General features: G+C 61.4%; 358 protein-coding genes, 3 tRNA genes, 2 rRNA genes, 1 pseudogene and 2 CRISPR repeat arrays (1 of these 366 cut by a window edge). Of the genes and pseudogenes, 177 read left to right on the forward strand and 187 right to left on the reverse strand.

All coding sequences use genetic code 11. From position 1 onward, the window contains the following. Together LF599_RS02275 and rrf are read left to right on the forward strand one after the other, a co-directional pair. A 23S ribosomal RNA gene (locus tag LF599_RS02275) occupies positions 1-2,114 on the forward strand (it extends 820 nt beyond the left edge of the window). 64 nt (positions 2,115-2,178) lie between these two features. Beyond that, positions 2,179-2,294: ribosomal RNA gene (gene rrf, locus LF599_RS02280) — 5S ribosomal RNA — on the forward strand. Positions 2,295-2,500: 206 nt separating this feature from the next. On the opposite strand, the pseudogene LF599_RS02285 reads toward rrf, so the two are convergent. From LF599_RS02285 to LF599_RS02305, 5 genes and pseudogenes are all read right to left on the reverse strand, one after another. Then, a pseudogene (locus LF599_RS02285) lies at positions 2,501-3,650 on the reverse strand (IS3 family transposase). 135 nt (positions 3,651-3,785) lie between these two features. Beyond that, positions 3,786-4,847, reverse strand: a complete 1,062-nt coding sequence (locus LF599_RS02290; protein ID WP_279522143.1) for an IS110 family RNA-guided transposase — start codon at positions 4,845-4,847, stop codon at positions 3,786-3,788. 855 nt (positions 4,848-5,702) lie between these two features. Next, complete coding sequence (locus tag LF599_RS02295; RefSeq protein WP_279522144.1) at positions 5,703-5,897, reverse strand: YwbE family protein; 195 nt, start codon at positions 5,895-5,897, stop codon at positions 5,703-5,705. 269 nt (positions 5,898-6,166) lie between these two features. After that, positions 6,167-6,670 carry a hypothetical protein gene (locus LF599_RS02300; protein ID WP_279522145.1) on the reverse strand — a complete coding sequence of 168 codons (504 nt, stop codon included), beginning with the start codon at positions 6,668-6,670 and terminating at the stop codon, positions 6,167-6,169. A 72-nt stretch (positions 6,671-6,742) separates the two neighbouring features. Beyond that, a complete protein-coding gene (locus tag LF599_RS02305; protein ID WP_279522146.1) occupies positions 6,743-7,798 on the reverse strand; it encodes an OmpA family protein in 1,056 nt (351 codons plus the stop codon). A gap of 299 nt (positions 7,799-8,097) precedes the next feature. Here LF599_RS02305 and rfaD point away from each other — a divergent pair, with 299 nt between their 5' ends. The 8 genes from rfaD (at position 8,098) to LF599_RS02345 (ending at position 19,070) form a co-directional block, all read left to right on the forward strand. After that, the gene (gene rfaD, locus LF599_RS02310) at positions 8,098-9,078 is read left to right on the forward strand and encodes an ADP-glyceromanno-heptose 6-epimerase (protein ID WP_269942656.1); all 981 of its coding nucleotides are present in this window, start codon (positions 8,098-8,100) and stop codon (positions 9,076-9,078) included. A gap of 15 nt (positions 9,079-9,093) precedes the next feature. After that, positions 9,094-11,481, forward strand: a complete 2,388-nt coding sequence (locus LF599_RS02315; protein ID WP_279522147.1) for an LPS-assembly protein LptD — start codon at positions 9,094-9,096, stop codon at positions 11,479-11,481. A gap of 66 nt (positions 11,482-11,547) precedes the next feature. Next, positions 11,548-13,401 (forward strand): DNA mismatch repair endonuclease MutL, encoded by a 1,854-nt coding sequence (mutL, locus tag LF599_RS02320; protein ID WP_279522148.1) that lies wholly within the window; start codon positions 11,548-11,550, stop codon positions 13,399-13,401. Then, positions 13,401-14,525 (forward strand): alanine racemase, encoded by a 1,125-nt coding sequence (gene alr / locus LF599_RS02325; protein ID WP_269942867.1) that lies wholly within the window; start codon positions 13,401-13,403, stop codon positions 14,523-14,525. The genes mutL and alr overlap by 1 nt, the downstream gene beginning before the upstream one ends. Positions 14,526-14,596: 71 nt before the next feature. Further along, the gene (locus LF599_RS02330) at positions 14,597-14,818 is read left to right on the forward strand and encodes a hypothetical protein (RefSeq protein WP_272699213.1); all 222 of its coding nucleotides are present in this window, start codon (positions 14,597-14,599) and stop codon (positions 14,816-14,818) included. A gap of 463 nt (positions 14,819-15,281) precedes the next feature. Beyond that, positions 15,282-17,075 (forward strand): HAMP domain-containing sensor histidine kinase, encoded by a 1,794-nt coding sequence (locus LF599_RS02335; RefSeq protein ID WP_279522149.1) that lies wholly within the window; start codon positions 15,282-15,284, stop codon positions 17,073-17,075. Between the two features lie 39 nt (positions 17,076-17,114). Then, positions 17,115-18,353, forward strand: coding sequence for an inorganic phosphate transporter (locus tag LF599_RS02340; protein WP_279522150.1), 1,239 nt, complete (start codon positions 17,115-17,117; stop codon positions 18,351-18,353). A 42-nt stretch (positions 18,354-18,395) separates the two neighbouring features. Then, positions 18,396-19,070, forward strand: coding sequence for a DUF47 domain-containing protein (locus LF599_RS02345; RefSeq protein WP_279522151.1), 675 nt, complete (start codon positions 18,396-18,398; stop codon positions 19,068-19,070). A gap of 82 nt (positions 19,071-19,152) precedes the next feature. Here LF599_RS02345 and LF599_RS02350 read toward each other — a convergent pair whose 3' ends face one another. Then, positions 19,153-19,602: a YbaY family lipoprotein gene (locus LF599_RS02350; RefSeq protein ID WP_279522152.1), complete on the reverse strand. Its 450-nt coding sequence runs from the start codon at positions 19,600-19,602 to the stop codon at positions 19,153-19,155. Between the two features lie 266 nt (positions 19,603-19,868). Between LF599_RS02350 and LF599_RS02355 the strand changes: the two genes are divergently transcribed. From LF599_RS02355 to LF599_RS02365, 3 genes are all read left to right on the forward strand, one after another. Further along, complete coding sequence (locus LF599_RS02355; protein WP_269942663.1) at positions 19,869-20,189, forward strand: tetratricopeptide repeat protein; 321 nt, start codon at positions 19,869-19,871, stop codon at positions 20,187-20,189. 38 nt (positions 20,190-20,227) lie between these two features. Continuing rightward, positions 20,228-20,875 carry an HD-GYP domain-containing protein gene (locus tag LF599_RS02360; RefSeq protein ID WP_279523071.1) on the forward strand — a complete coding sequence of 216 codons (648 nt, stop codon included), beginning with the start codon at positions 20,228-20,230 and terminating at the stop codon, positions 20,873-20,875. A gap of 213 nt (positions 20,876-21,088) precedes the next feature. Further along, positions 21,089-22,048 carry a chemotaxis protein gene (locus LF599_RS02365; protein WP_279522153.1) on the forward strand — a complete coding sequence of 320 codons (960 nt, stop codon included), beginning with the start codon at positions 21,089-21,091 and terminating at the stop codon, positions 22,046-22,048. On the opposite strand, the gene LF599_RS02370 is transcribed toward LF599_RS02365, so the two are convergent. From LF599_RS02370 to LF599_RS02390, 5 genes are all read right to left on the reverse strand, one after another. Further along, a complete protein-coding gene (locus LF599_RS02370) occupies positions 22,045-22,326 on the reverse strand; it encodes a DUF2325 domain-containing protein (protein WP_279522154.1) in 282 nt (93 codons plus the stop codon). The two genes, LF599_RS02365 and LF599_RS02370, sit on opposite strands and share 4 nt — an antisense overlap. A 323-nt stretch (positions 22,327-22,649) precedes the next feature. After that, positions 22,650-23,957, reverse strand: a complete 1,308-nt coding sequence (locus LF599_RS02375) for a right-handed parallel beta-helix repeat-containing protein (RefSeq protein WP_279522155.1) — start codon at positions 23,955-23,957, stop codon at positions 22,650-22,652. 45 nt (positions 23,958-24,002) lie between these two features. After that, a complete protein-coding gene (locus LF599_RS02380) occupies positions 24,003-24,557 on the reverse strand; it encodes a tetratricopeptide repeat protein (RefSeq protein ID WP_269942667.1) in 555 nt (184 codons plus the stop codon). Between the two features lie 388 nt (positions 24,558-24,945). Beyond that, entirely contained in the window at positions 24,946-26,532 is a 1,587-nt protein-coding gene (gene groL / locus LF599_RS02385; RefSeq protein ID WP_279522156.1) for a chaperonin GroEL, read from the reverse strand. A gap of 156 nt (positions 26,533-26,688) precedes the next feature. Then, entirely contained in the window at positions 26,689-26,949 is a 261-nt protein-coding gene (locus LF599_RS02390; protein ID WP_269942668.1) for a co-chaperone GroES, read from the reverse strand. Positions 26,950-27,158: 209 nt separating this feature from the next. On the opposite strand from LF599_RS02390, the gene LF599_RS02395 reads away from it, so the two are divergent. The 4 genes from LF599_RS02395 to LF599_RS02410 all read left to right on the forward strand — a co-directional run bounded on the left by LF599_RS02395 (position 27,159) and on the right by LF599_RS02410 (position 30,807). Continuing rightward, the gene (locus LF599_RS02395; protein WP_279522157.1) at positions 27,159-28,631 is read left to right on the forward strand and encodes an alpha,alpha-trehalose-phosphate synthase (UDP-forming); all 1,473 of its coding nucleotides are present in this window, start codon (positions 27,159-27,161) and stop codon (positions 28,629-28,631) included. A gap of 2 nt (positions 28,632-28,633) precedes the next feature. Beyond that, positions 28,634-28,867 carry a hypothetical protein gene (locus LF599_RS02400; protein WP_269942669.1) on the forward strand — a complete coding sequence of 78 codons (234 nt, stop codon included), beginning with the start codon at positions 28,634-28,636 and terminating at the stop codon, positions 28,865-28,867. Between the two features lie 67 nt (positions 28,868-28,934). After that, positions 28,935-29,408 carry a hypothetical protein gene (locus LF599_RS02405; protein ID WP_269942670.1) on the forward strand — a complete coding sequence of 158 codons (474 nt, stop codon included), beginning with the start codon at positions 28,935-28,937 and terminating at the stop codon, positions 29,406-29,408. Between the two features lie 103 nt (positions 29,409-29,511). Further along, a complete protein-coding gene (locus LF599_RS02410) occupies positions 29,512-30,807 on the forward strand; it encodes a hypothetical protein (protein ID WP_279522158.1) in 1,296 nt (431 codons plus the stop codon). On the opposite strand, the gene LF599_RS02415 is transcribed toward LF599_RS02410, so the two are convergent. Beyond that, entirely contained in the window at positions 30,804-31,313 is a 510-nt protein-coding gene (locus LF599_RS02415; RefSeq protein ID WP_279522159.1) for a C40 family peptidase, read from the reverse strand. The two genes, LF599_RS02410 and LF599_RS02415, sit on opposite strands and share 4 nt — an antisense overlap. 7 nt (positions 31,314-31,320) lie before the next feature. Next, entirely contained in the window at positions 31,321-31,884 is a 564-nt protein-coding gene (locus LF599_RS02420) for a BON domain-containing protein (protein WP_279522160.1), read from the reverse strand. Between the two features lie 140 nt (positions 31,885-32,024). On the opposite strand from LF599_RS02420, the gene LF599_RS02425 reads away from it, so the two are divergent. Both LF599_RS02425 and LF599_RS02430 read left to right on the forward strand, forming a co-directional pair. Then, a complete protein-coding gene (locus tag LF599_RS02425) occupies positions 32,025-32,441 on the forward strand; it encodes a hypothetical protein (protein WP_269942675.1) in 417 nt (138 codons plus the stop codon). A 9-nt stretch (positions 32,442-32,450) separates the two neighbouring features. Further along, positions 32,451-32,996, forward strand: coding sequence for a hypothetical protein (locus tag LF599_RS02430; RefSeq protein ID WP_269942676.1), 546 nt, complete (start codon positions 32,451-32,453; stop codon positions 32,994-32,996). 10 nt (positions 32,997-33,006) lie between these two features. On the opposite strand, the gene LF599_RS02435 is transcribed toward LF599_RS02430, so the two are convergent. From LF599_RS02435 to LF599_RS02470, 8 genes are all read right to left on the reverse strand, one after another. Then, positions 33,007-33,906: an RluA family pseudouridine synthase gene (locus tag LF599_RS02435; protein WP_279522161.1), complete on the reverse strand. Its 900-nt coding sequence runs from the start codon at positions 33,904-33,906 to the stop codon at positions 33,007-33,009. 68 nt (positions 33,907-33,974) lie between these two features. Continuing rightward, positions 33,975-34,349, reverse strand: coding sequence for a YdbL family protein (locus LF599_RS02440; protein WP_279522162.1), 375 nt, complete (start codon positions 34,347-34,349; stop codon positions 33,975-33,977). Beyond that, positions 34,339-34,548 carry a hypothetical protein gene (locus tag LF599_RS02445; protein ID WP_269942677.1) on the reverse strand — a complete coding sequence of 70 codons (210 nt, stop codon included), beginning with the start codon at positions 34,546-34,548 and terminating at the stop codon, positions 34,339-34,341. The genes LF599_RS02440 and LF599_RS02445 overlap by 11 nt, the downstream gene beginning before the upstream one ends. 9 nt (positions 34,549-34,557) lie before the next feature. Beyond that, the gene (locus tag LF599_RS02450) at positions 34,558-36,948 is read right to left on the reverse strand and encodes an intermembrane phospholipid transport protein YdbH family protein (RefSeq protein ID WP_279522163.1); all 2,391 of its coding nucleotides are present in this window, start codon (positions 36,946-36,948) and stop codon (positions 34,558-34,560) included. 155 nt (positions 36,949-37,103) lie between these two features. After that, a complete protein-coding gene (locus tag LF599_RS02455) occupies positions 37,104-38,405 on the reverse strand; it encodes a TRAP transporter large permease (RefSeq protein WP_279522164.1) in 1,302 nt (433 codons plus the stop codon). After that, entirely contained in the window at positions 38,405-38,893 is a 489-nt protein-coding gene (locus tag LF599_RS02460) for a TRAP transporter small permease (protein WP_269942680.1), read from the reverse strand. The genes LF599_RS02455 and LF599_RS02460 overlap by 1 nt, the downstream gene beginning before the upstream one ends. A gap of 53 nt (positions 38,894-38,946) precedes the next feature. Continuing rightward, entirely contained in the window at positions 38,947-39,954 is a 1,008-nt protein-coding gene (locus tag LF599_RS02465) for a TRAP transporter substrate-binding protein (protein ID WP_279522165.1), read from the reverse strand. A 50-nt stretch (positions 39,955-40,004) separates the two neighbouring features. Beyond that, positions 40,005-41,660: an FG-GAP repeat domain-containing protein gene (locus tag LF599_RS02470; RefSeq protein ID WP_279522166.1), complete on the reverse strand. Its 1,656-nt coding sequence runs from the start codon at positions 41,658-41,660 to the stop codon at positions 40,005-40,007. A gap of 208 nt (positions 41,661-41,868) precedes the next feature. Between LF599_RS02470 and LF599_RS02475 the strand changes: the two genes are divergently transcribed. The 3 genes from LF599_RS02475 to LF599_RS02485 all read left to right on the forward strand — a co-directional run bounded on the left by LF599_RS02475 (position 41,869) and on the right by LF599_RS02485 (position 43,528). Continuing rightward, positions 41,869-43,152 (forward strand): RsmB/NOP family class I SAM-dependent RNA methyltransferase, encoded by a 1,284-nt coding sequence (locus LF599_RS02475; protein ID WP_279522167.1) that lies wholly within the window; start codon positions 41,869-41,871, stop codon positions 43,150-43,152. Between the two features lie 179 nt (positions 43,153-43,331). Then, positions 43,332-43,407: transfer RNA gene (locus tag LF599_RS02480), tRNA-Val, on the forward strand. A gap of 44 nt (positions 43,408-43,451) precedes the next feature. Next, a tRNA-Asp gene (locus LF599_RS02485) sits at positions 43,452-43,528 on the forward strand. A 16-nt stretch (positions 43,529-43,544) separates the two neighbouring features. Here LF599_RS02485 and LF599_RS02490 read toward each other — a convergent pair. From LF599_RS02490 to LF599_RS02500, 3 genes are all read right to left on the reverse strand, one after another. Next, a complete protein-coding gene (locus LF599_RS02490) occupies positions 43,545-44,639 on the reverse strand; it encodes a tyrosine-type recombinase/integrase (protein ID WP_279522168.1) in 1,095 nt (364 codons plus the stop codon). Positions 44,640-44,804: 165 nt separating this feature from the next. Further along, the gene (locus LF599_RS02495) at positions 44,805-45,860 is read right to left on the reverse strand and encodes a hypothetical protein (RefSeq protein WP_279522169.1); all 1,056 of its coding nucleotides are present in this window, start codon (positions 45,858-45,860) and stop codon (positions 44,805-44,807) included. A gap of 362 nt (positions 45,861-46,222) precedes the next feature. Continuing rightward, a complete protein-coding gene (locus LF599_RS02500; protein WP_269942688.1) occupies positions 46,223-47,113 on the reverse strand; it encodes a hypothetical protein in 891 nt (296 codons plus the stop codon). Between the two features lie 242 nt (positions 47,114-47,355). On the opposite strand from LF599_RS02500, the gene cas9 reads away from it, so the two are divergent. From cas9 to cas2 (LF599_RS02515), 3 genes are read left to right on the forward strand one after another with little or no spacing between them, the layout of a single operon-like run. Continuing rightward, the gene (gene cas9, locus LF599_RS02505; protein ID WP_279522170.1) at positions 47,356-50,646 is read left to right on the forward strand and encodes a type II CRISPR RNA-guided endonuclease Cas9; all 3,291 of its coding nucleotides are present in this window, start codon (positions 47,356-47,358) and stop codon (positions 50,644-50,646) included. 59 nt (positions 50,647-50,705) lie between these two features. Then, positions 50,706-51,605 (forward strand): type II CRISPR-associated endonuclease Cas1, encoded by a 900-nt coding sequence (gene cas1 / locus LF599_RS02510; RefSeq protein ID WP_269942691.1) that lies wholly within the window; start codon positions 50,706-50,708, stop codon positions 51,603-51,605. An 8-nt stretch (positions 51,606-51,613) separates the two neighbouring features. After that, positions 51,614-51,946: a CRISPR-associated endonuclease Cas2 gene (gene cas2, locus LF599_RS02515; protein WP_269942692.1), complete on the forward strand. Its 333-nt coding sequence runs from the start codon at positions 51,614-51,616 to the stop codon at positions 51,944-51,946. 100 nt (positions 51,947-52,046) lie between these two features. Further along, a CRISPR array of direct repeats spans positions 52,047-52,742; the repeat unit is 36 nt; unit sequence AGCGTAGCAGAAGAGGAAATGGGGTCAAGCCGCAAC. A gap of 459 nt (positions 52,743-53,201) precedes the next feature. On the opposite strand, the gene LF599_RS02520 is transcribed toward cas2 (LF599_RS02515), so the two are convergent. Continuing rightward, a protein-coding gene (locus LF599_RS02520; protein ID WP_404823700.1) for an IS3 family transposase occupies positions 53,202-54,343 on the reverse strand; the annotation gives its coding sequence in 2 pieces (ribosomal slippage) (positions 53,202-54,091 and positions 54,091-54,343; 1,143 coding nt in all). Between the two features lie 40 nt (positions 54,344-54,383). Here LF599_RS02520 and LF599_RS02525 point away from each other — a divergent pair. Beyond that, positions 54,384-54,632 carry a hypothetical protein gene (locus LF599_RS02525; RefSeq protein WP_269942693.1) on the forward strand — a complete coding sequence of 83 codons (249 nt, stop codon included), beginning with the start codon at positions 54,384-54,386 and terminating at the stop codon, positions 54,630-54,632. 527 nt (positions 54,633-55,159) lie between these two features. On the opposite strand, the gene LF599_RS02530 is transcribed toward LF599_RS02525, so the two are convergent. After that, positions 55,160-55,630, reverse strand: coding sequence for a hypothetical protein (locus tag LF599_RS02530; protein WP_279522171.1), 471 nt, complete (start codon positions 55,628-55,630; stop codon positions 55,160-55,162). Between the two features lie 12 nt (positions 55,631-55,642). On the opposite strand from LF599_RS02530, the gene LF599_RS02535 reads away from it, so the two are divergent. Beyond that, a complete protein-coding gene (locus LF599_RS02535; RefSeq protein WP_279522172.1) occupies positions 55,643-55,990 on the forward strand; it encodes a hypothetical protein in 348 nt (115 codons plus the stop codon). Positions 55,991-56,147: 157 nt separating this feature from the next. On the opposite strand, the gene LF599_RS02540 is transcribed toward LF599_RS02535, so the two are convergent. From LF599_RS02540 to LF599_RS02575, 8 genes are all read right to left on the reverse strand, one after another. Then, positions 56,148-57,209 (reverse strand): IS110 family RNA-guided transposase, encoded by a 1,062-nt coding sequence (locus LF599_RS02540; protein WP_269942321.1) that lies wholly within the window; start codon positions 57,207-57,209, stop codon positions 56,148-56,150. Beyond that, positions 57,169-58,101, reverse strand: coding sequence for a hypothetical protein (locus LF599_RS02545; protein ID WP_279522173.1), 933 nt, complete (start codon positions 58,099-58,101; stop codon positions 57,169-57,171). Before LF599_RS02545 ends, LF599_RS02540 begins: the two co-directional genes overlap by 41 nt. Before the next feature lie 412 nt (positions 58,102-58,513). Further along, on the reverse strand, positions 58,514-58,711 hold the full coding sequence (locus tag LF599_RS02550; protein WP_269942696.1) for a hypothetical protein: 198 nt from the start codon (positions 58,709-58,711) through the stop codon (positions 58,514-58,516). A gap of 8 nt (positions 58,712-58,719) precedes the next feature. Further along, the gene (locus tag LF599_RS02555; protein WP_269942697.1) at positions 58,720-58,971 is read right to left on the reverse strand and encodes a hypothetical protein; all 252 of its coding nucleotides are present in this window, start codon (positions 58,969-58,971) and stop codon (positions 58,720-58,722) included. A 20-nt stretch (positions 58,972-58,991) separates the two neighbouring features. Continuing rightward, positions 58,992-59,387 (reverse strand): hypothetical protein, encoded by a 396-nt coding sequence (locus tag LF599_RS02560; RefSeq protein WP_269942698.1) that lies wholly within the window; start codon positions 59,385-59,387, stop codon positions 58,992-58,994. Further along, the gene (locus tag LF599_RS02565; protein WP_269942699.1) at positions 59,388-59,738 is read right to left on the reverse strand and encodes a hypothetical protein; all 351 of its coding nucleotides are present in this window, start codon (positions 59,736-59,738) and stop codon (positions 59,388-59,390) included. Between the two features lie 8 nt (positions 59,739-59,746). Next, the gene (locus LF599_RS02570) at positions 59,747-60,226 is read right to left on the reverse strand and encodes a hypothetical protein (RefSeq protein WP_279522174.1); all 480 of its coding nucleotides are present in this window, start codon (positions 60,224-60,226) and stop codon (positions 59,747-59,749) included. An 8-nt stretch (positions 60,227-60,234) separates the two neighbouring features. Then, positions 60,235-60,534: a hypothetical protein gene (locus LF599_RS02575; protein WP_279522175.1), complete on the reverse strand. Its 300-nt coding sequence runs from the start codon at positions 60,532-60,534 to the stop codon at positions 60,235-60,237. A gap of 156 nt (positions 60,535-60,690) precedes the next feature. Between LF599_RS02575 and LF599_RS02580 the strand changes: the two genes are divergently transcribed. After that, complete coding sequence (locus tag LF599_RS02580; protein ID WP_279522176.1) at positions 60,691-61,011, forward strand: helix-turn-helix domain-containing protein; 321 nt, start codon at positions 60,691-60,693, stop codon at positions 61,009-61,011. A 119-nt stretch (positions 61,012-61,130) separates the two neighbouring features. Here LF599_RS02580 and LF599_RS02585 read toward each other — a convergent pair whose 3' ends face one another. Then, on the reverse strand, positions 61,131-61,517 hold the full coding sequence (locus LF599_RS02585) for a DUF6573 family protein (RefSeq protein ID WP_269942703.1): 387 nt from the start codon (positions 61,515-61,517) through the stop codon (positions 61,131-61,133). A 213-nt stretch (positions 61,518-61,730) separates the two neighbouring features. Between LF599_RS02585 and LF599_RS02590 the strand changes: the two genes are divergently transcribed. The 5 genes from LF599_RS02590 to hsdR all read left to right on the forward strand — a co-directional run bounded on the left by LF599_RS02590 (position 61,731) and on the right by hsdR (position 67,828). Next, positions 61,731-63,215: a class I SAM-dependent DNA methyltransferase gene (locus LF599_RS02590; protein WP_279522177.1), complete on the forward strand. Its 1,485-nt coding sequence runs from the start codon at positions 61,731-61,733 to the stop codon at positions 63,213-63,215. Further along, positions 63,212-64,429, forward strand: a complete 1,218-nt coding sequence (locus tag LF599_RS02595) for a restriction endonuclease subunit S (RefSeq protein WP_279522178.1) — start codon at positions 63,212-63,214, stop codon at positions 64,427-64,429. Before LF599_RS02590 ends, LF599_RS02595 begins: the two co-directional genes overlap by 4 nt. 1 nt (position 64,430) lies before the next feature. Beyond that, on the forward strand, positions 64,431-64,871 hold the full coding sequence (locus LF599_RS02600; protein WP_279522179.1) for a hypothetical protein: 441 nt from the start codon (positions 64,431-64,433) through the stop codon (positions 64,869-64,871). 1 nt (position 64,872) lies between these two features. After that, positions 64,873-65,094: a hypothetical protein gene (locus LF599_RS02605; RefSeq protein WP_279522180.1), complete on the forward strand. Its 222-nt coding sequence runs from the start codon at positions 64,873-64,875 to the stop codon at positions 65,092-65,094. 310 nt (positions 65,095-65,404) lie between these two features. Beyond that, entirely contained in the window at positions 65,405-67,828 is a 2,424-nt protein-coding gene (gene hsdR, locus LF599_RS02610; protein WP_279522181.1) for an EcoAI/FtnUII family type I restriction enzme subunit R, read from the forward strand. Positions 67,829-67,920: 92 nt separating this feature from the next. Here the strand turns inward: hsdR and LF599_RS02615 are convergent, their stop codons facing one another. Then, entirely contained in the window at positions 67,921-69,135 is a 1,215-nt protein-coding gene (locus LF599_RS02615) for an ISL3 family transposase (RefSeq protein ID WP_279522182.1), read from the reverse strand. A gap of 847 nt (positions 69,136-69,982) precedes the next feature. Between LF599_RS02615 and LF599_RS02620 the strand changes: the two genes are divergently transcribed. From LF599_RS02620 to LF599_RS02645, 6 genes are all read left to right on the forward strand, one after another. After that, a complete protein-coding gene (locus tag LF599_RS02620; protein WP_269942710.1) occupies positions 69,983-70,990 on the forward strand; it encodes a hypothetical protein in 1,008 nt (335 codons plus the stop codon). Between the two features lie 463 nt (positions 70,991-71,453). Beyond that, positions 71,454-72,281, forward strand: coding sequence for a protein phosphatase 2C domain-containing protein (locus tag LF599_RS02625; protein ID WP_279522183.1), 828 nt, complete (start codon positions 71,454-71,456; stop codon positions 72,279-72,281). 44 nt (positions 72,282-72,325) lie between these two features. Further along, positions 72,326-73,366 (forward strand): extracellular solute-binding protein, encoded by a 1,041-nt coding sequence (locus LF599_RS02630; RefSeq protein WP_279522184.1) that lies wholly within the window; start codon positions 72,326-72,328, stop codon positions 73,364-73,366. Between the two features lie 9 nt (positions 73,367-73,375). Beyond that, positions 73,376-74,422: an ABC transporter ATP-binding protein gene (locus LF599_RS02635; protein ID WP_279522185.1), complete on the forward strand. Its 1,047-nt coding sequence runs from the start codon at positions 73,376-73,378 to the stop codon at positions 74,420-74,422. A gap of 12 nt (positions 74,423-74,434) precedes the next feature. Continuing rightward, positions 74,435-76,117, forward strand: coding sequence for an ABC transporter permease (locus LF599_RS02640; protein WP_279522186.1), 1,683 nt, complete (start codon positions 74,435-74,437; stop codon positions 76,115-76,117). Between the two features lie 174 nt (positions 76,118-76,291). Continuing rightward, positions 76,292-76,612, forward strand: coding sequence for a DUF4372 domain-containing protein (locus LF599_RS02645; protein WP_269942715.1), 321 nt, complete (start codon positions 76,292-76,294; stop codon positions 76,610-76,612). Between the two features lie 337 nt (positions 76,613-76,949). Here LF599_RS02645 and LF599_RS02650 read toward each other — a convergent pair whose 3' ends face one another. From LF599_RS02650 to LF599_RS02690, 9 genes are all read right to left on the reverse strand, one after another. Then, positions 76,950-77,474 carry an energy transducer TonB family protein gene (locus LF599_RS02650; RefSeq protein WP_279522187.1) on the reverse strand — a complete coding sequence of 175 codons (525 nt, stop codon included), beginning with the start codon at positions 77,472-77,474 and terminating at the stop codon, positions 76,950-76,952. Further along, positions 77,471-77,908 carry an ExbD/TolR family protein gene (locus tag LF599_RS02655; RefSeq protein ID WP_269942717.1) on the reverse strand — a complete coding sequence of 146 codons (438 nt, stop codon included), beginning with the start codon at positions 77,906-77,908 and terminating at the stop codon, positions 77,471-77,473. Before LF599_RS02655 ends, LF599_RS02650 begins: the two co-directional genes overlap by 4 nt. Further along, positions 77,905-78,510: a MotA/TolQ/ExbB proton channel family protein gene (locus LF599_RS02660; RefSeq protein WP_279522189.1), complete on the reverse strand. Its 606-nt coding sequence runs from the start codon at positions 78,508-78,510 to the stop codon at positions 77,905-77,907. The genes LF599_RS02655 and LF599_RS02660 overlap by 4 nt, the downstream gene beginning before the upstream one ends. Further along, the gene (locus tag LF599_RS02665; RefSeq protein WP_269942719.1) at positions 78,507-80,330 is read right to left on the reverse strand and encodes a CobW family GTP-binding protein; all 1,824 of its coding nucleotides are present in this window, start codon (positions 80,328-80,330) and stop codon (positions 78,507-78,509) included. The genes LF599_RS02660 and LF599_RS02665 overlap by 4 nt, the downstream gene beginning before the upstream one ends. A gap of 112 nt (positions 80,331-80,442) precedes the next feature. Then, positions 80,443-81,612, reverse strand: a complete 1,170-nt coding sequence (locus tag LF599_RS02670) for an MBL fold metallo-hydrolase (protein ID WP_269942720.1) — start codon at positions 81,610-81,612, stop codon at positions 80,443-80,445. A 21-nt stretch (positions 81,613-81,633) separates the two neighbouring features. Beyond that, the gene (locus LF599_RS02675; protein ID WP_279522190.1) at positions 81,634-83,037 is read right to left on the reverse strand and encodes a hypothetical protein; all 1,404 of its coding nucleotides are present in this window, start codon (positions 83,035-83,037) and stop codon (positions 81,634-81,636) included. Between the two features lie 63 nt (positions 83,038-83,100). After that, positions 83,101-83,319 carry a hypothetical protein gene (locus LF599_RS02680; RefSeq protein WP_279522191.1) on the reverse strand — a complete coding sequence of 73 codons (219 nt, stop codon included), beginning with the start codon at positions 83,317-83,319 and terminating at the stop codon, positions 83,101-83,103. Between the two features lie 34 nt (positions 83,320-83,353). Next, a complete protein-coding gene (locus tag LF599_RS02685; RefSeq protein WP_269942721.1) occupies positions 83,354-83,986 on the reverse strand; it encodes a FadR/GntR family transcriptional regulator in 633 nt (210 codons plus the stop codon). Between the two features lie 328 nt (positions 83,987-84,314). After that, on the reverse strand, positions 84,315-85,592 hold the full coding sequence (locus LF599_RS02690; RefSeq protein ID WP_279522192.1) for a PAS domain-containing protein: 1,278 nt from the start codon (positions 85,590-85,592) through the stop codon (positions 84,315-84,317). An 83-nt stretch (positions 85,593-85,675) separates the two neighbouring features. Between LF599_RS02690 and LF599_RS02695 the strand changes: the two genes are divergently transcribed. The 10 genes from LF599_RS02695 to LF599_RS02740 all read left to right on the forward strand — a co-directional run bounded on the left by LF599_RS02695 (position 85,676) and on the right by LF599_RS02740 (position 95,147). Next, entirely contained in the window at positions 85,676-85,969 is a 294-nt protein-coding gene (locus tag LF599_RS02695) for a 5-deoxy-glucuronate isomerase (protein ID WP_269942725.1), read from the forward strand. After that, complete coding sequence (locus LF599_RS02700; RefSeq protein ID WP_279522193.1) at positions 85,891-86,520, forward strand: IclR family transcriptional regulator; 630 nt, start codon at positions 85,891-85,893, stop codon at positions 86,518-86,520. Before LF599_RS02695 ends, LF599_RS02700 begins: the two co-directional genes overlap by 79 nt. Before the next feature lie 38 nt (positions 86,521-86,558). Further along, entirely contained in the window at positions 86,559-86,933 is a 375-nt protein-coding gene (locus LF599_RS02705) for a beta/alpha barrel domain-containing protein (protein WP_279522194.1), read from the forward strand. 410 nt (positions 86,934-87,343) lie between these two features. Then, complete coding sequence (locus tag LF599_RS02710) at positions 87,344-88,204, forward strand: YitT family protein (protein ID WP_279522195.1); 861 nt, start codon at positions 87,344-87,346, stop codon at positions 88,202-88,204. Between the two features lie 260 nt (positions 88,205-88,464). After that, positions 88,465-89,823, forward strand: coding sequence for a sigma-54-dependent transcriptional regulator (locus tag LF599_RS02715; RefSeq protein WP_279522196.1), 1,359 nt, complete (start codon positions 88,465-88,467; stop codon positions 89,821-89,823). Between the two features lie 166 nt (positions 89,824-89,989). Beyond that, positions 89,990-91,825, forward strand: coding sequence for a sensor histidine kinase (locus LF599_RS02720; protein ID WP_279522197.1), 1,836 nt, complete (start codon positions 89,990-89,992; stop codon positions 91,823-91,825). 9 nt (positions 91,826-91,834) lie between these two features. Next, positions 91,835-92,551 (forward strand): sigma-54-dependent transcriptional regulator, encoded by a 717-nt coding sequence (locus LF599_RS02725; protein WP_269942733.1) that lies wholly within the window; start codon positions 91,835-91,837, stop codon positions 92,549-92,551. Then, on the forward strand, positions 92,541-92,981 hold the full coding sequence (locus LF599_RS02730; protein ID WP_279522198.1) for a potassium channel family protein: 441 nt from the start codon (positions 92,541-92,543) through the stop codon (positions 92,979-92,981). Before LF599_RS02725 ends, LF599_RS02730 begins: the two co-directional genes overlap by 11 nt. Continuing rightward, entirely contained in the window at positions 92,978-93,640 is a 663-nt protein-coding gene (locus LF599_RS02735) for a potassium channel family protein (protein WP_279522199.1), read from the forward strand. The genes LF599_RS02730 and LF599_RS02735 overlap by 4 nt, the downstream gene beginning before the upstream one ends. 7 nt (positions 93,641-93,647) lie before the next feature. Continuing rightward, complete coding sequence (locus LF599_RS02740) at positions 93,648-95,147, forward strand: TrkH family potassium uptake protein (protein WP_279522200.1); 1,500 nt, start codon at positions 93,648-93,650, stop codon at positions 95,145-95,147. Positions 95,148-95,186: 39 nt separating this feature from the next. Here the strand turns inward: LF599_RS02740 and LF599_RS02745 are convergent, their stop codons facing one another. The 5 genes from LF599_RS02745 to LF599_RS02765 all read right to left on the reverse strand — a co-directional run bounded on the left by LF599_RS02745 (position 95,187) and on the right by LF599_RS02765 (position 100,580). Next, the gene (locus tag LF599_RS02745) at positions 95,187-96,527 is read right to left on the reverse strand and encodes a sigma-54-dependent transcriptional regulator (RefSeq protein WP_279522201.1); all 1,341 of its coding nucleotides are present in this window, start codon (positions 96,525-96,527) and stop codon (positions 95,187-95,189) included. Then, entirely contained in the window at positions 96,524-97,978 is a 1,455-nt protein-coding gene (locus LF599_RS02750) for a HAMP domain-containing sensor histidine kinase (RefSeq protein ID WP_279522202.1), read from the reverse strand. The genes LF599_RS02745 and LF599_RS02750 overlap by 4 nt, the downstream gene beginning before the upstream one ends. Before the next feature lie 5 nt (positions 97,979-97,983). Continuing rightward, on the reverse strand, positions 97,984-98,850 hold the full coding sequence (phnD, locus tag LF599_RS02755; protein ID WP_279522203.1) for a phosphate/phosphite/phosphonate ABC transporter substrate-binding protein: 867 nt from the start codon (positions 98,848-98,850) through the stop codon (positions 97,984-97,986). Positions 98,851-98,872: 22 nt separating this feature from the next. Beyond that, positions 98,873-99,310 carry a universal stress protein gene (locus tag LF599_RS02760; RefSeq protein ID WP_269942744.1) on the reverse strand — a complete coding sequence of 146 codons (438 nt, stop codon included), beginning with the start codon at positions 99,308-99,310 and terminating at the stop codon, positions 98,873-98,875. A gap of 190 nt (positions 99,311-99,500) precedes the next feature. Next, entirely contained in the window at positions 99,501-100,580 is a 1,080-nt protein-coding gene (locus tag LF599_RS02765) for a YeiH family protein (RefSeq protein ID WP_279522204.1), read from the reverse strand. Positions 100,581-100,996: 416 nt separating this feature from the next. Between LF599_RS02765 and fdhF the strand changes: the two genes are divergently transcribed. From fdhF to hydF, 10 genes are all read left to right on the forward strand, one after another. After that, on the forward strand, positions 100,997-103,096 hold the full coding sequence (fdhF, locus tag LF599_RS02770; RefSeq protein WP_279522205.1) for a formate dehydrogenase subunit alpha: 2,100 nt from the start codon (positions 100,997-100,999) through the stop codon (positions 103,094-103,096). Beyond that, positions 103,081-103,659, forward strand: a complete 579-nt coding sequence (locus tag LF599_RS02775; RefSeq protein WP_269942745.1) for a 4Fe-4S dicluster domain-containing protein — start codon at positions 103,081-103,083, stop codon at positions 103,657-103,659. Before fdhF ends, LF599_RS02775 begins: the two co-directional genes overlap by 16 nt. Positions 103,660-103,664: 5 nt before the next feature. Further along, positions 103,665-105,056, forward strand: a complete 1,392-nt coding sequence (locus LF599_RS02780; RefSeq protein ID WP_279522206.1) for a [Fe-Fe] hydrogenase large subunit C-terminal domain-containing protein — start codon at positions 103,665-103,667, stop codon at positions 105,054-105,056. Further along, positions 105,057-105,572: a 4Fe-4S dicluster domain-containing protein gene (locus LF599_RS02785; RefSeq protein WP_269942746.1), complete on the forward strand. Its 516-nt coding sequence runs from the start codon at positions 105,057-105,059 to the stop codon at positions 105,570-105,572. Positions 105,573-105,587: 15 nt separating this feature from the next. Further along, positions 105,588-106,706 (forward strand): PAS domain-containing sensor histidine kinase, encoded by a 1,119-nt coding sequence (locus LF599_RS02790; RefSeq protein ID WP_279522207.1) that lies wholly within the window; start codon positions 105,588-105,590, stop codon positions 106,704-106,706. A 4-nt stretch (positions 106,707-106,710) separates the two neighbouring features. Continuing rightward, positions 106,711-108,171, forward strand: coding sequence for a sigma-54-dependent transcriptional regulator (locus LF599_RS02795; protein WP_279522208.1), 1,461 nt, complete (start codon positions 106,711-106,713; stop codon positions 108,169-108,171). A gap of 258 nt (positions 108,172-108,429) precedes the next feature. After that, a complete protein-coding gene (gene hydG / locus LF599_RS02800; protein WP_279522209.1) occupies positions 108,430-109,839 on the forward strand; it encodes a [FeFe] hydrogenase H-cluster radical SAM maturase HydG in 1,410 nt (469 codons plus the stop codon). Between the two features lie 23 nt (positions 109,840-109,862). Then, on the forward strand, positions 109,863-110,453 hold the full coding sequence (locus tag LF599_RS02805) for a hypothetical protein (RefSeq protein ID WP_279522210.1): 591 nt from the start codon (positions 109,863-109,865) through the stop codon (positions 110,451-110,453). Beyond that, entirely contained in the window at positions 110,440-111,432 is a 993-nt protein-coding gene (hydE, locus tag LF599_RS02810) for a [FeFe] hydrogenase H-cluster radical SAM maturase HydE (RefSeq protein WP_279522211.1), read from the forward strand. The genes LF599_RS02805 and hydE overlap by 14 nt, the downstream gene beginning before the upstream one ends. Before the next feature lie 16 nt (positions 111,433-111,448). Beyond that, positions 111,449-112,654, forward strand: coding sequence for a [FeFe] hydrogenase H-cluster maturation GTPase HydF (gene hydF, locus LF599_RS02815; protein WP_279522212.1), 1,206 nt, complete (start codon positions 111,449-111,451; stop codon positions 112,652-112,654). A 78-nt stretch (positions 112,655-112,732) separates the two neighbouring features. Here the strand turns inward: hydF and LF599_RS02820 are convergent, their stop codons facing one another. Together LF599_RS02820 and LF599_RS02825 are read right to left on the reverse strand one after the other, a co-directional pair. Continuing rightward, positions 112,733-113,554 (reverse strand): IclR family transcriptional regulator, encoded by an 822-nt coding sequence (locus LF599_RS02820; protein ID WP_279522213.1) that lies wholly within the window; start codon positions 113,552-113,554, stop codon positions 112,733-112,735. A gap of 81 nt (positions 113,555-113,635) precedes the next feature. Further along, on the reverse strand, positions 113,636-115,201 hold the full coding sequence (locus LF599_RS02825) for a BCCT family transporter (protein ID WP_279522214.1): 1,566 nt from the start codon (positions 115,199-115,201) through the stop codon (positions 113,636-113,638). Positions 115,202-115,679: 478 nt separating this feature from the next. On the opposite strand from LF599_RS02825, the gene LF599_RS02830 reads away from it, so the two are divergent. From LF599_RS02830 to proC, 11 genes are all read left to right on the forward strand, one after another. After that, a complete protein-coding gene (locus tag LF599_RS02830; RefSeq protein WP_279522215.1) occupies positions 115,680-116,729 on the forward strand; it encodes a pyruvate ferredoxin oxidoreductase in 1,050 nt (349 codons plus the stop codon). Positions 116,730-116,733: 4 nt separating this feature from the next. Then, positions 116,734-117,495, forward strand: coding sequence for a thiamine pyrophosphate-dependent enzyme (locus LF599_RS02835; protein ID WP_279522216.1), 762 nt, complete (start codon positions 116,734-116,736; stop codon positions 117,493-117,495). Beyond that, a complete protein-coding gene (locus LF599_RS02840) occupies positions 117,485-118,042 on the forward strand; it encodes a 2-oxoacid:acceptor oxidoreductase family protein (RefSeq protein ID WP_269942756.1) in 558 nt (185 codons plus the stop codon). Before LF599_RS02835 ends, LF599_RS02840 begins: the two co-directional genes overlap by 11 nt. Beyond that, entirely contained in the window at positions 118,035-118,247 is a 213-nt protein-coding gene (locus LF599_RS02845; RefSeq protein ID WP_269942757.1) for a 4Fe-4S binding protein, read from the forward strand. The genes LF599_RS02840 and LF599_RS02845 overlap by 8 nt, the downstream gene beginning before the upstream one ends. A 54-nt stretch (positions 118,248-118,301) precedes the next feature. After that, positions 118,302-120,449: an acetate--CoA ligase family protein gene (locus LF599_RS02850; RefSeq protein ID WP_269942758.1), complete on the forward strand. Its 2,148-nt coding sequence runs from the start codon at positions 118,302-118,304 to the stop codon at positions 120,447-120,449. Positions 120,450-120,489: 40 nt separating this feature from the next. Beyond that, positions 120,490-121,815: an NAD(P)/FAD-dependent oxidoreductase gene (locus LF599_RS02855; RefSeq protein WP_269942759.1), complete on the forward strand. Its 1,326-nt coding sequence runs from the start codon at positions 120,490-120,492 to the stop codon at positions 121,813-121,815. Positions 121,816-121,910: 95 nt separating this feature from the next. Then, complete coding sequence (locus LF599_RS02860; RefSeq protein ID WP_269942760.1) at positions 121,911-122,288, forward strand: RidA family protein; 378 nt, start codon at positions 121,911-121,913, stop codon at positions 122,286-122,288. Between the two features lie 149 nt (positions 122,289-122,437). Beyond that, on the forward strand, positions 122,438-123,703 hold the full coding sequence (locus LF599_RS02865; protein ID WP_279522217.1) for an MFS transporter: 1,266 nt from the start codon (positions 122,438-122,440) through the stop codon (positions 123,701-123,703). Between the two features lie 115 nt (positions 123,704-123,818). Beyond that, entirely contained in the window at positions 123,819-124,697 is an 879-nt protein-coding gene (locus LF599_RS02870; RefSeq protein WP_279522218.1) for a DMT family transporter, read from the forward strand. After that, positions 124,687-125,811, forward strand: coding sequence for a lipid-A-disaccharide synthase (gene lpxB, locus LF599_RS02875; RefSeq protein WP_279522219.1), 1,125 nt, complete (start codon positions 124,687-124,689; stop codon positions 125,809-125,811). The genes LF599_RS02870 and lpxB overlap by 11 nt, the downstream gene beginning before the upstream one ends. Beyond that, entirely contained in the window at positions 125,808-126,602 is a 795-nt protein-coding gene (gene proC, locus LF599_RS02880) for a pyrroline-5-carboxylate reductase (protein WP_269942766.1), read from the forward strand. Before lpxB ends, proC begins: the two co-directional genes overlap by 4 nt. A 176-nt stretch (positions 126,603-126,778) precedes the next feature. On the opposite strand, the gene LF599_RS02885 is transcribed toward proC, so the two are convergent. Beyond that, positions 126,779-129,925 carry an efflux RND transporter permease subunit gene (locus tag LF599_RS02885; protein WP_279522220.1) on the reverse strand — a complete coding sequence of 1,049 codons (3,147 nt, stop codon included), beginning with the start codon at positions 129,923-129,925 and terminating at the stop codon, positions 126,779-126,781. Positions 129,926-129,932: 7 nt separating this feature from the next. Continuing rightward, the gene (locus LF599_RS02890) at positions 129,933-131,219 is read right to left on the reverse strand and encodes an efflux RND transporter periplasmic adaptor subunit (RefSeq protein ID WP_279522221.1); all 1,287 of its coding nucleotides are present in this window, start codon (positions 131,217-131,219) and stop codon (positions 129,933-129,935) included. 92 nt (positions 131,220-131,311) lie between these two features. Between LF599_RS02890 and LF599_RS02895 the strand changes: the two genes are divergently transcribed. From LF599_RS02895 to LF599_RS02905, 3 genes are all read left to right on the forward strand, one after another. Continuing rightward, positions 131,312-131,956, forward strand: a complete 645-nt coding sequence (locus LF599_RS02895) for a TetR/AcrR family transcriptional regulator (protein ID WP_269942771.1) — start codon at positions 131,312-131,314, stop codon at positions 131,954-131,956. Positions 131,957-132,133: 177 nt separating this feature from the next. Then, positions 132,134-133,615: a helicase HerA-like domain-containing protein gene (locus LF599_RS02900; RefSeq protein WP_279522222.1), complete on the forward strand. Its 1,482-nt coding sequence runs from the start codon at positions 132,134-132,136 to the stop codon at positions 133,613-133,615. 419 nt (positions 133,616-134,034) lie between these two features. Continuing rightward, complete coding sequence (locus LF599_RS02905) at positions 134,035-134,391, forward strand: NirD/YgiW/YdeI family stress tolerance protein (protein WP_269942772.1); 357 nt, start codon at positions 134,035-134,037, stop codon at positions 134,389-134,391. Between the two features lie 466 nt (positions 134,392-134,857). Here the strand turns inward: LF599_RS02905 and nifJ are convergent, their stop codons facing one another. The 22 genes from nifJ to allE form a co-directional block, all read right to left on the reverse strand. Beyond that, positions 134,858-138,448 carry a pyruvate:ferredoxin (flavodoxin) oxidoreductase gene (gene nifJ / locus LF599_RS02910; RefSeq protein WP_279522223.1) on the reverse strand — a complete coding sequence of 1,197 codons (3,591 nt, stop codon included), beginning with the start codon at positions 138,446-138,448 and terminating at the stop codon, positions 134,858-134,860. A gap of 40 nt (positions 138,449-138,488) precedes the next feature. Further along, a complete protein-coding gene (locus LF599_RS02915) occupies positions 138,489-139,694 on the reverse strand; it encodes an acetate kinase (protein ID WP_279522224.1) in 1,206 nt (401 codons plus the stop codon). Between the two features lies 1 nt (position 139,695). Next, complete coding sequence (gene pta / locus LF599_RS02920; protein WP_279522225.1) at positions 139,696-141,816, reverse strand: phosphate acetyltransferase; 2,121 nt, start codon at positions 141,814-141,816, stop codon at positions 139,696-139,698. Positions 141,817-141,957: 141 nt separating this feature from the next. Then, positions 141,958-144,063, reverse strand: coding sequence for an FAD-dependent oxidoreductase (locus LF599_RS02925; protein WP_279522226.1), 2,106 nt, complete (start codon positions 144,061-144,063; stop codon positions 141,958-141,960). A 30-nt stretch (positions 144,064-144,093) separates the two neighbouring features. After that, positions 144,094-144,669, reverse strand: a complete 576-nt coding sequence (locus LF599_RS02930) for an electron transport complex protein RnfA (RefSeq protein WP_269942773.1) — start codon at positions 144,667-144,669, stop codon at positions 144,094-144,096. Between the two features lie 18 nt (positions 144,670-144,687). Further along, complete coding sequence (locus tag LF599_RS02935) at positions 144,688-145,362, reverse strand: electron transport complex subunit E (protein WP_279522227.1); 675 nt, start codon at positions 145,360-145,362, stop codon at positions 144,688-144,690. Positions 145,363-145,387: 25 nt separating this feature from the next. Continuing rightward, positions 145,388-145,963 carry an RnfABCDGE type electron transport complex subunit G gene (gene rnfG / locus LF599_RS02940; protein ID WP_279522228.1) on the reverse strand — a complete coding sequence of 192 codons (576 nt, stop codon included), beginning with the start codon at positions 145,961-145,963 and terminating at the stop codon, positions 145,388-145,390. Between the two features lie 3 nt (positions 145,964-145,966). After that, on the reverse strand, positions 145,967-146,917 hold the full coding sequence (locus LF599_RS02945; protein ID WP_269942878.1) for an RnfABCDGE type electron transport complex subunit D: 951 nt from the start codon (positions 146,915-146,917) through the stop codon (positions 145,967-145,969). After that, positions 146,914-148,017, reverse strand: coding sequence for a 4Fe-4S dicluster domain-containing protein (locus tag LF599_RS02950; RefSeq protein ID WP_279522229.1), 1,104 nt, complete (start codon positions 148,015-148,017; stop codon positions 146,914-146,916). The genes LF599_RS02945 and LF599_RS02950 overlap by 4 nt, the downstream gene beginning before the upstream one ends. A 7-nt stretch (positions 148,018-148,024) precedes the next feature. Next, on the reverse strand, positions 148,025-148,789 hold the full coding sequence (locus tag LF599_RS02955; RefSeq protein ID WP_279522230.1) for a cytochrome c3 family protein: 765 nt from the start codon (positions 148,787-148,789) through the stop codon (positions 148,025-148,027). A gap of 100 nt (positions 148,790-148,889) precedes the next feature. Beyond that, the gene (locus tag LF599_RS02960) at positions 148,890-150,431 is read right to left on the reverse strand and encodes an SLC13 family permease (protein WP_279522231.1); all 1,542 of its coding nucleotides are present in this window, start codon (positions 150,429-150,431) and stop codon (positions 148,890-148,892) included. 104 nt (positions 150,432-150,535) lie between these two features. Continuing rightward, positions 150,536-151,858 (reverse strand): malic enzyme-like NAD(P)-binding protein, encoded by a 1,323-nt coding sequence (locus LF599_RS02965; RefSeq protein WP_279522232.1) that lies wholly within the window; start codon positions 151,856-151,858, stop codon positions 150,536-150,538. A 25-nt stretch (positions 151,859-151,883) separates the two neighbouring features. Next, a complete protein-coding gene (locus LF599_RS02970) occupies positions 151,884-152,441 on the reverse strand; it encodes a Fe-S-containing hydro-lyase (RefSeq protein ID WP_279522233.1) in 558 nt (185 codons plus the stop codon). After that, complete coding sequence (locus LF599_RS02975) at positions 152,441-153,280, reverse strand: fumarate hydratase (RefSeq protein WP_269942777.1); 840 nt, start codon at positions 153,278-153,280, stop codon at positions 152,441-152,443. The genes LF599_RS02970 and LF599_RS02975 overlap by 1 nt, the downstream gene beginning before the upstream one ends. Before the next feature lies 1 nt (position 153,281). Further along, complete coding sequence (locus LF599_RS02980) at positions 153,282-154,022, reverse strand: fumarate reductase iron-sulfur subunit (RefSeq protein WP_272701391.1); 741 nt, start codon at positions 154,020-154,022, stop codon at positions 153,282-153,284. Between the two features lie 24 nt (positions 154,023-154,046). Next, a complete protein-coding gene (locus tag LF599_RS02985) occupies positions 154,047-155,927 on the reverse strand; it encodes a fumarate reductase flavoprotein subunit (protein WP_279522234.1) in 1,881 nt (626 codons plus the stop codon). Positions 155,928-155,940: 13 nt separating this feature from the next. After that, positions 155,941-156,585: a succinate dehydrogenase/fumarate reductase cytochrome b subunit gene (locus tag LF599_RS02990; protein WP_269942879.1), complete on the reverse strand. Its 645-nt coding sequence runs from the start codon at positions 156,583-156,585 to the stop codon at positions 155,941-155,943. Between the two features lie 324 nt (positions 156,586-156,909). Further along, positions 156,910-158,259: a sigma-54-dependent transcriptional regulator gene (locus LF599_RS02995; protein WP_279522235.1), complete on the reverse strand. Its 1,350-nt coding sequence runs from the start codon at positions 158,257-158,259 to the stop codon at positions 156,910-156,912. Continuing rightward, positions 158,256-160,040, reverse strand: coding sequence for a sensor histidine kinase (locus LF599_RS03000; RefSeq protein ID WP_279522236.1), 1,785 nt, complete (start codon positions 160,038-160,040; stop codon positions 158,256-158,258). The genes LF599_RS02995 and LF599_RS03000 overlap by 4 nt, the downstream gene beginning before the upstream one ends. A gap of 219 nt (positions 160,041-160,259) precedes the next feature. Then, positions 160,260-162,434: an MFS transporter gene (locus LF599_RS03005; RefSeq protein WP_279522237.1), complete on the reverse strand. Its 2,175-nt coding sequence runs from the start codon at positions 162,432-162,434 to the stop codon at positions 160,260-160,262. Positions 162,435-162,549: 115 nt separating this feature from the next. Then, positions 162,550-163,323 (reverse strand): NAD kinase, encoded by a 774-nt coding sequence (locus LF599_RS03010; RefSeq protein ID WP_269942783.1) that lies wholly within the window; start codon positions 163,321-163,323, stop codon positions 162,550-162,552. Positions 163,324-163,478: 155 nt separating this feature from the next. Continuing rightward, positions 163,479-164,258 (reverse strand): (S)-ureidoglycine aminohydrolase, encoded by a 780-nt coding sequence (allE, locus tag LF599_RS03015; protein ID WP_279522238.1) that lies wholly within the window; start codon positions 164,256-164,258, stop codon positions 163,479-163,481. 199 nt (positions 164,259-164,457) lie between these two features. Here allE and LF599_RS03020 point away from each other — a divergent pair, with 199 nt between their 5' ends. From LF599_RS03020 to LF599_RS03045, 6 genes are all read left to right on the forward strand, one after another. Beyond that, complete coding sequence (locus LF599_RS03020) at positions 164,458-165,180, forward strand: carbonic anhydrase (RefSeq protein WP_319023429.1); 723 nt, start codon at positions 164,458-164,460, stop codon at positions 165,178-165,180. Positions 165,181-165,348: 168 nt separating this feature from the next. Beyond that, the gene (locus LF599_RS03025; RefSeq protein ID WP_279522239.1) at positions 165,349-168,165 is read left to right on the forward strand and encodes an FAD-binding and (Fe-S)-binding domain-containing protein; all 2,817 of its coding nucleotides are present in this window, start codon (positions 165,349-165,351) and stop codon (positions 168,163-168,165) included. Positions 168,166-168,615: 450 nt separating this feature from the next. Continuing rightward, the gene (locus tag LF599_RS03030) at positions 168,616-171,078 is read left to right on the forward strand and encodes a DMSO/selenate family reductase complex A subunit (RefSeq protein WP_279522240.1); all 2,463 of its coding nucleotides are present in this window, start codon (positions 168,616-168,618) and stop codon (positions 171,076-171,078) included. 10 nt (positions 171,079-171,088) lie between these two features. After that, a complete protein-coding gene (locus LF599_RS03035) occupies positions 171,089-171,715 on the forward strand; it encodes a 4Fe-4S dicluster domain-containing protein (RefSeq protein ID WP_269942789.1) in 627 nt (208 codons plus the stop codon). A gap of 2 nt (positions 171,716-171,717) precedes the next feature. After that, positions 171,718-172,503: a DmsC/YnfH family molybdoenzyme membrane anchor subunit gene (locus tag LF599_RS03040; protein ID WP_269942790.1), complete on the forward strand. Its 786-nt coding sequence runs from the start codon at positions 171,718-171,720 to the stop codon at positions 172,501-172,503. A gap of 49 nt (positions 172,504-172,552) precedes the next feature. Further along, entirely contained in the window at positions 172,553-173,242 is a 690-nt protein-coding gene (locus LF599_RS03045) for a TorD/DmsD family molecular chaperone (RefSeq protein WP_279522241.1), read from the forward strand. 144 nt (positions 173,243-173,386) lie between these two features. Here LF599_RS03045 and LF599_RS03050 read toward each other — a convergent pair whose 3' ends face one another. The 3 genes from LF599_RS03050 to corA form a co-directional block, all read right to left on the reverse strand. Continuing rightward, complete coding sequence (locus LF599_RS03050; RefSeq protein ID WP_279522242.1) at positions 173,387-173,989, reverse strand: YceI family protein; 603 nt, start codon at positions 173,987-173,989, stop codon at positions 173,387-173,389. 90 nt (positions 173,990-174,079) lie between these two features. Beyond that, a complete protein-coding gene (locus tag LF599_RS03055) occupies positions 174,080-174,349 on the reverse strand; it encodes a LapA family protein (protein WP_279522243.1) in 270 nt (89 codons plus the stop codon). A 35-nt stretch (positions 174,350-174,384) separates the two neighbouring features. Further along, on the reverse strand, positions 174,385-175,449 hold the full coding sequence (gene corA, locus LF599_RS03060) for a magnesium/cobalt transporter CorA (RefSeq protein WP_279522244.1): 1,065 nt from the start codon (positions 175,447-175,449) through the stop codon (positions 174,385-174,387). A gap of 281 nt (positions 175,450-175,730) precedes the next feature. Between corA and LF599_RS03065 the strand changes: the two genes are divergently transcribed. Next, entirely contained in the window at positions 175,731-175,910 is a 180-nt protein-coding gene (locus LF599_RS03065; protein WP_269942796.1) for a PLDc N-terminal domain-containing protein, read from the forward strand. Between the two features lie 200 nt (positions 175,911-176,110). On the opposite strand, the gene rimK is transcribed toward LF599_RS03065, so the two are convergent. Continuing rightward, entirely contained in the window at positions 176,111-177,016 is a 906-nt protein-coding gene (gene rimK / locus LF599_RS03070) for a 30S ribosomal protein S6--L-glutamate ligase (protein WP_269942797.1), read from the reverse strand. Between the two features lie 5 nt (positions 177,017-177,021). Then, positions 177,022-177,504: an ATP-dependent zinc protease family protein gene (locus LF599_RS03075; protein WP_279522245.1), complete on the reverse strand. Its 483-nt coding sequence runs from the start codon at positions 177,502-177,504 to the stop codon at positions 177,022-177,024. A 276-nt stretch (positions 177,505-177,780) separates the two neighbouring features. On the opposite strand from LF599_RS03075, the gene LF599_RS03080 reads away from it, so the two are divergent. After that, complete coding sequence (locus tag LF599_RS03080; protein ID WP_279522246.1) at positions 177,781-179,856, forward strand: ATP-binding protein; 2,076 nt, start codon at positions 177,781-177,783, stop codon at positions 179,854-179,856. Positions 179,857-179,890: 34 nt separating this feature from the next. Here LF599_RS03080 and LF599_RS03085 read toward each other — a convergent pair whose 3' ends face one another. From LF599_RS03085 to LF599_RS03105, 5 genes are all read right to left on the reverse strand, one after another. Then, positions 179,891-181,093 carry a hybrid sensor histidine kinase/response regulator gene (locus LF599_RS03085; protein WP_279522247.1) on the reverse strand — a complete coding sequence of 401 codons (1,203 nt, stop codon included), beginning with the start codon at positions 181,091-181,093 and terminating at the stop codon, positions 179,891-179,893. A gap of 99 nt (positions 181,094-181,192) precedes the next feature. Next, entirely contained in the window at positions 181,193-182,176 is a 984-nt protein-coding gene (locus tag LF599_RS03090; protein ID WP_279522248.1) for an ABC transporter permease, read from the reverse strand. Continuing rightward, a complete protein-coding gene (locus LF599_RS03095) occupies positions 182,177-183,220 on the reverse strand; it encodes an ABC transporter permease (protein ID WP_279522249.1) in 1,044 nt (347 codons plus the stop codon). It lies immediately after the preceding gene. After that, entirely contained in the window at positions 183,217-184,695 is a 1,479-nt protein-coding gene (locus LF599_RS03100; protein ID WP_279522250.1) for an ATP-binding cassette domain-containing protein, read from the reverse strand. Before LF599_RS03100 ends, LF599_RS03095 begins: the two co-directional genes overlap by 4 nt. Before the next feature lie 2 nt (positions 184,696-184,697). After that, entirely contained in the window at positions 184,698-185,939 is a 1,242-nt protein-coding gene (locus LF599_RS03105) for a BMP family lipoprotein (protein WP_279522251.1), read from the reverse strand. 350 nt (positions 185,940-186,289) lie between these two features. On the opposite strand from LF599_RS03105, the gene greA reads away from it, so the two are divergent. From greA to LF599_RS03125, 4 genes are all read left to right on the forward strand, one after another. Beyond that, positions 186,290-186,784 carry a transcription elongation factor GreA gene (gene greA, locus LF599_RS03110; protein ID WP_279522252.1) on the forward strand — a complete coding sequence of 165 codons (495 nt, stop codon included), beginning with the start codon at positions 186,290-186,292 and terminating at the stop codon, positions 186,782-186,784. 65 nt (positions 186,785-186,849) lie between these two features. After that, complete coding sequence (locus LF599_RS03115) at positions 186,850-187,626, forward strand: hypothetical protein (protein ID WP_269942808.1); 777 nt, start codon at positions 186,850-186,852, stop codon at positions 187,624-187,626. After that, positions 187,623-188,267, forward strand: a complete 645-nt coding sequence (locus tag LF599_RS03120) for an RluA family pseudouridine synthase (protein ID WP_279522253.1) — start codon at positions 187,623-187,625, stop codon at positions 188,265-188,267. The genes LF599_RS03115 and LF599_RS03120 overlap by 4 nt, the downstream gene beginning before the upstream one ends. Positions 188,268-188,673: 406 nt before the next feature. Further along, on the forward strand, positions 188,674-190,857 hold the full coding sequence (locus LF599_RS03125; RefSeq protein ID WP_279522254.1) for a glutamine synthetase III family protein: 2,184 nt from the start codon (positions 188,674-188,676) through the stop codon (positions 190,855-190,857). A gap of 579 nt (positions 190,858-191,436) precedes the next feature. Here LF599_RS03125 and LF599_RS03130 read toward each other — a convergent pair. The 12 genes from LF599_RS03130 to LF599_RS03185 all read right to left on the reverse strand — a co-directional run bounded on the left by LF599_RS03130 (position 191,437) and on the right by LF599_RS03185 (position 201,653). Then, entirely contained in the window at positions 191,437-191,889 is a 453-nt protein-coding gene (locus LF599_RS03130; protein ID WP_279522255.1) for an amphi-Trp domain-containing protein, read from the reverse strand. Beyond that, the gene (locus tag LF599_RS03135; protein WP_279522256.1) at positions 191,886-192,641 is read right to left on the reverse strand and encodes a ParA family protein; all 756 of its coding nucleotides are present in this window, start codon (positions 192,639-192,641) and stop codon (positions 191,886-191,888) included. The genes LF599_RS03130 and LF599_RS03135 overlap by 4 nt, the downstream gene beginning before the upstream one ends. Before the next feature lie 17 nt (positions 192,642-192,658). Beyond that, positions 192,659-192,844, reverse strand: a complete 186-nt coding sequence (locus tag LF599_RS03140; RefSeq protein ID WP_279522257.1) for a hypothetical protein — start codon at positions 192,842-192,844, stop codon at positions 192,659-192,661. A 32-nt stretch (positions 192,845-192,876) separates the two neighbouring features. After that, entirely contained in the window at positions 192,877-193,452 is a 576-nt protein-coding gene (locus LF599_RS03145; RefSeq protein WP_279522258.1) for an amphi-Trp domain-containing protein, read from the reverse strand. A gap of 26 nt (positions 193,453-193,478) precedes the next feature. After that, positions 193,479-194,663, reverse strand: coding sequence for a GAK system CofD-like protein (locus LF599_RS03150; RefSeq protein ID WP_279522259.1), 1,185 nt, complete (start codon positions 194,661-194,663; stop codon positions 193,479-193,481). Between the two features lie 11 nt (positions 194,664-194,674). Next, a complete protein-coding gene (locus LF599_RS03155) occupies positions 194,675-195,772 on the reverse strand; it encodes an HprK-related kinase B (RefSeq protein ID WP_279522260.1) in 1,098 nt (365 codons plus the stop codon). Then, positions 195,769-196,641, reverse strand: a complete 873-nt coding sequence (locus LF599_RS03160) for a GAK system ATP-grasp enzyme (RefSeq protein ID WP_279522261.1) — start codon at positions 196,639-196,641, stop codon at positions 195,769-195,771. Before LF599_RS03160 ends, LF599_RS03155 begins: the two co-directional genes overlap by 4 nt. 19 nt (positions 196,642-196,660) lie before the next feature. Next, complete coding sequence (locus LF599_RS03165) at positions 196,661-198,313, reverse strand: PhoU domain-containing protein (RefSeq protein ID WP_279522262.1); 1,653 nt, start codon at positions 198,311-198,313, stop codon at positions 196,661-196,663. A gap of 4 nt (positions 198,314-198,317) precedes the next feature. After that, positions 198,318-198,584 carry an amphi-Trp domain-containing protein gene (locus tag LF599_RS03170; protein WP_269942814.1) on the reverse strand — a complete coding sequence of 89 codons (267 nt, stop codon included), beginning with the start codon at positions 198,582-198,584 and terminating at the stop codon, positions 198,318-198,320. A gap of 17 nt (positions 198,585-198,601) precedes the next feature. Beyond that, positions 198,602-199,762 carry a hypothetical protein gene (locus LF599_RS03175; RefSeq protein WP_279522263.1) on the reverse strand — a complete coding sequence of 387 codons (1,161 nt, stop codon included), beginning with the start codon at positions 199,760-199,762 and terminating at the stop codon, positions 198,602-198,604. 24 nt (positions 199,763-199,786) lie between these two features. Beyond that, complete coding sequence (locus LF599_RS03180) at positions 199,787-200,311, reverse strand: GAK system XXXCH domain-containing protein (RefSeq protein WP_279522264.1); 525 nt, start codon at positions 200,309-200,311, stop codon at positions 199,787-199,789. Positions 200,312-200,657: 346 nt separating this feature from the next. After that, positions 200,658-201,653 carry a Gfo/Idh/MocA family protein gene (locus tag LF599_RS03185; RefSeq protein WP_279522265.1) on the reverse strand — a complete coding sequence of 332 codons (996 nt, stop codon included), beginning with the start codon at positions 201,651-201,653 and terminating at the stop codon, positions 200,658-200,660. Positions 201,654-201,760: 107 nt separating this feature from the next. On the opposite strand from LF599_RS03185, the gene ppnP reads away from it, so the two are divergent. From ppnP to LF599_RS03240, 11 genes are all read left to right on the forward strand, one after another. Continuing rightward, positions 201,761-202,075: a pyrimidine/purine nucleoside phosphorylase gene (gene ppnP / locus LF599_RS03190; protein ID WP_269942818.1), complete on the forward strand. Its 315-nt coding sequence runs from the start codon at positions 201,761-201,763 to the stop codon at positions 202,073-202,075. Between the two features lie 8 nt (positions 202,076-202,083). Continuing rightward, complete coding sequence (locus tag LF599_RS03195) at positions 202,084-202,494, forward strand: hypothetical protein (RefSeq protein WP_269942819.1); 411 nt, start codon at positions 202,084-202,086, stop codon at positions 202,492-202,494. A 12-nt stretch (positions 202,495-202,506) separates the two neighbouring features. Further along, the gene (locus tag LF599_RS03200; RefSeq protein ID WP_279522266.1) at positions 202,507-203,304 is read left to right on the forward strand and encodes a substrate-binding periplasmic protein; all 798 of its coding nucleotides are present in this window, start codon (positions 202,507-202,509) and stop codon (positions 203,302-203,304) included. A gap of 188 nt (positions 203,305-203,492) precedes the next feature. Next, positions 203,493-204,557, forward strand: coding sequence for a UDP-glucose--hexose-1-phosphate uridylyltransferase (locus LF599_RS03205; protein ID WP_279522267.1), 1,065 nt, complete (start codon positions 203,493-203,495; stop codon positions 204,555-204,557). Continuing rightward, positions 204,554-205,858 (forward strand): galactokinase, encoded by a 1,305-nt coding sequence (locus tag LF599_RS03210; RefSeq protein WP_279522268.1) that lies wholly within the window; start codon positions 204,554-204,556, stop codon positions 205,856-205,858. Before LF599_RS03205 ends, LF599_RS03210 begins: the two co-directional genes overlap by 4 nt. After that, positions 205,855-206,883: a LacI family DNA-binding transcriptional regulator gene (locus LF599_RS03215; RefSeq protein ID WP_279522269.1), complete on the forward strand. Its 1,029-nt coding sequence runs from the start codon at positions 205,855-205,857 to the stop codon at positions 206,881-206,883. The genes LF599_RS03210 and LF599_RS03215 overlap by 4 nt, the downstream gene beginning before the upstream one ends. After that, complete coding sequence (locus LF599_RS03220) at positions 206,874-207,926, forward strand: aldose epimerase family protein (RefSeq protein WP_279522270.1); 1,053 nt, start codon at positions 206,874-206,876, stop codon at positions 207,924-207,926. Before LF599_RS03215 ends, LF599_RS03220 begins: the two co-directional genes overlap by 10 nt. Positions 207,927-207,965: 39 nt before the next feature. Then, positions 207,966-209,063, forward strand: coding sequence for an ABC transporter ATP-binding protein (locus LF599_RS03225; protein WP_269942826.1), 1,098 nt, complete (start codon positions 207,966-207,968; stop codon positions 209,061-209,063). 79 nt (positions 209,064-209,142) lie between these two features. Further along, a complete protein-coding gene (locus tag LF599_RS03230; RefSeq protein ID WP_279522271.1) occupies positions 209,143-210,399 on the forward strand; it encodes an ABC transporter substrate-binding protein in 1,257 nt (418 codons plus the stop codon). A 77-nt stretch (positions 210,400-210,476) separates the two neighbouring features. Continuing rightward, a complete protein-coding gene (locus LF599_RS03235; RefSeq protein WP_279522272.1) occupies positions 210,477-211,595 on the forward strand; it encodes a carbohydrate ABC transporter permease in 1,119 nt (372 codons plus the stop codon). Then, positions 211,596-212,423 (forward strand): carbohydrate ABC transporter permease, encoded by an 828-nt coding sequence (locus LF599_RS03240; RefSeq protein ID WP_279522273.1) that lies wholly within the window; start codon positions 211,596-211,598, stop codon positions 212,421-212,423. It begins immediately after the preceding gene. A gap of 804 nt (positions 212,424-213,227) precedes the next feature. Here LF599_RS03240 and LF599_RS03245 read toward each other — a convergent pair. From LF599_RS03245 to LF599_RS03260, 4 genes are all read right to left on the reverse strand, one after another. Continuing rightward, positions 213,228-213,965, reverse strand: a complete 738-nt coding sequence (locus tag LF599_RS03245) for a tetratricopeptide repeat protein (RefSeq protein WP_279523073.1) — start codon at positions 213,963-213,965, stop codon at positions 213,228-213,230. 153 nt (positions 213,966-214,118) lie between these two features. Next, on the reverse strand, positions 214,119-214,583 hold the full coding sequence (locus LF599_RS03250; protein ID WP_269942833.1) for a TadE/TadG family type IV pilus assembly protein: 465 nt from the start codon (positions 214,581-214,583) through the stop codon (positions 214,119-214,121). Between the two features lie 15 nt (positions 214,584-214,598). Further along, on the reverse strand, positions 214,599-215,930 hold the full coding sequence (locus LF599_RS03255; protein WP_279522274.1) for a pilus assembly protein TadG-related protein: 1,332 nt from the start codon (positions 215,928-215,930) through the stop codon (positions 214,599-214,601). Next, positions 215,833-216,222, reverse strand: a complete 390-nt coding sequence (locus LF599_RS03260; RefSeq protein WP_269942834.1) for a TadE/TadG family type IV pilus assembly protein — start codon at positions 216,220-216,222, stop codon at positions 215,833-215,835. Before LF599_RS03260 ends, LF599_RS03255 begins: the two co-directional genes overlap by 98 nt. Positions 216,223-216,484: 262 nt before the next feature. Between LF599_RS03260 and LF599_RS03265 the strand changes: the two genes are divergently transcribed. From LF599_RS03265 to LF599_RS03320, 12 genes are all read left to right on the forward strand, one after another. Further along, positions 216,485-217,870 carry a sigma-54-dependent transcriptional regulator gene (locus LF599_RS03265; RefSeq protein WP_279522275.1) on the forward strand — a complete coding sequence of 462 codons (1,386 nt, stop codon included), beginning with the start codon at positions 216,485-216,487 and terminating at the stop codon, positions 217,868-217,870. Positions 217,871-218,332: 462 nt separating this feature from the next. Further along, the gene (locus tag LF599_RS03270; protein ID WP_269942835.1) at positions 218,333-218,509 is read left to right on the forward strand and encodes a Flp family type IVb pilin; all 177 of its coding nucleotides are present in this window, start codon (positions 218,333-218,335) and stop codon (positions 218,507-218,509) included. A 142-nt stretch (positions 218,510-218,651) separates the two neighbouring features. Beyond that, a complete protein-coding gene (locus LF599_RS03275; RefSeq protein WP_279522276.1) occupies positions 218,652-219,200 on the forward strand; it encodes an A24 family peptidase in 549 nt (182 codons plus the stop codon). Positions 219,201-219,211: 11 nt separating this feature from the next. Continuing rightward, positions 219,212-220,021: a Flp pilus assembly protein CpaB gene (gene cpaB / locus LF599_RS03280; RefSeq protein WP_269942837.1), complete on the forward strand. Its 810-nt coding sequence runs from the start codon at positions 219,212-219,214 to the stop codon at positions 220,019-220,021. Positions 220,022-220,032: 11 nt separating this feature from the next. Next, positions 220,033-221,460, forward strand: coding sequence for a type II and III secretion system protein family protein (locus LF599_RS03285; protein WP_279522277.1), 1,428 nt, complete (start codon positions 220,033-220,035; stop codon positions 221,458-221,460). A 16-nt stretch (positions 221,461-221,476) separates the two neighbouring features. Then, positions 221,477-221,761 carry a hypothetical protein gene (locus tag LF599_RS03290; protein ID WP_279522278.1) on the forward strand — a complete coding sequence of 95 codons (285 nt, stop codon included), beginning with the start codon at positions 221,477-221,479 and terminating at the stop codon, positions 221,759-221,761. Positions 221,762-221,935: 174 nt separating this feature from the next. Further along, on the forward strand, positions 221,936-223,129 hold the full coding sequence (locus LF599_RS03295; protein ID WP_279522279.1) for an AAA family ATPase: 1,194 nt from the start codon (positions 221,936-221,938) through the stop codon (positions 223,127-223,129). After that, positions 223,126-224,550 carry a CpaF family protein gene (locus tag LF599_RS03300; protein WP_279522280.1) on the forward strand — a complete coding sequence of 475 codons (1,425 nt, stop codon included), beginning with the start codon at positions 223,126-223,128 and terminating at the stop codon, positions 224,548-224,550. The genes LF599_RS03295 and LF599_RS03300 overlap by 4 nt, the downstream gene beginning before the upstream one ends. A 3-nt stretch (positions 224,551-224,553) precedes the next feature. Further along, positions 224,554-225,528 carry a type II secretion system F family protein gene (locus LF599_RS03305; RefSeq protein WP_269942842.1) on the forward strand — a complete coding sequence of 325 codons (975 nt, stop codon included), beginning with the start codon at positions 224,554-224,556 and terminating at the stop codon, positions 225,526-225,528. A gap of 10 nt (positions 225,529-225,538) precedes the next feature. After that, a complete protein-coding gene (locus LF599_RS03310; RefSeq protein ID WP_279522281.1) occupies positions 225,539-226,495 on the forward strand; it encodes a type II secretion system F family protein in 957 nt (318 codons plus the stop codon). A 25-nt stretch (positions 226,496-226,520) separates the two neighbouring features. Further along, on the forward strand, positions 226,521-227,876 hold the full coding sequence (locus LF599_RS03315) for an SPOR domain-containing protein (protein WP_279522282.1): 1,356 nt from the start codon (positions 226,521-226,523) through the stop codon (positions 227,874-227,876). Between the two features lie 179 nt (positions 227,877-228,055). Beyond that, positions 228,056-230,200 (forward strand): hybrid sensor histidine kinase/response regulator, encoded by a 2,145-nt coding sequence (locus LF599_RS03320; protein ID WP_319023430.1) that lies wholly within the window; start codon positions 228,056-228,058, stop codon positions 230,198-230,200. A 47-nt stretch (positions 230,201-230,247) separates the two neighbouring features. On the opposite strand, the gene LF599_RS03325 is transcribed toward LF599_RS03320, so the two are convergent. Next, entirely contained in the window at positions 230,248-231,507 is a 1,260-nt protein-coding gene (locus tag LF599_RS03325; RefSeq protein ID WP_279522283.1) for an HD-GYP domain-containing protein, read from the reverse strand. 430 nt (positions 231,508-231,937) lie between these two features. Here LF599_RS03325 and LF599_RS03330 point away from each other — a divergent pair, with 430 nt between their 5' ends. Beyond that, positions 231,938-232,285 carry a hypothetical protein gene (locus tag LF599_RS03330; protein WP_279522284.1) on the forward strand — a complete coding sequence of 116 codons (348 nt, stop codon included), beginning with the start codon at positions 231,938-231,940 and terminating at the stop codon, positions 232,283-232,285. Positions 232,286-232,365: 80 nt separating this feature from the next. Here the strand turns inward: LF599_RS03330 and LF599_RS03335 are convergent, their stop codons facing one another. Together LF599_RS03335 and LF599_RS03340 are read right to left on the reverse strand one after the other, a co-directional pair. Then, positions 232,366-232,758, reverse strand: a complete 393-nt coding sequence (locus tag LF599_RS03335) for a DUF2721 domain-containing protein (RefSeq protein WP_269942850.1) — start codon at positions 232,756-232,758, stop codon at positions 232,366-232,368. 211 nt (positions 232,759-232,969) lie between these two features. Beyond that, a complete protein-coding gene (locus LF599_RS03340; protein ID WP_279522285.1) occupies positions 232,970-235,879 on the reverse strand; it encodes an SIS domain-containing protein in 2,910 nt (969 codons plus the stop codon). Positions 235,880-236,118: 239 nt separating this feature from the next. Here LF599_RS03340 and LF599_RS03345 point away from each other — a divergent pair, with 239 nt between their 5' ends. The 4 genes from LF599_RS03345 (at position 236,119) to LF599_RS03360 (ending at position 242,111) form a co-directional block, all read left to right on the forward strand. Beyond that, a complete protein-coding gene (locus LF599_RS03345; protein WP_279522286.1) occupies positions 236,119-237,342 on the forward strand; it encodes an ABC transporter substrate-binding protein in 1,224 nt (407 codons plus the stop codon). Further along, positions 237,330-239,855: an ATP-binding protein gene (locus LF599_RS03350; RefSeq protein WP_279522287.1), complete on the forward strand. Its 2,526-nt coding sequence runs from the start codon at positions 237,330-237,332 to the stop codon at positions 239,853-239,855. Before LF599_RS03345 ends, LF599_RS03350 begins: the two co-directional genes overlap by 13 nt. A gap of 104 nt (positions 239,856-239,959) precedes the next feature. Further along, the gene (locus tag LF599_RS03355; RefSeq protein ID WP_269942857.1) at positions 239,960-240,340 is read left to right on the forward strand and encodes a response regulator transcription factor; all 381 of its coding nucleotides are present in this window, start codon (positions 239,960-239,962) and stop codon (positions 240,338-240,340) included. Positions 240,341-240,371: 31 nt separating this feature from the next. Then, entirely contained in the window at positions 240,372-242,111 is a 1,740-nt protein-coding gene (locus LF599_RS03360) for an HD-GYP domain-containing protein (RefSeq protein ID WP_279522288.1), read from the forward strand. A 22-nt stretch (positions 242,112-242,133) separates the two neighbouring features. Here LF599_RS03360 and LF599_RS03365 read toward each other — a convergent pair whose 3' ends face one another. From LF599_RS03365 to LF599_RS03385, 5 genes are all read right to left on the reverse strand, one after another. Beyond that, entirely contained in the window at positions 242,134-243,723 is a 1,590-nt protein-coding gene (locus LF599_RS03365; protein WP_279522289.1) for a DUF885 family protein, read from the reverse strand. 25 nt (positions 243,724-243,748) lie between these two features. After that, positions 243,749-244,702: a chemotaxis protein gene (locus tag LF599_RS03370; RefSeq protein ID WP_279522290.1), complete on the reverse strand. Its 954-nt coding sequence runs from the start codon at positions 244,700-244,702 to the stop codon at positions 243,749-243,751. A 116-nt stretch (positions 244,703-244,818) separates the two neighbouring features. Next, positions 244,819-246,210 (reverse strand): sigma-54-dependent transcriptional regulator, encoded by a 1,392-nt coding sequence (locus LF599_RS03375; protein ID WP_279522291.1) that lies wholly within the window; start codon positions 246,208-246,210, stop codon positions 244,819-244,821. Continuing rightward, on the reverse strand, positions 246,207-247,637 hold the full coding sequence (locus LF599_RS03380) for a HAMP domain-containing sensor histidine kinase (protein WP_279522292.1): 1,431 nt from the start codon (positions 247,635-247,637) through the stop codon (positions 246,207-246,209). Before LF599_RS03380 ends, LF599_RS03375 begins: the two co-directional genes overlap by 4 nt. A 116-nt stretch (positions 247,638-247,753) precedes the next feature. Continuing rightward, on the reverse strand, positions 247,754-248,026 hold the full coding sequence (locus LF599_RS03385; RefSeq protein WP_269943805.1) for an acylphosphatase: 273 nt from the start codon (positions 248,024-248,026) through the stop codon (positions 247,754-247,756). 175 nt (positions 248,027-248,201) lie between these two features. Here LF599_RS03385 and LF599_RS03390 point away from each other — a divergent pair, with 175 nt between their 5' ends. Beyond that, positions 248,202-248,795, forward strand: coding sequence for a hypothetical protein (locus LF599_RS03390; protein WP_279522294.1), 594 nt, complete (start codon positions 248,202-248,204; stop codon positions 248,793-248,795). A gap of 171 nt (positions 248,796-248,966) precedes the next feature. Then, positions 248,967-249,212, forward strand: a complete 246-nt coding sequence (locus LF599_RS03395; protein WP_279522295.1) for a hypothetical protein — start codon at positions 248,967-248,969, stop codon at positions 249,210-249,212. 75 nt (positions 249,213-249,287) lie between these two features. Here the strand turns inward: LF599_RS03395 and LF599_RS03400 are convergent, their stop codons facing one another. Then, positions 249,288-249,791: a hypothetical protein gene (locus LF599_RS03400; RefSeq protein ID WP_279522296.1), complete on the reverse strand. Its 504-nt coding sequence runs from the start codon at positions 249,789-249,791 to the stop codon at positions 249,288-249,290. A gap of 429 nt (positions 249,792-250,220) precedes the next feature. Between LF599_RS03400 and LF599_RS03405 the strand changes: the two genes are divergently transcribed. From LF599_RS03405 to LF599_RS03430, 6 genes are all read left to right on the forward strand, one after another. Beyond that, complete coding sequence (locus LF599_RS03405) at positions 250,221-250,532, forward strand: FmdB family zinc ribbon protein (RefSeq protein ID WP_269943802.1); 312 nt, start codon at positions 250,221-250,223, stop codon at positions 250,530-250,532. A gap of 123 nt (positions 250,533-250,655) precedes the next feature. Then, positions 250,656-251,951 (forward strand): adenylosuccinate lyase, encoded by a 1,296-nt coding sequence (gene purB, locus LF599_RS03410; RefSeq protein ID WP_269943801.1) that lies wholly within the window; start codon positions 250,656-250,658, stop codon positions 251,949-251,951. 4 nt (positions 251,952-251,955) lie between these two features. Next, on the forward strand, positions 251,956-252,513 hold the full coding sequence (gene pyrE / locus LF599_RS03415; protein WP_269943800.1) for an orotate phosphoribosyltransferase: 558 nt from the start codon (positions 251,956-251,958) through the stop codon (positions 252,511-252,513). Positions 252,514-252,571: 58 nt separating this feature from the next. After that, complete coding sequence (locus LF599_RS03420; RefSeq protein WP_279522297.1) at positions 252,572-253,831, forward strand: L,D-transpeptidase family protein; 1,260 nt, start codon at positions 252,572-252,574, stop codon at positions 253,829-253,831. Then, positions 253,828-254,535 (forward strand): hypothetical protein, encoded by a 708-nt coding sequence (locus tag LF599_RS03425; protein ID WP_279522298.1) that lies wholly within the window; start codon positions 253,828-253,830, stop codon positions 254,533-254,535. The genes LF599_RS03420 and LF599_RS03425 overlap by 4 nt, the downstream gene beginning before the upstream one ends. Next, positions 254,486-256,252 (forward strand): M14/M99 family metallopeptidase, encoded by a 1,767-nt coding sequence (locus LF599_RS03430; RefSeq protein ID WP_279522299.1) that lies wholly within the window; start codon positions 254,486-254,488, stop codon positions 256,250-256,252. Before LF599_RS03425 ends, LF599_RS03430 begins: the two co-directional genes overlap by 50 nt. Positions 256,253-256,333: 81 nt before the next feature. Here the strand turns inward: LF599_RS03430 and LF599_RS03435 are convergent, their stop codons facing one another. The 3 genes from LF599_RS03435 to LF599_RS03445 all read right to left on the reverse strand — a co-directional run bounded on the left by LF599_RS03435 (position 256,334) and on the right by LF599_RS03445 (position 257,958). Beyond that, on the reverse strand, positions 256,334-256,585 hold the full coding sequence (locus tag LF599_RS03435; RefSeq protein ID WP_269943795.1) for a hypothetical protein: 252 nt from the start codon (positions 256,583-256,585) through the stop codon (positions 256,334-256,336). Between the two features lie 199 nt (positions 256,586-256,784). Further along, positions 256,785-257,765: a 2-hydroxyacid dehydrogenase gene (locus tag LF599_RS03440; RefSeq protein ID WP_279522300.1), complete on the reverse strand. Its 981-nt coding sequence runs from the start codon at positions 257,763-257,765 to the stop codon at positions 256,785-256,787. A 116-nt stretch (positions 257,766-257,881) separates the two neighbouring features. Further along, a tRNA-Arg gene (locus tag LF599_RS03445) sits at positions 257,882-257,958 on the reverse strand. Positions 257,959-258,412: 454 nt separating this feature from the next. On the opposite strand from LF599_RS03445, the gene LF599_RS03450 reads away from it, so the two are divergent. The 7 genes from LF599_RS03450 (at position 258,413) to LF599_RS03480 (ending at position 264,654) form a co-directional block, all read left to right on the forward strand. After that, entirely contained in the window at positions 258,413-259,090 is a 678-nt protein-coding gene (locus tag LF599_RS03450) for a phosphoadenosine phosphosulfate reductase family protein (protein ID WP_279522301.1), read from the forward strand. A gap of 328 nt (positions 259,091-259,418) precedes the next feature. Next, entirely contained in the window at positions 259,419-261,317 is a 1,899-nt protein-coding gene (locus LF599_RS03455; protein ID WP_269943794.1) for an NADH-quinone oxidoreductase subunit 5 family protein, read from the forward strand. Next, positions 261,317-262,165: a respiratory chain complex I subunit 1 family protein gene (locus LF599_RS03460; protein WP_269943793.1), complete on the forward strand. Its 849-nt coding sequence runs from the start codon at positions 261,317-261,319 to the stop codon at positions 262,163-262,165. The genes LF599_RS03455 and LF599_RS03460 overlap by 1 nt, the downstream gene beginning before the upstream one ends. Positions 262,166-262,168: 3 nt before the next feature. Beyond that, positions 262,169-262,612 carry an NADH-quinone oxidoreductase subunit B family protein gene (locus LF599_RS03465; RefSeq protein ID WP_269943792.1) on the forward strand — a complete coding sequence of 148 codons (444 nt, stop codon included), beginning with the start codon at positions 262,169-262,171 and terminating at the stop codon, positions 262,610-262,612. Positions 262,613-262,630: 18 nt separating this feature from the next. After that, the gene (locus tag LF599_RS03470) at positions 262,631-262,996 is read left to right on the forward strand and encodes an NADH-quinone oxidoreductase subunit C (RefSeq protein WP_269943791.1); all 366 of its coding nucleotides are present in this window, start codon (positions 262,631-262,633) and stop codon (positions 262,994-262,996) included. A gap of 9 nt (positions 262,997-263,005) precedes the next feature. Continuing rightward, the gene (locus tag LF599_RS03475; protein ID WP_279522302.1) at positions 263,006-264,085 is read left to right on the forward strand and encodes a hydrogenase large subunit; all 1,080 of its coding nucleotides are present in this window, start codon (positions 263,006-263,008) and stop codon (positions 264,083-264,085) included. An 8-nt stretch (positions 264,086-264,093) separates the two neighbouring features. Further along, entirely contained in the window at positions 264,094-264,654 is a 561-nt protein-coding gene (locus LF599_RS03480; protein ID WP_279522303.1) for a 4Fe-4S binding protein, read from the forward strand. A gap of 599 nt (positions 264,655-265,253) precedes the next feature. Here the strand turns inward: LF599_RS03480 and LF599_RS03485 are convergent. From LF599_RS03485 to LF599_RS03500, 4 genes are read right to left on the reverse strand one after another with little or no spacing between them, the layout of a single operon-like run. Further along, positions 265,254-265,793: an FmdE family protein gene (locus tag LF599_RS03485; RefSeq protein WP_279522304.1), complete on the reverse strand. Its 540-nt coding sequence runs from the start codon at positions 265,791-265,793 to the stop codon at positions 265,254-265,256. A gap of 22 nt (positions 265,794-265,815) precedes the next feature. Beyond that, positions 265,816-266,571: an ABC transporter ATP-binding protein gene (locus LF599_RS03490; RefSeq protein ID WP_279522305.1), complete on the reverse strand. Its 756-nt coding sequence runs from the start codon at positions 266,569-266,571 to the stop codon at positions 265,816-265,818. Then, positions 266,568-267,638 carry a FecCD family ABC transporter permease gene (locus LF599_RS03495; RefSeq protein ID WP_279522306.1) on the reverse strand — a complete coding sequence of 357 codons (1,071 nt, stop codon included), beginning with the start codon at positions 267,636-267,638 and terminating at the stop codon, positions 266,568-266,570. Before LF599_RS03495 ends, LF599_RS03490 begins: the two co-directional genes overlap by 4 nt. Before the next feature lies 1 nt (position 267,639). Further along, a complete protein-coding gene (locus tag LF599_RS03500) occupies positions 267,640-268,743 on the reverse strand; it encodes an iron ABC transporter substrate-binding protein (RefSeq protein ID WP_279522307.1) in 1,104 nt (367 codons plus the stop codon). Positions 268,744-269,177: 434 nt separating this feature from the next. Here LF599_RS03500 and ispG point away from each other — a divergent pair, with 434 nt between their 5' ends. From ispG to LF599_RS03550, 10 genes are all read left to right on the forward strand, one after another. Next, complete coding sequence (ispG, locus tag LF599_RS03505; protein WP_269941796.1) at positions 269,178-270,248, forward strand: flavodoxin-dependent (E)-4-hydroxy-3-methylbut-2-enyl-diphosphate synthase; 1,071 nt, start codon at positions 269,178-269,180, stop codon at positions 270,246-270,248. A 3-nt stretch (positions 270,249-270,251) separates the two neighbouring features. After that, complete coding sequence (locus LF599_RS03510) at positions 270,252-271,994, forward strand: proline--tRNA ligase (RefSeq protein ID WP_279522308.1); 1,743 nt, start codon at positions 270,252-270,254, stop codon at positions 271,992-271,994. 395 nt (positions 271,995-272,389) lie between these two features. Next, a complete protein-coding gene (locus tag LF599_RS03515; protein WP_279522309.1) occupies positions 272,390-273,001 on the forward strand; it encodes a LysE family translocator in 612 nt (203 codons plus the stop codon). Positions 273,002-273,101: 100 nt separating this feature from the next. After that, complete coding sequence (xseA, locus tag LF599_RS03520) at positions 273,102-274,592, forward strand: exodeoxyribonuclease VII large subunit (protein WP_279522310.1); 1,491 nt, start codon at positions 273,102-273,104, stop codon at positions 274,590-274,592. 6 nt (positions 274,593-274,598) lie between these two features. Next, positions 274,599-275,819: a M23 family metallopeptidase gene (locus tag LF599_RS03525; protein ID WP_279522311.1), complete on the forward strand. Its 1,221-nt coding sequence runs from the start codon at positions 274,599-274,601 to the stop codon at positions 275,817-275,819. A gap of 119 nt (positions 275,820-275,938) precedes the next feature. Further along, positions 275,939-276,751, forward strand: a complete 813-nt coding sequence (locus tag LF599_RS03530; RefSeq protein ID WP_279522312.1) for a M23 family metallopeptidase — start codon at positions 275,939-275,941, stop codon at positions 276,749-276,751. 36 nt (positions 276,752-276,787) lie between these two features. Beyond that, positions 276,788-277,030, forward strand: coding sequence for an exodeoxyribonuclease VII small subunit (xseB, locus tag LF599_RS03535; RefSeq protein ID WP_269941791.1), 243 nt, complete (start codon positions 276,788-276,790; stop codon positions 277,028-277,030). Then, entirely contained in the window at positions 277,027-277,920 is an 894-nt protein-coding gene (locus LF599_RS03540) for a polyprenyl synthetase family protein (protein ID WP_279522313.1), read from the forward strand. Before xseB ends, LF599_RS03540 begins: the two co-directional genes overlap by 4 nt. A gap of 21 nt (positions 277,921-277,941) precedes the next feature. Continuing rightward, positions 277,942-279,840: a 1-deoxy-D-xylulose-5-phosphate synthase gene (dxs, locus tag LF599_RS03545; protein WP_279522314.1), complete on the forward strand. Its 1,899-nt coding sequence runs from the start codon at positions 277,942-277,944 to the stop codon at positions 279,838-279,840. 219 nt (positions 279,841-280,059) lie between these two features. Further along, the gene (locus LF599_RS03550; protein WP_279523075.1) at positions 280,060-280,569 is read left to right on the forward strand and encodes a class I SAM-dependent methyltransferase; all 510 of its coding nucleotides are present in this window, start codon (positions 280,060-280,062) and stop codon (positions 280,567-280,569) included. A gap of 183 nt (positions 280,570-280,752) precedes the next feature. On the opposite strand, the gene LF599_RS03555 is transcribed toward LF599_RS03550, so the two are convergent. After that, positions 280,753-281,241, reverse strand: a complete 489-nt coding sequence (locus LF599_RS03555; RefSeq protein WP_279522315.1) for a YchJ family protein — start codon at positions 281,239-281,241, stop codon at positions 280,753-280,755. Positions 281,242-281,345: 104 nt separating this feature from the next. Between LF599_RS03555 and arfB the strand changes: the two genes are divergently transcribed. Then, a complete protein-coding gene (gene arfB, locus LF599_RS03560) occupies positions 281,346-281,774 on the forward strand; it encodes an alternative ribosome rescue aminoacyl-tRNA hydrolase ArfB (RefSeq protein ID WP_269941786.1) in 429 nt (142 codons plus the stop codon). On the opposite strand, the gene LF599_RS03565 is transcribed toward arfB, so the two are convergent. The 5 genes from LF599_RS03565 to LF599_RS03585 form a co-directional block, all read right to left on the reverse strand. Further along, the gene (locus LF599_RS03565) at positions 281,771-282,763 is read right to left on the reverse strand and encodes a glycosyltransferase (RefSeq protein ID WP_279522316.1); all 993 of its coding nucleotides are present in this window, start codon (positions 282,761-282,763) and stop codon (positions 281,771-281,773) included. The genes arfB and LF599_RS03565 overlap by 4 nt on opposite strands. Before the next feature lie 3 nt (positions 282,764-282,766). Then, positions 282,767-283,981, reverse strand: coding sequence for a methyltransferase domain-containing protein (locus LF599_RS03570; RefSeq protein ID WP_279522317.1), 1,215 nt, complete (start codon positions 283,979-283,981; stop codon positions 282,767-282,769). A 143-nt stretch (positions 283,982-284,124) separates the two neighbouring features. After that, positions 284,125-284,739 carry a 3'-5' exonuclease gene (locus LF599_RS03575; RefSeq protein ID WP_269941781.1) on the reverse strand — a complete coding sequence of 205 codons (615 nt, stop codon included), beginning with the start codon at positions 284,737-284,739 and terminating at the stop codon, positions 284,125-284,127. A gap of 112 nt (positions 284,740-284,851) precedes the next feature. Next, positions 284,852-285,511, reverse strand: a complete 660-nt coding sequence (locus tag LF599_RS03580; protein ID WP_279522318.1) for a hypothetical protein — start codon at positions 285,509-285,511, stop codon at positions 284,852-284,854. A gap of 17 nt (positions 285,512-285,528) precedes the next feature. Beyond that, positions 285,529-286,275 carry a hypothetical protein gene (locus tag LF599_RS03585; protein ID WP_279522319.1) on the reverse strand — a complete coding sequence of 249 codons (747 nt, stop codon included), beginning with the start codon at positions 286,273-286,275 and terminating at the stop codon, positions 285,529-285,531. A 119-nt stretch (positions 286,276-286,394) separates the two neighbouring features. Between LF599_RS03585 and lgt the strand changes: the two genes are divergently transcribed. Continuing rightward, positions 286,395-287,177 (forward strand): prolipoprotein diacylglyceryl transferase, encoded by a 783-nt coding sequence (gene lgt, locus LF599_RS03590; RefSeq protein ID WP_279522320.1) that lies wholly within the window; start codon positions 286,395-286,397, stop codon positions 287,175-287,177. Here the strand turns inward: lgt and LF599_RS03595 are convergent. After that, a complete protein-coding gene (locus tag LF599_RS03595; protein WP_279522321.1) occupies positions 287,169-287,945 on the reverse strand; it encodes a glutaminyl-peptide cyclotransferase in 777 nt (258 codons plus the stop codon). The genes lgt and LF599_RS03595 overlap by 9 nt on opposite strands. 117 nt (positions 287,946-288,062) lie before the next feature. Continuing rightward, on the reverse strand, positions 288,063-288,695 hold the full coding sequence (locus tag LF599_RS03600) for a TetR/AcrR family transcriptional regulator (protein WP_279522322.1): 633 nt from the start codon (positions 288,693-288,695) through the stop codon (positions 288,063-288,065). Between the two features lie 142 nt (positions 288,696-288,837). Between LF599_RS03600 and ispH the strand changes: the two genes are divergently transcribed. From ispH to moaA, 3 genes are all read left to right on the forward strand, one after another. Further along, positions 288,838-289,686 (forward strand): 4-hydroxy-3-methylbut-2-enyl diphosphate reductase, encoded by an 849-nt coding sequence (gene ispH, locus LF599_RS03605; protein ID WP_279522323.1) that lies wholly within the window; start codon positions 288,838-288,840, stop codon positions 289,684-289,686. A 434-nt stretch (positions 289,687-290,120) separates the two neighbouring features. Continuing rightward, the gene (locus LF599_RS03610; RefSeq protein ID WP_269941775.1) at positions 290,121-290,483 is read left to right on the forward strand and encodes a molybdenum cofactor biosynthesis protein MoaE; all 363 of its coding nucleotides are present in this window, start codon (positions 290,121-290,123) and stop codon (positions 290,481-290,483) included. A 6-nt stretch (positions 290,484-290,489) separates the two neighbouring features. Then, a complete protein-coding gene (gene moaA / locus LF599_RS03615; protein ID WP_279522324.1) occupies positions 290,490-291,497 on the forward strand; it encodes a GTP 3',8-cyclase MoaA in 1,008 nt (335 codons plus the stop codon). A gap of 116 nt (positions 291,498-291,613) precedes the next feature. On the opposite strand, the gene LF599_RS03620 is transcribed toward moaA, so the two are convergent. After that, on the reverse strand, positions 291,614-295,288 hold the full coding sequence (locus tag LF599_RS03620) for a DUF748 domain-containing protein (RefSeq protein ID WP_279522325.1): 3,675 nt from the start codon (positions 295,286-295,288) through the stop codon (positions 291,614-291,616). A gap of 284 nt (positions 295,289-295,572) precedes the next feature. Here LF599_RS03620 and LF599_RS03625 point away from each other — a divergent pair, with 284 nt between their 5' ends. The 5 genes from LF599_RS03625 (at position 295,573) to LF599_RS03645 (ending at position 301,244) form a co-directional block, all read left to right on the forward strand. Continuing rightward, positions 295,573-297,291, forward strand: coding sequence for a sensor histidine kinase (locus tag LF599_RS03625; protein ID WP_279522326.1), 1,719 nt, complete (start codon positions 295,573-295,575; stop codon positions 297,289-297,291). 27 nt (positions 297,292-297,318) lie between these two features. Further along, positions 297,319-297,753, forward strand: coding sequence for a response regulator (locus LF599_RS03630; protein ID WP_279522327.1), 435 nt, complete (start codon positions 297,319-297,321; stop codon positions 297,751-297,753). A gap of 8 nt (positions 297,754-297,761) precedes the next feature. Then, positions 297,762-298,133 carry a response regulator gene (locus tag LF599_RS03635; RefSeq protein ID WP_279522328.1) on the forward strand — a complete coding sequence of 124 codons (372 nt, stop codon included), beginning with the start codon at positions 297,762-297,764 and terminating at the stop codon, positions 298,131-298,133. A gap of 32 nt (positions 298,134-298,165) precedes the next feature. Next, positions 298,166-298,573, forward strand: a complete 408-nt coding sequence (locus tag LF599_RS03640; RefSeq protein ID WP_269941767.1) for a response regulator — start codon at positions 298,166-298,168, stop codon at positions 298,571-298,573. Positions 298,574-298,652: 79 nt separating this feature from the next. Next, complete coding sequence (locus LF599_RS03645; RefSeq protein WP_279522329.1) at positions 298,653-301,244, forward strand: PEP/pyruvate-binding domain-containing protein; 2,592 nt, start codon at positions 298,653-298,655, stop codon at positions 301,242-301,244. A gap of 695 nt (positions 301,245-301,939) precedes the next feature. Here LF599_RS03645 and tmcA read toward each other — a convergent pair. The 5 genes from tmcA to LF599_RS03670 form a co-directional block, all read right to left on the reverse strand. Beyond that, positions 301,940-302,338: an acidic tetraheme cytochrome c3 TmcA gene (tmcA, locus tag LF599_RS03650; protein ID WP_279522330.1), complete on the reverse strand. Its 399-nt coding sequence runs from the start codon at positions 302,336-302,338 to the stop codon at positions 301,940-301,942. 9 nt (positions 302,339-302,347) lie between these two features. After that, positions 302,348-303,667 (reverse strand): electron transfer complex ferredoxin TmcB, encoded by a 1,320-nt coding sequence (gene tmcB / locus LF599_RS03655; RefSeq protein WP_279522331.1) that lies wholly within the window; start codon positions 303,665-303,667, stop codon positions 302,348-302,350. 33 nt (positions 303,668-303,700) lie between these two features. Then, positions 303,701-304,360: a TmcC family electron transfer complex membrane anchor subunit gene (gene tmcC, locus LF599_RS03660; RefSeq protein ID WP_279522332.1), complete on the reverse strand. Its 660-nt coding sequence runs from the start codon at positions 304,358-304,360 to the stop codon at positions 303,701-303,703. A gap of 15 nt (positions 304,361-304,375) precedes the next feature. Continuing rightward, the gene (tmcD, locus tag LF599_RS03665; RefSeq protein ID WP_279522333.1) at positions 304,376-305,635 is read right to left on the reverse strand and encodes an electron transfer complex subunit TmcD; all 1,260 of its coding nucleotides are present in this window, start codon (positions 305,633-305,635) and stop codon (positions 304,376-304,378) included. A gap of 77 nt (positions 305,636-305,712) precedes the next feature. Next, complete coding sequence (locus tag LF599_RS03670; RefSeq protein WP_269941764.1) at positions 305,713-305,982, reverse strand: hypothetical protein; 270 nt, start codon at positions 305,980-305,982, stop codon at positions 305,713-305,715. Positions 305,983-306,403: 421 nt separating this feature from the next. Here LF599_RS03670 and LF599_RS03675 point away from each other — a divergent pair, with 421 nt between their 5' ends. Next, on the forward strand, positions 306,404-306,709 hold the full coding sequence (locus LF599_RS03675) for a c-type cytochrome (RefSeq protein ID WP_269941763.1): 306 nt from the start codon (positions 306,404-306,406) through the stop codon (positions 306,707-306,709). A 187-nt stretch (positions 306,710-306,896) separates the two neighbouring features. Here the strand turns inward: LF599_RS03675 and LF599_RS03680 are convergent, their stop codons facing one another. The 3 genes from LF599_RS03680 to LF599_RS03690 all read right to left on the reverse strand — a co-directional run bounded on the left by LF599_RS03680 (position 306,897) and on the right by LF599_RS03690 (position 310,388). After that, positions 306,897-308,489 carry a HAMP domain-containing sensor histidine kinase gene (locus tag LF599_RS03680; RefSeq protein WP_279522334.1) on the reverse strand — a complete coding sequence of 531 codons (1,593 nt, stop codon included), beginning with the start codon at positions 308,487-308,489 and terminating at the stop codon, positions 306,897-306,899. Between the two features lie 4 nt (positions 308,490-308,493). Then, a complete protein-coding gene (gene phnD / locus LF599_RS03685; protein WP_279522335.1) occupies positions 308,494-309,489 on the reverse strand; it encodes a phosphate/phosphite/phosphonate ABC transporter substrate-binding protein in 996 nt (331 codons plus the stop codon). Between the two features lie 188 nt (positions 309,490-309,677). Further along, positions 309,678-310,388, reverse strand: a complete 711-nt coding sequence (locus LF599_RS03690; protein WP_279522336.1) for an SIMPL domain-containing protein — start codon at positions 310,386-310,388, stop codon at positions 309,678-309,680. Positions 310,389-310,557: 169 nt separating this feature from the next. Between LF599_RS03690 and LF599_RS03695 the strand changes: the two genes are divergently transcribed. Both LF599_RS03695 and LF599_RS03700 read left to right on the forward strand, forming a co-directional pair. Continuing rightward, positions 310,558-311,100, forward strand: coding sequence for a TlpA disulfide reductase family protein (locus tag LF599_RS03695; RefSeq protein WP_269941760.1), 543 nt, complete (start codon positions 310,558-310,560; stop codon positions 311,098-311,100). A gap of 10 nt (positions 311,101-311,110) precedes the next feature. Next, positions 311,111-311,689, forward strand: coding sequence for a peroxiredoxin (locus tag LF599_RS03700; protein ID WP_279522337.1), 579 nt, complete (start codon positions 311,111-311,113; stop codon positions 311,687-311,689). A 3-nt stretch (positions 311,690-311,692) separates the two neighbouring features. Here the strand turns inward: LF599_RS03700 and LF599_RS03705 are convergent, their stop codons facing one another. The 18 genes from LF599_RS03705 to LF599_RS03790 all read right to left on the reverse strand — a co-directional run bounded on the left by LF599_RS03705 (position 311,693) and on the right by LF599_RS03790 (position 333,373). After that, positions 311,693-312,409 (reverse strand): response regulator, encoded by a 717-nt coding sequence (locus LF599_RS03705; RefSeq protein WP_269941759.1) that lies wholly within the window; start codon positions 312,407-312,409, stop codon positions 311,693-311,695. Continuing rightward, positions 312,406-314,412 carry an ATP-binding protein gene (locus LF599_RS03710; RefSeq protein WP_279522338.1) on the reverse strand — a complete coding sequence of 669 codons (2,007 nt, stop codon included), beginning with the start codon at positions 314,410-314,412 and terminating at the stop codon, positions 312,406-312,408. The genes LF599_RS03705 and LF599_RS03710 overlap by 4 nt, the downstream gene beginning before the upstream one ends. Further along, positions 314,409-315,632, reverse strand: coding sequence for an ABC transporter substrate-binding protein (locus LF599_RS03715; RefSeq protein WP_279522339.1), 1,224 nt, complete (start codon positions 315,630-315,632; stop codon positions 314,409-314,411). Before LF599_RS03715 ends, LF599_RS03710 begins: the two co-directional genes overlap by 4 nt. 287 nt (positions 315,633-315,919) lie before the next feature. Then, the gene (locus LF599_RS03720; RefSeq protein ID WP_269941758.1) at positions 315,920-316,645 is read right to left on the reverse strand and encodes a 4Fe-4S dicluster domain-containing protein; all 726 of its coding nucleotides are present in this window, start codon (positions 316,643-316,645) and stop codon (positions 315,920-315,922) included. Positions 316,646-316,657: 12 nt separating this feature from the next. Further along, complete coding sequence (gene fdnG / locus LF599_RS03725; protein WP_279522340.1) at positions 316,658-319,684, reverse strand: formate dehydrogenase-N subunit alpha; 3,027 nt, start codon at positions 319,682-319,684, stop codon at positions 316,658-316,660. 24 nt (positions 319,685-319,708) lie between these two features. Continuing rightward, on the reverse strand, positions 319,709-319,939 hold the full coding sequence (locus LF599_RS03730; RefSeq protein WP_279522341.1) for a hypothetical protein: 231 nt from the start codon (positions 319,937-319,939) through the stop codon (positions 319,709-319,711). A gap of 293 nt (positions 319,940-320,232) precedes the next feature. Beyond that, a complete protein-coding gene (locus tag LF599_RS03735) occupies positions 320,233-321,135 on the reverse strand; it encodes a transposase (protein WP_450091456.1) in 903 nt (300 codons plus the stop codon). A gap of 39 nt (positions 321,136-321,174) precedes the next feature. Further along, positions 321,175-322,062 carry a formate dehydrogenase accessory protein FdhE gene (locus LF599_RS03740; protein WP_279522342.1) on the reverse strand — a complete coding sequence of 296 codons (888 nt, stop codon included), beginning with the start codon at positions 322,060-322,062 and terminating at the stop codon, positions 321,175-321,177. A 367-nt stretch (positions 322,063-322,429) separates the two neighbouring features. Then, positions 322,430-322,594 carry a hypothetical protein gene (locus LF599_RS03745; protein WP_269941753.1) on the reverse strand — a complete coding sequence of 55 codons (165 nt, stop codon included), beginning with the start codon at positions 322,592-322,594 and terminating at the stop codon, positions 322,430-322,432. 78 nt (positions 322,595-322,672) lie between these two features. Further along, on the reverse strand, positions 322,673-323,017 hold the full coding sequence (locus tag LF599_RS03750) for a hypothetical protein (protein WP_279522343.1): 345 nt from the start codon (positions 323,015-323,017) through the stop codon (positions 322,673-322,675). Between the two features lie 138 nt (positions 323,018-323,155). Then, on the reverse strand, positions 323,156-323,941 hold the full coding sequence (gene fdhD / locus LF599_RS03755; protein WP_279522344.1) for a formate dehydrogenase accessory sulfurtransferase FdhD: 786 nt from the start codon (positions 323,939-323,941) through the stop codon (positions 323,156-323,158). Between the two features lie 434 nt (positions 323,942-324,375). Further along, the gene (gene fliD, locus LF599_RS03760) at positions 324,376-326,094 is read right to left on the reverse strand and encodes a flagellar filament capping protein FliD (RefSeq protein WP_279522345.1); all 1,719 of its coding nucleotides are present in this window, start codon (positions 326,092-326,094) and stop codon (positions 324,376-324,378) included. Between the two features lie 9 nt (positions 326,095-326,103). Beyond that, positions 326,104-327,297, reverse strand: coding sequence for a flagellin N-terminal helical domain-containing protein (locus LF599_RS03765; protein ID WP_269941751.1), 1,194 nt, complete (start codon positions 327,295-327,297; stop codon positions 326,104-326,106). A gap of 16 nt (positions 327,298-327,313) precedes the next feature. After that, positions 327,314-329,323: a flagellar hook-associated protein FlgK gene (flgK, locus tag LF599_RS03770; RefSeq protein WP_279522346.1), complete on the reverse strand. Its 2,010-nt coding sequence runs from the start codon at positions 329,321-329,323 to the stop codon at positions 327,314-327,316. 24 nt (positions 329,324-329,347) lie between these two features. Continuing rightward, complete coding sequence (locus LF599_RS03775) at positions 329,348-330,898, reverse strand: flagellar hook protein FlgE (RefSeq protein WP_279522347.1); 1,551 nt, start codon at positions 330,896-330,898, stop codon at positions 329,348-329,350. Between the two features lie 27 nt (positions 330,899-330,925). Further along, the gene (locus tag LF599_RS03780) at positions 330,926-331,603 is read right to left on the reverse strand and encodes a flagellar hook assembly protein FlgD (RefSeq protein WP_269941746.1); all 678 of its coding nucleotides are present in this window, start codon (positions 331,601-331,603) and stop codon (positions 330,926-330,928) included. After that, positions 331,600-332,184: an RNA polymerase sigma factor gene (locus LF599_RS03785; protein WP_269941745.1), complete on the reverse strand. Its 585-nt coding sequence runs from the start codon at positions 332,182-332,184 to the stop codon at positions 331,600-331,602. Before LF599_RS03785 ends, LF599_RS03780 begins: the two co-directional genes overlap by 4 nt. A 328-nt stretch (positions 332,185-332,512) precedes the next feature. After that, positions 332,513-333,373 (reverse strand): flagellin N-terminal helical domain-containing protein, encoded by an 861-nt coding sequence (locus tag LF599_RS03790; protein WP_269941744.1) that lies wholly within the window; start codon positions 333,371-333,373, stop codon positions 332,513-332,515. A 259-nt stretch (positions 333,374-333,632) separates the two neighbouring features. Here LF599_RS03790 and LF599_RS03795 point away from each other — a divergent pair, with 259 nt between their 5' ends. The 4 genes from LF599_RS03795 to LF599_RS03810 are packed head-to-tail and all read left to right on the forward strand — an operon-like array spanning position 333,633 to position 338,294. Continuing rightward, positions 333,633-334,343, forward strand: coding sequence for a response regulator transcription factor (locus tag LF599_RS03795; protein WP_269941743.1), 711 nt, complete (start codon positions 333,633-333,635; stop codon positions 334,341-334,343). Next, a complete protein-coding gene (locus tag LF599_RS03800; protein ID WP_279522348.1) occupies positions 334,344-336,254 on the forward strand; it encodes a TonB-dependent receptor plug domain-containing protein in 1,911 nt (636 codons plus the stop codon). Then, the gene (locus LF599_RS03805) at positions 336,254-336,796 is read left to right on the forward strand and encodes a YfiR family protein (RefSeq protein WP_279522349.1); all 543 of its coding nucleotides are present in this window, start codon (positions 336,254-336,256) and stop codon (positions 336,794-336,796) included. The genes LF599_RS03800 and LF599_RS03805 overlap by 1 nt, the downstream gene beginning before the upstream one ends. Beyond that, a complete protein-coding gene (locus LF599_RS03810; RefSeq protein ID WP_279522350.1) occupies positions 336,789-338,294 on the forward strand; it encodes a CHASE sensor domain-containing protein in 1,506 nt (501 codons plus the stop codon). Before LF599_RS03805 ends, LF599_RS03810 begins: the two co-directional genes overlap by 8 nt. 87 nt (positions 338,295-338,381) lie before the next feature. Here LF599_RS03810 and LF599_RS03815 read toward each other — a convergent pair whose 3' ends face one another. The 21 genes from LF599_RS03815 to LF599_RS03915 form a co-directional block, all read right to left on the reverse strand. Next, the gene (locus tag LF599_RS03815) at positions 338,382-341,492 is read right to left on the reverse strand and encodes an efflux RND transporter permease subunit (protein WP_279522351.1); all 3,111 of its coding nucleotides are present in this window, start codon (positions 341,490-341,492) and stop codon (positions 338,382-338,384) included. 2 nt (positions 341,493-341,494) lie between these two features. Next, positions 341,495-342,586 (reverse strand): efflux RND transporter periplasmic adaptor subunit, encoded by a 1,092-nt coding sequence (locus LF599_RS03820; protein WP_269941735.1) that lies wholly within the window; start codon positions 342,584-342,586, stop codon positions 341,495-341,497. Beyond that, entirely contained in the window at positions 342,583-343,266 is a 684-nt protein-coding gene (locus LF599_RS03825; protein WP_269941734.1) for a CerR family C-terminal domain-containing protein, read from the reverse strand. Before LF599_RS03825 ends, LF599_RS03820 begins: the two co-directional genes overlap by 4 nt. A 397-nt stretch (positions 343,267-343,663) precedes the next feature. Beyond that, positions 343,664-344,698, reverse strand: coding sequence for an extracellular solute-binding protein (locus tag LF599_RS03830; protein ID WP_279522352.1), 1,035 nt, complete (start codon positions 344,696-344,698; stop codon positions 343,664-343,666). Continuing rightward, positions 344,695-345,462 carry a spermidine/putrescine ABC transporter permease PotC gene (potC, locus tag LF599_RS03835; protein ID WP_269941731.1) on the reverse strand — a complete coding sequence of 256 codons (768 nt, stop codon included), beginning with the start codon at positions 345,460-345,462 and terminating at the stop codon, positions 344,695-344,697. Before potC ends, LF599_RS03830 begins: the two co-directional genes overlap by 4 nt. Continuing rightward, positions 345,459-346,310 carry a spermidine/putrescine ABC transporter permease PotB gene (potB, locus tag LF599_RS03840; protein WP_279522353.1) on the reverse strand — a complete coding sequence of 284 codons (852 nt, stop codon included), beginning with the start codon at positions 346,308-346,310 and terminating at the stop codon, positions 345,459-345,461. The genes potC and potB overlap by 4 nt, the downstream gene beginning before the upstream one ends. Further along, positions 346,300-347,418: a spermidine/putrescine ABC transporter ATP-binding protein PotA gene (gene potA / locus LF599_RS03845; RefSeq protein WP_279522354.1), complete on the reverse strand. Its 1,119-nt coding sequence runs from the start codon at positions 347,416-347,418 to the stop codon at positions 346,300-346,302. The genes potB and potA overlap by 11 nt, the downstream gene beginning before the upstream one ends. Beyond that, entirely contained in the window at positions 347,385-348,530 is a 1,146-nt protein-coding gene (locus tag LF599_RS03850; RefSeq protein WP_279522355.1) for an acyltransferase family protein, read from the reverse strand. Before LF599_RS03850 ends, potA begins: the two co-directional genes overlap by 34 nt. Before the next feature lie 89 nt (positions 348,531-348,619). Then, the gene (locus tag LF599_RS03855) at positions 348,620-349,264 is read right to left on the reverse strand and encodes an SET domain-containing protein (RefSeq protein WP_279522356.1); all 645 of its coding nucleotides are present in this window, start codon (positions 349,262-349,264) and stop codon (positions 348,620-348,622) included. Positions 349,265-349,319: 55 nt separating this feature from the next. After that, the gene (locus LF599_RS03860; protein WP_269941727.1) at positions 349,320-349,592 is read right to left on the reverse strand and encodes a hypothetical protein; all 273 of its coding nucleotides are present in this window, start codon (positions 349,590-349,592) and stop codon (positions 349,320-349,322) included. 11 nt (positions 349,593-349,603) lie between these two features. Beyond that, entirely contained in the window at positions 349,604-350,167 is a 564-nt protein-coding gene (locus tag LF599_RS03865; RefSeq protein WP_269941726.1) for a GNAT family N-acetyltransferase, read from the reverse strand. Between the two features lie 28 nt (positions 350,168-350,195). Beyond that, the gene (locus LF599_RS03870) at positions 350,196-350,546 is read right to left on the reverse strand and encodes a hypothetical protein (protein WP_269941725.1); all 351 of its coding nucleotides are present in this window, start codon (positions 350,544-350,546) and stop codon (positions 350,196-350,198) included. 3 nt (positions 350,547-350,549) lie between these two features. Then, a complete protein-coding gene (locus LF599_RS03875) occupies positions 350,550-350,822 on the reverse strand; it encodes a hypothetical protein (RefSeq protein WP_269941724.1) in 273 nt (90 codons plus the stop codon). 272 nt (positions 350,823-351,094) lie between these two features. Next, on the reverse strand, positions 351,095-352,495 hold the full coding sequence (locus LF599_RS03880) for a sigma-54 dependent transcriptional regulator (protein ID WP_279522357.1): 1,401 nt from the start codon (positions 352,493-352,495) through the stop codon (positions 351,095-351,097). 208 nt (positions 352,496-352,703) lie between these two features. Beyond that, positions 352,704-356,942, reverse strand: a complete 4,239-nt coding sequence (glgP, locus tag LF599_RS03885; protein ID WP_279522358.1) for an alpha-glucan family phosphorylase — start codon at positions 356,940-356,942, stop codon at positions 352,704-352,706. Positions 356,943-356,952: 10 nt separating this feature from the next. After that, positions 356,953-358,155: a glycoside hydrolase family 57 protein gene (locus tag LF599_RS03890; RefSeq protein ID WP_279522359.1), complete on the reverse strand. Its 1,203-nt coding sequence runs from the start codon at positions 358,153-358,155 to the stop codon at positions 356,953-356,955. Next, positions 358,152-359,438 (reverse strand): glycosyltransferase family 4 protein, encoded by a 1,287-nt coding sequence (locus tag LF599_RS03895; RefSeq protein ID WP_279522360.1) that lies wholly within the window; start codon positions 359,436-359,438, stop codon positions 358,152-358,154. The genes LF599_RS03890 and LF599_RS03895 overlap by 4 nt, the downstream gene beginning before the upstream one ends. A 2-nt stretch (positions 359,439-359,440) precedes the next feature. Further along, positions 359,441-361,399, reverse strand: a complete 1,959-nt coding sequence (locus LF599_RS03900) for an amylo-alpha-1,6-glucosidase (RefSeq protein ID WP_279522361.1) — start codon at positions 361,397-361,399, stop codon at positions 359,441-359,443. A gap of 261 nt (positions 361,400-361,660) precedes the next feature. Next, positions 361,661-364,765 carry an efflux RND transporter permease subunit gene (locus LF599_RS03905; RefSeq protein WP_279522362.1) on the reverse strand — a complete coding sequence of 1,035 codons (3,105 nt, stop codon included), beginning with the start codon at positions 364,763-364,765 and terminating at the stop codon, positions 361,661-361,663. Further along, positions 364,765-365,985 (reverse strand): efflux RND transporter periplasmic adaptor subunit, encoded by a 1,221-nt coding sequence (locus LF599_RS03910; RefSeq protein ID WP_279522363.1) that lies wholly within the window; start codon positions 365,983-365,985, stop codon positions 364,765-364,767. Before LF599_RS03910 ends, LF599_RS03905 begins: the two co-directional genes overlap by 1 nt. Before the next feature lie 464 nt (positions 365,986-366,449). Further along, a complete protein-coding gene (locus tag LF599_RS03915) occupies positions 366,450-367,130 on the reverse strand; it encodes a Crp/Fnr family transcriptional regulator (protein WP_279522364.1) in 681 nt (226 codons plus the stop codon). A gap of 111 nt (positions 367,131-367,241) precedes the next feature. Here LF599_RS03915 and hybA point away from each other — a divergent pair, with 111 nt between their 5' ends. Genes hybA through LF599_RS03930 form a run of 3 tightly spaced genes read left to right on the forward strand, consistent with a single transcriptional unit; the run spans position 367,242 to position 371,459 of the window. Continuing rightward, the gene (gene hybA / locus LF599_RS03920; protein WP_279522365.1) at positions 367,242-368,150 is read left to right on the forward strand and encodes a hydrogenase 2 operon protein HybA; all 909 of its coding nucleotides are present in this window, start codon (positions 367,242-367,244) and stop codon (positions 368,148-368,150) included. After that, positions 368,140-369,303 (forward strand): NrfD/PsrC family molybdoenzyme membrane anchor subunit, encoded by a 1,164-nt coding sequence (nrfD, locus tag LF599_RS03925; protein WP_269941714.1) that lies wholly within the window; start codon positions 368,140-368,142, stop codon positions 369,301-369,303. The genes hybA and nrfD (LF599_RS03925) overlap by 11 nt, the downstream gene beginning before the upstream one ends. Further along, positions 369,300-371,459, forward strand: a complete 2,160-nt coding sequence (locus LF599_RS03930) for a tetrathionate reductase family octaheme c-type cytochrome (protein ID WP_279522366.1) — start codon at positions 369,300-369,302, stop codon at positions 371,457-371,459. Before nrfD (LF599_RS03925) ends, LF599_RS03930 begins: the two co-directional genes overlap by 4 nt. Before the next feature lie 89 nt (positions 371,460-371,548). Here the strand turns inward: LF599_RS03930 and LF599_RS03935 are convergent, their stop codons facing one another. Continuing rightward, positions 371,549-373,618: a sigma-54-dependent Fis family transcriptional regulator gene (locus LF599_RS03935; RefSeq protein WP_279522367.1), complete on the reverse strand. Its 2,070-nt coding sequence runs from the start codon at positions 373,616-373,618 to the stop codon at positions 371,549-371,551. 319 nt (positions 373,619-373,937) lie between these two features. Between LF599_RS03935 and LF599_RS03940 the strand changes: the two genes are divergently transcribed. The 6 genes from LF599_RS03940 (at position 373,938) to LF599_RS03965 (ending at position 379,097) form a co-directional block, all read left to right on the forward strand. Further along, positions 373,938-375,284, forward strand: coding sequence for a 2-oxo acid dehydrogenase subunit E2 (locus LF599_RS03940; RefSeq protein ID WP_279522368.1), 1,347 nt, complete (start codon positions 373,938-373,940; stop codon positions 375,282-375,284). A gap of 9 nt (positions 375,285-375,293) precedes the next feature. Continuing rightward, the gene (locus tag LF599_RS03945; RefSeq protein ID WP_279522369.1) at positions 375,294-375,719 is read left to right on the forward strand and encodes a Lin0512 family protein; all 426 of its coding nucleotides are present in this window, start codon (positions 375,294-375,296) and stop codon (positions 375,717-375,719) included. Positions 375,720-375,737: 18 nt separating this feature from the next. Beyond that, on the forward strand, positions 375,738-376,697 hold the full coding sequence (locus tag LF599_RS03950; protein WP_279522370.1) for a thiamine pyrophosphate-dependent dehydrogenase E1 component subunit alpha: 960 nt from the start codon (positions 375,738-375,740) through the stop codon (positions 376,695-376,697). Positions 376,698-376,746: 49 nt separating this feature from the next. Continuing rightward, positions 376,747-377,718, forward strand: a complete 972-nt coding sequence (locus LF599_RS03955; protein ID WP_279522371.1) for an alpha-ketoacid dehydrogenase subunit beta — start codon at positions 376,747-376,749, stop codon at positions 377,716-377,718. 65 nt (positions 377,719-377,783) lie between these two features. Continuing rightward, entirely contained in the window at positions 377,784-378,773 is a 990-nt protein-coding gene (locus LF599_RS03960; RefSeq protein WP_279522372.1) for an ATP-NAD kinase family protein, read from the forward strand. A 15-nt stretch (positions 378,774-378,788) separates the two neighbouring features. Then, a complete protein-coding gene (locus LF599_RS03965; protein ID WP_279522373.1) occupies positions 378,789-379,097 on the forward strand; it encodes a DUF6506 family protein in 309 nt (102 codons plus the stop codon). A gap of 202 nt (positions 379,098-379,299) precedes the next feature. On the opposite strand, the gene LF599_RS03970 is transcribed toward LF599_RS03965, so the two are convergent. The 3 genes from LF599_RS03970 to LF599_RS03980 form a co-directional block, all read right to left on the reverse strand. Then, positions 379,300-379,689, reverse strand: a complete 390-nt coding sequence (locus LF599_RS03970) for a PaaI family thioesterase (RefSeq protein WP_269941706.1) — start codon at positions 379,687-379,689, stop codon at positions 379,300-379,302. Positions 379,690-379,799: 110 nt separating this feature from the next. Continuing rightward, the gene (locus LF599_RS03975) at positions 379,800-380,126 is read right to left on the reverse strand and encodes a carboxymuconolactone decarboxylase family protein (RefSeq protein ID WP_269941862.1); all 327 of its coding nucleotides are present in this window, start codon (positions 380,124-380,126) and stop codon (positions 379,800-379,802) included. Positions 380,127-380,317: 191 nt separating this feature from the next. After that, complete coding sequence (locus LF599_RS03980) at positions 380,318-381,295, reverse strand: lipoate--protein ligase (RefSeq protein WP_279522374.1); 978 nt, start codon at positions 381,293-381,295, stop codon at positions 380,318-380,320. A 140-nt stretch (positions 381,296-381,435) separates the two neighbouring features. On the opposite strand from LF599_RS03980, the gene LF599_RS03985 reads away from it, so the two are divergent. From LF599_RS03985 to cas2 (LF599_RS04045), 13 genes are all read left to right on the forward strand, one after another. Further along, positions 381,436-382,263: an MBL fold metallo-hydrolase gene (locus LF599_RS03985; RefSeq protein WP_279522375.1), complete on the forward strand. Its 828-nt coding sequence runs from the start codon at positions 381,436-381,438 to the stop codon at positions 382,261-382,263. Between the two features lie 69 nt (positions 382,264-382,332). After that, the gene (locus LF599_RS03990; RefSeq protein ID WP_279522376.1) at positions 382,333-384,177 is read left to right on the forward strand and encodes an ATP-binding protein; all 1,845 of its coding nucleotides are present in this window, start codon (positions 382,333-382,335) and stop codon (positions 384,175-384,177) included. Next, positions 384,170-384,817: a response regulator transcription factor gene (locus tag LF599_RS03995; RefSeq protein WP_279522377.1), complete on the forward strand. Its 648-nt coding sequence runs from the start codon at positions 384,170-384,172 to the stop codon at positions 384,815-384,817. Before LF599_RS03990 ends, LF599_RS03995 begins: the two co-directional genes overlap by 8 nt. 228 nt (positions 384,818-385,045) lie before the next feature. Continuing rightward, positions 385,046-385,759 carry a 4Fe-4S dicluster domain-containing protein gene (locus LF599_RS04000; RefSeq protein WP_279522378.1) on the forward strand — a complete coding sequence of 238 codons (714 nt, stop codon included), beginning with the start codon at positions 385,046-385,048 and terminating at the stop codon, positions 385,757-385,759. Next, a complete protein-coding gene (gene nrfD, locus LF599_RS04005) occupies positions 385,752-386,723 on the forward strand; it encodes an NrfD/PsrC family molybdoenzyme membrane anchor subunit (protein WP_279522379.1) in 972 nt (323 codons plus the stop codon). The genes LF599_RS04000 and nrfD (LF599_RS04005) overlap by 8 nt, the downstream gene beginning before the upstream one ends. Beyond that, the gene (locus tag LF599_RS04010; protein WP_279522380.1) at positions 386,716-389,799 is read left to right on the forward strand and encodes a molybdopterin dinucleotide binding domain-containing protein; all 3,084 of its coding nucleotides are present in this window, start codon (positions 386,716-386,718) and stop codon (positions 389,797-389,799) included. The genes nrfD (LF599_RS04005) and LF599_RS04010 overlap by 8 nt, the downstream gene beginning before the upstream one ends. A 183-nt stretch (positions 389,800-389,982) precedes the next feature. Then, positions 389,983-392,160 carry a CRISPR-associated helicase Cas3' gene (gene cas3 / locus LF599_RS04015; RefSeq protein WP_279522381.1) on the forward strand — a complete coding sequence of 726 codons (2,178 nt, stop codon included), beginning with the start codon at positions 389,983-389,985 and terminating at the stop codon, positions 392,158-392,160. 763 nt (positions 392,161-392,923) lie between these two features. After that, positions 392,924-393,589, forward strand: coding sequence for a type I-C CRISPR-associated protein Cas5c (gene cas5c, locus LF599_RS04020; RefSeq protein ID WP_279522382.1), 666 nt, complete (start codon positions 392,924-392,926; stop codon positions 393,587-393,589). After that, complete coding sequence (gene cas8c, locus LF599_RS04025; protein WP_279522383.1) at positions 393,586-395,313, forward strand: type I-C CRISPR-associated protein Cas8c/Csd1; 1,728 nt, start codon at positions 393,586-393,588, stop codon at positions 395,311-395,313. Before cas5c ends, cas8c begins: the two co-directional genes overlap by 4 nt. 3 nt (positions 395,314-395,316) lie before the next feature. After that, on the forward strand, positions 395,317-396,198 hold the full coding sequence (cas7c, locus tag LF599_RS04030; RefSeq protein WP_279522384.1) for a type I-C CRISPR-associated protein Cas7/Csd2: 882 nt from the start codon (positions 395,317-395,319) through the stop codon (positions 396,196-396,198). A gap of 3 nt (positions 396,199-396,201) precedes the next feature. Then, positions 396,202-396,813 (forward strand): CRISPR-associated protein Cas4, encoded by a 612-nt coding sequence (gene cas4, locus LF599_RS04035; RefSeq protein WP_269941693.1) that lies wholly within the window; start codon positions 396,202-396,204, stop codon positions 396,811-396,813. After that, a complete protein-coding gene (gene cas1c / locus LF599_RS04040) occupies positions 396,810-397,841 on the forward strand; it encodes a type I-C CRISPR-associated endonuclease Cas1c (protein WP_279522385.1) in 1,032 nt (343 codons plus the stop codon). The genes cas4 and cas1c overlap by 4 nt, the downstream gene beginning before the upstream one ends. A 2-nt stretch (positions 397,842-397,843) precedes the next feature. Then, positions 397,844-398,137: a CRISPR-associated endonuclease Cas2 gene (gene cas2 / locus LF599_RS04045; protein ID WP_279522386.1), complete on the forward strand. Its 294-nt coding sequence runs from the start codon at positions 397,844-397,846 to the stop codon at positions 398,135-398,137. Between the two features lie 176 nt (positions 398,138-398,313). Next, positions 398,314-400,862: a CRISPR direct-repeat array (repeat unit 32 nt; unit sequence GTCGCCCCCCACCCGGGGGCGTGGATTGAAAC). A 73-nt stretch (positions 400,863-400,935) separates the two neighbouring features. Here cas2 (LF599_RS04045) and LF599_RS04050 read toward each other — a convergent pair. From LF599_RS04050 to LF599_RS04090, 9 genes are all read right to left on the reverse strand, one after another. After that, on the reverse strand, positions 400,936-401,163 hold the full coding sequence (locus tag LF599_RS04050) for a hypothetical protein (RefSeq protein WP_279522387.1): 228 nt from the start codon (positions 401,161-401,163) through the stop codon (positions 400,936-400,938). A 162-nt stretch (positions 401,164-401,325) separates the two neighbouring features. Next, positions 401,326-402,006 carry a 4Fe-4S binding protein gene (locus tag LF599_RS04055; RefSeq protein WP_279522388.1) on the reverse strand — a complete coding sequence of 227 codons (681 nt, stop codon included), beginning with the start codon at positions 402,004-402,006 and terminating at the stop codon, positions 401,326-401,328. Between the two features lie 10 nt (positions 402,007-402,016). After that, the gene (locus tag LF599_RS04060) at positions 402,017-402,952 is read right to left on the reverse strand and encodes a helix-turn-helix domain-containing protein (RefSeq protein WP_279522389.1); all 936 of its coding nucleotides are present in this window, start codon (positions 402,950-402,952) and stop codon (positions 402,017-402,019) included. 105 nt (positions 402,953-403,057) lie between these two features. Beyond that, positions 403,058-403,900 carry a nuclear transport factor 2 family protein gene (locus LF599_RS04065; RefSeq protein WP_279522390.1) on the reverse strand — a complete coding sequence of 281 codons (843 nt, stop codon included), beginning with the start codon at positions 403,898-403,900 and terminating at the stop codon, positions 403,058-403,060. 215 nt (positions 403,901-404,115) lie between these two features. Next, entirely contained in the window at positions 404,116-405,321 is a 1,206-nt protein-coding gene (locus LF599_RS04070; protein ID WP_279522391.1) for an L-serine ammonia-lyase, iron-sulfur-dependent, subunit alpha, read from the reverse strand. Between the two features lie 87 nt (positions 405,322-405,408). Beyond that, on the reverse strand, positions 405,409-406,563 hold the full coding sequence (locus LF599_RS04075; protein WP_279522392.1) for an amidohydrolase: 1,155 nt from the start codon (positions 406,561-406,563) through the stop codon (positions 405,409-405,411). Beyond that, positions 406,564-407,010 carry a hypothetical protein gene (locus LF599_RS04080; RefSeq protein ID WP_269941686.1) on the reverse strand — a complete coding sequence of 149 codons (447 nt, stop codon included), beginning with the start codon at positions 407,008-407,010 and terminating at the stop codon, positions 406,564-406,566. It abuts the gene before it with no gap. A 2-nt stretch (positions 407,011-407,012) separates the two neighbouring features. Further along, complete coding sequence (locus LF599_RS04085) at positions 407,013-407,810, reverse strand: DUF3100 domain-containing protein (RefSeq protein ID WP_279522393.1); 798 nt, start codon at positions 407,808-407,810, stop codon at positions 407,013-407,015. A gap of 215 nt (positions 407,811-408,025) precedes the next feature. After that, the gene (locus tag LF599_RS04090; protein WP_279522394.1) at positions 408,026-409,315 is read right to left on the reverse strand and encodes a COG3415 family protein; all 1,290 of its coding nucleotides are present in this window, start codon (positions 409,313-409,315) and stop codon (positions 408,026-408,028) included. Between the last annotated feature and the right edge of the window lie 685 nt (positions 409,316-410,000).

Here is a 410,000-nt window from a genome sequence, read left to right on the forward strand (position 1 = left end):
TGAAAGGCCAATCAAACCCGGTGATAGCTGGTTCTCTCCGAAATATATTGAGGTATAGCGTCACATTAGTTTGCCGGAGGTAGAGCACTGACAGGGCTAGGGGCCCCACCAGGTTACCAACCCCTTTCAAACTCCGAATGCCGGTAAATGATGTGTGGCAGTCAGGCTATGGGTGCGAAGGCCCGTGGCCGAAGGGAAACAGCCCAGACCAACAGCTAAGGTCTCCAAATCAATGCTAAGTGGGAAAGGTGGTGGAGTTGCTGATACATCCAGGAGGTTGGCTTAGAAGCAGCCATCCTTTAAAGAAAGCGTAATAGCTCACTGGCCTAGCGATTCTGCGCCGAAAATGTAACGGGGCTAAGCATTGTACCGAAGCTTTGGGTTCACAGCTTGCTGTGAGCGGTAGGAGAGCGTTCTCAGATGGGATGAAGGTATACCGTGAGGTGTGCTGGACTAATGAGAAGTGAATATGCTGGCATGAGTAACGATAAAATAAGTGAGAAACTTATTCGCCGTAAACCTAAGGTTTCCTGGGTAAAGCTAATCTTCCCAGGGTAAGTCGGCCCCTAAGGCGAGGCAGAAATGCGTAGTCGATGGGAAACAGGTTAATATTCCTGTACATGTATACGTGTGCGAAGGAGGGACGCAGGAGGATAGACGGTCCGGGTGTTGGATATCCCGGTGCAAGCGTGTAGGGTTGAGTTGCAGGCAAATCCGCAGCTCTGTGAGCCTGAGACGTGATGCCGTGTCATTAAACTGACTGAAGCCGTTAATTCCATGCTGCCAAGAAAATCTTCTAAGTTTAGCGTATGCATACCGTACCGCAAACCAACACAGGTAGGTGGGTCGAGCAGACCAAGGCGCTTGAGAGAACTCTGGTTAAGGAACTCGGCAAAATGACCCCGTAAGTTCGCGATAAGGGGTGCTCGATTCCGTGACCATTTAGCTATGTGAGCGGATTTGAGACGCAGGAATCGGGGGGCGACTGTTTACTAAAAACATAGGTCTCTGCTAAGTCGTAAGACGATGTATAGGGACTGACGCCTGCCCGGTGCTGGAAGGTTAAGAGGTGGGGTTAGCGTAAGCGAAGCTCTAAATCGAAGCCCCAGTAAACGGCGGCCGTAACTATAACGGTCCTAAGGTAGCGAAATTCCTTGTCGGGTAAGTTCCGACCTGCACGAATGGCGTAACGATCTCCCCGCTGTCTCAACCAGAGACTCAGTGAAATTGAATTACCGGTGAAAATGCCGGTTACCCGCGGAAGGACGGAAAGACCCTGTGCACCTTTACTGCAGCTTGACATTGGTATTTGATTAATAACGTGTAGGATAGGTGGGAGACTTTGAAGCGTGTACGCCAGTATGCGTGGAGTCGCCCTTGAAATACCACCCTTTATTACTTAGGTATCTAATCCATGACCGTGATCCGGTGTGGAGACAGTGTCTGGTGGGTAGTTTGACTGGGGCGGTCGCCTCCCAAATAGTAACGGAGGCTTGCAAAGGTTCCCTCAGGCTGATTGGAAACCAGCCGTTGAGTGCAAAGGCATAAGGGAGCTTGACTGTGAGAGAGACATCTCGAGCAGGAACGAAAGTTGGTCTTAGTGATCCGGTGGTTCCGAATGGAAGGGCCATCGCTCATAGGATAAAAGGTACGCCGGGGATAACAGGCTGATCGCGTCCAAGAGTTCACATCGACGACGCGGTTTGGCACCTCGATGTCGGCTCATCACATCCTGGGGCTGAAGCAGGTCCCAAGGGTACGGCTGTTCGCCGTTTAAAGTGGTACGCGAGCTGGGTTTAAAACGTCGTGAGACAGTTTGGTCCCTATCCTCCGTGGGCGTAGGAGAATTGAAAAGGGTCTGCCCCTAGTACGAGAGGACCGGGGTGGACGAACCTATGGTGTTCCTGTTGTCGCGCCAGCGGCATTGCAGGGTAGCTAAGTTCGGAAAGGATAACCGCTGAAAGCATCTAAGCGGGAAGCCCGCCTTAAGATAAGTTCTCCCTGGACGCAAGTCCCTAAAGATCCCTTGAAGACTACAAGGTAGATAGGCCGGAGGTGTAAGCAACGCGAGTTGTTCAGCTGACCGGTACTAATAGATCGTGCGGCTTATTTAACAAAATTAGGAATTCTCTCTTCCCCTATTGACTATATATTTGAACACCAAGTTCGCCAAATTTTCTTGGTGGCCAAGGAGGAGGGGGGTACACCCGGTCCCATTCCGAACCCGGAAGTTAAGCCCTCCATCGCCGATGATACTGCATGGTAGCGTGTGGGAAAGTAGGTCGCCGCCAAGGAATATTTCAGCCCCCGGTCTTTTTGACCGGGGGCTTTTCTTATGCGGCCCCATGTCAAGGACTCCCTATTTACTCGATTTCCCTATTTCTTAGGCCAGACTCCACCCTCACCATAACGGCTATTAGTTTGTATTCCTTTTCTTATTCGTGCTCTACGGCACCAAGTACCTATTCGGTACGTAAATCAGTTTGTAAAGTCCCCCATCTTAGGGCCAGCTAGTAGTAGAGGCTTCCCGCCGTTTTTGGTGAGAGCCCAGAGGGCAGGGGGTACCCCCTGCCCTCTGGGCTGCAAATTCCACTGGCGTCATGTCGCCTAGCGATTCATGAGGCCGATCTTCGTTGTACTCCCTGATAAATCTCTCCGTGCATTCACGCACTTCGCTCAAGCTATCGAAGATATACAAGTCCAAAACCTCTTTCCCGATAGGTCCGGTTGAAACGCTCAATATATGAGTTTTGCGTCGGCTTGCCTGGCTGTATGAACTCCAGCCCAACACCGTGCTGATCAGCCCAGGCTGCCATGGCCGAACTGGCAAATTCAGGTCCGTTGTCCATCCTCAGCTTTTCCGGGTAACGACCTCTTTCTTCGGCTACCCGGTCAAGTACCCTGAGCACTCTTCCGGCTGGCAGGTTGGTGTCTACTTCCACGGCAAGCACCTCTCGATTGAAATCGTCAACAGCATTAAATGTTCTGAAAGCCCGCCCGCTGTAGAGAGTGTCACGCATGAAATCAATCGACCAACAATGGTTCGCCAGCAGCGGCTGGGCCACGGCTTTCCTTGTCCTTTGGGGGCGACGTTTCTTTGCCTTGCGTTTCAAATTCATTTTCAACAAGCAATAAACCCGCCAGACGCGTTTGTGATTCCAAGGGGTCCCCTGCTTGCGAAGCACAGCAAAAAGCTTACTGAAGCCCCATGTGGGCTTTTTCTCGGCCAGTTCAGTCAAGGCGGCGAGACAGCACTGTAGTCGCGTGGATGTGGCTTGTATGCGTAGTAGCTCCGGCTGACGCCGAGAGCTGCACAAGCCTTGCGAACGCTCAGCTCGAACTCACTGATCATGTGCGTGACGAGCTGTTTTCGCTGAACCTGCCTCAGAGTTTTTTTCGATGACATCCTTGAGAGCCATGTTTTCCAGGCTCAGATCCGCAACCTTCTGCTTGAGCTTACGGTTTTCTGCCTCAAGGTCTTTCATCCGCTCTATGTCGGACGCCTCCATGCCGCCGTACTTGGACTTCCATTTGTAGTACGTAGCGTTGCTCACGCCGTGCTCTCGGCAGACGTCCTTGACCGTCCGTCCACTTTCCACGGATTTCAAAATCCGCACGATCTGGTGCTCAGTGAATCTTGATTTGCGCATGTGAAACTCCTGGGCGCAGTTTGGGCCAGAAGTCTCTACTTTGCAATGGACCTACTATACGGGGACTTTACAAGTTTAAGATCGCCATTTCTATTTTCGTGGTCTACGCCACCAAAGCCCCGCCGCGATCTTTGTTCACGACTGCGTTACAGGTAAGCTGAGCTTCCACAAAAGCGCGGCCAATTTACGAGCAAGCGCAGCTATTGCTTTTTGTGCCACACCATGTCGGCTATAAATTCGGTTGTAGAACTCCCTGGCCCACTCATCTCGCTGCTTCCACACCCAAGCTGCTTCAATCAGTAAACTTCGTAATCGCTTTTGACCGACCGGGCGAAGTGTTGCCTTACCCTTGCTGCCTCCACTTTGCCGCATCACTGGCGCAAGGCCCAGGTAAGCTGTCACCTCTTCGCTGCGATTGAAACGTTCCGGGCGGTAAACCTCTGCCGCAAAAGTCGTGGCCACGACTTCGCCAACGCCGGGAACGGACCTCATGGCGGCAATACGTCTTGCCTCGTCTTGTTCCCGGATGCTTATTCGCAAACGCTGATCCACTTTGCGTTGTGCACAAGCGAAGTACTCCAGTTCATCGAGCAAGCTTTCAAGAGTCTCTTTTGCCCCCGAAGGAAGTTCCACCTGATGAAGTGTGAGTATGGCAGCCTTGCTCCAATGGTCCAGATCGGCAGGCTCCTGCGCTCCAAGATAAAGAAGAAGTGAACGAATCCGTTGTTTAGCTCGACGAAGAGAGTCGGTGAGCTGATGCCTTCGACGCTCAAGAGCACGGAAGGCTTCAGCTTCAACGGAAGGAATGGCGATTGGTCTGATCAGGCCGGAGGCTGCCAGCTCTGCCAGTTTGCGGCAGTCCAGGCTGTCGGTCTTGTTGGTAGCGGTAATGGGGCGCGGGATTCGGCTTGGCGCAGCAACGACAACCGTAACACCTTCTGCTTCGAGGCTCCTGGCCAACTCAAAGCCAGTCGGTCCAGATTCATAGCAAACCGCGCCAACCTCAACAGGTAATGACATGACAAGCCGGGTGAGTGCTGTTGCATCAGCCGGACAAGTCCAGTCCTTCACGGCACTATCAGGTCTGAGCAAAGCCACGCTGAAACTCAGCTTATGGACGTCCACTCCTATCCATACCTTCTCGCCGGAAAACGCTTCAACAAACCGATGAACAGATGATACTTTGAGCTTTGCCATGTCGGCCTCCCTTGGGTTTGGGTTTCACTGGTACTGTTACCAGCAAAACTTGGGAGTCCGACATGGTATTTTTATTGCCCAACGCCCAGCCTTCACAACCCTGCGGGCGCACCTGGCACCCTCATGCCTCTCTCCAATCGAGTCGTTCGCCGGACAAGCTGTATTTCGCGCAGGCCGTTCATTGCAGGACAGGCCGCCATTCGCACACAGCCCAACAGCCGGACAAAACGCCAGCCGCCGGATAAGACTGGTTACTCGACAGGCAGTTGTTAGAACAGGCAGATCTTCCATGTTACCCAGCCCAGGGTAGCTTCCCGCCGCCTTTGAGCATGACTTGGCGGTCACGTTTCCCATTGATCCCACACGTGATCTCCATGCTGTCCAAACATTTCCGGCCCACGCAAGCGTATGCGGGCGACAAACGTATGTGTGAGCGTCTGTTTGGTCGGGCGGGAGATGTGGTCAGAAAGCAGAAGTTTACGCGGCGGAGAGGGGCGGGAGAGGGCGTTTGACCGAGGATGGAGAGCTGGGCAGTGAGTTTGTTCCCCCGCCTCCCAGGCTTCCTTTGTGTGGCCGGGGTCCGCGAGGTTGAACGAGAGCAGCCCCGGACAGGGGGGCGCAGGGTGCTAATAAGCTGTTGCCAACTCACGCATTCAATCAGTTCAGACGCTATCGGGCGACTCGCCAAGAGCGTGCGCGGCGCGATGACGGCCGCACACGCGCGTAGGTTACGCGAGGCTAGGAGAAGAAAGGGGGCGCCGGCTAGAGGGGGGTAAGACCTCGACAAGGCGTTTGGCATGAAAAATCGTATGGAAAGGTTTTCCTTCGTCTCCGCCGAGTGTCGAAGGCGGAATTCTATTCCAGTATCTCCTTTACGCGACCGACCTGGCCGTCGGCGAGCCGGACTTTGATTCCGTGAGGGTGTGTGGGCGATTTGGTCAGCAGGGTGGCGACAACGCCTTCGGTGAGCGTGCCTGTCCGCTGGTCCTTTTTGAGCACTATGCGGACCTTTTGACCCGGTTTGATATTCTTGCGGTTTTTTCCGTCCATGGTGTTTCCTAGGTTTTGTGTTGCTCGGTATTCGGTGTGATGTGAAGGCGGCGAGGATTTGTCCAGTGCTCAGCCCTTTGCCTTTGAAGAGGGGCGTTATTCAACCTAGGACAGGCCGGGGGCGCTTGAATGTCGTTTGCGGCGCGTCCGATCCCGTGAAACACGGCTTTGTCCAGCACCGCGAGCCCGCAGGGCGTTTCGGGTGTGCCGAGGCGAGGACGAGTGTAAAGAGCGGAGCGAGCCGCCCGCAGGGATAACAAAGAATCGGACTATTGCCAGGAGCCTTTTTTGTAGCTGAAGATCTGGCGGTTGGGGATGACGGTCACGGCTGTGAATTCGGCTGCCCGGCAAGCGTCCGGGGAGTCGGCCTTGGCTTCCATGACCAGTTCGCAGAAACGCATGACGCCGACGAACGGAACGGTTTTGGATTTTGAACGGCGAACATTGGTGACGATAGAGTCCATGTCGATGGCGTGGAAGCGGGCCAGATAGGAACCATCCGGCTGCTGCGTGATCTGCATTCGCGAGCGCGCCTGGCAGTGATTGCGGTCAAGCGATTTGGCCCTGGATCGGGCGAATCGCGTGAAGTCGGCTTTCTTTGTGGCCAGTCCCGTGTCCAGGAAGGCCGGCATGTTCTCGACTCGGACGGGGGTGGAGGCGTCGCCCGGAGAAATCGCGGCGAGGTCCTGCGCCCAGGCGGGTCGGACAGAGGCCGCAAAAAAAGCCCCGGTCAGAAAAACGGCCAGTGAGGCATAAACGAAAAATTTGTGCATGGCGTTGAATCCTTCCAACCAGAGCAAAGGGTTGGGCGGCGGTATGCCGCCCAACCTATATGCGCTTTACCTCTATTTGGTCTGGATTTCAACCCTACGATTGAGCTTGCGTCCTTCCTTCGTGGAATTGTCATACTTGGGAGCGAGTTCGCCATAGCCCTTGGACTCCAGACGGTCGGCACTAACGCCGTTGTCGGTGAGCCACTTCATGACGGAATTGGCGCGACGCTCGGACAGGCCCTGGTTGTAGGCCTCGGTGCCGGTGGCGTCGGTGTGGCCGGAGATCTCGTAGGAGGCGGAGGAATCTTCTTCCAGGATCATCTTGGCCTGTTCCAGAACCGGGATCATCTCATCGGTGATCTGGTACTTGTCGAAGCCGAAGTTCAGGTTGAAGGTGACCACTTCCTTGGCCGGGACCGGAGCCGGAGCGACGACCATCGGGGCCGGAGCGGGCTCGGCTACTTCGGTGTAGAAGACGTTCATGGCGTACTTGTTCAGAGCGTTGGCGTCGGTGAAGGTGGCGCCGTCGGCGGGCACGGAACAGGGGAAGGCGGCACGGATACCGTCGACCACGGCCTCGCCCTCAGGGGTCTCGGCGTAGCTGACCACGTGGACGCACAGGTTGTTGCCGTACTTGGCGTACATGTTCTTGGCTACCGCGATCGGGTCGGCGCCGTAGTTGGATTCGCCGTCGGTGAAGATGACGAGGGCGGTCTTGCCGGACATCTTGCCGAGGGTCGGGTTGATCTCGTCAAGGCCGGTGCCCATGGGGGTCCGGCGGTTGAAGATCTCATAGTCGGTGTTAATGGAATCGATGGCCGCCGAAACTGTGGCTTCGGAGTATGCCTTGGGCGGGCATTGCACCTGGAACGGAGCGAACAGGACAACGGCGGAGTTGTAATCAAGGGCCGGGATGGCGGCGTTCAGGGCCTGCATGTCGCTCTTCGCTTTCTCGATTTTCTTGACGCCGTCGGCGTTCCTCATGGCCATGGAGCCTGACTGGTCGAGGAAGAGTATGAAGTTGTCGACTTTTTTGACCATCTTGGCGTTGGCCGTTGCGGCGAACGCGAACGAGAAAGTCAGCATCAATGCAAGCATTAATAAAATGGGTTTTCTGGATTGTGTCATGATTCCACTCCTTTAGAGGTTGTTGACTAGCGTTGAATCAATGTAATAGAAGCCATTATTCTCATTATATACGCATAACGTAGGTGGGAAGCAAGTGGAGTGAAGCAAATTATAAATGGTATGTTTCGCGCCCGCGAGTAGGGAGCGGTCGCCGCGTTAGAGACAAACATCATAAGTGACGTAAGGTATGTTTCGCGCCCGCGAGTAGGGAGCGGTCCTTGCGGTTGCGTCCGGGCCGTGAACACAGTATGTAGAGACGTTTACGCCTCTCGGCGTCATTGAGGCAGCAAGGAGTAGCCATGTATATTGTCACCGGCGGCGCGGGTTTCATCGGCAGCGCCATGGTTTGGAAGCTCAACACCATGGGCATCGACGACATCCTGGTGGTGGACAATCTGTCCACCAGCGAGAAGTGGAACAATCTCGTGGGGCTGAAATATCAGGACTACCTGCATCGCGATCAGTTCCTCAAGTTCATTCTGGAAGGCGAGGACCCGTTCAAGACCGAGGCGGTCATTCATATGGGCGCCTGTTCCTCCACCACCGAGCGCGACGCGGATTTTCTCATGGAGAACAACTACCGCTACACGCAGTATGTTTGCCGGTTCTGCATGGCCCATGACGCTCGGTTCATCAACGCTTCATCCGCGTCCACCTACGGCAACGGCGAGTTCGGCTTCGACGATGACGAGGGCGGCATCGACCGGCTGCGGCCCCTCAACATGTACGGCTATTCCAAGCAGTTGTTCGACTTGTGGGCCAAGGACGCGGGCATTCTCGACCGGATCGTCTGCCTCAAGTTCTTCAACGTGTTCGGTCCCAACGAGTATCACAAGGACGACATGCGGTCGGTTATCTGCAAGGCCCACGCCCAGATTCTTGAAACCGGCAAGCTCAAGCTCTTCAAGTCCTACCGGGACGAGTATCCCGATGGCGGGCAGAAACGCGACTTCGTCTACATCAAGGACTGCGTGGACATCATGGCCTGGTTCCTGGAGAACCGCGACAAGGGCGGCATCTTCAACGTGGGCACGGGAACCGCCCGGACCTGGAACGACCTGGCGAATTCGGTGTTTGCCGCCATGAATCGCGATCCGTCCATCGAGTATATCCCCATGCCCGAGACAATTCGCGACAAGTATCAATACTTTACTCAGGCGAACATGGACAAGCTCAAGGCCGCCGGTTGTACCGTCGAGATGACGAGCCTGGAGGATGGGGCCATGGATTACGTCCGGAATTATCTGGACAAGGACGACAGGTACCTCAAGTCCAGGTAGCCGGGGGACTTCTTTTTGAAACTCAAGCTGTCGCGCATATCGCTGACCGCCGGGGCGCTACTCGTCCTGTCGTTATGCCTGCCGTGGACGATCATGGGCCAGTCGCCGGACCTGAACAGGGTCCGGAAGTACGTGCCGGACGCTCCTGCCCAGGCTCCCGCCGGGAACGAGTGGACCTTTTCCGCCGACCGGGTCTCGGGCGATCACACAAGCGAATACGTGGAGGCGTTCGGCAACGTCTCCCTGAGCTTGGGCGACGACCAGCTTCGCGCGGACTTTGCGCGCTACTACCAGTCCACGGGCTGGGTATTTCTCAAGGGGAACATCCGTGCCCATTGGGGCGGCGACTTCCTCCAGGCGGACGAGGGCGAGTTCGACCTGACCAATATGACCGGCTGGCTCAAGAACGGGAAGCTGTTCATGGCCAAACCGCACATCTACGTCGAGGCCGAGCGCGTGGGCAAGGCCGTGGGCGATTCCTACACCTTCAAGAACGCCAAGGTGACTTCCTGCGCGGGCGAGAAGCCTGCCTGGTCCGTGACCACCGAGGAGGGCGACATCGACCTGGACGGGCGCATCAAGCTGTACCGTTCGGCCTTCCGGGTTAAGGACGTGCCGGTCTTCTTCTGGCCCTACATGGTCCTGCCCGGCCGGGGGGACCGCCAGTCCGGCTTCCTCATGCCCTATCTGTCCAGCTCGAAAAAACTCGGTATTCAGGTCAACCTGCCGTATTTCTGGGTCATCAACGACGAGATGGACGCCACTTTCTACCAGAATTTCATGAGCAAGCGCGGCTATATGCAGGGCGTCGAGTTCCGCCACACCGAGGACGCCTCGTCCCGGGGCCTGTGGCAGGCGGATTTCCTGAGCGACAATATCAGCGCGGCCAAGGAAGAGGACGAGTGGGATGATTACCGGGACGACGGGCTGACCCGCAAGAACCACGACCGCTGGTGGGTGCGTGGCAAGTATGACGGCTGGCTCGGCAGTCCCCAGTGGAAGATCAAGCTCGACCTGGACATGGTCTCGGACCAGAATTACCTGCGCGATTTTCAGGACGGACCCACCGGATTCGACAAGACCCGCGAGGAGTTCCTCGACGTCTTTGGCCGCGACATCGAGAACAAGGACTCCCTGCACCGGCTGAACAAGGCCTACGTCAGCCGCAGTTGGGACCGTTTCGGCGTGGTCGGATTGGCCCAGTACGACCAAAACCTGGCCTATCGGAACGGAAACAACCCGGATAGCATGAATCCGACCGTTCAAATCCTGCCCGAGCTGAACGCGTTCGCCTTCCAGCAGTCGCTGGGCGCCGGTTTCGAGGGGGCGATGGACGCCAAGTACGATTACTTCCATCGCGAATATGGGGATTCGGGGCACCGTATCAAGCTTACTCCCGAGCTCAAGTACCCCATGACAAGCCGTTACCTGACGGTCATTCCATCGATTTCCCTGGATCATACGGCCTACTCCCTGACACACCGCGAGTCCGTGGGCGACCTGGAGGTCGTCGGCACCGGCGGCCGGGACGAGGTCATCGACACCACCAAGATCAAGGACGGCTTCCAGACCAGGACCACGTGGACCGGTGGCTTTTCGGCCTTTTCCGAGATGACCCGGACCTTTGCTATGGACGAAGTCCCCAAGGCCGATCCCAGTCTGGCCGGGACGTCCCGCTGGACCCGGTTGAAGAATTCCATCATGCCCCGAGTGGACTACGTGTATGCGTCCCACGCCACAGGCCAGGAGAAGCTGCCCTATTTTGACACCTACGACCGGGTGGAGGGCAGAAACGAAGTGACCTATTCCCTGACCAGCGTTCTCGACCGGCGGCGCGACAAGGTGGTCCTCTCGCCTGGATCGAGCGGCGAACCCGCCGCCAAGGTGGCCCGCGACTATCTCGACTTCCTGCGCTTCCGGGTGGAGCAGACCTACGACATCCGCGAGTCCCAGCGAATGGACGAGCGCGATCGTTACGAGCGCAGGCCGTTTTCGGATGTCATGGCCGAGTTGCGGATCAAGCCCGCCAATTTCGTGGACTTCGTGACCCGCAACTGGTTCTCGCCGTACAAGGGCGATATGACTCAGAGCGATAACTCTATTCGCTTCTACAAAAGCGGCCTGGGCGAGATAACCGTTGGCTACGATTTCCTGCAAAGCCTGGACGAGTACAAGCGCACCCGCGAGGATTCCATGTCCATCATCAGGATGGAGGGCGAATGGGAAATCAACGAGGCCGTGACCGTTGGGGCGCGGTACCGACACGACTTCGTGGACGAGCAGGATTTGGAACGCACTCTCTACCTGGATTGGGCGGCCGAGTGCTACACGCTCCATTTCGTCTTTTCCCAGGAGTCCAACGACACCCGCTTCGAAGTCGGCTTCGACCTGCTGACTTTCTAGGCGCGGCCGTCGAATCCGGGGGAACCGGGTTGCGTCGCCGTGCGTGATGGTTACAATTATGGGGATATGACCGCATTGTCTGAAATTCGCGTATTGCCTCCGGGGCTCAAGAACCAGATCGCCGCAGGCGAGGTGGTCGAGCGTCCGGCCAGCGTCGTCAAGGAACTGGTGGAGAACGCCCTGGACGCCGGGGCGACCCGCGTGGACGTCACCGTAGAGCAGGGCGGCCGCTCCCTCATCGTGGTTCAGGACAATGGAGCGGGTATTGCGGCCGGTCAGCTCAACCTGGCCGTGACCCGGCACGCCACCAGCAAGATCCGCGATTTTCACGATCTGTCCTCCATAGGCTCTTTCGGATTCCGGGGCGAGGCCCTGCCGTCCATAGCGTCTGTTTCCCGCTTTATCATGACCTCCCGCGCCGCCGGGGCCGCCGAAGCCGCCTTCATCGAGGTGCGCGCGGGCGAGGTTCATGCCGAGGGGCCTGCCGCGCTGGCCGCCGGCACCCGTGTGGAGGTCCGGGACCTGTTCGCCTCCACTCCGGCCCGGCTCAAGTTTCTCAAAACCGATTCCACCGAGAACCGGCGCTGCCAGGATGTGCTCATGCGTGCATCCCTGGCCCACCTCGATACCGGCTTTTCCCTGACGGTGGGCGGACGCGAACTCTTTCGCCTGCCGCCCGGCCAGGCGTTGGCCGACCGGCTCGCCTCCTTCTGGCCTCCGACCGTTTGCGAAAGCCTCAGCCCTTTCGATTGTGAACGCGAGGGCTTTCGCGCCAGCGGCGTGGCCGGTTCCCCCAACACGGCCCAGGGGCGCGGCGACCGCATCCTGCTCTACGTCAACGGCCGCCCGGTGCAGGACAAGCTCATGCTTTCGGCCGTGCGTCAGGCGTACAAGGGGATGCTCCTGTCCCGCGAATATCCGCAGATGGTGCTGTTCCTTGATTTGCCCCGCGACGAGGTGGATGTGAACGTGCATCCGGCCAAACTCGAAGTGCGCTTCATCGATGAGCGGCGCGTCTTCTCGGTCATCCGTTCGGGCGTGCTTCAGGCCCTGTCCGGTCGGGATGAGGAAACCGCTTTCGGATTCCCGGCCTCGGAACCCCGTATCGACCCCGCTCCCGCCGCCTTTTCCGGCGCGGGCTCTGTTTTCCGGGAGACAGGTCCCGAGGAACGCTCCGGGGGCAGCCATCGACCAGAAGGGTTCGGGGAAGCGAAATTTTCCACCTACAAGGCGTTCAAGGAGGACCGGGCGCGCTCCCTGGACCTTCCGGTACCGCCGCCAGCGCCCTTCGTTCCGACAGAGCGGCCGGACGGGTACGCCCCGGACCAGGTCCGCGAACCCGGGCCGGATGCCCTGCGGCCCGCGTCCCTTGCGGGCAGCGGATACACTTACCTCGGTCAGATCGCCGATACCTATCTGGTCCTGCGCCGGGGGGCCGACATGTTCCTGGTGGACCAGCACGCGGCCCACGAGCGGGTTCTGCTCGCCGCCATGCGCGACCAGCGCAGGAAGGGTGACTCCCAACCGCTGGCCCTGGCCCTGGAGCTGCCCCTGCACCCCAGCGAGGCCGAGGTTCTGGCCTCCCTGCGCGAGGATTTGCGCGCCATGGGCTTTGTCATCGAGATGGACGGTCCGGCCAAAGCTCTGGTCAGGGGAATTCCCCCGACCCTTGAAACCGGCGAGGCTCGGGAGTATCTGAAGGACGCCCTGGCCGAAAAGGCCAGGGGGCTGGACGACCTGTGGACCATGATGGCCTGCAAGACCGCCATCAAGGCCAATCAGCCGCTGGCCGTGGACGAGGCCCTGGCTCTGTTGGAGACCTGGCTTGAGACGCCCGAGCGCGAGTTCTGCCCGCACGGCAGGCCCGTGGTCCTGCGCTGGACGCCTTCCGATCTTGAGAAACTGTTCAAGAGAAAATGATGATCGACTACAACAAACTGCGCGTGCGCATCCACCTGGACAACCTTCGCCACAACTACCGCCTGTTCGCCGGAATCCACGATAACGTCATCCCGGTCATCAAGTCCGACGCCTACGGGCACGGGCTTGTCGAGGTGGCCAACGCCCTGGAAAAGGACGGCGCGACGACTTTCGCCGTGGGCTTTGTCCATGAAGCGGCCAAGCTGCGCGATTCGGGTTGCGACAAGCGCATCCTGGCCCTGCTCGGTCCGGTCTCCGACGAGGATATCCGTCTTTTGTGGAGCCACCGCATCCTGACCCCCATATCCCATTTCGCCCAGCTCAGGCGGGTCCTGGCCGTGTCCGAGGAGCTTGGTTCCCTGGAGATCGGGCTCAAGTTCGACACGGGTATGCGCCGCCTCGGCTTTCTTCCCGAGGAAGTGGGCGAGGTCGCGGCCCTGCTCAAGGGGAGCGGGGTTACGCCGGTCATGGCCACCTCCCATCTGGCTCGCGCCGATGAACCGGGCCGTGAGCAGGATGTGGCCTTGCAGGCCCGGCGGTTCCGTGCCGCCCTGGACGGACTGGCCGAGGCCGGATTCGAGGTGGAGGCCAACCTGGCCAACTCCGCGGGAGGCATGATCCACGACGTCTGCCGCCTGGATTCCATGCGCCTGGGCATCGGCCTGTATGGCTGCGATCCCCTTGAGGGGAGAGGCTGCGAGACCCTGCCGGGGCGGCTCATGCCCGCCATGGAGGTCTCGGCTCCGGTCATGCAGGTCCATCCGCTGAAGAAGGGCGAATCCATCAGCTATGGCTGGACTTTCACCGCCGAACGCGACTCCACGGTGGCTATTGTCGGCGTGGGCTACGCCGACAACTACAGCCGCGCCCTGTCCAACCGGGGCGAGATGGTCATCCACGGCAGGCGCGTGCCCATCCGGGGCAGGGTGTGTATGCAGATGACCGCGGTTGACGTGACAGACCTTATGGGTGAAGGGAAAGATGTCCTTCCGGGCGACGAGGCGTGGCTCCTGGGCGGTCCCGGAGACAACCCCGTGACTCCCGAGGACCTTGCCGGGTGGTGCGGGACCATCACCTATGAAGCGTTCTGCCTGCTGGGGCAGAACAGGCGCGAATACGTATAAGCATTTTTCGTGAACGAATAACGTGAGGCCGGACGGGCGCGGCGCGCCGCGGACGGTCGGGGAGCAAAAATATGCCTGCTGTGCAAGACGATGAATGGGTTGTGGCCGAGAGCTATCCCGTCCGGGAAATGGAAGCCAACGGCGTGACCCCCGACTGGGTCGAGGGCAAGTGGCTGGACGTTGCCGAGGATATGGCCCTCATTCCCGAGAACAACGTGCGCCTCATCGTGGAAAACGGCGTCTGCCGTGTGGAGGTCTCCACCTATCTCATGGAGTGCGTGCGCGGCTTCTAGACGAATGGCCAAGGTTCTCCCGGCCCGGACCGGGGTGCGGAATTTCCGCGCTCCGGCCGGGCCTTTTTTCGTCCTGAATCGGCAGATCTGAAACTGCGGCTTCCGTTGCCTGAATTTTACCATCCTTTTTGACACGGTCTCGAACCGTTGCATGTCGGCCGCCGTGCCGCGCAAGGCTGTCCGGGGCGTTTCCCAAACGGGGAGTCGCCTCCGCTCCGTTTGATTATGTGAGCTGATGCAATACGTTGGGTGGCATGTCAGGGGGCTTTGAGCCCCGCGCGGAGGTCGTTGCCCGTGGCTTTATTTTAGTCTTTCCATTGAGCGTTTGTCACAGAACTGTAACAATGGAAAATATTACAATTCGGTTACGATTGTGTTACACAGCGCACGCGCTCGGCGAAAGAGGTACTTGATCTCGTCGATCAACAATGTAACCGCTGAACGCGCGATCCAAGGACAGGCAATGAAACTGCGCTCTTTTCAAATGCGGATCCTGCTGTGGACCTGGGGGCTGCTCCTCATGGCCATGGCCGTGGTCTTTTTCTACTCCACGAGCATCGTGGGCGACGAGCTGGTCACCGAGGCGGAAATCCGCACGCGCCACCAGATCGAGGCCATCGAGTGGCTCATCCGCGACCACTCGCTGTTCGAATCCGATCAGGATTTCGCCGAGTGGCTTGATGCGTTGGCCTTCAAGCTTAATTCCCGGATCACCTATATCGTGAACGGACGGGTGGTGGCCGATTCGGAGGTGCCCTACGCCGATCTCGGATCACTGGACGACCACGGGAGCCGCCCCGAGGTCCTGGCCGCCCAGAAGGACGGCTGGGGGGTCAACGTCCGCCACTCCGACACCCTTGGCAAAGACATGCTCTATGTGGCCCGGGAGTTTTCCGGGCTGACTTCCGTGGACGGGGGCATCCTGCGCATGGCCGTCCCGTTCTCCCATGTCAGCGCGCGCCTGGACCTGCTGCGCACCAATCTCATCTGGCTCTTCCTGGGCACCTTCGCGTTGGCCGTCGTACTGAGCGTTATCATGTCGCACAACATGGGCCGCGACATCCGGTCCTTTTCCGATCTGGCGAAGTCCATCGGGGAGGGCGATTATTCAAAAAGATTGCGGGCCGTGCCCGGCGGCGAGTTCAAGCCGCTGGCCGAGTCTATCAACGCCATGGCCCAGTCCATCGAGCGCAACATCGAACTCATCCAGGACCAGAAGGGGCAGTTGCAGGCCGTATTCGGCGGAATGCGCGAGGGCGTGCTGACCGTGGACGCGCATGGCCGCATCGAGTCCTTCAACAACTCCCTGGACGAAATGTTCAACCTGCCTTCGTCCACCATCGGCCGGTCGCCCATCGAGGTCATCCGGCGCTACGAAATTCAGGATCTGGTGGACCATATCATCGCCGAGCCCGAAGCCGGGCCGAAGTCCATTCAGATCGACATCATGGACACGCGCACCGTCGAGGTCACCGCGGAGCGGTTTCTGGACCAGAACGGGGTGCGCAAAGTCATCCTGGTTTTCTACGACATCACCGAAATGAAGCGCAGCGAGAAGGGGCTCAAGGATTTCGTGGCCAACGCCTCTCATCAGCTTCGCACACCCCTGACCTCGATCAAGGGGTACACCGAGACGCTGCTGGACATGCCTCCGAACGATCCCGAGGCCGCCCGCCGGTTCCTGGAAACCGTGCTCAAGAACGCGGATCACATGGACAAGGTCATTTCCAGTATGCTCGCGCTTGCCAAGTCCGAGCAGGCTGGCAAGCTGCTTAAAATGACGCCTCTTTCCGGGCGCGAGCATCTGTCCCGCGCCATCGACGACCTGGCCGTGTGGGCCTCGGAGCGCGACATCACCTTCCGCACCCGCACCCCGGACGACGAGATGATGGTCATGGGCGAAACGGACGGGCTGCTGCACGTCTTCCACAACCTGCTCAACAATGCGGTCAAGTACAGCCCCGACGGCGGGGTCGTAACGGTCAGCGCGGAAGACGACGGCGAGTCCATCGTGTTTTGCGTCGAGGACCAGGGGCCGGGCATCTCGCGCGAGCATTCCACCAAGGTGTTCGAACGTTTCTACCGGGTGGACGAGAACACCATCGACGGGTCGGGCAGCGCCGGACTGGGGCTTGCCATCTGCCGTCGCATCGTCAAGAACCTGGGCGGCGAGATCTGGCACGACGGCTACGGCGAGGATGTGCGCGGCGCGCGCTTCTGCTTCCGCCTGAACAAACCCGAGGAAACGGTCCTGTAGGCAACTTCTAACCAATTCCCTCGAAAGAGGGGCGATACGATGGATATTTACGATCTGTTCTTATACCTGTCCGTGGGGGCCGGTTTCCTCATGGCCTTCAACCTCGGCGCCAACGACGTGGCCAACTCCATGGCCTCGGCCGTCGGCGCCAGGGCCATCACGGTTAAACAGGCCGTGTTCATCGCGGGCTCCCTCAACTTCGTGGGCGCGGTTTTTCTCGGCTCCCACGTCACCGCAACAATCAGCAAGGGTATCATCAATCCGGAGGTCATCTCGGACCCGAAGCTGGTGATGATCGGCATGTTCGCCGCGCTTCTCGCGGCGGGCATATGGGTTCTGGTGGCCACATTGACCTCGCTGCCGGTGTCGTCCACGCACTCCATCGTCGGGGCGATCACCGGATTCGGCCTGGTGGCGGGAGGACCGGACGTGGTCAACTGGCTCAAGATGGGCGGCATCGTCCTGTCGTGGGTAATCTCCCCATTCTTTGCCGCAGCCATTGCCTACTTCATCTTCACGCACATACGACGATACATTCTCTTCCAGCATCACTTCATCCGCCAAGCAAAGAAATGGGCGCCCATCTGGGTGGCCATTACCCTCTCCATGATCTCCCTTTCCTTTCTATACAAGACACCGGCCGGCAAGTCCCTGAACCTGCACTGGCTGGTATCGTTGGGCATCGCCGGGTTCCTGGCCCTGCTTGCCTGGGCCGCGGCCCGGGTTTTCGTGGGCAAGATCGTCCTCGACGAGGAGGAAGGCGCCGAGGGCGTGGAGCGGGTCTTCCGCAAGATGCTGGTTGGCACTTCCTGCTATGTGGCCCTCTCCCAGGGGGCCAACGACGTGGCCAACGCCATCGGGCCTGTCGCGGCCATCTACCTCATCGCCAAGGAGCATGTGCTCCTCGCGCGGGCCGAGGTTCCGTGGCCCATGCTTGTTCTGGGCGGCTTTGGCATAGCGGTGGGCATCGCGCTGCTGGGGCATAAGGTCATGGCCACCGTGGGCGAGAAAATCACCACTCTGACCAACACCCGGGGGTTCGCCGTCGACTTTGGCGCGGCCTCCACTGTATTGGTCGCCTCCAATCTCGGCTTGCCGGTATCCACCACCCACGCGGCTGTGGGCGGCGTGGTCGGCGTGGGGTTGGCCCGCGGCTTTTCGGCCGTGGATTTCCGGGTCCTGTTGCGCATCGTCGCCTACTGGGTGGCCACTGTCCCGATCGCGGCCCTGACCAGTATAGTTATCTTTGTGCTGCTCAAATGGTTGTGTTACGGCTAGGTTACAAAAATTGAAACAATCCTTTTCAGAAGAGGTCGCCATATGACATTGAGAATCCCCTTCTTCGGCCTGCTCGGTAAGCGTTCCCCCATGGAAGGGCTGGTCGAGCATTACGACAAGATCGCCGAGTGCATTTCCGCCATCGATGAATCCCTTGAGTGCTATGTTTCCGGCGGGGTGTGCCGCGAGTTCAAGGAACTGAACAAGACCGTGGACGAGATCGAGAATCATGCCGACTCGATCAAGCGGAACATCCGCAACCATCTGCCTCAGGGCCTGTTCATGGCCGTTGAGAAACACCTGTTCCTGTCCTACACCAAGAGCCAGGACAACATCCTCGACGCGGCTCAGGACGCCCTGCATTGGCTGGCCATCCGCCCGATCGTCATTCCCGAGGACACCCAGAAGGACCTGATCTATCTCTTGGATTCCGTGGCCAAATGCACGGCGCTTCTCGGCCCCGCGCTCAAGTCCACCATCGCGCTGCTCAACGGTGAGTCTCTGGACCGCGAGGGCACCAAGGAGTGCTATCGCAGGGTTCGTAGGGAGCGCGACGAAGTCCGCCGCCGCAAGAACGATCTGGAGAAAAAGATTTTCGACAAGGATATCGATTTCAAGGCGATCTACCAGCTCATCCACTTCGTGGATTGCCTCGACAATATGGGGCACAACACGGAGAACTGCGCCGAGCTGTTGCGTTCCATGATCGCCAGATAACCTGGCGGCGTCAGCCGCGCTCCCTTCACGTAAAAAAAGGCCCGACGCCATGCGCCGGGCCTTTTCTCTGTTTCTTGCGGGGCTATCGTTTGACCTGCTTGACCGTCACCTCCACGGCCTTGCCCTCGGCCCAGGGCGGGGAGTCGAGCCGCGTGTTGCCGGAAAAGAGAACCTGGCCCCTGAATTCGATGCGGGCTGATACTGCGTAACGCAACGTGTCGACGATTCGCGATTGGTCGTATCCGAGGACTACCTTGAAGGGCGGCGCGGCCTTGATGGGCAGGAATGCATCGGCCACGCCTCTGTCGTTCGGATCGAGCCGGGAGAGGTTCTCCAATTCCACGAACAATGTGCAGCCCGGAGGCAAAAGCATCCGCTCGCGATAGGTTACCGATACCTTCATGGTCGCGGAAGGCTGGCTTTTGGCGGGTTGTTCCGCCTTGCCGGATGTGGAGGCGCAACCGCCAATGGCGGTCAGGAGCAGGAGCGCGGCCGCGATGGCCGGGACAAGGAAACGGGTTGGGCGTAGCATGGGAGACTCCATCTTTTCCCCATGCTACGCAATTTGGTTTCCGCGCGCCAGTGGCTGGACAGGCTCGTCCGGCTCGAAAAAAAGCGGAAAGTTCTTGAAGAAAATGCTTGAAATTGAAAATCGATTTCAATACAGTTCCCCCATGTCAGCCCTTCGCAAAAGAGGAGCCGTTCCGGCTCAATACCAGTACTTCTTCTTTTCAAAGCGATGTATCGGCCGGTCCGCCACGTGCGCGGCCGGATAACCAACATCCAAGGAGAAGTCGTATGAGTTCGTTGAAAAAACTCGGTATGCTGAATCGCGAAGGAATGCGGGCCTGCAACGAAGGCCGCCCCGGCGACGCCCTGTTCCAGTTGACCCAGGCCGACAGCCTGGCCCGGTCGCTCAATTCGCCCCTGCACGAGGCCAAGGTGCGCAACAACATGGGGCTGGTCTATCAGCTTTCCGGAAAATACGAAGAGGCGCGCGTCAGCTTTCGCATCGCGGCCAGCCGCGCCGTGGAAGGCGGAGCCGAGAACTCGGGCCTGCACCGGGTTATCATGAGCAACCTGGGCTCTCTGTCCGCCGCCAGAGGCAGGGCCGCCTAGCCATGAACGCATTTCAAATGGCTCCGGCGTCGACCGTAATGACGCCGGAGCCGACCCTGAACCCTCCGGATTCAAGCGATTTTCTTCCCACGACCCTGCACCAGTTCGCTTTGTCCCTGGGCAACGCCATCGACGCCAAGGACCCGCATACCTCGATGCACTCCGACGAGGTGGCTGAAGTTTCCTGGGCATTGGCTCTGGCCATGGGGATTCCGCCGGGCAGGGCGGCCGCTATACATGTTGCCGGGCACCTCCACGACATCGGGAAGATCGGCGTCCCCGATTCGGTGCTTGGGAAAAGATGCCCCCTCACCACAGCCGAATGGCAGGCCGTGCGTCATCACCCCGAGGCGGGAGCCGCCATTCTCGAACCCGTGGCCGCACTCAACCGCCTCGGTGTGGTGGACATGGTTTTGCATCACCACGAGCGGTGGGACGGCACAGGGTATCCACACGGCCTCAAGGGGACGGCCATCCCGCTTGGCGCGCGCATCATCAGCGTGGCCGATTCGCTTTCCGCCATGCTTCAGGACAGGCCTTATCGTCCGGCCCTGACCATCGACAGAGCGTGCCGCGAGATCGATCGGTGCGCAGGCTCCCAATTCGATCCCCGGGTGGTGGACGCCTTCCGCCTTGCATCCGGAAATATCCTTCGGCTCGTGTCCGCCCCTTTGGCCTGCGGGTAAAATCCCCGAATAACATTTCACCCACGGTGTTTCGGTCCCGTTGTGACGCCGGGGCGCGTTCCCGAATTCCGTCCGGGGAGCCTCTTGAGAAAAGGGTTTCCCGGCGAGTGCCGGGTCGCGTTCCGTTCTTCTCTCGGGTCAGATTATCATTCATCCTCGGAAACCGGCGTGCTACCCGGGGTGGCATGGCGAAGCCTTGCCGGAGGAGGACTAGTGACGCAAACCGATATTCTGCTTGAAGCGGGAACCAATGAACTTGAGATCATCGAGTTCTACATGGACGAGGCTACATCCGACGGGGTGGAGCGGCGGTATTTCGGGGTGAACGTGGCCAAGGTCCTGGAGGTGGTGGAGGCCCCGCCGGGACTTGAGGGGTCGGAAGCCGCGTCACATCCGAGTTTTCTCGGCACGATTCCTTTGCGCAACCTGATCCTGCCCGTGGTTGACCTGGGGGTATGGCTTGAGATGCAGAGATCGCCAGCCGGGAATGAGCCGATCATCGTCACTGAGTTCAACGCCGCGATAACCGGCTTTCTGGTCACGGGGGTGACGCAGATTCATCGGGTTTGTTGGGCCGATGTTGAGCCGCCCAGCCGGTATGTTGCGTCCATGGAGAACAACTGCATCACCGGAACGGTCAAGATCGGGGACAGGTTTGTGCTCATGCTCGACCTGGAGCAGGTTCTGGCCGATCTGGATGAGCAGGGCCGCGGCGATTCCGAGCCATTGCCGAGGGTTTCCGGAGAGCGGTACAGGGCACTGGTGGCGGATGACTCCACCTCGGTGCGCCAACTGCTTGAGACCAATTTCAGCCGGTGCAATTTTGAAGTGACCATGGCCCGGGACGGTGCCGAAGCGTGGTCCATCCTCGAATCGATCAAGGCCAAGGCCGGGGCGGAGGGCGGAAGCCCGCTGGATTATCTGGACGTGGTGGTCTCGGACGTGGAAATGCCCCGGCTGGACGGCTATACCCTGACCCGAAAGGTAAAGGAGGACCCTGTCCTCAAGGCGTTGCCCGTGGTCCTTTTCTCTTCGCTCATCTCCGAGTCCGTCATGCACAAGGGTAAAGCGGTCATGGCGGACGCGCAGGTCACCAAACCCGAATTCAATGGATTGGCCGAGAAGGTCGTCGCTCTGATTCGCGACTGGGGCCGGGAAGAACGGACCGCCTAGCCGACCACCTCGTCAAGCTGCTTGCGCAGAGTGGACAGGCCGCAGGAGTGGTGCATGTAAACCGGCACATCCTTGCCGCGCACGGCGTCGAGCACGTCCTTGCGCGCCTTGTGGGACACCTTGTTGGTGAACATGACCACGAAATCCACTTCGCCCAGCGCCTTGGAAATCTTTCGCTCCTTTCCGGTAAAGTGCTTCAGCTTCACCCCGTTGCGTTTTGCTTCGGAGACATATTCCTTTTTAAGCCGGTCCATTCCGCCAATCAATGCTGCGCACATACTGTCCTCTCTGTGTTGATATTGAAAATCGTTTTCAATAAATACAGACAAGCGAGGCGGGTGTCAACAGCTTCGCCGAAAAAATGTTTCGATGAAGCGGAGGGGAAAAAAGGGGAAGCCGAAGGGGCAAAAAATGCGGAGTGGTAGTGGAATAGGGGTGAAATGGGGACAGAAGGGGGAGGATTAGGCAAAAAAAGGATGGGAAATGAATGAAAGGGGAAAAATGGAGGAAAAGGGAGGCGGAAAATGGCTGGAAGGGGAAGGAAAGGGCGGAAAGGTGTTGGTGGCGCGGGTTTTCGGCAGTATAGCGCTTGCGTTGGCCGTTATCGAGTTGGGGGCCAGGTGTCGTCTTCCGGGTCCGCTTCCGGCAGGGAACATGCGGGGCAGTCGACCATGCGGTTTCCCTGGCCGTGGTCGATGAGCGATGTGATTTCGCCCACAACCACGTTGACCCGTCCGCCCAAGAGGACCTGTCCTTTGACGCCGGAAAAAAGCCCCATATCCGTCCAGGCAAATGTGTTGGCCGTGGCGGTGAGCGCCTCAAAGGGATAGCAGAACAGCGCGTAGTTGGCCCGGCCCCGCACCCTGTTGTTCGCGAAGAAGCCGCGCGAGCCGGTCTGGACCACGCCGCGCGCGCTTCGGCCTCCGGCCATGACAATATCGTTGCAGGTGACCACCAGATCATTGCTGTAGAGCAACATGCCGGTGGAGTTCTCTCCGCGCCCTTCGATTCGGTTGCCGGTAATGACCATGCGGTTGTTCCTTGAAAAATCGGACCCGCCGGTGGTGTCGAAAAACCATCCTGCGACAATCCCATTGGGGCCGAATTTATTCGGATAGGCTATGCCGTCATCGTCCGTTGCGATGTGGTTGCCCTGGATGCGGATGAATCCCTTGCCATCGTTGCCGAGGGCGTTGTCCAGGATTTCGATGCCGTTGCGCGAGACCCGGTTGATGACATTGTCGCGGAGGGTCATCTCCGCGCCCCATGTCCAATCCGCGAGTACTCCGTACCCGGCGGTGTCCTCCGGGTGGTCGTTCATCATTTCCAGCCGGTTCCTTTCGATGAGCACCGTGCCCGTGACTGCCCGCTTGAGCGCGTCCTTGGGGTGGATCAGTCGATTGCCGATCACTATTCCCGCCTGGAAAGGCAAGGTCTCATCCGGCGTGCGTCCGATGGCCGCCTTCTGCGGGGCGACGTTTGTGACCAGGCACCCGCCGATCTCCAGGCCGCCCGCATAGGCGAAGTGCAGGGGGGTGCCCTTGGCTCCGTCGAAGTGCAGGTTGCGGACCACGATGAGCGGGCCGTTGTCCGCCGGGGGCGCAACATCGGAGGGGAGCGGGGAGTATAGGGTCCAGAAACCGCCGGAAATGGTGGTCAGGGGTTCGCCTGCGCCGTCGAGCTGCCCCAGGATACGCACGGCCTTGCTGATCCTGGCGCGGCCCTCTGAGCCGAAATTGAAGTTGCCCCGCAGTCGGATCGTTCCGCCCTTGTCCAGTGCGGCCTGCACGTTGGGCACGTCACGGGACGGGTTGCCCGTGCCCGTGACAACGATATCCGCCGCCAAGGCCGGGAACGGCGAGGCAAGCAGCAGGCACACGGCCAGGAGAAGGTGGAACGTGATTTTCATAAACAGGAAATTACCCGCTTTGACCGAAGCTTGCAAACCCCGGCGTCAGTAGCCTTGCCGGAATTCCGAAGTGCGTCGGCCTTGCTCCCGGAAATTTCGGTTCCGCGCGTTGAGCTTGTCCTGTTCGTACACGGCTACGGCCACGGCCCCGCACACCGCGTCGAGGTCCGCTCCGCCCGTTCGGATTGCCTTGATCTGCGCCTTGAGCGCGTTGGCAAGTATGCGCTGGTCCGCCCAGGAGGGGTATCCGCTCCAATATTCGGCCGCTTCATCGCCACGGCCCAGCTTGGCGGCCGCATAGCCCGCATTCAGAAACGCGTCGGGGATTTCCTTGCGCGCCACGCATTCGCTCAGCACGCGCAGGGCATCCTCGTTTCGGCCCACGCGGGTGTAGCACACGCCCGCCATGACCAGGTGCGAAGGTCGGACCTCGCGTCCTTTGGCGGCTTCGTTTGCCAAATACGCGTCATAGGCCGCTGCGCCCGTGTCGAAATATGTCTCGGCCTTGGCGAAGTCGCCCCGCGCCTCGGCCGCGCGGCCGCGTTCGAAGTTCTTTCTGCCTTTGGTTTCAGGCCGTACCAGCTTGGATAGAAATGACATGATCGGATACTAGCGGTTTGCGGACAGGAGGACAAGACGTGCCCGTTTCGGAACCGGGGCGCTGCCCCGGACCCCGCCAGGGAACCTTTTGAAAAAGGTTCCCTGGACCCTCCAAAACTTTTTATGTCGCCTTCGGCGAAGGTTTCCATTCAATGAATTGATTTGGTTGCGCGGGCATTTGGGTTTGCGGGCAAACGGCAGTTCAACACTGTTGAACAACCCGCGAAGCGGTATAAAAAGTTTAGGAAAAGGAGGGGATAGGGGTTCGGGGAAGGGGAGGAAAGAACCCTTTTCAAAGGGTTTTCCTCCCCTTCCCCCGGCCGCCGGAGGCATAAAAAGGCGGACGCGCAACGCGCGTCCGCCTTTTTTATGGTTCTGTTTGCGCGGACTAGTCTTCGTCGGCGACGAATTCGGAGATGGCGCATTCGGTGGTCAGGAGCATACTGGCCACGGAGGCGGCGTTTTGCAGGGCGATACGGGTGACCTTCTTGGGGTCGATGACGCCGGCGGTGACGAGGTTGGTGTACTCGCCGGTAGCGGCGTTGAAGCCGTTGTTGCCCTTGAGTTCCTTGACCTTCTCCACGATCACGGAGCCTTCGAGACCGCAGTTGTTGGCGATCTGCTTGAGGGGCTCTTCGATGGCGCGGGCGATGAGGTCGATGCCGGCCTGTTCGGTGTCGTCGTCGAGCTTGAGGGCCTTGAGGACCTTTCCGGCGCGGACCAGGGCGGTTCCGCCGCCGGGCACGATGCCTTCGTCAACGGCGGCGCGGGTGGCGTTCAGGGCGTCGTCCACGCGGTCCTTGCGTTCCTTCATCTCGATTTCCGTGGCTGCGCCGACCTTGACCACGGCCACGCCGCCGACCAGCTTGGCCAGGCGTTCCTGCAACTTCTCACGGTCGTAGTCGCTGGTGGCGTTCTTGACCATGTTGGCGATTTCGTCGCAGCGGTTCTTGATGGCTTCCTTTTCGCCAGCGCCATCCACGATGATGGTGTTCTTCTTGCCGACCACGATCTTGCGGGCGGTGCCGAAGTGCTCGGGGCGGATGGAATCCAGGGTCACGGCGGTGTCTTCGGAAACCGGAGTGGCGCCGGTCATGATGGCGATGTCGCGGATCATTTCCTTGCGGCGGTCGCCAAAGCCCGGGGCCTTGACGGCGCAGACCTTGAGGGCGCCGCGCATGGCGTTGATGGTCAGTCCGGCCAGAGCGTCGTTCTCGACGGTCTCCGCCACGATGAGCAGGGGCCGGCTGGCCTTGGCCACGGCTTCGAGGATGGGCACCAGGGGCTTGATGTTGGAGATTTTATTCTCGGCCAGCAGGATGAACGGGTTCTCGTAGGAGACGGTCTGGTCGTCCTGGTTGTTGACGAAGTAGGGGGAGAGGTAACCGTTGTCCCACTGCATTCCTTCGACAACGTCCAGTTCGGTGGTCAGGCCCTGGGACTCTTCGACGGTGATGACGCCGTTATCGCCGACCTTGTCCACGGCCTCGGCCAGGATCTCGCCGATGGTGGTGTCGTTGTTGGCGGAGATGGTGCCGACCTGGGCGATTTCGGAGGTCTTCTTGATGGGCTTGGCCATCTTGTCCAGTTCCTCGATCACGGCGGCCACGGCGGCGTCGATGCCGCGCTTGAGGGACATGGGGTTGCGGCCGGCGGCCAGCAGCTTGACGCCTTCGTTGAAGACGGACTGGGCGAGGATGGTGGCGGTGGTGGTGCCGTCTCCGGCGATGTCGTTGGTCTTCTTGGCCACTTCCTTGACCATCTGGGCACCCATGTTTTCGAGCTTGCCTTCAAGGTCGATCTTTTCGGCAACGGTCACGCCGTCCTTGGTCACCTGGGGAGCGCCCCAGGTCTTTTCGATCATGACGTTGCGGCCTTTGGGGCCGAGGGTGACCTTGACCGCGTCGGCCAGGGTGTTGACGCCGCGCTGCATACCTTCGCGGGCTACGGCTTTGTAATCAATTGCTTTTGCCATTGTTCAGAATCCTATGAAATGTGAGTGTCAGAAATTATTGCCGTTGTCGGTCCAACCGTTTGGATGGGGCCGCGTGCAGGGGCCTGGGGGAATCGGGTCTTGAGCGCGGTCTTTCCGCGCCGGTTCGTCTCCCCGGCCGCAACGCGGCGAACGGTTTTAGGCGAACACGCCGAGGATGTCGTCCTCACGCATGATGATGAGATCGTCGCCGTCCATCTTGAATTCGCTGCCCGCGTACTTGGCGAACAGGACGATGTCGCCGTCCTTGACGGTCTTGCACTCGGGACCGGCGGCGATGACGATGCCGTTCTGAGGTTTTTCCTTGGCGGAATCCGGGATGTAGATGCCCCCGGCGGTCTTTTCCTCTTCTTCCTTCCTCTGGACGATGACACGGTCATTAAGCGGTTTCAAACCCATGAAAAGTCTCCTTATGATGTCTTCACCGCAAGCTTGGCGGCGTGTGTTTCGACTGGGCCAAGAGATAAGTACGTGGCGCACGGTGTCAACAGTTTCGGCGGATATTTTTCCGGGTCTTCGGGCGGCGCGGTTGAAATTCGGGCCGAAGCGGAGTAACTATGTAATGATAGGAAAATCAAATAACCAAGGTAAACGGGAGCGAACACGACATGGAATCCTCTCTGCAACGGCTGGTGGTGGTATCCAATCGCCTTCCCGTCGCCCTCAAGAAAGAGGCGGATGGCTGGAAGCTCAAGCAGGGATCTGGCGGGCTCGTCACGGCCATGGCCCCGGTGCTCAAGAACCGGGGCGGCATGTGGATAGGCTGGTCCGGTGCGGCGGAACCCGAGGCGGACATGGAGGAACTTTTCTCTGAATTCACGGAGGAGGCGGGGTACGAGCTGTGTACCGTACCCCTGACCCGGGAGGAGGTGCGGGGGTATTACGACGGTTTTTCCAACGAGATCATCTGGCCGTTGTTTCATGATTTGCAGAGCCTCTGCCGTTTTCATCCCCGTTACTGGCGGACCTACCTGGACGTGAATTTCAAGTTCGCCGAGGCCGTGGCCCGGCGGTCGTCGCCTGACGACTACATCTGGATTCAGGACTACCACCTTATGCACCAGGCTTTTTTCCTCAAGTCCATGGGCGTCAGGCGCAACATCGGTTTTTTTCTGCATATCCCCTTTCCCCCGCCGGACATATTCATGAAGCTGCCCTGGCGGGCCAAGCTGATTCAGGCCCTGACCGAGTTCGATCTGGTGGGGTTCCAGACAATTCAGGACCGGCGCAATTTCACGGCCTGCCTGCACCGGCTCATGCCCGAGGCCAGGGTCGAGGGGCGGGGTGCGGTGGTTACCGTCAACATGAGCAACCGCTCGTTCCGGGCCGGGGCTTTTCCCATCTCCATCGACTACGCCCAATTCTCGGAGATGGCCGCGCGCCCCGACGTGGTCCAGAAGGTTTTCGACCTCAAGGAGGCGTTGCGGCACCGCAAGATCATTCTCGGCGTGGATCGGCTGGACTATACCAAGGGCATCCCGGAGCGCATTCGGTCCATCCAGACCATGCTGCGCCGCTACCCCGATCTCATGGGCAAGGTGAACTTTGTCCAGATCGCGGTGCCGAGCCGCGAAGAGGTGGACGAATACAAGGATCTGAGAACCGAGATCGAGCAGTTGGTGGGCCGGGTCAACGGCGAGTTCTCTTTTCCCGGATGGGTGCCCGTGCACTACCATTACCGGAGCCTGCCCCATGACGATCTGGTGGCCTATTACGCGGCAGCCGACGTGGCCCTGGTCACGCCGTTGCGCGATGGCATGAACCTGGTGGCCAAGGAGTATTGCGCCTGCAACAACAAGGGAAACGGGGTGCTGGTGCTGAGCGAGTTCGCCGGGGCCGCGGCCCAGCTTCAGCGCCATGCCTATCTGGTCAATCCCTATGACGTGGAAGGGATCGCCAAGGCGCTGCATCGCGTCTTGTACTGGCCCAAGGAGGAGCGCAAGGCGCATATGTCCAAGCTCCGCGAGCAGATTCGTCGCAACAACATCTTCCGTTGGGTGGACTCCTTCCTCAGGGCGGGCATCGCCAAGTCGCTGGAAGATTTCCCCGCAGTGGAGACCGTCCACTTCAACAGGGTCTAGCCATGCTCGTTCTCAAATGCGCCGATTGCCGCCGCAAGCTTTGGAAGTATTACAAGATCGGACAGGGCGAAGTGCACCGCTGCCACAAGGACCGTATCCACAAGGTCTGGAACATGGAGGAACGGGAGGGCAAGGTCTTCTGCCCCTGCGGCCGCGCCGTGGGCATCGACAGGGGAAACTACTACACCATGGACAAGAAGGCGTTTACCTACAAGGGCACCAAAACCAACGGTTGACAGGTGGCCTGTTTTTCGGAAAGCATATATATATGAATGCAATGTAACCATGAACAGGGAGTCCGCCTTGAAGACCCGCATCTTTCTTTTCGTCCTGATGCTGATGGCGTGCTCGACCACCGCCGTTGTGGCCGCCGAACAGGCCCAGCCCGCCGGGGATTGCGGCGCCATCCCCTGGGGCGCGCCCATTTCCGCCGTGGAAGAGATTTCCTATTCGCACTCTTCCGGCGGGGTTAAGTATTACAACGAGAACAAGGCCGAGCCGTGCGGTTTGTTCGCCGTTCAAGGCGCGAACGTCACCTACGGTTTCCGGAAGGGCGGGCTGTACGTCGTGCTGATGGAGATCGCCCAGGCAAAGGACCTGAAGCAGGTGCTGGGTACCCTCATGGAATCCTACGGGCTGCCCGATCACAAGAAGGTTGACGGCTGGGACGAGTACCGTTGGGAGACCGACGACCTGCGGGTCAAGCTCAAGAGCCAGTTCGTCACCGACCGCATCAAGATCGGGATGTACTACAAGCCGCTGGCTCTGAAGGAATAACGGTCCCCTCGGCCAATCCGCGAGGCCGCCCCGTCCGGGACGGCCTTTTCTTCCTCCGCTTGCCTTTCGCCCCGCGGGACGTATCTTGTGCATGGAGGCACCCATGTCGAAACAGATGAAGAATTTCCTGACCATCGCCGGGATCATCGTTTTGGGGGCGTTTCTCGCCTTTCTGTACGACTGCATCACCGGGCTTGCCGATTTCGCCGGACGCATCAATCCTGCTCTGGCCCCCTGGGTCTTTTGGGTGCTTTTGGCCGTGGTGCTCGGCTCTCTGGGCTGGTGGGCCTCTCTCGTGCTGGTCCGGCCCCGGCCGCTTCTGGTCCACGCCGATCCCACGCCCGAGGAGATGGAACGCTTCCGGCGCGAGCTGGTGAAGCGTCTGTCCAGGAACCGCATCCTCAAGAACGAGGGTATGGCCGTGCGCGACGAGGAAGACCTTGAAGCCGGGCTCGCCGTGCTCAGACAGAAGGCGGACGATGAAATTCGCTCCACCGCCAAGCGGGTGTTCATCGGCTCGGCCGTGTCCCAGAACGGGCGGCTGGACACCCTGGTGGTGCTTTTCCTCATTTCGCGCCTGGCTTGGCGCATTTCCAAGCTCTATGCCCAGCGCCCCCATTACCGGGAGCTGGTAAACCTGTATGTGAACATCGCGGTGACGTCGTTTCTGGCCGGTTCCATCGAGGAGTTCGGCATCGAGGAATATGTGCACGAATTGATGGGGCCGCTGGTGGCCGGGTCCGCCCTGGGAGCCATGCCCGGAGCCGAGGCCGTGGCCGGGACCGTGACCAGCTCCATCCTGAGCGGTTCCACCAACGCGCTTCTGGCCATGCGCTGCGGCATCGTGGCCCGCAACTACATGAGCCTCGACCTGGCTCGGCGCGGGGCCATGCGGCGTTCCGCCACCCTGGAGGCGGCGCGTATGTTCATGTCCATCTCAAGCGAGACCGTGACCCAGGTGACAAAGTTGCTGGTCAAGGGCTCCACCAGGGCGGTCACGGGCGGGACCAAAAAGGCCTTTGTCAGCGTGGGCAAGTCGGTGACGGGCGCGGCCGGTTCCGTTGGCCGGACCGTGTCCGGTGCGGCCGGGGCCGTGGGCGACGGGGCGAAGAGCGTGGGGCGTGGGGTCACGGATACCACTCGTTCCGTGGTGGACGGCGCGGACCGGGCCGTGGGCAAATGCGTCGGGGCCGTCAAGGGCTCGGCGCGTAAGGTGCGTGACGCGGCGGGAGCGGCCGGGCGTGCTGTCGGCAAGGCCGGGAAAGGCGTGGGCGGCGCGGCCGGTTCGGCCAAGGACGCATTGCGCTCCACTGGTAAGTCCGTGGAAAAGGGCGCACGTTCGATTCGCGATGCGGTGCTGCGCCGGAAGAAGGGGAAGGATTCGCCTGAAGACGGCTAGAGCACGCGCCGCGCGCCCAGATAGTGCTCGGCCCAGAAGGCCGAGTTGAGATTCGATTCCATGACCCGTTTGCCCGAGCTGGGGGAGTGCACGAAGGTGCCCCGGTCGGTGACGATGCCCACGTGCAGCGATTTGCCGTTCTTGTCCACCTGGTGGAACACCAGGTCGCCGGGCCGGATGTCCCGGCGCGAGACCGGATCGCCTGCCCCGAGCTGCTGCCAGGACATGCGCGGCAGGTTCACCCCGTTCCTGTGGTAGACGTACCAGATGAATCCCGAGCAGTCGAAGCCGGTTTTGGGCGAGTAGCCGCCCCATTTGTATGGGGTGCCGATGAGTGACCGGGCCGTGCGGATGACCTTTTCCGCCCTGGGCGAGGCGGGCGCGCTCCGGACCATGGCGTCGGGCGGGACAGGCTGGGGAACGGTCCCGGCGCAGGCGCAGAGCAGGAGCGCGCAGGCCGCAAGGGCGAGCGGCGTAAGGCGTGTGATTCCCCGGCGCGCCTTCATCCGTTGCCTACGGGTTGCGTTTGATCCGCAGGTAGGATTTGACCGAGCGCACGCCGGGCACGGACTTGGCGTAGTCGATGATCTTTTCCCGCTCGGCGGTCGAGCCGACGATGCCGAGCAGAATCACGTTGCATTGCAGGGTCTTGATCTCGACGTTGGTGGACCAGATGTTCTTGTCCTGCACGAGCAGATTCTTGACCTTGGCGTATATTTCCAGGTTGTCGGTGGTGCCGCAGGAGTCGCCGGCCCGCTTGGGCAGCAGGTACGTGGTGACGGATCGCACTCCGTCCACGGATTTGGCGATCTCGATGGCCCGGTCCACCTGTGCGCGGGATTCGTACTCGCCCACGATGTAGACCAGTCCCTCGTAGCTGGACGCATCGAAGTCCATGTATTTGACGAGATCGTCCGCCAGGAATTCCTTTTCGATAAGGAAGGCGATCTTTTCGTCGTTGGCGTATTCGCTTACGTTGCGTTCCTCCACGGCCACGTCGTAGACCGCACAGCCGTTGGCGAACAGGCCGACGGCCAGCAGCATGAGGAGCGTGAGGAGAGTATTTGCACGTTGCATGGGATTTCCCCCTGAGTTTTTCTAGATTTTCTCTATATACCGAGTTTGCGGTCCGGAAGCAACCGCTTCGGAATGTCCTCCCCATTGACCCGGGCCGCATATTAAATCATACTGCCTATATTGTTCCCTGGAGGTTGCATATGAAAAGAATCCTGCTCATTGCGGTTCTGGCCGGGCTGCTGCTGGCGGGTTGTGGGCCGAAAAGGCCCGTGCTTTATCCCAACGCGCACCTGGACGAGGTGGGGATGCAGGTCGCCCAGGCCGACATCGACGACTGCATCATGAAGGCCGAGGCGGCGGGGGCCAACGCGTCCGACACCGGAGCCGCCGTCGGGAACGTGGGCAAATCCGCGGCCATCGGCGCGGCAGCCGGAGCGGTGTTCGCCGCCATCATGGGCAACGACGTGGGCCGTGCGGCCGCCGCCACGGGCGGTGCCGCCGCTGCCGGAAGCGCGGTCAGCGAAGGGTTCAAATCTTCCGACCCCGCTTCCATCCACAAGAATTTCGTTGATCGTTGCCTGCGCGACAAGGGCTATGAAGTCATCGGCTGGAAATAGGAGAAGACCATGAAACGCATCATTTCGCTCGGCTTCCTTCTGCTCTTTCTGCTTCTTGTGGCCGCTTGCGCCGCCAAGGGGCCGTTCGCCGAGGAGCGCAGGGGCAATGTCGTCACCTATGCCCGGCCGGAAACCGGGAATGCCGTGACAGTGACCCTGAGCGACAGGCTCAAGTACGACAAGCGCGTTCGGCGCGACTTCATGGGCGCGAATATCGAGGGACATCTCTACCGCGCCGAGGACCATACGTCGGTGCTGGTCTCCAACATGGTCCGCAAGGAGTTCGAGGACCTCATCGGCCGGGAACTGGAGACCACGGCGGTGGGGATCAAGGCCTATCCGCCGCATACCTCCTGGCTGCCGGGCCTGTGCAGGCTGGTCCGGGCCTACGTGGTTTCCGTGGACTGCGGCGTTGTGGTCGCGGTCAAGTTCGGCCCGCTTTACGAAGGCGAGTGCGACGGAACGATCTCCGAGGAGGCATACATGGCCGACCATCTGGACGAGGTGGCCGAGTTCGACCGCAGGGCCGAAGAGGACATCTCCATAAGCTGGTAGGCTTGAGCGATCAGTCGAAGAGCAGCGCCAACGCCTTTTCGAGCGACTCCCGGTCAGGTTCCCATCCGCCGGACCAGGCCGGTTTCAGGCTGAGGGTCCGCTCCCCGGCGCGCATGGCGTAGCAATGCAGCCGCATGGACGTGCGGGATTTGCTGTGCCCGTACTTTTTGTCTCCGATCACCGGGTAGCCGCGCGAGGCGAGTTGCACCCTGATCTGGTGCGTGCGCCCGGTGAGCAGCCGCACGGCCAACAGCGAACGGTCCTTGCTCGCGGACAGTCCAGCGACGCGCGCCAGGGCCGTCTTGCCCGATCCCGTACGCACCCGTTCCCGGCCCGGAGCGCCGGATTTTTCCATGACATCCTCCAGCACCGTGCCGTCCGGCTCGCACCACCGCCCGTCCACCCAGGCCAGATAAACCTTGCCCACGCCGCCGGATGCGAAAAGGTCGTTGAGTTCGCGCAGGGTTTCGTAGCTCTTGGCGGCCAGGAGCAGGCCTGAGGTATCGCGGTCGAGCCGGTGGGCCAAGGTCGGCATGAAGTCCGCGTCCCGGAACATCGCCCGCAGCCTCGCCGTGACCGAGTCTTCCACACCGTCGCCGCCGTGAGCGGCCAGACCGGCGGGCTTCGCCACGGCCAGGACCTCGTCGTCCTCAAAGGCGATGACCAGATTGCCCGCCTTGGAAACGGTCTTGCTTTCGCCCGGGGTATACGGCGGGATGCGCACGGTCTGCCCGGCCTCGATGCGGTCGAAGGGCTTTTTGCGGCCCTTGTCCACGCGCACCTGGCCCGTTCTGATCCATTTCTGGATGGCCGAGCGCGGCACGTCGCCGGTCAGCCTCCGTTCCAGGAATTGTAACAGCTTCTGGCCGGACTCGGCCTGAGTGACGATGACGAATTGTGTTTCCGGCATGGTGTGTGACGAAGAGGGGGGTGGTGCCCCGGCCCCCATCCCTTGGCGGGATGGGGGCTGGAGGGGTGTTATTTCTTGTACCAGGAGCCGTCGGGACTCTGGAGCCAGGTGCCGCGAGGGGCGGTCTGGGCGACCTTGGCGGCGCGGCGTTGGCCCACCAGGGCAGGGGTGGTCCCGGTCTTCTTGGCGATGAGGCCGTACACTTCGGCGCGGTCACGATTCTCGGCGGCCACCACGTCGGCTTGTTTTTTCGGGGCGCGGAACGAGAGGTAGCCCTGGTTGTTCTCGCCCACGGTTCCGTCGGCCAGCAGGGCGGCGACGGCGGGTTTGCGGGCGATTATCCGGTCTTTGAGGCTCCCGGCCAGGACCGTGGTAGCGGCCAGGCTCAGGGCCAGGCTCAGGGCCAGGCAAAGGGTGAGGATGATGGTGATCTTATTTCGCATTGGTCGCCTCCGGCTCAACAGGGGCTTCATCGATGTCGGAGAAGAAATCGTCCAGAGCCCGGTCGACCCGGACGTTCACGTCGATGGTGATGTGGATGGGTTTGACTTCGACCGGAGCCACTTCCACCTTGTGGCTGGATGAACAGCCCCAGGCGAACAGCAGCAGAAGGCAAGCCGTCACGGCTACGTATTGTTTCATGGCATTCTCCTATTCGATCATGCGTGCGATGTCTTTATAAAGCAAAATGCGGTCCAACGGTACGCTGAAATTCACGTCCAGGCGCAATCCCTGGAAATTCGAGCCCATGACGTCTCCTGTGACGCGAATGAACCCGCCGAATTCCCGCTTGTAGACAAAGGGGAGGGTCGAGGCGGGTTTGCCGTCCACGGACAGCCGGACCAGCAGATCTTCGCCCACGGTGTCCGCCTTGATGCGCACCCATTTGTATTGGTAGTCGCGGACCGCCTCCCTGGCCAGTTCCAACTGGCCGCGCTCGGGCGTGCCTTCGGGCAAGGCCGCAACCAGATCCTGCATGGCTTCCACACGGATAGTCCCGCCTTCGCCGGGCGTGGAGTGCAAAAATCCGCTGTTGAACGAAATTTTCCCATTCTTCCAGCTCACGGGCAATTCGCCCGACAATGCCGCCTCGCCTTCGGCCTTGGCCAGACCGAGCTGGGACAGAATCTCGGAAAGCTTCAGTTCCGAACAGAACAGGGTGATCCCGTATTCCTTTGACTCCGGAACGATGCGGAACGCCTTGCTGGACACGTGCCCGCCACACCATCGGAACCCGGCTTCCTCCACCAAAAAGGAGCCCCTGGACTCCAGTTGGTAAACGATTTTGCCCTTTGTCAGGAGGATGTCGCCCGCCTTGAGCGCATCAAAGGTCAGGGTCTGGGCCGGTGCGCTGCGCAGGGTGAACAGGTCCGGGGTGTAGTAGGTCAGCTCGATGCCGTCAATGACGGTGCTCCCTTCGCTCAAGGTCAGCTTCCCGTCGGTCAGGGACGCTTTGGCCCGGCTCTCCCGGCCGCGCGGACTTATCGTGACGTCGCCGTCCGCGCGGAGTGTGCCGGCGAGTTCGATGCCCTTCAACCCGGGCGACAGCGCCGCCGGGGAGAATCCCTTGGGCAGGGTGTAGCCGTCCACTTTGAAGGATATGTCCGATTCATTGCCGACCAGGGACGACCGGCCGGAAAAGGGCACCCGAAGGCCGGGCAGGAGATTGGTGCGCAGGGTGCCGTTATAGGTCAGGCCCATGCCTTTTTGGCGCACCCGCGCCTGTACGTCGCCGAGTTTGCGCTTGTCCAGCGCAAGCCCGGAGATATTGATGGTCCCCGCCTTGTTGGACTGGGGCGCGGGCCACTTGAGCGGCAGCGTCAGGCGCATGGAGCCGGAGGAGAATCCGCTGTTGGCCAGCCCTGTTCCGCGTGTGGCGCAGTTGAGGATCACATCCGCCGAATCGGGACCGGCCTTGCCCTGCATGGAAAAGATGAAGCCGTTGAGCGCGAGGGTTCTGCCCGTGGCCTGCACCACCATCCTATTTGGATTGGCGGCGGTCAGGGAGACGTCCCACAATCCCCCGCCGTCCGTCTTGCGCGCCGCGTCGAACCTGCCGCCCATCTTCACCCCGGCCCCGGCCAGGGAGAATTGCGCGAACAGCTCGTTTTCGTTCAGCCTGCCCGCCGGAATGGTCAGGGATGCGGGATAAGGCGCTTCCAGGGCGACGCGGCTCACGGAAAATCGGATTTCCCGCTGTTCAAGGCGTCCTTGAACCTCGACCGCCGCGCCTTCAGCCAGGCGTACGCCGAGCGCGCGCAGGTCGTTTTGGATCAGGGTCAGGGAAAACCCGGCCCCGGCATCGGCCGGAGCGGCCAGATCGATCTCGGCTTCGGCCGCAAGGTCCGCTGTTCCGTCCACTGGCACCGGCAGAAAGTCGTTGAAGACCCCCACGCGCAGCGCGTCCGCCTTCGCCTTGAGCGACAGGTCGTTCAAGGTCGGGCCGAGGGTCCCTTCCAGGTGTATTGATTGATCGCGTGGTGTCAGGTCGGCCCGGAACGTCACGATGTCGCCGGGCGTGATCTCGGCGTTCAGAGGCGCGGAAACCGTCCGGCCCAGGATGACGCAACGCATGACCGCGTTGCGCAGGGTCAGTGAATCCAGCGGCAGGTCCGGAATGGGTGCGCCGGAGTCCTCGCTCGCTCCGTTGCCCGACTTGGGAAGCATGTCGAGGACCGGCATGTGGAACCGCTTTCCGTCCCAGAAGCAGGACGTTCGCAGACCGTCCAGCCGGACCTCGTTCACCCGGCCCATTTTCAGCGAGGCCGGGGTATAGGTCACATGCACGTTGGTCAGGACCAGCCCGTTTTCGCCGTCTCCGAGCCGGACCGGCCCGATGTTGGCCGAGAACAGCCCCGCGTCGCGCACGTGAAATTCCGTGAGGCGAAGTCCCATGTCCCCGGCCAGCTTGGGAATCAGCCGCTCCAGGTATCCCGGCATCCATACCGTCAGCCACCATCCTGCCGCCAGGACGGCGGCCAGCAGCCAGGGCGTGACCAGCAAGGTCCATTTCAGGATTTTTTTGCCAAGGGAAGCGGACATTTAATTTCTATACGGGGTTCCCTGCCCCGTTGGCAAGAAGATGTGGCGAGCCCTCGGGGGATGGGCGAAAAAGAGGAAGGGAAGCCCTGGTTTCCAGGACTTCCCTTTCCGGTTTCAGCAGGGTGCGCGTTCCGCGTTTCAATCGGGACGTTGCGCTACATAAGGCTCGGCAGGAACGTGACCAGTCCGGGCGCCATCAGCAGCAGCGCGACGCAGAGGACATAGGCGGCCACGAAGTAGGCGACCCCCTTGAAGGCGTCGGTCATGGAGACGTCTTGCGCCATGGAGGCGACGATGAAGAGGTTGACGCCCACCGGCGGGGTGATGGCGCCGAGGGTGGTGACCACAGTGATGAGCACGCCGAACCAGATGGGGTCGTAGCCCATGGCCGTGACCACGGGGAAGAAGATGGGGATGGTCACCAGGAGCAGGGCCAGGGCGTCCATGACCATGCCGCCGATGACGTAGATCAGGCAGATGACCATGATGATGACCACCGGCGGGATGGGCAGACCCGCCACCCAGGCCGCGGCCTCGAAGGGCAGCCTTGTGATGGCCAGGAACCGGCCGAAGATGACCGCGCCGAGCATGATGACCATTATCATGGAGGAAATCTTGAGGGTGTCGCTTACGGCCAGGCCGAATTTCTTTACGGACATTTTGCCCGAGACCGTGGCGATCAACAGGGCCAGCGCCGCGCCCGCCGCACCCGCTTCCGTAGGGGTGAAGAATCCAAGGAACAGGCCGCCCATGACCAGGATGAACAGAATGACCATCTCGATGGAGCCGGGCAGGGAGCGCAGCTTCTCGACAAAGGTGGTTTTCGGTCCGGCCGGGGCCCATTGGGGATGGCGCTTGCACAAGTACCAGGTGGTGCCCAGGAACAGGACGGTCAACAGGATGCCGGGTATCATGCCGCCCACGAACAGGTTCGCGATGGACTGACCGGTTTGCAGCCCGATGACGATGAGCACCACCGAGGGCGGAATGACCGCGCCGAGGGTCGCGCCAGCGGCCACGGCCCCGGTGGACAGGATCGGATTGTACTTGAATTTCTTCATCTCGGGCAGAGCCACGGTGGACATGGTCGCCGCCGTGGCCGAGTTGGAGCCGCAGATGGCCGCGAATCCGGCGCAGGCCAGCACCGTGGTCATTGCGATGCCGCCTCGAATCTGGCCCATCCAGGCGTAGGCGGATTTGTACAGCCGCTCGTTGACCCCGGAATAGAAGCATATCTGTCCCATGAGGATGAAGAGGGGGATGACGGTCAGTCCGTAGTTGGAAAAGACGTTCCACAGTTCGGTGCCGAGCATTCCCTTGGCCGCGTTCCAGTTGAGCACGTAGGCGAATCCGGCGAAGCCGATGACGCCCATGGCGAACGCCACGGGAATGCGGAAAAGGAAGATGGCCGCCAGAAGCAGAAGCGTGCCGAAAATGCCTGTGGTGATCGGATCCATTATGCCACCTTCTCCTCAATAAGCACTTTGAGCGTGTCCACGGCCAGCACGAAGGCCAGGGCGACGCACCCGGCGGCGGAGGCGAACACGAATGGATAATAGACTATTTGCAGGGTCTCGGAGACCTCGCCAGTTTGCACCAGGAAGGTCGCCCATTTCCAGGTCTCCACGCCCGCCAGCAGGAAGAATCCGCAGGACAGTCCGTTGGTGGCCGCGTCGGCCAGGCGGCGGTACCAGGCCGGGAAGCGAGACAGCAGGATGCCCACGGCGATATGCGCCTTGCGGCGTTGGGCGAAGGCCAGGGAAAAGGCGGCCACCACCGCGCCGAGAAAGCCCATCAGTTCAAATGTGCCCTGCACCGGAACCCACACGGCACGCAGGACCATGTTGGTGCAGGCCAGGAGCATCATGGAGACAAGAAAAATGCCGGCCAGTACGGCCAGAGCCCGGGCGACCAGATCACTGGCGCGATCGAGGAAATGTATCATGGGAGGCCCCGAAAAGAACGTCCCCGCGTTTGGGCGGGGCGTTTCATATGGAGTTACAGGGATTCGTACTTGGCCTGGAGCGCAAGCAGGTCCTTGAGCACGGCTTCGGCATCGATGCCGGCCTTGGCGCAGTCCGCCTTCCAGTCGTCCACCAGGGGCTCGCCCAGCCGCTTGAGCTCGGCGTGCTCCTCGGGGGGTAGCTTGTGGACCTCCACCTGGTATTGCTCTCTGGACCAATTCAGGGAATCGTTGATGTGGTTGTCCAGGTACTGGCCGGTCCACTGGGCCTGTTCCCGGGCGAGGTCGTCGAGGACCATCTTCACTTCGCCGGGCAGGGATTCCCACCTGGCCTTGTTCATGATGACGGCGAACGGGTACACAGGCAGGTTGACGATGGTTTCGTGGCGGCAGCTTTCGGCGAAATTGAAGTCCTTGAGCACGTCGAAGGAGGAGACCACGCCCTTGACCACGCCTTTTTGCAGGGCTTCGGGCGTTTCGGACATGGGCATTCCCACGCCCCGGGCACTCAGGCCGTTCAGTATGCGCAAAATGGAGCCGGAAGCGCGCAGTTCCATGCCCTTGAGGTCGGCCAGAGTCCGCACGGGCTCCTTGCTCATGATCTGGGACGGGGCCGAGGTGAACATGGCGAGGACCTTGACGTCCTTGAACTCCTTGGGCTGGTACTTGAGGAACAAGTCCCACATGGTCAGGCTGGCCGCCTCGGTGGAGGTGAAGGCCACGGGCAGGTTGACGGCGGACATGAGGGGGAACACGCCGGGATAGTAGGCGATGGAGATGCAGCCGATGTCGGCCTGCCCGGTCTGCACGCCGCGGAGCATGTTTTTGGCTCCGAGCAGGGTTGAGCCGGGGAAGGTCTGGACGGTCAGTTCGCCGCCCGTGCGTTTCTCCACTTCAGTCTTCCACCGCTCCATCTGGACGGCGGGGAAGGTCTTGGCGGGCGGGAAATTGGCATACGTCACCATGGTTCCGGCCAGTGCCGGGATCGCCAGAAGGCAGACCAGGACCAAGCACGAGACCAGCGCGGTCGTCGGTTTTCGCATCACTCTCTCCTTGAAATGCGTATGGTTGCGGGCGGCCGGGCGGCCGCCCGTTATTGCAGTTTCAGATCGTAGGCCAGGACCAGGGTCTTGCGGTTGCCGTATCCGTAGCCCGCGAAGGTGTTGACGAGCACGCACAACTGCTTGTTGCCGTCGTTGTTCAGGTCGGCCAGGACCACGTCATTGACTTGGCCCTTGATGCGCCGGGTCTTCCAGGCCAGGTTCAGGCCCACCTGGTCATAGACCAAAGAGTGGATTTCGCCTTGGGTGTAGTACTTGTAGTTCGTGAATATCTGGGCCGTGGCGGACAAATCTTTGTTGACCAGCAACTCGTAGTGTTTGTCGGATGTTAGGGGAGCGGCAATGCCCCTGATGGGGATGTTGTAGGTGATGCCGTGCTCTTCGGTGGCGCCGCCGCCCATGCCCACCATCTTGTCCGCCGTCTCGATGACCACGCCGGAGCTGTTGTAGGTCTCGTCGCTTTCGTAAAGCCGTTCGAAGGTCTGGCTGTAGACGACGAGCTTGTGGCTGTTGTTGATGACCACGCACTTGTAGCCCAGGCCGTCAGGCAGATAGGTCAGGTTGTAGACGTTGCCGAAGGGCGGCACGGGGATGGGTTGGCCGATCTCTATGCTGTCGCCTTTGATGAAGGCTTCGTTGACATGCTTGTCGAAAAGGTCGCGCTGGCCTTTTTTCTGGGCCGCGAGGATGGGCATGTAGGTCGGCGGAAGACGCAGGATTCCGAGGAACTTGTCCACCTTCTTGACCAGGTACTTGAACTTGCCGCCTTCGAAGGAGAGGATGCTTGACCGGGGAGTGCCGCGGGGGGCGCGGACCGCGCCCTGGCTCGCGAATTGGTATGCGCCGATGACGAATTCGGGGATTCCGTCGCGGTTGACGTCGGCGATTTCGAGTCGGACGCTCATGACGTTGGCGGGCAAGCTGAAGGTGTCCAGGTGCTGGAGCTTTCCTTCCTTGAAGCGATAGGCCGAAATGGCCGACTCCTGCAGGATGAATATCTCGTTTTGGCCATCGCCGTTGCCGTCGGCGATATACATATTGTAGGAGTTGAAGGGTAAAGTCTGGCTTCTCCATCTGCCGGTGGTCTCGGTACCGCCCTCGTAGCGGAACTGGGGGTTCAGGGTCTCGGCCCTGAACGGCTGGCCGTCGCCGACGATGAACGGGCTCGCAGAGGGAGCCGCAGCCTGCATGGTGTTTTTGGCCGCTTTATTTTCTTCGACAGAGCCGTAACCCGGGCGGTTGAACACGTCGCCCTGAAGGGTCTTGGCCTGGGAATCCAGCCAGGCGGTCATCTCGTCGATTTTCACTTCGCCCTTTTTCTGCCAGGCCTTGCCGTCGGCGGAGATCGTGTCGATGCGCATGTGCGCCGTGGTGTCGAGAATGGAAATTTCGCCGTAAGTGAGGTAGTCGACGTTGAGGCCGCGCAGGGTGTTCAGGGCCGCGCCTTTGTCCGAGGGCGCGGAGACGTCTTGCAGGCTCTTGGAAGTGGGCTCCACATGCCCCATCCATTCCAGGTCGTTCGAAAGACTGGCCTGTATGGCCTTGGAAAGGTATTCATATTTTTGGGGTCCGTTGTAGACGAACGGAAGGACCGCATAGGTCTTGGCCCCCTGGGCCATGACCGGCAGGGCCAGGAACAGGGTCGCCACAAAGGCGGTCAAGACGGTGATGACGGGTCTTCTTGTCATGTATTCCTCCGGAAGGTAGGTGGTACCTTGCTTTTGTGACATGTTGGAACGTGCTGGTGCGCACGGGAGCCTCTTGTATCAGTTTCCCGGCCGGATGCAAAGGGCCAAGAGTGTTGATAGGCCGGGCAATTGTCGCTATTGGTGCCGTTGCGGCCGATCCGGACGGCATGGTGACGGCCCGGAGCCCGGCCCGATTCAGGGAGAGTTGATGACACGATTCGGACGCACGTTCAGACTGGTTTGCGACGAACCGGCCGCCCCCGTGGTTGAGGGGCTGCTTCGCGCGCAGGGATTCGATTTCGGTCCCGAGCCTTTTTACCCCCTTGCCCGCAGGCTTGCTCACGAGCCTTTTCCTTTAGGTGAAAGCCTGGCCGCCCGGTTCGGCCTGATCTACATTCAGGACCGCTCCTCCATGTTGCCGCCCCTTGCCCTCGATCCGCCGTCCGGAGCTGATGTCCTGGATATGTGCTCCGCGCCGGGCAGCAAGACAAGTCTGCTATCCCGTCTTGTGGGGCCGCAGGGTTTCGTGTTCGCCTCGGAGCCTTCGGCCGACCGGCTGGGCACTTTGCGCGCCAACCTGCGCCGCACCGGCTCGGTCAACACCGCCACGGCCAAGGCCATGGCGCAGGACTTGCCGTTTGAGGACGGGACCTGGGACCATATCCAGCTGGACCCGCCGTGCAGCGGTTGGGGCACCGTGGAGAAGAACCCGAAGGTCATGGAGGTTTGGTCCGGCTCCAAGACGGCCCCGTTGATAGCCTTGCAAAAGACGCTCCTGGAGAAGGCTGCGACGATGCTGAGGCCCGGCGGCACTGTTCTGTATTCAACCTGCACCACTAATATTGAAGAGAACGAGAAGCAGGTCGCCTGGGCGCTGGAGACCCTCGACCTCGCTCTTGAACCGCTTTCCGAGCCCGAGGGGTTTGTTTTCGAGCCCGCGCACATGTCCTCCATGGAAGGCGTTTTGCGCGTGGCCGAGGATTCGGAAGGGCAAGGGTTCTTTCTGGCCCGATTCGTGAAAAATGGCGGATCGAGCGCAAGCGGCGAAGTCCGTGCGCAAAAAAAGGACCTGCCGGGCGTCCGTCTGCGGCTCGACAGGATGATCGGCGGAGACGGCCTCGACCTGACGCGGCTGCCTCCCGGCGAGGTCTACGAATTTGGCGGCAAGGCGTTTTTCCTCCACGAGCGGGCCTTGGAGCTGATTCCCGGCTCCCTGCGTTGGCAGGGGTTCCCGCTGGGCAAGGTGGCGGGCAAGGGCGATCGGGTCAAATTCACCCCCGGCCCGCTGGCGCGGGTGCTTCTCGCGCAGAATCCGGCCAAGGCCGCCTGCGACGTCCTGGATGTGGAAGATACGGATATCCTGGAGCGTCTCCTTTCCGGCCAGAGCGTGCCGTTCAAGGCGGACAAGGGCGGTGTGGGCTTCTATTTTCGGGGGCTTCCGATCGGCTGGCTGGCCAGAAAGGGTGGCCGTCTTTTGTGTTCGGCAAAATAGTCGTTTGAATTCAGTATGTTGTGGAGTGCAAATTTTTTGTTAAAAAGCGTTGACAAAAAGCGGGCGTGTGGGCAGTATCCCCTTCGCTGAACGCGGATGAGTGCTTGGGCAAGAGCGCGCCGCAACTGCTGAAAGTGGTTGACAAGCGGTCTCTGCCAAGCTAAACACTCTCTTCCTGCGGGCGCGTAGCTCAGCTGGGAGAGCATCGGCCTTACAAGCCGAGGGTCACAGGTTCGAGCCCTGTCGCGCCCACCATCTTTGAAATAAAGGGGAGCTTAACACCCTTTATATAATAGAGCGGAGCCGTAGTTAAGTTGGTTATAACGCCGGCCTGTCACGCCGGAGGCCGAGGGTTCGAGTCCCTTCGGCTCCGCCAGATAAGAACAAGGATCTTAAGCAGTTAGCTTAAGGTCCTTTTTCTTATGCCCATTGCCAAATTGCTTGGTGGGCCCGCTGGTGGGCCCGGAAATCAAGCCGCCTTCCAATATTTTCAGATGGGGCCGGATTGGTTCCATGCCTCGGACATACCTTTCGGTAGTCGCCAGCTTCTTGTGTCGGAGTATCTGTTGGATGGCTATCATGGGTACGTTGTTGTTTGCCAAAATGGACGCTGTAAGGTGTCGGACACCATGACAGCCAAAAGGTTTTACCCCTGCTTTTTTACAAAGCTTCTGAGGGAATCCCCGGTTCTCCATATACGGCTTTCCTGCAAAACGCCCACCTTGCTGGGTGAAGACCCATTCATTGACCGCGTTCTGTCGGTGAGCCAACAAAACCTCATAGAGTTCATCAGTCATGGGGAGCCATTCGTACTCCATTGAACTGTCCTGCCGTTTTTTGGTTCCCAACTGGATACGCTTCCGGCTGAAATCAACGTCCTTCCATTGAAGCCTGTAGAGTTCGCCGCGCCTTGCCGCTGTATGCAGCAAGGTCAGGAGCATGACCCTGTTTTGCCCTTCGGCAACATTCAAGGTCGTCCAGAAGTCCTTCTGAGGAGGGACGTACCGCTCCTGTCTTTGTTCAGGGAATTTTTCAACAGCCAGGAAGGGATTCACGGCAGGGAAGCCTTCAAGATATTTGATGCCGAAGTTCCAGGCAGCGGCCATGTTTTTCCGCTCCTTGTTGGCAGCATAGCCGGTGCGCTGCTTGTATATCCGTTGCAGATATTTCAGCGCGTCCATTTTCTTGAAGGTGTGGACGTCGTCCTGAGGGTCTACAGTCTTGAGAAGCCGCTTGAAGGCGGTCCGTTTTTCACTGTAGGTCTTGGGGCTGTATTTGACCGCAAAGTCCAAATAGCAGTTGGCCCACTCAAGATAGGAGGTCGTGTGGGTCTCCGGTTCCGGCGGCAGTTTTGCCAGTTCCTTTTGATCGACTTCCCATTTCTTTGCGTCGTCCTTCCGCGTGAATTGCCGACGTATTTTCTTGCCGTCTATTTTGACTTGTGCCATCCAAACGGTATTCCCGTTCTTCTTTTGCTTGTAAGGCATAATGCCTCCTAATTGCTTCGCCTATCAGATTTTTAAAGAACAGGATGCGACGGCCTAGCTTTACACCACCGTACCGGGCAGGATGCCGCAAGACAGTGGACTCGGCAACCCCAAAGAAGTTCGCAGCCTCTTCCGAAGTTATTTTGTTTCCAAGATTGGGGAGCATCATTTGATCGCTCCCATGTCGTAAAGAATCCAAGTTGCATCGTCTTCAATGCCAAGGGAGAGCATGTCGGCAGGGAGACCTTCCGCCAATCGGTTGTAATTAGCTTCCTGGTATTTGGCCTTTCCACGATAGTTCTTAGCCCGCTTCCAGTTTACGGCATCCCGCAATTCAAGGCTGCTTTTCCCCGCAATGCGGAGGGCTTTGCGGAAGACTTTAACGAGGCCTTCCTGCGAGACTTCCTCATAGAGAGGTTCGTTGCCGAACTCGTCATCAACGGAGGCAAGGGCAACGATGAGGCCGACAACCTGGCTTGCAAGCTGGAATTGAGTTGTCCGCACGGCCTTTGCTCGGATAGCCGGGACGGGTTCAGAAACACCCAGAAAACGGTTTTGGATGATTTGCCACCAGTCAAGCGTCTTGCGTTGGGTATGGTGCTTGCCGGGGTTAGTCTGGAATTTGAGCCATTTTTGAGTGCAGTAGGCCCAGATGTTGTCGAGGGCACCGATACAATCGTCCATGGTGTCAATGCCAAGGTCTTTCAGAGATTGCCGACGAAGCTGGAATTCAACCCGAATGGCTCTCTTTGTCTCAGGAACCTCAGGGATTCCCCAGACATCATACATCCAAGTCTTTTGGGATATGGTTTCAATTTCCAAGGCCTTGTCATAGAGGCGGCAAGAAAGATCGCCTTTGCCGATTTGGACGCCTTCAAGCTTCTTGCTTTCCGTGAAGTAGTTTATCTTTCTTGCGCGGCAGACCGTATTGGCGAAAAGCTCCCCATCCCATTCATTGTCTGGAATGAGCATGTCCATGCAGAGATCAATTCGACTTGGCTTGACGACGATGATTTCAGCGTGGACCTCTTCAAGAGCGAGGGTAATGCGTTTGATCGCGTCCCGAACTCCGAACCGCCAAAGCGTTTCAGACCGGATTTCTACGAGTACATTTGGCCTGGAATTCGGAATGATCGCTTTTCCAAATTTGACCGCGTATTGGATTCCAGAAATTAGCCAATTATATCCCTTACTTCCATTCGGGAGCGTATTGAAAAGCAATTCGTCTTTGTATTCGGGAATTTAAATTCTCATAGGGAAGGAGTGTCCGGTATTCCGGGCCGCTTCTTTGTTCAACTCCAAAAGCTGGTGAAAATAGTTGTCCTTCCACTTAACGCCAAGGGCCAAATTCAGAGAATCCACCCCGGACGCAAGTACCTCAGGTTCTAGTGGAAGCCCCGAGTTCACCTTTGAGGGGGGGCTGATAGTCATCAGCCCCCCCTCTCGTGAACGCGAAAGCTTGTCGTGTTGTTCCTTCGTGCTCATGGGGTGAAAATTATGGGATCGGAAAAAGAAGCACTTGGACACGAAAAAAGAAAATCGTGTCCAAGTGAGGCGGGAAGAGAAATGCTATTCTGGGGAATTTATCGAGAAGGGGAGAGCTTCCAAAAATCCACTCTTCTCGTAAGAGCCTTTGCAAAAGCCTCAGGGCTCATGTCTCCAACGTCAGGGTCTTGAAGGCCGTGGCCAGAGTCTTGGGCTATAGCGTTGAAGAGCTCCTGGATTTTTGGTGCTAGCATGCGCTGCCCAGCCCTCAGAGATGTATCCAAGATAAAACGCGCCCAAGTAAGTTTGACCTGTTGCAAAGAAACATCGGGTATTGGCTCTCCTAGATAACTCCCAATTTCAGCGACCTTGTCGGCTCGTCCCTCTGCCGTCCACTGGCGCATCTTCCTTGCTATCCCAGGTTCAAAAATAATGCTTTTATCAAGTTGTATCAGCTTGCGGGCTGCACTGAGATCCCCATGCCTAGCTCTGAATAAAAGCTCAGGAGGGTTTTCACCCCAGAGGCAATTGCATGGAACCCAAATGAGAATGAAGAAGAGCAGGGCTGGCGGTGAGTTGTGCCAGTCCAAATCCAGATTGTTTAAACCTGGATTACTCTTCAGGGTACGAGCCTGAAGGAATGAAAGAATGTCTGTAGCCTCAGGTCGTGACCCATTTCCTGAGAGAATTTCTTGGGGTCTTAATCCGTGTGGCACATATTTCAAGAGTGGTGTGAAGAATTCGGCAACATCTAGGATAAGTCTTTTGTGGCTTTGGTAATATGAAAACCAGATTTTCAAATTCGGGATGTTTTCTGAGGTAATTCGAATTTCGCCTGAGCGTATGGCGTTGACGGTGCGAAAAACATGTTCACATTGATAGGCTTGATATGTTGAAAGGTCAGCAAGAAGAGGGGCTACACCATGCTTCCAATCGGTAATAGCTAGTGAGCTTGCGCGAAGTTGAGAACGCTCTGTTTCGTCATCCATGGGCAGCAGTTAACCTGTTTTCTAAACTCCAGTAAAGAATTGCTGTATCCAAAAAAAGAGAGCCCGTGGACTCTCTTTTTATCTGGTGCATTTTTCAGCTTGTTAACGGCTTGACCCAACAGAAAACGGGCTGAAATCCCTACGAAGACAGTCTGCTACCACCGTCTCGGCAAGGTTGCATTGATTTATAAGATGGATATAAAAGAGTTGATTGCTTGTCAACCTATGCAAGGATGGTTGTAATGTGGAGATTGGGTTTAGATATTGGCAGTAATTCCATAGGATGGGCGGTGCTTTGCCTTGAGGACTTAGGCCATGGCTATGAGCCATATAAAATTATTGACATGGGTGTCCGCATTTTTCCGGATGGTCGAGAACCTGCCGGTACAGATAGAAAAACAGGATTGCCAAAGATTGGAGAATCTCTTGCGGTAACCCGGCGCATGGCAAGGGGGATGCGCCGCAACCGTGATCGGAGATTGAAACGCATACGCGTCTTTGCCGACAGGTTGGTCGAGTTCGGTCTTATTCCGCAGAAAGGCGTTGCAGGCAGAAATGAATACAAGACCGGCAGAATGGACATGTCTATTGATCCCTACGAAGCAAGAGCCAAGGCTGCCGTTGGGATAGTCAGTAAGAATGAACTGGCCCGTGCGTTATTGCATCTCTGCAAACGGAGAGGCTTTCTTTCTAATCGTAAAACCGATGGCGAAGACAAAGAGGCTTCCGAAAGAAAGGGGGCCATGCAGGGATTAACAGCCATTCTTGAAGAGCGGGAATTGACCTTGGGTCAATACCTTCGTGATCGTATTGCTTTTGACAAACACGTCCGCTTTCGGGGAGCCGAATTTGATGATACTGCCGGGACTGTCGCAATTTATCCTACCAGGGCCATGTACGCGGATGAATTTAACGCCATAAGGAAGAAGCAGGGAACCACCCATCTTACTGATGAGCAGTGGGATGAATTATTTGATATTTTTTCTTTTCAGAGACCTTTGCTCCCCAAAGAACCAGGCGCTTGTTCTTTTGAACACGGACGGGATGGACGGGAGGAGCATCCAAGGGCGTGGCGACATCTTCCCATATCCCACACATTCCGTATTCTACAGGAAGTAAACAACCTGCGGTTTCAGGCCGAAGAGGGTGACAGAGAGTTGTCCCAGGAACATCGGGCAAGCCTTGTCGAAGCCTTGGAACATCAGAAATCCATGTCCTTTTCAAAAGTACGTTCTCTCCTCAACTTGCCGAGGACTTCCAGTTTCAATCTGGAAAGTGAAAGGCGGAAAAAGTTGGATGGAAATGCAACAGGGTGCGACATGCGCGTCCTTTTTACAACCCATGGCTGTGATTGGGACAATTTGGGATCCAGCGTTCAAAACGACGTCGTGCAAATGATACATGATGCTAGGGGTCTAGCGGAGTTTATGGCGGCTAATTGTGAACGCCATTGGGATTTGCCCGGCGGCCTAATTCGTGATCTTTCAAAGAAATATTACCCGTCGTCCCACGGACATATCTCCCGCCGTTGCATGGAAAAGCTGCTCCCGTACATGCGGGATGGGATGCAGTATTGGGAAGCGGCAAGGGAGGTCTATGGGGACCATACTGATTACAGCCAGTTCTCAACAGGCGAGGTCCTGGAAGAACTGCCCTATTACGGCGAGGTGTTGCGCGGGGCGACAGTTCCGGTTGCCGTGACGCCCAATACTCCTGAGGAAGAGGCAAACTACGGAAAAATTCCCAATCCCACAGTACACGTCGCTCTTAACCAACTGCGGAAGCTCATAAATACCCTTGTGAAGCGGTATGGCTCCCCCTACGACATTCATCTGGAATTAGCCCGGAATGTAAAGAAGGCGGGGAAAAACTATCAGGAATTGTTGAAGGGGCTGGCCGATAATACCGGAAAGAACGAAAAGCGACGCAAGCAATACGAAGAATGCTTTCCAGGCCAGATTCCTTCTGGTTTGGATATGATCAAGATGCGGCTATGGGAGGAGTTGGCCGAAGATGATACCGATGACGGTCGTCAGGCCATGGCCCGAATGGACATATATACCGGGCGGACCATCGGTTTCCGGCAGTTATTCAGTGACGAGGTAGAGATCGAGCACATCCTTCCCTATGGTAGAACGTACGACAACTCCATAGCTAACAGGACCGTGACCTTCCGTGATGTCAACCGCAGGAAAGGCGGCGACAAACTGCCGTACCAGTTTGCCCAAGGCGATTCAGAGATCGACGCCGAGGCTATGCGGGCGAGAGCGAAACGCCTGCCGCGTGCCAAAAGATGGCGGTTCGGGCCCGATGCCGCCGAGGTCTATGAACAGATTCTCACCAAAAGCATGACCCTTGAAGAGCGGCGTGAGTACGATGCCGATTCGAGCGGCACCTTTATTGATCGTCAACTTGTGGATACACAGTACATATCGCGGATCGCGGCAAGATATCTTTCTCCGGTTGTAGGAGAACCGTCACGAGTGGTCCCGGTCAATGGCCATGTCACCAATCTAATCCGCAATAAGTGGCAGATCAACGCAATCAAGGCCAAGGGGAAGGACGAAGAGCGGCGGGATCACCGCCACCATGCCGAGGACGCACTGATTGTCGCGCTGGCCGACAGAAGCCTTGTGAAGCGCATAGCCGATAAGACCCGTGAAGAACAGGAAGGCCGCAAGGATTATAAAGCAAAATTGCGCTTCCCGGAACGTCCCGCTTGGGCAACGGATGCACGGATCAAGGAGGTCGCCGAAAAGATAAATGTTTCATTCCGTCAGGATCACAGCCGAGAGTCAAAATTGTATCAGGAAACGGCCTATGGGCTGTTGGATAAAAATGACCGATGGCACAAACAAGGATTTCACGGAGTGGTGCGGCGGCCTGTTACGTCTTTGAAAGAAAAAGAGGTAAATCTAATACGTGACGATGCGGTGCGTTCGGCTGTCGCGGATTTCTTGGATCTTCCTGAGGTCAGGGCGTTGAAAAAGTGGGAGGACAAGCTTGCTTTGCTTGCGCGAACTCCTATTCGGGTTGGCTCCGCACAAAACAAAACACGGTTGCGCAGGGTGCGCATCGTGATTAAGAATCAGTCTATCCAACCTATTAAGAGCGCTCCATATAAGGGATACTCAACAGATTCCATTGCCTTTTGCGATATCTGGTATACTCCAAATTTAAAACGAAAGGGCAAGGCTAATGGGCATTGGAACTTTGTTGGCACATACGTCAGCTATGCCGACGCCAAGGCCTTTGAGAATAATGAAGATGCACTCCATCTAAAATATAGGCCGCATCCGGCGGCGCGGAAGGTTATGCGTCTTTTCAAAAATGACATGGTGATGTTGACGGATGTCCAGGGCAGGGAGCAACTGACGCGGGTAGCGGGTTATTCCGCGACGGCCAATACGCTTGATGTTCGTAATCATACGGAGAGTGGAGGCAAACAGAATTTTAAGGCGATACCCGTGTTGATGGGGAAAATGATCATGCGAAAGGTTCATGTGACCGTGGATGGGCGAATCCTACGCTGATTCGATACACCTAAACTGAAAGTGAAAGCCCTCCGATAGGAATTGAGGAGGGCTTTCGTATGATAGACGGAATCGTCGAAATCGCCGAAGACGGGCGCTACCTGTCTGTGTATCGTGGCTTTCTTGTCGTGGCGGACAAGGAAATCACTTTAGGTCGGGTTCCACTAGCCGATATCTCGGCGCTCATCCTGTCCGCCAATCAGGCGAGCCTTTCCAAAAATTTGATGGTGGCTTTAGCAGAACAAAGCACCGCAGTCATCTGTTGTGGCAAAAACTATCTGCCAACATCCATAGCACTTCCCTACTCGGGGAATTATGAATCTGGTCACAGAGTGCGTAGCCAGATCAATGCTAGCCGTCCGTTATGCAAGCAGCTTTGGAGACGACTTGTTCAGGAAAAAATACGTAATCAAGGCGAAGTTCTAAGCTGGCTGGATATAGGCGAATCAAGCCGTTCAGTGGCGGCCATGGAGCGGCGGGTGCGGTCGGGTGATCCGGACAACTTGGAGGCCCAGGCTGCGAAGCGGTATTGGCGAGTGGCGGTTCGCCCTGGTTTTGTGCGGGATCGTTTTGCCGAAGATGAGAACCTGTTGTTTAACTATATTTATACGGTGCTTCGTGCCGCCGTCGCTCGGGCGGTTGTGGGGGCCGGGTTGCTTCCAGCCCTTGGTGTGCACCACAGGGGACGGCTCAATCCGTTTTCCTTGGTGGATGATCTTATGGAGCCCTACCGTCCTTTGGCAGACAGTGTGGTGTTGGAACTGTGCTCTGAAGCAGAACCTGTTGAATTGACGCCGAAGACGAAACGGCGGCTTGCCTCTGTGCTTCGTTTGGATCTTAAGATGGAAAAGGGGAGGTCTCCTCTGTGCGAGGTGCTGCATACCTTGGCTTATTCATTGGTGCAGAGTTACGAGGACCACGCGGTTCACCTGCGTTTTGGAGAGATGCTTTTGCCGTAGGGGTGGAGATGCGAACTGAATTGAGCGGGTACAGAATCATGTGGATGATGGTTATGTTTGATCTACCTGTGGTGACATCAAAGGAGCGCAAGGCGGCGGGGATATTTCGCAAGCATTTGCAGAACCTTGGATTTGAGATGGCTCAATTTTCCATATACTACCGAGTGATGGGGAGCAAAGAGATTGCCAAGCGGTATTTGAAGCAAATTGAAGAGAAAGTGCCCAAAGATGGTAGTGTAAATATTTTAACTATCACGGATAAACAATACGAGAACATGGTGTGCTTCACGGGCAGGGAAAAAGTTAAGCCACCGGAGGTCCTACAACTGTCGCTTTTTTGAAAAAATGGCTCTTCAGATCTTCAAAATACTGTCTGCAAGACGTTTTCCTTCGGCCATATGCGCTATAACCAGTATTATTATAGCTGGTTATAGCGCATATAGCGTAGCAGAAGAGGAAATGGGGTCAAGCCGCAACCCCTGACTGCAAACCGACAACTCCCGCGTTAGCGTAGCAGAAGAGGAAATGGGGTCAAGCCGCAACGCATTGGCCAGAATAGTTTCCTCCAACAGGAGCGTAGCAGAAGAGGAAATGGGGTCAAGCCGCAACTCGCCGAGAACGGCGGATGGGCTCTGTTTAAGCGTAGCAGAAGAGGAAATGGGGTCAAGCCGCAACCCAATAGGGAATAGATAAGGCCATGAAAATAGCGTAGCAGAAGAGGAAATGGGGTCAAGCCGCAACACAAGGAGGTCAAGTAACATGCAGAGAGCAAGCGTAGCAGAAGAGGAAATGGGGTCAAGCCGCAACCGGGAGCGTGGCGAAAACGAACGGCTTGGCAGCGTAGCAGAAGAGGAAATGGGGTCAAGCCGCAACTTGAGACCGTGGAGACAAGTCCTTGCTCCGAGCGTAGCAGAAGAGGAAATGGGGTCAAGCCGCAACCTTCCAAGGCGACGTTTTTCTTGCGGTTCGAGCGTAGCAGAAGAGGAAATGGGGTCAAGCCGCAACTCGCCAACCGCGCTGAGTGGGTAGCGGTCTAGCGTAGCAGAAGAGGAAATGGGGTCAAGCCGCAACGCAACGTTGGTTCGAGGACGACGCCGGTCCAGCGTAGCAGAAGAGGAAATGGGGTCAAGGTGGTGGGCCCTCAGGAGGGCCCTTGGGGCCCACCGAGACTCCTTGAAGCTACGTGAAGCTACAAAAAGTTCAATAAAATTAGGTGGTGAAAGCTAGAATTCGCACCTGTCACGCCGGAGGCCGCGAGTTCGAGTCTCGTCGGCTCCGCCAGTAAAGAACAAGGATCTTAGCCTCTTATGTTAAGATCCTTTTTCTATTTTCTGGTCCGAAAAACATCGGACACATCCATTGGACACATTTTTATTTTTAGGTAGTAATCGCGAAGGGTTGGAATGTCCGTTTTGTCGCGGCTTCCGGCTGGATGCACTTATCTCTTTGGATTTGCTTGGAAAGTGGGATGGGTCAGGTCTCACAGTGAATCGAAGAAATTTTCGATTTCTTCAGAATCTCCAATGTAGCAAATCGTTGTTTGGTATTCTTCGTCGAATTTCAACTTTTGTGTAAAGTCCCCCATCTTAGGGCCAGCTAGTAGTAGAGGCTTCCCGCCGTTTTTTGGTGAGAGCCCAGAGGGCAGGGGGTACCCCCTGCCCTCTGGGCTGCAAATTCCACTGGCGTCATGTCGCCTAGCGATTCATGAGGCCGATCTTCGTTGTACTCCCTGATAAATCTCTCCGTGCATTCACGCACTTCGCTCAAGCTATCGAAGATATACAAGTCCAAGACCTCTTCCCGATAGGTCCGGTTGAAACGCTCAATATATGAGTTTTGCGTCGGCTTGCCTGGCTGTATGAACTCCAGCCCAACACCGTGCTGATCAGCCCAGGCTGCCATGGCCGAACTGGCAAATTCAGGTCCGTTGTCCATCCTCAGCTTTTCCGGGTAACGACCTCTTTCTTCGGCTACCCGGTCAAGTACCCTGAGCACTCTTCCGGCTGGCAGGTTGGTGTCTACTTCCACGGCAAGCACCTCTCGATTGAAATCGTCAACAGCATTAAATGTTCTGAAAGCCCGCCCGCTGTAGAGAGTGTCACGCATGAAATCAATCGACCAACAATGGTTCGCCAGCAGCGGCTGGGCCACGGCTTTCCTTGTCCTTTGGGGGCGACGTTTCTTTGCCTTGCGTTTCAAATTCATTTTCAACAAGCAATAAACCCGCCAGACGCGTTTGTGATTCCAAGGGGTCCCCTGCTTGCGAAGCACAGCAAAAAGCTTACTGAAGCCCCATGTGGGCTTTTTCTCGGCCAGTTCAGTCAAAGCGGCGATGACGGTACTATCGTCGCGCGGATGAGGCTTGTACGCGTAGTAGCTCCGGCTGACGCCAAGAGCTGTACAAGCCTTGCGGACACTCATCTCGAACTCACAGATCATGTGCGTGACGAGCTGTTTTCGCTGAACCGGCCTCAGAGTTTTTTTTCGATGACATCCTTGAGAGCCATGTTTTCCAGGCTCAGATCCGCAAACATCTGCTTGAGCTTACGGTTTTCTGCCTCAAGGTCTTTCATCCGCTCTATGTCGGACGCCTCCATGCCGCCGTACTTGGACTTCCATTTGTAGTACGTAGCGTTGCTCACGCCGTGCTCTCGGCAGACGTCCTTGACCGTCCGTCCACTTTCCACGGATTTCAAAATCCGCACGATCTGGTGCTCAGTGAATCTTGATTTGCGCATGTGAAACTCCTGGGCGCAGTTTGGGCCAGAAGTCTCTACTTTGCAATGGACCTACTATACGGGGACTTTACAGCGTCACGAAAGCAAGTCGGCTCGAAAATTGAAGCCGCACCTTTTGACCTTTGAAGACTGTGCTGCCGCCAACTGCCCGGATGAGAAGAAAGAGCGGAAGGGCTTTCACTGCATTCTCGCCGCAGAGAAAAATTATGACTACCTGTGCTCGATCGTTGAGGCTGACAAGAACTTTGCGCTTAAAGGCGATATGCTCAAGTTGCTCAAGAAGGTATGACGTCGCCCCAAAGTTGCTGTTTGGCAAGTCTCGATGAATAGTATAATCGGTATTGTCGAATCGAAACAGAGAGTCTTACATGAATTACATGTTTTTATTGTTGGTTTTCGCCGGGTTGGCTGCGCTGGGTGCAGTTGCTCTTGTTTGTCGGGCTTATGTCTTGGGCAATAGATCAGAGACAAAGAGTAATGGGTGGACACTCCTCGTTGGGGCTTTGGTTGTCGTCATATTAGCAGTGCCTTGCAGCGTCATTGCTTTTGTTGGTCATGCATTTATCGATGTTAATTCTGATCTTGATTGGGTTAAATCAATTACGTCTTGGATCGTTGTGCCTCCACTATGCTACTATTTGTTATATTGTTTGGCTCGCCGTTTTCACTTTTTCAGGACATATTCATGTAAGTCTTGGGTCCTACTCGCGTATTCAGGTGTATTGACTACCTGGGCATTTGAGGCACTGATAATGTACGAGTTAGCCACAACATCATGATGGTTATAGGGAGAGGCTCAGGCCTCTCCCTTCCTGTTTATTTCCCTAACGCACTTCGTATTTTATTGATCTGGTAAAGCAGTCCAACCCCTTCGCCGGGTTTGATCGGGCGGTTGCTTTCGGCAGAATCCGCACCGGCTTTCTTGGCAGTGTTTTTTTTGTACTTATCAAGATAGCTTGGCCCTTGTTTATAGTACGTCACTAGAACTGCATCTTTTTCTTCCTGGCTGAGCCCCTCCATGTGTGGTTCCAATTTCTTGGCTGCATCCTCCATGTGCGCTGCGGATAAAGTGGCAGTGCCTTCCGGGGTAGTCGCGTACTCGACATATTTTTTCCATTGATCTTCCCGCGAGGCTTTTGGGTCAATGACTCCAGACAGCTCCTGTTTGAGCTTGTCGTTATCGTCACCATTTTCAATGCGATCAACAAACATTCCGTGAAGAGTAGTGACGTTCATGTTGCCAGGGCCGATGTCATGTGCTGCAGGTCTGAGCATGGCCTTATTCAATGTCCCTTTCGTATGTCCATCGCGTATGTTTTCTTCCACTTCGGCAAGGTCGGCATCCAGCTTGATGTATTGGTCTTGAAGCGGGTCAACGAAATTGCTCCGGTTGAATTCGTCTCCCATGGCCCCGGCAACGGCTTCGGGAGATACGCCGAACTTGTCGGCAGCGTTGTTGATCGCATCCTTGTTCTTTCCAAGGAATTCGTACGTTTTGTCGTCGAAGGGGTAGTTGTCTTTGGGCTCGGGGTATTTGTTGCGGGTTTCGGCTGCTTTTTCCAGGTCGCGGGCGTGGGCAACCGAGGATTTTTCTTATGCGGCCCCATGTCAAGGACTCCCGTCTTTCTTAACTTCACCTTTTCTTAGGGCGCACTTGCCCCTCGCTCTACAGCGTAATTATCAAGTATTCCTTTTCTTATTCGTGCTCTACGGCACCAAGTACCTATTCGGTACGTAAATCAGTTTAAGATCGCCATTTCTATTTTCGTGGTCTACGCCACCAAAGCCCCGCCGCGATCTTTGTTTACGACTGCGTTACAGGTAAGCTGAGCTTCCACAAAAGCGCGGCCAATTTACGAGCAAGCGCAGCTATTGCTTTTTGTGCCACACCATGTCGGCTATAAATTCGGTTGTAGAACTCCCTGGCCCACTCATCTCGCTGCTTCCACACCCAAGCTGCTTCAATCAGTAAACTTCGTAATCGCTTTTGACCGACCGGGCGAAGTGTTGCCTTACCCTTGCTGCCTCCACTTTGCCGCATCACTGGCGCAAGGCCCAGGTAAGCTGTCACCTCTTCGCTGCGATTGAAACGTTCCGGGCGGTAAACCTCTGCCGCAAAAGTCGTGGCCACGACTTCGCCAACGCCGGGAACGGACCTCATGGCGGCAATACGTCTTGCCTCGTCTTGTTCCCGGATGCTTATTCGCAAACGCTGATCCACTTTGCGTTGTGCACAAGCGAAGTACTCCAGTTCATCGAGCAAGCTTTCAAGAGTCTCTTTTGCCCCCGAAGGAAGTTCCACCTGATGAAGTGTGAGTATGGCAGCCTTGCTCCAATGGTCCAGATCGGCAGGCTCCTGCGCTCCAAGATAAAGAAGAAGTGAACGAATCCGTTGTTTAGCTCGACGAAGAGAGTCGGTGAGCTGATGCCTTCGACGCTCAAGAGCACGGAAGGCTTCAGCTTCAACGGAAGGAATGGCGATTGGTCTGATCAGGCCGGAGGCTGCCAGCTCTGCCAGTTTGCGGCAGTCCAGGCTGTCGGTCTTGTTGGTAGCGGTAATGGGGCGCGGGATTCGGCTTGGCGCAGCAACGACAACCGTAACACCTTCTGCTTCGAGGCTCCTGGCCAACTCAAAGCCAGTCGGTCCAGATTCATAGCAAACCGCGCCAACCTCAACAGGTAATGACATGACAAGCCGGGTGAGTGCTGTTGCATCAGCCGGACAAGTCCAGTCCTTCACGGCACCATCAGGTCTGAGCAAAGCCACGCTGAAACTCAGCTTATGGACGTCCACTCCTATCCATACCTTCTCGCCGGAAAACGCTTCAACAAACCGATGAACAGATGATACTTTGAGCTTTGCCATGTCGGCCTCCCTTGGTTTTGGGGTTCACTGGTACTGTTACCAGCAAAACTTGGGAGTGCCGACATGGTATTTCTTTTAGCACCGCAGCCTGTTCCTCCTTTTCATCGCGGCCGGAGAGGGAGTCGTCGAGTCCGTTCGGGATGTTTTCCGGATCGAGGTCGACGTCTCCGCCAAAAGCGATGGCCTTTGCCGTTTTTTCGTTGATGGCGTCTTTGCCCGCATCAGCTTTTGCGGCCTTGGGCTTGTCCGATTCTACCCCCGCATACCCCAGGTACTTGCCGTACATGGCGTCGGCGTCCTTTTCGTCGAATTTGGCCTCGGACAGCACGAACTTGTTGATGAGGTCGAAGGCGGCGTCATCGTGGGCCTTGACGCCATCCTCGTCCCTGGCTCCGAGTGCGCCTTGGGCGATGCGCCGCAAGCCCTTGTCGAGGACGCTCCGGGACCGCTCGTTGAGCTTGTCCACGGCGAATTGGTGCCCTTGCTTCAGGAAGCCGTCCTTGATGCCGGGCAGAGACTTCGAGAGCGCCTCGTGCCGCTTGCCGCCCTTGGGCACGCTGGAAAGAATGGAGTGCTCGTAGTCGTCGAATTGCTTCTTGAGGTTGGTGGCATCCCTGGACGGATTGCTGCCGGTGACGTTCTTCCGCCAGTCGGCCAGTCCCTTGCCGAAGAAGTCGTGCGCCTCGTTCTCCTTCTCGACGATGGTGTTGAGCCGGTCCAGGTCGTGGTAGGCGTCCCGTTTTTGCTGCCGCTGCTGTTGCTGTTGATTCTGATTGTTGAAACCGATGCCCAGTTCCAGGGCGGACTTGCGCTGGCCGGGCGTTGCGTTGCCGAGTATCTTCTTCTGCTCGTCGGGGTCCATATTGATGAGTGATTTTCCAAAGTCGAACATAGCCGATTCCCTCCTGTCGGGATGTTGATTGTTCAGAGATCAGACATCCTAACCCCGGTTTTCCGCCCAGGAGGGAAACGGGAGAAAAAGGGTACTAAAAGGAGAGAAAAAGCATAAAAAGGGAACTTGACATGGTTTCAGCGAGCCTGTTCGAAAAAATGTTCACCGAATAATATGTTATGATAGTTGTTTCAATATGTTGCGACGTTGTCTTTCTGCTTTTCCCAAGACGTCGGAAATGGCTCGGGACAAGAAAGGGGTACGAAGGGGTACCAAAAGGATAAAAAAGGAAGGGTACCCACTCTGTGGGAGTGGGGAGAAAGACTGCTTCGGATAAAGCGTGTGTTTTTAAGTTGTTGGCTGGATGTCTAAAATAATGCAGAATTCTATTCTGATTTCTGACGAGAAAGGGTTATCCCAGTATCGCCCCGCCCAACTGCATCCACCAGGAAGGTTCCTCCGGCGGAAAGAGCCATGTGCCTATTTTGAAGAGCAGGAAGGCAACTACCAGATATATGCCGATGAATGCCGGGAGATTGCCCGCACCGATTTGGGCCACGATGATGGCGGTGACGAGAAACGCTACGACCAGCACGATGAATGTGAGCATGACTTACCCTACCTGCTCATGATGGCAATGCGTTTGGTGCAGTTGTAGCAGATGTTTTCGTTCTCCTTGCCTTCGACGTAATGATTCTTCTTGACCCTGGTGTTGGTCTTTCCGCAGGAGTTGCAGGTCCCGACCAATGTGAAGCCCTGCCTTGCTGCATGTTCATCCGCCTGCTTTTGCTTTTTCGCTCTTTCTTCCGCGATAGCCCCGCCAATAATCTTGGTTCCTTCCGCGATGTTCTCTTTCAACCATTTCAGCATGACTACTCCCGTGTAATCCGTTAGGCGTTCGAAATGAGTATCCGGCCCCGCTCAAGGACTTCCCAATAGTCCAGGAGCCAGTCTTCGAGTTCTTTCAGTTTGGGTATGGGAATGGAGATGAAATCGGCCAAGCCCTCAATGCGCCGCTTCTCCGCTTCGGCGTAATCTCCGTCGATATACGCGATGGTGATGCAGTCCCTCAGTAGAGACATTTTCGCGGCATGGGAGATATCCCTGAGGCGCTCTAGGGGTGCGGGCTGGCCCAGCTCTTCGGAAGCAACATCCCATAGCTTTGCTTGCAGGGCGATGTACTCCCGTTCCTTGTCGTCGATATGACCGTCCGCTTCGGCAATTTTGAACAAGTAGGAGAGATATGCCTTGGCTTCGGTCCTGGTCAGGTCGTTGGTGTCCAGCATCTACTTGTCCTCGTACAATGCCTTGTTCTTGTGGTCGCGCGATATGCCGGATTTGATGGTCTTCCCGGCTAGTCCCGCTACAGCGGCACCGGCGATTGCGGCTCCCACGGTCCAGCCTATCGGGGTGCTTGCCACGAACACGCCGCCCAACGCGCTGGCCAGGGTCGTTGATCCGAGCAGGGTGGTTGCTTCAGCAGCGCCCGCGACCGTACCGGCTGCGGCGGCTCCTCCGACGGCTCCACCGAGCAGGTTGGCTGCCGAGCCGAGCAACGTGCGTTTGTGCCTCTTCCTTGCCCTGTCCTTAAATCTGTCCAGGTCTTCAGCGGTGACGGATGAGAGATCAAGCGGCATTGGCCCTCCTACAGTGTTTCCTTGATCGCCTGGAATATCTCCACCACCAGGCGGTAGAACTCCTTGGCCGCCAGCACGGTGGCTTGAATGGTGCTGTCGGTGGATTCTCCCCGATCCCGCAAGTCGATCATCATCCCGGCAATGCCGGCGTAGGGGATGGCGATAATTGCCACCAGGGGGGCGAGTATCGGTCCGATCCAGGGGACCATGCTTGTCAACAGGCTTGCGGAAACCCCCAAGGCGACACCCAGAGCCAAATTGGGGTTGCGCTGCACAAACTCGATGATCTTGCAGCAAATGATTTTGCCAATACCGACCAGCTTGCCGCCGATTTCCCTGGCGTTGTCCCACAGGTCGAGCATCACTTCCGTGATCTGGAACGGGACGCCCATCTTGTGGAGCAAGGCACCGGCTTTGACTTTGTCGATGTCGGCAAATTCCGCTTCCCATGTTTCAAGCTGCCGGACCGCTAGGGCGGTGGTCGTCATGTCGGCTCCTAGATGTTCTTGACCCAACTGGCGTTCGGGTTGTTGTTGGCGAAGTAGGAATTCAGATATTTCCCTTCCAGTGTATAGACCATCACTCGCCGGTCGTGTTTGAGCAGGTAGATTTTGTTGTCATAGATTTGCAGCTCCCTGTTGCCCTTGTCGTGACACGCAAGGAGCGGTTTGAGCCTGTAGCCCACCTCGTTGTAGACAAAGACATCGCCGTTGGGTTCAAGGCGAATTTGCTGTGCAAGGTTGCCTATGGTCTGAGCCGAGTCGCCGTTGGAAAAAAGTTTCTTGAAGAATCCCATGTCTGTTCCTTTTCGATTGAGTGTGAATAATACCGTTACATAGAATTTCAGTCGAATATTCTGCCTTTCAGTAGAAAAATCAAGTATAAATTCAACCTGTGGCTTGTGTATACCCCACCGATAGGCGGTCAGTATGGTTGTCCAAAGGAGTAGAGCATGGATGACCTTACAAAACGCTTGGGCGGAAGGATCAGGAAGCTGAGAAAAAGCCGTGGGCAAACCCAGGAACAATTGGCCCAGGAGGCCGGTGTCAGCGACAAGTATCTGAGCGAAGTGGAACGCGGCGTGAGCAAGGTGTCTGTCGAAGTCCTTGATAAGGTCGCCTCCGGCCTGAATGTCGAACTCCGTGATCTTCTCGCCATGGACCTTGAGGAAGACCGCAAGCAGATGGAAGACTACCTTGTCCGACTCATCAAAGGTGCCAGTGACGAGCAGCTTGTAATGCTCCAGCGGGTTGTCCGAGCGATCCTGGTGTAGGCCGGGGTCTCTTCCGCCTCTGTGGGACCTCTCAGGCGGAGCCTATAATAATGGGGGAGTCCCTTCCCGGTTGGCCTGGATGTCCCGGATTTTTCTCCACACCGACGGGCCAGGAAAAATTATTCATCTTCCGGCAGGCAGATCGTCAAGACCGGCTCGCCTTCATCGCCGGGGCCGACAACCGCTACGCATTGCACCTTCTCGAAGCGTGGCCCCTCTCCCATCAGAAAGAGCACCTCGAAGTAGACCCGCTCGCCATCCCAGCGAACTTTGGCCGCGTAGAACGTCATCAAGAGCACGTCATGAAGACGCCCACTGATGCTCTGGCCTTCGCAGTCGAGTCCGTCAGGCGGCACGATGTAGCCGTTGTAGAGATGGTCCGAGATTGCAACAGGCACTTTGAAGCCAGTCTCGTTGGCTTGGTCGGTCACGTCGATCAAAACTCCGTCTTCAATTGCTTGTTTGCGCGAATATGAGTAAATCAGTTCGAAGCCTTCAAAGCTCATTGGAATCTCCTTCAAATTTGAATTGTTATAAAAATTGAAGGGTATCCTCGGGCTAGGGCTTTGGTCACGGAAGAGAATGTCACTCCATGGATGTTCTTGTGTAACGGCGGGAAAACTATGAATAACCTTGCCAGCTCATGGTGGGTGTTTTATAGACAGTTCTAAAATTGCTTACCTTTAGCCTGAAGCGAATGAACTAAATCCGAAGGCAAAATGTTCGAACAAACTTTCAAGAATATCGATGACGTCCTCTGGAAAGAGGCTGGATGCTCTTCGGAGCTGGACTATACGGAGCAGTCCTCGTGGATGCTGTTTTTGAAGTACCTGGACGACTTGGAGACCGAGCGGGCCATGGAGGCGGAGCTGGTCGGCAAGGAGTATGACTTCATTATCGAAGACAAGTTCCGCTGGTCCGCCTGGGCGGCTCCCAAGAAGGCGGACGGCAGTTTCGACCATGATACCGCCATGACAGGCGATGACCTTGTCGGCTTCGTGAACGGAGAGCTGTTCCCGTACCTGAGCGGCTTCAAGGAGCGCGCATCCTCGCCCGACACCATCGAATACAAGATCGGGCAAATTTTCGGCGAGATAAAGAGCAAGTTCCAGAGCGGCTATTCCCTGCGGGATGCGTTGGAGTTGATGGACCAGCTTCGGTTCCGCTCCCAGCAGGAGAAGCACGAGCTTTCTCACCTCTATGAAGCCAAGATCAAGAACATGGGCAACGCCGGGAGAAACGGCGGCGAATACTACACGCCTCGTCCGCTCATTCGGGCCATGGTCAAGGTTATCAAGCCGAACATCGGCGAGACCGTTTATGACGGCGCGTGCGGATCGGCTGGCTTCCTCTGCGAAGCCCACGACTATCTGCGCTATGGCGAAGCTGGATGGATGCCCAATGGCAATGGAACGGCTCTGACGGTGGATCAGCTGCGTACGCTCCAGACCAAGACCTTCTATGGCAAGGAAAAGAAGAGCCTGCCCTTTGTCATGGCCATCATGAACATGATCCTGCACGGCATTGACGCGCCCAACGTCATTCACACCAACACGTTGGCGGAGAATCTGATGGACGTGCAGGAGAAGGACCGCTACGACATCATCCTCGCTAATCCGCCTTTTGGCGGCAAAGAACGCAAGGAAGTGCAGCAGAACTTCCCCATCAAGACCGGGGAGACCGCGTTCCTGTTCTTGCAGCACTTCATCAAATTCCTGAAGGCTGGCGGACGCGCCGCCGTGGTCATCAAAAACACCTTCCTTTCCAACTCGGACAACGCCTCCAAGGCGCTCCGGCAGGAACTGCTTGAAAGCTGCAACCTGCACACGGTGCTGGATTGCCCCGGCGGCACCTTCCTCGGCGCTGGCGTGAAGACCGTGGTGCTGTTCTTTGAAAAGGGCTCGTCCACTCGTAAGGTCTGGTACTACCAGCTTGATCCGGGCCGCAGCCTGGGCAAAACCACCGCCTTGAACGACGATGACCTGAAAGAGTTCGTGGAGTTGCAGGCGAACTGTGCGGACTCGGAAAAGTCCTGGACTCTGGATGCGGCGGACATCGACAAGACCACCTTTGACTTGTCCGTGAAGAACCCCAATGCGCCGGAAGAAGCCCCGCTCAGGGAGCCGCAGGAGATTCTGGCGGAGATTGCCGCGCTTGATGCGGAGAGTGCGGAACTGCTGGCTGAGATTGGGGAGATGGTATGATTCACTCCAATGAAAGCTGGAAGGATTTCCCTCTGGGAGAAATCTGTGAAAACCTAGACAGCAAACGAATCCCGATTACAAAAGCAAAAAGGGACAGTGGAAGCATCCCATATTATGGTGCATCCGGCATTGTTGATTATGTCGCGGACTACCTTTTTGATGAAGACTTGCTCCTTGTCTCTGAAGATGGTGCAAATCTATTAGCCAGAACATACCCAATCGCGTTTTCAATCAATGGCAAGACATGGGTCAACAATCATGCTCATGTGTTAAGATTTAAGGATTACGACTCTCAAAGGTTTGTCGAATACTACCTGAACTCAATTTCTTTAGAGCCATATGTAAGCGGGATGGCTCAACCCAAGCTGAATCAGAAGAAGCTCAATTCAATACCTGTTCCATTTCCTCCCATCCCAGAACAACAACGCATCGTCACCATTCTGGATGACGCCTTTGAGCGCATTGATGCAGCCATCGCCAACACCGAAAAGAACCTCGCCAATGCTCGGGAACTTCTTGAGAGAACTATTGAAAGCGTTTTTGGCGATCCATATGAGCAGGGCTGGAAAGAGTCAATCGTCGAAGAGCTTGCTTTGAAAAAGAAAGGTTCGATTAGAACAGGACCTTTCGGGAGCCAGTTGCTCCACAGTGAATTTGTTGAGTCAGGAATAGCCGTTTTAGGAATCGACAATGCTGTCAATAACGAGTTTAGATGGGGGAAGTCGCGATTCATCACCGAAGAGAAATATGAGCAGCTTGAGAGATACACAGTAAAGCCAGGTGATGTAATCATTACCATAATGGGAACTTGTGGTCGATGTGCAATTATTCCTGATGATATTCCGACAGCAATCAACACCAAGCATCTTTGCTGCATATCACTTGATGAGAATAGATGTTCACCTGAGTTCTTGCACGCCTATTTTCTTCATCACCCCATTGCGAGGGACTATCTTGTACGAAAAGCGAAAGGGGCAATAATGGCTGGACTTAATATGGGGATTATTAAGAAGCTACCTGTCATGCGTCCCTCCTTAGTTTCGCAAGAAGAGATTGTCATTAAAATAGACACATTGAAACAGCTTCATGCAGACCTAGAGGTCAATTACCAGCAAAAGCTAAACGCCCTCACCGAACTCAAACAATCCATCCTCCAGAAGGCTTTCGCTGGTGAACTCACTGCCGAAATGAACCAGGAAGCATTGGTGAATTGACATGGGCAACGAAGAACAGGAAAAACAGCTTAGGGAGTGGTACGAAAAAAATCGTAGCCACTATTTAGGGAGGGTTGAGTCGCAGCAATTATTGTTCGACAAGACGCTTATTCTGTTGTCGTCTGGAGCCGTCGCTGGTTTGGTGTCCGTGGCGGATAAGGTTGGCTCGGTTTGGTGGTTGAAGGCCACAATTGCCATGTTTCTTGGGGCTATTGTTTCGTCGATGCTTTCTCTGGTCTTTTCGGTGAACCTTCAGAATAGTTTTATGGAGCAATTTGACAGGAATTTCAAAGAGCAGGAATATGGCAAATCATTGGCCTCCGCCTGGAATTCATGGGTTGGGATTACCAATATAGTGACCATTGTTTGTGCCGTACTAGGAACTATTGGGATAGCCGTTTTAGTGTGGGGATATACACCTGCCTTGAGCAAAGGAGCTTAAAATGAGTAAGCGAATTAAATTCAATGATGGAATGTCATCCGTTCAGCCCAGTGCTGTAAGGCTTGAGGAGGGTGTTAAAGGCAGCCAGCCGAGTGTCGCCCCTGGTAGCGATGGATTTGGCATGAACGGGCAACAGCCTTCTGTTGCGCCTGTGTCTTCTTCGGCGCCGCAGAATGGTGGAAATTCCGTGGACAACGGAACAGGCAGCGATAGCAAAAAATAGCACACGCTATCTAAGGATTGCGCTGGTAACATACTTAGGGCGGTAGCCCGAAAAACGGAGGTCGCAATGAGTGAGAAAACCAACTCTCGGGGCGGGAGGCCCTCTGGGTCGGATCTGGAAATAGCCACAAATGGACAAAAGGGAGCACAACCTAGCATTGTGCCAGGGATAGAAGGGCTAGCTGGCGCACAGCCGTCTACTCCTCCTTTGCAGTCCTCAAAACAACAGCCTTCAGGCTCCTCGGGAGGTAAAGACAACAAATAGTTTTTATTGGTGCCGCCGTTGCGAATACAATCTGAGGAACAAGCCCATGCCTGACCATGCACTATGCGACCTGAACGAAGCGGAAACTCGTGCGGAGCTGATTGACCCGGCTCTTGCCGAGGCTGGCTGGGGTAAGGTCGATGGGAGCAGGGTCAGACGGGAAGTCATCACCCATGGACGCCTGATCGGCGGCGGAAAACGGAGCAAGCAGGACATTGCGGATTACGTGCTCGTCTACCGAGGACACAAGCTGGCGGTCATCGAGGCCAAGCGCATAGGCTTGCCGGATACGGAAGGAGTCGGACAGGCGAAACGCTACTCCGAAATGCTTCAGGCGCGGTTCGCGTATTCCACCAATGGCAAGAGTATTTACTGCATCGATATGAAGACAGGTGACGAGGGATACGTCGATGACTATCCCACGCCGGAAGAACTCTGGGATGCGACCTTTGCCGAGCAGAATCTATGGCGGAACCGGTTTGCCGAGGTCCCGTTCGAGGACAAAGGCGGCACATGGGAAGCCCGCTACTACCAGCACAACGCCATCAATCAGGCGCTGGAAGCCATTGCCGACGGACGTGACCGCATCCTTCTGACGCTCGCTACCGGCACAGGCAAGACCTTCATCGCGTTCCAGCTCGCCTGGAAGCTCTTTCATAGCCGTTGGAATCTCAAGGACTGGCGCGGCGGTGAACTTGGCCGCAGGCCACGTATATTGTTCCTGGCAGACCGCAACATCCTGGCGGATCAGGCGTACAACTCGTTTTCCGCGTTTCCTGAAGACTCGCTGGTTCGCATCTCGCCGGATGTGATCCGCAAGAAGGGCATGGTTCCCAAGAACGGCTCCATCTTTTTCACCATCTTCCAGACCTTCATGAGCGGACGTGACGCGGGCGGTAATCCCGCCCCCAGTTTTGGCGACTATCCGCCGGATTTCTTTGACTTCATCATCATCGACGAGTGCCACCGTGGCGGGGCCAATGACGAATCCACCTGGCGGGAGATTTTGGAGTACTTTTCACCGGCTGTGCAGCTCGGTCTGACCGCCACTCCCAAACGGACCACAAACGTAGACACCTATGCCTATTTTGGCGAGCCCGTGTATGTGTACTCGCTCAAGGAAGGGGTCAACGATGGCTTCCTGACGCCGTTCAAGGTCAAGCAGATCGCCACGACCCTGGATGACTACGTGTACACCTCGGACGACGAGGTGCTTGAAGGCGAACCGGAAGAAGGCAAGCGCTACACCGAAGAGGAGTTCAACCGCGTCATTGAGATTCGAGAGCGGGAAAAATACCGCGTGAAGGTGTTCATGGACGCCATTGACCAGACCCAGAAGACGCTGGTCTTTTGCGCGACCCAACCGCACGCCCTTGCCGTTCGGGACCTCATCAATCAATACAAAGAAAGCAGTGATCCCAACTATTGCGTCCGCGTGACTGCTCATGATGGCAAAGAGGGTGAACGCTGGCTGCGGGTTTTCCAGGACAACGAAAAGACCATCCCGACCATCCTGACCACTTCCCAGAAGCTTTCCACCGGGGTGGATGCCAGGAATGTTCGCAATATCGTCCTCATGCGTCCGGTCAATTCCATGGTCGAGTTCAAACAGATCGTGGGACGCGGCACCCGCCTCTTTGACGGCAAGGATTATTTCACCATCTACGACTTCGTGAAGGCATACGAGCACTTCAACGACCCGGAGTGGGACGGCGAACCTGTCGAACCGGAACCCTGCAAACGCTGTGGGAAACATCCCTGCACTTGTGTGGTCGATCCTCCTCAGCCATGTTCGGTATGCGGCAAGCTCCCTTGTGAATGTGAACAGCCCGAGCCTGAGCCATGCCCGGTATGCGGCGAGACACCGTGCATTTGCAGGAAAGTCAGCAAGGTCAAAGTCAAGCTGGCGGACGGCAAGGAACGAACTATCCAGCACATGATGGCGACTACCTTCTGGGGACCGGACGGCAAACCGCTCTCATCGGCGGAATTCATCCAAGCCTTGTATGGCTCACTGCCCGAGCTGTTCCGAGATGAAGACGAACTTCGCGCCATCTGGAGCAAACCAGACACCCGCAAGAAGCTTCTCCAGGGCCTTGAAGACAAAGGCTACGGAGCCGAACAACTCCGGGAACTCAGCTCCATCATCAACGCCGAAGACAGCGACCTCTATGACGTGCTGTCCTTCATCGCTTTCGCCCTGGCTCCTGTCTCCAGAGAAGAACGGGTAGAAGCCAGGAAAGACCTGATCTTCGAGAAATACGACGACACTCAGCAAGAGTTCCTGTCCTTTGTCCTCGGCCATTACGTTGCCCAAGGCGTTGGCGAACTGGATCAGGAAAAACTACCCGACCTGCTGACGATCAAATACGGCTCGGCACCTGACGCCGTGGCGGTACTTGGCAGCGTGGCGGCGATCAGGGATGTATTCGTTGGGTTTCAGGAGCAGTTGTATGTGCGGGTTGAGTAGCGGAGGTTTATTCGGTGGCTGATAAAAGTACATCTTCAGAGCATTTGGTCTCCTCCCCTGTCGGAGCTCTTCCGGATGGGAATTTAGATGGTTCATCCGGCTAAAGCGTACTTTGCTTCGTGAATCCCCATGATCCTGAGCTTGAAGAACTCGGTATCCCGATAGCCGTAGGCTTGCCGTTTTAGGGTCTTGATCTTGTTGTTCGTCCCTTCGATTGGGCCTGATGAGATGGGGTGATCGTAGTAAGCGAGGATGCCGAAACGATATGTGGCAAGCGTCCTCGCCATGACCCGCAAAGGGCGTATCTCCGAGGCTTCGGCCCTGGCGATCCAGTCGTTGATGACCTTCTCTGCCGTCGCCTTGTTCGGCTGGGACCAGAGTTGTCGCAAATCCTCTTTCAGATAGTAGGCTGTCGCCAAAGGTTTGTTCAGCCGCAACGCTTCATCCAAGCGCTCCTTTTCATCGCGGCTTTCATCCAAATTTTCCGGGTTTTTCAGCAGAATCCACCGAGTCCCTTTGACCGCCTTTCTTTCAAGTGGAGAGGTGAGTTCCCGAAAGATCTGGCGGCGTATCTGTGTGATCTTTTCATGCATCAGCTTGACCACATGAAACCGGTCAAACACGATAGCCGCATTCGGCAGGTTCTCCATGACAGCGCGGATGTAGCCGGCATTCATGTCCGTCGCCACAGCCGCAATCTTGGCTTTTGTCTTCTTGAGACGTTCCCAAAACGGAATCAGCGTTTCTCGGCTTCGTCCTTTGCCAACAAAGACGACTGCGCCACTTTCGAGGTCCATGACCAGCGTGAGGTACTTTTGCCCTTTGCGGACGCTGATTTCGTCGATGGCGATATACTTGATCTTTCCCAGGCTGGGTCTTGAAAAACGGCGAAACAGATAACGCTTGAAGATCGATTTGATGGTGTCCCAACCAACGCCCAGCAGGTCGGCAACATCCTGAATCGTCATCTTTTTTGCCAGGGCGAGAGCATATCGTTCAAACGCTTTCGTATACCAGCGCCTGGGCTCGGCGATCTGAATGTCGATCAAGCGAATGACGCCGCAATTGCGACATCCTACCCGTTGGACGGGAATGACCAGCCAGACGGGCTTGAAACCGATGGGCACAGTCTGAACCCATCTTTCGGCAAAGCCGTGGCGAATGATGTTTCTGGAATGGCAGCAAGGGCAACGAATCAACTCATCCTGGGGCTGCACTTTCAGGATGATGTTGCCTGCGATGAAATCCTGCCGAACGTAGTCGTAGCCTCGCAGGCCGAACGCGTGGTAGATGAAACTCGTGGACATGGCGATTACTCCCTCCGCTGGTTGGTGATGCTTCCAACGGTTGGACGCCATGTCCTTTCATTTTGTCAAAAGTACGCTTGAACCGGATGAACCCTTTATTCAGGCAAACACATGCCTATGTGTCCAGGACACACTTTCTTGTGTCCGAGGACACAACGACGATGTCATAAGATTCGGGTCGGTTATCGCTAGGACACAACCGGGCACAGGGCTGGACACATAGTAGCTAAGGTGGTGTTTTTTTTATTGTAAATCTTTGAAATTCATCAGTGAATACAGATACCTATGGGCACACTGTCACGCCGGAGGCCGAGGGTTCGAGTCCCTTCGGCTCCGCCAGTAAAGAACAAGGACATCAACGAAAGTTGGTGTCCTTTTTCAGTTTCTTCGTCCGAAAGATCTCGGACACATCCGTCGGACAGATCTGTACTTTTAGGTCGCAACCGCGGTGGATTGGACTGTCCGTTTCGTTGCGGCTTCCGGTTGATCGCTTTTGTCTCGCTGAATTTGCGCAGCAAGAGCATTGTGCCGAATTGGGCATAAGTCTGGTCGGCTATACTTGGAGTCGTTCTTCAACGTATCTTGCCGTGAGAGAGTTTTTATGCGGCAAACAATGTTTTAAATGCTCTCGTTTTTCTATTTGTATTCATTATGAATTCTGTGTCGTTATTCGACTTGAAGAAGCGGATGCATATGCCGGGTGACTTGAGTGCGCTGTTGGTGTTTCTGCTGCTCGGAAAGGACACGGGGCAACGATGACTAGCAAACGCCTGTGGTTTTCCCTGAGCGGCCAACAGATGGAAACAGTGCGAGGCGGAATGCATCCGTTGGGCATACGGAGTGAAAGATGGATATGACGATTGCTGATTTGAAAAGATTCAATGAGTTCCTGGATTCAACGCTTGATCCAAGGGATTTGGATGAGGCATTTATCACTTCAAGGCAAGTTGAGCTGGAGGACATATCCAAGAATTCCGATGGTAAATATTTGCCTCTTATTGCCTTGAGCTATGCGAAGTTGCTGGAGTTGACCGTTCTATTGGCTGGAAGGTGTTCCGACAATGGCCAACTCGTGGATTTTGGGGACCTTGTGGTAAATCCTCGGCACATGGACGTCTGCATCCTGAATACTGGTTTGATAAAAGAGGATTTCGGCATCACTGACAATATCCCGCTTTGGTTCAAGAGACAGGTGCGAGAGAGGGCTGGGGACCAATATTCTGAAGATCTGGGAAGAATGGTTGTTGATCCGGTTCTGCTGTCACACTTTGTTGAAAATGGGTTGCTGCTGAGAACGGTGAAAAAGGATAGGCATAGGCGATTGAGCGATCAGTTCCGGTATTGCATTTCGGATGAGCCCCGGTTTGCTTTTTCAACATATGGTGAGCGGGTTACACCTGTCGTCCATGACGCGGTAAAAGTGCTTGGTTGCGGATGCGGAAGGGCCGAGTGTCCCGATGTCGCATCCTGGCTCGCCGACAGCACAGTGTTGAATATAGTTAAAGGTGCTTTGAAAACCGATCTCATGGATGTGTTGCGTGAACTCCTGTCAACTGATTACCTGAAATCAATTGATAAAAAATTTGAAAAAGCCTGTAACTCTCTGCACTATGTAAGCATGGGAAGGAAAAATTATTCTAATTTTCCGTATGGTGAAGTAAACATATCAGAGTGGGATGAGATCAATAGCACACTGTGTTATTTCAATCTGGATGGTTATGGTGTCATTCAGTCGGAATTGGATGAAAGCCTTTCCAATCCCTGTTACAGAAGCCCATTTTTGGACATATCGTTGTACAATGCATCCATGCCGCAGGACGCAATTCAGACACGAATGGCCAGGAATTTCATGTAACGTTTCCGCATCACTTGACAGGCCCAAGCAATCTTGGAAAACCGACCAACTGAATTCATGAGCCACGTCGGGCGGCTTCATTCCGGTCACGCCGGAGGCCGCGAGTTCGAGTCTCGTCGCCTCCGCCAGCCACAAAAGCAGCTAAGGTAGCTGGTTACGATAGGAAGTCCAGGGGGGCTTCCCCGGGCTTTCTGCGTTTGCATACCCCCCGATGCGGTTTTTGCGTAAAAAGCCAATGTAAAGAAGTCTTCCGTTGAATGCGCCAACGAGCGTGACGCAAGTAGATGAAGCGGCAGGCCGAGTCTTCCTAATTGCCTAGTTCCATAGCAGCCCTTTGTCTTGTCTGTGTCCATAGGCGTTATTGATAAGTTGAATGCGTAGGGAGCGGGTGCTGCTAAATATCTATTGGCCATGGTTTCCTATATTGGATATTTGAGCAATTGGTCGGACTTGGAGACGCGTTATGTGGGCTGATTCATTGTTGGAACAGGGGGCCGGGGCTCTGAATGAAGATTGGCTTATCGTGGATGGCGATCTTTTTGGCGTGTTCGACGGCTGTACCAGCCTGACTCCCGCCACCTATGAGGGTGGGCGTACGGGCGGTTTTCTGGCTTCACATATTGCCGCCGAGGCATTCCAGGGAAAGAGGGCGTCGCTGACCGAATCGGCCGAGCTTGCCAACCGGTCGATCCGACTGGGCATGGTCGAGCGTGGTGTCGATTTGACCGACAAGCGGAATCTCTGGAGCGTCAGCGCGGCAGTGGTACGCATACAAAACGGCGTGATGGAGTGGGTACAGATCGGTGATTGCCGAATTCTGTGCGTTCGTCGCAACGGCGGCTTCAGCTTGCTGTGCGATATTCCCCACCAGGATGTTGAGACTTTGAGTCTGTGGCAGGAAGCGGCGTCATTTACGGACGCACCAATCGGCGTGGCCATGCATGAACAGATCGTCAAGGTCCGCCGCCGTATGAATGAAGACTATGGCGTCTTCAGCGGCGAGCCGGAAGCCATGGCTTTTCTCCAGACCGGATCGTGCCCGCTCGACGATATCGGCCATGTGCTGCTGTTCACCGATGGGCTTTTACTGCCCGTCGAAAACCCCCGCGAGGAGCGGGGATATGGCGAACTCGTCGGCCTGTATCTCCGTTCAGGCCTCCAGGGGGTCCGCGACCATATCCGGCGCATTGAGGCTACTGATGCCGGATGCCGCATCTATCCCCGTTTCAAGACCCATGATGACATCGCAGCCATCGCCATTGACTGCCGTTCCGGGATTCACCCGGACTAGGGATATCTTTGCTTTTCAACATACAACTTTGATGGAGGGCTTTCATGAACTTCATGCATGCTGTCAAAAGGGGAGTTTTTGCCCTGCTCATCGCCTTGCTGCCTGCGGTCGCAATGGCTTCGGGCGCGCAACTGGAAGAGAAAGTAGTGGTCTACTCGACCCATGGGGAGTCCATGCTCGAGCTGGTGGCTGACGAATTCGAGGCCGCTACCGGCGTCAAAGTCGAGTTCATCAACCTCAAGGGAGAGCTGGCCGACCGGGTGAGAGCGGAAAAAGCCAATCCGCAGTCGGACGTCATGTACGGTGCGCCGTCCTCCGTGTACCAGGAGCTCAAGGCGGAAGACCTGTTCGACCGGTTCACCCCGGCATGGGCGGACAATATCAATCCCCTCTTCAAGGACAAGGAAGGCTACTGGTACGGTACCATCCAGACTCCCGTGCTGATGTTCTACAACACCGAAATGATGAGTAAGGCCGACGCCCCCAAGGATTGGTGGGACCTGGCCGATCCCCGGTATAAAGGATTGATCGTCTCCCGCAACGCCCTGTCCTCCTCCGCCCGTGCAACGTATTCCGCCCTGTTGCAGCAGTTCGACAAGAAGGGCGATCTCGATGACGGCTGGAAGTTCCTCAAGGGTATGGACGCCAATGTCAAGCGGTACTACGGGAGCGGCTCCCTCCAGTATCAGGCCGTCGGCCGCAAGGAGGCCGCCGTCAGCTTTGCCGTTCTCAACTCCGTCATTGACAACAAGATCAAGAACAAGATGCCCTTGGAAATTATCGATGCAAAAAGCGGCTCCCCGGTGATCACCGACGGTATCGCCGTCATCAAGGGGGCCAAGCACCCCAACGCAGCACGGGCATTTGTGGAGTTCACGGGCGGCGCAAAGGTGCAGGCCCTGCTTGCCAACAAGTTCAATCGCATGCCAACGTTGCCCGAGGCTCTGGCGGCCGCTCCCAAATGGATGAGCGAAATCTCCTTCCGCGTCATGGACGTCGACTGGGGCGCTCTGGCCGCAAAACAGTCGCAGTGGATGCAGTACTGGGATTCGGAAATCAAGGATTCCGCCAAGGACAAGAAATAGGATTGAGCCATGGGACATGTCGTCCTGAAGGACGTGGGGATAGCCTTTAACGGCGTTTGGGCCTGTACCCGGGTCGAACTGTCCATACGAAAAGGAGAGTTCTTTACGTTCCTGGGGCCTTCCGGTTGTGGAAAGACGACATTGTTGCGCCTGATTGCGGGGTTCATCTCCCCGCAATCAGGCGCTGTCCATATCGACGGCGAGGATGTGACGCATCTGCCCCCCGAAAAACGCAGGGTGGGCATGGTATTTCAGAATTATTCCCTGTTTCCGTTCATGACCGTCCGGCAAAACATCGAATATGGGCTCGGCATCCAGAAAAAAAGCGCCCGTGAGCGGCGGGATATTGCAGCGCTGTACATGGAGATGGTCGGGCTTGCCGGATTCGGCGAGCGCTCGGTGACGGATTTGTCCGGCGGAGAACAACAACGTGTGGCGCTGGCCCGTTCCCTTGCCGTGGAACCGGATGTCCTGCTTCTGGACGAACCGCTTTCCAATCTGGATGCCCGGTTGCGCGACAGGATGCGGTCCGAGATCAAATCTCTGCAGCAGCGGCTGGGCATCACCACGATTTTCGTCACCCATGATCAGACCGAGGCATTGACCCTGTCCGACCGCATCGCCGTGTTTGACAAGGGGTGCGTGACGCAGGTCGGGACGCCCCAGGAGGTGTACGACACGCCGCAAAACGCCTTTGTGGCCCGATTCGTCGGTGACACGAACCTGTTCCCGGCAACAGTGTCGGACGGCAGGGCGACCCTGGAGAGCGGGTTGGAACTGCGGTTTTCCTCTGCCGCCGGTGGAGAACGTTATGTCTCAATACGGCCTCAGAACATAGCTCTGTCCAGAGAGGCCGTGGACGCGCCGAATTCGTTTGCCGGACAGCTGGTGGAGCGCCAGTTGAACGGGGTTTGGATTGAGTCCGTCGTCCAGGTGGGGAAAACGGTGCTGCATGTGGCCGAGTTGAATACTGTGGCACGGGGTCCCGCCTTGAACCCGGGCGACCCCATCTGGGCGACCCTGCCGGAAACGGCCCTCATGGTGCTTGATGACTAAGCCGGAGTTTGTGTGTCCCCGTTCATGAGACGATGTGGGCGGCGTTTGCTCTCCGGGATAGGGATTCTGGCCCTGCTCTGGGTGCTGGTGGGATACATTCTGTACCCGGCCTTGACCTCCTTGGTGAAAAGCTTGGCTGGGGAGAGCGGCTTCAGCCTCGGTAATTATGCAGCTTTTTTCTCCTCGTCCTCCAGCCTTCTGGTCTTGCAAAATACGCTTGTACTCGGCGCGCTAACCGTCCTGCTGTGCGGCGTTGTGGGTACCGGTTTAGCTTTTTTGGTCCATTTTTTCGAGTGCACCCATCGGGATGCGATCGACAAGTTGCTGCTGCTTCCAGTGATGATGCCCGGCATCATCATTGTTTTTGCCTTTGTGCAGCTATACGGCGAGAGCGGGCTGGTGACCAAGACCCTGGAGCTGCTTCTGGGATTGGGCGAGGCTCCGTATGATTTTTCCGGCCTGCCCGGGATATTGTTCGTGCATGTCTACACGCAGTACGTCTATTTTTATCTCACTGTGTCCCTGTCCATCCGGCACATTGATCTTTCCATCATCGAAAGCGCGAGAATCCTCGGGGCATCCCGGACCAAGGCGTTCACCTCGGTGATCCTTCCCTCCATCGCCCCGGCACTCATCACATCCGCAGCGGTGACGTTCATGACGGGGATCGGCTCATTTTCCGCGCCGAGCATCATCGGCGGGAGATACAAGGTCCTGACCACCCAGATACTGCTTTCCAAGGCCAACAACTTCATGGAGACCGCCGCCGTCCAGGTGGTTGTCCTGACCGTCTTTTCGCTGCTCTTCTTCGCTGTGCTGCGGCGGTACGAGCGACGGCGGCTGTTTTCCGGGTCGGTCAAGGGCGAGCCTTTCCGCCCCTTCAGGATTCAAAACACGGTCCTCCGCCGGAGCGCCGCCGCGCTCAAGGTCTTGTTGATCCTGCTGATCCTGCTTCCTTTCCTGACGATCATCGTCCTGTCGTTCGTGGACTCCGCTTCTTGGATGGTGAACATCTATCCCCAGTCGTTTTCCTTGGACAACTTCATGGCGATATTCGCCAAAAGGCGAAAGTTTGCCCCCTTCCTGAACAGCATTGAAATGTCTGTCCTGGCAGCGAGTTTCTGCCTGTTGGTGGCGGTGCCGTCCGCTTGGATCATCGACAAAACCAAGTTGAAGGTGAAAGGGCTGATCGAATTTCTGGTCATTCTGCCCTGGGCACTGCCGGCCAGCGCCATTGCCATCAACATCATCACGGCGACCAGTTCCCCCACCATCTTTTCCTTCAACACCATCCTGGTGGGCAGCTACATCCTGCTGCCCATGGGGTACTTCATCAAATCCCTCCCCATCGTGGTGAAGGTCGCCCATATTTCCTTTCAGGGGCTGAACCAGACTGTTGTCGAAGCGTCGAAAAGTCTGGGGGCAACAGGGAGCCGGACATTCCATAAAATTATCCTGCCCGTTGTCTATCCTGGCCTCCTGGCGGGATTCCTCTATACCTTAGTGCGCAGCATCGGAGAATATACTGTCTCGGCCTTTCTCTACAACGCATCCAACAAGCCCATGTCCATCGCCATGGTCAACGCTATTTTTGAATATGACATCGGCCTTGCCATGGCATACGGAACGCTGCTCATAGTTTTGACAGTCTGTCTGAGCATAATCATCGACAAAATTTCGCCATTGTTGAAGTAATTGTACAGGGAGTCTCCAGCGTTTGACACCCCCAAAGGGAGGGGGCGAATTCGTCAGGCACGACTCAAGTCAGAGGGCCTCAATCGTGTCCGGTTTAGCTGAAAGAAAAACGTCCAAAATCTCCGGGAATTGTGTTATTCATTGGTACCTAACCAATGAATAACAAAGGAGAATTTGGACGTATCTCACAGTAACGCAATCCTTGCTCAACTGCTATCCCTGATTCCGAGACATGTTTTTACGCAAGTCGAACGCGAGTTTCCGAGCGAACGAAAAGCCCGTGTCTTCAGCCGCTGGAATCAATTTGTCTGCCTTGCATTTATTCATATCGCGGCTCGGCATTCCATGCGCGATGGCTTGCGCAACCTCGCAGTAAACGCAAGAAAGCTTTACCACTTGGGAGCCAAGCCGGTGGCTCGCTCCACCTTTGCCGATGCCAATAGCAATCGTCCGGCAGCGTTCTTTCAGGCCCTGTTCGGCGCGGTGTACAAATAGTGCCAAGCTATTGCTCCCAGCCACAAATTTCGTTTCAAGAACAAACTGTTCAGTCTCGACGCGTCAACTGTCAAACTGAGTCTTGACCAGTTCCCCTGGGCTTCTTTCCGGGAAAACCGGGGAGGGATCAAGCTCCATGCACTCTTGGATCATGACGGCTTTGCCGTCATGGCATGGAGGGCATGGTCATGTTGCTGAAGAGATACCCGCTTTTGCCGTGTCGCTTCTTCCGCCATAGGGGAGGGCGGTTTGCGGTTCGGAGGTCGGGAGCGGATCGGATTTGATATGGCGGCGTGCCCGATAGGGGGCCGTTTTCCGCTATCTGAAAGGGAACGGGCTACAGCGCGTATTGGTATTTGACCGTGATGGCGATGGTCCAGGAGGGGCCTTTGAGGATGGCGGGTCGTTTGACCGTGCCGCTGGCGGATTCGATGGCGCGGCGGGCGGCCGCGTCGAGTTCGGGGGAGCCGGAGGAGTGTTCCATGGCGATGTCCGTGAACGTGTCGTCCGGTTGGATGCGGAATCTGTAGCGGACATTGCCGATCAGGTCGGACACGTCGTTGCCCGGAAGGAACCGGCGACGATCCACGGCGTTGCGGACCTGCGCCAGGAAGCGTTTCAACGCCTGCCGACGAAGCCTCTCGGCCGCCTTCTCGTGCTTCTCGTCCCCCTCTTCGGGGACCGATCCCTGTTCCAGGGCCAGGCCGTTGCTCGGCGAGGCCACGGAAAGGTCGAAGTTGGCGGGGATGATGATCGTTTCGGCCGCCTCGGCCGGGGGGCGGCTCCAATGGAACTGGAGCAGGAACCAGTGCAGGCCCAGCGAGATGGCCAGGCAGGTCCAGATCAGTTGCCGGGCGTTCATTCGCGGGTTCCGTCGGCGTCGTCCCCGTTTCGCGTCCGGGTGGCGATCACCAGGTTGTTGAATCCGGTCTTGCGTACCATGTCCACGATTTTCACGAACCGCTCGACGCGCGCGCCGGGCGCGGATTTCAGCAGGATGTGGTCCGGTTGCAGGGACAGGGGACGGTCGAAGGTGTTCCGCAGCAGGTGGTCCAGGTCGAGCATCGTGACCGGGGCGGTGTCGCAGAGGATGTCGCCGTTTTCCTTCAGCTCGATCTCCATGGACTTGCCGGTGACGGCTTTGGCGGTCTCGGCGGACGGCAGCTCGATATCCACGCCCTTGGCCGTGAACACGGCCGAGATCACGAAGAAGATGAGCAGGATGAAGACGACATCCAGGAGCGGGGTGATGTCCGGCGAGGCCGATCTGGAAGCGCGCCGCGTGAACCGGATCATCGGTCCTGCACCCGCGTTTCCGGTCGGCCGGTCATCAGTCTTGCCGTCCGCTGCATGGCGTAGGCGATCTTGTCGTACTGCCGGCAGAACCATCGGTGGGCCAGCATGGCCGGGATGGCGATGCACAGACCGGCGGCCGTGGTCAGCAGGGCCTGCCAGATGCCGCCCGCCAGCATGGTGATGTCTACGTCGCCCGACGCCGAAAGCCGGGAAAAGGCGTTTATCATGCCGATGACCGTGCCCAGCAGTCCCATGAGCGGGGCCGTGGCCGCGGCGGTCGCCAGGAAATCCAGCCGTTGGTTGAACCGGAAGAGGACGTCGTCTCCGGCCGACTGTATGTCCTGCTCATGGTCCGCGCCGGTGCCCGGGGCAAAACAGGCCCTGAAGAAACCGAGAAACGCCGGGGCCGTCTCCTCGACCGCTTCGAGAGCCGCGTCGCCGCCCTGGGAGCGGAAGGTCTTTTGCAACTCTTTCAGCGCGGCCGCCGAGGGGAAACGGCGGGTGGTGAAGACCACGAACCGTTCGAGAATTACGGCCAGCGCAGCCACGGACAGGGCCAGCAGCGGCCACATCATGAATCCGCCCAGTTGCAGTATGCTCATGCGTCCGCTCCTAGCATTTCTTCGAGAACCGCGAGGTCCATGTCCCTGCCGATGGCCACCAGGAAGCCGTCCTGATCGAAGTCGTCGCCCAGCGGGGAAAGCTCGTGACGGCCGCACACGTATTGGACCACGGCGGGTTGCGGTTCGTTCGACAGGTGGACGATTCCCTTGAGCCGGAAGACGGCGTCCGGCAGCCGGTCCAGGGCCTCCATGAGGCGGTCCCGGTCGAGGGCGGACGGGAATGCGAGGCGGTGCGTCGTGAAGTCCTCGTCGGCGTGGGTGTGGCGCGTCCCGTTCGGCATACAGGGGAGCAGCCCTGCACGCTGTTCGAACGGGTCCGCGTCGTACAGGTAGCCTGGGTTGACCGCTCCGTGCTCCGTCTCCACCAGAACGGCGCGGTTGTTCAGCTCGCGCAGCGTGGAGCGCAGCCGTTCGCGTTCGGCCTCGTCCACCAGGTCGCATTTGTTCAGCAGAATCGTGTCCGCGGCCGCCACCTGGTCCCTGGCGATCTCGTGATCCGAGAGAAGGCCCGGCGCATTTTCGGCGTCCACCAGCGTGGTGATCGAATCCAGGCGCACCAGCGGGCGCAGCGTTTCCAACTCGTTCAGGATGTTGAACGGATTGGCAAGGCCCGTGGATTCCAGGACGATCACCTTGGGGTTGAACCGGGCCTTGAGCTGCTCGATGCCTTTCGAGAGGTTGCCGACCAGGGTGCAGCAGACGCACCCTTCATCCAGCTCGACGATGGATTCGTCGCCTTCCAGCAGCTTGCCGTCCACGCCGGTCTGACCGATTTCGTTCTGGATGATGGCGACCAGTTCGTCGCGGGCCGCGTAATATTCCAGCAGTTGATTGAGAAAGGTCGTTTTGCCCGCGCCGAGGAAGCCGCTGAGCACGATCAGGCCGGGGCGGCTGTCGAAGGCCGGGGCGTACGCCTCGTCGCGGGAGAGTTCGCGCAGGTCGTGGGTTTTCCAGAATAGGGCGTCGTCGAGGGGCGCGGGCAGGGTGTGGCGGTTCTCCATGCCCGCCGTGACGTCGCATCGGGCCAGGGAGAGCGAGGCCAGCGCGGCCAATGTTTCGCGGTCGCCCCAACACAGCAGGTCGGTCACCAGACTGATTCCGTCGTCCAGGGGCGATCTGTTGCCCGCGCAGTCATAGAACAGGCCGTGACCGGGCGTCTTGCTTTGGCCCGCCCTGCACGGTGGCTCTTCCAGGCTCCTGGTTACGGATGCCGCCAGCACCAGGAAGAAGTCCCGGGCTATTTCGTGGGCGGGGAAATTTTCTTCGGCTTCGCCCGGCCAGATGACCCACTTCCCGTCCGGGGTGGCCACGCCGTCTCTGGCGATGCTCAGCTTTCTGTCCAGGGCGCGGCACAGGAGGGTCAGCCCGTCCTCTTCGGGAGCCAGGGAGACCTCCAGGGTGCCCATGCGGAAGGGGGCGGCCCATTCGCCCATGGCCGTGAAGCGCCGCACGGTCTCCAGGTAGTCCGGCTGGGTCGAGGCGAAGCTCGCGGCCAGGGACATGGTTTCGAGCAGGGGTTCTTCCGGCGCGGGGAAATAGTACAGGCCGAGGGTGGCGTGCTGGCCCTGCCCGTCGCGCCGGGCGTCTTCCGCGGCCAGGCCGAACACGCCCGCCCGGGAGCGGATTCTAAGCGTCCAGGCCCGTGGGGCCCTGGGACACACGGCCATGCCCTTCCAGCCCACCAGTCGCTTGAATTCCCTGTAATGGTTGGCCGCCAGCAGGCAGTTGGTCAGCATTTCAGGCAGGTCGACCTGGCGGTTGGCGGCGCGGCGCGCGGGCAGTACTGCGGTAAGTTGCATTGTTGTCCTCCTTATGGGTGGTCCGGCCCGCCAGGGAAGGCGGGCCGGACCGGGTTGGTTGGCCCGCCGAGAAGAGCGGACCGGACCGGGTGGGGTGGGGTGTGATGAGGAGTTAACAACCGAAACTTATCTTGTCTCCATTCCCCAGGTAGTCCTTGGAGGCGGAGCGGAAGCGGGCAGTGCCGCGAACCACGGGATATCCCGCCTCGATGAACTTCTTGGCCGTCAGGTGTCCGGTGCAGTGGTTGCAGCCGATGCGCTCGAAGTCCCACTGGCCCAGGGAGATGACAAGGTCGTCGTACTTGGGGTCCCAGTCTTCGAACGGCGAGATGTGCAGCCCGCCGTAGATGCCGTAGAACCGGTCGTTGTCGTACTTCAGGTTGGCTTGGGCGAAATCGGCGAACTTGAGGATGCCCTGGTGGCAGCAGCCGGAGATGAGGACCAGCCCCTTGCCCTGGATGTTGAAGGCCAGGGAGGTTTCGCCGAACACGCGGTTGATGATGGGCACGTCGAACTTGAGCAGCGCCATGCCCGGGATGATCTGGGTGATGGGCTTGTCCACGATGGTCAGGTCGCCCTTGTAGCCGCTGTCCTTGATGTACTGGAGGCCTTCCTCGTAGAAGCCGTCGTGCACGTAGAGGGGGATGCGGTTGTCGTACTTGACCGTGACCGGCAGGCCCCAGAAGTGATCCCAGTGCTCATGGGAGATGAACAGGGCCTCGATCTGCTGCTCTTCGAGCATCTTGTCGATGCCTTCGCGCTTGAAGCTGTCCTCCATCCACTCGTAGGACCAGCCGGTGTCCAGCAGGTACTTGTGGATGGTGCCGTCCAGGGCCTCGACCTCGATGAGGCAGGAGTATCCGCCCGGATTGTCCGGATGCAGGGCCAGCTTCTTCTGGAGTTCCCAGGCCTTCTTCAGGTCGTTGGGGAGGAGCTCCTTGATGGAGCCGATGCCTTCCTCGTAGGACCCCTTGGCGGAGCCCTTGCCGTTGGCGAAAGGCGCCCAGTTCAGGGTGTACTGGTTGACCAGCAGGCCGCCCGCGGCATGGATGTCGCCGATGAGGTGGGCGTTGTTGAACCAGCTCGTCTCGGAGATGTTGGTCACGCGGACGGACCGACATGCGCCGAAGTCTTCCATCTTTCTTTCCGTCTTCGGAAGGCGGTTGTACGCCGAGGAGGTGTAGGAGTACATGCCCATGCTGGCGAACGCTCCGACGACCAGGCCGGTGGCCGCGCCCTTGACGAAATCACGTCTGCTTATGTTCTTGTTGTCATTGCTCATGATGGTTTCCCGGCTCCTCGCCTAGTTGATGATGGTGAAGTTGGCGCCAATCCAAGGGAGGATGTTGATGATGGCGACATACAGCAGCACACCGACGCACAGTCCGACGGCCAGACCCTTGGCCAGCTTCGAAGTCCAGGTCACGTCGCTGGCGACGACCTCTTCCTTGACCTCTTCAAGCTCCGCGTCGGTCTTGGGCACGGCCTTCCAACCCGGCCAGCCGTCCATGAACCAGACGTTGATGAGGAAGATGTTTATCAACCAGATCATCGGGATCATGGGGAACTGCTGCGGATGGGAGAAGCCCTTCTGGGTTCCCAGGAACAGGTGGGAGGTCTTGTAGTAGACGATGTAGACCAGAACGGCCATGGCGGCGGTCAGCAGGGTGCGGAGGCAGACGTTGACCGGGCGGCTGAACTTGGTCGGCCAGTTGTTGCAGTAGAAGGTCAGGTACAGGGACGGGACGAGCCAGAAGATGGCCATTTCACCCACGTGCAGCCAGCGCCAGTCCGGAGCCATCAGGCGGCGGGTGCCCCGGATGGTTTCACCCCAGACCAGGTCCTGGGCGTAGTACAGGAAGAAGCACAGGGCCACGGCGATGGCGATGATGCCGAAGAAGGAGCTTACGCGGCGCAGGGCGTTGTTCTTGATGAGGTTGAACGGGTAACGTTCCCAGATGGTTTCAAAGAGCCAGACCACCACGGTGCAGCACATGATCCAGGCGATGTGGAAGTTGCCGGAGACGGTGTTGGCGAAGTCTTCCCAGTAGGGCGGACAGATGGCCGTGAACTTTTGCCAGGGGTAGAAGAGGATGGCCATGTGGGAGTGCATGGTCAGGAAGTAGACGATCATGCTCATGAAGAACGTGACCACGGCGATGGTGATGCCCCGCGCGGGCTGTCCCAGCTTCTGCCAGGGCGAGTTCTCGCAGGCCACGACCCAGCTCGGGGAGAGCCAGGAGGCGATGGCGGCGAACATCATGATCGCCTCGGCCGCGTATTCGATGGCATAGAAGTCGGTGATGCCCATGGCTTCGAGCCGCGCCGGGTTGAAATAGGCGATGCCGTAGTTGCCGAGGATCTCGATGAAGAAGCCCTTGATGAGGATGACCATGGCGGCCACGCTGACAAGCGTTAGGACCGCGCCCTTTAACAATGGGTGGGCCTTATTGAGCCAGGACCGCTTGAACGGCCAGAAGTCGAAGATGTAGGCGACCCAGATGAAGAGGATGAGGAGCCAGCGGCAGACCATGTATCCCACGTAGGGGGTGTACATGCGCATGAGGCCGCGCGGGTCCTGGAAAATCCACCAGGTTGCGTAGAAAAATGCGAAGATGATGATCGTATTCACCAGGGCGGGGATTGGCCCGCTCCAGCGCTTTACCAGCTTCCGACTCTCAAGGTAGCTGACACTACTGTTATCCATTGTGCTCTCCTTACCTAATAAGCTGGACGGGGGTGATCAGTCCCCGAACTCCAACTCTGCTCGTTACAGTGTTGTTGAGGGTTCAGATTCCGAAATCAGGGTTTCCAGTTGCCCGGGGGTTAAGGTAGCCGGATCGATCCCCATGGCCATGGCACGGAGGAACAGCTCCTTTTCAGTCGGAGGTGCAGTTACTTCCTCCGGCCGGGAGGTTGCTTGTGGAGCATGTTCCCGTGCCTGGTCACCGAATGGGATCAATCGGCTGAAAAATTCTCTTCGTCTCATTGCGCAACTCCTGCGTGGTGTCTGCGTCGCGGGCTTAGTCCTCGGGAAGCACGAGGCGGTGCAGGGCCTTCATGCATTCTCCGGCAAGTTGCTCGGCGGTGTCCGCTTCACCCTTCTTGAGGGCGTTGAACAGCTCCACGTGGAAGGCGAACAGGGAGTCCACCTGCACTTCGGAAAGGCCGCCGCCGACGGTTTCAAGATTGGTGGAGGCTGCCGCCAGCTCCTTCAGGAGCAGGATCAGGTAGTCGTTGGACGCGATTTCGGCCAGGACGAGGTAGAAGGCGATGTACCTGTTGCCGATGGTCGGCAGGTCGGAGTTGACGATGGCCCTGCCGATGTTGACCGTCGCCTTTTCCAGCCCGGTGATGTCCCTTGCGGAGAGCTTGGAGGTCTGCGAGCGGACCAGTCCCGGCGCCACGAGGGCCAGGGTGTCCACGATCTGGCGGAAGGCCGCCGTGCTCTTTCGGGCGCGGAGCATCTCCCAGTTGAGGCGTCCTTCCATGCTCTTCAGGTAGCAGCCGCTCTTCTGGCGGATTTCGAGGTAGCCCATGGATTCAAGATGGCAGAGCGCCTCGCGCACGGTGTTGCGGCTCGTCTCGAACAATTCGGCCAGCCGCCGTTCGCCGGGCAGCTTGTCTCCAACCGAGAAACTTCCGTCTTGGAGCATGGCCAGCATCTTTCGACATATGATAGGACGTTGTGAATTTGTCATATCTGGTCCAACCAGTTTGAAGTTTGTTCTTTGTTCATGCCTTTGATTCACCTTTAAGGGGCAGAAAAGAAACCTGGCAAGTGAAAAAGTGAAAAAAAGCACAAATCTGGTTGGACCAGATCAACCATTTTTGACTTCATAAAATGGAATACAAGCGCAGACGACTGTAATTAAATGAATAATTTACTGGTGGGACCAGAGGAAGGACGTGACGAACCAGCCGTTTTTTTGAAACGGCTGTGAGACGTCAGGGGTGGAAATCGTTCAGGTGGTTGGGCCAGAATCAGCGTTTTTTGGCCAGGCAGCGTTCCAGATTGGTGATGAAATCGTCATGCAGTTCCCGCAGGGGCGCTTCGAAGTCCGGGTCATAGCTGTCCGGCTGGGTCGAGCAGAAGATCAGCACATAGGCCAGCTCGTCCTCGGGGAAAAATGGCTGGGCGTAGTACGAGCGGATGCCTCGTGGGATGAACAGGGCCCAGTCGATGGCCTTGATGCTCTTGGAGGTGTCCGCGACCGTGTGGTTGGCCTGCTTGAAGCGCACGATGCTCTCCGCGATGGAGCCTTCGTACGGATGCTCGAAATCCTCGGGGTCGCGGTCGAACGGCTCGCCCACACCGGTGACCGCCACGTAGTTTTCGCGGATGAAGATGCGCGAAAGCAGCAGTGCGCTGGTCGGCGCTCCTTCGGGCAACGCCTTGAGCATGGTCTTGAGCAGGGCCCTCACCGAGGTGCAGCGTTTCATGGACGACCTGGAGAATTTGGCCGAAACGGTTTCGTTCCGTTTTACGGGCACCCCCCGGCAGGCGGTGCAGCTATTGTGGTGGGAGAGCGATACCCACAGGAGGTTTTCCTCCTGCATGGAGATGGCCTGGATGCGCGTGGAGCAGACATGGCTCTTGCCCTGCGAATCGGTGATTCGCAGCTCGCCGTTCCAGTGATCCGAGAAAATGAGCCCCTCGTACACATGGTAGAGTTCGGTGTCGGGGTTGTCGCGGAACAGGTCCTGGAGCGTGACTTTGGCCAGCGCCTTTTCATCATAGCCCAGGAGCTGCTTGGCGGCGCTGTTGGCGAGATGGACGGTCCGGTCCACGAAACGGACGAGCAGCACCGGGTCGTCCACCATGTCGATCTTGGTCGACAGCTTGAGGTTTTCCTCCGAGTTGAGGATGGCTTCCGCGTGGGCCGAGATATCCAGGAGAATCCCGATGGAGCACCGCTGGTGAACCGGGTCGGGCATGGCCATGAGCTTGAACCATTTGATCTCTCCGGCCTGCGTGGTCACCCGGAAGGAAAGGGCCGTCCGTCCCCGGCGGCGGATCAACTGATGGCAGTGCCGGAATCGCTCCCTGTCCTCGGGGACAATGACTTCCTGGGGAATCTGCGGATTCTGGAGGATGGCCCGGATTCGTTCCCCCTCGGGAGAGGCCGCGTACTTGTTCAGGAACATGATCTCGTTGTTCACCACATCGATACGCCAGACGATGCCGGGCAGCATTTCAAGATAATTGGCGAGGAGCTTTTCCTCGGGGAAGTGGTCCGACTTTGAAACTGTATCCAACATGAATGTCCTTTATGCCGGTGCGTAATTGGGGTGAATGACAGGTATGGTCTTAACGTGAATTGAGAACGGTTGGCAAATAGGGAATGTCTGGTCCGACCAAATTCCGGGCGGTATTCAAACGGGTTTTCCCCGGCGCGGCCGACCCGGCGCGCTTCTATATCCTGAGCGCCCCGGCCCACACTTCCTACCCGACCACGCACATCGTCTTTGCGGACGCCGAGCCCGTCACCCCGGGCGAGATGGAGAACAGCAACAGGCGCACCATCCGGAAGTACATACACCCGGGCGGCGTGCACAGTTGCCAATTGGTCATGGGCATGACCACCCTGGATACCGGCTCGGGCTCGAATTCATCGAGCTTTCCAGCTCCTTTCTGAACAGCCTGGAGCTCAAGACCGAGGCCCAGCCGTTCCTGAATCAGTTGTCCCGGCAGACGGGCCAGACCGTGTTCATGGCCATTTTGCAGGACGGCGACGTGGTCTACATCGACAAGGTCGAATCCTTCAACAGTCTCAGGCGATACAAGATCATCGGCAAGCGTATGCCGCTGTACGCCACCTCCCTGGGTAAATCCCTGCTCACCGGCCTGACCGACGTGGAGATCGCCGCGCTTTACGAGAACCGCGAGTTCGAGAAGATCACGCCGCACACCATCGACAGCCTCCGCGGTCTGCTCCGGGAAGTGGAGCTGACCCGCAGGCGGGGCTGGGCGCACGACAACCAGGAAAACGAGGTGGGCACCATGTGTGTGGGCGCGCCGGTCTACGACTACCGCAGTACCGTGGTGGCGGCGGTTAGCGTGGCCTGGGAAATGGAAGGGCAGCCGAACGTCGATATCGAACGTGTGGCGGGGTTGGTCGTGGAAGCGACCCAGGGGATTTCCGGGCGCATGGGGTACCGCCTGAATATCGGCCGGTTGAGGTCGTAGAGCCGCCTGGCCGCGAACCCGAAAAAACGGGGGCTGGTATGAATGAGGTGTTGAAACGCATCCGTGAAGTCGGGATTGCGCCCGTGGTGGCCCTGCCCTCGGCCGATGACGCCGTTCCCATGGCCCGGGCCTTGCTCGACGGGGGACTGCCCGCCGCCAAGTTCTTTCCGGCGGAATCCATGGGCGGGCTGAAGATGCTCAAAGGGCTGGCCGCGCCGTTTCCGCCCATGGAGTTCATGGTCACCGGGGGGCTCTCCCTGGCCAACATGGGGGCCTATCTCGCCTGGGACAGGGTGCTGGCCGTGGGCGGGAGCTGGATGGTCGAAAAGAACCTTGTCGCCGCCGGAGGGTTTGACGAGATCGCCGCACTGGCCGAGGAGGCTGTCCGCGAAGCGCGAAACTACCGCGAATAAGTGATTTCCGCCTCACGAAGAGGCTCCCCATCGGTTGAGCATACCTCAAGTATTACGCGCTGTTTCGTACGCCTTTGACCGGGGCTCCCCGCCGAGGTCCCGCGTCATTTCACGCCGCCTGCACCCGCCGTTTCCCCCCTTTCCGCCTTTTTCTCGGAATTATTGCCGGAATTTACCGAAATCGCTTCTCAATTTGACGATTTGTTTAGTATGCGGTTCCCTGTTGCGAGTTGAAGGGAATAAAGTGGAGACCGTTCGTCTGCGGCATAGGGGCCGCAGTCCCGGAGGGCGGCGCGCGCCCGGCGGTTCCCGATCCGTGTTCGGCCGGAGCGCGACGGTTCGTCCCCGCCGGTCCGGCCACGGGAAAACGGTCTCCCGCAATGTGGTTTTACGAGTAAGGGTATGTTGCGATGTTGAAAAATGCGAGAAGGTACTCGGATTCTCTGGCGTGGAATCTGGTTTTGCTCCTTGTGGGCGGTTTCCTCTACGTGCTGGGATACAACGGGGCGGCGGCCCATCACGGTTTCGTGCCCGGCGGCTCTTACGGTTTCGCGGTCGTGCTGGAGCGGATTCTTCCCGTGCTGAGGCTTGAGGATTGGTATTTCCTGATTAACGTGCCGCTGTTCGTGATCGCGTGGAAGGGCGTTTCCAGACGGTTCTTTTTATTGAATTTCATCACAATGGCGTGCATCACGATGATGACGTCATATATCCAGTTGGATCTGGGGGTCCAAAACGAATTGTACGCGGCCATCGTATCCGGGGCGATCATGGGCGCGGGGAGCGGCATGATCTTCCGCACCTATGGCGGTGGCGGCGGCGTTGACGTGTTGGCGGTCATCCTCAACCAACGGTACGGGGTCCGCATCGGCGTGTTCTTCTTTTTCATCAACGCGGCGGTCATGATGTCCGCCCTGAGCCGGTACACGTTGGACAAACTCATAGCCTCCATGGTGATGATATTCATCAGCTCGGTGGTCACGGAGTACGTTCTGTCGCTGTTCAACCAGCGCAAGGCCGTTCGCATCGTCACCAAGAAGACGGACGAGCTGCTCGCGATCATGGTCGAGCGCAAGTATCACGCCACGATCTTCGACGGGTGCGGCGGCTATACGAAAAGGCCGGTGAGCATGATATTCACCATCACGGACAACATACGTTTGCGCTCCCTGGAGCAGATCGTTTTCGACAACGATCCAGAGGCCATTTTCGTGGTGGAAAACACTTTCAGCGTGTTCGGCGGCACGTTTTCGAAGAGAAAGGTTTATTGATCCCGGAAGGGCCGCTCGATCGACGGACCGGGGAATGCGCCCGGCCCGGGAAGGGGCCCGCCAGCCGTGCCGGAATGCCCTTCACGGAGGCCGCTTCCCCGGTGGGGCCGGTTTTTTCAATAATTGCCTGTTCCGACAGGCGTGTGCTAATGGCGGGACATGGGAGTAGAGCGGCCGACCCGGCCGCGTGCGAATCCGGCGGATAGGCCCGCCGGAGGGAACGCTTCCCCGAACGCAACCACGGCGACGGTCCCGAGAGCATGACGAGCACCGACCTGGTTTCACCGGGCCTCAACGTCCTCATCGTTGACGACGAGGCCAACATCCGCAAGACCATGTCCTACTGCCTGACGGCGGAAGGGCACACGGTCTCGGCCGTGGGCAACCCGGCCGACGCCCTTGGGGAAATCCGTCGCAAGGCGTTCGACCTGGCCTTTGTCGACCTCAGGCTGGGGGCGGATGACGGCATGGAGCTGATTCCCCTGCTGGCTTCAGAGTCCCCCTGGACCAAGATCGTCGTCATCACCGGCTATGCCTCCATCGAGAGCGTGGTCGAGGCCATGCAGCGCGGTGCGACGGACTACATCGTCAAACCGTTTTCCACGAACCAACTCAAGATCATATCCCGCCGTGTGGGCCGCGTCCGCGAACTGGAGAATCAGGTGGCGTCCCTCAAGGAGGGCCTGGAACGCCTCGGCCCGGAAGAGCGTCTCCAGAGTGCCTGCGCGGGAATGCAGCGGGCGATCGAGACGGCAAAAAAGGCCGCCTCGTCCGAGGCGATCGTACTGATCCTCGGCGAGAGCGGGGTCGGCAAAACGGTCTTCGCCCGGGCCATCCACCACTGGAGCCGCCGATCCTCGCGGCCCATGGCGGTTGTTTCGTGCCCGGCCCTGCCGCAAACCCTGCTGGAAAGCGAGCTGTTCGGATACGCCAAGGGGGCGTTCACCGGGGCCGTGCGGGATTATCCGGGGCGCATCGCCGCTTGCGAAGGCGGCACGCTCTTTCTGGACGAGATAGCCGACATCGCGGCTTCGGCCCAGGCCAAGCTGCTCCGGTTCATTCAGGACAAGGAATTCGAGCGGCTGGGCGAATCGGTGTCCCGCCGCGCCGACGTGCGCATCGTCGCCGCCACCAACGCCGACCTGGAGCGGCTGGTCGAGGAGGGACGGTTCCGGGAAGACCTCTATTACCGGCTCAACGTCATCAGTCTGACCGTGCCCCCGCTGCGCGAACGGCGTGAGGACATCCCGGGCATGGCCAACGATTTCCTGGCCCACTTCGCCAAGGTCAACCACAAGACAATCACCGGCTTCACCGAACAGGCCGAGCAGGCCCTCATGGATCATGCCTGGCCGGGCAATGTCCGCGAACTGCGCAACGTCGTGGAGCGGGCCGTGATCCTGGGCGTAGGCGAATCCATCGGGGTCGGCGACCTGTTCGACGGCGCACCCAATCCCGCCACGGCCGTTTCGCTGGGCGACCTCGTCCCCCTGGCCACCATGGAGGAGCAGCACATCCGTCGCGTGCTGGCCAAGACCTCATCCCTTCAGGAGGCCGCCGACATCCTCGGTATCGACCAGACCACGCTCTGGCGGCGGCGCAAGGCATACGGCATCTAGGATGTTTCGCATTGCATTTTGCAATGTTTCATTGTGCCGACCTTGCAGATATCAAGGTCGGCTCTTTTTTCTTTTAGTTCAACAGACTGAAATAACGGAATAAAATTGTTGGCACCGGCCTTGCTTTCAGAAAAGCGCACTTAAAAGCGATGGAGAGCGGCAGGCAATGACGTTGAAGAAAAAAATATTGATCGGATATGGGGTGATGTTTGCGCTGTTGGCGTTGGCGGTCGCCTGGTCCGTCACCAACCTGGTTTCCCTGGGCAAGGCCTCGGACGCCATTCTGAGCGAGAACTATCGAAGCATCCTGGCCGCGGAGAACATGATCGACGCGCTGGAACGTCAGGACAGCGGCATCTTGCTCCTTTTCCTGGGCGATGAGGAGAAGGGCGTGTCCCAGTTCCGCGACAACGAGGCCGTTTTTCTGGAGTGGTTCGCCCGGGCGCGGGACAATGTGACCATTCCCGGCGAAGCGGAGCTGGTCCAGACCCTTCAGACAGACTATTCCTCCTACAGGCGGCAGTTTTCCATACTGACCGACCGCCGTTCCGCGCAGGACGGGCTCGCCGTCCTTTCGCAGTCCACCTATCAAAACATCCTTCATCCCCTGTTTTCCAAGGTCCGCGCGGACTGCGTGAATCTGCGCCGCCTCAACGAGGAGACCATGTACGCGGCCAGTCTCAAGGCCGGGCGGATGGCCGGGCGGGCGTTCTGGTCCACCGTGCTGGTGGCTGCGGCGGCCATGGCGGCCGCGCTCGTCTTCAGCCTCATGCTCTCGGAGCGCATCTCCAGCCCCCTGCGTCGTTTTGTGGAGGCGGCCCGGCATATTTCGGCCGGGGATTATACCGTCAAGGTGCCGGTGGAGAGCGGGGACGAGCTCGGCTTGCTGGCGGAGGAATTCAACAAGATGGCCGTCCGGCTTGGACGGTTCCATGAAATGAACATCGACGAGATCATCGCGGAGAAGAACAAGGGCGAAGCCCTGTTGGCGAGCATCGAGGACGGCCTCGTGGTCTTCGACACGGGCCTGCGGGCGACGAGCCTCAACGCGGCCGCCCGCAGGATGCTCGGGCTGGGCTATTCCGGGACCGGAAACGCGCCGCCCTGCGCGGACATCATTCCCGACGCCCGGGTCTGCGACCTGGTGCGCAAGGCCGTTGAAACGGGGCGGGTGCCCGATGTGCCCGACGAGCGGCGCATCGTCTCCCTCGGCGAGGGGGAGCTGGCCAGGCACTACCTGTATTCCGTGACCGTCATCCGGGGCCGGGAGACCGCGCATTCCGGCGTGGTGCTGCTGCTGCGCGACGTCACGCGCATGAAGGAGGTCGAGCGGCTGAAGAACGAGTTCGTCATGGCCGCTTCCCACGAGCTGCGGACTCCCCTGACCAGCCTGGGCATGAGCGTTGACCTGCTCCTTGAGCACGTCGCGAGGAAGCTGGAGGAAAAGGATCAGGATCTGTTGCGTGCCGCCCACGAGGAGGTGCAGCGCATGAAGGCCCTGGTCAGCGACCTGCTTGACCTTTCCCGTATCGAGGCCGGGAGAATCGAACTGGAGTTCGACAAGGTCCCGGTTTTCACCCTGTTCGAGCATGTACAGGCGGTCTTCAAGGGACAGATGGAGCGGAAGTCGGTTCATCTCGGCCTGGACGCGCCCGAGGTCAGCGTCCGTGCCGACGCGAACAAGATAGCCTGGGTGTTGAGCAATCTGGTGTCCAATGCCCTGCGGTATGTGAACGAAGGGGGAAACATCGCCCTTTCGGCCGTCAGGGCCGGTTCTTTCGTCCACTTGACCGTGAAGGACGATGGCCCGGGGATTCCCCCGGAGTATCAGACGAAGATATTTCAGAAGTTCGTACAGGTGAAGGGGCAGGCCGCCGGCGGCAGCGGGTTGGGCCTGGCCATCTGCAAGGAGATAGTCCGCGCCCACGGCGGCTCCATCTGGGTCGAGTCCGCAAAGGGCGGAGGAAGCGCCTTCACCTTTACCCTGCCTCTGGCGCAATAGGAGATAACCATGAACGATTTGCCGATTCTCATAGTGGATGACGAAAAGAACATCCGAATGACCATGAGCCAGTCCCTCGAATCCCTGGGGCGTCCCGTGCAAACGGCCGTGAACGGGGAGGAAGCCCTTTCCATGCTTCGGGCCGAACCCTTCGGGCTGGTCTTTCTGGACCTGAAGATGCCCGGCCTGGACGGTATGGAGGTCCTCCGCATCATCCGGCGGGAGTGGCCGAAGCTGCGGGTCATCATTATCACGGCCCACGGCACCATCGATTCCGCCGTGGAGGCCCTGAAGCTCGGCGCGGTGGATTTCGTGCAGAAGCCGTTTTCCCCGGTCGAGATACGGGACATGGCCAAGCTCGTCATCGACCGGGAGGCCCTCGATGAGGAAGAGGTCTCCGAGTACGGCTCGCTGATCGAGCTGGCCAAGCGGCACATCTCGGATGGCCTGTTCCCTGCGGCCGGGAAGGTGGTGAAAAAGGCGATCGCCGAGGACCCGAGCCACCCCGAGGCGTACAACCTGCTGGGCGCGCTGTGCGAAATCGAAGGCGATCACCTGGAGGCGGTCAAGTTCTACCACGCCGCCATGGACATTGACCCGACCTACAAGACCGCCTGGTCGAACCTGGAGCGTATCACCTCCTGGAGCAAGTACGGCTCGATCGACCTCGGTCCGGACGCGGCGGACGGCGAGAAGACAAAGGGGGAGCCGGACGATGGCGAATAACAGCTTCATCGTGATCGTGGGCTGCGGACGCGTCGGCTCGCACCTCGCCAACAAGTTGAGCGGCGAGGGCAATTCGCTGGTGGTCATCGACATCAACGAGTCGACCTTCGACAACCTGACCGCCGAGTTCAGCGGGTTCCGGCTGATCGGAGACGCCACCCAGGTGGGGCTGCTCCGGGAAGCCAAGCTTCATCGGGCCGATACGCTGATCGCCACGACGCACGACGACAACGTCAATCTGATGGTCGCCCAGGTGGCCAGGAATATGTTCAAGACGCCCCTCGTCATGGCCAGGGTCTTCGACCCCAGGCGGGAGCAGGTATACAAGCGCCTAGGCATCAGGACGATCTGTCCCACGTCCGTGGCCGCGTCCCTGTTTCTGGATATTCTCGAAGGGGAAGCCGTACGGCGGGAGGAGCCGACCGCATGAGAGTGATAATCGTGGGGGGCGGCAAGGCCCTGTATTTTCTCGGCCGCAACTTCGCATCCAAGGGATACGAGGCGGCCATCGTCAACAAGGACCCCGGAGAGTGCCGCCGGTTGGCGCGGGACCTGTCCGTCGAGATCATCTGCGGCGACGGGAGCGACGAGCATGTGCTGGAGCAGGCCGGGGCCAGACGGGCCGACGCGGTGCTCGCCATCACCCCGAGGGATCAGGACAATCTGGTCATATGCCAACTGGCGTCCCTCCAGTTCGGGGTGCCGCGCACCGTGGCCCTGGCCAACGACCCGGACAACGTCGAGGTGTTCGAGGCGCTCGGCGTGTCGGCCTTTTCCACCACGAACATCGTGGGGAGCCTGATCGAGCAGCACGCCGCCCTTGAGGAGATCACGAACCTGCTCCCCGTGGGCGAGGGCCGGGTCAACGTCACGGAGATCGTCCTTTCCTCGGACGCCCCGGTGGTGGACAGGCCGCTCAAGGACATCCGCCTTCCCGAGAACACCCTGGTCGCCGTGGTCATACGCGGCGGCGACCCCCTGGTGCCGCGCGGCGACAGCGTGCTCAGGGGCGGCGACACCGTGGTCCTGATAACCCTGCCCGAAAATCACGGTGCGGCCCTGAAGGCGCTTACGGGCGAGGGGAGGTAGGCCGTCCGTGAGGGAAAGAGAATATCTGAAGCAGAGGTATGCGGCGATCCTCGGTTCCGTGGGGCTGGTCTGCATCCTCTGCGGCGCGGCCATGCTCGCTCCGCTGCTCGCGCTGTTCGCGTGGCCCGGGGAGTCCGTCAACGCCACCGCCTATGTCGCACCCGCAATGGTGCTGCTCGCGCTCGGAATCCTGTTGCAGGCATTCCGCCGCCGCACCGCGTCCGTGTCCCTGTCCGTGCAGGAGGGGGGCGTGATAGTGTGTCTGAGCTGGCTGCTGGTGGTTTTGTTTTCCGCATGGCCTTTCATCGCCACGGAAGGGCTCGACTTCTCCCAGGCCATCTTCGAGTCCATGAGCGGCTGGACCACCACCGGGCTGTCGGTGGTGGACGTGGAAAAGGCGGCCCGCATCACCCTGCTGTGGCGCAGCGTCATTCAGTTGCTCGGCGGCGCGGGGCTGGCGATTATCATGATGTCGGCCATCCTCGGTCCTTCCGGGGTGGGCGTGTCGAGCGCGGAAGGGCGTGGCGATCAGCTTGTTCCCAACGTCAAACGTTCCGCGCGGATCGTCATGGCCATGTACGCCTGTTATGCGGCGGCCGGGACCATTGCGTACCGGGTGGTGGGCATGACTTGGTTTGACGCCTTGAACCATTCCTTTGCCGCGGTCTCCACCGGCGGATTTTCCACGCGGCCGGACAGCATCGGATACTGGAATTCACCGGCGGTCGAGGCCGTGTCGATTCCGTTGATGATCCTCGGCAATCTGAGCTTTGTGACCGCCTGGTTCCTGTGGCGCGGCAGGCTGCGCGCCGTGTCCCGGAACGGCGAGGTGCGTCTCTTTACGCTGCTTGCGCCGCTGGCCGCCGCCGCGCTGTTCTTCCTCACCTGCGCGTCCCTTTATCCGCAACTGGGCAAGTCCTTGCGCGTGGCCGTGTTCGAGGCCGTGTCGGCCCTGACCACCACGGGCTTTTCCACGGTGGGCTACAACGATTGGAACGGGGTCGGGGTGGCGATCATGATCGGGCTGATGCTCGTCGGCGGCGGGACCTGCTCCACTGCCGGGGGCATCAAGCAGTTCCGCGTCCATCTCCTCTGGCGCGCCCTGACTCTGGAAATCCGGCGGCTGGTGGCCCCGCGCGGGGTGGTCCGGGAAAGCGCCCTGTGGGAAGGGGAGCGCAAGGTGTTTCTGAACGACGCCCAGGTGCGGCAGACGGCGGTGTTCGTCTTCCTGTACCTGCTGCTTTTCGCGCTCGGCGTGCTGTTGCTCTGCGCGGGCGGCTACGATCTGCAAAGCTCCCTGTTCGAGTTCGCCTCGGCCCTGGGAACGGTCGGGTTGAGCATCGGCGTGACGTCGCCGGACATGCCGAGGGCCGCGCTGTGGGCCGAGAGCCTGGCCATGTTCCTGGGCCGCCTGGAGTTCCTCGTGGTTGTCGCCAGCCTGTTCAAGCTGGGCGGCGACGCGCGAAACTACCTGACGAGCCGGGGCGGCGGGATGCGGCGCGGGTAGGCCGCGCGCGGGCCGCCGCCAGCCCGTTTCGGCTTTTCGCTACGCGCTGATGCCCAGCTCCTTCAGCTTCTTCCAGAGGACCTTCCGGCTGATGCCCAGCAGGCCCGCGGCGAGCTGCTTCCGGTTCCCGGTCTGCTCAAGGGCCTCGACGATTCGCTTCCTTTCGTATTCGCGGACGCCTTCCTCAAGGCTGGGCGGCTTTCCTGGCTGGCTGTCCAATTCCTCGCCGAGGACCCGCTGGGGCAGATGGCCCAGGCGGACCACGCCGTCCTGCGCCAGGAGTACGGAACGCTCCATGATGTTGCGAAGCTCGCGGATGTTTCCGGGGAAGTCGTAGACCATCAGCGCGGCCTGGGCTTCCGGCGACAGGAGGGTGCCTTCCTTCCTGTGCTTGTCGGCGTAGAGGCGGAGGAAGTGCTGCATCAGCTTGATCTTGTCGTCGCCCCTTTCCCGTAGGGGAGGCAGGTTTATGGGGACCACGTTGATGCGGTAGTAGAGGTCCTCGCGGAAGGAGCCTTCCTCCAGCGCCTTGTCGATGTCCTTGGCAGTGGCGAAAATGGTCCGCACGTCGACCTTGATGGGCGTGTTGCCGCCCACGCGGGTGATCTCGCCGTCTTCGAGGACCCTGAGCAGTTTCACCTGGAGGGCCAAGGGCATGTCGCCGACTTCGTCGAAGAAGAAGGTCCCCTGGTTGGCCGCCTCGAATTTGCCGATGCGCCGCTTGTGTGCCCCGGTGAACGCGCCTTTTTCGTGCCCGAACAGCTCAGATTCGAGGAGCTGTTCCGGCAGGGCCGAGCAGTTGACCTTGATGAAAGGCTTGCCGCTTCGGGAGCTCATGGTGTGCAGGGCGTTGGCGACCAGCTCCTTGCCGGTCCCGCTGGGGCCGAGGACGAGGACCGGAGTGCAGGCGTCCGCGACGGCCCGGATGCGCTCGAACACGGGCTGCATGGCCTGGCCGCCGATCATGGCGTCCAGCCCGGCGCTTGTCTTCAGGCGGGTGTTCTCCAGCCTGAGGTCGTGGTAGTTGAAATACCGTTCCACCGCGATGAGCAGCCCCTCGTTGGAAAACGGCTTGCAGAGGAAGTCGAACGCCCCGTGACGCATGGCGCTGACGGCCAGTTCGATTTCCGGGAAGGCCGTGATGAGCATGGTGCCGGTGCTCGGGTGGAGTTCCTTGACCTTGTCGATCAGCTCCAGCCCGGAGATGCCCGGAAGGCGCATGTCCGTGATGAGCAGGTCGAAGCTGGCCGCTCCCATGGCTTGGAGCGCGCTGTCCGCGTCTTCAAAGCTCTCCACCAGGTAGCTCTCGGCGGAGAGGGTGTGTTGCATTCCGATGCGGATGGACAGTTCGTCTTCCACCAGAATGATGCTCTTGCTCATGTATCCTTCCTCGCGCGAGGCAGGCGGATGGAGAACACGCTGCCGGTCTCGTCGGACCGCAGCAGTTCGAGCCTGCCCGAGTGTTGTTCTATGAGGGACTTGGAGAGCGCCAGGCCGAGCCCGGTCCCCTCTTCGTTCTTGGTGGTGTAGAAGGGCACGAAGATCTTGTCCCTGATCGCCTCGGGGATGCCTCCGCCGGAGTCGGAGACGAGGATGACCATGTCCTCGCCGTCCATGGCCCCTTCCACCCTTATTTCGCCGCCTTCCGGCATGGCCTGGACCGCGTTGACGAGCAGGTTGACCAGCACCTGCTGTATTTTCGTGTTGTCGACGGGGGTGGCCGGGAGGCCGTCGGGCATGTCCACGCGTATCTCCACGCGCCGCTTCCGGCTGTAGAGCTCCAGCAGGGAGACGCATTTCCGGACCACGTCCCGCATGTCCGTCAGTTGGACGTTCATGGAGGATTGGCGGGAATAGTCCAAGAGGTCGCCCATGATTTTCCTGATCCGCGAGAGCCCGGAATTGATGACTTCGATGTGCTGTTCGCGCTCCTGCTCGTCGAGTTTGCCCTTGAGCAGGTTGTTGAAGCAGAGCATGACGCCGCCCAGCGGGTTGTTCACCTCGTGGGCGATGCTCGCGGTGAGCTGGCCGATAGTCGCCATCTTCTCCGTGTGAAACATCTTTTCCTTGGTCCTGGCCCGCGTCTGCTCCTCGTTGCGCAGCCGCGTTATCATCCATTCGAAGCTCCGCTGCAACTGGCCTATCTCGTCACCCCTGGGCGGGAGGCTCGGGAAGGGCTTGGAAAAATCCTCGTTCACGGTGAACCGTTCCATGGCGTCGGACAGACTGTGCAAGGACTTGACCAGATACTCCACCGCGATTCCCACGGCCAGGAGGGAGAAGAGAATCCATGTCACGGAAATGGTGATGATGTCGTTTCGGGAGGAAATCCTGGCCCGTTCGATGTCCTCCATGGAGAAGGTGAGGCTGCACCATCCCCAGTTTTTCGACTCGATGGACAGGGGGATCGTCACGGCGAGCAGCGCGTCGGCTCCCTGTCCGATCTCGCGAATATCCTCGCCCGGACCGGCCGGGGGCGCGTAGGCATCACCGCCTGAGGCACCGGTTTCCCGCTTCACCACCGTGCGGCCGTGCTTGTCGAGGACCCGGAAGGCCAGGATGCGGGGGTCGGTCCGCATGACGTCGTCCACGTAATAGGAAATGTAGTCGACCATGTCGTTCTCGTCGAGCATGTCGAGCTCTTCGAAGATGAACGTGTTGGTGAAGAGAATGGCCGACGCCCTGGCCAGGGACATGGCCTGTTGTCTCGCCCTGTTCACGAGCAGGGTCTGCTCGTCCTTGAGCATGTAGTGCGCGGTGGTGGTGATCGCGCCGATGATGCACAGCAGCACAATGCCGATGAACCTGAACCGCAGCCCGGGAGTATACATGGCGGCTACCTCCGGTACCCGAACCGGGCCGCGCAGTTCCGCATCTCGCGGATCGGGTCGTAGTCGGCGTCCGAGACAGGCGCGAAGCCGTTTCGGAGCAGGGGGCTCCATTTGGCGGACCGCGCCCGGATGTCCGGGGAGGCGTAGTCCATGTCGAGCAGGGTGCGTTTCAGACGGTCGATTTCGGGGATGTTCCCCCGGCGGGCGGCCAATACGAATCCCGGGTGAGGCTCGGTCACGGCCAGGACCTTGAGTCCATCCCCGGCGAACTCGCGGAATGTGGATTCCGAGACGGCCCCGGCGTCGTATGCGCCGCGAAGCACCGACCGGATTACCGCGTCGTGGGTGCGCAGGTTCTTCGTTTCCCCGAAGTCCTGCTTGGCGATGCCGCGATTCCCGAGATGGCAGAGGGGATGCAGGTAGCCCGCCGTGGAGTGGAGCGAGGCGAAGGCGAAGGATTTTCCCTTGAGATCGGCGAGGACGTTGAGGTCGCTCCTGCCCTTGACGGTGAAGATGACGGTTCGGCTCGTTGGCGTGTGGTCCCTGGAGAGTACCGCGCACAGGGGCGTGACGTCGGCCGAAGATTCTCTGGCTTCAACATAGGAAAGCCCGCCGAGGATGGCGATGTCGATTTTGCCGTTCAGGAGGTCGGCGATGATGGACGCGTAATCCTTGGCCAGCTCCAGCTCGACGGGGATGCCGCTCAGTCCGGTGATGTAGTCGGTGAACGGCAGGTACTGCCGGTACATCATCAACGGATGGTTGAGTGTGATGACGCCCAGCCTGAGCGGGGGCTGGGGCGTCTGCGCGGCGAGGGCCGGGGCGGACAGGACCGCCAGAATGAGTATGAGGAATCGTATGATGCCGGACATTGCTCCCTTTGTCCCGTTGCCGTCAGAGCACCTGCATGACTTCGCAGGACGCCTTTCGGCTCAGGCAGCGGACCAGGCTGAAGGGGTTGTGCCTCCGTTTCCTGCCTCCCACCACCAGAAGTTGCGACTTGACGTGCCGGATGTGCTTGAGGATGCAATATAAGGGAGACTTCCACTCGATGTACAGCCGATAATTGATGTTCATGGATTCGGCCTTTCCCGTGATCCGGGCCAGGCGGCGTTCGACTTCGGGCCGTTCCACCTTCTGCGAGTAGGCGATGAAGTCCCGCCGGTCTCCCTCGGTGGCCAGGGAATCGATCATTCCGTAGTGGGAAAGGTTGTCCTCGACGACGTGGATGATGTCCAGGGAGGTCCTGTTGAGCGCGCAGTATTTGAGGGCGTAGTCTTCCGCGCGCATGCAGTGGGCTTCGCCGGTCGTTGCGAGAAGGATGCTGTCCATGTGTGCCTCCGATGATGAGTCCGGGACCGCGCCGACAACGGCGCGGTCCCGGCGATCCGTGTTGCCTCAGCCGTTGATCGCGATGGCGATTAACACAAGCCCGATCCCGAGAAGGCAAACCATCAGGTCCTGCTTGCGGCTGGAGGAAAGTCGCTTGATGTACTTGGTCATGGTGTACGTCCTTTTGTGGTTAGTTGATGAAATACAGCACGGCGATCAGCGCGAGGCCCGCCTTGAGCGACGCCACGGTGAAGCCTACGACGATTCCGGTCAGGCCCGCGGCCTTGAGGTCTGACAGGCGGGTGGTCAGGCCGATGCTGGCGAAGCCGAGGAGAAACGCCCATTCCATGAACACCTTGGCCGTCTTTGCGGCCGGGGCGGAGATCATTCCGGCGGTGTTCATGAGCACGATGGCGAGGAAGCCGAGCACGAACACCGGGAACTTGGAGACGATGATCTGCCACTTGTTGATGGATTCGCGCGAGGTGGTGGTTTCGCGCTGGCACGCCAAGATGGTCAGCATCAGGACCACGAAGGGCAGGAACAGGACGCGGCCGATGTTGTACACACCCGCGACCACGCCCGCTCCGTCGCTGAAGCCGAAACCGGCGGCGAGGACTTGGGCGGAGTTGATGATGCCCACGCCCGCAAACGCGCCGTACTGGGCGTCGCTGAGTTCCAGCATCCGGCCCAGGGGCGGAAAGACCACCAGGGCGAGCAGGCCGAACATGAGGACCACGGCGATGGAGTAGGCCATCTCCTCCTTCTTCGCGTTGACGGCGGGCGACACGGCGATGGTCGCGGAAACGCCGCACACGGACAGGCCTGCGGCCAGACATGCGCTGAGCGAGGGGGACACGTTCAGCTTCTTGCCGATCCACATGAGCAGAATGGCCGAGCCGAACAGGAAGGCGAAGATCAGGCCGAGGGCCTGCCCGCCCACCGTGACCAGGCCCGCCAGGGAATACTTTGCGCCCATGACGACGATGCCGGTCTTGGTCAGAATGGTGGAGAAGCGCAATCCGGGCTGCAACATCCCGGGCACGCCCACGGTGTTGCGGATGGCGATGCCCACAAGAATGGCCAGGATGAAGTCCTTGATGGTCAGGTACGTTTTGAAAAATTCGAACCGCAGCAGAAGCGGCGCGGCGAAATGGGCGAATACCGCCACCGAGATGACGAGCAGAATGCCCGGAAGGCTCTCCAACACCTCGTTGATGAATGCCTTTTGGACGTCGGTCCCGTCCATTGTCCTTGAATCGATAGTCATAAGTCCTCCCTGCGAAATGATGCTTTCATAAAGGCAACATGTGTGCCAGCGGAGTCTGCTTTCCTAACAGACTGAAATAGATGTACTTGTGTGTTTCTCGGAAGTCCCCGGCCTAGCTGAAGTGTTCCCGATCGGAAACATGGGCTGTTCTCTGTGTTCCGTCCTGGTAACGGTTTTTCCGGCCGGGAAGGGGAAATCCGGCTGTCGGGGGTATGCGATTCGCGACCAACTGGAGTGCAATCGGGGTACGATTAATTGCGCGCAATTTTATTTTTTTGCAGACGTAATTGCGCGCAATTTCGTGCAACCGGCTAGGGGGTGCATTTTTTCGAATCAGTCAGTGTGCTGGGATTACAGGTTATTTTTTTTGACGCGCAGGCTCGTTTTGTTGGCACGCCCCGTGCTTAAGGGGGGCCATGCAACATATCTCCACCACTTGCCCATATTGCGGCGTCGGCTGCGCCCTGTCCCTGAACGTGGACGGCGATCGCATCGTAAGCGTCTCGGCCGGACCGGAACCGTCGGTCAACCAGGGCGCTCTCTGTTCCAAGGGACGGTACGGATACGACTTCGTTCACCATCCCGACCGTCTGACTACTCCGCTGATCCGCCGGGACGGCGAATTGGTTCCCGCTTCCTGGGACGAGGCACTCGGCCTGGTCGCGGAGCGGCTTGGCGGCATCGCGGCCGAGTTCGGCCCGCAAGCCGTGGGCGGTTTCAGCAGCGCCCGGTGCACCAACGAGGAGAACTATCTTTTCCAGAAACTATTCCGCGCAGGGCTCGGCTCCAACAATGTCGACCACTGCGCCCGTCTCTGACACGCTCCCACGGTGGCCGGTCTGGCCACATCGCTTGGAAGCGGCTCCATGACCAACTCCATTCGGGAGCTCTGGGACATGGGCGAGGGGGACTGCGTTTGCGTGGTCGGCTCCAACACCACGGCCTGTCATCCGGTGATCGGGCTGGGCATGATGGAGGCCAAGCGCAACGGGGCCAGGCTGGTGGTTATCGATCCGCGCCGGATCGATCTCGCCCGGCAGGCCGACGTCTGGCTTCGGCTGCGCCCCGGAACCGACACCGCGCTTCTTTCGGGCATCGCGGCGGAGATTCTTAATTTGGGCCTTGCCGACGTGGACGCGGTTGCGGCGGCTACCGAAGGTTTCGACGATTTCCGCGAGAAGCTGGCCGAGTTCGATCTCAAAACCGTTTCCGCCATCACGGAAATACCCGAGGACGACATCCGCGAGGCCGCCCGGTGCATCGGCACGTCTCTGAACACGACGTTTTATTACACCATGGGCGTCACCCAGTTCATCTTCGGCACCAATAACGTCCTGGCGGTCTCCAACCTGGCGTTGCTGACCGGCAACGTCGGCCGCCCCAAGACCGGCGTGAACCCGTTGCGCGGCCAGAATAACGTGCAGGGGTCCTGCGACATGGGGGCGTTGCCCAACGTGCTGACCGGCTACCGCAACGTGTCGGACGACGCCGTGCGGTCAGATTTTGAAAAGGCCTGGGGAGTCGAAATCCCCGCGACGCCCGGCCTGACCATTCCCCGGATGTTCAATGCCATCGGGGAAGACCGGCTGAAAGGGCTGTTCATTTTCGGTGAGAACCCCATGCGCAGCGACCCCGACATCACCCATGTCGAGCACTGCCTGCGCCATGTGGATTTCCTGGTGGTTCAGGACCTCTTTTTGACCGAGACGGCGGAGCTTGCCGACGTGGTGCTGCCCGGCGCGAGCTTCGCGGAAAAGGACGGGACATTCACCAGCACCGAGAGGCGGGTCCAGCGGGTGCGCCGGGCCGTTCCGCCCGTGGGGGACAGCCGCCCGGACTGGGAAATCCTGGCGGAACTCCTGGCGCGGCTGGGCAGGCCCGAGCGGTATGCCGGGGCAGGGGACGTGTTCGACGAAATGCGTTCGCTCACGCCCACTCATGCCGGGATAACCTACGAGCGGCTGGAGGCCGGAGGCATCCAATGGCCCTGCCCGGACGAGCATCATCCGGGAACGCCGATCCTGCATGTGGGACGGTGTATGCGCGGGCCGGGCAAGTTCGTCCCGCTCCCCCACATCGAGCCAGCCGAGCCCGTGGACGCGGACTATCCGCTGATACTGACCACCGGCCGGGTCGTCGCCCATTACCACACCGCGACCATGACCAGGCGTTGTTTCGGCCTGGAAGGGACGTGGCCCGAAGAGTTGGTGGAAATTCATCCCGACGACGCCGCACGATACGGCATCGCCGACGGCGATATCGTCGAGGTTGCTTCCCGTCGGGGCAAGGCCCGGGGCAAGGCCTGGATCACGAGCCGGGTCCGCAGGGGGCTGGTCTTCATGACCTTCCATTTCTCCGAATCCCCGGCCAACATCCTGACCACCTCGGCCGCCGACCCCGTAACCGATACGCCGCAGCTCAAGATCTGCGCCGTGACCATACGAAAAGCTATCGACAACGCTCCGGAAGCGACTCCGATATTGAAAGAGGAATCCATACCATGCACGCTCGCCTGAGCCCCTTTATCCTTGTGTCGGCCTCCAAGTGCATAGGCTGCCGCGTCTGTGAACTTGCCTGCTCTGCCGCGCATCAGCGTGGCGGAGTGTCTGTGGGGAGCCTCCAGGTTCCCCTGTCTCCCCGTCTGTACCTGACCAGCGTGAACAACGTCCGCGTCCCCATCGGCTGCCGGCATTGCGAGGACGCGCCCTGCGCCGAGGTCTGCCCGAACAACGCCATCATACACACCACCGAGGGCGTGCAGGTGGAGGAGGATCGTTGCGTGGGTTGCAAGACCTGCCTGGCGGTCTGCCCGGTGGGAGCCATGGAGATGGCCCAGGTCTGGAAACGCGGCAAACCCGCCATGCGTCGGGTGGTCGATCCTTCGGCTCCGGGAGGCGTTCGATACGAACCCGCCAGTCTGGCCAGCAAGTGTGATCTCTGCCGGGGGCGCGAGGGCGGTCCGGCCTGCGTCGACGCCTGCCCGGAAAAGGCGCTGACCCTGGTGGACCCCATCGAGGTCAAACGACGCCGCAATTTTGAAGCCGCATTGGCTTTGAGCCGGACCTACGAGGAGGTGTAAGGTTCATGTCTACCCAGGTTGTTTCCATAGATCCGATGTTGTGTACCGGCTGCCGCAGGTGCGCCGACGTCTGCCCGGTCGACGCCATTGTCGGCCGCCGCAACGAGCCCCAGACCATTGACGCGTCCCGTTGCGTGCTTTGCGGCCAATGCGTGCTTACGTGCGCGGCCTTCATGTCGCCCTTTGACGACGGGGCGGAGCTGCTGCCGGAGATGTTGCGCAAACGGGGGTTGGCCGAAGACGACACCGCCCCCCTGTTCGCCGCCAATTTTCGGATCGACAGGAAAAAGGTCGCGGGGATGCTGACCGATCCCGAGAAGACCACCATGGTCCAGTGCGCTCCGGCCGTGCGGGTCTCCATTGCCGAGGAGTTCGGCAAGGCGCCCGGTACCCTCTCGCCGGGCAAGCTCGCCGCCTCTCTGCGCAGGCTGGGCTTTGACTATGTCTATGACACGATTTTCGCGGCCGACGTGACCGTCATGGAAGAGTCTTCGGAACTGCTTCAGCGCATGGAGTCCGGCGGAACCCTGCCCATGTTCACCTCCTGTTGTCCGGGTTGGGTGCGCCACGTGGAGACCGCGTGGCCGGACCTGATTCCGCATCTCTCCTCCTGCAAGTCTCCGCAGCAGATGGCGGGCGCGCTGTTCAAGAGCTACGGGGCGGACCAGGTCGGGAAGACCGCCGGGGAGATCGCCAGCGTCGCGGTCATGCCCTGCACGGCCAAGAAGGGCGAGGCCGAGCGGCCCGAGATGCAAAACGACGGGTTCGCCAATGTGGACGCGGTGCTGACCGTGACCGAGCTGGCCGCCATGCTCAAGGAGAAGGGCATCGACCTGGACAGTCTCCCGGAGGAGGAGTTCGACGCCCCTCTGGGGCTTTATTCCGGGGCCGGGACCATCTTCGGCGCGTCCGGCGGGGTGATGGAGGCCGCGTTGCGCACCGCCATTGCGGTGACGTCCGGCAAGGATGTGGACGAGAGCGGCGTGGCTTTTGTCGAGAGCGAGGAGGAGCCGGGCGTGTTCCGCGCCTCGGTGGAAGTCGCGGGCAAGACGGTCCGGGGCGTGATCGTGTCCGGCCTGGCCCATGTCGCGCCTGTTCTGGAGGCCGTCCGGTCGGGCAACGCCGATTTCGAATTCGTGGAGGTCATGTGCTGCGAGGGTGGCTGCGTGGCGGGCGGAGGCCAGCCCAAGCTGCTTCCGGGCGTTGACGTGGCCGATGCCGTCGCGCGCCGCCGCAAGGGGCTGCACGACCACGATCGGGAGCTGCCGGTCAGGGCCGCGCATCGGAATCCGGCCGTCAAGGCGCTGTATGAGAATTTTCTTCAGAAACCGTTGGGAGAACGCTCCCACAAGCTGCTTCATACCCATTACGGAAAAGAAGCGGGGAGGCATGAGTAAATGCATACTTTCGTATTGTCCGATCCCTCGCGCTGCATCGGCTGCCGCGCCTGCGAAATAGCTTGCGTCAAGGCCCACCTGGGCGACTACACGGGCCGGGTCACCAGGCGGCAGATGCCGTTCGCGCCGCGCATCACCGTGGTCCACGAGGCCGAGGTCACCGCGCCCATCCAGTGCCGCCAGTGCGAGGACGCCCCGTGCGTGTCCGTGTGCCCGGCCGGGGCGATCAGCCACGACGGCGAGGTCGTGCGGGTGGACGAGAGCCGCTGCTTCGGCTGCAAGGCGTGCATGGCCGCCTGCCCCGTTGGAGCCATACAGGTGGGACGCCTTCCCGGAAAGCCTGACAGGCTGCTGGCGTACAAGTGCGACCTGTGCGAAGACCGCGACGGCGGACCGGCCTGCGTGTCCGTGTGTCCGGCCAACGCCCTCAAGATCATGGACGGCGGCGAGCTCCAGCGTATTGCCGGGGGCAGGCGGCGGCACAGCGCGCTCCAGGTAGCCTTTGGGCAGAGATAAGGGTATATTGCGTCAATGACTTCCGTTGATTCCATCTACCAGACCGTGGTCGAAGACCAGACGGAGCTGATCCGCCGGTTTCGCCCGGACGGCAGGCTGACCTTCGTTAACGGCGCGTTCTGCCGTTTCTACGGCAAGAGGCCGGAGGAGTTGCTTGGAGCGAACTTCAAGGACCTCCTGGACCCCGAGGAAAGCGACGCCATCGCGGAGCAGGTCTTTTCCATCTCGCCCGAGAATCCGGAAATCATCACGGAGCCGCGCTATGTGGACGCTCTGGGCCGGGTGCGTTTCGTCCAGTTTGCGACGAAGGGCATCTTCGACGATGGCGGCAACGTCGTCGAGTTCCAGTCCGTGGGTCGGGATGTCACCGCCCAGCGGGAGGCGGAGGCGACACTGGCCGAGGCCCGGGTCGCCATGGAGAAGGCCAGCCGCGTCACGACACTGGCCGTTGTCGGGGGCGGTATCGCCCACGAGATCAACCAGCCTCTGAACGCCATCCGCATCCTGACCGCCTCGGCGCAACTGCTGGCCGAGCGGTCGGAACAGCCGGGCAAGGACCTTGTCCGCATCCTGGGCGACATCGCCGCGCAGGTGGACCGTGCGGACTCCATCGTCAACCATCTGCGGGAATACCTGCGGCAGAAACAGGACGCCGCCCCGAAGGCGTGCGACCTGGGCGCGGCCGTTCGTTCCGCGCTTTCCCTCATCCAGTCGCAGTTTGGCGCGCGGGGCATCCGCACCGAGTTGCGCATCGACGAGGACCTGCCCCGGGTGAGCGGCACCTGCATCCGCTTCGAGGAGCTTGTGGCCAACCTGGCGGCCAACGCCATGCAGGCCCTGGACGAGGTCGAGCGGAAGCAGAAGTGCGTCCGGATCGACGTGCGTTCCCCGGAGAAGGGAAAGGTGGCGTTGACCATCGCCGACAACGGACCGGGATTTGCCGAGGAGATGACCGGGAAGATGTTCGAGCCGTTCTTCTCCACCAAGTCGCCGGGCTCGTCCATGGGGCTCGGCCTGTCCATCGTGCAGACCATAGTTCAGGCGGCGGGCGGAACGGTGACGGCCCGGAATCGGCCGGAGGGCGGAGCCGTGATTCGCGTTGTTCTGCCCGCGGCGGAAGGGAACGGAGTGTAGGGCCGTGCGCATATTGCTCGTGGACGACGACGCGGCGACCCGCGAATCCCTCGCCGAATACCTGACCCTCCTTGGGCAGGCGGTGACTTCCAGCCCGGATGCGGACAACGCGCTGCGGCTTTGCCGGAACTACGGGTTCGACATGGTCCTTTCCGATATCCAGATGCCCGGCATGACGGGCATCGAGCTGGTCAGGGAGATCAAGCGGCTGCCCGGCCCCCTCCTGCCCGACGTGGTCCTCTACACCGGCCACGCCGACCTGGAGCTGGCCATCGGGGCGCTCAGGGCCGGAGCCTACGACTACCTTACCAAGCCCATCAACCTGGACGAGCTCAAGGCCACCCTGCAACGGGTAGCGGAGCACCAGTCCCTGCTGACGGAGAACGACCGTCTGACCCGGCGGTTCGACGAAGTCGTGGCCGAGGCCACCAGCGACTACCGCGCCGAGTTGTCGCGATTGCAGGATCTCCTGGAAAAACAGGCCGGTCTGGACAATGTCGGGATATTCTCCGAGGCGATGTGGCAGGTCGTGGCCCAGGCAAAGAGGTATCACGAGGACCGGGATCTGCCCGTGCTGATTCAGGGCGAGACCGGGGTAGGCAAGGACATCATCGCGAAGATCATCCACTACGGACCGGACCCCGCGCCGCTGCCGTTCGTGGCCATCAACTGCGCGGCCCTGCCCGCCTCCCTGTTCGAGAGCGAGCTCTTCGGCTACGAGCCGGGCGCGTTCACCGGGGGTGCGTCCCGTGGGGCGCGGGGGAAGATCGATCTCGCCCGCGGCGGCACCCTGTTTCTCGACGAGATCGGCGAAATTCCCGTGGAGCTTCAGGCCAAGCTTTTGCGGGTCATCGAGGCCCGAAGCTACTACCGCGTGGGCGGGCTGGAGAGGATCGAGGCGGACGTCCGCATCGTCGCGGCCACGAACCTCAACCTGGGCAAGCGCATAGAAGAGGGCCTCTTCCGCAAGGATCTGTACTACCGGCTGCGGGTCGGCAGCATCGTGGTTCCGCCCCTGCGCGAACGGGCCGACGACATCGTGCCCCTGGCCAGGCTGTTCCTCTCGACCTTCTCCAGAAAGCGCGGCAAGCGGTTCCAGGAAATATCCCCGGAAGCGGCCCGGCTGCTGTTGGTCCATTCGTGGCCCGGGAATGTGCGGGAACTGAAAAATACCCTGGAATGGGTTTCGGTCATGCACGACGATGTGGAACTGCGCCCCGAGCATCTGCGGAACGTGCTGGCCAATGCGGACGAGGTTGGCGTGCCGTCGTCGCCGAGTCCGGCTCCTCCGCCGTTGCCGGAAACCGGGGGCCGCCGCCGAAGACCCACGGAAGCGGACATCGACGCGGCCTTGGCCGCGACTTCCGGCAACAAGACACGGGCCGCGGCGCGGCTCGGAATTTCCATCCGAATGCTTCATTACCGGCTCGCGGCCAGGAAAAAGGACGACCCGGAACCCCAATAGGCATCCGTTCCGGCCTTATCCGAGACATCGACCAACCCTCCATCGCCAAACGAATGTATGAATGAACGCCCTCCGGGGATACACTTCCCTTGTCCTTTTTTTCGGCGTCATCTTTATAATAATTGTAGATATATTAAGTAGTTAAATAAAATATTTAAAAAAGAGGGCGGAACATTCCCGAGGGAACTGTCCGCGCGCCGTTCGGCTTTCCTTTGAGGATTGCGGGTGAACGGCTCATGCCCTCACGGAGACAGAAGAATGAAAATCGACACCAGCGGAGTGCAAAACTTCATCGACGAGGGGGCGATATGGGACATCGTCAACAAAAATAGTGTGGCGGACCCTGGCCGCGTCCGTGAAATCCTCGACAAGGCCCTTGAGCTCAAGGGGTTGTCCCTGGCCGAGGCGGCATGTTTGCTTCAGGCCGAGGACCCGGACATGAACCAGGAGATCGCGTCGGCAGCCCGCAAGGTCAAGAAGGCCATTTACGGCAACCGGGTCGTGCTTTTCGCGCCCCTCTACATCACCAACGAGTGCGGCAACCGTTGCGCCTACTGCGGTTTCAAGGACACCAACACTGAATTGGTCCGGCGGACGCTCACTCCCGAGGAGCTGCGGCGGGAGGTCGGCGTCCTTGAGGACCTCGGCCACAAGCGGCTGCTTCTGGTCTACGGCGAGCACCCGAAGTTCGGCGCGGACTGGATCGCGGAAACGGTGCGCACGGTGTACGAGACCGTCTCTGAAAAAAGCGGCGAGATCCGCCGGGTGAACATCAACTGCGCCCCCCTGGACGTGGAAGGATTCCGCAAGCTGCACGAGGTCGGCATCGGCACCTACCAGTGTTTTCAGGAGACGTACCACTCGGAGACATACTCCAGGCTGCATACCAAGGGCCGCAAGAGCGATTACCTGTGGCGGCTTCACGCCATGCACCGGGCCATGGAGGCGGGCATCGACGACGTGGGCATGGGCGCGCTGCTCGGGCTGTACGACTACCGTTTCGACATCCTGGCGTTGCTGGCCCATGCGGCGGAGCTGGAAAAGGCGTTCGGCGTGGGGCCGCACACCCTTTCCTTCCCGCGTTTGGAACCGGCCCTCAACTCGGAGATCGCCTTCAATCCCCCGTATCCGATCACGGACACGCAGTTCAAGCGGCTGGTCGCGGTCCTGCGCCTGGCGGTTCCATTCACCGGCCTGATTCTGAGCACGCGCGAGGGCAGGGAGATGCGGCGGGAGCTGCTCGACATCGGGGTTTCGCAGATCAGCGCGGGGTCGCGCACCTATCCCGGCGCGTACACCGATCCGAACTACGACCGTCCCGATGTGCAGCAGTTCTGCGTGGGCGACAACCGCAGTCTCGACGAGGTCGTCCGGGAGATCGTGCGGCAGGGGTACATTCCCTCCTGGTGCACGGCCTGCTACCGGCTGGGCCGGACCGGGGAGGAATTCATGAAACTGGCGAAGAACGGGTTTATCCAGGATTTCTGTCGCCCCAACGCACTTCTCACGTTCAGCGAGTATCTTCAGGACTACGCGAGCGCGGAAACGCGCGGCATCGCGGTCCCCTTCGTGTTGGAAGAGGCGCAGGCCGGGCCGGAAAAGGGCCGGAAAACGTTGATGGACCGCCTGACCCGCATCGAGCGGGGCGAGCGCGATCTGTACTTTTAACGGCTGTGGAACGGGACGGACGAATGATCGCGGCAGGCGTAGAATCGCTGGAACTGGGCAGGACGTTTTCGCGGGCGCGCAGACGGATTCTGCTCTACGCTCCTCCTTACGGCAATTTCGCGGCCAACAGCGGAATCGCGCAGGGGTTGGAGTCGGCTCTGGCCCGGCAGGGCGGGGCGCGTCTTATGGCGTTTTCCCTACCCGACCCAGCTTATTGCCATTGGGCGGGCGAGCTGTTTCGCCTGCTTCGTCCCCTGGCCGGTCCGGACGACATGACCGGGGAGCTTCTCGCTTCACGCCGCTATTTGGACGGGCTGAAGGATGCGTTCGGAGAGCGGGTGGAGCTGGTGGAGATGCCGTTCAGGCCGAGCCTGCCCGTGGTCATCGTCGACGATCGGATGTTTTTTGGCCATTTCGCCCGGTCCGCCGTCCTTGCCCCGGAAGGGTTCTGGTGCGCGGTGGACGCGCCCGTGGAGGCGCTTCTGGACTGCGCCCGCGCCGGTCGCGTCCCGGACGGGGCTGATTGCGAAACACGCGCCGCGTTCCGTATCGCTGCCGAGTGCGCACTGGCCCTGGAGCGGGGAAGGAGGTTGGAGTTCCATGCTCCCGCATGAGATCGTGGACATGCTTCGGGCCCCGGATGCCGGGGAGTTGTTCAAGGAGGCCGCGGCGGTCCGCGACGCCGTGTTCGGGCGCGAGGTCTTTCAGCGCGGCGTCGTGGAATTCGGCAACCAGTGCCGGAAGGACTGCCTCTATTGCGGCCTGCGCAAGGGCAATGGTGCGCTGCGGCGGTACGTTTTGGATGACGACTCCGTGGTGCGGGCGGCCGGGTGCGTCGTGGAGGCGGGCATGGGCACGGTGGTTCTTCAGTCCGGCGAGGAGGGGGCCCGCGCGGTGCGCCGCATCGGGCGGCTGGTCCGGGAGATCGGGAGACTGGGCGACGTTTCCGTGACCCTCTGCCTCGGCGATTATGACGAGGACGCCTATCGGTATTGGCGCGATTGCGGCGCGGACCGCTACCTGCTCAAGGTGGAGACGTTCGACGAGGAGCTGCATCGGCGCTGCCGCCCCGGGCAGTCCGTCCACGAGCGGGTGGAGAGGGTGCGCCTTCTCCGTCGGCTGGGGTACGAGACGGGGTCGGGCCTCATCACGGGCCTGCCCGGCATGACCCCGGAGATTCTCGCCAACGACATTCTGGAACTGACCGCTCTTTCGCTGGACATGATCGCCGTTGGGCCTTTCGTTCCGCATCCGGACACGCCCTTGAGGCGCGCTGAGGCGGGCTCCATGGAGGAGTCCCTGCGGGCGGTCGCGCTGCTGCGCATTCTGAACCCGCTGGCGAATATTCCGGCCACCAGCGCGCTGGACGCCCTGGCCCCTGACGGCCGCGAGCGGGGGCTTGCCGCCGGAGCGAACGTGGTCATGCCCTCCGTCACCCCGGAGTCGGTCAGGAGGGAATACTTCCTCTATCCGGGGAAAAACGATTCCGCCGAAACTGTCATGAACGCCCTGCGCAGGTTGCGGGGGCGGTTGCGCAAGGCCGGTTACGAGCCATCCCCGGCACGGGGCGCGTCCCCTGCCTTTCTCAAATAAGACCAGGAGATTGACAATGTCGAACAGGACACCGAGAGGAGACCGGATGGTCATTGCCCTTGTTGGAAGGCGCAATGCCGGGAAGTCCTCGCTCATCAACGCCATCATCGGCCAGGAAATTTCCATTGTGGCCGATCATCCGGGCACGACGACGGACCCCGTGGCCAAGCATTACGAATTGTTGCCGCTCGGTCCGGTGACGTTTTACGACACGGCCGGGCTGGACGACGTCGGGGAACTGGGAGCGCGGCGCGTCCTGGCGGCCCGCCGGGTCCTCTATCGGACGGACCTGGCCCTGCTGGTCGTGGGCGAGGAGGGCATCGGCGTTCCGGAACGGGCCGTTCTGGACACGCTGCGGAGCATGGACATCCCGGCGATCGTGGTCTTCAACAAGGCCGACGTGGCCGCGCCGTCGGAGGAGGATATCGCCTTCTGTCGGTCCGCGTACCTTCAGTGTCTCAGCGTATGCGCCACCAACGGCCGGGGCGTCCAGTATCTCAAGACCATGCTGGTAGAGTCCGCCCCCCGCGAATTCAGCGAGGAGCCTGTCCTGGTCCGCGATCTTGTTTCCGAAGGGGATACGGTCCTGTGCGTGGTTCCTCTGGATATGTCCGCGCCCAAGGGAAGGCTGATCCTGCCGCAGGTCCAGGTGTTGCGGGACATATTGGACAGCGATGCCGTGGGCATGGTCGTCAAGGAGGAGGAGCTTGCCGGGGCTCTCGATCTGTTGAAGAAAGACCCGGCGCTGGTCGTGACCGATTCCCAGGTGGTGCGCAAGGTTGCCGCCGAGGTCCCGGAGCGTGTCCCTCTGACCACCTTCTCAACCCTGTTCGCCCGTCGTAAGGGCGACCTTCGGAAGCTCCTTCGGGGAGCCGAGGTCGTGGATTCTCTGCGGGACGGCGACAAGGTGCTTCTGTGCGAGGCGTGTTCCCATCACGCCATGGCCGACGACATCGGCCGGGTGAAGATTCCCCGCTGGCTTACCCGGTACACGGGGAAGCGGCTGGAATTCACCATGCACTCCGGCCACGACTTCCCGGAGAACCTGGAGGAGTATTCCCTGGCCATCCATTGCGGAGGATGCATGATAAATCGGCGGGAGATGCTGCATCGAATGCGCGAATGCGCTCTCAGGCGGGTTCCCGTCACGAACTACGGGGTGGTCATATCCAAGGTGCAGGGCGTGCTGGACCGGGTGACCAGCGTGTTCGGGCTTCACTAGTATGAAAATGAAGGAAGCGGCCGAAGCCGCTTCCTTTTTTTTGGGATTGTGTATGACCGCGCGGCCCTCGGGGTCGGGCTATGGGGCTATGAGGCGGTTGGATATTTCTTCCATGTCGAAGTGAAAGGGGCGGTGTGGCGCCTCGAAAAGCTTGGACGCTTCCTCGGCGGCCGCCGGGATTTCCCGGAGGAGCTTTTGGGACAGCGCTCTGTCCAGCCGCACGGTGGGCACTGAACAGCTCAAGGTCGCCACGATGTTTCCCGCGTCGTCGAAGACCGGGGCGGCGATGCACCGTATGCCCTTGAACAGTTCCTCGAAATCCAGGCCGATGCCCTTTTCCCTGGCGTCCTCGATTTCCTTGTAGAGCCAGATGATCTTTTCGCTGTCGATATCGGCGTTGGTCCGTCTCAGGTCCTTGATGAAGGCGCGCAAATCCTCCTCGGGGAGGAAGGCGAGAAAGGCTATGCCGGATGCGGAAAGGCTCGCGGGAAAGGATGTCCCAATAATGGAATCCATCTGCAGGGCGTGGTGGGAGGCGATCTGATGGATGACCACCATGTCGACGCCGGAGAGGGTGCTCAGGTTAACGGTTTCGTTTACCTTGTCCCGCAGTTTCAGCATGATCGGCTGCACCATGGGCACTATGCTGCTCTGTGACGCTATCTGTTTTCCCAGCTTGTAGAACTTCAGGCTTAGGGCATAGGCGCCGCCCCGTTCGACTTGTCGGACGTAGCCGAGGTCTTCGAGGGTTCGCAAAATGCGCTGCAGGGTCCCCTTGGGGATCGAGCAGGCCGCGCTGAGGTCCTTCAGTTCCCACTTGCTCCTGGTCGCCATCGTCTCAACAACGAACAGGGCTTTTTCCAGAGAACGCATCATGTAGTATTTGTCTGTAGTGGACATCGTCTCCTCAAAAGAATCCGGTCCCATGCTCGGGGCCGGGAAGATAAATGCCCTTCTTATGACAGGAAGGGCATTGTTTGATTATCTGTTATCGTTGTTTTTGTCCAGCCAGTCGGGTTGTCGTAGCAAATACATGCCATCCTTTACAAGAGAAACGCACATGGCGAATGTAAATATCATCATCGGGAACCCGGCAAGGGATATCAAACCCCGGACTGGTTCGATGCCACCCGCTACGCATAGGACATAGGCAATGAGCCCGACCACGACGCCCCATATGATCTTCAGCCTCTTCGGCGGCTCTTCGCCCGCCTGCACGCCCTTGGTCGAGATGATGGCCAGGGTGGCAACCAGGGAGTCGGTCATGGTGGCGAAGGAGAAGATGATGGTCACGACGAACAGGCCCATCAGTATTTTGCTGAACGGGAACTGGGAAAGGATGATGTAAACCATCGATTCCATACCGAATTCATGTATGCCTGCCCAAACGTCGGTCAGGCCGCTCCACTGATAGAAGACGGCGGTTCCGCCAAAGGTCGCGATCCAGAAGTGGCAGAAGATGGTCGGCGGAATGATGTTGACCAGGATGAACTGCCGGATGGTTCTTCCCTTGCCCATGCGCGCCAGGAAGTGGCCGAGCAGGGGAGCGAAGATGAAGAAGATCTCCATATACGGCACGAGCCACTGCATGGGCCACTTGTCGTTGGCCTGCATGGTGTTGAGAAGGGTGCTGTTGCGGAAGAAGTTGTTGGCGAAATAACCGAACGACTCGACGCCGATGCCCAGGATGAACAGGGTCGGGCCGGCAAAGAGAACCACCCCCATGAAGAATAAGAACGCGCGGGTAGTTCCGGTGGAAAGGTAGCACATGCCCTTTCGCAGTCCCGAATAGGACGACAGGACATAAATGGGAATGATGATCGCCGCGGCCGCGCCCCAGGTCGCGGGGCCGGGCGTGTAATCGAAGATTCTTCCTGTGCCGCTGCCGATCTGCATGAGCCCGGCGCCCATGCTGGTGGCGATGGCGCAGCACAGGGAGAACAGGCAGATGGCGTGGACCGTCGGCGTCAGGAAAGAACGCCATTTTGCGGGGAAGATGGCGTACATTCCTGCCGCGACGGACAATGGGGCTTTTCGGTTGTAGCTGACCAGGGCGATGGCCACGCCGCAGATGGTGTAGAAACAGTATTGGGCGATGGTCCAGTGGAGGGTGGTTTGGGCGATGGCGAATACGCCCGCGTCCTTGGTGCCCGGCTTGATGTGGAGGCTCAATGGGGGCTGCATCATGTGGTAGATGGGCTCGCCCATGGCCCAGAACAGGATTCCGATGCCGATACATCCGCACAGGGAAAGCGCGAACCATTGCCAAAATGAAAATTCCGGTTTGGCGTCCTTGCCGCCAAGCCGGATATTGCCGATGGGAGAAAAGGCCACGCCTACGGTGAACATGACGATTATGATGCCCAGCGAGACTTCGAGCCACCCGAAATTGATGTGTATCCAGGACATGATGCAGGCCAGTATGCCAGCCAGCCCTTCGTGGTAGGTCAGGCCCAGGGTTATTCCTATGACCAGCAGGGAGAATCCGGGCCAAAAAGTGTAGTGGTTTAGGGCTCTTCGGTTGTAGTCTGGTTTATCGACCGGCATACACTAACCTCCTGTTGCCAGCTTTACGTCACCATGGGCCTGGAACGGATACCGTTATGCTATAAAGGTAATGACATCCAGGGCGGTGGTGTTCATTTTATGAAATGTCGTACCGTTTTGTGGTAAGCGTAAGGCAGTGAGTAGATGGTGTCAATAGTTGTGCCCGTTTTTGTTCGGTAGAATCAATTTAAGCTTTTAGGCTTGTAATTTCAAGAAGTTGGTTTTCGAAAGGCTTTTTTTCATCAGGACAGGCCGCAAAAATGTCCAAAAGGGGTTGACGGGGAAAGCGCTTCTCCCTATCGTGCAGCTATTCGAAACGTCGTACCGCAATACGGCACATGAGAGGAAGACCGAGTCGGGGAGAAGCTCCCCATACAAGTGGTACGAGGTACCATAATGCGGTACACAAAAATGGTAAGTGCAGATTCTAACCACAGCAGATTCCATTGAGGTGAATATGGCCCAAGAAACTTTGTTCTTGAAAAACACGGAAGCCTTTGCCGAGAGTCTGGCCCGTTGCGGGGTGAAATATCATTTCGCCTACCCCATTACGCCGGCAACCGACGTGATGAAGCGCATGGCCGTTATCCTGCCCCAGTACGGCGGGGAAATGATGCAGATGGAGAGTGAGCTGGCCGTGTCGAGTGCCTTGGCCGGAGCGGCCTGCACCGGCAAGCTGGTGGCGACCTCCAGCTCGGGCCCGGGACTGACTCTGATGCATGAGGCCATCGGCTTCATGTGCGCGGCCGAGCTGCCCTGTCTGATGATCGACTCCATGCGTGTCGGCCCCGGCGACGGCGACATCCTCGGCGCGCAGAGCGACTACTACGTCGCCACTCGCGGCGGCGCCCACGGCGATTACCACACCATCGTTCTGGCGCCTTCGTCCGGACAGGAGATTGCCGACATCGTTCCCCAGGGCATCCGCCTGGCGTACAAGTACAGGACCCCGGTTCTCTTCGTGATCGACGGCGTGAGCGCCCAGACCACCGAGTCCACCACCCTGCCTGACTACAATGACTATTCCGCCGAGTTCGACACCACTGACTGGGCCTTCACCGGCACCCAGGACCACCCCAAGCGCGCCTTGATTACCGGCAGCTACTCCCACCAGGACGGCTTCGACATGAACGAGAAGCTGCGCGCCAAGTACGCGACCATCCGCGAAAACGAGCAGATGTGGGAACAGGATCAGGTCGAGGACGCCGATCTCGTCGTCGCCGCTTTCGGCATCCACGGCCGCATGTGCCGGGATCTCGTCTCCAAGATGCGCGCCGAGGGCAAGAAGGTCGGATTCATCCGTCCCATCTCCCTGTGGCCGTTCCCGGAGCGTGCCTTTGCGGCTCTTCCCGATTCGGTGAAGAACATCCTGGTGGTCGAAATGAACCACGGTCAAATGATCGACGATGTCCGTCTGTCCGTAAACGGCCGGATGCCCGTTCATTTCCTCGGCAAGACCGGCGGCGACATGCCGATGAACACCCTGGCAGAGATGATTGCCGAAGCAAACCGCATTCTGGGGGAATAACCAAATGGAAAATCTCAGCTCCAAATACGGAAAGACGTTAAACCTGGACAAGCTGACCAGCTACTGTCCCGGTTGCGGACACGGCACGGTGACCCGTCTGGTCGCCGAGGCCATTGAGAACCTGGGCATCATGGAGAGGACCGTTTCCATCGTCGGCATCGGCTGCGGCGGTTTCTCCCACCATTACATGGACATCGACGCCATCGAGGCGACCCATGGCCGCTCCCCCTCGTTCGCCATCGGCTACAAGCTGGCCCGGCCGGACAACATCGTCTTCACCTACGCCGGTGACGGCGACACCTGCGCCATCGGTCTCGGTGATCTCCTGCACGCCGCCAACAAGGGAATGCCCATTACTACTATTATGGTCAACAATACCGTGTTCGGCATGACCGGCGGACAGATGTCCCCGACCACCCTTGAGGGCCAGGTCACGACCACCACGGCCGGTGGCCGTCAGGTCCCCCATCAGGGCTACCCGCTCCTGGTGCCCGAGATGATGCGCGCCATGCCCGGCGTGAAGTACCTGGCCAGAGAGTCCGTCGCCACCCCCAAGGCGGTCCGCAAGGCCAAGAAGAGCATCCAGAAGGCGTTCGAATGCCAGATCAAGGGTCTCGGCTACGCTTTCGTGGAAATTATCGTTCCCTGCCCGACCGGCCTGAAGATGAAGGTCAAGGATTCCTACGCGCGGTGCGGCAACGAGATGACGGATTACTTCAAACCTCAGGTCTTCAAAGACGAAACGGAGCAGAACGATGTTGCGTAAATGCATGTTTTCCGGCTCGGGCGGCCAGGGCTCCGCGCTCATGGCCAAGATGGTTTGCCTCGGCGCCATCAAGGAGAATCTGAAGGTCGTCATGACCCAGACCTACGGTATCGAGCAGCGCGGCGGCGACTCCACGGCCTTCGTGATCGTTTCCGACGAGGCCATCGGAAGCCCCATCGTCGAGAATGACGCCGACATCGCCGTGGCCCTCAGCCAGTCCATCTACGAGAATTGCTTCGAGGGCGTGGTCCCCGGCGGCAAGCTGTTCACCAATAGCTCGATGGTGGAGAAGTCCTCCGAAGCCGACGGTTTCAACCAGGTCTTCCTGCCTGCTTCCGACACCGCGGTCGAACTCGGCACCGTGCGTTGCGCCAACATGGTCATGCTGGGCGGCGTACTCGCCGGAACCGGCCTGCTGAAGCTGGAGACCGTCGAGGAAGTTGTCAGGGAAACCATGGGCTCGAAGAAGCCCCAGTTGGTTGACCTGAACATCAATGCGCTGCGCACCGGCTATGACGCCGTGAAAAAGGAGATGGACAATGAGTGAGAAGCGTCATGTCATTGATGCCCGCCGCTGCAAGGCCTGCGGGCTCTGCGTGGACAATTGCCCCAAAGATGTCCTGGCCCTCGGGTCCACGATCAACGCCCAGGGATACAACTACGTGTATCAGAAGAACCCCGACAAGTGCGTTCTCTGCGATATCTGCGGCATTGTGTGCCCTGACGTTGCCATCGGCGTCGTCGTTGAATAGTAAAGCTTTCCGTCCCGGGTTCTGCCCGGGACGGATTTCATAAGGAGTTTCTCCATGAGTGATCTGGTTCCCCTTTTTCAACCCAACAGCGTCGCCCTCATCGGTGCTTCTTCCAACCCCAAGAAGTACGGGTACTGGACGGCCAAAAGCCTGATCGAAAACGGCTTCGACGGGGACGTCTACCTCGTCTCCCGTTCGGGCGGCGAACTCTTCGGGCATCAGACCTATCCCGATATCACCGCCGTTCCCGGTGATGTGGATCTGGCCATCATCGCCATCGCCCCGGCTCACATCCTGCCCGTCATGGAGCAGTGCGTCGAGAAGGGCGTCAAGTGCGCCATCGTGGTTTCCACCGGCTTCGGTGAAACCGGCCCGGAGGGCAAGGAACTTGAGCGCAAGATGCTTGAGATCGCCCGCAAGGGCAACATGCGCGTGCAGGGTCCGAACTGCATGGGCACCTACAGCGCCGCCAAGAACATGAACGCCAGCATCATCGACCTGGCTCCCGGCCCCATGAGCCTGGTTCTGCAGAGCGGCAACTTTGGCATCGACATCAACTTCAACGCCAAGTCCCGGAACCTCGGCTACAACTGCTGGGCCACCATCGGTAACCAGATGGATATGCGGTTCCATGACTTTGTCGAGTACGTCGAAGCCGACGACAACACCAAGGTTCTTCTTCTGTACATGGAAGGTCTCCGTGTGGAGAGCGAGGAGGACGGTCGCAAGTTCATCGAGGCCGCCCAGAAGACTGCCGCCAAGCTGCCCATCGCCGCCATCAAGATCGGCCGCAGCGCCGCCGGCGCACGCGCCGCGGCATCCCACACCGGCTCCCTCGCCGGCAGCGAGAAGGTTTTCGACGCCGCTCTCAGGCAGGCCGGTATCGTCCGCGTGGACAGCCCTGGCCAGCTCCTGGACGCCGCCGAGGCCTTCTCCAAATGCAAGCCCTCCAAGGGCAGGCGCATCGCCGTGCTGACCGACGGCGGCGGCCATGGCGTCATGGCCACCGACTTCGCGGAAAAGCACAACCTGGAAGCGCCGGTTCTCTCCTCCGCCACCCAGGAGCAGTTGCGTGAAATCCTCATGCCGCACTGCCCGATCAAGAACCCGGTCGACCTTGCCGGTACTCCCGAGGCCGACATGTGGGTCTTCGACCGCTGCCTGGACGTCCTGCTGAAGGACCCCGACGTTGACGGCATCATCATCGTGGGCCTCTACGGCGGCTATGCCGACCTGTCCGAAGAGTTCCGCGCCCTGGAGATGGACGTGGCCAAGAGCATGGTCGACAAGATCGCCGCTGGCGACAAGCCCGTCGTCATGCATTCCATCTACTGGCCGCAGCATCCCGAGTGCCTGGAATACATCAGCGAGCACGGCGTGCCTGTTTTCGGCGACGTCGATGCCGCCGTCCGGACCATGGGCATCCTCTCCCAGTACAGCGACATCAAGAAATCGCTGAAGGAAGAGGCCGACAAGGAGCTGCCCGACATGCCCGCCGACCGCAAGGAAAAGGCTGCCGCCATCCTCGACGCCGTCAAGGCTTCCGGCCGCACCAACCTCGTGGAAACCGAGGCCCGCAACGTCCTGCGCTGCTACGGCCTTGATATTGCGGAAGATTACCTCGCTACCACTGCCGACGAGGCTGCCGAGTTCTACGGCAAGATCGGCGGCAAGGTGGTCATGAAGATCGTTTCGCCCGACATCCTGCACAAGACCGACGCAGGCGGCGTCGCCCTGAACATCGATTCCGCGGAAAAGGCCCGCGAAACCTTTGAACAGTTGGTGAGAAACGGCCGTACCTACAAGGCCGACGCGGACATCTACGGCGTCATGATGACTTCCATGCTGCCCGGCGGCGTCGAATGCATCATCGGTTCCAGCCACGACAACACCTTTGGACCGACCGTGATGTTCGGCCTCGGCGGCATCTTCGTCGAGATTCTGAAGGACGTTGCGTTCCGGGTCGCCCCGGTCAACATGCCTTCCTGCCGGAGCATGATCCGGGAGATCAAGGGACTGGGTATGCTCCAGGGAGCGCGCGGCACCAAGCCCCGCGATCTGGAAGCCCTGGCTGAAACGGTCTGCATCATCTCGCAACTTGTGAACGAACTGCGTGAAATCGCGGAAGTCGATCTTAACCCGGTTTTCGCGTTGGAAAAGGGCCTGTCCATTGCGGACGCAAGAATTATTCTGCACGGCTGATACGCCGAGTCGCAACAATTTACAGCAAGAGAGTTGAACCATGCGTGAAGTCAAGCGTTACCCCACGACGACCGGCCAAAGCTGGTTGGAAATGTCCTCTTACAAGCACCACAACTTCAAGAATCTGTCTGAAGTCAAGGATGCCTATGATTATATCGTAGTCGGCGCCGGATACGGTGGACAGGCCGCTGCCCGCCATCTGGCCGAACTGCACCCCGACGCCTCCATCGCCGTTTTCGAAGCCATCAAGATCGGTGACAACGACAGCGGTAAGAACGCCGGTTTCATCATCGACGTGCCCCACGACTTCGGTGATCAGGGCGCTTCCTCCTTCGAGGAGAACCAGAAGTACTTCGAGCTCAACACCTTCATCATCAAGTGGATGGAAGACACCATCAAGGAGAAGGGCATCGAGGACGTGGATTGGGACCATTGCGGCAAATACCTGTGCTGCTCCGAGACCAAAAGCTTCAAGCTGATTGAGCACGAGATCGACGAGCTCAAGCGGATGAACTGCTCCTACGAAGTGGTCGAGGGCGACGAGCTGTTCCGCCGCACCGGAACCCGGTACTACAAGAAGGCCCTGTATACCTCCGGCACCGTGCTCATCAACCCCGCCGACGTGCTGCGCGGCATGTTCAGCGTTATGCCCGAGAACGTGGACGTCTTCGAAGAAGCCCCGGTCATGCGCATCGACGAAGGCAGCCCGACCCACGTCGTGCTGCGGAGCGGCAAGCGGATCCAGTGCAAGTTCGTCCTGGTTACCGGCGGCCCCTTCATTCCTGAATTCGGCATCGGCCAGAAGGTGTTCTGCCCGGTTTTGTCCTACGGCGCGTTCACCCGTCAGTTTACCGACGACGAGATGCGTTACTTCGCGGGCGTAAAGCCCTGGGGCTGCACTGCGGGCCATCCGGCCGGCACCACAGTCCGCTTCACACGCGACAACCGCATCTTCGTGCGTAACGGCTTCTCGTTCGCGACCAATCTGACTACTTCTCACCAGCGCATCCGCCGGGCCATCCCCAAGCTGCGCAAGGCCTATGAGAATCGCTATCCCGAACTGAAGCACGTCAACTTCGAGTTCATCTACGGCGGCATGATCAACATGACCATGAACTACCGTCCGCTGATGATGCAGCAGTATCCCACCGTGTTCGCCTCCGCCAGCGGCGAGGGTGCGGGCGTCGCCAAGACCAGCCTCATCGGCTACTACCTGGCGGAATGGGTCAGCGGCATCAGCAGCCAGAACCTCGACTTCCTCCGGAAGATATCCACTCCCAAGAGGCTGCCGCCGGAACCCTTCCTGTCGATGGGTGCCAAGGCTCGCCTCATGTACGAAGAGTTTAACGCCAAAACGGAGATCTAACTCCATCCCTAGCCAACTCCTGATTTACGGAAAGGATGCCGGAAATGCCCCCCGGCATCCTTTCCGCAGGAGCCTCACATACAAAGGAGATACTCATGGAATTCATTAATTCCCCGGAAACTGCTGAAGTTATTGGACCTTACAGCCACTGCGTGAAGGCTGGCAACACCTACTACATCTGCGGCCAGGTCCCCTTCCACCCGGTTTCCGGCGAAGTCGTCGGAAGCGACATCAAGGAACAGACGTTCCAGACTCTTTTCAACTTGAAGTTGGTCCTGGACGCTGCGGGGCTTGATATTTCCGACATCGCCAAGACCACCGTTTTCCTGGCCAGCATGGATGATTTCGACGGTTTCAATGAAGTTTACGCCGAGTTCATGGGCGACCATCGCCCGGCCAGGCTTTGCCTCGGAGCAAGCGAGATCGCCCACGGCTGCCTGCTGGAGATGGATGCGATAGCTTATAAGGAATAGGCGGCGTATCGTCTTGTGATTGTTTAATTCTCAACAAAATTATTGCTCTTAATGTGAGGTGTACGATGGTGCCAAACGGACAGAACGGTATTAACTTCGACCACGCCCCCTTCTCGCCCGTTCATAAACGGATCGCGGTGGGAACCTTCATGGGACAGATCTGTGACGGGTATATCCTGGGTATTGTCGGCATTGCCCTGACGTATGCCACGGGAGTGCTTGGGCTGGATGGCTTTTGGATGGGGCTGATCGGCGCAGGCGCTCTTTTTGGTATTCTGCTGGGAAGCCTGATGGCAGGTATAATCATTGACCGTACAGGGAGAAGGGTGGCGTACACGTTCGTCGCAGGCTTCAGCCTGGTTCTGTCCGTGGTTCAGTTCTTTATCTCCGACCCGGCTATTCTGGCCGCGGTCCGCTTCCTGCTCGGCATGTGCGTCGGCGCCGACTACACCGTGGGTGTGGCGCTGCTCAGCGAGTGGACCCCCGAGCGTATCCGCACGAAGATGATGAGCTGGCTCATGGCCGCTTGGACCTTCGGTTACATCATCTCCTACTTCGCCGGTTTGCTCATTGCCTCCATGGGCGGCGACCTCGGCGCGAACGGCTGGCGCTGGATCATTTCTTCCTCCGCGGTGCTCGCGCTGATTACCCTGGTCATCCGCGTGGGTTCGCCCGAGTCCCCGAGCTGGACCCTGGCCAAGAAGGGCGGCAAGGAAGCCCTGGCCCTGGTTCATCGTTACCTCGGCACGGAATACGGTCTGCCCGAAGTCGAGAAGGACGCGGCCTCCGCATCCTTCGCCAAGCTCTTTAGCCCCGAGCTGTGGCGCAACACCCTGACGTCCTGTACGTTCTTCCTTTGTCAGGTGCTGCCGTTCTTCGCCATCTCCATATTCCTGCCCGTGGTCGTCAAGGGCCTGAACATCGCCAACCCCCACGCCTCCGGTATGCTGTACAACGGTTTCACCATGGTCGGCGTCATCATCGGTATCCTGATTGCCGACCTGATCTCCCGCCGCGCCTTCCTGATGTGGACGTTCTACGGCGCAGGCGTGATCCTGACCGTCATGACTGTCTGGCAGAACATGCCTCCGACCATCGCTCTGGTCCTGCTGGGCGCGTTCTCCACCGTTCTGGCCATCTCCATCGTGGCCGAGTGGCTGTACCCGCCCGAGCTGTTCCCCACCGAGCTTCGGGGGTCCGGCGTCGGCCTGACCATTGCCGCCAGCCGTATCGGCGCGGGCATGGGCACCTGGATGCTGCCGGTCGTCATGGAGCAGTACGGCGTCACCGTTACCCTGGGTTGCTGTATCGCCACGCTGTTCATCGGCGGTATCGTCTGCCAGATGCTGGCTCCCGAGACTTCGCCCAAGTTCATGAAGGCTCAGTCCGGCGCTTCCTCCGCTGCCACCGTGTAGCGGTTCAAGTTCCATAACTCGTCATTACGGTTGAACTTATGTCCCCCGGCCAGCCTTTCGCCGGGGGGCATTTCCTCTTTGGAAGGCAAGGAACAAGAGGTTCCGGGGTCAGCGTATGTCCATTCTCGCCACAGGATACAGCTACACTGTTCTCGCAGCTTTCAGTTGGTCTTTGACGGCCCTGTTCGCCAAAAGTATGCTCTCGGCGGGTCTTTCCCCCTTGGAGGTATCCTTTTGGAGAGCGTCCATCGGCGGCCTTTGTTTCATTGTCAACGCCATCGTGGCCAGCTCTCTGAAAATCCGTTTTACCCATGCGGTGCTGTTCATCCTCTGGGGGATGATGAGTATCGGCGGGCTGTATTATGTTTTTCTGCTGTCGATACAACACAGCGGAGCTGCCATGGGGGAGATCCTGCTTTACACCGCACCCATCTGGGTTGCGGTCTTCACTCGTCTGTTTTCCCGAGAGGAGGAGGTCTCCCGGCAGAAATGGATGGCCATCCTCATCGCGCTGTGCGGCGTGGGGTTCGTCTGTTTTTCCGGCGGCAGCCTCCAGAGCGGATATTCCAAGCTGGGGATAGCCTGCGGGCTGGCTTCGGGATTGTGCTACGCGTTCCAGTATCCTTTTTTTAAGCGTTGGCAGAAGCTGTATAAGACCGAAGCCATTTATTCCTATATGCATGTCGGCGGGGTTCTTGTTCTCCTGCCCATGATTCAATTCGATGTCCCGTATACGTCGCAGACCTGGGCCACGACGGTGATGATGGCCGTGTTTACCGGCTATCTGGCCTTTTGGGCCTACGGCCAAGGACTCAAGCGCGCTCCGCAGGTGCATGTCGCGGTACTCTGCAACCTGGAGCCGATTCTCGGGACGCTGTGGGTGTGTTTCTTTTTCGGCGAAAATTTTACCCCGGTCGGTTGGCTTGGCTTCTTCCTGATTCTCTTCGCCATTCTCATTCTTGCCATGGACCGGAGCAGACAACATGCCGTGTAATATCTGGATCAACTGTAGCGAAGCCTCCGGCGACATGTACGCCGGTGCCCTGGCCGGCGAGTTGCTTCGCCGATCACCCGACCTCGAAATCTGCGGCATGGGCGGCAGCATGATGGCGGCCGGGGGCGCCAAGGTGAATTTCCCCATGAGCCGATTGAGTTTCGCGGGGTTCCTCGACGTCCTTCGCGGGCTGCCCGGGATCATCCGCCTGCGCCGCGAGATCATCGGTGCGTGGGCGCGGCGGCGTCCGGATGTGGTCGTCATGATCGACTGCCCGGACTTCAACCTGCCGCTGGCCAAGGCTGCCCACGACATGAACATCCCGGTCCTGTATTTCATCGCGCCGCAACTCTGGGCCTGGAAGCAGAAGGGCATGGAAACCCTGCGCCGCTGCGTGCGGGATATCCTGTGCGCCTTGCCGTTCGAGCCTTCGTTTTTTCGGGGCGGCGGATGCAGCCCGGTCTATGCCGGTCATCCGCTCCTGGACATGATTCCGCTTCAGTCCCTGGACGCGCTGAAGCCCGATCCCAGCCTGATCGGCATCATGCCGGGGAGCAGGCGGAAGGAGGTCGCCTTCCTTCTGCCCGGTTTCGCCGAGGCGGCAGCCCGCATTCATCGGGAAATGCCCGGACTCTGTTTCACCATCGCCCGCGCCCCGGGCATCAGCGATCATTTCATCAGGCGGCATTGGCGCGACGACGTGCCGGTATCCATTGTGGAGCCCGCGGAGCGTTTTCGGATGATCCGCAGGTCGGGCATGGTCCTGGCCGCGTCCGGGACCGCGACCCTGGAGACCGGCCTCATCGGCACCCCGACCATCGTGGCCTACAAGCTCGATCGTCCGGCCGCCTACATCCTCCGCAAGCTGGCCTTGTCCCGGCGCATCAGCCTGACCAATATCCTGCTCGGCAGGGAGTTGTTCCCCGAGTATTTGCAGGAGAGGGCGACGCCGCAGAACTATTATGGACAAATGAAGGCCTGGCTGAACAATCCCGGCACGTTGCCGGATATCCGTGCCGAACTGCAGGAGCTTCGTCGTCTGGCCGGTCCCTCCGGGGCCATAGGGTTCGCGGCGAACAGGATTCTTGCGCAACACCAAGGAGGCCAGAAGTGAACATCGGATTCATCGGAACAGGCAACATGGGCGGAGCCGTCATACGCACGCTCAAGGATGTGGAAGGCGTAACCGTATACGGGGTGAACCGGACAAGGAGCAAGTTGGACGCCCTTGCCGCCGAGACCGGGCTCGTCCCCTGCGGCGGCGTGCGCGAGTTGGCGGAAAAGGCGGATTGCATCGTCCTGGCCGTGAAGCCGCAACAGGCCGGGCACATCTGGCCGGAGCTCACGCCCGCGCTGACCGGCGACAAGTGCCTGGTGTCCATCGCGGCGGGCCTGACCCTGGACGATCTGGCGGGCCGGGTGAACCATGTTTGCCCCGTGGTCCGGGCCATGCCCAATACCCCGGCTCTGATCGGGGAGGGAGTAACTGCCGTGTGCTTCGACGACCCGGGCCTCACGGATGGGCAGAAGCAGGCTGTGCAGGAGCTTTTTCAATATTCCGGCGATGTCCATGTCCTGCCCGAGAGCCAGTTCGACGTCTTCACCGCCGTCATCGGCTCGGGCCCGGCATTCATCTTCTATCTCATTGAGACCATGATCGAATCCGGCGTGGAGCTGGGTCTGGAGCGGGAGGCTTCCTCCCGCATGGTCAAGAAGCTGTTTCGCGGGGCGAGCCTCATGGCGGAGCAATCTTCCGAGCACGTCAGTATGCTCAAGGAGATGTCCATCGCCCCGGCCGGAACCACCATCGCCGCTCTGGCTCATTTCGACCGTACCGCCGTGCGCGGAAACATCATGGACGCCATTCGCATGGCTTACGCGCGCAGCGTGGAGCTGGGCGGCTGAACACCCCGGGCAGCGGAGTCGAACCTCGCCGACTTCGCCGTCAACACATACGGACACCGGACTTCCTGCCGGTGTCCTTTTTATTATGTTCGCAATGCACGGACCAATGAGAAAAGGCCGCGTCCCGTTCGATCGGGGCGCGGCCTTGCCGTATTGTTTGGGCGGCGGGTTCGTGTTTATACGGGGTTGTCCCGGTGCGTCGCGGCCGGTTCCGGCTCGTCGGCGTGCGCGGGCTTGAACTTGAAGACCTTGCGCAGGGCCACATACAGCAGGGGGATGAAGAATATCCCCAGGATGGTGGCCGCGATCATGCCGCCCATGACGCCTATGCCCACGGAGTTCTGTGCGCCCGAGCCCGCGCCCGAAGCCACGGCCAGGGGGCTGACGCCGAGGATGAAGGCGAAGGAGGTCATCAGGATGGGGCGCAGCCTCAATCGGGCGGCGGTGAGGGTGGCCTCGATAACGCCGAGACCGGCCTCTTGCTGGGCCACGGCGAATTCCACGATAAGGATGGCGTTCTTGGCGGCCAGACCGATGGTGGTCAGCAGGCCGACCTTGAAGTAGACGTCGTTGCTTTGCCCGAACAGGGTGGCCGCGAAGAGCGCGCCGAAGATGCCCACGGGTACCGAGAGGATGACCGCAAACGGAATGGACCAGCTTTCGTACAGGGCGGCCAGGCAGAGGAAGACCACCAGGATGGACAGGGCGTAGAGCGGCGCGGCCTGGTTGCCGGACAGCTCCTCCTGCGCCGACAGGCCGGTCCACTGGAGGTTGAACCCCGCCGGGAGTTGGGAGACGAGCCTCGCGGCTTCGGCCATGGCATCGCCCGAGCTGACGCCCGGGGCCGCCTGGCCCTGAATCTCAACGGCCGACGAGCCGTTGAACCGCTCCAGCCTGGGCGAGTCGAAGGTCCACCGGCCGGTCGCGAACGAGGCGAACGGAACCATGCCGCCCCTGTCGTTGCGCACAAACCAGCGATCCACATCGCTCGGCTGCATCCGGAAGTCACGGTCGCCCTGCATGTACACGGGCTTGACGCGGCCCCGGTCGATGAAGTCGTTGACGTAGTCGCTGCCCCAGGCCGTGGAAAGGGTGGTGTTGATGTCCGAGAACGAGAGTCCGAGGGCGCCCGCCTTTTCCTGGTCGATGTCGATGTGGTACTGCGGCTCGTCTTCCTGTCCGTTGGGGCGAGTATTGGACAGCAGCGGACTCTGGGCGGCCAGGCCCAGGAACTGGTTGCGCGCCTGCATGAGCCTGTCGTGTCCGGCCCCGTTGATGTCCTGGAGGTAGAAGTCGAAGCCGTTGGACGTGCCCATGCCGTGAATGGCGGGCGGGGCCAGGGCGAAGATGCGGGCCTCGGTCATGCGCGAGAACGCGCCCATGGCCCGTCCCGCCACGGCCTGGGCCGAAAGGGCGGGCGAGTGTCGTTCCTCGAAGGGCTTGAGCCGGATAAAGGCGATGCCCACGTTCTGGCCAGCGCCGCCGAAGCTGAAGCCCACGGTGGTGAACACGCCTTCGATGGCTTCCTGCTCCTGGTTGAGGAAATAGTCGGAGACCTTGTCCAAGACCCGGGCGGTGCGCTCCTGGGTGGCTCCCACCGGAAGCTGGACGCTGGCGATGAGGATGCCCTGGTCCTCCATGGGGAGGAACGAGCTGGGCATCTTTATTAACATCCAGGCCATGGCTGCGGTGAGGATCAGGAAAATGGCCAGGAAACGGCCGGTCCGGCAGAGCATCCACTTCGTGCCGTCATGGTAGGCGGTTGTGGATTTGTCGAAGACGCGGTTGAACCAGCGGAAAAAGCTGATCTGCTTGTCGTGGCTCACGGGCCGCAGGATGGAGGCGCACAGAGCCGGGGTCAGGATCAGGGCCACCAGGACCGAGAGGACCATGGCCGAGACGATGGTCAGGGAGAATTGGCGGTAGATAATGCCTACCGAGCCGCCGAAGAAGGCCATGGGCACGAAGACCGCGGACAGGACCGTGGCGATGCCCACCAGGGCTCCGGAGATCTCCTTCATGGACTTGCGTGTGGCTTCGCGGGGGCTGAGCCCTTCGGTGGCCATGACGCGCTCCACGTTCTCCACCACGACGATGGCGTCGTCCACCAGCAGGCCGATGGCCAGGACCATGGCGAACATGGTCAGGGTGTTGATGGAGTATCCGGCCGCCGACAGGATCGCGAAGGTGCCGAGCAGAACCACGGGCACGGCGATGGTCGGGATGAAGGTCGCCCGGATGTTCTGCAGGAAGAGGAGCATGACGATGAAGACCAGGATGACAGCCTCAATGAGCGTCTCGATCACGTCGGCGATGGAGAGCTTGACGAACGGCGTGGTGTCGTAGGGGTAGACCACCTCGATGCTCGGGGGGAAGGTCGGGGCGAGCTTGTCGATGGCCGCTTCCACGGCCTCGGCGGTCTGGATGGCGTTGGCACCGGTGGCCAGCTTGATGGCCAGGCCAGCGCCGGGCTTGCCGTTGTAGCGCGCGCTGGTGGTGTAGCTCTCGGCTCCGAGCTCGACGTCGGCCACGTCCGAGAGCCGGACGATAGAGCCGTCCGACGAGCTTTTGATGATGATGTTGCGGAATTGTTCCGGCGTCTGCAACCGGCTGCGGGCGGTGATGGTGGCGTTGAGCTGCTGGCCTTCGCGGGCGGGCAGGCCGCCGAGCTGGCCCGCCGATATCTGGGTGTTCTGCGCCTGGATGGCCGAGGCCACATCGCCGGGCATGAGCGAATATCCGGCCAGCTTGTCCGGGTTGAGCCAGATGCGCATGGCGTAGGACGACGCAAAGAGCTCGGTGTCGCCCACGCCCTCCACGCGTTTCAGCGTGTCGTTGAGGGAGCTGTCCACGTAGTCCGCGATATCCACCGAGGACATGCTTCCGTCCTTGGAGACGAAGCCGATGACCACCAGGAAGCTGTCCGAGGACTTGGTCACGCTGACGCCGTTGCTCTGGACCACTTCCGGCAATTGGGCCGTGACGCGCTGGAGCTTGTTCTGAACCTGCATCTGGGCCACGTCCGGGTTGGCCTCGTTGGTGAAGGTCAGGGTGATTTCAGAGGACCCCGTGGAGGTGGACGTGGACGTCATATAGTCGAGGTTGTCGATGCCGGTCATGCCCTGCTCGATGACCTTGGTCACCGAGTTCTCGACAGTTTTGGCGTCCGCGCCTGGGTAGCTGCAATTGACGCTCACGGAAGTGGGCGCGATGTCCGGGTATTGGGATATGGAGAGGGAGTCGAGGGCTAGCAGGCCCGCGAGCATGATGACGATGGCTATGACCCATGCGAAGATGGGCCGCTTGATGAAAAATTCGGACATGGCCGGTCTAGCCCTCTCCGCGCTCCGGGGCGTTTCCCCCGGTCCCTTCGGCCTGCACGGGCCGCACTTCGCCGGTGGCGTCCACCACGGTCATTTCCCTGGTGTTTACGGACTGTCCTGCCTGGATGAACTGGGAGCCCTGGACCACCAGCTTGTCACCCTCGTTGATGCCGGACTCCACGAGCCAGGAGTTACCGACGTTCCGGCGCACCGAGAGCACCCGCTGCTCGACCTTGCCGTTCTTGTTCACGAACAGGGCGAGGGGGTCGCCCTTGGTGTTCCTGGCGACGGCCCGCTGGGGCACCAGGTAACAGTCGTCCACCCGGCCTTCCTCAATGACGGCCCGCACGTACATGCCCGGCAGGAGCAACCTTTCCGGGTTGGGGAACTGGGCGCGCACGGTGAAGGTGCCGGTGCCCTCGTCCACCTTGGCCTCGGAGAATTCCAGAGTGCCGGTGTGCGGGTAAACGGTTCCGTTCTCAAGCTTCAGCGTCACGGGCATGGTCGTGCCGGAAACGTGGATGCGCCCGGTGGCGATGGCCTGGCGCAGGTCGAGCAGGTCGGTGCTCGACTGGGTCATGTCCACGAAAATGGTGTCAAGTTGGCGGATGGTGGTCAGCGGCACGCTTTGGTTGGCTGTCACCAGCGCGCCGGGCGTGAGGTTGGATTTTTCGATGCGGCCGCTGATGGGGGCCTTGATTTCGGTGTACCCGAGATTGATGCGCGCGCGTTCCACCTCGGCCTTGGCCGAGGCCACGGCGGCCAGGTCGGCCTCGTAGATGGCCTTGGCGTCCTCGTAGTCCTGCGAGCTGATGGCCTTGTCCCGAATGAGCTCGGAATATCGCTTGGCCTTGTTTTCGGAACTGGGCAGGGCGGCCTGTGCCTTTTTCAGAGTGGCCATGGCGCTGTCATAGGCGGCGCGGTAGCTCGACGGTTCGATGCGGTAGAGCACGTCGCCTTCCTTGACTTCGCTGCCTTCGCGGAAAAGCCGTTCGCGGATGATGCCGTCCACCTGGGGGCGGACGTCGGCCACGAGCGAGGTGGTGGTCCTGCCCGGCAGCTCGGAGGTCAGGGTCACGGACTGCGAATGAAGCGTCTCGACGCCGACCTCAATCGGCGCTTTGGTGGCCTGGGCCTCGGGGGTGCTGCCCTTGCAGCCGGCCAGTCCGGCCAGGATGGACAGGCAGAACAGGAGCAGCGGGAGAACGGCCACACTGCCCTGGACGGAAGGGAAAAGTCTCTTGGACGGGGCGATCTGCAACGTCGATTCCTCCTTGACGCTCAAATGCGTCATCAATTACGGTACCAGGCAGTACTAATATGGTCGGCGAGCCGGACTGTCAATCCGGAAAATTGTGAAAAGATGTAAAACAAAGGGGGCGGAACATGGGAACGGACGCGAAAGTTCGGCGGGGGCGGCCCAAGGCCATGCCCGACGACGAGCGTCGCAAGCAGATTGTCCAGGCGGCGGAAAAGCTGTTCATCCGCAAAGGGTTCGCCGACACCCGCACCCATGAGATAGCCGCGCTGTGCCGAATCTCCAAACAGACCCTTTATCGGCTTTTCCCGGGCAAGCTCGATCTGTTCGCGGCCGTTGTCGACGCGCACCGCCTGAAGATGGTCGATTTCGGCGACGGCTACGACGACATCCCTCTGGATGAGGCCCTGGCACGCATGTTCATGATCGATCTCGACGAGGAAGCCTATGAGCTTCGCGGGGCATTCCTTCGCACCATAAACATCGAGGCTGTGCAACACCCCAAGATTCACGAGCTCTTGCGCCGACAGGGCGGCCGTCAGATCCGCGCCGAGCTGGCGAAGTGGCTGGACCGCCAGTGTCGGAAGGGGCGTCTTGAAATCAAGGACACCGGCAGCGCGGCGCATATGCTCTTGGACATGCTCGTGGGCGCGGTGTTCTTGGATGCCCAGGGCGGCTTCGGCTGGGCCGGACGGGAGGAGCGCGCCGCCCACTTCTGGCAGTGCATAGATATATTCCTTAAAGGAGTGCTGCCCGGCGGGGATCGATCCTGACGCCTTGCACCGGCAGGCTTGAGGGCCGCTGCCACGGCTTTGCGCAGTCTTCCCGCTCGATCCTTCTCTGCGGGCGAGGCTTTCGTCTTTACTCCCAGCTGATTTGCGGTATGTTGAGGCACATGAGAATGATTCCGGGTTTTGTCCGAAAAGCCCCTCAACCAGCGAGAAATTTTCATGAGCGAACATCTTCCTCAGTTTGAGATCGCCCGGAGCGGCGATCTCGCCCTCGGCATCCTGCCCCGCATGGCCAACCGTCACGGGCTCATCGCCGGGGCTACCGGGACGGGCAAGACCGTCAGCCTGCGGGTTCTGGCGGAGCACTTCAGCGACATCGGCGTGCCCGTCTTCATGGCGGACGTGAAGGGCGACATCGGGACCATGGCCCAGCCCGGCGGTGATCATGCCAAGGTCCGTGAACGGGTGGAGCAACTGGGACTCTCCGATTTTTCCCATCAGGCCTATCCCGTGACATTCTGGGATGTGTTCGGGACCAAGGGGCATCCCCTGCGGACCACGGTTTCGGAGATGGGACCGCTGCTTCTGGCCCGGCTGCTGGACTTGAACGATACCCAGAGCGGCGTCTTGTCCATGGCCTTCCGTATCGCCGATGACGAGGGGCTCCTGCTGCTCGATCTGAACGATCTGCGCGCCATGCTGGTTTATCTGGCCGAGAACGCCAAACGGTTCCGAGCCGAATACGGGAATATCTCGGCGGCGTCGGTGGGCGCGATCCAGCGGGGCCTGCTCGCCCTGGAGGAGCAGGGCGCGGACGAGTTCTTCGGCGAACCCGCGCTGAACCTGGACGACCTGATGCAGACCCGGGATGGCAGGGGCGTAATCAATATCCTGTCCGCGGACCGGCTGCTGCGTTCGCCGCGCGTCTATTCGACCATGCTGCTGTGGCTGCTGTCGGAGCTGTTCGAGTCCCTGCCCGAGGTGGGGGACCCGGAAAAGCCCCGGCTGGTCTTTTTTTTCGACGAGGCGCATCTGCTCTTCGATCGCGCTCCCCGTGCGCTGGTGGACAAAATCGAGATGGTCGTCCGGCTCATCCGTTCCAAGGGCGTGGGCGTGTACTTCGTGACCCAGATGCCCACGGACTTGCCGCCCGATGTGCTCGGCCAACTCGGCAACCGGGTGCAACATGCCCTGCGGGCCTACACTCCGCGAGACAGGAAAGCCGTGCGCACAGCGGCGCAAACCTTTCGCGTGAATCCGAATCTGGACGTGGAAGCGGCCATCACCGACCTCGGTGTGGGCGAGGCCCTGGTCTCGTTCCTTGAGCGCAAGGGCGCACCGGGCACGGTGCAGAGGGCGTTGGTCCTGCCGCCCCGAAGCCGCCTCGGCGTTCTGGAGCCTGCGGAACTGGACAGGATCATTCGCGAATCGGTTTTGTACGGTCATTATGAACAGGAGATCGATCCGGAATCGGCCTACGAAATTCTCACCGCCCGTCGCGAGGAGATGGAAGCGCAACGGCAGGCCCACCTTCAGCGGCAGGAGCGGGAAAAGGAGGAGCGGCGGGCCGCCAGGGCGAGCCGTGCAGATTCCAATCGCCAGGGGTTGGTGGAAGCCTTTGCCAAATCCGCCATCCGCTCCATTGGCTCGGCCTTTGGCAGGCGTATCGTGCGCGGCGTGTTGGGTGGCCTTATGAAATAGTCTTTCCCTCGCGACGGAGAAAAGGGGATGCGGGCGTTTGCCCCGCATCCCTTTTTTTGCGCCCGGGGGGGGGACGAAAAAAGATTTTGGTCGGCAAAAAACGGTTCGAAAATCCGCTTTATCGGGAGCGTGAAAATGAACCTGATTTTCGGGGTTGAAATTGGCTCGGAAAATACTCGAAAACGAATCCCGCCGACAAGAATATCCGCTGCCTGATTTTTCCGGTTGCTCGGCAAAAAGGGGGTATTTTTTGATTGACCGATCAATTAAAAAATGAACTTTTTTCAAAAAATAAGTAAATTCAAATAATTAGGAGTGAAATTTTTTCTTCACATTTTAAAATGGTGTGGTAGATGTGAGTCGTAGCCGGTTGGGTGCCGGTATTGAGAAGCAAATAAATTTAAAAAGAGGATATTGTGATGAAGCGTTTTTCCCTGGCTCTGATGCTCGTATTTACCATTTGTGTCGCTACCGCTTTTGCCGCCAAGTCTTTCGCCGGCGCAACCGAGTCCCATGACATGAGGGCGCACACCGTGGCCGAGGCCAAGGCCTCCAGCGTGGACACCGGCGTGGTGCTGCACGGCCGCATCGTCAAGGTCATCAACGACAACAGCGTGTTGTTTTCCGACAACACCGGCGAACTGCTCGTGCACATGCAGAACGCCGAGGCCAAGAAGGACGTCATCACCAACGCCGATGTGGACGTCAACGGCAAGATCGTCGGTGACCTCATGTACACCGAAGTCAAGGCCGACTCCGTGACCATGAGCAACTAGTTTAAAAAGTAGACGAATCATTAAAGGGACGCCCTGCGGGGCGTCCTTTTTTTTGTGCCTCCGGCGGCCAGAGGGGGAACCTCTTGAGAGAGGTTCCCCCTCTGGACTCCCCCTCCAGAACTTTTTGGTGCCGCTCCGCGGATTGAAACGTGCCGAAGCGTTGGTTTGTTCCTATATTTGGCCTTTTCGGCCGGACATTTAATTAGGGACAACATGATTGCATTTGCCAGCCCTCGCGAAGCGCATAAAAAGTTTAGGAAAGGAGATGGGATAGGGGGTCCGGGGGGAAGGGAAGAGGGAAATCCTTTTCAAATGGTTTCCCTCTTCCCGTCCCCCCGGCCGCCGGAGGCACATCGCCAAAATGTGGGGCTCCCGTCTTGCGACGGGGGGCCCCTAACGCGGGGTGATTCCCTAGGAGTATATTTTGTAAGTTGCGGTCACAAAACTCCACCCGCGCTATTGTCGGTTAACGTCCGTCGTCGCACGGCTCGCCGGAGCCGGGGCTTTCGGCGGAGATGCCCTCCTGGCAGGCGGCCGGGTCTTCCGTCCCGGGCGCGGCGGGCGTATCTTCGGCCATGCGGCTGAGGATGGTGTAGCGGTTGTCGTAGTCCTCTTCGATCTTGGCGCGATAGGTCTTCGAGAGGTCTGGGTGGAACCGTTCGAGCATGGCGTAGCGGTTTTCGCCGGACAGGAACTCCTGGAGGGAGCCGTCCGGGGCCTTGGAGTCGAGCTGGAACGGGTTCTCGCCCTTGTCGGCGCGTTGCGGATCGAAGCGGAAGAGCGGCCAGTAGCCGGAATCCACAGCCAGTTTCTGTTCGAGCTGGGTCTTGCCCATACCTTTCTTGATGCCCTGGTTGATGCACGGGGCGTAGCAGATAATCAGGGACGGTCCGTTGTAGGCTTCGGCCTCGCGGAACGCCTTGAGGAGCTGCTGCTTGTCCGCACCCATGGAAACCGAGGCCACGTACACGTAGCCGTAGGTCATGGCCATGCGTCCGAGGTCCTTTTTGCCGGTGCGCTTGCCTGCGGCCGCGAACTTGGCGATGGAGCCGAGCGGGGTGGCCTTGGAGGACTGACCGCCGGTGTTGGAGTAGACCTCGGTGTCGAGGACGAGGATGTTGATGTCCTCGCCGGAAGCAAGGACGTGGTCCACGCCGCCGTAGCCGATGTCGTAAGCCCAGCCGTCGCCGCCGAAGATCCAGATGGATTTCTTGGTGAACAGGTCGGCGTCGGCCGCGATGGCTTTGAGGGTCTCGTCCCCGGCGTTGTCCAGGGCGGTCTTGAGGATCGCGCCGGTCTCGGCGGAGGCTTCGGGATCTTCCTTGGCGGCCAGCCAGTCGGCCAGGGCCTTTTTCATGTCGCCGTCGGCGGTTTCAAGCGCCTTTTCGCAGTTGGCGACGAGGATTTCGCGGCGGTTGTTGAGGCCCATGCCGATGCCGTAGCCGAATTCGGCCGCGTCTTCGAACAGGGAGTTGCCCCAGGCCGGGCCGAAGCCGTCGCGGTTGGTGCAGTAGGGGGTTGAGGGGGCGGATGCTCCCCATATGGAGGAACAGCCCGTGGCGTTGGCGATGACCATGCGCTCGCCGAAGAGCTGGGTCAGGACCTTGACGTACGGGGTCTCGCCGCAACCGGCGCACGCCCCGGAGAACTCCATGAGCGGCTGACGGAACTGGGAGCCCTTGACCGTGTCGCGCTTGAAGGCGTCGCGATAGTCCACGGTCTCGGTGAAGTCGAAGTTGGGCACCTGTGCGGCGGTCTGGGTGGCGATGGGCTTCATGACCAGGGCCTTTTCCTTGGCCGGGCAGATGTCGGCGCAGTTGCCGCAGCCGAGGCAGTCCATGGTATTGACCTGCATACGGTAGCGCATCCCCTTGACGTCCTTGCCCTTGGCTTCGACAGTGGCGAAGGTTTCGGGCGCGCTCGCAGCGTCCTCGTCGGCCAGCAGGACCGGGCGCAGGGCGGCGTGCGGACAGACAAAGGCGCACTGGTTGCACTGGATGCAGTTGTCGGCGATCCATTCGGGAACGTTGATGGCCACGCCGCGCTTTTCCCAGCGGGAGGTGGCGACCGGCATGGTGCCGTCCGTGGAGAAGGCGGACACCGGCAGGGTGTCGCCCTTCTGGGCCAGGACGGGCCGCATGACGTTCTTCACGTAGGCGGGCTCGTCGGCTTCGGTCGCGGCGTCGTCGGCCAGGGATGCCCAGACGGCGGGCACCTCCACCTGGACCAGGGCCTCGGGGGCCTTGTCCACGGCGGCGCAGTTCATCTCGACGATCTTCGGTCCCTTCTTGCCGTAAGCCTTGTCGATGCCGTCCTTGAGCAGGTTCACGGCCTGTTCGAAGGGAATGACGTCGGCCAGCTTGAAGAAGGCGGTCTGCATGACCATGTTGATGCGTCCGCCGAGTCCGGCCTCGCCCGCGATTTTGACCGCGTCCACGGTGTAGAACTTGAGGTTCTTCTGCGCGATGGTGCGGCGCATGGCGGCCGGGAGGTTCTTCTCGATTTCGTCGCCGGTCCAGGCGCAGTTCAGGACGAAGATGCCGCCGTCCTTGATGCCTTCGAGCACGTCGTAGAGGTTCACGTAGCTCGGGTTGTGGCAGGCCACGTAATCGGCGGCCGCGACCAGGTAGGTGGACTGGATGGGCTCGTTGCCGAAGCGCAGGTGGGAGATGGTGATGCCGCCGGACTTCTTGGAGTCGTAGGCGAAGTAGCCCTGCGCGTACATGTCGGTGTTGTCGCCGATGATCTTGATGGCCTGTTTGTTCGCGCCCACGGTGCCGTCCGAGCCGAGACCCCAGAACTTGCACTGCACGGTGCCTTTGGGGGTCGTGTCCAGGGTCCCGGTCAGGACGAGGGAGGAGTTCGTGACATCATCGTCGATGCCGACGGTGAATCTGGATTTGGGGGCCGGGGAGGCAAGGTTGTCGAACACGGCCTTGACCATGGCCGGGGTGAATTCCTTGGAGCCCAGGCCGTAGCGGCCGCCGATCACGGCGGGGCCGCCGCCCTGTTCGAGCAGTACGGCGCAGATGTCCTGGTACAGGGGATCGCCCTGTGCGCCGGGTTCCTTGGTCCTGTCGAGGACCGCGAGCTTCTTGCAGGAAGCGGGCAGCACGGACAGGAAGTGGGCGGCGGAGAAGGGACGGTACAGGCGGACCTTGATGAGGCCGACCTTTTCGCCCTGTTCGAGCAACTGATTGATGACTTCCTCGATGGTTTCGCAGGAAGAGCCCATGGAGACGATGACGCGCTCGGCGTCGGGCGCGCCCACGTAGTCGAAGGGCTTGTAGTTGCGGCCGGTGAGGGCGGAAACCTTGGCCATGTACTCTTCGACGATGGCCGGGATGGCTTCGTAGTTCGGGTTGGCGGCCTCGCGTCCCTGGAAATAGATGTCCGGGTTCTGGGCCGTGCCCCGGATGTTCGGATGCTCGGGGTTCATGGCCCGTTTGCGGAATTCGGCGACCTTGTCCATGTTCAGCAGGGGCAGCATGTCCGCGTAGTCGATGGTCTCGATCTTCTGGATTTCATGGGAGGTGCGGAAGCCGTCGAAGAAGGAGACGAAGGGAACGGACGCCTCCACGGTGGACAGGTGGGCGACCAGGGCGAGGTCCATGACTTCCTGGACCGAGGCCGAGGCCAGCATGGCGAAGCCGGTCTGGCGGCAGGCCATGACGTCCTGATGGTCGCCGAAGATGGACAGGGCGTGACCGGCCACGGCGCGCGCCGAGACGTGGAAGACGCAGGGCAGCAGTTCGCCCGCGATCTTGTACATGTTCGGGATCATCAGCAGCAACCCCTGGGAGGCCGTGAAGGTGGTGGTCAAAGCGCCGCCGGCCAGGGAGCCGTGCACCGCGCCGGCCGCGCCGGCCTCGGACTGCATCTGGCGAATTTTGAGGGGATGGCCGAAGACGTTTCTCTTGTCCTGGGCGGCCCACTCGTCGGCGATTTCGCCCATGGTGGAGGAAGGGGTGATGGGGTAGATGGCGGCGGTTTCGCTCATGGCGTAAGCCACCCACGCGGCGGCGGTGTTGCCGTCCATTGTCTTCATTTTGGACATGTTGTGCTCCGTTTCTTATAACTAATTCGATTATATATGTTTATCCATCGACCAATGCCTTGGTGGCGTGGGCTATCTCCAGTTCCTCGTTGGTGGGGATCACGAGCATGTCCACCGGGCTGTCGTCGGTGCTTATGCGGCGCACGCCGGGGGCGCGCGTTTCGTTGCGTTCCGGGGAAAGCCTGATGCCCAGGCCTTCGAGTCCTTCGCAGGCGGCGGCCCGGACAAAGGCGTCGTTTTCGCCGATCCCCGCCGTGAAGACCACGGCGTCGGCCCGGCCGAGCACGGCCAGGTAGGAACCGATCTGGGCCTTGACCCGGTAGGCGAACATCTCGAAGGCGAGCTGTGCTTTTTCGTTGCCCTTTTCGCGGGCGGCGTGCACGTCGCGCATGTCGTTCAGGCCGGAGATGCCGAGCAGGCCGCTTTGCTTGTTGAGCATGGTGTCCACTTCAAGCACGGACATGTTCCGGTGCTTGACGATAAAGGGGAACAGGGCCGGATCGACGTCGCCCGAGCGGGTGCCCATCATCAGGCCCGCCAGCGGGGTCAGTCCCATGGTGGTGTCCACGCATCGGCCGTTCTTGACCGCGGCCATGGAACAGCCGTTGCCCAGGTGGGCGGTAATCAGGTCCACCTCGTCCACTGACTTGCCCAGGAAGGCGGCGGCCTCCTTGGTGACGTACTTGTGCGAGGTGCCGTGGAATCCGTATTTGCGGATCTTGAGGTCCTCGTAGAGGTCCGTCGGCACCGGGTACATGAACGCCTTGGGCGGCATGGTCTGATGAAATTCGGTGTCGAACACGGTGACGTTCGGCGTGCCGGGGAAAAGCTCCAGGGCGGCTTCGATGCCCACCAGGTTGGCCGCGTGCAGGGGCGCGAGCGGGATGTTGTCGCGGATGGTCTCCACCACGTCGGCGTCCACCAGGACCGGCGCGGAGAAGGACTCGCCGCCTTGGACCACGCGATGCCCCACGGCGTCGATGTCGCACAGGGAGTCGATGACGCCCCATTCCTCGCCGGTGAGTTTCGCCACCATGAGACCCATGGCCTCCCTGTGGTTTGCGATGGGCAGGTGCTCCACGGATTTGGCGTCGGGCCACTTGTCCGGATTGGACTTCTGGGTGATGGAGCCCATCTCCTCGCCGATGCGTTCGATGAGGCCCGAGGCCATGACCCTGTCGTCGGCCATGTCGATAAGCTGGTACTTGAGGGACGAACTGCCGGAGTTGATGACCAGGATATTCATGCTATGCGTTCCTTTGGGCTTGAGCCTGGATGGCCGTGATGGCCACGGTGTTGACGATGTCGCGCACGCGGCAGCCGCGCGAGAGGTCGTTGACCGGCTTGTTCAGCCCCTGGAGGACCGGGCCTATGGCCGTGGAGCCGGGCACTGCCCGCTGCACGGCCTTGTAGGTGTTGTTGCCGGTGTTCAGGTCCGGGAAAATGAAGACCGTGGCGTGTCCGGCCACCTCGGAGCCGGGCAGCTTGGTCCGGGCCACGTCCGGGTCCACGGCCGCATCGTATTGCAGCGGTCCCTCGATGGGCAGGGAGATTCCCCGCTCCTTGGCCAGGCTCTTGGCGATGGCCGTGGCCTCCACGACCTTTTCCACGTCCGCGCCCGTGCCCGAGCCGCCGGTGGAATAGGAGAGCATGGCCACATACGGGTCTATGCCGAAGAGCCGGGCGGTCTGCGCCGAGCTCAGGGCGATCTCCGCGAGCTGGGTCGCGTCGGGTTTAGGGTTGACCGCGCAGTCGCCGAAGCAGACTACGCGGTCACCCATGCACATGAGGAAAACGGACGATACAATGGATGCGTCCGGTCTGGTCTTGATGAATTCGAATGCGGGGCGGATGGTCTGGGCCGTGGTGGTCACCGAGCCGGAGACCATGCCGTCGGCGTCGCCCGCGTGGACCATCATGGTCCCGAAATAGGTGGGGTCGACGATGCGGTCGCAGGCGTCTTCCATGCGGATGCCCTTGTGCTGCCGCGCCTCGTAATAGCGTCGGGCGTAGTCATCGAACTGCGGCGACCGGGCCGGGTCCACCAGAACCGCGCCGTTGAGCTGCACGCCGAGATGGGACGCCTGGGCGAGAATGGCGTCCGGGTCGCCCAACAGGGTGATGTCCACCACGTTGCGCCGTTGCAGTATCTCCGTGGCCCGGAGGATGCGGTCGCTGGTTCCCTCAGGCAGGACGATGTGCATCCGTTCGCGCTTGGCCGTCTCCACGAGGTTGTATTCGAACATGATCGGCGTGACCTTGGTGGACTGGGTGGTCACCAGCCGATTGCGCAGTTCCTCGATGTTCACGCACGACTCGAAGAGCCCGATGGCCGACGCTATCTTGGCTGGGTGCTCTGGGTCGATGGTCCCGTGCAGGGCCTGGAGAGTCTGGGTCGCCTTGAAGGTATGGTCCTTCACGCTCAGGATCGGCAGGGGCACGCCGGTCCATCCTTCGATGAGCCGGTGCACGGTCTCGGACGGCTGGATGCCGCCGGTCAGGACGATGCCCGCGATATTTCCGTACAGGGAGGACTGCCGCGAGGATATGCTGGCCAGGATGATGTCCATGCGGTCGCCGGGAGTGACGATCAGGGCGCCGTCCTCTATGTATTGGAGAAAATTGGTTATGTGCATGGCTGCGGTCAGGAAGCTGTCGACCTGGACGTCCAGCCTGCCGTGGCCGTAGAGCACGGTGGCGTCCAGCCATTTGATGACGTCGTGAATGGTCGGGTTGCCCAGCCGCTTGTCGTCCGGGATGGCGTAGGCCAGCAGGGGGTGCGAGGCGCGGGTCTTGGCCTCGATGTCCCGGAGAGTGTCCGGTGAGAACCCGGGGCGGGCGCGGTTCACGATGAGCCCCATGACCTCCAGGCCGCGTTCCTCGAATATCTCCACGGTGCGCTGGGCCGAGCCGCACAGTTCCTCGTCGCTGCGGTTCAGCCCGTTGACCACGAGCAGGACGGGACAGCCCAGGTTGGAGACGATGGAGGCGTTGATTTCGAATTCCAGGGTGGCCCCGCCCCCGATGTAGTCCGTGCCTTCGCACAGGACGAAGTCGTAGCTCTTTTCCAGCTCCTTGAACTTGTTCAGGGTGCTTTCCAACAGCATCGCCTTGTTCCCGCTGTTAATCAGCCTGCGGGCCTCGCTCAAGGTGTAGCCGTACGTCTGCTCGTATTCCTGGTCGAGCTTGAAATGCCGGAGCATGAGATCGATGTCGTGATCCCTGCGGCCGTCCACCGGATCGCTGATGACCGGCCGGAATATGGCCACGCGCCTGAGGTTCGCCCGAAGCAGGTGCATGACCCCGAGAAGGATGGCGGATTTGCCGCTCCGCGCTTCGGTGGCTGCTATGTAGAGGCTCTTGGACATGTCGGTCTCCTTGGGGACTGCCGGTGGAGGACCGGGAGAAGGCGGTTGTCGGATCGCCTTCTCCCGGCCGGACGCCGTGGGTTGAGTTGGGGCTGTTTCGACGGCGTCCTCTATGCTCCATAGGGCATGGGGTATGGTTGATTAAGCGTCCGAGGCGATGTCCCTTTCCTCGGCCGTGAGGGCTTCGTCCCGGTCGTAGCAGACCAGGCCACAGCGCAGGCAGCGGTCCGCTTCGGCCTGCGCCTGCTCCTCGTTGAGCGGGCCTTCCACCTCGTTGAAGGTGCAGTTGCGGTCGTCGCCATGGCACAGGTGGGGCAGGACTGCCCGCTTCGCGCGTTCCACATGATCGATTTCCTTGAACAGCGTGTACGGGATCATTCCCTTCTGCGTGGTTTCCGGAACCGGGATATCCCCTTGGCTTATATAGTAATGTATCGACCGGGCAGCCTTGCGGCCGTCGCCGATGGCCGAGATGACCAGGTCCGGGCCGGTGTAGACGTCGCCCGCGGTGAATACGCCGGGGATGGCCGTCTGGAAGGTGTCCGGGTCGGCCACGATGGTCTGCCACTTGGTGGTCTCCAGCGGGCAGGTCCCGGCTTCGGAGTCGTCGTACAGGCAGCCGAGGTCCGGCTTCTGTCCGATGGCGGGGATGATGAGGGTCGCCTCCATGCTCTGCTCCGAGCCTTCCTTCTTGACCGGACGGCGGCGTCCTGATTCGTCGGGCTCGCCCAGCTCCATCTCGTAATATTCGAGATGGGTGGCCCGGCCGTTTTCGTCGCCGATGACCCGGGCGGGAGCGGCCAGGAACTTGAACTTCACGCCCTCGTCCTCGGCTCCGACGATCTCTTCGTCGTCGGCGGGCATTTCGGCGCGCGTGCGGCGGTACATGAGGGTCACTTCGGCCCCGAGGCGGACACAGGTGCGGGCCGCGTCGATGGCGGTGTTGCCGCCGCCGACCACGATGACCTTGTCGCCGGTCTCGGGCTTCTGGCCCAGGGCGTGGGCGGTCAGGAATTCGATGCCGCCCATGACGCCGTCAAGGTCCTCGCCTTCGGCGTACATGCCCGACGCCTGCCAAGCGCCGATGCCGATGAAGACCGCTTCATATCCTTCGTCCTTGAGCGATTCGATGGTGAAATCGCGGCCGAACTTGGTGTTGACCTTCGCCTCGATCCCGAGGTCCAGGATGCCCTGAATCTCCCAGTCGAGGTCAGCCTTGGGCAGCCTGTATTCGGGTATGCCGTAGCGGGTCTGGCCGCCGAGCTTGGGCATGGCGTCGAAGATGGTCGGGCTGTGGCCCAGGCGGCGCAGGAAATAGGCGCAGGAAAGACCGGCCGGGCCGCCGCCGATGACGGCCACGCGCCTGCCGGTGTCCGTCGCGCACGGTACGGGCAGCCGGGAGCCCGAGTGAAGCTCGCGGTCGGCCACGAACCGTTTGAGCATGTTGATGCCCACGGACGTGTCCACATGCTGGCGGCGGCAGACCGTCTCGCACGGGCGGGGACAGACCCGGCCGCAGGTGACCAGCAGCGGGTTGCGCTCCTTGATGGTCATGACCGCGCCGTCGTAGTCGCCCGCCTTGATCTGTTCGATGTATCGGGGAATGTTGATTTGCGCCGGGCACCTCTGACGGCAGGGGGCCAGGCAGTCAGTGGTCTGGTTGAGGTGCAGCAGCCGGGCGGACATGCCGGAGATGCCGATGACCCCGCGCGGACAGGCATCCACGCAGTTGCCGCAGGCCTTGCACCGGGCCGGATCGATGACCGGCAGTCCCTCGGGACCCATGTGGATGGCGCCGAAGGGACAGACCCGGACGCACGTTCCGAGCCCGAGGCAGCCCTCGGGGCAGGATTTGGAACCGCCGTAAAGTTGGTGGGCGGCCCGGCAGTCCATGGCCCCTTCGTAGTGGAAGAGGTCTTCGGCCCGCTGTCCGCCGGTGCAGTCCCGCACGGCCAGTTCCGGCTCGCGTTCGATGACTTCCTGGCCCATGATGGCCGCGATCACGGCGATGGCCTCGCCGTCGGCCACGATGCATACCGAGGCCGGGGCCTTGCCCGCCACGATGGCGGCCGCCGCGCCGGAGCAGCCGGGGAAGCCGCAGCCGCCGCAGTTCGCGCCGGGCAGGTTGTCCTCGATGAGCGCGATGCGCGGGTCCTCCTTGACGAAGAGGAGCTTCGAGGCGATGCCCAGGATGGCGGCGGCCAGAAGGCCGATGCCGAACAGAGTCAGTCCCGATGTCAGTATCATGATGTCCGTCCCGTTCCGTGTCGTTGTCGGTTAGATCATTCCCTGGAAGGCGAAGAAGGCCAGGGACATGAGCCCGGCCATGATGAGGCCGATGGGCGTGCCGCGCATGGCGATGGGCAGCCGCCGTACGGACAGCCGTTCGCGGATGCCCGCCAGAAGCACCAGGGCGAGCATGAAGCCGAGCCCGGACGCCAGCGAGAACATTATCGTCTTGAAGAAGCCGAATTCCTCGCGTTGGCAGATCAGCGCGATACCCATGACCGCGCAGTTGGTGGTGATGAGCGGCAGGAAGATGCCCAGCGACTTGTAGAGCGGCGGGACCATCTTCTTGAGAAACATTTCCACGAACTGGACCAGCGATGCGATGACCAGGATGAAGGCCAGGGTTTGGAGGAAGCCCAGACCGAATGGGGCCAGGACGAACTCCTGGACCAGCCAGGTGATGGCTGCGGCCATGACGGCCACGAAGACCACGGCTCCGCCCATGCCCACGGCCACGGACGTCTCCTTGGAGGTGCCGATGAAGGGGCAGTTGCCCAGGTATTGGGCCAGAACGATGTTGTTGACGAACATCGCCCCGATAAAAAGAAGGAAGTATTCCTGCATGGTCGTTTCCTCGAAATCTTAGCAGTTCTTCTGTCCGCAGCCGCCGCAGGAGCCGCAGTCGTGGGTCGGACCCTGGACCGCGGCTAGTCCCCTGCGCTTGCGCCGGACGTTTTCAACGAAGGTCATGATGGCCAGCAGCACGCCCAGCGAGACGAATGCGCCGGGAGCCTTGACCATGATGCCGATAGGCTGGAACCCGTCCCAGGCCACGTTGACCCCGAAGACCATGCCCGTGCCGAGCAACTCGCGCAGGGCCCCCAGGAAGGTCAGCGACATGGTGAAGCCGAGCCCCATGCCCAGGCCGTCGGCCATGGACAGAAGCGGCGGGTTCTTGGAGGCGAATGCCTCGGCCCGGCCCAGGATGATGCAGTTGACCACGATGAGCGGCACGAAGATGCCGAGCTGCTGGTACAGCGGGTAGGCGAACGCCTGCATGAGCAGCTCGACGGCCACCACCAGGGACGCGGCCACCACGATGAAGCAGGCGATGCGCACCTTGGCCGGGATGATTTTTCTGAGCAGGGAGACCATCAGGTTGGACAGGGTCAGGACAAAGACCACGGCCATGCCCATGCCGAGCCCGTTGTTCGCCGTGTTGGTCACGGCCAGGACCGGGCAGAGGCCGAGCACCAGCTTGAACGGGGGCAGGTCCTTCCACAGTCCCTTTGAGAATTCCTTCCACAATCTGTTCATGTTCGACTCCGAATCCGGGCAGGGCTTACGACCAGCCGCCGGCGAGTTTGCCCTTCAGGGCGTTGAAGATGGCGATGGCCTCGCGGACCGCGGACACGGTGCCGTTGGAGGAGATGGTCGCCCCGGCCACAGCTTCGATGTCGCCGCCGTTCTTCTTCAGGTCCACGCTATCCAGGGAGTGGCCCCTGAATTGGGTGGTGTATCCGTGCTCGGCCACGCGCGCGCCCAGGCCCGGAGTTTCCTTGAGAGTGGTGATGCCTATGCCGGTAAGGGTCGCGGCGTCGACGTCGAATCCGACCATGACGCCGATGTTCCCGCCGTATCCCTTGCCCGAGGTCTCGAAAGCCAGCCCGATGAGCCGTCCGTCCTTGAGGGCCGGGAACACGATCACGGTCCGGCCGTCCACTTCGAACTTCCGGCGGTCCTTGATGGGGTCGTTGTCGTAGTCGCTCAGGACCGACTGGATGGCCGGGGCCTGCACATAGGTCAGGACCTGTTCCTCGATGATCGGGGCCGTGACCTGCTTGAGCGCGGCCAGGGTGATGCCCGCGATGCCGCAGATGAGCGACAGGACGATCATCATTTTCATCATTTCCTTCATGGCCTATCTCCTTCCGAACGGCTTGGGCCGGATGCGTTCGAGCGCCGGGGTGAACAGGTTGGCCAGCAGGATGGCGAAGGGCACGCCGTCCGGGTAGATCCCGTAAATCCGGATGATGACGATGAGCGCTCCGACCAGAAGGCCGAAGAGCAGCATGGGGATCTGCCGGTTGGGGCTGGACGGTCCGTCCGTGGCCAGGAAGAACGCTCCGAACAGGGTGGACCCGGTCAGCAGATGGAAGGCCGGGGAGGCATACATCGACGGGTCGATCCAGTTGAACAGGAAGGCGGTCAGGGCTACGCCGCCGATGACCCCCACCGGGATGATGGACGAGACGTGTTTACGCATGACCAAAAGCATTCCGCCCAAGAGCACGCCCGCGATTTGGATCGCGCCCAGGCCGCCGAGCTGCTTGCCCAGGAAGAGCTGCCGGGTGTCGGTGATCTGCACTGCGTCCAGGCCGAAGTTCTTGAGCTGGGCCAGGGGATAGGTCAGGTCCATGCCCAGCATGGAGGCGTCGATGTCCATGAACGAGGGCCAGGAGATGCGGCAGATGGCCCAGCCGACCAGCGGGGCGCAGAACGGGCTGCCGCCCAGAGGGCCGAAGGCCATCTTGCCCAGCACGATGGAGGCTGCGCTGCCGAAGGCGACCAGCCACCACGGCGCGGAGGCCGGGAGCAGGAAGGCGAAGGACAGCCCCACGGTAAAGGCGTGGAAGTCATTGACGTCGGTTTCGCGGTCCATGAAATAATCACAGGCCATTTCGGCCAGCACGGCCGTGGCCATGGACAGGGCCATGACCCGGATGGCCGGCATCCCGAAGGTCATGGACGCCATGACTGCGGCGGGCAGCATGGCCACCAGTATGGTCAGCATCCGGTCCCGTACCGTTGTGCCGCAATGGCGGTGGGGCGGGACCGAGACGGTCAGGGCAAAGGGGTTGAGAGGCTTCACGGCTGGGTTTCCTCCCCGGACTGGGCTTTGGCTTTCGCCAATTCGTGCTTGGCGAGCCTGATGTATTGGAGCATGGGGCGGCGGGCGATGCAGAAGAAGCCGCACAGGCCGCATTCGAAACAGACATCAACGGCTTCGGCTTCGGCCTTTTCGTACTGGCCGAATTCTGCGTAGCTGGTAATCATGGCCGGATCGAGGCGGGCCGGACACCGGCGCACGCACTCGCCGCAGCCCACGCAGGCCGCGTCCATGGCCACCGGAGTCGGATTGCGGATCAGGCTCACGGCGGTGGTGGCGCGGTCCACGCCCTGGCTGGGCGAAGCTGCTGCCGTGCCCCGGAGCACGCCGCCCAGAACGATGCGGTCGCCATCGTGGATGGTCAGGCCGTCGCTGGTCAGGATTTCGCCCACGGGAGAGCCCAGGCTGATGAGCCGGGCCGAATTGTCCACCGTGACCATGGTCTCCATGACAGGCAGCCCCGTTTCCATGACCATCCCGGCGTGGAAGACCGTTTCCAGCCCCACCACCAGGGTGTTGTCCGGAGCCTCCTGGCCGGTCACGGCTTTGGCCACCAGGGGATCAAGCCCCTGGGGATATTGATCGGAGACGACCTTGACGGCGATGTCGGGCAGGGATTCCTTCACGCCGCCGGGAACGGCCAGGGTGACCTCCGCTGGCTTGTATCCCCGGACCAGGGCCGATGCTCCGGTGCGCAGGGTTTCGAGCTTTTCGGCCAGCAGCGTCCGCCTGGAAAGCAGGCCGGGCTCCTCGTCCACGCCGTTGAGAATGAGAATGTCCACCTGTTCGCGGGCTGGAAGGTCCGCGCCGAGCTCCCGCAGCCGCGCGAGAAGCTCCTGGCCGCCCAGGTCGTGGAGGATGGCCGGGTCCACGGTCTCGCCGCCCTCGCGGGCGATGCGGATGCGGTACGGGTCCACGTGTTCCACGGACCCCGGGAACGGGGCGTGGATGTCGCCCATGCCCGGGTCGGACGCGGTGGCGATGCGTTCGCCGCGTTCGATCTTCTGGCCGCAGGTGACCAGGGGACAGTGGCGGTTCAGGGTCAGCTCCGCCGTGGCGGTGTGTGTCGATCGGGTATTCATATTCCGCCTACCTGCTGATGTGGCATTGTTTGCAGTTGTCGGGGCCGTAGGGACCTGCGCCCATCTCCTCGTGACAGGACATGCACTGGTCGTGGAAAGCGTTCATGCGGGGCAGGACCAGCTCCCTGGTCTCTGACTCGTGGCACTGGGTGCAGGCCGAGAAATCGCCCTTGTAGTCGGTCATGTCCTTGGGGATGTGGCAGGACTTGCAACTGGAAAGTCCCTTGTCGAACATGTCCTCGTGGCATTGGCCGCAGCTTTGGTGCCCGGCCTCGCGCATGGACAGGAGCTTGTCCGTGCTCTTTTCCGTATGGCAGTTGTTGCACTTCTGCGGTTCCGGCTCGATGTCCTGGCCGTGATGACAGTCGTAGCAGTCCGAGGCGTAGTCGGTGTGCGCCTCATGATCGAAGCGCACGGAGTCGTACTCCACGTGATGGCAGCGCACGCAGTAGGACTCGTTGGGGAAGGAGTCCATGTGGTCGTTCACGAAAGTGTCGTCGAAGTCGTTGGGATGGCAGGAGCCGCAGGCCAGGGCTTCGTCCTGTGGGGAAACGATCGGTTGCGCCTTGTCGTGGTGACAGCGGGAGCATTCGATCTGGTAGTCCCTGTGGTGAACCAGGTGGGAGAAGAGCACCTTCCCCCCGTTGTTCTCGAACAGGATGCGCACTGGCATCGGCTGCGTCTGGCCCGATCGGACGTATCCGATGATGGCCACCGCCAGGAGCACTATGGTCGCCGCAAGGACGGGAAATATCTTCGATTTTGAACGCATCTTTCCTCTCCGCCGCGAGGGTACGGCAGCTCCATGTTGTTGTATATAAATGATTTATTTTGTCTGCGGGCGGCCGGAGCCGCCCGCAGGGATTGTATCGTTACTTGGGTATGACCGCCCATTCCGGCACGACGCCGAGGTCGATGCCCCAGAGGGACGGGAGGATGTAAACCACGAAGGCTGTAATCAGGATCGTTCCTACCAGGTTGAGCCATACGCCTGTCTTGGCCATCTGTTTGATGGTCACGCATCCGCTGCCGAATACGACGGCGTTCGGCGGGGTGGCCACCGGGAGCATGAAGGCGAAGGAGGCCGCCACGCAGGCGCCGATGATGGTTGTGTACGGATGCACGCCCATGGCGATTGCCGCGGAGCCCATGATGGGCACGAGCAGGGTGGCGGTGGCGGTGTTCGAGGTGATCTCCGTCAGGAAGATGATAATCAGGACCACCGCGCCGACGAAGACGACCATGCTGGTGCCTTCGAGCGCGCCGAGCTGGCTGGCGATGTAGGCCGCCAGGCCGGTCTTGGCGAAACCGTTGGCGATGGCGAGACCGCCGCCGAAGAGCAGGATGACATCCCAGGGAATCTTGACCGCGGTTTTCCAATCCAGAAGGAACTTGCCCTTCTTGAAGTCCACCGGGATCGCGAACAGAATCAGTGCGCCGAGGATACCGATTGTGGCGTCGCCGATGTACTTGAAGTGGGGCATGATGCCGAGCACGAAGGAAGATTTGGCCAGGAAGCCGCGCGCCAGCCAGAAGGTGGCCACGAAGCAGCCCACGACGACGATTTTCTTTTCTTGGCTGGTCATGGGGCCGAGTTTTTTTACTTCGTCGTCAATGATCTTGGCGCCGCCCGCCAGTTTCATGCCGCCAGTGGGGTACAGGAACTTGCAGAGCAGGAACCAGGCCACGGCCAGGGTGACAACGGACAGCGGAACGCCGAAGAGCATCCACTGGCCGAAGCCGATCTGCACGCCGAACATTTTTTCGACCATGCCCACCATGACGGTGTTGGGCGGGGTGCCGATGATGGTCGCCACGCCGCCGATGGAGGCCGCGTAGGCGATACCGAGCATCAGGCCGCGGCCGAAGTTGAATTCGGGACCGACGTTGTTGCTGCTGTCGCGCAGGTGATCGGAGTCGTAGCCCGTGGCCTGCTGGATGACGGCCAGCCCGATGGGCACCATCATCATGGCCGTGGCGGTGTTGGACACCCACATGGACAGGAACGCAGTGGCGACCATGAAGCCCATTATCATTCGGGCCGGACTGGTTCCGATGGCCTTGATGGTGTACAGGGCCACGCGGCGATGCAGGTTCCACCGTTCCATGGTCACGGCCAGGAAGAAGCCGCCCATGAACAGATAAATCAGGTGGTTTGCATACGGCGCGGTGGAGGCCGAGGATTTCATAACGCCCAGCAGGGGGAACATCGCGATGGGCAGCAGCGAGGTGGCCGGAATGGGGATTGCTTCAGTGATCCACCAGATAGCCATCAGGGCGGTGACCGCCGCAACGCGCCAAGCCTCCAGCTTCATGCCTTCGGGAGCCGGGATGAGCAGCATCGCGACGAACACAATGGGCCCGAGAAAGAACCCTATTTGTTTGCCTTTGTTGGATTTAGCCTGATCAGACATTTTACACTCCTCAATAATAGTTCTTTTCATCTCGGAAAGGACCGCAACCCCAGCGGCGCTGAGGATAAATGCCGGGCGGGGCCTTGGCCCCGCCCGTATTTATTTTATATTCCGAGATGATAGGTGTCGACGAATGCGTTGATTCGCTGACTGGAGTCGGCGATGCGCTTGCCGAGGGAAGCCTTGTACTCTTCCAGGTCGAGCGGCTTGCGGGCCACGCCTTCCTCCATGGCGGCCTTGGCCACGGCCACGGAGACGTACTCGATGAGCCGCAGGTCCAGCGCCTTGGGGATGACGTAGTCCGTGCCGAATTCCAGCTTGTCCACGCCGAACGCCTCGCAGACGTATTTCGGAGCCTCGGTCTTGGCCAGGTCGGCCAGGGCCTGAGCGGCTGCCAGCTTCATGCCTTCGGTGATAGCGGTCGCGCCGCAGTCCAACGCCCCGCGGAAGATGAACGGGAAGCCGAGGACGTTATTCACCTGGTTGGGGAAGTCGGAACGGCCGGTGCCCATGATGCAGTCGGGGCGGGCTTCCTTGGCGTCGTCGTAGGATATCTCCGGGTTGGGGTTGGCGCAGGCGAAGATGATCGGGCAGTTGTCGGACATGGACTTGACCATTTCCTTGGAGACAACGCCGGCCTTGGACAGGCCGAGGAAGCAGTCCGCGCCGACCATGGCTTCGGCCAGGGAGCCGTAGGCCTTCTCGGTGGCGTACTGCTGCTTGAACTCGTTCAGGTCGGTGCGGGACTTGTTGATGTGTCCCTTGGAATCGAACATGGCGATGTTTTCGAACTTGACGCCCATGTTGCGATACAGGTTGGTGCAGGCGATGGCGGCCGCGCCCGCGCCGGAGATGACCACGCGCATTTCCGCCGGGTCCTTGCCGGAGATTTCGAGGGCGTTCATCATGCCGGCGGCGGTAACGATGGCCGTGCCGTGCTGATCGTCATGGAAGACCGGGATGTTCATTTCCTTTTTCAGCTTCTCTTCGATGTAGAAGCATTCGGGAGCCTTGATGTCTTCGAGGTTGATGCCGCCGAAGGTGGGCTCCAGGGCCTTGACCACGTCGCAGAGCTTGTCGGGGTCGGTCACGTCGAGGTTGATGTCGTAGACGTCCACATCGCCGAAGACCTTGAACAGAACGCCCTTGCCCTCCATGACGGGCTTGCCCGCCAGGGGACCGATGTTGCCCAGGCCGAGCACGGCGGTGCCGTTGGAGACCACCGCGACCAGGTTGCCGCGGCCGGTGTACTCGTAGGCCAGTTCGGGATCGGCATGGATGGCCATGCACGCTTCGGCGACGCCGGGGCTGTAGGCCATGGACAGATGCTTCTGATTCTTGCACGGCTTGACCGGGACGACCTCGACCTTTCCCTTCCTGCCGATGGAATGATAGTCCAGGGCTTCCTGTTTGGTGAATAATGCCATTTCAGTCTCCTTGTGGTGGTTTGCGTTATTCGATGCCCGCGGCCTTGCGGTCGGGCACGGCGTATAATTCGCCGCCGTGGGAATCGTTGATGACGAGCAGGGGGAAGTCCTCGACCTTCATTTCGCGGATGGCCTCGGGGCCGAGTTCCTCGAAGGCGATGACGTTTGACTCCACGATGGAGTTGGACAACAGGGCGCCCGCGCCGCCGGTGGCGCCGAAGTAGACGGCGGTGTAGTCCTGCATGGCCTTGCGGGTGGCCTCGTCGCGCTTGCCTTTGCCGATGGTGGCCTTGAGCCCCAGGGAGTAGAGGCGCGGGGCGTAGGAATCCATGCGGTAGCTGGTGGTCGGACCGGCGGCGCCGATGGGACGGCCCGGAGGCGCCGGGGAAGGACCGACGTAGTAGATGGCCGCGCCTTCGAGCTTGAAGGGCAGTTCCTTGCCCGCGTCGAGCAGGTCCACGAGCTTCTTGTGGGCCGCATCGCGCGCGGAGTAGATGGTCCCGGTCAGGAAGACCACGTCGCCCGCCTTGAGTTGGGCGATGTCTTCATCGGTCAACGGGGTGTTCAGCTTGTATTCAGCCATTACAGTATGACCTCCTCATGCCGCTGGGAGTGGCACTGCACGTTGACTGCCAAGGGCAGGCTCGCCAGGTGGCACGGTTCCATGGTGATCTTGACGCCGAGCACGGTGGTCTTTCCGCCCAATCCCATGGGGCCGATGCCGAGCGCGTTGATGGCGTCTACGAGTTCCTTTTCCTTGGCCGCGATGTCCGGATCGGGATGAGTGTCGTCCAGTTTGCGCAGGAGTCCGCGCTTGGCGATCTTGGCGGCGTGTTCGAAGGTTCCGCCTACGCCCACGCCGATGACAGTGGGCGGGCAGGGGTTGGGGCCTGCCTCGGCCACGCGGTTGACCACGAACTTCTTGATGCCTTCCCAGCCCTGGGCCGGGGCGAGCATGGTCACGCGGGACATGTTCTCGGCTCCGCCGCCCTTGGCCATGAACGAGATCTTGAGCTTGTCGCCGGGCACGAAGTCGAAGTGGATGATGGCCGGAGTGCCGTCGCCGGTGTTGGCGCGGGAGAGCGGATCACAGGCGGACTTGCGCAGGAAGCCGTCCTTGTAGCCCCTGCGGGTGCCTTCGTTGATGGCTTCACGCAGGTTGCCGCCCTCGATGCGCACGTCGTCGCCCACTTCCACGAAGAAGACGGCGAGGCCGGTGTCCTGACACAGGGGCAGTTTGGTGTTGTGTGCCAGATCCGCGTTTTCCAGGAGCTGGCGAAGCACTTCCTTGGCGGAAGGGCTGGTTTCCTCTGCCATGGCCAGTTCGAGCTTGTTGCGCACGTCGGCGGGCAGCTCGGTGTTGGCGCTGACGCACATCTTGGCGACGGCGTCGATGATTTCGCTGGTCTGAATGGTACGCATGTTACTTCTTCCTGAATATCTGCTTCATTGCGGTGATGCCCATCTTGCGGCGCAGGAAGCCGAGCTGGTTCTGCAGGGGCAACCCCTTGGGACAGACGTCCTCGCAGGCCAGGAGGCCCATGCAGCCGAAGATGCCGTTGTCGTTGCCGATAACCTCGAAGTACTGCTCGTCCGTGCGTTCGTCGCGGGGGTCCACCACGAAGCGGGCGATGCGGTTCAGAGCCGCGGCCCCCATGAAATCGTCGCGCAGGCGGGCGGTTCCGCAGGCCGCGATGCAGCAGCCGCACTCAATGCAGCGTTCGAGCTCGTAGATCTGCTCGGCCACGGAGTTGTCCATGCGCTCCTCTTCCTTGGCGGGGTCGAAGACTTTTTTGGTATGCACCCAGGATTCGGTCTTGGCGTACATGTCCCGGAACCAGACGCCGGTGTCCACGGACAGGTCGCCCACGAGCTTGAAGACCGGCAGGGGGTGCAGGATGATGTGCCCGGGCTGGTCCTTGGTCTTGGTCTGGCAAGCCAGGCCGGGACGGCCGTTGATGACCATGGCGCAGGCGCCGCAGATGCCCGCCCGGCAACAGAAGTCGAAGATCAGGCTCGGGTCCTGCTCCTCGCGCAGCCGGTTCAGGGCGATGAACAGGGTCATGTTCGGCGTCTCGTCCAGGATGTACTCCTGCATGTGCGGAACATCGCCCTTCTTCTCGGGATTATACCGGAATATTTCGAATTTAAGTTGTCTACCCATGATGTATTCCTTTCTTGAACCGGGTTACTTCTTCTTGCCGATTTCGGTGACGGGGCTCTTGACGGTGCGCTCCTTCACGTACTTTTCGTCAGCCGGGATAATCTTGCCGCCGCCGTAACCGCGGTCGCCCGGAGGCAGCTCGAACAGCGGGGTGGTGTCCTCGTACTTGAGCTCGGGCATGTCCGCGCCTTCGGGCCAGTAGGCCAGGGTGCGGTTGAGCCATTCGGCGTCATTGCGTTCGGGGAAGTCCTCGCGGTTGTGGGAGCCTCGGGATTCGGTGCGCATCAGGGCCGCATGGGCGATGCACATGGCCAGCCGGACCTGTCCTTCGAGCTTGAGGGCGGCGGCCAGTTCGTGGTTGGCGCCAACGCCGTCGGAGACCAGGCCGACCTTGCGGGCCTTTTCCATGGTTCCCTGCAGGGTGGTGACACATTCCTCAAGGCCTTCCTTGTTGCGGAAGACGAAGCAGCCCTTCATGAGCGCTTCCTGCATCTCGTTGCGCACCTGGTAGACGTTCAGCTTGCCGTTGCGGCCGTGGATGACGTCGTGGATGCGTTCTTCCTGGCGCTTGACCTCGGCGTTGATGGCCTTGGTGTCGAAGGTGGTCTCGTAGCCCTTCAGGAACTCGACGACCTTGGCGCCGATGATGCCGCCCGCGACCACGGTTTCGGCCAGGGAGTTGCCGCCCAGCCTGTTGAAGCCGTGCATGTCCCAGCAGGCCGCTTCGCCCGCGGAGTACAAGCCCTTGAGACCGTAGACCGCGCCGTCCTTGTTGGTCCGGATGCCGGCCATGGTGTAGTGCTGGGTCGGGCGCACGGGGATGAGTTCCACGCGCGGGTCCACGCCCAGGAAGTGATGGCAGATTTCGTCGACTTCGCGGAGCTTGGTGGAGATGTGCTTGTCGCCCAGGTGGCGGATGTCGAGCCAGAGGTGCTCGCCATAGGGGGACTTCACGCCCTTGCCCGCCCGCATGTGTTCGGTCATCCGGCGGGAGACCACGTCGCGGGAGGCCAGCTCGGCCTTTTCCGGCTCGTAGATGTGCATGAACCGCTCTTCGTTGACGTCGAGCAGGGTTCCGCCGTCACCGCGGCAGCCCTCGGTGACGAGGATGTCGGTGGGCACGATGCCGGTGGGGTGGAACTGGATGGATTCCGGGTTGCCGATGGGCACGACGCCGGTTTCGTGGGCGATGATGTGACCGCCGCCGTCGCAGATGACCGCGTTGGTGGTGGCCTTGTAGATGCGGCCGAAACCGCCGGTGCAGATGGCGGTCGCCTTGGCCAGGAAGACTTCCAGTTGGCCGGTGCGCAGGCAGCGGACCACCGCGCCCATGCACTTGTCGCCGTCATGGATGAGGGAGATGGCTTCCTTCTTGTCGAAGACGTCGATGCCCAGCTCGGCGCAGCGGTTGTCCATGGTGCACATGACCGCGTGGCCGGTGCCGTCCGAAGTGTAGCAGGTGCGCCACTTGGCCGTGCCGCCGAAGGAACGGGCGGTAATCAGGCCCTCGTTTTCTTCCTTCTCGTATTTTTCGAACTTTTCGCCGCCCTTGAAGTAGAAGGACTGGCCGGGCACGACGCGGTTCCAGGGCACGCCCCAATGGGCCAGGCGGCGCATCTCGATGGGCGCGGCGTCGGCGAAAAGGCGGGCGACTTCCTGGTCGCATCCCCAGTCGGAGCCTTTGACGGTGTCGATGAAGTGGACGTCCGTGTTGTCGCCCTCGCCCTTGGCGCAGTTGCCGAGAGCTGCCTGCATACCGCCCTGGGCGGCCGAGGAGTGGGAGCGTCGGGCGGGCACGATGGACAGGCAGGTGGCCTTGAAACCGTTCTGGGCGGCCTCGCAGGCCACGCGCTCACCGGACAGGCCGGCGCCGATGACGAGGAGGTCGGAATAATATGTCTGCATGGAGTTCACCTCACTAGCCTAACGTTACGAAGCGGATGAGGGTGATGACGCCGATGACCATGAAGATGGTGAACAGGGTCGTCTCGAAGCGCTTGAAGCCCTTCCGCTGATCGGATTTCACGAAACCCCACTTCACGGCGATGCGGTAGAAGCCGACGCTGACGTGAAGTTCCACGCTGGGAAGGAGGATCATGTAGAAAAGGAACCACCAGAAGTGCTGCATCCGCGCGGCGGACTTGGCGGCGGTGATGGGCAGGTCGTTGAGCACAACCCACATGTGGATGGCGCCCAGGATCAGGATGATCATGGCGGTTACGGCCTGGACGACCCACAGCCACGTGTCGCGGTGCTTGAGCATCTTCGCATGGGCCCAGATGGTGCCCTGTCCCTCGGCGCGGAAGGGAATCTTGCGCGCGGCCAGGGCGAAGTGGACCAGGAAGGTCAGGAAGATAAGCGGGCCGCCGACCTGGGCCATGTAGGTGGCTTCGAAGAAGCCCGCAATGGCGTTCATGACGCTCGGCGATATGACCACCGAGGACACGAGCAGCATGTGACACCACATGAACAGGATCAGGCTCGCTCCCGTCAGCATCTGCAGCCAGTCAAGGGCTGCATCGGTGAGGGACACGCCTGGGACGGATGTCGTAAAGGTTTTCATCATTCTTCACCTGTTGTTCTGGATTGATACGAAATGGAATGAACCCCTGCCTTTCGAACCGAATCGCTCCCGGTTCCGGCCTTGTCCGCATCCGAGGCCGGATGCTTTCGCCTTTTCCTGGGATCGATGCGGTTGCTGAGATCCTCTTGGGAACCTCCTCTTACATCGGATATGGATCGCAACGTTTTAAGAAAAGCAACAGCTATGCCAGAAGGGCACGATGTGAAAACCGTGTAAATTCAGTGATATAACAGGATGCGAGGAAGGGGGTAAGCGGATTCTTGCCGATCAGGGGGGATGCGATCGGCAAGAATCCGCCGATAGTTATTCGGACCGTTTCAGTCCGTATTTGGTCATTTTTTCGTTGAGGGTGCGGCGGGGAATGCCGAGGTCGTCGATGACGTCCTTGATGACGCCGCCGTTGCGGTTCAGCGATTCCTGGATCAGGTGCCGTTCGAAGAGGGACACCTGCTCACGGAGGCTGACGGCCTGGGAGGCGTTGTCGCCGGTCTTGGTCGCTATGATCTTGGCGATCCGCTCCTTGGCCGGGAGCGGCGACAGAATGTAGCGTTCGGCCACGCTCTTGAGCTCGCGGATGTTGCCGGGCCAGTCGTGGCTCATCATCAGGGGGAGCCCGTCTGGTTCCAGCGGAGCGGCGGCCATGCCGTACGTGTCGGCCATTCTTTCCAGGAAGAAGGAAAAAAGCAGGGGGATGTCGTCCATGCGTTCGCGCAGGGGCGGGACGTTCACCTCCACCGTGTTGATGCGGAAGTAGAGGTCCTCGCGCAGGCGTCCTTCGTCGATGGCCGTGCGCGGGTTTTCGTTCATGGCGGAAATCAGCCGAAAGTTCACGGCGCGGGGCGAATTCGCGCCAAGCGGGGTGATTTCGCGCATTTCCAGGGCGCGCAGCAACTTGCCCTGGACGTCCAGAGGCATGGAGTTGAGTTCGTCCAGGAACAGGGTCCCGCTGTTGGCCGCTTCGAGCTTGCCAATGCGTTTGCCCTGTGCGCCGGTGAACGCGCCGCTGACGTGGCCGAACAGCTCGCTCTCCGCCATGTCGACCGGGATGGTCGCGCAGTTCAGGGCCATGTACGGCCCCTTGTTCAACAGGGAGAGGTTGTGGATGGCCCTGGCGATGACCTCCTTGCCGGTGCCGGTTTCGCCGAAGATGAGCACGTTGGCCCTGGTGGGGGCGATGTGGGTGATCTCCTTCTTGAGCTCGCGCATGGGCTGGCTGGTGCCCACCAGACGGGAATCGATGCCCTCGCATTCGGACAGGGCCATCTTGAGCTGGCGGTTTTCCAAAACCAGGCGGCGTTTTTCCAGGGCGCGCTTGATGGTCTCAACGATCTGTTCGGGCTCGAAGGGTTTTTCCACAAAGTCGTAGGCTCCGCCCCGGATGGCCTCGACGGCCATGGCGATGTCGCCGTGCCCGGTGAACAGGACCACGGGGATGTGTTCGTCGATGGCCGCGATCTCCTTCTGGAAGGCGAGCCCGTCCAGGCCGGGCATCTTGACGTCGGTGATGACGATGCCGGCGTAGTCGGGCGTGATGTCCCTGAGGGCCACGCGCGCGTCGGCGTAGTCCATGACTTCGAAGTCCGACAGCTCCAGCCATTGCCGTGCGGAGTCCCGAACCGACTGCTCGTCATCTACCAATATGATTTTTTTCATGATCTGTTGTCATCCTGTTTCGGCTTGGACAAAGGCAGGTGAACAAAGAATTCGGCTCCGCGCGGGTCGCGGTTGGCCACCTTGAAGTCTCCCTTCATTTCCTTGACGATCTTGTAGGAGATGGACAGGCCCAGCCCTACGCCGATGCCTTCCTTCTTGGTGGTCACGAACGGCTCGAATATTTTCTTGCCGACTTCCTTGGCGATTCCGGGGCCGTTGTCCCAGACGTGGATGGTGGCCTTGTCCCCTTCCACGCTCAGTCGCACGCCGATGAGCGGGGAAGGGGTCTCCTGCAATGCGTCCAGTCCGTTTCGGAAAAGATTGATGAGGACCTGTTCCATGCGCATCCGGTCGCCCCGGACATGGACGGGCTGGCCGGGCATGGAAAGCTTGAGGTCGCAGTTTTCGACCCGGAACTGGTGCTTCATCAGGTTGAGCGCCTCCTTGATGGCCTGGCGGAGGTCGAACTCGATGTTCTTGTCCGTGGTCCGCCGGGCAAAGGACTTGAGCTGCCCGGTGACCTTGGCCATGCGGTTGCCCAGCTCCGAGACCTTGATGAGGGTGGGATCAAGGTCGTCCAGCTTGTTGCGCCTGAGCATCAGCCTGCAACTGGCGATGTAGGTCTTGGTGGCCGCGATAGGCTGGTTGAGCTCGTGGGCGATGGCCGTGGCCATCTCGCCGAGGGCGGCCAGCTTGCCCGCCTGGACGAGCTCCTCCTGGGCCGCGCGCAGTTCGTGCTCGGTGCGTTTGCGCTCCTCAATCTCCTGGGCCAGTTTGCGGTTGATGTCCCGGATGTGGTTGGCCTCGACGGCTTGTTGCCGGGATATCTGCCGTTGCCTGCGTTCCCGGAGGAAAAGGCGGCTCAGCACGGCCAGGCCGAGGACGACGAACGTGGTCAGCGAGACGCCCAGCGTCCGTTCCCAGAGCGGACCCTGGGGCGTCAGGTAACTGATTTTCCAATCCGTTCCCGGAATGCCCCGGGTGTTCAGGAGGAACCGTTCGGCCCCGATGGTCGTTTCCTGCACAAAACCGAAGCGGGTTCTGGAGCGCCAGGGCAGATGCTTGAGCTGATATTTGGGGTAGTGCTCGCGGGCGTGGATTTCCCGGATCATGCCCGCGTCGAGCGGCGTCAGGGTCATGTATTTCCAACTGGGGCGGCTGGTCAGGACGATGACCCCGTTGGAGTCGGTGACGAGCAGGGTCTCGCCGCCCTCCTTCCAGAGATGTTCCAGGGGGGAGAGAGCGATTTTGGCGACGGCCACGCCGATGATCCGGCTCCCGTCCTTGATGGGATGGGAAATGTAGATGCCGGGTTCGCCCCTGGTGATGCCCACGCCGAAGAACGTTCCCTGGCGATCGGCCATGGCGTCCTTGAAGTAGGGACGGAAGCCGAGGTCCAGGCCGATGAAGGCGTTGGGGCGGTCCCAGTTGCTGGCCGCCTTGACGATGCCGTCGGTGCCGATGATGTAGACCACGGACGACTCGGCGATGGTGTTCACCCGTTTGAGGAAGCGGTTGATGGGCACGCCTTCTCCGCCCTGGTTCAGGAAGGTGGTGACCATGCCGTTTTCGGAGATGAGGTAGGGCAGGTACTCGTACTTGCGCAGCTCGGAATCGAGCGTCATCTCGTACAGGGTCAGCCGTTCGTCGGAGACCTGTTTCAGGTCCTGGAGATCGTCGTACTGCACCAGCAGGCCGACGATGAACGGCAGGCCGATGAGCAGGAAGATGCCCAGGACCATCGTAGGGGAGTTGAATCGCGTCTCGTTGAAGCCTTTCATGCCTTGTCTGTCCCTGTGCCCGCCGCGAAGGCGGACGCTTCTGTTTCAGTCCATACGACAGCAATAGGCGGAAATCCGCCTATCGGGCAAGGGGAAAAGCGGAGAGATGTTGTCGACTGTACAGGCAACATCTTTGAATTATATGCTATTTCGCTAATGAGACATGACTTCATGCCTCAAGTCTAGCAAATAGGATACCGATACGCCGGGCGGGCGTGTTTATTGCGGAAAATTGTCGGTATAGGACACGGTGCCGTCGGGCAGGAACCAGATGCACGCGCTGTCGGGGGAGTATTTCTTGAGGAAAGCCGTGCCCTTGGCCGGTCCCATGATGAACAGGGTGGTGGCCAGGGCGTCGGCCAGTTCCGCCGTGTTGGCAACGACCGTCACGCCGATGGATTCGTGAGCCGAGTCCATGGTTGAGGGGTCGATGATATGATGGCGTGTGATGGGGCCGCCCTTTTTATCCGGGGTGACGAACTGCTGGTAGTCGCCCGAGCCGCATACGCCCTTGTCGCGGATGGGGATGGTTTGGAACACGGCGGAGTTGCGCGGGTGGCGGATGCCGATGTTCCAGTCGCGGTCTCCGAAGCAGCGGAAGTCGCCTCCGGCCTCGACAATGCCGGACGGCACGCCGTGCTTTTTGAGCAGGGCCACGGCCGCGTCCACGATGGACCCCTTGGCGATGCCGCCGAGGTCCAGTGCCATGCCCTTCTTTTTGAGCCGCACCCGATTGCCCGGCGGGTCCATGAGGACCATGCGGTAGTCAACCAGCCCGGATTTGGCCCGGGCCACGGATTCATCCATGGCGTAGTAGAAAGGCGAGGTGGTCAGGGCGCCGACCGTGGGGTCAAAGGCCCCGTCCGTGGCCGCGCTGAACTTGAGGGCGCGGTCGAGCAGGGCGAAGGCCCTTGGCGTTGTCTTGACCCAGGAGCTTCCCGCCGCCCGGTTGATGCGTCCGATGGAGCCGCGCGGGTTGCGGTGATCGAGGTCCTGTTGCAAGGCCCGCATGGCGGTCATGGTTCGGCGGGCGGCAAGGGAGGCGGATTTGCGGCTCGGGGCTTCGATGGTCAGCTTGACCACGGTGCCCATGGCCACGTCCGTGAAGCGGTAGAGGTCCTTGTCCCGGTCGTCGGGGTGGAAGTCCGGGGAGAGGGCCTGGACGAGGAGCAGCCCGAGCAGTGTTGCCGCGATTCCCGTGGAGGTCCAGGCCATGCCCCGGCCCCAGTGGAACTGGTCGCGGAAGATGTGGAACAGCAGCGGCAGGCAGGACAGCGCGCCGATGACCGCCGCCGCCTTGAGGGCCGGAGCCGGGGAGTGCAGGGTGTGGACCGCGAATCCGCCCAGCAGCGGTCCGAGGAGAAAGCCCAGCCCCGAGGCGAGGTTGGCCGCGCCGAAGACCGCTCCCTGGCGGCGGCTCAGGGTGGAGGCGAAAAACATGGACGCCGGGATGGACAGGGCCGCGCCGAGTCCGAGGATCACGCCGAAGGTGATGAATTGCCAGAGGGCGCGGCACTCGCCGAGGGCGTACAGTCCGCCCGCGCTGAGGAACATGCCCAGGACCACGCGGTCCATGTCGGGGTTCTTGTTGGTGAGACGTCCGGTTATCAGCAGCCCGAGGAAGGTGGCCAATCCCGGCGCGGCGAAGGTTGCCGCGGCGACAGGCCCGTGCCGTCCGAGGACGTCGGCCAGGACGATGGGGTAAAAGGCCGTGGTCAGGCCGATGCCCAGGCTGCGGCCGCCGATGGCCAGGAGCAGGGCCGCGCCTTTCCCTCGGTGCCTCGGCGGGCTGGGATTGGCCGATTCGGCCGGGTGCGGAGCGAGGCTGGTGGCCGCATCCTCCGGCATGAGCAGGAGGGTGGCCGCCAGGGCCAGGCCCAGGCAGACCGACAGGCCGATGAGGACGGGCCCCATGACGCCGGTGGTGTAGAGCAGGCTGCCGATGATCGGTCCCGCAAAGGAGGCCGCGTTGAACAGGGCCGCGTTGGCCGCGAAGCGGCGGGACAGGGCCGGACCCGAGGCCGAGCCTCCGAGGGCGGCCAGTCCCACGGGGCGGATCAGGCCGGAGACCAGGCCCATGGCGGCCTGGACGATGTACAGGGAGGTCAGGCCGGGAGCCGTGAAATAGGTCAGGGGGATGAGGCATCCGGCCGAGGTGGCCAGGATCAGGACCGGCTTGGGGCCGAATCTGTCGGCGGCCATGCCCGCCAGGGGCGAGGCCAGAAGCTTGGCCAGGTAGTAGGCGGCGAACGCCGTGCCGAGCCATGCCCCGCTGACCCGTTCGTCCAGGCTGAGAAGCGGGATGGTGAAGGCGAACAGCCCCACGCCAAGGGTGGTGAAGAGTCCGCCGGTCAGGACGGCTGCGAAGGTGCGGTAATTGCCGTTCGGTTGCATGTCGGTGTCGGGTGCCGGTTAAGCGGCGGTTCGCGGCGGCCGGGCCGGTTCCATGTGGTGAGCCAGTCTGAACGGAATCGCCGGAGTTGTCCACCCTCGGCGAATCGGGGCCGGATCAGTGGACGAACTGCTCGTTGAAGATGCGCTCCTCCAGGGAGTGGTCCGGGGCGAAAAGGATGCGCGCCGGGCGCGTGTGGTCTTCGTGGACCAGGATGTGGGCCACGTCGCGAATTTCGAGGAAATCCGCCGTGGCGCTCACCGGCCGCCTGTCGGGGGTGAGAATCTCGAACTCCACGTCCGCGGTGTTGGGGAGCAGGGCGCCGTTCCAGCGGCGGGGCCGGAAGGGGCAGATCGGGGTCAGGGCCAGGACGTTGGAGCCGAGGGGGATGATCGGGCCGTGGGCGGAGAGGTTGTAGGCCGTGCTGCCGGCGGGGGTGGCGAGCATGATCCCGTCGCAGACCAAATTGTCCAGCCGCTCGCGGCCGTTGATGAACAGCCGTATGTGGGCGGATTGCTGGGAGATGCGCAGCATGGCCACCTCATTGTAGGCCAGGGCCGAGACGCGCTCTCCCCGGACGTCGGTGGCGGTCATGGCCAGCGGGCTGAGGAGATGTTCCTGGGCCGCGTTGATCCGTTCGAGGAGGTTGTCCGGGGCGAACTGGTTGAGCAGAAAGCCGATGGTCCCGCAGTTCATGCCGTAGAAGGGCAGGTCGAGGTCCATGAATTCGTGCATGGCCCGGAGCATGAACCCGTCTCCGCCGAGGGTCACCAGGGCGTCGGCCTGGTCGACGGGGACCAGCGGATAGCGGTCCTTCAGGATGGCGAATCGTTCCCGTGCGGTGGGCGTTTCCGAGGCGACGCAGGCGATACGGCGGATGGCAGCTTCCATGGTGTGTCCCCATTTTTGCACTGGTTCTTTGTCGGACCCACTACAATGCATGGGCGGTCCAGTAAAGGGGGCCGGGTGCCTTTTTCTCTCCTGCGGATGCCAAGACGCCGCACGGCGCGGGTTGCGTCGTGCGGCGAAAAGTGTAGTTGAGACAGCTAGATGGCCTCGTCCCGATGGCAATCCTTGGAGTAGATGTACTCCATGCGTTCGCGGCCGATGCCGTAGCACGCCTGCTTGCAGAAGGGCGCGATCCAGATGAAGTCGCCCGATTCCACGGGCAGCCATTGCTCGTCCAGGAGGTAAAGCCCCTCGCCCTGATAGATGTACATGCCGTGTTCCTGGACATGGGTTTCCACGAAGGGGTGGCACCCGCCGGGCAGGAAGGCCAGGGTGTGGAAGTTCATGTCGAAGGCCTGGTCAGTGGGCAGCAGGTCGCGGACGAAGACGTTGTCCATGGAATCGTAGCGTTGTTCCGCTATGTCCCGGATTGACCCGGTGACGAACCACGGCCTTTTTACGGCCGGGTCGGGATGGGGGACGAAGCGTTGCTTGTAGAGAAGAATGGTGACCGGCGCGTCGCCCGCCGAGGCGAAGCTCACGCCCTTGCCCGGGGGCGCGTAGACGTAGCCGCCCGCCGTCAGGGTTTCGGTCCGGCCGTCCACCTCTGCGTTCAGGGTTCCTTCGCCGTCCATGACGAAAAGGAATGATTCGACGCCTTCGGCCCGGCCGTAAGGCATGGTCGTTTTGCCTTCGGTGGAGACCGTGCCGACGATCTGCACGAAATTCGCCCCGAGCTTGGGCGACGCCAGAATGGAGAGGGCGCAGCCTTCGATGCCGGGAATCACGTTGAAGACCCGGCCTTCAGTGGTGATGACCGCGTATTTGCCGGGTTCGTATGTGGAGCGGTTTTTCAGAAAACCTTCGGGATACGGCATGATTGTCCTGGTCGTTTCGGCCTGCGCGGGGAAGCCGGTTCGCCGGGGAGGCCGTTTCCCGAACGGACCGTGGGCGCGGGATCGCTGCCTCGGGTCAACAAATTCGTCTAGCCGTTTTCATCCGTCATGTCGAACAGATATCGCGTTAGACGGTTAAAAAAGAAATGAAGCGCGTTGCATCCCGGCGGGAAATCATCTAGTGGAACTGAAGGCGTGGCCCAGGTTCGCCGTCCATACCAGCGAGGTCTTGCATCCCATGAAGGATATCCAGAAGTTCATTGCCGGCTTTCGAAATTTCCGAAACGAGTACTTCTGTCGCGAGGACGCTCCGTTCGAGCACCTTTGCAAAGGGCAGAATCCCACCACCATGGTCATCGCGTGCAGCGACTCGCGCACCGACCCGTCGTTCATCATGCAATGCGAGCCGGGCGAGATATTCGTGATCCGCAACGTGGCCAACATCGTGCCGCCCTACGAGTGCGACACGGGTTTCCACGGCGTGTCCTCGGCTATCGAGTACGCGGTCAAGGTCCTCAAGGTGGACAACATCATCGTCCTCGGCCACAGCCTGTGCGGCGGCATCGACGCCCTGATGCACGACGACGCGGTGCGGCACACCGAGTTCCTGTTCAAGTGGCTGTCGGTCATGTCCCCGGTGCGCGACGAGGTCGTGGACCATTTCGGCGAGGTGAGCAAGAAGTCCTGCACCGCCTGCGAGATGGCGGGCATCCTGCGGTCCGTCCAGAATCTCATGACCTTTCCCTGGATCAAGGAGCGGCTCGATGAGGGAACTCTTTCCCTGCACGGCTGGTACTTCGAAATGAAGTCCGGTCAGTTATTGAGCTACTCGCCCCAGACAAAGGCCTTTGAGCCCCTGACCGTGGCCGACCCCCATCCCCGGAAAGAGGACGCCCCGGAATAGGAGGCGTGCCCCCGTTTTTTGACGGTCATGACCCCGACTTCGGATCGAAGCCGGGGCTTTTTATGTCCGATGTGAAAAAATCGGTACACGGTTGTTTGCGCAGGCGCATTTGTGGTAAGGTTTTCTTCCGGAGCATTCCGGTTTTATTTCATACCAAGGAGATAGAAAATGCTCATAGCCCCATACGATGCCATTCACCGGGAATTGCTTGCGTTCCTGCCCGGGGACCGGGTCTACACGGACCCCTTGCGCACCCTGGCATACGGCACGGACGCCAGTTTTTACCGGCTTATTCCAAAGATAGTGGTCGACACGGACAGCGAGGACGAAGTGGTCCAGATTTTGGCCGTGGTGAACAGGCACAATGTGCCCGTAACCTTCCGCGCGGCGGGCACCAGCCTGTCCGGGCAGGCCATCAGCGATTCGGTGCTGGTCCGCCTCGGCGACGGGTGGCGTCATTTCCGCATTTTCGACGACGCGGCCAAGATCGAGCTGGAGCCGGGCATTATCGGCAGCCAGGCGAACAAGTACCTGGCCCCGCACGGCAAGAAGATCGGGCCGGACCCGGCGTCCATCGATACCTGCAAGATCGGCGGAATCGTGGCCAACAACGCCTCGGGCATGTGCTGTGGCGTGGCCGAGAACTCCTACAAGACCCTGCATTCCATGCGTCTGGTCCTGGTGGACGGCACGCCCCTGGACACCGGCGATCCGGCCAGCCGCGACGCGTTTGCCCGGAGCCACGGGCATCTTCTCGACGGGTTGGCCGACATGCGCGCCAGGGTGTTGGCCGACAAGGAACTGGCCGACCGCATCCGGCACAAATTCAAGATCAAGAACACCACCGGCTACAGCCTCAACGCCATCGTGGATTTCGAGGACCCGTTCGAGATTCTCCAGCATCTTCTGGTGGGCAGCGAGGGGACCCTCGCCTTCATTTCCAAGGTCGTCTACAACACCGTGGTCGAGCACCCGCACAAGGCGTCGGCCCTGATGCGCTTTCCGGACGTCCGTTCGGCCTGCCGGGCCGCCACCGCCGTGCGCGGCGGAGCCGTGTCCGCGGCCGAGATCATGGACCGCGCGGCCATAGCCTCGGTCCAGGACAAGCCGGGAATGCCCGAGGGGCTGGACACCCTCGGCCCCGACGCCGCCGCGCTCCTGGTCGAGGTCCGCGCCGCGTCCGCCGGGGAGCTGGAGGAGAAAATCGCGAAGGTCAAGGAGATCATCAAGGACATCGAGCCGGTGGAGCCGCACAGGTTCACCGACGTCCCGGCCGAGTTCGGCAAGCTGTGGAACGTGCGCAAGGGCCTTTTCCCGGCCGTGGGCGCGGTGCGCGAAGCCGGAACCACGGTCATCATCGAGGACGTGGCCTTCCCCATCGAGTCGTTGGCCGACGGCGCGCTCGATCTCCAGGAGCTTTTCCGCAAGCACGGCTACGACAAGGCGATCATCTTCGGGCACGCCCTGGAGGGCAACCTTCACTTCGTTTTCACCCAGGACTTCAACGCCCAGGCCGAGATCGACCGCTACGAGGCGTTCATGAACGACGTCACTGAAATGGTGGCCAACAAGTACAACGGCTCTCTCAAGGCCGAGCACGGCACCGGCCGGAACATGGCCCACTTCGTGGAGTTGGAATGGGGCCGCGCCGCCTTCGCGCTCATGCGCGAGATCAAGGAGCTGTTCGATCCCAGGGGACTGCTCAATCCCGGCGTCATCATCAACGACGACCCTCGGGCGCACCTCAAGGACCTCAAGCCCCTGCCCGTGGCCGACGGACTCATCGACAAGTGCATTGAGTGCGGTTTCTGCGAGCCCACCTGTCCGTCGCGATCCCTGACCCTGACCCCGCGTCAGCGCATCGTGGCCTATCGCGAGATCTCCCGGCAGAAAGAGGTCGGCGAGGCCGCCGAGACCATGAAGGCGTTCCACGACAACTACGATTACGACGGCGAGGCCACTTGCGCCGCCGACGGCCTGTGCGCGCTGCGTTGTCCCGTGTCCATCGATACCGGCAAGTTCATCAAGCAATACCGCGCATGGGGACACGGCCGGTGGCAGAATGCCGCGGCGTCCTTTGCCTCGGGAAACACCGGCCTGACCGTGCACGCCGTGTCCGGCGCGCTGCGCGTGGCCGGGGCCGCCCAGGACGTGCTCGGCGACAGGGCCATGGACGCGGTCGCCTCGGGTCTGCACAAGTATTCCGGCAAGCGCATTCCCCGCTGGAACACCTCCATGCCCCGCGCTGCATCCCCGGCCCGATTCACGGCTCCCGCAACCGGCAACCGCGTGGTCTACTTCCCGAGCTGCGTGGCCCGGCACATGGGTCCGGAAAAGCACGATCCGGACAAGACCGCCATCCGCGACCGGACCCTGAGCCTTCTGGCCAAGGCGGGCTACGAGGTCGTCTATCCGGCGGGCATGACCAAGCTGTGCTGCGGCCAGCCCTGGGAGTCCAAGGGATTCATGGAGCAGGCCGACGCCAAGCTCAATGAGTTGGAATGCGCCCTGCGCGCGGCCAGCAACGGCGGCGAACTACCCATCCTCTGCGACACGAGCCCGTGCCTCTACCGCATGAAGGAGCACATCAAGGAACTCAAGCTCTATGAGCCGGTGGAATTCGCCGTGCGTTTCCTTGCCGACAAGCTGGAGTTCTCGCCGGTCAACCGCAAGGTCGCCCTGCACATCACCTGCAGTTCGCGCAAGATGGGACTGGCCGAAGACATGGAGGCCCTTGCCCGCCGGTGCGCCCGGGAAGTGGTCGTGCCCGAAGAGGTCTTCTGCTGCGGCTTTGCCGGAGACCGGGGATTCAACTACCCCGAGCTGAACAAGGCCGGTCTCAAGGAGCTGCGCAGACAGCTCGACGGATGCACCATCGGCTACTCAACCTCGCGCACCTGCGAGATAGGTTTGTCCCTGCACGGCAAGGTGCCTTACAAGAACATTGTTTTCCTGCTCGACGAGGCCAGTTGGCCGAAGGCGTAGGAAAAATACTGGCGTTATTCCGAAAGGGGAGCGGGGGACACCTTCGCTCCCCTTTCCGTTTATGCGGCGGAATGTGCCGCGCGCGGTTTGCTGGGGCATCGTCCGTTTGGGGAGCGACTGCATTGCGCCGAAGCATCAAAGGAAAAGTCGATTATGCCGCTTTCACAAATAAAAAAATGAATCGTTTTACATGGCTCAGCGAAAGTAATATGCAATATGTTTTGTCGTTGACACTAACTGTTGCGTTTAATAGATTGTGTATGAATGGGAGACCCTAATCAAATTATATGAATATATACGAAAATAGACATAATCCTATAACCGGCAATGTGATAATGATATCTAGTAAGATATTGAGTGCAACCTTGTAATGCGGCCTGTCGGTGGTGTCGGCTTTGCAGGAAACGATGCCGTTGGTTGTGCCGCGCTTTCTACTGAGGAGAGTAGCATATGACACAAAAGAAAAAGAGCACTGTTGCTTTCAGTCCCGAGCGGCGAAGCATCCTGAAGCTCGGCGCGCTATCCTGCGCGGCTGGAGCGGCAGGGGGATCGTTGCTGGGCCTGAATCATCTGTTCCAGCCTTCCGAAGCGCAGGCTTTCGAAGTCCCGGCGCTCCCCGAAGATCCGTTCATTTTCACGACATGCGTGAACAACTGTGGCAACACATGCGTGTTGAAGGCCTTTGTCAGGAATGACAAGGTGATCCGCGTTGAGACGGACGACAGCGTGGAGGACGATTGGGAAAACGGCGTTTTCCAGGTGCGCGCCTGTCCACGCGGCCGTTCCATGCGGCGGCACATGTATTCGCCCGACCGGCTGAAGACGCCGCTCAAGCGGATCGGCAAGCGCGGCGAGGGAAAATTCGAGCCTGTATCCTGGGACGAGGCCCTGGATATCGTGGCCGCGAGTTTGAAACACTGCGTCAAGAATTACGGAAACGCGTCCGTCTACAGCCATTACGCCAGCGGCGTCATCACCGGACCCATGACCCGGCGTGAGAACTTCTGGCGTCTCATGAACTGTCTCGGGGGCTTCTCCCTCGGATACTCCGACTACAGCTCTGCCCAGAACCAGGCGGGATTGCGGTACCTCTACGGCAAGGCCGGATACTCGGGTAACGCCATATCGGACATCGCCCACACCAAGCTGGCCGTGTTCTTCGGCGCGAACCTGAGCGAAACCCGGTCCAGCGGCGGCGGGTTGCAGTATGAGATTCTGGAGGCCAAGAAAAAGGGCAACACCCGGATCATCATCATCGACCCCCGCTACACCGACACCTGCGTGACCGTCGCCGACGAATGGATTCCCATCCGTCCCGGCACCGATGCCGCCCTGGCTTCGGCCCTGGCCTACGTATTGATTACGGAAGAGATGATCGACAGGGAGTACCTGGACACCCATTGCGTGGGATTCGACGCCTCGACCCTTCCCGAGGATGCGCCCGAGCACTCCTCCTACTCCGATTACATCCTGGGCACGGGATTCGACATGGTTGCCAAGACCCCGGAATGGGCGGCCGCCATCTCGGGCGTTCCCGCTGCCAGAATATACAAGCTGGCCCGCGAGATCGGCCAGACCAAGCCGTGCTACATCATGCAGGGCTGGGGCATTCAGCGTCAGGCGGCGGGCGAGATGAACGTCATGGCCGTGGCCGCGTTGGCCAACCTGACCGGCAACGTCGGCATCCGGGGCGGCAACAACGGCGACCTGGACGCCTACCATCAGAGCAAGACTCCGCGCCTGCCCGTGGGCAACAACGGCGTGAAGACCCGTTTCCCGGTTTTCATGTGGCTCAAGGCCGTGGAGAACGGCAAGAACATGACCGCGGATCAGGACGGCATCATCGGCGGCGATCGGTATCCCGCCGACATCAAGTTCATTTGGAACTACGCGGGGAACACCATCATCAACCAGCATTCCGAGATCGCCGAGACCGAGCGCGTGCTCTCCGACGAGACCAAATGCGAGATGATCGTGGTCATGGACACCCATATGACCGCGACCGCCAAATGGGCCGACATCGTCCTGCCGAGCTGCATGTATCCGGAGCAGACGGACATCGTGGGGCCGAGCTATGCCATGAACACGGACTGGGCGCTGCTCACCGAAGCGGTGAAGCCCTTCTTCGAATCCCGCCCCGTCTATGACGTTTGCGTTGACCTGGCCCGCCGGCTGGGCGTGGAGAAGGAATTCACCGAAGGCCGCGACCGGGAGGAATGGATCGAATATCTCTACCAGACCGGCACCCGCAAGACCTTCCCGGAAATGCCCGCGACCGTGGCCGAAGCGCGCAAGGCGGGCGTTCATTTCCGCGCCAAGAGCAGGGACTTCCCGGTTCCTTTCGCCGACTTCCGCCAGGACCCGGTTACGCATCCCCTGAAGACCCCGTCGGGCAAGGTGGAGCTGTATTCCGCGGCATTGCGTACTCTCTCGCGGAAGCGGAAGGTCGACAGCTCCGTGCTGGGCGACGTCATTCCGTTTGTGCCGCAGTACGTGGCGACCTGGGATGGCTGCGAGGACATGCAGACCAAGGAAAAGTACCCGCTTCAGCTCATCGGTTTCCACTACAAGGGCCGGACGCACTCCCACTACGCCAACGTTGACTGGCTTCTGGAGGTGCTGCCGCAGACCATGTGGATCAATCCCGTCGATGCCGAACGGCGGGGCATCAGGCATAACGATCCTGTCCGGGTATTCAACGACCGGGGCGAGGTGCGCATTCGGGCCAAGGTGACCCCGCGCATCATCCCCGGCGTCGTCGCCATGGGACAGGGCGCCTGGTACAAGCCGCTCTCCGCGGACAGCAAGGTGGACGTCGGAGGATGCATCAACACCCTGACCAAGTACAGGCCCACTGCCATCGGCAAGGCCAATCCGCAGCACACCAACCTTGTCCAGGTGGACCGGATATAAGGAGGCGACCGTGATTGATCTAAACCAAGAACTCGCGTTCGTATTTGACGCTTCCCGGTGCAACGGGTGCAAGGCGTGCATGATCGCCTGCAAGGACAAACACGATCTGCCAGTGGGCGTATTGTGGCGCAAGGTGCTTGAATGCGCTTCCGGAGATTGGGCGGAGGAGCCCGACGGCTCGTACACGCAAAACGTGCTCGCCTATTACGTCTCCGTGTCGTGCAATCATTGCGAAAACCCCGTTTGCGTAACGGTCTGCCCCACGGGTGCGATGCAGGTCGTGGAAAACGGCATCGTGGCCATCGATCCGGACCGCTGCATCGCCTGCGGCAACTGTCAGTGGAACTGCCCCTATTCGGCCCCGGTCCTGGACCGCGTGAAAAAGCATATGACCAAGTGCGACATGTGCCGCGACTTCCTGGCCCAGGGCAAGCTCCCGGCCTGCGTGGCGGCATGTCCCAGCCGGGCTTTGGACGTGGCTCCGCGCAAGGAGGCCGTCGCCCGGCTCGGGCGGGCCGATGTCGCGCCGTTGCCTTCCGAAAAACTCACTGAACCCAACCTGTGCCTGATAAAGCACCGCGACAGCCTGTCGGTGCGCAAGTCGGCCGCCGTGTTGGCCAACAGAGAGGAGTTCTAGCCATGACATACGAATATCCTCTTGTCTTCTTCACCGTGTTCGGACAGCTCTCCGCCGGTATCGCGCTCCTCGTCTGGCTGACTGGACTGCGCAAACATCCGGCCGAAGAACGGCTGGCCTGGCTGGTCGCGCTGGCGGCCCTTGCCGTGTCCGGCCTGAGCGCCGCGCTGCATCTTCAATCCTACCTGCCTGCGGCCTTCGCCCTGTCGAACGTGGGGTCCTCGTGGCTTTCGCGTGAGATTCTCATGGGCGTGGTCTTCTTTGTCCTGATCGGGCTGCGCGTCTTCAACGTGCTTCCGGCCGGGCTCAATTGGCTTGTGGGTATTGGCGGCGTGGCCTTTGTCCTGGTCATGAGCCAGATATACGTCCAGAACGCGTCCGTGCCGCTGTGGAATTCCTGGGGAACGGCCCTGGCCTTCCTGGGAACCATGCTCCTTCTGGGAGGAACCGCGGCCCTGGCCCTGGCTCCCGAAGGATGGGGACGGTCCGCCGTGGCCGCCAGCGTGAGCGCGGCGGTGGCGGGAGCGCTGCTCGCCCTCTCCCTGCCCGCCTTCTGGCTGGGCGGCATGATGGCCCCGCTCAATCCCGTGATGCTGGGCGTCTTCGCCTCGGCGGCGATTTGCGTCACGCTGACGCAGGCCGCCTGTTACGCGGTGGGCGGCGCCCTGGCCGCCTATGGCGTCCCCGGCAGGCGCGGGCTTGTCCGGATCGGGTTTGTTGTTGTGCTCGTCGGAGCGGTGGTCGGCCGTATGCTCTTCTATGCGGCCAACATCGGGATGTTGAGCTAGAATGTTGAATGCCGGCCGTTGCGACGGCGGCGCAAGGAGTATGAAACACATGCCGTCAGTTGAACGACATGCCGGTCAAACGTCCGTTGCGGACGCCAATGGAACGACGGCGCTGGGGTCCTTTCTCCGGTTCGTCGGCGTGGCCTGCAACGGATTCAATATCATCGCCGGAGAGTCCGGCAGACCCGTCCTGGTTCAGGCGGGAAGTCTGTCGGGCTCCTGGCGGGCTTTCTTTGAAAACGCCGGTCTCGACGCCCCCGTGGAGGCGTTGGGGAAGGACATCCGCGTCCTTCTGGAAGATGAGGACGAGCTTGCGAGAACCCTTGGCGAGTTCAATGCCTTGTTCCGGGTTCCCGAACTGCCCGTGCCCTTGTGGGAATCCGTGTGGCTTTCCAGTGAGAAGATTCTTTTCACCGAGGAGAGTTTCGCGGTTCGCGACTGGTACGCCCGCTTTCAGTGGGAGATCAACAAGGTCGGATACGAGGCCGAGGATCACATCGGTTTCGAGTCGGCCTTTTGCGGCTGGCTTTTCGACGCCGCCGTGAACGGCGAAGGGCTCGCTCGGGACGGGCATCCGCAACCGGCTCAGTCCGATGTGCGGGCATTCCTGGATGAGCACTTCACCCGTTGGGCTCCGGAATGCTTCCGGCAACTCGCCGATGCGGCCGAGACGCCTTTCTGGGCGCATTTGTTGACCTCGGCCGCGCTGTTGTCCGGGGCATTGGCGGAAGACATCTGACGGCGAGGTCCCGTTGAAGGCGCGACGGAAATTCCGCTAGCCTCGGTTTCTGCATGAAACCCCACGGGTTCGACGGGAACGGCGCGGTAATGAATAAACAAGAAGGCCCCGGACGTGCTTGCGTCCGGGGCCTTTCCCGTCAGGTTATTTGGCCTTGATGGCTTCGAGGTCCACGGCGATGTGTACGGTGTTGCCGACCATGAAGCCGCCTCCGTCGAGAGGGGCGTTCCAGTCCACCCCGTAGTCGCGGCGGTCGATGGAGAACTCGGCGGCCGCGCCCAGCCGGGTGTTGCCCCAGGGATCGGCGCGAGGCGAGTCGAGGCCGGTGACCACGAGGTTCACCTCTCGGGACGCGCCCTTGATGGTCAGGACGCCGGAAACGGCGTAACCGTCGTCAACGGGGTAGACCCGGGTGCTTTTGAAGGTCATGACCGGATGGATCTTCGCGGCGAAGAAGTCGCTGCTCTTGAGATGTGCGTCGCGTGCCTCGACGCCCGTGTCGATGCTGTCCACGTCGATGGTGATGTCGATGGATTTCGGCTTGTCCGCGTCGAACTCGATGTTTCCGCTGACGGCCGGGAACATGCCGCGTACCTGGGCGATCGTCAGGTGGCGGATGGAAAAGTGGGCCGCGGAGTGGTCCGGGTCCACCTTCCAGGTTTCAGCTCCGGCCGTGGCGGCCAGGCCGAGGACCAGCAGCAGGGCCGCCGGGATGCGGAAAATGGTGAAGAGCGACTTCTGTTTCATGGCGGGTATCCTCGCGATTTGTTTCCGTTTCGCTTGTGTTGGCCGCTCCCTGAACGACATCGGGCGCGACGGGCGTTATGCCGGGCCGTCTCAGGAATACTGCGGCGGCATGGTCTTCGACTTCTTTCCCCTCGCGCAGAATCGGTAGGTCAGGAAGGCGCCCAGAGCGGCACCGACGAACAGCGTACCGAGGAGGAGCAGGATGCGCGAAGTGGTGAAGGTGAGCCAGAGGAACGATACCTGGGTCTGCTCGGTGTTCTGGAGCAGAAAGACGATCCACAACACGACCAGCGTGATGATGGCTCCCAGGCGGATCTTCCGCCAGGTGATCGTTTTGGTCTGCGTTTGGCTCTGATTCATTGGGGTATTGGTGTTGTCCATGCGAAGTCTCCTTTTCAGATCCATTTGCGTTTTTTGAAGTAGACGAGCAGGCCCACGGCCACGGCGGCCATGCAGCCGAGGAGGATGAAGTAGCCGTAATGGTACTTCAATTCGGGCATGAATTCGAAGTTCATGCCGTACAGGCTCGCCAGGAAAGAAAGCGGGATGAAGATGGTGGCGAAGATCGTCAGGAACTTCATCACGTCGTTGAGGCGGTTGGCCACGGCCATGTTGTAGCTGTTCAGGTGGTCGTTGAGCATCTCGCGGTAGGTCTCCACGGCCTCGGAGACCTGTTCGGCCATGTCGTTCAGGTCGCGCAGGTACGGGAGCATGTCCGCGTCGAGGAGAGGACTGTCGGCCCTGGCCAGCTTGAGCGCGATCTCCCGAATCGGGCGAACGGCCTTGCGCGCGTAGGCCATCTCGCGGCGGCAGCTGTTGATTTCTTCGAGCAGCTCGGGTGAGGGGGCGTCGAGGACTTCCCCGTCAAAGGCTTCGATGCGTTCGCCCATGATTTCGATGACCTGGAGGTAGTTTTCAAATACGCAATCGAGCAGGGCGTAGAGCAGGTAGCCCGCGCCGTGCTGCCGGAGCTTGCCGGACTGCCTGCGGATGCGCTCGCGCACGGGCTCGAATACGAGGCCGGGCCGTTCCTGGAAAGTCACCAGGCAACGGCCGATGAGCGCGCAGGAGAGCTGCTCGGACACGATCCGGTCGCGGTCCTCGCTGAAGGAGAGCATTCGGAGCGTGATGAAGACCAGGTCCGGGTATTCTTCCATCTTGGGCCGGTGCCCGGTATCGACGATGTCTTCCAGCAGGAGCGGGGGAATGGAGTATGCCGCGCCCACCCGGCTTATGACCTCGGGCACGTGCAGGCCGTCCACGTTGAGCCAGGTGACGCCGGGACCGTCCGGGCAGGGGGCAAGGCCGTCCGAATCTTCGATGTGTTCGTCGCGCAGGTTCTCCCCGTCGTATTCGATGATCCGAAGCCTGGGGGCGTCGGTTTTTTGCGAGCCGACGAAGATGAGCGATCCCGGCGGCTTGCCAGCCGTCTTGTCGTCTCGTTTGAGAAATCTGGCCATGGGCTCCTCGGGGTTTCCCTCCATGCATGCGTGGGAAGCCGTGTATGCTTTCCATGCCGATGATTCAGACCATTATATAACGTATCGGCAACGGATGAAACCGTTTTTGCGCCGGAAAAGACGCGGAACGAGCGGGAGGGCGCGTCGGGAGCGGGGAGGCCGCCGCGCAAGGAATTGTCGGAATCGGGAAAAACGTGTTAACGTCGGAACCAGCCGTCCTGCTGGGAGCGGCCTGGACAGGGCGGCGTCACAAGATGGGTTCCAACGAAAGGGAGCGACGTATGGGTATTGAAATCGGCGGGTTGCTCGGGCTGGTCATTCTCGTGCTGGACGTGTGGGCGTTCGTCAAGATTGTCCAGAGTTCGGCTGGCACCGGCTCCAAGGTGCTTTGGATCATTCTGGTGCTGCTGTTCCCTGTCCTGGGGTTCCTGTTCTGGCTTCTGTTGGGGCCGAAAGGCTGATTCGCGGGCGGCGTGCCTGCGGTCGGCGCGTTGCTTCGGCGTCCATGACCATTCCCGGATATTCGCCCATCGAGAGCCGGGTCCGGCGGGGGATGTCGAACCCGGTGTGCATGACGGCGTCGCTTTTTTAGACCGGGGCCCGCCGCCGATGGTCACGGAACCTCCGGGCATGATCCGGCCCGGGCCTTATCGCGCGGCGTCTAGCCCTTGCCGCGCGTCTTGGTCTTGCCGGGCTTGGCGTTCTTCTCGATAAACTCGATGATCTTGTCCGCGATGTCGATGCCCGTGGCCTTTTCGATGCCCTCCAGGCCGGGGGAAGAGTTGACCTCCATGACCACCGGACCGTGGTTGGAGCGGAGCAGGTCCACGCCGCAGACGTTCAGGCCCATGATGCGGGCCGCCCGAACGGCGGTGGAGCGTTCTTCCGGGGTGATCTTGATGGGCTCCGCAGCGCCGCCGCGATGGATGTTGGAGCGAAACTCGCCCTTGCCCGCGGTGCGCCGCATGGCCGCGACGACCTTGCCGCCCACCACCAGGCAGCGAATATCCGACCCCTTGGATTCCTTGATGTATTCCTGAACCAGAATGTTGGCGTTGAGCCCCTGAAAAGCCTGGATGACGCTTTCGGCCGCGTGCCTGGTCTCGGCAAGGACCACGCCTATGCCCTGGGTGCCCTCCAGCAGCTTGACCACAAGCGGCGCGCCGCCCACCAGATCGATGAGGTCGCCGGTGAACTTGGTGGAGCTGGCGAAGCCGGTGACCGGCAGCCCGATGCCCTTGCGCGAGAGCAGTTGGAGACTGCGCAGCTTGTCGCGGGAGCGGGTGATGGCGATGGATTCATTCAGGCTGTACACGCCCATCATTTCGAACTGGCGCACCACGGCGCAGCCGAAGAAGGTGATGGACGCGCCGATGCGCGGGATGACCGCGTCCACATCGTCCACCTGCTCGCCCTTGTAGTGTATGGAAGGGTTGTGGGAGGTGATGTTCATGTAGCAGCGCAGGGGATTGACGACCTCTACCCTGTGGCCGCGAGCCTTTCCTGCGTCGACCAGTGCCTGGGTGGAATACAGGCTGGCCTTGCGCGAGAGGATGACGATTTTCATGGAGGCTAATCACCTTTCTTCCGTTTGGAGTACGCTCGTTTCGCGACGGCGTTTCCTGCCTGCATGGACAGGGACGGATCGACCAGAAGCCGTCCGGACATGGCGTTGCGTCCGAGAAGCATCCTGAATCGCATTTCGTCCCGATTGGTCAGGGTCAGTTCAATAGGCCAGGACCGTCCGGCCAGAAGCAGGGGGGTCGCTATGACATGACGCCTCTGGCTTTGTCCACCCGAATTGGTGACATTCCTGCAGTCCACCAGCGGGGCCGAGCACGGAATGACGAGGTCGTCGTTCCCCTGCAGGGGGTGGACGTTGAAGGACACGCAACGGATGCCGTCCCGTTCGAAGGGAACGATGTCGAAGGCGTGCAGTGCGGAGGTCCTGGCCCCGGTGTCCACCTTGACCTTGATGGCGGGCACGTTCAGGTCGGGCAGGGATATCCATTCCCGCCAGCCGATGATCATCTTCGGTTCTTTCGGTCTTTTCATATGTCCCTTTTCGATGGTCGTCCCGACGGGGCCGCCGGGCTCGGGATGGTCGTGCGGCCACGCGCGCGGGCGCGGCCTCGGAGCGAATGGCCGTCCCGTCCGCTCCGGGCGTTTTATAGCATATTTCACCGGAGCGGGTAATGGGGCCGCCTGTAGGAAATCCTGGACGGAACATGTCAGGATTCTAATCGGATTCCGCACCTTTTGTTTTCGTGCTACTGGCGATTAATGGCGGTTTTTTAGCAATCAACGGGGCGCAGCTATCCGGAGGAAGATTTGAAATACGCGACCTTGGATGCGTGCAGACAGCGTATCGCCGACCTTGAGGCCGAACTGGAGCGGACCAAGGGGCGGCTTGAGACCGTTGTGAAGGCCCCGGTCCGGTCCGGAGGCGACAGCTTGTCCGGCATCGACTTCGGGGCGGACATGGCGCATTTGCGCGCCCTTGTGGAGGCCATCCCTGAACTGGTCTGGGTCAAGGACCCCGATGGAGTCTACCTTTTCTGCAATCGCCGTTTCGAGCGTTTCTACGGGGCCGGGGAAGCGGACATCGTCGGACGGACGGATTACGATTTCGTGGACGTTGCGCTGGCCGACTCCGTTCGTTTGCTGGACCGCAAGACCATTGCTTCGGGCGTTCCCTGCATCAACGAGGAGCGTGGCGTCTACCGGGACGACAGCCCTGAGGAGTGTCTGGAGACCGTCAGGACGCCGCTGTACGACTCGGACGGCACGTTTCTCGGCGTGCTCGGGGTGGCCCGGGACATCACCGGGCGCAAGCGGTTCGCGGACGTCCTCCGGGATAGCGAACAGCGCCATCGGGTCATCTTTGAGAACTCCCCCCTGGGCATGATACGGTTCGGCGGGGATGGCAGAATACTGGATTGCAACAGCCGGTTCGTGAAGATGATGGGCTCCGCCAGAAAGGACATTGTCGGGGCCGATCTCCTGCGCGGGGGCAATCCGAAAATGGGCCGCGCCCTGGAAACGGCCATGGCCGGGCGTCCGTCCTCCTGCGACGATTATTTCGTTCCGGACACGGGCGGTCCGGAGATGTTCCTGCATGTTCAGTTCAACCCCGTCGTTCCGGGCCGGTCGCCCACTGAGGTCATCGCCACGGTGGAGGACTTCAGCGAACGCAAGCAGGACCAGGACACCCTGCAAACGGCCAAGGAACAGGCCGAAGCCTTCAGCCGCTCCAAGACGGAATTCCTCGCCAACATGAGCCACGAGATCAGGACGCCGCTCAACGGAATCATGGGGATGCTCCAGCTCATTCAGTCAACCGGGCTGGACAAGGAGCAGTCCGAGTACACGCGGGCTGCCCTGCAATCCGCGCGGAGGCTGATGAACCTTTTGACCGACATCCTGGACCTGTCCAGGGTGGAGGCGGGCAAGCTGGCGGTACGCAACGCTCCCTTCGATCTGGTGGAGACCTGCGAGCAGGTCTGCGACCTGTTCAGGCTCCCCTCGGCCCAGTCCGGGGTGGACATGGTCTGCGAGCTGGGCGCGGATGTCCCCCGGCGCGCGGTCGGGGACGCCGTCCGGCTTCAGCAGATTTTGACCAACCTGCTTGGCAACGCCTTCAAGTTCACCGACTCCGGGCGCATCTCCATGGCCGCGCACCGGCTTCCCGACCTTCCGTCGGGCGGCTACCGAATCCTTTTTTACGTGTCCGACACCGGAGCGGGGATACCCGACGGCAAGGTCAGCACCCTGTTCGACGCGTTTACCCAGGTCTCCCGAGGCTACACGCGCCGGTATCAGGGGGCGGGGCTGGGGCTGTCCATCTGCCGCAATCTCGTCTCCCTCATGGGGGGAAACATGGCCATAGAGAGTGAAGAGGGAGTCGGCACCACGCTGTATGTCTCCCTGCCCTTCGAAGCCGCTCCGGCCACGCGTCCGTCCGTGGAGATCGCCCCCATGCGCCGGTGCGCGACCGGCCCGTTGTCCATCCTTCTGGCAGAGGACGAGCGGGTCAACAGTCTTGTCATCAAGCGTATTCTGGAGAAATCGGGGCATACCGTGACCGGCGTGGAGAACGGCGAGCAGGTTCTCGACGCCCTGCGCGGGGCGGCCTTTGATGTGATCCTCATGGACATTCAGATGCCGGTCATGGACGGGGTGGAGACCGCACTGGCCATTCGGGCCGGGCTGGCCGGGGAGGAGTGGACCGATATCCCCATCGTGGCCGTGACCGCCTACGCCATGGTCGGCGACCGGGAGAAGTTTCTCGCGGCCGGGATGGACGGCTATGTGGTCAAGCCGGTCGAGGTGGGAAAGCTGGAGCAGGCATTGGAGATCGCGCTTTCCGGCGGGGCACCGCAGGCGGCGGAAGGCGATTGTTTATAAGTCCTTTCCCCGGGGGGGCCGAGCCGGGCGGGGGTTAGGCCGCTCCGGTGACTTCCTCCTTCTTCCGATCAAGGAAGAAGGGCAGGGAAATGGAAAAGGCGCTGCCCTTGCCAACCGCGCTTTCCACCGTGATGCTGCCGCCAAGCTTTTCGATGAGATACTTGGAGATCGTCAGTCCCACGCCGGACCCGCTCAGTCGCTTGGTCATGACCTTTTCCCCGATTTCGAAGCTGTGGAAGATGGTCTCCAGGCGATCGGGGGGAATGCCGACGCCCGTGTCCGTGATCGTGAAGAGGATCATGACCCGGTCCGGTCCGGTTCCGGCAAAGCGCTCCGGGTCCCTGGATACGTCCAGGGTGACCTTTCCCCTTTCGGTGTACCGAAAGGCGTTGAGCAGGATGTTGTTCAGGGCCTGAGTGGTTTCCAACGGCGCGCCATAGAGAAAGTCCGGCACATCGCCATGGGCGACGAACTCGAATCCCACGCCCTTTCTCAGGGCATAGGCGTGGAACACGGCCGCCAATCGCGAAAGGGCCTTGGAAAAGTCGAAGTGCCTGAATTCGATCCGCACCGTATCGGATTCGAGCATGGTCAGGTCCAGAAGCTGGTCGAAGAGTCCCGCGAGCTGGGCGGCTCCATCGTGAAGGGGGCGGATCAGTTCCAGCCGTTCGGGATCGGTGTCGATTTCGAGCAGCAGGCTGGACAAGCCCATGATATGGTTGAGCGGCGTGCGCAGCTCGTGGCTGATGTTGGCCAGGAAGGCCGACTTCGCCCGGCTGGCTTCGTCCGCCTTTTCCTTGCTCTTTTCGAGTTCGAGGGTTCGCTGCCGGACCTTCTCTTCAAGCACGCGGTTTTGATTGTACAGGGCCAGATGGGTTTTGACGCGGGCCTGGACGATGGCCGGATTGACCGGCTTGGTGATGTAGTCCACGGCTCCGAGGGCAAGTCCCTTGGCCTCGTCCTCGCTCTGTGACCTGGCCGTGATGAAGATGATCGGTATTTGCGCGGTCCGTTTGTCGCTCTTGAGCCGTCTGCATACCTCATAGCCGTCCATCTCGGGCATCATGATGTCCAGGAGGATGATGTCGGGGAGCACGTTGCGGATGATGTCCAGCGCCGTGACTCCGTTGAGCGCCACCAAAAGTTTGTAATCGTCCTTGAGGACATCGACCAGGAGATCGATGTTCAGCCGGTTGTCGTCGACAACCAGGACGGTGGGGCGTTCGCTCGTGTCCATTGCGGCTCCATTGATTAAGGGGCTACCATCAATGAAATTACCGCATTTTCGACTGTGGAGCAAGGAAGTCTGTTTAATTCCCTTTTCGGGGTAGCGGGATCAGAGTCCTTTTTTGGGATTGAAGTCCTGGCCCAGCGCGGCAGGGGCCTCGATGGACCACCCCTTGGACAGGCTCTTGAGAAACGGGTGGCGGCGGATGATGTCCTGAATCCACCCCATGCGGCCCATGTTCACGGCCAGCAGGGTCAGGATCATCATGGGGAAGGGAGCCACCTGGAAGACCGGAGCCGGGATGGACGGGAAGATCTCTTGGAGGTGGATGCCGGACACCTGCAGGGCGGCGAAGAAAAACGCGCCGAGCGCGGTGCGCACCGGATGCCAGCCGCCGAAGATGACGATGGCCAGGGCGATCCAGCCCGCGCCTTCGCAGCCCTGGGGCCTGCCCCAGCCGGGCTTTACGGCCAGGGAGTACGCGCCTCCGGCGAGTCCCACCAGGGCCCCGCCCGCCAGGCAGTAGTACAGGCGCACCAGGCGAACCCGGATGCCGCGTCCAAAGGCCGCGCGGGGCGATTCGCCCACGGCGCGCAGCCGCATTCCGCCTTCTGTGCGGAACATCCACCACCAGCAGAAGACGATGGCCATGAGGCTCATGTAGACCACCGGGGATCGGGCACCGAAGATCAGGCCGACGAAGGGCACGTCGCTCATGCCGGGGATGGTCCACAGGCCGAGATCGGGGCCGGGCTGACGGGAAAAATTGTGGCCGAGGAAGTACGCCAGATCGCGGGAGAGCAGGGTCAGGATGAAGCCCACGGCGAGCTGTGACTGGCCGAGATAGATGCCGATGACGCCGAGTACGCCCGCAATTGCCGCACCGACCGCCGCGCCCGCCAGCATACCGAGCCAGGGGGAGTCGAAGGTGGCGGAACAGGCGAAGGCGGCCATGGCGGCCAGCAGGATGGAGCCGTCCAGCGAGAGGTTAACGATGCCAGCCTTTTCGGTCAGGGTCTCGCCGAGGGTGGCCAGGACCAGGGGCGCGCCGGCCATGAGAATGGCGGCGATGGTCAGGGCGAAGGTGTCCATTTAGTCCGCCTCCTTCCTTTGCTTGAGCCACAGCCTGAGTCCCTGCACGATGAACAGGGAAAGGACCATGATGCCCTGAATCACGCCGGACAGGGAGGAGTCCAGACCGAGTTGCAGGGGCAGTTGGATGGAGCCCACGTTGAGAATCGCGAAGAAAAGGCAGATGAACGGGACCAGGGAAAGCCGGAACGAGGCCATCATGCTCACCAGCAGGGCGGTGTAGCCGTAGCCCGAGGAGATGTTCGGCAACAGCCGGTGATACACGCCGAGGACCTGGACGGCCCCGGCGAGTCCGGCCAGCCCGCCGCAGAACATGAATGCCTGGAGCAGTCGGCGGTGCGGTCCCAGGGAGAACAGGGTGGCGGCCTTGGGGTTTTCGCCCACGGCGCGCAGCTTGAGCCCCCACTTGGTGCGGTGGAGCAGGATGTAGACCAGGGCGAGGGCGGCCACGGCCAGGGCGAGGCCCACCCAGCTTACCGACATGTTGGCGAGCCGGGGCAGCCACAGGGAAATGTCCAGAGGCTCGGTTCCGGACATGGAGGCCACGCCGGGCCGTTTCCATGGGCCGAAGATGAGCCACAGGGTCACGCCCAGGGCCACGAAGTTGAGGCCAAGGCCGGAAAAGATTTCATGTACCCGGCCGAAGACGCGCAGCAGTCCGGCCAGCAAGGCCCAGAACGCGCCGCCCGCCACGGATGCGGCCAGGGCCAGGGCGATGACCCAGGCGGAGCCGCCGTCGTCGAAGGGGCGCAGGGCCGCGGTGCAGAAGATGGCGCCCATGATGACCTGACCTTCCACGCCGATGTTCCACAGCCGGGCCGTGAACGGGATGAGCAAGCCTGCCGAGCACAGCGTCAGCGGAACCCATCCGGCGAGCACGCGGCCCACCTTGGACCAGGAACTCAGGCTGCCCTGGAACAGTACGTAGATGGTTTCGAAGGGCGGAGCCCCGGTGGGCAGGGCCACGATAACGGTCAGGGCCAGGGCCAGGAGCAGGGCAAGGATGAGCCAGCCGGTCTGGGTCAGGAGGGATTCGCGGTTCATGCCTCGGCCTCCTTGAGTTCGTCGTACCGCTTGCCCGCCATGAGAGCGCCGACCACCTCCATGGAGATGTCCTCGCCCTCGACCACGGCTGCCATGGCCCGGTCGTAAAAGACGATGACCCGATGGCTGTGCTCAAGCACTTCCTCCAGGTCAGGGGAGAAAAAGATCAATGTGGCCCCTTCGGCGCAACGCCGTTTCAGGTGGTTCCAGACCTGCCGGGCCGAACCGGCGTCCAGGCCGCGCGTGGGGTGTTCCATGAGCAGGAGCTTGGTCTCGTCGGGGATGAGCGAGAGCAGGAGACGCTGCTGGTTTCCGCCGGAAAGCTCCACGGCGTGAGTGTCGGGATGGGCCTGGAGGTTGAATTTGTCCACGCATTGGGAGTGGTAGAATTCGGTCAGGTCGCCGTGCCGGTCCGGAAAGGCCAGCGTGATGTGCTCCATGAGATTCAGGCCGGGGAACAGGGCGAGCGCGAGCCGGTCGGCGGGCACGAACTGTACCCCCGCCTTGCGCAGCCCGGCGAAATTGTTGGAGGCGTGGTTGACTCCGTCCAGGTCGAAGGAGCCGCCGGGCATACGGTCCAGGCCGCACAGGCCGCGCAGGAACAGTTCCTGGCCGGAGCCGTCGAGCCCGGCCAGTCCGATACACTCGCCCGGTCTGGCTGTGAAATTCAGTCCGCCCATGGAGTACTTGGGCCCGGCGAAGAGCACGTCGTGCATGGCCAGGCGGGGCTTGCCCGCGTCGGCGGGCAGCTCGGGCAGGGGCTCCACCTCGCCGTCGGCGGCCTCGCCGAACATGAGGGAGACCAGCTCCTTCTCGTCGTAGGGCGGGGTCAGGGTGCCGACCAGGGCTCCCTGGCGCATGATGAAGATGGAGTCGGCCATCTCGAAGGCTTCGGAAAGCTTGTGGGTGACGAGGACGATGGTGTGGCCTTCCTCGCGCGCCAGCTTCATGAGCAGGTCGAAGAGGTCCTGCTTCTGTTCCGGGGTGATGCCGGTGGTGGGCTCGTCCAGAATCAGGGTGGTGGCCCCCAGGTCGAGCAGGCGCAGCAGTTCGAGGAGCTGCCGCTCGCCCACGGTCAGGCTGGACACGGGCTCGTCGGGCAGGAAACAGGCGTCCAGGCGGTAGGAGAGTTCGCCGATGATGTCGACCACTTCCCGCTTGCTGCGCTTGGGCGCGCCGAGCTGGAAGTTCTCCCACACTGGCATTGCCGGGAAGTCCAGGGGGTCCTGGTAGAGCATCCCGACGCCCTTTTCGCGGGCCAGGGCCGGAGTCAGGTGGCTCAAGGTTTCCCCGTTGATGGTCAGTTGCCCGGAAGTGGGGCGCGTATGCCCCGCGAGGATGCGCATGAGCGTGGACTTGCCCGCGCCGTTTTCACCGACGAGAGCATAGATGCGGCCGGGTTCGAGGGTCAGGCTGATGCCGTCGTTGGCCCGAACCCGGCCGTAATGTTTATGTATGTCGTTGAGGACGATCATTCCTACTCGGGGGAGGACAGGCCTTCCATGCCTTCAAGCAGTTGTTCCATGTACCAGATCTGCTTGTCGGTGGCCGTTTCTCCGGTTTTCAGGAACGGGGTGCCGTCCTGATAGTTCAGGGGGCCGGTGAACAGTTTCAGTTCGCCGGAGCCCATCTTGGCGATGAACTTGTCGAGCTCGGCCTTGACCTCGGGAGTGACGCCCGGGCCGGGCATGAAGCCCACCGGAGACTTGTCGTGGCTGTTGTAGTCGGCCCAGTAGGGAGCGTCCCACTCGAAGCCGGGCTTGTAGGAGCCGTCGGCCACGGACTTGGCCAGGCGCAGGAAGCCGGGACCCCAGTTGAAGTAGGGGACGCCGAGGCAGATGTCGCCCTGGCCCTCGCAGGCTTTCTCGTAGTCGTAGGGCAGGGCCCAGACCTTTTTGCCTGCTTCGGCGCGCTGCTTGGCGACGATGACGTTGTCCGGGGTGTCGATGCCGGAGATGACCACGTCGTAGCCGGAATCGTAGAAGGAACCGGCCACCTGGGTCGGGTCGGCGGTCACGCCGGGGATGTTGAACCAGAAGCCGATCCACTTGACGTTGAAGGTCAGGTCCTTGGCGTCCATGCCGCGAACTTCGGTCCAGGCGTAGCGGGCGCCGAGATAGGCGGCGGACATGAGACGGCGGGTTTCCTCGTTGATGAGCGGGCCGACCACGCCGATCTTGCCGGTCTGGGTGGTCATGGCGGCGGTGAACCCGGCGAGCATCTTGGAGTAGATCATCTTGGCGAACAGGTTGCCCAGGTTGGCCGGAGCCTTGCCGGACCATGCGGAGTCGCCGGAGGCATGCACGAAAATCTTGTCGGGATGCATGGCGGCGGCTTCCAGGATACCGTCCTTCATGTCGTCGGAACCGGCGATAATCAGGTCCGCGCCCTTTTCGATCAGGTCGTCGACGACCTGCGGGATGGTCAGACCGGGACGGTCGGCCGGGTTGACCTTGTCGAGGTAGATCAGCTTGGCGCCGTCCATGTGGGTTTCGACGTACTTGCCGCCCTCGTACTGCGCCTGGCTGTAGCCCTTGTCGTTATAGGGACCGACCAGGATCAGGCCGATGGTGAATTCCTTGGCCTCGGTGGCGGCTTTTTCTACGGTTGCCGGGGCTTCCGCCTCGGTTTTCTTCTTGTCGGGTTCCGACGAACAGCCCAGGGCGACGAGCAGGCAAACGCCCAGGGCGAAAGCCGTCAGGGTTCGAAATCGCAACATCCTTTCCTCCATATATTGAGTGTCGTGCCCGGGGCAATCGAACGTCCCGGGAATTCTAAAGGCGGACAGCGGCGGGAGGCATCCCGTCAAAAAGACATACTTGGATTAGAAGTCGGGGTCGTGTCAACCGCTTACTGTCTGTGGTTGATGATATGAAAATATGTCTCGATATCTTCTCTCCCCCGGGGAAAGCGTCCGGATTAGCTTGACCCCGGCGATAGTATGTTCTATTTGAAGAACAGTCAGCCGGATTGACGTATATGCAGCCGCGTAGCTTTTTAAGGATTGCCGCGCGGCCTGTATCTTTTTTGTTACCCGGCGATGAAATCACTTTAGAGAGGTTTTTGACCATGGATCGCGTTCCCATTTCTAAGCAAGGGTTTGAAAAGATCACCAAGGAGCTTGAGGACCTTAAGGCCCAGCGCCCGGCTATCATCCAGGCCATCGCGGAAGCACGCGCGGAGGGGGACCTCTCCGAGAACGCCGGATACGACGCCGCCCGTGAGCGGCAGGGGATGTTGGAAGCCCGCATCAGCTACATCAATTCCCGTATGCCGTTGTTCGACGTCCTCGATCTGGATGCTCTCTCCGGCGAACGGGCCATCTTCGGCGCCACCGTTGAGGTGGAGGATATCGACACCGAAGAGCGGCGCACCTTTACCCTGCTCGGTCCCGACGACGCGGATCACAAGAAGGGTTCCATCTCCGTACTTTCCCCGATGGGCCAAGCCATTCTGGGAAAAGAGGAGGGCGATGAAGTCATCGTGGACGCCCCGCGCGGCCGCATTGAGTACGAAATCGTTTCCGTTCAGTTCCTTGGCGCTGCCGGGCTGAACCTCAGATAGTGCGAAAGCCGCATCTTGCATGACCCGCCCCGTCGTCTTCCGGCGACGGGGCGTTTTTATTTATTATGAGACCCACACCCATCCGTTTCACCGGGGAGTTCGACCCCGCAGTCGCCTGCCGGGGCAGGTGCGCCCGTTGCGATCGGGAGCACGTCCTTCCGGTCGGCCCGGCGCGCGGGCCCGCTCTCGACCTGTTCGAACGGATGGAGCGCGAAGGGCGTATCGATTTCGACGCCCCCGAGCCCGACCCGAGGTTTTCCACGGACTACCTCCACGGAGAGGCCGGCGGCCAGATGTTCGGCGTGCTTGCGGCCCGGGACGACTCGGGCGCGACCTTTGTTCTCAGAGCCTTCTCCGGCCAGTACAACTCCATATGGGAAGTGGAGGGATGGGTTCCGCCGCTTTTGGACACGGCCCGGTTCCGGCGCGAGACCAGCGAGGCCGAGCAACGGATCAAGGCCATGGGCAGGGAGATCGCCGGTCTGCCCGAGGGATCGCCCGGCCGCGATTCGCTCATTCGCCGTCGCCGGGAGGCCTCGGCCGCGCTCATGCGAGAGATCCACGCCATGTACAGGCTGCCCAACTTCCGGGGCGGGATCGCGCCCCTGCCGAAGGCTGTGTACCCGGAGGGCAATCCGCCCACGGGCACGGGCGACTGCTGCGCGCCCAAGCTGCTCGGCTGGGCCGCCCTCAACGGCCTGACGCCGCTGGGACTCGCTGAATTCTATTTTGGCAGGACAAACAGGTCTGGTTCGAAAGAGCACGGCCGGTTCTACACGTCCTGCCTGGACAAGTGCGGTCGCATCCTCGGCTTCATGCTCTGCGGCCTGGAGGACGCATGACCATATCGGAAGGGCTGAACATCGTTTACGAGGACGACTCCGTGGTGGTGGTCGACAAGCCGTCCGGCCTGTTGTCCGTGCCCGGAAAGGGCGAGGCCAATCAGGACAGCGTCGCCACCCGGCTCAAGGCCATGCGGCCCGGGTGCATCGACCAGCCCTCCGTTCACCGGCTTGACCAGGATACCTCCGGACTGCTCGCCCTGGCGTTGACCTCGGAGGCCCATCGCGACCTGTCCATGCAGTTCATGGACCGGCTGGTGGGCAAGCGGTACATCGCCCTTATAGACGGCGTTGTCGCCGAATCGGGCGGAGTCATCGAACTCAAGTTCCGCTTGGACCCGGACAACCGTCCGTATCAGGTCTATGACCCCGTGAACGGCAAGCTTGGCGTGACCCGCTGGCGAAACCTCGGCGTGGAGAACGGCCGTACCCGCGTCGAGTTCAAGCCGAACACCGGCAGGACCCACCAGCTTCGTCTGCATTCAGCCCACAAGAAGGGCCTCGGTTTTCCTATCGTCGGCGACCGGCTTTACGGCACCGGCACTGGTCCCGGCCAACTCAAGCTCCATGCCTCGCTTCTGCGGTTCCGCCATCCCGTCACTCGCGTTCCCCTGGAATTTATTTCCCCGGCTCCGTTTTGACCCATCTCCGTTTACACATCGAGCGGTCCGTGATGCCATTTTTGTGCTTTTTCCCCGGCGACCCCAAAATAGCCGTTTGCGTCCGCCAAAACGCCCGTGGTTACGGTCTGTTACACTTGCCAATTCCGTAAGAGACTTCCCCAGCTAAATGACGGGGTTGTGTGAAAACGGAATTTTTTTTGCAAATTTGTTATGCCGGATGGCCGAAAAAAGGGTGAAAAACTACATTTTCGTAGTAAATTTCGCGCGGCCGAAATAGTGATTCGACGTATCTTTTTGAATATACGGGTTTTTTTCTGTTTGGCATACAACTTGGTACAGAGGGCGTCTAGACAACAAGGGTCAGGCGCCCTTTGGCCGGCCGGACGCCGGAAAACCCACATCCAATTGCCTGAAGGAGCATTACATGAGCGGATATCAGACTCGTCAGAACGCGATCAATGCGGTGACCAATTACAAACCCAGCATCGAGCCGCTGAATTTCGCGGAGACCTCTCCGGCCGAGATTTTTGGTTCCAATGTCTTCACCGACAAGGTTATGAAGGGGATGTTGCCCAAGGAAGTCTACAAGTCCCTGATGAACACCAAGATGACCGGCGAGAAGTTGGACCCGTCCGTGGCCGGTCCCGTGGCCGCCGCCATGAAGGAATGGGCCATGTCCAAGGGCGCGACTCATTACACTCACGTCTTCTACCCCCTGACCGGCCTGACCGCCGAGAAGCATGACGGCTTTCTGAACCCCGACGGCGAGGGCGGCGCCATCGCCGAGTTCGACGGCAAGCTGCTGATCCAGGGCGAGCCCGACGCTTCCTCCTTCCCGTCCGGCGGCCTGCGCGCCACCTTTGAAGCCCGCGGCTACACCGCCTGGGACGTGACCAACCCGGCCTACATCCTTGAGAACACCAACGGCACCTTCCTGTGCATTCCCACCGCGTTCGTCTCCTGGAAGGGACACGCCCTGGACAAGAAGACTCCGCTGCTGCGCTCCAATCAGGCCCTGAACAAGGCCGGCCGCCGTTTCCTCAAGGTCTTCGGCACGGACGACGGCTCCATGGTCGTGTCCAACGCCGGTCCGGAGCAGGAATATTTCCTGCTGGACCGCAACTTTTTCTTTGCCCGTCCCGACCTGATGGTCTGCGGACGCACCCTGTTCGGCGCCAAGCCCTCCAAGGGCCAGGAGCTGGACGACCACTACTTCGGCGCCATCCCGCGCCGCGTGCTCTCCTTCATGATGGAGGTCGAGCGTGAGCTGTACAAGCTGGGCGTGCCGGTCAAGACCCGTCACAACGAGGTCGCTCCCGGCCAGTTCGAGATCGCTCCGGTCTACGAGCAGTCCAACCTTGCCACCGACCACAACCAGATGGTCATGATTACCCTGAAGGCCGTGGCCAAGAAGCACGGCATGGCCTGCCTCCTGCACGAGAAGCCCTTCGCGGGCATCAACGGTTCCGGCAAGCACCTGAACTACTCCATCTCCACCGCCACCCAGGGTTCCCTGTACGCTCCGGGCAAGACCCCGCACGAGAACATGCAGTTCCTGGCGGTCACCGCGGCCACCATCCGTGCCGTCGAGAAATACTCCAAGCTGCTCCGTTCCGTGGTCGCCTCCGCAGGCAACGACCATCGCCTGGGCGCCAACGAAGCGCCTCCGGCCATCATCTCCGTCTTCCTGGGCGACGAGCTGGCCGAGATCTTCAACCAGATCGAGCTGGGCGACCTCAAGGGCTGCAAGTCCAAGGGCTGCCTTGAAGTGGGCGTCGACACCCTGCCTCCCCTGCCCATGGATTCCGGCGACCGTAACCGCACCTCCCCGTTTGCCTTCACCGGCAACCGTTTCGAGTTCCGCGCTGTCGGTTCCAACCAGTCCATCGCCGGCGCTCAGGTCGCTCTGAACACCATCATGGCCGACTCCCTGGACTTCGTCACCGAAGAGATCCTCAAGATCACCGGCGGCAAGAAGGCCGGTTTGAAGGCTGCCTGCCAGAAGGTCCTTCAGGACATCATGAAGCAGCACGGCCACGTGATCTTCAATGGCGACGGTTATGCCGATGCATGGCAGAAGGAAGCTGCCAAGCGCGGCCTGCCCAACCTGAAGACCACCCCGGATGCGCTGCCCTCCATGATCGAGAAAGATGTGGTCGAGGTCTTCGAGAAGTACAGCGTCCTGTCCAAGGATGAACTGCACTCCCGCTACGAAATCTACCACGAGCAGTACAACCAGCACATCCTCACCGAGTCGCTGCTGGTCGTGAAGATCGCCAAGACGATCATCCTGCCCGCCGCCATCCGCTACCAGGGCGAGCTGGCTCAGGTCGCCGCGTCCATCAAGGCCGCAGGCATCGAGCCCCGCACCATCCTGCTTCAGGAAGTCACCGACAAGCTGCGCGACCTGCAGCAGAACATTCTGACGCTGGAAGAGATCATCGCCAAGGACGAGTTCGATTCCCCCGAGGAAGACGCCCGCTACAAGGTCGACAAGACCCTGCCCGCCATGCTCGCCATTCGCGAAGTGGCCGACAGCCTCGAAGGCATCGTGGCCGACGATCTCTGGCCTCTTCCCAGCTACCAGGAAATGCTCTTCATCAAGTAGTAGCGCGCCCCGAAACAAAAAAGAGGCCCCGGTTTTCCGGGGCCTTTTTTTTGTTTCGGCGCGCGTCGTCGGCTTCCGATAGCGGGCCGTCTGCACATTTTCCGAAGGGGGCTTTCATCCTCACGTAGAAGGCTACGCTGCGGTGAAAGCCCCCTTCGGAAAATGCACATCCGACCCACTCTCGAAAGCCTTACATTTTGCCAGCGCGAGAGCCGCTGTCGAGGGGGGCTTTGCCCCCTCGAATCGCTCCAGGTTGGGTGAAGAGGGGAGGAGCGTGGGGGCGTTACGGCGTGCCAGCGCGAGAGCCGCTGTCGAGGGTGGGCTTTGCCCCCTCGAATCGCTCCAGGTTGGGGGAATCCGGGCCATCCGTAATGCATAGAACAGGGCGTGTCGGAGATTTCCGTCCGCGAAGCGGCGATAAAAAGTTTGGGAAAAGAAGGGGATGGGGGTCCGGGGGAAGGGGAGGAAAGAACCCATTTCAAAGGGTTTTTCCACCCCATCCCCCCGCCGCCGGAGGCAAAAAAAAAGACGCGGCCGCGCACAGGTGCGGGGCCGCGTTCAATCACATTGTCCGGGGCGTTATTCGCCGGAGATTTTGATCGGGTCGATCCGGGAGCCGTCATCGAGCCATTCGAGCTCGATTTCGCATTTGGCCTTGTCTTTTTTGCGGGCGAGCTTGAGTTCTACCTGCATGGAGTCGGGCACGCTGAGGACAAGGGTTCCCTCCTCGTTTTCGGCGCGTATGACGCCGGATTCGAGGGAGTCGGCCAGGTCCTTGAGATAGGCGGCCAACTGGGGCGTGTCCATGGTCTGCTTGATCTTGATTTTGCCTTTGCCCATCGTATCCTCCTCGTTTTCGGTTCCGACGGGGCTGAACAGTCCTTTTCGCGGTGCGGCGGCTGGTCCGTCGGTTTTCCCCTTGTCTGATGGGGGCGTGGTTCGCGTGGTTTTGCCGGAGGGGCGGGCCGCGTCGGGCGCGGCATCGGGCGTGACCCAATCAAGAGGATTGGTCCCGAGTCTCTCGTCGCTCATGGGGCACCTCTGCGGAGCAGTTCCAGGGCCAGATTCCGATAATCGGCGGCCCCGTGGCTGCGGGGTTTGTAGGTGAAGATATCCTTGCCGAAGCTGGGTGCCTCGGCCAGGGAAATGTTGTCACGGATGGTCGTTTCCAGGAGGGCGTCGCCGAAGTAGTCCCTGATTTTGCGTCGGATTTCGCGGTTGAGCTTTTTGGTGCGCTGATATCGGGTCATGAGAATGCCGGTCAGGGCGAGGGCGGGGTTCCAGCCCTTGCGGATGACCTTGACCGTTTCCATGAGTTTTCCCAGGGATTGCAGGGCCAGAAATTCGGGCTGCACCGGGACGAGTAGCTCCCCGGCGGCTACCATGGCGTTGAGAGTGAGCATACCGAGGTTGGGCGGGCAATCGAGGATGGCGAAGTCGTAGCCTGAGACGGTGGAAAGCGCGTCGCGCAGGCGGGATTCGCGTTTTTCGGCGGAGGCCAGATCGACCTCGGTTCCGGCCAGGGCCACGGAGGCGGGCACCACGTGTAGCGGGCCGACCTCCATGGTCACTGCGCCTGTGGGACATTCACGCATCAGGACCGCGCTGACGGTCCGGGGCAGCTCGTGGGCCATTATGCCCAACGAGTACGTCAGATGCGCCTGGGGATCGAGGTCCAACAGCAGCACGCGTTGGTCCTGCCGGGCCAGGGCGGCCCCCAGGTTCACGGCAGTGGACGTCTTGCCCACGCCCCCCTTCTGGTTCAGCACCGCGATAGTGCGCATTATCCCCGAAGCCTCGCCTAGTGCGTGGTTTGAAGGGTTATCTTCTTGATGATGTATTCCCTTCCGTAGCGGTCGGTCAGGGAGTTGATCCGTTCGAGAATGCGATCCCGTTCGGCCTCGACCAGGTCGGGGTTTTCCTCTTCGATGCCGAACAGGTCGGCCACCTCGTTCCACTCAAAGGATTGATCTTGTGTTTCAGCCATTGTCTTGATCTCCGCAATTTGCAGTGACGGTGTTATTTCTTTCCGGCCGATTTGGCCGGTCTCTTGGCGGTGGGCTTTCTCGCCGCGCTCTTTTTGGCCGCCTTGGCCGGGCTTTTGCCGGTAGCGGCCTTCGGGGCCGCGGACTTGGCCGCGGATGCAGGCTTGGCCTCGGGTTTTGGCGCGGGTTCGGATTTGGGCTCGGGTTTGGCCGGGACCTTGGATTCGGGCACGGCGGGCTGCTTTGCCTCCGCGTTTTTTGCCGGTGGCATGGCCGGTTCTTTGGCGACCGGAGCCTGGGCCTCGGGCTTGACGGCGGGCGCGCCGCCTTGGGGCTGCACCGCCGGGGCGGCGTGAACGGTGTCGCCGATTTTCAGATCGGTTTCGGACGTATCGTTCCAGCTCAGCTCGAAGCCGATCTTCTGTTTGTCGTTCTTGACCTTGGCCTCGACCTTGACGGCCACCTGGGCCGAAGGCTTCATGACCACCTGCTCCTCGCCGCTCTCCAGCACGATGGTGCCGGATCGAAAGCTCTTGGCGATGTCTTCGATGTAGGACACCGCGTCCTTGTACTCCAGGACCTTCTTGACGCTGAGTTTCTGCTTTTCCACGTTCGCAACCTCCTTTCGGTTGGCCGTCAGCAAAGCGACAGCAAAAATTCGCTTATTGCGTGTCCGTCGAGGAACGGAGCGCTCCGCTCGGTGACGAGCGGCCCGTCGATGACCGTGAAGCCGTTTGCCTTCAGCCGGTCCTTTCCTATGCCCCCCGCGTATTCGCCGTTTTTCGAATCCACCAGAATGTATCCGAGGACTTCGGCGTCCGTGCTCCCGGCATCGGCCGAAAGATGGCGGCAGAGGACTTCCGCCTGGTCCGCCACGGACATCCCTGTTGTTTCGGGGTCGGCCCCGGTGGATGGTATGAACACCTTGGGGCAGGTGTTGGAGGCCACGGCCTTGCCCACGCCGTCGGCCAGCAGATTGGCCACCACGCTGGAGTAGAAGCTGCCCGGCGGGTAGCAGATGAGGTCCGCCTTGCCGATCCAGTCCTTGATCTTGTTGCGGATGGCGGTGTGGGTTTTTTCGTCGGAATCCAGGGAAGGAGTCAGCCAGATGTCTTCCACGGGCGAGGTTATCGGCGCGGATTCCTTGCCGGTAATCATGTGCTGGCCCACGATGGTTTGACCGTCGGCCAGGCGGACTGCCAGATGCAGGTCCTTGTTCACGGTGGGACGGACCACGCCGCAGACCTGGACCAGCTTGGAGAAAAGATAGATGACCGGGTCGAGCTGGCGGCGATTGGACAGATAGCCCGCCGTCAGGACCAGATTCCCGATGCTCGCGCCCCTGAGATCGAAGTCCGTGGGCATACGGTCAAGAAATTCGTAGAAATGGTTCCGGATGAGCTTGCGCATGGGGTCCGGGATGCGCCGGACAAGGGGATGCACGCCCGTGGCCATGGCGTCGAGCTCCCCGCGCAGGAACTCGTTTTCCGCTTCCTTGGGCAGGCGGTGGGTGAAGAGGCTGTAGATTTCGGGGTTGCCCTTCACGGACTGGTCGGCAAGGGCCATGAGCCGGTTGCGGATGTCGCCCACGGCGGGCATTCCGAAGGCCCGGCGGATGACCGCCGAGCTGCCGCCCGAGTCGAAGGGGGTGATGAGATGGATGGAGTTGTGCGTGTAGCGGATCAGTTCCCGGGAGGTGTCGCGCAGGGCCGAGCCGCCGCTGAAGAAGAGCACGGACGGACCGAGTTCGGGGGCTCGCCTGAACTGCTCAAGTTTGCGGGGATCGGGAATGGTGACGTTCCTGGTGACTCGAATGCGCAATGTCCGCTCCATCAATCGGTTGGGAGAAGGCCGGTTTTCATGTAATGCAAGCATACCTCGGAAGCTCGGTCGAAGTCTATGCCTCCGGAGATTTCTATGAGGTCCGCTCCGGCCAGGAGATCGGCGTAGGCGTCCTCGTCGGGGTCGCCGCTTCGCGCCGGATCGTCCGGGAGATAGAACAGGCCCGTGGACTTCATGAACGCGGGCAGGAGATCCTTGCGCTCTCTCGGGTCCACGAGGCTTGCGCGCATGGGCAGGTCTTCGCGCTTCCAGTTGAGAATGACCAGGCCGTTCATGGGACAGCGCAGTTCGAACCGGCCCGGTCCGTAGCATTCGTCGATGAGGGCGTCGTATTTGTGTTCAAGTTGCCACAGCTCGTCCGGCGGCATGGACAGGAAGCGTTCGCGCAGGTCCGGCTCCACGATGCGGCACAGGTCCGGGTTGTGCAGGGCGGTGCCGGGGTTGATGCGGGGCTGTTTGGCCACTCCGTACATGAACAACCCCTCGCCGTTCTTCTCAACCATGATCCGGTCGTTGGAGACGAAGATAGTGCCCTTGCTCATGAGGTGCAGGGCCAGGGTGGATTTGCCCGCGCCCGAGAATCCGGCCAGAGAGATGCCGCGCTCGCCCGAACGGACGCCCGCGGCGTGCCCCAGGAATCCGCCCCGGTTGAGCTTCCATTCGATGAACCTGTTGTTGATGAAATTGATGACCTGGTTGGAGTTCTCCAGGCACGGCCCCACGGCCACGTTTTCGCCCTCGCCGAAGATGAAGTGCATTCCGGTCAGCCGCTTGCGCACGACCCGGCCGCCGGGCAGGTCGATCCATTCTTCCTTGATCTTGGTCTTGCCGGGATCGGGCTGCTTGACGTTGAAGTCGAGATCGGACTCCGGGGCCGGGGTCTCGTGAGCCGAGACGACGATGGCGGAATCGCCGCTCTCGGCGACGAATTCCTTGAAGTAGTCGGCCAGGGCGTCGTTGAGTTCGTCCGAGGAACTGTCCACCCGGATGCGGCAGCCGCCGAGGTCGAGGAAAAGTGTGCGGGAGGCGGGGCGTGCCGTCTTCACGGCCTCGGCCAGTTCCCTGCGGGTCGTGCCGGTCAGTTTCATTTCAGTTTCTCCATGACGTAGTCCACGTAGCGCGCGGCCGCGTCGATGCCGCTGGTTTCCTGGATGCCCCGGAAGCCTCCGAACACGGAGACCTCGAAGACGTATGGGCCGTCGTCGGTGATGGCAACGTCCACACAGGTGAAGTCGAGGTTGAAGTTGGCCTGGGCCCGACGGGCCAGCTCTATGATCTCGGGGGCGGGCTCGTAGCTCCTGTACTTGCCGCCCGAGGCCGTGGTGGTGTTCCACGCCCCGTTGGTCTTGCACCGGGCGTAGGTGGTCAGATATTCGCCGCCGAGGAAGGCGATGCCCAGGTCCAGGTCGCCCAGGTCGATGGTCTTCTGGATGTACATGATCGGGTGCTCGGTCCGGTACTCCTCGATGGCCGCTCTGGCGTCGGGACCGTTCTTCAGCACGAACATGCCGCGCGCCTTGGAGGTGTAGAGGGGCTTGAACACGGCTTCACCGTAGTTCTCCAGCGCCGTCATGGCCTGGTCCACGCTTTCGGTGATGGTCGTGGGCGGCATGGGGATGTCCTTGAGCTGGAGGGAGATGGTGCAGGACAGCCGGTCCAGGGCGCGCAGGATGGAGTAGGGCGAGCTGAATATCCGAAGCCCCTTCTCGTGCAGGTAGCGAAGTACCTCCAGCCGGTCCAGGAGGTCCGGGGAATAGCGCGCGCCGATCTTCTTGATGATGAGGGCGTCGAAGTCGTTGAGGGTGTGCCCGTTGTAGTATGCGTTGCCCGACGGCAGGTCCAGGCGGACGTCCTCCATGTTGATGAGCACGCGTTCGCCGCCGGTTTTCTCGGCCACGGTGTCCGCCAGCTTTTCCGAGGACCAGCCTCCTTCGATGCCTATGACTCCTATCTTCACGAAAAGGCTCCTTGGTTGCCTAGTAGTAGAGGACGTCTTCGGGCAGGGAGAACCGCTCCCATGCCCCGCCCCGGAATTGGTGTATCTTTTCCAGCAGGAACATGGACCTGTTGTACATTTCCTTGGCGAACTTGAAGTTCAGCTCGAACCGTGTGGAAGTGTAGAAGGACCGCGCCAGGGCGAACGCCAGCCGCGCCTGAACCGTGTGGTCGTCGTGGCGCTGGGCGAATTGGAGGATGAATTTGTAAAACTGCTCGATGACCGAATTGAGGCGGGCGCGGTGCGCGCTGTCGAAGATGGGGACGCGGAAGTTGGACACCAGGAAGACCGATGCGTCCTGGATGTAGTCGAAGTCGCGCGAACGGTACAGGTCGATGTAGTGAATCTGCTGGGCCTCGTGGTTGTAGACCACGTTGTTGATGTTGAAGTCGCCGTGGATGAACACCGAGAACGGCGCTTCCAGTTCGTCTTCGAGTTTCGCGCAGGCTTCGAGCAGGGCCTTGGTGGAGGCGACCTCCGAGGAGCCCAGGCTTTTGGGGTCGCGCCAGAACTGGGGATGGGTCTGGAGCACGCCTTCCAGCCGGGATTGGATCTGCCGGATGTAGTTGGTCTTGATGGGCAGGCGGACCATGGTGGTGCCCCAGGTCTCCAGCAGGGTGTTTTCCAGGATGAAGAGCGCGTTGCGGACCAGCTCGGCATCGCCCGAGAGGATGACCTCGTCCAGGGTGCAGCCGTTGAGGAACTCCACCAGCATGGACCCCTTGTCGGCGTCCTCGTGGAAACCGTAGATGTCGGCCACCAGGTTGGGGAATATCTGCTTCCAGCGCTGGATGGACTCGCGTTCCTTGCGGATTTTTTCCAGGCTTCCTTCCTTGTAGATGGAGCCCTGCTTTTTTTCCTCGGGCGTTAGCTCGCTTTCGCGGGTCTCGACCTTGCCGATGCGGCAGCCGGAGCGGGTGCCCCAGATGGCGCTGAAGTCGATGTCCGAAAAAGAGTCGCTGAATCCGGATTTGCTCAGGGTCTGCTGCAACGCCTCGAACTGCTCGATCTTGATGCGCTCACCCAGAAGGGAGAAGATGATCGCCTCGCCGATGTTCAGCAGCGCGTCGCCCACCCGTTCGAAGTATCGGAAGATGAACAGCACCGTAATCAGGGATTGGGCATCGCGGCCCATGCCCATTTCGTTCATGACCCGGTCGAAGCGGACCTTGTACACGTCGTCGAGCAGGGGCTCGGCCTTGCAGATGTAGAGCGCCTTGGACATGTCCTCGTTGTCGAAGGAATCCAGGATGCTCCCCAGCCGGTCAAGGATGATCTCGAAGACCTCGGTGTAGCCGTAGCGCTGCACGAAGGACTGATCGTCGAGATATTGCATCTGCTTGACGATGTTGACGAAATAGTCGGCGATCTTTTCGAGGTTCACGCAGATGACCTGGATGGCGCGGATCTTGTTGAGCTGCCGCTTGTCCAAGGTCCGGTCCGAGTGGATGCGCGAATAGCACTTGTTCTCGATGATCGTCTTGAGGTTGTCGATGTAGTCGTCTCGCGAGGTGATCTTGGCGTACCGCTTGCGTGAAGGGGCGTCCATGAACTTCTGCGTGGAGCGGGCCTGGTTTTCCACCTCGTAGACGATGAACTTGAAGTTCTCGCCCAGTCCTTCGAATGTAATCATGGGCTCAGCGAACCTTGAGGAAGGCGTTTTCCGACGCCTGGACGGATGTGGATTCCTTCCAGGTCACCTTGATGGAGAGCTTGTTTTCCGTCCCTTTCTTCTTGGCCTTGACCGTGAAGTTGAGAAGGCCCTGGGGTTCGAGATGAATCTCGTTGCCGTTGGTGGACAGGTCTATGGAATGTTTTTCGAATCCCTCGATGAGGGCTTCGAGGAAGTTCTTGATGGTATCACAGTCCTGGAGCGAATCGAATACGAATTTTTCTTCTGCCATGGGGTGTCCTTGCCTGCCTATCCCGCCAGGCGGGCTTTGTATTCTTTGATGATCGAACGTCTGGAGATGTTGTTGATGATGAGCTTCTTGCGGATGCGCAGGTCGTCCCAGGCGGGCTGAAGGCCGATTTCTCGGGCCGCCTTGTCCGAATCCTGCTGCTCCAGAGGCTTGGTCTTCTCGCCCATGTGGCAGTCGTCGCCCATGAAGATGAGCTTGTCCCTGCCCGAGGCGCGTCGGCCGTTCTGTTCGTTGACCACGGAAATGAGAAATTCGGTGTATTCCTGCGACTGGGGGTTCCAGACCTCGATGCCGTCCACGTCGTAGTCGCGCAGCAGGATGGGCCAGAATTGCTCCGGGTGGGGGATGACGATGCAGCCTCCCAGGGACCGGACCTCCTCGATGACCTCGCTGGCCCGGTAGAAGAAGGACAGGTCGAAACCCTCCTTGACCAGCTTCTTGACGACCTTGAGGTATGCCTGGACCCGGTCCACGGCGTTGTCGCCGAGCTCGCCCCGCATGGCGTCGAACCAGTTGCGCAGCAGCTTGTTTTTGACCGACAGGCGCGGGACATCGGTCCAGTGCTCGTCGAGGAGACGCTCCACCTTGGAGACGTTGATCCGGACGAAATCGATAAGTTCCTGATCGGCTCCCGTCGCCTTGGCGGCGCGCTCGATGCGGGCCTCGTCGGGCTTGGTGATGGTGTGCATGAAGTCGAAGAGCTGACCCGAACGGTATTTGAAGGTGTGGGCCAGCATGGACTTGAGCACGCCCGCGTCCGCGACCCGCTCGTTGGTGAAATGCAGCAGGAGCTGCACCTTTCGGTTGAAGCCGGAGGAGAAGCAGTCCACCTCCACCCCGGTGTAGCCGTCCCAGCTCATGAGCTGGTTGTGCTGGGTGGGGATGAGCAGTTCGTCCGTGCGGTTGGGGAACATGGCGTCCACCCGGGTCCGGATATGCTCCATGGGCACGAATTCCGGGTGCCAGTGCACGGCCAGCAGGGCCTCCTGGCGGACATGGACCTGTTGAGGGGTGACCACCTGCTCCACCTGCCACGGTTCCAGGTCCGTGGAGACCACGGCGAAGAACCGCGCCTGGTCGGCTTCGGTGATTTCCTCGTCGATGTGGGCCGGGAAGGCACGGCAGTCGCAGGCCTTCGGGTCGTTCTTGATGAGTTTCATGGGCGTCGTTCCGGGTCGGGTGTTTCAGTCATATTTGGCGTGGCAACGCCCCTTTTCATGGACCAGGGCGTCCACGGCGGCGTGCATCCGTTCCAGGTCGCCGGATTCATAGGCGGCCTTGAACTCCGCGCAGGCGGCCGTGTAGCTTTCGTAATATTCGTCCCCGTAGCCGGGGTATGTGACCATGAGAGCCGAGTCGGCCAGGAAGGCGTCCACGGCCTCCTGGGGCGGCACGCTGCCGTCGTGGATCATCTTGAGCAGTATCTTGAAGCTGGAGCGCATACGCTTCTTGAGGGCCTTGTACTTGGGCTTTTTTGGCTGCCCGTCTTCGCCGACGACCTCCTCCGTACAGGGCTTGGCTGCCTTGAACTTGGCCTTGAGGCTGATCTGTCCGTATTCGTTCTTCACGCCGATCTTGATCTTGCGGAAATCGTCCACGCAGGCGAACTCGTCATGTCCGCCGTTTTCGACGGCATCGGCCAGTTCGCGGAAGAAGGCGGCAAGCTCCTTCGGGTCAAGATATTTGCTGATGGTCATGTCGTTGCTCATAGAGGACTCCAATGGAATTAATTGTTATCTGTATACCTGAAAAAAACAGTTCAAGACAATGTGCTTCACAGGATTGTCACAATTATTCACACAGGAAGGGGAGGTGAAGAGCGGGGCCGGGAAGCCGCCTCTGTTTCATTTGGGAGGGATGTCGCCAATAGGGCGGTCATGCCCGAAAGGCGCATGGCGCGTTTTCATTATGGATTTTAATTCGGCCGCCGCCATTGGGCGGATCGCTTTGCCGGGTAGTCGCTTCAATTCCTGATGGACGGCCGGGCGCGACTCGGGGGCGCGGTCCCGTGCGTCCGGCCTCTTTTTTCCCTATCTGTCGGCGGTCAGGGGCCGGTCAGCAGGCGAGCCATTCCCCGAGGCGGGCGCTTCGGGCGAGTGTTTCGAGAACGTGCATATTGTCGAAGGCGTCGGAGAGCGGGGTGGGCACATCCGTGTTCTCAAGGATGGCCTCGGCGAACAGTTCGGCCTGGATGGCGTACTGGTCGTAGGCGTCGAAGGTGATGGTCTCGATGACTCCCGCCGCGTCGTCCTGGAGAAGGATGATGCACGGCCTGTCGGGCGGGGCGTTGAAGGGGATGGGAATCTGGATGCGGCCCGTGGTGCCGAAGATGTCGACTTGCTGGTAGGGGGTGAGCTGCGTGGAGCAGGTGAAGGAGGATATCCTGCCGCCGAAGTCCATCATGCCGGAGAAAAGCCGGTCGGTGTTGAACTCGGGGTCGATGTCGGAGAAACCCGCGACGCGTTCGGGTTCGGAATCGAAGATAAGTCGGGACAGGGAGATGCTGTAGCAGCCTATGTCCATGAGCCCGCCGCCGCCTATGTCGGCCATGTTCCGTATGTTGGCGGGGTCGTCGTTGTAATAGGAGAAGAAGGACTGGATGGCGGTCGTTTCACCGATGGCCCCGGACCGGACAAGCTCCGCGGTTTTGATCCACTGCGGATGGAAGCGGTACATGAACGCCTCCATTATCTTGAGCTTCGGATGCTCGGCGGCGGCGTCGAGCAGGGTCTGGGCCTCGTCCGAGGTCAGGGCCACGGGCTTTTCGCAGAGCACGTGCTTGCCCGCTTCGAGGGCGGCCTTGGCCCAGGGCGTATGCAGGTGGTTGGGCAGCGGAATGTAGACCGCGTCGATGTCGGGATCGCCCAGCAGATCTTCGTAGCTGCCATAGGCTTTGGGAATGTTCAGCTCCAGTGCGGCCCGGCGGGCGCGGTCCTCGTCGCGGGAGGCGATGGCCGTGACCTCGCAGTTCGAGGCCTGGCGCATCCCCGGTATTACCTTGGTGCGGCCGATCTTGGCCGTGGAAAGAACGCCGATACGGACTGTTTTCATGGGTCCCCCAGGGTTGACGGTGATTGCCGCCACCCAGTATAAACGGAAATCGACACCACGCAAGCGCGGATATCCCCGCGAACCAGCCACCAGCAACCGGAGAGAGCATGACCGCATTCGCCAACGCGACCATCAACAAAAAGGCAAACGTCTATTATGACGGCAAGGTAACCAGCCGGACCATCACACTGAGCGACGGCAGCGTGAAGACGCTCGGCATCATGCTCCCCGGCGAATATGAGTTCGGAACCGAGAAGCCCGAATTCATGGAGATCACCGCCGGCGAGCTTTCCGTCCAGTTGCCCGGCTTCGACGAATGGGTGGCCATGACCGCCGGGCAGAGCTTCAACGTCCCCGGCGACGCCAAGTTTCGCGTCAAGGTCATTACCGTGACCGACTACTGTTGTTCATATATGGACTAGGAGGAGCCGTGTCCGATCAAGGCCGTAGAATTGAATTTGGAGGCGATGGCCCCTACCTGTTCCAGGTGTTGTCCGATCCGCCCGAGGCCACGCTGCTGGAGGACCATGAGGTCTGCCTCTTCCGGTTCAACCAGCTTTATCTGCCCGTTTCCCTGTCGGCCTGCGCTTCCCTGGCCGATGCGCTGACCCAAATGTCCCAGTCCGACATGGGCCCGGAGCGTGAGGGCATGATTCCACTGGAGTTCGACCTGTCCGAGATGCTGGAGTTGCCGCTGCTGACCGGCGTGGCCGGAACGAGTTTCCAGCACGGGGACATGGTTTACCTGGATGTGTTTTTCGGTGAAGCCGAAGGGCGGCTGTGTTTTTCCGTTCCGGCCGCCGCCGTTGTCGGCCAGATTCTGTCACAGGTGGCGGAGTGATGGTCTAACGGAATGGATCAGGCTCAGATCTCTTTGAAAAACCGGCGGTTGCCGCGCCTTTCGGCGTTGCTGCTGTGGTGCCTCTTCCTTTGCGCCGTCCCCGCCCGGGCCGCGGATGTTCCCGACGTTGTCCTTCTGACTTCCGGGGAGTGGCCCCCGTTCTATTCCGAGGCCATGCCCGGAGGCGGGTTCGCCAACCGCGTCATAAGCGAAAGTTTCGCCCTGGAGGGGATCAAGGTCCAATTCGAGTTCGTTCCCTGGCGGCGCGCCCTGGAAACGGCCGCTCGCGGCCCGGCCGTTGGGTCCGCCGGTTGGCTGCCCATGGAGGACCGTACGGCGCGGTTTTTGTTCAGCGACCCGGTCTTCGAATCCGAAAGGGTCTTCTTTTTCCGCAAGGACAAACCCTTCGATTGGCGGACCCTGGAAGACGTGCGCGACCTGCGGGTGGGCGTCACCCTGGGAAGCGCCGAGGAATTCCCTTTTGAAGAGATCCTGGGCGGGAAAGGGGGAAAGCTCGACGTGGCCCGGGATTATGTCTCGGGGATGAAGATGCTTATCGCCGGAAGGATGGATGTCTACGCCTGCAACAGGGCTGTGGGGCTTTTCATCCTTGCCAACCGGATTCACGCGGGCGAGGACCTTGTCGTTCCGCATTCCCGCCCCATTTTCTCTGAAACCAACCACCTCATTCTCAGCCGTCGCGAACCCTTTGCCCGCGCGCTCATGGACCGGTTCAACTCCGGGCTGCGCAAGCTCAGGGAATGCGGACGCTACGAGGATATCAGACGGGAATATCCCAGTCTGCGATAACCCTCCCGCGTTTGCCTTCGACAGGCGCGCTTTTCTCCCGGGCCTTGTTGACAAGGTGACGATTCTGTGATTTTTTTTGCAGTGTGCCGCAAACGTTTGCGGCAACGTTTGCGTTGAGGCCCGAAAGGGCGGATATGGCGGACAGTTTTCTTTCTCCGGGAACGATTTCAAGAGGTTGAGGGGAAGGCATGTTTTTCGAGGACAATCCGCACAGGCGATTGAACCGGCTCACCGGGGAATGGGTGCTGGTTTCGCCGCATCGCACCAAGCGTCCATGGCAGGGACAGCAGGAGGAGCCGGACCGCGAAACTCTGCCCGCCTACGACGAAAACTGCTACCTTTGTCCCGGCAACGGGCGGGCGGGCGGCGCGGTCAATCCCGAGTACACCGGCACATTTGTCTTCACCAACGATTTCGCGGCGCTTTTGCCTGAGTCGTCTTCCCCCGCTCCCGGCGGACTCGGGGATGAACTGCTTGTGGCCGAGCCCGAGACGGGCGTTTGCCGGGTTATCTGCTACTCGCCGCGTCACGATCTGACCCTGGCCCGGATGGACCGCGAACAGGCATCGCGCGTGGTGAACGTGTGGTGCGACGAGTTCCGGCAGCTCGGCGGGCGGGACGACATCGGCTATGTGCAGATTTTCGAGAACCGGGGGGCGGCCATGGGCTGCTCCAATCCGCATCCCCACGGCCAGATATGGGCCACCCGCAGCGTGCCCATGTACCCGGCCACCGAGGGCGTCCATCAGGCCGAGCACCTCCGGGACAAGGGCGAGTGTCTGCTCTGCGCCTACTTGGAAACCGAGCTTGCGCGGGGCGAGCGGATCATCTTTGAAAACGATTCCTTCGCGGCCCTGGTGCCGTTCTGGGCCTTGTGGCCGTTCGAAGCCATGATTCTGCCCAAGGCGCATCTTGCCAATATTCTCGAAATGACCCCGGCGCAGCGCATGGATCTGGCCGACGCCATGATCCGGCTGAATGTGCGCTACGACAATCTCTTCCAGACCTCGTTCCCCTATTCCATGGGTATTCATCAGGCGCCGACCGATGGCGGCGAGCATCCCCACTGGCATTTCCATCTGCATTATTATCCGCCGCTGCTCCGTTCGCGAACGGTGCGCAAGTTCATGGTCGGTTTCGAGATGATGGCCATGCCCCAGCGCGACCTGACCGCCGAGTCCGCGGCGGCGCGACTGCGTGAGCAGTCCGAGGTTCACTACATGAACGAGCTTGGCGGCGGGGAGGGCGAATGATGCTTGATACCTCCGCATACGTCGAGGCCCTGCTCCGTGGGGATCTGGATCCTGTTCTGGCCGAGCTGTACCGCCCGGAGGAAAAGGCGGCCCAGCTAACCCGTTATCTTGATCTGGTGAGCCGGTTTGAGCAGTGGATCGGCCCCGGTCCCGTAGCCCTGGTCGTCGCGCCGGGCAGGACCGAACTGGGCGGCAACCACACCGACCATAATCTGGGCGTGGTCCTGGCGGCGGCGGTGCATTTCGACTGCCTCGCGGCGGCCCGGCCCAACAATGGCTCCGTGGTTCGCATCCGTTCCAAGGGATTCGACGAGGAGATTCTTGTGGACCTGGACGACCTCGCGCCCCGGCCCGGCGATGAAGGCACCCCCATGGCGCTGGTGCGCGGAGTGGCCGCCGAACTGGCCGCGAACGGCCGCCGGATCGCCGGATTCGACGCCCGGGTGGACGGCACGGTGCCAATGGGCGCGGGACTGAGTTCCTCGGCCGCCTTCGAGGTTCTGATCGGACGGATTTTCAGCGAGCTTTTCAACGAAGGGCAGTGTCCGCCGCTTGAACTGGCCGTGGCGGGCCGCGGCGCGGAGAACACCCATTTCGGCAAGCCGTGCGGCCTCATGGATCAGCTTTCCTGCGCGGCCCAGGGCATTCTTTCCATCGATTTCGCCGATCCGGCCCAACCGGCTATGACCCGGGTGGGTTTCGATTTCGAGGGGACAGGCTATCGCCTGACCGTGGTGGACACGGGCGGCAGCCACGCCGACCTGACCCCGGATTACGCGGCCATCCCGGAGGAAATGCGCCGGGCCGCCCGCGCCTTGGGGCAGGAAAATGCGCGCGGGCTGACCGTGGACGCGGTCCTGTCCCACATCGGGCGGGTGCGCGAGGCCGCCGGGGATCGCGGAGCGCTCCGGCTCATCCATTTCATCGAGGAGACGAACCGCGCCGTCGAGCAGGCGCGGGTCCTGTCACGCGGCCGCATGGCCCCGTTTCTCGACCTGGTCCGCCGGTCCGGCGATTCCTCCTGGCGGCTCTTGCAGAACTGCATTTCGGCCGTTGATCCGCTGTCCCAGCCCATCCCGATCGCCTTGATCCTGACCGAGCGGTTCCTGCGGGGCATGGGCGCGTACCGCATCCAGGGCGGCGGATTCGCCGGGACCATCCAGGCCTATGTGCCCGAGAAGCGGCTGGCCGCCTACACGGTCTTCATGGAAGAGGTCTTCGGGCCGGGATCGGTCATGTCCCTCAAGGTGCGCAGGCCCGGATTCGAGCGCATCCGCCTTCAGGGGGAGGGCCGCACATGAGCCAGTTCACCATAAAGGACCTGGCCCGCAAGCTGGGCGTGTCGCCGTCCACGGTGTCTCGCGCCCTGCGCGGCCATCCGGACATCAGCCAGGCAACCCGGCAGCGGGTGGCTGATGCCGCGGAAAAATACCACTATCACCCGAACCAGCTCGCCCAGTCCCTGCAAAAGAAACGCAGCAACGTCATCGGGGTCATCGTCCCCGAAATCCGACATCATTTTTTCTCCAACGCTATCAGCGGTGTAGAAGAAGTAGCCTACGACAACGGCTACACCATCATGGTCTGCCAGTCCAACGAGACCCTGGCCCGCGAAATTCTCAACGTTCAGGCCCTGGTGTCCAACCGCGTCGCCGGTTTGCTCATCGCCATATCCTCCGAAACCACCCGCTTCGACCACCTGGCGCGGGTGATCCGGCAGAACGTGCCCCTGGTCCAGTTCGACAGGGTGGTGGAGGAACTCGACACCGGCAAGGTGGTGGTGGACGACTACGCCGCTTCCTTCGGCGCGGTGGAGCATCTCATCGCGGCGGGCTACCGGCGGATCGGGCACATGGCCGGACAGGCGGGCATCGCGCTCAACCGCAAGCGGTTCGAAGGATATCGCGACGCCCTCGCGGCCCACGGGCTGCCGCTGGAAGAGGAATTTCACCTTTTCGGGGGGTATCGCGAGGAGGACGGCCGGGCCGGAGCCGAGCTGTATCTGGCCATGGACGAGCTGCCCGAGGCTATTTTGGCCATCAACGATCCCGTGGCCGTGGGGCTGTACACCCGGTTCAAGGAAGCCGGGGTGCGCATTCCGGACGACGTCGCCCTGGTCGGGTTTTCCGACACCCCTGCGGCGGCGCTCATCGACCCGGCCCTGACCACGGTTTACCAGCCCGCCTTCGATATGGGGCGGACCGCCGTTTCCCTGCTGCTGCGGCAATTCGCCGAGGGCGCGGACTTCACGCCGGAAACGGTGGTGCTCGAAACCGAACTGCGGGTGCGGGGTTCCTCGGCCCCGAGGGAGGGGCTATGCAACTGAGCAAGCGCAGGTTCGGCGTCACCCCAGACGGCGTGGACGTGGACCTCTACACCTTGGCCAACGAAGCGGGGATGGAAGCGGACATCATCACTTACGGCGGAGCCCTCGTCCGGCTGACCGCCCCGGACAGGAACGGCAACCTGGCGGACGTGGTCCTGGGCTACGACACGCTTGACGGTTACCTGTCGGACAGTTGCTATTTCGGGCGGCTGGTGGGGCGGGTGGCCAACCGCATCGGCGGGGCGCGACTGATCCTGGACGGGGAGGAATTCGAGCTGGACCGCAATCTGGGACGTCATCACTTGCACGGTGGTCGTGGCGGGTTCCACAGCCGGGTTTGGACGGCAAGTTCCATCGAAACCGAGATAGGTTCGGGCCTGGCCCTGACCTACGAGAGCCCGGACGGGGAGGAGGGATACCCCGGCAACCTCGCGGTTTCGGCGGTCTATACCCTCACGACCGACGGCCTTCGGTTGGATTTTTCGGCGGCCACGGACCGGGCCACGGCGTTGAACCTGACCGGGCACGGGTATTTCAATCTGTCCGGCAGGCCGGGCGAGAACTGTCTCGGCCACGTCCTGACCATCCCCGCCCGTCGGTATCTGGAAACCGACGGGGAGTTGATTCCCACCGGGCGGCTGGCCGATGTGGCCGAAACGCCACTCGATTTTTCGGACGGGGTCGGTATCGGCGAACGCATTGGCGAGGACTTTCCGCCGTTTGCCGCCCCCCATGGTTACGATCATTGTTACGTGTTGGATGACCGGAACGGGCTGCGGCTGGCCGCCTCGGTGTTCGAGCCGGTGGCCGGGCGGGGCATGGAGGTCTGGACCACCCAGCCGTGCGTGCAGTTCTATTCCGGTAATCATATCCCGGAAGGGTTGCCCGGCAAGGGCGGGGCGGTGTATGGTGAATGGTCGGGATTATGCCTTGAGCCCCAGGGGTTTGTGGATGCGCCGGGACATGGGGCCTTCCCGCAGGTGACGCTTCGCCCTGGCGAGGCATACAAGCAATCGATTTTGTACAGGTTTTTCGTGAAGTAGCTCAATCCGGTTTTGCGGAGAAACAAAGAGACGGACAGTATGGCGAATGTGCAATTGAAGAATGTGGTCAAGCGGTTCGGCGACGTGGAAGTGGTTCACGGCATCGATCTGGAGGTGGAAGACAACGAATTCATCGTCCTGGTAGGGCCGTCCGGCTGCGGCAAGTCCACGGTGCTGCGGATGATTGCGGGGCTGGAGCCTATCAGCAGCGGCGAGGTGCTCATCGGGGACCGGGTGGTCAACCAAGTTTCGCCCAAGGACCGCAACGTGGCCATGGTTTTCCAGAACTACGCCCTGTATCCGCACATGTCCGTGCGCGACAACATGTCCTTCTCGCTGAAAATGCGCAAGGAGACCGGGAACGACGTCGACGCCAAGGTCGAGGAGGCCGCGCGGGTTCTCGAATTGCTGCCCTACCTGGACCGCAAGCCGTCCGAACTGTCCGGCGGCCAGCGGCAGCGCGTGGCCATGGGCCGGGCCATCGTGCGCAATCCGGACGTGTTCCTTTTCGACGAGCCGCTCTCCAACCTCGACGCGCAGTTGCGGACCCAGATGCGCATGGAGCTGAGGAAGATGCATCTGCGGCTGGCGACAACGACCATCTACGTCACCCACGACCAGATCGAGGCCATGACACTGGCCGACCGGATCGTCATCCTCAAGGACGGGTACATCCAGCAGGTGGGCACGCCCATCGAGGTCTTCGAGCGGCCCGTCAACGCCTTCGTGGCCCGGTTCATCGGCAACCCGCCCATGAATATCCTGGAAGGGACCTTCCGCGTGGAGGACGGCCGCCGGTTCGTCCAGGCCGGTCCCTCGAAGTTCCCGGTGGTGGGCGGCCTGAGCGAGTCCATGAAGGACGGCGCGCCCGTGCTGGCGGGCATTCGCCCGGACTCCATCAAGATGGGCGACCGCATCCGCAAGCTGCCCGAGGAGTGGTTGTGCCATGGCGAAGTGGTGGTTTCCGAAATCCTGGGCGGCCACTCTCATCTCGAAATCGTCGTGGACGGTGAAAACAAGCTCATAGCCGAGGTGGAGGGCCGCGTGGTCGCCCATCCCGGCGAGATCATCCCCATTGGTTTCGAATTCGATCGCATGGTCCTGTTCGACCCGGAGACGGAGCTGGCCATTTATTAAATTTACGGCCTGACATATATTTGATTTAATTGATAATTGATTGGAAAAAAGTTGAGTTTGAAACCTGTAGGAGGTACGTATGAAAAAGGTCTTTGCGAAAATGTTGATCGTGTTTGCGGCCGCGCTGCTGATCGGCGCTCCGCAAGCCGCTCAGGCGAGCGATCTGAAGGGTGATTTAGAGATATTTTCCTGGTGGGCCGGCGACGAAGGCCCGGCTCTCGCCGCACTGATCGACATCTACAAGAAACAGAACCCCGGCGTGAACGTCATCAACGCCACCGTGACCGGCGGTTCCGGCGTCAACGCCAAGGCGGTTCTCAAGACCCGTATGCTCGGCGGCGAGCCGCCGGATTCCTTCCAGGTCCACGCGGGCCAGGAACTCATCGGCACGTGGGTCAAGGCCGACCGCATGGAAGACCTGACTCCGCTGTTCAAGGAGCAGGGCTGGCTGGACGTCTTCCCCGAAGGCCTCATCAAGCTTATCGGCACCGAAAACGGCATCTGGTCCGTGCCGGTCAACATCCACCGCTCCAACGTGATGTGGTATGTGCCCGCCAACTTGAAGAAATGGGGCATCGAGGCTCCCAAGACCTGGGACGACTTCTTCGCCGCCGCCGAAAAGCTGAAGGCGCAGGGCATCGTGCCTCTGGCCCTGGCCCAGAACTGGACCGCCAACCACCTGTGGGAATCCGTTGCCCTGGCCTCCATGGGCCCCGACAATTGGGACGCCCTGTGGGCCGGCAGCCTGTCCTTCGATTCCCCCGAAGTGGTCAAGGCGTGGGAACTGTTCGGCAAGGTCCTGCAGTACACCAACAGCGACGCTTCGTCCCTGTCCTGGCAGCAGGCCACCGACATGGTTCTTGACGGCCGCGCCGCCTTCAACATCATGGGCGACTGGGCCGCGGGCTACATGACCACCACCAAGAAGCTCATGCCTGGCAAAGGCTACGGCTGGGTCCCGTCTCCGGGCACTTCCGGCGAGTTCATGTTCCTGGCCGACTCCTTCGGCCTGCCCAAGGGCGCTCCGCATCGCGACAACGCTCTCGCCTGGCTGAAGGTCCTGGGCTCCCGAGAGGGCTCCGACACCTTTAACCCGCTCAAGGGCTCCATCTCCGCGCGCAAGGACTCCGACCTGTCCAAATACAACGACTACCTGAAGTCCGCCGCCAAGGACTGGGCCGGTGACCGTGTGGTCGGCTCCCTGGCTCACGGCGTCGCCGCCAACGAGACCTTCATGGGCGGTTTCGCCTCCATCATGGAGATGTTCCTGAAGAGCAAGAATCCCCAGGCTGCCTCCAAGGCTTGCGCACAGCTCGCCAAGAAGGCCGGGATCTAAGAGAACAACATAACGGCCGCGCGCCGCGCCGGGGAGCATCCCCGGCGCGTGGCGGCCCGAAACAACCGGATTTGCTTATGCGGGAAGCCTCGCGCGACAAATGGAAAGCGTTTTTGACGCTCCTTCCGTCCATGATCCTCATCGGCGTTTTCGTCTACGGATTTATCGGCAACACCATCTGGACCTCCATGACCGACTGGGGCGGCGTGGGCTCGCTGGCACTCGTCCCCGAGAAGAATTTCGTCGGCCTGGAAAACTACATCGACCTGTTCACCGGGTTCCTGGGCAGCGGATTCCGCCAGGATTTGGTCAACGCGGTCTATTATTCGGTCATGCTTCTGGCCGGGGCCGTGGGGCTCGGCATGTTCATCGCCATCCTTCTCGATCAGAAGCCCAAGGGCGAGGACGTGTTGCGGACCATCTTCCTCTATCCCATGTCCCTGTCCTTCATCGTTTCAGGAACCATCTGGCGGTGGCTGCTCGCGCCCCAGGGCGGGGTCAATGTGTTGCCCAAATACTTCGGCTTCGACCCCCTGAACTTCAAGTGGCTGTCCAGCCAGTCGGCCGTGCTGGTCTTCAACTGGCAGGACATCCTGCGCATCCTGGTCTCCTTCGCCGCCTTCATTCTCATCCTGACGGGCGTGTACATGCTCCGGAAAGACCAGTCCAAGGCCATAAAACGATGGCTTGTTCCCGGCATCGCGCTCGGGGCCTTTGTCTGGCTGTTCGGCGACATCATCCCGAGCGCTCTGTTCATGGAGGAGGAGCATGGCTTCAACCTGGCGACGCTCGGAATCATCATCGCCACCATCTGGCAGTATTCAGGCTATACGATGGCCCTCTACCTCGCCGGGTTCAACGGCATTTCCCAGGACCTGCGCGACGCGGCCATGCTCGACGGCGCGTCCCAGGCGGGTTACTACCGGCACGTGGCCATCCCCATGCTCAAGCCGATCACCATTTCCGCGGTCATCATCCTGTCGCACATCTCGCTGAAGATGTTCGACCTGATCTTCGCCATGACCGGACCGGACAACGCCGCCACCGGCCACCCGGCGCTGACCATGTACCTGACGACCTTCCGTGCCAATGATTTCGCCAAGGGCGCGGCCATCGCCATCGTCCTTTTCCTTATCGCGGCCATGTTCATCGTGCCCTATCTCATAGGCCAGTACCGGCAGCGGGGGAGACGTTAGATGATTACCCGAAAATTCACCCTCGGCAGCGTGTTCCTCTACGGAACCCTGACCCTGCTCGCGCTCTTCTTCCTCATGCCCGCCTACATGGCGGCCGTGACCGCCTTGAAGATGCCTGCGGACATCAGCCTGCCCACAGCCTGGGAATGGCCGTCCGTCATCAACTGGTCCAGCTTCTCCCAGGCTATCGAGAAGTTGAAGCCCGATTTCATCAACTCCATCATCCTGACCATCTGCGCCACGATAGGGTCCACCATGCTCGGCTCCCTCAATGGCTATGTCTTCTCCAAATGGCAGTTCAAGGGGTCCGAGGTTATCTTCACGCTGTTCCTGTTCGGCATGTTCATCCCGTATCAGGTCATCCTGATCCCGCTCTTCCAGACGCTGCGGGCCATGAACCTCTACGGCGGGCTTCCCGGGCTGATCCTGGCCCACATCGTTTACGGCCTGCCCATCACCTCGCTCATTTTCCGCAACTTCTACGCGCAGATTCCCACCGCCCTCGTCGAATCGGCCAAGCTGGACGGCGCGGGCTTTTTCTCCATCTACCTGCGCATCGTCTTCCCCCTGTCCATTCCGGGGTTCGTGGTCACGTCCCTGTGGCAGTTCACCCAGATCTGGAATGAATTCCTCTGGGGCATTTGTTTGACCCGGCACACGGCCAACCCCATCACCGTGGGACTGGCCAATCTGGCCGGCGGACAGGCCGTGACCTGGAACCTGCCCATGGCCGGTTCCATCATGGCGGCCCTGCCTGTGTTGGCCATCTACATCTTCCTCGGGAGATACTTCATTCGCGGCTTGCTTGCGGGCTCTGTGAAGGAGTAACGGCCGGGCGCGGCTTGGGATAGCGGGGCATCTGCACATTTTTCCCGGGGGGCTTTCATCCTCACGTAGACGGCTACGCTGCGGTGAAAGCCCCCCGGGAGAAAATGCACAGCTCCCCCACTCTCCCAAGCCTATTCCTAGCACGGAGAGCCGTTGTCGGGTGCTGGAGCACCCGAATCGCTCCATGGGTGAAGATTAGGAAAATGACGGCCGGGGATTTTTGGCGCGGAGAGGTGCTGTCGGGATGACCGAGTCACGCCCGAGTCGCTTCGAGTCGCTTCAAGACGCAGGAAAACAAACTTCTCGTGTGGTCGAGCGGCAACTTGCGAAAAAGAAAATCCCTCCCTGTGTCCTTATCCGCAAAGCGGCATAAGAAGTTTAGGAAAAGAAGGGGATGGGGGTCCGGGGGAAGGGGAGGAAAGAACCCTTTTCAAAGGGTTTTTCCTCCCCTTCCCCCGGCCGCCGGAGGCAAAAAAAGGCCCGGACATTTATCCGGGCCTTTTCACTACCTTATCTACCGCTCAGGGTTGTCAATCGCGGTCTTCCTCGTCGTTGCGTTCGTCCTTGCTCTCCGTGATGTTTTCATCCCACAGTCCGCAACTGTGGTCTATGCAGGAGAGGCACGGTCCGGGGTAATCCATGTTGGGCATAGTGTCCTCCGTGGCTGGAGTATCGAATGGCCCGGCGTGAAGACCGAGCTAATTATACATGAGTATATGTGATAAATAACCACGTGAACGCGCTTGGCAAGAGCCGGTGGAGAAGAAAACGGGTCGCGGTGTCCCGGTGTCGCGGTGTCCCGGATCAGGCGTGTTTCCGGCAATAGTTGAGGAATTTTTGCGCCTCGACAAAGGCGGGGTTGATCTTCAACGCCTGTTCGAGGTTGTCCATGCAAGAGTCGCTGCTGCCTTTTTCGTAGTAGACGCGGGCGAGGTTGAAGTAGACGTTCTCGTCCGTGTTCACGATTTCCAGGGACTTTTCGTAGTAGCGGATGGACTCGTCGTAGTGGCCATTCTTGCGCAGAGAGATGCCGAACGAGTTGAACTTATTGCGGAACTCAAAGGTAAATGCCTCGTCCAGACCGAGCAGGGTGTCGAGGACCTTCTTGAGCTTGTCGAATTGTTTTTTCTCGGAATAGACCTCGCCCAGCCCGTAATTGGCGTCGATGTTCTTGTCGTCGATCATCAGGGCCTTGAGGAACTGCCGCTCGGCCTCGTCCAGGTTGCCCTTGGAAAAGGCCTCCTGGCCCATCTCGATCTTGCGTCTGAGGGTTTCCAAGGCCGGGACCGTATGCACGCGGTAGTAGGTCGGTTCCGGGGTGTACTGGCGGAGGAAATCCAGCTCGCCAAGGACGCTGCGCACTCCGGAGGGGACATGATGGGCGTTGAGGGGCTGGATTTCGAATTGCTCGGGAGAAAGTTGGCGGGCGTACCAGTATGTGATGTTGGCGTGACTCACCGAAGTGTGGCCGGTCCCCACGTCGGCTTGGATTTGCAGCGAGTACACGCCCAGAATGGCCGGATAGTCGTCCACGGCTCGAATCTCCATTGTTGATGGGTTTACATATCCTGAAATATCGATGGCCCCAGATTAGAGCAGGTTGAGGCTTATATCAATACCAATTATTGTTTCGAGTTGTGGGCGCAGAAAAAAAGGCCCCGGTAGGGGGCCTTTTGTCGTCGGACGTGTTGCGTATTATTCGCACGGCTTCCATGGTTCGTTGACCTTGCGGTCGAATCCCTTGAGGGGGATGGTCTCGGGAAGCAGAGGGCTTACGAGAGGAGTGAAGGGCTTGTAGTCGTATACCACCGCCACTTCAGCCAACTGGCAGGGCGCGCCAGGGTCGTTGTCGATGCCGTCGCCGTTGGCCGCCAGGTCGGGCCAGGAGCGGACCGTGATCTTGACGTTGGCCGAGTCCAGGGTGGTCAGTCCCGCTTGGGTGGCCGCGATGATGTCGGCCAGACGGGTGCCTTCGTCGGCTCCCCGGCCCGTGGCCGCGTACCGTGAACCTAGCTGGGCGGCCTTTTGCACCGTTACCCAGGCGTAGACGGCGTTGCCGCCTTCGATCACGGCCATCACCAGCATGAACATGATGGGCAGGATCAGAGCCGTTTCCACGGCGGCCAAGCCTCGGCGGGCGTTCTTTCTATTGTTGCGCATGGCTCAAAACCTCCCTTACAGCAGTCGCCAGCCGAGCTGCTTGCCGATCTGCTTGAAGATGTCGGGAATGTCGTACACGGACGGGGCGTCGAAGTAGTGGTCGTCGGTCCCTTCCTTGCTTGAGGCGATCTCCTTCATGAGCTGGATGTCGACGTTGTCCGAGGAGCCGAAGCGGATGGTGAAGATCTCGATGCCCGCGTCCTTGGCCGCCTGGGCCTCGTCGAGGGTTTCCTGGTTGAGGACGCCGCCGTCCTCGCAGTGGGCCGTGTCCACGCCCATGCCGTAGTAGGCGTTGGTCCAGTAGACGTTGGGCCGATAGGTGGCGCGGTAGGGACCGCCGCACTCGCCGTCCTCGGTGTCGCCGTCGGTGAGCACGATCATGATCTTGCGGAAGTCTTCCTTGCTGCCGGCCTGGGTGAAGGGCGGTGCCGGGGTGAGGAGGTTCCGTCCCCACTTGATGCCTTCCGAGATGAGCGTGCCCGAGGCCGCGCCTTGAGCGGTCTGGGAATTTATGGACTGGATGATTTCGTTCTTGTTCTGGCTGAGCGCCTGTACGGTCGGGATGCTGGAGCAGGTGTCCAGGGCGATGCTGTATTTGTAGTAGTACGGCAGGGCGTTGTATTCATCCATGAAATCTTCGTGAATGCCGTTGTTGAGCGAGCCGTCCGCGTTCTGGCAGCCTGCGGAATGGCCGTCCACGTCGGCGCCGAGACGAATCTTTCCGCGGAAGGGAACCAGGCCGACCTTGGTGTCGGGCGATGCTCCGTCGGGAATGAGCAGGTCGGTCAGTTCGGCGGAGGCCTGTCTGACCAGGGTGATGGGCGTGCCGCGCATGGAGCCTGAGTTGTCGATGACAAAGACGACTTCGAGCTTGTTGAAGCCCGCCACGGCGCTGGCCTGAACTTCCTGGTCGGCGAGTCCGAGCACTTCCATGAGGAGCATGTTGACCGTGGCCCGGGCCGTGACCTTGACGCTGCGGATTTCGGTGCCCGCCGCGATGCTTGTGACCTCGGCGCTTTCCATGTTGGCGGCGACCATGTCGTTCACGGCCTTGTTGACGATGCCCTTGGTCAGGTCGGGGTCATAGGGCAGTTGCAGGCTCCCGGCGAGCGCGCCCGCGTCGACGGCGGCCTGGAGCTTGGTATGGGTCATGTACATGTTGCCCATGTCCACGGCGATGCCCGCCACTCCCAGAAGGATGGGGAGCAGCAGGGCCATGATGGCGCTGGTGGAGCCCCTGCGGGATTCCCTAGGGAAGCGGCATGGTTGTCTGCGCGACGAGCGTAAACGGCTCGTTGTCGCCGAACATGCCTTCTCCGCTTTGCGATCCGAAAATCTTGTAAACATAGGAAACCTCTACTGTGACGGTGTTGTCGACGGGGTCGGTGGTCACGTTGGTGGACACGTCTTCGGGGTCGAAATCGGCGAGCACGGCGGCGACGAGGCTCTGTACGTCGGCGGTCTCGCCTTCCATGAGCACGTGCCGCGCGCCCTCCCGGCTGGCTTCCACCAGCGAGGAGTATGTGTGCATGGCGTTGCCGCCCTCAATCAGAAGCAGGATCAAGAGCAGCACGACGGGAAGCAGCAGGGCGAATTCCACTGCGGCCATCCCCCGGCGTCTTTCTTCTCTCTTTCTCATTCCCGTTCTCCTTCATTCCAAAATTGGCCCGGCGTAAGCACGGGTATCCGGATCAAAGCATTGTGCGTGCCAAGGTGCGAGGAGAAAGGGGAACAATAATGTTAATAATTTGTTTTAAAAGGATAAAAAAGTTTACGGAAGGGGTGGATGGGCGTATGGACGGAGACTGAGCGGTTCATGATATCTATTTTTTGTGGATAATCGTCCCCGATTCCTGTAGGGTTCCGGCACGCGGGGGAGAATACCATCAGGGAGCAGACCTGTGGGCGAAAGAATTCTTGTGGTCGACGACGACCGTGCCTTTCAGGGCATGTTGGTCGAGGCGCTGGTCGAGAACGGCTATGCGGTTGAAACCGCGGCCAGCGCGGAGGAAGGCATCAAGAAGGCCGGGACAACCGCCTTCGAGCTGATATTGCACGACATCCAACTGCCCGGCATGTCCGGGCTCGAAGCCCTGCGTCATCTGGCCGATGTGGCCCCCGGCGTGGACGTTATCGTCATGACCGGCTTCGGCTCCAAGGAGACCGGGATAACGGCCATGCAGCAGGGAGCCTATGATTATTTCGAGAAGCCGTTTTCCCTGCGCGAGATGGCCGTCGTGGTCCGCCGCGCCCTGGAGAAGCGCCTTCTCCAGACGGAGCTGGCCGAACTCAAGCGTCACGGCGGTTCCAGCCCCCTGAACAACATCATCGGGCACAGTGCGCCCATGATGGGGGTCAAGGAGCGCATCAGCAGGGTGGCCGAGCTCAATGCGGACGTGCTCATTATGGGCGAGACCGGCACCGGCAAGGAGCTGGTTGCGGACACCATTCATGCCCTGAGTTCCCGGGCAAAATCTCCGTTCGTCAAGATCAACTGCGCGGCCATTCCCGAAACTCTCATAGAATCCGAGCTGTTCGGCCATGAAAAAGGGGCCTTTACCGGGGCCACGTCCATGAAGCAGGGCAAGTTCGAGCTGGCCAAGGGCGGCTCCCTTATGCTCGACGAGATCGGCGACATGCCGCTGCATCTCCAGCCCAAGCTTTTGCGCGCCGTGGAGCAGAAACAGGCCGAGCGCGTGGGCGGGGCCAAGCCCATCCACTACGACGTCCGCATCATCGCGGCCACCAACCAGGAGCTGGAGGAGCGCGTCCGGGATGGCGGGTTCCGCAGCGATCTATACTATAGACTTAATGTGGCCACCCTGATTTTGCCCCCCCTTCGCGAGCGCAAGTCCGACCTGCCGCAATTGGCCGAGTTCTTCCTGGACCGCGCCAATCGTCGGCTCGGCACGGATATCGCGGGCGTCTCGTCCGAGGCCATGGAAATATTCTTCAACTACGACTGGCCGGGCAACGTCCGGCAGTTTGCCAACGCCGTGGAGCGCGCCGCGATCTTCTGTACCTCCAACCGGATCACCCCGGCCGAGGTGGACCAAGCCTTTTCCAACGCTCGACCCGCCGCGGACAACGCCGCGTACCTGCCCACGGGCGAAGGGCTTCCCCTGAAGAAGGCCCTTGCGGAATATGAGAAGACCCTCATCCAGAACGCCCTGAGAGCGTGCGGCGGGGTCCAGACCGAGGCCGCGTCCGCCCTTGGCGTGTCCGCGAAGAACCTCTGGAACAAACTCAAAAAACACGGCATCAATCCGATATTGTTCAAGAATTAGAATGTAGCCGAGTCTGTCCGCGCATTTTCCGTCTAGTCTGCCGCATAACGGCATCCACATTTTGTGGTTCGTCTACTCCCGGGAAAATCCCTCTTCGCAGGGATTTTCCCTTTTTTATGCCTTGAAATCAATGTGTTGCCAAAGTCTGCACAAGATGGTCCACTAAAAATAGATCAATTAACCTGTTGTTTTTAAAGGGATATCCAGGGGGTGAGCCTTCGACAATGCGTGGCGGTGGTCCACGATTAGTGGATTTGGCCCGTTGGAAGAGGGGCCGTGAAAGGGCCTTTGGAGAGCTGTGCGCAACAGTGTAAAAAATATTTCCCGTGATTGCAGTCGACTATGAACTTTTTTTCGACGCGGTTTTCGTTGTGGCACACGGGTTGCTGAATGGTGGGCGTGGCTGGTGCTGAAAGGCACAAAATTTCAAAAAGCAAAATTTGCAAACCAAGGAGAACGACAATGACGAAGCTGATGAACCTCATCCGTGACGAAGAAGGCGCAACCGCTATCGAGTACGGCCTGATCGCAGCCTTGATCGCCGCCGGTATCGTTACCGCCACTTCCGCCCTCGGCGACCAGGTGGTCTCCACCTTCGAATTCATTAAGACCAAGATGTCCGAGGCTACTGTCCAGTAGGTCTCGCGGAACAAAGCTAACCGTTTAACGGAAGCAGCCAGAGCAGCCGAACCGGGGCTTTCGGGATGGTCCCGTTAGCCCCGATTCTGTCTCCAGGGGAAGTGGGGACGGCAAGCGGCCAATCAGGCACCTCGGGGGAACCATGGATATTCTCATCATCATCGCGCTCGCGACCGCCCTGGTGACGGCCACCGTCACCGATCTCAAAACCCAGCGCATATACAATTGGCTGACGTTCCCGCTCATCCTCGCGGGATTCGCCACGCACACCGTGTTCGGCGGCTTTGCCGGACTGAAGTTCGCCGCCGGCGGCTTCGCACTCGGTTTCGTGGCCATGGCCATTCCATATTTCATGGGCGTGATGGGAGCGGGTGATGTCAAGCTCATGGCCGGTATCGGCGCATGGCTCGGCCTGGATGCGACCCTGACCGCCTTCCTCTTCACCTGCATCGCCGGCGGCGTCTACGCCCTGGCGGTTCTCGCTTTCAATCCGGAAATTCTCAAGCGGGTCCTGCGCAACATCGTGGCCACCTTTTCCGTGTTCATGGTCAGCCGCCGATTCGATTTCGCCCCCGTTACCGCTGAAAACGCCATGCCGAGACTGTGCTACGGCCTGGCCATCGCCGTCGGAACCGTCGTCGCCATGGGCCTCCAGGCCTGGCTCACCGGCTCCGTCTACACCGGCTATTAATGGAGGCCGCCATGAGCAAGTCCAACAAGGCATTGATTCAGATAGGGCTGGCCCTGGTCCTGGCCATCGTGGCGGGCGTCATGATCTTTCGCTGGACCAGCACCATGAACAAGACCGTTCCGACTGCCGTGAACGACACCGTGCCCGTGGTCGTGGCCAAGTCCGACCTGATTCGCGGCGTCAAGCTGACCGGCGAGATGCTTGAGGTCCGCATGTTCACCAAGGATTCCCGCCCCTCGGGAGCCTTCTCCGAACTCGCGCAGATCGAAGGCCGGGTGCTCAATCAGCCCGTGGGCATGGGCGATGTCCTGACCCCGCTGAAGCTGGCCGACAAGTCAGTCATGGGCGGCGGCGTGTCCGCGCTCATCACTCCCGGCAAGCGCGCCATGGCCGTCAAGGGCAACAGCGTCATGGGCCTGTCCGGCTTTGTCCGTCCCGGCGACAACGTGGACGTCATCGTCTCCATGACCATCGGCCGCGAAGAGAAGCCCGTGACCAAGCTGGTCCTGGAGCGGGTCAAGGTCATCGCCACCGGCACCGAGCTGGCTCCGCCCACCGAGGACGGCAGGACCGCTTCCGTGGACGTCTACACCCTGGAGCTGACCCCGACCGAGTCCGAGCGGCTCGCCCTGGCCGCGACCCAGGGAACCCTGCATTTCGCCCTTCGAAACGAACAGGACGAATCGGATGTCCGGACCAACGGAGCCACGGTGCCCAAGACCCTGGCCGCCCTGCGGCCCACCCGGCAGGTTCGCCAGACCCGGCGCAGCGTAAATATCGAAGTCATCACCGGCACAAACCGCTCGTCGGTCAAGTTCTAGGGGCGTGAGTGATGAAGAAAACCGGAATCATACATTACAGCCTGATAATTCTTCTTGCCTGTCTGGTTCTGCTGACCGCCACCGCGGCCGGAGCCCAGGTGGTCAAGTCAGACAAGCCTGACATGATCTCCATGATCGTCGGCGAGTCCACCGTTATCACCACCGACAAGAACGTCAGCCGGATTTCCCTCGCCTCGGACGTCATTTGTTCCATCGTCGTCATTTCGCCCCGGCAGATTTACCTGACCGCCAACCAGATCGGGTCCACGACCCTGACTCTGTGGGCCGGTGAAGAGGTCTCGGAGATTTACGACGTGTCCGTCGACCCGGACACCACCCGCCTGAAGCGGATGATCTACGAGCTGCTTCCCAATGAGAACAACGTCCGCGTGCTGACCTCCGGCGGCGTCATCACCCTGTCCGGGTACGTGTCCAACACCGCCAACCTCTCGTCGATCCTGGCCCTGGCCGAAGCGGCCGCACCGGGCAAGGTGGTCAACCTCCTGACCGTCGACGGCATCCAGCAGGTCATGCTGGAGGTGCGCGTGGCCGAGATGTCCCGCTCCGCGACCAGGCGGCTGGGCATCAACTTCGCGGCCATCGGCTCCAATTTTTCCGTGTACTCCATCATCAACAACCTGACTCAATACAATACCGATGACGATGTCTTCGAGTTGACCGAGAACATCAACTTCACCGGAAATTACCGCACGGGCAACACCTCCATTCTGGGCATGATCGACGCGCTCAAGGCCAATGGCCTGATCCGCGTCCTGGCCGAGCCGAACCTGACCTGCGTGTCCGGCGAATCCGCCGAGTTCCTGGTGGGCGGCGAGATTCCGTTGCCCATGCCGGGCGCCTTGGGAACCGTGGGCATTGTCTTCAAGCCGTTCGGCATCGGACTGAAGTTCACGGCCACGGTCATGGGCACCGGCCGCATCAACCTTCAGGTCAACCCCGAGGTCTCCGAGCTGGATTATTCCAAGGTCCTGAGCATCGACGGTTACGAGATTCCCAGCCTGACCACCCGCCGGGCCAACACCGTGGTCGAATTGGGCGACGGGCAGTCCTTCGCCATCGCCGGACTTATCAGCGATTCCCTCAGGGAGAACAGCAGCAAGTTCCCGGTGCTGGGCGAAGTTCCCGTGCTCGGCAGCCTGTTCAGCTCCAAGGACTTCGCTTCCAACAAGACCGAGCTGGTGGTGCTGGTCACCGCCCATCTCGCCAAGCCCGTGGACAGGAACTCCATGACCCTGCCCACCGATGATTTCCGGGCCCCGGACGACACGGAGTTCTATCTGATGGGCCTTTTCGAAGGGCGCGGAAAGCATTCGGACAAGTCCTCGTCCATGTCCGGCGGTTCGCCTGCTGGTCCCGAGGTCGTGGTCCGGCCTGAAAACGGATTCGACGGCGAATTCGGCCACTCCTGGCCTCAATAGAGAGATTGGAGGAGTCATGAAAAATATCATCATCTACCTCGGCATGATCGCCATCATGCTCCAGGCCGGTTGCGGAACCATGTTCGAGGCCGAGCACACCACGCCCGACTTCGGCAGCTCGGTGCGAGGCATCATGTTGAGCCAGACGGCGAACCCCGAAGCGGGGCAGGATGACGCCCCGGTGGTCGGCCTGGACGGCCGCTACGCCGCCAAGGTGGCGGAGAACTACAACAAGGGGCCCCGCGACAAGACCGAACGGAACAGACCGTCCATGTTCGGCGTGGTGGATACGAAGCTGTGACCGGCAGGGGCGGTTTCGGACACGGGCGCGGGCTGATCGCCATGCTTCCGAAGTCCCATCCGCCCGGCAACGGCCGGACGTTGTTTGAAAACATGCGGTCCCGCGGGGAAGACGACGGCCTGAATGCCGTGGTTGTCGGGACCGAATAGGCAAGGATAGGGGAAAGGGGGAATCATGAACAGCAGAGTGATACCCATATCGCTGGCAGTCATCGACAAGGAGCAGCGGGACCGTCTGGAAAAGATGGTCGCCGCCAATCCCATGGTTCGGCTGGCCGCCGACGATTCGGACGAGATGGGCGTGCTCATCTACGAGCCCGGCGACTCCGTCGAGGAGGACATGCCGCACATCATCCACGCCCTGGAGTCCGGTCAGGCCGAAGACGTCTACCTGACGGGCAACGCGGCGGACCCCGAGATTCTCATCCGGGCGATGCGCAGCGGCATCCGCGAATATCTCGAATTTCCCGTGGCCGAGAACGACCTGCGCGCGGCGGTTTTGCGCACGGCCATGCGCATGAGCCTGGGCGTGGACGAAACGGACAAGGGGCGCATCCTCACCGTCATGGGCTGCAAGCCCGGCGTGGGGACCACCTCCCTGGCCGTGAACCTGGCCTGCGCCCTGAACGAGAACGCCCCCGGCCGCACGGTGCTCCTGGACCTCCGCCAGCCCATGGGCGAGATTCCCTATTTCCTGGACCTCAAATACGATTACACCTGGGGCGACCTGGTGGTCGACATCTCCCGTCTGGACGCCACCTATCTGCGCAGCGTCATTTCCGAACACGAATCCGGCTTGCACGTTCTGCCCGGTCCGGTCTCCACGGACCGTCCCGACGACCAGACCCTGCTCCTTATTCTGGAACAGCTCCGCGGCGCGTATGACTTCGTGGTGGTGGACGCTTCCACCCCCGGCGACGACGATCTGCCCAAGGAAGTGGAGTTGGCGGATTCCATCCTGCTGACCATGCAGCTCTCCCTGCCGTGTTTGGCCCACGTGGCCCGGCTGACCGAATCCCTCGGCGGCCAGGACCCGGACACGGATCGGCGGCTTCGCGTGATCGCCAACCGCGTGACCCGTAACGCCTCCATCGGTATTGCCGAGGCGGCCGAGGTCCTGGGCCGCGAGATAGCCTGGTCCATTCCCGAGGACGGGGACTCCGTTCTTTCCGCCATCAACCAGGGCACTCCGCTGATCCAGGCCTTTCCCAAGTCGCCCTCGGCCAAGGCCGTGCGGACCGTCGCCAAGGGCTTTGCGCCCGAGCGGAAGAAGACCGGCAAGGGCTTCGGCCTGCCGTTCGCCTCATTCTTCCGCAAAAAAGGCAAGGACTCGGACACCAATGACAATCTGGCGGGAGCGGCCTTATGAACCTCGCGGAACGATTGAACAGGAACGCGGCAAGGCGCGGCGCGTCCGCTGCCTCCAAGGCGACGGACAAGCCCAAGGCCAAGGTCAAGATCAAGGCGAAGGCCGAGCCCCAGGCCGTCAAGGCCGAGGCGGCCGAACACTATTTCGACATCAAGACCCGCATTCATGACCGGCTCATCGACATGATCGACCTCTCGCTCCTGGACTCCCTGGCCGAGTCCGAGATGCGCAGCGAGATCGGCAAGGTCACCGAAGGACTGCTCTGGGGCGAGTTCCGCAACGCGCCTTTGAATCTGGCCGAGCGCAAGCGGATGCTGGCCGAGATCCAGGACGAGGTCATCGGCCTGGGGCCGCTGGAGCCCTACGTTCAGGACCCCACGGTCAACGATATTTTGGTCAACGGCTACAAGCAGATCTACGTCGAGCGTTCTGGCAAGCTGGAATTGACTCCGGCCCGGTTCAAGGACGACGACCACCTGCGCAAGATCATCGACCGCATCGTCTCCCTGGTGGGACGGCGCATCGACGAATCCCAGCCCTTGTGCGACGCCCGCCTGCTCGACGGCTCGCGCGTCAACGCGGTGATTCCTCCCCTGGCCATCGACGGCCCGTCGCTTTCCATCCGTAAATTTTCCAAGGACCCGCTGGAAGTGACCGATCTCATCGGTTTCAATTCCCTGACGCCGGAAATGGCAATGCTCATGAAGGGCATCGTCCAGACCCAGCTCAACGTGCTTATCTCCGGCGGTACCGGCTCGGGCAAGACCACCCTGCTCAACTGCCTGTCGCGCAACGTGCCCGAGGACGAGCGTATCGTGACCATCGAGGACGCGGCCGAGTTGCAGCTCAAGCAGGAACACCTGGTCCGTCTGGAGACCCGCCCGGCCAACATCGAGGGGCGCGGCGAGATCACCATGCGCGACCTGGTCAAGAACTGCCTGCGTATGCGCCCCGACCGCATCATCGTCGGCGAGGTCCGTTCCGCCGAGGCCCTGGACATGCTCCAGGCCATGAACACCGGCCACGACGGGTCCCTTACTACCATTCACGCCAACACCCCGCGCGACGCGCTCATGCGTCTCGAAACCATGATCTCCATGGCCGGGCTGAATCTCAACCCCCTGTCCATGAAGCGCTACATCTCCTCGGCCATCGACGTCATCATCCAGGCCACCAGGCTGGTGGACGGCACCAGAAAGGTCATCTCCATCCAGGAAGTGACCGGCATGGAAGGGGAGATGATTACCATGCAGGAGATATTCGCCTTCGAGCAGACCGGCGTGAGCCCGGAAGGCAAGGTCGAAGGGTATTTCACCGCCAGGGGCATCCGGCCCAAGTTCGCCGAGAAGCTGGAACGCATGGGCTTCCCGTTCCCCACGGACATGTTCAACGTGACCCCCAGGCCCGCGAGGAAGGAGTAAGCCATGACCATGACTCTTCTCATCGCCGCCGTGGGCGTGGTTTTCGTCTTCCTGCTCGTCATGGGCATCGGCTCGCTCATGCAGTCCGGCTCCGACAAGGTCGACCGCCGCGTCAAGGACCGCCTCCGCTCCATGGCCCTGTCCGCCGATCTCAACGCCGAATCCGTGGACCTGGTCCTGCGCGAATCCGCCATGAGCGAAGTGCCCATGTTCAACAGGTTCCTCGAAAGTATGCGCTGGTCCGCCAAGTTCAGCAGGCTCATGTATCAGGCCGACGCCAAGGGCGCGCCGGGCATGTACCTGCTGCTTTGCATGTTGCTGGCGGTCATCGGTTTTTACGCGGGCACCTTCTCCGGCAGGGTGTGGGTTTCGCTGGCCGCGGCCATCATGCTCGGCAATATCCCGGTCTGGCTTCTGATGGCCAAGAAGCGCAAGCGCATGGACAGGTTTCAGAAGCAGCTCCCCGAGGCCCTTGATCTCATGGCCAGGGCGCTCAAGGCCGGACACACCTTCGGCGGCGGGATGCGCATGGTCGCCGACGAGTTCGACGGTCCCATCGGCCCCGAGTTCGGCAAGACCCTGGACGAGATCAACTACGGCATGGACGTGGACCGCGCGCTCTCCAACCTGCAGGAGCGGGTGGACTGCCCGGACCTCAAGTTCTTCGTGGTCTCGGTGAACATTCAGCGCGAAACCGGCGGCAACCTGGCCGAGATCATCGCCAAGATCGCCGCCCTGGTGCGCGAACGGTTCGCCCTGTTCGGCAAGATTCGGGTCCTGTCGGCCGAAGGGCGGGTGTCCGCGTACATCCTTGTGGCCCTGCCGTTCCTGCTGACCGGCATCCTGTACGTGGTCAACCCGGACTACGTCAGCCTGTTGTGGACCCGGGAACTCGGCCAGAACATGGTCTGGGCAGCGCTCATCTCCATGGTCTTCGGCGCGCTCATCATCCGCAAGATCATCAAGATCAAGGTGTAGGGAGGACGGCATGAACGATCAGATTCTTCCCCTGTTCGCCGCAGGCATCGGCTTCGTCTCCGTGCTCCTGGCCGGCTACGGACTCATGGGCTACCTGAGCGGCGCAAGCGACTCCGCGCGCCTCAAGGAGCGGGTCTCGGGCACGGCGGTCAAGCGTTCCGACGCCCTGACCGCGCCGCTGGGCAGCGCAATAAAGCGGTTCGTGGACCTGTTCGGCAGGCTGGGCACCAAGATCGGCCCCACCGAGGCCGCCGAGATCGACAAGGGTCGCCTTCGCCTCATCCAGGCCGGGCTGCGCAAGGCCGATTCCTACAAGATTTTCCAGGGCCTCAAGGGATTCCTGGCCGTGGGGCTGGGCGGTGGCTTCCTTCTTTTCCGGTTCCTGTTCATGCCCGACATGGCCCTGCCCGCGACCGGCTTCGGCTTCGTCCTTCTGGCCGCCGTCGGCGTATACGGCCCAGAGTACTGGCTGAGCAAGAAGATCTCCAGGCGCAAGATGGACGTGGGCGACGAGCTGCCCGACGCCCTCGACCTCCTCGTGGTTTGCGTGGAGTCCGGCATGGGCTTGGACCAGGCCGTGGACCGCGTCTGCCAGGAAATGAAGACCTCCGGGCCGATCATCAGCTCCGAGTTCAAGCTGCTCACCCTGGAGCTTCGCGCGGGCAAGTCCCGCATAGAGGCCCTCCGCTCCATGGCCGAAAGAGTGGGGCTGGACGACCTGAACAGCCTGACCTCCCTGCTCATCCAGGCCGACGCCTTCGGCATCAGCGTCGGCCGGACCCTCCGCGTCTATTCGGACGCCATGCGCGTCAAGCGTTCCCAGCGCGCCGAGGAAAAGGCCGCGAAGATGCCGGTCCTGCTGCTCCTGCCGCTCGTGACATTCATTCTTCCGTCCCTGTTCGTGGCCATCCTCGGACCGGCGGTCATCATGAGCCTGGATATGTTCGTCGAGATGAACAAACAGTAGCGCGGAACCGTAAAGGAGAACCAAAATGAAGAAGCTTTTCATCATCTCAATCGTCGTTTTCGCCGGGATCGCCCTGTCCGGTTGCGCGAACAAGTCCCTCAACGACAAGACCTTCGACGAACTGGCGTACGGGGAGGAGTCCTCGGTCAACCTGTCCAGCGAACAGCACGAGCAGGTGGGCGACGGTTATCTCCGCCGCGCCAAGCCCGAAATGGCCATGGTTCATTTCAACAAGGCCATCGAGCTTGACGAAAACAATCTCGTGGCCCGCGTCAAGCGTGGCAACCTGTTGCTCTCCCAGGGGCTGGACGAACAGGCCCTGACCGAATTCAACGCGGTTCTCAAGAAGAACCCAGACCACGCCATCGCCAACGAGGCAGCGGGCTGCGTGTACTTCCGGGCCGGTCTGTACGACGAGGCCGAGACGCACCTGAGCCGTGCCGTGGCCCTCAACCCCATGCTTTGGAGGGCTCATAACTTCCTGGGCATCCTCCATGACCGCGCAGGCCGGTACGACAAGGCCGCCGAAGAATTTTCCGCCGCTCTCGAACTGCATCACGGGAATGGCGCAGAGGATATCTACAACAATCTGGGCGTGGTCTACATCGCCCGGAAGCAGTACGACAAGGCGGTGGAAACCTTCCGCCGGGCATTGAAGAACGGGGGCGTTTCCGCCCGCACCTACAACAACCTCGGTCTGGCCCTGGCCCGCATGGGCCGCCTGGACGAGGCCATCGAATCCTTCAAGTACGCCGGTGGTGAAGCCAAGGCCAACAACAATCTCGGGTACGTCCTGCTGACGGAGAATCAGCCGGGCAAGGCCGTGCCGTATTTCGAGAAGGCCCTTGAGCTGTCCCCCCGCTACTACGTGAAGGCTGCCGACAACCTGAAGCGCGCCCGACTGTCGGCCCGCTTTCAGGAGACCGGCACCCAACTCAGTGGTTCCACCCCGAACCCTCTGCTTCGTCAGTCCTTCCCCGACCCGAAGCAGAACCCCGGCGAGCCTGCGGCATCTCCCGCGTCCGCAGGCTCGCCTTCCCCCTCCGCCAAGGTCGTCGAGGCGGCCGTGAAGGAGCAGGGTTCCGGGGGTGAGAAAATAACTTCCCGGCCGAAGTCCTACGGGTTGCACGTCAGCTCCTGGAACAACCGCAAGAACGCCGTCATCCATTGCGATGAGCTTCGCAGACAGGGATTCGAGACCTGGATCAACCAGGTGGATCTCGGCGACAAGGGCGTTTGGTACCGCGTTTTGGTGGGCAACTTTGCCACGACCAGGCAGGCCAGGGCCGAACGCGCCGACGTGCTGGCCATCCTGAACCTCGATCACGCGCAGGTCTTCGAGCGCACGGACTCCATGCCCGCCGCTTCTGCGCAGCTTTAGCTCGATCAATGGCCTTTAAAGGCACCGGTCCACACGACACCCCGGACAGGCTGGCGGACGCCGACCGTTCCGGGGTGTCCGCCGCGTGGTTCAACCTTCCCTTTTTCGGTGGATTTCCGTATGTTTCATCGCAGGACATGATGCACGTTGCGGGCCTGAACCGACCGGGGAGACACAATTTGGCCGAACGCACCAACCGCTTCCGCGTTCTCACCGTGGACCATGACGAGTCCATGCGTATGCTTTACCGCGATATCCTCTGCTACGAGAGCGAGGAGCCGTCGGCCCTGGAGGCGTTGTTCGGCGACGACGCGCGCCTGCCGTCCCGGGAGGAGATCGACGAGGACGCGATCCGGCCGGTTTTCGAAGTGGTCCAGGCAATGGATGCCGAGAGCGGGTATATGGCCATGGAACACTCCATCGCCAGGGGCGAGCCGTTCTCCATCGCGCTCGTCGACATTCATCTTTCCGATCTGGGCGAGGCGTTGCTTGGCCTCGAACTGGCCGAGAGCCTGCGGAGCCTGGACCCGAATGTGGAGATAGTGCTCCTTTCGGCCCGTCATAGCGTTCCTCTCAAGGAGTTCAACAAGCGGGTTCAGCCGCCCGAGAAGCTGCTCTTCGTCCAGAAACCGTTCCGCTCCCCGGAGCTGAAGCAGATCGCCCTGTCCCTCGGGTCCAAGTGGGATGCGGAAAATCGGCTGCGGGACCTGAACGAGACCCTGGCGAGCAAGGTCGAGGCCCGGACTAGCGAACTCAATGCGGCCAACCGGCGGCTGCGGCTGGACATCGCCAAGCGAGCGGCGGTACTGCGCGAGTTGCAGGCCTCGGAGAAACGCTACCGGCTGCTTTTCGAACGGAATATCACCGGCAACTTCGCGGCCGACCCGGACGGCGGCATTCTGGACTGCAACGCAACCTTTGCCGAGATGTTCGATTTCCTTTCTCCCAAGGACGCCCTGGGGGCGAACATCTTCGACTTGTGGGAGCGGGCCGGGGGCGGCGAGCCCCTGCGCGACCTGCTGTCCGTTCCCGGGCGCATGTCCAACCAGGAGGTGGTTTTCACGCGCGGCGTGCTCAGGCGACATCTCCTGGTCAGTTGCGACACGGTGGCCGGCGTCGAGGGCGATCCGGTGGAACTTCGCGGCTATCTTTTCGACATCTCCGAGCCCAAGCGGCTTGAGGAGCAGTTGCGCCAGTCCCAGAAGATGGAGGCGCTCGGCACCCTGGCCGGGGGCATTGCCCACGACTTCAACAACATCCTGGGCGTCATTCTGGGCTACGCCGAGATCATCGAATCGTCCGCCGAGCCGGATTCGGGCCTGGAGCGGCGAATCCGGGAGATATCCAGGGCGGGCCGCCGGGCGCGCGATCTGGTCACCCAGATACTCAATTTCTCCCGGCAGGGGCCACAGGAGCGGCACTCCATGACCCTCACTCCGCTTATCAAGGAGGCGTTGAAGCTGCTCAGGTCCAGCGTGCCTTCCAACGTGGAGATCATCACGCGGTTCGAAACCGACCGGGACCAGGTCATGGCCGACCCCACCCAGATGCACCAGATTTTGCTCAATCTTTGCGGCAACGCCTCCCAGGCCATGCAGGTGACGGGCGGAGCTGTGACCCTCACCCTGGCCGACGTGCGGCCGGACGATCCGGTGTTGCCGCCCGGCGATCTCGGCAAGGCCGAGCGGTTCGTGCGGATGACCGTGGCCGACACCGGGCCGGGCATCGCCCCGGATGTGGCCGAGCGCGTCTTCGATCCCTTCTTCACCACCAAGAAGCAGGGGGAGGGAACCGGTATGGGGCTGGCCATGGTCCACGGCATCGTCAAGCGTCACGACGGCTACGTGGAGCTGGAGAACCATCCGGGCAGCGGCGCGGCCTTTCATGTCTTTCTGCCGCGCAGTTCCGAGACGGCTCGCCCGGACGCGGACATTCCCGCCGACCTCGTGTTCCGCGAGGGGCGCATCCTGTTCGTGGACGACGAGAAGCCGCTCACGGACATCGGCCGCGAGATGCTGGAGTCCTTCGGATTCCAGGTGGTCGCGCGCACATCCTCCATCGAGGCGCTGGAAGCCTTCAAATTCCGGTCCGACGACTTCGACCTGATTATCACCGATCAGTCCATGCCCAACATGACCGGCATGGAGTTTGCCCGCGAGGTCCTCAAGATTCGCGCGGACATTCCGATTATCCTGTGCACGGGCTTCTCGGACGCGGTGTCCTACGACCGGCTGCGCGACATCGGCATCGGCGACTTCATCATGAAGCCCATCCTCAAGCACGACCTGATGGCGTCCATCAGCCGCCTGCTGTCCGGCGAATAACGCCGCGTGGATTCGGGGAAAACGGGACTAAGCGCGTTTCGGTCCGGCTATGCGGGGTTCACGTAGTAGGTGATGCGGGTGCGAGGGGAGAGATATTCGAGCATTTCCGGGGAGAGCTGGGCCAGGCGGATGGATTTTTCCACGCGCAGGTCCGGTTCGTCGGCCAGGTCCACGATGAGGGCTTCCTTTTTGGGCACGTCCGGATCGTAGAGCATGACGCTCGGGTTGAGCTGGTTCTTGGGGTTCACGGCCATGACCATGCCCACCTCGCCGTTGGACAGCTCCACCACGGTGCCGGGCGGGTACACGCCCAGGCAGCGGATGAACAGGGCGAGCAGCTCCACGTCGAAGAGGTGCTTCTGCTGGCCGAACATGTAGGACAAGGCCAGGTACGGGGTCAGGGACTCCATGGGATCGGGCCGGTTGCAGTGGTTGTCGTAGGCGTCGGCAATGGCGACCACGCGGGCCAGCCTGTCTATCCTGTCTCCGGCAAGTTTTTGGGGAAAACCCGATCCGTCCATGCGTTCGTGATGTTGCGCCGTAACCATGGCCGCCTTGCGCGGGAAGACGTCGATGGCCGCCAGCATGGCCGCGCCGTGGGCGGGGTGCCGTTCGAGGAGTTCCTTTTCCGGCCGGGTCAGTTCGCCTCGTTTCTTCAGGATTTTCTTCGGGATGCGGTCCTTGCCTATGTCGTGGAACAACGCGCCCAGGCCCAGGATGGTCATCTCCTCTTCGGAGAGCCCGGCCTCCTTGCCCACGATCATGGACAGCACGGCCACGTTCATGGGGTGCGAGTACGCGGATTCGCCCCGGTCCATCACGTTCATCAGATGCAGGGTGGACTCGCGGTCGTCCAGAAAGTAGCCGGTCATGCGCGAAACGAAGCGCGCGGCGTCGGCGACCGCGTCGGCCTGTCCGGCGGTCACGCCCTTGAGGATGTCGTTGAAGGCCCTGATGCAGGCGTTGAAGCGTTCCTCGCACAGGGCGATGCGCTCCTTCTTCCGTTTCAGCCTGAGGGTGCGCTCCTTCTTGACCTCCCACAGCCGGTCGATGACCTCGCGCGGCACGGGCTCGGATTCGGGCCGGGCCGTCTCCCCGGCCTTGGCCGGGACGGAGGGCAGGACGTCGCATTTTTCGGGAATGCAGATCACATGGGTGATGCCCAGGCTTCGTATGAGGGATATCTGGTCGTCATCCCTGACCTTGAAACTGCTGAAAAGGAACGGGTGCTCGAACCAGTTGGTTTCTTCCAGCCGGATGAAGACGCCCGGCTTGAGCTGGGCTACCGAGATGCGGAGTTCGGGCACGTTTTTGTCCACCATGCGCGGGAATATACAACATTGCGAAGTTTCCGACAACAGTTAAGGATGAAATGTTCGTTTAACCGCTTGATTAATAAAGAATTCATTAATTTTATGTTCGTTGTTCGCAATTTTGTACGGGACGTTGTCCCTAATCGGCCGGAAATCGGACAGACCCGCCTTTTCCGTGAAAAGCGTTGCCAATATATTCGAAATGGTTTAATTCTGTAGCAAGTAGGTAGGTTTTCCACATCCTTTCACTGTGGGAAAATTGAATTAAGGCGGTTTGTTTATTATGACGAAGAGCGCAGGCTCCGGGAGGCGCTTTCCGGTCGGCTTTTTTGCAGTCTTCTTCTTTTTCGTAGCCGTTGGCGGACTGGTTTATTTCCAGACGGATTTGTTCAAGAGCGTTTCTCGGGAACACGGTCTGTCGGGCATGGTCTCCGTAAGAGGGATGGTCTCCCTCGAACGGCTGGCGTTGTCCGACCGGGAGGTCGAGGACATCAACCGGGCCGTGGAGCGATATCGCGACACGTTTACCGGCGTGATCCTCACGGTGGACACCGTTGGGCGCGTGGACGAGATCACCCCGTCAACGGTGCTCGTCTTCGCCGTGGAGTTGCAGACCGGCGGGGATTTGGTGGTCAAGTCCTGGAGCCGCAAGGTCCCGCGAGAAAAGATGGTCTCCCAACTGGTCGGCTACATGGGAAAGGCCGCCGGGGAGTACAAGGATTTCAAGCGGTTCCCCGACGTTAAACAGAATTTCAAGACCTTGTATATCTAGCCCGCCGAAAAGCGTTTGCAAAAGGCCCCGGACAGTTGTCCGGGGCCTTTTTTTTTTGTGTTGTCCGACAGCCTGTCGGATCAGCGTTGTTCCATGTCCTGAAGGAGAATGTCCAGGGCCTGGATGGAGATGCGGATCTCGAGAAACGAGTAGAGCATGGAGATTATCAGGAACAGAAGGCTCGCGCCGAACAGGATTTGCCCTGCGAGCATTAATTCCTGGAAAATGCAGACCATGGCGAAGATACAGGCGAGCATGGACAGGACGCCGTAGACCTGCATGTGGCGGATCATGCGTACCCGCGTCCGCAGATTGTCGATCTGGGCCAGGATGGATTTGTCCGGTGAACGCCGGTATTCGTCGTGAAGGGTGCGGATGCGGGCCGCCAGCGAGAGGAAGCGGTTGGTGAAGGCGAGCATGAACAGGGAGATTGCGGGGAAGAGCAGGGCCGGAGTGGTGACGGTCATCTGCATGGGAGCCTCGTACAGCGTCCCGGCTGTGCGGCCGAGCGCGTTTGGATAGCGGTTTCGGGGGACCGTCCGGCTTTCGTGGCGGAAGTCCGGACGATCGAATGCTAGCCGATCGGATGGCGGAAGTAAATCGGTGCGGGCCGGGCCGAGGCTGCCCGTAAAAAAGGCCGGACGCGCTCGCGCCCGGCCTTTGCCGTTGTTTTGGTCCGTCCGTCTACCCCTGCGGCCTGGAGATGCCGACGGTGACGGTTTTTGCCTGGTGGCGGATGGTGTCGATGGGGCGGGTCATTTCCTCGATGGCCTTGTTGAGGACCGTAAGGATGTCGGCCAGGCGCGCTTCGGTGGCGCAGATGGCCTCGGACTGGTTGACCAGCCAGAGCATATAGTTTGCCAGGGACGAGGCCACGCGGGCGGGCAGGGCCGAATCCGTCGCCCCGGAGGCGATCCGCTCGTTGCATTTGTTCAGCGACACCAGGAGCTTGCCCCGGTCGAACCGGGCCGTGTCCTCAAGCATCTCCGCAATGAGGGCGCGGGCCTGGCGGAAGGGCTCGGCATGGGCGTCGATGGCCTTGGCCGCCGACACGCCCCACCAGTGGCCAGCCACGGTCTCCAGCACGAAATCCAGGCCGCCGCCCACGCGGGGCACCTTGATGGTCGCCTCGGCCACGGCGTCGAAACGGTCCTCGTCCTCGGCGCAGAACACGATGGGCGAACCGTTGTGCGCCTTGAAGATCGTGGTCTCCTTGACCGTGTCCGTGACCACCATTTCGGGCAGGTCGGAGGCCATGACCAGGGTCAGCGGCTCGGTGGACAGGTCGATGTGCTTCTTGTCCTCGGTGACGTCGCACGGGATGGATTTATAGCACAATTCCGAGAGCTTGATGCGCACTTCCTGGGCGGCCACGCAGTTGGAGCCGTTGCCGACCAGCGCCCAGTAGCGGTGCACGGGCGCGAACTTCCTCGCCACTTCGGCGATGGCCTCCTTGGTCTCCAGCACCCGGTCGATGCGGCCGGGCAAATTCTCCAGCGACTCGATCTCGCCGAGAATGGCGGGCCGGTCCAGGGTGCCGAGGATGTCGGCCAGCCACAGGGACAGCAGCTTGCCCGCCGCGATCTGGGAATAGAACGCCTTGGTCGAGGCAACTGCCATCTCCACGTCGCGGCCGTTGGAGGTGTAGATGTACGAGTCGGACTTCTGCACCAGCGGCGAGTTGCGCCGGTTGACGATGCAGTTGACCCACGCGCCCCGGTCGCGGCAAAGGTCCACCACCCGGTTGGTGTCCGTGGTGGTGCCCGACTGCGACACAGGGATCAGGAACGCGTCGTCCATGCGCTCTTCGCCCATGAATCCGATCAGCTCCGAGCCGGTGTACGGCTCGATGGATATGCCCGTGCCCGACAGGGTGCGCCGCAGGAGTTGGGCCACGGCCATGGCGGCCACGGCGGCCGTGCCCTGGCCCACGCAGATTATCCGGCGGATGGGATGCTCGGTGTCGCGGAACCGTTCCACCAGGGCCGGGCCGTGCCCGAATCCCTCGGGCAGGAATTCCACCCCGCCGTTCTTCTTGAGATATTTCCCGTGCAGGGTGTTGCGCACCGAGTCCGGGGCCTCGTGGATTTCCTTCTCGATGTAGTGGGTGAACTCGCCCCGGAAGATGTCCCTGGAGAAAATCTCGATCTTTTCCTCGGCCAGCTCGACGGGCTCGCCGTTGTCCAGGTACCGGGCCACGGGAATGGCGTCCTCGGGGTCGGTGTCTTTGAGGACCACGGATACGCCGCCCTGCCTGTGCACGGCCACGGGGAAGGAGGAGCGGGCGCGGGCGGCCATGCCGTAGGCCTCGCTCGCCACCAGCCAGCCGTCCCGGGTCCTGCCGATGTAGAAGGATTGGCCCGACCCCTTTTGGGCCAGGAACTGGGAGTCGAAATCATTGAGGTTCTGCATGACCACGGCCAGGGAGCCATCGCACCGCCTGAGCACGTTGCGGAACCGCTCCTCGGCGTCGCCCTTGTTCTCCACGCCCAGGTGGAAAAGCACGGGCAGGATCTTGGCGTCCGTGGAGATGGCGGGCGGAATGAGCGCACCCTTGGCCAGGACCGACTCCTCGACCAGGGTGCGGTAGTTGTCCACGTCGCCGTTGAGCACGAACATGGTCTTTTCCAGCCCGGTGGACATGTCGCCCTCGACCAGCCCGTCCACGGGGTGGCAGTTGGGCACGGAAATGATGCCGTTGGACGCCCAGCGGGTGTGGGCGATGATATTCAGGGTCTGCAACCCCTCGGACATGGTCCAGAGCAGGTCGTCGCGCCGGATGAAGTCGCGCAGGGCCGCGCCGTTGTCCCCGAGCTGGCCCACGAGCTGGGCCACCTTGTAGAGGAAGCGGCAGGCGGTCCGGCCGTCGGCGAGCTTGCGCACCAGCACCTGCCGGGTGTCGGCGTTGCCGATGGAGCAGCGGTCCGCCAGCTTCTGCTTCTGCTCGGCGGTCAGGGCCAGCTCCGGGTCCGCGCCCTCGGGCAGGATGAAGGCCAGGGCCACGCCCGCCGAGTCGCGGCCGCGCACTTCGAGCTTGTCGATGGACTGGAGGACCTGCTCGGCTCCCCAAGCCAGGAAATGCCGGTCGCGGGCGTCCGGTGCGTCGGCCAAGTCGCCGGGCATGAGCGACAGGGTGCGGTCCCTGTTGACCAGGACCTCCTGCTCGATCTGCCACAAATAGTCGTCCAGGGTCTCGCGCAACCCTTCGAGCTCGTCGGTGCGCGGTCCCTGCTCCAGCTTCACGGCAGCCGCGTTGCGCAGGTTCCGGAGGGTGTCCCGGATGGACGAAAGCGCCCGCAACGCCTCGGGATCGCTCACGAGCCGCATGTGCAGCCCAAAGGACATGAGGTCGTAGAACCGCTCCGCCAGCTCATCCAGCGGCTTGGCGGCGTCGAGAAGGTCCGGGGTTTCGCGGATTTCAGTGAAAGCTGCGTCGAGAGAGAAGAGCCAGTCGATGTCCGGCGTCTCCAACCATTTTTTATTGCTTAAGAAACTGGCGATACCACACATGGCGGTCGTGTACTCCTGGTGGATGGTTTCGGTGCAGGACGGCGGGGCGGCGCGGAAATGCATGGCGCGCCGGGCGTCTTGCATGGATTCGTTGAATTACTGCACATGCCTTGGCTTGGCAAGGGTGGGACGGGGTCGGTGGCGGGCCGGGAGCGGGGGAGGGGAGGAGTTGTGGGGGCGGGACATTTGAATGAAGAAAGTGATTAAAACAATCTTTTCAACATGTAATGAACATGTTACGGGTAAACCAAAATATGTTGGGAGGATCAGGGGAGTATGATGATCCAGGGGAAGCTTGCATGAAGTCAGGCGCGGCGCGTTGTGTGTGGACCCTGATTGTCCTGTGTCTGGCGCTTTCGGGCGCGACGGCGCGGGCTCAGGACACGGCGCGCTACGTTCTCGGCATGTCAGCGGCCTTCACCGGCTCCAGCGACGGCCTGGGGGTGGAGCTTTACCGGGGCTCCATGGCCTATTTCAACTATCTCAACGAGCACGGCGGCATCAACGGCAAGCCGGTCTCCATCCGCATCCTGGACGACGGCTATCAGCCCGGCCCGGCCATCGACAACACCATCGAGTTCCTGCGGGGGGAGGAACCGCTCTGCCTGTTCAATTACGTGGGCACCCCCACCGTGACCCGCATTTTGCCCCTTCTCAAGGGATATTCCGGGCGCAGGAAGCTGCTCTTCTTTCCTTTTTCCGGGGCTGAACCGCAACGCGAGTTGCCCTATGGCCGCTACGTGTTCAACCTTCGCGCCTCCTACCGCAGTGAGCTGGCCGGTCTGGTGGACCGGTTCCTGCGCCTCAATCGCAAGCGGTTGGCGGTTTTTTATCAGGCGGACGCCTTTGGACGAAGCGGCTGGGACGGCGCGCACAGGGCGCTCAAGTCGCGGGGGTTCAGTCTGGTGGGCGAGGCGACCTACCGGCGCGGGGCGCGTTTCGGGGAATCCATGAAGCGGCAGGTGGAGATTCTCATGCGTGCGAATCCGGATGCCATCCTGTCCATCGGTTCGTATGCGGCCTGTGCGGCCTTTATCCGGGACGCCCGCGACATGGGGCTTGAAGCGCCCATCGCCAACGTGTCCTTCGTGGGCAGCGAGAAACTCCTTCAACTGTTGCTCGATGCGGGGCGGATGCGGGGACGGGATTACACGACCAACCTGGTCAATTCCCAGGTGGTCCCGAGTTACGAGGATCTGAGTCTGCCCGCCGTGCGCGAGTATCGCGATCTCATGGACCGTTACGCCCCGGAGGCCCCGGAGCTGTCCGACCGGGATTATGCGCCCCTGCGCTACAGTTTCACCAGTTTCGAGGGGTTCCTCAACGCCAAGGCCATGGCCCGCATCCTGGAGGCGTACGACTCCGCGCCCGAGCAGGGGCTCGGGGCGGCGGCCGAGTCCATCCGCGAGGCGGATATAGGCATCGACGTGCCCATGCGCTTCGGCCCGGACCGGCACCAGGGCGTGGACAGCGTTTATTTCACCATTTTCCGTGACGGCAGGTTCGTGCCCATGGACGAGGGGCAGTGGCGGGCATGGCAACTTTGAGGGGCATGTCCCTGTTCAAGAAGACCGGGTTGGTCACGTTCTGCCTGTTCGGGATCATCTCGGGCCTGACCTCGGTTCTGGCCGCCTGGACCCTGTATGGAATGATGACCAAGGAGTACCTGAGCAAGGGCACGGCCATCGCCCAGTCCATTGCCGGGGCCAGCCAGGATGTTCTGCTCAACCGCGACGCGGCCACGATCCAGTCCATGATCGACCAATATCTCGATATCGAGGGCGTGGCCTACGTGTTCGTGGTGGACGCGGACGGGCTGGTGATTTCGCACACCTTCGTGCCCGAGTTTCCGGCGTTGCTGCGCGATGTCAAAGGCTTTCGGCACGAGATCGCCATAACCTCCCTGGAAATAGAGCCCTATGGGCGGGTTCTCGACGTCAGCGCGCCGGTTTTGGGGGGCATGGCCGGGCATGTGCACGTGGGGATGGGCAGGGAGTTGATCCTGGCGTATTTCTGGGGGGTGCTCCTCAAGATGCAGGGCCTGCTCTTCATCGTATTTTGGGTGTGCGTGGGCATTCTCTATCTGATGATGCGGCGAATTTCACGCCCTCTGGGGCAGCTCACCGATTACGCGAGAAGGCTGGCGGCTCATGATTTTTCGGCGGACATCGACATCCGCTCCCGGGACGAATTGGACGTGCTCGGCCGGGCCATGAAATCCATGGGGCTGGAGTTGGCCCTGCTCTTCTCGGAGATGGAGAGCGAGGTGGGAAAGGCCACCGCCGAGCTGCGGGACAACATGGCCTATCTCTCGGCCATTATCGACAACCTCGCGGACGGCCTGCTGGTGGTGGACGTGAACGGACGGATTTCCGTCATCAATCCGGCCATGCGCGAGTTTTTCGATTTGGGCGACGTGCCTTGCAGCGGAGAGTTCCCCTCCCGATTTTTTCCCGTCGAAGTCACGACCGTGGCCGAGAGAATCCGCCGATGCTCCGGCGAGGTGCTGGCCGCCGAAATTCCGCTGTCCCGGGGACGGACGGGCAAGGCCGTGGGCTCGTCCATTTTTGCCGAGAAGCCTGCCCGTCAGTGCATGGGCGGGGTGCTCCTGGTTCGGGATATCTCCAGGGAGAAGGAGCTGGACCAGCTCAAGACGGATTTCATCTCCACCGTTTCCCACGAGCTGCGGACTCCCATGACCTCTGTGCTCGGTTTTTCCAAGATCATCAGGAAGAAGCTGGAGCAGGCCGTGTTCCCCCTGCTCGCCGGACAAAAGGGCGTGGAGAGGCCCATCAGCCAGGTGCGCGGCAATATGGATATCATCGTGGCCGAGGCCGAGCGGCTGACCGAGCTTATCAACGACGTTCTGGATATCGCCCGCATGGAGGCCGGGGAAATCCGGTGGCGGGACGAGCGCGTGTCCATGGCCGGGGTCCTGAAGCAATCCGTGGAGGCCACCCTTGGTCTGTGGCAGGCCAAGGGGCTTGTCGTGGAAACGGTCGTCGAGGACGGCCTTCCGGATGTGCGGGGCGACCGCGCCCGGCTGGTGCAGGTTGTGGTCAATCTCCTGTCCAACGCGGTCAAGTTCACCGACAGGGGAACGATCCGGTGCGCGGCCGGGCGCGACGGCGACTATGTGCGCGTCTCGGTGGAGGATGAAGGGGCAGGCATCGACATGGACGATCTGCGCATGGTTTTCGACAAGTTCAGGCAGGTGGGCGACACCCTTACCGGCAAGCCCGAGGGCTCGGGGCTGGGACTGCCCATCTGCCGCCAGATAGTGGAACGCCACGGCGGCTCCATTTGGGCCGAGAGCCATGTCGGCAAGGGCAGCGTCTTCACCTTCACCATCCCTGTGGCGGAGGCGAAAGCCCAGTCTGACGGCGAAGCTCCCGTGGCCCCGTTGCCCGGGGTGGAAAGCGCGGTTTGCCGGGCTTGCGGCGAGGTGGTGAAGGAGGCGCGGACCTCGCCGCTGATTCTGGTGGTGGACGACGATCCCTCCCTGCTCGAATATCTTTCCCAGGTTTTCGAGGAGCAGGGATTCGCCGTGTGCGAGGCGCGGAACGGCCAGGACGCCGTGGCCGCGGCCCGTTCGGCAATGCCCGATCTGATTACCATGGACATCATGATGCCGGATATGAACGGCTGCGAGGCCATCGCCCGGTTGCGGGCCATGCCGGAAACCCGCGACATTCCCATTCTGGTCATCACCGCCCTGAGCGGGACTGAGGCCGAGGTGGGGGACATCTCTCTCGTCAAGCCCGTGGACGAAGCCGCTGTACTCGGTTCCGCCCGGGCGCTGCTGTACGGCAGTTCCTGCGGCGACTCCTGCCTCGTCCTCGGCGGGCGGGAGGATTGCGATCTCGACGGGCTGCGGGCGTTGTGTTCGGGCGAGGTGGCCTTCGTCGCGCCCGACGATTTCTGGCATCTGGTCGAGAACGGCTTCAAGGGGACCGTGTTCATTCCCCCGACAGCGGCGGACAAGGTGGACCTGGAGCGACTGACCGGCATCGACGGCGTGTCGGCTGTCATTCTGCCGCCGACGGCTTGCGACAATTAGGTTGTCCCCGTTATTCCAATTGCGAGACCCGCCACTCTTGTGGCATGGTCATACAATTGCAAAATTCTGCTTGATTATGTTCAAACCAGTAAGGAGATTGTGTGATGGCCAAGAAGATCCTCATTGTTGATGACGAGGTTCACATCAAGATGCTGCTTGAGCAAACGCTTGAGGAGCTTGAGGACGAATTCGAAGTGGACCTGTACACCGCCTCCGATGGGGAAGAGGGCTTGGAGTTCATCCGAAGCAAACGCCCCGATCTGGTTTTTCTCGATATCATGATGCCCAAGATGAACGGTTACGAAGTTTGCCGGATCATCAAGGACGATGCCTCCCTCGCGGATGTGAAGATCATTCTGCTTACGGCCAAGGGACAGGAAGTGGACCGCAAACAGGGGTTGGAGCTCGGCGCCATGATGTACATGACCAAGCCGTTCGATCCCGACGAAATCCTGCGGGTGTCCAAGGAACTCCTGGAGCTGTAGCCGGAGCCTTGCCGAAATAGACTCTTTCCGCATGACATTTCTCAAAAAATACATACGTCCCGGCGTATTGCGAAACCTCCTGCGCAAGGCGGCCAAGCTGATCGGCGGCCAGTGTTCCCTGGCCATCAGTTTCGACGGCCAAGTGCTCATCGTGGAAGGTCCGGCCTCCGCCGAAGGGTTCGGCGAGGGCGAGCCGGGAGTGGTCAGCGTTCCGATCCGTTTCGACGAGGAGCATTCGGGCCGGTTGTTCCTGCGTGCCGACGGTTCCGAGGAAGGAACCGGCCTTGCCGACCTGCTCGACCTCGTCGCCTATTCCATCCAGGAACTGGTGGACATGGAACGCGCCCGGCGTTCCATCGCCGAAGAGGCGCTCGCCAAGTACCGCGAGTTGGCCCTGCTGCATCGCTCGGTGCCGAATATCAATACTTCCCTGCACATGCGCGATGTGGTCAACGCGCTCATAGACGAGTGCCGGCTGGAGAACTATCCCGGCGAGCTGGGCATGATCTTCCTGCTGGAACCCAGCCGCAAAATTTTCCGTCTGGCCGTGCAGTTCGGCTTTCCCTTCGGCACCTATCTCCAGCCCATGGTGGACAGCGCGCTGTTCCAGGAGGTCGTCTCCTCGGGCCGGGGCGAGATCGTCAACGACCTGGACAAGGAGTCGCGTTGGGACAATGAACTGCCGGGGCTCGGGTCCATGCTCCTCATTCCCGTCAATTCGCCCAATAGATGCGAGGGCGCGCTCATCCTCGCATCCCGGAACACAGGGGTGTTCGAGGCCGCGCACCGGCGAAGCCTGACCACCCTTGCCTCGGTGGCGGGCATTTCGGTCTCGAATGCCTTCAACTTCGAGGGCATTCAGAAGCTCATGAACGCCATCCTCCAGGCTTTGGCCGAGGCCATCGATTCTCGGGACCCGTACACCGCGGGCCATTCCGAGCGGGTGGCCCATCTGGCCGTGGCCTTTGCCCACGCGTTGAACGAGGCCGGCGGATGCCGGGGTGAAACGTTCAACGACGACGAACTGCGCGAGATTTATTACGCGGGTATCCTGCACGATGTGGGCAAGATCGGCATCAAGGAGGACGTTCTGACCAAGCGCACCCGGCTGTCCGAGCGGCGCATGGACGTGGTCCGGGCGCGGTTTCAGCTCCTGGGCCAGTTCGACGGGTTCGATTGGGGAAGGGCCTATGATTGCCTGTGCGATGTGAACAAGGCCATGGTGCCGGACGCGGCCGATCTGGATTTCGTCCGTGAACTGGGCACCAAGGTCATGCGCCGCGACGGGACCGACCTGCGCTATCTCTACGACGACGAACTGGAGAATCTGCTGCTCACCTACGGCAACCTGACCAAGGACGAGCGCAGGGAGATTCAACGTCATCCGGCCGAGAGCGAGCGCATTTTGCAGCACATTCCCATGCAGGACGGCTACGGCAATCTCCTGACCATCATCCGCCAGCATCATGAGCGGCTGGATGGATCGGGCTACCCCGACGGGCTGGAGGCGGAAGATATTTTGCCGCAGAGCCGACTCATGGCCATCGTGGACATCTACGACGCGGTCACGCAGGAACGGCACTACAAGCCCGCCTATACCCGCAGCGAAGCCATGAAGATTCTCCGCAGGGAAGTGGACGAGGGCAAGCTCGACGCCGACCTGACCGATTTCTTTCTCGCGAATATCGAAAGTATCGAGATGCTTTCCGATCAGGTCAAGGTGACCAGAACCACCCACCTGTCGTCCCTCGGCAATATGTCCAGCCTTTAATTCGGTCGGGTCGGGAGCGCGGTCAGCGAATCTGTCGGCGCGCGATGCAGGGCAGGGGCAGTTGTCCCTCGGCGAACAGGGTCTTGCAGAAGAGCGGCAGGTCGAGCCGCCATTCACGCCGCAGTTCGGTCAGCTCGTGCAGGCCGAGAATGGGCATGATCCGGTGACCCGGGGCCGTGCGGATGAGCTTGGCCTCGGCCAGCCCTTCTTCCCTGGTGAATCCGGCCTTGTCCAGGATGGTCAGGCAGTGGTCCTGGTCGAGATCGCCGGAGGCCAGCTCACAGTCGATGCGGGCCAGGGCCGCCCGGCGCAGGCCGCGCACGTGACGGACCAGCCGGTCCAGGTCGGTTTCCAGATAGCCCAGCTCGTCCAGGAGATGCTCGGAGAAGGCCAGCCAGCCCGCCATGAACAGGGGGTTGGTCACCTGGCTGAGGATCGGGTCGTCCAGCGCACGGCGTTGGGAGTCGAGCAGGTGGCGTCCCGGGTAGGTCTGCATCGCCGTCAGGAAGGGGAACTCGCGGCGGATGCGCGCCAGATGGGCCGGGGTGTCACGAAATCTGTTGCCGGTGAAAATCTGTGGGCTGACGTAGCAGCGGGACGGTTCGTTTTCCCAGGCCCCGAGCACGGGGTCGTGGTGAATGGGCCGCAAGCCGGACGCCATGTGCCTGGGCTGTGGCTCTATACGCAGGCCGGAGTCCGTGAAGACCCCGGACAGGGGACCGTTCTGCACGAAACTGCGAAGCCTGTGTATCTCGCGGATAATCAGGTCCAGGGGAGCCAGCCCGTCGGTCGGCGGCCCTTCGTACCCCTCATACAACTCCTGCCACGACCCGCCGCCGATTTCGGATTCCAGCCGCTTGAGGGAGGTCAGCCGGGCGTCGAACTCGGCTTCGGCCAGGTCGCGCAGTTCCTCTGCGGACCGGCTCGTGCCGAGGACGTGTTCAGCAGTATAGCTGAAGGGCGGCCCGTCCGGATCGGGGATCACGGGCCTTGAGGTGACGAACCGATCGTATTCGCGCAGGGAGGCCAGGGCGTCGGCCAGAAAGCGGGGAGCCCTGCCCGTGCGGCCCAGCTCCATGCCGCTCAGTTCGGTCAGGTAGCGGGCACAGTCTCGGACCATGGTTTGGGAGTTGGCCCGTCCGGCCGCGCTGGCGGCCTCGACATTTTTGATGGCGTGGGCGAGCAGGGCGGGAACGGCCTTGAGCCGGGCAATGAATCGCTTCTGTCTGGCCCGCTCGTTTTTTGCGGGCAGGTCGGCGGCCTGCTCCAGCCCGGTGAAGGCCACCTGAAGATAGAGTTCCGGGGCCCGTTCCCAGGCGCGGATGCCGTCGAGTTCGGCGATGGCGCCGCTGGCGTTCATGGCCAGGGCCTCTGCCAGTGCCTTGTCCGTCGGGACCGTGGCTTTGTCCGCTTCGGCCAGGAAGGTGCGGCGGAAGGATTCCAGGGAGGCCAGGTGGCGGGCGATGCCCTTGCGGGATAGATCGTCCAGCCGGTCGAGCCGTTTGGAGGCGTCCGTCACGGGCGGCATGAGCGGAAAGGCACCGGAGGCGCACATGACCGGGTAGTGTTTTGCCAGGTAGGCGAAGAACTTTTTGGCGATTCCGGGTTTCATGTGTTCTTTGCCTCTGGGGTCCGGTTTAGTCGGCCTGCGTTTCGAGCAGTCGCAACGCCCGAGGGGCGAGTTCGCTCAGTTCGGCTTTGGAAATCTGCGCATCGGCCCCGACGGCCATGCCTTTGTGATGCAGGGTTTCGCTGATGATGGAAGAGCAGAGGATGACCGGCAGGCGTCTGAGGACGCCGTCTTCCTTGATGCGCCGGGTCAGGGTGTGTCCGTCCATGGAGGGCATTTCGATGTCCGTGACCACCAGGTTCACGAACCTGTCCAGGGAGCACCCCTCTTCGGCCGCCTTGGCCTTGGCCTTGAGCAGGTATTGCAGGGCCAGTTCGCCGTTTTCAGCGGTTTGGACCCTGAATCCCGCCGAGGTCAGGATGTTGGCGATCATCTTGCGCGCCATGGTGGAGTCGTCGGCCAGGAGCACACGGTATTCCCTGTGGGCGATCGTTTCCCTGACCGCATGGGCGGGAGCCAGGTCCGGCTCGTCCTCGGGGTTGAGGTCCATGCAGATCTTCTCCATGTCCAGGATGAAAGTGATCCGTCCGGAAATCTTGACCACGCCGGTGATGGAGTTGACCGTCAGTGCCGAGACGTAGTTGGTGGGGGCCTCCACCTCCTGCCAGCCGATGCGGTGGATGCGGGTCACGCCCGATACCAGAAATGCGCTCTTGGTCCGGTTGAACTGGGTGACGATGACCTTGGGCGGCTCTTTTCCCGCGCGCGTCTTGCCCAGCCATCCGGCCAGGTCGATGAGCGGAATGACCTCGTTGCGGAGGGTGAACGCGCCGAGCACGGATTCGTGGGGCGCCTCGGGCATCTCGGTCAGCTCGGGCATCTGGATGATTTCCAGGACCTTGGCCACGTTGATGCCGTAATATCCCCGGTAGTCGCCGTTCGCACGCATTTCGTCGAGATAGAATTCGACGATTTCGAGCTCATTGGTGCCCGACTCCAACAGGATCTTGGTTTCGCTCATTAACAGGTGTCTCCAGGGGGGCCTCTGCGGACCCGGCGGTATCGTGACCTAGAACATATACAAGCGGTTTGCCGTGCGCAACCCCGGACATGGGGCTATTCCCGGAGGAAATGCAGCTATTCCCCGTCGATGCCGTATTTTTTGATTTTGTAATGTATGGCCCGGCGGCTGATGCCCAGCCGGTCGGCGGCGTCCTTTCTCACTCCGCCCGCCGCCTTGAGGGCGCGGATGATCGTTTCCCGTTCGTTGTCCTCAAGGGACAGGCTTGCCGAGGAGACATGCGGAGAATCAGGGGGCGGCGTTTCGAGCTGGAGGTCGTCGGCCCCGATGGTGTCCTCGTCGCAGAAGACCAGGGCCGCTTCCAGGGCGTTTTCCAGTTCGCGGACGTTACCCGGCCAGGGGTGGGTTTCGAGCCGTCGCGACGCCTCGTCCGAGAGCGTGGCGCGCGGCCGTTCCTGACGGGCGCAGAGCCGGTCGAGGAGTCCGTCCGCCAGAGCCGGGATATCCTCGCGCCGTTCGCGCAGGGGAGGGATGGTCAGGGTGACCACCTTGAGGCGGTAGTAGAGGTCCTCGCGGAACCCGCCGTCCGCGACCATCTTCGGGAGGTTCGCGTTGGTGGCGGCGATGACCCGGCAGGACACGGTCCGTTCGCTGTTGTCGCCCACCCGTCGGATGGTCCCTTCTTGGAGAAAACGCAGCAGCCGGGTCTGCATCTCCGGGGAGATGTTGCCGATCTCGTCCAGGAACAGGGTGCCGCCGTCGGCTTCCTCGATGAGTCCCTTCTTGTCCTTGACCGCGTGAGTGAAGGACCCTTTGACGTGGCCGAAAAGTTCGCTTTCGAGCAGGGTGGGCTGGGTTGAGCCGCAGTCCACCACCACGAAGGGGCCGCCCGCCCGGGGGCTCGACTCGTGCAGGATGCGCGCGGCCATCTCCTTGCCCGTGCCCGACTCGCCGAAGAGCAGGACCGTCGCCGTGGACCGGGCCACGCGGTCCAGCCGTTCGAGAAATCGTGCCATGGATGGGGCCTTCCCGCCGATCAGGCCATGCGTGCCGGGTTTGGATGCGGAGCCGTAAGGGGACGGACCGGCTGTTTTCGCACCGGGCGTGCCGCCGTTTGCAGCCGCTTCGCCGCGCGCTTCGAGCCGGACGCGGATTCTGCGAACCAGCTCCTTGCCGTCGAACGGCTTGGTCAGATAGTCGGCGGCCCCGGCCAGAATGGAACCGACGGCGTCCGGGATGGTCCCGTGGGCCGTGAGCATGATGATCGGGATGTGCGGCCAGTTCTCCATGACCTCCTTGAGCAGGCCCCGGCCGCCCATGCCGGGCATCTTCACGTCGGAGACGATCAGGTCCACCGGCTCGTCCGCCAGCATTTCAAGGGCGGTCTCGGCGCGGTCGGCCAGAAGCGGGCTCAGCCCGGCGGAGAGCAGGCGCGCTTCGAGCACCTGCAGGATGTTTTCGTCGTCGTCGACCACCAGGATGGTCGGAATGTCCGGTTTCGCGCTCATGAATGCTCCTCGTCGGGACTGGCGGGCAGAGTGAAGTGGAAGACGGAGCCCCGGCCCGGTTCGCTTTCGACCCAGATGCGGCCGCCGTGCGCCAGGACGATGCGCCGCGAGATGGCCAGGCCCAGCCCGGCCCCGTCGACACTCTCCCGCACGCCGGGCTCGCGGTAGTACTTGAGAAAAATGCGTTTCTGCTCATCGGGCGGGACGCCCGGCCCGTCGTCTGCGACGCTGAAGACCACTTCTTGGTTCCTGCGTGCGGCGCTTACCAGGACCGTGCCCTCCCGGCCGGAAAATTTCACGGCGTTGCCCACCAGATTGGTCAGCACCTGGCGGATGTGCGCGGGATCGGCCCGGACGGCAAGGTCCGGCCCGACCTCGCCTTTCAGTGTCACGGAAGCCGCCCTGGCCGTGGGCGTAATTCGTTCCAGGGTGGAGTGCACCAGCTCTGCCGCGTCCACTCGTTCCGGAGCGAGTTCCAGTTCCTCGGCCTCCAGGCGCGAGACCGAAAGGAGCCGGGTCAGCAGGGCGGACAGCCGGTCGGATTCCTGCTCGGCGATGTCCAGGAACCGCTTCTGTTTTTCGTTGACCTCGCCGAAGGTCCCGGACCCGATGAGGTCAACGGCCTCGCGCACCGAGGTCAGCGGAGTGCGTATCTCATGGGAGAGCATGGCGATGAAGTCGGCGCGCATACGTTCCTCGCGCCTGAGCCGCGCGGCCATGGCGTTGAAGGCCAGGGCCAGTTCGCCCAGCTCGTCCCCGGACAGGATGCGCACGTCCCGGGGGGCGGCCCCGTCGCCGAGGTCGCGGATGCCCCGGCGTACTTCGCTCAGCGAGCGGTTCAGGGTGTAGGCCAGCAGCAGGCTGCCGCCCACGCCGATGACCAGGCAGAAGGCCAGCCCGTACATGCCCACGTTCGCCGCATGGCGTCCCGCGTCGCGCAGGGCGGTCAGACGCGCTTCGAGGTCGGCCTGGTTCTCCAGCAGGGATTGTTCGAGAATGTCGGTCCAGTCGCGGACCGTGTCGTCCGGGGCCAGGTTGTCGCCCGGGGAATTGGCCGGGTCCAGGGTGATCTCGTATTCCGAGGTCAGATCCTTCCATTCGTCGGCGTATCGGGGATGTTTCCGGATGGTCTCGTTGAGAATCTCGCCGAATCGGGTCAGGTCCTCGACGATGAAGCCCACGGCCGCCTGGTCGCCGCCCAGGATGCGGTAGCGGCGGATGTTGTTCTGCACGTTGCCGAGGCGTTCGAGCATTCGCTGGATGGCCGAGTCCAAGGCGTGGTTCTCGGTGACGATGAGTGCGGCGATGTCGGCGTCCTGCCTGACCTGGCGGAAGAGATAGGCCGAGGTGGCGAAGAACACCGCGATCAATGCGCACGACCAGATGGTCAGCTTGGTTGCGATGTTCAGGTGGCGGGCCTCGGGCATGGCTAGTCTCCTACCGCATCCGGGTGGGCGGCGCAATCGGGGCGCGCGGGGCAAACAATACCGCCCGTCACGCCGGAGGGCGCGGCGGGCGGGCCGGTTGACCGAGGACCGAAAAATCAGCCCCGGATTTCAAATACGTCGTACGTCTTGTCGTGGTCGATGGCGTTGCAGGAGATCTCGATCTTGTCCACGATGGGGGCCTCGGTCCTGAGGTGTTCACGGAAGGCCGCGTACTGCGCCGCTTCTCCCTGCAGCAGGATTTCGGCCTTGCGATCGGCGATGTTCCGCACCCAGCCCTTGAGTCCCAGGCGTTGGGCGGTGCTCTGGACCCATGACTGGAAGTTGCCTCCGGTGACCTTGCCTTCGACGATACAAGTGTAGCTCAGCATGATGAACCTCCGATTTCGTGTTTCCGCTTATCTGTCGCTATAGGATAAAATCGGAAAAGAGAAAAGGGGATGGCCGAGAAAATGAGCGCATTGGCGGTTGCCTTGGCGGGCCGGTCCGTGTATGGTCTAAACCTGCTCTGAGCGCTTCACTGTCGTGAAGCGGAGGAATCCCCCAATGCGCGTATTGTTTTTTATTGTCGCCGTGATCGCGATGATCATTTTTTCGGCTCCGGTCTGGGCGTCGCTCCCCTATTGCAATCCGGACGTGGGCTATACCATCTGGCTGCCCCAGGACTGGACCGAAGCTCCGGCGGAATACCTGGACTCGGTCGAGCGGGCGCGTATGCCGTGGCCTGTCCAGGGCATGGCCCCGGACTGGAAGGCCGGCTACGTCAACTCCGACGGCCGGGGATGTTCCCTCCTGGTGGAGGTCAAGCCGGGCCGCAAGATGCAGACCTCGGACATCTCCAATTTCAACAGGTTCCTGATCCGTTCCCTGACCCGATCCATTCGCGACGAAGTCCGCCTGCCCGGCGATCCCGTTACGGTCTTCAAGGACGCCGTCTATTTCAAGGACAAGAAGACCCTGCGCATCGAGACCGAGGTGTCGCGGGACGGCAAAACCAAGCTCAATCTGGCGTACATAGTCTACACGCGTAAGGGCATGTTGGCCTTTGCCGCCTACGTGGACCCCGATGACGCCAAGGCCCGCCGCGCTGTGGACGAGGCCGTGCTTTCGGTCTACCTGGACGACAAGCTGCGCTACTGACCGGCCGTTGACTGGCGGGAGCGGGCCGGATACCATTGCCCCGAGCGGGAACGTATGGTTCCCGAGTGCGCATTTTTCGGTGCGCGAGGATAGTCATCAAAGGGTATCGTCTTGAAATCATGGCGATTCATTTTGGGAACGCCCTTTGCTTGAAGTGCACAGGAGGCCCGAGTGAAGAAAATACTATTGGCAACAGTCCTCACTCTCGTGATGCTCTCCCCGTCCTGGGCGGCGGACGTTCGCTTCCCGGCGGGTCCTTTGCTTGCGGCCTCCGAACAAGGCGACCGGAGAAACGGCCATGCGGTTCATGGAGAGCGGGACAAGAAGCACCCCGAGACCATCATCATCAAGGGCAAGGGCGGCAAGGTCACCGGCGTGGAGCGGGAGCCTGAAAGGCGGCCGCGCAAAAAGAAATAGCCGCGTATCGAAGCGCACGAAAAAGCCCCCGGCGCCAATCGGCAGCGGGGGCTTTTTCGTGCGCTTGAGCAGGAGCTATTGGGCGGTGTCGCAGGCGGGGACCTGCGGGTCGGTGCCGCTTTGGAGCAGCTTGGTGCGGTACTCCTTGACTTCGTCCAGGGAGTTCCAGCCTTCGTACATCTCCATCCATTCACTGAAATCGAGGTATTCCTCGTCCAGGTGTGGCTCGTGCATTTTCTGCCACACGTTGAACAGATACATCTCCACCTTGAACCGGACGTCATCGAAGACCTGCGGCAGGACCGTGGGCTCGTATTTTTCGCCGTCCAGGCGGGATGCCACGAAGGAGCAGACGTTGTCCTGGGAGCGTTTATAGTCGAGGGGAGCGTCGTTGACCATGTCCGCGAACCTGAAGAGGACAGGGTTTTCCTCCTCGATCTTCCGCAGCTTGTCCTCCGGAATCTCAATCCGCATTCCGCCGTCCTTGTCGACCGTGAAATAAAATCTTACCCATTGGTCGAATTGGAAGATTTCGAGGGCATCCTTGATGGCATTTTTTACGCTGACGCTTCTGAGCATGGCGTTGCTCCTTTGGATTTATGCTTGGATTCGGGAATATGGACATCATACCGTTTCGAGTCAAGGGGAAATCCGGCGAGCCGGGGGTAGACAAAGCGGATGCAGTTGTTATATGAAGTGCGGCTCGCAAGAAAGAAAAGCCCCTTCGGGCCTAAATATCTAAGGAGACAACCATGGCACGCCACAAAAAGCATGAGCGCAAGAAGGAACTGGATCGCAAGCGTCACCGCCGCCAGAAGGCCATCAAGGCCCGCATCCGGGAAGCCCAGGCCGCCAAGGCCTAACTCTGTCGTTTGTTCGCGCCGTGCCCTCAAGCCGGCGCGTTTTTCCCGCCGGGCCGTGCGTCGTACGCACGGTGCCGGGGATTGTTGGCGCCCCGCATGAGGCGCTGTAACTTTTGCCTTTGTCGTCGAAGGAATGTTTTAAGTCATGCCTATCTACGAATACCAATGCAATTCCTGCCACACCGTGTTCGAGGAGTGGCAGTCCGGGTTCGAAGAACACGAAATGCGCTGTCCCGAGTGCGGAGGCGAGTCCAAGAAACTCATTTCCCACTCTTCCTTTCATCTGAAGGGAGGCGGCTGGTACGCCGACGGTTATGGCGGAACGAGCGCCGGGAACAAGCCCGGCGAAGCTCAATCGCCCGCCGACGACGGCGGATCCGAGGCCTCGGCCAAGCCGCAAGCGGCCCCGGCTTGTCCCGCCAAGGCGGATACATCGAGCGCAGGTTCAGCGTCCTAAACACGCGCCAAAGGCAGCACCCGCTGCCTTTTTTATTGGCTCCGCGCCACTTGAGTTTTTATTGCTCCGTTGCCATAGTGTATCACTTGCGCGGCGAGCACCCAAACATGGAGAAAAGAGACGATGCTTGAACGGTATTCCCGTCCGGAGATGCGGGCGTTGTGGACCCTGGAGAACAAGTTCCGGGTCTGGCTTGAGGTTGAATTGGCGGTGGTCCGGGCCTGGACTGAAATGGGCAAGGTCCCGCAGGACGCCTGCGACGAGATTCACGAGAAGGCGGATTTCGACGTCGACCGTATCCTGGAGATCGAACAGACCACCAAGCATGACGTCATCGCATTTCTGTCCGCCGTCGAGGAAAAGGTCGGGCCGAGCTCCCGCTACATCCATCTGGGATGCACCTCCTCCGACATCGTCGACACGGCCAACGGGCTGCTCTTGACCCGCGCCGGGGCGATCATTTCCAAAGGCATCGACCGCATCCTTGAGGTGCTCAAGGGGCTCGCCTACAAGCACAAGGGCCTGATCTGCATGGGCCGGACCCACGGTATCCACGCCGAGCCGACCACCTACGGCTTGAAATTCACCGGCTTCTACGCCGAATTCGCCCGCCACAAGGTCCGTTTCGAGGCGGCCCGCGAGAATATTCGCGTGGGCAAGCTCTCCGGCGCGGTGGGCACCTTCGCCCATTCCGGCCCTGAGCTTGAGGAGCGCACCTGCGCCGCGCTTGGTCTCGCGCCGGACCCGCATTCCACCCAGATCGTGCAGCGCGACCGCTATGCCCAGCTCTTCACCGCCCTGGCCATGCTGGCCGGTGGCATCGAACGGCTCGGCCTTGAGCTGCGCCATCTGCAGCGTACCGAGGTCTCCGAGGTCGAGGAAGGCTTCACCAAGGGCCAGAAGGGCTCCTCCGCCATGCCGCACAAGAAGAACCCCATCTCCGCCGAGAACCTTTGCGGCCTGGCCCGGGTTATCCGCTCCAACTCTCTTGCGGCCATGGAAAACCAGGCCCTGTGGCACGAGCGCGACATTTCCCACTCCTCCGTGGAGCGGGTCATCATGCCGGACACCACCGCGCTCATCGACTACATGCTGCATCGCATGGCCGGAGTCCTGGAACGGCTGGTGGTCAAGGAGGATGTCATCGAGCGGAACCTGCTGAGCTCCTTCGGCCTCTTCTACTCCCAGCGCGTCCTGAACAAGCTCATCGACACCGGCCTGAAGCGGCAGGAGGCCTACGAGATGGTTCAGCGCGTGGCCATGCGCTGCTGGGAAAATCGCGTCCAGTTCGAAGACGAGGTGCGTAACGACCCGGAAGTTAAGAAACATCTCGGTTCCAACGAACTTGACGAAGCTTTTGACCCTTCGTATTACAAACGCTATGAAGACGTGGTTTTCAATCGCGTCTTTGAAGGATAACAGGATGACGGAACTCAAATCGCGGCTGGCAAGGCTTCTGCTCAAGCTCTCCTACAAGGAAGGCGACTTCACGCTGACCTCGGGAAAGAAGAGCGATTATTACTTCGACTGCAAGCAGACCGCGCTCAATGCCGAGGGCGGCTACCTCATCGGGCGGCTCTTCGTCGAGATGCTCAAGAATTACGAAGTGCAGGGCGTGGGCGGCATGACCCTCGGGGCCGACCCGCTGGTCTCGGCCGTGACCGTGGTGTCCTTCCTGGAAGAGCGGCCGCTGCCGGGTTTCATCATCCGCAAGAAGTCCAAGGGCCACGGCACCAACCAGTACCTTGAAGGACTGGCCAACTTCAGCGAGGGCGACAAGGTTGTTCTGCTGGAGGACGTTTGCACCACCGGCGGCACGCTGATAACCGCCGCCGAGCGCGTGCGGGATGCCGGTCTTGAGATTGTCGGTGTGCTGGCCGTCCTCGATCGCGAGGAAGGCGGCCGGGAGCGGCTGAAGGAGGCCGGGCTGGAGCTCGGCGCCATCTTCACCCGCCAGGAGCTGCTGGCCGCGGGGAAATAGGCTCGCCGGGAACACCGGGAGCCGGTTCGGGTAAACCAGGAGCGGGTAGAAACAGCACATGCGGGTAGCACTCATCGTCCTGACACTCATTATGTCCGCGACAACGGCCCTGGCCGGGGGTTGGACGCCGTTGCTTTCCTCCCATTCCTACGGGCCGGAACGAATCATCGCCGTGGACAAGCGAGCCCAGGAACTGATCGTGCTCGAACGCAAGTCGCCCTTGCACGAGGTGCGGCGTTTCCCCTGCACCACGGGCCAATCCCTGGGCGACAAGGCCGTTGAGGGCGACATGCGCACCCCCGAGGGCGTCTATTTCGTCGGTCGACGGATCAACCGCAAGCTGGATTGGAACCTGTACGGCAACATCGCCTATTCCTTGAACTATCCCAACCCCATCGATCGCATCAAGGGCAAGACCGGCTCGGGCATCTGGTTGCACGGCAGGGGCAAGACCTTCCTGCCGCGCGACACGCTCGGCTGCGTGGCGCTCAAGGTCCCGGACATGAAGAACGTGGCCCTGGACGCGGCCTACGGCACTCCGGTGGTCATTGCCGACGACGTCGACTGGACCCCGGAGCCGGGCGAAAGCGAGGTCACGGCCATGACCCTGGTGAAGACCCTCCAAGAATGGGCCCGTGACTGGGGCGCCAAGGACGAGGCGTTCTTCTCCTATTACGACGCCCCGCTCCTCAAGATGTCCGAGGGGCTCGATTTCGATGGCTTCGAGGCGCACAAGCGCAACATCTTCTCCGCCCAGCCGTGGATACACGTCATGGTGGACAACGTCAGGGCCATTCCCGGCCCGGGCTACTGGGTGACCTGGTTCGACCAGTATTACCGGACCAGGGGGCTGGCCTCCACCACGGGCAAGCGGTTCTACTGGGTGCAGGATGAACAGGGCCGCTGGCGCATCGCCGGACGCGAGTACGTTCCGGTCACGGAAGAGCTCGACGACAAGTACCTGTCCGTCAAAACGGGCGAGGCCGTGGAGCTGGTGGAGAAGTGGCGCGAGGCGTGGCTTGCCGCCGATGTGGCCGCATACGGGAGTTTCTACGAGCCGAACGCCGACCAGGGAGGCCGTCGCGGGGCGGCTGATATTGTCGATTACAAAAAGACGTTGTGGGCCAAGAAGCCTCCTGTTAGATTGGAAATTGATGACCTGAAAGTCGCTTTGCATCCCATGGGGCTCAAGGTGGCCTTTGTCCAGGTTTTCGCCGATGCCGGGGGGTATGAGGACAGGGGCCGCAAGACCCTGATCCTGGTGCCCGAAGGCGATTCCTGGAAAATCGACAGTGAGCAGTGGAGACGGATGAGATGAGCGATTCCAAGTACAGTGTGCTCTTCATGCGCGATGATCGGGACGTGTCCCGATATCGTCTCAGCCCGTTCTGGTTGAAGATGTTCGTCTTCAGCCAGATCTTTTTGCTACTGTGCGCCGTGGGCGGCATCTACATGGGCGTGCGCGGGTTCCGGATCAACAACGCGTTGCAGACCGAGAAAAAGGGCCTGGAGCAGCGCTTGGTGGACGCCGAGGTGCGGCTTGAGCGGCTGGGGAACATGGAGAAGATCCTCGAATCCTACGACGCGACCGAGCTGCAATCCCTTCTGGCCGCCGCCACGACCGAGGCCGAGCATCCCGAACCGCGGGAAGAGATCAACCTGAACACGATCTTCACCCGCGCCGACACCCGCCAGGTGGGCGTTGAAAACATGCAGGCCAAGCTGGCGGGCCGCAAGCTGACCGTCTCCTTCGAGTTGAACAACCTCCAGGCCTCCAAGGCCATGGCCGGACAGGCGGACTTCCTCTTTCTGACCAAGGGCGGCAAGGCCGAGGACGCTGAAACCAACAAGGCCGACCTGTCGTTTCAGATTCAACGATTCAAGCGCATTCAAACCACTTTCCTCCTGCCCGAGGGCATGGAGCGCAAGGACCTCTTCGGGCTGCGCCTTGAAATCAAGGGAAAGGATGGAGATGTCGTTTTTGCCGAAACGTATCCCTTCTACCACATTCTGGCTTCTTAGCCTGATTCTTCTTTCCTTTGCCTCCCAGGCCGACGCAGGCTCGTGGGAGCATTCCTTTTTCGCGGGCACGCAATATCCACTCAAGGTCGTCTACCTCCAGGGTGAGCGGCCCGGCCCTACTGTCATGGTTCAGGGCGGTATCCAGGGCGACGAAACTTCCGGATACATCACCGCTCAACTCCTTTCGCGCGGCAAGGTCCTGCGGGGCAATCTGATCGTCCTGCCGCGCGCCAACGTGCCGTCCATCAATCTGCGCAAGCGGCAGATCAACGTGGACATGAACCGGCGCTTCGATCAAAATTACAATCGTTTCTACGAGGACCGCGTGGCTCGGGTCATCCGCTATCTGCTCAATCAGGCGGACGCCTTCATCCATCTGCACGAGGGCAGCGGCTTCTACAATCCGACCTACGTGGACAACCTGCGCAACCCCAAGCGGTACGGCCAGTCCTTTATCGTGGATACCCTTGCCTACAACCAGATCGATCTGGCGGGCACAGTGGCTCCGGTACTGGACGAGTTGAATGACCATATCGGGATGAGCGACTACAAGTTCCGGCTGTTCAATACGAAAACCTTCGACAAGGGCACCAGCTATCCCGAGATGCGCAAGTCCCTGACCTGTTACGCCCTTGCCGAGCACAACATCCCGGCCGTGGCCGTGGAGGTCTCCAAGTCCATCATTCAGATAGACTGGAAGGTCCGGCAGCAGTTGACCGCCACCATCATGCTTCTCCATCGTCTCGGCGTCGAAGTGGCTCCGCCCGAGTTTACCGACGAGGACGTCCTGGCCTATGCCCGCAAGGGGGTCACGGTCACGGTCAACGGGCGTACCCTGGGCAAGGACCGGGTCATCAATCTTGCGCCCGGATCGACCCTGGCCGTGAAACAAGTTTCCTCGGGGCCGAGCGAGTTCGCTCCCGAGCTCGCCCTGTTCGCCTCGGACCGGCCCGGCGTGAACCTCATCAACGCCCGCCGCATGGCTCTTGAGCCGTTCTCCGAGTTGGAATTGCGCTCCGATGGCCGAAAGGTGGCCAAGGCGCAGGTTCGCTGGACCGGCAGGCTTCCCAACGCGCCGGGCGACGACACCCCGGTGTTCGTCTGTTGGCTCAACGGCAACCCGGTGTTCGTGCGCGAGGGCGAAACCCTTCATGCCGTGCTCGGCGACCAGCTCATTCTCGAAGGCGTTTGGGGCAGCGATCTCAAGGAGGTCGTCAACCTCAAGGGGTTCGTGGCCATCCCCTGGGCAAACAACGGCCAGGACCTGGGCTGGGAGATCATTCTGGACCCCGACAATTTCATGTCCAAGTACGCCCTTGAGGAAGACAGCTCGTCCGGGACGCTGTTCCGGGTGGTCAGAGAGACGCCCGGCGTTCCCCGGTCCACTTTCTACGTCGAAATCCTGCCGCGCACCGTGCTTGCGCTTCGCCTTGGCGACGAGCGTGGACAGAATCTTCTCATCCCGTGGATTTCCGGCGGCAGCTACAGGCTGCCCGAGGGCGAGTACGTGTTCGAGTCCGCATGGAGCAACGGCCCGGACGACAAGCTTGTGGCGCTGGCCGGGGATGTGCCCCTTGAAAAAGGCCGCTCTTTCCGGGTGGATTACGCCCAGCCCCTCAAGTTGACCGTGCGCCAGGCCACCACCTTTGGCGACATCGGGTCCATGACATTCACTGCCGGCGGTTTGGCCAGCCGGGAGACGCGCGGCCTGCACTAGTCTGCGACGCCGTATCAAACGCGACGAGCCCCGCCTGGAATCATCCGGCGGGGCTCGTTGCGTTCAATGGAAGAGGAAGGGTCAGCCCATAAGCAGGCCGACAAGGGCCAAGGCCACGCCCAGGCAGAGCAGCACGGCTCCGAACTCCAGCGCGCCGTACAGGAGCAGCACGGCGGCCACGAGGATGAGTAGAACGCCGGAGGTCACGGCCAGACGCGGGGAGAGCGTCATCTTTCGCGTGATCTCGTCTATAGGCCGCTTCACGGCCTGGCCGCATCGGCGGCATTTGCGGTCTTGGGGGCGGATGGCCGCTCCGCATTTGGCGCATTTCATGGACAGGCGGTTAGCACAGTTTATGCCCAGGGAAAACCCTTAATTCCAGACGGTTGTGATTTTCAGATATATACGGTCGGTTCGCCTTCGGCATGTCGTTCTCGTGCGATCGGAACCGGCTTCAATTGGAAAACGCCCGCCGCGCGTCAGGGTCACGCGCGGCGGGCTGATGGTTTGCGAAGCGGAAGGGCTGTGCGTGCTAGTCGTATATTTCCGGGTTGAGGCAGGTCTCGGGTTTCCGGCCTTCGAGCATGGCGATGAGGTTACGGGCTGCCAGGACGGCCATGTCGGCGCGCGCCGAGGCGGTGCCGGAGCCGATGTGGGGCAGCAGGACCACGTTTTCCAGCTCGGCCAAGCCGGGCGTGAGGGCGGGCTCGTTCTCGTACACGTCCAGACCGGCTCCGGCTATTTCGCCGGTCTTGAGGGCGTGGAGCAGGGCCTGTTCGTCGATCACAGGACCGCGTCCCGTATTGATGATGCAGGCGGTCGGCTTCATGCGCACAAAGGCGTCGGCTCCGAACAGATGCTTGGTGCCGGGATTGAGCGGGGTGTGTAGTGATATGTAATCCGACGCCTCCAACAACTCCTCAAAGGAGACCAGGCGGGCGTTCAGCTCGGATTCAAGTACTTCGTTCCGGCGGTTGGAAGAGCTGGTGTACAGGACCGGCATGTTGAATCCACGGCTCATGCGGGCCATGGCCGTGCCGATGCGGCCAGCGCCCACGATGCCCAGGGTCTTGCCGGAAACGTCGCCGCCGATGAATTGCAGGGGGCCCCAGCCGGGCCATTCGCCCGAGCGCATGAGCCGGTCCGCGGGGATGACCTGCCGGGCCACGGCGAAGAGCAGGGCCCAGGCGCATTCGGCGGTGGCGTTGGTCAGCACGTCCGGGGTGTTGGACACGGGCATTGATCGCCGGGTGGCTTCGGGCACGTCGATGTTGTCGAAACCGACGGCGTAGTTGGCGTATCCCTTGAGTTTGGGAGCCGCGTCGAAAAACTCGGCGTCGATCCTCTCGGTGAGCAGGCCGATCACGCCTTCGCAGTCGGCGACGATTTTTAGCAGTTCGTTGCGGGACACGGGGGCGTCCACGGGGTTGACTTCCACCTCGGCCACCCGTCGGAGCAGGGCGAGCCCTTCTTCGGGGATTTGGCGGGTGACGTACACCTTTGGTCGATCCATTCTTTCCTCCTTGGATGTTCCACCAAAGAATGCGGTCAGGCGGCCAAGGAGTCAATCGCCGATTGGCGCAACTGAAAAGTCCCCTGTAGGTTGACCTACAGGGGACTTTGCTAGCGTGGTGCGCCCGGCACGATTCGAACGTGCGATCTTTCGGTTCGTAGCCGAATGCTCTATCCAGCTGAGCCACGGGCGCGCAAACGAGATGCATGTCTATGCGTAACCTCGTCGGACGTCAAGCGCTTTTTTCCGATTTTTTTCATTTGGTGGGAAAAATATTGGCCTGAACGGCAGATCTGGCGTCATCCCGTTCCGCCAACCGGACCGGGCCGTTGCCGGAAAAACGCGTCATACGGGGGATAATCGGGAGTCCCGTTCTGATTCGCCACTCAATCGCGCTCGTGGACATGGTTCTGTGGGACATGGAAAAAATTTTTCTAGAAAGAAGCATTCTTTTTCGTTTATGCCTGTTTTCGGATGCGTACGATTGAAAAAAAAGTCAGTTTTTTCTTTTTCGGATTGAAAAAAAAGGCGTTTTTTCGTTCGCGGGGCGCGCCGGGCAGAGTGGCCAATGAGATGTATTTTCCCCTTGCCTATGGATGGGGGGTGCGGCAACGTTGGGGTGTAAGCAACCATACGGGAACAACTTAATGTCCACTCTCGAAGAGAAAATTCTGCATAGTGAAGCCCTCCTGTCCGACCTGGCCGGACGAGTCGACCCCGCCCGGGTTCGCGTGGCCTGGACCGGAGGCAAGGATTCCACCGTTGTCCTGTTTATCTGGAAGACTCTGGTTGAACATGCCGGGGCCGGTCCGGTGCGGGCCATCAATCTCGATACCGGCTGCAAATTTCCGGAGGTGCTCGCTTTCCGCGACCGCATGGCCGCTGCGTGGGGCGTGGACCTTCATGTCGCCCGGCCCGCCGTCGCCCTTGCAGGCTATCCCCTGGCCCGCGATCCGCTCGTCTGCTGTCGCGAACTTAAAGTGGAGCCGTTGAAGAAGGCGGTGCGGGAAACCGGGACCGATTTCCTTCTGACCGGCATTCGCCGGGATGAGCACCCCGACCGCATCGCGCGGAAGGAGATGGAGGAGCGGAGCGATCCGGACCATACTCTGGTCAACCCGCTGCTCGACTGGACCGAATCCGACGTCTGGGCTTTCCACGCCCGCTTCGGCCTGCCGCACTGCGAGCTTTACGATCAAGGGTACCGTTCCCTTGGCTGCCGCCCCTGCACCACGCTTCCCGACGTGCAGGGTGGTGAGCGGTCCGGCCGAGCCGGAGGCAAGGAGGCGGTCCTGTCCGCCCTGACCAATCTCGGATACTTCTGACTAGTCCGAAAGTCCGAGTGTCGAATCTCTCGGAAGCCCTGTCAGGTGGGGATTGTGCTTTTTTTCACGACATTCCATACTTTTTCGAGACGGACTTTTTCAAAAACGTCAAATAGTGCGAGATCGTGTGTAGATACGGTCGCTTGCAGCGTGTTTGAGTATGAGGCAAAAGTTCGGTTCGGGCCTTGACCTGGGTGTCAACTTCACCTAAGGACAAGTGTTTATTAGGCTAAGGGGTAAGTGCAAACGCACTGGTTTTTCGGTTGGAGGTGAACCGGAATCCAGGTGCCTGCTGTACTCGTTCTTCATCTTCTGAAACGAGGTCTTCATGTCAAATCTGTTAGTGCTTCTCATCCTGCTGCCGATGGCAGCGGCGGTGGTCTGCTATTTCGTGCGGTCTTCGTCCGTGCGGAAGCTGACCGTACTCGCCACTGGGGGCATCCTGACGCTCGCGTCGTTAGGGCTGCTTTCGCAGGGGACGTTTGCGCCGATCGAGGTCGGCTCATTCCTGGGCATCGGCAGCGATTTCTTGGTTACCGTCCTGGATTTCGTCCTGCTGGGTGTCATTTTCTTTTATGGTTATAAACACAAGAGCCTGCTGGTTCAGGGCTTCACGTTGGCCCAGACGGTTCTCCTCGTCTGGTTCGAGGTGGTCATGGTCGGCCACGAGGCCGTGCCCGCGCTGATGGGCGACCAGCTCACCCTGGTCATGGTCCTGGTCATCTCGATCATCGGTTCTCTGATCTGCGTCTTCGCTATTCCTTATATGAAGGAACACGAAGAGCATCTGGGCCTGAAGAAGACGCGCCAGCCGCGGTTCTTCTTCTTCATGCTGCTGTTCCTGGGCGCCATGAACGGTCTGGTCCTGTCCAACAATATCCTGTGGATGTACTTCTTCTTCGAAGTGACCACCCTGTGCTCCTTCATGCTCATCGGGCATGACGCCACCGAGATCGCCACGAAGAACTCCATCCGGGCCTTGTGGATGAACGCCTTCGGAGGCCTGGCCTTCGTCGTCGGCATGATGCTGGTCTACGCCCATGCCGGAACGCTGAACATCTCCGCGATGCTGGCCCTCGGCCCCTCTGGCGCCATGATGGTCACCGGCGTCGCCTTCCTCTGTCTGGCCGGTTTCACCAAAGCCGCCCAGGTCCCGTTCCAGTCCTGGCTGCTCGGGGCCATGGTCGCTCCGACCCCGGTTTCCGCACTCCTGCACTCCTCAACAATGGTTAAGGCGGGCGTGTTCGTGGTTCTGCGGTTCGCCCCGATCTATGCCGGAACCTTCTTGTCCACGGGCATCGCTCTGTGCGGCGCTTTCACCTTCCTCAGCTGCGCCGCACTTGGCGTGGGGCAGTCCAACGGTAAGAAAATCCTGGCTTATTCCACAGTGGCCAACCTCGGCCTGATTATCTGCTGCGCCGGCATCAACACCCCGTTGGCGTTGACCGCGGCGATTATGCTCATCCTCTTCCACGCTGTCTCCAAGTCGCTGCTCTTCCTGTGCGTCGGCACCATCGAGCAGGCCATCGGCTCCCGCGACATCGAGGACATGCGCGGCCTGTACGGAGAGCATCCCCGTACCGCGCTCATCACCATCATCGGCATCCTCTCCATGATGCTGCCGCCCTTCGGCGTGCTGCTCGGCAAGTGGATGGCCATTGAGGCCTCGGCCGACAGCAACCTCTTCGTGGTGGTCATGCTGGCCCTGGGCTCGGCCCTGATGGTCGTGTACCTGGCCCGCTGGGCCGGTTCCCTCATGGGCACCCGCGAGCCGGGCGCCAGCCCGGAATCCCAGCCGCTGCTCATCCGCGTGCCGCTGATGACCCTGTGCCTGGGCGCGGTGGTCCTCTCCCTGACCTCCCCGTGGTTCTACAACTCCATGCTGGCCCCCTGGATCGGTTCGGCTCCCTTCACCGTGGGGTTCGGCTCTCTTGAGTCGGCGCACGGCACCTTTGTGGTGGTGCCCCTGTTCCTGGTTCTCGGCCTTGGACTGCTGTACGCGGTCAAGGCGGCCTCGGGCTACCGCAAGGTCAAGATCATGCCGCCTTACGTGAGCGGGGTGAACAGTTCCGCAGACGGCACCTACGTCGGTCCCATGAACGGCGACGTGCCGTTCTCCACCGGCAACCTCTATCTGGGCGAGCTGTTCGCTGAACCCAAGCTTACGCCCATCTTCAACGCTCTGGCGGTCGCGCTGATCGTCCTCATGCTGGGAGGGGCGCTCTAATGGAAACTCTCATTCTCGTCATCATCGGACTTGTTGGCGCTCCGTTGGCAGGCGGCCTGCTCGCCGGCCTGGACCGCCGCGTAACCGCCTGGTTCCAGTCGCGGCAGGGGCCTCCGATCATGCAGGCCTTCTATGATGTGGCCAAGCTCTTCGGAAAGGAAAAGATGGTCGTCAACCAGTGGCAGATTCTCTGCGCCTGGGTGTACCTCGTCGCCGCGGCCGCTTCCGTGGCCCTGTTCTTCGCTCAGGGCGACCTGCTGCTCGTCATCTTCGTGCAGGCCATCGGCGCGGTCTTCCTGGTCATGGGCGCCTTGTCCACCAAGTCTCCGTACGCTCAGGTGGGCGCGCAGCGCGAATTGATCCAGGTCCTGGCCTACGAGCCGATACTGGTCCTGGTCTTCGTGGGCTTCTACATGGTCACCGGCAGTTTCTCCATCGAGGCCATCTGGGCCCAGGAGACGCCGCTTCTGGCCAAGATGCCGCTGCTCTACCTGGCCCTGGGCTACGCCCTGACCATCAAACTGCGGAAGTCCCCGTTCGACTTCTCGACCTCCCATCACGGCCATCAGGAACTGGTCAAGGGAGTGCTCACGGAGTACTCCGGCCCCTACCTCGGCCTGATCGAAATAGCCCACTGGTACGAGACCATCCTGGTGCTCGGCCTGTGCGCGCTCTTCTGGCATACCAACGTGGCCTGGATGGCGCTTCTGCTCGCGGCCACCTATATGCTCGAAATCCTGGTGGACAACACCATGGCCCGGATGACCTGGCGCTGGATGATAAAGCGCGTCTGGCTGCTCGGCATGGGCATGTCCGTCGTTAACCTCATCTGGCTGTACGCGGGGTAAATCATGTTCGGATCATTCATAAAGAAATCTCGCGCCAAGTCACCGTGGATCATGCACTTCGACTGCGGTAGCTGCAACGGCTGCGATATCGAGGTACTGGCCTGCCTGACTCCGCTCTACGACGTGGAACGGTTCGGCGTCGTCAACGTGGGCAACCCCAAGCACGCCGACGTGCTTCTGGTTACCGGAACGGTCAACCACCGGAACAAGAAGGTGCTCAAGAACATCTACGACCAGATGCCCGAGCCCAAGGCCGTCATCGCCATCGGCGCGTGCGGCAACACCGGCGGCGTATTCCGCGAGGCCTACAATGTCGTGGGCGGCGTGGATAAGGTCATCCCCGTGGACGTCTACGTTCCCGGCTGTCCGGCCAAGCCCGAGGCCATCATCGACGGCGTCGTGGCGGGACTCGCCAAGTTCGCCCAGAAAGTCGAAGAAGCCAAGTAGCTTCACGCGAGGTAATCAATGCAAGGTAAAGTTATAGATGTGACCGTCGACAGCCTTGTCGGCGAGGTCATGCATATGAAGAACGACGGGCAGAGGCTTGTCACGTACTCCACCTACCAGGAAGGAGACAAGATCGGCATCCTCTACCACTTCGACAAGAACCTGGAGATCACCCACCTGCGGCTGCTGGCCGACATGGACAAGCCCATTCCGAGCGTGTCCGGCGTCTATTTCGCCGCTCTTCTGGTGGAAAACGAAATCCGCGACCAGTGGGACGTCAAGTTCGACGGCCTGGTTCTCGACTTCAACCGCACGCTCTATCTCGACCCCGAGGTCACCCAGGTTCCCCTGGTGTCCAACGTCAAGATCGAGCCCAAAAAATAGGGGGCTGAAATGGCAACCACCGTTATACCCTTCGGCCCGCAGCACCCCGTCCTGCCCGAGCCGGTCCACTTGACCCTCAAGGTCGAGGACGAGATCGTCAAAGAGGCCATCCCGGCGCTGGGCTATGTCCATCGCGGCCTGGAGAAACTGGCCGATATCCGCGACTATCACCAGATGATTAACGTCTGTGAGCGCGTCTGCGGCATCTGCTCCATGATCCACGCCGTCTGCTACTCGCAGAGCATCGAGGAACTCATGGGCGTCGAGGTTCCGGACCGCGCCAAGATGCTGCGCATCATCTGGTCCGAGCTTCATCGCTGCCACTCCCACCTGCTCTGGCTGGGCCTGTTCGCCGACGCATTCGGCTTCGAAGCCCTGTTCATGCAGTTCTGGCGTGTTCGCGAACGCATCATGGACATCAACGAGGCGACCACCGGCAGCCGCGTCATCGTTTCGGTCAACGTCATCGGCGGCGTCCGCGCCGACCTCAGCCCGGAGCAGATTCGCTGGATTCTGTCCGAGATCGAGATCGTCGAGAAGGAAGTCCGGGCGATGCAGGACACCATCATGAACGACTACACGGTCAAGTCCCGTACCGTGGGCATCGGCGTGATGACCAAGGAACAGGCCTGGGAACTCGGCGCGGCAGGCCCGACCCTGCGCGGCTCCGGCGTGGCCCAGGATATGCGCATGACCGGCTATGGCGCATACGGCGAACTGGACTTCGAGCCAGTGGTCGAAACCGCCGGAGACTGCTGGGCACGTTCCACCGTCCGTTTCCGCGAAGTGCTCCAGTCCATCGACCTGGTCCGCCAGGCCATCGCCAAGCTCCCCGAGGGCGAGCTTGCCACCAAGGTCAAGGGCAATCCGCCCGAGGGCGAGATATTCACCCGGGTCGAGCAGCCGCGCGGTGAGTGCGTCTACTACATTCGGGGCAACGGCACCAAGCACTTGGACCGGCTGCGTATCCGCACCCCCACGTTCGCCAACATTCCGCCGCTTCTGGGCATGTTGCCGGGCTGCGAGCTGGCCGACGTGCCGGTTATCGTGCTGTCCATTGACCCGTGCATCAGCTGCACCGAACGCTAGGAGGTCGTATGCTGTTTACACCGAACGTCATCAAGAACCTGCTGAAAAAGCCCGTCACCCGGAAGTATCCCTTCGAGGTGCGCGCGCCGTTCTCCAATTACCGGGGCGAGCTGGTCATCGACATCAACAAGTGCATCTTCTGCGGCCTGTGTTCCCGCAAGTGCCCCAGCCAGTGCATTACCGTGGACAAGTCGTCCGGCACCTGGCAGTGCGACCCGCACGCCTGCGTCTACTGCGGTCTGTGCAGGGACAACTGCCCGACCAAGTGCCTGTCCATGAAGGATACGCACCGCAAGCCGGTTGCCGAGAAGGTCACCTGGATTGAGCACGGCAATCCGCCCAAGCCCAAAAAGAGAACCGTCGAAGCCAAGCCCGAGCCCGAAGTCAAGCCCGAGCCCGCGCCTGAAGCCAAGCCTGAGGCCGAGGTTGAAGCCAAGCCCGAAGTCAAGGTTGAAGCCAAGACTGAAGCCCCGGTTGAAACAAAGGTTGAGGTCAAGTCTGAGGTCGAGGCCAAAGCCAAGCCCAAAACCAAGAAGTCTGGCAAGAAAGGCAAAAAGGGCGGCAAATAGCCGTTCCGCAATGCAATGAAAAAAGCCCCCGCGCGTAAGCGTGGGGGCTTTTTTGGTGTGCCTCCGGCGGCCGGGGGAAGAGGAAGGAAAAACCTTTCGGTGAAAGGTTCTTTCCTTCCTCTTCCCCGACCCCCATCTCCATCCTTTTCCAAAGCTTTTTATGCCGCTTCGCGGAAAGGAGCGAAAGCTGTTTTGAAGGATGCGGAGGGTAGACGAGACCGTGCAGGAATCGAGCGAAGCGAGCGAGAAAAAGTTTTGAAGAGGGGTCCAAGGGGGAAACTTTTTCAAAAGTTTCCCCCTTGGCCGCCGGAGGCATTCCTCTCCTGCGACTTTTGGCCGCATTCCTGAAAGTAGAGGGCAGCATGGCTTTGCCGTCACATGGCATGTGCCGAATCCCCTCTAGGACATGCCTCCTCACAGGCTTTTAGCCCTAACGTGTCCCATGTACCAGGGTTGTTCTGTCAGCTTTTTTTTGGGGGGGGAGTTCGGTGAGACGGTGTAGGAATCGAGCGAAGCGAGCGACAAAAAGTTTTGAAGAGGGGTCCAGGGGGGAAACTTTTTCAAAAGTTTCCCCCCTGGCCGCCGGAGGCATTCCTTTCTTACAACTTCTGGTCGATTTCCCCAAAGCAGGGGATGCAGTAGGTCTTACCGCCGTAGCGGCGGGTGCGGGATTCCATGACCAGTTCGCCGCATTGGGCGCAGTGAAGGCTTTCGAGGACCTGCGCGGGCCTGGGGGCGGGACAGTCGAGCCGGGTGATGGTGAACATGTCGTCGAGGGGGAGGGTCATGAAGTGGTCGATGGCCTCTTGCCAGCATTCGTTGGGCTTGGCGGGGCCGGTCTCATTGAGCAGGGCGCGAAACCCCTTGCCGGATTTGCGGTCGTAGAAGGTGAAGGCGCGTTTGCCGTAGTCCCTGTGGATGAAGTTGCCTTTGCCGAGAGTGCAGTCGGTCAGGAACTGGATGGCGTCTACTCCGCACATATCGGTTTCGGCCACGGTGACCAGTTCGAGGGTGTCGAGTTCGCCGAGTTCGCGCTGGACGAGTTCCACGGCGCGGATGCCGATGGTCAGGCCGGGGCAGTGGTGTCCGTGGAACCGGACGGTCTCGTCGATTTGCTCTTTGGGGAAGGCGCAGGACATTGGGGAGTCTCCTTTTTCTGTTCTATACGGCAGGGATTACCAGCGGGTGTCCCTGAACGGTGTGGATGTGGACGGGCAACCCGTAGACTTGCTCGACCACCTCGGAGGTGACTTCGCAGGCCGGGCCGGTGGAGTGGATGCGCCCGTCCTTGAGGAACAGGACCTTGTCTGCGTAGCGCAGGGCCGTGTTCAGGTCGTGCATGGTCATGACGGCTCCGATTCGGTGCTCGTCCACCACCCGCCGGAGCATGGTCAGGATGTCCACCTGGCTCTTGAGGTCCAGGCTGGAGGTGGGTTCGTCCAGGAGCATGAGACGCGGTTCCTGGACCAGTGCGCGGGCGATGGCGACCTTTTGCAGCTCGCCGCCGGAAAGTTGGTCGATGTGACGCAGGGCCAGATGGGCCATGTGCAGCCTTTTCAGGGCGGAATCCACGATCTTGAGGTCGTTCTCGCCGACGCGCCAGACGATGTGGGGCTTTCGGCCCATGAGCACGGCGTCGAACACGGTCAGGCGAGCGGTCTCGTTGCGTTGCGCCACGTAGCCGATGCCGAGGGCTATTTCACTCGGCCGCATACGGAGCACGTCGCGGTCTTCGACCAGGACCTTGCCGGCGCAGGGGGAATGGATGGCGTTGATGCATTTGAGGAGGGTGGTCTTGCCCACGCCGTTGGGGCCGAGAATGGCCATGAGTTCGCCCCCTTCGATGTTGAAATTCACATCGTGGAGGACCTTGTGTCCGTTGTAGGCGAAGTCGAGGTCGGTGACGGAGAGGATCATCGCCGTTGCCCCCTTATTATGAGGAAAATGAAGACAGGCGCTCCCAGGAAGGCGGTCAGGACCGAGACCGGCAGCATGTGCGGGGCGAGGATCAGCCGGGCGGCAGTGTCCGACGCGAGCAGGAGCAGCCCGCCAGCCAGGATGGAGCCCGGCAACAGGAAGCGGTGGTCCGAGCCGATGATCCGCCGGACCATGTGCGGAACCACGAGACCGACGAAGCCGATGATGCCGAGGAAAGCGATGATGACCGCCGTGAGCATGGAGGCGAGCATCATGCCGATCAGCCGGACGCGGTCCACGCGCACGCCGAGTCCCTTGGCGGTCTCGTCGCCCGCGTCGATGGCGTTGTAGTTCCAGCCGTTGGCCAGGAAGTAGAGGGATGTGACCACGGTGACGGCGGTCATGACGCCCAGTTCGGACCAGGATGCCCGGGCCGTGTCGCCGAAGGTCCAGAAGACCATGGCCGCCAACTGCACGTCGTCGGCGAAGAATTGCAGGAACATGGTCCCGGCGGTGAACAGCGCGCCCAGGGCCACGCCGGTCAGGATCATGACTTCGGGCGTGGACCCGCGCAGCCTCGACACGGCCACGATGACGCCCGCGGCGGCCAGGCTGAAGAGGAAGGCCACGGCCGTGGTCAGGTACGGATTGGTGATGTTCACGGCGTCCGCATTGGTGGAGGCCATGATTCCGCCGCCCAAGATCATAACAGAGAAGGCCGCGCCGAATGCGGCCGCGTGGGAGATGCCCAGGGTGAAGGGCGAGCCGAGCGGGTTGCGCAGGATGGACTGCATGACCGCACCCGCCACGGACAGGCCCGCGCCCGCCACGATGGCGGACAGGGCCTGGGGCAGGCGGATGTTCCAGATGATGACGTCGTACCGTTTGGAGACGGCCCAACCCATGAGGGTCCGGCCAACGTCCGCAATGGGGATGTGCGCCGCGCCCATGGAGACGGACACCACCAGGCCGAGGGCGAGCAACCCGCCCGCCAGGCAGATCAGGGTCAGCTTGACGCCGATGTAGTGCCGGTACTCGGCAGGGACCTGTCCGTCGGAGAAGTGCATGTCAGTTCACCGGCACGGGCTTGTAGGCCAATCCCTTGAACTGGGCGTTCATGTCCTTGAAGACCGGCTTGCCCACGAGGAACGTGTAGATTTCGTCCGCCTTGGCCTGCGGGTCCACGTCGGTGAATCGTTCTGGGTAGAGGACTTTGCCGATGAAATAGGCGTTGGCCAGGATGGAGCCAAAGTTCTGGGTGTACCAGTTGTACGGCAACAGCCCGTACACCTGGCCTTCCTTTACGGCGGTCAACATGCGGTAGGCCGGGTCGGTGCGCAGTTCGTATAGACCGCCCGCGCCGTCGCCCATTTGCAGGGTGGCCAGGTCCAGGAAGAGGACGTTCGGGTCCCATTCCACGATCTTTTCCTTGGCGATGTCCGACTGGTTGAGGCTCTTGCCCGCTTTTCCCGCCTCATAAGCCAGATTGATCGCGTTGATGAAGGTGAACGGCGGATAGGCGGGTTCAGTGGACTGGAATCCGTGGGGGCCGCGGAAGGCCACGCCGCCCACGTAGACCGTGGACCGCTCCTGCCCCGGCATGTCGCCGGTCCGGCGGCTCAGGTCCGCGATCAGTCCTTCCATGTAGTTGATGATGTCCTCGGCGCGCTGCTCCCTGCCCATGACCTTGGCCATGATGCGCAGGCTCTTGTACATCTCGGGCCTGTTCGCGCCCAGGTCGCCGTAGTTGAGGACCACCACCGGGATGCCGGTCTTGTCCTGGAGCTCCTGGGGATCATGGCCCATGGCCGAGTAGGTCTTGAGGATGACCTGGGGCTGGCGTTCCAGGGTGAGGATGAGTTCGGGGTTGTCGTGCCCCCGGAACTGCCCGAAGATGGGCATCTCCTTGAATTGCGGGTTGGCGATGGCGTAGGGGCGGGCGTCGAATTTGCGGCGGCGCGCCTCGATGTCGTCCACGGCCACGGCGTGGTCCTGCGCCTGTAGATAGGTCAGGAGACGCAGACAGCCGGAGCCGGAACAGATAACATGGTCCACCTTGTCCGGAATCTCGTTGTTCCTGCCGGTGGAGTCGGTCAGGGTGCGGGCCGCTCCGTCCATGGGAACGGTCAGGAAAAGCAGCAAAAAGGCGTAGACAAGATGAATTTTTCTCATTTGAGCACCTTCGATGACATAAAAAAAATTGAATGCAACTATAAAATTGCTACGAAATATGAAAATGTAACACTATGCCGTTCCTAAATAAAAGGGACAATCTCGTCAAGAGGAAAAGGAAAACGGACTGTTGCGATTGGGTATCCGTTTGAAAAAAGGCGAAGTCGGCTGTTTCGATGGGCAATGTTGATAGAACCGATTGTTGAGGGGGGGCACAACAACCGTGTTACCCGGCGGGGTGGGAATATACACGGTGAGCGGCGTACAAGGAAGGAAGGCGATGGGGCGGCCCGTTCACGCCGCAACGGGATGGGGTTTTTTTCGCAAATGGTTCTGGCTCCTTGACCCGGTCCGCCGTCCGGTTGAAAGCCCCTGCTTTTGCCCCTTGCGGGCTCTTGGCTTGACCGGGGAAATTGCGTAACGTGCCAATCCTTATGCAACGCAAGCAGACAAGAGTCGTGAATATCGGCGGCGTGGGCATCGGCGGGGACAACCCTGTCCGGGTTCAGTCCATGTGCAATACGGACACGCGCGACGTCCCGGCCACGGTGGCTCAGATCAACCAATTGGCCGAGGCGGGGTGCGAGATCGTGCGCCTGGCCGTGCCCGATGAGACGGCGGCCGCCAAGCTCGGAACCATCCGCGCCCAATCCCCGGTGCCGCTCATCGCGGACATTCATTTCGATCACCGGCTGGCATTGGCCGCGTTGGATGCGGGGTTCGACGGCCTGCGCATCAACCCGGGCAACATCGGGGACGAGGCCAAGGTGGACGCCGTGGTTCGGGCGGCCAAGGCGTGCTCCACGCCCATTCGCATCGGCGTCAACGGCGGCTCCCTGGAAAAGGACCTGCTCAAGACCTATGGCGGACCGACGCCCGAGGCCATGGTCGAGTCCGGCCTGCGCCACGTGCGTATGCTTGAGGCGCGCGGCTTCCACGACATCAAGATTTCCCTCAAGACCTCGTCGGTCCTCAAGACCATCGCGGCCTATCGGCTCATGTCGGAGCAGGTGGATTATCCCCTGCACATCGGCATCACCGAGGCGGGCACGCTCGTGCGCGGCGCGGTCAAGTCCTCCGTGGGGCTCGGCATTCTGCTGTTTGAAGGCATCGGCGACACCATGCGCGTGTCCCTGACCCACGATCCCGTGGCCGAAATCGGCGTGGCCTACGAGATCTTGCGCAGCTTGGGCTTGCGGGAACGCGGCCCTGAGATTATATCCTGCCCCACCTGCGGGCGAACCGAGATCGGGCTCATCGATCTGGCCGAGCAGGTGGAGGCGGCCCTGCGCGGCGTGGAGGAGGTCTTCACCGTGGCCGTCATGGGTTGCGTGGTCAACGGGCCGGGCGAGGCCCGCGAGGCCGACATCGGCATTGCCGGAGGCCGTGACCTGGGTATCATCTTCCGCAAGGGCGAAGTGGTCCGCAAGGTCAAGGGCAACGCCAACCTGCTGCCCGAATTCATGAAAGAAATCGAAAAATTCCTGGAAGAAAGGAGAAGTTAATAGATGCGTCTTTCCCGCTATTACATCCCGACCCTGAAGGAGGACCCGGCCGACGCCGAGGTTGTCTCCCATAAGCTCCTGATGCGCGCGGGCATGATCCGCAAGCTGACCAGCGGCATTTACAACTACCTGCCGCTCGGCCTGCGCGCCATCAACAAGGTCGCGGACATCATCCGCGAGGAGATGGACCGCGCGGGCGCGCTCGAAGTGCTGCTGCCCACTGTCCAGCCCGCCGACCTGTGGAAGGAGACCGGCCGTTGGGACTACTACGGCAAGGAACTGCTCCGCTTCAAGGACCGCAGCGACCGCGACTACTGCCTCGGACCCACCCACGAAGAGATCATGACCGACTTGGTGCGCGGGGAGATCAAGTCCTACAAGCAGCTTCCCATCAATCTCTATCAGGTCCAGACCAAGTTCCGCGACGAGATTCGTCCCCGGTTCGGGCTCATGCGCGGCCGCGAGTTCATCATGAAGGACGCCTACTCCTTCGACAAGGACGAGGCGGGCGCGGAAAAGTCCTACTGGGATATGTTCAACGCCTACAAGAAGGCCTTCTCCCGCATCGGCCTGCGCTTCAAGCCGGTTCAGGCTGATTCCGGGGCCATCGGCGGCGATTTTTCCCATGAATTCATGGTCCTGGCCGAGACCGGCGAGGACACTATCGCTTCCTGTCTTTCCTGCGACTTCGGGGCCAACCTCGAAAAGGCCAAGGTCAACGCGCCCCAGGGTGCGCCTGCCGACGAGTCGGCTGTGCCGCCCATGGAAGAGGTCGCCACCCCCGGCGCGCACACCGTCGAGGAGGTCTGCGGCTTCCTGGGCATCACCGCCGACAAGCTCGTCAAGACCCTGCTCTTCGTCGTGGACGGCAAGCCCGTTGCCGGGCTGGTTCGCGGCGACCGCGAGCTGAACGACGTCAAGCTGCGCAACCTGGTGGGCGGCAACGAGATCGAGCTGGCCGACGAGGCGTTGGTCCGCAAACTGACCAATGCCCCGGTAGGCTTCGCCGGTCCTGCCGGACTGGACAAGGACGTGCCCATTTATGCCGACCATGAGTTGCTCTCCGCCACAGACTGGGTGGCCGGGGCCAACAAGGGCGACACCCATGTTCGCCACCTTGCCCTGAACCGCGACTGCGACATCGTCAAGTTCGCCGATCTGCGCGTCATCGAGCCCACCGACCCCTGTCCGGAGTGCGGCGGCGCGATCGAGTTCACCAAGGGCATCGAGGTGGGCCACGTATTCAAGCTCGGCCTCAAGTATTCCGAAAAGATGGAAGCCACCTTCCTCGACGAGAACGGCAAGTCCCAATATATGATTATGGGCTGCTACGGCATCGGCGTTTCCCGCATCGTGGCCTCGGCCATCGAGCAGAACTTCGATGACAACGGCTGCTGTTTCCCGCCCTCCATCGCGCCCTTCGAGGTCTGTCTTATCTCCCTCGGCGGAAAGGATCAGGACGTGGCCGACAAGGCCGAGGAACTCTACGCCCAACTTACGGGCATGGGTGTGGACGTCGCCTTCGACGACCGCAAGGAGCGGCCGGGCGTCAAGTTCGCCGAAGCCGATCTCATCGGCTACCCCATGCAGCTCGTGCTCGGCGGCAAGGGTCTCAAGAACGGCATCATTGAGGCCAAGGACCGCAAGACCGGCGAAAAGATCGAGCTGCCTCTCGATACCTTTGCCGAGTCCTTCGCCGAATGGCGCAACCAGATCTGGAATAACTGGGGTCTGCAAACTCCGTAGATTCCGCTTGCTCATTGATATCCAAAACCCCTGGCGCGGAATTCGCACCGGGGGTTTTTTTGTGCCTCCGGCGGCCGGGGGAAGAGGAAGGAAAAACCTTTCGGTGAAAGGTTCTTTCCTTCCTCTTCCCCGGACCCCCATCTCCATCCTTTTCCAAAGCTTTTTATGCCGCTTCGCGGGGGGCGTCTCATCGTTGTCGAAACAAGGCCCTGGTATTCGCAGAGCCTTGCCGAAGGCACATAAAAAGTTTTGAAAGGGGGTCCAGGGGGGAAACTTTCTCAAAAGTTTCCCCCCTGGCCGCCGGAGGCACACCAAGTCCCGCGCTTTCCGGTTGAAGCGTGGAGTGGTGGGTGGTAGGTTTTGGTCGGCCGGAAAACTCATACGGGAGGGAGACCATGACAATCGAGAGCGGCATTGCGTTGGCGCTGGCAACGTTGGTCTTCGCGTGCATTCCGGGGCCGGGCGTTTCGGCCGTGGTGGCGCAGTCCTTGGCGCGTGGTTTCAAGGCGGGCGGCGCGTTCACGGCCGGGTTGGTTTTGGGCGACGTGTGCTATTTGCTGACGGCATTGTTCGGCATGGGGTGGGTCGCCTCGCAGATCGGGCCGTATTTTGTGTTCCTCAAGTGGGCGGGCGCGGCCTATCTGGTGTATATGGGCGTGAATTGCTGGCTGGCGAAGCCCGATTTTTCAGCCGCCTCGCGCGACCTGCCGGTCCGTCCGGGCCGGAGTTTTCTGGCCGGGCTGTGCGTGACCCTGGGCAACCCCAAGGCCATCGCCTTTTACTGCGGGTTCCTGCCCGGCTTCGTGGACATGCGGGCCCTGACCGTCACGGACGCAACTCTGGTCATGGCCATCATTGTTCCGATTATCGGCACGGTCCCTCTCGTGTACGCCTGGCTTGCCTCGCGCGGACGCCACGCCGTCCGTTCCACCCTGTTGTGGAGGGGTATGAACCGCACCGCTGGCACCGTCATGATCGGGGCTGGAGCGGCCATCGCTTCGGATTAAAAGAGAATTCAACAAAACAACCATCCCCCCGCTTGAAAACAGCGAAGCGCACTGAAAAGTTTGGGAAAAGGTGGGGATGGGGGGCCGCCGGAGGCACTTTTTGTCCAACATACTGACCGTTTCCGAACTGACCAAATCGGTCAAAGCCCTGCTGGAGGCCGAGTTCCCGTTCGTATGGGTGCGGGGGCAGGTGTCGAACCTGGCGCGCCCCGCGTCCGGACACGTGTATTTCACGCTGACCGACGGCGATGCGGCCCTGTCCGTGGTCTGGTTCCGGTCGTCGCAGCGGTCGGCGGCGCCCGTGAAAAAGGGCGGCGACATGGTCAACCCGCTGACCGGGGAGATCGAGGAGTCGTCCGGCGGCACGGCGTTGACCGGCAGCGGGATCGAGGACGGCATGGAGGTGCTCTGCGCCGGGCGGTTGAACGTGTACGAGCCGCGCGGGCAGTATCAACTGGTGGCCGAACTGGTCCAGGCGCAGGGCGTGGGCGATTTGGCCGTCGCGTTCGAGGCGTTGAAGAAGAAGTTGGCGGCCAAGGGGTATTTCGACGAGGACCGGAAACTGGAGTTGCCGAGGAATCCCCGGCGGGTTGCGGTCATCACTTCGAAGTCCGGGGCGGCCATCCGGGATTTTCTGCGCATCGCGGACACGCGCGGCACCGGGGCGGAGATACGCATTTATCCGGTGCTGGTGCAGGGCGACCGCGCGCCCGCGCAGATCGCGGCCGCGCTCGATCTGGTGGATGAGGAGTCCTGGGCCGAGACGGTCGCGCTCATTCGCGGCGGCGGATCGTTGGAGGATTTGTGGGCTTTCAATACTGAGGAAGTGGCGGACGCCATCTTCCGGGCGCGGCTGCCGGTCGTGACCGGCGTGGGCCATGAGCCGGATGTGTCCATCGCGGATTTCGTGGCCGACAAGCGGGCGGCCACCCCTAGCCACGCGGCCCAGGAGTTGTGGCCCAGGCGGGAGACTCTGGCGCAGAGAGTGGACGCGCTGGACCTGAGCCTGGGCCGGGCCTATGCGGGATGGCTCGCGGGCAAGGAAGGCGCTTTCGAGCATATGCGCAAGGCGCTGGTCTGGCTGTCACCCGTGCGGCGGCTGGAGCGCATGGAGGACAGGTTTTCGGCGTTGATGGCCAGGCTCGAAGGGGCTGGATTGGATCACTTTTTCGGGTGCGCGGAACGGGCCGTGCGTACGGCCGAGGGACTGGGGCGGGCCTACGGGCCGCAGCGGCCAGCCGGGCTGGGACGCGAGGTTGCCGGGTTGGCGCACCGTCTGAACCGGGCCTTTGGGCCGCAGCGCGTGGACGGCATGGCCGTGGAAATGTCCGGTCTCGGGCGGCGTCTGGACAAGGGGGGACGGGATGCGTCCGAGGGCGCGGCGCAACGGCTGGCCGTATTGGAAACGGCCTTGCGCGGGCTTGATCCGGAAGGGCCGCTCGAACGGGGCTACGCCTTGGTGCGGGTGGCCGGAACCGGCGAATTTTTATGTGACCCGAGAAGGGTGACGAAGGGCGATGCTCTTGATATCACGGTACGTGAAGGCCGCGTGGCGGCCATTGTGACGGACTCCCGACCAAATGAGGAATAGAGGTTTATGCGACGGTTTTTTCTGATTGTGTTTCTGACGGCCCTGCTGGGCCTCCCCTTGAACTCCCTGGCCCAGGATTCGTCCTTCGGGCTTGAAGAGGGCGATGGGCCCTCTCTGCTTACCGCGGCCAACACCCAGGCCCAGCCCGTTCAGGCAGCTCCGGCTCCGGCCGCTCCTGCTGTGACGGCTCCGGCTCAGGCCACTCCCGATCCTGTCGAGGCCGAGCCTGCTCAAGCCGCTCCGGCTTTGGATCAGGTTTCGCCGCCCCCGGCAGTGGTCGAGCCAGCTCCGGCCGAAGTCGGGTCCGCCCCGACAGCGGACGTTTCGGTTCCTGCCGCGACCGCTCCTGTTCAGGCCGTGGCCGGGTCCGCTCCTGACTCGGTTGAACCCGTCCAGGTCAAGCCCGTTCCGGCCCTGGTGCTGGCCGCGCCGCGCAAGGCGGGCGTGGGCAAGCCGTTCCTGGTTCGGCTGACTTCGGACCTGCCGATGGAGTCGGTGCTGATCCGTTGGCAGGGGCGCGAGGTGGTTCCGTCCATTTCCGTCTGGAACGACCGGCATGTGGCTTTGGCCATGCTCGGCACGGATGTTCTCACCGAGCGTCCGGGCAAGGAGGAACTGGTGGTCGTCGCCTCGGTGGCTGGCAAGGAAAACACCTTGCGCCGTACAGTGCGCATCGCCCCGGAGGATTATCCGAAGCAGGAACTGACTCTGCCGGAAAAGATGGTTTCTCCGCCCAAGGAAGTTCACGACCGCATCGCGGCCGAGCGCAGCCGGACCACGGCGGCGAAAGATACGGTCTCGGCCCGGCGCATGTGGCGTCTGCCCCTGGAAAGGCCCGTGCAGGGTAAAATTCTGAGTGTCTACGGGGCGCAGCGCATCCTCAACGGCAAGCCAAAGAACCCGCACCGGGGGCTGGATTTCCGCTCCCCCATGGGTAACCCGGTCAAGTGCGTGGACAGCGGCCGCGTCATCCTGGTGGGCGACCACTATTACGCGGGCAATTCGGTCTATGTGGATCACGGCAACGGAGTGGTGTCCATGTACTTTCACCTGTCCGAGCCCACGGTCAAGGAAGGCGACGAAGTCAGGCGCGGCCAGACCATCGGCCTCACCGGCATGACCGGAAGGGCCACCGGGCCCCATCTGCACTTTTCGCTGTCGGTTCAGGGGGATCTGGTCGATCCGGCGCCCCTGTTCACCTCGACCGCCGATAAGTTGTTGCGATAATAATGAGTTGATTGATTCCAATGCGTTGCAATCGATCGTATAAACGGCAGGGACCGGTAGGTCCCTGTCTTGTTTTTCTTGTCTGCCTGATGATGTCGATTCCGGCCCTGGCCGGAGACATGGTCGACGTTCAGGCCCCGGCGTCGGTGGGCACGGGCAAGCCCTTCCTGGTGCGCATCGGCACCTGGTACCCTTTGGAGGACCTGGAGGTGCGCTGGGACGGGAAGAGCGTGCGTCCCGCCGTGACGCCGCGTGGAGAGAGGTCCGAGGCCGTGGTGTTGCTCGGAACGGACTATCGCGGTGAGGCCGGGCCCCGCAGGCTGGAGGTCGTGGCGCATATCTGGGGCCACGAGCGGCGGTTTGTCCGCTCCATCGAGGTGACGGAATCCGAGTGGGGCACCGAGACCCTGTCCGTACCGCCCAAAATGGTCCGTCCGCCCGCATCCGAGCTGGCCCGTATCGATAGGGAACGGAAGACGCTCGCAGCCGCCCTGGCCGTGATCTCTCCCGAGCGGCATTGGAGCCTGCCCTTCACCCGTCCCGTGAAGGGCAAGATGCTCAGTCGGTTCGGCTTGTATCGGACCTTCAACGGCAATGTGGCGGCGCGGCACACCGGCCTGGACTTCCGGGCCTGGCTCGGCACGCCCATTCATGCCGTGGCCGCCGGGAGAGTTGTTCTTGTCGACGGCTTTTACTATGCTGGCAACAGCGTCCTGATCGACCACGGGAACGGATTTTTCACCATGTCTTCCCATCTGTCGGAGACTGCCGTGAAGCCGGGGGACGTGGTCGAGGCCGGGCAGGTTCTCGGTCTGTCCGGAGCAACCGGGCGGGTCACGGGCGCGCATCTGCATCTGGCCGCGTTCGTGTGCGGAGAAGTGGTCGATCCGGAGGTTTTATTTCAAAAGTCTTTTTGCAACATATTTGAATGATAGAGAATTGATTAATAAAGCCGAGGGAGGTACCCCGTGGCGAACGATACATTCGAAGACCGGCTGGAGCGGCTCAAGCTCGTAGTGGAAAAGCTGGAACGCGGCGATCTGCCCCTGGAAGAGGGCGTGGCCCTCTACAAGGAGGGGCTGGAGCTCGTCAAGGCGTGCGGCAGACAGTTGGAGACCGCCCGGAACGAGGTCAAACTCGTGTCCGAGGGGCTGGTCCGGGAATTCGACGCCCTTGAGGCTCTGAACTCGGAAACGGAGGACGAATTGTGACGTTCAAGGATGAGCTGGGCCGCCGCGCGGCCGAGGTGGAGGAATATCTCGTCACCTGCCTGCGAGGCAGGGGCACACCGGCGCGACTGCTTGAATCCATGGAATATTCCCTGCTGGCGGGCGGCAAACGGCTGCGGCCCGTGCTGGTCCTGGCCTGGAACGGACTGCTCGGCGGCGAAACCGACAAGGCCATGCCTTTTGCCGCTTCGCTCGAATGCATTCACACCTATTCGCTGATCCATGACGATTTGCCGGCCATGGACGACGACGATCTGCGGCGCGGCAGGCCGTCCAACCACAAGCAGTTCGACGAGGCCACGGCCATCCTGGCGGGCGACGGGCTGCTGACCGAGGCTTTCGGGCTCATGTCCGCGGCGTCCATCTTCAAGGGACTGCCCGCCGACAGGGTTCTGCGGGCCATTCATGTCGTGGCCGGTGCGGCCGGAGCGGGCGGCATGGTCGGCGGCCAGGCCGTCGACATGGAGTTCACCGGGCGCACCGGAGTGCCCCTGGAAGAGCTCAAAACCATGCACGCCATGAAGACCGGGGCGCTTATCACCGCCTCCTGCGAGTGCGGAGCGATCCTGTCCGGCGCGGATGAGGCGGACATCGACAACGCCCGCCGGTTCGGGCGCAACATCGGCGTGGCTTTCCAGATCGTGGACGACATCCTCGACGTGGTCGGCGACACCGCCACCCTGGGCAAGCCCGTGGGCAGCGACGAAGCCATGGGCAAGTCCACCTACCCGGCTCTCATGGGGCTCGAAAAGAGCAAATCGTTGGCAAAGGACTACGTGGACGAGGCCTTGACCCATTTGTCCGGCTATTTCGGGAGCGAACAGGAGTTCCTCTGGCAATTGGCCAGATACATAGTGGACAGGGTTTATTGATTGAACTAGGATTTCGCTCCCATGATCAAAGACCCGAAACAAACGACTATTCTGTCGAAGATACGCAAGCCCGGCGACGTCCGTGACCTGGAAGGGGATCAGATGGCCACGCTTGCCCAGGAATTGCGTGACATCATCATCAGCCAGGTATCCGTCCACGGCGGCCACCTGGCCCCGTCGCTCGGCGTGATAGAGCTGACCCTGGCTCTTTTCCGTTCCTTCGACCTGGAACACGACAAGCTGATTTGGGACGTGGGCCATCAGGCCTACGCCCACAAGCTGCTCACCGGCAGGGTGGAGGAGTTTTCCACCCTGCGGCAGAAGGGCGGCATCAGCGGCTTTCCCCGCATGGCCGAGTCTCCCTACGACCACTTCGGCGTGGGTCACTCGTCCACGTCCATCTCTGCGGCGCTCGGCATGGCCATGGCCCGCGATCTCAAGGGCGAGGACCACGAAGTGGTGGCGGTCATCGGCGACGGCTCCCTGACGGCCGGGCTGGCCTTCGAGGGCCTGAACCAGGCCGGGGACCTGGGCCGCAAGATGGTCGTCGTCCTTAACGACAACGAGATGTCCATCTCCAAGAACGTGGGCGCGCTGTCGCAGTTCCTGAGCCGCAAGATGACCACTCCGTTCCTGCAACGGCTGAAATCCGACGTGGAAGGGTTGCTCGGGACCATTCCCAAGATCGGCGGCGATCTGGCGGTGTACGCCAAGCGGTACGGGGATTCGGTCAAATCCTTCTTCACCCCCGGCATTCTGTTCGAGGCGTTTCACTTCACCTACGTTGGCCCCATCGACGGCCACGACACGGCCACCATGGTCAAGGTCTTCGAAGAGGTGAAGAAGCTGAACAAGCCGGTGCTGGTTCATGTGATGACCAAGAAGGGCAAGGGGTACGAGCCCGCCGAGTCCGATCCGTCACACTATCACGGCGTGGGCGAGTTCATTCCCGAGACCGGCCTTGCCCGGAAGTTTTCCGGTTCCGGCCTGCCGTCCTACACCTCGATTTTCGGTTCCACCCTGTGTTCCCTCGCGGCCAAGGACGACAAGATCGTTGCCATCACCGCGGCCATGCCGGAGGGGACGGGTACGGAGTGTTTCCGCAAGAATTATCCGGACAGGTTCGTGGACGTAGGCATCTGCGAGCAGCACGCGGTGACGTTCGCCGCCGGACTGGCCACCGAGGGATACAAGCCCGCCGTTGCCATCTATTCGACCTTCATGCAGCGGGCCTTCGACCAGATCGTGCACGACGTCTGCCTACAGAATTTGAACGTGAATTTCTTCCTGGATCGGGGCGGCCTGGTCGGCGAAGACGGGGCCACGCACCACGGGGCCTTTGACATGAGCTTTTTGCGCGAGATCCCGAACCTGGTGGTCATGGCCCCCAAGGACGAGGCCGAACTGGCCCGGATGATGGTCACGGCCTTTGCCCATGAAGGCCCCTGCTCCATCCGCTACCCGCGCGGCACCGGAGTCGGAGCCAAGGTGTCGTCCGCCCCGAGCCCCATCGCCATCGGCCGGGGCGAGTTCATGCACGACGGGAGCGACGTCGCAGTCGTGACCATCGGCTCCCGCGTCTATCCGGCAGTGGAGGCGGCCATGGAGCTGGCCGAGGAAGGCCTGGACGTGGCGGTCTTCAATGCCCGTTTCGTCAAGCCGTTGCCTGAGGAGCAACTCCTGGAGCTGGCCGGGCGGTTTGATCGCTTCCTGCTGGTGGAGGAGAACGCCTTGGCGGGCGGCTTCGGTTCGGCGGTGCTCGAACTGTTCACCGCGCGTGAGGTCATGGACGGCAAACACATCAGGCAGCTCGGCATTCCGGACGAGTTCATCGAGCACGGCGCGCAAAAGGAACTGCGCCACATGCTCGACCTCGACAAGGACGGAATAAAGCGGGCGCTCAAGAAGCTCTGTGGATAGCGGTCATGGCCGCCCACGAAACGCTTCCGCCCGGTACCGGCCTCGTCACGAGGCTGGGCCGCTTTTGGCGCGGCGTTTCGACCCTGCGGTCCTGGATGGGGTTCGGCGGCATCATGCGGGGATTTCATATTCCGTATCGCTGGGCCGGGAGCCTCGCGCCTTTCACTGAAAACGACCGCTACGAATGGATTCAGGCCGCCTGGGACGCGGATCATCGAGATCGGGTCGGGCCATTCCACGCGGTTCATGGCCCGGGCCATCCGCGACGGGGAGCTTCCCACCCGTTTTTATTCCATTGATCCCGTGCCGAGGCGGGACATCGACCATCTTTGCCGCGAGGTCGTCCGCACCACCCTGGACAAGGCGGACCCCGCCGCGTTCGGCGAGTTGGGGGCGGGCGACATCCTGTTCTTCGACGGCAGCCACATCGCAATGCCCGGCACGGACGCGGACACCCTGTTCAATCGGATTCTGCCCGGCCTGGCGGCGGGGGTGTGGGTGCATGTCCACGACATCTTTTTACCGAACGGCTATCCGGATATCTGGGCGTGGCGCGGCTACAACGAACAGCTTCTGGCCGCCTCCCTGTTGGCGGGCGGCGAGCGGTTCAAGGTTCGCTTCGCCTCGGCCTACGTACGCCGCTGCATGGGGAAGGCCATCGAGAATTGGCCGATAATCGTCCCGGAGCAGGCCTTCGAATCCTCCCTCTGGCTCGAAAAAACGGCCTGATCGACCCGACAGCCCGACGCGTCGGGAGACGGCCACGCGGCCATGCGGGCGTTCAACACCGTTCGCAGGCAGACGCGGCAGTCATCGAAAACAGCGGAAGGAAAGGGCGGAGGAGGCAACGAAAAAGGGAAGGAAAAACCTTTCGCAAGGTTCAACCTTCCCTTTTCTCCGTCTGTGGCGCGACTAGCGGCCGCAGCACTTCTTGTATTTCTTGCCGGAACCGCAGGGACAGGGGTCGTTGCGGCCGATCTTGGGCTCCTTGCGGACGGGAGGCCCAGCGACCATCTGGCCGTCCACGTAGAGCCACTTGCCGTCCACGAAGTGGAACCGGCTCCGCTCGCGGTGCTTCTGGCTCTCGCCGTCGATGGCGTATTCGGCGGTGAACTCGACAATGCCGGCCTCGTCGCCTTCCTGACCCGCCCAGGTGTCATGGATGGTCAGGCCCAGCCATTCGGCTGTTTCGGCCCACTTGCGTACGGATTCGTCATCGTGGTCGTTGAGGGCCTCGGGCGCGAGGGTTTCCTTCAGATAATCGAGCTTCTTGAGCACGTAGGCGGTGTAGCGGGAGCGCATGAGCGCTTCGGCGGTGGGGGCCACGGCCTCGCCGGAAATATAGGGGACGCAGCACTTGGACTGTTCCAGGCCGGACCCGCAGGGGCATTCTTGGGACATGGGATACCTCGCTTGGTTTTTGGTCAGCGGATTGTAGAGAAAACCGTCCGGCTGTCAATGAGTAACCGCTTGCTCCTTGCCGCCGGGCATGGCAACCTGAGGTCATGCTTCCCATCACCGATACCGTTTCCATCCCCTGGAGCGAGCTTCGTTTCATCGCCTGCCGCAGTTCCGGCCCGGGCGGACAGCACGTCAACACCGCGGATACCCGCGTGACGCTGTTGTTCGATGTGGATAATTCTCCGAGCCTGACCGAACTGCAAAAGGTGGCCGTCAAGGGCAAGCTCAAGCGCCGCGTTGACAAGCGCGGGGTGCTCCAGGTGACCAGCCGGAAATTCCGCAGCCAGAAGACCAACAAGGATTCGGCCGTGGAGCGGTTTGTCGAGCTCATGCAGTGGGCGCTCGCGCCGGTGATTCCTCGCAAGGAGACCCGGGTGCCCAAGTCGGCCAAGCGCAGGCGGCTGGACCGCAAGAAACGCACGGCCCAGCGCAAGCGCGACCGCAGGCTGCCCGATTTCAACGGGGAGTATTAGCCCTTTCTCAGGGCGGCCTTCAGATAGCGTTCGCCCATTTCCATGCCCGCATAGGCCTCGGCCAGGTGCAGATAGATCACCTTCAGATATTTCGCGTGGATGTGTTTCGCGTCGGCCAGCCGTTTTCGCACTGCTTCCGCCGGGATGCCGTCCATGGCGGCGAGCAGGGTCCCGGCCCGGTGGTGCGCCCTGTGGGCGGCATCGATCTCGGCGTGCCCGGCGTGAGCGATGGCCTCCCGCCGTTCAGGGTCGGCCAGGAGTTCGCAGACGATGCGGACCAGTTCGTCCATGTCGTCGGGCGGGTAGGTGACCAGATGCACGCCGTCCTTGAAGAGCAGGGACTGGCCGTGGCCGATGTCGGGCGTGACCAGGCAGGAACCGGTGGCCAGGGCTTCGAAGACCCGGAAATTGAGGTCGCCCCGTTCGGCGATGTTCAGGACCACCCTCGCCTTGGGGAAAAGCTCGCCGAATTCGCCCTTGGCCACGTGAAGGTTGGGCAATCGGGCCTTGAGTTCCTTGAGGAATTCATATCGCACGGGCGTGGTCTCGGGGTTGACGTTGCCCACGAAGAGCAGGTCCCATTCCTTGGCCGGAGGCGGCTCGGGAGGCTGTTCGTCGCGCAGCGGATAGGGCGGCAGCCAGAGAATCCGGTCGTCCGCGAGCCGTTTTCGGAAACGGGGCATGTGATCGCGCAGTGACACGGCGACCATGTCGAATCCCTGGGCGTACATGGGGTACCAGGAGTGGATGTGCGAGTCGATGGCGTAAAAGGCCGTGGCGCAGGGGTAGGATTCCACGCTGATGAGCGGCGGCGGGATGGACCTGTCCGCGTAGAGGACGATGTCCGGTTCGCCGTGGCAACGGGCGACGATGTCTTCCCATTCCAGGGTGTCGGGCCCGGAAAGGGGAATGTTGATGATCTCGAAGCCTGCGTCCAGGGTATGCTGCGGCCGGAAATAGTAGCCGCCGATCCAGGCGATTCGCTTCACGGGCTATCCTTCCCGCCGGGCCATGTGCAGGATGCGTCGGGGACCGATGCATGACTGCTGGCGGTGGGACGGGAGGTTCCTTTTCAGCTTGAATCCCTGGCGCGTGGCCTCTGCGATGATGACCGGCAACTGGCTCTCGCCCACTTCGAGGATGCATTCGTTGCAGTGGGCGAACATGATCTCCGTGGTCAGTTCGAATTTACCCGTGCGGTGCAGGACGTTCAAGGCCAGGATGATGTCGTATTTCCGCTTCAACGGGGTGGTGATGTCGTAGACCATGAAGTGGCAGCCGGAACCCTTGGCCGAGGCCAGCCGGTTGGCCAGTTCGACGGCCCCCCGGTCCATGTCGAGCCCGACTCCGGCCGCGCCCATTTCCTCAGCCTTGAAGGTGTAGTAGCCGTGCATACAGCCGTAGTCGCACAGGGTCTTACCCGCGAAGTCCACGCCGAGTTTGAGGATGTTTTGCCAGGCCAGGCCGGATTGGGTGAAGCCGGGCACGAGCACGCGGCCACGGTATTCGATGGTCTGATAGAACGGGTTGAAGGAGTCCGCCTCGGCAATGGTCTTGAAGACCGCGCGGTCGGCTTGGGAGACACCCGGATGCGCGGCGTCGCGGTTTGCTTCGGCCCAACGGATGATGTCGTCGGTATCGGCGACCACCTCATAGCCGGGCAGGACTGGTTCGAGGGTCTCGCAGAACGGGGTCCCGGCCGGGAGGGGGCTGCCCGCGCGGAGAGCCTCCTTGGTCTTGCGCACCCGGCGCAGGGTGAATCGTTCCATGCGGATCTCGCGCGGCGGATTGAGGTAGAAAGGCTGGACGATGGTGAAGGGCGAGTAGATGTCGTCCAGGGCGTCAAGGAAGGCCTGGTGGATGTGCGCGTGGCTGACGCGGCATCCTTCGAGCACGATGTTTCCGTAGCGGAGCCCGCGTAGCTTGCGAATGAATATTCCCTTGAAATCCGTGTAGGTGGCTGGCTGGCGAACGGCCTCGATGTCCCCGCCGTAGCGGGCCGCGACCTCCGGGGTGAAGGCATCCAGGCGCAACAGGGAGTAGTTCAGATCCTGGGCCAGTTGCCTGGCTGCGAAACTCTTTCCCGCTGCAGGCGGCCCGGCAATGAGGATGACCTTGGGGCTGAAGCGGTAGATTCGTTCCGTTGCGGTTTGCTCGCCGGTCTGTTTGCTGACCGTGGCGGCTTGGGTGGCGCTCGGCTCTTTCATGGATACGTCCAATGTATTCAGATCGTTGAAGGCCGCAATGCAAGACGGCCCGTCAGGAATGCGGCAGGGAAAGGGCACGAATTGCCCGTTGCGGGAGAATTTGCACGATACATGCCAAGGACCGGCGGTCCCCGACGGAACGGCTAGGTCAGGCCGAGTTCTTCTAGGGCGAGGTACAGCTCGCGGCTGATCCAGGCGTCGGTGGCGGCGTAGAGGACCTGCTGCCGGGAGAGCTTCTCCTTGGCCCAGTTGGAGCACTGAGCGGACTTGGAGATGCGGAACCCGAGCAGATTGGCGGCCATGTTGCGCAGACCGTGGGTCTGGAGGTTGTATTTGGCCGTGATGGTGGAGAGGTCCACGAAACCGCTCGGTTTGAACCGGGTGTGTTTCTGCAACCCGAGAATATCGTCGCGCACGGCCACGCCGGTCTTGAGAATGCGCCGGTTGGCCAGGATCTCGCAGACCCCCTTGGCCAGTGGGAGGAGACCCAACTGGAATACGTATGCGCAATCGGCGGTGGCGAGTTGGAGGATGGAAGGCGGGCCGGGCTTTTTGCCCTTTCTGAAAACTGGCCGGGTCTCGGTGTCGAAGCCGAGCAGGGAGGAGTCTCGCATTCCCTCCAGGGCCTCTTCGAGATCGGCGTCGGTGCGGACGACCTTGATTTCCCCCTCATAGCGGCGAAGGGGCATGTCGTTGATCTCTGCCTTGGAAAAGGACCGAAGGTACTGTTGCGGAATGTCTAGGCTGTCCGTAGTCATTAATGTGCTTTGTGCGTTAGAAATTTTGAGGGATCGTTCTACATTCCCGCAAGTTCGTCAAGTACTAGGTTGCGCGCCCGACCGGAAGTTGCCGGTCGGGCGCGCGGTCGGGCTATTTATAGCGGTACAGGCCGCGGGAGCAGGGGGCACTGTTCTGGCGCCACCAGTACTGCCCGTTACAGGCGTCCGTGATCGGGGCCACGCTGTTCATGCCGTCGTACCGGGCCACGTTTTCCACGAACTGGCGTTGAGTTTCCTTTTCAATGGAGGCGATGGCGTCCGCCAGGGCGATTGAGCCGTCCTTGACTCCCGGCAGGACCTTGGCCATCTGGCTGGTGATGTACCGCTGCGACGGGTTGCTGTCCAGGAACCTGTCGAAGGCCTGGAGCGTGGCCTCCTTGTCGCCCTTTTTGCCTTGCGCCAGGGCGATGAACAGGGCGGCGTCCCATATCTTGTCTTTCTTGCCTTGGGCGTCGACGAGGGTTTTTATGCACAGGTCGTATTCTCCGGCGAAATACATGGCGATGCCCGCCTCCACCATGTTGGACTGGAATCTCATGGTGCGTAACGGCGGATCTTGGCGCAGGGCTTCGGCGTATGCCGTGGCCGAAGCCTTGAAGTGCTCGATGGCTTTTTCGTTGTAGCGCGTGACGTACAGCCGCCATGCGCGCTGGAAATTTCGGTCGCCTAGTGAGACGGGGTTCGCCTTTGCGGGCAGGGCCACAGCCAGTACCAGCAGGATGGCGATAGTGGCGGTCAGGATTTTGCGCATGGTTGAAACCTCCTTGTTCAGGACATGTAGGTCCTGGCTATGCGGAAGATGTCGTCGTAGGCCGTCTTGTTGCGGATGGCCAGGGCCATTTCCAGGGCCATGTCCATCTTGCGGCCCGTCTCGATCATGACGCGGTTCCGTATGGATTCGAGGTGGTTGGCCAGGAAATCGGCTTCGAAGTTGTCGATGGCCAGGGAGATGCCTTCGGAAAAGAATCGCGACCCGAGATGCGGGATGAAGCGGTCGAGGTTCTGCCGTCCTTCGCGCCGGGCGTACATGACGAAGAAGAGCAGCTTGACCAGCAGACGGTCGGCCTTGATCTTGTGGTCAACGGAAAGCAGGATGTCCAGGTCCACTCCCCGGGGCTTGATGGCGTCGAACATGGCCGAGGCCATGTCGAAGGCGCGGTCCTCGGTCATGAGCGGCTGGGCGAATTTGGAGTCCATCCGGACCAGGGTGACGCGCGGGTTCTCGCCCGAGGCGATGGCGTAGACGGCCTGTCGCATGAGATCGATCTTGATGCGATAATCGTCGACGAGGATGTCTTTTTTGGCCGCGGCCAACCGTCGCACCAGGGGAACGTCCAGCGCGGAGAAGACCGTTTCGAGCAGGTGCAGGATATAGGGCTCCGAGGCGGAGGCGATCTCCTCGTCCAGGATGTCGCGGCCCTTGCGCGCGTCCATGATCTTCTTGATGGACAGCCAATAGGCGGCCAGCCCTTCAACGGGCATTTCAAGTATGTCGAGTTCCTGTGGCTTCTGCATGGCGGTCCGCTTTGAGCTTGACGGGGCTGCGTAAAAAAAGACACCCTGTGCGTTGTCTTTCAGCATATCCGATTTTTTGAAGAAAACAAATACGGTCCTTGACGGCGGAGACTTTTTTCATGCTCGACTATCCCCAATTCGACCCGATCATGATTTCCATAGGTCCTCTGGATTTGCGGTGGTACGGCATGATGTACGTCTTCGGCATCCTGAGCGGCTGGCTGCTGGGGCGCTACCGCGCAACCAAGCCTTGGAACAAGATGACGCCCAAGCTCATGGACGATTTCATCACCTGGGCCATCCTCGGCGTGGTCTTGGGCGGGCGTCTCGGCTATGTCTTGTTTTACAATCCTTCGTTCTACCTGGCCAATCCGCTACAGATTTTCGCTGTATGGGAAGGCGGCATGTCCTTTCACGGCGGCTGCCTCGGCGTGCTTGTCGTCTGCTGGCTCTTTGGTCGGGCCAACGGCATGAGTTTCCCCGAGGTGGGCGACTTCATTTCCCCTCTCGTGCCGCCCGGCCTGTTCTTCGGGCGCATCGGCAACTTCATCAACGGCGAACTGTGGGGACGCTACACGGATCTGCCGTGGGCCATGCCGTTTCCGGGAGCGGGCGGGCTTCCGCGCCACCCCTCGCAGTTGTACGAGGCCGCGCTGGAGGGGCTCGCCCTGTTCATCATCGTCTGGGTTTATTCGGCCAAACCCCGGCCAAAGGGATGCGTCGGCGCACTTTTTCTGCTCGGCTACGGCGTCTTCCGCTTTCTGGTGGAGTTCGCCCGCGAGCCGGATAGGCAGCTTGGGTTCGTGGCCCTCAACTGGATGTCCATGGGGCAGGTGCTCTGCCTGCCCATGATTTTGTTTGGCATCGGTTGGTTGGTCTGGGCGTACCGCAAGTCAGCGTAATTCAGGAATTTTGATTTCAAAAAGGCGGTCCCAGCACTTGCCGGTGACGTAGAGGCGTCCGCCTGCCGCGTCATAGGCTATGCCGTTGGCCGTTCCGGCCCTTTGGTCGATCCGCTTGCGCAGGGATGAGATATCGAGCCAGGCGCGGACCTTGCCGTCGGCCGGGTCGATGATCGCCACCCTGTCCGACTTCCAGATATTGGCGTAGAGCCATTTCCCTACGAATTCCAGTTCGTTGAGCAGGCGCACAGGGCGTCCCTCGTCGGTCACCTCCATGGTGCCCGTCAGGGTGAAGTCTTTCGCGTCGCGCAGTTCGAGCCGGGATTTTCCTGTGGACATGAAGAATTGTTCCCCGTCGAAGGCCAGCCCCCATCCCTCGGTTTTTCCGAAGGTCGAACGGTAGGCGAATCGCCCACTGGGTGCGAGGTCCTTGAGGGCGTGGATCAGGCCGATGCCCGACTTCCAGGTGAGCATCCACAGGGCATCGCCCTGAGGCGCGATGCCCTCGGCGAACAGGGAGGGCGCGATGGGCACGGTCTTCAGCCTGCGTCCGGTCTTTGGCTCCACCATGGCCACGAAGGAACGTTTGTATCCGCCCGAGGATTCGTAGAACACGCCGTTGAGATGGAAGAGTCCCTGGGTGGAGGTCCCGGCGTCGTGAGGGTATTCGGCGACCACCCGGCAGGGGATGACCGGCGTTTGCGCCGTTGCGGGCGCGGCCCAGGCCGTCAGGACGAGCAGCATGAGGATGGGGACAAGCTTGTGCATGGGTGGTCCTTGAAAGGGGGCGGGGAGGGGCATTTTGTCATGCAACTCCCCGCTCCCGGGAAGGGGCGGAAGACCGGTGCGCGAAGATGGGAGGGTGTGTCCGGTCCGCCGCACGCCTTACGCGCGGTGTTTTACGGCGTTGACGCCGCCGAGGGCGAAGCGGACCACGTGGTCCACGAAAGCTTCCACGTCGAGCTCCAGGCCGGGCCGGTTCGGAGTCAGGCGGTCCAGGATGGGCTGGGTAAGCAGATGGTCGAGCATGAGGGCCCAGATGTTCGAGCTGCAATAGGCCAGCGTCTGCTCCGGCGTGTCCGGGCCGAGCAGTTTGGTCAGGATGTCGCGCAATTCGTTGGCGCGCGGCTGGACCTGATGCCGTGCGATGAAGTCGAGGTTGTGGCTCGGTTTTGCCATTTCACGCAGGAAGATGGCCCATTTCTGGGCGATTTGCCCGGTACTCTGGGTGTATATCTCCTCCGCCAGCCCCTTGACGAACTTGTGCAGCCGCTCTTCCGGGGGCAACCCCCTTTCGTCGCTGGAAATCCATTCCTCTCCCTTGGGGAAGATCTCTTCGAGCACGGCCGCGTACAAGCCGTCCTTGCTGCCGTAGTGATAGTTCACCGCCGCTACGTTGGCCTTGGCCAGGCCGCAGATGTCCCGCACCGTGGCCGAGTCGAAGCCCTTGTCGGCGAAAACCTCCATGGCGGCGAGCAAAAGCGCTGTTTTGGTATTGACGTCGGGGGAATCGTTCATAATTAAAGGCCTACAGGCGCAAAATACGCAGTAAAAATGCTTGAAACATATGTTTGACGAATTCTATTCATGAGTGGAGTCGGCAAGTCAAGGGTTTTCCCCGGAGCCGGCTGTTTCCGGAACAACCGCAAGGAGCATAGAAGTGGAAGTCATCTTAGCCAAAACCGCGGGATTCTGCATGGGCGTCGACATGGCCCTGACCAAGCTCGATCAGCTTGTCGCCGAGCCCGACGGCCATCCCATATATATTCTCGGACCCATCATCCATAATCCGCAGGTTCTTAAGCGTTACGCCGACAAGGGTGTGATAATGGTTCACGATCCCGCCGAGGTCCCGGCCGGGGCGCACGTCGTTATCCGCGCCCACGGCATTACTCGCCAGGTTGAGGAATCCCTGCGTGAACGGCAGGTGATCATCAAGGACGCCACCTGCCCTCGGGTCAAGAAGGCGCAGTTGCTCATCGAGCGCAACACCGCAGGCGGTTGCAAGCTGCTCCTCTATGGCGAGGTGGACCATCCCGAGGTGGCCGGTCTGGTCAGCTATGCCGAAAACGGCCATTTCGTCTTCGGTTCCGCCGAGGAGCTGGCCGGGTACGAGCTTTCTCCGGGCGAACGGTATGTCCTGGCGGCCCAGACCACCCAGGACCGGGTCCAGTTCGAGGCCATCGCCGAAAGGCTGACCGGGCGGGGCGACCTGAACGTGACCGTGCTCGAAACCATCTGCGACGCCACCAAGCTGCGCCAGGCCGAGGCCAAGGAGTTGGCCAAGACCGTGGACTTCATGGTCGTGGTCGGCGGGTACAACAGCGGGAACACCCGCAGGCTCGCCAAGGTTGTCTCGGAAGAGGGCACGCCCTGCGAGCATGTGGAGACCGTGGACGAGCTGCCCCTGAGCGAACTCGCCCGGTACAAGCGCATTGGCGTCACCGCCGGAGCCTCCACCCCGAGGGTGCTCATAGATCAGGTGCTCGCCGGGCTTGAATCGCTGTAGGGGGTAAAACTGTCGGCCTCGTTGTTCCCGTCTCCCCGGAAGGTATTGGTGGGGGCGTCTCAAGTGGGCGTCAGGGCACGAAAAAGGGGTCAGGCGGTCCCGGGCCGGGTCTGTTCCGGGAGCTGTCCCTGACCCCGTTCGGGATGGTTTCGACATCTCAGCCGCGTTGCAGGTACCGCCGGCCGCAGTGGAGGGCTTGGGTCCGGGGAACGCGACTCTCCTGGTGCGATGCCGTCAACCGTCAGCAAGGGGAGGAGTGCCGTTTTCAAGCGGCCTGTGCGGCCGTTTGTTCAACCATACCCTTTTGGCCGGGCAGTGGTATTATATTTTCACCGTCTCCGGGTGTCTGATCCGGGGGAAAAACAAAAAGGTTGTCCGGTTCGTGCCAAGGGCATACCCTGACCAGGTACGAATGTTACAACAAGGAGTCATCCATGGATATCAACAAGGCTCTGGCAGAGTTGAAAAAGGAGCCCGGTTTCGCCGAGAACGTGGGCATGATCCTGGTGCATAACGGCGTGGTCCGGAGCTGGTCCCGCAAGGGCCGCGAGGAAGTCGTAGCCATCGATATCACTCCCGATTTCGAGAAGATGGAGGAGATCCGCCAGGAGATCGAGGCCCGCGAGGGCATCTTCCGCGCCTGGTGTCACGCCAACTCGGGCCACATGAAGCCCGGCGACGACGTGCTCTTTCTCATCGTTGCGGGCGACATCCGTGAAAACGTCAAGCCCGCACTGGCCGACTTCCTCGACCGCGTCAAGGCCGAGGCCGTGACCAAGAAAGAAATCTTCGCATAGGACGCCATGCACAAGAACCTTGAGGACATCCACGGCCGCGAGGTCAGCTACATGCGTATCAGCGTGACCGACAGGTGCAACCTGCGGTGCACCTACTGCGCGGGCGAGGGGCTGGAATTCATCCCGCATCCGAACATCCTGCGCTACGAGGAAATACTGGAGCTCATGGGCATGGCCCGGAACCTCGGGGTGCGGAAGATACGGTTCACGGGCGGGGAGCCCTTCGTGCGCAAGGGATTCGCCGATTTCATGGTCACCGCGGCCGAGCGGTACGGGGATCTGAATCTGTGCGTGACCACCAACGCCACCCTCATCGGCGACCACGTGGAGCGGCTTGCCGCGGCGGGCATCAAGCGGGTGAACATCTCGCTGGACAGCCTGGACCCCGAGAAATTCAAGGCCATCACCGGCCGCGATCATTACGCCGTGGTTCGGGAAAACATCGACCGCTGCCTGGCCGCGAACATGACGCTGAAGATCAACGCCGTGGCCATGAAGGGCGTCAACGACGACGAGTTGGGCGATTTCATAGAGTTCGCCCGTACCCATCCCGTGGACTTTCGTTTCATCGAGTTCATGCCCGTGGGGCTGGAGACCGGGTGGGACGATAGCCGCGTATGGACCGCCGCCGAGATTTTGTCCGAGGCCCGGCCCTTTGCCGAGCTCGTCCCCGTGACCGCGAAGGGTGCGCGCCGCCACGGCCCGGCCCGTATGTACGAGATCGAAGGCGGTCTGGGCCGTATCGGGCTCATCTCCCCGTATTCCGATCACTTCTGCTCCACCTGCAACCGGCTGCGCATCACTTCGGACGGCAACCTGCGGACCTGCCTTTTTTCGGACAAGGTCTACCGGCTGCGTCCCGCCCTTCGCCATCCCGCCCTGGGTGTGGAAAAGGTAGAAAGGATCATCCGGCTGGCCGGGCGGAACAAGCCCATCGGCAACGAGCTGTTGCGGAAGATGCGGGCCGCCGATCATGGCGTCTGCAAGACCCGCATGGCCTCCATCGGCGGATAGACCGACGGCGCATAGGCGCGGACGTTATTTGCGGTTTTCAAACGAGAGGGCCTCATCGAGATTCGATGAGGCCCTTTGTCGTTGTCGCAGGTTATGCGGAATCCGGTCCGGCAGGGCTAATTGATGCCCAGGTCCGCCCGGTGTTTCGGCACGCCTGTCTTGCCCTCGGGCTTCGTATCGCGGTCGAGGAGGAAGACGCGGTCCGTCAGGTCCGGGTTGCCGGTGATGATGTACTGCTTGACCGCGTTGGCCCGCTGCATGGCCAGTTCATGGAGCATCTCCTTTGTCACGACGACCCTGTCGCGGATGAACTTTTCCATGACCTCCACGGGCTGGCGGTCGGTGACGAACAGGGTGGTGGGCTTGATGCCCTCCTCGTCGGGTTCGTCGGCATATGCTTCGTAGAGCATGTCCTCATATTCCTCAGGGGCGACGACAATCTCGTCCACCGTGGTCTCGGCCCGCTTGGAACGCGGCAGGTCGTCGTATTTGGCCTGCTTGACCTTGCGTTCGAGGATGGCCTGGATCAGGCCGTTCGTGTCGGCCACGGGATCGACGACCCCGTCAACTTCCAACTTGAGCTTGTTCCGTTCCGACAGGGCCTTGATGACCGTGTCGAGCTTTTCCGTGCTTCGCGCGTTCAATTGGGCCCGGCCCGGATCGAAGACCACGAAGTCCATGTCCTCCCCGCCGCCGAACATGGAGCCGATGAGGGAAAACGGCGAGGTCAGGGCCTTGAAGAGCAGGTTGATGATGGCCTGGAACACGATGCCGCCGATGCGGAAGTTCGGGTCGTCCAGTCTTCCGGAGACGGGCAGGTTGAGCTGCATGTCGCCGTTGGAGTCCTGGAGCAGGGACAGGCCGAACTCGACCGGGATGTTGGGCGCGTCGGGCCGCTTGTCTTTCTTGCCCAGCTTGAGCTGTTCGATGAAGAACTTGTTCCGGGCGTTGAGGACCCAGTCCTCGGTCTTGAAGATCACGTCCGCATAGAGCCGTCCCTTTTCGATGGGATAGGCCAGATTTTTGAGGGTGTACGGGGTCAGGGGAACCAGCTCCATGCCGTTCACCGAGATGGTCAGGTCGGAGTAGATCGGTCTGACCAGCGGGTTGAGCACGCCGGTGACGGCCACGGGCGTGGGGCCGAGCTTGGCCTTGAATTCCACCTTGGGACGCGCCTCGGCGGTCTGGCCGATTTCGGTCAGGACAAGGGTCATCTCCGTGGCTTCCGTGGCATAGGCCGGGTGGATGCTGTCGTCACGGAATTTGACCGATCCGTTCTGCATACCGATTTTGCCCACGGTCAACGTTTCGAAGAGCGGCTTCTCCTCGGCGGCCTCGGTTTCGGTCTTGGCCTCAATGGCCGCGACCTCCGCCGGGGGAACCGGGGCCGGCGCGTCGGGTCCGGCCGTCGCGGTGCCGGCGGGCGGCGGCGGAGGCTCCGCCAGGCGCAGGGCGCGTCGTATGTTCAGCCTGCCGTCCTTGTCGAAGTGCACCAGGGCACGCGGTCCGTTCAGATTGATCTCGCCGATGGCCAGGGACATGGGGGCGTTGGCAAAGGCGATGCCCTTGACGTCCAGTCGGTCGATGCCCGCCATTTCGGCGTCGGCGAAAGTGGTCTTGACCTTGAGCCCGGTCAGCGCCGTGTCGCCCTTGACTGTGTACTTCGGGGTTTCACCCCCGGTGAATGAATAGGAGAGGGTGGCGTGGGCCGCGCCGTCCGAGATAAGCAGCTCGGTGTCCTCGGCCAGATAACCGTCCAGCGGCCTGATGCCGAGTTTGTCGACCTTGAGGTTGCCGGAGGACGCGAGCGGGTCCAGGGACGTCCGGCCGTTGGCGGAGAACCAGCCTCCGCCCGCCCAGCCGCCGCTCAGGGAGAAGGGCATCTGTGCACCTTTTTTCGTGGAGAAGTCGGTCACGTCCAGCTTGAAGTTGCGCACTCCCAGCCGGGCCTGGTGGGCCAGGGCCAGGTCGCGGAAGTCGGCGGACCCGTCCTCCACCACCAGATGGTCCAGTGTGGCTTTCCAGGGCGTTTCGGCCGCGTCGTCTCCGTCGGGAGCCGGTTTATCGGCCGGTTCGTCGGATTCGGCCGTCGCGGCGGTTTCCGCAAAGAGCTTTTCCAGGTCCAGTCGGCCGTCTCGTTCGCGGACGACGCTGGCGGAGGGGGCGGTCAGCTTGACCTCGGCTACCCCGACCGTGCGGGCGGCAAGGTCGAGGGTAGCCCCGGACACGTCCAGCGCGCCCAGCGTGAGGCTCGGCTCCTTGGCGTCGGGTTTGCGCATGGCCAGATCGGCCAGGTTCAGGGAGCCATTGCTCGCCACGAGCTGCGGCTCGCCGTCCGGCTGGCTGTAGTCGATTTCCACGGAGAATCCCAGAGAGCCCGAGTCCACCAGCATGGGCTGCAAGGAGTTGATGTAGGGGCCGTAAAGGGGCACGTTCAAATCCTTGCCCGAGAGGGTCAGTTCGGCCGTCGGCGGGTCCACGGTTGCCTCGCCGTTGACGTAGATGAAGCCCGTTTCTCCGAAGGAGCCCTTGAAGACGCTGGCCTGCGAGGCCCGCGTGGTCAGCCCTTCCATGGCGAAGTCGAGTTTCGGGAAGACGTGGTGGAAGCCGCCTTCGACGTGTTGGTCGGTGAAGTCGACGGCACCGCCCGTGATTTCGAAATTGCGCAGGTCCAGGACAAAGGCCGAGTCAGTGTCCGCCTCGGTCTTGACCTTGGGCCCGGTGGGACCGGGCTCCGAGCCCGGGAAATAGCCCGCCCAGTTGATTTCGCCGCCCGCCCGCCGCACAACCTTGAAGAACGGCTGGTCGAGGTTCACGTGCTTGATGATGAGGGCGTTGTCGCTGAGGGAGAACCGCTCCATGTCGAAGGTCAGTTTCTTCATCGCGAGGACCGAGCCGTCTTCGGGAGCGGTCAGCTCCAGGTTGGTAAGGGTGCCACCACCGCCAAGGAAAAGCCGGAGCCGCTGGCCTTCGGGGCGCTCGAAAAACAGGGAGAAGCCGGAGGTGAACCGGCCGCTCTTGAGTTTGAGCGGGGTTTTGATGGGCAGGTATTCCCAGTACTGGCGCAGATCCACTTCCACGGCGTCCAGCTCGAACTCGGTTTGCAGCGTCTTGTCGAAGGGCAGAATTCTGCCTTTGAGCTCCACTGGGTCGCCGTTGACCACCGCAGTGAATATCGGATGGGTGAACTCCTTGATCCTGTCCGCAAAGCTTGATGTGAACGGTATCTGCAAGTGGATGTCGGAGATGACGTGCTTTTTCGCGTGGGGCCTGTCGTCGAAGGTGATGGTAGAGTTGGTCAGTTCAAAACCGTACAGGGCGAAGGGGAAGACCGCCTCGTCTTTCTTTTCCTCGGGTTTCTCCTGATTAACGCTGTCCGGGGTGCCGAGGAGGTCGGAAATGGAATACCGGCCCTTGCCGTAGAAGGTCATGTTCAGGTTGAGCCCGTCCAGCTTGAGGTAGCTGAGGACCGGAGCCAGTTTCCAGATGGTTGCGATGCCGGGCGCGGTCTCCATGCGCTCCACGGAGATCAGGTCGCCCTCTTCCTCGCGATTCTCGATGCGCAGGCCCGTCGCCTCCAGATGGAAGGTGAGCGGGTTGAAATAGATATCTCCCACTTCGGCCTTGCGGTCGAGCGCGCTTTTGATTTGGGAGACAAGGACCGATTTCATGATCGGGGGAACGGCGAAAAAGCCGAACAGAATGTAGGCCGCGAATGCGGTCAGCAGCCAGAAAACGATCCGCCGCAGGCGTGGAGTGCCGGTATCTATTTTATCGAGGAAAGCGAGCATATTGAGTCCATCCAGTAGAGTAATTGGTTCCGCCGCCGAACAATCCTAGCGCAAAATTACCGGAGAATCCATATATCCCGAACGCACTGAATCTTCTGGTGCGGGGTGTTTTGCCCCGGTTCCGTGTTGCCTGACGGTCTTTCATTTGGCGGTATGGAAAATACGGATTTTGTTGCCATATTGTGGAAATGCGGTGTATGTTGCATTCAAATGCAAGTGCGCCCGCGGGGTCCTGAACCAGGCCCGAGGTTCCCCGGGCGCCCAACGCCTACCGGAGCGGAACCATGTCCGACGACCACTATTACCAGGGTTTGGCCAGGAGCATGATGTTCACCATCATCCTGGTCTCTTTCGCTCCGCTTTTCATCGTCGTGCTCATCGCCGGGTATCAGTACAGCGTCGCCTACGAGGAAAAGGTCGAGGCGCACCTGCGGGAGCTGGTCCTCAAGCACGACCAGACCATCGACGCCTACCTGGACGAGAAGGTTTCCGAAATTCGGGTGCTGGCCGAGGTCATCGACCTGGGCGGCCTGGCCTCGCCGGAGGGGATCAAGTCCCTGCACGACGCGCTCGGCAGGGGGCACGGTTCTGACTTCGTTGACCTGGGGCTTATCGACGAGAAGGGCATCCAGGTGGCCTATTCCGGTCCGTTCCAGCTCCAGGGGCTGGACTATTCCGGCGAGCCGTGGTTTCAGGCCGTGCGCGAGAACATGGTTCATGTCAGCGACGTCGGGCTGGGGATGCGCGGCGTGCCGCATTTCATCATCGCCCTGCGTATGCGTGCCGACGGCCGCGAATGGGTTCTGCGCACCACACTGGACTTCATCACCTTCAATCGGCTGGTGGAGAATATCCGCATCGGCGAAACGGGCATGGCCTATATCATCAATCTGCAGGGGGAGTTTCAGACCACCCCGCACCGTGACATGTCCGCCGAGGTCCCGTTTTTGCGCGAGCTTGCCCGGTCCATTGCCGGGAGCGCCGATCAGGTGCGCGGCAAGGCAGCGATGGCCGTCATGGACAACCCCGCCACGGGCCGCGAGACCATTTTCGTGACCAGCCAGATCAAGGGCGGCGACTGGCTCATGGTCTACCAACAGGATGCCGCCGACGCCTTCGCCACCCTGAACCGCAGCCGCGATCTGGCCATTCTCATCCTGTTCATCGGCGGCGTGGCCATCTCGGTCATGGCGTCCCTCATGAGCCGCCGGATGGCCCGCAAGGTCGCCCGGGCGGACGCGGCCAAGGATATCATGAACGAGCAGTTCATCGAGGCGGGCAAGCTGGCCAGCGTGGGCGAGCTTGCGGCGGGCATCGCGCACGAGATCAACAACCCGGTGGCCATCATGGTCGAGGAGGCGGGCTGGACTCAGGACCTGCTTGAGGAAGGGCTCGACAAGGACGACAATGATCGCGAGGTCCAGCGGGCTCTCAACCAGATTCGGACCCAGGGCGCGCGGTGCAAGGAGATCACCCACAAACTCCTTTCGTTCGCGCGCAAGATCGATCCCACTGTCATGTCCGTGGACCTCAACGAACTGATTCGGGAAATCGCCGAGCTGTCCTCCCAGCGGGCCAAGTATGCCAACGTGGTTATCGAAACCAGTCTGGGCGACAACATCGCGCCCATCAAGGCGAGTCCTTCCGAGATGCAGCAGGTGTTTCTCAACCTGGTCAACAACGCCATCGACGCCATGGACCCCGGCGGAGGCAGCCTGGACATCAGCACCCGCCAGGAGGGCGACACGGTGCTTGCGTTGGTTTCGGACACCGGATCGGGCATCCCCGAGGCCAATCTGTCGCGTATTTTCGATCCGTTTTTCACCACCAAGCCCGTGGGCAAGGGGACCGGGCTGGGGCTGTCCATCATCTATGGCATCATCAACAAGATGGGCGGGAACATTTCGGTGGATTCGGCCGTGGGCCGGGGCACCACTTTTACCCTCCGCCTGCCGTCGGGCGCGGCGGGGGGTGCGGACGAATCGGAGGCCGCGCGGATATAATGAGCATACAACCAACAGGAGGACGACATGCCTGCTAGAGTATTGCTCGTCGACGACGAGAAAGGATTCGTGGATACCATGACCAAGCGGCTGGAGAACCGGGGTTTCTCCGTGGACGTCGCCTATGACGGGCCGCAGGCCCTGGCCGCGCTGGACAAGGGCGGGATAAACTTCGACGTGGTCATTCTGGACGTCAAGATGCCCGGAATGGATGGCAACGAGGTACTCAAACGCATCAGGGGGGATTATCCTCTGGTGGAAGTCATCATGCTCACCGGCCACGCCACCGTGGAGTCGGCCATCGAGGGCATGAAGGCCGGTGCCTTCGACTACTTGATGAAGCCGTGCGAATTGAATGAACTCATCGACAAGATCGGTGAAGCCTACGACAAGAAACAGGCGCACGAGGACAAGATACTCGAAGCCCGCGCCCGGCATATCGAGCTGCGCAGGGGAGACTAGGAGGAGCCATGGCAGATACGCCCATTCGCGTCCTTTTGGTCGACGACGAACTCGGCTTTCTCGATGTGCTGGCCAAGCGCATGGGCAAGCGCGGGTATCAGGTGACGACCGCGGGCAGCGGGGCCGAATCCATCCGGGTGCTCCGGGATAATGATTTCGATGTGGCCGTCCTTGATCTCAAGCTAGAGGATATGGACGGCATCGAGGTCTTGCAGATAATGAAGAAGATGGTGCCGGAACTGCCGGTCATCATGCTTACCGGCCACGGTTCGGAGCAGGCGGCCAGGGAAGGCGTCGAGTCCGGCGCTTTCGACTACCTGCTCAAGCCGTGTGATCTGGACGACCTCCTCGAAAAGGTCGGGGAGGCCGTGGCCGGTTAGTCGGAAACGACAACGAAGAATCGGGAGTGGCCATGGCCGAGATAAAAGCGCTCCTTGTGGACGACGAGGAATCCTTTCGCAACACGCTGTGCAAGCGGCTTTCGCGCCGGGGCATGACCGTTGAGCAGGCGGGCTCGGGCGAGGAAGCCCTTGAACGCCTCAAGACCTATCAGCCGGACGTGATCCTGCTCGACGTCAAGATGCCCGGCATGGACGGGCTGACAGCCCTGCACAAGATCAAGGAGATTGACCCGCTGATCGAGGTGGTTATGCTCACCGGCCATGCCAGCATGGAGATAGCCATTCGGGGCATGGAACTAGGGGCCTTCGACTATCTGATGAAGCCCGTGGAGTTCGAGGAGCTGCTCTACAAGCTCGAAGACGCCTCCAGCCGCAAGAAGCGGCATGAAGACCGTATCGCGGCCAAGGCGAACAGATAGTGGTTTTCGATTCATACCCTGCTGTTTCCCGATGAACCCTGTGACCCTGACCTAGACGATTTCCAAAGGACGACATTTCATGGGCCTGTTCGATTGGCTGCGGTTCCGGAAAAAGGAAAAGACCCCAGAGGAGCGGGCAGAAATGCGCCGCGTCTTCGCCACCCGCTACGATCACTTCCGGCTGCTTATCCAGGCCAACACCCGCGCCCATGAGCTCATGGGCGAACTGGAAGAGGCCCTGCGCGGCTTCACCCCCTACGGTATGCATTTCGTGCGCACCCTGTGCACGCGTATTTCCACATCCATCTACCAAATGGTCCGCCATCTGGGAGAGTTGGAGGAGAAGGGGCACGAAGAGCTTGTGGCGGCCATGCAGACCATCAACGAAAGAATCATGGAGGAGCTGGAACCCGAGGTCCATGTCGTGGGCGGCGAGGTGGTCATCGACCTGTCCGAGGTCAACCGCGACCACGCAGACCTGTGCGGTCCCAAGATGGCCATGCTCGGCGAGGCCGGGTCCAGCCTCGGCCTGCGCATCCCGTCCGGTTTCGTCATCACCGTGGCCGCCTATCAGCAGTTCGCGCGGAACCAGGGGCTTGGGGCCGAAATCGACCGGCTTATCCAGACCATGTCGGGCGACGACCGGGAATCCGTGTTCCAGGTCTCGTCGAGCATCATGCAGCTCATCATGGAGACCCGGCTGCCCGACGACTTGGCCGCCGCCATTCTGGATGCCTACGACAAGTTGGCCGAAAAACTCGGCTCGCCTCCGGACCTGGCCGTGCGGTCCAGCGCGCTCGGCGAGGACATCGAGGGTTCCTCTTTCGCGGGCCAGTACAGGTCCGTGCTCAACGTGGACCGCGCTTCCCTGCTCGATGCCTACAAGGAGGTCGCCGCCTCCAAATATTCCCGCCAGGCCATGGCCTATCGGCTCAGTCACGGAATCCGCGACGACGATGTGGCCATGAGCGTCGGCTGCATGACCATGGTGGAGTCCGCGGTCGGCGGCGTGGCTTATTCGGGCAATCCGGTGAACGTCCGCGACGACCGTATCTCCATCAGTTCGGTCTGGGGACTGCCCAAGCCTGTGGTGGACGGCACCGCCGGGACCGACGAGTTCATCGTCTCCCGCGATCCCCTTCGTCTGGAAGAGGTCCACGTGGCCGAGAAGACCGACATGTACGTTTGCAGCGACGACGAGGGCGTGTGCCGCGAGAAGCTTACCGAGGACAAGGCCTCCCAGCCTTCGTTGACCGAGGAGCAGGCACTGGTCGTGGCTCGCGAGACCGTGCGCATCGAGGAGCATTTCGGCACGCCCCAGGATATCGAGTGGGCCATGAGCCCGGACGGGGCCTTTCATCTCCTGCAATGCCGCCCGCTCATGCGTGTCTCTTCGGGTGAGCACAGCACGCCGTCGGCCAATCTGCCCAAACCCGTACTTACCGGCGGCAAGACCGCAAGCCCCGGCGTGGGCGTGGGACCGGCTTTCGTCGTGCGCAAGGATGTGGACGCACTCAGCTTTCCCGACGGCGGCGTGATGATCTTGCGCCAGGCATTGCCCAGCCGGGCGGCGCTTCTAGATCGCGCCAGCGCGCTCATTTCCGAACAGGGCGGTATGGCCGGGCATCTCGCCAACGTGGCCCGTGAGTTCGGCGTTCCGGCCCTGTTCGGGGTCAAGGGCGCTGTCAGCCGGTTTGAGAACGGCCAGATTCTCACCGTGGATGCCGAGGGAAGGGCCGTGTACGATGGCGCGGTTGAGGCGCTGCTCAAGGAGCATACCCGGCAGCGGATCATGCGAGGCAGTCCTGTGCAGGGCGCTTTGCGCAAGGCGGCACGCCATATCGTCCGCCTCAATCTGACCAACCCGGAATCTCCTGAATTCAAGCCCTCGAACTGCCGGACCCTGCATGACGTCATGCGCTACTGCCACGAGCGGGCTGTGAACGTCATGTTTGAATTCGGCACCCACGACGACTACATCGAAGCCGCGAGCCGGCAACTTATTTGCGATGTGCCCAAGCAATTCTGGATTCTCAATCTGGACGACGGGTTCTCTCCCGAGGGCCAGGAACGCAAGGACCGCTGCATCCTCCTCAAACACATTGTCTCCTATCCCATGCAAAAGCTATGGGAAGGGATGCAGGCCGTGCCCTGGGAAGGCCCGCCGCCGGTTCACGGCCGGGGGCTCATGTCGGTCATGTTCGAGGCCACCATGAACCCGGATCTCGTGCCGTCCACCGGCACTCGCTATACCCAGAAGAACTATTTCATGGTCTCCAAGAATTATTGCTCCCTGCAATCGCGCTTCGGCTTCCACTTTTGCGGCGTCGAAGCCCTTGTGGGCGACAGGGTCAGCGAAAACTACGCCTCTTTCCAGTTCAAGGGCGGGGCCGCCAACATGGAACGGCGCATCCGCCGCGCCCGCTTCGTGGGCGACCTTTTGGAGATGTACGACTTTCGCGTCCGCGTTCGTCAGGACAACATGTTCGCCCGCGTCGAAGGGCTCGACCGGGAGACCATGGGCCATCGACTCAAGATCATTGGATACCTCATCACCCATACCCGCCAGCTCGACATGATTATGTCCGACGAGGCTGCCATCGCCCGGCGTCGAGAGCGGTTCCTCAACGACTTCAAGATGTTCGACGAGAATTCCGAGGAAGGAGAATAAGGGGAGGCCGGAGGGAGTGCCTCCGGCGGCCGGGGGAAGAGGAAGGAAAAACCTTTCGGTGAAAGGTTCTTTCCTTCCTCTTCCCCCGGACCCCCATCTCCATCCTTTTCCAAAGCTTTTTATGCCGCTTCGCGGGTAGGGCATTTCATTGTCGTTGTAACAAGGCTTTGATGTTCGTAGAACTTTGCCGAAGGCACATAGAAAGTTTTGAAGGGGAGTCCAGAGGGGAAATTTTTTCAAAAGTTTCCGCCTCTGGCCGCCGGAGGCATCTTCATCTCTTTTCCCTTTGTGGACGCGCGTTAATGACGCCCCGAACATGCCACCTTGTTCAAATCCCGCCATTTCGTATTCGCAGGGCCTCGCCGAAGGCGCGCCAAGAAGTTTTGAAGGGGAGTCCAGAGGGGAAACTTTTTCAAAAGTTTCCGCCTCTGGCCGCCGGAGGCATCTTTATTTCTTTTCCCTTTGTGGACGCGCGCGTTAATGACGCCCCGAACATGCCACCTTGTTCTAAATCCCGCCATTTCGCATTCGCAGGGCCTCGCCGAAGGCGCGCCAAGAAGTTTTGAAGGGGAGTTCAGAGGGGAAACTTTTTTAAAAGTTTCCACCTCTGGCCGCCGGAGGCATCTTTAACCGACAGGCGCAAAAAAAAGGCGGCCTCCCGAGGGAGGCCGCCTTGTTTCAGCAAGGGGGAATACCTACTTTACGTGGCATTCGCCGCAGGCCACGGGGCCTTTGCCTTCTTTTTCGTGGCAACCCTGGCATTGCAGGTGGTAGGCCCGCATGAGCGGGGTGCCGCCGTCGTCGCGGACTTCGGCATGGCAGGAGCTACAGGGCTCGCCCTCGGAGGATTCTTCGAGGTTCTGGGTGCCGTCGTCGTTCATGGAGTGATGGCAGACCACGCAGTCGTCCAGCTCGGCTTTTTCGTTATGGGCGTCGTGGACAAAGGGCACGCGGGGGCGTTCGAGTTTGGCGAATCCGTCCGCGGGCACTTCGGTCATATCATCCTGGGAAAAGGCCGTGGGGGCCATGTAGGCGACGACCAGCAGGATGACGGTCAGCATGGAGGCCGCAAGCGTGAAGGTGTTCTTTTTCATTGCGTCCTCCTAGACTTCCGGTTTTTCCATCAGTTCGTAGATGATGTCGCTGATGAACTTTCCGTGCATCCCGAGATCATAGTAACCGATGATGTCTTCGATGCCGCCGTGACAGTTATGGCACGGAATGACGACGTCGTGCACGCCGGTCGCCTTGAGCTGTTCGGCCTTGACGCGGTTGCCGGTCATGCGGGTGTTCTTGAACGGCGGTCCGCAGTTGATGACGCCGCCGCCTGCGCAACAGCAGTAGTTGTGCTCGCGGTTGGGGGTCATCTCGACCACTTCCTTGCACAGGAAGTGGACCACGTCGCGGAGCTTGTCCATGAGGCCGCGGCCGCGAATGATGTTGCACGGGTCCTGGATGGTCACCGGGTTCTCGTACTGGTGGGTGATCTTGATTTTGCCTTCGTTGATCAGTTCCCAGTAGAAGTCGATGGCGTGGATGACCGGGACCGGCATCTTTTTGTGGCCGAGCCAGCGGTTGCCCATGTCGTAGACAGAGCGGAAGGCGTGGCCGCATTCGCCCATGACGATGCGTTTGACGCGCAGCTTCTGGGCGGATTCGTAGTGGGCGCGTTTCAGGCGGCCCATGTTTTCGTAGTCGCCCACGAACATGCACATGTCCGAGTTGTCCCAACCCGGATGGGAGGGCATGGTCCAGTCCACTCCGGCGGCGTTCATGATGGCCGCGGCCTGGTAGATGAGCTGGGTCCGGAACTTGGGTTCCGGGGCGATGACCGAGTAGTAGATTTCGGCTCCTTCCTTGTCCAGGGGGATGCGCAGGTCCGGGAACTCGTCGCGGGCCTCGTCCTCCTGCCACTGCAGGGAGTCGATCCACTCGTCGTCCTTGACCCACATCTGGTTCATGGTCGAGGCGTGGGAGTGGGCGGTGTCGCGGATGTACTGCGGGACCACGTCCAGCAGGTAGCAGATGCGGCGCACCATGGACATGATGTAGCCGGTGTCGATGCCGATGGGGCAGTAGTGGGCGCACCGTTTGCAGAGGTTGCACTCGGTGTATGCCATCTGGGCCATTTCGTAGATGCGCTGGGGCGAAACCTTGCCCTTTTTGTCCATCAGCTCATACATGGTCTCAGTGGCCTTGTTTACCGGCGAGTAGCTCGGATCGGCATCGTGGGACATGTAGTAGTGACAGCCCTGCGAGCACAGTCCGCACCTCATGCACGTTTCTTTGTAGGCCCGGAGTTTGGCTCCGGTTTCACCTTTGAGAGTCTGGTTGACCACCTTTTCGATTTTTTCGGTGGTCAGCGCGGCGACGCCTGCTTCAAGGCCGACGTCGGATATGATTCTGTCAGCAATGTGACTCATTGTTCGTACCTCGCGTTACTGTGATGGTTTGGCCTACCAGTCATTGGCATGGCGGACGCCGCCGAACTCGGAACCCATGTACGCCCTGGTGAAGAGGACGAACAGCGCGTGGCTCAGGCGGGTGAACGGGATCAGGGCGATCAGCAGTTCACCGGCGAGTACGTGCAGGGTGGTCATGAACAGGACCGGGCCGACCTGATGGTAGGCCAGGATGCCGGTGATGAACGGCAGGGCCACGAGGACCAGGGCAAACCAATCCTGGCAACGGGTGACGCCCTTGACGTGCGGCAGGGCGAGGCGGCGGTACGCGAAGACCGCACAGCCGGCCAGGGCCACAAAGCTGATGATGTCGCCGAACTGCGAGGGCAGGCTCGGGAGATTGATACCGAACGCGGTGTTCCACATGACGACGTGTCCGCCCAGGAAGACGGCTACGAGCAGGAAGCAGAGGTGGAAGATAAAGGTCGTGACGGTCATCAGGGGGTCGGACTTCCAGCCCATGGATTTGAACGGAATCATCCACGCGAGAATGGACCGGAGACCGTAGTACCAGCTCATGTAGGCGATGGAAGAGCCGTCTTTGGCCTTGGCCAGCGCATACATGCTGACCAGACGGTAGATGGAGCCGAGGATGAACACACCCCAGGCGATCCAGGCGAGGGGGCCGGTGACGAAGACATAGAAATCAGTCATATCTGCTCCCCTCCCTTAGAAGTTGCACACTTCCGCGACGATGCGGACGAAGCTGTTGTTTTCGATGGCGCGGATCAGCACCTTGGTGCCGTCCTCGCTGAAGATCGGGGGCCAGACGGCGTCGAAGTCCCGTTCGAAGGACTTGCCGTTGACCAGAATCCGGAACCGGCCGTTCTTTTCCACCTTGGCGGCTGCCGCCTTGGAGTCCGGGGAGAAGACAACGGGCCAGGCCATGTCGTAGGTACCGGCCCAGGGAGTGCCGTCCACCACGATGCGGAAGTCCTCGTTGCAGTTGGAGGCCAGGATCGCGGCGCGTTCGCCGTTGGGGCTGACCACCAGGTCGGACACGGTGGGGAACGTCTCACCCCATGGGGCGTTGTTCAAACAGGCAGTGAACTGGCCGTAGCTGGTGGCCACGATGGCCCACAGCTTTTCGCCGGTGGCGTCGTAGGTGAGTTCCAGACACTGGATGTAGCGGGGTTCCCACAGGGTCTTGCCGTCCTTGTCCACGCCCCATTTGCCCGCCACGCGGACCGGAGCGGCCACGCCGCCGTCCTTGGGACAGAAGACCGGCTCCCAAACCTGGGTGTAGGTCTTGTCCCACGGCTTGTCGTCCACGGTGATGGTGTGGGCGTAAACCGTGGTTCTGCAGGTGGCTGCGACGGAATCACCGGCCTCGTTGAAGGTCGGATTCCAGATGTTGACGTAGCGGCCCTTCCAGGCTTCGCCGTCCACGGCCACGGTGTAGACGCCGCGCTTGAACCCTTCCAGGTCGGCAGCGCCCAGGCTTTCGGCCTGGACAACGGCGGCAGTGTGCGAACCTTCCTTGGCGAAGGCGGGCTGGTTGGCGTTTTCGTACAGGTTTTCCCAGAGTTCGCCGTTGACGCTCATGCCATACCGTTCCATGGACTTTGTCATGGTGGCGATGGCGGAACCGTCTTCACTGAACAAGGTGTCCCATACGTAATCGGTGGTCTCGCCTATGGTTTCGCCGTCCGCGACCAGAACCCATTCCATGTCCTGCTGGCAGATGGCGGCCAGGCGGCCGTCCGGAGAGAATTTCGGATACCAGATCTTTTCGAACGTGGCTTCCCATACCGAGTCGTTGACTCGAACGGAGAATTCGCCGTCGCCCACCTTGACGATAGCGGCGATAGTCTCGCCGTCAGGCGAAGCGTACGGCTCTTCCTGCCATTCGTGTCCTTCGAGAGGGGAGAGGGATTTAACGACCGTTTTTTGGCCGGGTTCCCAGTCCCAAGAGGAGATTTTTCCCATAGCACCCCCTTGTGTTGTGACACCGCTCCCAGTGGGAGCGGCAAATAATCATCCCGTCTTAAGGCGAGATAGTTCATTCAACGCGGGGTCGTGTTCGTCAGGCGGCGTTCACTTCGGGTCATCCCGACAGGGGTCACCGGATTGCAGGCGCCCGACAGGTCCGCTGTGCGCAGTCCGGCGGGTGTGGCTGAATCCATGGGATGACCCGTTGCAGGGTTGAGAAACCCGTCTGGAACGATCTGCCCGGGATCGCCGCCCTTGACGATTTCGACGCCCAAGGATTCGAGGTGGTTCGGCGAACAATAAAGCCGCACGAACCCGGAAGTGCATCCCTTCCCGAAGTGCACCCTCGATTCCGTTGCTGATACCAGCTGTGGTCCTTGGTCAGAGATACGGCCGGACGGTAAATGTCCATACATTTCCGGATGTTTCCGACAGTCCGCAACCTCTTGACCTGAGACAGAGCTATGTATAAGCACATGGCAAGAAAATAGTCCATTCTTTTCAGAGTTAAATGGGTATTTCAGACTAGTTTGGTTCGTTATTTTGGAGTTAAATTGGAGAAACGGCCGGAGAACGGGCCGCGCGGCCGGGGTGAGGGGTGTTTCCTCCTTGTTCGGGAGGATTTTTTCCGAGCTCGATGACGATTTCGCCCTGCCGAACGGCACATGCTTATCATACTCGTTCGGTTTGAAAAAAAATGAAAAAAGGCTATCCTTGCGGCACGGAATGGAAGTTTAACCGTTACGACGATTCGTAGAGGGCAACATGAGAAAATTACTGGCTGTTTTGACCATCGTATGCTGTTTCGGCGTGACCGCCGCCTTTGCCGTGGACGGCGGCGACTTATATCGGAAACGGTGCGCGAAGTGTCATCGCGACGGAAGTGAATCCTCCAAGGCGGGCGGCGACGTGGTCCTGAAAGGACAATCCGCCCAGGAGATCGAGATGAAGCTCAAAGGGTACGTGGACGGGACTTACGGCGGGAGCAAGAAGAAAACCATGGCGCGTCTGCTCACCAGGCTCTCGGCCGACGATATCAAGGCCCTGTCCGGTTACATCGGCGCCATGTAGATCAGAGCCGAGCGGCTCCGAATCCCTCCGCCCTGTCCGTCATCTTGCCCGCCGTCTCCTGTGGGGCGTCGGCCGGGGTGGCGGCAGGGGTAATTTTCACGGCAAGCCCGGAAGGCGGCTCGCCGTTTTCCTTAGTCCTCCGCAACCCGGACCCTGACGTTCCGGGAAAGCGGTCCTTTCTGCCGGATCAGAGTCCGGGCACGGGCAGCATGACGGTGAAGACGCTGCCCACATCCACCTCCGATGAGGCCGAGATGGTTCCTTTGTAGTGCTCGACGATGTGCCTGCAAATGGGCAGGCCCAGCCCCGTGCCGCGCGGCTTGCCCAGTTCCCCGCATTCACTTTGGTAGAATTTCTGGAAGATGAGTTCCAGTTCGTCGGGCGGGATGCCATTACCCGTGTCCCGGACCTCGATTCGGATCATGTTCGGCGAGGCTGCGGCCGCGATCCGTATTTCGCCGCGCGCAGTGTGTTTGTAGGCGTTGGACAGCAGGTTGAGGAGCAGTTGCTGCATTCGGTCCGGGTCGAAAGGCAGGGGCGGCAGATTGTCCGAAATTTCGGTTTCGAGGCGCACGGACCCGTTGTTTTCGAATTGCGGACCCATTGTTCTGGCGGCCCGTTCGATTTCGTCTCCCACGTTGAGCAGAGTGTCGCGCCATTCCATCTGCCCTGCCTCGATCTTGTTGATGTCGAGGAGGTCGTTGATGAGTCTGGTCAGCCGGTCGCCTTCGACGGCGATGACCTCCAGGTTGGCCAGGATGACGTCGCTTTTCCCCTTCAGGCCCAACGCTTCGGAGTGCGGCGCGAAGTGTCGCGAAAACGCCTTGCTCACCAGCTTGGAGAACCCGAGCACGGCCGCCAGGGGCGTGCGCAGCTCATGGGACGCCGACGACAGGAACGCGGCGCGTTGGTTGTCCAGGCGGACCAGTTCCCGGTTGGCCTCCCGCAGCTCCATGGTCCTGACGGCCACGATCTGTTCCAGCTCGTCGTGGGCCTTGGCCAGTTGCCGTTCGGCATTCTTGCGCTGGGCGATCTGGCGTTCAAGCATTTCGTTGTTGCGTTTGAGCATTCCGGTCTGCGATTCCACCTCGCCGAGCAGGGCGTTGTATTCGGCGACCACTTGGCCCAGCTCGTCGTGGCTTTCCCAGACCAGGGGCCTGCGTTCCTCATGGCGCGCGTTGTGCCTGAGGGAAAGCTTGAGTTGATGCAGGGGGCGGCCGACGATGAAATGGAGAACGAGCCAGGCGGCGGTCCCCACCACGGCAAGGAGCACGCACGCGGGCGCGATGTCGTCGTAGCCGCGCTGCTTGAGGTCCGCAAGGAGATGGTCGTTGTGGAACTGGACCTCCAGCCTGCCGATGGTCAGTCTTTCGCCTCCCACGTTGCGGGTCAGCGGCTTAACGGTCGTCAGGACGGAGTGTTCCGGGTGGGATTTCCCTTCGCCTTCCTGAAAAAGCTCCCGTCCCTCGGAGTCGTACAGAATGATGCTGTGCAGGTCGCGGTTGTCCCGGTAGCTGCGCATGAGGCTTTCCAGTACGTCTTCCTGGAAATTCCAGACCGGACCGCTCAGTTCGGCGGCTTTGCTGGCGGCGAAGATTTCGAGCTGGTTCGCGAGATCGGCCATTTCCTCTTTCTTGATGCGGGAGATGTAGAAGGAATAGAGGATGATGCCGGTGACGAGGAAGACCAGCAGCACCGGTAGCAGCATCTTCGCTCCCAGGGAGACGGGAAACGCCTCGGCCGGACCGAATGGGGTGAGCTTCAGATGGCGATGGGCCATGGGCTTACTCCCTCTCCAGGTTTTCGAGGGCCGCGTCCAGTTCCTCCAGGCGCACCCGTTTCTCGGCTTCGGAAAGGTTTTCGTTGTGTGTCAGCTTCAGACGCCGCTTGTACAGTTCCAGCTTGCGGACCGGCTCCAGTTGAGAGTTGTCCGATTCCTGGAATCCGGTCCATTTTCGTGCGGCCAGGTTGGCCGCTTCGCGCCGCACGTCCGCTTCGCTCTTGCCCGGGCCGGGTTTGGCGTAGCCCAGGAAGAAGGCGCGGATGTCCGCCTTGAGGGCCGGGTCAAGGTCTGATCGCACCAGGACCGGATCGGACGGGATGAGCGGCGAGGTCCAGATGACCTTGATGCGTGGGTACAGGTCCGGAAAGCGTGTCTTGAATCGGGCCAGGGCCAGATTGTTGCTGGTGGCCACATCCAGTTTCCCGGAGGCCACGGCCAGGAAATTTTCCTCGTGATTGTGGTGAACGAGCCGCTTGAACGCCCTGTCCGGATCGATGCCGGCGGCGTCGAACAGGTAGTAGCTCGGAACCGTGTACCCCGAAGTGGAGTTGGGGTCGCCTATGCCGAATTCTATCTTTTCGGAATGGGCCAGCACGTCCTCCTCGCAATTCCAGGGAGCCTCCCTGCGGGTGATGAGATGGGCGTTATAGCCCGCCCCGTGCCGGTTTCGGGACTGGACCAGGACTTCCGCCCCGGCGCGGTCCACGGCTTCGATGGCCGCCTTGTTCCCCAGCCAGGCGATCTGGGCGCGGCCAGTGGCCATGTACCAGATCACCCCAGCGTAGTCGTCAAGGGCCACGGCTTTCACCTGTCGGCCCAGGGCATGGGAGAGATCATCGAGCATGGGCTGCCAGGATTCAAGGAGGAATTCTTTGGAGTCAGTGGAGGCCAGCCCCATGACCAGGGGCGCTGCCGGGGCTTGCCACGGCAGGAGCAGAAGGCAGGCCAGGACGATAAACGCCGTTCCGGCGCGTCCGAGGATGCGGTGCTTGTTCATGAGCCGTCCCGGATTGGGGGTTGTGAAAACGAAGTCCCTTGTCGCTACAGGATTTTGTGGTTCCGGGAAGGGCGGTATTCGCGATGTCACGCAATCGTAACGGGACGACGCCGGGACGGGCGAACGAAGAAGGCCGCCCCGATTGCGGAGCGGCCTGCGTTTCGTTGTCCAGGACATGCGGCGTCCGGCTAGTCTTCGAGGAAGTAGTCGACGCTGGTGACGACCCGGACTTTTTTGATTTCCGGGGTGTACTGGTCGCGGTCCTGGAGGCTGAAGTAGCCCTGCGAGGCGCGGCGGATGCCGCCCACCCGGGAGCCGGAGTCCTCGGCGAACTGCTTGGCCGCGCTGCGCGCGTTGCGCGTGGCTTCGGCGATCATGTCCGGCTTGATGTCGTTGAGGCCGGTGAAGGCGAAGGTGGGTCGGTATTCGAAGTTGCGGACGAGCAGCACGCCTCGGGAAACCAATTCGCCAGCGGCAGACATGGCCTTCTTGATAGTGGCGATATCGTTGGAGCGCACCGTGATGACGGACTGGGCGGAGTACCTGTTCACGGCCTGTTGGCCGGGCGAACTGTATTGATTTTCCATGATGCGGGGAGCGGAAGTCATGATCTCCGCGTTGCCCAGGCCCTGTTCCTTGAGGAAGCTCATGATTTCATTTCTGGAGACGGCCAGGGCATTGTCGAGTTCGGGCAGGGTGTCTGCGCCCGCGCCGAAGTTGATGGGCCACATGGCCAGGTCGGCGGGCACTTCGCGCTCGGCCAGTCCCTTGACAGAGACATAGCGGTCCATGGCCTTGAAGTCGATCAAGGCTTCTGCGAGCACCCAGCAGCCGATGATGAATCCGACGGCCAGGATCAGTCCGGTCAATATGGAGTGAAAGGAGGATTTGCGTTCCATGCGATGTCCTTATGAGTTGGAATTTTCCAGTTGCCAGGGAGAATACGTTGTTCACATATGGTTGGCAAGGTGCTGAAGCGGGAGAGAGAAACGGGACGTTGCCGTTTTTTCGTTTTTCCGGTTAATATAAGGATATGAACGGAAAACCCCAAGCGACAAGGATACCGGCATGAAAAAGCATATTTTTACCCTGGCCGCCTGTCTCATCCTGACCGCAGCCCTGGTCCCGGCCGCATCGGCCGCCGACCTGTTCCCCGACCTTGCGCTCCAGGGCAAGATCAGCCCCGAGCATCGCGAATACCTGGGCGCTCCCGAAGGCGACATCAAGATATCGGACATCGGCGCGGACTTCGCGTTCGTGGAGGTGCTCAGCATGTACTGCCCCATCTGCCAGCATGACGCGCCGGGAGTGAACGACATGTTCGCCCGCACCCAGGCGTCGGACAAGGCGGACCGCGTCCGCTTCGTCGGCATCGCCGCGGGCAACACGCCCTTTGAGGTTGCCTTTTACAGGAAGAAGTTCGACGTTCAGTTCCCGCTCTTCGAGGACCCGGAGTACGTGGCCCACAAGGCGCTGAACAACGTGGGGACCCCGGCCTACTACCTGGTGGACCTGCGCGACGGGAAGCGGACGATCCTCATCTTTCACGAGGGCGAGATCAAGGACAAGGGCGCGTTTTTGAAGACGGTGCTGGATACGATGGAAAAATAGGAGGTGGCCCATGAGACGGACGCTGCTTGCCGCGTTCGCGGCCTGCTGTCTGTTGGCTGTCGCGGCGTATGCCGACGATATGACACCCTACCCCGTGGGGCACCTGAAACCCACGGATTCGACGCTCAAGGTCAAGGTGGGCGATACCGCTCCGGACTTCACCCTGCCGGAGATCAACGGCGGCACGGTCTCGTTGAGCGACTACAGGGGCAAGAAAAACGTGGTCCTGTCCTTTGTCCCGGCGGCTTGGACCCCGGTTTGCTCGGACCAGTGGCCCGGCTACAACCTGGCCCTGGACATGATCCACGCCCTGGACGCCGAGCTCATCGGCATCAGCGTCGACAACACGCCGACTCAGGCCCAGTGGGCCGAGGCCATGCACGGGTTGAACTTCCCTGTACTGTCCGACTTCTGGCCCCACGGCAAGGTTGCCGACAGCTTCGGCGTCCTGCGGGGCGACGGCATGGCCGAGCGGGCTGTCATCATCATCGACAAGGCCGGGATCATCCGCTACGTCGACGTCCACGATATCAATTCTCGGCCCGACCTGGGCGTCATGATCGGCGAACTGGAAAAGCTCGCCGAGTAGCGCCTAGCCCCGTGGCCGGGACTCCTTGTCGCGGTCGATGATCTCGGCGAATCGGGTTATGCCCAGGGTTTCGAACACGGACCGGAAGTTGCTGGATAATCCGGTCAGGCAGACCCGTCCGCCCGAGCCCGCGTATTGACGCAACAGCGAAGTCAGGCCGGTGATCCCCGCGCCGTTGATGGAAGCGTTTTTCTCGAAATCGACGAGCATCGTCTCCTTGCCCATGGACGCGGCCTGCTCGAAGGCTTCTGAAAGCCTGGGCATGGTTATGGCCGAGACGTTGCCGCGCACTCCGATGACCGCCGCCCGATCTTCCTCCCTGAGCACGACCTGGCCCTCTTCGTTGCGGGCTATGGTCATGCGTTCCCGGGCGCGGGTCAGGGCCTTTTCCAGGGCCTCGCGCTTGAGCGGCTTGTTGATGAAGTCCGTGGCGTCGAGGTTCAGAGCCTGGATGGCCAGATCCATGTCGCCGTGGCCGGTGATGACAATGACCTCGGTGCCCGGGTTGATTTTCTTGATGGCACGCAGGGCTTCTATACCGTCCATGACCGGCATCTTGATGTCCGTCAGCACCAGCTCCGGGGTTTCCCGCTTGAAGGTCTCGACGCCCTCCCGGCCGTTCTCGGCGGTCAGGACCTCGTACCCGTAGGCGGTGAGCAGGAGGGTGAACATCTTCAGCGTGGGCCTTTCATCGTCTATGACAAGTACTTTGTTGTTCATGCCTTGGACTCTCCTCGGGTGCCGGCGGCAGGGAATTCCATGCGGAAGACCGTGCCTTGTCCTTTGGTGCTGTTTATGCGGATTTCTCCGCCGTAATCCTTGATGATACCGTAGGTGATGGCCAGGCCCAGACCCATGCCCTGGCCAGCTTCCTTGGTGGTGAAGAACGGTTCGAAGATTCTCTGCTGGTCCGTCTCGTCGATGCCGCCGCCTGTGTCCTCCACCTCGGCGTAGACCCGCTGATCCTCGTTGCCGGTGCGGATGATGATCCGCCTGTCGCCGCTCTCGGCGTTGGAAATGTCGTTGATGGCGTCGCGGGCGTTGGTCACCAGGTTGAAGATGACCTGTTGCAGCCGGTTGGAGTGCGCCTGCACGGGACTGAGGCCCTCGCTCAGTTCCAGCTCGAAGCGGATGTTGTCTAGTTCGAATTGCCGCCGGACCATGGACAGGACCGCCCGGACCGGCTGATTCAGGTTCACGGACTCCTCCATGAGATCGGACTTGCGGCCGAAGGAGCGGAGGGTGTCGATGATCTCGGCGGCGCGGTCTACCTGCGTCGAGATTTCGTTGACCACTTCCTTGAAGTGCTCCTTGGGTATCTCCAGGTCCTCCTCCTGCATCATGGACAGGAATTCGCTGCCGACCTTGATGGCGTTGAGGGGCTGGTTGATCTCGTGGGCCATGCCTGCCGACATCTCGCCCAGGGACTTCATCTTGCCCGCCTGGATGAGCTGGGCGTCCTTCTCAATGAGTTCGGTGATGTCCGTGACGGCGATGATGATGGCCTGCTTGCCTCGGTAGGAGATGGGGCAGGCGTGCATGTTCACGAAGAAGGGCTCGCCGCCGTTCTTGTAGTGCAGCCGCTTGGGATAGTAGACGCATCCGCCGCCGATTTCGGAGAAATAGTTCAGGCAGGCAGTGTTGTGCTCCGGTCCGAGTTGCAGGAAATCCAGGCCGATGAGTTCGTCCATGGGGTAGCCGTAAAGCTCGGTGGCCCGGGGGTTGGCGTCCCTGATCCTGCCCGTGGCGCAATCCACCACGAAGATGGGGTCCGGACCGGAATCGAACAGGGAGCGGTACTTTTCCTCGGATTCGCGCAGGCGGCGCCGGTAGAGCTTGATGGACCAGACCATGTTGCGGAAGGAGTCGCCGAGCTGGATGACCTCGTCGCCCTCGTGCTTGCGGTAGAAGGCGCAGTCCGCGCACTTCCGATGGGTCTCGGCCGGGGTTTGGCCGCTGCGCGACTGGTCGAAGTGCCAGCACGGGAGATCCGTGTTGGTGAAGGCCGGGCATTCGGCCGAGTTCCAGTCCTCGCCCGAGCCGAGTTTGAGCGGGATGTCGAAGTTGCCCCGGCTGATCTCGTCGGACAGCCTGGTCAGGTCGGATACCGGCTTGGTGATCCGTTTGGACAGCCAGCTCGACAGGATGATGGAGATGATGACCACGGCCGAGATGAAGCCGAGGAAGGCCACGCGCAGCTTGCCCACCAGGGTGTCGATGTGCCGCTTGTTCAGGCCGACGTGGACCGTGCCGATGCGGTACAGCCCCTCGTGGATGGCCGCGGCCAGATCGTAGACCTCCTGGCGGCCCAGCTCCATGAGCATGATGGAGTCGTTCTTGCCCGGCGCCAGGGTGTTGGCGCGCAGGTTGTCGGGCAGGGGATGGGTCAGGGTGTGGGCGAGGATGTTGCCCGCCTGGTCCTCGATGAAGATGTAGGTCACCAGGTCCTTGCGTTGCCGCAGCCGCGCCTCGTCGAAAATGAGGGCCAGCAACTTGGGGATGTCGTTGTCCAGGATGTACGAGCCGCCGCGTTCGGCCACGGAATGGGCGATGGCGAAGCCGCGCATCTCCAGTTCGTTGGTCAGGGACGAGACCAGGATGTAGCGCGAGATCAGGGCGATGGCCACGGAAATGAAGAGAACTGCCGCCAGCATGGAAATGAGCAGCTTCTCGCGCAGGCCGATGCGGGCTAGACGGGCGAATCGACGTTCTCCGGCGGTCATCGCGGCGTCTCCATTTCCTTCTTGAATTCGGCCCAGTCTGTGAAGGGGAGGAATCGTCCGTCTCGCAGCTTGGTGAAGTGGATGGCGTCCAGCCCCTGCCGGTCATGCGGACCGTATGTGATGGTCAGTCCAGGGCCGAGCTTGAAGTCCTTGATGGACTCTATGGCCTGGATGAATCCTTCGCGTGTCAGGTCGCGGCCCGCCCGGCGCAGCCCTTCGACCAGGATTTCCGCGTTGAGAAAGCCTTCGAGGCCCACGAAGCTCGGTGTGTCTTCCGGATAGTAGCGTTTGAGCAGCTTGACGTAGTTCCCCGCCGAGTCGGCCGGGTCATCGGACTCAACGGGCGGCGGAACCACCTGGGACATGAATACGTGTGCCGGGGAGGCCCTGCCCACGCGCCAGGCGAGCTCTTCGGCGCCGACAAAGGAAACGGTGTAGAAGATCGGGTTGTAGCCTTCTTCGACGGACAGGTTGATGAACCGGGCGCAGGCCCCGTATGTCCCGATCATGACCACGGCTTCGGCTTTGGACCTGCGTATGCGGTCCAGGCCCTCCTGCACGTCCAGGGTGCCACGGATATAGGAACCGCGCGCCACGGGCTCCATGCCGAACTGTTTCAGCGCGAGCTCCGTGCCGATCAGGCCGTCGAAGCCGTAGGCGTCGTACTGGTAGAAGACGGCGATCCTGGTCAGGCCGAGGTCCTTCACCATGTGCCTGACCGCGGCCATGGTCTCCTGGTAGTAGGAGGCCCGGATGTTGATGACGTAGCGGCTGGGCGGCTGCCGGAGCGCGTTGGCCCCGGTGAACATGCCGATGAGCGGGATGCGCGCGTCCTCCACCAGAGGCAGGGCCTTGATGGTGGTCGGGGTTCCCACGTAGCAGAACAGGGCGAAGACCTGCTTGTCGACTATGAAGTGCTGGGTGTTGGCCAGGCATTGGGGCGGATCGTAGGAATCGTCCATGACCTCGACCACGATCTTGCGGCCGTGGACCCCGCCTCGTTCGTTGACGTAGCGGATATACGCCCTGGCTCCCTGGAGGGTCTGGGTGCCGAGATAGCCCGCGTGGCCGGACAGGGTCAGGGAGGAGCCGAGGATTATTTCGGTGTCGGTCACTCCCGGCGTCCGGGCGTCCTCCGCAGCGGTGTCCTCGGACGGATCACACCCGGCAAGAGCCAGCGCGAGGCAGATGAGGATGCAGATGAGGGGGGTGTTTCGCACGGTTCGGCTCCATGTTTTGGTGGCGGCAAATAGTCGCTCTTCCCCGTTATCTTTTCGTCGGGAAAAACACAAGAAACCCCCATTTCCCCACGAAGCAACATCGTCCATGCCCGCGACATGCGGGGAAAAAGACCCCGGCAGCGTGGGCTGCCGAGGTCATGAAAAACTCCGCTTGCCCCAGGCCTTTCAGCCGGACGGTGTGGCTCACGGAGGTGTTCCCGCATGATGCGTACGAGAAGGAAAACCCCGGCGCGGGCGGGAGGGCCCGCGCCGGGGGGAGTGGGTCGTTATGAGGTCATGCGCTTGACCGGGCGGCCCAGTTTCGCCAGGAACTGCTTCCTGGACAGGGGGCCGCGACGGATGCCGGAGGCGTCCGCGGACAGGGACTCGTAGTAGCTGTCCGGATCGGTCTGCACCAGGTAGATCACCCGTACATATTCGGCGTCCACCAGCTCCGCGTCGGGATATTTCCCGGCGACGGCGGCGAGCCGCTCCTCGGCCAGAGCCAGCATCTCGTCCCGGTCACCGAAGTTCATGGCGCCGGTGGGGCAGGTCTGGACGCAGGCGGGCAGCATACCCGCCTTGACGCGGTCCACACACATGTCGCACTTGACCACCTGGCCGGTTTCCTTGTTGACGCGGGGGATGTCGTAAGGACAGGCCATGGAGAAGGCGTCCTTATCGGGTTCCTGGGCGGTCAGCTCGGTGTAGACCACGGCGCCGGTCTCCTGGTCATGGATGATGGAACCGGGAATGGTCATGGCATCCAGGCAGGGCGGTTCGACGCAGTGACGGCACTGTTCCGGGAAGAACAGCCACTGCATTCCGCTGTCGGTCTCCACTTCCTCGAAGCGGACCAGTTTAAGGGTCGTGCCGGACAGGTCCTTGGGGTTCTGGTGGGAACCCCAGTTCTCGGTCTTTTCGGCGGGCAGTTTCTTCCATTGCTTGCAGGCAACCTGGCAACCACGGCAGGCCGTACACTTGGTCAGGTCGACGAAGAATGTTTTACTCATTTCATTCCTCCTTTACGCCTTGCGGACGTTGACCATGAAGGCCTTGGTTTCGGGGATACCCGTGTTCGGGTCGCCTACGGACGGGGTCAGCAGGTTGGCGGAGTCGCCGCCATCCTTGGGCCAGGTCCAGCCGAAGTGCCAGGGCAGGCCCACCTGGTGGACGACAGTGCCCTGGACCGTGAACGGCTTGAGGCGGCTGGTCACGATGGCCTTGGCCCAGAGGGAGCCGCGCAGGGAATCAACCATGACCTTCTCGCCGTTCTTGATGCCGCGGAGTTCCGCCAGCTCGGGGCTCATCTCCACGAAGACCTGCGGCTCGGCCTCGACCAGCCAGGGCTGGTTGCGGGTCATAACGCCGGTCTGCCAGTGCTCGGTGACACGGTAGGTGGTGCCGATCAGGGGATACCTGGGATCGCACACGGCCTTTTCCTCGGTGTCGAAGGTGAGCGCCGTGGGGTTGTGCAGAGTGCTGGAGAACGGGTGCGACTTCACCGGGCATTCAAGCGGTTCGTAGTATTCCGGGAACGGACCGTCGGCCCGTCCGGGACCAAAGAGCTGCCCGAAGCCGTGCTTGCGCATGATGAAGGCGTACTTGGTGCCGGGAGCCCAGCCGCCGTCGGGCACGTCGCCCACCCACTTCTCGCCGTTCCAGGCGATGACCGCCTTTTGCGGGTTCCAGGGCTTGCCCTTGAGGTCGACCGAGGCGCGGTTGTACAGCACGCGGCGGTTGACGGGCCAACACCAGGAGAAGTTCGGGTACAGGCCGATGTTGGCCTGTTCCGGAGTCTGGGTCAGGTCGCGCCGTGCGGCCATGTTGCCCTTGTCGGTGTAGGAGTGGCAGTACAGCCAGTTGCCCGAACAGGTGGAGCCGTCGTCCTGCAGGAAGGCGAAGCTCGGGACCTGTTGGCCCTTTTTGTACATCTTGCCCTTGATCTCCACGTCACGGGTGAAGTGGCCGTTGATCAGCTTGGCCGTCTTGTGGGGATCGAACACGCCCTTGGTGGCGATGGAGTCCCAAGTCAGACGGGTGATGGGTTCGGGATACGCGCCGCCTTCCTTCTCGTACAGGTGGCGGATTTCCGCCATCAGCTCGTACATGAGGTCGCCGTCGGGCTTCAGGCCGTTGGGCGCGTCGGGTCCCTTGTAGCGCCACTGCATCCAGCGGCCGGAGTTGGTGATGGAGCCTTCCTTTTCGATGGACACGGCGCAGGGCAGGAAGAATACCTCGGTCTTGACCTTGGTCGGGTCCATGCCGGGGCCTTCCCAGAACCAGCCGGTTTCGTTGGGGAAGATGTTCACGTTGACGAGCCAGTCGAGGTTGCCCATGGCGCGCCGGTTCTTTTCGGCGTTTGCGCCGGAGCAGGCCGGGTTCATGCCCCAGGCCAGCAAGCCCTTGAACTGGCCCTTTTCCATTTTGTCGAACAGGGTCAGCCAGGAATATTCCATGGCCGAGCCGGAATCGAGCCTGGGCAGGAACTGGTAGGCTGCCTCGGGGGTGTCGTCCTGCCACATGGCCTTGAGGAGCGACGCCGAGTATTTGGGGAAGTTGCCCCACCAGTTGGCGGACTTGGGATCGTTGGAAACCGGGGTGTTGGCCTTGTTGTACGCTTCCAGGGAGGACTGGGCAGCCTTGGGGGTGCTCAGGTAGCCGGGAAGGATGTGGTACAGCAGGCAGTGGTCCGTGGACCCCTGGACGTTGGACTCGCCGCGCAGCGCGTTAACGCCGCCGCCGGCGATGCCGATGTTGCCCAGCAGAAGCTGGATCATGGCCATGGCGCGGATGTTCTGCACGCCCACGGTGTGCTGGGTCCAGCCCATGGCGTACATGATGGTTCCGGCCTTGTCGGCCGTGCCGGTGGCCGCGTAGGTCTCGTACAGCTTGACCAGGTTTTCCTTCTTCATGCCCGAGATGGAAACGACCTTGTCGAGATCGTAGCGCGCGTAGTGCTTCTTCAGGAGCTGGTACACGCAGTTGGGATCGGCCAGGGTCGGGTCCTTCTTGGGATTGCCGTCCGCGTCCATGGCGAAGGCCCAGGTGGACTTGTCATAGGAACGGGTGGACTTGTCGTAGCCCGAGAACATGCCGTCCTCGAACTTGAACTTGTCGCCCACGATGAAGGAAGCGTTGGTGTAGTTCACCACGTAATCCCGGAAGATCAGGTCGTTGTCCAGGATGTACTTTATCATGCCGCCGAGCACGGCGATATCCGCGCCGGAGCGGATGCCCGCGTAGAAGTCGGCCTTGGCCGAGGTCCTGGTGAAACGGGGGTCGACGTGGATCAGGGTTGCGCCCTTTTCCTGCGCCTTGGTCACCCATTTGAAGGAAATGGGATGGTTTTCGGCAGCGTTGCTGCCCATTATGAGAACACAGGTGGAGTTCTGGATGTCGATCCAGTGGTTGGTCATCGCGCCGCGTCCGAACGACTCTGCCAGAGCCGCAACAGTCGCGCTGTGTCAGATACGCGCCTGGTGCTCCACATACACCAGGCCAAGGCTGCGGAGCATTGTCTGGTAAGCCCAGCACTCCTCGTTGTCCAATGCGGCGGAGCCCACGGAGGCAATGCCGTCGCAGCGATTGACCACCTGGCCCTTCGCGTTTTTCTCGGTCCAGGTCTTGTCGCGGGAATCCTTGATCCTTTTGGCGATGGTTTCCAGCGCCCAGGACAGGGAGACCTTCTTGAATTCCTTGGCGTAGGGAGCCCTGTAGAGGACGGAGTCGGGGCGACGGTCGTTCTCGGCCAACTGCCAAATGGATGCGCCCTTGGCGCAAAGCGCGCCTTCGTTGATCGGGTGGTCGGGATCGCCCTCGACGTTGACGGCCCGCATGTCCTTGAGGGACGTGTTCACGACCAGGCCGCAACCCACTGCGCAGTAGCAGCAAACGGACGTGGTCTGTTTGCTCCATTTCGGATTCATGGCCGACACATGGTCCGGCAGCGTCGCCGCCGTGGCCTTGCAGCCGAATCCGAGCCCGCCGAACGCCGTGGCCGTGGCCGCGACAGCGGAGAGCTTGAGGAAGTTTCTACGATTGGTGTGCATTCTACCTCCTGTGTTGAATGCGGGTCAGCGCCCGCGGATCTCGCGGCCGAGCGCCACGAGCAGCTTGTAGCCCCCAGGTTGGACAGCGGGACCGCAGCCGACCGGTATGAACACGGGGTCGCCGCAGGGACGGTGAACCACCGGGGTCATGCATTTTGCCGCCTGACGGACCTCTGCCGAGGCGAATCCCAGCCCGGCGAAGGGCATGGCGGCTACCGCGGACGAAGCCTGTGGGTGTTGATTGTTCAAGCGCATACGCGTACCTCTCCCGTTTTTTCTATTATTCTCCTTATTATCCATAGCCGAAGGGCGGGCAAAGAAAGGAGTCTTGCGGTTATTCTTACACAGGGAAAAATGTGTTTTATTTAGCAGGATGACGCCATGCCTTGCTTCGCTTTATGTCGGATTTGACATAAATTGATTTTCGCCCCACGGTTTGACACCAATGAAAACAGTGGCCGCAAAGGGGAATGGCGGATGCGGAAAAGCCCGGTTCCGAAGGTGCGGAATCGGGCTTTTTTTCGTTATGGCAAGGTGTTGCGGACGCGCTAGTCCGTGTTCGGCACCAGGGCGCAGAGGTAGGCGGCCAGAATCTCGCATAGGGGTTTGTTCCGATTGTTGAAGCGGAATTCCAGCTCCTTCATGTACAGGGGGAACCGCTGGCAGGATATGCCCCGGAATTTCTTGATGCGCGATTGGGCGTATTCCCAGAATTCGTCGTGCACCGCGTCGATGTGCGGGGGCTCGTCGTAGCGGCGGATGACCTCGTAGGGCAGGGAGTCGTTGCCGCAGAACATGAGGGCGTCGTATTCCTTGTAGCGGTCCGTGTAGACCAGGTTGCCCGAGCGGATGAGCTTCAGGTGGAAGTTCATGTGGAAGTGGAACAGGGTCTCGGCCTGGAAGCCGGGCACCAGGTCGATGAAGACCAGCCCGTCGCGGCGCAGGATGCCGTAGACCGGGATGGTGTCCATGTGCATTTCGCGTGGACCGCCTGTTAGCCTGTTGCCCTTGAGGTAGGAGTCCAGGCCCGTGGCCGGGCTGATGAGCTGCCGGGCGTCCAGGGCGTTGGCCAGGATGGCGAAGCGGATGGCGGTCAGGGCCTTGTAGACCGTGTTGTAGGACAGCCCCAGCTCCTCCTTCATCTGGTGGACCGAGCGTTCCTCGACGAAATGCACGATGAGGCGCAGCCACTCGCCGGGGCTCAGGGCTCCGTTGTTGATCCACCGCCCGGAGAAGGGCTGGAAGGTGTACTTGCAGGCGGCGCAGCGCAGCCGCTCGCCGGACAGGGTGTAGACCTTGCGGTGCCCGCAACGCGGACAGAAAGGGTCGCCGGTGGGCCAGGCCAGATCCAGCAGGTAGTCCCTGGCCTTGTCTTCATCGTGCAGCAATGCCTCGAAGGCGGCGCCGTCATCCGCCGGGACGGCCGGTATGAGATGCGAAGTCTTCTGCATGGCGTCCCGCTGTGAACCAGGCATGGTCTCCTCCCGATGTTAGAACCCCCAGGCGGACAGGGTGGCCCGCCGGTATCCCTGGTTGGCGGCCACGTAGTCGAGGGCCAGGGAATCCAGGTCGTCCAGGACCGGGAGCGCAACGCGGTCCAGGTTCCGGAAATCAATGGTCTTGACGTAGGTTTTGCACGTCTCGCAGACGTCCACCCGGAATCCGGGCTCCTCGTCCACAGTGAAGAAGGTCAGCTTCTTCTGGTCGTCCTCGCCGCAGACCGGGCAGGCGATGCGCTTGATCCGGTAGTGGTGGCGGCAGAATGAGCAGGTGGCGTGACGGAATCCCTCCTTCTGCTCCAGGGAGGAGATGAGCGGCATGGCCCCGCACACGGGGCAGGTGCCCACGGGCGAAACCTTCATTTCGGGGAGCTTGGCGGCGAGCATTCCGGCGGCGGCCTCCATGGACGGTCCCATGGCTGCCTGGGCCAGGAACGGCAGTGTCCTGGGAGCGCCCGGCATCCGTTCCGCCCATCCGCCGAAAAAGGCGGAGTCGTCGTCCAGAAAACGCCGGAACAGCTCGGCCGGGGTGAGGTCCCCGGACTCCAGGGCCTTGGCCGCGATCTCGGCTCCGTCGCCCAGGGGGCCTTCGACCTTGCGGACGATACGGATCAGCTCGCCGAGCAGCCGTTCGGCCTGGGCCGCGTCAAAGGGAAAGTTTTCGCGGTTGACCAGGGACACGCCCTGGAGTACGGCCTCGGGCGCGGCCAGTTCCTCATCGGACGGCAAATGCACTTCCGCTTCGGGCAGCGCGGTCAACTGTAGGTGCGCCACCTCATCAAGCAGGTCGATAAGGTCCGATGATATGTAGGATTTTTTTCTCAGCTGCGCCAACTTGCGGTCGAGTCTGCGCGTCTCTTGGGCCATGTTGCGTTCCATGTGGTTCTCCAGAGTGTTTTCCGATCTGGAAAAACAGTATGAGTGTGCGCAACATCATGCCAAAGGTTTTGCACTTACTCAAGGTCTGACACAAAAGTATTGCAACTTATTGAGATGAAAGGTTTTGTTTTGTAGACATTATGCCAAAAAAGACATATTCTCGATTGGATGCATCAATAAAACAGGCCGGTTACAAAGATGAAAAAAATCGTTGGCGTTCGTCGAGAAGATGCTTCCGCGCGTATGCAATCGGCGCGGTCGGTTTCCCTTTCCCTTTGCGGACGGTGACGCGCGGGCGCGGGACCTCCGGATACGGGGGCCCTTTGGCGGGGGGCCGCCAAAGGGCCTTCATGGGTATCGTTGCTGGTTATGATTCGCAGAGCACGATGGGCAAAATGAAGATCGCTACGCCGGCAGCGAAGATCAGCCCGATCAGGAGCAGCTTCCTGAGCGAGTATTCCTTGGGCGAATAATCGATTTCAGGCTCCTGCGAAGAGGATTTATCCGTGTCGGGAAACTTGAGATCAGCCATAAGGTAAGAGAACCTCCGTTGTTCCAACGAGTGGCAATTTCGCGTGGGACGGCTGGGGCCCCGCGGCATCGGTCGAATCTATGACGCGACGGGGGAGAACGGAGGTGCCCGGGCCGGGATCGACCCGTATGCGGAGTGGAGGGCGAGGCGGCTTGAGGGGGCGCCGGACAGGAACGCGGCCGCCCTGACGAAGTCGGCGGCCAGTCTGTCGGGACTTAAGGCGAGCACATGCCCCTGTTCAAGGAATTCGGGGCTCGTCCGATGGAGGGGCTCGACGCCGCATGTCGTTGCTTCGGCATGGCCGGGCGCGGAAAGGAGAAAGCCGGAATCGCGGCTCAACTCCTGCCCGTCGTCGAGGAAACGTCCGCCGTCCACCTGCGCCAGGCACAAGGCCAGCAGCAGGAAGACGATCAGTCGTGACATATGGCGGTTCTTGATTGGCAACGGTCCGGCTCGCATTCGGTTTTTGGCTTGTCGCGCGAGACGCGACCCGTCAGCGCTATCATGAGCCCGCACTTCCTGCAAAGGGACATTTCGGCGTACCGGGCGCGGGGAGCGGCGTCAGAAACCGATGATCCTACCGTTGTCGTTGTAGACCCAGAAGCTGTCGTCGCGGATGTTTCCGATGAGGGTGATGCCGGTTTTTCTGGCAAGTTCGACGGAAAAGCTAGTGGCCACGGCCGTGGAAGCCAGCACCGGGACGCCGATGCGGACCACCTTGAGCAGGATTTCCGAGGCCACCCGGCCCGTGGTCACGATCATCTTGTCGTCCACGGCCACGTCGTCCAGGAAGCATTGGCCGCACAGCATGTCGATGGCGTTGTGGCGTCCGATGTCCTCGCGGAAGAGCAGGATTTCCTCCGGGGTGCACAGGGAGGAGTTGTGGCAGCCGCGCGTGGTCTTGTACAGCGTGGACCGCTCGTGAAGTTCCTTGGCCAGAGCGAGAATCTGTTCCGGGGAGACGTGTACGTCGCCGCCCACCGTGCGTTTGGAGATGGTCGCCACGTTGCGTCCGAAGTTCGTGCCCTTGCCGCAACCCGAGGTGATGGACCGCTCCATGATCCGGTCTTTCCACGGATCGTGGCAGGTCTCCACCTCGGCGGTCAGACGGTCGCCCTCGTCGCGCACGGTCAGGTCCGTGATCTGGGCGGGGCTGGAGATGAAGGCGTCGGACTTGAGAAAGCCCACCGCGAGGTACTCCGGGTATTTGGCGGTGCACAACAGGGTGACCACCTCGCGCCCGTTGAGGAAGATGGTCAACGGCACTTCCCGGATGGAACTGATGGTCTTGCGGGAGAATCCCCGTCGGTATTCGTGTATGTCGTATTCGTGGCTTTCCGAACTCATATCCGCCTCCGTGCGCCGCGCGCCTTCCCTTCAGGGCATTCCTTAATCCGGACGCGGGCTGCGGGCAAGCCGACGGATTTTGCTTTGATTTTCACACCTCGACCGGCGGTTGCGGAGTCGTCGGCCCGGGGAAACGTGCACCGTCCGCCGCGACGGCGCGTAACTTTCGGCCGGGTGCCGACGATATTGATGATGAACGGCCGTGTTCGGCCTATGTGGGGACGGAAGACGTTCCCCGGCCGCCGCGCCGTATGCGTCGGGACGGCCGACCATTCCCGTCCGAGGAGGCGACCCTGATGATTCTTCCCGTTTGTATTCCGCTGGAAAGGCTTGAGCGCGTGCTTCGCGCCATGCGGACCGATCCCGGCCTGACGCCCGCCGAGTTCGCGCCGGAAAGGGTGTCCGGGAATGTCGACTCCCGGACCGAATCCGGCCTACAGGGACTCCAGCAGGGAGGTCAGGGTGTTGCCTTGCGCCTCGTAGGTGGCGAGCAGCGAGTCAAGGGCCGCGTATTTTCGTTGCAGTGAGGTCTCCAGGGCGTCCAGCCTTTTCTCTTCATTATATATCTGGTTGTCCAGGCCGGTGACGTTTTCCTCGTAGTGCTCGATGAGGATGGTCAGGGAGCCGGTTTCCGCGTTGGTCACGGCGTCCAGCGAGTCGGAGAGTTCCCCGATCTTGCCCTGCTTGACCCTGCACGTCCCTTCGTAATCGCCGTCCGCGTTCGCTGTCACGGACAGGTAGAGGCCCTTCGCGGTTCCGCCGGAGGCGAGAATGGTCCAGCCGTCCACCTCGGCCTCTTCGCCGTCCACCCGGGCGGAAACCAGTTCGCCGCCGGAGATCGTGTACTCCACGCCGTGCTCCCCGGCCCCGGTCACGCCGTCGATGACCGAGATGACCTGCAATCCCTCGCTGTCCGATTCACCCTGGGCACGGGCCGAGAACAGGGAGGCCACGGCTTCGGCGTCCTTGTCCAGGGCGTCCTCCAGGTCGTCCTCGTCCAGGATGAGCTGGCCGTAGGTGTCCGAATCCTCGTCCGTATCGGTGCTGAAGCCGATTTGCGACAGGGCGGTGTAGTAGTCGCCGCCCCCGTCCTCGGACCAGGTCTTGAACCCCTGGGCCGCCGACGAGACGATGGATTTGATGTTGTTGTAGACGATGTCCAGTGCATAGCTGTCCACGGTGTAGGTCTCCTCGTCGGAGTCCTCTTCGGCGGTAACGCGGCCCGTGAGAAGCTGAATATCCTCGATGATGGCGTTGAGCGATTCCTGGAACTCGACAATGGCGTCGTACATGCCGTCGGTATCGTAGCCCACCGAGACCTGGAGCGTGTCGCCGTCCGTGGCGTCCTTGAGCTCGAAGGTCAGGCCGTCCACCACATCGTCGATGGAGTTGGAGGCCCGTTCGATCCAGTCGTCTTCGCCCGGCGGGAATCCGTCCACCTTGATCTGCGAGTCCTGCCCGGCCTGGGTGTTGACGAATTCTCCCGCGCTCATTCCGGTCAGGGAGCCCGTGTCGGCGATGGCGATGACGTTGTCGTCGCCCACGTCGCAGCTCTTGAGCATGAGATAACGAGTGTCGCCGTCGTCCATGACCGAGGCCTCGAACTTGTCGCGCGCGTCCACCGAGCCGTTGATGGCCGAGACCAGTCCGTCCAGGGTGGTGCCGGAAGCCACGTCGATGGTGATGTCCTCCCCGCCGAAGCTCACGGTCAGGGAGGTCGCCTCGTCGGCAACCACGTCGTCTTTGGATTCGTAGCCCGCGCCCATGCTCACCCAGACGTCGTTCAGGGCGAGCTGGTTGACCTCGATGGTGTGGATGCCTGCATCGGCGTCGCCGTCGGCCTCGACCTCCACTTCCTCGCTGCTGACGCTCGCGGTCATGGAGTAGAATTCGTCCGGCTCGTCCATGTCGTCCAGGAGCGTGTTGAAGTCGTCGATCTTGTCCGAAAGCTGCTCCATCAGGTCGATGACGTATTCATACTCGTCCTTCCTGTCCTGGTATTCTTCAAGCTGGAAGCTCTCGGAGTCGACGATCGCGTCGATGATCTCGGAAAAGTCCGTGCCGTTGCCGAGCCCCGAAAAGGACACGTCGCCCGAGGTGGTGATCGGCTTGTATGTCTCGACCGTGCTGGAGAGGGATGAGATGTAACCCATGGCGGCCTTCTAGATGTAGTCAAGCAGGGACATGCTCATGATGCTGGACGAGGTCGAAAGGACCGCTTCGTACACGTAGTTGGCCTGTTCCAGCTCGACCACGAGCTGGGTGGCGTCGGCGTCCTCCTCGCGGCTGATGGAGTTGGCGGCCAGCTCCTTGATCAGCGAGAGCGACGTCTGGGTGTAGGTCACCTTGTTCTCCCGCGCTCCGATGTCCGCCGCGCCCGTCTCCACGGTCTCGTGGCACTCGCCGAGGACCTCCAGGCAGCGCGCCGCGCCCTCGTGGTCGCCGTTCTCCATGAAGACGATGCAGTCGGACAGGGTCTCGAACAGGTTGGGGGAGTCGAAGGGCAGGCCCGTGGAGTCGTCCACGCCGCCGAAAATGTCGCTGCCCACCGTGTTCATGTCTTCGGAGGTGCTCTCGGAAACGGCCACGGACATGGCCTTTGCGCTGCCGGTGTAGACGCACGCCTCGCGCAGATGGAAGAGGGAGCCGCCGCCGTCGCCGTCCGCGGCGGTCACGGCCGTGCCCGCCGCCAATTCAACTTGGGCGTCGCCCAGGTCCAGGACCGTGTCTCCCGCCGCCAGGGTGGCCTGGGTCCAGGTCTCGCCGCCGTCCGTGGAATATTCGTAGTCCAGACCGTCCGTTCCCACGGTTCCGTCCGATGTGAAGCGCACGGCCACGGTCTCGTCCACCTCGCCGGACAGGGACACGAAGTCCGCGCTGTCCAGGGAGTCGTTGGACAGGGTCACGCCCAGCCCCATCTCGTAGGCGTTGTCGCCGATGTCGTCGCCCGCGAAGACCGAGTCCGAGCCCATTTCGGTGTTGGCCATGGCGTACAGCGCGTCGAGGTGTCCCTCCATTTCCAGGGCCATCATCTTGAGCTCGTCGTCGGTGTAGGTCTCGGTGGAGGCCTGCTCGCACAGCTCCATGGCCGCGGCGATGGTCTCGCTGGCCGTGGACAGGACCTGGTCGGCGGCGCCGAGGTAGTCCAGGGCGGTCCCGCAGTTGTCTATGTAGCCGCTCAGGGAGGACTCGTAGGCGGAAAGTTCCACCACCTTGCCCATTCCAGCGGGATCGTCCGACGGGCTGTTGATCCGCTTCTGGCTGGCGTTCATCATCGTGAGCTTGCTCACGTCGTTGAGGGCCGAGTTCATCTGGTTGAGGGAAAGCGAAAATATCTGTGCCGTGCTGATGCGCATGATAGCCTCCTGCGGATCAGACCAGGTCGAGGACGGTGTCCATCATTTGCCTGGTCACGCTGATTATCTGTGCGGCGGCCTCGTAGGCCTGCTGGTATTTGGTCAGTTCGATGAGTTCTTCGTCCACGTTGACCTCGCTGGTGGCGGACTGCTGTTCGTAGAGGTAGCTCACGGAGGTCTGCGCGTAGGTTTGCTGCAATTCGGCGGCGGACGCCGCCGAGCCCGCGTTCGCCGTCAGGGTAGCCACGGCCGAGGCGAGGCTCGTTTGCAGGCCGCCCACGGAAAGGGTCGTCTCGTACAGGGTGGCCAGAGAGGAGGCCGTTTCGTTGGAGCCCGAGGCCACCAGACCGTCTTCCCCCACCGAGCCGCTGTTGATGTGCGCGGGGTCGGTGGACGCGTAGCTGTTGATGGCGATGGTCGAGGCGTCGGTGCCGGTGAAGAAGGTGTTCAGCCCGAGGGCGGCGGCCAGGTTCGAGGAGTCCCCGGCGGTCTCGAATTCCATGTCCGCGCCCGCCGTGAGCTGGAGCCGTCCGTCCGAGACCGTTGCGGTCAGCTCCCCGCCGAAGGCGGCGTTGATGTCCGCGGCCAGATCATCCAGGGAATCCGTGCCCGGGTCGACGGACAGGATCGAGGTTGTCGATACGTTGCCGTCGGCGTCGTAGGTGGTCAGGGCCAGCTCGCCCGTTTCGACGGCGTCCGCAAAGGGCAGGCCGCTGTCGCCGAGGGGGGCCGAGGCGTCGTCCACGGCGTAGCTGCCCGTGAGGGATGTGTGGTGGGTCAGCCCCGCGCCCGAGGCATGGATTTCGTTGACCTCCCGGATGAGGGCTTCGGCCATGTCGTCCAGGCCGTCCAGGGTGGGGGTGACCGTGTCGTCGCGGGTCAGGAACAGCCCGGCCAGGCTTCCGCCGGATGTCCGGCCCGAAACCATGTTTCCGGCGTCGTCCGTAAGCGGTGTGATGTTGACCGAATCCCCGTCGCCGGACTGCCAGTAGAGGCCGGATTTGGCCACGACGGTGTACCTGTCGCCCACGGCGTGTTCTCCGGTCCCGTCCTCGAACCAGATGGACACCCCATTGATCTCCGCCGGGTCGTCCGCACTACCCGAGGTGTAGAGGATGACGTCTCCGTCGTCGTCGGTCTTCCAGGTCGCGCCGCCGTCGGTGGACACCTTGAACTGCGCCGCGCCATCCGCCCCCTGGGAGACGAATTCCATGAGCAGCTCTTCGCTTGAGGAGCCCGAATAGCTCAGGCTGCCGTCGTAGTCCGAACCGCGCACCGGGGATTCGGAAACCTTTGCCTCCTGGTATGCCAGGCTGTGTGTTTCGCTTCCGTCCACGAGACTGTACCCCTCCCCGGTCAGGATGGTGACCGTGTTGTCGGATTTGTAGAGGACCTCCACGCCGATGAGCGAATCGAGCTCCCGGATCTTTTGGTCCCGGTCGGACACGGCCTGGTTGTCGTCCGGGTTCGCCGCGATGGCCGCGTTGAGTTCGGCCAGGTCCTCGATGAGTCCGTTAGCCCCGTCCACCTGGTCCCGGATGTCGCCGTTGATGGCGTCCGTCATGGAGGTCAGGCTCGCGGCGGTGGATTGGAAGGCGTAGACCAGGGTTTCGGCCTGGCCGAGCAGGGCCGCACGGGCGGATGTGGAGTTCGGGTCGGTGACCAGCTCGTTCCAGCCGTCGAAGAACTCCTCCAGGACGTCGCTGATGCCGCCCTCGGATTGGTTCAGCAGGGAGTCCAGCCCGTCCAGGTAGTCCAGGGCGCTGGTCTGGGCGGCCAGGTCGGCCAGGGCGTCCAGGTATTGGTTCTCCACGAACTTGTCCCACTCGGACTGGATGGCCGTGATGTCCGCCCCGGTGCCGACGGTGATGCCGTTGATCGTGATGGAGCCGCTGGTGTCGTAAACCGCCGTGGTGCGCTGGTAGCCGGTGGTGTCCGCGTTGGCGATGTTGTTGGATGCGTTGTTGACGGACACCTGCGCGTTTTGCAGCGCGGACTTCCCTATGCTGTAGAGGTTGTTGATCATCCTGCCCTCCGGTGGTTCCCGCCGTTAGCGCTTCAGGTTGATGGCCGTGGACAGCAGGGTGTCCGCCGTGGTGATGATCTTGGAGTTGGCCTGGTAGGCCGCCTGAATGATAATCAGGTTGGTCAGCTCGGTGGCCGTGTCCACGTTGGACTGTTCCAGGGAGTTGGAGGCCAGGGTGCCGAATCCGGCCGAGCCGGGTGTCCCGATGAGCGCCTGCCCGGATTCCGTGGTGGCCGAGAAGAGGTTCCCGCCCTCGGAATAAAGCCCCTGGGTGTTGGTGAAGTCGGCCAGGGCGAAGGTGTACAGCTCCTGGCTCTGTCCGTTGGTGTAGCTCCCTTCGAGGATGCCGTTCTCGCTGATGGTGATGTCCGTCAGCTCGCCGGGCGCGTACCCGTCCTGGGTCAGGGTGTAGGTGGCCGAGCTGGACGTGGTGCTGGTGGTGGCCCGGGTGGACAGGACCCCGGAGTTGAACGCGGGCAGTTCGTCCGGGGTGGTGGCGGCCGTGAAGTCGTCCAGGGAGTCGATTCCCCCGGAGACATCCCAGCCCGTGCCGGTGGCGAAGTCCGCGTTGGATATGCCGAAATCGAGCGAAATGACCTGGTTGTCCTCCGCTCCCGTGAAGTTGACCCCGAACATGGGCAGGCCGTTGTCGTCGAACTCGGCCAGAAGCCAGTTTTCGGCAGCCAGAGGATCGGTGGTGTCCGTGGGGGTGTCGGACAGGGTGAATGCGGTCATGGATTGCAGGTCGCCCGAGGTCGAGAAGGTCAGGGTGCCGGTGACGAGCATTCCCGCGCCGCTGGTGTCGCCCATGTCCGTGCCGGCGAAGTCGCGCATGTCCTCTTCCGCGTCGCAGCAGACCGTGTATTCCCAGACGATGGAGCCGTCGTCGGTCTCCACCGGGTCGTAGTACGTGGTCAGGTCGTGGGACGCGCCGTTCTCGTCAAAGACCGTGATGGTCGTCTGATAGGCGTAGCGCGAGTCGTCCAGGGCGGGATCGGATGTGCCGTCGTATATTTCGAACAGGGAGGCGTATGGGTTGGTCGAGGAAGCGGTGTTGTCCTGCTCGGTGGAGTCCAGGTTGACCTGCATGGCGACTTCGCCTGTGGCCTGGGGCGGGGATTGGGAGTTGTCCAGCCGGATGTCCACCAGGCCGCCGGTGATGGAGTTGTCCTCGGTCTCCCAGCCCTGGACCCGGTTGCCGTGGGAGTCCACCAGGTAGCCGTTGGTGTCGAAGGTGAATCCGCCGTCGCGGGTGTAGTAGGTGTTGTCCGTGTCCGGGTCGACCACGATGTAGAAGCCGTCGCCGTTGATGGCCACGTCCGTGACCGTGTTGGTGGACTCGTAGGCTCCCTGCGAGAAGTCCGTGGTCAGGGAGGAAGTGGTCACGCCGTTGCCGACCTGGCCGATGCTGCCCCCGGCGTAGACTGTGGAGTAGAAGACGTCCTCGAAGGAGATGGCCACGGATTTGTATCCCGTGGTCGTCGAGTTGGCGAGGTTGTTGCTGACCACGGAGGTTGCCTGGCTCTGGGCCTGAAGCCCGGAAATGCCGGTGTACATGGATCCGCTGATGCTCATGATGCGCTCCTTGAAATAACGGTCTGGTTACTGGGTGGCGTAGGTCACGTCGGCCAGGTTCACGGTCCGGCCGTCTTCGAGGGTCAGGACGACGCCGTCGTCGGTGGTGCTCACGCCGGTCACGGTGCCGGTGGTCGTGGAGGTGCACCCGAGCTTGTCGCCGTCGGCGTCGTAGGCCTTGGCCACGGCGTAGTAGACGCCGCCGTTTACCTCGTCGCCGTCGTAGTCGGTGCCGTCCCAGGTGAAGGACACGGTGCCGCTTCCGATGTCGGTGAAGGTCTGCGTGTCGACGATGGTTCCGTTGGAGTCGTAGATGTTCACGGCCAGCTCGGCCGCGTCTTCGTCGAGGGTGAGATAGAGGGTGGAGACGTCGTCCCCGTCCTTGCTGACGGCGTACCCTTCGGCCTCCACCTGCTTGCCGATGTAGTCCAGGCCGCTGACGGCTCCGAGCGAGGCGATGCTGTCGGTCAGGGCGTCCATCTTGTCGTTCATGTCGGTCAGTTGCTCCAGTTGGGAGTACTGCGTCATCTGGTCGACCATCTGGGTGTTGTCCACGGGTTCGGTGGGGTCCTGGTGCTCAAGCTCGGCGCACAGCAGGGTGATGAAATCGTCCGAGGTCAGCGACGTGGAGCTTGTTGCGGCGGTCGACACCGTGGTCGACGACGCGAGCAGGGACTCGTAATAGCTGGTGGTGTCGATGCTCATGAGGCTTTCCTCCTCTCGGAAAGGCGAGGTCCGTCGGTTTCCGTCAAGGGTGCGGACGCGCCGTAGTGGATGCGGAGCCGGTTCAGGGCCTGGGATTTGATGCTGCGGACCGTGCGCGAGGTGATGCCGAGCTTCCGGGCGATCTCGCAGGCGATCAGCCCTTCCTTGAAGTAAAGGGTCACGACCTCGGCCTGCCGGTCGGTCAGCACGCCCGCGGGCAGGCTGAACAGGGTGGTGTCGAGCCCGCCCTCGGAGTTGTGCGGGTGAGCGTCGGTGAGCACGGCCTCCATCCAGCGCAGCTTTTTCCTGTAGTAGTCGATGGCGGTGGTGCGGCAGATGATGTTGAGCCAGGTGATGAAGGAGCTTTTCTCGGCGTTGTAGCGCGAGATGTAGTCGTTCTTGAATATCTTCAGCGCGATTTCCTGGTATATGTCATCTATTTCCGAACTGTGGAGATTGATGTTCCTGGACTTCACGAAGTTTATGATGAGCTTGTATATGAGCCTGGAATGTTCCTTGAACAGGCTTTCATATGATATCTCATCATATCGCTTTTTGATTTCCATTATTGTGCTGCTCATTTCGAACCTCCTGCATCGGTTTGAGCAATGCAGGTGCCGATCAACATCAAGAGTGCGTAAAGTCCTGTTGAGTTTTGTTTGATCGACGTTTGCGAAAGATAAAGACGCGCTGCCGGGCATCGCGTTTTGCATAAGAAAATGAAGAAAAAATAAGGTGAAAAAGGGCGGGGAAAGGGTGCGCTGCCGCTTTGGACCGGCCGGAGGGCGGGGGGGGGATTTTTTTCCCTTCTCATGCGGAAAAGGTGCAACCGTCCGGGGTGTTCGGACGATACAGCCATTGAGGGCCGGTCCCTTGCGGGGACCGGCCCTCGGTTGGAGAAGGTGCGGACTAGCCGCCGATGAGCGACAGGGCCATCTGCGGGAGCGAGTTGGCCTGCGAGAGCATCGCCACGGCAGATTGGGTAATGATCTGCTGCTTGGTGTACTCGGTCATCTCTGTGGCCACGTCCACATCGGAGATGCGTGACTCCGAGGCCTGGAGGTTCTCGGCCTGGATTTCCAGGTTGGAGATGGTCGCGGACAGCCTGTTTTGCATGGCGCCGAGGTTGGCGCGCACGTTGTCCTTGGACACGATGGCCGTGTTCAGGGCGTCGAGGGCGCTCTGGGCCGCGGCCTGGGTGGATACCACCGAGCCCGCCTTGTCCGTGCCCGCTGCCAGTCCAACGCCCAGGGCGGAGGCGGTGCAGTTGCCGATGGTCACGTCATACTTGTCCTCGGCGTCGTCGTTGCCCGTGCCGAAGTGGATGGTGATGCCGTCGGCGGAGAGGTTGCCGTTGAGCAGGTAGATGCCGTTGAAGTCCGTGGCGTTGGCGATTCGGGTGATTTCCGAGGCCATGGCCTGGTATTCCGAGTCGATGATGAGCCGCTGGGCGTCGGTGTAGGTGCCGGTGGCGGCCTGCTCGGCCAGTTCCTTCATGCGGATGAGTTTTTCGTCGATGACGGAGAGTGCGCCGTCGGCGGTCTGAATCATGGAGATGCCGTCGTTGGCGTTCCTGACTCCCTGGTTGAGGGTGGTGATGTCCGAGCGCATCAGTTCGCGCACGGCCAGCCCGGCCGCGTCGTCGGCCGAGGAGTTGACGCGCAGACCGGAAGAGAGCCGTTCCGTGGACGTGCCCAGCGCGTTGTAGGCGCCATTCAGGTTCCGGGCGGCGGCATTGGCCATGAGGTTGTTGTTTACTACGAGAGACATGATTTCCTCCTTGAATGGTTATGCTTCCATGCATTTTCTCCGTCCCGATGATCGGAGAACCAAATTCTCCCCATATATACGGAGGCAATGCGGGGCGGCGTTCATGGAGGAAAAATGTGCCGGGGCTGTATGGGGACGGAGCATTATTGTTTTCTGAATGCTGCGATGATGTTTGTTGAGCTTCTTAATGTTAATTGAGCTTGGGTTAATATCATAATTTGTTCTGAATCTTTATGATGCATTCAAAAGGAGTGTGCGGATGAAAGACCTTTTGCTGATCGACGACGACCCCGAACTGGCGGAGCTGCTGAAGTCCTATCTCGGCGGCGAAGGGCTCGGCCTGGATGCGGCCGCCACCGGAAGCGAGGGTCTTGAGATGGCCCATAAGGGAGATTACGGGCTGGTGATCCTGGACGTGATGCTTCCCGACACCAGCGGATTCAATGTGCTGACCCGGTTGCGCGCGGGGTCTCCGGTGCCGGTCATCATGCTCACCGGACGGGGCGAGGAGATAGATCGGGTGGTCGGCCTGGAAATGGGTGCCGACGACTACGTTTCCAAGCCGTTCCAATTGCGCGAACTGCTGGCCCGCATCCGCGCCGTGCTGCGCCGCTACGGCAGCGGCCACGAGGAGGAGGTTCGGACGGCGGCGGTGAAGCCCAAGCCGGGCATCGGCATCGGCGACGTCCTCCTGGACCGCAATGCCCGGAGCATGGCCGTGAACGGCGCGCCCGTGCATCTGACCTCCACGGAATTCGACATCCTGGAGATGCTCGCCCTGAACATGGGCAACGTGGTGGAGCGGGCCAGCCTTATGGAAAAGGCGCTCGGCCGTGGCGAGGATTTCGACGATTACGTGCTCAACGTGCACATGAGCAACCTGCGCAAGAAACTCGACCGGCACGTCAGCATCAAGACCATCCGTGGCAGGGGCTATCTCCTGGCCGTCCCCCGTGAAGGGGCCGCGTAGATGGGAGCGGACCTGTGGCGGTCGGTTGTTCTGGGCATACTGATTCAGTTTTTTTGGGCGTTCCCGGCCCTGGCCGGGGATGACCTGTCCGGTCTCGGCCTGGAGGAGCTCATGGAGGTTGAGGTGGCCAGTGCCACCCGCCGCACCGAGCCCCTGTCGCGGATTCCGGCCGCGGTCACGGTTCTGACCGAGGAGGACATCTTCCGGTCCGGGGCCTCCAACGTGCCCGAGGCCCTTCAGCTCGTGCCCGGCGTGCATGTGGCCCAGATGAACACGGACCGCTGGGCCGTGGGCATCCGGGGATTCAACGGGCTTCTGAGCAACAAGCATCTGGTCCTGGTGGACGGAAGGCCGGTGACTTCGCCGGTCATGACCGGGGTGCAGTGGGACAACATCGTGCCCATCAGCCTCATCAAGCGCATCGAGGTGGTGCGCGGCACCCGCACCAGCCTGTGGGGCGCGGAATCCTTCACCGGGGTCATCAATATCATCACCAAGAGCGCGTTCGAGGCACTGGGCGGACAGTCCGTGACCACGGCGGGCACCCGGGGCGCGGGGCAGACCGTGCGCTACGGGCGGATGACCGGCGAGAATTCGGCCTTCATGGCCTACGGCACCGCCCAATACCTGAACGGCGACTGGCTGAGCGGCAGGAACCGGGGGCAGGACGGCCACGAGTGGTCCAAGTTCCAGAGCGGCCTGCGTGCGGACTGGGAGAACGCCTTCACCGACGCCCTGTCCCTGCAATGCGATCTGGTTCGTTCCAAGACTGAGGAGGACGGCCCCATCGGTTCACCGCCCGGCGGGCGGGAGACCCGTTCGCGAACGGACGTCAACGGCTACGCCCAGTTCGTCTGGGACCGGGCGACCGGCTTGGACTCAAACCTGCGCTTCAGGACTTCCTTCACCCGCGACACCGCCATGCTCGCCGATCTCGAAGGCGGGGCGAACGTCCTGGACGCGGAGCTGACCTCGGCCATGGAGCGGATGGGCCGCCACTACCTGACCTGGGGCGTGGGCACCCAGTATTTCTGGGACGACGTGCATGACGGCGACACCCCGGACATCGACCGGGAGCGCATCTACACCTGGACCGGGACCGGATTCATCCGCGACCGCATCACCCTGCTGCCGGACAGCCTCTATTTCGTTGCCGGGCTGAAGGCGGACGTGCTCGACGAGACCAGCGTTGAGTTGCAGCCGACACTCCGCCTGCTGCACATCCGGGGCGACGCCGAATACTGGCTGGCCGTATCGCGGGGGGTGCGGGCGGATACCCGTTACCAGCGTCGCGGCAGCTACAGGATTCGTGTGGGAGGACGGGAATATCAGGTCCAGGCGCCCGACGACCTCAAGTCCGAGAAGCTCGTCTCCTACGAGGCCGGGTTCCGCCAGGCGCTGACCCCGGACGCCCGGTTCGATCTTTCCCTTTACGTCAACGACTATTCCGAGCTGCTCATGCTCGAACTGGACGACGCCTCCGGCACGGCCACGGTGAGCAATTCCCTCAAGGGCACGGCCTACGGGCTTGAGGCCATGATCGAATGGGCCGTCAACGATTGGCTGACCCTGAAGCCGTCGGCCAGCCTCATCTACCAGAACATCTACAACCTGGAATCCGGCCCGGTGGGCGACTCCATGCCCGAGGAGGGGATGGGCAGCGAGATGAAGCTGCAAATCCTCGCCAAGCCGTTCAAGGACGTGGGACTGGACCTCTTCCTGGGATACATCGACAGCCCGGATCAGCGTCATCTGCCCGCCTATTTCAGCCTGGACGCGCACGCCTCCTGGCGCGCTTCCGACACGCTCCTGCTCGAAGTCATCGGCCGGAACCTGAGCGGTTCCAACGAGCAGTTCTCCGACCTCGCGGTGGGGCCGAGCGTGGACTGCCGGGTGACCTGGGATTTCTGATGGGCGTGTTGCGGCCGATCTTCCTCTCCGTACTTGTCTGGGCGTTTTTCGTCTCGCCGTACCAGGCGTCCGGCGGAACCCGCCTGACCGCCGAGCCGGATCAGTTGCGCGCGCTCTACGTGCAGCGGTTGGTCAAATACGTGACCTGGCCCCGGGGCGCGGGGCCTGCCCCGGGAGAGCCCTTTGTGGTCGCCGCCACGGACCCGGCACGGCTGCGCCCCTATTTCCCGGATTCGGACGCGGTGGGCGACGGTCCCCGCTTCCGGCTGGTCCAGTGGCCCGCCGAGTGCCATGTCCTGTTCCTGGCCGGTGCGTCCCGGCGCGAGGGCGCGGCCATTATCAAGCGGGTGGTGGATCTGCCCGTGCTGACCATCACCCAGGACCCCGAGGGGCCGGAGCAGGGCGCGATCATCAATTTCTACATGCAGGGGGGCAGGCTCAAGCTGGAGGTGAATCCCGACGCGGCCGGACGCGCGGGGCTGGCCGTCAGTTCGCGGCTCATGCAGTTGGCCCGCATCCATCGGGGAGGCGCGGATGAGTGACGCCAAAGTGACCCCTTTGGGCCGGAAGATCGCGGCGGCCATTCTCGGGACCACCCTGATGGCCCTGGGGTTGAGCTTTTTCCTCAACGCCATTCCCCTGGTTCACGCCTACCGCCAGGAAGGCGCGGACAAGGCGCGCACACTGGCCGGGCTCATGGCTGCGTCCCTTGCCGCGCCGGTTGACTTCGACGACCCCGAGGCCGCGTCCGAGAACCTGCGGACGCTGTCGCTCACGCCCGACGTGCTGGGCGCGGCGGTCTATCTCGCCGACGGTTCGACGTTCGCCGCCTGGGGCGCGCCTCCCGCTCCCGACACCCCGCCCGAGGCTGGCGTGCGCGCGGCCCTGTCCTCCCTGACCGTGGTTTCGCCTATCCCGTCCGGCCGCGCCGGGTGCGTGGTCGCCCTGGATGTTTCCCTGGCCGGGCAGTGGGGACTGCTCAAGTCCTATCTCGTCAGCGGGGCGCTCGTCCTGCTCGGCGTGTTCGTCTTCTGCTTCAAGCTGGCGGGGACGTTCAGGCGCAGGCTGGGCGATCCCCTGCGAGAACTGACCGAGGCGGTCGACACCATTTCGGCCAGCCGGGACTATTCGCGCCGGGTGGACTACGCCAGCAACGACGAGCTGGGTGTGCTTGTGGCCGAGTTCAACGCCATGCTTGAACGCATCCAGGACCGCGACGCCCGCCTGAATCGGCACCGCGAGATGCTTGAGCAGCGGGTGGAGGAGCGCACCCTTCAGCTCAAGGTCAAGCAGTTGGAGCTGCTCAGGAACAATCGCCAGCTTCACAGCGAAATCCAGCGGCGCGGCCAGGCCGAGATGATCCGCGAAGAGGTGGAGCGCATCAACCGCCATGACCTCAAGTCGGGCCTGAGCCTGGTCATCGGCTATCCTGAGCTGTTGCTGCAACAGGGCGGACTGAACCCGGAACAGGTCAAGCTCATCAAACGAATTCGGGCCGCCGGATACCGGATGCTCGACATGATCCGCAATCATCTGGACATGTTCAAGATGGAGAAGGGCGTCTACGCCCTCAACCGGCTGCCCACCGATCTGGTCGAGACCCTGTGCGACCTCGAAGAGGAACTCGCCCCGCAGCTCAACAGCTCCGGCGTGCGGCTGGCCATCCGCCTCGACGGACAAGACGTGGTCGGCGACGAAACCTTCACCGTGTCCGGCGAGGGGCCGCTTTTGCGGACCATGTGCCGCAATCTCGTCCAGAACGCCATCGAGGCGTCCGGCCCGGGCGACGAGGTGGCGGTCTCCCTGGAGCGGGGCGAACGCCCGACCCTGACCGTGGCCAATCCAGCGGCCGTGCCCGGGGAAATCCGGGAACGGTTCTTCGAGAAATACGTGACCTTCGGCAAGGAAAACGGCACCGGCCTCGGCACTTACTTCGCCGCGCTCATCGCCCGCACCCACGGCGCGGACATCATCATGAACACCGGCGAGCGGACCGGCACCACCCTCCGCATCGCCTTCCGCCGTCTGGCGGACAGTTGATCCAAGGGCTTCCCAGACTTTTCCGGCTGTCTTCGGAAGGAAAGGAAAAGGGCCGCCGGTTGTATGCCGGCGGCCCTTTGGCGTGTTCTATTCGGTCGGATGCAGTTCGGGGTTGAGGTCGCTTCCGCGCTGGATGACCTGCGGGTTCCACTCGTACCCCTTGAACCGCTGGCGGAAGAAGAGGGAGTAGAGGACCGGGCAGAGGACCAGGGTGAGGACCGTGGCGACCGTCAGGCCGGACATGATGAGGTTGGCCATGGGACGCCACATCTCGCCGCCCTGGAGGGAGAGCGGGACCATGCCGATGATGGTCGTGGTGGCGGTCATGATGATGGGCCGGGCGCGTTCCAGGGAGGAGAGCACGATGGCGTCGGCCATATCCAGCCCCCGGCCGCGCTGTATCTCGATGCGGTCGATGAGCATGATGGCGTTGTTCACGATGATGCCGAGCAGGGAGATCATGCCGAGCATGGGCATGAATCCGAAGGGCGAGTTGGTGGCCAACATGCCTGTGCTGATGCCGATGAGCATGGGCGGCAGGGTGAGCAGGATTATCAGCGGGCGGCGGATGGAGTTGAACTGGAAGATCAGCACCAGCACGAGCAGCCCCATGGCGAGGGGCATGTTGGCGTTGATGGCCGCCTGGGCCTCCGCGCTCTCCTCGAACTCGCCGCCGTACTCCACGGTATAGCCGAGGGGCCAGTCCTCCTTGTCCATGAGCTGCCGTACCGCCGGGTGGACCTTGTTCAGGATGGACAGGGCGAAATAGCCGTCGGCCACGTCCGCCTTGATGGTCATGGTCCGGCCCTGGTCGCGGCGGCGGATGTCCGAAGGCTGCCAGTCCAGGTGCGTGCTGGCCACCTGGGACAGGGGCACGCTCGCGCCGGTGTCGTAGGAGTAGACGTTCAGGCTGTCGATCTTGTCCAGGCGGTTGCGGAATCCCTCGTCGTTGCGGAGCAGGATGGGGATGATGGTGTCGCCTTCGCGATAATTGGAGGCGGTCAGCCCGGACATGGCGGTCTGGAGGGAGACGGCCACGTCGAAGCTTGACAGTCCTGCCTCGCGGGCCTTGTCCTGGTCCACCTTGACGATCATTTTCTTGGTCCACTGGCCCCAGTCGTCCCAGACGCGGGTGACGCCTTCCTGCTCTTCCACGATGGGCAGGATTTCGTCGCGCAGGGCGTAGAGGGTCTTTATGTCCGGCCCGGACAGGCGGATTTGCAGCTTGGCTCCTACGGGCGGGCCGTTCATGAGCTTGTTCAGGCTGTAGTCGGCGTCGGGGAAGCCCTTTTTCAAAGCCTGCCGGGTGCGCTTGATGACCTGGTCCACGCCCTCCACGGACTTGGTGTTGACCACGAAGGTGGCCAGGTTGTCGTTTTTCTGCTCGATGTTGAGCGGAAGGTACCAGCGGGGGCCGCCGTGGCCCACGAACACGCCTACGCTGACCACGCCCTCGTCGGCGAGGAGGATTTTCTCCAGCCGCTCCGCGCGCCGTTCCGTGGCGGTGATGTCCGTGCCGTAGGGCTGCCAGAAGTCGATGGTGAACTGGGCGCGCTCGTTGGGCGGGAAGAATATCTTGGGCACGTACCGGAAGGCCCATCCCGAGACCGCGCAGCCGACGAGGATCAGGGCCAGGAACACGGTCCGATGGCGCAGGCTCCACAGAAGCAGGCCGCGGTAGCCCCGGTACAGCCTGCTCGAAAAGGTCTGGACGGCCTGCTTGGGTTTGAGCAGGTAGTAGCACATCATGGGCACCATGGACATGGCCAGTCCCCAGGAACAGGCCAGGGTCAGGGAGACCACGATGAACAGGGAGGTGCAGAACTCGCCCACCGGGTGGGTGGTGGCCAGGGGGATGGGCAGGAAGGCGAAAACCGTGGTCAGGGATGCGGCCAGCAGCGGCATCCACAGTTCGCTCACCGCGCCGGTGGCGGCCTTGAGCCGGTCCTCGCCTGAGGCGAGCCGGACCAGGATGGCCTCGGACACGACCACGCCGTTGTCCACCAGGATGCCCAGTGAGATAATCAGCGAGGCGATGGAGATGCGTTGCAGGCCCACGTCGAGGTAGGGCAGGAGCGCGATGCATCCGAGCATGGCCATGGGCACCAGGGAACCGGCGATGACGCCCGTGCGCAGACCGGCAAAAAGCAGGATGATGACCACCACGAAGACGAACGACTCGATCAGGTTCAGCATGAAATCGCTGATGGCCTTGTTCACGTAGTCGGGCTGGAAGACCAGCACTTCGGCGTCGAGGCCCACGTACATGTCGGCCCTGAGTTCGTCGAGCCGCTTGGCGACCCTTTCGCCCAGTTCGGTGATGTTGCCTCCGTCGGCCATGGACACGGCGAGCATGAGGCACGGCTTGCCGTTGTAGCGGGTCAGGGTGGACGGCGGATCGGAGAAGCCGCGCGAGATGTCGGCCACGTCGGCCAGGCGGACCGAGGTTTTCTTGCCCGGCGGACGGATGGCCAGGGAGTAGATGTCCTCCACGCCCTTGAATTCGCCCGTGGGCTCGATGACGATGCGCTCCGGCCCGACCATGCTCGAACCGCTGGGCTGGAGGGTGTTCTGGCTGTCGATCATCTTGGCCAGGGCGAACGGACTGATCCCGGCGGCGGCCATGCGCGAGTTGGTGAAGTCCACGAAGATGCGCTCGTCCTGCTCGCCCCAGCGTTCGACCTTGCCCACGCCCTTGATCCTGAGCAGTTCGTCGCGCAGGTCGTCGGCCGCGTCCTTGAGTTCGCGGTAGGAGAACCCGTCGCCCGTGAGTGCGATGACGATGCCGTACACATCGCCGAATTCATCGTTGACCTGCGGGGTCATTGCCTCGGCGGGCAGGTCCGGTTTGGCGTCGTCCACCTTGTTGCGCAGCTTCTGCCAGTAGGGCTGCATGTCCATGATGGTGTCTTCGAATTCCACCTCGATGATGGACAGGGCGGACATGGACTGCGACTTGACGGTCTTGACCCCGTCGATTTCGCGGATCTTCTCTTCCAGCTTGTCGGTGACCAGCTCCTCCACCCGCTGGGGCGAGGCGCCGGGGAAGACCGTGGAGATGACGCCGGTGCGGATGGTGAAGTCCGGGTCCTCGCTCTTCGGGATGGAGAAGAAGGTCATCACCCCGCTCACCGCGATGAGCAGGAAGAGGACGATGGCGGTGCGGTTGTTGGTGATGCACCATTTGGCCAGATTCATGGTCAGCCCTCCGCTCCGTTGCCGATGAGGCGAACCTTGCGGCCGTCCTCCAGGCTGTGCACGCCCCGGATGACCACCACATCGCCTTCGTTCAGCCCGTCGAGAATCTCAAGACCGGCCGGGGTGAGCTGGCCCACGGTGACGTCGCGCCGGGTCACGGAGGACGTGTCTGGGTTCACCACCCAGACCGCGTGCGCGCCGTCCGGCTCGCCGACCACGGCCACGGGCGGCAGGTAGAAGGCCTCGCCCGCCCGGCCGAGGTTGGTGAAATTTACGTGGCCGGACATGCCGCTGCGGATCTGCCCGCTGTCGTTTTTCAGATAGACCTTGACCGGATAGGTGGAGCCCGAACCGGATTCCACGCCGATCTCGTGGACCGCGCCCTTAAGGACCTTTCCGGGCAGGGCGTCAAAGACCACGGACACCTGGTCCCCTTCCTTCACCCGGGCGATGAGCGTGTCGGGCACGCTGATGTACATCTTCATTTGGCGGCCGGCGTTGTAGGTGGCGATGGACTGGCCTGCGGCCACGTTCTGGTGGAGGTCCGCCTCCACCTCGCCGATCCAGCCGTCGAAGGGCGCGTGTAGGGTGGTGTAGCTCAACTGCTTGCGGGCGATGTCCAGTTGCTTTGCCGAGGCGCTGAGCCGGGCCTCGTAGGACTTGAAGTCCGCCTCGACTTGATCCAGCTCGCCGCGCGATATGACCCGGCTCTCGAAGAGGCGGGAGTTGCGCCGCATGTCGGCCTTGGCGCGCACGAAGTTGGCCCGGACCTGCTCCATGTTGGCCTCGGCCTGCCGCAGCTCCAACTCGTAGTCGGACGGGTCGAGGCGGGCGATGACCGCGCCCTCGGCGAATCTGCGCCCTATCTGGTTGCCGGGGAAATCGATGATCTTGCCGCCCACGCGGAAGGAAAGCTTGGTGGCCAGGGCGTCCTCGGCGGTTCCCGCGAAGGACCAGAGCTTGCTGCTGTCGGCCCGCATGGCCTTGGCGGTCTTGACCGGGCGGATCTGCACGGGCACCGGCTCGGGCGAACGGTCGCAGGCGGCGAGGAAAGCCAGGCAGGCAAGGGCGACGGGGAAGAGAAAACGGTTCATTGTGCGTTCTCCATGGGGAGGCCGAGCAGCCCCCGGATGCGAGTCTTTATGATCTGCGAAACGGTTTCCAGGTGATTCTCGAAGGAGTCCCATCCGATGACCCTGCAGAGGAGGTCGTGACCTTCGAGGAGCTTGATGACGATGCTGATGACCGCGTGGGCGGTGATGGCCATGTCCGCCTTGCTCAGGCAATGGGCTGCGGTGCCCCTGACCAGGGTGCACAGGGATTCCAGGTTGGGGCGGAAGAACAGCTCCTCCATTTTGGGGTAAAGCTCCGACGGATGGACCAGCTCCCGCGAGATGATGACCGTGCCCCAGGCGTATTCGGTGCGGGTCAGGAGTCCGTTGATGAGGGTGTCCATGAACCAGTCCGCCACCGCGGCCTTTTCCTCCGGGCTGTCTCCGGCCTCGGCCAACCTGGCCTCGACCGTCGGAGTGGGCGGATATATCTGGTCCCGCACCTTGAATATCTCCCGGATAATGGCTTCGTATAGTCCGGCCTTGCCGCCGAAATGATAGCTGACCGTGGCCAGGTTGACTCCGGCCTCGGCGGCCAGGGTGCGCATGGACACGCCGTTGTACCCGTTCTGGGCGAAAAGCCGCGCGCCGGTGTAGATCAGCGTGGCGCGTGTTTCCTCGCCCTGGGTCTGTTTGAGGGATTTGCCTTCCCTGCTGCTCATGTCTGCCTCCATGGGCCGGATGTTCGTACCGGGAAAGTCGGATGCATACTGCCCGTCAACAATCTTTGTCAAACGTTCGTTTAACATGAAAGATGCCCTTGATCCAGCCCAATAAATATTGTTTCGCCGTTGGGATTCGAGTTAAAAAAAGTTAGGGGAAAAAGACAGATGAAGGACAAGGAGAACGGAAAGGCATCCCGTTTGCGGGCACTTTTTTTATGGGTGGCCGTGCGGTCTTTCCGCCGTGAAATCGAAAGCGCATTTCTTGCCGCGTGTCGGGCGGGAGCGGCGCGGGCGGTTCTGTGTCGTCGCGAGCTTTGCGGTGAGCGCAAGCGGGGAACCACGAAAAAGGCCGGAGGTCAGTCCGGCCTTTTTCGTGGTCGCAATGGGAAGCGGGTTATTTGTTGTCGCCCTTGAGCTTGACCCAGTAGTCGTCATAGAGGTTCATGGCTTCGCCGATGTAGTCCTGGAACTCGCCGCGCGAGGCGATGTCGTCCGAGGGATAGACGATGCCGTTGTCGCGCACGTCTTCCGGAATGAATGCCCGGGCCGCCGCGTTGGGGGTGGAGTAGCCCATCTCGGTGGAGATGGCCGCGGCCACTTCCGGGCGGAGCAGGTAGCTCAGGAAGGCGTATGCCTCATCCAGGTTCTTGGCGCTTCTGGGAATGCACAGGGAGTCCATCCACAGGGAGAAGCCTTCCTCGGGGTAGACGAATTTGATCTCCGGGTTTTCCTGGTTGGTGATGTACGCCTCGCCGTTCCAGACGACGCCCACGGAGACTTCGTTGGAAAGGAGGGCCTGCTTGGGGGAATCGGAGTCGAAGACGCGGACGTAGGGCATGAGCGCCTTGAGCCGTTCGTAGGCCGCTTCGAGGTGCGCGGGATCGGTCTCGTTCAGGGAGTAGCCCAGGCTTTTCAGAGCGACGGCGAAGACGTCGCGGGGATCATTGGGCAGGAGCAGGTGGCCCTTCATTTCGGGCTTCCAGAGATCCTTGAAGGATGTGACGGCGTTTTCTCCCAAGTCGCCGGTGTTCACGGCGATGCCGGTGGAGCCCCACATGTACGGCACGGAGTAGGTGTTGTCCGGGTCAAAGGGCTGATCCGTGAACTTGGCGGAGAGATTCTTGAAGTTGGGCAGCTTGTACTTGTCGAGGGGCAGGAGCATGTCCTGGCGGCGCATGAGTCCCACGTAATCGGAAGAGGGCACGATGAGGTCGTAACCGTCGCCGGCCAGCTTGATCTTGGCGTACAGGGCTTCGTTGCTGTCGTAGGTGGACAGATGGACCTTGATGCCGGTCTCCTTGGTGAACGCCTCGATCACCTCGTCCGGGATGTATTCGGACCAGATATAGAGGTAAAGCTCCCCACTGCCGGCAAGGGCCGGAACCGCGAGGATGAGAGTCAGGACGATTGCGAGCAGTGTTTTTTTCATGATTTCTCCTTGAGCAGCCGCCGGGACAGGAGGACGGCGGCCACGGTTATGGTGATCATCACCACGCTGAGCGCGTTGACGTCTGGCTTTATGCCGAGACGGACCATTGAATAAATCCGAAGAGGCAGAACTTCGTATGTCGGCCCCGTCGTGAAGAAGCTGACGATCACGTCGTCCAGCGACAGGGTGAAGCTCAGGAGCCATCCGGCGATGAGGCCGGGCGCGGCCATGGGGAGGACGATGCGCCGGAAAACCTGGTATTCGACGGCCCCCAGGTCCCGGGCGGCTTCGACCACGGCGGGATCGAAGCCCTTGAATCTGGAGTAGACCGTGGCCGCGACAAAGGGCACGCACAGGGTCACGTGTCCCATGAGCAGCGTCCAGAAGCCGAGGGACAGTCCCACGCCGAGGAAGAGGACCAGGAGCGATATGCCGATGACGATGTCGGGGGACATCATCATGACGAAGACGCCCGCGAACACCGCGCGCCGTCCCTTGAATCGGTACTGGTGGAGCATGAAGGCGACCAGGGTGCCGATGATGCACGAGACCGTGGCCGAGACCACGGCTATGGTCATGGAGCGAAAGGCGGCGTCCAGCAGGGTGGCGTTGTTCAGGAGCCTTCCGTACCACTGGAGGGTGAACCCCTTCCAGGCCAGGGAATACTTGGAGGCGTTGAACGAATAGACCGCGATGACCACCAGGGGCAGGTAGAGGAAAGCGAAGACCAGGGCCGCGTAGATCGTCTTGACGAGCCTGTTCACAGGCGCACCTTCCTTCCGGCCCGGCGGGCGCTTTTGTAGTAGAGGGCGAGCATGAGGCCCATGATGACCGTCATGGCGATGGAGGCCGCGGCTCCCAGGGGGATGTTGCGGGCCGCCAGGAACTGGTCGCGGATATAGTTGCCCAGGAGCATGGTCCTGGCTCCGCCCAGGATGTCCGGGATGTAGAACATGCCGAGCGCGGGCAGGAACACGAGCATACAGCCCGAGACGATGCCGGGCATGGTCAGGGGCACCGTGATCTTGCGGAAGGTGGCGAAGCGGCTCGCCCCGAGGTCGCGCGAGGCTTCGAGGAGTTTCAGGTCCAGCTTCTCGATGGCCGCGTAGAGCGGCAGGATCATGAAGGGCAGCAGGGTGTATATGAGCCCGATGAAGACCGCCGTCTGGGTGTACATGATCTTGATCGGCGTATCGATGACGCCGAGGAAGAGCAGGAACTTGTTGACCACGCCGTCGGCCTTGAGCACGGCCACCAGGGCGTAGGTGCGGATCAGCGTGTTGGTCCAGAACGGGATCATGACCAGCAGGAGCAGGGTCTTGGTGTACCGCTTGCCCGCGCGGGCCACGATGTAGGCGAAGGGGTATCCGATCACCAGGCACAGCAGGGTGGCCGTGGCCGCCATGGTAATGGAGTCGGCCAGCATGGAGCCCAGGGCGGGCCGGAGCAGCTCGTGATAGCTCTCGAAGGAGAAGACGGGCTCGATGAGTTTGTCCGGGTGGCGCTTGAGGAAGCTAACCCCCAGGAGCATGAGCGTGGGCACGGCTCCGAACAGGAACATCCAGCCGAGCACGCCGGTGACGACCAGTCGTTTGAACAGGCTATCCTTCATGGGGCAGGACCACCTCCCATCCCTCGAACCAGCCCACGGCCACCCGGTCGCCCGAGTGGAAGTAGAGGCTTTCGCTGTCTTCGTCGAAAAACTCCGTGACCAGGATGCGCTTGCCGTCATCCAGGGTGATGTCCACGTCGTAGGTGGCGCCCCGGTAGCAGGTGCCGTCCACGGTGCCGTTGAGCAGGGCCTTGGCGAACTTGTCGGCCAGGTCCGGGGATTCTTCCAGGTCCTTCATGACCTCCACGCGGAAATCCTCGGGACGCAGGAGCACATGCACGCGGTCCCCGTCCGCGAATTCGCGGCGGGCCTTGACCAGCACGGACGCGCCCTCCACCTCGGCGGTGTAGCTCTCGCCCCTGCGGCCGGTGATGGTCCCTTCCAGAACGTTGATCTCGCCGACGAACCGGGCCACGTAGAGGTTGGCCGGTTCCTCGTAGATTTCACGCGGGGTGCCCACCTGTTCGATGCGCCCGTCGTTCATGACCACCACGCGGTCGGACATGGTGAACGCCTCCTCCTGGTCGTGGGTGACGAGGACGAAGGTGATCCCCAGGGTTCGCTGGAGGTCCTTGAGCTCCTTCTGCATCTGCTTGCGCAGCCTGTAGTCCAGGGCGGACATGGGTTCGTCCAGGAGCAGGAGTCGGGGCTTGTTGACGATGGCCCGTGCGATGGCCACGCGTTGCTGTTGGCCGCCGGAGAGTTCCGAGGGCATCCGTTTGCCCATGGAGGACAGAAAGACCTGTCGAAGGGCTTCGTCCACGGTGCGTCGGAGTTCGGCCTCGGGGGTTCCGGATATGCGCAGCCCGAAGGCCACGTTGTCAAAGACGTTCATGTGCGGGAACAGGGCATAGCTCTGGAACACGGTGTTTATGGCCCTTGATTCGGGCGGCACGCCCTTGACCGAGCGGCCGTCCAGCTCCACCCGGCCGAGGTCGCATTCCTCGAATCCGCCGAGAATGCGCAGGAGGGTGGTCTTGCCGCACCCGGACGGGCCGAGCAGGGTGATGAACTCGCCGTCCATGATGGACAGAGAGATGTTTTCGACGGCGGTCTCCCCTTCAAAGGACTTGGTTACGCTGTCCAGATTGGCGACAGGTTGCGACATGTATCTCCTCGACATGTGGACGCCGGACAGGCGCTATCTGATCTGGACCGCGGGCTGAAGGACAGCTCGGCGGCCGGGACGGGAAGCGTATGGCGGCGGCGCAATTTGGTTTTCAGGGACTCGATGCCCGAGTTGAACAGGAAGTGGACCGCAACGGAGGCCGCCAGCGCGGCGGCCAGAATGAGCCATCCATCGGGCTCATCCGCGTAGGTCTCGAACAGGGCGATGACGATGTAGTGCAGCAGGTAGAACGGGTAGCTGAGCTTGCCCGCGAATCTGTCCAATTGTAACCGTTTGAAGCCTCTAAAGACAAGAGGAAGCGTCAACAGGGTCGCCGCGGGCAGAAAAAACGGGAGCAGGGGCTTGGCGACGAGGCCGCCCGACAGGATCAGCGCGGCCAGGGCCGGAAAGAAACAGTAGTCGAACCACCGGGGGGCGGCGGGTAGCTGCCTGTGGACGCGGTAGGCCAGAATCCCGCCGGCAAAGAGCCAGAATTCCAAAGGGAAAAAACGTTTGAAAAAAACGACTTCGGCCAGACCGGAATTCAATATCGCGAGCTTGAGCGCCAGACTGGCTCCCAAAAGGGACAGGAGTGTCCGGGTGCGCAGCCTGACCAGGAACGGGGCCAGGGCGTAGAAGGTGAGTTCCAGCGAAAGGGACCACCCCTGGATGAGCGGCGCGTCGGACCACATGGCGGCGCGGCTGTCGGTCACGAAGCCCAGGCCTCCTTCGGGAAGCCTGGTCAGGCTGAACAGCATCTCCTGCCCGAAGGTGACGGCCGAGGTCCAGGCCATGATCGCGAAGGCGGCCGGATCGGCCAGGATGGAGCGCAGGGTTTCCCGGTTGGTCATGGAGTGTATGTCCAGACCGGCGAGGAGCCCCAGGCTGATCGTCACCGCCAGGACGTACATGGGGTAGAGCGTCAGGAAACGGCTCAGGTAGAAGGATCGCGCGGTGTCGTAGGACTTGTCCAGGACAAGAGCCATGTAGAAGCCGGAGATGGCGAAGAAGGTCAGCACCGCTTCATGGCCGTTGGCCAGGGGGGAGTGCTCCAAAGTGGGAAAATGGGAATTGAAGACCGCAAAGGCGAGCAGCAGGCGAATGAAGCCCATGGCGTTACCTCCCTCTCCGGGAAACCGGACCAGTATGGGCCGGTGGGGTGCACGGTGCGGACAAGGCCGCCGCGGACCGCCTCAAGCGCTCAGCCGTTGACCTCGAAGGGGGCGTGCTTGGGGTGATCCGGCGGGACTGCGGACAATACGGCCGGAGTGTGGCGGCACAGGGCCGCGACGGACTGGTACGGCTCCTCGCCGCAGAAGTAGGCGCGCAGCCGTTGCCGGGTCTCGGCGTCCATGTGGGCCATGAGCGGTTGGGACACGTCGGCCGTGCGGCTCAGCGCGTCCCGAATCCGCTCGTCCCAGACCGCGTGGAAGCGTTTCAGGTCGTCGGGGCGCAACTGTTTGCGGCAGCGGGTGCAGCCGCAGGCCAGGGGAATCTCGCGTCCCAGGTCGAACAGGCCGTATTCCTCGCAAATTTCCTGGCCCCGCCAGATGTCCCGCACGGCGATTTCAAAGCCGTAGGCCGTGGCCAACACGTTGCAGTCGCAGCGGTGGTTGACGTAGCGCGCGTTGTCCCTGCTCACGATGTGCACGCCGGTTTCGTCGGCGTAGGCCGTTTTGCCGGGCCTTTCGGCTGGGCCGGGCCGGTTGGAGCGACGGGCCACATAGGCCGCTTCCAGCCGGTCGCGGACATAGACAATGGTACCGCGCGGTATGTCGGCGGTAGCGAATACGCCGTACCCCGTGGCGGGGTCGACGAAACGTACTTCGGTCTTTGGATGCATCATGGGCAGTCACCGTCCCTGCTGGACAGGGGGACGTTTTCGGCTTCTTCCGGGCCGTTTACCAATCCTCGTCGGTATCGTAGTCGATGTCGTCTTCCAGGGTGTAGTTGCGCACCTTGATGCGCAGCTCATCATCGTTTTCGGTGACCACGCCTTCGGCCGTGACCCACCTGTCAAGGAATTCGATCAGGCTTTCTCCGTTCTCGTCGGGTTCGACGATGAATTCCTCCTCGCCGTCCACGAGCAGAATGATGCCGGATACCGTTTCGTTATCCCACCCCAAGGGCAGCACCTGCCCGAACAGGGAATCCTCATACACGTCAGTAGCCATTTCTCCCACTCCTATTGGTATTGATTTTCCACGTCGTCTTCGTCGATGAGCAGGCGGTAGACGAGACCGCCATCCATTGGAATGAATTGTTTGCAGAACCTGTGCTGCAACGAGAAATCGTTGGCTTCGTAAAAACGGTGCGCGTTCTCGAAGGCCCGGCCTTCGCCGGTCTCCAGGAATATGGAGCGTCCCGTTTCGCGGGCCACCCTTCGAATCATTTCGGACACCAGGGCCGAGCCGATGCCCAGTCTTCGGAATTCGGGGTCCACGGTGATGCCGTAGAGTTCGAACTCGCCGGGCCAGTGCAGGATCGGGCCGTAGCAGAGGAACCCGATGATCCGGCTTCCCTCGGCGTCTTCGATTTTTGCAACGAGGAAGGTCTGTGCCTCCTCCCCGTTGCCGTAGGCGCAGTCCCAGGCCATGTCCTCGGCGGACATCATCGCGTCCGAAGAAAACAGCCCGCTTGAGGCTGCCATGTTCAGGACGGTTTCCACGTCCTCGGGCGTGATGCCGGTGGAGATGCGGACTTCCCGCATTTCCTCGGAAGCGTCTTCATTTCTGGTTGTCGTGTCCATGGTGGTTCCGAATCCGCTGTGGGAGCAGTCAGGCGAGACGGTCTGTCCGCCCGCCGGGTTGTGCGTTCATGGATGTATAGTTCATGGACGAGGTGTCGCCGACGACCTGAATGGAATCGACGTTGATGGTGTCGATGCCAAGCGAGTTGGAGGCCGTGCCGGTGACTTCGCAAGTCCTGCCTTCCAATGTGCCGGGGTCCTGGCTTACGCCCAGGAGCAGATACTCGGTGTCGCCGTTTTTGATGACCAGGCCGAAATTCGTGTTGACCACCAGGCCCCAGACGGTGATGGGGCCGTCGGCGGCGGAGGCCGCGCCGGTCAGGACGGGAGAGACGCAGAGGGCCATGGCCAGCAGCAAGGGAAACAGTAATTTTCGCATGGGTTATCCTGATATGTTGTTTTCCACGGGCGCGAAACTGTCCACGACCATGGACTCCACCCCGCATTCCTTGCGGACTACGCCGGTGAAAATCGCCTCCGTCCTCGTCAGTGAGAGGAGGGTCGGGAGGCTCTTGAAGTTCTCCACGAGAATTTCCCGCTCGTTCTTGCAGGCTATCAGCACCTCGGTCACCCGGAACTGCTCGTCCCACTGTCTGGGGACCAACGTTCCTCTGACGATGACCGTGTCTTGCTGATGGCGTTTATCTTGCGGCATGAAACTTCTCTACCTGGTGGTTTTGAAGTGACGGGAAAGCATGGAGTGTGCCAATAACGTAATTACTCGAAATATATTGGTAAAATGCGTTTTGGGCCTGACACTGATCGGAACTGTTTGTTCTTCTTTGTGGTCAGATGCGGGAAAAACGGAGTGAAACAGGTGGTCAACGGGCTGTGACGGGGATCGACCGTTGTTGATATATCTTGTGTTTTCAGCATATTAAAATGAATTAGGAATGTTTTATTCCGGTTGTCTGCAATGCGGAAGTATTAGTTCTTCCTTTTGCGGAAGTCCATTTTGTCGAGGCCGTGGCGGTTGAGCAGTTTTGAAAGCTGCCTGGTGGTCACGCCCGCGCGCTGTGCCGCGTCCTTGATGACGCCCCGGCATTGTTCCAGGAGGCTCGAAAGGTATTGGCGCTCGAATTTGTCCAGGGTGATGCGCCGCGCCTCCTTGAGGGGCAGGCTGGTTTTCACCGGCGAAGTGACCACCTGTCCCTGGGTGTCGAGCAGGTCGGGCGGAAAGCTTTCGGGTTGGAGCACGTCGCCTGTCTCAAGGATGCAGGCCCGCTCGATGACGTTTTCGAGTTCGCGGACGTTGCCCGGCCATTCGTATTCCAGCAGCGTGTCCAGGACCTGGGGGTGTATGCCTTTGACCTTGGTGTTGAGCAGGCCGTTGAACTGCTGGATGAACACTTCGGACAGCCGGGGAATGTCCTCGCGCCGTTCCCGGAGGGGAGGGATGCGGATGGGGAAGACGTTGAGCCGGTAAAACAGGTCTCGCCTGAACTTGCCGCGTTCGCACAGCTCCTGCATGTCCTCGTTGGTGGCCGCGATGATGCGCACGTCCACCGGGATGTCGGATTCGCCGCCCACGCGCTGGATGACCCGCTCCTGGATGACGTTGAGCAGCTTGACCTGGACGGACTGGGAGATGGTGCCGATTTCGTCCAGAAAGATCGTCCCGCCGTGGGCCAGCTCGAACTTGCCGAGCTTGCGCCGCACCGCGCCGGTGAACGCCCCCTTTTCGTGGCCGAACATCTCGCTTTCCACCAGCGTGTCCGGGATGGCCCCGCAGTGCACGCTGATGAACGGCTGGTTCTTGCGGTTGGAGTGGGCGTGGATGAGCTTGGCGATGAGCGACTTGCCGGTGCCGGTCTCGCCCGTGAGCAGCACCGTGGTCCGGGTGCCCGCCACCTGGCGGATCTTGACGAACACGTCGCGCATGGATTTGCTGCGCGTGTCGACGTACTCCAGCGAATCCTCGTTCCAGAACTGCCCGCGCAGGTAATCCAGCTCGGACTGGAGCACGTCGGATTCGCGGACCTTGTCCACGATGAGGTCCAGCTCTTCCTTTTCGATGGGGTGGGTCAGGTAGTCGAAGGCCCCGGCTTTGACCGCGTCGACGGCGTGGTGCGTATTGGCCTCGTCGGCCATGACCACGATGGCCGCCGAGGGATACTGCGCCCACAACCCTTCCAGGCCTCTGGCCACGGAGGTGTGCTTCCCCAGCAGGGACTCCACGTCCACGAACAGGGTGTCCACTTCGCGGTCCGGCGGCGTTTCCACGGCGACGGGAGTCATCTCCGTTTTCAGATGTTTTTCCTGGTCGAGCAGGGCGCCGATCTCCTTTGACCGGCTCCCGTCGCGGGTGATGACGAGCAATTTACGCATGGCGGCTTGGTCTCCAAGCCACCTTTTACTTCGATGCCGCAATTGAGACAATTCAAATCTGTGCCTCCGGCGGCCTTGGAAAGGGAGTTTTTCGGCAGAAGCGGAAAGGATGGCATCCCTTGAGGGCTTTCCCCATCGCGCGATCGGTTGCGCTCTGAGGAAAGCCCTTGGGGGCGGGGGTGCGGAAGTCTTTTCGGCGACGGACGCCTCAGCTCCAGCGGATCAACCTGGGGTCGCATTTCCCGGCGAGTCCCGGATGCGCGGGGAGTACGCGGACGCCGTAGCGGACGGGACCGGACTCGTCGGGGCTGTACTTGGCCCGGTAGAGCAGCGTGGTCCCCTCGCTGTGCTTCAGTTCCATGGGGATGCAGGCGATAATGGTCTCCTCGTCGGGCGTGGCGGCCACGAATTCCGCCAGGATTTCCTCGGTCAGGAGCTGTCCCCGGTCAACCTTGGCGGTCACCGTCAGTTCGTTGCCCAGCCGGAAGACGTCGCCGTTGATGCCCTCCACCTGGACTTCGCGGATGTTCACCGTGGCGAACCGGCCGGGGATGCGCATACGCCATTCACCCAGCCGTTGCGCGAGTTCGTTGTTGTTCTTCTCCCGCGCGGCGGACAGCCTGATGGCGGGCAGGTACATGTCGTCGATGTAGTCCCGGACCATGCGGTGGGTGCCGTATTGCCGGAAGGCTGTCCGCATGGACGCCTTCATGCGGGCGAGCCAGGCATGGGGCACGCCGTCTCCGTTTCGGTCGTAGAATTCGGGGACCACCTCGGATTGGAGGGTGGCGTAAAGGTTGTCCGCGTCCACGATGTCCTGGTTGACCTGGCTTTCGTAGACCAGGCCGCTGCCCACGGCCCAGCCGTTGGTGCCGTCGAACGCCTCGTCCCACCAGCCGTCCAGTATGGAGCAGTTGGGCACGCCGTTGGCCGCGGCCTTCATGCCGCTGGTGCCGCTGGCCTCCATGAGCCGGGTGGGGTTGTTCAGCCAGACGTCCGCGCCGGACACGAGCAGCCTGGCCAGGCGGATGTCGTAGCTTTCCAGGAAGATGACCCGGCCCAGGAAGTCGTCCTGCTTGGCCAGTCGGCAGATGAGGTTGATGTAGCTCGCCCCCATGGTGTCCGCCGGGTGGGCCTTGCCCGCGAAGATGACGTTCACCGGCCGGTCCTCGCTGCACAGGATTTCCTTGATCCGTTGCAGGTTGTGGAAGAGCAGGGTGGGCCGCTTGTAGGCCGTGCACCGCCGGGCGAAGCACAGCGTCAGGTGGTCGGGATTCAGGGTCTTCAGGAAGGCTTGCAGTCGGTTGGGCGGTTCGCCTTCCCGGGTCCACTGGGTGGAGATGGATCGCCGGACCTCGTCGTACAGGCGGTGCTTGAGGGAAACATGGGTGTCCCATAACCGCCGGTCGTCCAGATTGCCCAGGCCGTCCCACTCGTTCCGCTCGATGAGCGCGCGGTGCACGGACAGGCTGCATGATTCCTCGATCTCGTGCCGGACGCGCTCGTCCAGCCAGGAGGGGATATGCACGCCGTTGGTCACGTGATCCACCGGGACCTCGCTCAGGATGAAGCCGCGCCACAGGTTCTGCCACATGCGCCTGGACACGTCGCCGTGCAGGCTGGAGACGCCGTTGCGCCTGCATGAGAGTTGGAGGGCCAGCACGGTCATGTTCAGGTGGTCCGCCTCCTCGGCGTAGATGTGCCCGAGGTTCCACAGCCCTTCCCAGGGCACGCCCATTTCATCGGCGAAGCCGCGGAAGTAGTTCTCCACCAGGGATTTCTCGAACCGTTCGTTGCCCGCCGGGACCGGGGTGTGCATGGTGAACACGGTGTTGCCCCGGACGATCTCCTTGGCCGTGGCGAAGCTCACGCCGTCAAGGATCATGAGTTGGCGGATGCGTTCGAAGAGCAGGAAGGCGGAGTGGCCCTCGTTGAGGTGGAAGACCGATGGGACGACTTCCAGGGCGGTGAGCAGGCGGACGCCGCCCACCCCGAGAACGATCTCCTGTTCGATGCGCCCCTTGGAGGTGGGGTCGTAGAGTTTGGAGGTGATGTCCCGGTCCGAGCGGGAGTTTTCGACCACGTCCGTGTCGAGCAGGTAGAGCCTGGCGCGGCCTACGTGGACTTCCCATATCTGGGCAAAGACCGTGCGGCCCGGCAGGTTCAGGGTTATCATGACCTTTTCCCCGTCCTTGTGCAGCGGGGTGATGGGCATGGTGGCGAAGTCGTTCTCCCGGTACTCTACCACCTGGTCGCCGTTGCCGTTGATCCGCTGGTGGAAGAAGCCGTTCTTGTAGAGCAGGGAGATGCCGATGAAGGGCAGGTTCAGGTCGCTGGCCGACTTGATATGGTCGCCGGAGAGCAGGCCGAGGCCGCCGGAATAAACCGGGATGGATTCGTGCAGGCCGAACTCCATGGAGAAGTAGGCCACCGGATTCTTCCAGGTGATGCCCTGCACGTTGGCCGTCCGGCTTTCGGCCATGTAGGCGTCGAAGCGTTCCAGGACGGTCTTGAGCCGTCCCATGAATTCGGAATCGTCGGCCAGCTCCTTCAGCCGGTCGGTGCGCATGGTGTTGAGGAAGAGGTCCGGGTTGTGGCCGCTCGCGTGCCACTTGTCCGCGTCCATCCATTCGAACAGTTCCTGGGAGTCGCGGTGCCAGACCCACCAGAGGTTTTCGGCGAGGTCGCGCAGCCTGGCGAGGGGCGCGGGCAGCTCCGTGACCACGGTGAAGGCGCGGAGCCGGGGCTGGGTGGTGTTCACGCCGGAGAAGCTGATCTCGGTGCCGGGCGCGGCGGCCATGCGCTGCACGCCCGCGATGCGCTCGGTGCGGATGTCCGCCGCGTGCCCGTACGCCTCCAGGTAGCGGGGGTAAAAGTGGGTCCAGGTGGCCTCTTCGGCGATGCTCCTGGCTTCGGCGCTACGGGCGGTTCGTTCTTCCGGGGACCATCGGGTGAAATCGGCCAGGAAGCGGGCCAGGTTCTCCCGGGCGGTCTCGTAGTCGTCGTCCAGCCGGTTGAGGACGTGCACCCCGGGGTGGCCCTGCGGGTGCTTCTCCATAACCCATTGTCCGAATCCGGCCCGGTCGGAGGTGACTGTGGGCACGGCGAACGCCGCGCTTTCCATGGGGGTGTAGCCCCACGGCTCGTAGAAGGAGGGAAAGACGGTCAGGTCCATGCCCGCCAGCGCGTCGTAGTATTCCAGGTTGAGGACGCCGTCGTTGCCGTCCAGGTAGACCGGGATGAAGATGACGCAGCAACTGTTCTCGGGCCGGTTGTCGAGCTTCCTCTCGCGGCATTTCACGACCATGGGGTCGTGGTCGGCGTCGCCCAGGTGGTGGGTGCTGATGCCGGCGTATTTCTCGATATCGTACCGCTCCTGCTTGAGACGCCGACGGGCCTCGTCGCTGAATCCCGCGTATCCGCAGGAAACGAGCAGGAAGGCGACCACGGTGACGTCGTTGCCCGCCTTGGCGAGTTCTTCGTCCAGGTCGCCCAGCCCGTCCAGGAGCAGGTCGATGCCCTTGTTGTGAAATTCGTACCGCCCGCTGGTGGCCACCAGCAGGGTCTTGTCCGGTTCGAGGTCGCGTTCGAGGAAGTTGGCGGCCAGGTCGATGAGCCGTTCGCGCGATGTCTTGCGCGTCTGGGCAACGGTCCCGGGCTCGGCGAATCCTTCGAGATTGAAGCCGTTGACCGTAACCACGGCGGGGTTGGTGCCGAGCAGGTTGGAGGCCTCCTTGCGGGTGATGTTGGAGACCGTGGTGAAGCAGTCCGCCTCGCGGGCCGAGACCGATTCCATGGAGTGCTTGGCCGTGACCCCGAACGCCTTGGCCTCCTGGGAGGGCTCGATTTCCTCAAGCCGCTTGTAGATGTCCACTCCGGACCCGGACATGGCTCGGCCGAGCATGGTGGCGTGGGTGGTCAGCACGGTGACCACCGAGGGCGCGTGCTTCTTCAGGTGGAGCACGCCCGCTCCGGTCATCCATTCGTGGAAGTGGGCGTACACGTCGGCCCCTTCCCCCACGTCCTCGCTGATCTCGCGGATGGCCATGGCCGCAGCCGTGGAGAAGAGGACGGGCTCGATGTAGTCCCAGCCGCCCGCCATGGAATCCACGCCGTAATCGTTCCAGAGCTGGAAGAGGAGCTTGTCGTGGGCCGGGAAGGCGTTGCTGAAGCCGATGAGCAGGACCAGGGGGGTGCCGGGAATATCCCAGTGGCCCGATGCGGTCTCCACGCCCCATGCCTTGAGCCGTTCCAGGGCGGGGCGGATTTCCTCCGGGGGGGCTTCCGGAACGAAACCGGGGTTGCGGTCGAGCAGCGGGCCCACGGCCACGTAGTGGTTCTCGAAGGCCGCCATGGCCTGCACGGCCTTGCTGCTGATGACGGTGTGGATGCCGCCGACCTTGTTGCACACTTCCCAGGATACTTCGAATAGCCAGCTTTTCTCCATGGCTGCTCTCCTACCCCTGTCTTCCGGCCCCGTTGTCCAGACGGAGGGCGAGGTCGTTGAGGACGTTCATGTAGGTGATGAACGCCTGATGCGGGGTGTCGTACGGGTTGAAGTACTTGTGCACGTCGCCGTCGGAAAACCACTTGGTGCACATGTAATAGAAATGGTCGCTGGTCAGGAGTTCGCGCCAGGTGGCGATGATGTCCGCGTCGCCCGAGGCCAGGACCCTGTCCTCAAGGGAATAGGCCATCTCGGCCGCCTGGTCCTGCATGGGATTGCCCAGCCAGGCCGTCACGTCGCGCTCAAGGTCGGCCCATGAGGTGAAGTAGGGCACGTCGAGCTGGGCCATGGGGTCCAGGTGCGCGGCGGCTTCACCGGGCGTCTCGAAGACGAAGTCGCCATGGGACAGGACCGCCCCGGGCAGGCTTCTGAAGAATTCGAAGATGCCGGTGTCCGCCCACTGGTGTTCGCCGATGGTCTCGTAGTCCATGAACAGGTTGATGACCTCGCCGCTGCCCGCCATGCCGTGGACCCATCCGGCGAATTTTTCGGTGGTCACGGGCCATTCGTTCCATCCCCGGTCCGAAAAGCGGAAGGCAACGTCGTCCGAGAGGCGGTAGTTCTTGAGCAGGGTCTTGAGCTTGGAGCAGCCCGCGGGCTGGTAGACGAAGTTGGGCGACCGCCAGCCCAGGACCTGATCCGCGCCCTCGGCCAGGATGGCCTTGTAGCCCATTTTCTCGATCTCCAACGCCAAGTCGTTGTTGTAGATAAGCTCGGTGTTGCGGAAGGTCACCGGTTTGGAGCCGAAGAACTCCTCCAGCACGCGGCCGTGCATCTTCACCTGGCGGCGGAACTCCTCCTTCGAAAAGAGGAAGGCCAGGGAATGGTAGTGGGTCTCGCCGATGAACTCCACGCAGCCGGTGTCGGCCAGAGTGCGGAAGGACTCCAGCACTTCGGGGCAGAACTCCTGGAACTGCTCCATGGCCACGCCGGTGATGGCGTAGGAGATGCGGAATTCCCCCTTGAACTCGTCGATGAGGTCGAGCATCAGCCGGTTGGCGGGCAGGTAGCACTTCTGGGCCACCTTGCGCATGATGTCCCGGTTGGCGGCCTCGTCGCGGTAGTGGTGGCTGCGCCCCAGGCTGAAGAACGAGTAGTCCTTGTCCAGGCGCATGGGCTGGTGGACCTGGAAGTAGAAGCACACGGAAGTCATGACAGCCCTCCGGTAAGTTGCCGATATACGTTGAGGACCTTCCCTGCGGCCTGGTCCCACTGGATGTTCTTGAGGGCTTCCCGCCCCCGCTCGACCAGTGTTCTGGCTCGATCCTCGTTGGTGAGGATGTCCTCGATCTCGCTGGCCAGACGGTCTACGTCCCAGAAGTCCACCTTGACCGCGTCCTCCAGGACCTCGGCTACGCCGGACTGCTTGGAGACGATGCACGGCACGTCGAATACCGAGGCCTCCAGCGGGGTGATGCCGAAGGGTTCGGACACGCTCGGCATGACGTAGAGGTCGCTCATGGCGTAGATGCGCTCCACGTCGATTCCGCGCACGAAGCCCGCGAAGTGGAACCTGTCGCCCAGCCGGAGTTCGGCCATGCGTTCGACCATGCGCGGGAACATGTCGCCGGTCCCGGCCATGGCGAAACGGACGTCGCGGTGTTTTTCGAGCACCTTGGCCGCCGCCTCCACAAAGTAGTCCGGGCCTTTTTGAAAGGTGATGCGGCCCAGGAAGAGGACCAGCTTCTCTTTGAACGGCTTCTGGATACGGAGTTGTCCCAGCCGCCGGTGCTTGGCCACGGCGTTGTGGACCACGGTGATCTTGGCCGGGTCGATGGAATAGCGGTTGACGATGGTTTCCTTGGTGAGATGGCTGACCGCGATGATCCGGTCCGCAGCCTCGAAACCGGCCCGCTCGATGTCGTAGACGGACTGGTTGACGTGCTCGCCCGAGCGGTCGAATTCCAGGGCGTGCGCGTGGACCACCAGGGGCTTGCCCGAGATGCGCTTGGCCTCGATGCCCGCCGGGGCGGTCAGCCAGTCGTGGGCGTGGATGACGTCGAACCGTTCGGTCAGTCCCAAGTGCGCGCCGATGAGGCTGTAGCGCACAATCTCGTCCATGAGGTTCGCGCCGTATCCGCCCGAGAAGTCGTTTTCGAGTTCCGCGAAGATATCTTCGGTGGAGACCCGCTCGTTCTTTTCAAGCAGGAAACGGTATTCCTTTTCCGTAAGGTAGGGGCGCAGCGGGGAGAGCACTTCCAGCACGGACATCCTTTCCTGCAACTCCCGGATTTCGGACACGCCGACCTTGGCGCGCAGCCGGTTGGCCCCGAGCAGGGTCAGGTGTTGCGCCTCTTCGTCGGAGTCCAGCCGTGGCAGGACGAACAGGATATCGGTCCCGAGGTTGGCCAGTCCCTTGGTCAGGCCCAGGCAGGCCGTTCCCAGGCCGCCCGAGATATATGGCGGGAATTCCCAGCCGAACATGAGTACACGCATGGCTAGTTCTCCTTGAGGAGCTTGTTCAGGCGGATGGCCTCGGCCATGGACCACGCCTGGGCCACGGCGCCCTTGGGCGCGTGCGGCGGGTTGCCCGTGTACAGCTCCGGCACCGCGTTGATGCAGAAGTCGTCCGGGAATGCGCGCAGGATCGGCTTGAAGTATTTGCGCAGGAACGCTCCGGTTCCGGCGCGGTCAGCGGCCTGACGCAGCAGGGCCTGGCCGAAATGACCGGCCAGCCAGGGCCAGACCATGCCCTGGTGGTAAGCCGAGTCGCGGGCGTCGGCGTCGCCCTTGTAGAAGGGGGAGTAGCCCGGGTCCCGGGGCGAGAGGGTGCGCAGGCCGTAGGGGGTCAGCAGATGAGCCTGAACCACGCCGATGACCGCGCGCATGAGATGGTAGTCGAGCATGGTGTGCGGCAGGGACAGGGCGAAGATCTGATTGGGCCGGATGCGTCGGTCGCGGCCGTGCTCGTTGACCACGTCGTACAGGCAGTTGTCCCGGTCGTTCCAGAACCGGGCCACGAAGTTGGCCTGGAGGCGGTCGGCCGCCTCGCCCGCGCGCATGGCCGTTTCGCGGTCCGCGTCGCCCGCCAGCTCCAGGAAGAAGCGTAGGGCGTTGTACCACAGGGCGTTGATCTCCACCGCCGCTCCGTGGCGCGGCGTGACAGGCTGCCCGTAAGCCTGGGCGTCCATCCAGGTGAGCTGGGTGCGTTCGTTGCCGGCGTGAAGCAGCCCGTCCCGGTCCAGCCCGCACAGGGGCACGCGGCCGTCCAGGTGGGCGGTCACGATGGAGCGCAGGGCCGGGTAGATGCGGTCCATGACGAAAGACATGCTTCCCCGGGTCTTGAGGTATTCCTGGACGGCCCAGAAGAACCACAGGGAGGCGTCCACCGAGTTGTAGGCCAGGTGGTCGGAGTTCTGGTCCAGATAGTTGGGCAGCAGTCCGTCGCGGCACAGCCCTGCGTAGGCGGCCAGAACCTCTTCGCCGAACTCCCGGCGTCCGGCGTGGAAGGTCAGGCCGGGCAGGCTTATCATGGTGTCGCGGCCCCATTCGCCGAACCAGTGGTAACCGGCGATGACCGAGGCGAATCCCGAGGGATTGCGGATCAGGAACATGCCGGAGAAATACTTGAGCCATCGCGTGGTCCGGCTGCGGTCCTTGCAGGCTTCGAACTCGGCCTCGCGCCGGGCGACCTCCTTCTTGCGCCACCGCTCCAGGTTGCCCAACGGCTCCACGGAAGCGGCGAAAATCACGGGCTTGCCCTTTTCCAGGCGCGTCTCGAACATGCCGGGGCAGAACAGGTCTTCCTGGTAGTCGAAGCCGCGCGACCGCTCCATGAGGTATTCGACGTTGTAGGTCCACTTGGGGCCGGGGAAGAACTCCGAGGCCCGGTTGGTGCCCATGTAGAGGGGAGGCATCCCCTCGTAGGGCTGGACCTTGCGGCCGTTGCGCTCGGGGTAGGATTTGGGCCGCAGGAACATGTTCTCCCGGGTCAGCTTGTGGATGTCCCGGTACGCGAGCAGGGGGCGCAGGCGCAGGGCTGGCTTCACCCTGCCCTCAAGGAGTTCGAAGCAGACCAGCACGGTGTTCTGCCCGTGGATCATGAGAAAGGACTTGCGGATGAGGGCGTCGCCGATGCGGTAGGTCGTGGCCGGGAAGAGGCCCTGGTCGAAGGAGTCCACGAATTGGTGCCCGGTGGGATGGTACACGCCGGGGTATTTGTTGGACGAGAGGAAAAACTCCTTGTCGTTGGCCAGAACCGAGGTTTCCAGCTTGGAGAGGAGGACGAACCGTCCCTTGGGCTCCTTGAGGGCCGCGACGAGCAGACCGTGGTATTTGCGGGTATGGCAGTTGATGATGGTGCTGGACGCGTAGCCGCCAAGCCCGTTCCCGTCGATCCATTCCTTTCTGGTCGCCGTTTCGGTGTTGATGCATTCTTCTCTGGAAATATGCAGCATGATGACCACCTGTTCATGAGGTTCGGAAGATGGGAGTTGCCCCGGAAGGGGTCTTTCCGATTATTAGAGTTGATAGAAAAATACGGTTGGTTGCAAGTGAAAAAGCGTTTAGCGGAGTATTATTTTCAAAATGGTACGCTAAAGGATGGCGAAGCGTGACAGCGGACGAGCGGAATTGTTGGCGGCGTGGCTTCTCGGCTTTCGGCTTGGGAAGAAGAAAAACGAAGACGCGGCCTCACGGCCGGGGCCGGGAAAGTTTCGTTATTCGGAGGAGGGACGCACCGCTTCCGCCTTGCCGAAGATTCGGTTGAGCCACTGCTGGGCCGCGTCCAGGTACATGAAGTAGACCGGGGTGAAGTAGAGAGTCAGGAACTGGGAGACCATGAGCCCGCCGACCACGGCCAGGCCGAGCGGACGCCGGGCCTCGGCTCCCGCGCCAAGGCCCAGGGCGATGGGCAGGGTGCCCATGAGCGCCGCCATGGTGGTCATCATGATCGGCCGGAAGCGGATCAGCGCGCCCTCGCGGATGGCCTCGGCCGCGCGCAGCCCGTGTTCGCGTTGGGCTTCCACCGCGAAGTCGATCATCATGATGGCGTTCTTCTTGACGATGCCGATGAGCATGATGATGCCCACGAAGCCGTAGATGTTCAGGTCGAGCCCGAAGAGCATCAGCGTGAGCAGCGCGCCCACGCCCGCCGACGGCAGCCCGGACAGGATGGTCAGGGGGTGGATGAAGGACTCGTAGAGCACGCCGAGGACCAGGTAGATGACCAGGATGGCCATGGCCAGCAGGACCCACAGGCCGCGCATGGAGTCCTGGAACGCCTGGGCCTCGCCCTGGAAGCTGGTGGACACCGAGGCGGGAATCACCTCGCGCGCCAGCTCGGAGACGGCGTCCACGGCCGAGCCCAGGGATTCGCCCGGCGGCAGGTTGAAGGAGATGGTCGCCGAAGGCAGTTGGCCCGAGTGGTTGATGGACAGCGGCCCCACGCCGAGGCCCCATTTCGCCAGGGTTTCCAGGCGGATGAGTCTACCGTTTTGCGAGCGCACCGAGAGCATGGCCAGGGCGTCCGGGTTGCTCTGGAATTGCGGGGCCAGCTCCATGATGACGTCGTAGGTGTCGGTGGGGGCGTAGATGGAGGAAATCTTGCGGTTTCCGAAGGATGTCGAGAGGGCGTCCTCGATCTGGTAGGCGGAGATGCCCAGCGCCGAGGCCTTGTCGCGGTCGATGTCGATGGCCAGCTCGGGGTTGTCGAATTCCATGTCCGAGGAGACGTCCTGGACGTTGGCCAGGTCCCTCATGCGCTTTTCCATCTCGGCGGCGGCCAGGAAGAGGACTTCGGTGTCGGGGCTTTGCAGGGTGTACTGGTACTGCCCCTTGGAGCTGCGTCCGCCGATGCGGATGGCCGGTGGATTGGACACGTAGGACCGGACCCCGGGCACCTGCGCGAGCTTGGCTCGGAGCCGCTGCTGGACCACTTCGATGGGGCCGCGTTCGCGGCGGGGCTTGAGGTCGACCATCAGCCTGCCGGAGTTGCCGCCCCGGTTGGGCCCGCCTCCGCCGACCACGGACATGTATCCTTCCACGGCCGGGTCCTTGCTCACGATGGCCATGAGCCGCTGTTGGCGCGCCTTCATTATGTCGAAGGCCACGCCCTGCTCGGCCTCGGTCCGGACCATGAGCCTGCCCGCGTCCTCGGTGGGCAGGAATCCCTTGGGAATGGCGCGGAACAGGACCACGGTAAGGATCAGGACCAGGACGGACGCGAGCATGGTCAGCCGGTGGTGGCGGATGGTCCAGTCCAGGGTGGCCGAGTAGAAGTTGCGCAGCCCCTCGAAGCCCCGCTCGAACAGGTTGAAGATCCTGCCGCGCCGTTTCTCTTCCGAGCGGGGACGGATTATCAGGCTGCACAGCATGGGGGTCAGAGTCAGGGAGACCAGTCCGGAGATCAGGATGGAGGCGCAGATGGTCACCGCGAATTCGTGGAACAGGCGGCCCACGATGCCGCCCATGAAGAGCACGGGCAGGAACACGGCGGCCAGGGATATGGTCATGGAGACGATGGTGAAGGCGATCTCCCTGGAGCCGTCCATGACCGCCTCCATGGTGGATTTGCCCATCTCCCCGTGGCGGACGATGTTTTCGAGCATGACGATGGCGTCGTCGACCACGAAGCCCACCGACAGGGTCAGGGCCATGAGCGAGATGTTGTTCAGGCTGAACCCGTAGAGGTGCATGACCGCGAAGGTGCCGATGATGGACATGGGCAGGGCCAGGCTCGGGATGATCGTGGCCGACAGCCTGCGCAGGAAAAGGAAGATGACCGTTATGACCAGCGCCACGGTGAGCAGCAGGGTGAACTGGACGTCCTCGATGGATTCCTTGATGGACTCGGAACGGTCGTACAGGACGTCGAGGTTCACGGCGGCGGGCAGTTGGGCCTGGAAGGTGGGCAGCAGGGCGCGCACGGCCTCGACCACCTCCACGGTGTTCGTGCCGGGCTGGCGCTGGATGGCCAGGACCATGCCGGGCTGGCCGTTGTACCAGTTTCGCCGCCTGGTCTGCTCCACGGAGTCGAAGACGTCGGCCACGTCGGACAGGCGCACGGGCGCGCCCTTGCGCCAGGCCACCACCAGCGGCTTGTAGTCCTCGGCGTTCATGAGCTTGCCGCTGGAGCGGACGATGTACTCGCGCACCGGACCGGCCACGGTGCCCACGGGCAGGTTGACGTTGCCCTTGCGCACGGCCTCGGCCACCTCGTCCACACCCAGCTCCATGGAGGAGAGCTTCTCGGGCGAGAGCTGGATGCGCACCGCGTACTTCTGGGAGCCGTAGACCATGACCTGGGCCACGCCGTTGACCATGGAGATGCGTTGGGCCATGAAGTTCTCGGCGAACTCGTTGACGTTGGACAGCCGCATGGTCGGCGAGGAGAGCGAAAGATAGAGGATCGGCGAGTCCGCCGGGTTGACCTTGCGGAAGCTCGGCGTGGAGGTCATGTCGTCGGGCAGCCGCCGCAGGGCGGTGGTGATGGCCGACTGCACGTCCAGCGCGGCGTCGTCGATGTTCCGCTCCAGGTCGAACTGGAGGGTGACGCGCGTGGAGCCCAGGCTGGATATCGAGGTCATGGAGTCCAGGCCCGCTATGGTCGAGAACTGCTTCTCCAGCGGCGTGGCCACGGACGAGGCCATGGTCTCGGGGTTGGCGCCGGAGAGCTGGGCCGAGACCTCGATGGTCGGAAAGTCCACGTTGGGCAGGTCGCTGACCGGCAGCCGCAGATAGGCCATGATGCCGAACACCAGGATGGCGGTCATGAGCAGTGTGGTCATGACCGGGCGTCGGACGAAAAGGGCTGACGGGTTCATTACTCGCCGTCCTTGGCCGGGGCTTGCCCTTGCCCTTTGCCGCTGCCGGGCTCGTTCTTGATGGACACCTTTGCCCCGGGGCTCAGGCCCACCTGGCCGTCAAGGACGACCAGTTCTCCGGATTCGAGCCCGGCGGCGATGACGGTCCGCTTGCCCACGATGTGGGAGGCGGTCACCTGCCTCGCCTCCACAGTGCCGGTCGAGGGGGCGTCCTTGTTTGTCGTGATGACGTAGACATACGGCCCTTCCATGCCCTGCATCACCGCGCCGGTGGGCAGGAGCAGGGCGTCCTTGAGGGTCCGAAGGGTCAGCTCCACCCGGGCGAATTGGCCGGGCCAGAAGCGGGTGTCCTCGTTGGGGTATGAGGCCAGCAGGCGGATGGTGCCGGTGGTCGTGTCCACGGCGTTGTCCACGGCGGCGAGGTCCGCGTCCACGGGCGCGGCGTTCGTGCCGGACGGGGTGATGCGCACCCGCATGGGGCCCTGCCTGCGGCGTTCCATGATTTCGTTCAGGTAGCGTTCGGGCAGGGTGAAGGAAATGTTGATGGGCCTGATCTGGTTGATGACGCACAGGGTCCGGTCGTCGTTGGCCTTGATGACGTTGCCCACGTTCACCTGGACGATGCCCACCCTCCCCGGGATGGGGGCCCGGATGGAGGCGTAGTCGCGGTCGAGCCGGGCCTTTTCCAGGGCGGCCTCGTTGAGCCGGATGGTGTTCTCCAGGGATGTGGCCTCGGCAAAGGTGTCGTCGTACTGCTCCTGGGCGACCACGTTCAGGTCGCGGAGCTTGGAGTACCGCCGCAGGTCCTCCTTGGCCTTGTTCAGGTGGGCGCGGTCTCGGTCGAGCCGGGCCTGGGCCTCCTTCACAGCCAGGTCGAAGGAGCGGGAATCCACCAGGAAGAGCAGGTCGCCCGCTTCCACGTCCTGACCGTTGCGGACCAGTTGTTTCTCAATGATTCCGCCCACCCTGGACTTGATTTCCACCGAGGCCAGCGGGGTGACGTTGCCGACCGCCGACAGGGTGACGGGCACATCCTCGCGCACTGCGGCCGCAGCCGTGACCGGGACCACCCGTTCCCGCCTGGCCTTCTTTTCGCCGTTTCCGCAGGCAGCGAGAAAGCCCGCCGCGAGCAGGCAGAGCAGCCCGGTCAGGACCGGGCGGACAACGGCCCGACGGCAGGCCCGATTTCCCTTGAATTCACGAAGAAGTGAGCGAGGCACATGCCCTCCCGGTATGCAGCCCCGCAGCGGCGGGAGCCGTAGGTCGTCATGCCGCCGGATACCGGCGGACGGTTGTTCCGTTTACACTGTCCGCGTTTATAATTGTAAAGAAACACAAACACAATGGGGTTGCCCGCGCGAATAGCGTTCCCGCCGCCCCGCCATGTCACCGCATGGGGAATTCCCAGGCGATTCACTCTCTTGCCGCTTGCGGAAAAATGAGGGGGCAATGACCGGGCGAAAAGAGAGGAGGAACCCCGGTGAGGGAAAGTGAGGCGGTCTCCGGTTGTCGCTGGTTTTTCATCCCATTATATTCATGTATTTTTTTTGTGATGCGTGTCGCACGAAAGGCGCGGTCATGCCGGTCCGGCAGGACTTTTCCGAAATTGTAAACAAATGCGCCGGGCAGCGGAAAAGGCGGGGCAGGTAGGGCGTTGGTCAGCCGCAGGGCGTGGCCGTTGGCTTCAATCGTTGCGCGTGGCGTCGACAAGGCCGTCGTGGTCGATGATGCGGATATTTCGGCCGGAGGCCTCGATAAGCCGCCGGCGTTTGAATCGCTGGATGACGCGCGACAGGGTTTCCGGGGTTGTGCCGACGATCCTGGCCATCTCGGCGTGGGAGATGTGCAGGGTAAAGGGCTCGCCGGGCCGGGCGGCGCAACATCCTTCGGAGTGCCGGAGGAAACGGGCGATTCGCTTCTGCGTGCCGTGCAGGGCCAGGGATTCCACGAGGTTCATGGTTTCCAGCAGCCTGCCCGCCAGGGTTTGCATGATCTTGAGCAGCAGGAGGGGCTCGCGTCGGGCCAGGTCCTCCATGTCTTCCGACGGGACGCTCGCCACGCGGCTCTTTTCGAGGGCGGTTACGTTCACGGGGTAGGGCTTGTCCGTAAAGGCCGTGCAGAAGCAGAACGGCTGACCCGCCTCCACCAGGTAGAGGGTCTGCTCCTTGCCTTCCGGGGTGCCTCGGAAAATTTTGGCCCGCCCGGACAGGACGATGAAGAAGGCCTGGGTCTCGTCCGACTGGCTGATGATCCGTTCCCCGGGCTCGTAGACGTTTGTTTCGGCCCGGCTGGCCAACGCCCGGACCGCTTCGTCCTCAAGCCCCGCAAAAAGGGGAATTCGTCGCAATAACCGGAAGTTGTCCATGACTTTTTTTCCCATAAAAATTGATCGCGATCAATGTGATGATTTAAAAATTCTCCTATGATATATGCGTGAATAGCTGTTAATGGTTTGGAATCTAAGGAGGTATCAATAATGACAATTTCCCGCAGAGGATTTTTGGGAGCGTTGGGGGTCGCGGGGGCGGCCTCGGCGGCGCCCGGAAATGCGCAGGCGTGGCAATCCAAGGCGCCGCCCGATCCATATGGCTGCCTGGTGGATCTGACCCGCTGCGTTGGGTGCCGCAAGTGCGAGCAGGCGTGCAAGGAGGTCAACGACCTGCCCGAGCCCGCCGTGAAGTTCGACGATCTGACCGTGCTCGACGCCAAGAGGCGGCCGGACCAGAACGTTTTCACCGTAATCAACCGCTATTACCCCGGGCGCATCGACGACCGCGACAAGCTGGCTCCGACCTTCGTGAAGGTGCAGTGTATGCACTGCCAGGACCCGGCCTGCGTTTCGGCCTGCATCACCGGGGCGTTGACCAAGAAGGACAACGGGGCCGTGCATTATGACGTCGATAAGTGCATAGGCTGCCGCTACTGCATGGCGGCCTGTCCCTTTGAAATCCCGGCCTATGAGTACGACAAGCCCATCATGCCCCGGGTGCGCAAGTGTACGTTCTGTTATGAGCGCATCTCCAAGGAGGGCGGCAAGCCCGGTTGCGCTTCCATATGCCCGGTGGAGGCGATCACCTTCGGCAGGCGTTCGGAACTGTTGCGCCTGGCGAAAAACCGCATCGAAAACGATCCCGGCAAGTACCTGAACCACATCTACGGAGAGCACGAGGTGGGAGGCACGAGCTGGCTGTACATCTCCAACGTGGACTTTGAGAAGGTCGGCTTCCAGAAGCTGCCGACGCGGCCCATGCCGCAGACCACGGAGACCATCCAAAGCTCGCTGTTCAGCTATTTGTGGTCCCCGCTGGCCCTGTTCGGGGTCCTCGGGGCGGTAATGGGCGCGACTGCGCGCAAGGGAGACAAGGAGGGCGATCATGACGCATAAGCCGCAACCCGTGGACCGGCCCTTCTGGACGCCGGGCGTGCTGGTCATGCTGGTCCTGATGATCGGGGCGGGCCTGACCCTGGCGGTCCGCTACACCTACGGCCTGGCCGCCGTGACCAACCTGAACAACCACTACCCGTGGGGCATCTGGATCGGCCTGGACGTGGCCTCGGGCGTCGCCCTGGCCGCGGGCGGTTTCACCACCGCCTTTCTGGGGCACATCCTGGGCCGCCACTACTACGAGTCCGTGACCCGGCCCGCTCTGCTGACCGCCGCGCTGGGCTATACCTTCGTGGCGTTGGCCGTGTTCTTCGATATTGGCCGCTCCTGGGCCATTTGGAAGCCGGTCTTCTTCCAGAACCACAACTCGGCCCTGTTCGAGGTGGCCATGTGCGTCATGGTTTACGTCTCCGTGCTGTGGATCGAGTTCATTCCGGTCCTGGCGGAGCGGCTGGGGAGCAGGATCAAGCTTCTGGCCGTCCTGAACCGACTTCTGGACAAGACCATGTGGGTCTTCATCATCCTTGGGGTGGTGTTGTCCTGTATGCATCAGTCGAGCCTCGGCACCCTGTTGGTCATCGCGCCCACCAAGGTGTCGCCGCTATGGTACACGCCGTATCTGCCGCTGCTCTTCCTGACTTCGGCCTTTGCCGTGGGGTATCCCATGGTTATCGTGGAGACGACCATCGCCACCTCTTCGCTCAAGCTGGAGTCGGAGATGAACGTGCTCTCCCCGTTGTCCAGGATCACCATCCTGCTGCTGGGCGTGTACATGTTCCTGAAGATCGGCGACCTGGTCGTGCGCGGCGCGTACACGACCCTGCTGGACGGCTCGGCCCAGAGCAACTCCTTCCTGGTGGAGGTGGCGCTCGGCGTTGTTCTGCCGTGGCTCATGCTGCTCTTCCCGGCGGTTCGCCGTTCGCGCAGGCTGCTTTTCACGGCAGCGCTGCTCATCGTGTCGGGCGTCATGCTCAATCGATTCAACGTGTTCGTGGTCTCCTTCAAGGCCCCGTATGCAAACTACCCGTACTATCCGGCCATCGGCGAGATACTCGTCACCGTCGGGGCCGTGGCCACGATCTTCTTCCTCTATCGTCTGATCGTGACCTGGTTCCCGGTGCTTTCCGCCCAACGACAGGAGGTGTCGCAATGATGAGGAAGATACTCGGATGGCTGGCCTTCGCCGTCGTGGCGGCGTTTCTGGCCGGGGCCGTCCCTTCCATGGCCGCCACGGCTCCGGGCGTGTCCGCCGAGCCCCCGGCCAAGTCCCGGAAGGACCAGACGCCCATGCCGGAAGGCTGGTCGCCCGTCGATCAGGTCAAGGCCGAAGCGGAAGCCCGCAAGCCATATCAGTATGTGGAAAAGGTGCTCATGGAGGACCTGCCCCTGCGCCAGCAGCGGTTGCGCGAGTTGGGCATCGGCCCCAAGGACATCAAGCGCAGCTACGTGCTGCTGAACAGCCCGCTGGTGGAGACCTTCGGGCGCAAGTACGGCCCCGTGCGGTTCATGCACGCCAAGCATTCGGCCGCTCTCGACGGCGACTGCGCGTCCTGTCACCATTACCGGCCCGCCGATCCCGAGGCATCGGAGACCGTGGCCTGCCGCGCCTGCCATCAGGACGCGTTTTCGGAGAAGAATCCGGAGCGCATCGGGCTCAAGGCGGCCTACCACATGCAATGCATGAACTGCCATGAGGAGATGAAGCGCGGTCCGGTGAGCTGCGAGGGGTGCCACGCCAAGCGGAGCACGGACCACAAGGAGCTGGTTAATCTCCCGGAGAATCCCACTCCGCAACAGGTGACCGGGGAATGCCTGCGCTGCCACGAGCAGGCGGGCGAGGACATGCTCGACACGGCCCACTGGCTGTGGCGCGGCCCGTCCCCCTACACGGTGGAACACAGACGGAGCGTCATGTCCGGCAAGGGGACCACGACGCTCAACAACTTCTGAATATCCCCCATCAGCAACGAGGCTCGTTGCACATCATGTCATGCGGGATACGGCTGGAAGGACTCCACCTTCGACTTCACCAACAAGAACAACATCGACTGTCTGGTCTGTCACGACACCACGGGCAGCTACAAGAAGGCCCCGCCCGCGGCGGGTATGCCCGACCCCAAGGTGGACATGCTCTACGTTGCGCAGCGCGTCGGCCCCACCAGCAGGAAGACCTGCGGAGCCTGCCACTTCAGCGGCGGCGGTGGCGATGCGGTAAAGCACGCCGACATGTCCGCCGAGCTGTACTGGCCGGACCGCAACTGTGATATCCACATGGGCGGGTACGACTTCTCCTGCGTGGAGTGTCACACGACCCGCAACCACAAGATATCGGGCCGGTCCACATCGGCTCCGGTGGCCGAGGGGTCCCGCGCCTGCGAGGACTGCCACACCACCAAGCCGCATTATGGCGAGACCCTGCTCGACCATCACCTGAACAAGCACTGCGAGGCCGTGGCGTGCAACACCTGCCATTCGCCCATCTACTCCAAGTGCGCCCCCACCAAGACGTGGTGGGACTGGTCCACCGCCGGCGACAAGAAGCGCGAAGTCGGCAAGGACAAGTACGGCAAGCCCGACTATGACTGGAAGAAGGGCGACTTCCGCTGGGGCGAGTCCGTCAAGCCCGAGTACGCCTGGTACAACGGGTTCATGAAGCGGCTGCTGCTCGGTGACGCCATCAATCCCGAGGCCAGAGGCTTCAATCCCGGCGAGCGGCTGACCGCCGCCGAGAAGGACGGGCTGGTGAAGACCAACATCACCGAGCCCATCGGTTCCATCAAGGACCCGCATTCGCGGATCACGCCGTTCAAGATCATGTCCGGCATCCAGCCCGCCGACGCCAAGAATCGGTATCTGCTCCTCCCGCATCTGTATCCGTACGGCAAGGAGGACAAGACCGCCTACTGGAAGGGCGCGGACTGGCAGGCCGCCTTCAAGGAAGGCATGGAAAAGGCCAAGCTTCCGTACAGCGGCGAGTACATATGGGTGGCAACGGAGATGTACTGGCGCATCGAGCACGAGGTCATGCCCAAGGAACACGCGCTCTCCTGCGTTCAGTGCCACGACAGCCTCAAGGGCGAGAAGACCTGTGACCGCTGCCATCAGGACACCCGCGACGTGAAGTTCCGGGAACTGACGGAAAAGGGCGCGGACTTCGAGCTGCTGCGGATGATGGGCCGCGACGTGGGCGATCTGATCGGCAAGACCGATTACATCGACTTCAAGAAGCTCGGCTACAAGGGCGACCCGATCCTCTACGGCGGCCGGTTCAGCCAGTTGCCGCTCGGACAGGGACCCGCCAAGGACTAGGGAGGAATTCCCTTCGCAAACGGCAAGGCCCGGAGTCGTTGGACTCCGGGCCTTTTTGCTTGTGCGGTTGCCGCCTCGCAGGGCGGACGTCAGGCCTGGATGCCGTAGCGGTCCATTTTGGCGTACAGGGTGTTGCGGCCGATGCCCAGGGCCTTGGCCGTCTTGCTGATGTTGCCCTGGTGGAAGTCCAGGGCCTCCCGGATGGCGTTGGCCTCGCGGTGCTTGAGGAGGAATCCCTTGTCCCGGGAACGGTCGCCGGAGCCGATGGCCCTGCCGCCCGCTTTCTCCTGGATGTAGTGGGGCAGATGCTCGGGCAGGAGCAGGTCGCCGGACAGGTTGTTGGCCGCGTACTCCAGGCAGTTGACGAGCTCGCGCACATTGCCGGGCCAGTCGTGGGCCTTGAGCAGTTCCCCGGCCTCGGGGGATATGGCCGGGCAGGGGATGCCGAAGGCGTCGCACAGCCGGTTGAGATGGTGCTCGGCCAGCAGGGAGATATCGTTGCCGCGTTCCCTGAGCGGGGGGATGGCGATGGTCACGACGTTGAGCCGGTAGTAGAGGTCCTCGCGGAAGAGGCCCCGGTCCACCAGGTCTCGCAGGTTCTTGTTGGTGGCCGCCAGTATCTTCACGTCCACGGGCAGGGGGCTGGTGCCGCCCACCGGGACCACGGCCCGTTCCTCAAGGGCGCGGAGCAGGTTGACCTGCTGGGACAGGGGCATCTCGGATATTTCGTCGAGAAAGAGCACGCCCTTGTCCGCCTTCTGGAATTTGCCGACCCGGCCTCGCTTGGCCGCGCCGGTGAAGGCCCCTTCCCGGTAGCCGAACAGTTCGCTCTGGACCAGTTCCTCGGTGAACGCGCCGCAGTTCACGGCAACGAAGGGCTGCTTGGCGCGGGGACCGGCCTGGTGAATGCCTTTGGCGAAGAGTTCCTTGCCGGTGCCGGATTCGCCGGTGAGCAGCACGGTGGACGGGGTGCGGGCGGCATTGGCCGCCCGGCGGATGGCCTGGCGCATGGCCGTGCCTTCGTGAAGCACGTGTTCGAACCCCGCGACCTCCTCGGGTTCCGCCTGCTTCCGCGACGCGGTGCGCGGCCCGGCCGTGAACTGCCGTGCGCGCTGGGTCTCGCTGACCGTGACGATGGTGTCGAGCCACGCGCCGCTCGCGCTGAAGGTCGGCATGACCCGGATGTACAGGCTGGAGTTCACCAGGCATTTGACGATGACCGGCTCGCACAGGGACGCGTTCTTGGCCTTGGCGAGATACGGGGCCATGTCGAAGAAATCCTCGGCCTTGCGGCCGCGCAGGGCGTCGCCGGAACGGTTCAGCAACAGCTCGGCGGTATTGTTCGCGCTGGTGATCCGGCCGGATTTGTTCAGGAACAGCACGCCGGTCATGACCGAGTTGAACATGGAGGAGAACAGGGAGGCCATCTGGCCTTCCAGCTCGGAGCAGTACAGGCGGCTCAGGTTCTGTTCCAGGGCCCTGGCGGCGTGGAGCACAAGGTCCATGGCCTCGGAATGGTCGGCCGAGATCGGGCCGGAAATGTCGAAGCAGCCCCAGACGTTGCCCCGGGGGTCCAGGATGGGCGCGGCAGTGCAGTTCCACCTGTGGTGGCTCTCGCAGAAATGCTCCGCGCCGAAGACCTGCATGGGCCGTCCCGTGGCCAGGGCCGTGCCGATGGCGTTGGTGCCCACGCACGATTCCGACCAGTTCGCGCCGGGACCGAAATTGAGCCGGTCCGCTTCGCGCAGGACGGACAGGTCGCCGCAGGTTCGAGCCACGCGGGCGTCGGCGTTGGCGATGGTCATGAGCAGCCCCTTGCCCTTGATGAGGTCGTAGGCCGTGCTCTCGATCTCGCCGCAGATTTTTTCCAGGGTGACGGTGAACTGTTCGAGCTGGGTCATGGGGAGGAAGTCCCAGCAACTGCGGGGGGCCGGATCAACCGCCATGTCCTTGCATCGCCGCCAGGAATCCAGCAGGGACTGGTCCACGTTTCTGGCCTTCATCCTCTTGCCTTCCACGAACTGCTTCCAGTTCGAATAGTCGACTTGTGCGTCGCGTTGCTTGTGGGAGCGGGGCACGGGAAGCGGCGCACGCTCCTCTGGTTCGTGCGGGTCCCGCCGTATTTCGAAACCGTTTCCATCTCTGAGGAGCAGGTGCATCGCCTTACCTCCGGACTGACACAGGAAATGTATTTATAACCGCATGGTTATTGTCCTCCAAGGTTAAAACCGTGTCAAGTGTTCCAAATTCGAACGCCTAATCTATGTCGATGTGACGAATTTTTGTTTTATATCGGCATGATGCGGTTGTCAGAAGACTTTTGCGGCGAATTCCACCCGGTTGTTCGCGCCCCGAACAGTTGGACGGTGTATAACGTAAAATGGTGTATTATCTCGTTGGAATAATTTACTTATATGGCTTGGCACCGCCGTTGCAATCCTCCTGCAAACGTAAGCAAAAAACCAGGAGGACTTGGTTATGGCTCAAGATGTGATAATGCCCAAGTGGGGCCTGACCATGAAGGAAGGCAAGGTCGTCCGCTGGCTCAAGGGCGAAGGGGATTCGGTTGAAGCCGGAGAGCCTTTGTTCGAAGTGGAAACGGACAAAATCACCAACTCGGTCGAAGCGCCCGCCGGGGGCGTTTTGGCCCAAATCATCGTTCCCGAGGGCGACGTGGCGCCGGTTCAGGCCGTTCTCGGCATCATCGCCGCGCCGGGCGAGGCCGTGGAGCGCGCTGCCGCGTCTTCCGATTCGGCCCAACCCGCCGGGGATGCGGCCCCCGCAACCACTGCCGATCAGCCCGCCGCTGCCGCCGCTCCCGCCGGGGACGGCAAGTTCGTTCCGGCCATGCCCGCCGCGCGCAAGCTCGCCCGCGAGCTGGGCGTGGACCTGGCCGAAGTGACCGGCACCGGGGCGAACGGCTCCATCACCATGAAGGACGTCCAGGCCCGGGCCGATTCCGCTTTTGAAGGAATCAACGCCAGCCCCAAGGCCATCGAGTTCGCCCGCAAGCAGGGCATCGACCTTTCTCTGGTCGAGGGAACGGGCGAGGACGGCCGGATCACCAAGGCGGACATCCTGCGCGCCATGAATCCGGCCGCCGATCAACCTGCCGCTGCGTCCGCTCCGGCCGCCGGGGACACCGTCGTGCCCATGGAAGGCGTGCGCAGGCTCATCGCGGACAACATGCAGGCCAGCCTTCAGAACGCCGCCCAATTGACCGTGTTCGTGGAGGTGGACGCCACTGAGATGGTCAACCTGCGTGCGCGGCTGCTGGAGCGCAACAAGCGCGATGCCGAGTACCGGCTGTCCTACAACGACATCATCTCCTACGCCGTGTGCCGCGCCCTGAAGCGTCATCCGATCATGAACTCCACCCTTCAGGAAGACGGCATCCATCTGCACGAGCGCGTCAACCTCGGCATCGCCGTGTCCCTTGAAAACGGCCTTATCGTTCCCAACGTCAAGGAAGCCGACACCTTCGGCCTGGAAGAGCTCAAGACCCGTGTTCGCGATGTGGCCGGGCGGGCGCGCAAGGGCGGCCTGAACATGGACGAGATCAGCGGCGGCACCTTCACCATCAGCAACGTGAGTATGCTCGGCGTGGACGGCTTCACTCCCATCCTCAACCCGCCCGAGACGGGCATTCTGGGCGTCGGCCGCATCGTCGAGAAGCCCGCTGTGCATAACGGCGAGATCGCGGTTCGCCGGATGATGACCCTGTCCCTGACCTTCAACCACATGACCACGGACGGCGCTCCGGCCATGGCCTTCCTGCGCGAGCTGGGGGACATGCTGGAAACTCCCGGCCTGATGATCGTCTAGGAGGAGCCCGTGGCGTTGAAACGGTTTGCCATCGAGCTTGGCTACGCCGCCGACCTGCACGGCGAGGACATGACCAAGGCCGCCGTCCGGGCGGTACGCGACGCCGTGTCCCGCATATGCCTGTGCGGCATCGTGGAGATTTGCGGCCGTGATCGGTTTCAGGGCGTGTACGTCCACGCGGACGTGGCCGTTCCCGATCCTGACGGCGTGGACCGCGACGCGGTGCTCGCCTGCATTCCCATCGGCGAGGCGTCCCTGACGGTAATCGTCGGGGGAATGAGTGTGCCGGGGATCGAGGTCCCGTGTTTCGCCCCGGGCGCGAGCAATATCGTTGCGGCCTGCGCCGCCCTGACCGTCTCCATTGAAATGGACGGGGCGGGGGGAGCGGAAGGAACGAACCAACAGGCCTGCGGATGCGCCGCCAAGGCCGAATAACCTACAGGAGAGAAAGCAATGGCTCTCAGCAAGAAGACATTGATTCACATGTATGAAACCATGAACAGAATCCGTCTGTTCGAGCAGAAGTTGCAGGAATTCTTCGCCGCGGGCGAGATTCCGGGCTTCGTGCACCTGTACCTCGGCGAGGAAGCCGTGGCCACCGGAGCCTGCTCGGCACTGACCGACGCCGACATGATTACCAGCACCCATCGCGGCCACGGCCACCTGCTGGCCAAGGGCGGCGACCTGAAGCTGATGATGGCCGAAATCTTCGGCCGCTCCACCGGCTATTGCAAGGGCAAGGGCGGTTCCATGCATATCGCCGACCTCGACCTCGGCATCCTCGGCGCGAACGGCATCGTGGGCGGCGGCGGACCGCTGGCCGTGGGCGCAGCCCTGGCCGCCAAATACAAGAAATCCAAGGAGGTGGCCCTGTGCTTCTTCGGCGACGGCGCGTCCAACCAGGGCACCACGCAGGAATCCCTGAACATGGCCAGCGCGTGGAAGCTGCCCCTGGTCTTCGTCAACGAGAACAACGGCTACGGCATCTCCTGCCCGCAGTGCAAGTCCATGGCCGTGGTCGACATCGCCGACCGCGCTGCCGCCTACGACATGCCCGGCGTGGTGGTCGACGGCAACGACGTGCTGGCCGTGTACGAGGCCGTGACCGAGGCCGTGAAGCGCGCCCGCAAGGGCGAAGGCCCCTCGCTCATCGAATGCAAGACCTACCGCTGGCGCGGTCATTTCGAGGGCGACGCCTGCACCTACCGCTGCACCGAGGAGCTGGAGGAGTGGATGGCCAAGGACCCCATTCCCCGGTTCGAGGCCAAGTTGCTGGAAAGCAAGACCCTGTCCAGGAAGGAAGCGGACAAGATCAAGGAACGCATCGCCGGGGACATCGACGACGCCGTGAACTTCGCCAAGGAAAGCCCGATGCCGCTCACCCCGGCGCTCATGGACGACGTTTACGCCTAAGCGGCGGTTCACCTTTCACGAATCCACATATAATTCTACGGAGAGAACAATGTCCGAAAAAACATATCTTCAGGCACTCAATGAGGCGTTGAGGCAGGAAATGGAGCGCGACGAGAACGTGTTCATTCTCGGCGAGGACGTGGGCCGGTTCGGCGGCTGCTTCGGCGTCACCCAGGGGCTGTTCGATCAGTTCGGCGAGGAGCGCGTCATGGACACCCCCATCACCGAAAGCGCCATCGTGGGCGCGGCTTCCGGGGCCGCCGCCGCCGGGCTGCGCCCCGTGGCCGAGCTGATGTTCGTCGACTTTATCGGCGTGGCCATGGATCAGCTCTTCAACCAGGCCGCCAAGATGCGCTTCATGTTCGGCGGCAAGGCCACGGTGCCCATGACCCTTCGGATGCCCCAGGGCGCGGGCATCGGCGCGGCCGCCCAGCACTCTCAATCCCTGGAGTCCTGGTTCATGAATATCCCCGGCCTCAAGGTGGTCATCCCCTCCACCCCGCGCGACGCCAAGGGCTTGCTCGTCAGTGCCATCCGCGACGACAACCCGGTGGTCTTCCTGGAGCACAAGTTGCTCTACGGCGTCTCCGGCGAGGTCCCGGACGAGAGCTACTCCATCGAGCTGGGCAAGGGCGAGATCAAGCGCGAGGGCACGGACGTGACCATCGTGGCCACCTCCCAGATGGTCTATTCCGCCCTGGAAGCGGCCGAGAAGCTCAAGGCCGACGGCATCGAGGCCGAGGTGGTGGACCCGCGTTGCCTCCAGCCGCTGGACAAGGACATCATCCTTGATTCCGTCAAGAAGACCCACGCCCTGGTCGTGGCCCATGAGGCCGTGCAGTACTCCGGCCCCGGCGCGGAGATCGCGGCCATGGCGGCCGAAGAGGCCCTTGATTATCTGGACGCTCCCGTGAAGCGCGTCGGTGCGCCGTTCTGCCCGGTGCCGTTCTCCCCGCCGCTGGAACAGTTCTACATTCCCGGCGCGGACAACATCGTCGAAGCCGTCAAGAGTATTCGCTAATCCCACACCCTGGCGGGAGGGCGGCTTCGGCCGTTCTCCCGCCGCATTTTCATGAGGGCGTCCCATTGAGCATCGCAGCCATTCTGGCCAATCCCGCTTCCGGCAAGGACATCCGCCGCCTGGTGGCCCATGGTTCGGTTTTCGACAATCAGGAAAAGGTGCGCATGGTCCGCAGGCTCATCCTCGGCCTGGAAAAGGCGGGGGTGACCAAAATCCTCTATATGCCGGACTCCTACGCCATCGTGCCCAGGGCCCTCAACGCCATTTCTCCTTCCATCCCCGTGGAAGCGGTGGAAATGCCCATCCGCAACAGCCAGACCGACACCACAGTGGCGGCGGGCATCATGGAAACCCTCGGCGCGCGGTGTCTCGTCATCCTCGGCGGCGACGGCACGAGCCGGGCGGTTTGCAAGGGCACCACAGCCATTCCGCTTCTGCCGCTTTCCACGGGGACAAACAACGTCTTCCCCGTCATGGGGGAGGCCACCGTGGCCGGGTTGGCCGCCGGGCTCGTGGCCACCGGACGTTTGCCGCGCGACAGGTGCTGCTATCGCTCCTGCAGGTTCGACATCCTGCTCGACGGCGAGGTTGTGGATATGGCCCTGGTGGACGCGGCGGTGTATGACGACGTCTTTCTCGCCTCCAAGGCCGTCTGGCACATGGATAAGGTGCCCCAGCTTTTCCTGACGCGGTGCAGCGCGGCTTCCATCGGGCTGTCGGCCATCGGCGGCCAGTTGCGGGCCATCCGTCCCGAGGAGCCCAAGGGGCTCGCCCTGCGCCTCGGGAACGGTTCCACCATGGTGGTTTCGGCCGCCATTGCGCCGGGCATGTTCGCGGACGTGCCGGTCGGCGGCGTCGCGGAAATGGCCCCCGGAGAGATTTTCGATATCGGTACGAGCCCCGGTCTCATCGCCCTGGATGGCGAACGCGAGGTGGAGATTCCGAGCGGGAGCCGCGCGGCCATCCGGCTGAACACCGACGGGCCGATGGTCGTGGACATGGAAAAAACCATGTCGCTGGCCGGGGCCGAGGGCGTGTTTCGCAAACCGTCATAATAAAGAGGAGCAATCATGAGCAGCGCATTGAAAGCCGCCTTCATCTTCGTCGCGCCCAACGCCGATCCGGCAAGGGACCGCAATTGGGTCAGGACCGAAGCCGTGGAATTGCTGGCCGTGGCCGTGAAGGACTACGCCCAGGCCGAGACCGTGGCCCGCGACCTGGTGGAGAGGGAAGGCATCGCCGCCATAGAGCTGTGCGGCGGATTCGGCACGGCGGGCACCGCGCGCATCGCGGCGGCGGTGAATGTCCCGGTGGGCGCGGTCCGGTTCGATATCCACCCCGGCTTGGGCAACGCCAGCGGCGACACCCTGTTCGGCTAGACGTAGAAAGGACGTATGCCGCGTCGCGGGCGCAACATGGTATGCAAGGGGGTGACCCTTTGCCCGCCAGAGGCGAAATCACCCGACCAACGCCGCGACTCGGCTTTCAACGTCTGGTTTTTATTCAGCGAGTGGGGATAGTTCCTGAAAAAAGGGGCCGCATCCAATGGATGTCGGCCCCGCAAGACTGTTCGCGAAGAGCCTAGGAGCCGGCGAGCACGTGTTCCTTGGTCACGAAACAGGTGAACGTCCCGCTGAAGACCACGTCTTCGCCGCACGACACCTCCACCTGCACGAGATGCTTGCGCTCCTGCGGGGTCTGGTCCTTTGCCCTGGCCACAAGGACGTCTCCCACGCGCGACGGCTTCAGAAAACGGGTTTCGGCAGCGCCGAGGACCACGTTGGGGTGGTTGACGGACAACATGGCCGCGTAGTCGGCCAGTCCGAAAATGAAGCCGCCGTGGACCAGTCCGCTGGCGTCGGCGGCCATGCACGGGGCGCATTCGAGCCGCACCGCGCTGCTTCCTTCCTTTACCTCGATCGGCTCGCCGCACAGGGCGCGGTCGATGCTTTCGTGGGTCTTTATCTCCATCAATGCCTCCGGGAATGCGGCTCGGTCGTCCGCCGTCGGGCAGGCGGCGGAACTCCGGGGCCGCGGGGCGCGCATTCCGCCCCCGGGCCCCGACAAAATCCGCCGTCCGGTTAATCGAAAAGGTCGTCCAGTTCGTCGAACACGTAGTGCATGTACATGACCTTCGGCGAGCCGCCCATGGAAATGGCCAGCATGGCCGCCTGCATGATTTCTTCCTTGGTCGCGCCGTGGCTGGCCGCGCCCTGGATATGAAGGGAAATGCACATTTCACACTGGGACATCATGGAACAGGCCACGTGGATCAGTTCCTGCGTCTTGTGATCGATGGGCCCAAACTGGCTGATCTCCTTTGTGAAGGCAAGGTAATTCGGGAAGACGTTGCCCGCCCGCTGCGTCATCTTGGCCAAGGTCGTTGCTGCTTTTTCGGCTGCATCCATGAGAGTTTCTCCTGGGTTTTGATGTTGAGATGCACGAATAAAGCAAGGAGTATGCCCCGGCTGTTTTTGTCTTATAAAACGGTATGTTTTGCAGAATATCGGATTGTGGAGATGGGGAAAGGGGGCCGGAGCCTGTCCCGGACATGAACATTGCTCGGATTTCGAACAGGCACGTTCGGGACGCGGCAGGCTCAGAACAGGCAGTCGAGGAGGGCGGGCAGGGTAACGCCGTGCAGGTAGTCGTCGAGGGGGATTCCGGCCAGCCGCGCTTCGATCTCACGGCGTTCGTGGCGGCTTCCGACAAGCCGTTCCTCCAGTTCGCCGACGTCGCGAACGCCAAAGTAGTCGCCGAACAGGCGGGCCTTGAGGACGCGCCCCTTCTTTACGTACAGGTTCACGTCCAGCAGGCCGCCGGGGGTGCGGGTGCGCTTGCTGAAGTTGTAGGCGGGGGAGGAGCCGAAGTTCCAGTCCCAGGTGCGGTACCGTTTGTCGGCCAGTCGGTCGATGGTCTCGGTCTCGTCGCCGGTCAGGGCCGTTTCGTCCGGGGATGCGCCGCCGGATACGAAATTCATGAGTGCCTCAATGAATTCCGTGACTTCCATGGGCTTTTTCAGGTGGCTCGATATGTTCGTCACCCTGGAGCGCACACTCTTGACCGCCTTGTCCTGGTATTTTTCCGGGGCCACGCGCAATGCGCCGGAGAGGTCGGTCATGTCCGAGGCGAAGAGCAGGGTGCCGTGGTGGAGGACGCGCCCGCCATGGAAGTGCTGGGCGTTGCCCGAGAACTTCTTTCCGTCGATGAGCAGGTCGTTGCGTCCGCTGAAGACGCATTCAACGCCCATGGAGCGCAGTGCCTGCTGAATGGGGATGGTGAACCGCTCGAAGTCCAGCCCTTCCGACGGGTTGCCGTTATTGATGAAGGTGAAGTTGATGTTTCCAAGGTCGTGAAACACGGCCCCGCCGCCGCTCAGTCTGCGGACCACCGGAATATCCCGCTCGCGGGTGAAGGTCTCGTCGATTTCCGCCAGGGTGTTCTGGTTTCGCCCGACAATGACCGCGGGCCGGTTGCGCCAGAGCATGAAGACTTCGTCGCCGGATTCCGTAAGCAGCCATTCCTCGGCGGCCAGGTTGAACGCGGGGTCGGTGGATTGGTTATGGATGTATCGCATGAACGCTCCTTTGTGGCGGGCATTGCAAAAGGCGGGCCCCGGGATCTCGGGCCGATCGCCCTATACCCGCTGCCGGACCGTCGGGCAAGACCCTCCCGGGCTGTCCGGCTGGTCTCGGGCGGCCGAAGGGGGTATGACCCTTGCATCGGGAACGCCGCAAGGAGGGCAAAAACGTGACCGAGTGCATCGATATCGATCTGGTGGCCAACGCCGGGGTTCTGGTCCGGGGCGGCGGCCTGGGGCTGCTCGTGGACGGCGTTCACGACGAGGGCGGGCATCCGTTCAGCCGGGTGGGGCCGGACACCGTGGCGCGCATGGTTCGGGGAGAGGGCGTCTTCGCGGACCTGGATTACCTGCTGTTTACCCATGAGCATCCGGACCACTTCACCCCGAAGCTGACGTTGGAGCTTCTTCGCCGCAGACCCGTCAGGGGCGTGCTTCTGCCGGACGCGGCCCAAGGCTCGTCCGAGCTGGCGCGGTTCACGGACGCGCTTGTGGAGATGGGCGTTCCGCACTGGCCCCTCGGGCTCGCGCCGGGCTGTGTCAGGAGAGTAGAGCCCGAGCCCGGTCTGGCCGTCACCGCCGTGGGCGCACGTCACATGGGACCGAAGTTCCGGGGCGTACGCAACGATTGCCTGCTCGTCACCCTGGACGGCATGAACCTGCTTTTCACCGGCGACGCCGACCACGTTCCGGAATACTACGAGGACGCCCTGCGCGACGTTGATATCGACGCGGTTTTCGTCAATCCGATCTTCTACCACAACCCGGACGGCCAGGCGGTCATCAACGACACCTTCCGCCCGCGCGAGGTGTTCATTTACCACATGCCGCCCAAGGACGACGATCCCTTCCATCTCGTCTTCACGGTCAAGCGGGCGCTGGAACGTCACGCCCGGCCGGACATGCCGGTCCGCGTGCTCGATGCGGACAACGCGGCCGCGCGTCTCTGTCGGGCGGGGACGTAACCCCGCGTTTCGCGAACCGGATTGCGGTCAGGGGCGATTGCGGCTACTTATGGAGGAAGGATCACAACCATGCCCACGGCCACATCATCTCCACGCAATTCCGGCTCCCGGCTTTCGGACCGACTCAAGAAACAGTTGTTTCTCTACGCCTCCGGGGCGCTGCTCGTCCTGACGCTCGGCGTGGGGCTTTCCGTGGTGGCCACGCTGTTCAGCCAGCTCAAGCAGGCCGAGGAGGCCGGGCTGGCCCACATCGCCGAGACGCGCGCCCTGGCCGTGGGCGAATGGTGCCGCCGGGCCGTGGATCTGTCCCGGCAGGTGACCAGCCGGACCCGCATCCGGGAAGAGCTGGCCGCATACAACGCGGGCCGCCGCTCCCTCAAGGAGCTGGCCGATTTCACCAGGCCCAAGCTCGAAGACGCCATGAACCTGTCCGAGGAAGTAGTCGGTCTGACCCGCCTTGATCGGGACGGACGTTTCGTGACTTCGGTTGGCGTGGCCGTGCCCGAGGCCCTTGCGGCCGATCTGGCCGCGCCCGGCAAGGACGTACGCTTTTCCGGCCCTGCGGTTCTGGGCGGCGCGCCGTGTCTGGTCATCGCCGCGCCCATCATGGACCGCGCCGGGCGCGGACTGGGCGCGGACCTGGTGGTCATGAACATTTCCCGGCTCCTCGGGATCATCGAAAGCGGCAGGAAAGTGCGGGGCGCGGGAACCATCGGCCTCGGCTACGCTTCCGGGGAAGGCGCCAAGCCGTTCCCGGACGGGGCGGGCGGAACGGCCGGGGGAGGGGCCAGCCAGGCGGAGGCGTTGCGTCTGGCCGTGGCCGGAAAGACCGGCATCCTGGTCTCCGGCGACGAGGTTACGGCCTATACTCCGGTAAGCGGCTGCGGATGGGGACTGGCCGTGTCCATCAATGAACGCGAGCTGTACAATCCGATCAGGCTGCGGCTCATCCAATTGGCCCTGTACTCCCTGCTCATCTATGCGGTCTGCCTCATCGGCCTGTGGCGGCTTTTGCGCCCCCTGACCGGGCGGCTGCTGCTCCACGCCTCGGAGCTGGAGTCCGAGGTGGACGCCAAAACCTCGACCCTCAAGTCCGAGCTGGACGCCCGGCTCAAGGCGGAGCGCGCTCTTGAGGAGGCCCGCCGTCAGCTTGAGGATCGCGTGCGCGAGCGCACCCGCGAGCTGGCCCTGGCCAACGAGGAGCTGCGCGAGATTCACAGCCGTCTGGAGGTGGAGCACGAGCAGCGCAAGATTCTTTCCCGCGACCTTATCAACCTTCTGGAAGAGGACCGCCGGGAGGTGGCCCGCGAGCTGCACGATCACACCGGACAGCTCCTGACCACCCTGCGGCTCGATTTGCAAGCGGCTCTGGAGTCCCTGGCTTCGTCCGAAGGGTGTTGCCGTGGGCAGTTGGAGAGCGCGGCGGACAAGATCACCCTGGTCCAGCGGGACATCAAGTCCATTTCCAAGGGGCTGAGGCCCGACACGCTGGAGTATCTCGGCCTGGCGCAGGCCATCGAGGCGCTGCTCGACGAGTATCGCGCCTCCACCGACCTGGACATTCATTTCTTCCATAAGGGCGTTCCCAAACGCTTTGACAGCCAGAAGGAGCTGGCCCTATACAGGATTACCCAGGAGGCGTTGACCAATACGGTTAAATACGCCGGGGCGAAACAGGTCCACATCAGCCTGATCGACCGCGACGGGCGGCTCAATCTGACCATCGAGGACGACGGCCGGGGATTCGACCCGGCGGCCGTGGCCGAGGCGGCGGGGGCGTCCGGCAGCCTGGGCCTGACCCTGATGAAGGAGCGCATGGTTCAGCTCGAAGGGACCTTCCATCTCGAATCCGCGCCCGGACGGGGCACGCAGATTCTGGCCGAGCTGAATATCCGGGACACCAACGATGCATAAAACCACTCTGCTTATCGCCGACGACCACCAGGTGGTCATCGCGGGCATCCGCAGCCTGCTCGCCTCGCGCCGCGACATCGAGATCGTGGGCGAGGCCGCCAACGGGGCCGAGGCCGTGGCCCTCTCCCGGGAACTGCGCCCGGACATCGTCATCATGGATATCTCCATGCCCGAGATGGACGGGGTGGAGGCCACCGGGCGCATCCGCGAGGTCTCCCCGGACACGCGGATCATCATCTATACCATGCACTCGGACCAGCGGTTCATCCTGGAGCTGTTCAAGGCCGGCATCTTCGGCCATGTACTCAAGGAAGGGCCGCCCGCCGAACTCTGCGCCGCCGTGGAGGCGGTCATGGCCGGACAGACCTACTTCACGACCATCGACCCGGCCGCGCTCCTGCGCCAGCTTTCCCCGGATCGGGCGGACGAGGCCGCGCTGTTCGACCACCTGAGCCCGCGCGAGCTTGAGGTCTTCCGGCTTCTGGCCGACGGCCTCACCGTCAAGGAAGCGGCGGCGAAACTCCACATCAGTCCCAAGACCGTCGAGACCCACAAGTACAACCTGATGGAAAAGCTGGAGGTCGGGACTATCCCGGACCTGACCAAGCTGGCCATCCGCCACGGGCTCATCGCGGTCTGACGCCGGGTCGACATCTTCCTTCGGGAAATTCCCCACCCCCGGCGGAGCTTCGTCTCGGCCGTCATTCAATGAATGCTTTTCAACATATTGTTTTCATGAGGTAATTCGAAGGCGTTTCGCTGCGTCGTTTTCGAAAAAGGAACCGCTGAATCAGAAGCTTCCCGATTGTTCCGGTTGCAAATCCGTCGCATTCTCCGGGTAAACGCGAAAAGCGCAACCGGAGGTTTCATGGACAGACGGAAATTTCTCAAGCTCGCCTGCGCCGGGGTGCCCGCCCTGGGCGCGCTCAGGGCGGCGGAAGCGCGTGCCGGGGGCGAAACGCCGCGGTACGCTATGGTCATAGATCTCAGGCGGTGCGTGGGCTGCCATTCCTGTTCGGTCTCCTGTTCCGTGGAGAATCGGGTTCCCGTGGGAAAATACCGCGCCTCGGTGGGAGAATACATCATCGAGGACGCGGCTCCGACCGTGGCCCCGCTGCCCCGGCTCTGCAACCATTGCGAGGAGCCCGCCTGCGTGCCGGTCTGTCCGGTGCACGCCACCTACAAGAACAAGGACGGGCTGGTCCTGGTGGACAGCGACAAGTGCCTTGCCTGCGGCTTTTGCGTGCAGGCCTGCCCCTACGACGCCCGCTACATCAACCCCGACACCCGCTCGGCGGACAAGTGCACCTTTTGCGTTCACCGCCTTCATGCCGGGCTGCTGCCCGCCTGCGTGGAGAACTGCGTGGGCGGGGCGCGCATTTTCGGCGACATGAACGACCCTGAGAGCCTGGTCAGCCGGACGCTCAAGGAACACGAAGGCGCGATAAAGGTCCTGGCCCCGGAAATGGGAACCAGGCCCAACGTCTATTACGTCAATCTGAACGCCTTCCTGGAGAGTCCGGCCAATGTCGGACTGCCCATGGCCGAAGGCGCGCAGGCCGTTGGAGGTGGACATGCCTAGGGTCATCGAATTGGTCAACGTGCCTCCGGCAATAACCTGGGAGATTCTGGAGCCGCTCGCCCTGGCCCTGCTCACGTCGGCGGCCGTCGCGGTTCTGCTGGCCGGGGTGCTCGTCCTGGCGGGAAGAAGCGGGGAAGGCCGCAGGACCCTGTTCGCGACGGGCATCGCCTCGGCCATGACCGGCATGGGCGCGCTCGCCTTGTCTCTGGGCAACCCCTTCCATCTCTACATGTTCATGATTTCGCCCGCCTTCAGTTCCTGGACGACCATCGGCACCTTCCTGCTGCCAGTGTTTCTCGGGATGTCCCTGCTGGCCCTGTACCTGGACGCTGGGGATGACGGCATGGCCAGGCCCGTGGCCGGGCTGGCGATCCTCTTCGCCCTGGGCGTGCTGGTCTACGCGTCTCGCGAGATAGGCTACCTCAAGGGCAGGGTCATGTGGACCTCCGCGATGCTGCCGTTCGGCTTCGCGCTGGCCGGACTGTCCGGCGGCGCGGGGCTGGCCGCGCTGTTGGGCGGGCTTCGGCGGCAGGCCGCGCCGGGCTGGCTGCTCCTGGCCATGAGCGGAGCGTCCCTGGCCTGCGCCGGGGCCGGTTTCCTGCTCACTCCGCCCGAGGGGTATGTCCTGGCCGCTCCCGGGGTCTGGAACGCGCTTTCGCTGATCGGAGTCGTCGGAGCCGTCCTCGGCCTGATCGCCCTCAAGGCGCGGGGCCTGGCGTCTCTGGCCGGGCTGGTCGGCTACGGCGCGGGGCTGGGTTTCTTCGTCCGGCTCATCTTCCTCGGCCAGGCGGTCCCCCGCAAATCGTTTACCGCCGTCGACGCGGGTGCGGCGGCCCATCTCGTCTCGGCCCAGTCCCTGTTGTCCATCGCCGGAAGCCTGGTCTTCCTGGTGGGGCTCGGCCTGGTCCTGAAGTCCCTTTTCAGCAACGTCGCCACGGCGAGGAAGGAGCATTCCCATGGATAAAGACAGACGCGAACTCGTCAGGAACGGCCTCGCGGCCGCCGGGCTGGGTGTTCTCGGCGCGGCCGCTCTCCTCAAGCCGGGCAGAGCCGGGGCCGAACCTTCGGCCGGCGTTGCCGAGGACCCGAAGAAGGTCTCTCCCCGATCCCTGTCCCCGGAATACGAGCGTACCGCCGATGGCGAAGTGCGGCTCGGCAAGGGGAGCCGCATCGCTTTCAACCAGTGTTGGGGATGCACCACCTTCTGCGGCGTGCGCCTGCACATCGACGAGGCCACCGGCAAGGTGGTCCGGGTGGCGGGCAACCCGTACAACCCGCTGTCCCACGAGAAGCATTTTCCCATGTCCATGCCGGTGAAGGAAGCGCTCGACCGGCTGTCCGCCGACAAGGACATGGGCCATGCCCAACGGTCCACGGTCTGCGGGCGCGGGGCGGCCATGTTCGAGGCCGCGGACAGTCCGTTTCGCATCACCCACTGCCTCAAGCGCGCGGGCAGGCGCGGGGAGAACAAGTGGACGCGCATTCCTTTCGAACAGTTGGTCCAGGAGGTGGTCGAGGGCGGCGACCTCTTCGGCGAAGGCCACGTGGACGGACTGCGCGCCATCCGCGATCTCAAGGAACCCGCCAACCCCGAGCGTCCCGAGTTCGGCCCCAAGAGCAATCAACTGCTCCTGACCTATGCCGTGGACGACGGGCGCAGCGACTTCTTCTTCCGCCGGTTCGGCATGAAATCCTTCGGAACCAAGAACTTCGGCAAGCACGGGGCGTATTGCGGCCTTTCCTTCCGCATCGGCTCGGGTATGTTCATGGACGATCTGGCCAAAAACGCCCACATCAAGCCGGATTACGCCAACTGCGAGTTTGCCCTGTTCTGGGGCACGGCGCCGTCCCAGGCGTCCAACCCGTTCAACCGGTCGGCACGGCTCCTGGCCTCCGCCCGCACCGACGGCAAGCTGCATTATGCGGTCATCGACCCCGTGCTGCGTATGCCCGCTTCGGACGCGGCCCGAGAGCGATCCAGCTGGGTGCCCATCAACCCCGGCATGGACTCGGCACTGGCCATGGGCATGATCCGCTGGATCATCGAGAACAGGCGGTACGACAGGAATTTCCTGGTTCGTCCCAATGTGGCGGCCGCCGGGAAGGCGGGCGAAATCAGCATCTGCAACGCCACCTACCTGGTGGCCCGGTCCGGCGCGTCCAGCGGGAAGTTCCTCCGCGCGGCCCAGCTTGGCCTTGGCGGCGATGAGGAATTCGTCGTCATGGATGCGGCCACCGGCAAGCCCGTCTCTTCGGAGAAATGCGACGAGGGCGTGCTGGAGTTTCGGGGCGAGATAGTCCTGGCCTCGGGCGAGACCGTGGAGGCGGCCACTTCTTTCCAGCTTCTCGCGGATCAGGCCATGACCCACGGGCTGGACGAGATGTCCGCCGTGTGCGGCGTGCCCGTGGAAAGAATGATCGAGCTGGCCCGGGAATTCACCTCCCACGGCAAGAGGGCGGCGGTGGACGTGCACGGAGGCATGATGAGCACCTCGGGCACCAACGCCACCTTCACCGTCCTGACGCTGAACACGCTCATCGGCAACATCAACGCCAAGGGCGGCATCTCGGCCACGGCGGGCAATTTTCACGGCCCGGCCATGAAGGGGCCGAAGTACGATCTGGACGGGTTCCCCGGCGCGATCAAGGCCAAGGGGTTCCCGGCCGTGCGCTGCCGCGCGCCGTACCAGAAGTCCACGGAGTTCAAAAAGAAGAAGGCCGCCGGACAGAATCCCTACCCGGCGCAGTATCCCTGGTATCCGTTCACCCCGCCGAACATGCCCGCCGAGCACCTGCTCAGTCACGTGAACGGCTATCCGTTCCGCTACAAGTGCTGGATCAACTGGACCGGCAACGTCATTTACGGCCACGGCGGACTTCAGCGGGCCGTGGATGAGAGTCTCCGCGACCCCGGGAACCTGCCGCTGATCGTCGGCATCGACACCTTTCACAACGAGACCAACGCCTATGCCGACTATCTCGTTCCGGACCCGTGCATGTTCGAGGGGTGGGGCGGATTCTCCGGCGCGTGGTCCGGCGTGCTGACCAAGATGTCCACGGCCCGCTGGCCCGCCGTGGAGCCCCGGCAGGAGCGGACGGCGGACGGCCGCCCGGTGTGCATGGAGCAGTTCCTCATTGAGGCGGCCAAGCGCATGGGACTGTCCGGATTCGGCGATAATTCCATTCCGGCGGAAGACGGCTCGGTCGATCCGCTGAACGGGCCCGAGGACTACTATCTGCGGCTGGCGGCCAACATCGCCTTCTTCAAGGGGCAGAAACTGCCCGCCCCGAGCGACGAGGATGTCGCGCTGTCCGGCATCGGACGCATCCTGCCGGATATCGAGCGCACTCTGCGGTCCGGCGAGCGCGGCCCGGTCGCCGCCGTGTACAGCCGGGGAGGCCGGTTTGCGCCATACTCCAAGAGCTACGAGGGCGAATGGCTCGGCGGGCGGTGGAAGCGGACCATGCAAATCTACAACGAGACCGTGGGCACGTCGATCAATTCCCAGACCGGCGAGCCATATCTCGGCGTGGCCTCGTTCATGCCGCCCAGGCTGTGCGACGGGAGCGAGCTGCGCACGGTCTGGACCACGGACGACTATCCCTTTGTCATGACCTCGTTCAAGTCGAACCTGATAAACTCCTACGCCGTGGTCCTGGACCGGCTGCGGGCCATCAAGCCCCTGAATATGGTCATGGTCAACGACAGGGACGCCGCCGGGCTCGGTCTGGCCCACGGCGACGAGGTGGAGATCGAAAGCCCGGCCGCCGCCGTTCGCGCCAGGGTGGTGGTCGGCGACGTGGTCGCCCCCGGCGTCATCGCCGTGGAGCACGGTTTCGGCCACCGCGCCCTTGGGGCGGCGAACGTCGAGGTGGACGGCTCGGTCATCCCGGCCAACCCGGGCGCGGCTGGCGGCTTCAGCCTCAACGACCTCGTCCCGGAAGACCCCACCCGCCGGGGCGCATCCACGCTCCAGGAACACGAAACCGGCGCGGCCGCCCGCCAAGGCATCCCCGTGCGCCTCAAGCGGGTCGGCTGACGCCTTCCCGCCCGATTCCCGACTAAACTCCCTTGATCGAAGGCCCCCGCGGAAACACCGTTTTCGCGGGGGCCTGTACGTTTGCCCGCCAAAGCGCGAAGTCTGATTTGCGGGTGAAGTCGTATATAAGATATTTTATTGACGTTTCATTTGTGCTATGCCGATTCTCAAATGGGAGTTCAAATGGATATTTACGCGCACTCATTGGAGAATACGGGACCGGAAAATTGGCAGACGCTGGAAGATCACCTGCGGAACGTGGCGGACAGGGGGGCCGGTTTCGCCGGTGCTTTTGGGGCTGCGGAATGGGGGCGCATACTCGGCGCGTATCACGACATCGGCAAGCGCAATCCAAAGTTCCAGCAGCGGTTGACGGGCGAATACACCGGCCACGCCGACCACAAGGGGACCGGAGCCAGGCTCTTCGACGAACTCGGCAACGCTTTCGGGCGCATGGCCGCCTATTGCATCGCCGGGCACCATAGCGGATTGCCGGATTTTTATGGAACCGATTACGGGGCATCGTTGGGCCGGATCATTGAAAAGGCTTACGCTTTGCCCGACGACAATCCGCTGGACGGCCTTGAGCCGCCCGAGTGGCCGTTTATGCCGCAAAACGGTTTCCAATGTTCCTTTTTGATTCGAATGCTCTTTTCTTCCCTGGTGGATGCGGACTTTCTCGACACCGAATCGTTCATGGACGCCGAGAAAAGCTCGTGGCGTGTTTCGGGACCGTCCCTCGAATCCCTGCGAGCTGCCCTGGACCGCAAGCTCGCCGAGTTTGACGGTGCGGGCCGGATCAACGGGCTGCGTGCCGAGATACTGGCCCACTGCCGGAAACAGGCCGTCCTTGATCCCGGCCTGTTCACCCTGACCGTCCCCACCGGCGGCGGCAAGACCCTGTCATCCATGGCGTTCGCCCTGGATCACGCGCTCAGGCACGACATGCGGCGGGTGGTCCATGTCATCCCGTACACCTCCATTATCGAGCAGAACGCCCGCGTTTTCCGCGACGTGTTCAGGGAGTTCCCCGGCGCGGTCGTCGAACATCACAGCAATTTCGACGCGGATTCAACCTTTGGCGGCGTGGACAACGCACGCGAGTCCGAAGCGGCCCGCCGTCATCGGTTGGCCTGCGAGAACTGGGACGCGCCCGTGGTGGTCACCACCAACGTGCAGTTTTTCGAGTCCCTGTTCGCGGCCAAAACGTCTCGTTGCCGCAAGCTGCACAATCTGGCCGGGTCGGTGATCGTTCTGGATGAGGCGCAGATGCTGCCCGTGGATTTCATGGACCCCTGCCTGCGCGCCCTTGAGGAGCTTGCCGCCCATTACAGATGCAGTGTGGTCCTGTGCACGGCCACCCAGCCCGCTTTGCGCCGGGAGGATTTCGCGCGCGGCCTGGCCGGGCTTGACGGACGCGAGCTGGCCCCGGACCCGGTTAGGTTGCACAAAGCCTTTGAGCGGACGGAGCTGCACGATCTCGACGAGTTGGGCCTCCCGGAAGTGGCCGATCTGGTCCGGGAGCGGGATCAGGTCCTGTGCATAGTCAACACTCGCGCCCGGGCGTCCGAGCTGTTCGGGATGATTAGGGACGAATCCGGGGCGCGGCACCTGAGCGCGTTGATGTGCCCGGCCCATCGCTCCGAACGGCTGAACGAGATCAGGGCCATGCTGTCGGCCGGAAAGCCGTGCCGCGTGGTGTCCACGCAGTTGGTCGAGGCAGGCGTTGACGTATCATTCCCCGAAGTGATCCGTGAGATGGCGGGGCTGGACTCCATTGTCCAGGCGGCGGGACGGTGTAACCGCGAGGGCGAACGCGAGGGGACCGCGCCGGTGTCGGTGTTTTACCCGGCGGAGGGTTTGCCCAAGGCCTTTGCCGCTCAGGCGGGACATGCGGCTTCGGTGCTGCGCGGCCCGGAAGGAAGGGACCCGTTTTCGCCCGAGGCCGTAAAGCGGTATTTCGGGCTGCACTACTGGCTGGAGAGCGACCATATGGACCAAAAGAGAATCATGGAGTCCCTGGGCGATGAAGACGGGAAAGGGGAATGGTATTTCAAGCGGGCCGAGCATGACTTTCGGCTTATCGACAACCCCATGGTTCCGGTCATTATCCCTTGGGACGACACGGCGCGGAAGCTGTTGGACGATCTTCGTTACGCCGAGCATCCGGGCGGAATCCTGCGCAGGCTGCAACAGTACACGGTGCAGGTTTACGACCGCCAGTTCAAGGCGCTGGATGAAGCCGGCGGCCTGGAGATGGTCGTCGACGGATGCGCCGCGCTGAGTCGAGAGGAGTTGTATGACGATTTGTTCGGCCTGGCCGTGCTTACTGACTCTTTTTCCAAGAGTTTTATCTTTTAGGAAAGGTTGACGGCCCAAGTTTCTTCATGCATCTTAATACAATGGGAGAGGTTAGCGTGGATTGAAACACTAGTTAGGATTTATGTACTTATGTCGCTAACCTCTTCCTATCTAGTGAATTGTTTTCACTTGCCGTCGTCACTTTTTTCGGATACGACAGGTTAAACATCTTTGATGTGATTAAGCGCACGGGTGTCCAGGCAATGTCAGATCATTCAGGAGTTTCACTAGATATGATTTATACTAAAATTAAATTTCGACATTTGACTGTATTCTTTTGTCGCCTTGCGATTGATTTAGGTATGCTGCCTGCCGATTGGCTTTTGTCTATCCAATTGGTTTTCGGGGTTGTGTCTATCCTTGTTGGCTTTTTGAAAAAACAAAATAAAAGGGGCTGTACCAGGTAACTAATTTTGGTTATCTGGTACAACCCCAAACAAAAAAATTAGAACATTGCATCGCAAAAGGAGTATTCAGGTAAATATTTGAATGAATATTTTATTTTCTTTCTCGCTATATGCTTATTCTGAAGCACAATCACTGCAGGTAATAACTTATGACTTGAGAAGTGGGCAAGTTTTAATCGATAGTATTGGTGTACGAGTGCTTATTTGTTTATTCTGTGTTTTGTTTTGATGTTTTTAAGTGAGCATATAACAGTTCAAGATAACAATTAAATCAATATGTTTTGAATATTTTTATTGTTGTTCAAATAGTTGGTTTTGAATAAGGTCCGCAGACAAACAACACGGAGGTGTGATTCGTGTCAGGAATCCAACTCAGAGTCTGGGGAGAGTACGCCTGTTTTACCCGGCCGGAACTCAAGGTGGAACGCGTCAGCTACGACGTGATGACTCCTTCGGCGGCGCGGGGAATATTGGAAGCGGTGTACTGGAAACCGTCCATCCGGTGGGTGGTGGATCGTATCCATGTCATGAAACCCATACGATTCGACAACGTGCGTCGCAACGAGGTGTCGGCCAAGGTGCCGCTCAAGGGCGCAACCGGGGTGAGCAGCGCCATGAAGAAGGGCGTCCCGCTTCGTTTGTATGTCGAGGACAACCGGCAGCAGCGGGCGGCTTTGCTGCTGCGCGATGTGGAGTACGTCATCGAGGCGCACTTCGAGTATACGTCCGCCGAGGACCGCAACGACGGCAAGCATCTGGACATGTTCAACCGGCGGGCGAAAAAGGGACAGTGCTTTCACCGTCCCTATCTCGGATGCCGCGAGTTTGCGGCCTTTTTCGAGCCGGTCGAAGGTGAGATCCCAGCGTCGCCCCTGTTCGGCGAGGAACCGCGCGATCTCGGCTGGATGCTTTACGACCTCGACTACCGCAACAACATGACCCCCTTGTTCTTCCGCCCGTCCCTGGAACGCGGTGTGGTCGAGGTGACCAAGGCGTTGGAGCGCGAGGGGGTTGTTTCATGATATTGCAAGCCCTGAATCAATATTACAAGCGGCTGCTCGACGATCCGAAGGCACAAGTTTCCGAGTTCGGGTTCGGGCTGCAAGGGGTGCATTTCGCCCTGACGCTGGACCGAAGCGGCGCGTTGGTGGGACGTCCCATGGATTTGCGCGAAGAGAAGGGCCGCCCGCGTCGAATTGAAGTACCGGGTCCTGTTGTGAAGGCTAACGGAATTAAATCCAACTTTGCCTGGGACAACACCGGGTATGTGCTCGGCGCGGACGACAAGGGCAAACCCGAGCGGACGGCCATGACCCATGCGGCCTTCAAGACGCTGGCCTTCGAGGCGCTGAACGGCGTGGACGACGAGGGCGCGGCGGCCCTGCTGGCCTTTCTGGAGCAATGGGACCCGGAGCGGGCTGCGGAACTGCCGGGCTGGGAGGAGATGGTTGGCCTGAACATCGTCTTCATGCTCGACGGAGAGCCGGGCTTTCTGCACGACCGTCCCGCGTTCCGCCGGGCGTGGCGCGATCATCTGACGGCGGGGAATGACGAATTCGAGACGGGGCAATGCCTTGTCACCGGCGAAGTCGCCCCCATTCCCCCCACCAATGCCAAGATCAAGGGCGTGCCCGGGGCGCAGACCGCCGGGGCCTCGCTGGTCTCGTTCAACATCGACGCGGCCAAGTCCTACGGCAAAGAGCAGAACCTCAACTCCCCGATTTCCGTGCGGGCGGCCTTTGCCTACACCACGGCACTCAACTGTCTGCTCGCCCCGGACAGCACGCGCAAGGTGCAGGTGGGCGAGACCACGATGGTCTTCTGGGCCGAAGCGCCGAGTCAGGCCGAGGTTCTCTTCGGGTACGCCATGGGAGCCAAGAAGTCCGAGGATAACAGCCTGGTCCAGCGCATGGAGCGGTACCTCGGGGATGTCGCCCAAGGAAAATATCCCGAGGAGTTCGGTGAAGCCCGGACGCCGTTTTACGTGCTCGGCCTTTCGCCCAATGCGGCGCGGCTCTCCGTGCGTTTCTGGCATGTCGGAACCGTGGGACAGATGGCGGAAAATCTGGGAGCGCATTTTCGCGCCCTGTCTCTGCAACGCCGTTTTGACAACGAGCCGGAACACCCGAGCCCGTGGCAGTTGTTGCGGGAACTGGCCCTGCAACGGGACATCAGAAACCTGTCGCCGCTTTTGCCCGGCCAGTTTCTTCGGTCAATTATACAGGGTCGGCCTTATCCGCAGACCCTCCTTTCCGCCGCCATCGGTCGCATTCGGGCCGACAGGGAAATAACGTATCTGAGGACGGCCATACTCAAGGCCTTCCTGCTTCGAAGCAATGCAAATGAGGAGATAACCATGCATCTGAACGAGGAAAATCGGGAAACCGGGTATCTGCTCGGCAGGTTGTTTGCCACGCTGGAGCGTACGCAGAATGCCGCTTTGGGAAACGTCAACGCCTCGGTGCGTGACAAGTACTTCGCCTCGGCAGCGGCTACGCCCGGGCTGGTCTTTCCCATTATCATCAGTAACGCGCAAAACTGGTTGTCCAAGATCGCCAAGGACAAGGAGAAGGGAGGACTGGCCCACTATTATGACCGCATTATGATGAAGATCATCGGCAACATGGATGACACGGCAGGATATCCCAAGACCCTTTCGTTGCGGGAACAGGGCTTGTTCACCATCGGTTACTACCAGCAGATGCAGGACTTCTACACCAAAAAAGAAAAGGACACGGAGGAATAGATCATGACCGCCATCAATAATCGCTATGAGTTCATCTACCTGTTCGATGTGGAAAACGGCAATCCCAACGGCGACCCGGACGCGGGCAACACTCCGCGTATCGACCCCGAAACCGGTTTTGGTCTTGTCACCGACGTGTGCCTCAAGCGCAAGGTCCGCAATTATGTGGATATCGTGAAGCAGGGGGCCGAGAGCTACAATATCTATGTGGCCGAACGGGGCGTGCTGTCGCAGACGCGTGAACCCGCTTACAAGACCGAGGAAGTCAAGAAGCTCAAGAAGAAGGAAGAGCAGGTGGCTGCGGCACGGCAGTGGATGTGCGACAATTTCTTTGACGTGCGTACCTTCGGGGCGGTCATGTCCACCAAGGAGAACAACTGCGGACAGGTGCGCGGGCCGGTGCAGTTGACCTTTGCCCGGAGCATCCAGCCAATCGTGCCGGCCGAGGTGTCCATCACCCGCATGGCCGTGGAGACCGCCAAGGAGGCCGAGGCGCAGGAGGGCGGCAACCGCACCATGGGGCGCAAATACATCGTGCCTTACGCCCTGTATCGCGCCGAAGGGTTCGTTTCCGCGCATCTGGCGCAGGGCGACAAGGGGACCGGCTTTTCCGAGGCCGACCTTGAGCTGTTCTGGCAGGCCCTGGCGAATATGTTCGACCACGATCATTCCGCGGCCCGGGGCAAGATGAGCCCGCGTGGTCTGATTGTCTTCAAGCATCAGGACGCCCTGGGTAATGCCCCGGCGCACAAGCTCTTCGAGGCCGTGACCGTGAAGCGCAGGGAAGAGGACGCGGAAGCTCCAGCCCGTTCCTTTGCGGATTATGCGGTTTCGGTAGACCGGGATGCGGTTCCCGATACTGTGGACGTTGAAGTGAAGTTCTAGCCCATGGACCGGACCCTGCCCCTTTCCGCGTTGCAGCATTACCTGTACTGCCCGAGGCAGTGCGCGCTCATTCATGTGGAAAAAGTCTGGGAGGAGAACCGGTTCACCGCCGAAGGGCGGCTTTTGCACCTCCGCGCCGATGCCGGAAATCCGGGGCGGCGCGGAGGTGTCATCCAGGATCGGGCCGTGCCGTTACGCAGTGATCGGCTGGGGCTTTATGGTGTGGCCGACGTTGTGGAGATGAGGCCCGGCTCGGACGGGCGCGAGGTGCCGTTTCCCGTGGAGTACAAGCGTGGCAGCCCCAAGGTCGAGGATTGGGACCGCGCCCAGCTTTGCGCCCAGGCAATGTGTCTGGAGGAGATGCTCGGCGTGGCCGTGCCGGAAGGGGCCATCTTCTACGGCAAGCCCCGGCGCAGGGAGCGAGTTGTTTTCGACGCCCGGTTGCGCGAGGCTGTCGAGGGGTATTGCCGGGATCTGCACGCCATGGTCGAACGGGCCGAGACCCCGGAGGCCGTGGCCGGAAAGCGGTGCCGAAATTGTTCCCTGAAGAGCACGTGTATGCCTAGCGCGTCCCGACGGGTGGAAAACTATTTGCTGAAGGGATTGGACCCGTGAAAAAGCTATTGAATACGCTCTACGTCACCTCTCAGGGCACCTACCTGTCCAAGGACGGGGAGTGCGTGGTGGTGCGGGCCGAGGACGGAGTGAAGCGGCGCTTTCCGGTCCACGTGCTGGACGGCATCGTCTGTTTCGGCAACGTGTTGTGCAGTCCTTTTTTGCTTGGTCATTGCGGAGAGAAGGGGCTGGCCGTGTCGTTTTTGACCGAGCGGGGACGGTATCTGGCCGGGGTGCGCGGTCCGCAGAGCGGCAACGTCCTGCTTCGGAGGGCTCAATATCGGTTGGCCGACGAGGCGGAGGCATCGTCGCGGTTGGCACGCGCCATTATTGCGGGGAAGATAGCCAATTCGCGAGCGGTGCTCCGTCGTTGCTTGCGCGACCACAGGAATCGCGTGGACGCCCTCGCCATGAACGGGGCAATATCCATGCTCGACGCGTGCGCCGAACGCCTGCGCCACCCTGTGAGCCTGGACGAGGCTCGCGGCATGGAAGGGCAGGCGGCCAACGCCTATTTTGCGGTCTTTGACAATCTGATTCTTGCCGAGGACCGGACGTTTCATTTCGAAGGCAGGAACCGGCGGCCGCCATTGGATGCGGTAAATTGTCTCCTTTCCTTTGTCTATACGCTGCTCGCCCATGACGTGCGTTCCGCGCTGGAAGCGGTGGGCCTTGATCCGCAGGTTGGTTTTCTGCATCGGGACAGACCCGGACGCCCCGGGCTTGCCTTGGACATAATGGAGGAATTTCGGCCGTTCCTGGCGGACAGGCTGGTACTTTCTCTGATAAATCGGGGCGAGGTGCGCGCCCGTGGATTCGTGAGCAAGGAGAGCGGTGCGGTATTCATGGACGAAGACACGCGCAAGACGGTGCTGACGGCGTGGCAGAAACGGAAACAGGAGGAAGTGGCGCATCCGTTTTTGAAGGAACGCATCTCGCTTGGGTTGGCCTTTCATGTCCAGGCGCAGCTTATGGCGCGCGCCATACGTAATGATCTTGACGGATACCCTCCTTACTTCTGGAGGTAAGAATGTTGGTGTTGGTCAGTTACGATGTGAGTTTCGAGGAATCGGGCGGCAAGCGGCGTTTGCGCAAAATCGCCAAGATTTGCGAGAACTACGGGCAGCGGGTGCAGTATTCCGTATTCGAATGCGTGGTCGATCCTGCTCAGTGGGCACATTTGCGTCATAATTTGCTCGAAGCATTTGATGAGGACCGTGACAGTTTGCGGTTTTATTTTTTGGGGAAGAATTGGCAACGGCGGGTGGAGCAGCACGGGGCAGGTGTCGCCTACGATCCGGAGAGGGACACCCTCATTCTTTAGCGCGAACCCCAAGCGGTCGGTAAAATCCCGGCAGGTTCGCGTTACGGTAAAAGCAAGTTGATACAATCAACAAAGAAGGCAAGGTCGGAATCTGAACAGATTTGAGGCGTCCGTTTCCCTTGGTTCGCGATGTTTGCCTTGGCAACCCGCGTCCAAAGGGCGTTCGGCGTCCCACAGTCGCCCCCCACCCGGGGGCGTGGATTGAAACAACAAGGACTCTAAGCTGCTCTGCGTAGCCCGGCGTCGCCCCCCACCCGGGGGCGTGGATTGAAACCGGCGCGGATACAGCACCCAAAAGAGGCTCGTCGGTCGCCCCCCACCCGGGGGCGTGGATTGAAACCAGAGCGTCTGTGGTTCAAAAGCGCTGGCAGGACGGTCGCCCCCCACCCGGGGGCGTGGATTGAAACAATATCGTTGTGATTAAGCACGATGGTTTCGAATGTCGCCCCCCACCCGGGGGCGTGGATTGAAACAGCCGTGAGCAACGATACATCGTGGAACTTGGCGGTCGCCCCCCACCCGGGGGCGTGGATTGAAACCGGCGTTTTGCCGCCACGGTTGAGACGGAATGGGGTCGCCCCCCACCCGGGGGCGTGGATTGAAACCCGTGGCCTTGTCCTCGCCGCTCAGGTCCATGCGTCGCCCCCCACCCGGGGGCGTGGATTGAAACGGCCATCACGCCCATGTAGTCGGGCAGCCCCGTGTCGCCCCCCACCCGGGGGCGTGGATTGAAACAGGAATCATTTGCATCTGGTCACCTCTAGACGTTGGTCGCCCCCCACCCGGGGGCGTGGATTGAAACGTTGATGGTGGAGGCGTAGGTGGCGGTGTTGTCGGTCGCCCCCCACCCGGGGGCGTGGATTGAAACAGGCTTGTGCTGCGCCGGTCCGGGGGGTGGTTCTGTCGCCCCCCACCCGGGGGCGTGGATTGAAACCCGAACTTCTTTTGTGCCGGGGGGAACTTACCGGCGTCGCCCCCCACCCGGGGGCGTGGATTGAAACGTCTTTATCCATACCCCGCGCAACGTCAGAAACGAGTCGCCCCCCACCCGGGGGCGTGGATTGAAACAAGTGCATAATTTGCTGCTAGTAAATCAACAGGAAGTCGCCCCCCACCCGGGGGCGTGGATTGAAACAGCGCAGAATGAAGGTTCAGAACATGAATAGAAAGTCGCCCCCCACCCGGGGGCGTGGATTGAAACAAGGTGTTGACGAAACGCCACCTTGAATCCCACGGCGTCGCCCCCCACCCGGGGGCGTGGATTGAAACATTATTCTATTATCGAGTGTGTCTTCGATTTCATGTCGCCCCCCACCCGGGGGCGTGGATTGAAACTATAATAAACCATATCTTATTATCGAGAACAATGGTCGCCCCCCACCCGGGGGCGTGGATTGAAACACACATCAGGCCGCACTCATCGACGATGATCTTGGTCGCCCCCCACCCGGGGGCGTGGATTGAAACCTGCATGGACCCGTCGATGAACGCGCCCAGGCGGGTCGCCCCCCACCCGGGGGCGTGGATTGAAACCAGTCTCTCCATCATGGCGAACACCTACGAGGCCGTGTCGCCCCCCACCCGGGGGCGTGGATTGAAACTGTAACGTATTGAATTTATTGACCGTAAATTTAGGTCGCCCCCCACCCGGGGGCGTGGATTGAAACTTCCTGGCGGGCTTCTTCCGCGAAATCCTCAGCGAGTCGCCCCCCACCCGGGGGCGTGGATTGAAACATGGGCCGCAGCTTGCTGGCAACCCACTTACGGGGTCGCCCCCCACCCGGGGGCGTGGATTGAAACTATTTTTTTCTTGACCATGGCGTAAAATTTAGGAGTCGCCCCCCACCCGGGGGCGTGGATTGAAACTGCCGTTAACGTGAGATCGTATAATTTCATTTAAGTCGCCCCCCACCCGGGGGCGTGGATTGAAACCAGTACGGCAATGACGTGTACAGCGTGACGTGTCCCGTCGCCCCCCACCCGGGGGCGTGGATTGAAACTCACGCCACTGGTAGTAGACCGCCATCATGGCGTCGCCCCCCACCCGGGGGCGTGGATTGAAACGAGAATCCCTTTCTGGGGGTTGCGCCACATGCGGGTCGCCCCCCACCCGGGGGCGTGGATTGAAACATACCAGTTTGTTTTTTGATGAGCCGCCCGACAGGTCGCCCCCCACCCGGGGGCGTGGATTGAAACCTGCCGCAGTATTGGCTGCGTCAAGTCGGTCCTGATGTCGCCCCCCACCCGGGGGCGTGGATTGAAACACGGTTGGAGTAGGGCTGGCCCTTGGCGTCCAGAGTCGCCCCCCACCCGGGGGCGTGGATTGAAACAGGTGCTGAAGAGCTTCCTGTTGAACTGTTCGGGGCGTCGCCCCCCACCCGGGGGCGTGGATTGAAACCTCGCTGATCAGGCCACGGTCGGCGGCGTCGCCCGTCGCCCCCCACCCGGGGGCGTGGATTGAAACCGCCTGGAGCGACACGCCGAACATGCCGGGAATGTCGCCCCCCACCCGGGGGCGTGGATTGAAACCATGGAATCCCCTGCGACATTAATCACTGCAAAGGTCGCCCCCCACCCGGGGGCGTGGATTGAAACCCACCCTTGGACATTTAACCCCCCCCCCTACCAGTCGCCCCCCACCCGGGGGCGTGGATTGAAACGGACGCCTGGGAGCATGAGGTTTACGAGCGGAAGTCGCCCCCCACCCGGGGGCGTGGATTGAAACTTGGATTGCTTATTATCCTCGCCTCCATTTGCGTCGCCCCCCCCACCCGGGGGCGTGGCTGGGGGCTGCGGTTTTATGCGAAAACGATGCCTACGGCCAGCCCGACCAGATCCGAGCGGAAGGCGAATGGGAGCAGCTGCGAACGGGTGGTTTTTTGGCCCTCGGACCCCGCCTTGCCGATGATGGCCGGACCAAAACTCTCGGCCTGAGTCCGGCCGGGCGGGCAAACTGCGGCGAGTGTCCCCGCCAGGAGAAAGAGCAGGGTTCCGGTCAGGATTCGTGCAAAAAACGTCTCGATCATCAGATGCGCCGTTGATGGTTCAAATGAGTCCAAGTGGCTTGCGCGCCAACCGATCCGCCATGGGATCGCCTATATGGCTCCGCGTCCGTTGTTAGCATCCCGGCCGTGAAGTGAAAACAGTTTCCTGCCTCGAAATGTGATGCCCCGGTGCGGGCGGGCGATCTACATGGTTTCGGGAAATTCGATGGCGTCCTGCGGGCAGACTTGGATGCAACTGCCGCATTCGTCGCACCGTTCGCCGTTGACCCGGTAGACGTCGCCTTCCTCGATGGCCTTGAAGGTGCAGGCTTCGCGGCATTCGCCGCAGGCGATGCACTTGTCGGGATCGATGCGGACCCCGGCCTCCCGGACGGTCTCCCCGCCAAAGGCGAAGCGCGTGCGCAACAGCTTGTGGTCGCGGTTTTCCATCTCGAAGTCGTAATCGTAGATTTCCCCCTTGCCCCGGAATATGCAGAACAGCCTCATGGCGGGGTAGCGTTCGGCATCCTCCAGGGCGTACCTGTGGGGTTCGCTGCCGCCTTCGGCCTTTTTTTTCACTTCGTCTTCCGGGATCTCCCGGACCTCGCCCGTGATGCGCAGGAAAAAGCCGGGCTGCCAATACGGCTGGCCCACCTTGTTTTTCCCTTCCTTCCGGCCGGACGGGTATATTCCACATACGGACACATGGGGGTTGCCCTTCAACTGACGGTAAAAGGGCTTGATGTTCATGGTCAGGAAGTAGATGCCTTCGTCGTCTCCCCCACACACGCTGACGATCCTGCTGTGCATGGTGGTGTTGTCGAGGGTGGTGAAAGTGAGACAGCCGATTTTTTCGATGGCCGAATGGATTTCCTGCATGGTCATAGGACCTCTCCTATCTGGAAAATTGCTGATATTTGCTTCGGATGGCATCCCGAAAAGACAATGGTGACGTGCCCGTCTCCCGCTTGAAGAAGCGGCCGAAGTACGACGGGTCTTCGAAGTTGAGGCTGAAACATATCTCGGACACGTTCATGTCGGAGTGGGCGAGCAGCCGTTTGGCCGCCATCACCTGTTCGTTGCGAACGATTTGGCCGGGCGTGAGCCCTGTGCCGTCCTTGATGACCTCGTTGAGTCTGCTGACGCTGACATTGAGCTTCTCGGCGTATTCCTGAATGTTGGTCTGGCTTGCATACAGCTCCGAGACCAGCCGCTTGAACCCGCGTACCAGCCGGTGCTCCCTGCGGCCTTTCACTTTGGTCATCTCTTCGGCGGCGATGCGCTGCAACTGGACGATGAAGATGTGAAAGGAGGCCCGGAGCACGGACACATAACCTTCGCGGCGTTCGGCGTACTCCTCGCGCATGGCGCTTAGCTGGGTTTCGATTGCGTGGCCGTGGCCTTCGGTGAGGCGGATCGTCGGCGAGTGGGTGGCGGTGTGGAAAAATTCCAGTTCCGGTATGCCGTCTCCCAGCCCGGCCGAAGAGATGAGGAAGTCTTCGCTGAAGGCCATGATGAAGCCGTCGAGTTTCGATTCCACCTGCCACAGGTGCAACTGTCGGGGAGAGACGAAAAACAGCGTGCCCGGTTCGATGTCGTAATATTCGAAATCGATGACGTGCCTTCCGCGCCCCCTGGAAACGTAGTGAACCACATAGAAATCGTGGCAGTGCGCCTCGCTCAGGTCGCTGATCGGACAGCCCGTGCCCACGGTGAATGGCCATATCTCGAAGTTGGACAATGCGTCGATGTGGTCCGCTGCCTTGTGCGTGGGGACTGCGTTCTTCATGTCCGCCACGATACCACGGACCGCGCCGATCGAACCAGCCATAAAAGGGCTCCCGGTTGTGCCGCGCGATCTCCATTTCATATTCATTCGCCTTGGTTGATGTGCAAGAACGCCCGGCCCGTGGCAGCGAGCCGGACGTTCGTTGCGCTAGAACTTGCCGTTGCCGTTTTTCCAGGCGTCACGGGGAAGGATTTCCTCGATGGTGTCCCAGTGCTCGACGAGCTTGCCGTCCTCGACCCGGAAAAGGTCGTAGAAGGCGGAGCGTTTGCCGAGGAATTCGCCTTCGGACACGCTGAGCACGAAGTTCCCTTCGCCGAGGATCATGTGGTTGGCGGTATAGGTCATCGGGGTTCCGGCGTCGGCCATGGCCTTCAGCGCCGCGCCCAGCGCTTCGAGCCCGTCGCCCATGGCGGGGTTGTGCTGAATGTAGTTTGTCGGGACGATGTAGTCGGTGATCTTGCCGGGATTGCGGCCCATGAGCACGTCTTCCACGAAGTCCTTCACGAGCGCCTTGTTCTCCTCGGTCTTGTCCAGGTCAATGGCGGCGGTGGGGCCGTCGAACTGCGTACGGCCGGAGGGGTTCGCCGGAGCCAGGGCCTGGAGGTTGTCCCAATGCTCGACGATCAGGCCGTTTTCAAACCGGAAGATGTCGAACCCGGCCTTGGGGCCGAAGAAGTCGTATTCGGTGTGGAGAAAGACGTACTCGCCGTCCTGGAAGGCGCGGACCACGCGGGTCTTGGCGCTTCCGGCGGGCAACTGGGCGAGTGCCGCCCCGAAGCCCGCCAGTCCGTCGGCGATCAGCAGGTTATGCTGGATGTACTTGTCGGGATTCACGTACGAGGCCGGTCCGCTGTCGCCGGATTCGATGCTTTGGATCAGGGCGACCGCCTTTTCCTTGGAGGACAGGCCGGTTTCGCCTTCGGACCGGGCATTTTGCGCGCCGGCCGCGAAGGTAACGACCAGGGCCAATAATAAGATCAGTTTTTTCATGGGATATCTCCTGTTTGCTGTTGTCTAGAGGAGAAAAAATAACCGGTCCTATTCTTTGGAAAAAGGGATTGAATGGCGGAAGAGTGGCACTTTTGGCCGGGGAAAGCGGGAAGGGAGGGATTCACCGCCCGCGCATCGGCGGTTCGGTGCGCGGGCGGTTCTTGAGAATGAGAGAGATAGGGAGAGGAGCGGTCTCTCGCTTGGGAGCGTGCGCCTCAGCTCTTCCTGATGCCGAGCCTGGCCAGTCCGGCCAGGGAGGTCTCGCGGTATCCGCATTTCAGGTCGCGGCCCGTCTCCGCCATGGTTTGCACGACCTGGTCGAAGCTGATGCGGTGCTCGCCGTCTGTGAAAAGAACATATTCCGCAGCGTTGATGGCCCGGATGGCCGAGACCGCGTTGCGTTCGATGCAGGGCACCTGAACGTAGCCGCCGACCGGGTCGCAGGTCATGCCCAGATGGTGTTCCAGGGACATCTCGGCCGCGTAGTCGATCTGCATGAGCGAGCCGCCGAATAGGTAGGCAGCCATGCCGCCGGCCATGGCGCACGCGGTTCCTATTTCTCCCTGGCAGCCGACTTCCGCCCCGGAGATGGAGGCGTTCGTCTTGACGACGTTGCCGATCAGGCCGCCCACGGCCAGGGCGTGCAGAATCTCCATCTCGCCCAGGTCGTAGCTCTCCTGCATGGAGCGAAGGACGGCGGGGATCAACCCGGCCGAACCGCAGGTGGGCGCGGTGACGACCCTTCCGCCCGAGGCGTTTTCTTCGGCGACGGCCAGGGCGTAGGCGAACGTCTTGCCCGTGCTGCGTAACGGCCCCGACTGGGTTCGGGCCTTCTTGAAGAACGTGCTGGCCTTGCGGGGGTAGTGCAGCTCGCCGGGCAGGACACCCGTGCGCTTGAGGCCTCGTTCGACGGCGTCCTGCATGGCCCGCCAGATGTCCTCAAGGAACGGCCAGAGCTCAGGCCCTTCCTGTTCCTCGGCGTATTGCCACAGTTCCAGGTTGTTCTCCTTGCAATAGGCCGTGATGGCCGACAGCGTGGAGTGGGGATACAGGGTTTTCGTGCCCCGGGTCGGCGAATCGGCTTCGGCGATGGTGCCGCCGCCCACGCTGTACACTTCCCAGGAGTCCAGGACGGTCTCCTGGGCGTCCAGGGCCTTGAAGATCATGCCGTTGGAGTGGAAGGGACGCACGACCTCCGGCTTCCATACGATTTCCGTACGATCGGTCCCCAGGGTCTGTTCGATGATCCAGTCCGTGAGATGCCCCTTGCCCGTGGCCGCGAGGCTGCCGAACAGGGTTGCCCGATAGCGCGCGGCTTCGGGCGTGCGCTCCATGAACGCCTTGGCCGCTTTCTGTGGACCCATGGTGTGGCTGCTGGAGGGGCCGTTGCCTTTCTTGTAGAGCTCTTTCAGAGAATCCATTTTCTGTTCCGTTGTGAAAGATGGATGGGGCTGCCCGGGAAGCGGTGTCCCGGGCAGCGTTGCGGGAGTATGGTTCCGCGGCGGTCCCTAGGGCTGCCGCGTGACTTCCTTCAGGAGCTCCGCGAAGTAGGAGGCTCCCACCAGGATGCCGTGGTCGTTGAAGTCGAACTTGCTGTTGTGGAGGACGGGCGAATCCATGCCGTTGCCCACCCACACGAAGCACCCCTTGGTGTGCTGCATGTAGAAGGCGAAGTCCTCGCTCCCCATGGCCGGGAGTTCCTTGGTGCGTACGTTTTCCTCGCCCACCACGCGGGCCGCCGCCTTCATGGCCGGTTCCGGAGTGGAGTTCGTCAGCACCGGATGTTTCCGATGATAGGCGAACGACGTTTGCACCCCGTAGATGGAGGCCAGGCCGTCGGCCAGGCGGCCCAGGGATTCCTCAATGAGGTCCTGCACGCCGCTGTCCGTGGTGCGCACATTGCCGCGTATGACCACCTCGTCCGGGATGATGTTGTACGCGCTGCCGCCGTGCACCTGGGTGATGCTGATGACCGCCTTGTCGTGTGCCGAAACCATGCGCGTGATGATCGACTGCGCGCCTCCGATGAAGTCGGCCACCGCCGCGAACGGCTCCACGCAGAGGTGGGGGGAGGACGCGTGCCCGCTCTTGCCCCGGATGGTCACATCGAAACGGTCTTCCGAGGCCATTGCGGCTCCCGGATGGACGATGATGTGGTTCTCCGCGTGTCCGGGCCAGTTGTGCAGGCCGAACATGAGGTCGATTTTGTACTTTTCGAACAGGCCGTCCTCAATGATCTTGACCGCGCCGCCGAAGCCTTCTTCGCCCGACTGGAACAGGAGAAGCGCCGTGCCGTCGAAGTCCCGGTGGTCCGCCAGATAGCGGGCGAAGGTCAGCATGGTGGCGGTATGACCGTCGTGGCCGCAGGCGTGCATACGTCCTTCGGTCCGGGATTGGTAAGGCAGTCCGGTCTCTTCGGTGATTTCCAGTCCGTCCATGTCGGCGCGGAAGGCGATGGTCTTGCCCGGTCCGCGTCCCTCGACTATGGCCAACACCGAATTTGCGCCGATATCTTGGTGGTCGATTCCGAAGCCGTCGAGCTGTTCCTTCACGAATGCGGCGGTCCCGGCCGTCTCAAGGCCGATTTCCGGGCATGTATGCAGGTGCCTGCGGATGTCCCGCATCTCTTCGAAGCAGGCTTCGATCTCGGGATTCAGAGGCATTTAGATCTCTCCAAGGGATTTGAGGATGACCTGGGCGATACCGGCCGAGGCGATGTAGGTGCCGGCCATGACGAACAAGCTGATGACAGCGATGCGCCAGCCGGTGGCCTTCAGGGCCGGAAGATCCTTGCCTATGCCGACGCCCGCGTAGGCGAGGATCGGGGTGGTCAGGGCCAGGAAGTTGACCTTGGAAACCCAGCCCGCGACAACGGCATTGCCGGGAACGCCGGGCATGGTCAGGATCATTCCGAAGGTGATAACGTACAGGACGGCGGGCAGCTTGAAGACGTACTTGCTGGCCAGGATGCCGAGGATAGAGATCGCCACGAGCACGGCCATGCCGGGCAGGGCGTCGATGATGCCGAAGCCGTAGCCGATCCAGTTGCCGACCAGGGTGATGGCGGCCACGATGATAAGGACGATTGCGGATTCCGTGATCTTATTCATTGCTAGGCCTCCTGGGCGGCGCCGTACCGGATGCGGTAGACGATCTTATACAGTTTGTTAGCCAGGGGCAGTGCAATGAACATGGACATGTACAGACCGTCCAGCCCGGACAAGGTGTTGCTGGCCACGCCTAGCGCCTGGATCTTGTCGGCCATTTCGGGATAGATGGCCGAGAGGCTGCCCACGGTGGCGGTCATCATGCTGGCGGAACCGACGCCGGCGGCCATGGCCAGCGCATAGGGGTGGAACAGGTTCAGCGCGCTCAGGATGGATGCGGTCAGGCCGAAGAAGATGGTTCCGAAGACCGTGCCGCAGATGTAGACGCCCATGACGCCTCGTCCTTCGGGGGAATCCAGGCCGTACACTTCGCCGATGAGGGCGACGTTGGGCTCGCGGGCGATGGAGTGGGCCGCGCCCACGGCTTCGCGCTTCAGGCCGAGGAAGATGGCGATCGGAATGCCGATGAGCAGGGTTCCGATGTTGCCGAACTCCTGAAGGAGCAGGGCCGGACCGGCCTTGATGAGTTCGACGATGTTCGGGCCGACCAGGGTGCCGTAGCGGGCCATGAGCAGCATGAGGGTCAGGGCGACCAGGGAACTTGCGTGGCCCATGTCCTTGTCGTTGACGATCTTCAGGAATTTGGGCCCCATGAACGTGCCGATAATCACGGCGTAGAGCATGGGGATCAGGACCAACATGCCCGGACCAACGTCGAACTTGAGAATGCCGATCAGCTCAGAGCCGACCACCAGCGCGAGCACAAGCAGGTGGACCTTCACGTTTTTGATTGCGTCTACCATGGAATGTTACCTTTTGTTGGTTTGATTGATGCGTATCCGGCGCGCTCGTTGTCGCCCGCCCCCTCACTGGAGCGGGAGACCGCTTTGCGCCGGCCTCTCCTCTGAATTCGGAATCCTCTTCTTGCCCTCCCGCTAACAGGTTGGTGCGATTGATTGTTTTATATCGGACACGTCAGAAATATGTCCGAAAATGGCCAAAACAAAACGGGCGCACATTACAACTTTATTTGAAAAAGCTTTTTCGGACGTCCAACGGTGTGGGGAGCCCCTTGGCCCACCACGGCGGCATGGCCGTTGTCCAGAAATTTTTTGAGCACGCGTCTGGCGCTGCGTTCGCTAATGCCCAGGCAAGCGGCCAGATCGCCGGAGTCGAAAGTGTTCTTGCCCGTTTTTTCTATGATGGCCCGGATGCGGTCCAGATAGCGGGGGGTGGTGCCCATCTCCTTGGCGATGCGTTGCAGGGCGTTGTCTTCGACGCGCGTGCGGTAGAGCAGCTCGTCATCTTCGCCCAAAGGACCGCGAATGTGATCGTCGTGGACCAGGAACAGGCCGCCTTCGGGAAGCTCGCGGCTGTGCGAGATAGCCGTCTGTGCGGATTTCTCCGCTTCAAAGGCCGTGGTGCCGATGCCGATGCCCGAACTTACGTTGATGCTGTTCTTTCGGCCCCAGTCTATGAGTAGGCCGAACATGTCCAGATGTTCGGGGCTTTCGATGACTCCCCTTGTGGAAAAAATGACGTATTCACGCTTGCCTATGGTGAAGATACTTCCCTGGACAGCGCGCACGTAGTCGAGAAGTTCAAGGAAAAAGCGTCCCTCGTCCTTCATGCGGTCATATTGATTTGTGGAGTAGGTTTCGTTGCGGCTCAGTTGGATAATCTGGATGGCGATGCCTGCGGAACGGAGCCCCTGGGCCGCGATGGCGGTCAGGAGGTGCTCGACCGTATCGCGGACCTGGAGGGAGCTGGGCAACATGCGAAGCGCCGAGTGGCCGTGGGAAACCAGCTCCTGATACACCAGGCCGAAGCCGGAAATGGCCAGGTCGACCTGATCGGATTCAAGCAGCTCGCGGTGCCAGTCCAGGAATGCCTGTTCCGGCACTTTTGTCGAGAAGGGCATGGAATGAACCTTGCCGAAGGGGATGCCGAATTCTCGGACAACTTCATGCAGGATCTGATTCGTGACGCAGTCGATGCTGATGCGGTCGAAGGAGAGCCCAAGGCGGAGTACCTCGGAGAAGGCGCGGATCAGGCTGTAGGCTCCGCGTTCGATCTTGGCGTACGGTTTCGTCAGGATGCATCTGGCCTTGGCGGCGTCCTGTACGCCGATGCCGGAGAAAAGCAGGCCGTCGCATTCCATCTGGCATTGCTCGATGACTTCGTGGGTGTCTTCGATGCGCTCCCGGATGTATTCCCGGAATGGAACGTTCGGGAAGAACCGGACCATGGATTCCCGCATGATCTCCACCGAGTCGGAGGGGCCGATGAGCGCGATTGTCTTTTTCATTACATGCCGGTCGGAAGCGGTTACAGAGTAGTTACGGCCTTGTCCGAAAAATGCCCGTAAATGGTTTTTGCTAGCGGTTTCACATGAATTTGTCAACAGGGCTGAGCTATATTCCCCGGGGCTTCGGGGTATCCTCGTCGGTCGCGACCATATCATATTATATGCTTCGGGATTGTAGGGGCTGCTGATGCTCAAGCGATGAAATCGGGTCGCGGGTCATCGGACTCTTTAGCCTGGGGAGGAGTCTTGGTGGGGAAGGGGCTTCTCCGCCTGAGCGGACCGAGCTCGTGTGGGTTCAAGGCGTGGTCTGTCGGAGAGGCCGAGGCGTTGGTGTTGGAGGCGAATTGATGGATGTCTTCGAGAGCGTCTCGTGATATGGAGGATTGTTCGGGGGAGGACGAGGTTCAGGTTGGGGCCAGGGAGCATCCCCAGTCGCATTCAAGCGGCCAAGCACGGTCGTTCATATCTATAAGAGGTCTGTTGTAACGTGCTGATTTGATGTTTGTTGCGGGCGCAAACCGTGTGTTGGCGGGCTTTTCCGGGGAGCGGGGGCGCGGGGAGTGAAAAAAGATGCGATTGGACGAAAAAAGGTGTTGACTTGGGGAGGGCTAAAGCATAGTTTTCCCCTCCCGCCAACGAGTGGGGTCAACGTCCGCTTCGACGAAAAAAAAGTTGAAAAAAGGTG

Origin of the sequence: Pseudodesulfovibrio thermohalotolerans (assembly GCF_021353295.2) — a bacterium.
GTDB classification, from domain to species: domain Bacteria; phylum Desulfobacterota; class Desulfovibrionia; order Desulfovibrionales; family Desulfovibrionaceae; genus Pseudodesulfovibrio; species Pseudodesulfovibrio thermohalotolerans.

Coding starts and splice junctions, on each gene's coding strand:
- LF599_RS02290 (WP_279522143.1), bottom strand. CDS start 4,847: ATGGCAAAGCTCAAAGTATCATCTGTTCATCGGTTTGTTGAAGCGTTT.
- LF599_RS02295 (WP_279522144.1), bottom strand. CDS start 5,897: ATGGACGGAAAAAACCGCAAGAATATCAAACCGGGTCAAAAGGTCCGC.
- LF599_RS02300 (WP_279522145.1), bottom strand. CDS start 6,670: ATGCACAAATTTTTCGTTTATGCCTCACTGGCCGTTTTTCTGACCGGG.
- LF599_RS02305 (WP_279522146.1), bottom strand. CDS start 7,798: ATGACACAATCCAGAAAACCCATTTTATTAATGCTTGCATTGATGCTG.
- rfaD (WP_269942656.1), top strand. CDS start 8,098: ATGTATATTGTCACCGGCGGCGCGGGTTTCATCGGCAGCGCCATGGTT.
- mutL (WP_279522148.1), top strand. CDS start 11,548: ATGACCGCATTGTCTGAAATTCGCGTATTGCCTCCGGGGCTCAAGAAC.
- alr (WP_269942867.1), top strand. CDS start 13,401: ATGATCGACTACAACAAACTGCGCGTGCGCATCCACCTGGACAACCTT.
- LF599_RS02330 (WP_272699213.1), top strand. CDS start 14,597: ATGCCTGCTGTGCAAGACGATGAATGGGTTGTGGCCGAGAGCTATCCC.
- LF599_RS02335 (WP_279522149.1), top strand. CDS start 15,282: ATGAAACTGCGCTCTTTTCAAATGCGGATCCTGCTGTGGACCTGGGGG.
- LF599_RS02340 (WP_279522150.1), top strand. CDS start 17,115: ATGGATATTTACGATCTGTTCTTATACCTGTCCGTGGGGGCCGGTTTC.
- LF599_RS02345 (WP_279522151.1), top strand. CDS start 18,396: ATGACATTGAGAATCCCCTTCTTCGGCCTGCTCGGTAAGCGTTCCCCC.
- LF599_RS02350 (WP_279522152.1), bottom strand. CDS start 19,602: ATGCTACGCCCAACCCGTTTCCTTGTCCCGGCCATCGCGGCCGCGCTC.
- LF599_RS02355 (WP_269942663.1), top strand. CDS start 19,869: ATGAGTTCGTTGAAAAAACTCGGTATGCTGAATCGCGAAGGAATGCGG.
- LF599_RS02360 (WP_279523071.1), top strand. CDS start 20,228: ATGACGCCGGAGCCGACCCTGAACCCTCCGGATTCAAGCGATTTTCTT.
- LF599_RS02370 (WP_279522154.1), bottom strand. CDS start 22,326: ATGTGCGCAGCATTGATTGGCGGAATGGACCGGCTTAAAAAGGAATAT.
- LF599_RS02375 (WP_279522155.1), bottom strand. CDS start 23,957: ATGAAAATCACGTTCCACCTTCTCCTGGCCGTGTGCCTGCTGCTTGCC.
- LF599_RS02380 (WP_269942667.1), bottom strand. CDS start 24,557: ATGTCATTTCTATCCAAGCTGGTACGGCCTGAAACCAAAGGCAGAAAG.
- groL (WP_279522156.1), bottom strand. CDS start 26,532: ATGGCAAAAGCAATTGATTACAAAGCCGTAGCCCGCGAAGGTATGCAG.
- LF599_RS02390 (WP_269942668.1), bottom strand. CDS start 26,949: ATGGGTTTGAAACCGCTTAATGACCGTGTCATCGTCCAGAGGAAGGAA.
- LF599_RS02395 (WP_279522157.1), top strand. CDS start 27,159: ATGGAATCCTCTCTGCAACGGCTGGTGGTGGTATCCAATCGCCTTCCC.
- LF599_RS02400 (WP_269942669.1), top strand. CDS start 28,634: ATGCTCGTTCTCAAATGCGCCGATTGCCGCCGCAAGCTTTGGAAGTAT.
- LF599_RS02410 (WP_279522158.1), top strand. CDS start 29,512: ATGTCGAAACAGATGAAGAATTTCCTGACCATCGCCGGGATCATCGTT.
- LF599_RS02415 (WP_279522159.1), bottom strand. CDS start 31,313: ATGAAGGCGCGCCGGGGAATCACACGCCTTACGCCGCTCGCCCTTGCG.
- LF599_RS02420 (WP_279522160.1), bottom strand. CDS start 31,884: ATGCAACGTGCAAATACTCTCCTCACGCTCCTCATGCTGCTGGCCGTC.
- LF599_RS02425 (WP_269942675.1), top strand. CDS start 32,025: ATGAAAAGAATCCTGCTCATTGCGGTTCTGGCCGGGCTGCTGCTGGCG.
- LF599_RS02430 (WP_269942676.1), top strand. CDS start 32,451: ATGAAACGCATCATTTCGCTCGGCTTCCTTCTGCTCTTTCTGCTTCTT.
- LF599_RS02435 (WP_279522161.1), bottom strand. CDS start 33,906: ATGCCGGAAACACAATTCGTCATCGTCACTCAGGCCGAGTCCGGCCAG.
- LF599_RS02440 (WP_279522162.1), bottom strand. CDS start 34,349: ATGCGAAATAAGATCACCATCATCCTCACCCTTTGCCTGGCCCTGAGC.
- LF599_RS02445 (WP_269942677.1), bottom strand. CDS start 34,548: ATGAAACAATACGTAGCCGTGACGGCTTGCCTTCTGCTGCTGTTCGCC.
- LF599_RS02450 (WP_279522163.1), bottom strand. CDS start 36,948: ATGTCCGCTTCCCTTGGCAAAAAAATCCTGAAATGGACCTTGCTGGTC.
- LF599_RS02455 (WP_279522164.1), bottom strand. CDS start 38,405: ATGGATCCGATCACCACAGGCATTTTCGGCACGCTTCTGCTTCTGGCG.
- LF599_RS02460 (WP_269942680.1), bottom strand. CDS start 38,893: ATGATACATTTCCTCGATCGCGCCAGTGATCTGGTCGCCCGGGCTCTG.
- LF599_RS02465 (WP_279522165.1), bottom strand. CDS start 39,954: ATGCGAAAACCGACGACCGCGCTGGTCTCGTGCTTGGTCCTGGTCTGC.
- LF599_RS02470 (WP_279522166.1), bottom strand. CDS start 41,660: ATGACAAGAAGACCCGTCATCACCGTCTTGACCGCCTTTGTGGCGACC.
- LF599_RS02475 (WP_279522167.1), top strand. CDS start 41,869: ATGACACGATTCGGACGCACGTTCAGACTGGTTTGCGACGAACCGGCC.
- LF599_RS02490 (WP_279522168.1), bottom strand. CDS start 44,639: ATGCCTTACAAGCAAAAGAAGAACGGGAATACCGTTTGGATGGCACAA.
- LF599_RS02500 (WP_269942688.1), bottom strand. CDS start 47,113: ATGGATGACGAAACAGAGCGTTCTCAACTTCGCGCAAGCTCACTAGCT.
- cas9 (WP_279522170.1), top strand. CDS start 47,356: ATGTGGAGATTGGGTTTAGATATTGGCAGTAATTCCATAGGATGGGCG.
- cas1 (WP_269942691.1), top strand. CDS start 50,706: ATGATAGACGGAATCGTCGAAATCGCCGAAGACGGGCGCTACCTGTCT.
- cas2 (WP_269942692.1), top strand. CDS start 51,614: ATGCGAACTGAATTGAGCGGGTACAGAATCATGTGGATGATGGTTATG.
- LF599_RS02535 (WP_279522172.1), top strand. CDS start 55,643: ATGTCCATCGCGTATGTTTTCTTCCACTTCGGCAAGGTCGGCATCCAG.
- LF599_RS02540 (WP_269942321.1), bottom strand. CDS start 57,209: ATGGCAAAGCTCAAAGTATCATCTGTTCATCGGTTTGTTGAAGCGTTT.
- LF599_RS02545 (WP_279522173.1), bottom strand. CDS start 58,101: ATGTTCGACTTTGGAAAATCACTCATCAATATGGACCCCGACGAGCAG.
- LF599_RS02550 (WP_269942696.1), bottom strand. CDS start 58,711: ATGCTCACATTCATCGTGCTGGTCGTAGCGTTTCTCGTCACCGCCATC.
- LF599_RS02555 (WP_269942697.1), bottom strand. CDS start 58,971: ATGCTGAAATGGTTGAAAGAGAACATCGCGGAAGGAACCAAGATTATT.
- LF599_RS02560 (WP_269942698.1), bottom strand. CDS start 59,387: ATGCTGGACACCAACGACCTGACCAGGACCGAAGCCAAGGCATATCTC.
- LF599_RS02565 (WP_269942699.1), bottom strand. CDS start 59,738: ATGCCGCTTGATCTCTCATCCGTCACCGCTGAAGACCTGGACAGATTT.
- LF599_RS02570 (WP_279522174.1), bottom strand. CDS start 60,226: ATGACGACCACCGCCCTAGCGGTCCGGCAGCTTGAAACATGGGAAGCG.
- LF599_RS02575 (WP_279522175.1), bottom strand. CDS start 60,534: ATGGGATTCTTCAAGAAACTTTTTTCCAACGGCGACTCGGCTCAGACC.
- LF599_RS02580 (WP_279522176.1), top strand. CDS start 60,691: ATGGATGACCTTACAAAACGCTTGGGCGGAAGGATCAGGAAGCTGAGA.
- LF599_RS02585 (WP_269942703.1), bottom strand. CDS start 61,517: ATGAGCTTTGAAGGCTTCGAACTGATTTACTCATATTCGCGCAAACAA.
- LF599_RS02590 (WP_279522177.1), top strand. CDS start 61,731: ATGTTCGAACAAACTTTCAAGAATATCGATGACGTCCTCTGGAAAGAG.
- LF599_RS02595 (WP_279522178.1), top strand. CDS start 63,212: ATGATTCACTCCAATGAAAGCTGGAAGGATTTCCCTCTGGGAGAAATC.
- LF599_RS02600 (WP_279522179.1), top strand. CDS start 64,431: ATGGGCAACGAAGAACAGGAAAAACAGCTTAGGGAGTGGTACGAAAAA.
- LF599_RS02605 (WP_279522180.1), top strand. CDS start 64,873: ATGAGTAAGCGAATTAAATTCAATGATGGAATGTCATCCGTTCAGCCC.
- hsdR (WP_279522181.1), top strand. CDS start 65,405: ATGCCTGACCATGCACTATGCGACCTGAACGAAGCGGAAACTCGTGCG.
- LF599_RS02615 (WP_279522182.1), bottom strand. CDS start 69,135: ATGTCCACGAGTTTCATCTACCACGCGTTCGGCCTGCGAGGCTACGAC.
- LF599_RS02620 (WP_269942710.1), top strand. CDS start 69,983: ATGGATATGACGATTGCTGATTTGAAAAGATTCAATGAGTTCCTGGAT.
- LF599_RS02625 (WP_279522183.1), top strand. CDS start 71,454: ATGTGGGCTGATTCATTGTTGGAACAGGGGGCCGGGGCTCTGAATGAA.
- LF599_RS02630 (WP_279522184.1), top strand. CDS start 72,326: ATGAACTTCATGCATGCTGTCAAAAGGGGAGTTTTTGCCCTGCTCATC.
- LF599_RS02635 (WP_279522185.1), top strand. CDS start 73,376: ATGGGACATGTCGTCCTGAAGGACGTGGGGATAGCCTTTAACGGCGTT.
- LF599_RS02650 (WP_279522187.1), bottom strand. CDS start 77,474: ATGAACGCCCGGCAACTGATCTGGACCTGCCTGGCCATCTCGCTGGGC.
- LF599_RS02655 (WP_269942717.1), bottom strand. CDS start 77,908: ATGATCCGGTTCACGCGGCGCGCTTCCAGATCGGCCTCGCCGGACATC.
- LF599_RS02660 (WP_279522189.1), bottom strand. CDS start 78,510: ATGAGCATACTGCAACTGGGCGGATTCATGATGTGGCCGCTGCTGGCC.
- LF599_RS02665 (WP_269942719.1), bottom strand. CDS start 80,330: ATGCAACTTACCGCAGTACTGCCCGCGCGCCGCGCCGCCAACCGCCAG.
- LF599_RS02670 (WP_269942720.1), bottom strand. CDS start 81,612: ATGAGCAATGACAACAAGAACATAAGCAGACGTGATTTCGTCAAGGGC.
- LF599_RS02675 (WP_279522190.1), bottom strand. CDS start 83,037: ATGGATAACAGTAGTGTCAGCTACCTTGAGAGTCGGAAGCTGGTAAAG.
- LF599_RS02680 (WP_279522191.1), bottom strand. CDS start 83,319: ATGAGACGAAGAGAATTTTTCAGCCGATTGATCCCATTCGGTGACCAG.
- LF599_RS02685 (WP_269942721.1), bottom strand. CDS start 83,986: ATGCTCCAAGACGGAAGTTTCTCGGTTGGAGACAAGCTGCCCGGCGAA.
- LF599_RS02690 (WP_279522192.1), bottom strand. CDS start 85,592: ATGTTGGATACAGTTTCAAAGTCGGACCACTTCCCCGAGGAAAAGCTC.
- LF599_RS02695 (WP_269942725.1), top strand. CDS start 85,676: ATGTCTGGTCCGACCAAATTCCGGGCGGTATTCAAACGGGTTTTCCCC.
- LF599_RS02705 (WP_279522194.1), top strand. CDS start 86,559: ATGAATGAGGTGTTGAAACGCATCCGTGAAGTCGGGATTGCGCCCGTG.
- LF599_RS02710 (WP_279522195.1), top strand. CDS start 87,344: ATGTTGAAAAATGCGAGAAGGTACTCGGATTCTCTGGCGTGGAATCTG.
- LF599_RS02715 (WP_279522196.1), top strand. CDS start 88,465: ATGACGAGCACCGACCTGGTTTCACCGGGCCTCAACGTCCTCATCGTT.
- LF599_RS02720 (WP_279522197.1), top strand. CDS start 89,990: ATGACGTTGAAGAAAAAAATATTGATCGGATATGGGGTGATGTTTGCG.
- LF599_RS02725 (WP_269942733.1), top strand. CDS start 91,835: ATGAACGATTTGCCGATTCTCATAGTGGATGACGAAAAGAACATCCGA.
- LF599_RS02730 (WP_279522198.1), top strand. CDS start 92,541: ATGGCGAATAACAGCTTCATCGTGATCGTGGGCTGCGGACGCGTCGGC.
- LF599_RS02735 (WP_279522199.1), top strand. CDS start 92,978: ATGAGAGTGATAATCGTGGGGGGCGGCAAGGCCCTGTATTTTCTCGGC.
- LF599_RS02745 (WP_279522201.1), bottom strand. CDS start 96,527: ATGAGCAAGAGCATCATTCTGGTGGAAGACGAACTGTCCATCCGCATC.
- LF599_RS02750 (WP_279522202.1), bottom strand. CDS start 97,978: ATGTATACTCCCGGGCTGCGGTTCAGGTTCATCGGCATTGTGCTGCTG.
- phnD (WP_279522203.1), bottom strand. CDS start 98,850: ATGTCCGGCATCATACGATTCCTCATACTCATTCTGGCGGTCCTGTCC.
- LF599_RS02760 (WP_269942744.1), bottom strand. CDS start 99,310: ATGGACAGCATCCTTCTCGCAACGACCGGCGAAGCCCACTGCATGCGC.
- LF599_RS02765 (WP_279522204.1), bottom strand. CDS start 100,580: ATGACTATCGATTCAAGGACAATGGACGGGACCGACGTCCAAAAGGCA.
- LF599_RS02775 (WP_269942745.1), top strand. CDS start 103,081: ATGCACGCTCGCCTGAGCCCCTTTATCCTTGTGTCGGCCTCCAAGTGC.
- LF599_RS02780 (WP_279522206.1), top strand. CDS start 103,665: ATGTCTACCCAGGTTGTTTCCATAGATCCGATGTTGTGTACCGGCTGC.
- LF599_RS02785 (WP_269942746.1), top strand. CDS start 105,057: ATGCATACTTTCGTATTGTCCGATCCCTCGCGCTGCATCGGCTGCCGC.
- LF599_RS02790 (WP_279522207.1), top strand. CDS start 105,588: ATGACTTCCGTTGATTCCATCTACCAGACCGTGGTCGAAGACCAGACG.
- hydG (WP_279522209.1), top strand. CDS start 108,430: ATGAAAATCGACACCAGCGGAGTGCAAAACTTCATCGACGAGGGGGCG.
- LF599_RS02805 (WP_279522210.1), top strand. CDS start 109,863: ATGATCGCGGCAGGCGTAGAATCGCTGGAACTGGGCAGGACGTTTTCG.
- hydE (WP_279522211.1), top strand. CDS start 110,440: ATGCTCCCGCATGAGATCGTGGACATGCTTCGGGCCCCGGATGCCGGG.
- hydF (WP_279522212.1), top strand. CDS start 111,449: ATGTCGAACAGGACACCGAGAGGAGACCGGATGGTCATTGCCCTTGTT.
- LF599_RS02820 (WP_279522213.1), bottom strand. CDS start 113,554: ATGTCCACTACAGACAAATACTACATGATGCGTTCTCTGGAAAAAGCC.
- LF599_RS02825 (WP_279522214.1), bottom strand. CDS start 115,201: ATGCCGGTCGATAAACCAGACTACAACCGAAGAGCCCTAAACCACTAC.
- LF599_RS02835 (WP_279522216.1), top strand. CDS start 116,734: ATGGAAAATCTCAGCTCCAAATACGGAAAGACGTTAAACCTGGACAAG.
- LF599_RS02840 (WP_269942756.1), top strand. CDS start 117,485: ATGTTGCGTAAATGCATGTTTTCCGGCTCGGGCGGCCAGGGCTCCGCG.
- LF599_RS02845 (WP_269942757.1), top strand. CDS start 118,035: ATGAGTGAGAAGCGTCATGTCATTGATGCCCGCCGCTGCAAGGCCTGC.
- LF599_RS02850 (WP_269942758.1), top strand. CDS start 118,302: ATGAGTGATCTGGTTCCCCTTTTTCAACCCAACAGCGTCGCCCTCATC.
- LF599_RS02855 (WP_269942759.1), top strand. CDS start 120,490: ATGCGTGAAGTCAAGCGTTACCCCACGACGACCGGCCAAAGCTGGTTG.
- LF599_RS02860 (WP_269942760.1), top strand. CDS start 121,911: ATGGAATTCATTAATTCCCCGGAAACTGCTGAAGTTATTGGACCTTAC.
- LF599_RS02865 (WP_279522217.1), top strand. CDS start 122,438: ATGGGACAGATCTGTGACGGGTATATCCTGGGTATTGTCGGCATTGCC.
- LF599_RS02870 (WP_279522218.1), top strand. CDS start 123,819: ATGTCCATTCTCGCCACAGGATACAGCTACACTGTTCTCGCAGCTTTC.
- lpxB (WP_279522219.1), top strand. CDS start 124,687: ATGCCGTGTAATATCTGGATCAACTGTAGCGAAGCCTCCGGCGACATG.
- LF599_RS02885 (WP_279522220.1), bottom strand. CDS start 129,925: ATGTCCGAATTTTTCATCAAGCGGCCCATCTTCGCATGGGTCATAGCC.
- LF599_RS02890 (WP_279522221.1), bottom strand. CDS start 131,219: ATGACGCATTTGAGCGTCAAGGAGGAATCGACGTTGCAGATCGCCCCG.
- LF599_RS02895 (WP_269942771.1), top strand. CDS start 131,312: ATGGGAACGGACGCGAAAGTTCGGCGGGGGCGGCCCAAGGCCATGCCC.
- LF599_RS02900 (WP_279522222.1), top strand. CDS start 132,134: ATGAGCGAACATCTTCCTCAGTTTGAGATCGCCCGGAGCGGCGATCTC.
- LF599_RS02905 (WP_269942772.1), top strand. CDS start 134,035: ATGAAGCGTTTTTCCCTGGCTCTGATGCTCGTATTTACCATTTGTGTC.
- nifJ (WP_279522223.1), bottom strand. CDS start 138,448: ATGTCCAAAATGAAGACAATGGACGGCAACACCGCCGCCGCGTGGGTG.
- LF599_RS02915 (WP_279522224.1), bottom strand. CDS start 139,694: ATGAATATCCTGGTCATCAACTCCGGCAGTTCGTCCCTCAAGTACCAG.
- pta (WP_279522225.1), bottom strand. CDS start 141,816: ATGTCCAAGAGCCTCTACATAGCAGCCACCGAAGCGCGGAGCGGCAAA.
- LF599_RS02925 (WP_279522226.1), bottom strand. CDS start 144,063: ATGATACTGACATCGGGACTGACTCTGTTCGGCATCGGCCTTCTGGCC.
- LF599_RS02930 (WP_269942773.1), bottom strand. CDS start 144,669: ATGCAGGAATACTTCCTTCTTTTTATCGGGGCGATGTTCGTCAACAAC.
- LF599_RS02935 (WP_279522227.1), bottom strand. CDS start 145,362: ATGAACAGATTGTGGAAGGAATTCTCAAAGGGACTGTGGAAGGACCTG.
- rnfG (WP_279522228.1), bottom strand. CDS start 145,963: ATGAAGGAAATGATGAAAATGATGATCGTCCTGTCGCTCATCTGCGGC.
- LF599_RS02950 (WP_279522229.1), bottom strand. CDS start 148,017: ATGAATACCCGATCGACACACACCGCCACGGCGGAGCTGACCCTGAAC.
- LF599_RS02955 (WP_279522230.1), bottom strand. CDS start 148,789: ATGCGTTCAAAATCGAAGATATTTCCCGTCCTTGCGGCGACCATAGTG.
- LF599_RS02960 (WP_279522231.1), bottom strand. CDS start 150,431: ATGTCTGATCAGGCTAAATCCAACAAAGGCAAACAAATAGGGTTCTTT.
- LF599_RS02965 (WP_279522232.1), bottom strand. CDS start 151,858: ATGGCATTATTCACCAAACAGGAAGCCCTGGACTATCATTCCATCGGC.
- LF599_RS02970 (WP_279522233.1), bottom strand. CDS start 152,441: ATGGCTGAATACAAGCTGAACACCCCGTTGACCGATGAAGACATCGCC.
- LF599_RS02975 (WP_269942777.1), bottom strand. CDS start 153,280: ATGCGTACCATTCAGACCAGCGAAATCATCGACGCCGTCGCCAAGATG.
- LF599_RS02980 (WP_272701391.1), bottom strand. CDS start 154,022: ATGGGTAGACAACTTAAATTCGAAATATTCCGGTATAATCCCGAGAAG.
- LF599_RS02985 (WP_279522234.1), bottom strand. CDS start 155,927: ATGCAGACATATTATTCCGACCTCCTCGTCATCGGCGCCGGCCTGTCC.
- LF599_RS02990 (WP_269942879.1), bottom strand. CDS start 156,585: ATGAAAACCTTTACGACATCCGTCCCAGGCGTGTCCCTCACCGATGCA.
- LF599_RS02995 (WP_279522235.1), bottom strand. CDS start 158,259: ATGAAAAAAATCATATTGGTAGATGACGAGCAGTCGGTTCGGGACTCC.
- LF599_RS03000 (WP_279522236.1), bottom strand. CDS start 160,040: ATGAAAGGCTTCAACGAGACGCGATTCAACTCCCCTACGATGGTCCTG.
- LF599_RS03005 (WP_279522237.1), bottom strand. CDS start 162,434: ATGCAACCGAACGGCAATTACCGCACCTTCGCAGCCGTCCTGACCGGC.
- LF599_RS03010 (WP_269942783.1), bottom strand. CDS start 163,323: ATGGAAGCTGCCATCCGCCGTATCGCCTGCGTCGCCTCGGAAACGCCC.
- allE (WP_279522238.1), bottom strand. CDS start 164,258: ATGCCGTATCCCGAAGGTTTTCTGAAAAACCGCTCCACATACGAACCC.
- LF599_RS03025 (WP_279522239.1), top strand. CDS start 165,349: ATGCTCATAGCCCCATACGATGCCATTCACCGGGAATTGCTTGCGTTC.
- LF599_RS03030 (WP_279522240.1), top strand. CDS start 168,616: ATGACACAAAAGAAAAAGAGCACTGTTGCTTTCAGTCCCGAGCGGCGA.
- LF599_RS03040 (WP_269942790.1), top strand. CDS start 171,718: ATGACATACGAATATCCTCTTGTCTTCTTCACCGTGTTCGGACAGCTC.
- LF599_RS03045 (WP_279522241.1), top strand. CDS start 172,553: ATGCCGTCAGTTGAACGACATGCCGGTCAAACGTCCGTTGCGGACGCC.
- LF599_RS03050 (WP_279522242.1), bottom strand. CDS start 173,989: ATGAAACAGAAGTCGCTCTTCACCATTTTCCGCATCCCGGCGGCCCTG.
- LF599_RS03055 (WP_279522243.1), bottom strand. CDS start 174,349: ATGAATCAGAGCCAAACGCAGACCAAAACGATCACCTGGCGGAAGATC.
- corA (WP_279522244.1), bottom strand. CDS start 175,449: ATGGCCAGATTTCTCAAACGAGACGACAAGACGGCTGGCAAGCCGCCG.
- LF599_RS03065 (WP_269942796.1), top strand. CDS start 175,731: ATGGGTATTGAAATCGGCGGGTTGCTCGGGCTGGTCATTCTCGTGCTG.
- rimK (WP_269942797.1), bottom strand. CDS start 177,016: ATGAAAATCGTCATCCTCTCGCGCAAGGCCAGCCTGTATTCCACCCAG.
- LF599_RS03075 (WP_279522245.1), bottom strand. CDS start 177,504: ATGAAAAGACCGAAAGAACCGAAGATGATCATCGGCTGGCGGGAATGG.
- LF599_RS03085 (WP_279522247.1), bottom strand. CDS start 181,093: ATGGACACGAGCGAACGCCCCACCGTCCTGGTTGTCGACGACAACCGG.
- LF599_RS03090 (WP_279522248.1), bottom strand. CDS start 182,176: ATGGACACCTTCGCCCTGACCATCGCCGCCATTCTCATGGCCGGCGCG.
- LF599_RS03095 (WP_279522249.1), bottom strand. CDS start 183,220: ATGAACCGCGAATCCCTCCTGACCCAGACCGGCTGGCTCATCCTTGCC.
- LF599_RS03100 (WP_279522250.1), bottom strand. CDS start 184,695: ATGATCGTCCTCAACGACATACATAAACATTACGGCCGGGTTCGGGCC.
- LF599_RS03105 (WP_279522251.1), bottom strand. CDS start 185,939: ATGTTGCGATTTCGAACCCTGACGGCTTTCGCCCTGGGCGTTTGCCTG.
- greA (WP_279522252.1), top strand. CDS start 186,290: ATGGATCGCGTTCCCATTTCTAAGCAAGGGTTTGAAAAGATCACCAAG.
- LF599_RS03115 (WP_269942808.1), top strand. CDS start 186,850: ATGAGACCCACACCCATCCGTTTCACCGGGGAGTTCGACCCCGCAGTC.
- LF599_RS03120 (WP_279522253.1), top strand. CDS start 187,623: ATGACCATATCGGAAGGGCTGAACATCGTTTACGAGGACGACTCCGTG.
- LF599_RS03125 (WP_279522254.1), top strand. CDS start 188,674: ATGAGCGGATATCAGACTCGTCAGAACGCGATCAATGCGGTGACCAAT.
- LF599_RS03130 (WP_279522255.1), bottom strand. CDS start 191,889: ATGAGCGACGAGAGACTCGGGACCAATCCTCTTGATTGGGTCACGCCC.
- LF599_RS03135 (WP_279522256.1), bottom strand. CDS start 192,641: ATGCGCACTATCGCGGTGCTGAACCAGAAGGGGGGCGTGGGCAAGACG.
- LF599_RS03140 (WP_279522257.1), bottom strand. CDS start 192,844: ATGGCTGAAACACAAGATCAATCCTTTGAGTGGAACGAGGTGGCCGAC.
- LF599_RS03155 (WP_279522260.1), bottom strand. CDS start 195,772: ATGAAACTGACCGGCACGACCCGCAGGGAACTGGCCGAGGCCGTGAAG.
- LF599_RS03165 (WP_279522262.1), bottom strand. CDS start 198,313: ATGATTACATTCGAAGGACTGGGCGAGAACTTCAAGTTCATCGTCTAC.
- LF599_RS03170 (WP_269942814.1), bottom strand. CDS start 198,584: ATGGCAGAAGAAAAATTCGTATTCGATTCGCTCCAGGACTGTGATACC.
- LF599_RS03175 (WP_279522263.1), bottom strand. CDS start 199,762: ATGAAACTCATCAAGAACGACCCGAAGGCCTGCGACTGCCGTGCCTTC.
- LF599_RS03180 (WP_279522264.1), bottom strand. CDS start 200,311: ATGAGCAACGACATGACCATCAGCAAATATCTTGACCCGAAGGAGCTT.
- LF599_RS03185 (WP_279522265.1), bottom strand. CDS start 201,653: ATGAAAACAGTCCGTATCGGCGTTCTTTCCACGGCCAAGATCGGCCGC.
- ppnP (WP_269942818.1), top strand. CDS start 201,761: ATGACCGCATTCGCCAACGCGACCATCAACAAAAAGGCAAACGTCTAT.
- LF599_RS03200 (WP_279522266.1), top strand. CDS start 202,507: ATGGATCAGGCTCAGATCTCTTTGAAAAACCGGCGGTTGCCGCGCCTT.
- LF599_RS03205 (WP_279522267.1), top strand. CDS start 203,493: ATGTTTTTCGAGGACAATCCGCACAGGCGATTGAACCGGCTCACCGGG.
- LF599_RS03210 (WP_279522268.1), top strand. CDS start 204,554: ATGATGCTTGATACCTCCGCATACGTCGAGGCCCTGCTCCGTGGGGAT.
- LF599_RS03215 (WP_279522269.1), top strand. CDS start 205,855: ATGAGCCAGTTCACCATAAAGGACCTGGCCCGCAAGCTGGGCGTGTCG.
- LF599_RS03220 (WP_279522270.1), top strand. CDS start 206,874: ATGCAACTGAGCAAGCGCAGGTTCGGCGTCACCCCAGACGGCGTGGAC.
- LF599_RS03225 (WP_269942826.1), top strand. CDS start 207,966: ATGGCGAATGTGCAATTGAAGAATGTGGTCAAGCGGTTCGGCGACGTG.
- LF599_RS03230 (WP_279522271.1), top strand. CDS start 209,143: ATGAAAAAGGTCTTTGCGAAAATGTTGATCGTGTTTGCGGCCGCGCTG.
- LF599_RS03235 (WP_279522272.1), top strand. CDS start 210,477: ATGCGGGAAGCCTCGCGCGACAAATGGAAAGCGTTTTTGACGCTCCTT.
- LF599_RS03240 (WP_279522273.1), top strand. CDS start 211,596: ATGATTACCCGAAAATTCACCCTCGGCAGCGTGTTCCTCTACGGAACC.
- LF599_RS03250 (WP_269942833.1), bottom strand. CDS start 214,583: ATGCGCAACAATAGAAAGAACGCCCGCCGAGGCTTGGCCGCCGTGGAA.
- LF599_RS03255 (WP_279522274.1), bottom strand. CDS start 215,930: ATGTTTACAAGATTTTCGGATCGCAAAGCGGAGAAGGCATGTTCGGCG.
- LF599_RS03260 (WP_269942834.1), bottom strand. CDS start 216,222: ATGAGAAAGAGAGAAGAAAGACGCCGGGGGATGGCCGCAGTGGAATTC.
- LF599_RS03270 (WP_269942835.1), top strand. CDS start 218,333: ATGACGAAGCTGATGAACCTCATCCGTGACGAAGAAGGCGCAACCGCT.
- LF599_RS03275 (WP_279522276.1), top strand. CDS start 218,652: ATGGATATTCTCATCATCATCGCGCTCGCGACCGCCCTGGTGACGGCC.
- cpaB (WP_269942837.1), top strand. CDS start 219,212: ATGAGCAAGTCCAACAAGGCATTGATTCAGATAGGGCTGGCCCTGGTC.
- LF599_RS03285 (WP_279522277.1), top strand. CDS start 220,033: ATGAAGAAAACCGGAATCATACATTACAGCCTGATAATTCTTCTTGCC.
- LF599_RS03290 (WP_279522278.1), top strand. CDS start 221,477: ATGAAAAATATCATCATCTACCTCGGCATGATCGCCATCATGCTCCAG.
- LF599_RS03295 (WP_279522279.1), top strand. CDS start 221,936: ATGAACAGCAGAGTGATACCCATATCGCTGGCAGTCATCGACAAGGAG.
- LF599_RS03300 (WP_279522280.1), top strand. CDS start 223,126: ATGAACCTCGCGGAACGATTGAACAGGAACGCGGCAAGGCGCGGCGCG.
- LF599_RS03305 (WP_269942842.1), top strand. CDS start 224,554: ATGACCATGACTCTTCTCATCGCCGCCGTGGGCGTGGTTTTCGTCTTC.
- LF599_RS03310 (WP_279522281.1), top strand. CDS start 225,539: ATGAACGATCAGATTCTTCCCCTGTTCGCCGCAGGCATCGGCTTCGTC.
- LF599_RS03315 (WP_279522282.1), top strand. CDS start 226,521: ATGAAGAAGCTTTTCATCATCTCAATCGTCGTTTTCGCCGGGATCGCC.
- LF599_RS03330 (WP_279522284.1), top strand. CDS start 231,938: ATGGTCTCCGTAAGAGGGATGGTCTCCCTCGAACGGCTGGCGTTGTCC.
- LF599_RS03335 (WP_269942850.1), bottom strand. CDS start 232,758: ATGCAGATGACCGTCACCACTCCGGCCCTGCTCTTCCCCGCAATCTCC.
- LF599_RS03340 (WP_279522285.1), bottom strand. CDS start 235,879: ATGCAAGACGCCCGGCGCGCCATGCATTTCCGCGCCGCCCCGCCGTCC.
- LF599_RS03350 (WP_279522287.1), top strand. CDS start 237,330: ATGGCAACTTTGAGGGGCATGTCCCTGTTCAAGAAGACCGGGTTGGTC.
- LF599_RS03355 (WP_269942857.1), top strand. CDS start 239,960: ATGGCCAAGAAGATCCTCATTGTTGATGACGAGGTTCACATCAAGATG.
- LF599_RS03360 (WP_279522288.1), top strand. CDS start 240,372: ATGACATTTCTCAAAAAATACATACGTCCCGGCGTATTGCGAAACCTC.
- LF599_RS03365 (WP_279522289.1), bottom strand. CDS start 243,723: ATGAAACCCGGAATCGCCAAAAAGTTCTTCGCCTACCTGGCAAAACAC.
- LF599_RS03370 (WP_279522290.1), bottom strand. CDS start 244,702: ATGAGCGAAACCAAGATCCTGTTGGAGTCGGGCACCAATGAGCTCGAA.
- LF599_RS03375 (WP_279522291.1), bottom strand. CDS start 246,210: ATGAGCGCGAAACCGGACATTCCGACCATCCTGGTGGTCGACGACGAC.
- LF599_RS03380 (WP_279522292.1), bottom strand. CDS start 247,637: ATGCCCGAGGCCCGCCACCTGAACATCGCAACCAAGCTGACCATCTGG.
- LF599_RS03385 (WP_269943805.1), bottom strand. CDS start 248,026: ATGCTGAGCTACACTTGTATCGTCGAAGGCAAGGTCACCGGAGGCAAC.
- LF599_RS03390 (WP_279522294.1), top strand. CDS start 248,202: ATGCGCGTATTGTTTTTTATTGTCGCCGTGATCGCGATGATCATTTTT.
- LF599_RS03400 (WP_279522296.1), bottom strand. CDS start 249,791: ATGCTCAGAAGCGTCAGCGTAAAAAATGCCATCAAGGATGCCCTCGAA.
- LF599_RS03405 (WP_269943802.1), top strand. CDS start 250,221: ATGCCTATCTACGAATACCAATGCAATTCCTGCCACACCGTGTTCGAG.
- purB (WP_269943801.1), top strand. CDS start 250,656: ATGCTTGAACGGTATTCCCGTCCGGAGATGCGGGCGTTGTGGACCCTG.
- pyrE (WP_269943800.1), top strand. CDS start 251,956: ATGACGGAACTCAAATCGCGGCTGGCAAGGCTTCTGCTCAAGCTCTCC.
- LF599_RS03420 (WP_279522297.1), top strand. CDS start 252,572: ATGCGGGTAGCACTCATCGTCCTGACACTCATTATGTCCGCGACAACG.
- LF599_RS03425 (WP_279522298.1), top strand. CDS start 253,828: ATGAGCGATTCCAAGTACAGTGTGCTCTTCATGCGCGATGATCGGGAC.
- LF599_RS03430 (WP_279522299.1), top strand. CDS start 254,486: ATGTCGTTTTTGCCGAAACGTATCCCTTCTACCACATTCTGGCTTCTT.
- LF599_RS03435 (WP_269943795.1), bottom strand. CDS start 256,585: ATGAAATGCGCCAAATGCGGAGCGGCCATCCGCCCCCAAGACCGCAAA.
- LF599_RS03440 (WP_279522300.1), bottom strand. CDS start 257,765: ATGGATCGACCAAAGGTGTACGTCACCCGCCAAATCCCCGAAGAAGGG.
- LF599_RS03450 (WP_279522301.1), top strand. CDS start 258,413: ATGTCCACTCTCGAAGAGAAAATTCTGCATAGTGAAGCCCTCCTGTCC.
- LF599_RS03455 (WP_269943794.1), top strand. CDS start 259,419: ATGTCAAATCTGTTAGTGCTTCTCATCCTGCTGCCGATGGCAGCGGCG.
- LF599_RS03460 (WP_269943793.1), top strand. CDS start 261,317: ATGGAAACTCTCATTCTCGTCATCATCGGACTTGTTGGCGCTCCGTTG.
- LF599_RS03465 (WP_269943792.1), top strand. CDS start 262,169: ATGTTCGGATCATTCATAAAGAAATCTCGCGCCAAGTCACCGTGGATC.
- LF599_RS03470 (WP_269943791.1), top strand. CDS start 262,631: ATGCAAGGTAAAGTTATAGATGTGACCGTCGACAGCCTTGTCGGCGAG.
- LF599_RS03475 (WP_279522302.1), top strand. CDS start 263,006: ATGGCAACCACCGTTATACCCTTCGGCCCGCAGCACCCCGTCCTGCCC.
- LF599_RS03480 (WP_279522303.1), top strand. CDS start 264,094: ATGCTGTTTACACCGAACGTCATCAAGAACCTGCTGAAAAAGCCCGTC.
- LF599_RS03485 (WP_279522304.1), bottom strand. CDS start 265,793: ATGTCCTGCGCCTTCCCCAAAGAGCAAATCGACGAGACCGTCCGGTTC.
- LF599_RS03490 (WP_279522305.1), bottom strand. CDS start 266,571: ATGATCCTCTCCGTCACCGACCTCGACTTCGCCTACAACGGACACAAG.
- LF599_RS03495 (WP_279522306.1), bottom strand. CDS start 267,638: ATGCACTTCTCCGACGGACAGGTCCCTGCCGAGTACCGGCACTACATC.
- LF599_RS03500 (WP_279522307.1), bottom strand. CDS start 268,743: ATGAGAAAAATTCATCTTGTCTACGCCTTTTTGCTGCTTTTCCTGACC.
- ispG (WP_269941796.1), top strand. CDS start 269,178: ATGCAACGCAAGCAGACAAGAGTCGTGAATATCGGCGGCGTGGGCATC.
- LF599_RS03510 (WP_279522308.1), top strand. CDS start 270,252: ATGCGTCTTTCCCGCTATTACATCCCGACCCTGAAGGAGGACCCGGCC.
- LF599_RS03515 (WP_279522309.1), top strand. CDS start 272,390: ATGACAATCGAGAGCGGCATTGCGTTGGCGCTGGCAACGTTGGTCTTC.
- LF599_RS03525 (WP_279522311.1), top strand. CDS start 274,599: ATGCGACGGTTTTTTCTGATTGTGTTTCTGACGGCCCTGCTGGGCCTC.
- LF599_RS03530 (WP_279522312.1), top strand. CDS start 275,939: ATGGTCGACGTTCAGGCCCCGGCGTCGGTGGGCACGGGCAAGCCCTTC.
- dxs (WP_279522314.1), top strand. CDS start 277,942: ATGATCAAAGACCCGAAACAAACGACTATTCTGTCGAAGATACGCAAG.
- LF599_RS03555 (WP_279522315.1), bottom strand. CDS start 281,241: ATGTCCCAAGAATGCCCCTGCGGGTCCGGCCTGGAACAGTCCAAGTGC.
- arfB (WP_269941786.1), top strand. CDS start 281,346: ATGCTTCCCATCACCGATACCGTTTCCATCCCCTGGAGCGAGCTTCGT.
- LF599_RS03570 (WP_279522317.1), bottom strand. CDS start 283,981: ATGAAAGAGCCGAGCGCCACCCAAGCCGCCACGGTCAGCAAACAGACC.
- LF599_RS03575 (WP_269941781.1), bottom strand. CDS start 284,739: ATGACTACGGACAGCCTAGACATTCCGCAACAGTACCTTCGGTCCTTT.
- LF599_RS03580 (WP_279522318.1), bottom strand. CDS start 285,511: ATGCGCAAAATCCTGACCGCCACTATCGCCATCCTGCTGGTACTGGCT.
- LF599_RS03585 (WP_279522319.1), bottom strand. CDS start 286,275: ATGCAGAAGCCACAGGAACTCGACATACTTGAAATGCCCGTTGAAGGG.
- lgt (WP_279522320.1), top strand. CDS start 286,395: ATGCTCGACTATCCCCAATTCGACCCGATCATGATTTCCATAGGTCCT.
- LF599_RS03595 (WP_279522321.1), bottom strand. CDS start 287,945: ATGCACAAGCTTGTCCCCATCCTCATGCTGCTCGTCCTGACGGCCTGG.
- LF599_RS03600 (WP_279522322.1), bottom strand. CDS start 288,695: ATGAACGATTCCCCCGACGTCAATACCAAAACAGCGCTTTTGCTCGCC.
- LF599_RS03610 (WP_269941775.1), top strand. CDS start 290,121: ATGGATATCAACAAGGCTCTGGCAGAGTTGAAAAAGGAGCCCGGTTTC.
- moaA (WP_279522324.1), top strand. CDS start 290,490: ATGCACAAGAACCTTGAGGACATCCACGGCCGCGAGGTCAGCTACATG.
- LF599_RS03620 (WP_279522325.1), bottom strand. CDS start 295,288: ATGCTCGCTTTCCTCGATAAAATAGATACCGGCACTCCACGCCTGCGG.
- LF599_RS03625 (WP_279522326.1), top strand. CDS start 295,573: ATGTCCGACGACCACTATTACCAGGGTTTGGCCAGGAGCATGATGTTC.
- LF599_RS03630 (WP_279522327.1), top strand. CDS start 297,319: ATGCCTGCTAGAGTATTGCTCGTCGACGACGAGAAAGGATTCGTGGAT.
- LF599_RS03635 (WP_279522328.1), top strand. CDS start 297,762: ATGGCAGATACGCCCATTCGCGTCCTTTTGGTCGACGACGAACTCGGC.
- LF599_RS03640 (WP_269941767.1), top strand. CDS start 298,166: ATGGCCGAGATAAAAGCGCTCCTTGTGGACGACGAGGAATCCTTTCGC.
- LF599_RS03645 (WP_279522329.1), top strand. CDS start 298,653: ATGGGCCTGTTCGATTGGCTGCGGTTCCGGAAAAAGGAAAAGACCCCA.
- tmcA (WP_279522330.1), bottom strand. CDS start 302,338: ATGAAAAAGAACACCTTCACGCTTGCGGCCTCCATGCTGACCGTCATC.
- tmcB (WP_279522331.1), bottom strand. CDS start 303,667: ATGAGTCACATTGCTGACAGAATCATATCCGACGTCGGCCTTGAAGCA.
- tmcC (WP_279522332.1), bottom strand. CDS start 304,360: ATGACTGATTTCTATGTCTTCGTCACCGGCCCCCTCGCCTGGATCGCC.
- tmcD (WP_279522333.1), bottom strand. CDS start 305,635: ATGGGAAAAATCTCCTCTTGGGACTGGGAACCCGGCCAAAAAACGGTC.
- LF599_RS03675 (WP_269941763.1), top strand. CDS start 306,404: ATGAGAAAATTACTGGCTGTTTTGACCATCGTATGCTGTTTCGGCGTG.
- LF599_RS03680 (WP_279522334.1), bottom strand. CDS start 308,489: ATGGCCCATCGCCATCTGAAGCTCACCCCATTCGGTCCGGCCGAGGCG.
- phnD (WP_279522335.1), bottom strand. CDS start 309,489: ATGAACAAGCACCGCATCCTCGGACGCGCCGGAACGGCGTTTATCGTC.
- LF599_RS03690 (WP_279522336.1), bottom strand. CDS start 310,388: ATGGAACGCAAATCCTCCTTTCACTCCATATTGACCGGACTGATCCTG.
- LF599_RS03695 (WP_269941760.1), top strand. CDS start 310,558: ATGAAAAAGCATATTTTTACCCTGGCCGCCTGTCTCATCCTGACCGCA.
- LF599_RS03700 (WP_279522337.1), top strand. CDS start 311,111: ATGAGACGGACGCTGCTTGCCGCGTTCGCGGCCTGCTGTCTGTTGGCT.
- LF599_RS03705 (WP_269941759.1), bottom strand. CDS start 312,409: ATGAACAACAAAGTACTTGTCATAGACGATGAAAGGCCCACGCTGAAG.
- LF599_RS03710 (WP_279522338.1), bottom strand. CDS start 314,412: ATGACCGCCGGAGAACGTCGATTCGCCCGTCTAGCCCGCATCGGCCTG.
- LF599_RS03720 (WP_269941758.1), bottom strand. CDS start 316,645: ATGAGTAAAACATTCTTCGTCGACCTGACCAAGTGTACGGCCTGCCGT.
- LF599_RS03730 (WP_279522341.1), bottom strand. CDS start 319,939: ATGCGCTTGAACAATCAACACCCACAGGCTTCGTCCGCGGTAGCCGCC.
- LF599_RS03735 (WP_450091456.1), bottom strand. CDS start 321,135: ATGCAGAAGACTTCGCATCTCATACCGGCCGTCCCGGCGGATGACGGC.
- LF599_RS03740 (WP_279522342.1), bottom strand. CDS start 322,062: ATGGAACGCAACATGGCCCAAGAGACGCGCAGACTCGACCGCAAGTTG.
- LF599_RS03745 (WP_269941753.1), bottom strand. CDS start 322,594: ATGGCTGATCTCAAGTTTCCCGACACGGATAAATCCTCTTCGCAGGAG.
- LF599_RS03750 (WP_279522343.1), bottom strand. CDS start 323,017: ATGTCACGACTGATCGTCTTCCTGCTGCTGGCCTTGTGCCTGGCGCAG.
- fdhD (WP_279522344.1), bottom strand. CDS start 323,941: ATGAGTTCGGAAAGCCACGAATACGACATACACGAATACCGACGGGGA.
- fliD (WP_279522345.1), bottom strand. CDS start 326,094: ATGGGTTACATCTCATCCCTCTCCAGCACGGTCGAGACATACAAGCCG.
- LF599_RS03765 (WP_269941751.1), bottom strand. CDS start 327,297: ATGCGCATCAGCACGGCACAGATATTTTCGCTTTCCCTCAACCAGATG.
- flgK (WP_279522346.1), bottom strand. CDS start 329,323: ATGATCAACAACCTCTACAGCATAGGGAAGTCCGCGCTGCAAAACGCG.
- LF599_RS03775 (WP_279522347.1), bottom strand. CDS start 330,898: ATGAGCATCAGCGGATCCATGTACACCGGCATTTCCGGGCTTCAGGCC.
- LF599_RS03780 (WP_269941746.1), bottom strand. CDS start 331,603: ATGAGCATCGACACCACCAGCTATTACGAGTCCCTGCTCGCGTCGTCG.
- LF599_RS03785 (WP_269941745.1), bottom strand. CDS start 332,184: ATGAGCAGCACAATAATGGAAATCAAAAAGCGATATGATGAGATATCA.
- LF599_RS03790 (WP_269941744.1), bottom strand. CDS start 333,373: ATGTCTCTCGTAGTAAACAACAACCTCATGGCCAATGCCGCCGCCCGG.
- LF599_RS03795 (WP_269941743.1), top strand. CDS start 333,633: ATGAAAGACCTTTTGCTGATCGACGACGACCCCGAACTGGCGGAGCTG.
- LF599_RS03800 (WP_279522348.1), top strand. CDS start 334,344: ATGGGAGCGGACCTGTGGCGGTCGGTTGTTCTGGGCATACTGATTCAG.
- LF599_RS03805 (WP_279522349.1), top strand. CDS start 336,254: ATGGGCGTGTTGCGGCCGATCTTCCTCTCCGTACTTGTCTGGGCGTTT.
- LF599_RS03810 (WP_279522350.1), top strand. CDS start 336,789: ATGAGTGACGCCAAAGTGACCCCTTTGGGCCGGAAGATCGCGGCGGCC.
- LF599_RS03815 (WP_279522351.1), bottom strand. CDS start 341,492: ATGAATCTGGCCAAATGGTGCATCACCAACAACCGCACCGCCATCGTC.
- LF599_RS03820 (WP_269941735.1), bottom strand. CDS start 342,586: ATGAACCGTTTTCTCTTCCCCGTCGCCCTTGCCTGCCTGGCTTTCCTC.
- LF599_RS03825 (WP_269941734.1), bottom strand. CDS start 343,266: ATGAGCAGCAGGGAAGGCAAATCCCTCAAACAGACCCAGGGCGAGGAA.
- LF599_RS03830 (WP_279522352.1), bottom strand. CDS start 344,698: ATGAAAAAAACACTGCTCGCAATCGTCCTGACTCTCATCCTCGCGGTT.
- potB (WP_279522353.1), bottom strand. CDS start 346,310: ATGAAGGATAGCCTGTTCAAACGACTGGTCGTCACCGGCGTGCTCGGC.
- potA (WP_279522354.1), bottom strand. CDS start 347,418: ATGTCGCAACCTGTCGCCAATCTGGACAGCGTAACCAAGTCCTTTGAA.
- LF599_RS03850 (WP_279522355.1), bottom strand. CDS start 348,530: ATGGGCTTCATTCGCCTGCTGCTCGCCTTTGCGGTCTTCAATTCCCAT.
- LF599_RS03855 (WP_279522356.1), bottom strand. CDS start 349,264: ATGATGCATCCAAAGACCGAAGTACGTTTCGTCGACCCCGCCACGGGG.
- LF599_RS03860 (WP_269941727.1), bottom strand. CDS start 349,592: ATGGCTACTGACGTGTATGAGGATTCCCTGTTCGGGCAGGTGCTGCCC.
- LF599_RS03865 (WP_269941726.1), bottom strand. CDS start 350,167: ATGGACACGACAACCAGAAATGAAGACGCTTCCGAGGAAATGCGGGAA.
- LF599_RS03870 (WP_269941725.1), bottom strand. CDS start 350,546: ATGCGAAAATTACTGTTTCCCTTGCTGCTGGCCATGGCCCTCTGCGTC.
- LF599_RS03875 (WP_269941724.1), bottom strand. CDS start 350,822: ATGCCGCAAGATAAACGCCATCAGCAAGACACGGTCATCGTCAGAGGA.
- LF599_RS03880 (WP_279522357.1), bottom strand. CDS start 352,495: ATGCGTAAATTGCTCGTCATCACCCGCGACGGGAGCCGGTCAAAGGAG.
- glgP (WP_279522358.1), bottom strand. CDS start 356,942: ATGGAGAAAAGCTGGCTATTCGAAGTATCCTGGGAAGTGTGCAACAAG.
- LF599_RS03890 (WP_279522359.1), bottom strand. CDS start 358,155: ATGACTTCCGTGTGCTTCTACTTCCAGGTCCACCAGCCCATGCGCCTG.
- LF599_RS03895 (WP_279522360.1), bottom strand. CDS start 359,438: ATGCGTGTACTCATGTTCGGCTGGGAATTCCCGCCATATATCTCGGGC.
- LF599_RS03900 (WP_279522361.1), bottom strand. CDS start 361,399: ATGCTGCATATTTCCAGAGAAGAATGCATCAACACCGAAACGGCGACC.
- LF599_RS03905 (WP_279522362.1), bottom strand. CDS start 364,765: ATGAACCCGTCAGCCCTTTTCGTCCGACGCCCGGTCATGACCACACTG.
- LF599_RS03915 (WP_279522364.1), bottom strand. CDS start 367,130: ATGGACAACTTCCGGTTATTGCGACGAATTCCCCTTTTTGCGGGGCTT.
- hybA (WP_279522365.1), top strand. CDS start 367,242: ATGACAATTTCCCGCAGAGGATTTTTGGGAGCGTTGGGGGTCGCGGGG.
- nrfD (WP_269941714.1), top strand. CDS start 368,140: ATGACGCATAAGCCGCAACCCGTGGACCGGCCCTTCTGGACGCCGGGC.
- LF599_RS03935 (WP_279522367.1), bottom strand. CDS start 373,618: ATGCACCTGCTCCTCAGAGATGGAAACGGTTTCGAAATACGGCGGGAC.
- LF599_RS03940 (WP_279522368.1), top strand. CDS start 373,938: ATGGCTCAAGATGTGATAATGCCCAAGTGGGGCCTGACCATGAAGGAA.
- LF599_RS03950 (WP_279522370.1), top strand. CDS start 375,738: ATGGCTCTCAGCAAGAAGACATTGATTCACATGTATGAAACCATGAAC.
- LF599_RS03955 (WP_279522371.1), top strand. CDS start 376,747: ATGTCCGAAAAAACATATCTTCAGGCACTCAATGAGGCGTTGAGGCAG.
- LF599_RS03965 (WP_279522373.1), top strand. CDS start 378,789: ATGAGCAGCGCATTGAAAGCCGCCTTCATCTTCGTCGCGCCCAACGCC.
- LF599_RS03970 (WP_269941706.1), bottom strand. CDS start 379,689: ATGGAGATAAAGACCCACGAAAGCATCGACCGCGCCCTGTGCGGCGAG.
- LF599_RS03975 (WP_269941862.1), bottom strand. CDS start 380,126: ATGGATGCAGCCGAAAAAGCAGCAACGACCTTGGCCAAGATGACGCAG.
- LF599_RS03980 (WP_279522374.1), bottom strand. CDS start 381,295: ATGCGATACATCCATAACCAATCCACCGACCCCGCGTTCAACCTGGCC.
- LF599_RS03990 (WP_279522376.1), top strand. CDS start 382,333: ATGCCCACGGCCACATCATCTCCACGCAATTCCGGCTCCCGGCTTTCG.
- LF599_RS03995 (WP_279522377.1), top strand. CDS start 384,170: ATGCATAAAACCACTCTGCTTATCGCCGACGACCACCAGGTGGTCATC.
- LF599_RS04000 (WP_279522378.1), top strand. CDS start 385,046: ATGGACAGACGGAAATTTCTCAAGCTCGCCTGCGCCGGGGTGCCCGCC.
- nrfD (WP_279522379.1), top strand. CDS start 385,752: ATGCCTAGGGTCATCGAATTGGTCAACGTGCCTCCGGCAATAACCTGG.
- LF599_RS04010 (WP_279522380.1), top strand. CDS start 386,716: ATGGATAAAGACAGACGCGAACTCGTCAGGAACGGCCTCGCGGCCGCC.
- cas3 (WP_279522381.1), top strand. CDS start 389,983: ATGGATATTTACGCGCACTCATTGGAGAATACGGGACCGGAAAATTGG.
- cas8c (WP_279522383.1), top strand. CDS start 393,586: ATGATATTGCAAGCCCTGAATCAATATTACAAGCGGCTGCTCGACGAT.
- cas7c (WP_279522384.1), top strand. CDS start 395,317: ATGACCGCCATCAATAATCGCTATGAGTTCATCTACCTGTTCGATGTG.
- cas4 (WP_269941693.1), top strand. CDS start 396,202: ATGGACCGGACCCTGCCCCTTTCCGCGTTGCAGCATTACCTGTACTGC.
- cas2 (WP_279522386.1), top strand. CDS start 397,844: ATGTTGGTGTTGGTCAGTTACGATGTGAGTTTCGAGGAATCGGGCGGC.
- LF599_RS04050 (WP_279522387.1), bottom strand. CDS start 401,163: ATGATCGAGACGTTTTTTGCACGAATCCTGACCGGAACCCTGCTCTTT.
- LF599_RS04055 (WP_279522388.1), bottom strand. CDS start 402,006: ATGACCATGCAGGAAATCCATTCGGCCATCGAAAAAATCGGCTGTCTC.
- LF599_RS04060 (WP_279522389.1), bottom strand. CDS start 402,952: ATGGCTGGTTCGATCGGCGCGGTCCGTGGTATCGTGGCGGACATGAAG.
- LF599_RS04065 (WP_279522390.1), bottom strand. CDS start 403,900: ATGAAAAAACTGATCTTATTATTGGCCCTGGTCGTTACCTTCGCGGCC.
- LF599_RS04070 (WP_279522391.1), bottom strand. CDS start 405,321: ATGGATTCTCTGAAAGAGCTCTACAAGAAAGGCAACGGCCCCTCCAGC.
- LF599_RS04075 (WP_279522392.1), bottom strand. CDS start 406,563: ATGCCTCTGAATCCCGAGATCGAAGCCTGCTTCGAAGAGATGCGGGAC.
- LF599_RS04080 (WP_269941686.1), bottom strand. CDS start 407,010: ATGAATAAGATCACGGAATCCGCAATCGTCCTTATCATCGTGGCCGCC.
- LF599_RS04085 (WP_279522393.1), bottom strand. CDS start 407,810: ATGGTAGACGCAATCAAAAACGTGAAGGTCCACCTGCTTGTGCTCGCG.
- LF599_RS04090 (WP_279522394.1), bottom strand. CDS start 409,315: ATGAAAAAGACAATCGCGCTCATCGGCCCCTCCGACTCGGTGGAGATC.